This window comes from Methylomonas rhizoryzae, from assembly GCF_008632455.1.
Lineage (GTDB): Bacteria > Pseudomonadota > Gammaproteobacteria > Methylococcales > Methylomonadaceae > Methylomonas > Methylomonas rhizoryzae.
The window spans coordinates 4,205,113-4,554,005 of record NZ_CP043929.1 but is presented as its reverse complement, the minus strand read 5'-3'; the positions used below and the strand labels follow the sequence as shown (position 1 = coordinate 4,554,005).

The following is a 348,893-nucleotide window of genomic DNA, read 5'->3' as shown; positions in this document are numbered from 1 at the left end:
TGGCATGTATGCGGGCTGTGAATGGCCAGCCATGATACCACAGCCCCCGAAAAGGCGTTTTTTGGCTTGACTGTTAAGCGTGAAGATTAAAGAATGTCCGGTGCACTGTTAAACCTTAGTCCGCAAATGATTACCGGTACCCTTTACATCGTTTCGGCGCCGTCCGGCGCCGGCAAAACCAGTTTGTTGAAGCAGCTTCGAGCCGATACTCAGGGATTGGCGGTTTCGGTGTCGCATACCACCCGAGCCATGCGCAGCGGCGAAACCCACGGCGTCGACTATTTTTTTGTCAGCGTCGACGAATTTAAAGCGATGATAGAAAACCGGGCTTTTTTAGAGCACGCCCAAGTGTTCGACAACTTTTACGGCACAGCCCGACAAACCGTGCAGAATAATTTGGCCGGCGGCTTGGATGTGATCTTGGAAATCGATTGGCAAGGCGCCGCCCAAGTACGGCGCATGTTGCCCGAGGCGGTTTCGATTTTTATTTTGCCGCCGTCAATTGAGGTGTTGCAGCAGCGCTTGCAAAATCGCGGACAGGATAATGCCGAGGTCATCGAACGCCGGATGCGCGACGCAGTCGCCGAAATGAGCCATCACGCCGAGTTCGATTATTTAATTGTCAACGATAACTTCGATTTAGCCCTAAGGCAGTTAAAGAGTATCGTTACTGCTCAGCGTTTACGGCAGCCGCGCCAGCAACAAGCCCTTAGCGACTTGTTAATCCATTTACTTCACTAGAACAATTATAAGATTATGAACAGCAGAACCTTTTCTATCGCGTTGGCAACCGGTCTAGGCATGGCCTTGTTGCTAAGCGCTTGCTCCGATGACAAAACTGCCGAATCCAAGTCTACACCGGCTGCCGGTGCGTCTTCGGCCAAGCCGGCTCACAACCCCTTCGATCATTCGCACGACGAAGTCGTCACCGACGTGGTCAAGCACCAGTTCGAGCACGAATTTGCCGATCAGTGCGTGGCGCGCGAATTGAAAACCTCGCAAAACCCGGATGTCGACAAGCCGCGATTGGACAAGGACTGCATGTGTATTGCCCGGTACATGATGAAGGACTTGACGGCGGAAGATGCCAAAAAATTCTTGAAGCAACACGAGAACACGCATTCGTTGCGGATTAAGTTCGACGCGGCTGCGTATTTTTGTTTGCAAAACAAACAACATCCCAAAGGCCCGCAGATTTTCGGCAAACATTGAGCGTTTGCCGTGACACCGAGGCCGAACGGCCGGCCTCGGATTTCCAGGTTTTTCCAATCCATCGAATCATGACTGAAGCCAGCGTTCTATTTTCGGAAGCCAAGCAATACATACCCGGCGGGGTTAATTCGCCGGTACGCTCGTTCAACGGTGTAGGCGGTACGCCGGTGTATTTTTCCCGTGCCGAAGGCCCTTACGTTTACGATAGCGAAAACGCGCGTTATATCGATTACGTCGGCTCCTGGGGGCCGATGATAGTAGGCCACGCCCATCCGGAGGTGATAGCGGCGGTCAAGCAATCGGCTGAAAAAGGTTTGAGTTTCGGTGCGCCGACCGAAATCGAAACTGCCATGGCGAAGAAAGTCTGCGAGCTGTTGCCGTCGGTCGAACTGGTGCGCATGGTGAGTTCGGGTACCGAAGCTACGATGAGCGCGTTACGCTTGGCGCGTGGCTATACCGGCCGGGATAAGATCGTTAAATTCGAAGGTTGTTACCACGGCCATTCCGATTCCTTGTTGGTCAAGGCGGGATCCGGGGCGCTGACTTTGGGCGTGCCCAGCTCTCCGGGCGTTCCGGCCGCGTTAGCCGCGGATACCATCACGTTAACCTACAACGATGGCGAAGCGGTACAGGCTACCTTCGCCGAAATCGGCGAGCAAATCGCTTGCATTATCGTGGAGCCGGTTGCCGGCAATATGAACTGTATTCCGCCGGAGCCCGGATTTTTAGAGACTTTGCGCCAGGTCTGCGATCGATACGGCGCGGTGTTGATATTTGACGAGGTGATGACCGGATTCCGGGTTGGGCTGCAGGGCGCTCAGGGGTTATACGGGGTGAGACCGGATTTGACCACGCTGGGAAAAATTATCGGTGGCGGTTTGCCGGTGGGAGCGTTCGGCGGTAGCCGTAAAATCATGGAGTGCCTGGCACCGTTGGGACCGGTTTATCAAGCCGGTACTTTGTCGGGCTGCCCGGTGGCGATGGCGGCCGGGTTGAAAACGCTGGAATTGATTGCGGCTCCCGGATTCTACGATGGGTTGACAGCCAAAACCGCGCAATTGTTGAGCGGTCTGCAGCAAGCGGCCAATGTCTCCGGTATCGCATTTGCCACCAATCAGGTCGGCGCTATGTTCGGCGTATTCTTTAGCGAGCAAACGCCGGTTAGCCGATTTGCGCAGGTGGTCGCTTGCGATCAAGAGCGTTTCAAATGCTTTTTTCACGCTATGTTGGCGCGCGGCGTTTATATGGCGCCGTCCGCATTCGAAGCCGGCTTTGTATCGTCAGCCCACACTGCTGCGGACATTGATGCTACGGTAGAGGCGGCGGCGGCAGTGTTTGCAACAACGCTGTGAGAAAGTGAAGTTGCGGCAGTCTAGGCTCGTGCCCGGGCGCTGCGCTGAAGTTTTTTAGAGCCGGGATGCCGGAGGCTATGCGTTGCCAGCTGTGCGTAGGTGCGAATTTATTTGCGCAATAACCAGAGTTTAGCCTGATGATCCGATAAATTCGAACCTACAACAGCTTTGCCCGGTTTTTACTGAACAGTTATGGATTAGACGCCCCAGCCGGACCCGGCGTTATGCACCGAGCCGGCTGGGGTAGCAATTATGGGCCGCTTCTGACCAAGCGCACAAAATTGGTGTTGGCTTTAAGATCGGAAGTGGTATAGGCGGAAGCGAAATTAGCCGCCCATGCCATGCTGCTGCTGGCAGCTAATGGCGAAGAGGTCCAATACACGTTCTGTTGCCCTTCCGGGAAATATGCACTATCGATAGCCCCGGTCGCGCCGTTCATAAGCGTGATGTCGGATAGCTCGGCGACGGTCGGTAACCGCCAATCGGTTTTGCCGCATAGAGCTTGTGCGTTGATAGCGGCAACATACGCTTTGGTATCCGTGGTGCAGCCATTCGTGCTGCAGTTTTGGCCGCTGTCGCCGCCGTCGTTACTCGCGTCCGTTTGGTACCAAGTGTAAACGTTGTCTTTGTCTTGCAAGCCGCCGTCGTTGGTTTTGATTTCCCAAGTCAGGCCGGTGGTTTCATCTTTCACGCAGGACCATTGCGTGCCGGCGGCCTCGCTACCTTCATCGCTCCAGCCGGCGTTTTGAATCGTTAAGGCGGTACCGTCACTATCTAACTTAGTAAAGACGAATCCGGCGACGCCGTTGTCGTCGGTAACGCCGGCCGCAACGTCACGCCCCCATTCCGCGTCTTGCGAAGCAAAATTGGTAATAGGGCAGGTCATATTGTTTTGGCTGGCGTTGGCACATTGGGTTACCGCCGTATCGTTGATTTCGCCGTATGGAGTATCGGTTATCGTCAAACTGACTAACACCGGTTTTGAGGTTTTTTTACTGTCTTTAACCTTGAATTTAAATTTGTCGGTGCGGTTACCGGTTTTGAACTTTGCCTTGGGCGTGTAAGTAGCGTAATTTGCGTTGATTACCACTTTGCCGTACTTTGGTCTAGCGGCGAGTTTGTAAGTTAATTCATCGCCGTCTATGTCGCTGGCGCTTAAACTGAAAGTAAACGATGGGTCGGTCGTCAATACGGTTTGGTTTTTGGCTTCGGCAACCGGACGGTCATTTACCGATTTAACGGTCAAGGTGACGGTTGCGGTCTGCGAATCCAATGCGCCGTCGTTTGCGGTGTAAGTAAAGCTATCCGTACCGTGGTAATTAGCCGCGGGCGTGTATTTGAAGCGTTTGCCGCTATTGCCTACGGGGGATAACGTGCCGTGTGACGGCGCTTGCGAAATCGTAAAAGTCAACGCATCCTTGTCCGCGTCGCTACCTTTTAACAGGATGTTAGCCGGTTTGTCTTCTCTTAGCGTTTTTTGCAGGTCTTTGGCTACCGGCGCTTCGTTTGCGAACGCCGGACTAGCTGATAAAGACAATAGAAGCGTCAGACCGAGCGTGTTAGCGGTCCTAGATTTTTGCATGTTTCCCTCCGGAATTTCGAAAGAGCCTGCTTGCAGCGACGGCTGGTAAGTGTGAAAAAGACGAGTGCTCACTAGATATAAAAATGTGTCGAACATAGCGCAGTTTGAAGCGTATCACACTATTTGTGGGTTGCCTATCGGTAATGGAGTACGCGGTAGCGGGATTTGGGGTGCTTTGAATGTCGGGATATTCTGTTGAGTCTGCAACAAAGCCCGGCTTGTTTCAAAGAGCCGCTCGGATTTCGTAACCGGCGAATTTGCGTATGTTGACGACGCCGGTGTCGAATATCAAATATTGCCCTTTGATGCCGACCAGCTGACCGGCAATCAACGGATCTTTATCCAAATTAAACGATTTCACTTTGGCTGGATATTGCAGCACAGGGTAATCGATTTCGACTTGCGCTTCGGCGTCGCCGATTGCATGTAAGGCGTCTGCGCCGTGTCGGGCGGAAATTGCCGCTAAGTCATCGGCGCATTTAGCCAGTAAGTTGTCCCTTAATGCCGGTAAGTCGAGCGGCGCGGCCGAACCTTTCAACATTTGCTGCCAGTTGGTTTTGTCGCTGACGTGGGCGGCCAAGGCTACTTCGGCCAAACCGGAAATATGTCTGGAGCGGGCGGCAAATATCGGTAGCGCTTGCACGGCGCCTTGATCGATCCAACGGGTCGGGATTTGCGAGCGGCGGGTAATGCCTACTTTCAGACCTGACGAATTGGCTAGGTAAACGATGTGCGGCTGAAAGCAAAACTCTTCGCCCCAACTCGGCTCTCGACAGGTACCGGCCGCGTAATGGCAGGTTTCCGGTTTGACGATGCAGAGGTCGCATTGCGCCAGCCGGGTGAAACAAGGATAGCAATAGCCTTGATTGAAGCTTTTGTTGGTCTTTTTTCCGCAATGTACGCACAATATCCTGCCGCTGTATTGTAGTTGCAGGGTTTTTCCGAGCAGGGGGTTGATCTCTAATTGCTGGTCGCCGATGGGTAGCCGGTAGCGCACCGGTTTTTCCAGGTCGACCGTCATCTTTTGCAAACTTCCCAACACTTAAGGTTCTCCGCGAGTTTTTTGCCCAGTCCGATATAATGACAGCGTTTCGGCGTTTCACAAACGGTTTAAGTTGTGCCTTTAGTTCGTATGCACTCGCGTCGCGCGTCTGCGTGTTCTTCATTCCCAGGTTCGGCATATCACTTTGTCCACTCGGTCTAAACCAGTTAGTTCAATCGTCAACAAATCGACGGGTAAGGCGCTTAAAAAAGTCGCGGTAAAGCCCAAGAGCAAGAAACGTTCGGCAAAAGGTAAGGCCGATTTCGGCAAACAGTCCGTTTGGCTGAGCGGCCCCGCTCTCGGGTTGATCGGCGTAGAATGCGCCGGATTGGCGGCCTCGGGCTTGCTGGCTACGGTACTTGTATTAGGGGCGTCGGCGAGATTCTTTTCCGGTACCGGCTTTTTTGCCAACTTATTGCCTTTCGCATTGGGGATAGCGATATGGGTCGCGGTTGCGGCCGGCTTGTTGTTGCTTTGGTTTAAATCCAGGCGCTGGTTGGTAGCAAAGTCGGAGTTGTTGCCGGCTTTAACGGCGTTATGCGTTTGTTTCGGGACGGTGAACGCTGTTTGGCAACAGGGTTTTCCGATGGCTATTGAGCAGTTGCGCAGTTTGGTCGGCGGAAAACAACAGGCCGCTCGTACTACCTTAGCTCACCAGATTTATGCCGCTTATCGGCGTTCGGATTCCGCACAGCTAAACAAATTGATCGGCCGGGCTCAGTCGTTCGACGCTGACATTCGCTACGCCGCGGCCAGTTACGAGTTGGATCCTGATTTATTGTATGGCGTTGCTGCCGCCGAATCGTCGTTTTTGCCGCGTACCAGTGCGGACGGCGGCCAAGGCTTGTTTCAAATTACCGCGGTTCCTAAATTTATCCTGCAGCAAGTGTCAAGCCAAATAGCAGGCGGAGCGGTTAATTTGGCCGATTCGAAGCACAACGCGCTGGTTGCCGCAGCCACCTTGAAGCACTATCTGGCGCAAATGAAAGGCGATCTGTTTTTAGGTTTACTGGCTTATAACATCGGGCCGCAAAACGGCGGCTTGAAGCACATCATGCAGCGTTACGGTGCAGTGGATTTCGTTACCATGCAGCCCTATTTTCAGCAGTTGCCCAGGGATTACCCGATCAGAGTCCTGTGTTATGCCTTAGCGTTTCGGCTTTGGCACGAAACCGGCCAGTTGCCGGCGTATGAGGCCGGCGACAATGCCGCCCGGATTCAACGGGCAGGCATACCGGGTTTGGTAAGCTGGTTTTAGCGGGTTGGCTTGCCGGCGTACAAGCGCATAGTGCTACAAGGCTGGCTCTAAGCTTGTGAGTGATTGGAGGACAGCAGGTGAACCGGAAATTCTTCCGCCGGTACCGGGGTAAAGAAAAAATAGCCCTGAAACGAGGTGCAGCCTTTAGACAGCAGAAATTCGACTTGAGCGCTGGTTTCCACCCCTTCCGCAATAACGCCCAAGCCTAAGCTTTTGGCCATCATGATGATGGTTTCGGTGATGACTTCGGCGTTGGATTCGCCTAGGCGGCTGACAAAGCTTTTATCGATTTTCAATTGGCTGAGCGGCAAGCTTTGCAGATAGGACAGGGATGAGTAGCCGACGCCGAAGTCGTCTATGGAAATGCGTACCCCCATGGCTTGTAAGGCCTGCATTTTTGCCACGGTGTCGTCTATGTTTTCGATCACGCTGCCTTCGGTTAATTCGACGACCAAGCGGTGAGGATCGATGCCGGCGGCGCGCAAGGCGTGTTGAATTTGTTGCACGAACCCGGATTGGCGGAATTGGCGGGAACTGACGTTTACGGCGACGTGCCCGATAGAGCGGCCCAGTAAATCCCAGCGTTTGATTTGTCGGCAGGCTTCCTGCAATACCCAGCTGCCCAGCGGTAGAATGAGTTGCGTGTCTTCCGCTAATGGAATGAAGTCGGCCGGAGATATGCTGCCTTTTTGCGGATGTTGCCAGCGAATCAACGCTTCGGCGCTGAGGATATTGCCGCTTTCGTCCACTTGCGGTTGGTAGACCAATTTGAATTGTTGGTGTTTTAAGGCCAAGCGCAGCTCTTTTTCCAGGGTTAACCGCTTGTTCGCCGCAGTTTGCATTTCCGGTTCGTAAAACCGGATACGGTTACGGCCGTTTTCTTTGGCTCTATACATGGCGGTATCGGCTTGTTGAATGATTTGTTCCGGTTTTTCGTCGCCTTGCGGATACAAGCTGACGCCTATGCTGGTAGAAAAATGATGCTCGCTGCCCTGTACGATGAACGGTTGGTTGATGGTTTGCAAAATTTTGTCGGCCAATATCGCCGCGTGTTGGTTGGCTTGTCGCAGGCTGTGATAACGAGCCGGCACCATCACGATGAATTCGTCTCCGCCTAAACGGCAGGCGCTATCTTCGCGACGTATCGTCGCTTTCAAGCGTTGCGCCATTTGAATCAAGAGTTCGTCGCCCACTTGGTGGCCGCGCGAATCGTTTAGAATTTTAAAATGATCTAAATCCAAAAAGAACAAGGCGCCGAACATATGCTGGCGTTTAGCGGCGGCAATCTCTTGGCTCAGTCTGTCCAGCAACATGCGCCGATTGGCCAGGCCTGTTAACGGGTCGTAGTAGGCCAAATTGAGAATTTCCTGCTCTTTGGCTTTTTGCTCGCTGATATCCGAAAAGATACCGACGTAATGGCTCAAATGCCCGGCTTCGTCGCGCACGCCTGTCAACGTCAGCCATTCCGGATAGACTTCGCCGTTTTTCCGCCGATTCCAGATTTCGCCTTCCCATTGGTTAGTCTGTTCCAGCGCGGCATACATGGCGCGAAAAAACTCCGCATCGTGAAAGCCGGACGCTAACAGCCGCGGGTTGTCGCCTATCACTTCGTCGGCGGAATAGCCGGTGATGGTTGAAAAGGCTTTGTTTACCCGCAGAATAGTGCCGTCCGGCGACGTCACTACAATGGCTTCGTGCGATTCGAAGGTGGTGGCGGCTACCCGCAATTCTTCTTCTTGGTGCAAACGGGTGGAAATTTCGTGATTCAGGGTGTCGTTGATGCGTTGCAATGCAGAGGTGCGCTCCGCTATTAGATTTTCCACTTGGGTAGTGCGGCCGGTCACCAGCAGTAAACCCAAGCTGATAAGGCTGGACAGCAATAGCCCGCCGCCGAGCAGCCATGCGCTTAACGGCGATTGTTGATATGCGTAGAAATCGCTGGATGGAACGGCGTGCAGTCGCCAAGCGCTGCCGGCAAAATTGAGCGTGCGTTCGCTGCCGAGCTCGGGTTGATGTTGATACGGATAGGGTCCGGGAACGACGTTGCTGAATAAGACGCGTTGCTGTTGGTAAAGGGTGATGCTGATTTGCAATTCGTTATCGCCGAACAAACGGTAGATTTCGGCTATCTGCGCGTCCAGACGGAATCCATTGGCGACAAAACCTAAAAGGGCTTGCCGTTTGTGATCCGGACTAGTCAATTCGTGTTCCTGTTGCTTAAACACCGGAGCGTAAATAACGGTCGCCAAATAGGGGCGATGATTAGCTTGTAGCCGAGTTTCCGAAACGACTAAGGGTTGGTTTTGTTCGACAATCGAGTTGAGCGTTTCGGCAACCTGCGGATTATTGCTGATGTCGTAACCGATACCGCTAGGATCGATAGTGTTTTTGACTGCAATTTCTACCGGAAAATAGTCCGTTTTATCGCCTGCCGGGACAAACATTTCGTATTCGAAGTCTGCGTAGCGTATGACGGTGCCATGGGCTTGTTCCCATGGCTTGCGTTCGGGATGGGATATTTTGGGTATCCATTCCAGCAAGCCGTCGCATTGGTTGCCTATCGATTGGGCGAAACGTACGAATTCGTCCGGGGTTACGATCACCGAGCTGTCGAAGAAGGCTTTTAGCGCTTTGGCGCCGGCCAGATTTAAATTCAATCTTTCGTACAATGCGGTGTGCAGCAAGTCCGTTTGCCGCTCGAGCAGATTGTGCAAGCGCTCGCTTTCTTGGCGCTGGCTGAATTTAAACGCAAGTATGGTGGCGAGCAAGGTGAGCAATAAGGGATACAGTACCGCTTGACGTCTGCCGTGCCAAACCGCTTCCGGTTTGCCTATGAATAGCAATGACATCGGCGCGAATATAGCCGTACCTATGGCGTTGCCTACCCAGGTTTGGATGACGGTATCGAACAGGTTTTCGGCGTCAATGCCGCCGTGATTGAACATCACGGCGGCATTGACCATTGCAGACAACAAGCAACTGGCTATCCCGATCAGAAAAAACAGGAAGATACTACGGTCTTCGATCAACGGATTTTGCTTGCCTATCCAGCGATTAATGGCAAGCATGCCTAGCCACGCTTGTGCACAAGCAGCTGTTGCGGTTGCCATCGCACCCAGTAGCGCTTGCTCTATGGTCAATGGCCATTCGGTGCCGGATACGAAATAACTGGTAAAGCTCCCTAGGAACAGTCCGGGCAAGATGCCACGGCCGCATACCATCGTCAAGGCCAATGCAATGCCGGACGCCGGCCAGAGCGGGCTGACGCCGCCCGCCGCGCTGGACAACAAGTTGCCTAGCCAAGCGCTGGCGAAATACGCAAGGGCAGCGAATGCGTTGATTAGTGGCTGGCTGAACGGCGCGTGCATACGCTGAACCTTAAGCGGTCGAGGGATGCTGAATACGCCATCGTTCATCTACAGGGTAGGCTTTACCGAAACCCGCTACGAAACGGCCACCTAAAGGGGTTAAAGCCAGCAATTGAAAATCGGCCAAACCGCGCAAGACGGACACGGTTTCGCCGAATTGTTGGGCGAGGGCGTCTAAAATCCGCGGATATGCCGGGTCGTCGGCCGGGATGCGAGCCACCGAACTATCCAGCGTCAAGCGCCGGCGGGCGAAAGGATTGGCGGCACTGGATTCGGCTTCGATAAATAATAAGGACGCTTTAGGGTAATTCAATAAGTTGTCGGTGTGACTCGCCAACGTGCTGACGAAGATGTAAAACACATTATCGATCAATAGATAGGGCGCGTAACCGATATCCGCGTCGCCATTGCTGCGCCGGCTGGCTAGCAACAAGCTTTGCTGGTTTTTGACCAGCTCATCGCAAGCATTTTGCGCGGCGTCGGCATTTAAAGACATGATAATTATCCCGATAAATCGTGATAGCGGAAGCAGTCCAGCGTGTGATCGTTGACCATGCCTACTGCTTGCATATAAGCGTAGCAAATCGTTTTTCCGACGAATTTGAAGCCGCGGCGTTGCAAGTCTTTACTCATCAGCTCCGATTCTATTGTGAACGCTGGGATTTGCTTGGAATCGTTCCAGTGGTTTTGTTTCGGTCGGCCGTCGACAAATTGCCAGATGTAGCTGGCAAAGCTATCGAATTGCGCTGTTACCTGCAAAAACGCTCGGGCGTTTTCTATAGCTGCCAATATTTTCAAACGGTTACGAATGATGCCGGGATTTTGCATTAACAGCGCGATTTTTTCTTGGTCGTAGTTTGCAATTTTTGCCGCATCGAAATGATCCAAGGCTTCCCGGTAGGCCGGCCGCTTAGCCAAAACGGTGCGCCAACTCAAGCCGGCTTGGGCGCCCTCTAAAATCAAAAATTCGAACAGTTTACGGTCGTCGAATTCCGGTACGCCCCATTCGGTATCGTGATAGTGTTCTTCGCCGGCGCTGGCCAGCGCCCAGCGGCACTTGTTCATTCGCCGTTTTGCATCAGTTTTTTCAAATCGGCAAACGGGCTGAAGGTTGCGGTAGGACCGGAGCCCTCGCGATGAGTACTACTGCCGTACCGAACTTGCGATTCATAGCGCTGATGTTCGTTATCGTGACAATATAAACACAGCAGTTCCCAGTTGCTGCCGTCGGCAGGATTGTGATCGTGGTCGTGGTTTTTGTGGTGTACGGTGAGTTCGCGCAAGTTTTTGTGGTCGAATTCGCGTGCGCAACGTCCGCAGATCCAGGGAAATAGTTTCAAGGCTTGTTCGCGGTAGCCTTTTTCGCGTTCTTCTTTATAGCGCCTCGCCTCGGCAATGATTTGATTGGCTTTGCTCATGTTGATTCCCTCTTTTCTTTCAGCCGCCGGTGACGTTCATGTGGCGTAATATCACAGGCTTTTCGTAGATATTGAATTCGTGTTTCTCGGGTTTGATCGACATAGCGTCTACAATGGTCTGTTTTAAAAGATCCGCGTCGCCCGGATGTTGCCTGACTACGGCTTTTAGGTCTACCGAGTGTTCGTTGCCCAAGCATAACAGCAAACGTCCTTCCGCGGTGAGCCTTACCCGGTTGCAACTGGCGCAGAAATTAGCGCTGTGCGGTGAAATAAACCCTACCCGGGTGTTGCTGCCGGCGACGGCAAAGTAATCGGATGGTCCGCCGGTTGTGTCTGTTAGATCGTGCAGCGTGAAACGCCGCTCTAAGTCGTTCTTGATCAGACGGCTAGGGTAGTAAGCCTCGGCCCGGTTGTGATTGTTGACGGTGCCTAGCGGCATTTCTTCGATGAAACTGATATCGATGCCGCGATTAACCGCATATTCCACTAATGCGCAGACTTCGTCGTGGTTTCTGTCCCTAAGCACGACAGTATTGAGTTTTAAGCGTTCGAAACCTGCAGCGCAAGCCGCGTTGATGCCTTTCAGCACGTTTTCCAGATCGCCGGTCCGGGTTAGAGCTTTAAACTTGGCCGGGTCCAAGGTGTCTAAGCTGATATTGATGCGTTTCACGCCGGCCGTTTTTAGCGATTGTGCTTTGTCAGCCAGTTGCGAACCGTTGGTTGTCATTACCAGCTCGTTCAGTCCGGAAATTCGACCTAGTTGCTGCAGCAAGTCTAAGGCGCCGTTTCTAACCAGTGGTTCTCCGCCGGTGACGCGGATTTTACCTACCCCTAATTCGACAAAGGCTTGGCAGATGCAATGAATTTCTTCGAGACTCAAGATTTGCCGGCGCGGCAGAAACTGCATGTCTTCGGCCATGCAGTACACGCAACGAAAGTCGCAGCGGTCGGTAATGGAAACCCGAAGATAATTGACGGTTCGACCGAAACGGTCGATTAGGTGTGGGGAAGTGTCGTTCATAGGCAATGCGGAGCGAATTTCCGCTGATTATATAGAACCTTAAGCAAAGGCCGATATTTTGACAGAAAGTTTCATATTTATTACTGCCTTATAGTTTTGCGGCAGTTATTTTTTACTTGCTAATTCTTGCCGGGATTGCAAAATGCGCAGGGCGCGCTAACATTTAGTTCACCTGAGTTTTTACGGGAGAAAAGTCATGAAAGCATATGATTTTATTTGCTCTTGTTGGTTTCGATTATTGGTGTTCATGGCTGCTCTGTCTCTAGCATCTCCGATTGTGGCGGCAGAAGACTATGCAACAGACGATGCGAACGCTTCGGAAAAGTTGGTATTGACGTTGTCGGATAAATGGTTGGCTTCTGAGGCGCCTAACGGCCGATTCAGGCAGAACGGTTCCAGTGATAACGCCAGCGTGCTGTTACCCGAGAAATCCGATACCAGGCCGGCAGATATAGGCTGCGGTATGGATTTGAATCCGTCGACTGTTGGTGGAACGTCTTTGTCCAGCCGCGTGGTCGGTGCTTGTAATTTCAACTATCACTACTAATACCGCTTTTTGAAGCAGGCTTTCGGGCTATGGATGCCTTAGATAATATTCCCACCGTGGCGCATGCCATTCAGCAGGCGGTAGCGCCTGTGTTTTTGCTGACCGGCGTCGGCTCTATTTTAAGCGTGTTGACCAATCGTTTGGGCCGGGCCATCGACCGCTTTCGGCGCTTGAGTGAAGTGCAAGAGCCGGAAGAAAAACACCGGCAAGAAATGCGTACCTTGTCGGCGCGTGCGCGGTTAATTCATTGGGCGATCAGCTTGTGTACCTTGTCGGCCTTATGCGTGTGTTTATCCATTGCGGCGCTGTTCGTGGGGGTTGAGGTTCGCCTGGATCTTTCTAAAGCGGTGGCTTTCTTGTTTATTGCTGCGATGCTCTCGCTGATTACCGGATTGCTTTGTTTTCTGCGTGAAATTGCATTAGCGACCGGGATTATCCAAATCCGCCGTTAAGGTCGTAGGGATTTTAGCCTGCAAAGGGCCGTGTGCAAGACGATAGCTTTAGGTCTACGGTAAAATTAGGCATTTAATCCGACCGGAAGCAGCGATGAAGAGATCAACAGCATATTTGGCCAGTCTCCTGATAGTAGCACTTAGCGGCGGTTTGGTGCAGGCGTCCGAACCGATACGAGTCGGTGTGATGGCGGGCGGCACTTTAGCCTGGGAATTAGCGGCGATGCAAAACGAAGGGCTTTTGAATGCGGCCGGCTTCGAAATCGACAGCGTTTCAACGGCTAATCCGCAAGCGGGTAAGGTTGCTTTGCAGGCCGGCAGCGTAGACATCATTATTTCCGATTGGATTTGGGTGTCTGGGATGAGGGCGCAAGGCAGCGATTTGAGCTTTTATCCTTATTCCGACGTGTCCGGTAGCTTGCTGGTTCCTGCCGGCAGTCCGATCAAAAGTCTGCAAGACTTGCAAGGTAAAAAATTAGGTATAGCCGGCGGCGAATTGGACAAAAACTGGTTGTTGCTGCAGGCCTTGGCGCAAAAACAGGGTTTCGATTTAAATGCTAAGCTGGAAAAAGTCTACGGCGCTCCGCCGATTTTAACTCAGCAATTGAAAGCCGGTCGTATCGATGCCTTATTAACCTACTGGCACTTTGCGGCGCACTTGAAATCGCAAGGCTATCAGCAGTTGTTGAGCGGCGAAGAAGTCATCAAGCAATTGGGGGTCGAAGCCGAGGTACCGCAAATGGGCTATGTGTTCAAATCCGGCTGGGCGGAGCGGCATAAGGCCGAACTGGAAAGCTTTTTTGCTTTAGCCGCAACGGCTAGAAACCGTTTATGCGATTCGGAAATTGCTTGGAAGCGGATCGTGCCGCTGACCGGTACCGAAAGCGTCGACGAGCAAATTCAGCTGCGGCAGGGCTATTGCGCAGGCCGGGTGGAAAACTGGGGCGAAGCGGAAAAGTCCGCTACGCAGCGTGTGTATCAGTGGCTGCGAAAAGTCGCGCAAAATAAATTGACCGACAAATCCGCACAGATAGAGCCCGGCACTTTTTGGTCAGCAGGTCAATGACGCGATCCTTGCAACGCGGCTTGAGTGTTCTATCTCTGCTGGTCTTATTGGCGATTTGGCAGCTCGGCGCGGCGATGTTGCACAGTCCGACCCTGCCGAGTCCCGCCGTTGTTTTCGCCGTGTTTTGGCAAGCCTGTGTCAGCGGGGAATTGCCTTATCATCTTGGCGTGACTTTGCTGCGATTGCTGGCGAGTTTTTCGATTGCGATGTTGCTCGGATGCGCGATTGGCATCGGATTGGGAAGGCATCGGGGGGCCGATGCGTTTTTTGACAATTGGTTGGTTATCCTGCTGAACATTCCGGCTTTGGTAACGATAATCTTATGTTACGTCTGGTTCGGTTTGATCGAATCGGCGGCCATAGCCGCGGTAGTCATCAACAAAGTACCGAATGTCGTGGTGACTCTGCGCGAAGGCGCCAGGGCGCTGGATAGAGACTTATTGGAAATGGCGCAAAGCTATCGATTCGGTTGGCGCAAGACTTTGATACACGTGATTTGGCCGCAATTACATCCTTTTATCATGGCGGCAACCCGTTCCGGTCTAGCGTTGATATGGAAAATTATTCTAGTCGTGGAGTTATTAGGACGCAGCAACGGCATGGGCTATCAGCTGCATCTTTTTTTTCAATTATTCGACGTCGCCGGTTTGTTGGCTTATAGCTTTGCGTTTGTTGCGGTCATTCAACTGATCGAGTCGTTCATTTTGAAGCCGATAGAACTCAACAGCTTGAGGTGGCGCCGGTGAGCGAACTCGATATACGGGTCGTCAACAAGATTTATAGCCAACCCGGGGGCGGCATCGAACAAGCCCATCATGCCATTGCGGATTTACAAGTGCATGTGCCGGCCAATCAATTCGCCTGTTTGCTGGGGCCCTCCGGTTGCGGGAAAACCACGTTGCTGAATATGATTGCGGGTTTGGATAAACATTACGACGGCAATATTGCCGTTGGTAAGGACGGGCGAAACTTGCGCATTGGCTACGTGTTTCAAAATCCGCGCTTATTGCCCTGGCGCACGGTGAGGCAAAACATAGAGTTGGCAGGCGGCCCATTTGCGGAGTCGGATCTGATAGACAGCTTGCTGGATAGCATGCAGCTATCGGAGATGCAAAACCAATTTCCGCAACGTTTATCGCTGGGCATGCAGCGCCGGGTTGCCATTATCCGTGCATTTGCGCTTAATCCGGACGTATTGTTAATGGACGAGCCTTTCGTATCCCTGGATGCGCCTAACGCGCGCCAAGTTCGCAATTTGTTGTATGCCTTGTGGCAACAACGGCCGCATACGGTGCTGTTCGTGACTCACGATTTGCGCGAGGCCATCGCGTTGGCGGATCGGTTACTTTTCTTATCGCCGCGGCCCATGCGTTTGCTCGGCGACATTCCGGTGACTGTCGAGCGCAGCCAGCGCAACAACGAGAGCGAAATCGAAGCATTTCGTGTCAAGCTATTGCAAAATCACGCCGAAATCAATGGCTTGTTATAGATGAAGATTGTCGTTGCGCCGGGCGTTTACGAAGAAACGATCAAAAAATCCCGCTTTATCGGTTTTATCAATCCGTGCGGCAGTGAAAATGAAGCCTTACAACTAATCAGGTGCTTGCATGACCGGCATCCTGCAGCGACGCATATCGTTTATGCCTATCGGATTCAAACGCCGGATGGTTTAGCCTGCCGATTTCACGACGCCGGAGAGCCCGGCGGAACCGCCGGTAAACCCATTTTCCAACATTTAGAAGGTAAGCAATTGATTAATCTCTTGGTTGCCGTAGTACGGTATTTCGGTGGAGTAAAGCTCGGTGCCGGTGGTTTAACCAGAGCCTATGGCAACGTAGCGAGACAGGTCATTGAAAATGCCGTGCTGGTGGAATACGTCAAGATGGTGGAATTGCAGTTGGATTTGAGTTACGGCCAGCTGCAAATGTTGGAATATCAACTTAAAAAACTCGACGGCAGTATCATCATGCAGGAATTTGCCGAACAAGTACGCGTGTGTATTCGTTTGCCGGAAATTCATAAGAAGGAAATAATCTCAACATTTCAATAACCTAGCGTTTTACTAAAGTATTATGACGCGGCAATGACTTATTGTTTCGCAAGGAAAAATAATGAGTGCACTTTGCGTTCTATTGTAAATAAAAAAACCTGCTGATATAGTGAAGCCGTCTTCAATGAAACGGCTGAAATTCAGCTAGGGGCTAACATGAACAAATCCAATAATCTTTACAGAGATATTGCGACCGGTATTTTCTTTACCACCGGTGTGCTCGGATTCATGTCTGGCGAGTTCATACTCTCCACCATGTTGTTCGGCGCCGCCACAATTTCAAGCAATCTTGATTTTACCGGTTCGTTTAAAGCTTAAGCGTTATTTTGTTGTACCTCCCTCGTTGTTAACATCCTGTCTTTCTAGCTCTGTTAACACTTCTGACCCTCGCCTTTGCGAGGGTTTTTTTTGCTCATGAGTGTGCTTGTGCTATTGCAGATACGCTGGTTACGGAAGTTGGCTCAAGCTTGCGTGCTAGGTTGGTTTTTCGACAATTAAAATTTCCACAAAATTAACGCTTGCGGCACGCTCTCGTGTAAGCCTTTAATGCCGTATTTATTATGCCAATACTGGTATTCCAAGCCGATAAACAAGTGGTTGCGGTGTTCAAACAAGTCGCCGACGTCCAAGCGCAACTGCGGTTGAGCTAGGGCCTGCCGTGCTTGGTGGTTGCCTTTGGCGCCGATGAAGTCGGCAAAGCCTTCGAAGCTCCAGCGGCTGCCGGCAATCTCGAACGGAAACTTCCAAACCGGGGTGATTTGCCAGGAAGTACCGACATCGTCCGGTTCAGTTACGCGCTGGCGTAGAAAATCGATATTGAAATAGTCGAAGCCGGGAATGTCTAAATCGACGCTTACTCCGTATAGCCAAGCTCTATAGCCGCTATACGGAGCATCCAGATTTTCGCCCAGGTTTATGCCTCCGGTCAGACCGAAATCCTTGACAATGCCGTAAGACAAATCCAAGCCGGTGAGCTTGCCCATGCTCAGCGTGCTGTACTCCTCGCCGTACAACTGGGTTTGGGACGGCTCGCCGGCCTCTGAGAACATCACATCCATAAAGAAAAAATTGCGGCCGAAATCCCAGCCGTGGCTATGGGTCACCGTTATTAACGAACGGCTGACGTCATTGGGATTAAAGGGTTCCCGGTAATTGGCGCCGTGTAGGTATTGAATTTCGCTGACGCTCCATAGCATCCAATCGGCTAGGCACGGGGTAATGGCGAAGGAAGCGAGAATGGAGGCTGAGGCCAGGCGAGCGCAGCGCGGTGGATCGAACATCTAAAAATCCTGCGGGCATAAAAAAGCCCATCGTGAGATGGGCTTTAAGCCTAGTAGAAAAGCTTAGTTTTTGCTTTTATCTACGATTTGGTTGGCCTTTATCCAAGGCATCATGGCCCGCAGTTTTGCACCCACGGTTTCGATCGGATGCTCGGCATTCAGGCGGCGGCGTGCGGTCATTTCCGGGTAACCTGTAGCGCCTTCCAAGATGAATTGTTTGGCGTAACGGCCTTCTTGGATGTTTTTCAACGCTTCTTTCATGGCTTTACGGCTTTCGTCGTTGATGACTTTAGGGCCGGTCACGTATTCGCCGTACTCGGCGTTGTTGGAGATCGAGTAGTTCATGTTGGCGATGCCGCCTTCGTACATCAGATCCACGATCAGTTTCAGTTCGTGCAAGCACTCGAAGTAGGCCATTTCCGGCGGATAGCCGGCTTCGGTCAGGGTTTCGAAACCGGCTTTGACCAGTTCCACCGCGCCGCCGCACAAGACCGCTTGTTCGCCGAACAAATCGGTTTCGCATTCGTCGCGGAAGGTGGTTTCGATGATGCCGGAACGGCCGCCGCCGATGGCGGAGGCGTAAGACAGACAGACTGCCTTGGCTTGGCCGGATGCGTCTTGATGCACGGCGATCAGATCAGGAATGCCGCCGCCTTTGACGAATTCGGAGCGCACGGTGTGGCCCGGCGCTTTCGGGGCAATCATGATCACGTCCAAATCCGCGCGCGGTACGACTTGGTTAAACAAAATGGAAAAGCCGTGGGCGAAAGCCAAGGCTGCGCCTTGTTTGATGTTCGGCTCGATTTCTTCTTTATAGAGTTTGGACTGAAATTCGTCCGGGGTCAGAATCATCACCACGTCGGCTCCGGCAACGGCTTCCGGCACGTCTTTGACGGTCAGGCCGCTGTTTTGGGCTTTAGCGACGGATGCGGAACTGGCGCGCAAGCCGACCACGACGTCGACGCCGGAGTCTTTCAGATTATTGGCATGAGCGTGGCCTTGCGAACCGTAACCGATGATCGCGACTTTTTTACCGCGGATGACCGACAAGTCGGCATCTTTGTCGTAATAAACTTGCATAGATGTTCTCGTTTTTGTTTGGGTTGGTGAAGTTTGGCGAGCTTGCGGCCGGGAATTTTACAGTCCGGCCGCGCTACGTCTCTATGAGTTATAGATGTAAACCTTTTTCGCCGCGGGAAATGCCGGTCGGGCCGGAGCGCACCACTTCGATGATGCAGCCTTCCTCGAAAGCTTGAATAAAGGCGTCCAATTTATTGGAAGGGCCGGTCATTTCCACCACGTAACTGCTCGGGGTGACATCGATAATCTGACCGCGGAAAATGTCGGCCATGTTTTTGATCTCCGTGCGGGTTTCCGGCGTGGTTTTAATTTTGACCAGCATCAGTTCGCGTTCGATATGCGGTGCGTCGGCCAAATCGATAAGCTTGACGACATCGATCAGTTTATTCAGTTGTTTGGTGATTTGTTCGATGATCTCGTCGTTGCCGCGGGTCACCAGGGTCATGCGCGACAGGCTGGGGTCTTCGGTAGCGGCGACGGTTAGCGATTCGATGTTGTAACCGCGGGCCGAGAACAAACCGGATACGCGCGATAAAGCGCCCGATTCGTTTTCGATCAAAATCGAGATGATATGTCTCATTTACGATAACTCCCTGTCCAGCGGTGTGCCCGGGGCGACACGCAGTTTCATATCGTGGTGGGCTTTGCCGGCTTCTATCATCGGATAGACGTTTTCGGTCCGGTCGGTGATGAAATCCAGGAATACGGTGCGGTCTTTCATTGCGAAGGCTTCTTGCAAGGCCGGACGTACGTCGGCCGGTTTTTCGATGCGCATGCCGACGTGGCCGTACGCTTCCGCCAGTTTGACGAATTCCGGAATGGTGTCCATATAGGATTGCGAATAGCGGCTTTGGTAGGAAAATTCCTGCCACTGCCGCACCATGCCCATGTAACGGTTGTTCAGATTGACAATTTTAACCGGGGTGTGGTACTGCAATGCGGTGGAAAGTTCCTGTATGCACATTTGGATGCTGGCTTCGCCGGTGACGCAGGCGACGTCGGCTTCCGGGAACGCCAGCTTGACGCCGATAGCGGCGGGCAAACCGAAGCCCATCGTTCCCAGTCCGCCCGAATTGATCCAGCGACGTGGTTTGTCGAATTTGTAGTATTGTGCCACGTACATTTGATGTTGACCGACGTCGGAGGTGACGTAGGCGTCGCCTCCGGTTATTTCGTACAGCTGCTCAATGACGAATTGCGGTTTGATGAACATGCTGCCGCGATCGTATTCCAAGCATTTGACCTCGCGCCAGCTTTCGATCAACTGCCACCAGGCGTCCAGCGAGGATTTGGCCGGCTTATGTTTGCTGTCCTTAATCAACTCGATCATTTGTTCCAACACCGGCTTGACTTCGCCGACGATGGGGATGTCGACCCGCACGGTTTTGGAGATGGAGGACGGATCGACGTCGATATGGATGATCTTGGCATACGGGCAGAATTCGGCGATTTTGCCGGTTACCCGGTCGTCGAAACGCGCGCCTACCGCCAATATGACGTCGGCTTCGTGCATCGCCATATTGGCTTCGTAAGTGCCGTGCATGCCCAGCATGCCTAAAAACTGTTTATCGGTGGCCGGGTAGGCGCCTAAGCCCATCAAAGTATTGGTGATCGGGTAACCCAGCATTCGGGTCATCTCGGTCAATTCTTTGTGGCCTTCACCCAAAATTACGCCGCCGCCCGAATAAATCACCGGCCGTTGCGCCGACAGCAGCAATTCTACCGCGCGCTTGATTTGCCCCTTGTGCCCGACAATCACCGGGTTGTAGGAGCGCATGCTGACTTTTTTCGGGTATTTATAAGGAACTTTTATGTTCGGATCGGTAATGTCTTTGGGAATGTCGACCAAAACCGGGCCCGGCCGGCCGGTAGTCGCCAGGTAAAAAGCTTTTTTGACGGTCTCGGCAATGTCGTTGACGTCCTTGACCAAAAAATTGTGCTTGACGCAGGGGCGGGTGATGCCGACCGTATCCACTTCCTGGAAGGCATCGCTGCCGATCACGGGCGAAGGTACCTGACCGGAAATGATCACCATAGGAATCGAATCCAAATAGGCGGTGGCAATGCCGGTCACCGCGTTGGTGGCGCCGGGGCCGGAAGTCACCAGCACCACGCCGGGTTTGCCGGTTGCGCGCGCGTAGGCGTCGGCCGAATGGGTGGCGCCTTGTTCGTGCCGAACCAGGATGTGTTTTACGTCGTCTTGATGGAAAATGGCATCGTAGATGTGTAACACGGCCCCGCCGGGGTAACCGAAAATATATTCGACGCCTTCGTCTTTAAGACTTTGGACCAGAATTTGTCCGCCGCTGAGTTCCAATTTTATGTCCTCAAAATACCAAGCAATTTTGAAAATGCGATTTACGGAAAAAGGTTGTGTAAACTACTTTCTTTATCGCGTTTCGTCAAGGAAAACCAAGCATTTGCACAGTTTTTACGCGGAAAACCGGATTTCCGAAAGGCCGAGGCGGTCGGGTGATTAGAGCGGCGTTCGTCGATGTCTGGATTGGAAGTTTGGCGCTTGACCGTCCGGCGCTAGCCGGCTGTTACGGCATGTTGTCGGCGGAAGAACGGGCCAAAGCCGAATCGTTCAAATTGAATCGCGTGAGGGATCGCTATGCGGCAAGCCGTTTTTACCTTAGGCAAACCTTGGCTGATTATTTAGGCTGCTCCGCGCACGGCCTGCGATTTACCCTAGGTCCCTACGGCAAGCCGAGTCTGGCCTGTGGCTCGCTGTTTTTCAATATTTCGCATACCGGTGAGATGCTGTCGATCGCCGTGACTGATGTCTCCGAAGTCGGCATCGACATCGAAGCGGTGAAACCGCGCGCTAATTTGACGTGCTTGGCGCAACGCTGCTTTTCCCCGGCCGAATACGCGCATTGGCAAGCCTTGCCGGCCGCCGAACACAGCGCAAGCTTTTACCGCTTGTGGACCAAGAAGGAAGCTTATGTCAAGGCGATAGGCCGGGGTATTGGGTTCGGGTTGGAAAACTGCGAATTCGACCCGGCCGAGCATGGCCAAATAACGGCGCTGCCGCCGGGCTGCGGCGACCGCGACGCTTGGCGCATAGTCGAATTGGACGTGGGGGTTGATCACTACGCTGCGCTTGCGGTGGCCAACGCCGATTTTAAGCTGTCTATAAAGTCTTTGCCGGCGCCGGATGGCGGGCTAACCGCCTAACCCTCAGTCCAACGGCGTCCACTCGGCGAAACAGGCGGCTTGGCCCCGATAGGTTTGGTTTTCATCGTACAGATTCCACACTACCGCGTTGCGGATCAAAAAACGTTTGCCGGTTTTGGCAATGCGCACACCGCTGTAATGGTCGATGTAGCCTTTAGCGCCGACTTCTGCCAGCAAGCGTTCGCGTTCTTCGCGTGCGACCGGTTCCGCGGAAAAGCGCGACGGCATGCCGATAAGGTCCTGCCAGCGGGTTTCGAACAAGGTCAGTGCCGCGCGATTGGCGTAATTGAACACAGGATCGGCCGCCGTATCGTGCGACAACACTACCCGCTTGGCTTCAAAAATCTGTTGCGCCGGATTGTTAACCGGATGCGGGGGCAGTAGCGGTTGGCCCAGCAAGCGGAGGTAACTGCTCAGCAGCAGTTCGACTTGGCGGGAATGGAAACCGTTTTCCGGGCAAGGCGGTGCGAAGGGTTGGTGTTCCATGGCGAATACGGGCGAATTTCGGCTAGTTACGAATCGGGCTTTGTCGTGGGGGCCGTCTGATGGTCGGTTTGTACGGGCATTTCTTTGAATTGCATGCTATGCAATTTCGCATACACGCCGTTGCGGGCTAATAGCTCGCGGTGGCTGCCCCGTTCGACGATACGGCCTTTTTCCATGACTAAAATGACATCGGCGTTTTCTATGGTCGATAAGCGATGCGCCACCACCAGTGTGGTGCGGCCCTGCATGACCCGTTTTAGCGCCGCCTGGATGTAGCGTTCCGATTCGGTATCCAGCGCGGACGTGGCTTCGTCCAGAATCAGTATCGGTGCATCTTTTAGCAAAGCTCTAGCCAATGCTAAGCGTTGACGCTGGCCGCCGGATAGTTTGACGCCGTTTTCGCCGATTTCGGTTTCCATGCCGGCCGGCATTTTGTCGATGAAATTGCCGGCATAGGCGTCGACTGCAGCTTGCCGAATTTGCTCGGGGCTAGCCTGTTCCAGGGTGCCATAGGCGATATTGTTCGCCACCGTAGTATTGAACAAGGTGACGTGCTGGGTCACCAAGGCGATTTGTTGGCGCAGGCTGTCCAGCCGGTAGCGTTTGAGATCCACGCCGTCGATCAGAATTTCGCCTTCGCTGTAGTCGTAAAAACGCGGCAACAGGTTGATAAGGGTACTTTTACCGCCGCCGGAAGCGCCGACCAAGGCGACGGTTTGTCCGGGTTCTATGCTCAAGTTGATGTCCTGCAAGGCCGGCGTTTCGCTGCCCGGGTAGGTGAAGCTCAGGTGCTTGAATTCGATACGGCCTTGACTGCGCGGCGTCACGAAGTCGCCCTGGTCGGTTTCTAAAGGTTGATCCAGTACTTCGAACAGCGATTCCGCTGCCGCGATGCCGCGCAGGATTTCGGCGTTGGCGTCGCTCAGTTGGCGTATGGGCTTGGGCAGCAAAAACGCAGCGGTGAAAAAGCCGACGAATTCGCCCGGACTGGAGTGTTGCATGATCACCAGGGCCAAAAACATCATGCCGGCCAATGCGAAGGAAATTAGCAGTTGCATCAACGGATTGTTCAGCGACACCGTCATGATCAACTTGCGGTATTGCTTGCGATTTTCCAGGCTGGCGTCCTCGAAGCGCCGGCGTTCGTAGGCTTCGCCGCCGAAGCTTTTGACGATGCGGTTGCCGGTGACCATCTCCGAAGTGATGTGGGTCAAATCGCCGACGGTTTCTTGCATATTGCGGCTTAAACGCTTCAGTCGTTTGCCGACATAGCGCACCATGGTGATCACCACCGGTGCGATCAGCAAAAATACCAAAGCCAGGCGCCAATTGGTATAGGCCAAATAAGCCAGCAGGCCCAACGCGGTCAAGCCTTCCCGGATGTAGGAGCGGATCGAATCCGAAGTGGCCCGGGTTACCTCGCCGACATTGTTGGTTATCCTGGAAATCATGTAACCGCTGTTGTGGCTGTCGAAATACTGCACCGGCAGTTGGGTGTAATGATTGAAAATATCGCAGCGCAGTTGGTGGATGACGTTGCCGGAGATGCGCGCCAAATAATAGTTGCCTAAAAACGCGCCGGTGCCGCGCACCAAAAACAAGCCGATAAACAATAGCGGCAGGAATTGCAAGTCGGCGCGGTTCGGGCTGCTGAGGCTGTCGATGATGCGTTGGATGATCATTACCACCGCCGGTTCGGTGGCGGCGTAAACGGCGAAGCCGAGCGCGCTGACCAAGAACATGCGCCAATAAGGCCAAACATAGCGCAGTAGTCGCTTGTATACTTGCCCGTCGCTTGGCCGGTTTTTGTGAGTTTGTGTGCTGTCCAAGACTTAACCTCTGAATTTTGCCGCGCACTACGGCGCGAGACGATTGCTATGCCGAAAGCCAAACCCGCCAATATACAGCCTAAGCGCATTTTAGTGATAACCCTGCGCTATTTGGGCGATACCTTGTTGACGACTCCCTTGCTCAATGCCTTGCATCAAGCTTATCCGCAGGCGGCCATCGACGTGCTGTTGCCGGCGGCCAACGCCGGGATGTTGGCGGGCAATCCGGCCGTTGCGCAGATCGTCGAAATGCCGGTCAAACCTAAACTATGGACGTTTTTGCGGTTTTTGGCTGGGTTATATCGGCGCTACGATTGGGCGATTGCCGCGCAAGACGGCGATAGGCCGGCCTTGTGCGCAATCATAGCGGGTAAGCGTAGTTTAGGTTTCGTGCCGGAAGCGCTAGGCAAAGCCTGGTGGAAAAAGCTGTTATTTTCCGATGCTCTGGTTTTCCCCCGGGATTATCGGCATCCGCTATTGGAGAACCTGCGGTTTTGCGAGGTATTGGGCGTTGAGCCGTGTTATCGGCTGACGCCGCCTTGTTCGGACCAGAAGCCGCCGGTTGAGCCGCTCAAGCCCTATGCCGTGCTGCACATTATGCCGCAATGGCGCTATAAACAATGGCATAGCGCCGGCTGGCGGGCATTGATCGACTACTTGACCAAGAGCGGCTTACAGGTGGTGTTGTCCGGCAGCGGACATCCTGCGGAGCGGCAGGTACTGAACGAAATCGTGGCTGACGCGGCGGCAGTGCCTATCGATGTGAGTGGCCGGTTGTCGTTAGCGCAATTAGCCGATCTGATTGGCGGCGCGGCTCTGTTTGTCGGCCCGGATACCGGCATCACCCATATGGCGGCGGCGACCGGTACGCCGACGATAGCCTTGTTCGGCCCTACCGACCCACGCAAATGGGCGCCGTGGCCGGTTGGTTATGAGAATGTACAAGCGCCGTTTGCCGCCCGTGGCTCCCGGCGAGTAGGTAACGTTTATTTGATTCAAGGTCACACGGATAAGGAGTGCCTGCCTTGCCAATTGGAGGGCTGCGAGCGGCATAGAAACAGTCATAGCGAATGTTTGGACGATTTGCCGGTTCAAACCGTGATACGGGCGGTCGACGAATTTATTTCGCAGGCAAAGTCAAGCCGGGAAAACCCAGTTGCTTACTATTCTTAACGCCGGATGGGTTTAGCTTGGTTTATGCTATGTATAGATTAAGCGTTTAATATGAATAATTTGTTCGGCGCCGCTGCGGTTGCTTCCCGGTCGCCGAAAATAACCGGCAGATCATCGAAACCAATCAAAGAGCACCCATAATGCCGCAAATCTTGCTGGGGCTAAGACCTCTGGCATCGCCGGGCGATGCACTTCAAGCCTGCTTGGCTGTTTTACCTTTGTTGGTTTTGACCAAGTCCGGCTGGTCCGGCGTCATACTGGTTTTGAGCGCGGTATTGGGGTTGTGGATCGTGGTTGCTCAGCGGAATCGACCCTTCGATTTGCCGCCCGGTCAACGCCGCTGGATGCTGGGTTTTGCGGTGCTGTTTTGCATGCCGGTGCTCGCGATTGCGCTGAGTCAGGCGATACGCCACGACTGGATAGGCCGCTACTACGATAGTCCGGCGCGTTTTCTGCTTTGCGTGCCGATTTTGCTGGCGCTGGTCAAGTTACGGGCGGACGTCGTTAAATTTTTTGCTTACGTCGTGCCTTGCGGCTTGTTGTTGACCGGCTTGGTGATTTCGTTGAAGTGGAATCTGTGGTGGGATACAACGCGCGTCTCGACCCATTTCGTCGATCCTCTAACCTTCGGCAGTTTGAATCTCACTTTGGGCTTGTTTTGCCTGTTAGCGATCGATTTGTACCAAAAAGATGGGTGGATAGTACGACTCTACAAATTTTGCGGCTTCGCGGTCGGCCTGTATCTATCGGTGTTGTCCAGTAGCCGGACCGGTTGGGCCGCTGCACCGCTAGTGTTGTTAATTTGGTTAAACATCCGTTTGGCCGGCTATCGCGTGTATGCGTTTGCCGCGGCGGTGTTGTTGAGCTTGTCGGTGTTTTATCTGTCAGCGACTTTACGAGAACGTACCGGCATGGCGATAGAGGAAATCATGACCTACCACTGGGATGGGCCGAACCGGCATAACTCGGTCGGCGCCCGTTTATCGTTTATCCGCATGGCCGCTTTTTTGCTGGAACAAAATCCTTTCGGCGGTTTCGGCGACCGTGGTTTCGCAACGTTTATCGGCCATCCGGAACTGAACCGTTACGCCGTGGTAAAAACCCAAGAATTTGCGTTAAACGCCGGCTTTCATAACGAGATCGCTACCAATGCGGTGCGTTCCGGCATTTGGGGTTTGTTGTCCAGTTTGGCGTTGTTTGTGGTGCCGGCCGTGTATTTCGGCAAGCAACTGTGGGCCGACTGCAAAATCACCCAACGATTGGGGCTGCTAGCCTTGGGTTATTTGCTTTGTACCTTTGTCAGCGGTATGACGACCGAAGTCTTCAATTTAAAGTTTGCCGCTTCTTTTCACGCGATGATGTTGAGCTGTTTTATCGGCGCACTGTTGATCCGTTCGTCATCCGCCTCCGTAAATTTGAAATCATGAATCCAGCCAAGTACGCCGTTACCTTCGCTTGTTACAACCAAGTCGATTACACTCGCCAATGTATAGACAGCATGCTCAAACATGGGTTTGATCTGTCCCGTTTGGTCGTAGTGGACAACGATTCCAGCGACGCCACCCGGGATTATCTGCAGTCGCTGCCGCTGGGCGGGCATATCTATAACCGATCCAATTTAGGCTGCGGTACGGCGTGGAATCAAGGGATTCTCGCCCTACAAGCCGAATGGTCGGTCATCATGAACAACGATGTGCTGGTGAGTGCCGGATGGTTGGAAAATTTGATTACCAGCGCGGAACAAAATGGATTGAAACTGGTTTCTCCAGCCTTGATTGAAGGGCCTTTGGATTACGATTTCGACGCGTTCTCCGAAACCGCTGCAAAAAAGATGGGTAGCGTTCTGCGCCGCGGCGGTCGCCACGCCGTCTGTTTGGCGGTGCACGAATCGGTCTGGCAGCAGATAGGCTATTTTCAACCGGTCCCGAAACTGCTCGGCTACGAAGATACCCTGTTCTTTCACGAAGCGGATAAAGCCGGCATCCCGTGTGCGATTAGCGGCGCTTCCTGGTTGCATCATTACGGGTCGATTACCCAAACCGCGATGAAGCAGGAACGCGGCTTGTCCGCTAAACAAGGACTCGGGAATCGCTACAACTATCGCTTGTTGCAACAAAGCTGGATGCAGCGCAAATGGGCCAAATATCAACGGGTGAGTCAGGCTCATGCTTGGCGCCAGCACGAGCTTGCCGCATTCGGTATGACGCTGCACGGCAAACGCGAAGCCGGCGAGTTTTTCTGGTACTGATGGTAGGAACGGTTGTCTATGCTCAGCGTCATCGTCATCACCCGTAATGAATCGGCCCATATTGCTAAGTGTCTGCAATCCGTGGCTTGGGCCGACGAAATCGTCGTGTTGGATTCCGGCAGCAACGACGATACCGTAGCAATTTGCCGACAGTTTACCGACCGGGTTTACAGTACGGATTGGCCGGGATTCGGCCCGCAAAAACAACGCGCACTGCAGAAAGCCAGCCACGAATGGGTGTTATCGCTGGATGCGGACGAACAGGTATCGGAGGCGTTAAGAACCGAGATCGAAACCGTGATGCGGACCGGCGTTTGTTCTGGCTATCAAATCCCCAGGTTATCCAGCTATTGCGGCCGGCAAATTAAACACGGCGGCTGGTGGCCGGATTACGTCGTGCGACTGTTTCGCTCCAAAGCCGGCCGGTTTAGCGACGATTTGGTGCACGAGCGGGTGATAGTAAACGGTGAGCTTGGGCGTTTACAAAATCCCATCTTGCACGAAAGCTATGTGAATTTGGAAGAGGTGTTGGCAAAAGTCAACAGCTATTCGACTTTAGGGGCGCAAAAGTTACGAGAGCGCGGAGAGGTATCCTGCTTGTCCGCAGCGGTTGCCAAAGCCTTTTGGACGTTTTTCCGCACATATTTTCTGCGGCTGGCGATATTGGACGGCCCGCAAGGCTTTATGTTGGCTGTCTCCAATGCAGAAATCACCTATTACAAGTATTTGAAGTTGTGGCTGTCCGGTCGGGAGTGACAGTTTTCGAGCCGCGAACGGGCTGACGAACCTCGGCACCCGAAGACGTCCAGGCCCGTGACCGATCGTTGTAAGCTTTGGTCAGGCAATTGGCAAAACTCGGCTAATTACTTAACCTTGGTCGCCAACCGGCGGCAAATGACCTATCACCTGCTCCGCAAGCCGCGAAAACGGCATACTTTGCACCCATACCGAGCCGGTACCTTTCATGGTCGCTAAAAACAAACCTTCGCCGCCGAACAACATGCTTTTCAAGCCGCCGCTGAGTGCGATGTTGTAATCGATGTCGCCGCTAAAGGCGACCAAACATCCCGTATCCAGACGCAGGGTTTCGTTGCGCAGGTCCTTGCGGATGACCGTGCCGCCGGCGTGAACGAATGCCATGCCGTCGCCGCGCAAGCGTTGTAGGATAAATCCTTCGCCGCCGAAAAAACCGCTGCCTAAGCGCTTGTTGAACGCAATATCCACCTTGGTGCCGAAGGCCGCCGCTAAAAACGCGCTGCGCTGGCAAATCACCTGTTCGCCCAGTTCCGCAAGATTCAACGCAATGACCGAGCCCGGATAAGGCGCGGAAAATGCCGCCCGCCGTTTTTGTTTTCCCTTGTTGGTGAAATGGGTCAGGAACACCGACTCCCCGGTCAGCATCCTTTTGCCGATGCCGAACAATTTATCCATGACGCCGCCGGAGCCGTCGCCCATCTTGGTTTCGAAATCGATGTCCTGTTCGATGTAGGTCATCGCGCCGGCTTCTGCAATCACCGTTTCGCCCGGGTCCAATTCCACTTCGACCATCTGGATGTCGTGACCGACGATTTGGTAATCCACTTGGTGGCAGTTCATGTGTCACTCCTCGTAAACGAAAACGCAGAAAATCAAGCGAGCAAATTGATCAATATTTGCTCGTAAATCCGGCTTAAGGTTTCCAGTTCCTCCAAACCTATGTGTTCGTCGACTTTGTGGATGCTGGCGTTGCAGGGGCCTAGTTCGATTACTTGCGCGCCGGTAGGCGCCACGAAGCGGCCGTCGGAGGTGCCGCCGCCGGTGTCGTCTATCGGTTCAATACCGCAAACGGCTCGGATTGCGGCATGGGTAGCCTGCAACAATTCGCCGGAGCCGGTTAAAAACGGATTACCCGACAAGCGCCAGTCTATTTGGTAGTCGAAGCCGTATTTGTCGAAGATGGCGTGGGTGCGGGCTTTGATGGCCGCTTCGTTCAGCTCGGTACTGAAACGCAAGTTAAATAAGGCCTCCAATTGACCGGGAATAATGTTTTCCGCGCCGGTACCGGCGTTGATGTTGGAAACCTGCAAGCGGGTGGGCGGAAAGAAGGCGTTGCCGTTATCCCAAACTTCGGCGGTCAATTCTTGTAAAGCCGGAGCAAAGGCGTGAATCGGATTAGCGGCCAATTCCGGATAGGCCACATGGCCCTGGATGCCGAACACGGTTAATTTGGCGCATAAGGACCCGCGCCTACCGACTCGAATCACGTCCCCCACGGTTTTGCTGCTGGAAGGCTCTCCCACCAAACACCAATCGATTTTCTCGCGCCGCGCCTCCAGAACTTCGACGACTTTGACGACGCCGTGGGTGGCAATGCCTTCTTCGTCGCTGGTCATCAACACCGCGATCGAGCCTTTGTGCGAGGGATGCCGAGTCAGAAAGCGCTCGACGGCAGTGACGAATGCGGCGATGCTGCCTTTCATGTCGGCCGTGCCGCGACCGAATAGTTTGCCGTCGCGGATGTTGGGTTTGAACGGTGCAGAACCCCAAGCCTCGGCCGGGCCGGGCGGAACTACATCGGTATGGCCCAAAAACACGAACAAGGGGCTGCGAGTGCCACGCCGCAACCATTGATTTTCGGTATCGGCAAATGGAAGACGCTCATCGACGAAACCCAAAGGGGTTAAGCATTCGGCCAACACGTCTTGGCAGCCGGCATCGGCCGGGGTGACCGATTCCAGTCGAATCAGGCGTTGTAACAGTTCCAGGGTATCGCTCATAGCAGTGCGGAGATTTGTTCGGGATCAAAGCCGACCAACAGGCGTTCGTCGATGGAAACGATCGGCCTTTTGATTAAAGTCGGGGTTTCCAGCATCAGCTGTAAGGCTTTTTCCGGGGTGAGGTCGCGTTTGCTGTCTTCGCTTAGCTGCCGCCAGCTGGTGCTACGTTGATTCAACACCGCATCCAGGCCGAGGGTAGCGACGAATTGCCGTAATAACTCCGCGTCCAAACCGTCGGTCCGGTAATCGTGGAAATGATAGGCAAGATTACGGCCATCGAACCAAGCGCGCGCTTTCTTTACGCTATCGCAGTTTTTGATGCCGTATATGACGATGGTTGGGGTTTGCATCACAAATACAAGGAGTTAAAAGAGGGTGAGAAAAAATTACTGTAGATAGCGGGCCCTATTGTGTGAAAAACCGACTAGAGTTGTCCAGTAATCAGCGCCGATGGCTAATTCGGCCAGCACGGATAGCAAAAAAGTAGCTTTGGGCGTGCCCAACGATGAAAGATAGACCGATAGCGGGCTTTAACTGTGTAGCCGGCATTGTTAGTCGCTCCGCTAAACTTGAAATGCCCCAACAAGGTTGCGCGCCTTATGCGCATTTGAGAATATCCCTTCGACTTGACGAATGCACCAATATCAGCAAACAGTTATCACCCCGCAGAAAACCATCAGCGATGCCGGTCGCGAATTGTGGGAGTACCGGGATTTATTCTATTTCTTAGCCTGGCGCGATCTTAAAGTGCGTTACAAGCAAACCGCAATCGGTGCAACCTGGGCGATATTACGGCCGCTGTTAACGATGTTGGTGTTTACCGTGGTGTTCGGACGCCTCGCCAAAATGCCGAGTGAGGGCGAAGCACCCTACGCGATCATGGTTTTCACCGCGATGCTGCCTTGGTACTTCTTTGCCAACACGCTGAGCGAAGCCGCAAACGCGGTCGTCAACAATTCGGCGATGATCAGCAAGGTTTACTTCCCACGAATCATCGCGCCGACTGCGCCATTGTTGGTCAATACGGTCGATTTTTTCATTTCCTTCGCGCTATTGATAGTAATGATGGCGTGGTACCGTTTCGTACCTTCGCTTGCGATAGTGCTGTTACCGGGTTTTCTGCTGCTGGCCGCTATCACGGCATTAGGGCTCGGTTATCTCATATCGGCGTTGAACGTCAAGTATCGGGATTTCCGTTACGTCGTTCCGTTTTTAGTGCAAATCGGGCTGTATATCTCTCCGGTCGGCTTCAGCAGCCGGGTGATACCTGAACAATGGCGCTCCCTCTATTCCCTGAATCCCATGGTAGGCGTTATCGACGGTTTCCGCTGGATGGTGATTGGCGATTCGGTGCAGTTGGACTGGCAGCGCTTTGGGTTGTCGACAGGCGTTTCCATCCTGCTTTTTTTGATCGGCTATCGGTATTTTATGCGCACCGAACGCCAGTTTGCCGATAGTCTGTAACAGCTTGGCCTTTATTACATGAGTGTCGCGATCAAAGTCGAAAATCTGGGTAAGAGTTACTGCATTCAACATCAGCAACAGAGCAGGTACACCTATCAAACCCTGGCGGAAAAACTCACTAGTGGCATCAGCCGACTCGGCAGCCGCATCGTTCATCCTTTTGCAAGTATCGAAACGGCGCAAAGCCGGGAAGAATTTTGGGCGTTAAGAGACCTCAATTTCGAGATCGAGCAAGGCGATAGAGTTGGCATTATCGGTAGAAACGGCGCGGGAAAATCCACCCTGCTTAAGATACTAAGCCGGATCACTCACCCGACGACGGGAAAAGTCGTCATCAACGGGCGGGTGTCAAGTTTGCTCGAGGTCGGGACCGGTTTTCACCCCGAACTGACCGGCCGGGAAAATATCTATCTAAACGGCGCGATTCTCGGTATGCGCAAGCATGAAATTCAACGTAAGTTCGACGAAATAGTTGAATTCGCGGAAGTGGAAAGGTTTTTGGATACGCCGGTCAAGCATTATTCGTCCGGGATGTATGTCAGGCTGGCATTTGCGGTTGCGGCGCATTTGGAGCCGGAAGTTCTCATAATTGACGAAGTGCTTGCTGTAGGCGATGCAAAATTCCAAGCGAAGTGTCTAGGTAAGATGGAGGAAATAGGACATAGCGGAAGAACTGTCATTTTCGTTAGCCACAACCTGTCTTTTATTCAACAGCTATGTACCACATGCATCCTGTTGGCCTACGGTGAAATGATAAGCCAGAAAACATCTAACGAGGCTTGCCGAGATTACCTAGCCACACTAGGTAGCGCTAAAGAGTACCTCGAATGGACAAGAAAGCAATATGAACACGACAAAGATGCGCAAATAACATCAATCAAAGTGACTAACTCCACAGATACTCAACTTAATGTAATTTTTCCAAATAACGATACGTTTATTGATATGTGTTTTGTTATCGCAAAGCCTGTAAGCGAAATGAAAATTACTGTCGCATTACTGGATGAATATAAAAATCAAATATTTGGATCGTTTCCTGAAGATGCCGGTCTGAAAACACCTGATCAGTCTGGAGAGTATCATGCACGAGTAATAATTCCTGGAAATATTATGTTCCATAACAAGTCATATGGAGTAAAAGTGCTGTTGTGGCATCCTGATACAGGCATTATAGATTGTATAGATAATATACAGTTTACAACAGGCGATATCCCATGCCTGGCAAATAGTACGCGTGGTGGAAGAACAGGGGTAATTACTATGAAGTGCGAGTGGAATATAAGGAATACTTCAAATATTAAATTGTAAAGAATAGTTGTGTTGGGAAACTTTGCGCCAATTAAAGTGAAAATTTAATAATCGTAATCGAAAAAACTAATTAGCAAAATGTGTGGAATATCCGGCCTGTGGGTACGAAGCTCAAGCTTGTCACGGGTTGAGCTTGAAAATATTATTAATTGTATGACGGATGCGCTCGAAAATCGAGGGCCTGACGGTCGCGGTGTCTGGATAGATAATAACAATTCACTGGCTCTAGGTCATCGTAGACTGGCTATTCGTGACTTGTCGGAATTAGGGCGCCAACCTATGTTGTCAAGTTGTAAACAACTTATAATTTCATATAATGGAGAAGTATATAATACTGAGGAAATAAAAAGGGAGTTAGAAGCGATCGGTAGATGGTGCAAAGGTCATTCGGATACTGAGGTGATATTGGAGGCATGCGCTGAATGGGGAGTGGAACAAACGGTTAAAAAACTAATTGGAATGTTTGCGTTTGCAGTTTGGAATATAAAAAGTCGCGAACTTTATCTAGTAAGAGATCGATTCGGGATAAAGCCTTTGTACATGTACTTAAACTCACGGGTTATACTTTTTGGCTCAGAGGTTAAAACGTTCAAATATTATCCCGGGTTTCAGAGTGAAATTGATATTGATGCAGTGTCTAGTTTTCTTAAGCACGGTTATGTAGCTAGTAATTGTTCGATATATAAGGGTGCGGTAAAAGTAAAGCCTGGCAGTATAATTAAATTTAATAGCGATTTTACATATAAAGAAATAATATATTGGGATGCACTGGAAGAAGCCTTGCGGCAAAAACAAAGCATAAGATACCGTAACGCCAGTGATTATATTGATCAAATGGAAAAATTGATTAATAACGCAGTGAATATAACAACTGTTAGCGACGTACCAGTCGGTGCGTTTTTATCCGGAGGAATAGACTCTTCGCTGGTTGTAGCAATTATGCAATCATCAAGTATCAAACGAATTCGGACTTTTTCTATAGGCTTTGAGGAAACGTCTTATAACGAAGCCAACTACGCAAAAGAAATTGCTCAATACCTTGGGACTGACCACACTGAAGCCTATATGACTTCGACTCAAGGCTTGTCAATTGTTGAAGAATTAGGAGGTGTTTATGATGAACCTTTTGCCGACTCCTCACAAATTCCAACATTGTTTCTTTCGAAATTAACCCGACAGGAAGTTACCGTCGCTCTTTCAGGTGATGGCGGCGACGAGATTTTCGCCGGATATGACCGATATTTTGTACATAATAGTCCTTTGATGCTGCCATTCCTTAATCAAAAATTGAGACGCATTATTGGGAATAATATTAAAAAAATTGATAAAAGAACCTGGGATGTAATTTCGCGGAGTATGCCTTCGAAACTAAAAATAACGAACTTAGGTTATAAGGCACATCGATACGCCGATAGGGTATCCGCCAATCCTATTGAAACGTATTTAAAAAATATGATGCAATGGCAGGGAGACTATAACTTACTGGTGAGCAAAGAAATAAGTAATAATATCGATAGAGAAGCCCTGTACAATCGCCATTTTAATAATTACATCGAAGAGTTCCAATTATTAGACACTACCGATTATCTTCCCAATGACATATTAACCAAAGTTGATCGTGCTAGTATGGCTGTCGGATTGGAGGTTCGCGTTCCGCTGCTTGATCATCGGATATATTCACAGGCATGGCGACTCCCTTTAGATTTAAAGGTTGATAAAAAACAAGGGAAATTGATATTGAGAAAGTTGCTGAACGAATATGTGCCTGAGCACTTGTTTCAACGTCCCAAAATGGGATTTGGAGTTCCCATAGGTCAATGGCTCAGAACGAGTCTCAGAGATTGGGCTGAAAGTCTTTTGGACCAGCGGAGCATTCAGAAAAACGAATTTTTGAATCCAGACTATATTCAGCAATTATGGAAAGCTCATTTGGCTGGCGATAATCATGAATATCTCCTTTGGAATGTGCTGATGTTTCAAGCGTGGTTGAGCAAGAGATAATTATAATGCGAATTGCGTTTATTACCTCCGAATATCCAACCGAGAAAACTCCGCATGGCGGTTTGGCAGCTTATTTAAAGAAAACGTCGTATTTTTTGGCATCTAAAGGTCATGAAGCTTATATAATCTTGTTGTCAAATAGAAATTATTATTGGAAAGATAATGAGGTACATATCTACGAAATAGATGCGACAATTAAGTTTTCAAACTGGATTAACGATGTTCCTTTATTAAGAATACTATGCCAATTTCTTGTAGGGATATTGGTCGATAGACGGCTTTTTTTGGGGTTTTCAGTAATAGACAAAAGTACTCCATTCGATATTGTTCAAATTCCAATCTTGCCTTATGGAGAGGTGTTAGGGCTATATATTTTAAGAAAGTTTAATAGAGCTCCTGTCGTTTGTCGCTTGTCTTGTTTTCCACCGGCGTATTTCGCTCATTTAAAGCAGAGGAAAATTATAGATTGCTTAAATCATATGTTCACGATTTACAAGTTAAATAAATCCGCCGCAGTTTTTTCGCCATGTAAAAGTACTTCTGAATTGACATATAGAAAGACGAAGGTAGAGATAGAGACTATCTATACAGTAGTCGAGCCGGGTAACATTGTTCTTGATTATACAGTTTATGATAAGAGTGGAGTCGAGCTTGAGTACATTTTGTATTTCAATCAGTTTGACCCTATAAAAGGTATAGATGTAATAGCTGATGCAGTTGGCAGTATCCTAGATCGGTACAATCATATTAGTTTTGTATTTATAGGCCAGGACAATGGCGTAGGCTTGGATCAAATAGGGCATACAACGTGGCAAAGTTATATTAAAAGCAAATGTGATATTTCGGTTTTAGAACGCTTATATTTTTTTTCGCCGCTTAATAGAAGTCAATTATTTCCCTTTATTATGAATGCTAAAGCGGTATTGATTCCATCAAAGTTAGATAATTATCCAAATGCCTGCCTTGAGGCGCTATTTCTGGAGACGCCAGTCATTGGCACGTATGAATCAAGTCTGGAGGAAATGATCATAGATGGAAGAACTGGATTTTTGGCTGAAAATTCTGATCCAGAATCATTGAAAAAAGCTATTCATAAGTTGCTGTCACTTTCGCCGGAAGAATTGAAATTAATGAAAAATTACATTCGGCAGAACATGAAAAAGGTTGTTGCTGAAGATAGGATTGGTAGGCTGTTGGAATTTTATCAATCGGTAGTAGATAAGCATAACCACTAATGAAAAAATTATTGGTCGCCGTTATAAGCAAATCAGATGCTTCCGGTGGAGGTGCAGGCCGAAGCGCGGAGACACTAACGAGGTTATTAATTCAAAACGGTCATGTTGCTCATCACTGGCTAGGTTATCCGAGTAAACGTTGGTTGCCTAGTATGCGTAAGCTTCACGGTGAGTTTTTCGGTCAAATGTTTTATAGATCTTGCCTATATCTGTCTCGAAGGATCGGTTTGCCTGATTTTATTACTCCTGAAATTTTTTTTCATATCTATCGCAAAGAAGTTGACTACGATATATATCATTTTAACGATATTACTATCACTTTTTCACCGATAGCTTTAAGGTGGTTGGCTAAACATACTAGGGTCGTATGGACATTTAGGGATTGCTCGCCATTTACCGGCGGCTGTATATATCCTCTAGAATGTACGGCTTATATGAATGATTGTGGTAATTGTCCGCAATTGGGTCAATGGCCTTTATTGACTTCAATTGATAGAACGGGTTTTGTACGGAGATTCAAGCGGACTACCGCAAGGCAAAATCTGTTTATCCCAGTTGTGCCATCCAATTGGATGGCGGAGCAAGCCATGTCGTCTGGGTTTTTCGAAGAAAAGCCCGCTGTAATCTATAATTCAGTAAATATTAATTTATTTAGGCCTTTGGATAAGGTTACTATTAGACAAATTTTACAGCTTCCAGTAGACCAGTTTATTGTGCTAATCGGATCAATGGAGTTGAACAATAAATTTAAAGGACTTAACTATGCGTTGGAGGCATTAAGACATATTGATCCGCCTCCTTATATTCTTGCCATTGGCAGTCCGCCAAAAAATATTAGTGATGAGTTTAAAGGTTTAAATATACATTTTACCGGCTATATTCAGGACGATATTTTGCTCGCACAATATTACTCAGCAGCCGATATATTCTTGTTTCCTACGCTAGCAGACAACTGTCCGAATTCGGTGCTTGAAACGATGGCGACTGCCACTCCTACCATTGCTTTTTCGGTCGGTGGATTACCGGAGCTAATTGATCATAATTCAACTGGTTTGCTTGTTAGGCCTAAGAACGTTTCTGAATTAGTAGCTGCGTTACGATTCGCGATAGACAATGTAGAAAAGCGAATATCGTGGGGTAAGGCGGCTAGATTGAAAGTAGAAAATAGTTTTAATGAAAATATACTTATAACGAAGTATTTAAAATTATATCATTCTTTGGTGGATGAATGAGCGAGGTATATTCATTTGACGTGTTTGATACTGCGTTAATTCGTTCGACCGCTTATCCTATTGATCTATTCTATGATTTAGCTCGTACCTTGATCAGTCAATTTGTTTTCGACACCTGCAAGCACGACATAAATCATATCGCACTTTTAAGAATCAAAGCGGAAAAGGTGGCAAGGCGTACTTTACGATATTATAGGGAAGATATAAGGCTATCCGACATATATTATCATTTCAGCGATTTGTTGCCTTTCAAAATTGATATTCAAACTGCCATGAATATCGAGTTGGAGTTGGAAATGCAAGCTGCTAGGCCAAATCCCTATGTTGCTCGCATTATTGCTGATGCTAGACGGAGAGGGGTCAGTATATTGTTTATTTCCGATATGTATCTACCTACTTCTTTTATTAGGGCTTGCCTGATTAAAAGCGGTTTAGCCGAACAGAACGATTCTGTTTATGTTTCGGGAGATATCGGGTTGTCCAAGCATCATGGTTCCCTATACAAATATGTTTTAGATAAAGAGGGAGTTTTACCCTCAGATATAAGTCATTTCGGGGATAACCTCTATTCGGATATTAAAGTGCCGTCTCGATTTGGAATTGTCGCCACTTATGTCGGTAGCGCTAAACTAACTGAATACGAACGTTTTTTAGTCAAAACTGATTTGAGCCCGAATTTATCGAAAATCGTCGGGCTGCAACGTATAATCAGACTCAAGCATGGAAGCAACCCCGGACCATTCACAGAAAGCGTACCTGTCGTAACCGGATTAATTGCTCCTGTGTTAACGGCTTTTACAGCGTGGGTGCTTCGTAGCGCTCGATCTCATGGAATTGAGCGGCTTTATTTTGTTTCTAGGGATGGAGAAATTCTTTATAAAATTGCAAAAGAATTGAGCGTTGTTCAAGATGGGCCGGAAATCAAGTATTTATATGGTTCACGACAAGCATGGTTCCTTCCTTCGATACTGGGTGACGCCCTGGAGAACATTGACTGGGCCTTTTCACGAAACGGTTCCACTGCGATATACGACATATTGGCGAGATTCAATTTTTCGCGGGATGAAGTAGATGAGCTTTTATGCGGCACTGAGTTTGGGGCATACGATTATCAAAGCGCGCTTTCGGTAGAGCGCCTGGAGCAATTTAGATTATTCGTTTTACATAACCAAGAAATTCGAGTCCTTATCATGGACAAGGCGAAATCGGCGTTAGTAAACGTTCAGAAATACTTTCAACAAGAAAATCTAAACCAGGACGGGAATTGGGCTATCGTAGATGTTGGATGGCGGCTTAATTGTCAAACAGCGCTGAATCGCATTTTTTCTTCGTTGGGTTGGTCTTGCCGTGCAAAAGGATACTATTTGGGTTTAGCCGAGTCCGTGGTAGAGTCGGCGGCGGAGGGAAGTTGCCATTCCTATTTTCGAGGTTCCGAAGATATTATTGTTAAACGTGGCTTAATAATTGAGCACATATTTACCGCGTCGACACATTCTTCGGTTGCCGGTTACAAGGTGTCAAAAGGGTGGACTAGTCCTGTTTTTGTGTCGGAAAGTCAAGATATTCAACTTTCCGCATACGCTGAATTTCTTCACTCGCTTTGCCTTGAGTTTGCCAAGGAAAGTGCTCTTCTTGGAGTTTGGCGCAATCCCGACATATCGATGGATAGAACGATACGGTCAGCCGTAATTCGATTTTTAAAGTACCCTTCGGCGGAAGCGGTAAAATCGATTAACTGGGTTCCGCTTGTGTTAGATCAGTCGCATAAGATGAGTTGCTATTTGAAAATAGGGGTGCCCATCAGTCTTACAAATCTATTAAATCTAATACGATATGAAATGGGATTTAAGGGGAATATGCAATTAGGGTGCTATTGGGTTGAGGGGGCAATTGCATTGTCGCCACCTTGGATTCGGGTGATTATGAGGTCATTATTATTTGGACAGCGCTTGGCTAATAAATTACTACTTAGATGAGCAATATCACGCCGTTTATAGCGCCTAGAATACTGGCCATCATGGTCAATTGGAATGGAAAAGAATTTTTGCCTGCAAGCGTGTCTTCAGTTTTGAATGAGCTCGCTCCTATTAATGGTCAGCTTTTGCTGGTGGATAACGCTTCAAGCGATGGAAGCGTTGAGTATATCAAAGCGAATTTTCCATCAGTTGAAATTTTGCAGCATGCCGAAAATCTAGGCGGGGCAGGCGGCTTTTCAGCAGGAATGCGTGTCGCCCTGACTAGGCCGGAAATCGAATATGTTTGGTTGCTGGATAACGATGTTATTGTCGAAAAAGGTGCGCTAGGTCCTTTAATCGACTGCTTGGACGCGCATGTTTCGGCTGGAGCAGTCGGCTCGCAAATTTGTTTGTACCATGATCGGAATACCGTTCAGGAAATCGGAGGAGAGATTTCGCCGTGGCTTGGCGCGTTAAGGCAAAATTTTTCTTGTCAACCGCGCGTGCCGGCTGAAACTAATCCCTATCAAGTAGGTTATTTGGCTGCATGTTCAGTGTTGATTCGCCGGTCATGCCTGGCGCAAGTGGGCACTTTTGCAGATTTGTTTGTGTTTTACGACGACGTAGAATGGGGGTTGAGGGCGAAAAAGGCGGGTTGGACTTTGTGGGCCGTACCTGCTTCGGTTATCCGACATAACTATAGTGAAACTAAGCCGATTGTTCCCTGGCGAGAATATTATCGAAAACGTAACCGATTGGCGATGTTGGCTGTATACCCACCTAAACACGGCAAACAATTAGCGAGTTTGGTTTATATTGTTTATATCAATTACTTAATATATTTACACTGTTGGCTTAAGTTTACGCCACTTGATCAAGTTTATATTTTAGCAAGGAATGATGCGCTCAAAGGATGTTTAGGTAAGCGAAGTTCTGCAATTTTTGAGTCTTATTCTATCGATTCTATTAAGTTTGACGCGCTGGGTGATAAAGTATTAATTGATGTCGGAGATGGGGCTGGAGAATTGCTGAAAATTGTAGATTTAATAAGTAAATTTAATTCGAATTTGCAGTTTTTTATGCCTAAAAAATACGCACATTATTTGCGGCTTTTTTCTCGGTCAAACGTTCGTGTTGCAATTGATGATGTGTATTCGAGCATTATTATAGGTAAGTCGTATAGTTTTCTTTCACTATTTTATGCTAAAACAATTTATCGGGTGGCAGGTAGTAAGCTGGAGAAAATTTCTGTTATAGATTGTATGCAAGAGCAGGTAATAAGATTGGCTGCGTTGACTGCGTCTTGTATCGTTTCTCCGTGGCACTGGTTTGTGCTGCAATTTAAGTATTATGGTAAAAAGTGCTTATGAAAATCGCTTCATCATGGCTATGATATTTTCTTGTAAAAAATGAATGTCTTGTTTCTGTGCAAGCGCAGATATATGGGTAAAGATGTGTTGGATGATCGCTATGGTCGATTATTTAATTTACCTTTAGAGTTGTCATTGTTTACTAATAGTATGACGGCGGTTTGCATGGATTACCATATTAATCGGAAACTTAAGGTTGTTGAGATAGATTCGAGATCAAGGTTTTACGGTTTTTTTATTGGTTCTATTATCGATTTTATTAAAGTATTCAATAGCGTAATATTTGCTCGTCATGATATTGTTATCGGCAGTTCCGACTGTTTGCAGGCTACATTTGCAATGCTGACTGCTTGGGTTTATAGGCGACCCTATTATCTCGATTTATACGATAATTATGAAAGTTTTGGCTTAGCTAAATTACCCGGAGTTTTGTGGCTGTATCGTCGCGCGGTTAAAGGAGCTAAAGGCATTTGCTGCGTTAGCGATGCACTCGCTGACTATATCCGTCAACGCTACCAACATCCCAACGTAATAACGCTAGAAAGCACGATTTCAGGTGGCGACTTCATCCCGCTGAACAAGCAGGCATGTCGAGAAAAACTGAAGCTACCGGTTCAAGGAACGTTAATCGGAATTGCCGGCGCCTTGGATTCGTCTCGTGGGATTGACCTGCTTTACCGCAGTTTCTTGCAACTTGCCGAAAGCGATTTGCTGCTGCATTTGGTCTTGGCGGGTCCTACCGATAATGCCTGTCCTATACCTGCGCATCCTAGGATTCATTATTTAGGAATGCTAGCGCATCAAGATATTCCGGTGTTTTATAACGCGCTCGATTTGGCGGTGATCTGTATGCGAGACAGCGATTTCGGGCGTTACGCCTTTCCGCAGAAGACATACGAAATCTTGGCTTGCAAAACGCCGGTATTGGCAGCGCGGGTTGGCGCGCTGGCACAATTGTTTCAGAACTACCCACGCTGTCTTTATCAGCCGGATAGCGTCGAAGACCTGTCAACCAAGATCCTCGATCTGTTGGCCCATCCCGAATCCGTCGATTTGCCCATCCCTACCTGGGCCGAGCAGGCGGAAAAATTGGCGGCTTGGTTGCAAACATGAAGCGCGTCCTGGTGGTCGGGGCCGGGTTCGCGGGGGCAACGGTGGCTCGTGAACTGGCCGATAGCGGTCGCTACGCCGTTGATGTCATCGATAGCCGCAATCATGTTGCCGGTAACGCGTTCGACCCGATTGACGAGAACCTCAAGTTGCGGGTGCACCGCTACGGTCCGCATATTTTTCATACCAACGACCAAGGCATCTTCGATTACCTTTCCCGCTTTACCGAATGGCTGCCCTATCGGCACAAAGTGGAAGCGTGGGTGGAAAGCATCGGCTACGTGCCGCTGCCGATCAATCGTTTAACCTTAAACCGTTTGTTTGCGTTGTCGCTGCAACACGAAGCAGAGGTAAAGGCGTTTTTGGCCACGCAATGTGTGCGTCACCTGCGGCCCGCCAATGCTCGGGAAGTGGCCGAAAATTTGTTCGGCCCGTATCTGACCGATCTGTTTTTCGGGCGTTACACCTATAAAATGTGGGGATTGAGGCTGGAGGAATTGCCGGTTTCCGTCTTGCAAAGGCTACCGGTACGTTACGACGACAACTGCGATTATTTCAACGACCGTTTCCAGGCCATGCCGAAAAACGGTTATCTCAGTCTGATCGATAACATGCTGGACCATGCGGCAATCGAAGTCAGGTTGAATTGCCGGTTCGAAAAAGCGATGGAAGCCGATTACCTGCATGTATTCAATTCCATGCCCATAGACGTGTATTTCGAGCAATGTTTCGGTGCGTTGCCTTATCGTTCGATCAAATTCGAACACCGTGTAGTGGACGAGCTGACGCAACCCGTGCCTACCGTCAATTTCACTGATCAAGGGGTTTATACTAGGCAAACCGAATGGCGGCTGTATCCGGGTTGCGATTTGGGGGCGAACAAAAGCCTATTGACCCGGGAAATTCCGTGCGGCTACGAAGACAATCGCTACGAACGCTATTATCCGGTGAAGACGGTAGACGGTTGGCCGCAGCGCCTATATGCGCAATATCAAGAGTTGGCCAAATCGCTAGCCAATATGACCTTTATCGGCCGCTGCGGTCAGTATATTTACTATGATATGCATCAGGTCGTGGCAAACAGTTTGAAGATTGCCAGCGACTTTCTCAAATCCGAACCGGCAGCGTAACGCCGCCGGGGTCATTGATTCTTTACCGGTCGAAATACTCCGTGACACAGTCATCTAAACTCAGCATCATACTGCCGGCAAAAAACGAAGCGGATAATATCGGCCAAGTACTGCAAATCCTGTCGCTGTATTTTCCGGACGCCGAATTATTGGTGGTCGACGACGGTTCCAGCGATGAGACTGCAACGATTGCAACGCAATATGCGGCACGGGTGATTCGACATCCTTATAGTCAGGGCAACGGGGCATCGGTAAAAACCGGTGCGAGAAATGCTTCGGGCGACATTTTGGTGTTCATGGATGCCGACGGCCAACACGATCCGGCCGACGTGCCGGCCTTGCTGGCTAAGTTAGGGCAAGGCTACGACATGGCTATCGGCGCCAGGCATGTAAGCTCGCATGCTTCCTGGGCGCGGCGGGTTGGTAATTCGTTTTACAACAAATTGGCCTCGCTGATGACCGGGCATAGAATCGAGGATTTGACCTCGGGTTTTCGCGCCGTAAGGGCGCATAAATTCCGTAAATTTCTGTATTTGCTGCCGAACGGATTTTCTTATCCCACCACCAGCACGATGGCGTTTTTCCGCTCCGGGTTTCCGGTCGCCTACGTGCCGATTCATGCCGGCAAGCGTCAGGGCAAAAGCCACTTGCGGGTTTTGAAAGACGGCACTCGTTTTTTTATCATTATCTTAAAAATCGGTGCGCTGTTTTCGCCGATGCGCTTGTTTTTGCCGATTAGCGGATTGACGTTTATTACCGGAATTTTGTATTACACCTATACGTATATTACATTGAGCCGATTCACTAATATGGGAGCGGTATTAATATTGGCTTCTTTGATTATATTTTTGATCGGTATCGTCTCGGAGCAAATATCATCGTTGCATTATAAAAACACAGACGAGTAAATTAATTAGTATGATATACGTTATACTAGGTACTCGCGCCCAGCTGATAAAAATGGCGCCCTTAATCAAGCAAATGCAAAGCAAAAACTATGCTTTTACCCTGGTGCATACCGGGCAGCATAAAGAAAGTTTAGCCGAAATTTTGCAAGATTTTAATTTAGATGTTGCTTGGCATTATCTGTATAGCAGTAAGGAAGAAGTCAAATCCATTGCGCATGCCGTGCGTTGGTTGATTGGATTGTTCTCGCAGATAATCTTAAAACCTGCGCAACTTTTGCCTGATTATCAAGACTATGCGGCGGGCCAAAATATCGTTTTGGTACACGGCGATACGTTTTCTACGGTAATTGGCGCCTTGTTGGCGAAGCGGCTCGGTATCAAAGTAGGTCATATCGAATCCGGCTTGCGTTCTTTCAATCTACTAGAACCGTTTCCGGAAGAAATTAATCGGTTAGTTACTTTCACGTTGACGGATATCGCTTTTTGTCCCGGTCAGTGGGCCTTGGATAATTTGAGTCGATATTCATGTATAAAGGTCAATACCGAAAATAATACCTTGTGGGATGCCTTAAACTATGCATTGGCGCTTCCGGGCGACGATAGCTGTCCTATTCCGGAACAAACGTTTGGAATAATATCGATACATCGCTTCGAAAATCTGTTTAATCCGAATAGGCTAAAGAAAATAATTCAACAAATCACCGAAATATCGCGTTCGTATTATTTGATATTCGTTCTGCATCCCAGTACCGAGAAGCGTTTACAAAAAATGCAGTTGTTGGAAGCGCTGAAAACTAACCCGAACATTAGTGTGCGCAAGCGTACCGGCTACGTGAATTTTGTGCACTTGCTGGCTGCCAGCACCTTTGTGATTACCGATGGCGGCAGCAATCAAGAAGAGTTGTCGTATTTGAACGTGCCTACCTTTTTAATGCGGCGCTCAACCGAGCGCCAAGAGGGGCTGGATAACAATGTCGTACTCGGCAAATTGTCCGATAGCTGTTTGCTGGAATTTGTCGGTCATTTAGAAAAAACAGGCGCTAGCGAGTTATCCACGCGTGCGCCGGCCATTTCTCCCTGTGAAATTATTTGTCGGCATATCGAATTCGCCGCTGGTTAGCGGGCATTTTGACACCTACCGACTGGACGACTCTGCCTTGCCGGCTGTTGCCCTGGTTTATAATGCCATTGTTTATCGATTCGGAGTTAACGTCTTGCAACCCACGGCGGAGGATATTTCGGCATTTTTGGCCGAGGACATAGGTAGCGGCGATTTGACCGCCAACATTATTCCCATCTCGGTAACCGCGTCGGGCAGTGTGATAACCCGCGAAGCCATGGTGGTGTGCGGCACTGCGTGGTTCGAGCAGGTTTTCAAACAGTTGGACGCCAAGGTTAACGTAGAGTGGCTGGTAGCGGAAGGTCACTCGGTCGAAGCAGGGACGGTGTTGTGCCGCTTGTCCGGCCCGGCTCGCGCCTTGTTGAGCGGCGAACGCACGGCGTTGAATTTGCTGCAAACTTTGTCAGCTACCGCGACGGTCGCGCGCGGCTATGCGGATGCGGTCGCGGGTACAGGTTGTAAGGTGCTCGATACCCGTAAAACCCTGCCCGGCTTGAGGCGGGCGCAAAAATATGCAGTGGTTTGCGGCGGTTGCTATAACCATAGGATCGGTTTGTTCGACGCCGTGCTGATCAAAGAAAACCATATTGCCGCAGCAGGTTCCATTGCTGCAGCGGTTAAGGCCGCGCGCAATAGCACTTGCGCATTAATCGAAGTGGAAGTCGAATCGTTGGCCGAGTTGCGGCAAGCTTTGGACGCGCAACCGGATCGGATAATGCTGGACAATTTTTCCTTACCCGAATTGCGGCAGGCGGTAGCTCTTAACGAGGGACGGATAGAGTTGGAAGCTTCCGGCAATATTGACTTGGACAACATTCGGGCCGTGGCCGAAACCGGTGTCGATTACATATCTATCGGTGCGTTGACTAAAAACTTGCGAGCCATAGACCTGTCCATGCGTTTGTCGCTGGAGTCGGTTAAGCCGGCGAACGGTTGATTTACCCCCCCACACGGGTCCGGCGACTATTGTCGCCCCTATAGGTCGTGCGTTTATGAATCAGGCTGCTTCTTCCTTAACCCGATACGGTTGGCTGTCGATCGCCGCCGCATTGACGACGATAGGGTTGAAAAGTTACGCGTACTGGTTGACCGGATCGGTCGGCTTATTGTCCGACGCGTTGGAGTCGCTGATTAACTTGGTCGCGGCGGTTATCGTGTTGATCGTGCTGAGCGTGGCGAGCCGTCCGCCGGATGCCAGGCACGCTTACGGACACGAGAAAATCGAATATTTCTCCAGCGGCGCGGAAGGGGTGATGATAGTGCTGGCGGCGTTGGGCATCATTTTTGCCGCTTGGGAGCGCTTACTGCATCCTATGCCGTTGCGTCAGTTGGATGTCGGCATTGCCATTGCGGTGTTCGCCTCGTTGATCAATCTGATCGTCGCCCGTGTTTTGATCGGCGTCGGCCGTGCCAGATATTCCATTACTTTGGAGGCGGATGGCAAGCATTTAATGACCGACGTGTGGACGACTTTAGGGATATTGATCGGCATAGGCGCCATCGCGGTGGCCAATCGTTTCGACGCCGATCTTGCGTTGGCTTCCCGCTTGGGCTTGGCCGGCTGGGAAATTTTGGATCCGGTCATTGCCATTGCGGTGGCTTTGCATATTGTTTGGGCCGGATTGCAGTTGATCTCGCGCACCATCGCAGGACTGATGGATGCGGCCTTGCCGGTCGAAGAAGTTGTGGAAATCGAAGCTATTTTAACCGGCTTCGCCTGTTCCGATCATGTCGCTTTCCATGCGTTGCGCACCCGCTTTGCCGGTTCTCGCCGTTTCATGTCCGTGCACGTGCTGGTGCCCGGCCAATGGACGGTGCAGCAAGGCCACGATTTGCTCGAACGCATCGAACGACAAATCGCGGACCGTTTCGAGGGTATCGATATAGACACGCATTTGGAACCTATCGAAGATATGGTTTCCTGGCGGCACTGATGGGCCGCTGCGGTCGCGCGGAGCGCAAGCCTTGCTACTATTTTTGCAATGGGTTCTTTCCGGACGGAAAATTGCGGTCCAACGAATGCCGGCGGCACGCGCGGTCGGTTTGTTCAGCTCGGTAATAGGCAAGGGCGGTTATGTTACTGATTCTCGGCTATTTAGGTATTTTCGCTTGTGTGTTTGGCGGCTTTATGATGGCCGGCGGCGAAATAGGTGTGCTGATTCAGCCGATCGAAGTGTTGATTATCGTCGGTTCCGCCTTCAGCGCGTTTATTGCCAGTAATTCGCTTAATACCATTAAGGCCGCTTTAGCCGGAGGGATTGGCACGCTAAGACCCTCCCGCTACAACAAAGAATATTATTTGGATTTATTGTTGAGCTTTAACGCCTTGAGTCAGAAAGCCCGTAAGGAAGGCTTGCTTTCGTTGGAACGAGTGGCGGACGATCCGGAAGGCTGCATGATTTTCGGCGAACGGATTGTGGCGGATCGGCATTTGATGGAGTTTATCTGCGATAAGTTGCGGCTGATACTGACCGGCGTGGATGCGGCGCTGTTGGAAGATTTGATCGACGCCGAAATCGAAGCTCACCACGACAATTGTCATGTGCCTATCCGCGCCGTCCAGCGCGTGGGCGACGGCATGCCGGCTTTCGGTATTGTCGCCGCGGTGATGGGCGTGGTGCATACCATGGAGTCGGTGGGGATTCCGCCGGCCGAATTAGGCAAGTTGATTGCCGCCGCGCTGGTAGGCACTTTTTTGGGCATTTTGGTGTCCTACGGCTTCGTCAGCCCTGTCGCCGCACTGATGGAAGAGCGTTTGGAAGACGAGTCGAATGCTTATCGCTGTGCCCAAAAAGGCCTGTTGAATTGCGCCAAAGGCACTTCGCCGCCGATGACTGTGGAGTTTATGCGTACCGCAATACCTTATCAGGTACGACCCGGCTTTTTCGAATTGGAGGATTATTTGAAATCCAGCAAGGGTTAAGGCATGGCTGAAAACCTCATCATCGTTAAAAAGATTAGGCGCAAAGCTCGTCACGCTTACCACGGCGGTGCCTGGAAAATCGCTTATGCGGATTTCGTTACGGCGATGATGGCATTTTTTTTGTTGATGTGGTTGATGGGTTCCACGGATCAAGCTACCCGCGAAGGTATTTCGGAATATTTCCAGCATCCTTTCGCGGTTTCGTTACGCAGCAGTGAAGGGAGTGGGGATAGAATCGCGATCATCCCCGGCGGCGGCAGCGATTTAAGTTCGCAGCAAAAAGGTCAGGTTCATCTTGGCGACGTGCCGCCCTCGCCGGTCAAGACACCGACACCGCAAGACATTGAAATTCTGGCCGAACAACAGGAGCAAATCCGCCTGGAAAAACTGCAGCAGGATATACAAGCCGTATTGGACGGCAATCCGCAGTTGACGGAGTATCGCGAGCAAATCAAACTGGAAACCACCCCGGAAGGTCTGAAAATTCAAATCATTGATGCGCAAAACCGGCCGATGTTCAAATTGGCCAGCTCGGAAATCGAGGAACACGCCAAAATGATCTTAAAAGAATTGGCCTCGGAGATTAATAAACTGCCGAATAAGGTCACCATCAACGGTCATACCGACGCCTTGCCTTTTCCCGGTACCCGGCGTAGTTATTCGAATTGGGAGCTTTCCAGCGAGAGGGCCAACGTGGCGCGCCAGCAACTGACGGAAGGCGGTTTGGGCGAAGACAAGATTTTACGGGTAGTGGGTTTGGCCTCCAGTATCCCTTACAATCGTGATAACCCTAACGATCCGATGAACCGGAGAATATCGATTATCGTGATGAACAGAAAGTCCGAGCAATATGTCTTGCACGACGGCGAGCGGGCCGGTCAGCAGCCCTCCCAAGGCACTACTTATGACGGCAGCAGCCCGCCCCCGCCGCCCGGCCGGTAAGCTGATTCCGGCGATTTATTGCCAACTCGGTGCCATGCTGTTGGTCGCGGCAATGCGGCCGTTGTTGCCGGTTAGCGTGTGGCATGCAGAGGCGTTAGTCTGGCTGCAAGGCGCTAGTGCGGCACTTTTGTCTTATTTGCTGCGGCAGCCGATGTGGTGGTGCTGGATACATCTGTTATTCCCGCCTGCGCTTTGGTGGGCGCATAGCAACGGCATTTCCGGGCAGTACGGTATGGTTGGCTTTATCGTATCCGCGTTGGTGTTTTGGCGAACCGCCGGGGGCGATGCGCCTTTATACTTGTCTTCCGATTCGGTCGCAGACGGTTTGGCGCGGCTCGCCGAAACGGAGCGGGCAAAAAATCTGGTCGAATTGGGTGCCGGTATCGGCAGCGTGGTGGTGCCGCTGGCGCGACGGTTGCCGGATCTGCAAATAACCGCCGTCGAACAGGCGCCCTTACCCTGGCTGGTATTGCGCTGGCGCTGTCGGCGTTTACCGAACGTAACGGTTTGTTTTCGTAATTTTTGGGAATGTTCGCTAGCCGGGAGCGACATGGTGTTCGCTTATTTAACGCCTGCGGTGATGCCGCGCTTGGGACTTAAATGCGCCGCGGAAATGGAAGGCAAGAGTTTACTGGTCTCGTCGGCGTTTGTGCTGCCCGATGCTGTTCCGGAGATGGTGGAGAAGCTTGACGACAATCCGGCAAACGCACTATTTTGCTACCGGGTTTCGACTCTGCAGGCGGATAGAGCGGTCTAGCGTTTAGGCGTTAAAACGGTTGCGATGAATGGGCTCATGCCCTTGCTTCCATTGCTTGTCGAAATGGCATTGGGCGTGTCTCGGGGCAAGCGACGGTCAATTTGCGCGTCTTGCCGTCAGCCGTTTATGCTCTGGTTCCAAGTTACTTTTGCAAGGTAGATAAACATGAAAGTTCTGATTACTGTTCTCGCATTGGCGGTTGCCGGCCAAAGTTCGGCCGGCGTTTATAAGTGTACGGATGCAGAGGGACACATAGATTATCGCTCTTCTCCTTGCACCAAAGAAGACAAAGCGGTGCAGATCAATACCAAAACCGGCAGCCGGGTGGATTTGAATGCCGTCGAATCCCAGCACCAGCGCGAAGTGCGAGCGGAACAACAGCAGCATCAAGAGGAAATGCGAGCCGAAAAGGCCCAATTGGATGCAATCATCCAAAGAGAACAATTGGCCAAGCAGGAAAGCGAGCTGACTCAGGCATTGATCAAACAAAAACCGTTACAGTTTTCCGCTTTTGCGATTCCGCCTTATCAGCCGGGTAAATTGCCGGCGCTAGTCAAGTCATTCGAACAGCGGTTACCGGATATCGAGAAATATCGGCGGCTGGCGGCCGAAAAAGCTTTGACGAGCGGGAATTGTCAGCGGGTCGAAACGGATGATTTGCACGGCAAGAGCAGTCTAGAAAACTTGGTGTTTTCAATCAGTTGCAGCTCCGGTGCCGTATTCATGTTCAACGAATCCGAGTTAAAACAATGAATGCTCCCAATCGAACGGTTTTCATCACCGGTTGTTCTTCCGGAATCGGCTACGCCACGGCAGTGTTACTGAAAAGCCGGGGATTTCGGGTGATTTGTTCCGCGCGCAAGCCGGAAGACGTGGAGAGGCTGATGGCGGAAGGTTTTGAATGTTTGCCGTTGGATTTGGCCGATTCGGCCAGTGTGCATCGCGCGGTAGCGGAATTGGCCGAGATTACCGGTGGAAAAATCGATGGCTTATTCAATAATGCGGCGTTCGGGCAGCCGGGGGCGGTGGAGGATTTAAGCCGTGAAGCGTTGCGCAATCAATTCGAGACCAATTTTTTCGGCACTCACGAATTAACCAATTTAATTCTACCCTTGATGCGCAAGCAAGGAATGGGACGAATCGTCTATAACAGTTCGGTATTGGGTTTTGTCGCGATGAAATTTCGCGGGGCCTATAACGCCAGTAAATTCGCATTGGAAGGATTGGCGGATACCCTGCGTTTGGAGTTGCGGGGAACCGGGATACACGTTGTATTAGTGGAGCCGGGCCCAATAGAAAGCCGGTTTCGCGCCAATGCGTTTTCGATGTATAAGCAATATATCGACGTCAACCAAAGTCCTCATCGCCAAACGTATCTGGCTATGGAAGCCAGATTGCAGAAGATCGGCCCGGCGGCCCCATTTACCTTGCCGGCGAATGCCGTGGCCGAAAAAGTTTTTCAGGCTATGACCGCCAAACGGCCTAAAGCCCGTTATCGGGTGACGGTGCCTACCCATTTGTTCGCCTGGCTGAAACGATTGTTGCCGACCGGATGGCTGGACAAAATCCTGGTTAGCGTAGAGTAACGAAAAGTTCATTAAAAATTCTGCAAATTGTCATGACTTGGTAACAAGCATGCTATGAAACCTCAATTTCTATGCTATTATCCCCAGCCGCATATGGTGGTTTAATTCAAGGCGACGCTGTGTGTGTTTATAAAAATAACTGCGAGGTTCAATACATGAAAATTTTTAAAAGTGCCGTTGTTGCATTCTCTTTGGCTGTTGCTATGGGTAGCTTCTCGACATCTGCGGTTGCTGAGTCCGATCCAGGCAGGATTTCTGTTAAACCGATCGATGTCATAAAAGGTGTTAACGATCGAATCACTGAAGCGGAAACTGCCATCGATAACGGCGCTGAAGATGCCGAAGTTGCTGCCCTGATCAGAAAAGCATCCAACTTCAGCGAAGAGTTGAACGCGAACGATAAAGTAGCGAGAGAAAACTCCAAAGTCAGACAACATTTGAAAGCAGCGATTACCGCAGCGAAATCGGCCAACCTGACCGAATCCAAAGAACATCTGAAAGCCGCAAAAGAAAAAAATGCGACTTTAAAATCGTTGCTGTAATTACGGTTGATTGAAGGGGCTTACATAGCCCCTTTTTCTGTGTATCCCGTTCCCGCATTTCTTTCCATCTAAAGGCTGGTTTAGCCTCATCCCCTTAAAGCTTAGCAGTTGCCGACATCATGCGTTTTCGCGCGCAACCCCGCGATTTTTGTCGATTATCCATTCGCTCCACGATCCGGCATACAGCTTGGAGCCCGGCAAGCCGGCGACTTCCATGGCCAATACGTTGTGGCAGGCCGTTACTCCGGAACCGCACATGTGTGCGGTTTGCGTTGCAGCATACGAGCCGATCAAGGCTTGGAATTCCCGTTTCAAGCGTGCCGCCGGTAAAAATAAACCTTCTGGAGTCAAATTTGCTTGAAACGGGCGGTTTAGGGCTTTAGGCACGTGACCGGCCACCGGGTCTATGGGTTCTTTGCGGCCTAGATAGCGTTCCGGAGTCCGGGCGTCGATCAGTGTTAACGTTCTCGCAGCCAAGCCGTTTTCCACCTGCCTAGCGCTTAGCCAAGCTTCGGAATTCAAATAGCAGCGAAATTGACTTGCGACGACTTTCGGCAGAATAGTCGTCAGCGGAAGTTGTTGTTTTTGCCATTGTTGAATGCCGCCGTCCAGTACCGCAACGGTTTCGTGACCCATGCTACGCAGCAACCACCAGAGGCGGCCGGCAAAAGCGCCGCCGGCATCGTCGTACACCACGACTTGGCTGCGGTTGCCAACCCCCCAAGCGCCTAATTGCTTGGTAAGCGCGGCAAAATCCGGCAGCGGGTGACGACCGCTATAACTGTTAACGGGTTTGGAAAGCTGCCGATTCAAATCCGCGTAGCGGGCATTGGGAATATGACCTTGCCGGTAAGCTCTGGCACCGGCCTCTGGGTCGGCCAGCGAAAAACGGCAGTCGAATACCAGCCAATCCGGCTTGTTTATCCGGCAGGCTAACTCGGATGCGGAAATCAAGGTGGTGTATGTCATTTATAACTCCAGAACGATTTTGCCAAAATGTCGGCCGTCGGCTAAATAAGCATGAGCTTGTTCGGCTGCGGCTAACGGAAACGTACGATCTATGACTGGCTTGATCGAGCCGCTTGCCAATAACGGCCAGACGCGTTCGCTTAGCTCTGCCGCAATCCGGCTTTTAAACGCTTGGTCTCGGCTACGCAAGGTTGATCCAGTGATAGTCAGACGCTTGCTCATGACTTGCCAGAGTTGAATTTCGCTCCGGGCGCCGTTTTGAATCGCAATTTGCACCAAACGGCCTTCGGCTGCCAAGCATTTTAAATTGCGGGGAAAATAGTCGCCGCCTATCATGTCCAATACCAAATCCACGCCTTGGCCGGCCGTCAGTTGCAGGATTTGCGCGACGAAATCGTCACGGCGGTAATCGATGGCGGCGGCTGCGCCCAACGCTAAACAGCGTTGGCATTTATCCGGACTGCCGGCCGTGACGTAACAGCTGTTGCCGAACGCGCGGGCCAATTGAATGGCGGTGGTGCCGATACCGCTGGCGCCGCCGTGTACCAACACGCTTTCTCCCGGCAGCAAGCGTCCGCGTTGAAACAGATTGCTCCACACGGTGAAAAAGGTTTCCGGTAAGGCTGCGGCTTCTATCATGCTGAGCCCGGCCGGAACCGGCAGACAGCTGCCGGCGGGGGCCAAACAAAACTCGGCGTACCCGCCTCCTGTGAGCAATGCGCAAACCGCATCGCCGACCTTATAGCCTTGGACGCCGGGGCCGGTTTCGACTATGGTGCCGGCCACCTCTAATCCAAGTAGATCAGATGCACCGGGCGGCGGCGGATAGACACCCTGCCGCTGCATTAAATCCGGCCGATTGACGCCGGCAGCCGCGACCTGAATCAGTACTTCACCGTCGCCTGGCAGCGGGCGCGGAAAGTCTCGCAATAGCAAAGCATTGCCGCTTTCGGTTGAGACAATATCAATCGCGCGCATTGCTAACCGCCTTTCACCGCCAAATCGCATTATTATATGCCGCTTTATCGAGCAAATTCGTCTCGCAAGCCGTTGGTTTATGCGAGCAAGTGTTTTTATTGGCGGGAATTTAAATGATACGTGCGGGAATTGTGGGCGGCACCGGCTATACAGGGGTCGAATTACTGAGGTTATTGCTGTTGCATACCGAGGTGGAAGTTGTAGCGGTCACCTCGCGCGCCGACGCCGGACAACGCGTCGACAGCGTATATCCCAGCTTGCGAGGTTTGTGCGGCCTGTCGTTTACACCCCCCGAGATCGAGCGTTTGGCCGAGTGCGACGTCGTCTTTTTCGCCACCCCGAACGGCACGGCGATGACGATGGCCGCGCAGCTTTTGCAACGCGACGTCAAAGTCATCGATTTGTCCGCCGATTTTCGGATTAAAGACGTGGCGGAATGGGAAAAATGGTACGGCATGAGCCACTCTAGTCCGGATTTGATTGCCGAAGCCGTGTACGGCTTGCCGGAACTCAAGCGGGACGCCATTCGAAATGCACGCTTGATTGCCTGCCCCGGTTGTTATCCTACTGCGGTGCAGTTGGGCTTCCTGCCGATGCTGGAAGCGGGATTGATAGATGCGGCAAATTTGATCGCCGACGCCAAATCCGGGGTCAGCGGGGCCGGGCGCAAAGCCGAGCTGTCGTCGCTGATGAGCGAAGCCGGCGAGAGTTTTAAAGCCTACGGCGTGCCGGGGCACAGGCATTTGCCGGAAATCAAGCAGGGCTTGCGGCAAGTGGCGGGACAATCGGTAGGTTTAACCTTCGTTCCGCATTTGACGCCGATGATACGCGGCATCCATGCCACATTGTATGCGCGCTTGGAACAAGGCGTCGACCTGCAGGCCTTGTTCGAAAACCGTTACCAAGCCGAGCCTTTCGTCGACGTGTTGCCGGCCGGCAGTCATGCGGACACCCGTAACGTGCGAGGCAGCAACCGCTGCCAGCTTGCCGTGCACCAGCCGCAGGACGGCAATACCGTCGTGGTATTGTCGGTGATAGACAATTTGGTGAAAGGCGCGTCCGGTCAGGCTGTGCAGAACATGAATTTGATGTTCGGCTTACCTGAAATTCTGGGTTTGGAAACGGTCGCTTTATATCCCTAACCGCTGGCCTCGCGTGGTTTCAGGTTGTGGTCTGAATTACAGGTAGGCGAATAATGTACGGTAAAATGGCGTTTTGTTTTTTAAGGAGGGTGGCCATGCCGAAAAAACTTTTCGGATTATGCGCAGTAGCGCTGGTCGCGGCCGCGTGCGTTACCAGCCCGACCGGACGTAGTCAATTCATCTATATGCCGGACAGTCAGGTCGACCAAATGGGCTTGCAGGCCTTCGACACGATGAAAAGCAAAAATCCGGTCAGTAACAACGCCGGCTTTAACCGATTCGCGCAATGCGTGGCGTATGCGATTACTTCCGTGACCGGCGGGCAATGGGAAGTGGTGGTGTTTCAAGACGATAGTTTGAACGCGTTTGCGTTGCCGGGTAATAAAATCGGCGTGCATTCGGGCCTGATCCAATTGGTGGACAATCAAGACCAGTTGGCTGCGGTTATCGGCCACGAAGTGGGTCACGTATTGTCCCGGCACAGTAACGAGCGCTTGTCGCAAGAAACCGCGGTCAGCACCGGCTTGTCGATGGTGCAAGCCATGGCCAATCCGCAAAGCCAGATGGGGCAGATGGCCATGGGGGCATTGGGGCTGGGCGCTCAATACGGACTGATATTGCCGTTCAGCCGGGTGCAGGAAAGCGAGGCCGATACCATAGGCCTGAATTTAATGGCCAAAGCCGGATTCGATCCGCGCCAAAGCATTAACCTTTGGTTGAAGATGGATAGAGCTTCGCAAGGCGGGCAGCCGGTGGAGTTCATGTCGACCCACCCTTCGCATGCCAGCCGTATCGACAATTTAAACCAGCAGATCCCGCAAGCCGTGCAATTGCAACAACAGGCCATGCGTGCCGGCAAACAGCCGCGCTGTAGTAAGTAAACCGAGATGAATCCGAATTTAAACCAACTGCATCCTTATCCGTTCGAAAAACTGGCGGCGCTCAAGCAAGGCATTACGCCGCCGGCCGACAAAGCGCATATCGCCATGTCGATCGGCGAGCCCAAGCATCCGACGCCGCATTTCATTCAAGAGGCTTTGCTGCAACATCTGCATGGCCTGGCGCACTATCCGACCACCAAAGGCTTGCCGGAATTGCGTGCCGCCATTGCGGCGTGGACCTGCCGGCGGTTCGCGCTGCCGGATGCGAGCGTGGATCCGGAAACCCAGGTGCTGCCGGTCAACGGCACCCGGGAAGCGCTGTTTTCGTTGGTGCAGGCGGTGGTCGATCCGGCCGACAAGCCGGTGGTGCTGATGCCGAATCCGTTCTATCAGATCTACGAAGGTGCGGCGTTGTTGGCCGGTGCCGAGCCGTATTATCTGAATACGACGGCGGAAAACGGCTATTTGCCGGATTTCGACAGTGTGCCGGCTGACATTTGGCGGCGCTGCCAATTGGCGTTCATCTGTTCGCCCGGCAACCCGACCGGGGCGGTGATGTCACAAGCCGATCATCTGAAATTATTGGCATTGGCGGAAACATACGATTTTGTGGTGGCTTCGGACGAATGTTATACCGAACTGTACGACGACGAGACTAATCCGCCGCAGGGCTTGCTGCAAAGTGCTTACGCCGCCGGCAGTACCGCTTTCAAACGCTGCGTGATTTTCCAAAGCCTGTCCAAGCGCTCCAATGCACCGGGCTTGCGCTCCGGCTTTGTGGCCGGCGATGCCGCGGTGTTGAATCAGTATTTCAAATACCGCACCTACCACGGCTGCCCGATGCCGGTGCCGACCCAGCACGCCAGCATCGCCGCCTGGAACGACGAAGAACATGTTAGGCGTAACCGCGAGATGTACCGCGACAAATTCACCGCCTTCATCGATATTCTCAAAGACGTATGCGAGATCAGCCGGCCGCCGGCCGGTTTTTATATCTGGCTGAAGACGTCTATCAGTGATACCGAATTTGCCCGGCAATTATTCGCCGAACAAAACATTACCGTGTTGCCGGGCAGTTATTTGTCCCGCGACAGCAACGGCATCAACCCCGGCGCCAACCACGTGCGCATTGCCTTGGTTGCGCCGTTGACAGAATGCGTGGAAGCCGCGCAGCGCATCAAAACCTTTATCGAAAATTTGAGGTAGGTCGGATTAACGTGGCCTAATCCGACAATCAAAGCCATCCTGTCGGGTTGCGGCTTACGCCTAACCCAAGCTACATTTTTTAACTTAACCTGAAACAACCATGTCAAACCTGGAAACCATCATCAACGCCGCGTTCGAAAACCGCGCCGAAATTAGCCCGTCCTCCGTTTCCCCGGAAATTCGCGACGCCGTCGCCACCGCATTGAATTTGCTCGACAAGGGCGAAGCCCGCGTTGCCGAGAAAAAAGACGGCGACTGGGTCACCAACCAATGGTTGAAAAAAGCCGTGCTACTGTCGTTCCGCATCAACGAAAACAAAGTTATCGAGAGCGGCGACGTGCGTTACTACGACAAAGTGCCGACCAAATTCAGCCAGTATAGCGAAGACGATTTCGCCAAAGCCGGCGTCCGCGTGGTGCCTAATGCCGTGGCCCGGTATGGCTCCTATGTCGCTCCCGGCGCTATCTTGATGCCGTCCTACGTTAACATCGGCGCTTATGTCGACAGCGGCACCATGGTCGATACCTGGGTAACCGTGGGTTCCTGCGCGCAAATCGGTAAAAACGTGCATTTGTCCGGCGGCGTCGGCATCGGCGGCGTGTTGGAGCCTTTGCAAGCCAACCCGACCATCATCGGCGACAACTGTTTCATCGGCGCCCGCTCCGAGATCGTCGAAGGCGTGATCGTCGAAGACAACTGCGTGGTGTCGATGGGCGTCTACATCGGCCAAAGCACCAAGATTTTCAACCGGATGACCGGCGAAGTCAGCTACGGCCGCATCCCGGCCGGTTCGGTGGTGGTGTCCGGTAACCTGCCCAGCAAAGACGGCAGCCATAGCTTGTATTGTGCGGTCATCATCAAACAAGTCGACGAAAAAACCCGCAGCAAAACCGGCATCAACGAATTGCTCAGAGACTGATAATCTTCGCGCGGGTGGCGGATGTTGGTTGCGCCCGCGCGCTTAATTGGCGGCCAAGGCTGCGCTTTTGAGCTTAATGGCTTGCGCCAATTCGTGTACCGCCATGGCGTAGTGGGTGCTTTGGTTGTAACGGGTGATCACGTAGAAATTGGGAAACCCGATCAGATATTCGTCGCCGTGTTGGTGGCGCAACAGCAATAGCCTTAACGGGCCGTCGCAGCCGCAGTTTTTCGACGGTACGACGCCGCGTTGCTGCAGTTGCCCGGGCGAATAGGCCGCGCTGAGGCCGTGCTGCAAATCGTCTAAACTGCTCGGTTTGCCTTGTATGCCGGCAATGACCGGTTGGCCGGCTTGCCAACCGTGTTGAGCGAAATAATTGGCGATGCTGCCTATGCTGTCTTCCGGATTCCATAAATCGCGGCGGCCGTCGCCGTTAAAATCCACCGCCCATTCCAGAAAACTGCCGGGCATGAATTGCCCCAAGCCCATCGCCCCGGCGTAGGAGCCGACCGGTTGCACCGGGTCTAGATGCTCGTTACGCGTCATGACCAGAAAGTTTTCCAATTCGGCGCGAAAGTAGTCGCCTCGGCGCTGATAATCGAAGGCCAGCGTAGTCAGCGCATCCAAGATGCGGTCTTTGCCGACAAAGCTGCCGAAGGTGGTTTCCACCGCCATAATGCCCAGGATATATTCGGCCGGCACACCGTATTGCCGGCTGGCCCGTTCCAGCGTGTGTTTATGTTTTTGCCAGAATGCCACACCACTGTTGATATGGCGCTCGTCCAAAAATTTGGCCCGATAGCGTGACCAGCTGCCTTTGCCGGGCGGGCTTTTCAGGCTTTGATCGGACTTACGCAAATAGTCCAACGTCCATTGCTTGCGCTTGGCTTGCGAGAACACGCCGTACAAATACTCGCGGCTGAACCCGTGTTTGCCGGCCATGTAATCGATAAAGCTTTGCAAGCTTGCATAGCCGGCAAAATCTCCGCCGATTTGGCTTGCCCGATACGCGCCGGTTTCGGCCGGCATCCGCCGTTCCTCGGGACCGGAGTCGCGCAATGGGCCGGGTGTGTTTGGCTGTGCGGGGGCGTGGCTCTGCGGCTTAGGGCCGCTACGACCGGCTTGCTGGCCGGCGCATGCCGCCGATAAAAACAGCGCAAGAACTATCGGCGATAGGCGTAAGGCGTTGGCTGTGGATTTGAATTTAAAATTTATACAATCGACCGCTTTCTTCATCGGTTTCGCTTAAACGCATGTTTTCGTCGTCGAAACCACCGGTTTCCGTGCTCAGCTTGATCATCAAGCGCACTTCGTTTCTGGAATCCGCTGCAAGCAGAGCGTCTTCGTAGCTGATTTTGCCGGCGGCGTACAAATCGAACAAGGCTTGGTCAAAGGTCTGCATGCCGTGTTCGCGCGAGTTTTTCATCAATTCTTTCAGTTTATGCACTTCGCCCTTGCGAATCAAATCGGAAACCAGCGGCGTATTCAGCAATATTTCGATGGCCGGATAGCGGCCGTTGCCGTCGGCCCGTTTTACCAGTTGCTGGGCGACGATACCGCGTAGATTCAAGGATAAGTCCATAAAAATTTGGTTGTGCATTTCTTCCGGAAAGAAGTGCAGGATGCGGTCCAAAGCTTGATTGGCGTTGTTGGCGTGCAAGGTGCACAAGCACAAATGGCCGGTTTCGGCGAAGGTGATGGCGTGTTGCATGGTTTCCTTGGTTCTGACCTCGCCGATCAGAATCACGTCCGGCGCTTGCCGCAAGGTGTTTTTCAACGCCACCTCGTAGGATTCGGTATCCAGGCCGACCTCGCGTTGCGTGATGATGCAGCCGTTATGCGGATGCACGAATTCTATCGGATCTTCGATGGTGATGATGTGGCCGCTGCTGTTCGCGTTGCGGTGCTTGATCAAGGCTGCCAGCGATGTGGATTTACCGGTGCCGGTGGCGCCGACGAACATCACCAAGCCGCGTTTATGCATGATCAGTTCTTTCAAAACCGGCGGCAAGTGCAGTTCTTCGGTATCGGGGATATGGGTTTCGATGCGGCGCAACACCATGCCGGCCGCGTCGCGTTGGGTAAAGGCGCTAACCCGGAACCGGCCCAGGCCGTGTACCCCCAGGGCGAACTGGCATTCTTTGGTGTGTTCGAATTCGTCTTTCTGCCGCTGGTCCATGATGCTGTGCACCACTTTCAGCGCCTGTTCGGCGGTAAGAATGTTTTTTGAAATCTCCACCACTTTGCCGTCGATTTTCATGCACGGCGGTTTGCCGGCGGTGATGAACAAGTCGGATGCTTTTTTTTCCACCATCAAGGCCAATAACGCTTTGAAGTCCATAACCTATCTCCCCCAAAAAACGGTTAACGGAAAATGTCTTTGTTGACCGCCTTGGTCATCGCCGCTTTTCCGGTGATCAGGCCGCGATCGACCAGTTCCTTCAGGTTTTGATCCAGGGTTTGCATGCCGTCCTTGCGCCCGGTTTGAATGGCGGAATACATTTGCGCGACCTTGGCCTCGCGGATCAGGTTGCGGATAGCCGGGGTGCCGACCATGATTTCGTGCGCGGCAATTCGGCCGCCGCCCACCTTTTTCAACAAGGTTTGAGAAATCACGGCTTGCAGCGACTCGGACAGCATGGAGCGTATCATGTCTTTTTCCGCCGCCGGAAAGACGTCGATGATGCGGTCTATGGTTTTTGCCGCCGAGGTGGTATGCAGGGTGCCGAATACCAGGTGGCCGGTTTCCGCGGCGGTCAACGCCAGGCGTATGGTTTCCAGGTCGCGCATCTCGCCGACCAGGATGATGTCCGGGTCTTCCCGCAAGGCCGAGCGCAAGGCTTCGTTGAAGCCTAGCGTGTCCCTATGCACTTCCCGCTGGTTGATCAGCGATTTCTGGCTTTCGTGCACGAATTCTATAGGGTCTTCGACGGTCAGGATGTGCGAGTAATCGTTGGAATTGATGTGATTGATCATCGCCGCCAGCGTGGTGGACTTGCCGGAGCCGGTGGGCCCGGTAACCAAAATCAGCCCGCGCGGCTTGGTGCAGACTTCTTCGAAAAATTTCGGCGCGCCGAGTTCCTCCAAGGTCAGCACTTTCGATGGAATAGTCCTGAATACCGCCCCGGCACCGCGGTCTTGGTTGAAGGCATTGACCCTGAAACGGGCCACGCCGGGCAAGGCGAAGGAAAAGTCGGTTTCCAAAAACTCTTCGTAGTCGCGCCGCTGCTTGTCGTTCATGATGTCGTAAATCAGCGCGTGCACTTCCTTATGCTCCAAGGCCGGAATGTTGATGCGGCGAATATCGCCGTCGACCCTGATCATCGGCGGCAAGCCGGCGGACAAGTGCAAGTCGGAAGCTTTGTTTTTTACGGAAAAGGTCAACAGTTCGGCGATATCCATAGCTTGGTTACTCAAAGGTCGAGTCGAAGGGAATGAGCCAAGAATAGTACAGAATCGGGCCGGGGCAGCCTGTGAGCCGGTTACGGATTTGCGGCAGCCCGGCAGTTACCTGACGGTTGATTAAAGGGGGATCTGAAGCGGGGGCGGATAGGCAATCCGCAAGGTCAGGCTTTGCGGCCGGATTTATTCGGCGTTGGGGCGCAGAATTCGCAGTGCAGGGTAAACGGCGCGGTGGCTAGCCGAGCCTTCTTAATCGGCTTGCCGCACTGTAGGCAAATGCCGTACGTGTGTTTATCGATATTGCCGAGGGCCTGTTTGATTTTGTCGATCTCGCCACGCGCCGCATCTTCGGCGCCGAATTCCTCGGCCCGGCAAGCTTCGGTTTGGCGCGGGCCTGCGTTTTCCGCCGTAGCGCCGGGCGTATCCGCGTCGGCGATCTTGCCTAGACGGTCGTCCAAATCTTCCAGCATGCTCAGCAGTTGGTTGCGCAAATCTCGGTAGTCTTTCATGCGATTAGGCTATGCGCCGAAAACGTAAACCCAGGCTAGCTTATACAATGAAGCAACCGCCAACGCAACGCCGCAGCTACGCTAAGCTTATAGTGCTAATCCACTTAATCCGCCGGAGCCGGGCATGAACAAAATACGCGTAGACCAACCCGTCGTCGAAATCGACGGCGACGAAATGACCCGCATTATTTGGCATTTCATCAAGGACCGCTTGATATTGCCGTATTTGGATTTGCCTATCGAATACTTCGATTTGAGCATTGAGCAACGCGATGCGACCGATGACCAAATCACCATCGATGCGGCAAACGCAATTAAGAAACACGGCGTCGGCATCAAATGCGCGACCATCACCCCGGACGAAGCGCGGGTAGCGGAATTCGGCTTAAGGCGCATGTATAAATCGCCCAACGGCACGATCCGCAATATTTTGGACGGTACCGTGTTTCGCGAACCCATTATCTGCAACAACGTGCCTCGGCTAGTGCCGAATTGGACCCAGCCGATCTGCATAGGCCGGCACGCGTTCGGCGACCAATACCGGGCTACTGATTTCGTGACGCGCGGCAAAGGCAAACTGACCATCACGTTCACGCCGGACGACGGCAGCGGCGAGCAAAGTTATCAGGTTTACCATTTCGAAGGCGACGGCGTGGCCTTGGCGATGTACAACACCGACGAGTCTATCGCCGGTTTCGCGCGCAGCTGTTTCAACGTGGCGCTGGACAGAGGCTGGCCGTTGTATTTGTCCACCAAAAATACCATCTTGAAAAAGTACGACGGCCGCTTCAAGGACATCTTCGAAGCCATTTATCAGGCGGAATTTAAGGCCGATTTCGAAGCCAAAGGCTTGGTGTACGAGCACAAATTGATAGACGACATGGTTGCCTCGGCCCTGAAATGGAGCGGGGCATTCGTCTGGGCTTGCAAGAACTACGACGGCGACGTGCAATCCGATACCGTCGCCCAAGGTTTCGGCTCGCTGGGTTTGATGACCTCGACGCTGGTCACGCCGGACGGCAAAATCATGGAGGCCGAAGCCGCGCACGGTACCGTGACCCGACATTACCGTTTGCATCAGCAAGGTAAAGCGACTTCCACCAATCCGATTGCCTCTATATTCGCCTGGACCCGCGGCTTGGCCTTTCGCGGTAAGTTGGATGGCAATCAGGCCTTGATCGATTTTTGCCATAAGCTGGAAAAAGTCTGCGTAGACACCGTGGAAAGCGGGGCGATGACTAAGGATTTGGCGGTCTGCATACACGGCGACGCGGTGAGTCCGGGCCTTTATATGACCACTGAAGCGTTTTTAACCGAGCTGCAAAGCCGGCTGGAAAAAGTGCCGGCGCTTGCTTGAATGCCGAAGGAGAAGAAAGATGTATGGGTTATTTGGCCCAGTTTGCCGGGTTAAATAACATAGTTTTAAGGGTTAGTGTTGCCGTCGAGCAGCGTAGACTCTAAGGATCAAATTAAAATCAAATTGCCGGAGCCGGAACACCCGCGAAATAGCCGGCGGGACGTTTATCGAATCGGGCTGCGGAACGCGATAAAAATAATTTTATTTCAATTATTTAGCTTGTTTTTGCTGGGGCGGGCGATGATATTTGCGAAAATCGGCAAGCCGCTTTTTACAGAAGAGATTAAACAATGGCACGCTTATAGCTTAATAAAAACAGGTGTCAGGGATTTTTAGTTCTCTCCCCCGTGAACATGGAAAATAAGATGCCAGGGAAAGCCCCGGATAATGGTAAGGAGCTAGCTGTTATCCGGGCAATGGAAAAGCCCGCGGCGATTGCGGTCGCCGCGACTTTTTTCTAAGTTTCAATTTAGCTGATGCCGGATAAAAACGGCACGAAAGACACTCTTTCCAAAACCTCGTCTTCGAAACCGTTCGCGGTCCGCGTGATGCGGTGCAATTCCTGCCAGCCTTCCGGCCCAACCGGAATGACCATGACGCCGCCCGGCGCCAGTTGTTGCAGTAAGGCTTCCGGAATTTCTACCGGCGCCGCAGCGGCCAATATGCCGTCGAACGGCGCGTGTTCCGGCCAGCCCCAACCGCCGTCGCTGTGTTTGAATCCGACGGTTTTAATATCCAGCTCCCACAACAAGTCGCGGGCTTTTTTCATTAAAGGCGCGATGCGCTCAACGGTGTACAACTGCCCGACCAGCTTGGCCAGCACCGCGGTTTGATAGCCGCAGCCAGTGCCTATTTCCAGTACCTTGTCCAGCGGACCGCGCTCCAACAACAGTTCGGTCATCTTGGCCACGATATAAGGCTGGGAAATGGTTTGATTGTGGCCGATGGGCAGCGCGGTATCTTCGTAAGCGCGGCTTTCCAATGCCTCGTCGACGAACACGTGGCGAGGAATTTGCGCCATCACCTGCAGCACCTGATTGTTGCTGATGCCCTGCTGACGCAGGCGCGCGACCATACGCTCGCGCGTGCGCCTGGATGTCATGCCCGTGCCTTGGATACGCTGCTTCACCTGCCGCTCTCTTACGTCAGCCAATCGCGTAACCCGGCCAAGCGGTCGTAGCGGGTCAAGTCCAATTGCAAGGGGGTAACCGACACATAGCCGTTGCGGATGGCATCGAAATCGGTACCGGGGCCGGCGTCCTGTTCGCTACCGGGCGGCCCCACCCAGTAAATGGTTTGGCCGCGCGGATCGTTAGCGCGGATGACGGCTTCCGCCTTATGCCGCAAGCCCAAACGGGTGGCTTGGTAGCCTTTCAATTCCGCCAGCGGTAAATCCGGCACGTTAACGTTCAGCAAGGTGTCTTCCGGCAACGGCTTGGATTGAATTTTGTGCAACAACGTCACGGCGACGTGCGCTGCGGTGTCGAAATGTTTGGGGTCGCTGCCGACCAGGGAAATCGCTATGGCCGGCAAGCCGAGAAATCGGCCCTCGGTGGCGGCGGCCACGGTGCCGGAATACACTACGTCGTCGCCTAAATTGGCGCCGTGGTTGATGCCGGCAAATACCATGTCAGGCTCTTGTTCCAACAAGCCGGTGATGGCTAGATGCACGCAGTCGGTCGGCGTACCGTCCACCCGCACGAAGCCGTTGTCGCACAAGGTGGCGCGTAGCGGCATGTCCAGCGTCAGCGAATTGCTGGCCGCGCTGCGGTTTTTGTCGGGGGCGACAATCGACACGTTGGCGTATTGGGCCAAGGCGGCGGCCAAGGTATTGATGCCTTGCGCCAAGTAACCGTCGTCGTTGCTGATTAGAATATGCATGTCGCGGAAAACGCTATAAAATTGCCGCATAGTAGCAAAAAAACCGCAAAACCAGCAGCTTACGTGACAAAAAAAAACATCGCTCCCGAGGACGGGGCATTATTCAGAGACAGGGTCGGTAAAGTGGAGCCGGTCAAAAGCGATAAGGTCGTGTTGCGGCCGGATAAAAAACCGCGCCCGGTTCCGGCCTTTAAGCCGCTGGAAGCGGTGGATCCCCTGCAAAACGAAGTGGACGGCGAATTGGAAACCTTGTATCAGGAAGACAAAGTGGGGTTTCTGGCGCCGGGTTTGCAAAAAGCGGTGTTGAAAAAATTGCGCAAGGGCGATTTCGGTTTGGACGCATACATCGATTTGCACGGCTTGACCAGCCGGCAAGCCCGGCAGCAACTGTTGCGTTTTTTGCACGCCTGCGTGGAAGACGGGCGCCGTTGCGTGCAAATCATCCACGGCAAAGGCTACAACTCGCCCGAGCGGCAGCCGGTATTAAAAAACGACCTTAACTTACTGCTGCGCCAGCACCAAGACGTATTGGCCTTTTGCTCCACACCGCCGCGGGCTGGCGGCACCGGCGCTTTGTATGTGTTGTTGCGGCTATCCGATAAATTCGGCGAAGACGAACAAAAATTCTAGGCTATTTGCAACCTAGGGTTGAAAGTCGGAACGGATCTAATTTTTAAATCACGCCGTATCGAGCAAAACAGGGTTGATTATTAAGGAACCTCTGAGCAATTTGTTTTGTAATTATTCAGCCACATTCAAAAATAAAGCTTGACAAGGTTTTTCGTCAAAAAGTGATTTTGAGATGCCTTGTCCGAAACGCACCTAATCGGCCATTCAAACGTCCCTACAGGGCTTATCCGTCGGGACAAATCTTACAACATGCGAGCCTAGCCATCCGATAGGAAAAATCGCCTGCGCGCGCTTCTCGAAGGCCAAAGTCGGCTTTGCAAACCAGCCTTCTAATAACCGTCAATTCAACGCCTTACAGGGTTTCATCGTGACGATCGACAGCATTGACGTGGAAGCCGCGGTCAAAAAAGTACAGCAATTGCCCGCCGAGGAAGCGCAGTTGTTACCCGCGCCACGCTTGACACCGGATGTGTTGCTGTTGGTCGTGCAGTTGCGGGATTGTCGCCGCATGATTGGCGATTGATGACGGCAATATCGATTTCGGCGAACGAAGATTTTAGCTTTTGGGCGTTTTCAGGCCGGTTTTGCCGAAAAGCAGGCAAAACCGGTGTCGGAGCTGCACATCTTCGTGCTGTGATATAATTATAACATATTGATATATATGTTATATATTGATTTACGGTCAGGTGCTAATTAAGCTTCGCTAATGATGGGGGCCAAGCGTTGCTCGCCGCGGCCTATGGTCAGCAGGTCCCAAAACAGCAGGCCGCCGCCGGTTAATGTCACCAGGCCGAACAACATGCGCCACACCATGGCTTGTATGAACCACGGATGGTTTTGCGCGGCAAAGTAGCCCGCCCAGGTGGAGCCTTCGACCGCGCGCTCGATGAACGATTGTTCGTAACCTGCAATCAGCAGCGCTACGGTCATGCCCATTACCCCGATGTTCAGCAGTGCCAGCGCGGCCTTCCAGCGCCAACCATCCGCCAGCCCGCCGCCCATCCAGACGTTGCCGCGCGCTTGCTGAGCGGCCAGGTAGAAAAAGGCGATATTGATGGTCGCATAAGCGCCGAAGAAGGCCAGATGGCCGTGCGAGGCGGACCATTGAGTACCGTGGGTGTATAAGTTGATTTGCGGTAGGGTATGCATAAAGCCCCAGACGCCGGCACCCAAAAAGTTGCCGAAGGCGTGGGCGATGACCCAGGCCAAGGCCGGGTGGTTGCTGTTTTTGAAGCGGTGCACGCCGGCGTCGTAAACCGAATGAACCACCATGGCGACCAGAGGAATAGGCTCCAGCGCGGAGAAAAATCCGCCGATGGTGAACCAATATTCCGGCGTGCCTATCCAGAAATAGTGATGGCCCAAGCCGAGTATGCCGGAGCCGAACATCAGCGCCACTTCGATGTATAGCCAGGTTTGCACCACTTGCCGGCGCACGCCTAACAGTTTCATCAGGCTCCAGGCCATGATGCAGCCGACCAATACTTCCCAGGTGGCTTCCACCCATAGATGGATCACCCACCACCACCAGTACTGGTCGACGGAAATGTTGGTGACGTAAAACATCCCGGCCAGATACAAGCCGGCCAGGGCCACCAAATCCAGTGTCAGCACTCCGGCGATGCCGGACCATTGGCCGGCTGCAAAGGTTGCGGCGACGTTGTAGAAGAATACCAGCATCACCGCGACGATGCCGATGTCCGCCCAACGCGGCGCTTCTATGTATTCGCGGCCCTCGTTGATCAACCACAGCGAAGTATCGCTACCGCTGCCGATTTGAATCAACAGATACACCAATACGACGACGGCGACGGCGCCGGTTAACACCCAAAATGCCAGTTGCCCCCATTTCAGGCCGACGATCTCGACGCCGCTTTCATCCTCCAAAAACCAATAGACCGAGCCCATGAAGCCGTACAACATCCACACCACCATGGCATTGATGTGCACCATGCGGTTGACGTTGAAATCCAGAATTTCGTAAAGAAAGCTCGGAAAAATAAATTGTAATCCGGCCAACAAGCCGAACAGCAACTGAGCCATGAACAACACCATGGCGACGCCGAAGTAATGCAGCGCCAGTTTACGGCCACCGCTCAAATGCGGATTGGCCATCAATTCGGCATAAGCCTGTTTGCAGTCGGCCCAGCATGCGGCCGCCGACTGTTGCAAGTGTTTATCGCTCATCGTCTATTCCCCTTCGCCCAGTGCAATGAAGTTATGCGGAAAGCCGTTGGTGTCGATGGCCGACATCCATTTCAAAAAAGCGATGACCGCTTCGGCTTCCGCTTGGCTGATGTCCAGATTGGGCATTTTGCGATTGCTGCCGAAGGTGCGGGCGTTGTTTTCCGGGTCCAACAAAAAATTCAGCATCATTTGTTCGCGCGATTCCTTGGCGATCCAGCCCTGGTCCAGCCAGGCCTTGGTTAAGTCCGGTGCGTAATAAGCGCCGTTGCCGAGCAGGGTGTGGCAGTTCATGCAGTTTTTAGCTTGCACGGTTTTCTTGCCCAGGCTGACCAATTGCTCGGCTTCGTTCTCGCTCAATAGTTTGCCGAACAACGGCGCCTCAGCGCCGATGACCGGTTGAAAGCGCTGTTTAGCCTTGTCGTAGCGGTAGCTAACGTCGAGGTTGATCACGCTGTAAGCCGGTACTTTGGCACCGCCGGCAGAGATCTTGGCCATGGAATCGAAAGTGAGTATCACCAACAGCACGAATGAGCCGCCGGTTACCCAGACGGCCACTTTTTTCCAAAAACTTTCCTGAGCCCAGCGGGGAATTTGCTCAGTCATGCGCACCTCCGGATGGTAAAGAGTGATCGGAATCGGAATGGGTAGCCACGCATAGTTGCCAGATCATTCTAGGCATAAACGCGTACCCTATAACCATGCTTAAAGACAGCAGCAGCCAAATTCCGTTTAAGTGGTTAACCTTGCTGAATAGCGCAACGCAGATCAACAGCAAACCGTAGCTAAGCCAAGCGCCAAGGAATAAGCCACGGTGGTTGTGCAATTTCGCACATGCGTAAAGTGCCGCGTACAATAGCGCCGTCAAGACAATGGCGGCGGCACTGAAGAAGCTGAGGAAAAAGTCGGATAATGACACGGGTTCAATCAGCATCTCGGTACCTTAATTTGACTAAACATGGAAATTACATGCATCTTTTGCAGCAGTGTAGTAGCCGTTACTATGAATTTCAAATGCACGCTGACTGGAGGAGACCATGCAACTGACTGCACACACCGATTACGCGCTGAGAGTATTAATGTATTTGACGGTACATCAAGATAAACGGATCACCATCGACGAATTGGCGGAGTTTTTCCAAGTGTCCAAAAACCATTTGGTGAAAGTCGTGCATAACTTGGGCGTTAAAGGATTCATCAATACCGCCCGCGGCAAGGGCGGTGGCATAAGCTTGGCCAAACCGGCCCGGCAAATCAGCGTGGGCCAAGTCGTCAGGCAGATGGAAAGTCACTTTCAGATGGCCGAATGTTTCAATGCGGCCAAAAGCGGCCAATGTTTACTAGAAGCGCAATGCGGGTTGATACCGGTTTTAGGCAAGGCCGTGGAACAATTTCTGCAAGTTTTAGACGGGGCAAGCTTGGCCGATTTATTGCCGCCGGGAACCAAGTTGAATCAGCATGCGGGCAACGTTTGACGAGCGGTTACCTTAAACCACCCAGATGTCAGTGGCGGCAATATCAGGCGAACCCATCAGAATTTCAACACCCTGTTAGGGAAATCGCTGGATTATCGTTCGCAGCATAAGAAGTATTAGCAGGGTGTTGAAATTTGCCTATATGCCTTCGGCTTCAAAACCATTTTTTGGTTTTGTTGGGCTTCTGGAAGCCCGATCACACCTCAAAAACCGGTTTTAGCCGGTTATATTCGCCCCGAAGGGCGTTAAATTCCGCCTTTTGGCGGATTTCAGGCGCACCACCGCCTAGGCGGTACTGTATCGCCAGCCGAAAATGGTACCCATGCGAGTCAGGTTATAGGCGGCAAAGGTAAAAATTGTTTGCGCGGCGACCTTCTTTAACCCCCGGAACTTGGTTTGACGTAGCGGGCCGACCGTCTTGGCCCAACCGAAGACTTCTTCGATCCGCTTGCGGACGTTGAGGCTTTTCCGGTAACCCTCATGCCGTGTGGTACGTCCGTCGATGGCCGAACCTTTTTCCTTGCTGGCGACATGCGGCGTGACTTTGCGCTGGCGTAACTTGGCGACAAAATCCTGCGTATCGTAATTTTTGTCGGCGGCCAAGGTCGCGCCCGGTTTGTGGATCGTGCGTTTGACCATGGCATGGGCCGCCTCGCGTTCTGCGGTGCCGGTGGCCTGGGTGACTTCGACGTCGACGACCAAGCCATTACGGTTCTCCATCAAGGCATGACCGAGGAAAGCCAGCTGCGATTTGTCGCCCTCGCTCTTTTTGTACAACCGGGCATCGGGGTCGGTAGTCGAGGCATGGGTTTCGTTGCTGCGTTTCTCGCCCTTGAAGTTGACCGTGGGATTGCGGCCGCCATCTTCCGGCGACGGGGTCGAGCCGTCTTTTTTGACGAAACTTTTGTGCGAGGCCCAAGCTTGAATCAGCGTGCCGTCCACCGAGAAATGCTCGTCAGAGATCAGCTGTTTCCACTCTGCCAAGGCCAGTACCCGTTCGAAAAACAAGCGGCTGATCCGCTCATTCAGCAAACGGTCGCGGTTGGCGCTGAAGGTCGAGTGATCCCACACCTCGTCATCTATCGTCAAGCCGACAAACCAGCGGTACAAGAGGTTGAAGTCGATATGCTCCACCAGTTGCCGTTCCGAACGGATGGAAAATAGCACTTGCAACAAACTGGCGCGCAACAAGCGTTCCGGCGGAATGGAATCTCGACCGCGACGAGCGTAGAGCGCGTCGAACTCGTCGTTTAGCGTGGCGAGCAACAAGTCGACCACTTGACGCAGCTTGCGTAGCGGATGCTTTTTGGGAATCCGGCTTTCCAGGGTTCGGTAACTGAACAGGTCTTCTTGAGTAATGTCGGCGCCGCGCATGGGGACAGTGCAATATATTGGAGATAGAACTATTTTATCATTTAGAACAATACTTTATGATTTACCAACACATCTGACTCAACCAGCCAATGCGGGTTACAGGGGAGATAAAATCAACAGCCTGTTAGACATAATCAATTTTCCTAATATTAATTAACGACAATAACGCATACGAATCCATTCTAAGTCCCACAGGCGTTCGGCATCGGTAGTTCGAATAATTTCATTCATCAACTCGCACTGACGCCTGAATGTAGTCATCTCTCGAGTTCCCTGGCGAAAACGAATTCCTGCACATATCCAAGCAGTTCGGTCTGTTGCATTAATGGGGATCCACGCAGGATCTGCCGGCCCGGTTGCATCAAGAAAATGCGCTTTTTGGAATTTATGAATGAGTTTTTCCAAAGAAGACTTATCAATACGATGTTCGTCACGTCCCAAGACTTCGACGTTTTTTACACCCTTGTATTGAACGAGACCGTCTTCAAATATTTTAATAATAAAAGAAGGCTCGCATTTTACGCCACATGCCAGATAGGGCGTTCCATACGACAAGGTAATAATCGGTTTATTTTCCGCATATGCCATTTTCGTTTGGCAATTCATCGCAAGCAATGTCGAAAAGATCAACACATTTGACAGGCTCGTTTTTATTTTCATGGTTACATCTCAATGTGTTAATAAGATATACATACCAAATACTTGATACTCGCATATTCTGTTATTCTGATTTCTATCGTGCATAAAAACCCCGAAATAATAGGGTTCGGATAGACTACTAGTTAAATAGGCGCCGTATCCTCTAGAAACAGACAAATTAGTGAAAAAACCATCGAAATAATATTTGCCTTTATACGCAAATACGTTTATCGGAAATGCCAAGACAGGAAAAGAAATCAGACTAGGCCAGTCCAGAGCCTCCTGATCCGCAAATATACGTTTCATTTTATCTTCGGTGATTTGCTGCATCGATGGATCAACAATGTAAACGCCTTGCTTGTTTTTGATAACCACATCGTCGGCTATACCATCATTATCCAAATCCAGTTGAGTTTGATACCTTACAAACGGTGTCTTTTTGTTCACAAGGATATTGGCATTTATTGCCTCTAGGCTATTGGCAGGTAAGCCTCTTACCCCCTTTGGACCACCTTCAAGTAGTCCGCCAACTTTGGTCCGGTATTCGTATTGTTTATTTGATAATTTTTCGATCAAGTCCTGATCCTGATAGCGATCGAAGCTTATGGTTTTGTAATTAATGCGTTGTATTTCCTCCGCTGTCAGCGGTACTGGTTTAAGGTCAACAAACCCCTCTAGCAACGGTTCTGTGACTCGGCCTTTAACCGGATTATTATGTGTGCCTTGCTAAGGCGCATCTGATTCGTCGGTGTAAATCCGACCCGGCTAACTCTCGCTCCAGCCGGAAGCACTTGGGGCGGCTCGGGAGGTAACAAACGGGCTGAAGCACTCCAAGAAAAAGGTCTCCCTGGGAGATCAGCGGGCCATGCGGGCCATAGCGTGAGTGAACACTGAGCAGGCCTCGAAATGTCGTCGTGGGAGCCGACCCGCCATAATAACGGGGAAGGCCGATGCTTTTACGGAATCGAGCGACAGAGTCGTAAGAGTCCCACCGGGGTAGTGGTGATAGCACGCATGGGAGAGATCAGGTGGGCAACAAGGGAAGTCCCTGTGGGTGCCCTGATGGCGGCAACGGCGATCCCGTGAGGGATGGAGCCGGCCTGCAGGGATGGCGGAGGGGCGCGTAGTAGTGGTGAAGCCGGGTAACGCCGGTAGAGCGAAGGCGCCCTGTTTCGAAACGTGATGAGGAAAGTGATAAGAGCTAAGGGGATTGACGTGAGTCTACCAACCTCGACAAGTACGGTTCAGATATTACAGACTTCATTGCAGGCGAAAGCCAAAGCAGAACCAGACTACCGTTTCTACAGCCTATGGGATAAAGTCTGTCGTATCGATGTGTTGCAAGTTGCCTACCGGCGCTGCCGCGCCAATCGTGGCGCTCCTGGCTATGATGGCATCCGCTTCGAGCCGATCGAAAACCAAGGGCTAGACGGCTGGCTGGAAAGAGTGCGGCAGGAGTTAGTGGTCGGCGAATACCGGCCGCAGCCCCTGTTGCGCGTGTGGATACCCAAGGCCCAAGGCGGACAGCGTCCTCTGGGCATTCCGGCTATCCGTGACCGCGTGGTCCAGATGGCGGTGTTGTTGGTGATCGGTCCGATTTTTGAAGCCGACCTGCTTCCCCGACAATACGGATTCCGACCTGGAGTCGATGCCAAGATGGCGGTCAGAATAATCCATTTCGGTATCTCCCAAAGGGGCAAACGGGAAGTCGTGGACGCCGATTTGTCTAACTACTTGAACACGATTCCCCATGGTGATCTGATGCGCTGCGTTAGCCGCCGGATCGCGGACGGCACGGTGCTGGCTACGATCAAACAATGGCTAAACGTAGCGGTGGTGGAGCATTGCGAACACGGTGAGCGCCGAACCACGGAAGCGAAGGACACGGGTCGAGGCACCCCGCAAGGCGGTATTATCTCGCCCTTGCTCAGTAATCTTTACTTCCGGCGCTTTCTTTTAGCCTGGCAGAAATTTGGATTTGCCGACCGGCTTCAGGCCGAAGTGGTGAACTATGCCGATGATCTGGTGATTCTCTGTCCGAAAGGACGGGGTCAGGCAGCCATGGAGGCCATGCGGTGGCTGATGAACCGACTGGGGCTGACGGTCAACGAGAAGAAAACCCGTCTGGCTATGCTGCCAGAGGAGCAGTTTGATTTTCTTGGTTACACCCTGGGCCGATTCTACGGCAAGGATGGACGCCCTTACTGGGGAACACGTCCGTCGAAGAAAGCGATCAAGCGATTAAAACAAGGTATCCATGACGCCACGTCATCGCGCTGGAACGCCAAACCGGTGCAAAGCCGGATTGACGAACTCAATCCGATGATTCGAGGTTGGGCGGGTTATTTCAATCAGGGACCGGTCTGCCCAATCTACCGATGCATCCAGGATTACGCGGAGCGACGGCTGCGAATCTGGTTAATGCGCAGACGTGGTCAGCGCGGAACGGGGTATCGCCAATACCCTGACGAGTACCTGTATGAAACTCTGGGGCTCTACCGCCTGCCACGTACGCGCGCCGACCTGCTGAACGCGAAGGCTTGAGGTTCGAAAGAAAGCCGGATGCGGGAAATCTGCACGTCCGGTTTGACGAGCGAGATGTGGAAACGGAGCGATGGTTAGGCTAATGAGGCACTGCCAAACGAAAGAGGCAGCAACAGTTAGGCCTAACCTTAGGCCATCGCGCCACATCTCGACTCTACCGAGAAATTCGGTGGCATTGAGCCGTTGCAAATACGCTTCGCAGACTTCTACTCCATGCCCTTTAATCAACTCAAAAACGGGTTTGCTGGGTAGAGATTCTTCTGCGTACGTTGATTGGCCCCAACATATCGTTAGGCTACTGCCAAGAATCCAGGTGCAAATGCGTGAACGACGGTGTTCCGGTGTATTTGGTGTTGTCATGGCTCTTCGTTTTTTAGGGGATTTCACACATTGGTTGAAGCATGTGCCATGCAGCATTGGCTAAATGGGCCGTATATGATCGATATGGGCATGTGGAGTATCGAAGCGAGTTAACTGCCAGAATTACGGTAACCACTGTAAAGCGCGGTCGGCCTGAAGTAAGCCATAGCCTGACAAGTGGTCATAACCTGGTTCACCCCAATCTATCGCACTTCGCCGTAATAGGTCGTAAAGTTGAATTGGCGGTAAAACGTGGTCGTTTCGTGCTGCGGCTTGCAATAACAAGGCTGCCACCGCGGCTGCATGGGGAGCAGCGGCCGAGGTGCCGGTGAAGTTGGGTTTGCCGTCTTTTTCCAGGTCCGGCCGGGTTTTGGAAAAGAAGCTGGTGTTGACGTTAGTGGGCGCGACCGCATCGACGTGATGTCGGACGACGGGCTCGGGCAAGCGGTTGCCTTGGTCGTCGAACAAAATCGGCAGTCCTCCAGGCGAGGAGTAGTAACTCAAGCGCAGTGGCTTGTTGTTTGGGCCGGTTTCGACCGCTCCGACGCTGAATACGTTTTCGGCATTGGCATGGCCAAATGCTGAAGTGATGGTTTTCGGATCGTTGCGATATTCGTCGATACTGGGGTGTTCGCTCGGTAGCGAGCTGCCGCTCAGGATGTATTTCAGCAAGCCGGGCGCGGGACCCGCTACTTTCAAAATGCGCAAGCCAACCGTTTTTCGACGATGGTTGCCTTTGTTATCGAATCCAACCACTTCGACGGGGTCGCCGCCCAGATTATCGGTCGTGCCGCCAATGACCCAGGCTTGACTGAGCTGCTTACAAGACGGATCGTCGTAAACCGCCACATCCAGGTCGCTGGCCGAACCGCTGCCGCCGCTAATCGACTTGGCCGGCTGGTCCCATTGTAGACTCAACACGGTAAACGCATCGGCGCCAACGGTGATGGTTTGGCAGGTATCGGTTTTATTGGGATCGGGATTGAAGTCGTGGGCGACGCCTTGTTTTGCGCCCAAGGGATAAGTTCCGCTGTCGACAAATGCGGATTGATAGCTGTTGAGACCTGCATTGCCCACGGACGTAAAAAAGGCGATGCCGCGTAGGGTCGCCAAGCGGTCAATGGTTTGAGACGCCGGGCCATCTTGAAACATTGGTTCGCTGAAATAGACCGCGTCGTCGACGATGATCCGCGCACCATGCTCGGCCACTGTCTTTAGGGCTTGTATGAAGTCGTTGGGATTGTCGCCCATGGCGTGAAATAACAGATTAGCCTTGGGCGCAAGATCATGTATAACCTCCAGCATGGCGCGGCCTTCGTCAAGTGCCCTTTCGTTTTGGCAATCGGCTTCTTTCAGAACAGTCACCGTCGGCGGCAGTTCACCATTGGCTTGGCCGGCGTCGGCGCCGCCCAGACAATTGAAACTGTCACTGATGACGGCAATGCTGACCCCCTGGCCGCTCAATCCGTCTTTGCTACATACTTGTTTGGCGTGAATGATATGGTCGCCCTGAGTGCGTGCATTTTTTGCACTTGTTCCCATGGCATAACTTGCATTACTCAAAATTAGAAATAGGGAACCAATAGCGATCATCTGGTTTAACCACGGAAATCCATTATCTAGGCAGTTTTCTCGGTTGGTTTTCATCGGATTCTTTAATTTATTATTGCGCTAGGATTGGTTCCGCTGATGATACTGGTTATAGCTCTATATCATAGGGGCAATGCTGATTTAATTAGCCTATACTCGTATCAGAGTCTCAATAACTCGCGCGATAACATCTAACGTTTGGCCACTGTGCTTGTTCCCGTATCGATTGGCAAAGTCCTTAGCGGATAACCGATATTTTGGCTCGGTTAATATGTTCTCCAGCATCGCTGTAATTTGTTTTTTGCTAAAAGGCTTTCTTGCAACTAGCCCGCAATCTAAGGACTCCACACGCCGACCCATCAAATATTGCTCAACATTTTGAGGAACCAAAAGTAGCGGCACCCCAGCTATAAACATTGACTGACTGTCCCAGCGCCGCCGTATGAGATGGCTAGATCGGCTTGTTGCAACCAATCACGCTCTAACGAAATAGGCCGGGTATAAAGCCGGAAAGATGGTGTATTCTCTTGCCCGGATGTATTGGAACGAACCCCGGGTGCCACAACAATAGTTTCCGCAGGAAACGCCGACAATACGCGTAGTAACACGTCGAAACCCGGCATACTTGGGCGTAAATACGCGAAGATACGAGGTTTATCGGAAGATTGCCGCCGTACAGATTGACCGCCGCCGCTCGAAAATAGAGAGCCAATATAACACCCGCCGTCTCGTTCACCGTAATAGTCCAACTCGGGATAGGTCGCGAGCAATGTTTTCGCATGGCCGAATAGTTCGCCGAGACGATGTAGTTCAGGTCGCTTGAATGGCGTGATTATCGCGTTCATACGTTGCAACAATATCGCCTCGGAGCGGCGTAAACGACCGATGTCGACAGTCTCTCCCACGCTCGGATGGAGGGTGATGGCGTGCAATCAGGCGGTAATTCGAAACCGGTACCGACCGCTACCGCCGGCAAATTGACCACATATGCCGCCAAAAGCGCCGTTGGCGCATGGTCAATCACTGCGATCTCGGAATTCGATAAGTGTATCAAGCTCAACCAACTTTTCACCAAGCCGCGTAAGCACATCAAGTCGGCATAACCTTGTGTTGCCCCTGATTTAATTGCGTACTTATAGACATCCCGTTATACACAACTTCTGCAGGTATACCACTGTCTGGCAGCGCTCCAACTATATTAGGCGCGAGTAGTTGCCAATGGTCAATTTTTCAGCCTAACGATCATGAAGTTTCGCAGTCGCCCCGGCAAATGAAAGTTGACGTTGTTATGTCGTTACTCTTTTGGAAGATTGTCGAGTGAATTTCAGAGCGAGGCTAGGATGTTTGCGAAAGCGCTGGCTCCTCTACGCATGCTGAGCATAATCGAGAATGCCTGGCCGTTCGAATGGCCGTGTGCAACAAAAAGCGTATAGTGTGGTCATTGCTTTTAAATAGATCGTATTGCTAAGGAGATCGACGATGCGTAACTACCTAATATCCCTATGCTGGCTGGCCGCGGTCAATACCGGCTGTAATTTCGTGCAGCCGGATTACGTGCAGATGTTGAGTCCGGCCGAGTTGAAACAAGTGCTGCAACAACAAGACGTAGTGTTGATCGACGTGCACGTTCCGGAACAAAAACACATTGCCGGTACCGACTTGGTGATTCCGTTCAACCGGGTCGAAGAGTATCAAGGCAAACTGCCGGCCGATAAAGACACGCCGATTTACCTCTATTGCGAAGGCGGCCCTATGGGCAATGCCGCAGCCAGAGTCTTGCACGACTTGGGATACAAGCGTTTATATAATCTGGACGGAGGCACCAAGGCATGGCGGCAAGCGGGATTCGGGCTGGAATAGTCCCATTCGTTCTATATCTGCACCAACCGCTTTACCGTGCTGCCGTTTTGTCGCTCTCGGTCGTTCGTAAAATAAGACGGTGCGATGTCCCTACCAATTTTCGGGTTACCGGATATGCTTTATTCCATCAATAGTCGGCGATTGCCGGCCTTGATTTCTGCACGCAGAGTTTGAGCGGCGTAAACCTCAGATAAAAGGAGTGTCCTATGAATAAGCATACTATTGTGGCAGTTTGTTGTGCGGCCGGCGCATTGAGCATTGCGCCGCCGGCGCACGCGGATAGTTACTGGAGCTGTTTCGCCAGTAAATTCAGTCAAGGTGTTGCCAATATGTCGACCGGTTTTTTCGAAATCCCCAAGAACATGATCAATTTCACCACCGATCAAAATTTGTTTGTCGGCATGACCTGGGGATTGCTGCGCGGTACTGCGCATGGCGTGACGCGAACTTTGGTCGGCGGCGCCGAATTTTTGACCTCACCCATCCCCAGTGACGATTTCGCCTCGCCGGCTTACGTTTGGGACCGGTTTAGCGAGGATAGCCGATATTTCGGTTTGAATTTCCCCGGTTATTGGACCACTTACGGCCCGTTGGACGACGGCAAATAAGCCGTTGCGACCGTCAACCATTGCGAGGATACCACCATGGACAACAATAAAAACTCCCTAGCGCTGGCTGTTTTGGCTCTGGCGCTGTCCGCTTGCTCCGCGCCGCGTATGGACGGTACGGATTTGAAAGCGGAAATCGACGCCGCCAGAACCGGCCATTACGGGCAAGCGATGTTGCACGAAGAGCTCTCGGAAGAAAAACTGGCCGAGGCCAACAACGTGTTGCGGCATATAGAAAAAAATCATTATTGGAACATCGACGAGAAGGCGATGGCGCTGGATGCGGCCAAGCTGGCCGCTCAACACCGCTTGGAATCGGAAAAAGAGATGTGTTTATGGCTTACCGAAGTACACGGCAACAATCACCGTTTTTTGGACGCGACGCACGAAGTAGTGGCGTATTTCAAAACGGCGAGCGATGTGCCGTATAAAGTGCGTTACGAATCCATAGGCCGCGTCGGCCGCTGGCTGCAGGCGCATCCTGATGCGCGTGCGACCGTGACCGCCTCTACCGATACGGTCGGCAAGCCCGATTATAACGTAGCCTTGTCCCAGCGCAGGGTGCAAAACGTCGCCAAAATGTTGGTGGAACAAGGGGCAAACAGCGGCCAGCTAAGCTTGAAAGCGCTCGGTGAAGCCGACGGGCCGGACAATACCCCCAACCAGGAGCATAGGGTGGCTATCGTCCTGACCGGCCAGCCCGAGTATATGGATTGCCCGGCTATGCATTAATGTTATTTGCCTACCGGTTTACGGGAATCAAGGCTTGAGCGCCCTGTTCCCGTAAACCGTCATCCCTTTCGAACGGCGCATTACGCCATGCGTGCCGGGGCCGTAGGCAGGATTGAGCGAAGGCGATACCGGGCACAAATGTCGCCAATGCCGGGTTTCATGTTTTCGACCAAGCCTACGCTCCTGCAGGACTCTTCCACGTTCGCGATAACCATTGGGTAATCGGCTTCTCGATCACGAGGTATAGCATGTGTCCCGCCGTGATGGAGCAGATAAACGCCACGATAAAAAGAACCGCAGGGGCTAACCGCTCGTGAAGGTGTAGTGCCATCCACACCTTGCCCATGGCCGGCACGAGAAAAGGATGGACGAGGTAAAGGCTGTAGGAGCTGTCCCCAATGGCTGTGAATAACTTTGGGACCTTAATTCCGGCGTGTTCCAGTGAAAGGGCGCCTAACAGCAGGATACCTCCCGGTAGACCCCAGCATATAACGCGTGTCCATTTTCCCATGTTGACATCACTCGTCACGAAAATTGCCGTTATGCTGAGGATGATTGCGGCTGTGGCGAGGTAAGGCGGTAAGGAAAATCCTTTTACAAATAGGAAGGCAATTACCGTCCCCAGATAAAACTCAAACAGTATCGGATTGGTTGCCACCCCCGCCCATGTCGGCGGTGACCAACTTGATGCGCCGAAAATGATGCCCGTCATGAATAGGGTTCCCGAGATGATCAGAAAATACTTTCTAGGCAGGTTAAGAAGTATCGCGAACATCAGATAAAAATAGACCTCGAAGCACAAAGTCCATCCTGTTTGCATCACGGTACCGACATCTCCCTTGGAATTTTTAGATAGCAAGAATAGATAAGACGATATGACGTTTTGCCAGTTGAATTTGATTTCGGAAAACAGAGTGGGAGCAAACGCCAATAATAGGACAATTACGGTAGTGTAAAACCAGTAGATAGGAATAATCCGTATCGCTCTACGGCGGATAAAAGCTGCCGTAGCCTTCGGTTGGCGGAACGACCCATAGGTTGTGTAGATCATGATGAAGCCGCTTATTACGAAGAACAAATCGACGCCGCTTGCTCCAATCTCGGATACAGCAAACGAATATCCGCCGTTGTGTACCAGCATAAATAGAACGTGGTATACGACAACAGCGCTAGCAGCGAGTGCTCTTAGAGCCTGAACCGTAATAAGTGTCTTGGATGCACCTAAACTCATTCGAGACTCCCCTTTGCTTTCTGAAAATATTCTTCGCATTGTATAGGCTCGTGGCAGGAGATGATCGAATAGAATCCGTTTAGCGTAATAAGGGGGGCTTTCGGGTTGAATACAATGATAACCAACGAATTGGCATCAATTGCGGCTTCGCTTTTGTTTAACTCAGCCGGCGCGTAAACAGCATGGTGAAAAGTCCGTGTCGGAGAAAGTCATGACTAGGCAAAGCCTTGCATTATCTGTCGTCGCAATGGCCGAAGCTGATTCGCTTTGTCGAGAACGGCGCTTGGCCCATCGACAACAACCTCTGCAAAAACGCGATTCGTCCGTTTGTGGTCGGTCGCCGCAACCGGTTGTTCTGCGACACGGTGGCCGGTGCCCGGGCCAGCGCCAATCTCTACTCGCTGATTGAAACCTGCAAAGCCAACCGCATCGAACCCTATACCTATTTGGTGGAGCTGTTCCGTCAACTGCCTCTGGCAAAAACCGTAGCAGACTTCTAGGCATTGCCGCCTTGGCAACTCGTCGAGCAAAAAACCGCATAAACTGTTACAACTTCGTTCTGAAAATCAATGGCGTGGTTTAAAGGGCGCTTACAGAAAAACGACAATCCTCATGTCGAGCAAAACAACTCTAATATGAGGCAACGACTTTGACTCTTCGGTTATCTTTTTCTACGGGGGCAATACGATGTGTCTAAGCGGAATGGGCAAAGCCTTTTTGCAGAATGCCTTGCTGATAGTATTTGCTAATGTCAATATCGTGATCCTGGGCTTTGACTATGCCTTTAATGGTTAATACCTTGCCTAATTCGTCCAAGGGCATTTCCGCCAGATTAATGACTTGCTCCGCAACCGGTTGACCGAGCGGGTCTCGTAATAAAATAATTTTCGGCCTGAGTCTGACCGTCTCGTTCACTTCTACTACGATGGCGACGGCGCCGTTCGTCATCATCACGATACAGCCGGGAGGATAGACGCCTAGCGCCTCGATAAATTTAATCACCAAGCGTTCGTCCAATTGGGGGCCGCTCAAATTCGACAACACATTGGTGGCTTCCAGGTGGGTTCTGCCTTTTTGATAAACCCGGTCGCTAGTAATTGCGTCGTAAATATCGGCAATCGTGACGATGCGGGTAAACAACGGCAAGCCGGTGTGATTGATTTTGTTCGGATAACCTTGGCCGTTTAAGGTTTCGTGATGGGATAACGCGGTAGTGACGGCGCCCGGGAACATGCCGTGGCTGGATGCCAATAGTTCGCGGCCCAACGTGGTGTGAGAACGCATGATCGCTAATTCGTCCGGTTCCAACTTTCCGGGCTTGTTCAATATCTGCAGGGGAATCAGCATCTTGCCCATATCGTGCATCATGCCGCACAAACCCACATTGTTGAGATTCGCCACCGATAAGCCGATTTGCCTGCCTAATACAATCGACAGCACGCAAACATTCAAACTGTGTTGAGACGTGTATTCGTCGCGATTTTTTAGTTGACTTAGCCATAGGAAGGCGTCCGGAGAGTGCAATACGCTATTGACGCACTCCGCCACAGCCGCCTTGGCCAATTTGGCATCCACGCCTTCGCCGCGGGCGATGCGTTCCATAAAGTTAGACACCAACATACCCACTTCCTTATGCACCGACTCCGCGCGCCGGATTTCTTGGCTGAACTCTCCCAATTTCGGCGGAGGGTCGGAGATTTCGAAATCCGACTGTTCGCGATAGGGAGTGGGTGGCGGTGTTGGTTTGCTGGTTTTTGCGCGCTGCCGAGTCGTGTCTATGTATACATAGCTACATACTTCCTGAACCGCGCGGATGTCGTTCTCGGACGTCAATTCGAACCCTTGGAATTTAAAAGGGCTTTCCAACCAAGGGCGGTCCAATTCTATGATGTACATGCCGATAGCCAAGTGTGCTGTGGGCGTATAGACTCTCTCGGGTACGCTGTAAGTAACCGCGGAAGAATCGCGCGACGATGCTTTTTTCTTGCCGAAGGGCCACAGTTTCTTAAGGAGCATTAAAAACCCTAATCAAATAGTTAGCCCAAGCAATAGGCGGGTTAGCGAAAGTTCGGATACATGGCGTACGCTATCATTGTAAGCGGATCGATTGACGCATTCCAAGCAATAGGTAACGGCTTTGGACTGTCTTTTGCAAATTTGGGGGGGGAGGGCCCGGGCAGGGCCGTGATTATTCCGGCTTAACTCGTTACAATGGCCGGGCGGCGCGGAATAGTTCGGTTGCTAAAGGCCGAAGAAAGGGGCGGTCCGTTTGCCGCCCCTCAAGGCGCAGTTATTTGCTAAACGTCAAGCCGTCTGTGGCTTTATCTACCCTGATGATATTTCCGGGCAGAAAATGGCCGGACAATATGGCGTTAGCTAGCGGATTTTCCAATTGCTTTTGGATGGCGCGTTTTAACGGTCTTGCGCCATAGACCGGATCGTAGCCGGCTTCGCCGAGCAAATCCAAGGCCGCTTCACTAATATCCAGCCCCATGTCTTTTTCTTGCAGCCGCCGACGTAACAGTTCGATCTGAATTTCGCATATTGCTCGGATTTGCGCGTTGCCCAAAGGATGGAACACCACGGCCTCGTCGATGCGGTTGATAAACTCCGGGCGGAAGTGTTGGGCGACGATTTCCATCACCGATTCCTTCATCGTGGCATAGTTTTCCTCTCCCGAGAGCTCTTGTATGACATGGGAACCCAGGTTGGAAGTCATAACCACGACGGTATTCCTGAAGTCTACCGTGCGGCCTTGACCGTCGGTAAGGCGGCCATCGTCCAATACTTGCAACAAGACGTTGAATACGTCGGCATGAGCTTTCTCGATCTCGTCCAATAAGATGACCGAATACGGTTTGCGTCTGATTGCCTCGGTTAAATAGCCGCCTTCTTCGTACCCCACATACCCTGGAGGGGCGCCTATTAGTCTGGCAACTGAGTGTTTTTCCATGAATTCCGACATGTCTATCCTGATCATGGCTTCTTCGGTATCGAACATGAATGCGGCTAGGGCTTTGCAGAGCTCCGTTTTGCCGACGCCGGTCGGGCCTAAGAACAGAAATGAACCGTTAGGGCGGTTGGGATCGGCAAGACCTGCGCGCGAGCGGCGGATGGCGTTGCTGACGGCTTTTAATGCTTCCGTTTGTCCGACCACGCGCTTGCCGAGTTCGTCTTCCATGCGTAGCAGTTTTTCCCGTTCTCCCTCCATCATTTTCGAAACCGGTATACCGGTCCATTTCGAAACGACTTCGGCAATTTCTTCTTCGGTGACTTTGCTGCGTAGCAGCGTTTTATCCTGCATTTCCGCTTGCGAAGCCAGGTCCAGTTCTTTTTCCAATTTCGGGATTTCGCCGTATTGCAGTTCGGACATGCGGGTATAGTCCTGGCCGCGGCGCGCGGCTTCCAGTTCCAGCCGGGCGTGTTCCAAGCGTTCTTTGATGGTGGCCGTGCCTTGTAATGCGGCTTTTTCCGCTTTCCAGATTTCTTCTAAATCGGAATATTCTTTTTCCAGTTCACCGATGTCTTGTTCCAATATTTCCAAACGCTTTTTGGATGCCGCATCGTTTTCGTTCTTCAACGCTTCGCGCTCGATTTTCAACTGGATCAGTCGCCGGTCTAGCTTATCCATAGATTCCGGTTTGGAGTCCATTTCCATACGGATGCGGCTGGCAGCTTCGTCTATCAAATCTATCGCTTTGTCCGGCAGTTGCCGGTCGGAAATATAACGGTGGGACAGCGTAGCGGCGGCTACAATGGCCGGGTCGGTAATATCGACGCTGTGATGGATTTCGTAACGCTCCTTTAAGCCGCGTAAGATGGCGATGGTATCTTCGACATTGGGTTCGTCGACCAACACTTTTTGAAAGCGACGTTCCAGTGCGGCGTCTTTTTCGATGTATTGGCGGTATTCGTCCAGGGTGGTGGCGCCTACGCAATGCAGTTCGCCGCGGGCAAGAGCGGGTTTCAACATATTGCCGGCATCCATTGCGCCTTCCGCTTTACCGGCGCCGACCATGGTGTGCAACTCGTCGATGAACAAAATCACTTGGCCTTCCTGCTTGGCGATGTCGTTCAAAACGGCTTTCAGTCTTTCCTCGAACTCGCCGCGAAATTTAGCACCGGCGATCAGTGCCGCCATATCGAGCGACAGCAGTTGTTTGCCTTTTATGCCTTCCGGCACTTCGCCGTTGACGATGCGTTGCGCCAAGCCTTCGACGATGGCGGTTTTGCCGACGCCCGGTTCGCCGATCAGTACCGGGTTGTTTTTGGTGCGGCGTTGCAGCACTTGGATGGTGCGGCGAATTTCGTCGTCACGGCCGATAACCGGATCCAGTTTTCCTTGTTCCGCGCGCTCGGTCAGGTTGATGGTGTATTTTTTCAAGGCTTGGCGTTGGTCTTCGGCGTTAGCGTCGTTAACCGATTGTCCGCCGCGCATGTTCAGGATGGCTTGCTCGACGGCAGCCGCGACGACTCCGTGCCGTTTCAATACGTTTTGTAGGGTGCCGGCGGTTTCCAGAGAGGCAAGCAGAAAGAGTTCGCTGGATATGTAAGCGTCTTTGCGCTTTTGCGCGAGTTTATCGGTCAAATTTAGCGTGCGCGAAAGTTCGTTGGAAATCTGTACGTCTCCTCCGGCTCCGCTAACGTTGGCGAGACGGTCAATTTCTTTGTTTAAATCGGTTTTAAGGGCGTTGACCTGCACACCGATTTGTTGAAGCAAAGGCTTTATGCTGCCGCCTTCCTGATCCAGCAGGGCGAGCATGACGTGTAAAGGTTCGATGAATTGGTGGTCTTTGCCCAGCGCCAAACTTTGCGCATCGCCGAGTGCTTGTTGGAATTTGCTGGTGAGTTTGTCCATTCGCATGGTGAGGCCTCTTAGGATGAATAGTGTTGCCACCGATATAAGGCGTTACTTATATGTTTTCAAGAGGGATGCGGCCATGAAATGAAAGCCATTAACGACAAATTTCTCGGCAATGAGCGACGTTATCTCGACGTGTTTGTTGCGAATTGTGCTTGTTGTTTTTATTTTTAGATCGGGTCGCTCACTATTCCGTATTGCCGAAAATTGGCCGGTTGATTTCGGCCGGAAAGGCAGCCAACGCGCTGAAACCGTTGCCGCTACTGGGGCCGAGTAGCGTTGCCGAATAAATAACAGTACAATTAGTCGGCTCAGATAACGATGTTGAATGTCACCAAAGCCTATTCCGGCCGGCTATCAATGTTATTTTCTGCGCGGTGAACAGTATTAATCAGTAGGAGCTCTAAAATGGCAACAGGCACAGTCAAGTGGTTCAACAATACCAAAGGCTTCGGTTTTATCGAACCTTCGGAGGGCAACGAGGATGTTTTCGTCCATCACTCGGTAATTTTGGGCGATGGATTTAAAACGTTGTCTCCGGGACAAGCGGTAGAGTTTGACATTGAGACAGGACCTAAAGGTTTGACTGCGGCTAACGTACAGCCCAAATAAGGACTACTCACTCCGCGGAAAAGGCCCTCCGGTTTCGCGAGGGCCTTTTTTTTGCCCTTAACCCGGCTTTTAACATAGTTACTTATTTTGTTGCGGCGCTATAATCGAGCTTACCCTTCCTAACTACCCTCCCCGAAGCTATGGCGCGCGAATTTTCATCGTTACAAGACCTTGACGTTCCAGTGAAAGTATTGTTTACCGGCTATCTCTCCACCGTGGCGGTGGGGTATTTGGTTGCGTTGATTCAAATTTTATTCACTCACGGAATGGCGGACGGCAAGTTCGGATTGTCTATAGACGACATTGTTTACAGTTACTATGGAAACCGATCCGGGACCACATTGGAGATTAAATTAAACGGCTCTATGAAGGAAAACGCTTCGGAGCAAGAACGGTTTCAGATTATTCAGTGGGTTCGAGACGGCGCAGACCAAGATGATTACGTCGAATCAGGTGTTCAGAATATCATCAAAGAACGTTGCGTGATGTGCCATAACAAGGAAAGCGGCTTGCCCAATTTCGATGATTTTAAAGTATTGACCGAATTATCTCGGCAAGACGAAGGCGCGACCTTCGGTTCCTTGACGAGGGTGTCGCATATCCATTTGTTCGGGATTAGTTTTATTTTTATGTTCGTCGGATTGATTTTCAGTTTTGCCGAAACCAGCACCGTCAAATACAAGTCGATCGCAATCGGTATGCCTTATGTGTTTTTGCTGGTGGATATTTTGTCTTGGTGGTTAACCAAATTACATCCTATGTTTGCGATTCTGGTAATAATCGCCGGTGCAGGCATGGCTATTTCGTTTGCGTTTATGTGGACGGTTTCCGTGTTGGAAATGTGGATGTTTGAGAAGGTGTTTATCGATTCGCAAGGTCATCGTCGGCCGAATTGGAGCACTATCGTCGAAACTAGGTTGCAGCGCATAGGTTGCGATAGTGCATTGTCTATCAGCGGACGGCTGTGGTGTATGTGCAAATCGGGCTTAAGCGCTTTGTGGAGGCAGTGGTTGCAAGTGGGTTATCCTTACGTTAAAGAGCGATTTACCAAGGTGTTTGCCAAGAAAAATTAGCGCGTATTGTGATACTAAGGACAAATCGGTGGCGATGGGCTATGGAATTTAATTTATTGCCGCCGCTCTTAGGGTTAAGATAGAGTTCGGGTAGAGAAATCTCGCGGAGGCCGTCATGAACATCAATACATTTTCCAGCGTCACTAATTTGATTAGTACTACGCAGCAAAGAGCAAATGACGCCGCCAATACCATTGCTCGGCTGCCTGTCGATAAACAAGAAGTTGGAACCGCCGAACAATTCAGCTCAGGTGATTTATTTAAACCTGTTCTGAGTTTAAAAGAGGCGGAACTGGAAACCTCGGCGGCCGCAAAGGTAATTAAATCCCATGAAAAAACGGTAGGCAGTTTATTGGATATAAAAGTCTAACCATTAACGCTGACGTCGTACCCTAGTTTTTCGATGTCAGCAGCGAAGGCCTTTATTTCCAATTCGGATGCTTTGTCTAGCGATGGCGCCTCAGGCTGCAGTGAAGGGCGGGCAAGGCTATACAGCATAACGCCGCGAATGGAGATGTTTTGTCGTTGTAGTTCGGTTAGCAGCGAAAGATAAGCCGTTTTCTCATCATTGCTCCAAGCATCGCCGTAATGCAGCATGCAAGTTTGCAATTTTGTAGGGCAGTGTTCGCTGGCGATCTTCAAGTTATTAACGAGGTGTTTGCGACTTTGCCTGCTATTGTTGAGCAGGCGGCGTCCTTCTGTCGTGGCACTGTCCAGCTTAAACCAAATTTCTCCGTTATTTTGGGCCAAGCAAACTAGGCCTTGGCAAACGTTGGGTTTGTGCAGCAAGCTGCCGTTGGTAATCAATATGAATTTGCATGCGGGAAATATCTTCTTGTTTTTTGCTGTATGTGCAATTGTGCTGACCGCTTCGTGAAAATTAGTCAAACTGCTAGGTTCGCCATTCCCTGATAGTGCGATGTCTTTGATCTCCCGCGCTTCCGGCGGCACTTCGAAGCGCTCGTAGAACTCGCCGGAAATGATGTCATCTAATAAAAGCTCCAGTTCCGAGCGAAGTATTTCTATATCCAAGATGGGGGCTGAGCCGCGTTTCAGGTCGGGAACTTGGCAGTAAATGCAGCGCCAGTTGCATGCATTATTGGGGTTGAAGTTAATGCCTATCGAGAGTCCGCCGGAACGGCGGGAAATCACCGGATAAACATATGTCAATCCGGCGATTTGTCTATCGTGGTCGGCGGTACCGAGCGCTTTCTTTATCAAATTTTCCAGGATGATGCGTAAATCTAAAGAGGTAGAATCGGCGTCAAGAGTTTCGCAATTTTTTGTAAGCGTTGATTAGGCCGTTAGTCGAGCAATCGTGGCTGTGGATCGGTTCATCATGCTTTAATTCCGGCAAAATGGCTTTCGCTAAAACCTTGCCTAACTCTACGCCCATTTGATCAAAGGAATTGATATTCCAGATAACGCCCTGAACGAAAATTTTATGTTCGTAAAAGGCGATTAACATCCCGAGCGTTCTTGGCGTCAGTTTCTTAAATAGAAACGTATTTGATGGCCGATTGCCGTCGAATATCTTAGATACAATTAAAGCGTCGTCCAGATTGGGCTCGTGGCTTAAGTCTTTTCTAACCTCTTCTTCGGTTTTACCAAGCATTAGCGCTTCGGCTTGTGCCAAGAAATTTGCGATCAGGATGTCGTGGTGATCGGGCAGGTCATAATGGCTTTGCGCCGCCGCAAGGAAGTCGCTAGGTACTAACTTGGTTCCTTGGTGAATCAGCTGAAAGAAAGCGTGTTGCCCGTTGGTGCCCGGTTGGCCCCAAATGATGGGGCCTGTGTTGTAATCGACCTTTTCTCCGTTAATCGTGGCGCTCTTACCGTTGCTTTCCATGTCGCCTTGCTGGAAATAATCGGCGAAGAATTTTAACGATTGTGCGTAAGGCAAGATGGCATAGGTTTCAGCTTCGAAGAAGTTGTTATACCAAATGCCCAGTAACCCCATGATTACGGGAATGTTTTGCTCGAAAGGCGCATTGCGGAAATGTTCATCCGCTAAATGGGCGCCCATCAATAATTCTTCGAAATTGTCCATGCCGATATAGAGTGCTATGGACATACCTATAACGGACCAAAGCGAATAACGGCCGCCAACCCAGTCCCAAAACTCGAACATATTGTCCGGGTCTATACCGAATTCTTTCACCGCTGCTACGTTGGTCGAGATGGCGATGAAGTGCTTGGCAATGTGCGCAGAGTCTTTGGCAGTATTTAAAAACCAATTCCGCGCCGAGCGCGCATTGGTCATGGTTTCCTGTGTGGTGAAGGTTTTTGACGAAATGAGAAATAGCGTGGTCTCAGGGTTTAACTGTTTCAACGTTTCGACAATGTCGGTTTGATCGACGTTGGAGACAAAATGCGCTTTTAAAGATTCTTTACCGTAGGGTGTGAGGGCGGTATCGACCATTTTCGGGCCTAAATCCGATCCGCCGATGCCGATATTGACAATATCGGTTATGGGTTTTCCCGTGTAGCCGGTCCAAGCGCCCGAACGTACTTTTTCGGTAAATTCCCGCATTTTTTCCAGTACTTTATTGATTTCCGGCATGACGTCTTTGCCGCGGAAATAGACAGGGTCGTTGCCCCTATTGCGCAACGCCGTATGCAGTACAGCACGTTTTTCCGTAGTGTTAATAATCGAGCCCGAAAACATCGCTTCGGTTTTCTCATGCAATTCTGCTCGATTAGCCAGATTGATTAACAGCGGAATCGTCTCCTCTGTGATGAGGTTTTTAGAAAAATCGAATAGCAAATCGTTAAATTCAATCGAAAACTTTTCGAATCGGTGCGGGTCTTTGGAGAACGCCTCTTTCATGCAAAATTTGCCGGCAACTTCTTGGTGATGTTGCTTGACGGCGTTCCATTCGGCGGACTTGATCAGACTGGACATATGTTTTGAGTGCCTTGAGCCTAGTGACAGTTCAGAAAACCGGAGAGTTGTTGCTGTGTAGCGGAAAGGATAACCTACATATTATAAGGATTGTGTTGTGGTGTTGACAAAAAAATACATGGGCTAGCGAATACCTTGCTGATGATGAGTATTGCCTTTATTTGCCTAGGGCGATGTGCTAGAGTGGGCGCGCTTTTGCCAGTGCTGCGCTCATGGCAAATCCACCATGCCGAGAGCGTGGATATAAAAATTAACAACTTCGGGAAGGGTAATTATGATGACAATTCGACAAGTAAGAAATGTTTTCCTAGGTCTCTTAGGGCTAATTTTTTCCTCAACTGTATTGGCGCACGGCGGTGCCGCCGGGACTGATACCGATCAATGCAAATTCGAATTGGAAAAAGACCACTGGATCCATTATACGGCTTATCAGCCTAAAGCCTATCCGGCTGAAGAGTTTTGCGGCAATATCCCGGACTTAAACTCGTTGATACAGTTGGTTTTTGACTATCAGGACCAACGTTATAGAAATATGGCGATAGAGTTTGAGGTAACCAAAGAGCCGGAAGGTACCCGGGTTTTTTATCAAGAACCGCAAAAACATAAGTCAGGCACCGTTATATTGAATCTGTCAAACGGGGTTTCTGAGGCCGGAAAATATTTAATACACATTACTTTGCTGCAAGACAATGGCGAGCGCTTGGATGCTCACATGAGCTTCAAGGCCGGCGCAGGGCAGCCTGCCAGCAAAGGCAGTATCGGGCTTTACGCCTTGGTTCTGTTCGCCGGGCTTTATATCGCTTATTTATCTCATGCCGGATTCAAGCAAAAGGTTGATGGTTTGCTTGGCAAAGCAAAAGAGTTCTAAACTAAACGGCGTTTACCTTGTCCAGAGATGGACTAGGGTAAACGTTCTCTTTCGTTATTCCTTGCTTACGAATTTTTGGGCGGATTCAGCCTGCATAATTTTACTGCCGCTTTACGACAGAGGTTAGCTTCAATGTTCAAAGTCATTTCAATGGCCGCGCTAGTTGGGATTCTATCGTTTGCCAATGTTTACGCGAAAGATTTTCAGGAACATAACAACATGATGGATCATGGCGACGGCCACTTAATGGATATGGATGGCGCAATGGTTATGGGGCAGAATGTTGATACCTTGCCAGGTGGTTGCGATAAAATTGCGGCGAGTAAAGAAATTACCGTTCGCGCCGGGCACAAATATTCGGAAAAATTTCCCGGCACAATGTGGGCATTCGATCAACAGGAATTTCAGTTTGAGCCTTGCACTAAGTTGACGGTGCATTTCGTTAACGAGGATGAAATTCGGCATCAGTGGATGATGCATGGGTTGCCTAAATACCTGTATCCTAAAGGTATGTTTCATTTGGAAGTCAGCGGTCCCGGCAGTGTCACAGGTACCCTAATTCTTCCGCCGGGTGACAAAACCTATCTTGTGCATTGCGATATTGCGCAACATATGGAAAAAGGCATGAAGGCGCAATTAAAGGTAGGGAAGGGTGGAGAAGACTTGCCCAGTATCCCCGGGGTTACCGCTAGCGTGTTTCCGGATGACTATAGTGGAAAGCCGTTTTCTGTGACTGCTTTCGCCGAACAAGAGGCGGCAGCCATTGCCGCTGCCGTAGCGGCAGCGGCCAAAGCATCGGTTAAACCTGCCGCAAATTCGGATGTGGCGGTGGCTGATGACAGCGGCTTTTTGTCCGGAGTTTCCATTGTTGGCTTGGTTGTGGGTATTTTTATTGGACCGATATTAGCTAAACGCTTCAAGGGAATGAGTGCTGGCGAGGTAGTGGCAACTATTTTCGAATGGCTTTCCGGAGCAATAGGCGCTTCAATCGACCTGCTGGCAAAATTAATCAAAAAGTTAACCGGAAAAAAAGCTATTCCGTTACCTGACAAATAAGGTTCTTGCTATCAAGCCCCTGAAACCTTCGGTTTCAGGGGCTTTTTTATTAATGAATTATGCAGTTTGAGTCGTTTGGGTTATTGGGGTTATTTCTTAGTGCGTTTGTTTCTTCAACGCTAGCACCGGGAGGTTCCGAAATCGTTTTGGCTTTGTTGGTTAAGAGCAAGCAATTTTCGGTGCCTGATTTGGTAGCGGTGGCTACTGTGGGAAACTCTTTGGGCGCTTTGACCACTTTCTGGCTGGGCGTCTGGATGTCGCGCAAATATCCTTCGGAAGCGTTATTGAATAGCTCGCGGCAGAAATCACTGACGACTATCAAGCGTTGGGGGATTTTCTCGTTATTGTTTTCTTGGTTGCCGATTGTGGGTGATGGATTGTGCTTTGCGGCGGGTTGGTTAAGATTGTCGCTTTACGGCTCGATGGTATTGATTGCTATAGGGAAAGTGCTTAGATATCTTGTAATTGCGTATGCAGTAGTGTGATTTGTCAAAACAATTGCCCGACTATGATTAATTTCTCACTGCCACATTTTCCACCTAGAAATACGGTCGCCGTACATCGCTATCGTGATTATTTCATCGCCGGCTTCACGTTTATAGCCACCACCATTTGCCTGACGTTGGACGGCTTCACGCCAAAGTTCATGCAGTATGTGTTGGCGTTATGCGGTTGGATTTTCCTGTTGGCATTTCTGCGAGGCGAATCCGGGTATGTGAGAATGCAGGTTGCGGTGGCCGTGTCTTTTGCGCTGATAGGCGAGTATTTCGCTTCGGTATATATGAAAGGCTATGTGTACCGTTTCGAAAATGTGCCTGCTTATGTACCTGCCGGACATGGACTGGTTTATTTGACTGCGGTCGCATTAGGGCGATCCGGCTTATTTCAACAACATGCACGGCGTATTGCCGTGTTTGTAGTTGCGGTATGTGCTGTGTGGGTGGTATGGGGGTTAAGCGGTGTAGGCAGACTCGATGTAATCGGGGCGGTTTTATATCTAGTGTTTCTAGGCTATTTATTCAAAGGGCGCTCACCGATGGTTTATTTAGGGGCGTTTTTTATTACTTCTTGGTTAGAAATTGTCGGAACTTCAGCGGGAACGTGGGCATGGGCGGAAATAGATCCGGCGTCGAGTTTGCCGCAAGGAAATCCGCCTAGCGGCGTTGCGGCTTGGTATTGTCTGGTTGATGCGGTTGCGATTGCCGGAGCCGGGCCGGCTGCGCAGGTAATGGCCAATGCGATACGGGTGTTCGACAGGCAGCGCAGTTTTTTTCGACAATAAGTTAGTTTTACATCCCCTTCTGTCTTTGCAGCGTATGGCGCATGCGTATCGCACTGATTGGCCGTATAAGTCGACCGTTAGAATTGGGTTGTGTATAACGGGATGGGTTTTATGGTGTGAGTTTTTCGTGAATGCGGCAGGGCATCAATTGATATTTTCTATTTTTAACATAAAAACTATCAAATTTATTGATTGATAAAATGGGTGCAAAATGCCTCCAACTTGGTGAGACCGAAATTAAGAATCGGCCGCCAATACTAACAGTGGCTTATGGAGGCTTATCATGAAAACGCAAGTAATTATTACCGCATCAATCGTTTTAACCGCTACATTATCTTCCGCAGTAGCCTATGCGCATGGAGATCACATCACAGCGGAAACCATGCTTAAAAATCGTGTGGTCGAAATTGTCTACGATGACCCGGCAATTAACCGCGGCATACATAGTTATTTCAATCCAATCGCCGCAAAAACCATCGGAAAAGACGGCCAATTTTATGTCAGTCAAGCTTATGGACCTGCGATATACAGTTACCCTTCGGCGGCTGTCAATTTTGGCCTTAATGCTGAAGATGCGAGCGAATGTGAATTAAACGGCACGGAAATTCATTGCTCAACCACGTATACGCGTTGAGTGATGCCGCATAGCAAGGTGTAAGGAATGGTATCGGCGTAGCGGGCAATTTCTTCCACCGGTAGCCCCGGCCCCCACAAGGTAACCGGATCGCCGGGGCTGGCATGGGGTTGGCTCGTCAAGTCTACCGTAATCATGTCCATCGAAACTCTGCCGATCAGCGGTACACGTTGCCCGTTGACCAAGACGGGGGCTTCCGGTCGGGTATGGCGGTGATAACCGTCTCCATAACCTATCGAGATGACCCCTATGCGGGTATCGACTTTACATTGCCAGGTTCCGCTATAGCCGACAGTCTCTCCGGCACTGACATTTTTTACGGCAATTACCCGGGCATGTAAACTCATTACCGGCCTTAATCCGAAGTCTGTGCCGGTTTTTCCGGCAAACGGCGAGCAGCCGTACAGCATTAACCCCGGTCTTACCCAGTCGCTAATCACGTTCGGCCAGCCGATGATGCCTGCCGAGTTGGCGATGCTACGCTGTCCGGGAAAACCCTCGATAGCCCGGTTAAACACATCGATTTGACAACGCGTTTTGTCGTCCAGCAAATCGTCCGCATTGGCAAAGTGAGTAATCAAATTGACAGGCTGTTCGACAATTGAACAACGCAATAAGGCTTGATAGGCGTTAGCGAAATCCGCGTTTTTAAAACCCAAGCGATTCATGCCGGAATCCATTTTTAACCAGACCGTCAATCCGGGATTGTGAGCCGATTGTTGCTGTAAAAGCTCGATTTGCTGGGGGGTATGAACGACTGCGTCCAAGCCGTGTTGCAGCATGGACTGCAGCTCGTCGCTGCAGACAAACCCTTGTAATACGGTGATAGGCTGGGTTATGCCGGCTTTACGCAGGCGCACGCCTTCGTCCAATCTGGCAACGGCTAGGCCGTCGGCCTCGGTCAAAGCTCTCGCTACGCGCGTGATCCCATGGCCGTAGGCGTTGGCCTTGATGACCGCCATGATTTTGTGGTTAGGTGCGTAACGTTTTACTTGATGTAGATTGTGTCGTACGGCATCTAAATCCAAACGGACGTATGCGGCCGGGGTCATTCGTAATCTCCGTCTCCCGAATAATGGCCGGCAAAGTTTTCGAAACGGGTGTATTGCCCTAAAAACGTTAAGCGTACCGTCCCTAAAGGACCGTTACGCTGCTTGCCGATAATTACTTCGGCTATGCCTTTATCCGGACTATCCTCGTTGTAAACCTCGTCGCGATACACGAAGATGATTAAATCGGCGTCTTGTTCGATGGCGCCGGATTCTCGTAAGTCAGACATGACCGGCCGTTTGTTGGGGCGCTGTTCCAGATTACGGTTCAACTGCGACAGGGCAATGACCGGCGTGTTTAATTCCTTGGCTAATGCTTTAAGTCCGCGGGAAATGTCGGAAATTTGTTGTACCCGGTTGTCGCCGCTAGTCGGTGACTGCATGAGCTGTAAGTAGTCGATCACGATTAAGCCGAGTTGGCCGTATTCGCGGGTTAAGCGGCGCGCGCGCGAACGCACTTCGGTTGGTGTTAAGGCCGGCGTGTCGTCTATGAATAGCTTGGTTTCGGCAAGAAGATTAATCGCGGACGTCAGTCTAGGCCAGTCGTCGTCGTCTAATTTACCGGTGCGGACTTTGTGCTGATCGATGCGGCCCAGCGAGGACATCATCCGCATGGCCAGCGCTTCGCCGGGCATTTCCATACTGAATACCGCTACCGGCATGCCGCTTTTGACGGCTACGTTTTCCGCCATGTTCATCGCGATGGTGGTTTTGCCCATAGACGGCCGTCCGGCGACGATGATCAAGTCGGATGGCTGCAAGCCAGAGGTTTTTTCGTCCAGATCGGTAAATCCGGTACTGGCGCCGGTAATATTGCCGTCCAACTCGTATAGGGTTTCGATTTTATCGACGGCTTTGGCCAGTAGCGATTTTATCGACGCAAAACCGCCTTGTCCGCGTTGCCGCTGTTCGGCGATCTCGAACACCTTGCGTTCGGCGTTTTCCAGTAATTCGGCGGTTTCCCGGCCTTCCGTACTAAAGGCCGAATCGGATATCTCGGTTCCTACATGTATCAGTTGCCGAAGTACCGAGCGATCCCGCACGATATTGGCATACGCCACGATGTTGGCGGCGGTGGGCGTTTCTTTGGCCAAAAAAGCCAGATAGGCCAAGCCGCCGACATCTTTTAGCTCTCCGGTTGCCTCCAATATTTCCGATAAGGTGACGACGTCGAACGGTTCTTGCTTTTCGGCTAGTTGACCGATAGCCCGAAAAATGAGCTGGTGATCCCGGCGATAAAAATCCACCTCGTTGACCTTGTCGGCCACCGAGTCCCAAGTTTGATTGTCGAGCAACAAGCCGCCTAATACCGATTGTTCGGCTTGCAAAGAATGAGGGGGAACTTTTAAGGAATCGACGGCATAGTCGGGTTCAAGAAAATAATCGTCGGACATGAGGTTGAAAAAGCGGCACGAAATGCGGCCGTCAATTATAACTCAGCGCTTAGCCTGGATCAGCCGTTAGCCAATCGATAATACGACTCGGCATTGAGCTTTAATCGTTCCACGACCTCGGCATCCAATTCGCCGGCTGCCACGCGCCGCTCCAGTTCTTGGAGGGCTTCGGGCAACGGCATGCTGCGCCGGTACGGGCGGGTTTGTATCAAAGCCTGAAAAATGTCGGCTACCGTGATGATTCGGCATTCCAAGTCTTGCGAGGCGCTGGCGGTTTTAAACGGATAGCCTTCGCCGCGCAGGTTTTCGTGGTGAAATCCGGCCCAGATCGGGATTTTTGACTGGCTGAATACCCGTTGCAAAATGCGATAGGTATCGTAACTATGTCGTTGCATGCTCGCCCGTTCGTCAGGTGTGAGTTTGCCGGGTTTATCGATGATATTTTCGGAGACGCGCAGCTTGCCTAAATCGTGCAGTAGTCCGGCAATCTCGACTTGTTCCAATTCCGCTCCGGCAATACCGAAATCCTGCGCAAGCTGCCTGGCAATTGCCGCTACCCGTTCGGAATGCAATTCCGTGTAATGACTTTTCGCGTCCACCACGCGGGAGAATAATCTGGCTAGTTCGCGTTGCGCTTGGAAATCTAAGCTAACCGGCGCCACGTCTTTTCCCAGGCTGCGCAAATCCTCGTCCAAATAGTCCGGTTCCATCGCCAGCCAAAATGCCTCGCTTTTCCCGACTACTGTCAATGCATCCAATAAATGCGGCGAAAATAAGGTGGCGGCGCAATCTTGCAACTGTGCCAGAATGTCCGTGCAGGCCGTCAATACACGCTCGGTATTTAAATAGGGTACCAACAGCATGTCGACCCGATCGACCAGAAACAGTAGGTTGGCCCGTAGCCGAACACGATCGCTTACGGGCAGCGTCAACAGTTGTTCCCAGCGGGTATGGTGATACCGCACTTCTTCGGCAAACTGTGTGAGGGGCGGGCATTGCTGTAAATATTGGGCACCGCGAATGGCATGCGCCTCGGCGCCGGCCCATTCAAGAGCATTCAAAATATTATGCCTCTCTTGCATTTGCGCCACGCCGCAATCGTGCAACATGCCGGAATGCATGATGGACAAGCATTCGTCATAGGGCCAGCCGAGATGGTTGGCGATGTGAAAAGCCATGATCGCTACTCTTTTGCCGTGCTTGATTTCATCGTATCCGACTAAATCCAACGCGCAGCTCAATGCGGTAATTGCACTATGTAAATCTATAGTTTGACTAGTCATAGATACCCATGCGGTAAAGTGGAACGCGTGTTTTACCCGTAAACAGAGCGTCATTTGGGCGGCAAGCGGATCGTTTTGTACTGCGTGTAACAGGTTGACGAATTTTCATGCATGCAATGGAGAAATGGCGTATTTGGCATGCTAAGGTCAAACGACTTAGCGCTGAAAAAAGCAAAGTTCTATTAGTCTAGTCGTTACTTGTTTATCAGTTGGCGACAACTACGGTGGCGCAGGCAGGGACTGGATGGCAGGTCTTGGTTTAAATGCGGACGGATTCACATTAGGCTAACCTTAGCGTGTTAATTGATGGCTTTTTTATTGTTGCCACATTGGGAGAAGGCATGAGTCACGTGTATATCATCGCCGAAGCCGGCGTGAATCATAACGGCAAGCCGAAAGCGGCGTTTCAGCTGGTAGATGCCGCCGTTGCTGCAGGCGCGGATGCGGTTAAGTTTCAAACTTTCAAAGCCGAAAAACTCACAACGGCCCTGGCCGGTAAAGCCGATTATCAAAAGCAAGCGACGGGTTCGCGCGAAAACCAGTTGGAAATGTTACGCGGCTTGGAATTGCAACAGGTATTTCATTACGAATTGCGCGATTACTGCCGCGGCCGCGGAATCGAGTTTTTATCTACGGCCTTCGATTTCGACAGCTTGGTATTTTTGGCTAACGAAGTAGGCGTGAGCCGTTTGAAGATTCCCTCAGGAGAAATCAACAACGGACCGTTTTTATTGGCGCATGCCCAAACCGGCAAAGAGCTGGTTTTGTCGACCGGTATGGCCGGCTTAGGCGAAGTCGAAACCGCATTAGGGGTTTTGGCTTTCGGTTATTTGGGCTGGGAGGCGCCGAGTTTGGAGCGGTTTCGCCTCGCTTACGAAAATAGCGCGGGTCACGATATTCTGAAACAAAAAGTCACGCTGCTGCATTGCACCAGTGAATATCCGACACCGCCCGAGCACGTAAACCTAAAGGCCATGGATACTTTGGCCCATGCCTTTGAATTGCCGGTCGGCTATTCCGACCATACCGTCGGTCTGGCCGTGCCGATTGCCGCAGTAGCTCGCGGCGCGGTATTGATCGAAAAGCACTTCACGCTGGACCGCAACCAACCCGGCCCGGACCATCAGGTTTCCTTGGAGCCGGAGGAATTGAAACAAATGGTTGCTGCGATACGCTGTGTGGAAAGCGCATTAGGTTCGGCGCGTAAAACCCCGCAAAAGGAGGAATTGAAAACGCGCGATGTCGCCCGAAAAAGCGTGGTAGCGGCGCGTGAGATTGGGCGAGGGGAAACATTCGGCGTCGAAAATTTGACATTCAAGCGGCCCGGCACCGGTAGAAGTCCGATGGATTATTGGCGGCTGTTAGGCCGGACAAGCGAACGGGATTATCGCGTTGACGATTTAATCGAATGAGACAACGGATAATTTTGCTGGGGAGCGGAGGCCATGCAAAAGTTCTGCTCGAAACCTTGCGTAGAGGTGGCCGGGAGATCGTAGGGATAACCGATCCGGCTCGTCCGCCGGGTAGTAGTTGGGAGAATGTCGCGGTATTGGGTGACGACAGCGTGATCTCGCGGTTCGCGGTGGATGACGTGATATTGGTTAATGGCCTCGGTTCTTTGCCCAGAGATAGTGGATTGCGTGCAAAACTCTATAACGAGTTCGTGGCGCAAAAATATCGGTTCGATACGGTGATAGATCCATATGCAATAGTTGCAAGCAGTGTTTTGTGTCGCGCCGGAGCGCAAGTGATGGCGGGCGCCATAATTCAGGCAGGCACAGTAATTGCTGAGAACGCTATTATCAATAGCGGCGCGATAGTCGAGCATGATTGCGTGATCGGCTGCCATGCACATGTAGCACCCGGAGCGGTACTGAGCGGCAACGTGGAGGTCGGAAATAACGTGCATATCGGTACCGGGGCGGTCATCATTCAAGGCATTCGGATTGGAGCGGGTAGTATCGTCGGCGCCGGCAGCGTAGTAACTCGCGATATCGGCGTGCGCCAGATTGTGTATCCGGCTCGCGCGCGCATACAAGACATTTATTAAGAGCATGAAATGAAGCAGCATTGGCAACAGGTGGTGATAGGATCGGACACTTCTCTCAGAACCACTCTGGAAGTGATAGATCGCGGCGCGCTGCAAATTGCTTTGGTGGTAGACGGCAACGAAAAATTGATCGGTGTAGTGACCGACGGCGACATTCGCCGAGCGCTCATTCGCGGGTTGTCGCTGGAACATGCCGTCGGCGACGTGATGAATAAGCGGCCTAAAGTCGCCACGCTACAGGATAGTAAAACCCAGTTGATCGCAATGATGGAGGGACACCATTTATATCAACTACCTGTGGTCGACGAACGCGGCCGCGTGGTGCGCTTGGAATCTTTGCAAGCCTTGTATAAACAACCGTGTTTCCCCAATCCGGTGTTTTTAATGGCGGGCGGTTTTGGAAAACGTTTACGGCCCTATACCGACGATTGTCCCAAGCCTTTGTTGGAAATCGGCGGGAAACCGATTCTGCAGACCATTATCGAAAATTTCGTCAAATCCGGTTTTCGGCAGTTTTATATCGCTGTGCATTTTAAAGCCGAAAAAATCAAGCGCTATTTTGGTGACGGTAGTCGTTGGGGCATTTCGATCGTCTATATCGACGAATTGGAGCCTATGGGAACTGCCGGAGCCATCGGTATGCTGCCGGCCGACTTGCCGGACGTACCGTTGATCGTGATGAACGGCGACATTCTTACCCAAATCGATTTTGCCAGGCTGCTGGCGTATCACAACGAGCAACAAGCCATCGCGACCATGTGCGTGCGGCAGTATGAGTATCAAATTCCTTACGGAGTTGTGAGGCTGGATCAGCAGCGTATCGTTGGTATCGATGAAAAGCCTTTGCAACATTGTTTGGCAAACGCGGGAATTTATGTATTGGATCACAGTTTGATAAACAGCATCGCCGCGCAAAAAAAACTGGATATGCCCGACCTATTCAACCGGCAAATCGCCGCAGGCGAGGCGGTGTCTATGTTTGCGGTCAACGATTATTGGTTGGACATAGGCCGGGAAGCCGATTTTTTGCGTGCGCAGGGCGAGTTTGCCCAGTATTTTTGAATTCGATGATTAAAGTTCTCCAAACCAAAGCCGATAAAACCAGCGAGTTTGAAACAATCCTTTTTTCTTAAAGTCAACTAAACAAGGCATTTCCGCAGAATCGCGCATTCTCGGTATCTGGAGGGTAATATCATGGCAATGGTCATCAATACAAACGTCCAATCGTTGAACAGTCAACGGTTCTTGAATAATACCAATATGTCGTTATCGACCTCTATGGAGCGTTTGTCTTCGGGTTTGAGAATCAACTCGGCTAAAGACGACGCGGCCGGCTTGGCTATCAGCGACAAAATGACATCGCAAATTCGCGGTATGACTGTTGCGGTGAGAAACGCGAACGACGGTATTTCCATGGCGCAAACCGCTGAGGCCGGCATGGGAAATATTACCGATACGCTGCAAAGGATGCGGGACTTGGCCGTTCAAGCTGCCAACACCGCGGGGGTATCGTCGAGTGATAGACAGAAACTGCAAACCGAATTCAAACAACTCGGCTTGGAGATGAAACGTATCATTCAAAACACCGAGTTTAACGGCAAAAAAATTCTGAACGGTTCGTTGAAAAACGCTAACTTCCAAGTTGGTGCTAATACGGCAACAGACAACCAAATTTCAGTTAACATCTCCGACTTGGAAAAAGTCACTAGCTTGAGTGCATTGTTCGGCACCAAGTTGTCGATCGGTTCGAATGCTACCTCCAACAACGTCAGATCTGCGATTACCGCTATCGATAGCGCCATCAAAAAAATCGATACATTCAGATCGACTTTGGGTGCAACCCAAAACCGGTTTACTACCACCATTGCTAACCTGCAGTCGTCTATTGAAAATCAATCCGCCGCCAGATCGCGGATTATAGATGCGGATTTTGCGATAGAAACTTCCAACTTGAGCCGCACGCAAATCCTGCAACAAGCAGGTACGGCGATGTTGGCGCAAGCTAACCAATCCACACAATCCGTTCTCAGTTTGCTGAGGTAGTTTTGATGGGAAGGTGGTATGGTATATAGCACCTTCCCGATTACTAAACGTATAAGGTGAACATCATGAACAGCGAGATTACCAATGTAGTGAAGTTATCTCCCGTGACTGTTGTGAAAGCCGACAAGCAAACCGACGACCGTTCTTCAAGTAAAGACGTAATTAAAGGCGAGCAGTTGTCTGTTTCGCCTACGCCTGCTTCTACGCCGACGGAAAGTTCCAATCCATTGAATTTTCAAGCTAAGCAGGAAGACGATAAAAAAACCAACCCTAAGACGCCTTTGGAAGACGTTAAAAAGGCTGCGGACGAAGGAAACGCTTTATTGCAAGAAGTCAAGCGCAATCTGCAATTCAAGGTCGACGATACTACCAATGAATTGGTGGTCAAAATTGTAGATAGCGAAACCGGCGAACTTGTGCGGCAAATTCCGTCCGAGGAAATGTTGGCTTTTATCAAACACATGAAAGAAATGGATGGTCATCAAGGCTCGATGATACAGGATAGGGCTTAAATTGCAGGTGGGGTTTTTAGGAGGCAGCCATGAGTATCGTATCGTCAACAGGTCTTGGTAGCGGCATCGACATTCAATCTCTGGTCTCGCAATTGACCGCGGCGGAGAAGCAGCCTGCGGTCAACGCGATAACGCGTCAGCAAGATGCCGTTAGCACGCGGTTGAGCGGATTGGGTAGCTTAAAAAGCGCGTTATCCACGTTTCAAACGGCTGTTGCCAAATTGAAGGACGACACCCTGTTCAAAACCCATGCAGGCTCGTCTGCGGACGAGAGCATCGTTAAGGCCACTGCCTCGTCCGGTTCTGTGGCCGGAAATTATGCCGTGGAAGTCAAACAATTGGCCAAAGCGCAAAAATCCATTTCCAATACTGAATTCGCTAGTTCGTCCGCTACCGTGGGTACCGGAACATTAACCTTTGCAACTACCGGCGGTTCATCGTTTAACATCACCGTCGACAGTAGCAACAATACTTTGGCCGGGATTCGCGACGCCATTAATGCCTCGTCCGACAATAGCTCGGTGACTGCAAGCATCATTAACGTAGACAACGGTAGCGGTACCGGAACAATCTCTAAACTGGTACTCACCGCTAAAAATAGCGGGACTACGAATGCCTTTACCGTCAGCGGCAGCGACGATGACGGCAACGATAGCGACGCATCGGGATTGTCGCAGTTGTTCTCCGCTAACCTTGACGAGCAAACGTCCGCCTTGGATGCGATCATCGAAGTTGACGGCCAAACCGCCACTCGGAGTACAAATTCGATTAGCGACGTGCTGCAAGGCGTTACTTTAGATTTACAGAAAGCGGAAATCGGTACGACGGTCAATGTGAACGTTAGTCTGGATACCGATGCAATCAGTAAAGCGGTCAGTGGCTTTGTGTCGGCATACAATGCCTTGCATTCCACCACGGCAGCGCTTGGAAAATACGGCGGTAGTGACGACGGTACCGGGAACGGAGCGTTGATAGGCGATGCAACTTTGCGACTCGTTACCAGCCAAATTCGGCAGAACACTTCGTCCTCCGTTTCGTCTGCGTCCGGGAATTACAATTCGCTGGCTATGATAGGCGTGACGATAGATAAAAGCGGCGTCATGTCCCTGGACGAGACCGACATGGAAGCGGCGTTGAATTCAAGTTTATCCTCGGTAGCCGAGGTTTTTTCGTCCGACGATGGTGTCGCAACCCGCTTGGATGACATCCTTGACCAGTTTTTGCAATCGGGCGGCTCTATCGATAGTCAGACCACTTCGTTGAACAATCGAAGTGCGCAACTCGAAGATCGCCTCGCTGATGTGGAAGCCCGTTCCGAGACGTTTCGAGCGGCGCTATTAAAACAATTTACGGCAATGGATGTTACCGTGGGGCAATTCAATTCCACCGGTTCATTCTTAAGCAGCTGGATTAGCAATTTATAACTTAAAGGGGTTGTCATGTACGTCGATGCGCAAAAAAAGGGTGCCCGGCAATACGCCGAAATGCACAATACCGGCAGGCTGGAGGAAAACACCCCTCATCGTCTTATTCAGATGCTGATGGAGGGCCTGCTTGCTCGGATAAACTCCGCCAAAGGCGCAATGGATCATGGGGATGTCGAAGGGAAAAGTATTTTTATCTCTAAAGCCATCGGCATCGTCGGTGGTTTAAACGAGGCCTTAGACTTGGAGCAAGGCGGGGAGCTTGCCTTGAATTTACGTCAGCTCTACGAGTATATGAATATGCGCTTGTTAGAAGCCAGCAGGGAAAACAGTATCGAAAAATTGGACGAAGTGGCCGGACTGATGCGCGATATAAAAGAAGCGTGGGATGCCATTGGCTAATCGTTCGGTAAGCGCACAGGGATGGTTGGAGCAGCGTGAAAGGGAATTACAAGACTTTACGCGTCAAATTGAGTCTCGTATAGAGAACAAGGACTGGGAAGGCCTGCAATCTGTATTAGAAGCTCGGCAGATTTATTTCGAACGGCAACAGTCCGGCCCCATTCCAGCTTTATGCGTTATGGGATTTAAAGGCTTAATTCAACAAGTCTTATCTCAAGACCAAGCGTTCCAAGCGCGTATTCAGCAAATCCGCGATCAACTCAAAATCGAACAGCAGTCATTCGAGCGCGGCAAGCAAGCATTGCACGCTTATAATGGCAGATAGTTTTCGAACTCGTATCAATCCGCTTCCCTGATTAGTTTCTATTCAAAGACAGGCGTCCAACGGAGCTGCGTTGCCGTCGCGAAAAATGGGTTTTTAGCGTCATTGATTTAACGCCCCCCAAATTTTGGGCAACAAATGCCTTTTCGGTTGAAAGCTACCTCGGGTTATTGCCTGTCAAAACAACCCATCGCGCTTTTGTAAATTACAATATGCGCTTCGGTAAGTAAAAATAGGCAAGACTTTGAACACAAAAAAGCCGAACTTTCTGGTTGGCATCGATTTGGGTACTACCCATACGGTAGTGGCTTACGCCGACATCCACGATCCGGATAAATCCATCCGGCTATTTGAAATTCCGCAACTTGTCGCCCCTGGTGAGGTTGCTACGCGGCCGTTGTTGCCTTCCGTCCGTTATCACCCGGCTCCGGGCGAATTTAGCGCTGAAGCCGGGTTTCTAATTGCAGAAGACGGTGCAATATTGGGAGAAGCCGCCAGGCTGTTGGGCTCTAAATCTTTAGGTCGTTTGGTCACGAGCGCCAAAAGTTGGCTATCGCATCCTTCGGTCGATCAAACGGCGGCCATTTTGCCTTGGGGTAGCGACGAATCGGTTTTTAAAGTGTCGCCGCTACAAGCGTGTGCCAGTTATTTACAGTATGTATCTACGGTTTGGAGCCAGCAGTTTCCGCATGCACCGTTATCAAATCAAGATCTGGTCATCACGGTACCGGCTTCATTCGATGAATCGGCGCGCTCGTTAACCTTGCAAGCGGCCAAAACGGCCGGTTTAGTTGGCGTCCGCTTGCTCGAAGAACCGCAGGCGGTTGTTTACGATTGGTTACGGCGTCATGCCGGAACGGTGAACGAGGCCTTAGCGGGGAGCCGATTATTGTTGGTCTGCGACGTGGGAGGCGGAACCACAGATCTTACCTTGATCAAAATCGAGTACGGCGATGGTGAGCCTACGCTAACCCGGATTGCGGTGGGCGATCACTTAATGTTGGGAGGCGATAACGTCGATTTGGCGCTAGCCCATTTAGCCGAAGGCCGATTACGTCATGGAGATAAGAAGCTCTCCACCGCGGAATTATCTCAGTTGTTGGAGCAATGCCGGATCGTTAAAGAAGCCTTGTTGACCGACGATGCACCAACGCAACTGCCGGTGACCCTGCTGGGTAGCGGTTCTAAACTGATTGGCGGCAGCAAGTCGACATTACTCGAACGCGTAGAGGTGGAGCGTCTCGCATTAGACGGTTTCTTACCATTGTCTTCGCTCGGCGAATGGCCGGATAGAAAACGTAGCGGAGTAGTTGAGTTCGGCCTGCCTTATGCCGCCGAGCCGGCTATCAGCAAACACATTGCCGCCTTTTTGCATGCCCACGCCCAAGCTGCCCGTTCGGCATTGCAAAGTGATGACATAGTGCCGGATGCGTTGTTGCTTAACGGCGGGGTGTTTCGTAGCTCGGCCATGGTTAGCAGAATAACCGGGCTGCTTGCCTACTGGCGTAATGAAAATCCGCCGTTGGTGTTGGAGAACCGACATCCCGAATTAGCGGTAGCCTATGGTGCCGTATGCTATGCATTGGCTAGGCGCGAGAAAACGCTCAAGATTGGCGGCGGCTGTGCGCGTAGTTATTTTTTACTGATCGACAACAAAGACAACGAAGTTCGGCAAGGGGTGTGCGTATTACCGAAAGGTAGTGAGGAAGGCCGGGAAATCATACTCCCCGGCCGGCATTTTGCGCTGAAGATCGGTCAACCGGTACGATTCCATTTGTTGTCCGCCAGCGGCGACAGCATGCAACATCCAGGCGATATCGTAACTTTAGACGACGAACATTTTCATGATTTGCCGCCATTGGCGGTAGCCTTCGAAGGTGAGCAAAAACAGGAAATCGCGGTGCAACTGGCGGCGACTTACACCGAAGTCGGCACGTTGCACTTGCAGTGCGTTGCGTTGCAAAACGCCGACGCGCGATGGGATGTGGAATTTCAAATCCGTAAACAACCCTCGTTCTCACGAACAGCCGACTTGCCGGCTCAATTGCCGTTAGCTTTGGAAAAGATACAGGCCGTTTTCGGCGCCAAATCAAAACAGGTTAGCCCGCAAGCAGTAAAAACTTTGCGGCTCGATTTAGAAAATGTGTTGGCTTTGCCGCGTTCGGATTGGCAGACGCCGCTGTTGCGCGAATTATTCGGCGTATTGTTGGAGGGCGGAAAATACCGTCGTCGTAGCGAGCAACATGAAAGACTGTGGCTGAGCCTGACCGGGTTTTGCCTAAGGCCCGGCTTTGGGTATCCGCTGGACGATTGGCGTATCGAACAAATTTGGAAGCTATATCCGGAAGGCATCCAATTCGTTAACGAAAAGCAAAACTGGACCGAATGGTGGACTTTTTGGCGCAGGGTATCCGGTGGCTTACCGACCGAAGCACAACAAAAACTGTTCGAAGATATTTCTAAATTTATTAATCCCGCGAGTGCCCGGCAAAGTGCAGTGACCAAACAACTCGCTGTGCGCGGCTATGAAGACATTGTTCGCTTGGCTGCCGTGTTGGAGCGTTTGCCGTCCTGCCATAAAATTCAACTGGGGGAATGGATATTGAGTCGCCTAGGCAAAGCCGGTGAGCCCGATACGAGTTGGTGGGCTTTAGGCCGCATAGGCGGTCGCGTCTTGTTTCACGGCAATCAGCACGACGCGATTTTGCCCGCTGTTGTGGAAAACTGGCTGCAAAAAGTTCTGCAAACCGATTGGAAAAAACAGCCGCAAGCCGGTTTTGCAGCAAGCTTACTGGCCCGGAGCTGTAACGATAGGTTATGGGATATAGACGATGCTATGCGCGGACGGGTGTTGGAGCGACTCAGGCAGGTAAAGGCGCCGGTTTCGTGGCAGGAAATGGTGGCCGAATTTCGCCGCTTGGACGAAAGCCAGGAAAAACAAATCTTTGGCGAAGCCCTTCCTCCGGGGTTGCGCTTGCTAGCCGAGTGACTATCCGAAGAGTCTTTATACGCTTTGCGGATTTGTTAGCGATAAACGAAAAACGCCTTTGGGCCTGTAGACGTATGCGTAATTATTGCGGGTGCCGGCTTAGAGCTAGGGCTTTTTCCAGGCAATAGTCGATGGCTTGTTGTCTGATTTCTTGCCGGTTGCCGGACAGTCTTAGGTGTGTGCACTCGGCGGTAAAGTTTTTAACAATCCATGCCACAAAGACAGTGCCTACCGGGTTGTGCGCACTACCTCCGGTCGGACCTGCAATGCCCGTCACCGCCAGTGCCAGGTCGGCTTGACTGTGCATTAAGGTTCCCGCAGCCATTTCCAGTGCCGTCTGTTTGCTGACCGCGCCGAAGCTTTCCAAGGTTTGCACCTTGACGCCAAGCATGTCTATTTTCGACTGATTGCTGTAGGTTACAAATCCCCGGTCGAACCATGCGGAACTGCCGGAAATGTCGGTGACGGCATGGGCAATGCCTCCGCCGGTACATGATTCCGCCACGGCTAATTTCCAGCCCCGCAAGCCTAATTGTCGTCCTAATGTTTCGGCGTTAGCTAATGTGATATTACTCATAGGCAAATGAAAAATGACAAAGTGGGGGTCTGCGATTAACCTGCACTGTCGCCCGAGTGTGCTTTGTGTCTGTAGGAATGGCGACAAAAACCATAGTTAATAGACGGATGTCGGTGGCTAGCATCAGGGGGATTAACGAGTGTGCAAGGCAAGACTTTAAATATTGTTTTATAGCTTATTGATATTTATCGGCTATTTTTAGATCGCGCGGCTACGGCCTATCTGGGCTTGTGCATCGCTAGGCACGAACGTAATTGGCATCAAACTTGATTCAACATTATACGAATAAGTTAAATTCTTTTGAGTTTTGCTGCGATTAAAGGCCTAAATACTATGACAACCTATGCTATCGGTAGCGTACTCGGCAATGACCGCTTGTTATCCGAGCTTTTGCAACACATCGATTTTAATCCGGCTCAGGATAGATTATGGTTTGCCGGTAATTTAGCGGGAGGCCCTGGATCTTTGCAAACTCTTCGCATGGTTAAAAGTTTCGGCAAATCGGCGCTTAGCGTGTTGGGCGACAATGAGTTGCAATTGATGCAAATAGCAGCCGGATTTGCCGAAGCGGATTTGCTGCCCGGAGCAAAAGAGATTTTGGACGCGGAAGATAAAGACGAGCTGATACGCTGGTTAAGGCGTTGCAGCTTGGTTCATCATGATAGTACGTTGAATTTTACGATAGTACACGCCGGGCTGCCGGCGGAATGGACTTACAGCCAAGCTTTGACGTTTGCGTTTGAAGTGGAGTCCGGGCTGACCGGGCCTAACTATCTGGCTTTTTTGGAAAATAGACGGTTGGATCAAACCAGATGGCATGCCAAATTGAGAGGTTGGAAGCGGGCGAATTTCATTACGAATGCCTGTACGCAGATCAAGTACTGTAACGAGCAAGGACGGCTGGATTTTCAGACGATTGGACCGGTCGGTGCACAAACAGCTGGTTTGATGCCGTGGTATCGGGTGCCGAATCGTGCAAACGCCCAATTGCGGATTCTATTTGCCGACGACGCTAACTTTTTGGATGGTAGCGTTCCCGGCATTTATCCCTTACCGTCGATTGACGGCCTTTCGGCACGCAATTTAGACAATCCGCAACAACTCATTTCATTGCCGCGTCGCGACTTTGCAATACAGGCACGGGTCGGTGCCGCTTAGGCTTAGGAGTCGTCGTCACTTTCCGTGACGGCTAATAACCCATGTTCGCGAATATAAGCTTTGAATTTCTTCATGACCGGCCGAGTTAATGCGGTTTCCGCCAATAATCGTTGTTCGTATACCTGCATTTTTAAGGTTTCGTCCGTTGGTTGAACTCTAGCTTGTGCGATCAATGCATGCAGTTCGTTATTCAGTATTTGGCCTTTGCGCATTTTGATTCGGTCGTACAGCAGGGTCATGATGACTTTTTCATGTTCCGGCATTTTGCATTTGCCGTCCAAGATTTTTAACATCACAGTCACGGCGCAATCGACTTGAATCGGGTTGAGCTCATAGGCTGTTGCCCATGCGGAAACATGTTCTATTGTCATTTGCCGGCTCTCAATGCAGCGATCCGATGGGCGTGGGTCATCAGCGATTCTTCGATGGCCATGTAAGCGTATTCGGCAACTGCTTGCACGCCGATGGCATTAACTTTTTCAGTCGGGCCGTCGCCGATCTTGGCCACGAATACGCTATGGCAGTCTTTGATCGAGGCCAATATAGCCGGCATTGCCGATTCGTCCGCGGTTTGGCCTAAGCAGTAGTTGGCCACGTCTCGCGTTTCCAGATAATGGCAGCGATCATCGTGGATGGAATAGATATGGAAATGCTTGGCGTGGCCGAAATGTTCGTTGATAGCGATTTTATCTTTACTGGCTACTGCGAATTTCAGGCTAAGTGTGGTCATCGGTTTTGGCAGGTTACGCTGAGATTGCGGCTTTTAGATTGAAAACGTGGCGGAAGGTAAGGTTGATGCGTCCTTCGGAAACGTGTTTGTCTTTAGGTACGCTGTGCCACCAATCACGTTGAAACGCCGGTTTCATGACTAACAGGCTGCCGCTATCGAGTATAAACCTGCCGGTAAGCCCGCTAGCTTTCTGTTTATATGCGAACCAGCGAGGGGAACCGAAGGTCACGGAAGCGATCAACGGGGCTTCGCCTAATTCCGCTTCGTCGTCGGCATGCCAACCGACGAAGTCTTGGCCATCGCGGTAATAATTGGCCAGCACCGAGTTGAAAGGGGCGTTTAGGTATTGTTCTAACCTGACGCGAATATCTAAAAGAACCGGCGTCCACGGGGTGGTTTTAAGCAAATTGTTGCTGTAACTATAACGAATGCCGGCGTCGGCATGCCATGTTTGTAAGCGCGGCAATACAAACTGCCGTCCTGAATATTCGTAGTGATTCGATGGCCATTGTCGGTGCCGAAAACTGTTAAACAGGAATTCGCTTTCCTCGGCATCGAAAAAGTCTGCAATATATTCCAGTTCCGGGATTGGTGCGCAGTGACCAAGCTGATTGCTGGCCGAGGTTGACATGGCTGTAGCGCCGTTGTTTAAGGCCTTTGCCGATGCGTGCGCGATAGTTGGGCCAGGCTGAGTACGTTCGCGGATTGGCATCGTCTTATTCCAATCTATAGCCTTCTTCGAGCAAAACGCGTTTGACAGCAGGCCGAGACAACATCAGTTGATAATGCTGTAAGCAGTTCGCCGGAAGTTGAATGCCGGATCGTAGCGCCCAAAACTCCACGTAAAATAATGCGGCATCCGCGATACTAAAATCGCCCAGGCAGTAGCCGGAGTCGGCGATTTGTGCGTTGAGAATCGCGAATGCTTTATTGACTATAACTTCGCCTTCCTGTTTGATTGCCGGGAAGGCCTCAGCTGCCGTATTGAATTTTTCAGGCACGAAAATGCGTAGAAATCCCTGTCCGTGTATCGTGCCGACGACATAGTCCATGATTTCCATAGCTTTGGTTGCCAAGTCCATGTCGTCGGGTAACAAATGTGCTTTGGGGTATTTACGCGCTAACCAATAGGCAATGGCTTGATATTCGCTGTAGCTTGTTCCGTTGTCGCATACCAAGGTTGGAATCGTGCCTTTGGGGTTGATGGCCAAAAATTCCGGTTTATGTTGATCGCCGTTCATTAAATTGAGCAAATAAGCTTCGAATACTAAATCCAATTCCTCGAGCAGAATGTGGATTCCTATAGAACAAGCTCCGGGGGTGAAGTAAAACCGCATCATTGGATTTGCAAAAAATGCTCGTTGACGGCTAAAGCGAAGTCTTTCCAGATCAGGGCAAGCTCTCGTCTTACCTCGTCGATGTAATCCTTGTCGGGTTTGTGCTCGGTCGGAAAGTTGGATAGGGCGCATGACGTGCGATGTTTTTCAACGACGGACAACAAAAATTCGTCGCTGAAACCGCGAAAATTAGCCAGCACGGATTGAGTCAAGTCCGACATGCCGTCGGTGGCCGATAGCCCGCTTGAACTGAAAGACAGGCTTTTGACTTCCGTTAAGGCATCGTCGTACATCTGTTGCAGCACGGCTAACACATTACGCTGAAAACAACCTGACCATTGTTGATGGGACAGGTCGTAGGCTAGACGCCGTTCGTATTCGCCTTTGGCAGCGGATTTTCGATTGGCCACATAATGGCTAAGTTGCTCCAAGGGGGCGGAATTAATGGATTGGGTCATCGTGACTTTTAATTTTCAATTCTTAGCCACATCCAATCAAAATTCGGGCCAGATTTTTCAGGTGACGTAGGCCAAAGCCTATTGGCGTCAGCACTAGAGATTCGTTGAGATTTCAGCGCCGCGCATTAAATAATTGGGCAGTGAAGGCGGTAATGGGCTCAATTAGCTTTGTAGGTCTATGTAACGATTGCCGCGTTTTGAGCGCTTTACAACAATGGGATGGTTTGCGGAATCTATATCGGGCGGAAGGGTTTTAAAAGACCTGATACGCTATCGGGCAAGCTTGATAGCTTGCCCGATAGTCATTGAGTTTGCAGAAAGAGATTACCAAGTCAAGGTAACGATATTTTGTGTGTTTGCCGTTGCGTCGTACACATAGTCACTGACGACTACTTTGTTGACCGTGTAGGCTCCTGAGCCGGTTGCGCCGGAGGATACGGGCTTTGAAATTTGGGTTACGACGCCGTATTGGTTGGTTTTTCCGATTGAGGAACCTTGGAATGTGCCGGACCAAGCGCCTGTGACTATAGCGTTAGGTACAGGTTGACCTTGGCTGTCTACCAGTTTGAGTACTACCTTGGCTCTTGTTGTTGTGCTTTTGATCAATTGCATTGACATTGATGCCACGCGAGCTGTGTTGACTTCGGGAGCGGTTACTTCAATACCTATCGTTTGTGTGTTAGTTAGCATGTGCTCGTTAGTCACAGTCAATACAGCAGTGTAATTACCGACCGTGGTGTAGGTATGGGTTGGATTGGAACTGTCGGAAGATTGTCCATCGCCAAAATCCCAGTGGTAGGCCACGATAGCGCCGTTACCTATGGAATCGTTAGCAGAGAACTCCACAGTCAATGACGCCGGACCTGATTGAGTGGAGCTGGTAACCACGGCAACCGGCGGTTCTGCTACTGCGGCGGCTTCAAACGAACCGGTAATTTGATATTGACCTAAGCTACCGTAGGTCGGATATCCATAATCGGAACCATTGGCCGGACGGTCGGCGTCTTTTACCGCGAGATAATATAGGCCTGCCGATACGTTAGTTGTTATCGTGGCTGACAGATTGTCCACCGGGGCATGGCTGGCGATAACAGTGCCGTCTGCACTGTACAAGGTCAATTGAGTATCCAGGTTCGGGCCTTTAGCTGCGGGAGCAACTGTAAAGCTAACGTCTCCGCCGGCGGTATTGAATGAATACATGTCTACGTCGGTAGCGGTTTCGATGATCCCGAAATTTAGTACTTGTGCTGCGGAGTTATCGGTCGTATTCGTTAATGAAGTCGCGGTATCGAATGTGTTGCCGGTATCGTCGGTTCTCGTTACTAAGCCTTTGGCCGCCATTACGGAAAAGTCGTTTTGACGGTTGTTTGCGCCGGGATAAGTACCGCTGTTCCATTGCGTGACGTTTTTATAGTAGCCAACGCCCATGATAGGTGCCCAGCCTGTCGTGCCGCTGCCGTGACCGGAATAATAGCTGGCTGACGAGGTACCGTCGTGGAGTAAACCAAACGTATGGCCGGCTTCGTGGGAAATGGCTTCGGCAATGTATTTTTCGTTGTTTGCCAACGATTGTTGAAACACCCAGGCTGGTTGATAGGCGGTATTGTTTATCATCGCGACCATGCCGATATACGCAATGCCGCCGCAGGTGCAGCTGATGGTGCCTTTTTTGGTAACCACGATTTGCGTGCCGTAGGTGGTGTCGGAAGTGCTGCTACGTATTAATGCTGTTGTTGAAGGTTGTTCGGTGGTTACGTCTATGTCGAACGGTATGTAATCTTCTGCCACGCGATTCCAGATGCTGATGATGTTATTGCGCTCGTTATCGTCGAAGGTGGTTGGGTCGCCGTTTAAATCATAGGCCGGCGCAACGATGGTTGAACTTGACCAGGCTGTTCCTGTGGCGGTGTAGCCGACAAAGTTGATATATAGCGTTTTTGAAGCACCGGGTTTGCTATGCAGTTTAAAGGCGTTTTCGCGTTGAGCTGTGGTGGCTATCGGTACCGCCGTTGCCGTTTCGGTTCCGGCAGTAGAGCCGCCGGCCATCTGTGGCTCGGAATGATCGTGGTTGTCGTGGTCCGCGCCGGTATCGACGACAAACAATTGATTGTTGCTGTCGACTTTCAAGGTGTCGTCCTGCAGCAGTTTTTGCGTTAAGGCTTCGGCGGTTAAACCGTAATTGGCTGCGACTTTCGGTAAGTCAACGCCTATATGGTTAATTGCATCTTGGCCTTCGAAATGGGTCGGTAGATTTACCGATTTTTGGGTTGCCGCGCTTGATTTATAAACTGCGGATTTTGCCAATTGCAAAGGATCTTTGCCATCGCCGTTAGCACCGGTATCGATAATTTGTTTGATGCTGCCGGCTTGATCCACTTGGATCATATAGTTGCGGCCTTGCATGACTGCAGCGACTAATTCGCGATTTTGTTCCAGATTAATTCCGGTTAAGTCAGCAGGGGTGGCGGCGAATGCGCCGGCGGAAACAGCCATTTCTAGGGAAATGGCTAAAGCCAAAGTAGCGGTTTTCATATCGGTCACCTTTTGGGGATAACCTTCAACAAGCACACCAACCGATCCAACTTGTTGAAGGGAAAACTGAGTTATAAGTTATTTTGGGTTTTGGTTTAATTTCTAAACACGGTGCTTTTTATAGCGATTTGGCTAACCAACATCTTTGAATTACCTCTAATTCTCCGAGCCGGCGGCGGCGAAAACCGGGGATTAGGCTGATAAATGCAAACTGGTGTGCAAAATCTGTGGCCTGTCGGCTCCGAAGTTTTGCCGTCAGTATGGATCGGACAGTAAGTTTCAGCACATGATCCGGTTTGAATGTGCGATACAATGCCGGGTTTTAGTTTTCTTCCGATTTCAGAGAATTAGCATGACGCCTTCGCAATTTTCCGAATTTGCCCGCCAGGGATATAACCGAATTCCGGTTTGCCGAGAAATATTGGCAGACTTGGATACGCCGCTAAGCGCATATTTGAAATTAGCTGACGGTGCTTATTCTTATTTGCTCGAGTCTGTACATGGAGGCGAGCAATGGGGGCGGTATTCGATTATTGGTTTACCGTGTTCAACCCGCATAAAAGTTTACGGCTACACGGTAATAGTGGAAGAGGGCAAGACGGTTGAACGGATCGAACATGCTCAACCGCTGGAATGGCTGGCGGAGTTTCGTAAGCAATACCGTGTGCCGGACGTTCCCGGTTTGCCGCGTTTCAACGGCGGTTTGGTTGGTTATTTCGGCTACGAGACCATTGGCTATATAGAGCCGCGGTTGCAGAATTTGCATAAACCGGATCCCATTGGCGCGCCGGACATTTTGCTAATGGTTTCGCAGGATTTGTTGGTTTTCGACAATTTGTCAGGCAAGATGCTGCTGATTACCCATGCGGATCCTGCTGTGCACGATGCGTATGAGCAAGCGAACCAACGTTTGGCAATTCTGATCGACAAATTGCATCAGCTTAAGGCGCATCCCAGTCAGCATCCTGTCACCAAGCAGGTGCAGGAAACCGACTTTGTATCCGGTTTTACTCAGCGGGGCTTTGAAGACGCGGTCATGAAAGCCAAGCAGTACATCACCGACGGCGACTGCATGCAAGTGGTGCTATCGCAACGGATGTCGATTCCGTTCGATGCCGCCCCTTTGGATTTGTACAGGGCGTTGCGATGTTTGAATCCGTCGCCTTATATGTATTACTTGAATTTGGGCGAATTACATATCGTCGGCTCCTCGCCGGAGATTTTGGTCCGTTTGGAAGACGGCGATGTGACGGTCAGGCCGATTGCCGGAACTCGGCCGCGCGGAACCACGCACGAACAAGATCTTGCCTTGGAGCAGGAGTTATTGGCCGATCCTAAAGAGATTGCCGAGCATTTGATGTTGATCGATCTGGGGCGTAACGATACCGGGAGAGTCGCAAAAATCGGCAGCGTTAAATTGACGGATAAGATGATCATAGAGCGTTACTCTCATGTCATGCACATCGTATCGAACGTGACCGGCGAGCTGCAAGACGGCAAAAATGCGTTCGACGTGTTGGCGGCCACTTTTCCGGCCGGTACGGTCAGCGGCGCGCCTAAGATTCGAGCGATGGAAATCATCAACGAGTTAGAGCCCGTGAAGCGAGGCATTTATTCGGGGGCTGTCGGCTATATTTCCTGGTCGGGCAATCTGGATACTGCGATTGCGATTCGTACGGCGGTAATTAAAGACAAGACCTTACATATACAAGCCGGCGCCGGCATCGTGTACGATTCGGTGCCGCGTAGCGAATGGGAGGAAACGATGAATAAAGGCCGTGCCGTGTTTCGTGCGGTCAGCATGGCCGAAGCCGGGCTGGGAGGGATAGCATGAGCGCGCTAAGACTGGTAATGGTCGACAATTACGACTCGTTCACTTACAACCTGGTTCAGTACTTCGGCGAGTTGGGCGCCGATGTAATCGTGGTTCGTAACGACGAAGTTTCGGTCGAAGAAATCGAAGCCCTAAAGCCGGATAAAATCGTGATTTCCCCCGGCCCTTGCACCCCGAAGGAAGCCGGTATTTCGGTCGATACCATACACCGATATGCGGGGCGTTTCCCCATCTTGGGAGTTTGCTTGGGGCATCAGAGCATCGGTTATGCGTTCGGCGGGCAAATCATTCATGCCAAAGCCATTATGCATGGGAAAACTTCCGCGGTTTACCATAAGGATATTGGTGTGTTTAAAGGCTTGAGCAATCCTTTTACCGCAACTCGTTATCATTCATTGGTGATTGATCAGGCTACCTTGCCGGAATGTTTGGAGATTACCGCCTGGACTCAAGACGATGACGGTAATATCGATGAAATCATGGGGGTACGGCATAAGACCTTAGAGGTGGAAGGCGTGCAGTTTCACCCGGAGTCCATCTTGACCGAGCACGGCCATGACATGCTTAGAAATTTTTTGGTTGGCTGAATGGGGTCAATGGCCAATTCGTTGGCGGATTTCCTGACTTAGCTGGTAAACCGCCAATGCATACAAGGGGCTGTGGTTATAACGGGTAATAACATAAAAGTTATGTAAGCCCAGCCACAGTTCTTCCCCGTCCGGCAGTTGGTAACTGAGTAGCTTTCCTGCAAGGTTGTCGGCCAGGCCGCTGGGTAGATTGACTTTCAGTTGCCGTAATTGGTTGATAGAGGTATCCGGCTTGACGCCTTTGGAAAGGGCTTGCTTGTATATTTCGCCATTGGCGCTGACCGGAAAGGCGATTTGTTCGCCCGGTTGCCACTTGTTGGCGGCAAAATAATTGGCTACGCTGGCGATGGCGTCGGCCGGATTTTGCCAGATGTCGCGTTTGGCGTCTTGATCGAAATCTTTGGCATAAGTTCTATAGCTGCTGGGCATAAACTGGCCCAAACCCATGGCGCCCGCGTAAGAGCCCAGAGGTTGCAAGGGATTGAGGTTTTCCTCCCGGCTCAACAGCAAGAAGTTTTCCAATTCCTTTAAGAAAAAGTCGCTTCGCGGGGGGTAGGCGAAACCAAGAGTGGCAAGTGCATCGATTACGCGGTATTTGCCGGTGTTTTTGCCGTAATGAGTTTCGACGCCGATGATGGCAACAATGATTTCCGCCGGCACCCCGTACTGTTGCTCTACCGCCTGCAGAGTGGTTTCGTTGTCCTGCCAAAATTTTACTCCCCCCTCAATGCGTGCCGGCGTCATAAAAATTTGCCGGTATTGATACCAGGGTTTTGCTTCCGCCGGTTTAGTCATAGCGGCCAAAATTTGCTCTTGAATCTCGACCGACTGGAACAAGTTTTTCAGCGCGTCGGCGTTGAAATGATGTTCGGACACCATTTGAGCGATAAATTTATTGAAGGCATCGCTTTCCGGAATGGCGGCATGGGCGGTGGAGAGGCTGTAAAGGCTGGCGATTGCGGCACGTAATGCGGTCTTGAATTTCATAGCATCAAACGGGTAACAATTTGCGGTGAGTGTGAATGGACATCAGTATGCCGAAGCCGGCCATTAGCGTCACCATGGAAGTTCCGCCATAGCTTACCAGAGGTAGCGGTACGCCTACTACAGGCAATATACCGATTACCATGCCGATGTTGACGAATACGTAAACGAAAAAAGTAAAGGCCAGACTGCCGGCCAACAAGCGGCTATAGGTATCTTGGGCTTGCACGGCAATGTAAAAGCAGCGGCTGATCACGAGTAGATATAAAAGCAATAAACCGACGCAGCCGAATAAGCCGAACTCCTCGGCAAATACCGCGAAGATAAAGTCGGTGGAACTTTCCGGCAGAAAATCCAATTTGGCTTGAGTACTGCCTAGCCAGCCTTTGCCGTTGATGCCGCCGGAGCCGATTGCGATTTTGGACTGGATGATATGGTAACCGGTACCCATGGGATCGGCTTCCGGGTTGATAAACGTCAAAACCCGGTTGCGCTGATATTCGCGCAGGAAATGCCAGAGCAGCGGAGTGAGCGCGGCTAACAGCGCCAGTGCCCCTATCATCAACCACCAAGATAATCCGGCGAAAAACAATACGGCCGCACCCGAGCTGGCGACCAGCATGGCCGTACCCAAATCGGGTTGTTTGGCTATCAATACGACGGGCACCATCAGTAAGATTGCGGCAGCTAAAATGTGTTTGGGTTTGGGCGGCAATTGGTGTTCCGATAAATACCAAGCGATCATCATCGGTGCGGAGATCTTGGCGAATTCGGACGGTTGAAAGCGGAAAAAGCCTAAATTCAACCAGCGCTGGGCGCCCATACTGATTTGTCCCATCACCGCCACGGCAATCAGCAACAAAATACATACTGAAAACAAAGCTAGCGAGAACGATTGAAAGCGGCGCGGATTGACGTGCGCCAACACGACCATAATGGACATGGCGAGACCGGTTCGGCTGGCGTGACGGTACAGCACTGCCGTATCTTGGCCGCCGGCGCTGTAGAGGATCACAAAGCTAAGACCGCATATCATCAATAACGCTAAGAACAGCGGGATGTCGACGTGCAGCTTTCTAAGCAGGTTGCCTAGAATGGAGGGCGCTTGAAAGTATTCGGTACGCATTTCAAGTTTCATCGGGCGGACCTTTTTTGGGATTAAGGTAGGCGTCGATAATTTTACCGGCAATCGGTGCGGCTACCGAACCGCCGTGACCGCCATGCTCGGCTACCACCGCTACCGCGATTTTCGGATCGTGGACCGGGGCGAAAGCGATGAAAAGCGCATGGTCGCGCATTTTGAAGTCGATAGCGTCCTCGTTGTATTTTTCTTCCTGCTTGACGGTAAAAACCTGCGCCGTGCCGGTTTTGCCGGCGATCTGATAATCGATGGCTTTCGCCAAACGGCCTGCCGTGCCGCGTGAGCCATGTACGACGTTGGTCATGGCATAAATGATGTTGTCCACATGTTTTGTGCTGAGGGGGATGCGGGTTTCCGGCAATAGTTCGGGCGGAGTGGCCAAATCCGGCGTGATGATTTCATGAACCAAATGCGGCGTAACCACTTTACCGTAGCTGGCTAATGTAGCGGTGGCGCGTGCCAATTGTAGGGGCGTGACTTGCATATAACCTTGGCCGATACCGGTAATCAAGGTTTCACCGGGGTACCATGCGCGGTTTCGGTGGCTACGCTTCCATTCTTTGGACGGCATCAGGCCGCTGACTTCGCCCACCAAATCGATACCGCTTTTTTCGCCGAAACCGAACTTTTGCATAAACGCCGACAGCCGGTCTATGCCGAGTGCCAGGGCGAGATCGTAAAAATAAACGTCGCACGATTGGGTAATGGCTTCGTTCATATCCACCATGCCGTGCCCCCATTTTTTCCAATCGCGATATTTATGGTCGACGTTAGGCAAGCGGTAGTAGCCGGGACAAAACAAACGGTGGCCGAAGTCCGTCACGCCGTATTCCAAGCCGGCCAAGGCGATGAACGGTTTGACGGTGGAGCCGGGAGGATAGAGTCCGCGTAGCGCCCGGTTGTATAAAGGTTGGTCGGGGGAGTCTCGCAAAGTTTTGTAGTCTTTGCTGGAGATGCCGGTTACGAACGGATTGGGATCGAAGCCCGGGCGGCTGGCAAATGCCAATACGCCTCCGGTTTTGATGTCGATGGCTACGGCAGCGCCGTTATATTCGGCCAATGCGTCGTATGCGATCTTTTGCAGATCGATGTCCAAGGTCAGGTAAATATTCGAACCGGCTATGGGCTCGACTGTGGCTACGGTGTTGACCGCCCGAGCTTGGGCGTTGGTTTCGATTTCTTCGTAACCCGCGGTGCCCAGCAGTTGCGATTCGTAAGATTTTTCTATGCCGATTTTTCCGATGATGTCGGTGCCGCGATATTCGGCGGTAGGTATGGATTTAAGCTCCTGTTCATTGATGCGGCCGACATAGCCGACGACGTGCGAGGCCAAATCGCCGTACGGATAGTAGCGTACCAAGCGGGCATACACGTCTACGCCGGGAAAATACGGGCGTACCACCGCGAATTTGGCGACTTCTTCGTCGGACAGGTTTTGTAGCAACGGTGTCGCGGTAAAAGACTTGTTGCGTTTGCGTTGCTTTTGGAATTGTTCGATTTTGTCGCTGGGGATGTTCAACAGTTGCTGCAATTTTTGCAACGTTTCGTCCATGTCTTTAATTTGTTCCGGTATTAGCTCCAAGCTATAGGTGGGAACATTTTCCGCCAGCATGCGGCCGTGTCGGTCGTAAATGATCCCTCGCGTCGGCGGTAACGGCGAAATCTTAATCCGATTGTCTTTGGACAGCGTCGCATAATGCTCGTGTCCGACAATTTGTAAATAAACCAAACGCACGATCAAGCCGGCGACCATCACCAGGATCAACAGAAAGGCTGCGACGATGCGGCTCAGAAACATTCTGTTCTCAGCCAAAGGATCTTTGAAGGCGAGTCTATTATCCATCGTCAACTGATACGCGCCATTTGCCGCAGGGCGCGCAGCAGTAAATACACAGCCGGCCAAATTAAGGCCCCGGTACAGACCGGATACCAGAACGAAACCGGTAGCCGGTTGGCGGCTTGCATGCTTTCCATGCCGAACAACAAACTTTGCCCGACAAACAGGCAGGCGCCGACAAACAGGCTTTGTTGCGGTAACGGAAACTGGCGTAGGCGCCGGTATTGCTTGATGCTGAAATAACTAATCAGGGAATAGATTAAGCCGTATTGGCCTAACCAATGGCCGGTCAATACATCGGTCAACAGGCCGACGGTAAAAGCGGTAAACACGCCGAAGCGTTCCGGTAAGGCGATGCACCAATAAATTAGGGTGAGTGCAATCCAGTCGGGATTGAGCATGTCCAGCAAAGGATGCAGTGAAGCGACTCTAAACATCATGGCGACTGCGATGGATGCGGCGAAATAAAACGGTGCGGACAGCTTGTCGGCCTGCATGTTCTAAGGCCTTTCGTCCGGAGAGGGGCCGTTCGCTGGGGCGGGTTTGGGGAGTTGATCCAATTCCACCGGTGTGGTGTCGCTCCAGACGATCAGGAATTCGCGGCTGGTTTCCAGGCGGGCTTTAGGCGTGGCGTAAATGTTGGCGAATGATTTATCCGGGCGAGCTTCGAATTTATCCACTACCGCAACCGGATAACCGGCAGGAAATACTCCGCCGAGGCCGGATGTGACCAACAAATCACCGGGTACGATATCGGCGTTTTTGGCTAAGAACGGTAAATGCAGGCGGTTGGATTGGCCGGTGCCGAACGCTATGGTACGTAAACCGTTGCGGTTGACTTCCACCGGGATGGCATGGTCGGGATCGGTGATTAGCATGACTTCGGAACTGGAAGGCAGGGCGCGTACCACTTGGCCGACGATGCCGTTGCCGTCCAACACCGGTTGTTCCGAATGTACGCCGAAGCGAGAGCCTTTGTTGACGACTACCGTATGTTCGTAAGGTGCTAATTTTACTGACAATAGTTCGGCGATTAGCACTTGTTCGCCGAGTTGAAACGAGTTTTCCAACAGCATGCGCAGGCGAATGTTTTCTTTTTCCAGCGCTTCCAACTTCAGCAGCTTACCATCGTTGATCAATTGCGATTCTTTTAAGCGCCGATTCTCCTTTTGCAGTTCCGCGTAGGAAATCACGGTACTTGAGACACTCAGGTAAGCGTCTACCGGCAGGCTGGCCAAATTCTGTAAAGGGTAGGTCACGAAGGACAGCAATGAGCGAACCGGATTCAGCCGTTGGGTACGGTAATCCGTTACCAGTAACGAAATAGCGGCCAGCATCGCTACTAACAAACGGGTGTTTAACGAAGGGCCTTGGGCAAATAGCAGTTTGATGGCAAATCCTCAAGCAGCGAGAAAAGTTGGCCGGTAGGTATGGGTATTATAAGTTGGCGGGAAAACTGACAACAGCCTTAGGCCGAAAAACGCGCGGGCTTATTTTGCAAGAATCGGACAAACAATGAAGCCCGTTGGTGCTTGGGGCAGGGAAACCGCTTAGATGCAGATGCTTGGCCGATTTATTCCAAGGAAAACGCCGAAGCGCCTTTTTTGTCGAGCATTTCCAAGACCATGCCGCCGCCGCGCGCCACGCAAGTTAGCGGGTCTTCGGCGATATAGACCGGTAAGCCGGTTTCTTCGGCGACTAAGCGATCGATGTCTTTAAGCAGTGCGCCGCCGCCGGTCAGCACGATGCCGCGGCTGGCGACGTCTGCGCCCAGTTCCGGCGGAGTCTGCTCCAGCGCAACTTTAACCGCGCTGACGATGCCGGATAAGGGTTCTTGCAAGGCTTCCAGAATTTCGTTGCTGTTCAAGGAAAAACTGCGCGGTATGCCCTCGGCCAAGTTGCGGCCGGTGACTTGCATTTCCCTGACTTCGCTGCCGGGATAGGCGGTACCGATTTCATGCTTTATCTTTTCCGCGGTGGCCTCACCGATCAGGGTGCCGTAATTGCGGCGCACGTAGGAGATGATGGCGTCGTCGAAGCGGTCTCCGCCTATCCGTACCGAGGCGGAATAGACGATGCCGTTTAAGGAAATCACCGCCACTTCCGAGGTGCCGCCGCCTATGTCCAGTACCATGGAGCCGTGTGCGGTATCCACCGGCAAGCCGGCGCCGACTGCCGCCGACATGGGTTCTTCGATCAAATAGACTTCGCGGGCGCCGGCCATGGCTGCCGATTCGCGAATCGCCCGTCGTTCGACTTGCGTCGAGCCGCAAGGCACGCAAATCAGAATGCGCGGGCTAGGTCTGAGCAGTTTGTTTTCGTGAACTTTTTTGATGAAATGGCGCAGCATGCGCTCGGTCACGGCGAAGTCGGCAATCACGCCGTCTTTCAGGGGGCGGATAGCGGTAATGTTTCCAGGCGTGCGGCCCAGCATGCTTTTGGCGTCGGCGCCGACGGCAGCGATGGTTTTTTGTCCGCGAATTTTGTCTTCCTTAATGGCGACCACGGACGGCTCGTTCAAGACGATACCTTGGCCGGGTACATAGATTAGGGTGTTTGCGGTACCCAAATCGATGGACAAGTCGTTGGAAAACAAGCCGCGAATTCGTTTGAACATGATCTCACCAGAGCGCACAGAAAATCCCGCTACTTTATCAATCAAGCGGGCGGTAGGGCAAGATATAAAGTATCATAAGGGGTTGAATAAACACGGAGCTGGGAAATGTCGTTGACGGCAAATGACGTAAATAAAATCGCTTATTTGGCCCGCTTGGGTATTGATAGCCAAGATATTGAATCTTATGCCAAAGATTTGTCAGGCATATTGGATTTGGTGGCCAAAATGGAGCAGGCGGATACCGTGGGCGTGGTGCCTATGTCTCATCCTTTGGACCAAACCCAGCGTTTGCGTGCCGACCAGGTCACGGAGGCCGACCGGCGGCAATGTTTCCAGGCCATTGCGCCGCAGACCGAAGCCGGTCTTTATCTGGTTCCTAAAGTCATCGAATAGTTTTCATCATGCATAAACTTTCATTGAGCGCGTTGGCTGCCGGGCTGCGCGATAAGCAATTTTCCAGCGTCGAATTAACGCATGTCTTTCTAAGCCGGATCAAACAACATCAGGCGCTAAACGCCTTTATCAGCGTGACCGAAAGCGCGGCGGTGGAGCAGGCTAAGGCTGCCGACCTGCGTCTGGCCAACGGCGAAGCAGGTTTTTTGACTGGCATTCCGCTGGCGCACAAAGACATTTTTTGCACGCAGGGTGTTAAAACCAGTTGCGGTTCGAAAATGCTGGACAACTTCGTCTCACCCTATGATGCCAGCGTAGTCGAGCGGTTTAAGCAGGCCGGTACCGTCATGCTGGGCAAGCTCAATATGGACGAATTCGCGATGGGGTCGTCCAACGAAACCAGCTTTTACGGCCCGGCGCGGAATCCCTGGGATAGCGAACGGGTACCCGGCGGATCGTCCGGCGGGTCGGCGGTGGCCGTGGCAGCGCGCTTGACTCCGGCTGCGACCGGTACCGATACCGGCGGGTCCATTCGCCAGCCGGCTGCATTGTGCGGCGTTACCGGTTTGAAACCGACCTACGGGCGGGTGTCGCGTTACGGCATGATCGCCTATGCTTCCAGCCTGGATCAAGGCGGACCGATGGCGGGGAGCGCGGAAGACGCGGCCTTGCTGATGCAAGTCATGGCCGGTTTCGATCCTAAAGACTCGACCAGCGTTGACCAAGCAGTGCCTGACTATGGCGCGACGCTGAACGATAGCCTGCAAGGCTTGAGAATAGGCCTGCCGAAACAATTCTTCAGCGCGGCGTTGGACAACCGGATGGCCACTGCCGTTCATGCGGCGATTGGGGAGTATCAAAAGCTGGGTGCAGAGGTCAGAGAGGTCGATATGCCGAATCTGGAGCTGGCAATTCCTGCTTATTACGTTATCGCATCGGCCGAATGTTCGTCCAACCTGTCGCGCTACGACGGCGTGCGCTTCGGTTATCGCTGCCAAAATCCGGCCGATTTGACCGACCTGTATACTCGTTCGCGCGGCGAAGCCTTCGGCCAGGAAGTCAAGCGGCGGATTCTGATGGGTACCTATGCGCTGTCTGCCGGGTATTACGATGCCTACTATCTGAAGGCCCAACAGGTGCGCCGCCTAATCAGTAATGATTTCAAGCGGGCGTTTAGCGAAGTCGACGTATTAATGGGGCCGGTCACGCCCGGTACGGCGTTTAAGATCGGCGAAAAAACCAGCGATCCGATACAAATGTATTTAGAGGATATTTATACGATAGCGATCAACCTGGCCGGCCTACCCGCCCTCTCGATTCCGGCCGGCTTCATAGCCGGCTTGCCGGTTGGTTTGCAGGTGATCGGCAATTATTTCAGCGAAGCCAAATTGCTGAACATCGGCCACCGCTACCAACAAGCGACCGATTGGCATTTGCAAAGTCCCAAAGGCTTCGAATAACACGGGAGGCACCATGGCGCCAATCACGCAATTATCGCAACTGGATCCCGACGGCACCTACAGCTACGCCGATTATTTGACCTGGCAGCTCGAGGAATCGGTCGAACTGATCAAGGGCAAGATCATGGCGATGTCGCCGGCACCCAATGTCAAGCATCAAAGGATCGCGCTTAAGTTACTGCGACCAATCGATAACTACTTCTTGCGTAAAAGTTGTGAAATCTTTATCGCCCCGTTCGACGTCAAGCTTTACGACCGTCGCAAATCGCTACTGACTAACCGCGAAGCTTTCAGCGTTGTGCAGCCCGATCTTTGTGTGATCTGCGACCAGGATAAACTGACTGAGCAAGGTTGCGACGGCGCCCCGGACTGGATTATCGAGATTCTTTCCCCAGGCAACAGTCGCAGGGAAGTGCGCCTGAAATATGACTTATACGAAGAAAGCGGTGTGATCGAATATTGGCTGGTCTTTCCGTACGAGCAAATTGTGCAACAGTTCGTGCTTGACGATAGCGGCAAATATCAACTGCGCGCCTTGTATCCCGGTAACGAAACCGCCGCCCCACATTTATTCCCCGATCTGCAAATCGACCTGAACGACGTTTTTGCCGAATAAGTTTTAAAAGGAAAGCACCATGAGCTCACAATGGGAAGCCGTCATCGGCCTGGAAATCCATACCCAACTGTCTACTAAATCCAAAATCTTCTCCGGCGCCGCCACCGCTTACGGCGCCGAGCCCAACACCCAGGCCTGCGCGGTTGACTTGGGCTTGCCCGGCGTATTACCGGTGTTGAACGAAGACGCGGTGCGCAAAGCGGTGACCTTCGGCTTGGCCATCGACGCCGACATCGCTCCACACTCAATCTTCGCCCGCAAAAACTACTTTTATCCGGACTTGCCGAAAGGCTATCAGATCAGCCAGTTCGAACTGCCGATCGTCGGCAACGGCCATCTGGATATAGAGGTCGACGGCGAGAGCAAACGCATCGGCATCACCCGCGCCCATTTGGAAGAAGACGCCGGCAAATCCTTGCACGAAGACTTCCACGGCCTGACCGGCATCGACCTGAACCGCGCCGGCACGCCGCTGCTGGAAATCGTCTCCGAGCCCGACATGCGCTCGGCCAAGGAAGCCGTGGCCTACATGCGTAAATTGCACGAACTGGTGCGTTACCTGGAAATCTGCGACGGCAACATGCAGGAAGGCTCGTTCCGCTGCGACGCCAACGTCTCGGTCCGCCCCAAAGGCCGGAAAGAATTCGGTACCCGCACCGAGATCAAGAACATCAACTCGTTCCGCTTCGTCGAAAAAGCCATCAATTACGAAATCGAGCGCCATATCGACGTGCTGGAAGGCGGCGGCAAAATCGTGCAGGAAACCCGGCTCTATGACGCCAACAAGGACGAAACCCGCTCGATGCGCAGCAAGGAAGAAGCCAACGACTACCGGTATTTCCCCGACCCGGACTTATTGCCGGTCGTGATCGAAGAAAGCTTGAAAGACGAAATTCGCGCCACCTTGCCGGAACTGCCCGATGCCAAGAAACAACGCTTCATTGCGCAATACGGCATGGACGGTGAAAGCGCCGCCACCTTAACCTCGTCGCGCGAACTGGCCGACTTTTACGAAAAAGTCGTTGCCGAATCCGCCGAAGCCAAATTGGCGACTAACTGGCTGACCGGCGACGTGCTGGGCGCGTTGAACAAGGCCGGCTTGGAAATCGGCGATTGCCCGGTCAGCGCCGAACGCTTGGCCGGCTTGCTGAAGCGCGTCGCCGACAACACCATCTCCGGCAAGACCGCGAAACAGGTATTCGACAAACTGTGGAACGGCAGCGAATCGGCCGACGAAATCATCGAAAAAGAAGGCTTGAAGCAAATCACCGATACCGGCGCCATCGAAGCGATTGTCGACAAAGTCATCGCCGCCAATCCGGTGCCGGTCGAACAATACTTGTCCGGCAAAGAAAAAGCGCTGATGGCTCTGGTCGGCCAAATCATGAAGGAAACCCAGGGCAAGGCCAATCCGGCGGAAGTCAATAAAATGCTGGTTGCCAAACTGAAAGGCTGAGGTATTTTTGCTGTCGGCGCTAGTCGTGGTGTCTCGTGGAAAGAGGCCGTGACCGCACCGGCCGGGCCAGCCGGTCCGGTTTCGAACGATAGAGTCCATGCCTACACGGCTCTACCCGGTCGCTTAGTTTTTAAGTTGCAGATGGGCTAAACAAATTGGGCGGCGATTTGCGCTTGTATGGTTTCCGCCATGGCTTTTCGATCGGAGGCGTCACGGATGGGGCGGCCGACTACCAGATAGTCGGCCCCGTTTCGAATGGCTAATTCCACGCTGACCGCGCGTTTTTGATCGTCATCCTCGCGGTTATCTACCGGTCTAATGCCGGGGGTGATCACCAACAACTTGTCTCCCAACTGTTCGCGTATCATGGGGACTTCCAAGCCGGATGAAACGATGCCGTCGCAGCCGAGTTGCAGAGCGCGTTTGGCTCGGGATAAAACGAGTTGCGTCACGTCGCATTGAAAGCCGAGATCGGTTAAGTCGCCCCTATCCAGGCTTGTCAGGGCGGTTACTGCAAGCACCTTGAGATCGCCTTTGGCTTGCGCCGCGGCTTCCATGATGGAATCGTTGCCGTGTATGGTCGCCAGGTCGACGCCTTTATTGCTGAGTGCCTTGATGGCGCGGCCGACCGTGGCGGGAATATCGAAAAACTTAAGATCGACGAAGACTTTTTTCTCTCTGGCTTTCAGCCATTCTATGAAGCCGAAATAATCTCCGGACATGAATAATTCCATGCCCACCTTGTAAAACACCACGCTATCGCCCAGTTCTTCTACCAAGGATTGGGCCTCCGGGATGCCGGGCAAATCAAGGGCCATGATCAGGCGTTCGCGGCTCGGAATGGGTTTTTGAGAGATATATGACGGATTCATTTAGGTTTTTAGTAGGTGATGGATGAAACGGGAATGGCAACGGATATGTGCAGTAACCAATAAACACGACATGCGGGTAGGCATTGATCGGTTGAATCTCAATCGATTGCCAATACTATTTTACTGCGTCGACAGATCAAACGAATAGTTAAGGTTTTTAGGGCAAGGTCATTTGAGATTGGTAATTAAAAATGTCTATATGTTGTTTTTTGCAACTGAATTGTTTCCTAATTGTGCCTTAATGAAACCTACGCATTTCTTTACTATAGTTGCTCAGGCGTCATTCAACCGGCTTGAATTACGCACGACTTTATCGAATCTAACTGGCTAATGCTTGTGTGGTTTACTGTACTATTCGATAGTTTATATAAACTGGCAAAACCCGGGTTTTACCGACCATGAACCAAATTCGCTCCAAGGGATTGATTCGACCTCTCAACTCCGAAATTCAAGGTTTCATCCGAGCAATCGATGGCGGATTGATTTTTGCGATGCTTTATCTGTCGCTGGCGGTTTATGAAGAGCCGTTGCGTGCCGAGTACTTGATGCTGTGTATGGCCAGTATTGTCGTTTTCGGGATTTTTGCCGAGAACCAAGAGGTTTACCACGGTTGGCGCGGGGCGCCGATGTTCGACGAGGCGGTCAGAATATTCTTGAGTTGGCTGGCAACTTTCGGGTTGATCGGTGCCGGGATTTATTTCTTCGAATTGCCGTTCGAGTTTTCCCGCTTGGCGTTGGATTTGTGGTTGCCATTGGTACCATTGGCTTTGATCGGCGTACATACCAGCCGGCGGGCTTTTCTGTCGTTTGTGCGCCAGCATGGGATGAACACCCGTACCTACGCTATTTTAGGCGCCAATACCTTGGGCGTGCGATTACAAACGGCACTGACCGAAATGCCATGGTTGGGCTACCGTTTTGTCGGATTTTTCGACGATAGGGTGGACGGCAAAGAAGGGCGTTTGGAAAACAACGCGATTCCGATAGCGGGGAATTTTTCTGCGTTGCTGGCGCAGTCGCGTAACGGCGATATCGACCATATCTATATCACCCTGCCGCTCAGGGCGGAAAAACGGATAGGCGATTTAATTCAAGAGCTTGCCGATACGACGGTATCGGTGAACATCGTGCCGGACTTTTTTACCTTCAATTTGATTCAATCCAAATGGAGTAACGTCAAAGGGATACCGGTGGTTAGCGTGTTCGACACGCCTTTCGGCGATTTCAACGGCTTTTTGAAACGGGCTGAAGACTTGTTTTTATGCGCGATTATATTGCCCGTCATCATTGTGCCGATGTTGGTTATCGCATTGGCCGTCAAACTCAGCTCGCCGGGGCCGGTGATTTTTCGGCAAAAACGTTACGGGATGAAGGGCGAGCCGATCGAGGTGTGGAAATTCCGCTCTATGACGGTCTGCGAAAACGGCGATAGCGTTAAACAAGCGACGAAAAACGATGTTCGGGTTACCAAATTAGGGGCGTTTTTACGCCGCACTTCGCTGGACGAATTACCGCAATTTTTTAACGTGCTATTCGGTACCATGTCCGTGGTCGGCCCCAGGCCGCATGCGATTGCGCATAACGAGTATTACCGCAAGCAAATTCAAGGCTATATGCTGCGGCATAAAATCAAGCCGGGCATTACCGGCCATGCGCAGATTAACGGTTTTCGCGGCGAAACCGACACCATTGAAAAAATGGAGGGCCGGGTGCATCACGATCTGGAATATATGCGTAAATGGTCGTTATGGCTGGATTTTAAGATCGTGGTGATGACGGTATTAAAAGGCTTTATCGGCAAGCAAGCTTATTAGTTTGTACCGCTTGGAGGCGTGTCAGCCGAAGCGTTGCGGTAGCCAGCCTTCGGCAACGCAATCGCGAAAGCTCCAGTGCCGCATCGTTTCGGTTTTGTAGCTCCAGAAAAACCAGCCTAAATATTTCTCGAAACAAGCCAATTGCGCAGCGGCATAGCCGCGGTAGCTTATGTCCAATTGAAACGCGTCCATTTGGGTTTGGCGATGGTCGAAGGCGCCGGCCGCCCAGGTTTCCAGCATTTTTAAGTCCAGGCCTAAACTCCATTCGCCGACATAGGTGGGTAGGCCGGAGTGACGGATGATATCCTCTGCTTCGTCCTTCCAGTCGGTGACCGTTTTGTGTAGATGGCCGAAAATGTCCAACCGGGCGTCTTCAGCTATAAAGCATTGGTAACGGTGGATGTCGAAGATGACATTCGGAAATTCCGGGCCGGACATAAAGCCTTGATAATCCCGAAAACTGCGAAAACCGTCGTGGAAGACCACGCTGACCCGCTCTGCCGGGCAGTGCTTGCGAATCAGTCGGTATGCGTCCAAGGTATAGCGCTTGAGTAAGGTAGTATCGATGTCCCAGCGCGGCTCGTTCAGAACTTCTATGCCGTGTAGTGCCGGGCTGCATCCGTATCGTTGAGCCAGCCGTTCCAAGGTCAGCAGCGAATAGTCGATATATTCCTGCCGAGTATGCCATTCGCAGACGTCTTGGATGCCGCCGTTATCGAAACCGTTTTGGCAGCCGGGAGCTGCGTGTAAGTCCAGCACTACCCGTAAATCAAACTGTTGTGCCCAGACGAAGGCTTGGTCCAGGAATTCGCAGCCGCCGGCCACGTATGGATAACGGACTTTACCGTAACTGGGGTGATAAGGGTAATCGTCGGCAAACAGCCAATGACCGACCGGGATGCGCACCGCGTTGATGCCGATCTCGGCCAGCCAAGCAAAATCCGCTAGGCCGATAAAATTCTTCCAGTGGCTTTTTAACTTCGGCTCGGCCTGTTTGCCGAGTTCCACACACCAGTCGGTTTCGTCGCGCGCAGTCATGCCGGCGAATAAGCTGGGCGTCATCCATTTTTCCAACACCAACCAGCCGCCCAGATTGACGCCGCGTAATTTGCTAGGAGTTGAAGTCGAGGGCATGGTCGGTCCGGGCTACGGCAGCAAGATGCGGCGTTGGTGCATGGCTTGGATTGTGGGTTGTTTGGTGATGGTCAGCAGGGTGGATTGAGGCAGCTTGTTATTGATGATGCGTATCATATCGACTTCGCCCTCGGGGTTTAGCGAATCGAATGCTTCTTGCATCATGATCCATTTGGGGCGCTGCAATAACAGTCTGGCCATGCCGAGGCGCTGTTGCTGCTCTCTTTCCAGGGTTTTTTCCCAGTCGCCGAAGTCGTCCAGCTGGGGGATCAAGTCGGCCACTCCGGCGATCTTTAAGGCGTCTTCCAATTCCTCCTGGCTGAAGTCCCGGGCTTGGGACGGGTAGCATATTGCGGAACGCAAGGTTGCGGTCGGTAAAAAGGGGCGCGGCGGCATGAAAAATAAGGGTTCGTCGTCCGGTAGTTCGATGCAGCCGGTGCCCCAAGGCCACAAGCCGGCAATTGCCTTGAATAATTTGTTGCCGGTAAAGGTGTTACCCAGGATTAGCACTCTTTCGCCGGGATTTATTTCTTCGTTCAGCAAGGGTATGCATACCAAGCCGTCCAGTCGGCACAGGCTCAAGTTGTTGAAACGTAGAACCGATCGCTGTTTTTTTTCTATGCGGATCCGGTGCGGATCCGGTTTGGCAATTTCTCGCTCCAGTTGACTGAGTGCGCCGACCAGGCCCAATACTCGTTCTACCGATGCGCGCCATTCGGCAACCCTGCCCATGTTATCCACCGGCCAGGAAAGTGCCGAGACCATATGCTGGAAGGATTGGGCGGATTGCATCAGGGCGCCCAGGGTGATGCTGCCCAGAATGTAGCGGGGCGCGGAGACCAGGATAGGAAAAGCCATGGACAGCACCGAGTAGCCGGAACTGAACAACATGATTTGCTGCCAGGCTTTGGTCTGCAAATTCCAGGCGTTGACGATGTCGCCGAAGCGGCGATGGAAGTGCGGGTTTTCATGACGCTCGCCGTGGATGAGGGCGATTGCTTGCGAATTCTCGCGGGCTTTGACTAAGGCGAAGCGAAAGTTGGCTTCCACGGTTTGTCTGTCGTCGGTGGCTTTGGTCAACGGTCTGCCTATCCACCAGCCCAACACCGAGGCGCTGGCGGCATACATCATGGCAATCCAGACCAAATGTCCTTGCATCGGTATCTCGATAATCCCTAAGTCTAATATCAGGGTGCCGGATAAATCCCAAAGGATTTCGGTGAAGCTAATCAACAGCATTAGACTGAAGACTAAACTATGAACCAAGTCCAGTGCATATTCGGTGGCGATGCGTACGTCTTCGGCTATACGTCCGTCGGGATTATCGTGTTTGCCCGGAATGTGTGTCACCAAGTAGTGACGGCCGTCGTTCATCCATTGTTCTATCAGTTTGTCCGTCAACCAGCCGCGCCAACCTAGCTGAAGCCGGCGCTTTACCGTCAAATGCGTGGCGGTAACCGCCATGTTGGCGATGAAAATCAGAATGATCAAACCGATTTGAGTGAACAACCTGGACATCGAGCGCTGGTCGAGGGCGTCAAACAAGTCGGCACTCCAGATGGTGATCACCACCGAGATCACGATTTGCAAAACCGTTAGTACGAAGAGCGCCAGGGAATACAGCCTGATCGATATTTTGTCTTCCGAATTCCAATACGGTCCGGCAAGGCGAACAAATTGGACGAAAAATCTGCTGGTGGTTTGCAATGCCGAACTCCTATATAGCTTGAGCGGGCAATATACAAATTCAATGAATGAATAACAACTTCATTGTTCGGCCATGTTAGAACAGCGAAGCGACGCGCAGATGCGTCGCAGGGGTATGGCCTCTAGGTTGTCGTTTATCGGAAAGGTTGCTGCCTTCTATCTAGCGTTTCATCGAATCGAAAAATTCGGCGGTGGTTTTGAAATCTCTGAGTTTGCCCAATAAAAATTCCGCAGCGGCCAATTCGTCCATGGGTTGCAGAATTTTGCGTAGTATCCAGGTCTTTTGTAGTTCGTCGGGGTCTACCAGATACTCTTCGCGGCGGGTGCCGGAGCGGTTGATGTTAATGGCGGGATAGATGCGTTTTTCGGCGATTTTGCGCTCCAGATGCAGTTCCATGTTACCGGTGCCTTTGAATTCCTCGAAGATCACCTCGTCCATGCGTGAACCGGTATCGATCAATGCCGTGGCGATAATGGTCAAACTGCCGCCTTCTTCGATGTTACGCGCTGCACCGAAAAAGCGTTTCGGCTTTTCTAAGGCGTTGGCATCAACCCCCCCGGACAGCAATTTGCCGGACGACGGCACGACCATGTTGTAAGCACGGGCTAAGCGGGTGATGGAGTCTAACAGAATAACCACGTCGAACTTGTGTTCTACCAGGCGGCGGGCTTTTTCGATTACCATGTCGGCGACTTGTACGTGTCGGGTCGCCGGTTCGTCGAAGGTGCTGGAAACCACTTCGCCGCGCACGCAGCGCTCCATTTCGGTAACCTCTTCGGGGCGTTCGTCGATCAGCAACACGATCAGATAGCATTCCGGGTTTTTTTCGGCGATGGCATGCGCGATGCTTTGCATGATCATGGTTTTGCCGGCTTTGGGCGGGGATACAATCAAGCCGCGTTGGCCTTTGCCGATAGGCGCGACCAAGTCTATCATCCGGGCGGTTAAGTCTTCGCTGGTGCCGTTGCCTTGTTCTAAGCGGAAACGTTTATTGGCGAATAATGGGGTGAGGTTGGAAAAAGAAATTTTATTTTTAGCTTGTTCCGGCGATTCGAAGTTGATGCTTTCGACTTTCAGCATGGCGAAATAACGTTCGCCTTCTTTGGGGGGTCTTATTTTGCCGCTGACGGTGTCGCCTGTGCGTAGTCCGAAGCGGCGGATTTGGCTAGGGCTGACGTAAATGTCGTCCGGACCGGCTAAATAAGAGCAGCCCGGAGTCCGTAAAAAACCGAAGCCGTCTTGCAAGATCTCCAATACCCCGTCGCCAAATATGTCTTCGCCGCTTTTCGCTTGCTTCTTTAAAATGGAGAATATCAACTCTTGCTTTCGTGCCCTGTCTATGTTCTCGAGTCCTAGAGACTCCGCGATAGAAATGATTTCACTGACTTGTTTAAGCTTTAACTCGGTAAGATTCATAGCAGATTGTTTGGCGTGAAGAAAAGCAAACGGCATGAAACCGTTTACGACAAGAGGTACAGGTTGGGGTTAATTCGGAAGCTGGAGTATGTATGCAGCAAGCGCTGCAGATTTTAGCTCAATAACCGGACTTATCAAAACGTTTTGTGATAAGTCCGGCGTGTAGGTATTCTGTATTAGATGTTACTATCGATAAACGCAGTCAGTTGAGACTTGGTCAAGGCTCCAACCTTGGTGGCTTCCACTTCGCCGCCTTTGAACAACATTAATGTCGGGATACCGCGAACCCCGTAATGCTGAGGGGTTTTGGGGTTTTCGTCGATGTTGAGTTTTGCTACCGTTAATTTGCCTTGATATTCGGCCGCTACTTCCTCCAAAACTGGCGCGATCATCTTGCATGGGCCGCACCATTCAGCCCAGTAATCGACTAAAACCGGACCGCCGGCTTTAAGGACGGAATCGTTGAAATCTGCATCTGATACATGAAGGACTAGGTCGCTCACGCCATTCTCCAATAATTTTTAAAGTGAAAACTATAGTTTCGTCGCTCGGCAATTGTCAATCGATTTCAACGGAATTGGATTTTAGGATATGCTATTCGGTTATGAAAAAAGCACATGTCACTGAAACGCGTTTTAGTAATCTGGAATTGTCCGATTCTATTGTCAAGGGCTTGAAAGAGGCCGGGTTTATTCATTGTACGCCGATACAAGATAGGTCTTTGCCGATTGCTTTACGAGACAGGGACGTCGCCGGACAAGCGCAAACCGGTACCGGGAAAACCGCCAGTTTTTTGCTGGCGACCTTCCAGCGCCTGATTAATGACGAAAGTGAAAAGATCAAGAATCCGCGGGCGTTGATTCTGGCGCCGACACGGGAATTGGCGATACAAATCCATAAAGATGCCTTGCTGCTCGGTAAGTATTTGAATTTAAAATTCGCGTTGATATACGGCGGCACCGATTATCAAAAGCAGTTGGATAAACTCAAGGCCAACGTCGATATTATTATCGGCACGCCCGGCCGTATCATCGACTTTTATAAACAAGGGGCGTTTAGCTTAGACAATATACAAGTCTCGGTGCTGGACGAGGCGGATCGTATGTTCGATCTGGGATTTATCAAGGACATACGCTTTTTGTTAAGGCGGATGCCGGTTCCCGAAAAGCGTTTGAATTTATTGTTTTCCGCTACCTTATCTTACAAGGTGACCGAGCTGGCTTACGAACATATGAATAATCCGGTGATGATACGCATCGAGCCGGAGGAAGTAACTTCTAAAGCAATCAAGCAGTTAGGCTATTGTCCGGCTAACGAGCAAAAAATTCCGCTGCTGTTGGGTTTGTTGAAGAGTCATCAGCCGCAACGCAGCATCGTGTTTGTGAACACCAAGCGTTGTGCCGAACTGTTGGACGATTACCTACAAGCAAACGGATACAAAACGGCTTTACTCAGCGGCGACGTCCCGCAAGAAAAGCGTCAGCGTCTGTTGAACGACTTTCAGGAAAATCGAGTTACTTTGATGATAGCGACCGATGTGGCCGCGCGCGGCTTGCACATTCCCGACGTATCGCATGTATTCAATTACGATTTGCCGCAAGACGTGGAAGATTACGTGCACCGAATCGGCCGGACGGCGCGCTTCGGTGCGTCGGGTGAAGCTATCAGTTTCATTTGCGAGGAATACGCTTACTCTATGCCGGATATTGAGGAATATATTGGGGAAAAAATTCCGGTCGAACCGATCACGGCACAATTGTTGGCCGATGAGGTGATCAAGCCGGGCAAACGGGAGCCCAGAGAACGGGTTCTACCCTTCGAGAAACGCCGAATGTCCAAAGATCAGCGTAAGTCTTGGGAGTTTAAAAAGCCGAAATCGGATGCAGATCCGGCAGTAACGCCCGAAAATCCTCCATTGCCGGAAACTCAATGATTTCCCGTTTGGGTTGCCGGCTGTCCGGTTGGGCAATCGAAATCAGGTTGGCAATGCCGAATGCCCGAGCGGAGCGTAATACCGCTAAACTGTCGTCGACTAACAGAGTGCGCAGTTTATCGAAGCGATAGTTTTGTTGAAATGTTAGCCAAAAGCCTTGCTGTTCTTTGGCCATGCCTAAATCATGCGACGAAACGATGGCGTCGAAAAATTGGTGTAAGCAGGTCCTATCCATTTTCAGAGCCAAACTGTCGCGGTGGGCATTGGTCACTAATATCAAACGCTTGCCGCCGTTTCTGGCAGCCTCCAAAAAATCTACAACGTGCGGATGAACGGCAATCAAACCGGCTAGCTCGTGTTTTAATCCGGCGATATCCAGACTCAATTCCCGGCTCCAATAATCCAGGCAATACCATTCCAGCCGTCCTTCCATTGCTTTAAAGCGGGGCGCAAGTTGCCGCTTGGCTTCCTCTAGCGACAAGTCATGCAGTTCGGCAAAACGCAACGGCACGAATTCCTGCCAAAAGTGATTATCGAAATTTAAATCCAGTAACGTGCCGTCCATATCCAGCAGCACCGTGTCGATTGTGTTCCAGTTCAGCATCGCTTAGATTTCCAGAGTAAGACTTTCGACGGAAGGAGCGTTTTATGCATTCAATGTTTAAGTTTAAATTCGGGTGCATTAAAAATGCACCGATGCTTCCAGATAGTAGCTTTGACCGGGGATGGGGAGGTTGTATGGATAGCTCGAGGTCGCAGGCTCCGCACCTTCTGCATCGAACAGGTTGCGCGCGGAAGCGGTTAAATCCAAATGGCCGAATAAGCGCTTTGCATTCAAGGTTACGTCGATGGTGAAGTAATCTTTCAATATTCTCGGATCGCCGGCATCGCTAATTCGGTGGCCTAGCCAATTGAGCTGGGTTTGTATTTGCCATTTCGGCATAAAACTCCAGGCAACTGCCCCGTATACGTGGTGTTCGGGGACATTGCTGACCCGGCTGTGGCTATCCTGGTTTCTGGCGTATTGCCAGGCGTAGTTACCGCGAAAATTCCAGTCTTGGGTGATGCGCCAATCCCATTCGAGTTCGCTGCCGTAGCCGTTTTGACCGGCCGTGTTAGCGGCCGACAGTACGCCCCGGTTGGACATTACCGGTCGAATAGCATCTTTAATCTCGTAATAATATAGGTTTAACGCGGTTCTCAGGTTGTAAGTCGGCCGATAGTCGAATGCGAGCTCGGTGGTTTGTATGGTTTCCGGGCGTAAGGAGGGATTGCCGGTAAACAATGGGCTGTTTTGTTGATATTGTTCCAGAAAGCTGGGCGCTCTAAATGCGCGTCCGTACAAAATTTTGGCCGTGAGATCGGAGTTGATGTCCCATACCAGCGCGGCGCGAGGATTGACCGTATTGCCGAAGTCCGAATAGTGGTCGTAGCGCAAACCGGTGGTCAACTGCCAATTTGCGGCGATTTGCCACTCATCTTGCGCGGCGATAGACCAAATATCGCGGTGATGGTCGGCAATGAAGGTATAAGGCGTTCCCGTAAGGTCTTTAATGCCGCCGGCGGTATAGATGGCCGAATTCGGAAGGCCTGTCGTATCGATGACGCCCGGGCCGTAATTTCGGGATTCTTGCGAATTAAGCTCTTCGTAACGGAAACCACCGGCTACGCGGATCAGGTGGTCGGTAAAACCCTTGTATAAATTGGTTAGTTCAAAACTGGGCACCGTATTTTTCAGTCCGGTAATAAAACGTACCCCATCGTTGAAACGAAAAAACCGCGTATCGGCAGCGGTAATGTTGCTTGTGATGTTGCCGTCGGGGCTGAGAGGTAAAACGGCACCGGGTGGAAAGCTATAGATGTCGGCGTTGACGTCGGTGTGTAAAAAACTGGCGTGGGCCTGTAGTTCCCAATCGCCGAATAAATCTTCCGTTGAATAACGTAGATCGGCAAGATAATTGCTGCCGGTGCGTTTGCCCAAATTATCCAAGGCACCCGCCGCTCCGGCGCGGAAACCGCCGTTGGTATCGAAAGCCCAAAACCCGAGTTGCCAATGTTTGCGTTGCAGATTCAGGTGGCCGTTCCAACGTTCGTTTTGGTCCTGCATGGGGCCGGGCGCCAGTGAGGCTCGGGTACCTAAAGCGGCATCCAATTGCGATTGCAGGTCCGCCTGAATAATACGGTCCGCATCATAGCCATTGTGACTGTATTGTAAGCTGGCGGCGACATCCCAGCCTTGCCAATTGCCGCCGTATTGCGCCCAGCTGCTTTTGGTATCGGCATAGCCGCCGCGTGCGCCTATCGACAAACCGTCCAGGTCGGCGGCTTTTTTCGTGACGATATTGATGACGCCGGCGAAGGCATCGGCGCCGTACAGCGCGGAACCGGGGCCTCTGATCACTTCGATGCGCTGAATGTTTCTAACGGGAATCTCCATGCCCGCCATGTGAGTACCTTGATAGGGCACCGAAAATCGGGTGCCGTCTATCAGCATCAGTACTTGTGAATTGCCGGTATTTTGTATGCCTCGCAAGCTATAGCTGTAATCGTAGTTCACGGGTTGCAGCGTCGCGTGCATGCCCGGAATGGTTTCCAGGACCTCGTGCAATTCGGTTGCGCCCATCGAAGCGATTTGCTCGGCGGTAATCACGCTGGTTACCGCGGCTGAGTGTGAAAGATTGGTGGCGGTGCCGGTAGCGATCGTTACCGGTATTTCCGCCAGTTCGGCCGGCGAAAGCGTCAATAGCTCGTCCATGTTTTCGCTGTCGCCGACAGCTTTGCCGCAGATTCCCAGCAACAGCAGAACGAGGCGCAGTTGGAAGCGTCTTTGCATGGTGCGATTACAGGTCTTGAAGAGGTATGGGTTTGGCAATTCCGTATCCTTGCGCAAAATTGACACCCAAACTTTTCAATAGATTGAGGATGTCCTGATTTTCTACGAATTCGGCGATGGTCTTTTTATTCATGACTTGACCCACTTCGTTGATGGCTTTAACCATAGTCCAATCGATGCGATCTTCTAAGATATCTTTGACAAATAGGCCGTCTATCTTTAGAAAATCTACCGGCAGGTTTTTTAAATAGGCAAAAGACGACAGGCCGCTGCCGAAATCGTCCAGTGAAAACCGGCAGCCTTTATCGCGTAACGATTCGATGAAATGGCGGGCATACGATAAATTGCTTATCGCCGCGGTTTCGGTGATTTCAAAACAAATTTTCCCGGTCGGAACCTGCCATTTTTCGAATTGGCCGGCAATGAAGGCCAGCATGGTTTCGTCGGACAGAGATAAGCCGGACAGATTCACCGAGCACAACTCCAGCCGTTCGCTGAAACCTTCCGTAATGCTGATATGCCGGAATAGGTTTTCGATGACCCAGCGATCCAGCGCCGGGGCAATGCCGTAACGTTCGGCGGCCGGTAAGAATGCGCCCGGGGGGATGATGCTGCCGTTTTCATCCATGTAACGGATTAGGGTTTCGAAATGCAAACCGCATCCCTTATCGTCGACAGGCACGATCAATTGGCCGAACAATTTGAAGCGGTTTTCTTCAATCCCTAAGCGGATTTTTTCCACCCACTGCATTTCGCCTTGCCGAACGGCCAATTCCTCGTCGTCCGGATTGAAGACGTGCACCCGATTTCTGCCTTTTTCTTTGGCGGCATAACAGGCTGCGTCGGCTTTCTTAAGAATGTCCACGGCGTTGCCGCTAATTTGGTTAATGGCTGTTATGCCGATGCTGACGCCGATGCTAAAACTGCGGTTTTCCCAAGCGAATTGAAAATCGCGGATCACGCTGCGAAATTTATCGGCGGCGATCACCGCTTGTTCGACCTGACAGTGCGACATCAAAATGCCGAATTCGTCGCCGCCTAAGCGGGCTAAGATGTCGGTTTTTCGGACGTTTTGTTTTAAAACCTCGCCAAGCTGGCGTAACAATTCGTCCCCCGCCAGATGGCCGCAGGTGTCGTTAACGACTTTGAACTGGTCCAGGTCTAAATAGCACATCACGTGTTCGCTGCCGTCCGCGTGCGCCTGACTGACCAGGTTTTGAATATTAATGTCGAATTGGCGCCGGTTAGGTAGGCCGGTCAATTCGTCGTGGCTGGCTTGATAGGCAATTTTGTCCGCTAGCCGGCGGGTTTCGGTAATGTCTTCGCAGACCAGCAGCATGCGTTGGATGTTGTGTTCGATTTCTATGAATCGGCAGGTTTCCCTGACCCAGATCACGCTGCCGTTTTTACAGATGAAGCGCTTTTCCTGTTTATGCACATGGTCGGGATACTCGCGGCAGATGTTGAAAAATGCCGTGCTGTCTTTCACATCTTCCGGGTGAATGAATTCAAAGATCGACAGGCCTTGTATTTCAGTTGGGCTTAAACCGATTTGTTTGGCGCCGAATTGATTGACCGACTGGATTTCTCCGTTGGCATCCAAATCGAACAGCATGGTCGGATTGTTGTCGTACAGCGCTTGGTAGTTGTTTTTTAAAGATAATAGTTTGTCGTTCTTTTGCTCTACGGTGTCCAGCATGCTGTTGAAAGAATCCACCAAAATGCCGATTTCATCGTTGCTGTGTTTTTTTACCCGTAGCGAATAGTCGTGGCTCCTGCTGATTTTTTCCGCGGTGGAGGCCAGTAAAGCGATCGGTTTAGCGACTTGGTTGAATAGCGGTACGCTTAACAGAAAGGCCGCGAATAGGGCTATAAACAACACGACCAGTATCAAGCCGATGAACTGTAATTGCCTGAGTAAAGTCACGCTGAGGTCGGCAATAATCAGAACCGTACCCACTCTCTCGTCATCCACCAGCATGGGCTGATAAACGTATAACGCCAATCGGTTGATGCGGTTGGCGCTGTCTTCCACATGTTTCGGGCAGAGGGTGGCGTGACGATTTAGCGATGCGTAAAGCAAACCGTATTTGTTGAATACGCAGGCATTTTGCAGCTCAGGCAACTCGGTCAACGAGTTCAAGTTTTCCTGGGCAGTTTTGGGGTCGTCGAACATCACGGCCGCGACGCTACGGTTGGCGATCAAGTTCGCGGTAGCGGTAAAGTCGCTTTGCGCCTTACGTTTGACTTCGGTGACGTTAATCGCGACCAGGATCAAAATGGTCACCAACAAGGCGAAGAAGCTGGATGCCAGCGCGATAGTGAATAATTTGGCTTTTACCGAAAAGCGTGCAAGCAGTTTAGTCACGGCTGTTTTCTCCAACCAGTGACGATACTTCTATCAGTTTGGCGCTGATATTTAGGCCGCCATCTTTTACGGCTTTAAGGTTGATATGCAATTTGACTTTGCCTTCTTCCAATACGAAGCCGATCATGCCGCCGGATTCGGCAAAAAAAGGTTGACTGGAAACCGTTAAGCCGTTGCGCAAGCTTCCTACCAGCAAGGTATGCGCTGCAGGCGACAGTATGTTGGCTGCCTGCGCGTCGTCGAAATAGATAATTTGACAGTTACGCGCTTGGGAACCGTCCTCGAAATGCAAAACCCGGATCGGTTTGCCGAGCGCGGTTTTACTCTCGACGCTATCGAGATAATGCTGGAACGGATCTACGCCGACGATACAAATATTGAAGGTATCCGGATCGATGCTTGGCCAGGATATGAACTTGGTAAAGTTGTAGAGATAGGCGGCCTTGATTTTATATTCGAGGCTGTCGTCTGCTTGAGCCAAGCCGATGCATAGATATATCGGCAATACAATCCGATAGACGGCGTTTATCAGCTTGGCTGATAAACCGTCAGTCGCGAAGTGGGGCAAGGTGGCATCCTATCGTAAGAAATCTTCCGACAAAGATAGCCGAAGTTTGGCTTTACGTGATCAATTGCTCAAAAAATGGCGAAGTACCGTAATCATGTCGCCATGGTCTTTTACCCCGGCGCTTTCCCGGATGCTATGCATGGCCCACATCGGATTGCCGACGTCCACCGTGGCTATCCCCAACTTCGCCGAGGCAATCGGGCCTATGGTACTGCCGCAAGGTAAATCGCCCCTATGGGCATATTTTTGATAAGGCACTTGTGTGTGCCGGCAGGCCTCGACAAACACGGCTTCGGACAAGCATTGCGTCGCATAGCGGTGATTGGCGTTGATTTTGATCACCGGGCCTTGGTTGACGATTATCTTATGATTCGGCTCGTAAGCGGCGGGAAAATTCGGTTGGTAGGCGTGCGCCATGTCCGCGCTGATCATCAGACTATTGGCCAACGCCTGCTTGTAACCTTGCGGAGCCAGTCCGGTTGCCATGGCGACACGCTCCAGAACGTCGGGCAAAAAGCTGCCGGCTGCGCCTTTGCAGGTCTCGCTGCCTATTTCTTCGTGGTCGAACAGCGCGCATACCAAGGTGTTGCCGCTGGTTAATGCACTGTCACTGATAAGCGCGCTCACCGCCGCATGGCAAGAGGCCAGATTGTCCAATTGGCTATCGGTAAAAAATGCGTCGCCGTCGCCCCAAAAACTACCCGGTTGGGTGTCGTAGACGTTGAATTCCCAGCTTAACAGGTTTTCTTTATCCAGCCCGGTTGCGTCTTGCAGCAAGTCGTCGAACCGATTCGCAGCCAATTGCGGATTCGCTTGGGAAAACAACAAGGCCAGTTCTTGCTGTTTTTGCAGCTTCAAGCCGTCTTCGTTGACGCCGCGGTTCATATGGATAGCCAGATTGGGTAGGCGCAGCAAGGGTTTTTCGAAGCGTACCAGCCGGCTGGCAAGCGAGCCGTTCTCTGCCCGATAAGCAACCCGGCCGGCCAAGCTTAAATCCCGGTCGGTAAACGTTGCCACTATCGGGCCGCCGTATATCTCGACGGCTAAGCGCAGCAGGCCGTCGCTTTCTATAAGCGGCTTGGGCTTTAGGCGTAAACCGGGCGAATCGGTATGGGCGCCGATAATTTTGAAGCCGGTGTGCGCGAGATCTTTGCCGCCGGCGACGAAAGCCACGATAGAGGAATCGTCGCGGACCAGATAATAGCGTCCGCCTGCCGTCAGCGACCAGGCGTCGGTCTCGTACAAGCGCTGAAAATCGGCCTGTTGCAAGCGGCGGCCAAGGTTTTCCGCCGCATGCCACGGGCTTGGACTGGCGTCGATAAAGTTCAGCAGGTCTTGCACCTGTTGTCGTGCAGTCATGAGTTTTCTTCCAGATCCAGTACCACCGAATTAATGCAATAACGCAAACCGGTCGGCGGCGGGCCGTCGGGAAATACATGGCCTAGATGCGCCCCGCACTGGCCGCAGGTGACTTCGATCCGACGCATGCCGTGACTCAGATCCTGGTGTTCTTGCAGGGCATCCGGGCTAACCGGCTCCCAGAAACTCGGCCAGCCGCAGCCCGAGTGAAATTTTTGATCGGAGCGAAACAACGCGTGTCCGCAGCAAACGCAACGGTATAGCCCCGGAGTCTCGCAGTCGGTGTATTTGCCGGTAAACGGCGGTTCAGTGCCTTTCTCCCAGCAGATGTGGAATTGTTCCGGCGATAGTTTTTCCCGCCACAGCTCTAGGTCGTTTTCTAATTTAGTCATTTGGAGGCCGCACAGATAAGAGTAAGATTCGGCTATTGTACGCGTTGTGACTAGTATCGGTAAGCGTCTACGACGGGGTGCAAAACGTCCGGACTTGCATATATTATAAAATTCTAATATTCTACGGTTCGGTGGTTTCGGAGCGTACACAACAATAACCAGGCGCTTAGCGCGCAGCTTCGAAACGCTTTAATCAACGTATCAGAGAGGTTATAGTCATGGCGAAAATTGTAATTCTAGGAGCCGGCATAGGCGGCGTGCCTATGGCATACGAAATGCGGGAATTGCTCGGTAAAGAGCACGAAGTCGTGGTGATTTCGGATTCTCCAACGTTTCATTTCGTGCCCTCCAATCCATGGGTGCCGCCAAAGTGGCGTAAACCGGAAGAATTAAAAATCGAGCTGGCGCCGGTCATGGCCAAAAAAGGTATCAATTTTATTCAAAAAGCGGCGGTCAAGGTCGACCCGCCCGGCAACAAAGTGGATTTGGCCGACGGCACTTCAGTGGAATACGATTATCTGGTCATTGCGACCGGTCCACGTCTGGCTTTCGACGAAGTGCCGGGATTAGGCCCGCACGGCGGTTTTACTTCTTCGGTGTGTCATGTGGATCACGCGGCATTGGCCGCCGACGATTGGGAGCGCTTCATGGCTGATCCCGGTCCTATCGTAATCGGTGCGGTGCAAGGCGCGTCGTGTTTCGGACCCGCTTACGAGTACATGATGATTATCGAAACCGAGCTGCGGAAACGCAAGATTCGCGACAAAGTGCCTATGACCTTCGTTACCTCGGAGCCCTACATCGGCCATTTAGGCTTGGGCGGCGTGGGCGATACCAAAGGTATGCTGGAAAGCGTGTTACGCGACAAAACCATACGCTGGATAACCAACGCCAAGGTCGAACGCATCGAATCGGGCATGATGTATGTGACCGAAGTCGACGATGACGGCAACGAAAAGAAAAAGCACGAACTGCCGTTCAAGCATTCGATGATGTTGCCGGCATTTACCGGCGTGGACGCGGTGCGCAATTGTGGTGTCGAAGGCTTAACCAATCCGCGCGGTTTCGTAGTGGTGGATCAACACCAACGCAACCCGACCTTTAAAAACATTTATTCGGTCGGCGTGTGCGTGGCGCTGCCGCCGGTCGAAAAAACTCCGGTACCTACCGGTACCCCTAAAACCGGTTACATGATCGAATCCATGGTTACCGCGACCGCGCATAACATCCGCGACGAACTGGCAGGTAAAGAACCGTCGGATATTCCGAGTTTAAGCGCATTGTGTTTAGCGGATTTGGGCGATACCGGCGTCGCATTTCTGGCCGTCCCGCAGATTCCGCCGCGTAACACAACCTGGTCCAATCACGGCAAATGGGTGCACTTGGCCAAAATTGCATTCGAAAAATATTTTATGCGCAAAGTCAGAAAGGGCATCAGCGAACCGTTTTACGAGCGGATGATGCTGAAATTTATGGGCGTGGTCCGCTTGAAATAGGAGGCGATAATGTCTATCGACCGTTTAGTGATGGCGTTTGCCGGTAGCTTCATATTACTGAGCTTGGCGCTGGCGCATTGGCATTCGCCCAATTGGTTATGGTTTACCGCGTTCGTGGGAGCCAATTTGCTGCAAGCGGCATTCACCGGCTTTTGCCCGTTGGCGATAGTGCTGAAAAAGTTTGGAGTCAAATCGGGCTGTGCGTTTTAACGGCTTGATAAGTTGGAACTAAATAAAAACACATATGTCGTAGAGTCGGGAGATAGTAAGCATTCGGCAGTACCCGGGGAAACTCGAAAGGCTGCCGGATTTTTTTACCGGGTTTGAGGCGCGGGCGTATTCCCCCTAATAGCGTTCCGTCGCAAAACCGCTGCCATGCCAGCACAAACACTCGGCCCGGTCCTTTTTCCAGTCGGCGAGCACCCAACGTTGCGCCGGAACCCCGTCAATAATCAGTTCATGTTTTGCCGGCCGGTGAGTATGGCCGTGTATCAATACCGAGCACCCGAATTGGCGCATTGCTTGTTCTACGGTTTGCGGATTGACGTCCATAATTTCCGCCGACTTTTGCCGTTTGTGCCAATAGCTGCGCAAGCGGTACCATCTAGCTGCCAGCAAGCGTAGCCATAAGGGTTTGCTCAACACTGCTTGTTGCCACTCCGGGCTACGGGATTTGGCCCGAAAAGCTTGATAAGGCACATCGTCGCTGCATAGCAAGTCGCCGTGGGTCAATAAGGTGCGTCGGCCGTTCAAGTCGATCAGTTCATAGTCGCCTAATAGCTTTACCCCGGTTTCGGCCGCAAAACGTTGGCTCAGCAGGAAATCCCGGTTGCCCAACATCAAATACACCGCAGTGCCGCTGGCAACCAGCGTGTTGAGAGCCCGCTTGACCGGCTGGATGGGCGGCGTATTGTCGTCATCGCCTATCCAGGCGTCGAATAAATCGCCCAGAATGTAAAGCGCTCGGGCTCTGGGGGCGCGGGACGCTAGAAACTCCAGAAAGCGCCGAGTGATCTCGGTTTTTTCCAGGGAGAGGTGCAAATCGGAGATGAATAAAATTTCGCGTTTCAAGACCGCAAATGAATAAGGGGGAGAAACGCCGGACCGGCGCCTACCGATCCGGCCATGGCATTATTGAACGAGTTCGGCTTTCTCGATCACGATGTCGGTTTTGGGTACGTCTTGGTGCATGCCGCGGTTGCCGGTCGGTTGCTTGGCCATTTCGTCGACTACGTCCATGCCTTCGACGACTTCGCCGAAAACCGCGTAGCCCCAGCCGCTGGGAGTTGCCGAAGTAAAGTCCAGAAAACTGTTGTCTTTGTAGTTGATGAAAAACTGTGCAGTGGCGGAATGCGGATCGTTGGTGCGAGCCATCGCCAGCGTGCCGCGTTTGTTTTTCAGGCCGTTGTCCGCTTCGTTTTTGATAGGCGCTTGGGTGGTTTTTTGCTCGAAGCCGGTGTCGAAACCGCCGCCTTGGGCCATGAAGTCTTTGATGACGCGGTGAAAGATCGTGCCGTCGTAGAAACCGCTTTTGACGTATTCGATAAAGTTGGCCGTGGTGACCGGCGCTTTGGCGGTGTCCAGTTGGATGACGACAGCGCCCAAACTAGTGGTCAGTTTGACTTTGGTGGGTGTATCGGACATTGATTTTTCCGTTGCAAATAAAAGGGTTGAAGACAAAAACAGCATCAAAAAAGCAGGCAATCTCAGCATGTAAAGCTCCTTGTGTTCGCTGCAAGCCACGAATTCTAGGTGTTTTCGGCTTGAAAGAGAAGCCACAACCTTGATAGATTGCCGGGTCTTTAGCTGTATTCCACTTTCCCCAACATGTTGAAAATCTATAACACCCTCACTCGAAGCAAGCAGGAATTCGTGCCGCGCCAACCCGGCAAAGTCGGCATGTACGTCTGCGGCATGACGGTATACGACTACTGCCATATCGGCCACGCCCGCGTGATGGTGGTTTTCGATACCGTGGCCCGCTATCTGCGTCATGCCGGTTACCAATTAACCTATGTGCGTAATGTCACCGATATCGACGACAAAATTATCCAGCGCGCCCATCAAAACGGCGAGGACTTCAGCGCGTTAACCGAGCGCTTCATCGCCGCGATGCACGAAGACGAGCGGGCTTTGTCGGTACTGCCGCCGGATATCGAACCCAGAGCCACAAGTTCCATTGGCGACATAATTTCGATGATCGAAACATTAATTGATAACAATTATGCCTACGTCGGCAGCAACGGCGACGTGTTTTACAGCGTGAGCAAGTTCGAGGGCTACGGCAAATTGTCCGGTAAAAACACCGAGGATTTGAACGCCGGCGAGCGGGTCGACGTTGACAATGCCAAGCGCGACCCCTTGGATTTCGTGTTGTGGAAAATGGCCAAACCCGGCGAGCCGTATTGGGATTCGCCTTGGGGCCAAGGGCGACCCGGCTGGCATATCGAATGCTCGGCCATGTCCACGTGCTGCTTGGGCAATCATTTCGACATCCATGGCGGCGGCATGGATTTGCAGTTTCCGCACCACGAAAACGAAATTGCCCAATCCGAAGGCGCTACCGGCGAGCCGTTCGTCAATTACTGGATGCATAACGGCTTCGTGCGGGTAAACGAAGAGAAAATGTCCAAATCCTTGGGCAATTTTTTCACGGTGCGCGAGGTACTGAAGCAATACCGGCCTGAAGTGATCCGCTTTTTTATTTTGTCCAGCCACTACCGCAGCCCGCTGAACTACGCCGACGAGCAATTGGATGAAGCGGGCGCTGCTTTGACCCGCTTGTATACCGCCTTGCGTGGCGTGGAAATAGGCGAATCGGTAATCGACGCCGACTACAAACTGCGTTTCGAACAAGCCATGGACGACGATTTCAATACCCCGCTGGCGCTTTCGGTGTTGTTCGACCTGGCAAGGGAACTCAACAAAGCCAGCGACAAAGCCGGGTTGGCCGCTACCTTAAAGGGTTTGGCTTGCATCCTCGGTTTGTTGCAAGACGATCCTGAACAATTTTTAAAAGGCAGCGGCTTGGACAGCGGATTGTCGGAAACGGACATCGATGCGCAAATCGCCGCGCGCAAAGTCGCTAAAGCCAACAAGGATTGGGCGCAAGCCGACGCGATTCGCGACCGGTTAAAACAGCAAGGCATACTATTGGAAGACGTAGCCGGCGGTAACACCATTTGGCGGCGGGAAAATTAAGGAACAGTCATGACGGAAATGAAAGATAAACCGCTCAGCCGGTTTTTAGACGAATTGGCCGGCAAACAAGCCACGCCGGGCGGCGGAAGCGCCGCGGCGCTGATGGGCGCGCAAGCGGCTGCATTGGTCAGCATGGTCTGCAATTTGACGATAGGCAAGCCCAAATACGCCGAAGTTGAAGCGGAACTGGTCGCTCTATTGGGAGAATCTGAAAGACTTCGCGGGGCTTTGACCGGCATGATCAAGTCCGACATCGAGGTGTTCGACCAGTTAATGGCTTGCTATGCGATGCCTAAAGCCAGCGACGAGGAAAAAGCTGCCCGTAACGCGCAGATCCAAGCCGCGTTGCGGGTCGCTACCGACGTACCATTAGACTGCGCCAAGGCTTGTGCAAAAGTGGTAACGTTAAGCCGGGTGGCAGCCGAAAAAGGTAATTTAGGGGTCATCAGCGATGCAGGTGTGGCGGTCATGGCCGCCTACGCCGGTTTGAAAAGTGCCGCGTTGAACGTGCAGATCAACGCCGGAGCCTTGAAAGATCGGGCGTTTGCTGACACCAAATTGGCCGAACTGAATGAGGTTTTGGGCGGCGCGGAGGAAGAAGCCAGCGCCGTGTACCGCATCGTCCAATCTAAGCTATAAGCATCTCATTTTCCATCCATGCTCAGTGGCAAGCGCTGCGCCGCTTGTTGCTGACGTGTTTAGTTCTCCTCGCTATTCTTCTTCGAACAGACTTTGCGCGGCTGGCGGCCAACGGATGCCGGATCGCGGCAAACCACGGCTGAAGCAGGCGAACTCAAAAGGGTTTGTGACGGTGGACAAATTTTGATCTTTGTCTAGGCTTAGCCGCTGTGATAACGAGCTCAAAACGTGTTTAATTCGTTACCCCGCGCACCTGCGTCTGTTCAGGTGGCAAATTAAACTTAGCATAGGAGTTAGCATGAAAATCGGCAGCGGAAAACGGGCTAACGGTTCGAGCGGCATTTCATCTAAGCCTCTGCTAACCGCGTTTGCGCTGGAGCCGCGCTTGTTTTTTGACGGCGCGGCGGCCGCTACTGCCGATGCCACTGCCGACACGCAGGCCATGACCGAAAGCGAAGCTCACGGCGGCGATATGCAGAGTTTGCTAGATGCGACCGCGAATTACACGCCGCCAGCGGTTTCGGCTGAAACCGCCGACCAGCGCAATGAAGTGTTGTTTATCGAAAGCAACGTTGCCGACTATCAAACCTTACTCTCCGGTGTAGCGAGTGGTATCGAAGTGCATCTGCTCGATGCCGGGCAGGACGGTTTGGCGCAGATCGCCGATATTTTGGATGGGCGAACCGGCATAGACGCCATCCACATCGTTTCGCACGGTTCGGCTGCTCAGGTTGGACTCGGCTCGCTGAGTCTGGATAACGACAACATCGCTGATTATGCAGACGCTTTGCAGCAAATCGGCAGTGCATTGAACGCCGATGGTGACATCTTGCTTTACGGCTGCGATATTGCCGAAGGCAGCGCCGGTGCTGCGTTAGTAAACGCTATCGCGCAATTCACCGGCGCTGACGTGGCGGCGAGTAGCGACATTACCGGCGCGGCGGCCTTAGGAGGCGATTGGGAATTGGAAAGCAGTACCGGCCAAATCTCGACTTCGCTCGGTATTACCACCGCGGCCCAGCAGAACTACGCTTACGCCTTAACGGCGTTTACCGAAGTCTTCAACTGGAGCGGCTTATCGCTCGCCGATGCGGATTCGAATTTGGGCAGTTCTAATGGGGTTGTCGATTCCGGCGAATTTTTTATAGATACGGAAGGTTCGACCTCGCAGAATAGCTACTTCGATTTTACCGCCAGCGGTACGGTATTTCGTTTGACCGCCAGTTCTACCGGCGATGGTGGACATGCGTTGTGGTGGAACCAGTACGGGCAAAGCAATACTAGTTCTTTGGATTTAAATTCTGGATCTGGAAACGCGGGGCACGTACCCAATTCCGGTACAACCGAAGTTTTTACGATTACTAAAGCCGGTGGCGGGTCATGGAAGTTGGACTCTGTTTGGGTGGAGTTGGTCAATTCTGCCAGCGTTACATTGAATGCTAAATTAGGCGGAACAACCCAGTCAACGCAGACTGTTTCCTCATCCGGGGGGGCGACGGTTAATTTCAGTAGTGTGACATTGGATACCCTGGAGTTTAGCAGTACTGACTTTTTCAATTTCACTGTAGATAGCTTAAGTGGCGACACGACTGCTGCTCCGCCCATCGATACTAGTTCCACCGTGACGGCTGGCGCCGGCTCGGAAGCGTCCAGTTTCGGCACCACCGCAACCTCGTCCGGCACCGCCGTAAATTTGCTGGATTTTACCGTTAGCGATGCCGGAACGTCCGACGGGGTAGCGACTACCATCAGCGCATTCGCGGTTGACGTATCCGGTACAACGACAGACGCCGAACGCGCCAACATGGTATTCCTGCTAAACGGCCCCGATGCCAGCAACGTGCAGGGGACATACGATTCTGGGACCGACAAAATCACCTTTTCGAGTCTGAGTCTATCCATTGCGGACGGCGGCTCCGAGACGTATACCATCAGCGCCTATTACAACGACAGTACCTCGAGTAACGACATCACCGACGGTCATACATTAATTCTTTCGACCAACGCTTCCGCTTTTACCACCGGTTCGGGCAGTTCGACCATGGCGGCCAGCCAAGCGAACGTGACTAACGGTTCCGGCGCGGCTGTCGACGTGACGGCTACGCAATTGGTGTTTTCGCAAAATCCATCCGCGACGGTTACCAGCGGTAGTACTTTCGGTACGCAGCCGATTGTGATGGCCGTGGATGCACGCGGCAATCTTGATACCGGTTATACCTCAAATGTCTCGCTTAGCGAAAACGGTAGCGGTATTTTAGGCGGTACCGCCACGCTAGCAGCAAGTGCCGGGATCGCTACGTTTACCAACATCAGTTATACCTCTGCATCGGATGCCGACGCCAATTTCACGCTGAGCGCATCCAGCGGATCGTTGACCGGTGCTACCTCCACTACCATCAATCCGGACGTGGTGGCGACTCGATTGATTTTCAGCACCCAGCCTGCGCCGACCGCTATTAGCAGCGGCGTGTCCACCGGTTTTTCGACGGTACCGGTCGTCAGCGCAGTTGACGCCAATGGTCTCGTCGATACCGATTATGCGACCAACCTGGTATTGTCGGTCACCGATCCCAACGACGGTACCGTAGACGGCACAGTCAACAGTCTTAGCGTCAGCTCCGGCGATCAGGACGGGACGGGAACCACGGTTACTTTGTCGACTGCCAGTACCGGCGCAACCTACGTCAACGGGGTGGCGACTTTTACCGGTTTGGCTCTGCAATATACCAATTCCGGCAGTTCCAACACGCTGGCGTTGCGCGCGACATCCGGCGGATTGACCGCCGCCAATAGCAGCAGCATCACGTCCACCGCGAATAGCACCCCGGTAATTACTTCCAACGGCGGCGGCGCCACCGCCTCGGTCAACGTAGCCGAAAACGGCACGGCCGTCACGACCGTAACCGCGACCGACGCCGACAGCGGCGATACCTTGACTTACTCGATTAGCGGCGGCGCCGACGCCGCTAGCTTCAGCATCAACAGCAGCACCGGGGTGCTGAGTTTTCTATCGGCGCCGGATTTCGAAAATCCGACCGACTCCGGTACTGATAACGTTTACGACGTGCAGGTGCAAGTCAGCGACGGCACCGCCTCGGATACTCAGGATATTGCGGTCACCGTTACCGAGGTCAACGAATTTACACCGACGATTACCTCGGACGGCGGTGGCGCTTCGGCGTCGGTTTCCATTACGGAAAACACCACGGCTGTAACAACGGTGACCGCTACCGACTCGGATACCGGGCAGACCTTGAGCTACTCGATAAGCGGCGGAGCCGACGCCGCGGAATTCAGCATCAACAGTTCGACCGGTGCGTTGACGTTCCAAGCGGCGCCCGACTACGAAAATCCGACCGATGCCAATACCGATAACGTTTACCAAGTCGAAGTGCAAGTCAGCGACGGTAGCAACACCGATACCCAAACCCTTTCGATTTCGGTAACCAACGACAACGACAATAGCCCGGTCATTTCCAATTTAAACGGGGACAGCGTGGCTTGGGCCGGAGTCGGCAATACCGTGTTGTTGGACAGCGGAACAGTGGCTTCGGCCAGCGATGCCGACAACGACGTCAGCGATTGGAACAACGGCACGTTGACCGTGCAACGGGCCGGCGGGGCTTGGTCGCAAGACCTGTTCGACTTTAACCAGACAGGCTATACGGTCAATGGGTCGGACTTGGAAGACGGCGGCAGCGCGTTTGCCAGTTTTACGAATAGCGGCGGCACCCTTAGTATCAGCTTCAACGGCGGAGCCACTACGGCGCTGGTCTCTGCGGTGTTAAACGGCATTACCTACCGTAACGATACGCCGGCCGGCGATGCGACTATCCGTTTCAGCCTGTCCGACGGCACTACGACGGACATTGCGGATGTGACGGTGGCCACCGATTCCATCTATGTCACTAATACTAGCGATACCGCGACGATAGATCTAACCGACGGCGTCAGTTTTTCCGAAGCGATCGCTATCGCCGCCGCCGATGTCAGCGGTAGCCAAACTCTGGTGCTGGACAGCTCGCTGACCGGGCAATCGATTTCAACGTCGGCCGCTAGCAGCTTGGGTGAAAACCTTGCTATCGATGCCGATTCCGCGAGCAGCGCCACTCTGGCCGGCGACGGCAGTTTGAGCATCGATTCCGGCTTTGCGCTGAGTCTGAGCAACGGTGTCGGCGATAGCCTGACCGTCGCCACGGCGCTGAGCGGCAGTGGTGGGATAAGTAAGGTCGGGGCGGGGTCGGTAACGCTATCGGGCAGCAATGGTTACACAGGCACGACTACGATTTCGGCCGGTACGCTGGAGGTCTCAGGCGGGGCGGCTATCGGCAATAGTAGTGCCGTCGCCATGTCGAGCGGCTCCAGCTTAGTCTTGTCGGCCAGCGAGAGCATCGGTACGTTGTCGGGCGACGGCACTATCGATTTGGCTAGCAATACGCTGACTACCGGGTTGACCACCGGCGTCGATACCACCTTCTCCGGTAAAATTACCGGTAGCGGCGGTTTGGTCGTCTCCGGCGGCGTTAGCAATACCGGCAGCATCACGCTGGACGGTATCACCAGCGATTACAGCGGCGATACCACCGTGATCAATTACGGTATCTTGAAGGTCAGCGGCGGGTCGGCGCTGTCCGACGCCAGCATTCTTAGGGTCAACGGCCACGGCACTTTCGCGCTGCTGGGCGACGAAACTATCGGCGGTCTGTTCGGCAATAATGCGGCAGGATCCGTTGCGTTGGGGATATATTCCTTAACCGTCGCACAAAGCGCGGATTTGGAACTGCAAGGGGTTATTTCCGGTAGCGGTAACTTAATCAAGAGCGGCAGCGGCGTGCTGACCCTGTCGGGCAGCAACACCTATTCCGGCGTGAGCAGCGTAAGCGGCGGCACGTTGTCGATAGCCGACGACAGCAACTTGGGGACGGGAACCGTGCAGCTGAACGGCGGTACCCTCTCGCTGACCGGAGCTACCACTGTCGATAACAGCATCAGCTTAGGCAGCAGCGGCGGTACCGTGGACAACAGTGCGGCTGCGACCTTGTCCGGGGACATCGCCGGTTCGGGTTTGTTCACAAAAGCCGGCGCGGAAACCCTGAGCTTGTCCGGCACGTCCAACAGCTATTCCGGGGGCTTGGCCGTGACCGCCGGTACTCTGAGCGGCACGACTTCGACATTGCTGGGAAACATTAGCAACGACGGTACCGTAGAGTTCAATCAAAGCGCGACCGGTACTTTTTCCGGCAACATCAGCGGGACGGGCAGCTTGACGAAAACCGGAAGCGGCACGGTCACGTTAAGCGGGACCAATACCTATACCGGCAGTACCACGATTTCGGCCGGCACGTTGGCGGTGACCGGTTCGGCCATTGCCGATACCGGCACCGTAACCGTGGATACCGGCGCAACGTTCAGAGTAAACGGTAACGAAACCGTCGCCGGGATTACCGGCTTGGGCACGGTCAATCTGAACGGCTTCACTTTAACCGTACAACAAGCGGCCGACGCGACCTTCGACGGTGACATAAGCGGTAGCGGCGGTTTCACTAAAACCGGCAGTGGTCTGTTGTCGTTGGCCGGGACCAACTCGTATACCGGGACCACTACGATCAGCGCCGGTACCTTGCAAGTCGATAACCTCAGCTCCGCGGCGTTGGCTCTGGACGGCGGAACCCTGAAAACCAACACATCGACCTCATTAAGTTACAGCGGCGGAGTCTCCGTGGGCGCCGGCGGTGCTACATTCGATCTGTCCAACGGTTCGATTTTCTTGTCCGGCGCCCTGAGCGGCTCGGGTTCCGTCAGCGTTAATTCAACCGCTGGTGGCAATGTTTTGTCGCTACAAAGCAATAACAGCAGCTATAGCGGCACTACCACGCTTAATAACGGCATCATAGAGGTGGGTCACGACTCGGCGCTGGGCAGCGGCGGGCTGCAAATCAACGGCGGCAAGATTCGCGCGAGATTAACTACCGCTCGCACCTTGGCGAACGATCTGACCTTGGGCGGTACGATGACGATGTCCGGCAGCGCCGGCCTGACGTTTACCGGGGCGGTGGATCTGGGCGGCGCTACGCGGACGATCAACAATACCATTAGCGCCGGGCTGACATTCGGCGGCACGATCGCTAACGGCGGTATCGTTTTTAACAGCGTCGGCACCGGCAACATCACACTAAGCGGCAATAATACCTATTCCGGTACAACAACGGTTTCCGGCGGGATATTGACAATAGGCAGCAATTCGGCCTTGGGCGACAGCAGCGCCGGCACCACGGTGTCCTCCGGCGCGGCGCTCAAGTTCGGCGGAAGCTATACCATCGCCGAAGACCTGACCTTAACCGGCACAGGCGTGTCGAACGGCGGCGCCCTGTTGGTTACCACCAGCGGTAGCGCCATATCCGCCGGCGTGAGCGGTTCGGTTGCCTTGGCCGGCAACACGACGATCAATGCCGGTACCGACACGGCTCTGACGCTATCGGGGGTGGTAAGCGGAAGTTCAACGTTGACCAAAATCGGCGATGGCCGGCTGACCCTGCAAGGCGACAACGGCAGTTTTAGCGGCGCTATCGTGGTCAGTGCCGGCGTACTGGATGTCGGGCACGACAATGCGCTCGGTAACAGCAGCGGCGACACCACTATCGCCAGCGGTGCGCAGCTACGGGTATCAGGGCGGACGCTGAACGAGAACCTGACTATCGCCGGCACCGGCATTAGCGGTTCATCTGGCGCGATTTCGATAGCCGCTGCCAGTAGCACGGCGAGCTTGAACGGTGCCGTTACAATGAGCGCCGATTCGACGCTGTATGTCGAATCCGATTCGACTTTGACCTTGAACGGTACGCTATCGGGTAGCGCCGGTTTGAGTAAATCCGGCAGCGGCACGCTGGCCTTGGCCGGTGCGGCGAGTTACACCGGTGCCACCGTAGTATCCGCCGGTACATTGATAGCGGACGGCGGCCTCAGCGGCACATCCGCTATTACGGTAGACAACGGCGCAACGCTGGGCGGTAGCGGTACGCTGTTCGGCTCCGGTTCGACCAATACCTTGACTGTCAACGGAACCTTGGCGCCGGGCGCGGCCGGCGGCGGTTTCGGCGCCTTGACCGTGCAGGGCAATCTGGTATTCGGCGCCGGCGCCACTTTTGCCGCCGACATCGGCGGCGACAGCATCGGCAGTAGTTACGACGTTGTCGCGGTCGACGGCAGCGTGACGATAGACGGTAGCACCATCTTAAGTCTTAACTACAGCGTCACCTCGCCGGCCAGCGGCGAAAGTTATCGGTTGATTAGCAAAAGCGGCGCTGCTGCGATTACCGGAACCTTCTCCGGCTTAACCGAAGGCGGCACCACGACTCAGGGCAGCACACTGCTGACGGCATATTATGCCGCCACCGACGCGGGTGCTACGTCCGGCGGTAACGAATTCATGCTGCAAGCGCCGATAGATCAGCCGCCGACGCTGGATTTGAACGGTGCCGACAGCGGCACCGGCAATACTGTCGCATTGGCCGATGCCGGCAGCGGCTTGGCCGACGTTGCCAACGCCACCGTGACCGACGGCGAGGGCGATTGGAATAACGGCATCTTAACCGTGCAACGCGTCACCGGCGGCAGCGCGGACGGCAGCAGCAACGACGTGTTTAATTTTCTGAGCGACGCCGGACTGACTGCGACCGGCAGTATCAGCCAGGGTTCGGACAGCAGCGGTACCTTATCCGAAGGCGCCACCCAATTCGCCACTTGGGCTTATACCAGCAGCAGCGGTAGCTTGGTCGTCACCTTCGCCGGCGACGGCAGTGCGACGACGGCGCGGGTACAAGCCTTGATGCGCAGCATAGGCTATAGCAATGCCACGCCTTACGGCGATGCCACCATCCGGTTTACCTTGACCGACAAATACGTTGCGAACGAAGTCACCGCGGATGTTACGGTCACCAGCTCCACCATCTACGTCGACCAAAGCAACGACGAAGCCGACGGCGATGCCGCCGACGGTTTCAGCTTGCGCGAGGCCGTCAGTCGGGCCAACAACCAGTCCGGTGCCGAAACCATCGTGTTCGGCAGCGCCTTGGGTGGACAAACCATCACGCTGGGCTCCGATTTATTTTTGGAAGACGGCCTGAGCTTGAATGCAGACGCCGCGGATGGTTTGATCATAGCCGGTGCTACGCTCACGCTGGATATAGACGCTACCGTGAATGTCAGTAATGGCAGCGGCGATACGCTAACGGTCAGTTCCGTCATCACCGACGACGGTCTCAATGCCGGCAGTTTGACCAAGTCCGGTAGCGGCACTCTGGTGTTATCGGGCAGCAACAGTTATCTAGGCAGCACGACGGTATCCGCCGGTAGCTTATCGGTCGCTTCCGACAGCAATCTGGGCAACGGCAGCTTGAGTTTGAGCACCGGTACCACGCTGCAAGTGACCGGTGCCGGCACCATCGACAATGTTATTGCGCTGACCGGCGACGCTACCTTGAACATCGCTGCCGATACCGTGTTGTCCGGCCTATTGACGGGCAGTTCCGAATTGACTAAAACCGGCTCCGGCGAATTGGATTTGACCCATGCCGGCAACGAAACCGGCTTTACCGGCGGTATCACCGTGACTAGCGGACTGGTCGCGGCGAGCAGCGACGACGCCATGGTCGGCGGCACGATTACCCTGGACGGCGGTGCGTTAGGCGTAACTACCGCCGGCAGCGGGACGGTATACGACAACAGCTTGGTACTGGGTAATGCCAACGGCAATCTAACCACCAGTCATTCATTTTCGGTGTCCGGTGACATTTCAGGTAGCGGGACATTGAATGCAACCGGTAGCGGCACCGTAATTTTATCCGGCACCAATTCCTATTCGGGCGGTACTTTTCTGTCCAACGGCACCCTCAGTGTGACCGACGGCAATAATTTAGGCAGCGGCGACGTGACATTGAATAGCGGCACGCTGCAGATAACCGGCAACGCAGTCACCGTCTCGCAAAATATCGACATGGGCAGCAGCGGCGCGTCCATATCCAATGCTAACGCAGTAACACTGTCCGGAACGCTGACCGGCACCGGCTCGCTGCTGAAAGTTGGCGCCGGCGCGTTGACTCTGAGCGGATCCGACAATGCCTCCAATTACAACGGGGACATTACGGTTCGCGAAGGCGCTTTGGCGGTAGCGGACGACGCCAATTTGACTTCCGGTCTGTTGACGCTGAACGGTGGTCAGTTGACCCTGACCGGAACCGCGGCGGATATCGACAACGCAATCGCTATCGGTGTTGACGGCGGTACGCTAAGCAATGCCGACACAGCGGAAATTTCCGGCGTTTTGTCGGGTCAGGGCCTGGTCAAGACGGGGGCCGGGGTGTTGACCTTAAGTGGTGCCAATAGCGCTTACGCCGGAGGCATGCAGGTGACCGCAGGCGGCATTAGCATAGCCGATGCCGCCGGTTTGGGAAGCGGCAGCTTGACGTTCAGCGGCGGTGCTTCGCTGCTGGTGACCGGGACTACCACGATCGGTAACGCCATCGTGCTGGCGCAAACCAGCGGCAGTAATACCGAAGTCAACGTTAGCAACGCTGGCGATACTGCGACGCTGAGCGGTAGCGTGACTACCAGCGGCACCGGCAATCAAGGTTTGCTGAAGTCGGGCGCGGGCGGGATGACCTTGGCGGATACGGTGGGTTTCGCCGGCGATTTCGTGGTGATCGAAGATGGCTTGCTCAGCGTGGCTGCGACAGGCTCCCTGGCCGGTAGCGCCGGCATCAAAACCAGCGGAAGCGGTGACCGTTCTTTAACGATTACAGGCACCGGTATTTTGGCGAACAACATCGTCATCGACACTAACCTGAGCATCAGCAACGACGCTACGGTTACGCTCAGCGGTACCATCAGCAAGGCGAGCTTGACGACTCGCAATGTCACTAAATCGGGCGCCGGCAATCTGACCTTGAGCGGTTCCAACAGTTTTGATGCTACCACGGTACAAGCCGGTACGTTGACGGTCGCCGATGCCGATAATCTCGGTTCGGGCAATGTGACCTTATCCGGCGGGGCCACTTTGGCGGTCACCGGCAGCGGGGCCGTGACTATCGACAGAAACATCACGCTGGCGACCGGTGGCGGTGCGGTGAATTATGGTAATACCGCCAGTGGCGATCTTTTGACCTTATCCGGCACGATCGCCGGAGATTCCGGTGCAGCCTTCAGCAAAGACGGCGATGGGGCAGTGGTATTATCCGGCAGCAATAGCTTTTTGGGCAGCACCGCGGTCAATGCCGGAACGTTAATTTTGTCCGGCGGTGCGGCGATTGCAGACCCGACTTCGGCCTCCAGTGTCAATACCGGGTCGGTAACCGTGCAATCCGGCGCCACGCTGGAATTAGCCTCCAACGAAACCCTAGGCTCGCTGGCCGGTGCCGGTAGCGTCGCACTGGGCAGCTCGGATTTAACGCTTAACCAATATCAGGCGACGACGTTTTCCGGTTCGATTAGCGGCAGCGGCATGTTGATCAAACAGGGCAGCGAAACGCTAACCTTATCCGGCAGCAATAGTTTTAGCGGCGGCACCCAAGTGGCTGCCGGCGGTTTGTCCCTGTCCGGCGGCGCGGCGTTACACGATAGCGCCGCCCTGCAAATCGACTCGGGCTCTACCCTTACTTTAGACAGCGATGAAACCGTCGGCAGTGCGAGCGGCGGCGGCAATATCGATTTGAACGGAGGCAGTTTAACCGTCAACCAAAGCGCAGACGCCAGTTTGAGCGGTACGGTCAGCGGCAGCGGCGGCTTGATCAAGCAGGGCGGCAGTGCCCTGACTTTGACCGGCAGCAATACGTTCTCCGGCGGTATAGCGGTAACAGCCGGTGCCCTGGGTGTGTCCGGCGACGACAATCTGGGCAGCGGTAGCGTCAGTTTAGACGGCGCCTCCCTGATTTTTACCGGCAGCGGCCAAACGCTGAGCAACGCCATGGTACTGGCCGCCGGCGGCGGCACTTTGCAAAACGCAAACAGCGCTACCTTATCCGGTGTGATTAGCGGAAGCGGTGACTTGACTAAAGCCGGGGCCGGTTTGCTGGCGTTGTCCGGCGTTAACACCTACAGCGGCAGCACCAGCGTGGCCGCCGGCACCCTGGCGGTCAACGGCAGTTTGACCGGTAGCGGAGCGGTCGGCGTCCAATCCGGTGCGACGCTGGCCGGTAGCGGCAGTATCAATGCTGCCACGACTGTAAATTCCGGTGCTTATGTAGCGCCGGGGAACAGCCCGGGCGTCTTAAGCTTGGGGAACGGCGTCGTCATCGCCGGCACCTTAAGCGCGGAATTAAACGGTACCAGTGCCGGAAGCGGATACGACCAATTGGCAGTTACCGGCAGCGTGGACTTGACCGGCTCCAGTCTGTCGGCCAGTGTAGGTTATAGCGCCAGCGTCGGCGATCAATTCGTCATTATCGATAACGACGGTTCCGATCTTGTAACTGGTATCTTTGCCGGACTGAGCGAGGGGGCGGTATACAGTACCGGCGGCTACGATTTGCTGGTCAGCTATAGCGGCGGAGACGGAAACGACGTGGTGTTGACTGTACAAAACCACGCGCCGACCCTAAACGCCGGCACCGATTACAGTTTTTCGACTACAGACGAAGATACCCAGAGCAGCGCGGTCACTGTCTCGGCGATATTATCCAACGCCGGGCACAGCGATGAGGATAACGGCGCGCTTAGCGGTATCGCAGTGCAAGCGACCAGCGGCAACGGCGTTTGGCAATATTCCACCGACGGCGTCAGTTGGCAAGGTTTCGGCAGCGTATCGACCAATAGCGCCTTACTGTTGGATGCGGCCAGTCAGGTGCGCTACGTGCCGGACGGCGCAAACGGCGAGTCCGCCGGTTTCACTTATCTGGCTTGGGATCAAACCGGCGGTAGTGCGTCGACCAACACCACGCCTAGCGCCGCGGATACCTCGGCGACAGGCGGTGACAGCGGATTTTCCAGCAATAGTGGTACCGCGAGCATAACGGTCAGCGACGTTAACGATAGCCCGTTGCTCGACACCCCGAACCCGGCAAATTACACCGATACCTCGGCGAGCGATTCCTTTAGCGACGATAGCGGCAGCTTGTCGGCTAGCGACGTGGATAGCGGTGCCAGCCTGAGCTACGGCATTTCAGGCGGCGGCAGCACCTCCACGACCATAGGCGCGACGACTTACGACATCAGCAAGGCCGGCAGCTACGGTACCTTGTACCTCAACAGCGGCAGCGGCGCTTACGTTTTCGTGCCGGACGCGGCCGCGATCGACGGCCTCAGTGCGGATGCATCCGAAAGCTTTACCGTCACCGTTTCCGACGGCAACGCGAGCGATTCAGCTGATTATTCGATCAATCTAACCGCGGCCAACGACATCCCGGTCATCACCTCCGACGGTGGAGCCACAAGCGCCAGTGTTAGCGTTGCCGAGAATGCCTCGGCCGTGACCACCGTCACCGCCAGCGACGCCGACAGCGGCGCCACCCTGACTTATTCGATTAGCGGCGGGGCCGATGCGGCCTTGTTCAACATCGACGCCGACAGCGGCGAGCTCAGTTTTGTTACAGCGCCCGACTACGAAAATCCAGCCGACAGCGGGGCGGATAATGTCTACGATGTGACAGTGCAAGTGTCCGACGGCACCGACACCGATGCGCAAGCTATTGCTATCTCGGTGACAGATAGCAACGATGAAACGCCGGTCATCGGCTCGAACGGCGGTGGCGCCACGGCCGCGATCAACGTCGGCGAAAACGGCACCGCCGTCACCACCGTCAGCGCGACCGATGCAGACGCCGGCGCGACGTTGACCTACAGCATCGTCGGCGGGGCCGACGCCGGCTTGTTCTCGATTGACTCGGCCACCGGCGTCTTGACCTTTGTGGCCGCGCCCGACTACGAAACCCCAACCGACAGCGGCGGCGACAACGTCTACGACGTCACCGTCCAAGTCAGCGACGGCAGCCACAGCGACAGCCAAGCGATTGCAATCACAGTAACCGACACCAACGACAACGCGCCGGTCATCGGCTCGAACGGCGGCGGCGCCACGGCAACAGTCAACATTGCAGAAAACAATACGGCCGTCACCACCGTCAGCGCGACCGATGCAGACGCCGGCGCGACGTTGACCTACAGCATCGTCGGCGGGGCCGACGCCGGCCTATTCTCGATTGACTCGGCCACCGGCGTCTTGACCTTTGTGGCCGCGCCCGACTACGAAACCCCAACCGACAGCGGCAGCGACAACGTCTACGACGTCACCGTCCAAGTTAGCGACGGCAGCCACAGCGACAGCCAGGCGATTGCAATCACAGTAACCGACACCAACGACAACGCGCCGGTCATCGGTTCGAACGGCGGCGGCGCCACGGCAACAGTCAACATTGCAGAAAACAATACGGCCGTCACCACCGTCAGCGCGACCGATGCAGACGCCGGCGCGACGTTGACCTACAGCATCGTCGGCGGGGCCGACGCCGGCCTATTCTCGATTGACTCGGCCACCGGCGTCTTGACCTTTGTGGCCGCGCCCGACTACGAAACCCCAACCGACAGCGGCAGCGACAACGTCTACGACGTCACCGTCCAAGTTAGCGACGGCAGCCACAGCGACAGCCAGGCGATTGCAATCACAGTAACCGACACCAACGACAACGCGCCGGTCATCGGCTCGAACGGCGGTGGCGCCACGGCCGTGATCAACGTCGGCGAAAACGGCACCGCCGTCACCACCGTCAGCGCGACCGACGCGGACGTGACCGACACCCTGACCTACAGCATCGCCGGCGGGGCCGACGCCAGCTTGTTCTCGATTGACTCGGCCACCGGCGTCTTGACCTTTGTGGCCGCGCCCGACTACGAAACCCCGGGCGACAGTGGCGGCGACAACGTCTACGACGTCACCGTCCAAGTCAGCGACGGCAGCCACAGCGACAGCCAAGCGATTGCAATCACAGTCACCGACACCAACGACAACGCGCCGGTCATCAGCTCGAACGGCGGCGGCGCCACGGCAACAGTCAACATTGCAGAAAACAATACGGCCGTCACCACCGTCAGCGCGACCGATGCAGACGCCGGCGCGACGTTGACCTACAGCATCGTCGGCGGGGCCGACGCCGGCTTGTTCTCGATTGACTCGGCCACCGGCGTTTTGACCTTTGTGGCCGCGCCCGACTACGAAACCCCAACCGACAGCGGCAGCGACAACGTCTACGACGTCACGGTAGAAGTCAGCGACGGCAGCCACAGCGACAGCCAAGCGATTGCAATCACAGTAACCGACACCAACGACAACGCGCCGGTCATCGGCTCGAACGGCGGTGGCGCCACGGCCGTGATCAACGTCGGCGAAAACGGCACCGCCGTCACCACCGTCAGCGCGACCGACGCGGACGTGACCGACACCCTGACCTACAGCATCGCCGGCGGGGCCGACGCCAGCTTGTTCTCGATTGACTCGGCCACCGGCGTCTTGACCTTTGTGGCCGCGCCCGACTACGAAACCCCGGGCGACAGTGGCGGCGACAACGTCTACGACGTCACCGTCCAAGTCAGCGACGGCAGCCACAGCGACAGCCAAGCGATTGCAATCACAGTAACCGACACCAACGACAACGCGCCGGTCATCAGCTCGAACGGCGGCGGCGCCACGGCAACAGTCAACATTGCAGAAAACAATACGGCCGTCACCACCGTCAGCGCGACCGACGCGGACGCCGGCGCGACGTTGACCTACAGCATCGTCGGCGGGGCAGACGCCGGCTTGTTCTCGATTGACTCGGCCACCGGCGTTTTGACCTTTGTGGCCGCGCCCGACTACGAAACCCCAACCGACAGCGGCGGCGACAACGTCTACGACGTCACGGTAGAAGTCAGCGACGGCAGCCACAGCGACAGCCAAGCGATTGCAATCACAGTAACCGACACCAACGACAACGCGCCGGTCATCGGCTCGAACGGCGGTGGCGCCAGCGCCGCGATCAACGTCGGCGAAAACGGCACCGCCGTCACCACCGTCAGCGCGACCGATGCGGACGTGACCGACACCCTGACCTACAGCATCGCCGGCGGGGCCGACGCCAGCTTGTTCTCGATTGACTCGGCCACCGGCGTCTTGACCTTTGTGGCCGCGCCCGACTACGAAACCCCGGGCGACAGTGGCGGCGACAACGTCTACGACGTCACCGTCCAAGTCAGCGACGGCAGCCACAGCGACAGCCAGGCCATCGCCGTAACCGTCACCGACGCCAACGAAACCGGAATCCCGACAGCGAGCGACGACAGCGGCGATGCCACGGAAGCCGGCGGCCTGAACAACAGCGAAGTCGGCAGTGTCGCCAGCGGCAACGTCCTAAGCAACGACAGCGGCAGCGGCCTCAGCATTAGTGCCGTACGCAGCGGCGGCACCGAGGGCGGCGGTACCGTCGGCAGTCTCGGCGTCGCTTTAGCCGGCCAGTACGGCAGCCTGACCCTCAACAGCGACGGCAGCTACAGCTACCTCATCGACGACAGCAACCCCGACGTCCAAGCCCTGGGCGCCGGCGCCAGCTTGACCGACCGCTTCAACTACAGCGTCAGCGACGGCAGCCTGAGCGACACCGCCGTCTTGACCGTCACCTTGCATGGCGCCAACGACCTGCCGACCCTGAGCGGCTTTGCCACCGCCATCCAAATCGACGACACCGCCAGCGCCCAGCCGTTTGCCGCCGTCAGCGTCCAAGACCTGGACGGCGACAACGTCAGCCTGAGCATCAGCTACAACGCAGCGAACGGCAGCCTCTCCGGCGCCGGCCTAAGCGGCGTCGCCGGCAGCTACACCCTGGCGGCGACCGACCCCGCCAGCCTGCAAAGCCAACTGCGCGCCCTGGTGTTCACCCCGACCGAAAACCAAACCGCGCCCGGTTCCAGCGTCGTCACCCACTTCACCCTGACCGTCAACGACGGCAGCGGCGACGGCAGCAGCGACAGCAGCAGCCAACTGACGGTCCTCTCCGTCAACGACGCCCCGGGCATCAGCGGCCTGGACGGCGACCACCTAAACTACGCGGCCAGCGACGGCATCGCGCAACTCATCGACCAAAACGGCGACGCCCTGGTCAGCGACCTCGATCCCGGCGACTTTGCCGGCGGCAGCCTGACCGTCGCGATCAGCGCCAACGGCGTGGCTGGCGAAGACGTCCTGTCCATCCGCAACCAAGGCAACGGTACAGGACAAATCGGCTATGACGGCAATAGTGTCAGCTACGGCGGCAGCGTCATCGGCAGCGTGAGCGGCGGCAGCGGCGGCAGCGACCTGGTGATCGGCCTCAACGCCAACGCCGACGCGGCAGCCGTCAGCGCCCTGCTGCACAGCATCAGTTACCGCAACCTGGACAACGCGACCGCCACCGAAAGCACCCGCACGATCCAATTCACGCTGAACGACGGCGACGGCGGCAGCAGCCAAGCCACGGCCGACGTCCAAGTCGTGCGCAACGCCGCGCCGACCGGCAGCGACCGCACAGTCAGCCTTGACGAAGACACCACCTACACCTTCGGCAGCAACGACTTCGCCTTCAGCGACCCCGACAGCGGCGACAGCCTGCAAAGTATCACCATTACCGGCCTGCCGGCGGCGGGCAGTCTGAGCCTAAACGACGTCGCAGTCACGCTCAACCAAATCATAACCGTAGCCGACATTGTGGCCGGCAAACTGCAATTCAGCCCGGCGGCGGATGGCAACGGCACGGGCTACGCCAACTTTCAATTCAAAGTCAGCGACGGCAAAAGCGACTCGACCAGCGCCTACACCCTGACCTTAGACGTCAACCCGGTTAACGACAGTCCGGTCATCGGCTCGAACGGCGGCGGCGCCACGGCAACAGTCAACATTGCAGAAAACAATACGGCCGTCACCACCGTCAGCGCGACCGACGCGGACGTGACCGACACCCTGACCTACAGCATCGCCGGCGGGGCCGACGCCAGCTTGTTCTCGATTGACTCGGCCACCGGCGTCTTGACCTTTGTGGCCGCGCCCGACTACGAAACCCCGGGCGACAGTGGCGGCGACAACGTCTACGACGTCACCGTCCAAGTCAGCGACGGCAGCCACAGCGACAGCCAGGCCATCGCCGTAACCGTCACCGACGCCAACGAAACCGGAATCCCGACAGCGAGCGACGACAGCGGCGATGCCACGGAAGCCGGCGGCCTGAACAACAGCGAAGTCGGCAGTGTCGCCAGCGGCAACGTCCTAAGCAACGACAGCGGCAGCGGCCTCAGCATTAGTGCCGTACGCAGCGGCGGCACCGAGGGCGGCGGTACCGTCGGCAGTCTCGGCGTCGCTTTAGCCGGCCAGTACGGCAGCCTGACCCTCAACAGCGACGGCAGCTACAGCTACCTCATCGACGACAGCAACCCCGACGTCCAAGCCCTGGGCGCCGGCGCCAGCTTGACCGACCGCTTCAACTACAGCGTCAGCGACGGCAGCCTGAGCGACACCGCCGTCTTGACCGTCACCTTGCATGGCGCCAACGACCTGCCGACCCTGAGCGGCTTTGCCACCGCCATCCAAATCGACGACACCGCCAGCGCCCAGCCGTTTGCCGCCGTCAGCGTCCAAGACCTGGACGGCGACAACGTCAGCCTGAGCATCAGCTACAACGCAGCGAACGGCAGCCTCTCCGGCGCCGGCCTAAGCGGCGTCGCCGGCAGCTACACCCTGGCGGCGACCGACCCCGCCAGCCTGCAAAGCCAACTGCGCGCCCTGGTGTTCACCCCGACCGAAAACCAAACCGCGCCCGGTTCCAGCGTCGTCACCCACTTCACCCTGACCGTCAACGACGGCAGCGGCGACGGCAGCAGCGACAGCAGCAGCCAACTGACGGTCCTCTCCGTCAACGACGCCCCGGGCATCAGCGGCCTGGACGGCGACCACCTAAACTACGCGGCCAGCGACGGCATCGCGCAACTCATCGACCAAAACGGCGACGCCCTGGTCAGCGACCTCGATCCCGGCGACTTTGCCGGCGGCAGCCTGACCGTCGCGATCAGCGCCAACGGCGTGGCTGGCGAAGACGTCCTGTCCATCCGCAACCAAGGCAACGGTACAGGACAAATCGGCTATGACGGCAATAGTGTCAGCTACGGCGGCAGCGTCATCGGCAGCGTGAGCGGCGGCAGCGGCGGCAGCGACCTGGTGATCGGCCTCAACGCCAACGCCGACGCGGCAGCCGTCAGCGCCCTGCTGCACAGCATCAGTTACCGCAACCTGGACAACGCGACCGCCACCGAAAGCACCCGCACGATCCAATTCACGCTGAACGACGGCGACGGCGGCAGCAGCCAAGCCACGGCCGACGTCCAAGTCGTGCGCAACGCCGCGCCGACCGGCAGCGACCGCACAGTCAGCCTTGACGAAGACACCACCTACACCTTCGGCAGCAACGACTTCGCCTTCAGCGACCCCGACAGCGGCGACAGCCTGCAAAGTATCACCATTACCGGCCTGCCGGCGGCGGGCAGTCTGAGCCTAAACGACGTCGCAGTCACGCTCAACCAAATCATAACCGTAGCCGACATTGTGGCCGGCAAACTGCAATTCAGCCCGGCGGCGGATGGCAACGGCACGGGCTACGCCAACTTTCAATTCAAAGTCAGCGACGGCAAAAGCGACTCGACCAGCGCCTACACCCTGACCTTAGACGTCAACCCGGTTAACGACAGTCCGGTCATCGGCTCGAACGGCGGCGGCGCCACGGCAACAGTCAACATTGCAGAAAACAATACGGCCGTCACCACCGTCAGCGCGACCGACGCGGACGTGACCGACACCCTGACCTACAGCATCGTCGGCGGGGCCGACGCCGGCTTGTTCTCGATTGACTCGGCCACCGGCGTTTTGACCTTCCTAGCCGCGCCCGACTACGAAACCCCAACCGACAGTGGCGGCGACAACGTCTACGACGTCACCGTCCAAGTCAGCGACGGCAGCCACAGCGACAGCCAGGCCATCGCCGTAACCGTCACCGACGCCAACGAAACCGGAATCCCGACAGCGAGCGACGACAGCGGCGATGCCACGGAAGCCGGCGGCCTGAACAACAGCGAAGTCGGCAGTGTCGCCAGCGGCAACGTCCTAAGCAACGACAGCGGCAGCGGCCTCAGCATTAGTGCCGTACGCAGCGGCGGCACCGAGGGCGGCGGTACCGTCGGCAGTCTCGGCGTCGCTTTAGCCGGCCAGTACGGCAGCCTGACCCTCAACAGCGACGGCAGCTACAGCTACCTCATCGACGACAGCAACCCCGACGTCCAAGCCCTGGGCGCCGGCGCCAGCTTGACCGACCGCTTCAACTACAGCGTCAGCGACGGCAGCCTGAGCGACACCGCCGTCTTGACCGTCACCTTGCATGGCGCCAACGACCTGCCGACCCTGAGCGGCTTTGCCACCGCCATCCAAATCGACGACACCGCCAGCGCCCAGCCGTTTGCCGCCGTCAGCGTCCAAGACCTGGACGGCGACAACGTCAGCCTGAGCATCAGCTACAACGCAGCGAACGGCAGCCTCTCCGGCGCCGGCCTAAGCGGCGTCGCCGGCAGCTACACCCTGGCGGCGACCGACCCCGCCAGCCTGCAAAGCCAACTGCGCGCCCTGGTGTTCACCCCGACCGAAAACCAAACCGCGCCCGGTTCCAGCGTCGTCACCCACTTCACCCTGACCGTCAACGACGGCAGCGGCGACGGCAGCAGCGACAGCAGCAGCCAACTGACGGTCCTCTCCGTCAACGACGCCCCGGGCATCAGCGGCCTGGACGGCGACCACCTAAACTACGCGGCCAGCGACGGCATCGCGCAACTCATCGACCAAAACGGCGACGCCCTGGTCAGCGACCTCGATCCCGGCGACTTTGCCGGCGGCAGCCTGACCGTCGCGATCAGCGCCAACGGCGTGGCTGGCGAAGACGTCCTGTCCATCCGCAACCAAGGCAACGGTACAGGACAAATCGGCTATGACGGCAATAGTGTCAGCTACGGCGGCAGCGTCATCGGCAGCGTGAGCGGCGGCAGCGGCGGCAGCGACCTGGTGATCGGCCTCAACGCCAACGCCGACGCGGCAGCCGTCAGCGCCCTGCTGCACAGCATCAGTTACCGCAATCTGGACAACGCGACCGCCACCGAAAGCACCCGCACGATCCAATTCACGCTGAACGACGGCGACGGCGGCAGCAGCCAAGCCACGGCCGACGTCCAAGTCGTGCGCAACGCCGCGCCGACCGGCAGCGACCGCACAGTCAGCCTTGACGAAGACACCACCTACACCTTCGGCAGCAACGACTTCGCCTTCAGCGACCCCGACAGCGGCGACAGCCTGCAAAGTATCACCATTACCGGCCTGCCGGCGGCGGGCAGTCTGAGCCTAAACGACGTCGCAGTCACGCTCAACCAAATCATAACCGTAGCCGACATTGTGGCCGGCAAACTGCAATTCAGCCCGGCGGCGGATGGCAACGGCACGGGCTACGCCAACTTTCAATTCAAAGTCAGCGACGGCAAAAGCGACTCGACCAGCGCCTACACCCTGACCTTAGACGTCAACCCGGTTAACGACAGTCCGGTCATCGGCTCGAACGGCGGCGGCGCCACGGCAACAGTCAACATTGCAGAAAACAATACGGCCGTCACCACCGTCAGCGCGACCGACGCGGACGTGACCGACACCCTGACCTACAGCATCGTCGGCGGGGCCGACGCCGGCTTGTTCTCGATTGACTCGGCCACCGGCGTTTTGACCTTCCTAGCCGCGCCCGACTACGAAACCCCAACCGACAGTGGCGGCGACAACGTCTACGACGTCACCGTCCAAGTCAGCGACGGCAGCCACAGCGACAGCCAGGCCATCGCCGTAACCGTCACCGACGCCAACGAAACCGGAATCCCGACAGCGAGCGACGACAGCGGCGATGCCACGGAAGCCGGCGGCCTGAACAACAGCGAAGTCGGCAGTGTCGCCAGCGGCAACGTCCTAAGCAACGACAGCGGCAGCGGCCTCAGCATTAGTGCCGTACGCAGCGGCGGCACCGAGGGCGGCGGTACCGTCGGCAGTCTCGGCGTCGCTTTAGCCGGCCAGTACGGCAGCCTGACCCTCAACAGCGACGGCAGCTACAGCTACCTCATCGACGACAGCAACCCCGACGTCCAAGCCCTGGGCGCCGGCGCCAGCTTGACCGACCGCTTCAACTACAGCGTCAGCGACGGCAGCCTGAGCGACACCGCCGTCTTGACCGTCACCTTGCATGGCGCCAACGACCTGCCGACCCTGAGCGGCTTTGCCACCGCCATCCAAATCGACGACACCGCCAGCGCCCAGCCGTTTGCCGCCGTCAGCGTCCAAGACCTGGACGGCGACAACGTCAGCCTGAGCATCAGCTACAACGCAGCGAACGGCAGCCTCTCCGGCGCCGGCCTAAGCGGCGTCGCCGGCAGCTACACCCTGGCGGCGACCGACCCCGCCAGCCTGCAAAGCCAACTGCGCGCCCTGGTGTTCACCCCGACCGAAAACCAAACCGCGCCCGGTTCCAGCGTCGTCACCCACTTCACCCTGACCGTCAACGACGGCAGCGGCGACGGCAGCAGCGACAGCAGCAGCCAACTGACGGTCCTCTCCGTCAACGACGCCCCGGGCATCAGCGGCCTGGACGGCGACCACCTAAACTACGCGGCCAGCGACGGCATCGCGCAACTCATCGACCAAAACGGCGACGCCCTGGTCAGCGACCTCGATCCCGGCGACTTTGCCGGCGGCAGCCTGACCGTCGCGATCAGCGCCAACGGCGTGGCTGGCGAAGACGTCCTGTCCATCCGCAACCAAGGCAACGGTACAGGACAAATCGGCTATGACGGCAATAGCGTCAGCTACGGCGGCAGCGTCATCGGCAGCGTGAGCGGCGGCAGCGGCGGCAGCGACCTGGTGATCGGCCTCAACGCCAACGCCGACGCGGCAGCCGTCAGCGCCCTGCTGCACAGCATCAGTTACCGCAACCTGGACAACGCGACCGCCACCGAAAGCACCCGCACGATCCAATTCACGCTGAACGACGGCGACGGCGGCAGCAGCCAAGCCACGGCCGACGTCCAAGTCGTGCGCAACGCCGCGCCGACCGGCAGCGACCGCACAGTCAGCCTTGACGAAGACACCACCTACACCTTCGGTCTCGGCGACTTCGCCTTCAGCGACCCCGACAGCGGCGACAGCCTGCAAAGTATCACCATTACCGGCCTGCCGGCGGCGGGCAGTCTGAGCCTAAACGACGTCGCAGTCACGCTCAACCAAATCATAACCGTAGCCGACATTGTGGCCGGCAAACTGCAATTCAGCCCGGCGGCGGATGGCAACGGCACGGGCTACGCCAACTTTCAATTCAAAGTCAGCGACGGCAAAAGCGACTCGACCAGCGCCTACACCCTGACCTTAGACGTCAATCCGGTGAACGATGCTCCAACATTAGGTACACCAGCCTCAGCCAATTACAGTGATACGTCAGCTACCGACAACTTTATTAACGATAGCGGGAACTTGAATGCCTTCGACAGTGATGCCGACGATACTCTGAGTTACGGTATTCAAGGCGGCAGCGTATCCGGCACCACCAGTACACTGGTCGGCAATTTCGGTACCCTGACGGTCGATACCGAGAGCGGCGCCTATACCTACACGCCCAACGCCGCGGCAATCAACGGCTTGAGCGGCGACGCCGGCGACAGCTTCACCGTCACCGTGTCCGACGGCAACAGCACGTCGACTGCCGTGTACAGCGTCAACTTGAGCGGCTCCAATGATGCCCCGGTGCTGTCCACGCCGACGGCCGCCAGCTACACCGATACCGCCGGAAACGACAGTTTCGCCGAGGATACCGGCAGCTTGAGCGGTTCGGACGGCGATGGCGGCGCCAGTTTGAGTTACGGTATTCAAGGCGGCAGTGTATCCGGCACCACCAGCACACTGGTCGGTAATTTCGGTACCCTGACGGTCGATACCGAGAGCGGCGCCTATACCTATACGCCCAACGCCGCGGCAATCAACGGCTTGAGCGGCGACGCCGGCGACAGCTTCACCGTCACGGTATCCGACGGCAGCAGCACGGCGACCGCGACATACAGCGTCAACCTGAGCGGCAGCAACGACGCGCCGGTACTGGCGACGCCGGTGGCCGCCAGCTACACCGACACGGCCGGCGACGACAGCTTCGCAGCCGACAGCGGTAGTTTGAGCGCGTCCGACGGCGAGAGTAACAGCCTGAGCTACGGCATCGAAGGCGGCAGCGTCGCCGGCACCACCAGCAGCTTGGCCGGCAACTTCGGCACCCTGACGGTCGATACCGTGACCGGCGCCTATACCTACACGCCCAACGCCGCGGCAATCAACGGCTTGAGCGGCGACGCCAGCGACAGCTTCACCGTTACGGTATCCGACGGCAGCAGCACGGCGACCGCGACATACAGCGTCAACCTGAGCGGCAGCAACGACGCGCCGGTACTGGCGACGCCGGTGGCCGCCCACTATACCGACACGGCCGGCGACGACAGCTTCGCAGCCGACAGCGGTAGTTTGAGCGCGTCCGACGGCGAGAGTAACAGCCTGAGCTACGGCATCGAAGGCGGCAGCGTAGCCGGCACCACCAGCAGCTTGGTCGGCAACTTCGGCACCCTGACGGTCGATACCGAGAGCGGCGCCTATACCTACACGCCCAACGTCGCGGCAATCAACGGCTTGAGCGGCGACGCCAGCGACAGCTTTACCGTTACGGTATCCGACGGCAGCAGCACGGCGACCGCGACATACAGCGTCAACCTGAGCGGCAGCAACGACGCGCCGGTACTGGCGACGCCGGTGGCCGCCAGCTACACCGACACGGCCGGCGACGACAGCTTCGCAGCCGACAGCGGTAGTTTGAGCGCGTCCGACGGTGAGAGTAACGGCCTGAGCTACGGCATCGAAGGTGGCAGCGTCGCCGGCACCACCAGCAGCTTGGTCGGCAACTTCGGCACCCTGACGGTCGATACCGTGACCGGCGCCTATACCTACACCCCGAATGCGGCGGCGATCAACGGCTTGACCGGCGACGCCGGCGACAGCTTCACCGTCACCGTGTCCGACGGCAACAGCACGTCGACTGCCGTGTACAGCGTCAACTTGAGCGGTTCCAATGATGCCCCGGTGCTGTCCACGCCGACGGCCGCCAGCTACACCGATACCGCCGGAAACGACAGTTTCGCCGAGGATACCGGCAGCTTGAGCGGTTCGGACGGCGACGGCGGCGCCAGTTTGAGTTACGGTATTCAAGGCGGCAGTGTATTCGGCACCACCAGTACACTGGTCGGCAACTTCGGCACCCTGACGGTCGATACCGAGAGCGGCGCCTATACCTACACGCCCAACGCCGCGGCAATCAACGGCTTGAGCGGCGACGGTATCGATAGCTTTACCATCACAGTGTCGGACGGCACGGCCACGGCCACGGCTGTTTATACCGTCAATGTCTTTGCCGCTAACGATGCGCCGACCTTGGCGATACCGGCGGCGGCGAACTATACGGATACGGCGGCAAACGATACCTTTGGCAACGATACCGGGACCTTGGTCGGCGCCGATAGCGATCCGGGAGACACCTTAGTCTATGGCATCGACGGCGGTAGCGTCTCCGGCACCACCAGCAGCTTGGTCGGCAACTTTGGTACCCTGACGGTCGATACCGTGACCGGCGCTTACACTTTTACGCCCAATAACGATGCGGTCAATGCTTTGAGTCTTGATGCCAGTGAAAACTTTACCGTAACGGTCAGCGACGGCAGCTTGAGCTCGACGGCGATTTATATCGTAAATATTGCCGCCGCTAACGACATCCCTACCAGCCGTAGCTTCAGCTTTACGGTCAGCGCTAGCGCTAGTCACGTATTCACCGCTGACGAATTTGCGTTTAGTGATGCGGATGCCGGCGATCGCTTGCAAGCTATCCAGATTACCGCAATACCTAGCGGTGGCCGCATAAGCTTGAACGGTGCTAGTGTGACTGTCGGTCAAACTATCCAATTGGCCGATATCAGTGCCGGGCAGTTGCGCTTTGTACCGGCCGAGAACCAAACGCTACATACCGGTTTTACCTTCCGAGTTGTGGATAGTAACGGCGGCGTTAGCACGAATTTCACCGCTTCGATACACATTGAGGAACAGGTGGTTACTAACGCAACCCAAACAGTGGATTTCAACTCGTCGACCGGTGTGATAGGCACGAACGGCGCAGCCGGCAGCGGAGCGGGGTCTAACATCATCACGATTATCGGTGAGCCGGGCGGTACGCCAGGCGTTGGGGGGGCGAATGCCGGTTTGCCGGGATTGGGCGGCTCGGGTGCTAGCTTGGCTAACGTACTGGGTGGAGGTACTTCAGTAGGCGGACCGGGTGGAGCCGGTTTAGGTGGCGGAACCGGCGGAGGTTTAGGTGGTTTTGGCGGCGGCGGTTTGGCCGGTTTATTAGGCGGTGGAGCGGTACCCGGTCTCGGCGGTGGCTTTGGGGGCGGTTTCGGCTTCGGCACCGCGCCCACTTTCGGGGTAGACGGCGGTCTGTCTTCCGGCCTGGGACTGAGTAGCTCGCTGAGTATGGAGGCTACTTTAGATTTCGGTAGTGCCGATGGCGGGATATTTGATTTGCCGGCGGAAGCACTGTTCGGTTTGGATACCGCTTCCGGCGTCAGTTTTCAAGCAAGTTTGGCCGATGGTAGTCCGTTGCCCGCTTGGCTGGGCATAGATCCGCATACCGGTACCTTAAGGGTTTTACAGCAAGGACTGGACGGGCTTGCTGCAGGCAAGACCGTGGTCAAAGTCCTGGCAACGGACGGGCAGGGTAACCAGAGCGTGGTGACCATTGTCGTGAAGCCCAAAGGCGATAGCCGGGGACAAGGACAGCATCAGGGTCAAGGCGGCGGACGCGGAACTAACGGACAAATTCGTTCTTCGGCCGAAGGCTATTTGCTCGGCGGCGACCGGCTGTCTGCGTTTGCCGGAAGGCCGTCGTTAACCGAACAACTGCAGGGTTTCGGCAGTGAGCAACTACATCGAGACGCACAAACCTTTCTGGAGCAGTTGGCTCGAAGTTTCGCCGACCGCCACGACGCAGCATAACTTAATCCCAATAAGGAACTCGACATGCGAGCATTTTATTCCATCATTGTCCGGCCGAAGTTGACCAGGCGGGCGTTAGCGGCGGCGATAGGTGCCGTTTTCCTGAACGGCTGTTCGTTGGCGCCGTCGCCCTTGACCCAGCAAGAGCGCCAAGCACAAATCGGCAGCGATCAAGTGCGTTTATTCGACCGGCAGGAACCTTTGGTAGCGCCGTTGAGCTTGTATCAAGCCATGTCGAGGGCATTGAAATACAATTTGAATCACCGGGTCAAAATGATGGAGCGGGCGGTAGCGGAAGGACAAGCCACTTTGGCGCGATTCGACTTGTTGCCGGAAGTGGTCGCTTCGGCGGGTTATCGCAGCCGCGACAACTTTAATGCGTCGTCCAGCCGTTCGATCAGGAGCGGTAACCAGTCGCTGGAAACCTCTACCTCGCAAGACCGCAGCCGCTACCTGGGCGATTTGAGTTTAAGGTGGAATATTTTGGATTTCGGCGTCAGTTATTATCGGGCGCAACAGGAAGGCAACAAAGCCTTGGTAACTGCGGAAAGCCGGCGCAAAGTCAGCCACAACTTGATGAAAGACGTGCGGAGTGCCTATTGGCGCGCGCTGAGCGCACAACGGATGACCGCCAAAATCCAACCGGTGTTGGCCGAAGCGCAACACGCGTTGGGCCTGGCCGAGCAAGCGGAAGCGGAGAAATTGCGCCCCCCGCTGGAAAGCCTGCGCTATCGTAAAAGTTTGCTGGAAATTGTGCGCCGACTCGAAAGTTTGCTGGAACAACAGCAAATGGCCAAAGCCGAATTGGCCGGCCTGATCAATTTGCCGCCGAACCAGGATTATCGCTTGACCGACGACTTAAACGGCAGCTGGCCGCAAATCGCCGCGCCGCAGCTCGACGTCGACAAAATGGGCGACTTGGCGCTGCAACTCAGGCCGGAGCTGCGTCAGGAAATGTATCAAACCCGCATCGGTTCGGCCGAAGTCAAGAAAGCCATGTTGCGTTTGTTGCCGGGTGTGGAAGTGCAACTGGGCGGCAACTACGATTCCAACTCCTACCTGCTGAATCAAAATTGGGGGGAAATCGGCGCACAGATGTCCAAAAACCTGTTCGAATTGCTGTCGGCACCGCATGCTATCGCTACCGCGGAAACCCAGGAAGAACTGGCTCACTCGCGGCGTTTGGCCGCCCACATGGCGATCTTGACCCAGGTACATTTGTCGCAGCAACAGTTCGATCTAGCGCACAAACTCTATCAACGTAGCGCCGAGTTGGACGACATCAATCAGAAAATACACCATCACGTGCTGAACAGCGAATTGACCGAGGCCATGAGCGCGGTAGAGCGGATACGGGTGTCGGTGGATTCGGTGTTGTCCGAATTGCAACGCCACCAAGCCTATGCCGAATCGCAAGAGGCCTTGGGTAATCTATATGTTTCGTTGGGCTTCGATCCTCTGCCGGCTACGGCGCCGGACGATAGCATCGATACCTTGGCCGGCGAGCTGGAAGCCATCGACAACGAATGGCGGCAAGGTCATTACCCGGTTCGGGCCACGGACGATCCGTTAGCCCCGGAAACATCCGATTCCGCCCAAGGGGGGCAGTCTTGATGCACAAGATTGCTTATACCGGAGTTTTGCTGGGGCTGGTACTGGCCGGCGATGCCGGTGCGCAAGCCGTAAATCCCGAAACGGCCGCAGTATCCGAACCGGAAGTTAGGGTGCAATTGGCACCCATCAATACGACGACCTTATCCGCCGAGTTGGCTGCGGTGATTCAAAAATTGACGGTACGGGACGGTGAGCGCTTTAAGCACGGCGAGCTTTTGGTCGAGTTCGATTGCTCTATTCAAAAAGCGCAATTGGATAAGGCGCAGGCCACCGCGGACGGCGCGAAAAAAACCTACGATGTCAATTCGCGTCTGGCGCAGCTGGAATCCATCAGCAGCCTGGAAGTCGACGTGGCCGAAGCCAAATTAGGCGAAGCCAAAGCCGATATCGCTTTGTATAAAGCCAGCTTGAAAAAATGCCGGATCAGTGCGCCGTTTTCCGGCCGGGTGGCGCAATTGCACGCCCACCAGTATCAGCACTTAAAAGTGGGCGACCCCATCATGGACATTTTGGACGACGGTCAATTGGAAATCCGCATGATAGTGCCGTCACCCTGGCTCAGCTGGTTGAAAGCCGGGCAAAAGTTTCAAATTCACATCGACGAGTTGAATCAGGAGTATCCGGCCGAAGTGAGCACCCTAGGTGCTCGCATCGATCCCGTCAGTCAAACCGTGGCGGTAATAGGCAAAATTAAAGGAAAACATCCCGAGTTGCTGGCGGGCATGAGCGGTCAGGCAAAATTTCCGGAAAAGGCCAACTAAGTTGAGCGTCAATCCAAACGACCCCCGCCAACGTCAGTTGCAGGGGTTGGCGTTACTATTGCAATTGCAACGCAAAGCCCGCAGCGCACAAGACGCGGCCGAGTTGGCATTTATTATGGTCAATGAAACGCGCAGTTTGCTGGATTACCGGCAAGCCGCCTTGTGGATTGCCGATGCGCGAGCGGTCAAAGCCGTGTCCGGGGTGGCACAGTTGGAGGCGAATGCGCCTTACATCGTCTGGCTGAACGGTGTGGCGCAGACATGCGACTCCGGCCGGTTTTCGGGGGCTGCCCAAGCCGTAGGTGCGCAGGATTTGCCGGAGCGTTTGCGGCAAGATTGGCCGCAATGGCTGCCGCCGTTCGGTTTATGGTTGCCTTTACGGTATCAAGGCCGGGCTTGGGGCGGTTTGCTGCTGGCCAGAGAGCAGCCTTGGCAGGAGGCGGACAGTGTGTTGCTGGCGGAATTGGCCGATGCTTACGCCCATGCTTGGCAGGCTTTGCATAGGACCCGGCCGGGTTGGCTAAAATCCATAAGCGCGGGTTCGTTAAAATATTGGCTGGTGGGCTTAACCGCCTTGATGTTGTTGCCGGTCAGGCAGTCGGTATTGGCGCCGGCCGAAGTGATAGCCGCCGAGCCGGTCGTGGTGCGCGCTCCGCTGGAAGGCGTGGTCGACAGTTTTTCGGTGCTGCCCAATCAAAACGTAAGCGGTGGACAATTGCTGTTGAGCTTGACCAATACCGATATTGCCAACCGTTTGGAAATTGCCCGCAAAGCCTGGGCGGTGGCGGAAGCCGAATACCGCAAGTCGGCCCAGCAAGCCATGTTCGATCCCGACAGCAAGGCTGAATTGGCCGTTTTGAAAAGCCGCATAGATCAACACGCCGCCGAAGTGGCTTATATGCAAGACCAAATGGAGCGCTCCCAAATCAAAGCGCCGCGCGACGGCATTGCGATTTTCAGCGACGTGCACGACTGGATAGGCCGGCCGGTGGCTTTAGGCGAACGGATTTTGATGCTGGCCGACCCGGCCAAGGCTGAATTGGAAATGCGTCTTCCGGTTGCCGATTACATCGAGTTTGCCGACGGTGCGCAAGCGGTGATGTTTTTGAACGTCGATCCGCAACATCCGCTGGATGCCGAAGTATATTCGGTCAGTTACCAAGCCGAAGCGGGAGCCGATCAAACCCTGGCTTATCGGGTGAAAGCCCGGTTACGGGCGCAAGATCAGGTCCCGCGCATCGGTTTGAAGGGGACCGCCAAGCTGTACGGGCCTAGAGTGAGCTTGTTCTATTACCTGTTTCGGCGGCCGTTGGCGGCTGCTAGACAATGGCTGGGCCTGTGAATTCGACGCAGGAGCTACTGCCGCCTTTGCGCGAGGAGTTGCATTGTACAGCCGGCCCGCGCGATGCCGACGGTGCCCCGACCTGGACTTTGCACGACCCGGCTAATAACCGATTTTTCCGCTTGGGTTGGGTCGATTTCGAAATAGTGAGTCGTTGGGGCTTACGGCAAGCAGAAGCCATCGTGCAGGCGATTAACGCTCAGACCACGTTGCAGGTTGATGCCGAGCGGGTCGCAACGCTGGGTCAGTTTCTGCTCGTCAACAATTTGCTGCGCCTGCAGGGCGACGGCGGCATACAACTTTTGCGTAAACAAGCCGGATTGCAGCAATTAAGTTGGCAGCAATGGCTGCTACACAATTATCTGTTTTTTAGAATTCCCTTAGTTAAACCGGATCGGCTTTTGGCGTGGTTGTATCCGCGGGTGGCTTGGGTTTACAGCCGCGGCTTCGGCCTGTGCATTTGCGGTTGCGCATTGCTGGCCTTGTTTTTGATCTCTCGGCAATGGGAACGCTTCATCACAACGTTTTCGTATTTTTTCAATTGGTCCGGTTTGCTGCAGTACGGCGCGGCCTTGGCGGCGGCCAAGATACTGCACGAACTCGGCCACGCCTTGACCGCACACCGCTACGGCTGCCGGGTTCCCAGCATGGGAGTGGCATTCATGGTGATGTACCCGGTTTTGTATACCGACGCCAGCGAAACCTGGAAATTGCAGAATCGCCGCCAGCGCCTGGCCGTGGCCGGGGCAGGCATGGCGGCCGAATTGGGCTTGGCGATGCTAGCCGCGTTGGCGTGGTGTTTTTTGACGGACGGCCCGCTACGCAGCGGCGCCTTCTTGTTGGCAACGTCGACCTGGATCATCACCTTGACGGTGAATTTATCGCCGTTCATGCGTTTCGACGGCTATTACCTATTGGCCGACTGGTTGGGAGTGGACAATTTGCAACCGCGCAGCTTTGCCTACGCGCGTTGGCATTTGCGCCGGCTGTTGTTCGGGTGCCAAGAAGTGCCGCCCGAGCGGCTCGCACCGCGCATGCAGCGGATATTCGTCGCTTACGCCTGGACGACTTGGCTGTACCGCTTAATGCTGTTCCTGGGGATAGCGCTGCTGGTCTACCATTTTTTTTTCAAATTATTGGGCATAGCCTTGTTGGTGGTGGAAGTCGGCTGGTTCATCGTCCGGCCGATTTGGACGGAAATGCGAACCTGGAAATCCTTGTCCGTTGCCACTTGGAGTAACCCGCGCAGCCGGCTGAGCTTGTCGCTGGCTATGGGTTTTTTAGTGTTGTTGCTGATTCCCTGGCAAGATCACGTCAACGTACCGGCCTTGATGAAAGCCGAACGCTATGCCGAAATCTATTTGCCGCGGGCCGGGCGTCTGGACGTTTGGCAACTGCAGACCGGAAGCCGGGTGGCGCAAGGCGAACTGCTGGCCGCATTCAGTTCCAGCGAGCTTGATTTTCAGGCGCAGCACAGCGCGCTGGAACGCGTCATGGTAGACCGGCAACTGGCTTATCACGGGTTGGAGCAACGTTTGGCGACGCGGCGCCGGATTTGGTTAAAAGAATTGGAGTCGGCAAGTAGCAAACAAGCCGGTTACCAGCTGCAACGGCGGCAACTGGAGATGCGCGCGCCTTTTGCCGGGGTCGTGCTGGATTTGAACGATACGGTCCAAGCGGGACAATGGCTGGCGGAAGGACAGGCGTTGATGATAGTTGCTGATCTGAGCAGTCAGTTGATCGAAGTGTACCTGGAAGAAGCCGATTTGCAGCAGGCGGCCGGCGCAACCGCCGCGATATTCTATCCGGAAGATCCGGATTTGCCGGGGATCGCTTGCACGGTGCAGGCGATAGAGCAGGGCAATAGCGCGCGGATTCCGGCCTTGCTGGCATCGGTGAACGGCGGCGAGATCGCGGCCAGAATCGATGCGCAGCAGCAGTTGGTCCCGGAAGCTGCCGTGTATCGCATGCTTTTACGCCCGCAAGCCGACGCCGCCATGCCGGCCTTGGCTCATCCTGCGGTATTGCGCGGCAGCGTGCGCTTGGACACCCCGGCCATCAGCCCGATCGAGAAAATTTGGAACCGGATAGTCACCGTGCTGATACGGGAATCCGGGTTTTAGCTCGCTATGCGCGAAGTACCGGAGCTTGTGGCGTGGTAGAGCATTTAAATGACGATTTTATTTCGCCCGCTGGTTTTCGCGGTATACAGCGCTTTGTCGGCCCGGTCGATGAAGCTTTCGCTATCGTCTCCGGCTTGCAATTCGGCCAGCCCTATCGATACGGTAATGACGCCCAGCGGTTGTTGGTCGTTTTTGCGTTTCAGCCGGCTTTTTTCCAGTGTTGCGCGGATGTTTTCGCAAATCGCCAATGCATCGTCGCGGCTGGTACCCGGCATGATGATGGCCAATTCCTCGCCGCCGTAGCGGGCGGTGTGGTGGTGACTTTGCGCGTATTGCCTCATCAAACTGGCGACGAAGCGGATCACGCTGTCGCCTATGGTATGGCCGTAAGTGTCGTTGATTCGCTTGAAACGATCGATGTCCAGCAAGGCTAAAAACGTGGATTCGGCTTCCGAAAAATGGGCGAGTACCTCGTTCAAGGTTTGATCGAATGCGCGCCGGTTCAACAAGCCCGTCAGGCTGTCGGTGACGGCTATCTGCCGCATTTGATCGAGCTCGGTGCGCAACTGGCTCAATTCCCGATTAGCGTCCAGTAGCCGGGATTGCATGGTTTGGCTGGTAGCGGCCAAGGCATGGGTTTCGGTGATGATCTCTTGCAACAGCGAGTTAATGTCGCTGCGGGTGGACAGGCTTTGCAAGATCTGCGATTTTTTTTGGAAGCTGTCGTTGGTTTCTTCGGCTTTGCTGCAGGTGTCGCTAATCGCGTTGCTGGCCTGATCCAGTACCTGGCGTAAACTGGCGTTGAGCTTTTCGAAAGAAGCCAGCGTCGCGCTACAGATGTGGGTGCTGTAAATCTCTAAACTGGTGGATCGATCCAACGGCTTGTTTTCTTTGAGTAAATCGGAAACAACCTTCCTAAGGCCGGTGTTGCTGCCGACGATATAGTCGTAGCAAATGGCATAGTTGATTGGATTGGCGGCAATCTGATGCCGCTCCAGCAGCGGTAAAACTTGCTGTAACACTTTTTGATTGGCATCGGTGGAAAAGTCGTAGGTCGGTATGAAAGAGCTGCAATAATCCATTGAAGTCCAACGAAGGGTTAGTTTATCTGCACTCGATGCAAGAAGTTACGTCAGTCGAGTGTCCGTTTTTCACAGGGCGTCGCTTGCCGTGGAGCTAAAACGGTACGAATCTATCAGAAACGTTAGCATATTCACATTTAAAGATATGCCATAGCGAAAATTTTGCAACATGCGGGTATGGCCCGTTTGGGTGTAGAAGAGGGACGTATTCGATTTAAGTGGCTGACTTTGCGCTATCATCCGCGTTTGGTACCACCCTCTTGTCCGGATTTGGCATGACCGATTTAAGCAATCGCCGTTACCTGCGCGTGCGGGAACTGGCAATCACTCAGCGTATCGCCCGGCTATTGAGCCGGCAGCGCATTACTCCCAATCAAATTTCGCTGGCCAGCATCGGTTTTGCCGTGCTCGGCAGCGTTTGTTTGCTGGCTTTGCCGGGACAGAGCGGCAAAATGGCCTGGTGGCTGCCGCTGGCGGCGGCGGTCGGCATCCAGGGCCGTTTGCTGTGCAATTTGTTCGATGGCTTGGTCGCCATCGAAGGCGGCAAGAAAACCGCGGCCGGCGAGTTGTTCAACGACATGCCCGACCGACTTTCCGACGCCTTGCTGCTGGTGGCGGCCGGATACTCCGTGCCGGCGCCGGATTGGGCGCCGGCCTTGGGTTGGTGCGTAGCGCTGTTGGCGGTCTCCACCGCCTATGTGCGCACACTGGCGGCGAGTCTGGGCGCACCGGTCAACTTTGCCGGGCCCATGGCCAAACAGCACCGCATGGCCTTGTTGACCGGCGCCTGCTTGTTGACCACTTTGGAGAACTTGTTCGGCAGCGGCAACTACGCCATGTTGCTTGCCTTAGCGGCAATGGCGGTCGGTTGCGTGGCGACCCTGTATAGACGCAGCAAGGCCGCATACGACTATCTGCAAAATCATGCAAATCGTTAACGCTCCGCATGCTTTGTACGCCATGGCGGCGTCTCTGGCGGTTTTACTCGTTGCCACGGCAATCGGTCATTGGTTGGCCAAACGAAATGTAAGCAAAGACTATAGCGAACTGAATTTGCGCATCCGCTCCTGGTGGTGGATGGTGTTGATGTTGTTTACGGTGCTTAGCCTGGGGCAAACGCCTGCTATCGTTTTCTTCGGCTTTCTCAGCTTTTTGGCGCTAAAAGAGTTTTTGTCCATCGTGCCGATCCGGCTGACCGATAGGCGGGTCATCTTTTGGGCTTATCTGGCGATACCGCTTCAATATTATTGGGTTAGTCAGCAGTGGTACGGTATGTTCATCATATTCATTCCGGTCTACGTGTTTTTGTTTTTGCCGATACGCATGGTGTTGATCGGTGATACCCGCGGCTTCATCCGTTCCGCAGGGATTTTGCATTGGGCGGTCATGCTGATGGTGTTTGCGATCAGCCACATTGCCTACTTGCTGACTTTGCCGGTGCAAAATCCCGCCGCCGGGCCGTTCGGGCCGGTGTTGTTTTTGTTGTTCATGACCCAACTTAACGACGTCAGCCAATACGTGTGGGGCAAAACCTTCGGTAAGCGCAAAATCATTCCCAACGTCAGCCCCAACAAGACCTGGGGCGGATTTCTCGGCGGCGTGGCGACGATAACCTTGGTGTCGGCCGGTTGCGCGCCCTGGTTGACGCCGTTGACCGCGCAGCAAGGTTTGCTGGCCGGCGCGTTGATTGCCGTGTCCGGCTTTTTCGGCGACGTGGTGCTGTCGTCGGTCAAAAGGGATCTGCAGATCAAAGACAGCGGCAGTCTGATTCCCGGCCACGGCGGCATTCTCGATCGTCTGGACAGCCTGATTTACAGCGCGCCGCTGTTTTTTCATTACGTTTATTACACGGCGTATTGAGGGGTAGCGTGCGCTTGGTTAAGGTGTTGTTTTTCTGCTTGCTGGTCAAGCCCTTGGTGTTGCTGCTGCTGGGCCTCAATCTGCGCGGCCGCGAGCGTCTGCCGTTAAGCGGCCCGGCTATCATTGCCGCCAATCACAATAGTCATCTGGACGCATTGGTGCTGATGAGCCTGTTTCCGCTGCATTTGATTCACAAAATCCGTCCGGTTGCGGCAGCCGATTATTTTTTGAGCAACCGCGTGCTGGCTTGGCTGGCTCGCTACTGCATCGGCATCATTCCGATAGACCGGAGCGGCAAGGCCGCTAAAGCCCAATTGTTCGCCGCTTGTCACGCGGCCTTGGACGCCGGCGATATTGTCATTCTGTTCCCGGAAGGTAGCCGCGGCGAACCGGAAAAATTCGGCCCGCTGAAGAAAGGGTTGTTTTACCTGTTGGAAGACCGGCCGCAAATCCCCGTTATTCCGGTGGTCATGCACGGCTTGGGCAAGGCCCTGCCGCGCGGCGAAGCCTTGCTGGTGCCGTTCAACTGCGACGTGATGGTTGGGGAGATGCTGGCGCCTAGCGCTTTGTGCACGGCATCTTTGATGGTGGACGAGCTAACACGGCAATTTAAGGCATTGATGACACAATGTTTGACACGGAGTCAGAATTTCGACAGCGACGAATATCTTTAGATCTAACCTTGCTGGGTGTAGCAGTACATTTGTACTAGTACGAAATGTTACTCGTCTAGTCCATTTGTGTTGTGCAGAATTGCTTTTAAGCGGATTCGCGGTAAAGCCGCAATTTCTAAACGACTGCGAATTGTGGGTCCTCAGCCCGTAAGAAGCCGTCATCCAGCAAGTTAAACACGGAGAGCGATGCATGAAGATTGATTTTTCGAACAAGCCGGCGTTTTTGGGCTGGTTAGCGGCCGTCGCCGTATTGTCAGTTTTAATCGGTTACGGCGGCGCTACCTTGCCGTATCTGTTTCATTTACGGGTGCCTATCCTCAGCGGACTGCTTTTGCTGTTTCTACCGGTTATCTGCCTTTTGGGCTTGCCGACGATGCTGGGTAATATCTTTGCGTTGAATCGCTGGTGGAAGCTGGCTCTCGTCACGGCCGGGGCCGCGGCGGTCGGCCTCGGTATCGTACTGGTCGGTGCGGTGATAGGCGCTAACGCCGACGAGCGGTTTAGTTTGGTTGGGGTCGATTTTCTGGGCGATTTGGCCGATTCCGAGTCGCCATGGCCGTATGTCCTGGCGGCTTTATTGGCCTTGCCCACTGCGTTTACCGCGTACTGGGCTTCCGGACCGTATTCGCAAGAAATGCTTTCCAGCGAGCGGACCCGGGGGGCGATTGCCGGAGCGCTGTTATCCCTTGCGTTTTTCTTTGCCGTGTACTGGTTGCGCTCGCTGGCGGTTTTCGATTCCGCTCGGCAATGGTTGGTTGGTTTGGCCGGGTTGTTGCCGGAAGGCGCGCAGAGCGGCTATTTGATCGATACCAATAAGGGCATTGAAATTGCCGAAGGGCACGCGGTGCTGGCCAGCTATCTGCTGGTCGCGGCAGCGCTCTATCTGATCGGCCTGGTTCGCTATCGTCCGCCCACCGGAGATGGTAGGCAGCTGCCGGTCATTTCCTACGTATTGGGCTTGTTGCAAATCTTTACCTTAGTACTCGGCTTGCTAACCTTTTGGTTGGACTTTTATCGCGTCCCGGTATTGTTGTGTTTGTTTGCATTTTCGGCGCTGGCGTATTATCTGTGGAAAGTCGAACATTATTACGAGCTGAAAACCTGTCCGACTTCTCCTCCGGCCACGGAAGCTTTGTTCGCGGCGGTAAAAGCCAGGTTGACGCATCAGGGGGCGGAAAAGACTTTGGTGGTAATCTGCGCCAGTGGCGGCGGCATTCAAGCGGCCGGTTGGACGACGCAAGTGTTGATCCGGTTGCAGCAAAGACTGGGCCCCGACTTTACCAAAGCCATTGGACTGATCAGCTCGGTATCCGGCGGCTCGGTCGGGGCCTTGCATTTTTTGGATCGTTTCGACGACGGTTTAGGCGCGCCTCCTCACGATAAACTGGCGGAAATCTTCGATGCATCGACCAAGGAAAGTTTGGGGGCTACCGGTTGGGGACTGGTGTATCCGGATTTATGGCGGCTGTTAGGCTTGCCGTTTTTGACCACCCAACCGCGCGATCGCGGCAAAGCAGTCGACCTGGATTGGAAGAGTCATCTGAACAAGCCCCAATCAACTTTGCGCGGTTGGGTCGATCCTGTGTTGCGCGGCAAAATGCCCATCCCGGTTTTCAACGCGACGATAGTCGAAGACGGCCGCCGCTATTCGCTTAGTCCGATGTCCTTCGGCTTAAAACCGGTAGAGGGCGTCGAATTCAACGGCTTGTATCCCGGTTGCGACATCGACGCCAGTACCGCCGCCTTGTTGTCCGCAACCTTCCCCTACGTGACGCCGGTGACCCGCAACAGCCGGCAGCCACCGAATCAAAAGATATTTCACGTCGCCGACGGCGGCTATTTCGATAACTACGGTATCGTGGCCGCAATCGACTTTCTGGAGAAAATTCTGGAACACGATCAGGGGCGTTCGATCAAAAACGTCTTATTCGTGCAAATACGGGCGTTTCCGGACGAAGCACCGTTGCAAACCGCAAAAGATCAACGAGTAGGCTGGAAAATGGCGTTATTCGGGCCGATATTCACGATTCTGGACGCACGAAACTCCACCCAAGGCCAGCGCAATTACGATGACGTGCAGGATTTGATCAAAAAATGGCAAGGGATGGTGGATATTCAGGATTTCAAGATTTCCTTTCCTAAATCCAAGTTCTTCGAAGTATCGCTTTCCTACAACGGGAAACAATTCTTAAATCAGGTACAAAACAAACCGCCGCTGTCCTGGATGTTGACCAAGAAACAATGTGAGTTGATCAAACAGGGGTGGCTGGAATTATTGAAGCACGCAGACCAAGGTTTTTCCGACGCCGTTAAATTGATCGATGCGTGGGAAGCGCTACAATCGAAGCGTTGACTCGGTTGAATATCGAAAAGTAGCGATCCTGGCGGTCAGATGTATCTACAGATATTTGTGCCAGTTAAAGTGGGCAGCCGCTCCGTGGCGATTCGTAAAGCGATTGTCGTGACAGCGTGTCTGCTTCCCCATACGTTACGGAGCAGGCCATGCCGGAAAATCCATTCATAATCCGTAATATGACTAGGCCGGAACTCGACATTGCCCTAGATTGGGCGGCTGCCGAGGGCTGGAATCCCGGTTTGTACGACGCGGATTGTTTTTATGCGGCCGATTGCCGGGGATTTCTGCTCGGGTTGCTGCACGGCGAACCGATTGCAACCTTGTCGGCAGTCAAATACGGCGCTTTCGGCTTCTTGGGTTTTTACATTGTCAAGCCGGCATACCGCGGGCTGGGCTTCGGCTTGGAAATCTGGCAAGCCGGTTTGGATTATTTGGCCGGGTGTACCGTCGGGTTGGACGGGGTGGTCGAGCAGCAGGACAATTATCGAAAATCCGGATTTTCCCTTGCCTATCGCAACATCCGCTATGCCGGATTCGGCGGCGGCGATTGTCCGGCCGAAGCCGATTTGGTCGAGCTGTCGGCGCTGGCTTGGCCGCAGATCGAAGCTTACGATTTGCGTCATTTCCCGGCTGCGCGCCCGGCATTTTTGCATCGCTGGTTCGAACAGCCGGAGTCTTATGCGTGCGGAATGGTGCGTAACCATGACCTTCTAGGTTACGGCGTATTACGTAAATGCCGTTCCGGTTATAAAGTCGGCCCTCTGTTCGCCGACTCGCCGGCAATCGCCGAGGCGTTGTTTTTGACGCTGAAAGCCAAGCTAAATGCGTCGGAACCGATCATTATGGATGTGCCCGAGTGCAACGCTCAGGCCGTGGCATTGGCCGAGCGCCACGCCATGTACAGCGTTTTCGAAACCGCTCGCATGTACAAAGGCGTCGCGCCGCAGCTTGCATTGTCCGGCGTGTACGGCGTCACCTCGTTCGAATTGGGCTGATGTCCGGCCGGTTGGCCGGGCTGCCTCGATAACGGGAGATACCGAACTTTTCAAGCCGAAACACGATATGATGGCTGGCGTTCCCGAATTTCAGATACGGTGGCTATGCAAAATCTTAGCGACGAGTTGGCGCATATCGAAGCATCCACGCTGCAACATTACAACCAAAACGCCGAATCGTATTGGCAAGGTACGCAAGATCATGACGTCTCGCAAAACTACACGGCATTTTTAGATGCGCTGCCGGCGGGCAAGTCGTTGGACATTTTGGACTTGGGCTGCGGCCCCGGCCGCGACGTCAAACATTTTCGCGCATTGGGACATAATCCGGTCGGACTGGACGGTAGCGAGGCGTTTTGCCGCATGGCGCGCGCTTACACCGCTTGTTCGATATGGCACCAGAGTTTTCTGAACTTGGATTTGCCGCAGCAGCGTTTCGACGGTATCTTTGCCAATGCCAGCTTATTTCATGTGCCGCGTAGTGAATTGCCTAGGGTGTTGATGGAATTACATGCGGCATTGCGAGCGGGCGGCGTTTTGTTTATGTCTAACCCGCGCGGCAGCGGCGAAGGCTGGTCCGGGCAACGTTACGGGTATTTCGTCGAATTCGAAACCGGCAGCCGTTATCTAGCCGACGCCGGTTTCGACATTCTGAGTCATTACTATCGTCCCGCCGGCAAACCCAGGCATGAACAGCCTTGGTTGGCCATCGTGGCCAGAAAGGCGTGACAAATTCCTGGCGCTTGCTCCGTTTGTAGCAGAAGGGTCGGTGAGATCAACCGCGCTATTACCAGTGGGGTATAAGCCGCTTAAGTAGGCCGTTTGCCGGTCCTAAGCGGCAATAACCCGATCAATCCGCCGGCAAACAACCATGCCGCGGCCGGAAGCGGCACGGCCGCCGGTTGTAACCAGCCGCGGATTTCTCCGCCGCCGAATGTCGAGGTGTGCAAATTGAAATACGCCAGACCGTTGTCTGCGCCGGTTAATAGAGCGGCCATTGCCCCGTCCGCAGTTCCACCGTTTGCCGCGAGGAAGCCGGCGCTATAACTTGCGGTTTGGGTTAAATCGTAAGTAAAGTCGTAGTTGCCGGACGAAACGCCCAGCGGAAAGCCGGTGAACGTGGGCGTGATGGTGGCCACGCCGGTGTTGGAGCCCGGCAAGGTACAGCAGTGAATGTGGGCGGCGGTTGTGGTGCCGGTCAGATTGTCGAACGTCATTTGGATGCGCATGGTCTTGAGATCCAAATCGAATGATACCGAACCTGAGCCCGTAGCCGGTGTGGAGACGCTGGGCACCTCTGCAGCGCCGCTCAGCTCGAAGTCGTAAACCGTTTGATTGGCGGCGAGCGCACTACCTGATGCCGCCAACCAGCCGATGAGCAATAGGCCGAAATGATTTTTCATGATACCCCCTAAAAGTTGTCCGGTTAGTAACCTTGCGGTTGGCCCGCCGGCTACCGGCTGTCCAAGCGATAGAACCGAATTTTGCGATTTATCGCAATTTGTGCGGGCGGGTTGGTTGTACGCGCTTCTGGCGTTTAAGTCAATTCCATGCAGGCCCCTGCTCAGAGCTGCCTCATTGGCGCCACTGCCCGACTGCCGCCGAGCCTGATTGTGCTGTAAACCTGCGCGGTTCGCATAATTAGGCGCGGTCGATTTAACAGCCGGGTTATGAGGTTGAACTGCTGCACGCCCGTTACGTGAAAGTCTTTGTGGTGGACAACAAAAACGATTTCAACGATGCCGAGGTCCCAATTTCACGATGGTCAAGTAAGTGGTGTTGCTCTGCACAAGATGAAATACTCGCAGAATGGTTGCGAAAAAATCTCGCAAATTAAGACGACCGGTCATATAATTGTTCCATGACAAAATCGATAGCAAAACAAATTAGAAAAGATCGTTTATTAGATCAGGGGGTGGGCTTGCTCTTGGAGAAGGGTTACCATGCTACCGGCTTAAAAGAGATATTGGATGCAGTGCGGATTCCCAAAGGGTCGTTTTATGCTTATTTTCCCAGCAAAGAACAATTTGCTGCAGAGGTTATACAGCATTACATCGAGCCGTTCATATTGCGTTTGAATGAGCACTTACACAATTCCGAGTTAGATGGCTTAGCGGCACTGAAAACCTACTATAACGAGCTCATCGTCGAGGTAGAACTGCGCGGTTTTAAAGGAGGGTGCTTGTTAGGTAATTTAATGGGCGAAATCGGCGATACCAGTTCGTTGTGTCGAGATGCGTTATTGGAGGCGGTGGATCGGTATAGTGCGTTGCAGAGATCCGCGTTGGAGCGTGGGCAGAGTGAGGGCATAGTGCGAGTCGATAAATCGGCTCAAAGTATGGCGGATTTAATGCTGAACGGTTGGCAGGGGGCTCTATTGCGCATGAAGGTTGAGCAGTCCGTACAACCTTTGCGGGAAGTGTGTCGCGAGTTGTTGGATGACTACTTTAAAAGTTGACGAGATATTTGCTAGCAACGCCGATTGATTTGGAGGCGCAGGTGTGAACATCGTTTCTTGCGAATTAAAATGTAATTAGGCGCATCCGAATTTAGGTAGGTATGACATGTTGGTCCAAAAACAAAAGCTCAATGGGATACAAGCAGCAAGAGGTGTGGCTGCGATGTTGGTAGTTTTGCACCATGCGGCAAACCATCTAAAACAGGATGTAGGCTATCTTCCGTTAGATGGACTGTTTCATTTCGGTCGAGCTGGAGTCGATTTTTTTTTCGTATTAAGCGGCTTTATTATATTTTATGCGCACCAAAGAGATTTGGGCCGGCCCAAACAGCTTGGGCGCTATATTTATAAGCGATTTACAAGAATATATCCAATATACTGGGTGGCAATGTGTATATTATTGACGGTAAATGTTTTTAGCGGTAAGAATTATTCAATTCCGGGTTTTTTATGGGATGCTACCCTTATGCCCGGCTCGAAACTGGAAACACTGGGTGTGGCGTGGACATTGCGCTTCGAAATATTATTTTACTTTTTGTTTTCATTGGTGATTATTTCTTTCCGGGTGGGTGTTGCATTGTTGGTGGTTTGGATGTTGGCAATATTGGCATATTCGGCAGGTTTGCTACTTAAGCCGGATAATCCATTTATGGGGCTATTTATTTCGGCTTGGAATTTTGAATTTATATTAGGTTTGTTTGCCGGATTTTATTTATCAAAATACAAGTTGCCAGTTCCAATGATTTTGCTGATTATATCCATTTTTGGTTTTTTAGTGACCGGTATGTATGAGAATATTGATGCTTTGGATGGAACCAAATCTTACGCCCGCATACCTTACGGCATTCTTTCGTTGGTTATCTTAATGAGTTTAGTCGAATGCGAGCGCTCGGGCTACCTGCGAGTGCCGGGGGTTATGGTCTTAATCGGAGAATCATCATATTCTATATATTTGATGCATTTGCTATTCATTGGAATTGCTTACAAAATTATGACATTTGCAGGCGTTTTGAATGGTATTCCCGTTTGGATTAGTTACGTGCTGTTATTTGTTTGTGCGGTTATTGGAGGGGTGTCTTTTTTTCTGACTATAGAGCGCCCGATACTTAATGCGAGTTATGCTTTGGCAAATAAGACAATGGTGCGTAAAAAATAAATTGCCTGATTTAGTAGGAGTTGTATATCAAGACCTTGATTATTAGGCTCAGTTTTTTTTGTTCGGCGCTGGTTATAGTTATAGAACTTGGTCTTGGCTATGTTCGTTATCAATTCGAAGTGGGTCCAGGAAGGCCATTGCTTTGGTCGGTCGTTAGCGGAGGGCTTCTCGCAATGGATAACGCTGCAGAGGAGTCAATATTAAGTCGACGGCAGATCGAACAAAAATTGTGTGCTGACAGTAATGAACTGCTTGAGTCGATAAGTAGTAATTATTCTTTTTATTTTAATAAATTGATCGACGCCATAAAGCAGTCCGGAGCGGGAGTTGTTGTAATATATATACCAGTTTACGGCGTTCAAGGGCTGCAGTGTAAAAATGTTTTTTATCGATTAGCAAAACAAGTTGGAGTTGAGCTAATTGATATGTCTGGTGAGTTTTCTAGGTATGAATCTGAGTTAATATATTTGCTTCCTGGCGACAACCACATGTCTCGCTTAGGGCATCAATTAATAGCTAAAAGATTATTTGAATATTTGCAAACGGCTTCAACTAAAAATCTTGAAGTTCTGCAAATCGATAAAAGCAAAGGTTTATTTAAAGGAAATACGAATAAAATTCGAGTGGAAATGTCGGGCCGTCCATATAGGTTGATCACAAATGCCCAAGGCTACAGGATGGATGAAGTGATTAGTTCGTATAAGTCGAGAGTGCTAGTGCTGGGGGATTCCTTTACTTACGGTGCACACATTTCTAATGAAGATATATATACTTCGATTTTGAATAAAGCGATGTATCAAAAGCAGGTGATTAATGCAGGTATGTCGGGGTATAGCATAGATCGAGAATGGCAGTATTATCAGCAACATGCTAGGTTTTTAGCTGCTGATGTAGTCATTATTCAAGTTAGTGATAATGATCTTTCCGATTTTATGGAATGCTTTCGTAGTGAAAGCAATGCAATAAATAATATGAAGTAGTGGCTTTATTCGTAACTTATTGAATATAAATTGCTTTTTGATCGGATTGGGTGAAATCATAAAAACGAGTATTTGTATTTTATTCAACAAGTTACAGTGATTTTAGGCCTTGGAGTCACGGATTTAAGAATAACAAAGAATATGTTGTTGAAGCTGTGTTTGTTGAAAAATTAAATCTAGGATTATTGAGGCTTTTAAAGCAAGTTTAATGTCGGTGTTTATCGTAGAAAATGCTTGCTGTCAGGGTGTATTAAATTTGATGCTAGTTAAGTACCGACAAAGCGGGGGTTTTATTCGGTTGTTTTTAGACGACCGGTCATTTATTAGGGGTGTGTAATGCCAAAATACATCATAGAACGGGGTATCGTGGGAGTGGGTAAGTTGACTGCGATTGATTTGCAAGCAATATCGCAGAAATCTTGTGACGTGATAAAGGGAATGGGGCCGGATATTCAGTGGTTGCAGAGCTTTGTTACGGGAGATAAGGTTTATTGTATTTATATTGCCGATGACGAGAAGTCAATACGGCGGCATGCTGAGCTTGGAGGGTTTCCGGTAAATCGCATAGAAGAGATCAAAACTATAATCGATCCGACTACTGCTGAATCATTGTCAAAAGAGTGATGGGGCATTTATTTGTTTGCTACGTGACATTAGGCAATGAAACTCACGCTTTTTTCTCGGAGGAGAAAAATCTTTTAAACGGGGGAAATTAATATGAAATTAAAATTCAGTGCGTTATCTATAACATTTGCGTTTGGCTGTATTAGTGTTTCCGGTCATGCCGACGAAACTTGTGCGTCACCGTATATGGCAAAGATTACCGGGCAGGAAGACTTTGTATATGTCTGGACCTTGGGTGAACAAGGGGTTGGTGATGAGCAAGACAAGTTGGTGACCGTAGATGTAAATCCTAAATCAAAACAATACGGAAGAGTAATAGCTAGTTTATCGGTAGGAGGGCGTAACGAAGCGCACCATTCTGATTTTACGGATGATCGCAGGTATCTTTGGGCAGGTGGTTTAGATACCAGCAAAATTTTTATTTTTGATGTGGCTTCCGATCCTGCAAAGCCCAAATTAGTAAAAACCCTCAGTGATTTCGTGACTAAAACCGGTGGGGTGGTGGGGCCGCATAGCTTTTACGCATTGCCGGGACGGATGGTTATTACAGGTTTGTCGAATAATAAAGACCATGGCGGGCGAACAGCGCTTGTAGAGTACAGCAATAGTGGTGAATATGTTGCTACGCACTGGCTGCCAACGGATGGTGATTTACAAGGTGCCGTAAAGTCCGGGCAGTATGCCGATGGTTATAACTACGATGTTCGCGCTTTGCCGCGTAAAAATTTGTTGTTGACTTCATCGTTTACCGGCTGGTCGAACTACATGATGGATTTCGGCAAGATGTTGGGCGATGCGGAAGCGATGAAGCGTTTTGGGAGTACTATGGTTCAATGGGATTTACATACTCGACAGCCTAAAAAAATTTTCGATGTGCCGGGGGCGCCTTTAGAAATTCGTTGCGCTTGGAATGATGCGCACAACTACTGTTTTACCAGTACTGCATTGACATCCAAGATCTGGCTAATTTATCAGGAAGCTACTGGGGAGTGGCTGGCAAAAGAGGTTGCCGATGTCGGTGATCCGGGTAAGGTGCCGTTGCCGGTTGATATATCCATTTCTAGTGACGACAAAACCTTATGGGTCAATACGTTTATGGATGGTAAAGCTCGGCAATTCGATATAACTGATCCATTTCATCCTAAGCAAGTGTATGAGAAGAAGATTGCCAGTCAAGTGAATATGGTCTCATCGAGCTGGGATGGTAAGAGATTGTATTTTACCTCTTCTCTGTTAGCGAACTGGGATAAAAAGGGTCAAGAGGACGAGCAATTTCTGAAAGCCTATAGTTGGGATGGTACAAAATTGACCGAGCAATTTGCAATTGACTTCAGCAAAGAGAAATTAGGGCGGGCGCATCAAATGCGGTTTGGGGCTTATGCGTTGTATTCCGGTATTGTTGGTGAAAGAAGTCCGACCTTAGGTGCCGCACAGGTGACTCCGCACTGACTTGGCTACAAGACGGAGTGGGCGCGTATTGATTGAGCGGAGAATGGTCGGGCACGGTGGTTGGTTAAGGCGGCAACAGCGGGTTACCGTGCTGCTCCGGGAAGCTGAGTTTTTGCGACTTAGCCGGTTGTATTAAGGGAGGGCTATTTTACTTGATATGGGTGGGTATTTTTAGGAAATCTCTTGGGTTACGTCAAAAACATATGTTGTCGAGTGTCGTCGGGCGAAGGGGCGTCAAGTACTTTTTGGGTTGCATGAAATTTGGCCGCAAAAACCGTCGATCCTGCCGGGGGGGCGGAGGCTGAATATCAATAGTTGATTGAAGGAAAGTGGTGTAAAGAGGGTAGGGCTGATTCGGAGTGAGCCGGTACATGGCTTTCTGTCGGAAAGATGGATGTCTGATATAGGGGGTATGGCTTATTCTTCGCCGATGTGGTGAATCGGAAAAATCTTACCTAGAAACGATGAATATTGTCTTGACAAGGATCAGTGAGATGGTAGACTGCGTGGCACTTTTAGGGATGGAAGTGGGTCGTAAACTTTACGATTCGATAGATGGAAATGTATAAAAAGAGCTTTCGGAATTTTCCGGAAATTTTTAAATCTTTTAGGAGGTAGAAATGGCTGCTACAACTGAATCAGTTAAGGCTGATGCTGCGGAAGCACCGCTTTTGAACAAAAGAAACCTAATTCTAGGTATTCTTCTTTATCAAGTGTTTTACACCTGGGTGCGTTGGTATGAAGGCGTTTATGGCTGGTCCGCTGGTCTTGACTCATTCGCGCCTGAGTTTGAAACATACTGGATGAACTTCTTATATACCGAGATCGTTCTGGAAGTACTGTTTTTCGCAGGTATCAATGGCTATATCTGGAAAACTCGTGATCGTAAAGTGATGTCAATCACTCCACGTGAAGAACTGCGCCGTCATTTCACACACTGGATTTGGTTGGTGTGCTACGGCTGGGCAATCTACTGGGGTGCTTCTTACTTCACCGAGCAAGATGGTACTTGGCACCAAACAATCGTTCGTGATACCGACTTCACTCCAAGTCATATCATCGAATTCTATCTGTCATACCCAATCTACATCATCACTGGTACTGCTTCTTTCATGTATGCAAAAACCAGGCTGCCAACCTATCATGAAGGTTTGCACTTGATGTACTTGGTTGCAGTTATCGGACCTTTCATGATTCTGCCAAACGTTGGTTTGAATGAGTGGGGTCACACCTTCTGGTTTATGGAAGAGTTGTTTGTTGCTCCATTGCACTACGGTTTCGTATTCTTTGGTTGGGCTGCTCTGGCTATAATGGGTGTTGTGAACACTGAAGTAATGGCAATTGCGAAATTGCTGAAAAAAGACTTGGCTTAATTTAGTTAAGTTGTAAAAGTAAAATACTATCTCCTTTCTTGTCCTGCTTTTATAGGCAGGACGAGATAAGGTAAGAAAAGTAATAAAAAATAATTTTAATTCTTTAGGAGGTAAGCTAATGAGCGCATCTCAATCAGCTGTACGTTCACGTGCGGAAGCGGTGCAAGTTTCCCGTGCGTTTGACTGGATGATTCTCTTTACACTGTTTACAGCAGTTTTGGGCGGTTATCACATTCACTACATGTTGACCGGTGGTGACTGGGATTTCTGGACCGACTGGAAAGATAGACGTCTATGGGTTACTGTAGCACCTATCGTTTCCATTACATTCCCTGCGGCTGTTCAAGCTTGCTTGTGGTGGAGATACCGTTTACCAGTTGGTGCAACCTTGTCTGTGGTTGCTCTGATGGTTGGTGAGTGGATTAACCGCTACTTCAATTTCTGGGGCTGGACATATTTCCCAGTAAACATCTGCTTCCCATCAAACTTGTTGCCAGGTGCAATCGTTCTGGACGTCATTCTGATGCTGGGCAGCAGCATGACTTTGACAGCGGTAGTTGGTGGTTTGGCTTACGGTCTGTTGTTCTATCCAGGTAACTGGCCGGTTATCGCTCCTCTGCACGTGCCTGTAGAGTACAACGGCATGATGATGACTTTGGCGGACTTGCAAGGTTATCACTATGTACGTACTGGTACTCCTGAGTACATCCGTATGGTAGAGAAAGGTACTTTAAGAACTTTCGGTAAAGACGTTGCGCCTGTATCAGCGTTCTTCTCTGGATTCGTTTCTATCATCATTTACTTCTTGTGGCACTTCTTCGGTCGTTGGTTTTCTAAAACCGACTTTATCGCCGACGACGCTTCTTAATTCGAAGATTTTGTTGATAAACGACTGGCATGTTTGGTTTGTTGCCAGAAGATCTTAAAATTACAAGGTTCTCTAGTAATAGAGGAGGAAATATGAAAATAATTAAAGACAAAGTTGCAAAACTGTCCTTTGTCGCCCTGCTGATCTCATTGACAGCAGCGATGTTCTACGCGCCAGCAGCTTCTGCTCACGGTGAAAAATCACAGGCTGCGTTCATGCGTATGCGTACTATCCACTGGTTTGACTTGAACTGGTCAAAAGAAGAAGTGGCTGTGAACGAAACCATGACTATTTCTGGTAAGTTCCTGGTTTTTGCAGGATGGCCGGAAACTGTTGATAAACCGGAAGTATCCTTCTTGAACGTAGGTATCCCAGGCCCTGTATTTATCCGTGCAGGTTCTTGGATTGGTGGTCAGTTGGTTCCTCGTTCAGTTTCATTGGAATTGGGCGAAGTTTATGAGTTCAAAGTACTGTTGAAAGCACGTCGTCCAGGTGACTGGCACGTTCACTCTATGATGAACGTTGAGGGCGGTGGTCCTATCATCGGGCCAGGAAAATGGGTAACCATTACCGGTTCAATGAGCCAATTCGTTAACCCAGTAACTACTTTGACCGGTCAAACCATTGATCTGGAAAAATACGCGCTGGATAACGTTTACTTCTGGCACGCAGTATGGTTTGGCATTGCGTTCGCTTGGTTGCTGTTCTGGATCAAACGCCCAATGTTCGTTCCACGTCACATTGCTGTAAGCACTGGCAAAGCAGACACTCTGATCAGCTCTGGCGATAAAAAAGTCGGTATGTTGTTCGGTGTTGGTACCATGGTTATCGTTGCTGCGTCAATGGGTGCTACCAACGAAAAGTATCCTGTGACCACTCCACTGCAAGCTGGTTTGTTGCGTGGCATGAAAACTTACCAAATGCCTGAGTCAACTGTTTCAGTTAAAGTTGACGACGCGACTTATCGCGTACCTGGTCGTGCAATGCAAATGACTTTAACCGTTACCAATAACGGTGATTCAGCAGTACGTTTGGGTGAGTTCAACACTGCAGGTGTTCGCTTCTTGGATCCTGCTGTTCACGAAGACGATACCAACTATCCAGATGACTTGTTGGCTGAAGAAGGTTTGACCGTTAGCGATAACAGTCCGCTTGCTCCAGGCGAAACCCGCACCGTTGAAGTTACTGCTTCTGACGCTGCTTGGGAAGTATATCGTCTGGCTGACTTGATCTACGACCCAGATAGCCGTTTCGCTGGTTTGTTGTTCTTCTGGGATGAAAACGGAACACGTCAAATGGTAACTGTTGACGCTCCGCTGATTCCAACTTTCATCTAATAAATGAAGGTGTTCTAATAGTCAATTAGGACAGAATAAGCCTCCGCTACCATCTAGGTAGCGGGGGCTTTTTTTTGTTGTAGACCAAATAAATGAATATTGTATTTAACCGGATGGATTACAAAATCATGCAAAAAATAGTTGTCGTTGCTGTGTTATTGGGGTTATTAGGATGCCAAGAGAAAAGCGAATATGAAGCCGCAGTGATGGAGCAGCTAAAAAAAGATCAAGATGTAATGGATTATAAAGTTGATATAAATGAGATGGCTAAATGTGTCGTCATGGAAACGAGTAGTAAAATGCCCGGTTTTACACCGTTGGATCCACGCAAAAAAGAAGCATATGAAAGCTATATTAGAATGATGAAGTTAGCCGAATCAACAGACCCTGTGGGTGAAATAAAAGAGCTTGCGGTTGCGTTCGGATCTGCAAAATCGTTAGCAGAGGCGCGAGCAAATTATGCGCAAAGTGTTGTTGAATGTTTAAATGGAATCGTAACTGCAGGGGAAGAGTCCCTTTCCGAGCAAAAACAGGCAAAATGATGCGATAAGGTTTTTTAAAATTACTACTAGAGCTTAACTAAAATACAAGATAGATAAGTGTGCCTGCTTATTCCGAAAATCGCATTTGCACGGCAAAGAATCGAAAAATTTATAAAAAGTTTTACTTGTCTCGCTATACGCAAGTTTTGCTTAGGTCAGGTGAACAAAGGCTTGGCGAGTACTCGCATGTTGACTTGTGTATTAAAGGTACGTACTAAATTTGAGTATTTCACTGCCCTGCTCAAAACATAAGAATAAAAACGAAATCTGATAAAGCGATGATTGTTGGAGGTTGATAAAGGGAGGCTTTCGATCTTGATTGTTTCAAAAACAAATGGTGCTCCAATATTAAGATATGTAACTGATTGGTTTGCGTCTTCAGTGTGCGGAATGTGCGGGTTACAATTCTGAATGAGATTCGGATATTTCTAAGTAAATCGTATTGGGTAGGGCTACTTGATTGTTTTAAAGGGTAGGTATTATTTCTAGGTTCGATTTTTGTATTATTTATATTTGTATTAAAAAGCAATAATTGAAAGCTGTTTAGCCATTGTCGAGCTTTAAGATATATAAGGAAAATAATGCTAATGCTTTGAATATATGTGGCTTGATGATTAGTTGAGTGTGTGAATTTAATAAAAATTCTGAATTCTTATTTATATTATATAAGTATTAAAAAATTATGGATAAAATTTATTCGCCTCATGCAATAGAACAACGTTGGTATCAAGTATGGGAAGAAGCAGGATACTTTGCTGCGAACCGCAATGGGAGTTCTTATTGCATCATGATTCCACCACCGAATGTGACCGGTAGCTTGCACATGGGGCATGCGTTTCAGGACACAATAATGGATGCGTTGAGTCGATACCATAGAATGAAAGGTTGCAATACTCTATGGCAACCCGGAACAGATCATGCCGGAATAGCAACGCAAATGGTCGTGGAGAGATTGATAAACGCAGAAGGGAAGACGCGTCATGAGTTTGGTAGGGATAAATTCGTAGATAAAATCTGGGAGTGGAAAAAGCAATCCGGCGGAATGATTACTCGCCAACTAAGGCGAATGGGGTCTTCGCTCGATTGGGCAAAAGAGCGGTTCACGATGGACGAAGGAATGTCCGATGCCGTCAGAGAAGTATTTATTCAATTGTACGAAGAGGGTCTTATATATCGCGGTAAACGCCTAGTAAATTGGGATCCTGTATTACATACGGCAGTTTCGGATTTGGAAGTTCTGTCGGCAGAAGAAAATGGCTCAATGTGGCATCTTCGTTATCCATTATCCAACGGCTCCAGATACTTGGTGGTGGCGACAACACGGCCGGAAACGATGTTGGGCGATTCTGCCGTTGCTGTGCATCCAGGTGATGAGCGCTATAAACATTTAATTGGCGAGTTGGTAGAATTACCGCTGACCGGAAGACTTATTCCTATTATTGCAGATGAATACGTCGATCCTGAGTTTGGTTCGGGCTGCGTCAAAATTACTCCTGCACATGATTTCAACGATTACGAAGTGTGGGGGCGTCATAAGCAAACACTGGCAATATCTGAACAACCTTATGGCGGATTGATTAATGTTTTTACGCCCGATGCGACCATACGCGATAACGACGAATACCAGATTATTCCATCAGGCTACATCGGGTTAGATCGCTTTGAAGCTAGGAAGCAAATCGTTGCCGATTTGTCGGCACAGAATTTATTGGAAAAAATAGTTGATCATAAGCTTATGGTGCCACGCGGGGATAGGACGGGAGCTGTTATTGAGCCGTACTTAACTAATCAATGGTACGTCAAAATTGCACCGTTAGCAGGGCCCGCTATAGAAGCAGTAGAGTCCGGCCGAATAAAATTCGTACCGGATAACTGGAAAAATACCTATTTCGAATGGATGCGCAATATCCAAGACTGGTGTATTTCCCGGCAAATTTGGTGGGGTCATCGTGTCCCTGCTTGGTATGATGGAAAAGGCAATATCTATGTAGGTCGAAGCGAATCGGAAATTAGAGAAAGGCATAATTTGAGTCACGATTATCCGCTACAGCAGGATGGTGATGTATTGGATACTTGGTTTTCCTCGGCGCTTTGGCCCTTCTCGACACTGGGATGGCCGAACAAAACTCCCGAGTTGGCTGAGCATTATCCGACAAGTGTGTTGGTGACCGGGTTCGATATCATATTTTTTTGGGTGGCAAGGATGATCATGATGGGCCTAAAGTTTATGGGTGATGTGCCTTTTCGTGAGGTATATATTCATGGTCTGGTTCGAGACGCGGAAGGCCAGAAAATGTCTAAGTCAAAGGGCAACGTGCTTGATCCTATAGACATCATTGACGGAATCGATATTGAAACGCTAGTAAAAAAACGTACCACTGGCTTGATGCAGCCTAGAGATGCGCCAAAAATAGAAATAGCCACACGGAAACAATTTCCCAATGGCATTCCATCCTACGGAACAGACGCTTTGCGATTTACGTTTGCTTCATTGGCTTCAACCGGACGAGATATAAGATTCGATTTACAACGAACGGAAGGCTACCGTAATTTCTGCAATAAGCTATGGAATGCGGCGCGTTATGTATTAATGAATACGGCAGGAGAAGAAAACGCAGCTAATAATGTCGATTGTAGATACAGCCAAGCCGACCGTTGGATATTATCGAGATTAAATCGCACAATCGGCGTAACAAGAGATGCAATCGATCAGTACCGGTTTGATTTGGCGGCGCAAGCAATTTATGAGTTTACTTGGAATGAATACTGCGACTGGTATCTGGAGCTGGCTAAAATAACATTGCAGGCTGAAGACGAATTGTTGCGTAGAGGAACTAGGCAAACGCTAGTGAGTGTATTCGAATGTTTACTTCGTCTGACTCACCCTATCATGCCTTTCATAACTGAGGAAATTTGGCAAAGGATAGCTCCGCTAGCAGGAATCAAAGCACCTACCATAATGTTACAACCCTACCCGGAAGCCGATAATTACTTGCTGGACAACGAGGCGGAAATCCACATTTCTTGGGTCATGGATTTTTTGTTGGCGGTACGTCGAATTCGCGGGGAGATGAATATCGCTCCAGGAAAGCCGCTCGATATACTATTGGAGAACGTCACTGAAAAAGATCACGAGCTGTTGCTAGCGAATTCAGATTATTTACTGAAATTAGGACGATTAGCTAACATCACGATTTTAGAATTAAATGAGAATGCGCCGGAAGCGGCAATTGCATTAATTGGTGAATTACGGGTATTGATACCAATTGCCGGATTGATCGATAAGTCTGCTGAATTGGCAAGGCTGGAAAAAGAAATTCAACGGATTGAAAAAGAGCTTCCCAGAATAGAAGGAAAATTAGCTAATACATCGTTCGTAGAAAAGGCACCTGTTGAGGTAATTGTTAAAGAGCGAGAAAAGCTCGCAACGTTGAAACTGTCTCATGCCGGCTTGTTAGAGCAAGTCATCAAAATTCGAAGTTTATAATGAAGCGGCATGACTCTTTATCCACGCTCCCGCAGAGCCTAGAGGAATGGGTCTATACATTACAAGTTGAAAAAATGCCGATTTTTTCCCATACCGCAGGACAAATTTATTCGGCATTAGACGACAACAATAAAGGGGCTATGGAGTTGGCTTCTATAATTTTGCAGGATCCAAATCTAACTGCTAAGTTGCTAAAAATAAGCAATAGCCCTTATTACAACCCCTCGAGACAAAAGATAGGCACTGTGTCTCGAGCGATTGTCATTATGGGTATGCAATTGATCAGGGAGCTGACGCTGGCATGTTCTTTTTTTGAGTCAATATTATCATCGGCTAATAAGGAATGTGCAAATCGAGAAATCGCAAAGGCAATTCATTCCGCTGTGCAGGCTAGAGAGTTAGCCGTATCAATGGGAGATAAATCGCCCGAGGAAGTGTTTGTCGCTGCTTTGTTGATGAATGTTGGAAAAGTCGCTTTTTGGTGCTCGAATAGTCCTGCTGCTGCGAAAATTCAAGAGTTACTTAAGGTCGGTGTTAATTCTTTGGATGCTGAGAAAAGAGTTTTGGGATTCACTCTGGAGGAATTGGGCGGTAAATTAAATCAATCATGGCGACTTGGTGGATTAATAGAGGCGGCTATGACGAACAAAGATACTAACGATATTAGAGTTAAATTGGTAAGGCTAAGTGAAAAGCTTTGCGGGGCTTTAGAAATCGGGGAAGAGTCTAAAGAATTAATGGATTGTGTGCAAGAATTGGCTGGTCTATCGGATTTGTCCAAAGAGCAAGTTAAAGCTAAAGTTAGTTTGAGTACTTTAAAAGCAGTTGAAATTGCTCAGCAATTTGGAGCTCATGATGCTTCGAAATATATTAGTAAAGAATCAATAGCTGTAACGGAAATCGAGCCTAAAATATCGGAAACACAGTTTGATTATAAGAATCTGCAATTACAGATATTACAAGAAATCGCGTTGCACGTTAGTGGGGCAATCGATATAAATATATTACTAGAAATGGTATTGGAGGGTGTTCATAGAGGCGTTAACATGGATAGGACGCTGTTTATGATATTAAATAAAAATAGGACCTCAGTAATAGAGAAAATATCGTTAGGATGGAGCAAGCTTAGCGGTTCTAACAAGATTCAGTTTACAAACGAGGAGTCTGGTCGAAACATCCTTTTTCATGGATTAGAAAGTAAAAACGGTTTTTGGGCCAAACCGCAAGAACACCCATCGCTTTATACGGCACAAATTGTAAAGCATATGGGTAAACATGAGTGCTTTGTATTTCCGGTGCAAATCGAAATGAAACCAATCGGATTGATTTATTGTGATAGAGGTGTGCACCATCGGCCATTGACGATAGAAGACTTCTCGATCGTTAATCACTTCGTAAAACAAGTGCAAATTGGTTTGACACTATACCGAATCCGACATTGATGCTATATGAACGAACAGGAAATTTCCACGCTGGATATTTATTTAGTCGAGCCTTCGCATACCCAAGCTCTCATTATCAAACAACATTTACGAAGTTGTGGAATTGAGTCGGTAACAGATATAAGCACTGGAAGTGAATTATTGGCACAATTGAAGCATGGTAGACCTGATTTAATTATTAGTAGTATGTATTTGCCCGATATGACGGGCGTGGATTTAGTCCACGCTATAAGAAAGGACAGCGAGTCTTACGATATGGCTTATTTGCTGATTTCGAGCGAAACAAACATTAAGTATCTTGAACCGATAAGACAGGCTGGTGCGATTGCTATATTACCTAAACCCTTTACTCAGGGAGAGTTGGAAACGGCCTTATATGCTACAGTGGAATATCTACATCCTCAAAAGCTATATATACAACACTTTGATATAGAAGATTTGCAGGTATTATTAGTGGATGACAGCGAGTTTTCACTTAAATACATTCGCAAGGTATTGAGCAATATTGGAATAGAACGTGTAATGACTGCTTCCAATGGCAAACAAGGTCTGCAACTTTACCGAGAATATTATTTCGATTTGATAGTTACCGATTACCATATGCCTGAAATGGACGGTGTGCAGATGGTTCAGGCTATGCGGAAGGATTTTGAACGAGCCATGGTACCTATTATGATGGTAACGAGTGAGCAAAATCAAAATCGATTAGCGGCAATCGAAAAAGCAGGTGTATCGGCGATCTTGGACAAGCCCTTTGAGCCGGGTTCGGTAAAGCGCTTAATTATGCAGTTGTTGGGGTAGTTGATTGTTATGTGATAGCGACGGTGCTCAGTGAGACCTGTAGACAAAATCCTTGAATCATCTATAGTTACGCCACAACTAGAAGAAATTACTTAAATATGGTGACGGCTCCTCCTAACATCCATTTTAGTGGCTTAGCAAAATGTTTAGTCCAACAAGGCTTGCTAACCGAAGACGCTGCAGCTGTAGCCGCACAAGAGGCCCAAAAACAAAAACAACCACTGGTAACCTATCTGGTTGCCAACAAGCAAGTCGATAGTCGAACTATCGCCAAATTAGCGTCTAGCGAATTTGGGGTGCCACTGCTGGATCTGGACGCAGTTGACCTCACGTCGATTCCGGTCAAATTAGTCAGCGAAAAACTAATTCGTCAACATCATGCGTTACCTCTATTCAAACGCGGTAACCGTTTGTTTATTGCAACTGCAGATCCTACAAATTTCCAGGCTCTGGATGAAATCAAGTTTCATACGCGGTTAAATACCGAAAATATTCTCGTCGAAGAAGATAAGTTAGTCCGTTGTATCGATGCTGCTTTGGAAGCGGTTGATACGACAATGGGGAATTTACTTGACGAAGATTTAGATAATATCGATATTTCCGGCGGCGATGAAAAGCCGGCGGAAGACGTATCGTCTTCCGACATCGACGAGGCGCCGATCGTTCGTTTCGTCAATAAAATTCTATTGGATTCGATAAAAAAAGGGGTTTCCGACATCCACTTAGAGCCGTTCGAAAAGCGATTCAGGATCCGATTTCGCGCGGACGGTATCCTTGCTGAAATCGCAAGCCCACCAATCGGGATCGCTAACCGAATTATTTCCCGCATCAAAGTCATGTCGAAAATGGATATTGCAGAACGCCGTGTGCCGCAGGACGGGCGGATCAAAATGCAATTATCGAAGACGCGAGCCATTGATTTTCGGGTAAATACCTGTCCGACTTTGTTTGGCGAAAAGGTTGTATTGAGGATCCTCGATCCTACCAGTGCGCAAATCGGGATAGAAAAATTGGGCTTTGAACCCGCGCAACAAAAATATTTTTTAGACGCCATACATAAGCCATATGGAATGGTTTTGGTTACAGGGCCCACCGGTAGTGGTAAGACGGTTTCCTTGTATACGGGGCTAAACTTGCTGAATAGCGTCGAACGAAATATTTCCACTGCAGAAGATCCGGTCGAAATTACAGTGGAGGGTATTAATCAGGTAAACGTCAATCCCAAGGCAGGACTAACTTTTGCCGAAGCGCTAAAAGCATTTTTACGTCAAGACCCGGACGTTATAATGGTGGGCGAAATTAGGGATATAGAGACTGCAAGTATTGCGGTAAAAGCCGCGCAAACGGGACACTTAGTGTTGTCCACTCTGCACACCAACGATGCTCCGCAGACAATCAACCGCTTGGTGCAAATGGGCATAGAGCCGTTCAATATCGTATCCGCCGTCAATTTAATTATGGCACAACGTTTAGCGAGAAGGTTGTGCGAACATTGCAAAAAGGAAGCCGATTTTCCTGCAAATGTTTGGTTAGCGGCTGGTTTTAACGAGGAGGAGATCGGTACATTCAAATTATACGAGCCGGTCGGTTGCGAACATTGTAACAACGGGTATAAAGGTAGGGTGGGGATTTACCAAGTGTTGCCCATCAGTGAAAAAATGCGGGCGTTAATTCTTCGCGGCGGAAATTCGATGGAGATGGCTGAATTGGCAAAATCCGAAGGTATCAACGATTTACGGGCTTCCGGTTTGTTGAAAGTGCGGCAAGGTATTACCTCGCTGGAAGAAGTCGACCGCGTAACCAAGGACTAAATCATGGCAAAAGAAAGCGATCAAATTGATTTTCTTTGGGAGGGCTTGGATAAACAAGGCAAAAAGACCGGGGGGCTTTTTAGCGCTAAAAGTGAAGCGGTTGCACGGACGGAGTTAAGAAAGTCCGGGGTTAGGGTCATTAAAATCAAGCCCAAGCCAAAGCCGTTGTTCGGGCCCAAAAAACAGAAAATAACCAGTGCTGATATTGCGGTTTTTGCCCGGCAATTAGCCACTATGTTGGAAGCTGGAGTGCCCTTGGTGCAATCTTTCGACATTATCGGCAAAGGTCACGATAACGCGAGTATGTCTGAAATGTTGTTGTCCATTAAGGCCGATATTGAAGGTGGCGATACCTTAGCGCAGGCACTGGCTAAAAAGAATCTATATTTCGACGATTTGTTTTGCAATCTGGTGAACGCAGGCGAGCAAGCCGGTGTGTTGGAATCGTTATTGGATAAGATTGCAACCTACAAAGAAAAAACCGAGTCCATTCGTAAAAAAGTAAAAAAGGCTTTAACTTATCCGATAGCCGTCTTGGTGGTTGCGTGCATTGTGACTGCGGTGCTTTTAATTTTTGTGGTACCGGTTTTCGAAGATTTGTTTAAAGGGTTTGGCGCCGACTTGCCCGCTTTTACGCAATTCGTCATTGAATTGTCCCGATGGATACAAGAATGGTGGTGGGCTATTGTCGGTGTGATAGGAGCTTCCGGTTACACCTTTAGTTTTTTTAAAAAACGCTCTCGGCCTTTTAATCACTTTTTGGATAGAACGTTGTTGAAAATACCCGTGGTGGGAATGATTTTGGAAAAATCCGCTATTGCGCGGTTTGCCAGGACGCTATCGACCATGTCCGCCGCAGGTGTTCCTCTGGTAGAAGCGTTGGTTTCCGTTGCAGGAGCGTGCGGTAACATTTTGTTCTACGACGGCGTGATGAAAATGCGCGATGACGTGGCAACCGGTCAGCAATTGCAATTCTCTATGATTCAGACGGGGTTATTTCCTAATATGGTGATCCAAATGGTAGCCATTGGCGAAGAGTCCGGTTCCATCGATAGTATGTTGGATAAAGTTGCCGATTTCTACGAAGAGGAGGTGGATAATTTGGTCGATAATCTCAGCAGTTTGATGGAACCTATCATTATGTCGGTGCTCGGGGTTTTAGTCGGGGGGCTTATCGTGGCGATGTATTTGCCTATTTTCAAATTGGGGGCGGCGGTTGGTTAGGCCGTGTTCGCATAATCTGCCGCAAAGCAAAATTCCAATTATTTCAAGGCCGGTTCTTTACAAAATTCGAGTATGTTAGTCGAAACCTTGCAGCAATCCATGCTAATGCTGGTGAGCCTGACATTCGTGTTGGGCTTAATGATTGGTAGCTTTTTGAATGTCGTAGTTTATCGGCTCCCGCTGATGATGCAAAAGGCTTGGCGCAGAGATTGTCTGGAGTATTTGGAGTTACCGCCGGAACAGGATGCCGAGGCTTTCAACTTGATTTGGCCTGGCTCGCGTTGTCCAAGTTGCCGAGCCGAAATCAAACCGCATCAAAATATTCCTATCTTGAGTTATCTTTTGCTTCGCGGTAAATGCGCCAATTGCTCCGCACACATTACTTGGCGTTATCCATTATTAGAGGCTTTTACCGCGATTTCGTCCGCTATGGTTGCCCTTCATTTTGGATACGGAATAGCGCTGGCATTTGCTTTATTGCTGACCTGGAGTCTAATCGCGTTAAGTGTTATCGACATAGATCACCAATTACTACCGGATTCCATCACCCTGCCACTGCTCTGGTTAGGCTTATTGCTAAGTTTGTTTTCCCTTTATGCCGACAGTCACAGCGCCATTATCGGAGCGATAGCCGGTTATCTAAGCCTTTGGAGTATTTACTGGCTATTCAAATTGCTTACCGGGAAAGAAGGTATGGGGTATGGCGACTTTAAGTTGTTGGCGTTGTTGGGAGCTTGGTTAGGTTGGCAATTTTTGCCGTTGATCATTGTGCTTGCATCGTTCGTTGGCGCGCTTATCGGCGTTGTTTCGATAGTGTTGAAACGACAGGATATTAGCCGACCCATCCCATTTGGCCCTTATCTGGCGGGGGCCGGCTGGTTGGCGCTAATTTACGGTAGGGAAATCAACCAATTCTACCTAGGTATTACAGGTTTATAGAATGTTACGGGTCGGTTTAACCGGCGGTATCGGCAGCGGCAAGAGTTATGTTTGCCGCTTATTTGCGCAATTGGGCGCAACGGTTATTGATGCTGATCTGGTAGCTAGGGAGTTAGTGAAACCGGGGCGGCCATTGCTGAATAGCCTAGTTCAACTGTTTGGAGAAGGCATTATTTTGCCGAACGGCGAGTTAGACAGGCTGCAGTTGAGAAACATCGTTTTTTCCGACCACTCGCGTCGTAAAGCGCTGGATGCTATCATGCACCCCGCAATTTACCAGCAGATTGAATCGGAGCTAGGGAGTTTTCAGTGCGGATATTACATCATCGCTCTCCCTTTATTATTGGAAACGCGTCATTTGGCTTCCATCGATCGCATTTTAGTTGTGGATTGTTCCGAGGAGTTGCAAGTATTACGCGTAGTGAAACGCGATAATGTCGAGCCGGAGCAGGTGCGCGCAATTATGGCTGTACAAACCAGCCGGCAGCTCCGGCTTCAAGCTGCGGATGACGTAATAGAAAATTCAGGTGACGAAAGCTTGCTTGCCGACCGCGTGAAAAAATTGCATCAATTTTACCTTGCATTAGCCAACTTAAGGACTACGCCGGCTTGAATACACAAACGATCTACGAATTTCCGTTGAACGAGAGAGTTCGGGTGTTTATGCGTTTGGAACAATTGTTTCAACAACTCAACCACTTTATGGCGGGTGGTTCGGTATTCGATAAAAGGGCTGCTATCGATTCTTTGCTGGATATTCTGACGATTTTCGGCCGTAGTGATTTGAAATCGGAATTAATCAAGGAATTGGAGCGCCATTCCAAAGTGCTTGGGCATTTAAGTCAGAGCGAGGAAGTTGATCGCCACAAGTTGCAAACCATACTGGACCAGCTGAGCCAGGCGAGCCGCAAACTATATAATGCCAGCGGTAAAATCGGCATTAGCGTTTTAGAAAGCGGATTGTTTCAAAGTATTTCCCAACGTAGCGCAATCCCGGGTGGGACCTATTCGTTTGACTTGCCCGCTTTTCATTATTGGCTGGAACAAGATGCGGTACAGCAGCAGAAGGATTTAGAAACCTGGACTCAGCCGTTTGTTGATATTCAATTGGCTATCGATTTGATTTTGGGATTCATCCGGCAAAGTTGCGTTCCGCGGCAAGAGCTTGCACACGCAGGATTTTTTCAACTAGCGTTGGATAAAAATCATCCGGTTCAATTGCTTAGGGTGGGTGTGCCTAAAGCGGCGGGTTGTTTTGCCGAAATCAGTGGCGGTAAGCACAGGTTTAGTATTCGGTTTTTGCTTCCGTCTACCGATGAGAATCGTCCGGTACAAACTCAAGAGGACGTGGTATTCAATTTGGCGCGCTGTGCCGTGTGAAGATGAGCGAGCAAAACCTGTTTTTTGTGTCGTGTCCGACTTGTAAAAAACAGGTGCCTTGGGTTGCTCAGCAGCGCTATAAGCCGTTTTGCAGCCAACGTTGCAAATTGATCGACTTAGGTGATTGGGCCACCGAGGCGCATAAAATTCCAGGCGAACCGGTCGAATTTTCCGAGCTCAATAGCTCCGGTCAGGCTTCTGAGTGAATTTGTCGGCCGTTAAAAAAGCGCTAATACCGGCCATACCCTGGCAGCCGGCCGCAATTGCCCGTTGTAGATCGGTCGCTTTCAAACCGCCCATGGCGAAGACCGGAATATTAATTTCGGCCACTAAGCTGCTTACAGCCGACCAACCCAACGCAGGCGCGTCCGGATGGGTTGGGGTAGGCATGACGGGCGCTAAAACAGCAAAATCCACGCCAATGCGTTGTGCGTGTTCGAGTTCCCCAATATTATGGCAAGATGCAGCAACCCAGTCGAAACCGCGAGGGCGATGATTCAGGGTTACCAGCCGGCGTGCCGTAAGATGAATGCCGTCGATATCGTGTGCTTCGAAGTTATGATCGGAGTTACCAAGCAAGGTAATAGCATTGCTTTTGCAAAAAGCAGCGACCTGATGATGGAGCTGGCTAATTTCTGATGTCCGGGCCGATTTACAACGAAATTGCAACAGGCTGATGCCTTGCTTTTTTAATAATTCCAGTTTGTCCGAAATCGAAGAACAATTTACGCCCTCTAAAATTGCATAGCGATCGGGTAGGCGCACGGCTGCTATGATCGGATAGTTAGCGGCAGGGAATCTGTAATCGGAAAGTTCGTCGGGCTTAGCCCAGGCCATTGCTTGACCTTCGCGCGCGTACGGCGTTCCTGAATATCCGACTACTTGCCACACATCCAACAGAACCGCCAGCTCCGGGTATCGATGTTTGATTTTCAGTAACGGTCGTGCGTGATGGACCTCAATACCGACTTCCTCATGCAGTTCTCGGTATAAGGCTTGTTCCGGAGACTCATTCGGCTCCAGCTTACCGCCGGGAAATTCCCATAAGCCGCCTTGGTGAACATTCTTGGCGCGTTGAGTCAACAAAATTCGGCCGTCCGGGTTGCGTATTACGCCGACAGCGACATGCAACGGGGCAGGATCTAACATTTATGTGCGATATTCGGCATTGATCTTGACGTAATCGTAGGAAAAATCGCAGGTAAGAATTTCTTGGCAAGCGTTGCCGCGGCCAAGCCGCACCGTAATTGCGATTTCCGCTTGATCCATTACGCGTTGCCCGTCTTGTTCGGTATAGCCGGGTGAGCGTCCGCCGGCTTCGACGATACAAACCGTACCCAGATAAATTTGTACTTTTTCTAACTCTAAATTGACAAGGCCGGCTCGGCCGACTGCTGCCAAAATGCGCCCCCAATTCGGGTCGCTGGCAAAAAATGCGGTTTTAACCAAGGGTGAATGGGCAATCGTTTTGGCCACTAATACGGCTTCGGCGTCATCTTTCGCTTGCTCCACCGCAATCCGTATCAGTTTGGTCGCGCCTTCCCCGTCTCGTACGATCAACTCGGCCAGGCGTTTGAGTATTTGCGAGACGGCTGCGGAAAATACCGCGTAGTGATCCGTGCCGGGCAATATTTCCGGAGCGTTGCTGCAGCCGGATGCCAATAAAACGCAAGCATCGTTTGTGGATGTGTCGCCGTCCACCGTAATACGGTTAAATGATTGTTCAACCGCTTCGGACAAAATGTGTTGCAAGACGGATTGTTCAACCGTCGCGTCGGTGGCGACAAAACTGAGCATAGTCGCCATGTTGGGATGTATCATGCCGGCGCCTTTTGCGATACCGGTGATCGTTATCTTTTGGCCGGCGATCTCGACGGCACAGGAAGCGCCTTTGGCGAAAGTATCCGTGGTCATGATGGCTCGGGAGGCCTTATCCCAATGTGATTCATCGAGATTGGCCACCGCCTTGGGTATTGCTCCGGCAATTTTGTCCACGGGCAGCGGCTCGCCGATGACTCCGGTAGAAAAGGGCAATACCTGTTGGGCTATAGCGTCCACTTCGTCCGCCACCGCTGCGCAGCAGGCAAAAGCATCCTGTAGCCCTTGCTTGCCGGTGCCGGCGTTGGCGTTACCGGAGTTGACCAGCAACCAGCGCGCTCCCATGGTCAAATGATCTCGAGCGAGAATGACCGGAGCCGCACAGAAGGCGTTTTGCGTGAATACTGCCGCACAGCTGCCGTTTTCAGCCATTTGAATGATTAAAACGTCATCTCGTTGTGTTTGTTTGATTCCCGCGTTACACGTACCGAGTTTGATTCCCGCTACCGGATGCATAGTTGGAAAATCACAGAGTCCTACTGCCATGTCATCTCCCATTCGACATAAATTAAGCAACTTCCAATACCACTACATATTCGCCGTTCTCGGCTTTGGTTTCCAGAACTTTGTGGCCGTTGATGCGGCACCAGGCTGGAATGTCGTGCATGGCCCCCGGATCGGTGCAGCGCACGGTTAACCGGTCGCCCGCTTGCAGGGTTTTTACTTTGTCTTGAGTGCGAATGACCGGCAAAGGACAGAGCAAGCGGTGAGCGTTTAACGTTTCTTGATTCATATGAACCAACCCTGCTCGATTTCGTCGGCGGGCAATGGTTTAACTTGCAAGTGCCGCTCTTCTCCTGAAGGATTACGTACCGCGACCTCGACTGAATCCGCCTCCCGTCCTTGTCCGTAACGGGCGGTTATGCGGGCGGCCAACTGCAGATCGTCATCGCTGGGATTGCCGTCTATCAAGGCTAGCGGTCCGCGGTGGCTAGTACAATACATACTCATGAAATCATTTTTATAACCGCTCATGAAGCGAGCTTCGCCATCTTCGCGGGCGATAATGATTTTGAAGTGCGCCCGTGGCCGCAGATGACGGCCGACCTTTAACAGCATGACGTCGTCCAGTTCATAATCGCGCTTTCCGCGGGCTTGCCAGAGATCGACCAGTTTCAGCGAATAGCTTTCGTCCGTTAAAAAACAACAGCCGCCGGCCGGTTGCGCGTAATCCGAAAAGCCGTACTGCTTGGCCAATGCCATTTGCGGTTTCCTGGAACGGCCGCTAAAGCCGTGCATTTTTGTACGATCGATCCAGCCTTGGCGTTCCGGCAAAGTAGTCGGCAAATTTTGCGCGGATAAAGGTCGCACTAATAAATCGTCCGCGCCGGATTCGGCCGCAACGATAGGCATGGTTTGTTTGCGTTGCGACATCGGGCGTTGGCCGACGACTTCGCCGGTGATGATGAAGTCGAAGTCGTTTTCCGCCATCCATTGTTTGGCTTTGTTGACCATGAAGATTTTGCAATCCAGGCAGGGGTTCATATTTGCGCCATAACCATGTTTGGGATTGAGCAAGACCTGTTTGTATTCTTCTATGATGTCTATGATATGGAGCTTGATGCCCAGTTGTTCGGCGACCCATAACGAATTATTGCGCTTGGGTTTGTTTTCGTCCTGCTTGCGTATTGCGTGAGTATGACCTTCAACACAGAAGCCGGTGAAAAAGTTAATGCCTTCGACATGTATGCCCTGAGCCATGATGGTTTTGGCGGCCAGCATGGAATCTAAACCGCCGGAAATCAGTGCTACAGCCTTTTTTTGTTGAGCGATAACCACAAAAACGCCAAGGTGTTGTAAAAAAGTAACATTATACGCCATTCCACGACAGCTTACCTTGCTTCAACTTTAATGGCTTTACTCTAAACTTAAGCGCAATGGGTGTATTGCGCTAGGTTGGTTTATGGAATTTAAAGACTATTTGAAGATATTGGTTCAACACGATGGTTCGGATTTGTATTTGACTCAAAATGCACCGCCTGCCGCGAAGTTTCAGGGAACGCTGAAGCCGTTGGAAAATGTTAAATTGACCGCCGAGCGGCTGCGCGAGATTGCAAACAGCATTATGGATGCCGACCAGCGTGCCAGCTTCGAGCATAAGCCGGAGATGAACTTGGCGATAGCCGAGCCGGGCATCGGCCGATTTCGGGTCAATATTTTCAAGCAGCGCAATACGCATGCCTTGGTCATCCGCAACATTAAAGTCGATATTCCTAATGCCGACGCGCTAGGATTGCCGCAAATCTTGAAAGACAAAATCATGGAAAAACGCGGTCTGATTTTGTTTGTAGGCGGCACAGGGTCCGGAAAGTCGACATCGTTGGCAGCATTAATCGATTATCGCAACGGTAATTCTTCCGGTCACATCATTACCATTGAAGACCCTATCGAATACGTCCACCCGCATAAACGATCGCTGGTTAACCAGCGTGAAGTCGGGGTAGATACTTTGAGTTACGAAGACGCGTTGAAAAATACCTTGCGGCAAGCGCCGGACGTGATTCTGATCGGGGAAATTCGCAGCCAGGAAACCATGGAGCATGCATTGGCATTCGCTGAAACCGGGCATTTATGCCTTTCGACATTGCACGCCAATAATGCCAACCAAGCCCTGGATAGAATTATCAATTTTTTTCCTGAAGAACGCCGGCCGCAGCTGCTAATGGATTTGTCGCTGAATTTGCAAGCTTTTGTATCCCAGCGTTTAGTACCCACGGTGGAAGGAAAACGGGTGGCGGCTATTGAAATCCTCCTGGGAACCAAGTTAGTCAGCGATTTGATTCAAAAGGGCGACGTGCATGCCATCAAGGAGGCCATGGAAAAATCCGAAAATATCGGTATGCAGACTTTCGATAGTCACTTGCTGAAACTATATAAAAGTGGAGTGATTTCCTTGGAGGAGGCTTTGCGCAATTCCGATTCACCTAACAACTTGAAATTGAAAATCAATTTAAGCGAGGGTTTAGGCTCTGCGACGGCTGCTAAAGACAAGCCGGCGGGTGACGGCGGCTTGTCGCTGCAGGCAATCATCAAAGACGAGGACGAAAATGAAGACGAGCACTGATTGCATTTTCCGCGGTGTCGGTGAATAACGTATGCGATTAGTCGGCGATATCGGAAGCTTGCAAGATTTTCTGTACGGCGTAGGCGGGTTGTTCGTAAGGGTGGCTTGCGAACAAGGCATTCAGTGCAGCGGGTAAATTTGCCGATTCGCAAATCATTTCCACTTTATATTCGGCAATTTTGGTGAGCTGTCCGGCTACGCCCAAATAGGGTTGAGCGCCGGCCAGCGGTCTAAATTGGCCCTGGCCTAAAGTTTGCCATGAACATTGATCATAACTGCGATAACGTCCCGCGCCGGCGCTAAACAAGGCTTGTTTGACCTTGTCCAAGTGACTGGCAGGGACGTAGAACGTGATTTGATACATGTCTGTGTTTTAAAGTGCGCCTGTCAGCAACATCAGCCCCCAGAGTACGGCCAGTACGGTGGCGTCTTCCAGCATGTTGATTGCCGATTGCCGGGTTTGTCGGCATTGCATGGCTTGTTGATTGGCTTTTTGATCTCGCATGTGCACATAGTGGGTTTTCATAGGAAGCTCCTAATGGTGAGAGACATAGCTACGCATTTGTCCGACCAATACCCCTTGAATTTCGATTTGCTCGGGGCGGTAACGCATGACGTTCAAGTCTGGATTGGCGGGGATTAATAGGGTTTCGTGCGGATATTGCTCGATAATTTTCAGGGTTGCGTCGGATTTGTCGATCAACGCGACTACGATTTCGCCGTTTCTGGCGTGGCTGCGTTGTTCGATAATGACCCAGTCTCCATCGAATATGCCTTGTTCTATCATGGAGTCGCCTTTAACTTTTAAGACATAACAAGGTTTTTCCGTCTGCAATTGGTGCGGGACGGTTATGTAACTGATGTTTTCCAGAGCCTCTATGGGCCGGCCGGCCGCAATGACCCCTACCAAAGGCAGGCGATTCTCTTGTGTATTTGGTTTGGGTTTGGCGTAAGACTTTCCGCGCTCGGTTAAACGGATGCCGCGTTGTTTACGTTCCGGAGCCTCCAATAGCTCGGCGTCTATCAAGGCTTTGATGTGTCCGTGTAGTGAGCCGCGGGATTTCAAACCCATGGCCGAGCATAATGCCTCTAGCGTTAAGGGTTGAGGTAAGTTGTCCAGGTTGTTCAGTAAAAAGTAGAAAAGGTCTTGTTGTTTGCGAGTCAGATTCATTTATTGTTCTATATTTGTTCTTTATGTTAAGCATAAACCAAGAACAAATAAAAAACAAATGTAAGTTTGTAGGGATTTTTTGCGTATGGGCGGGTTAAGACTTGTGGCTAAATAGCAGGACGGTTGTGGCGGTTGAGAAGGCTTTGGATGTTAGTCCAGTGAGGTGTCAGGGCTCGCTATAGCGGCTTTACTGTGGTCTTGATTGTTGCTTATGAAAGTCATGGTGGGAACGACACATAGCCGCGATTCGCAAGGCCATCGTCGCGACTATGCCAAACTACCTTTCATTTGCCAGACCTTCATGGTCGTTAGGATCAAGCGACCATTTTCAATTCGCTAAGCCCGTTGGGTTTTTTAACCAATTCGATTTGGGTCTTGATACGCTTTTTCACGCCGTCGATATGGGAAATAACGCCTATCACTTTACCGTGAGTTTTTAGGTTCTCCAACGTGGACATCACTAGGTATAGCGATTCCGCATCCAGATTGCCGAATCCTTCGTCCAAAAAGAACGAGTCGATCGACTTACCGTTGCCGGCGATTTCGGCTAAAGCGAGTGCCAGAGCCAAGCTGACGACAAAGCTTTCTCCGCCCGAAAGCGTTTGCGGCAAGCGGCGCACGTTTTGTTGCTTGCTGTCCTCTATTTCCAAAGCCAAACCGTGTTCGCTGACACCGCTACGGACAAAATAGCGGCCGCTTAACCGTTCCAAGATGCGATTGGTTTCCGCCAATAGCCGGTCTGCCAGTATTTGCCGTATGCGTTGCTTGAAACCGGCGGGATCGTCCTGAATAGCCTGCAATTCGCTGCCGGTTTGTTCGTAAAGTTTACTTTGCTGCTCTAATTGTCGCGATAAGCTTTCAAATTGATCGCGATAGGTATTTTGTTTTTCGAGTTTCTGCTCCAAGCGGACGATTTCGTGCTCGAATAGCTCGATCCGATTGGCGATTTGTTGCAGTTCGTGTTGAAGCTCTTGCGGAGCCGGCAAATCGCTTGCCTGTGCATAGGCCTCGGCCAATTCTGTTTGCAGTCCTACCCGGCGCTCGGCATTTTCGTCAAGCTGCGCCTTGAGGTTGTCGTGGGCCGCTTGAATTTCGGCTTGCCGGGCAATGAGCGCGAGTAGCTCTCGCAACATGGTGATGTCCTTAATGGAAGTGCCGGCAAGTCGGTGTGCGACGGTTTCCAAGATGGTGTTGTGTTCTATTTGTACGATGCGCAATTCGTGTTCGCGGGCGATCAACAGTTTTTGTTTTTCGATGATGGCGATGTGAATGCCTAGCTGTTCTTGGCTATTTAAATTCTCGCTGTATTGTTGTAATTGCTGCTGACACAGCGTTATGCGGTTTTCGCCGGCCCGCAATTGTTCTTGCAAGCCGGCGACTTCCTTGAGGACTCCTTGTTTTCGGAGCTGATAGACTTGGTAATCCTGGCGTCTGGCGTTGAGACGATCGAACAAGGAGTTTTCTTTGCCGCGCCCCGGCAGTTTTTCGCCTAAGGTTGCCAGTTGTTGTTTAAGCGCGGTACTTAATGCTTGTTCTTCCAGCCGGCATTCTGTGAAGCGCTTTTCCACTTCATCGTAATCCGCAGGCCTATTGGCCCATGCGGCTTCCAACTCGGTGACGCTGAGCACCAATTTTTGTTGCTGTTCTTGTTTGGCGGCAACATCGGCCTGCATCTTGGCGATGCTGCGCTGTAAACTTTGGTGTTGCTTGACCGTGCCGTTTATTTTGTCCAGCTCTTCCATTTCATGCGCCAGTAAATATTTTTGCAGCGACAAATTTTCGATATGCATTTCGGCGCGCATGATGTTCAAGCGATTAGCCAATAGCGTCCATTGTGATTGCATTTGTTGCAAACGTTTCTGTTTGGCGCTTAAGCGGAAATTTTGTTTTTCGGTGCTGATGAGCTGGGCGTTAGCCTGCTCCAGACGCGATTTTAAGGCCTGGATTTTGTTGCGTTGATCATGGAGCGCTTGTTTGGCATCGGTAAAGACCGGCGGCTTTTGCGCATAAGGATGAGTTGTAGAGCCGCACAAGAAACACGGCTGGCCTTCGATCAATTTGGCTCTTTCGGCGCTCATTTTTTTGACCAGAGCCTCGTTGCGCAAGGCGCGTTCCAAGACTTTGATGATGTTTTCTTCTCGGGCGATTTCTATGTGCAGTTCGTCGACGCGAGACACCAGCAGGTTGGCGTCCAGCGGGGTTTCGGCAGGCTTTTTGATGCCTAGCCAGCTCAGCAAGCCTTTATGGGTGAGTTTGGCTGTGGCGTTTGCTAGCGAGATCAACTCTAAGAAATCATTGACGCGGTTTTGCTGTTCTTGTTGCAAGTCGAGCAAGCTGTCGATTGGTCTACCTTGAGCTAATTCGGCCAAGGTTTGCCGATCAGCTTCTATCTTGGCGGTCGAGTCTTTCAATTCGGCTTGTAGCTTTTGCAGGGAGTCCTTTGTCTTCTGCAATGAAGCCCCGGTATTTTTGCTCCAATTAGTCTGGTTTTTTTGTTTTTTGCCGAGTTCAACGAGTTCATTGCGTAAATTGCGTAAGCGGACAACATCGGGAAATTGTTCGACCAGTACAGCATCGCTCGAGTGCTTATCCAGCCAGAGGTCTAATTCGCTTTGTGCATTTTGGCTATTGTGTATCGCTTGGCGGATAGACTCGGCTAATTCCTGTTGGCGAGGCAATTCAAGTTTTAGTTCGCTGACCGAAAGTTTTAGTGAGTCTATGGCTTGTTGCTGTTCGGCCAACGATTTCTCGGACAAGGGCGGTGCTGCTGTGGCGTTTGACGCGGCAAGCTTGGCTTGTAGAAGCGTTAATTCGTGACGAATTTGCTCGAGTTCGGTTTGGTAGGTTCTGATCTGCGTTTGTTTTTGGTCCAGTAATTCTATGTCGCTACGGTAGTGTAGTGCGGCGGCGTGTTGATCGATCTGTGCTAATTGAGATTCTCGCAGGTGTAAGTCGGTCGTTAATGTCTGTTGCTGGATGTGCAGTTTTTGTTGTGTCTGTTCAAGCTCGGCAATCTGCAGGGCTTGTGCCAAATTGCTTTGGTATCGTTGCTGTTTTTGTTTTAAATCGGCAACTTCGTCTTGGTTGTCTTCTAAGTCATGGATTGCGGCATCGACTTCCGCTTGGCTCATTAGCGGTAGGGCCGCCAAGTCTTGCCTTAGTTGGGTAAGGGTTTGGCTTATCTGTGCATGCTTGGCTTCCAGTTGTTTAATTTGGTCGGAATAGATGGATGATCCGCTGATCTTTTCCAAAATATCCATGCGTTCGCTATCCAGGGCGCGTAAAAACGCGGCGAAATCCCCTTGGGGTAGAACAATGGATTTGCTGAATTTGTGAAAATCCATCCCGGTCAATTCGGCGATTAGCTTGCGCACCTGATTAGGCGTTTCGGCGAGCAATACCTCCTGGCCGGTGATTTCCCATAGCTGCATGCTCGGCTGGGCTAAGTCAATCTGTTCATTTAAATGGTTGACGAGGTCTATGCGCCAAGCGCTTCTGTAGCGGCTGTTTTCAACCGCAAATTCGACTTGCGCGGCACATTCTTGCGCGTGCTTGGTGACGACGTGGGTTGCAGGCTTGTTTAGCCGATAGGTTTCTCCGTATAACGCTAGGGTCATTGCATCAAGTATGCTCGACTTTCCGGAGCCGTTCGGCCCGGTAATCGCGAACACGCCGCTGTCGGCAATCGGGCCTTTATCAAAATGAATGCGGCTCTCGCCTTCCAGCGAATTGATGTTTTTGAAGTACAGATTAAGTATGCGCATAGAAGGAATCTAAAAGCTGAACACGCGAGCGGCAATAATTGGGTGGCGCAGATGTTACACCAAGGAAACGAGGGAGAAAACCGATGTTGCGGATTCGGTGGGCAATCGAAATGATGCGGCGCATCGTGACGTCTAATTTAACGGGATTGCGAGAATAGATAGGCCATACGTATTTTGGACAAAAAAAACCGGTTAACCAAAAGTGCTCGGTTAACCGGCTTTAATAACTCGCAGTCACGAGTTAATCAGCTTATTAAGCTTTTCTGCGGCCTACGAACAGCATGCCGAACAGTGAAGTTACCATAAACCATGCGGTTGCCGGTAGCGGTACTTCGCCGACTTCGCCCATGGGTGTTACTTGTGCTAACAACGGAACCAAATTGCCTTGACCGGTTCCGAATGCTAACAGCCAAAAGCCGTCTGCAGTCAGTTGCGCGCTGGAGGTTTCGGTTTCCCAAACGCCATTGTTATTCCAGCCGAATTGGAACATGAATGATCCGGATAAAGTTCCTTCTGAGCCATTGGCGCTAACGGTATAGTCGCTTCCGCTTTGAGCGAAAGTGATTTCGGCTCCGCCGATAAAGGTTAATACCGGTGCGGCTGAAGAGACGTCTGCGGTATCTTCAAAAATCCCGAATTCCGCATTGCTAGGCAATTGGTAAAGGGTTTGTAAGTCCGCTGCTACTAACGGGTTGGCTGCTGGTGCCCATACACCGGCTTGAGCGATATTGGCGGCTAATGCTAGCGCCAGTACCATGCTCGCTTTGAGTTTAGAGAACATAAGTAAACACCTTCAAGAGTTGCATTAAGTATTAAGGGATATGGGAAAAAGGCATTTAAATTGCGTAGAAGCTTGAATCTTATACGAATGCCATTAAATGCTTTTCTCCCGGTTGGTCTGAAGCAAATTTTAAGCCTAAAAATTGTTAACTACTTATCAATGTATTACCACATTAAAATGAGATGAGTGTCAAAATATCCGACACTTTTACTTTGTTTTAGGGGCGCTGGCTGAAGGTTGTGGCCAAAATGCATACTAATTGTGGCTAAAAAATAGTTTTTGTTGCCGGCTTGTCACGTTTTATAGGTTTTTTCGGTCGGCTGATGTTAAATAAGTTGACATCGCTGAGGATTTTGTCGGCGGCTAGACCTCTCGATAAATGCGGGCGCCGTCTTTTAAGAATTCCTCCGATTTTTCCTGCATGCCTTGTTTAAGGGCTTCTTCGGTCTGCATGCCGCGTTCTTGGGCGTAGTTACGCACGTCTTGGGTGATTTTCATCGAGCAAAAGTGCGGGCCGCACATCGAGCAAAAGTGGGCGACTTTTGCAGACTCTTTGGGCAGCGTTTCATCGTGGAACGAGCGGGCTTTTTCCGGATCCAGCGCCAGGTTGAACTGGTCTTCCCAGCGGAATTCGAAACGGGCCTTGGACATGGCGTTGTCGCGAATCTGCGCGCCGGGATGGCCCTTGGCCAGGTCGGCGGCATGGGCGGCAATTTTATACGTGACGATGCCTTCGCGGACGTCTTGTTTGTTAGGCAAGCCCAGGTGTTCCTTCTGGGTCACGTAGCAGAGCATCGCGCAGCCGTACCAGCCGATGTTGGCGGCGCCGATGGCTGAAGTGATGTGGTCGTAACCGGGGGCGATGTCGGTGGTCAAAGGGCCCAGGGTGTAGAACGGCGCTTCGAAGCAATCTTCCAGCTGTTTGTCCATGTTGACTTTGATCATTTGCAGCGGCACGTGGCCGGGGCCTTCGATCATGGTTTGCACGTCGTGTTTCCAGGCGATCTGGGTCAGCTCGCCCAGGGTTTCCAGTTCGCCGAACTGGGCGGCGTCGTTGGCATCGTAGATCGAGCCGGGGCGCAGGCCGTCACCCAGCGAGAACGACACGTCGTAAGCCTTCATGATTTCGCAGATTTCTTCGAAATGGGTGTAGAGGAAGCTCTCGGTATGGTGAGCCAGGCACCATTTGGCCATGATGGAACCGCCACGCGAGACAATGCCGGTCAAGCGGCGGGCGGTCAGTGGCACGTGGTGTAGGCGCACGCCGGCATGGATGGTGAAGTAATCGACGCCTTGCTCGGCTTGTTCGATCAAGGTGTCGCGGAAGATTTCCCAAGTTAATTCTTCGGCTTTACCGTCGACTTTTTCCAGCGCCTGATAGATAGGCACGGTGCCGATAGGAACCGGTGAGTTGCGCAAAATCCATTCGCGGGTTTCGTGGATATTCTTACCGGTCGACAAGTCCATGATGGTATCGGCACCCCAGCGGATGCCCCACAGCATTTTTTCCACTTCTTCCTCGATCGACGAGGTCAGTGCTGAATTGCCCAGGTTGCCGTTGATCTTGACCAGGAAGTTGCGGCCTATGATCATCGGTTCCAGTTCCGGGTGGTTGATGTTGGCCGGGATGATGGCGCGTCCGCGTGCCACCTCGGAGCGGACGAATTCGGGGGTGATGTAAGACTGAATATTGGCGCCGTAAGAAAATCCTGGGTGTTGGCCTTGATAGCGGTCGCGCATTTCTTCCAGATTTTGGTTCTCCCGTAAGGCGATGAATTCCATTTCCGGGGTTATGATGCCTTGGCGCGCATAATGCATTTGGCTGACGTTATGACCGTGTCTGGCTCGTCTGGGCAGGCGAATGTGCTCGAAACGCAAGTGGGAGGTTTTGGGGTCGTTTTGCCGTTCTTGGCCGTATTTGGAGCTGGGCGAAATAAGTTGTTCGGTATCGCTGCGCTCTTCGATCCACGCGGTCCGAACGGATTTCAGTCCTTTGTGCAAATTGACGGGGTAATTCGGATCGGTATAGGGGCCGGAGGTGTCGTAGACGTATATCGGCGGGTTTTTTTCTGCACCGAAGTGGGCAGGGGTGTCGGATAAATGAATTTTGCGCATCGGCACTCGGATGTCGGGGCGGCTGCCTTCGAGATATACTTTTTCCGATGCGGGGTAGGAATCGATTCTAATGTTACTGCCGGTGTCGGTAGTAATGTCGTTGCGGACAGCGCTCATCAGTGTCTCCAAAAATCAATAGTCGTGAGCGCAGGGAAGGGCTTGGCTTCCCTACGCCGGTATTAACCGGTTCAGGTTCGAAGGGTTTTTCTCAGCTTTGCCGACAGTCGGCACAAGCACCCCTAGCCTTTGGTTGGAGGGTTAAGGTAATGGATTGAACGCATAATTGCAAGTATTCTAGTACTGGATAAGCTGCTAAATTTCTTAAGAAACAGATGAGTTTTCAAGTCGCGGGCGCCTGCTTTGCGGGAATTTGCGCAGGGTTGGTTTGCAATGCTTTTTTGCTGGGACAGGCGTTGGTTATCAGCTAATTTTTTTCGAATAGGTCGAGGTCGGGCTGGCATGAAGTCGGTAAAAAAACGTTTTAAACAATGGTTGATACATGTTGATCAAGCCGCGCGCGAGCTGGATTTATTAGTCAATGGGCTTTCCCAGTTTCAGGATATGACGGACTGTGTTAGGCGGATTCTGGTGATTTGTGAGAAGTTACGAGAATGTGCCGCGCAAATCGATAAGTTGGAATTTGCCGAGCGAATGCGCTTCGATCCGCTGATAGACGAATTGGATGGGATGGTGGATAACGACGTGATGAGTTCGCTGGAAGCAAGATTGTGCGATCTGAGTGCGGAGGGTGAGGCGGGGGTTTTGTTGGGCGAGTTGCTCGATAAAATCGAAAAGCAGCACGCCGCGCTGCTCTGTCTCATCCAACAGGCTGGAGGGTTGTTGGCGGAGGAAGGGGCGGCGGGCGATGTCTAAGCTGCGAGGATTGCAGTGTTGCAAGATGTGCGGAATTCAAGTCGATGCGATCAATAATCCCGCTGCACGGAAAAATGCGCTAATTGGATCAGGGCGGTTTTGTATGCGGACTCGGGCAAGATTTCTAAAGCGCTAATCGCTTTTTCCGCAGCCCGTTCCGCGCATTTCTCGGTGTACTCGATTGCATCGGTAGCTAAGACGACTTGGTAAACAGCGTTAAACGCTTCGCGCGAACCTTTTTTAATCGCTTCTATTACTGTCCGTGCCTGTTCCGGCGAGCCGTGCTCAATTGCGTATATAAGCGGTAGAGTGGGTTTGCCTTCCGCTAAGTCGTCGCCGAGGTTTTTGCCGAGTTCCTGGGTGTTGGCTTTGTAGTCCAAAGCATCGTCGATTAATTGGAAGGCGACGCCGAGTTGCTGGCCGTAGACGGCGAGTGCTTCTTCAATTGCGTTATTGCTGCCGGAGATTACGGCGGCTAACCGGGTTGCCGTGCTAAATAGGATGGCGGTTTTTCTAGCGATGACGTCCAGGTATTTTTCTTCGGTGGTGTCGGGGTTGTTGCAATTTAACAATTGCAGGACTTCGCCTTCGGCAATCGCGGTTGTGGTCTTGGACATGATGTCCATCACGCGCATGTTATTGGTGCGAACCATCATTTCGAAGGCGGTGGAATACAAATAGTCGCCGACCAATACGCTGGCCGCATTGCCCCAGACCGCGTTGGCGGATTCTTTGCCGCGACGCAACACGGATTCGTCCACCACATCGTCGTGTAACAGGGTGGCTGTGTGAATGAATTCGATGACGGCAGCTAGGGTGAGGTGGTGCTTGTCCACGTGGCCGAGCGCTTTGGCGGCGAGCAGCAGTAGCATCGGACGCAGGCGTTTGCCACCGTTGCCTATAATGTAGTGGCCGATTTGGTTGATGAGAACAACATCCGAACTAAGCTCTTCTATGATCAACCGATCAGTCGCTTGCGTTTCCGTCGCAGTCAAATTTTTGATCGATTCGAAATCGATAGTGACCGGAGAGGTCGTAGAGTTGGTGGCTGTCATGTGGAGATTTTCGTCGTCCGGTAGCGCGGGCTTGGGCTAAAATGGGCGGAATCCTATTGATATTGTTCAATAGTGTCAATAGTACCCGTGTTCCACTCGCGGGGAGCGAGCTCAATTAGCTGTATTTTAACCGCAATTTCGCGTTGACCTATTGAAATAACAAAAATATAATAGTCTGTTCTATTTAATTGCAATGCTTGACGGAGCTTACGCTGATGTATGCGGTAATTCAAACAGGCGGTAAACAATATCGTGTCGCGGAAGGTACTACCCTAAAAATTGAAAAACTCGAGTTGGGCGCAGGCGACAGCGTTGAGTTTGATAAAGTGTTGATGGTGCAGTCCGGGGACACGGTTAAAGTGGGGCAGCCTTTTGTCGATGGCGGTAAAGTAACGGCGACTGTCGTTTCTCAAGGCCGACACAAAAAAGTCAGAATCATAAAATTTAGAAGACGTAAGCACCATATGAAACAAATGGGGCATCGTCAATATTACACGGAAGTCCAGATTACTGGCATTTCCGCATAACGAATCGAGGTTAGAAAATGGCTCATAAGAAGGCAGGTGGTAGTACCCGAAACGGGCGCGACTCTAATGCTCAGCGTTTAGGCGTTAAACGTTTCGGCGGTCAAGTGGTTAAAGCGGGCAATATTTTGGTGCGTCAACGCGGCACAAAATTTCATGCCGGCGACAACGTTGGTATCGGTAAGGACCATACCTTGTTTGCGCTGATAGACGGCAAAGTGGTATTCGCTGAAAAAGGCGAGAATAACCGCAAATTCGTTAGTATCGTTGCAGCATAAATTTTCAGACTGTGCCTCGCGCACAATCGATGCAGAAAGCCTCGTTATTCAGCGGGGCTTTTTTGTTTTCTAGCGGTGTAACATGAGATTTGTCGACGAAGCGGATATACGGGTAGAGGCGGGCGATGGCGGTAACGGCGTCGTCTCGTTCAGGCGAGAAAAATACATTCCGCTGGGAGGACCGGACGGCGGCGACGGCGGCGACGGCGGTAGCGTTTATTTAATCGCTACGGAGAACGTCAATACCTTAGTGGATTTTCGTTACCATTCGGTACATAGGGCGCAGCGCGGCCAAAACGGCATGGCGAGAAATTGCACCGGGCGCAAAGGCGAGGATTGCTTTGTTCCGGTGCCTCCCGGAACCCTCGTTTACGAAGCGACGACCGGCGAAAAGATCGGCGATCTTACTCGGGTCGGCCAGACCTTGTTGGTTGCCAAAGGCGGTTTCCACGGTTTAGGCAACACCCGCTTTAAAAGCAGTATCAATCGAGCGCCGCAAAAGTGCAGCAAAGGTTCACCGGGCGAGCATCGGCTGTTGCACCTGGAATTGATGGTCATAGCCGACGTCGGTTTGCTCGGCATGCCGAATGCCGGTAAATCCAGTTTGATCCGTACCGTTTCCTCGGCCAGGCCTAAAGTAGCCGATTATCCGTTTACGACCTTGCACCCTAATTTAGGCTTGGTCCGTATCGACGACATGCGTAGTTTCGTGATTGCCGATATTCCCGGCGTGATCGAGGGTGCGGCGGAAGGCGCCGGTTTGGGTCTGCAGTTTCTTAAGCATTTGTCCAGGACCGGGTTGTTGCTGCACGTGCTGGATATTGCACCCTACGAGAGCGAAGAAACGCCGGTTTCCTCCGCGCGTAAGATCATCCGTGAATTGGAAAAATGGAGCGACGAACTGGCGGAAAAGCCGCGTTGGCTGGTGTTGAACAAGATAGACAACGTGCCGGACGACGAACTGGAGCAGCATTGTCAAGCCATAATTGAAGAACTCGAATGGCAAGGGCCGGTATTTAAAATCTCCGCACTCAAAAACCAAGGCACTCAAGCCTTGATGTTCGCCATCATGGATTTTTTGGATCAACAAAAGGCGGCGCTACAGGCGGTAAAAAACGATGAGCCGGACTGAGTTTTGTAAAGCTAAGCGAGTGGTCGTCAAAATCGGCAGCTCGCTATTAACCGACGGCGGCCGGGGGCTAAATAAAGCGGCTATCGCGGATTGGGTGGCGCAAATGGCCGGTCTGCGCCGGCAAAACGTCGACGTCGTGTTGGTGTCGTCCGGTTCGGTCGCCGAAGGGATGAGCCGATTAAAGCTTAAAGCGCGGCCTAAGGTTTTGCATGAATTACAAGCAGCGGCTTCGGTTGGGCAAATGGGCTTGGTCCGGCGCTTCGAGGACGAATTTCAACTGCACGGTTTGTTGGCGGCACAGGTCTTGTTGACTCACGACGATTTATCCGACCGGCAGCGTTACTTGAATGCGCGCAGTACTTTATTGACACTGCTGGATTTCGGCGTCGTGCCGGTCATTAATGAAAACGATGCGGTCGCGACGGAAGAGATTCGCTTCGGCGACAACGACACCTTGGGGGCGTTGGTGGCGAATTTGGTGCAAGCCGATTTATTGATTATTTTGACCGATCAATTAGGTCTGTTCGACGCGAATCCGACCTTGAATCCCGATGCTAAATTGATTTCGCGCGTTAGCGTTGCCGAACCATTGCTCGATCAAGTGGCCGGAGACAGCATCAGCGGCCTGGGGCGCGGCGGCATGTTTACCAAAGTCCGGGCGGCGCGTTTGGCCGCGCGTTCCGGAGCGGCGACCGTCATTGTGTCGGGTAAAGCGGAGAAGGCGATCGATAGGGTGTTTTCCGGCGAAGATTTAGGGACCTACCTCGTTCCGACCTTGGAGCCGTTGGTTGCCCGTAAGCAGTGGTTGGCCGGGCAATTGCAGGTCAAGGGTAATCTGACGTTAGACGACGGGGCGGTGAAAATCTTGCGCGATGCCGGCAAAAGCTTGTTGGCCGTGGGCGTCAAAGCCGTGCAAGGGAGCTTCAAGCGCGGCGATTTGGTGTCCTGTCGGGATTTGCAGGGCCGGGAAATTGCCAGAGGATTAATCAATTATTCCGCTGACGAGGCGTTCAAAATCGCCGGCAAACCGAGCAATGAGTTCGAAACCTTGCTCGGCTATGCCGACGATGCCGAATTAATCCACAGAGACAATTTGGTATTGATCTAAAGCAGGCGTCCATAGCCGTGCGCTGTTTACGCGGAATTTCCGGAGGCAACCGTCGGTTTAAGTCTAGGTATTCTGGATGACGATGTTCGGAAATTTTCCGCTGTAATCTTTAGCGCGCAGTGCCAGTTTAGCGGCCATTTTCCGGGCAATGGCCTTATACATTTGTGCCGCTCGGCTGTCCGGGTCGGCGACAACGGTCGGGCGGCCGCTGTCGGCCAATTGCCTGATGCTGATGTCGAGAGGTAGCGAACCTAGCAGTTCCACGTGGTTTTTCTCGGCCATCGCCACCCCGCCGCCTTGGCCGAAAATGGCTTCTTCATGTCCGCAGTTGCTGCAAATGTGGATGCTCATGTTTTCCACCAAGCCTAAAATCGGCACGTTGACTTTCTCGAACATTCCCAAGCCGCGTTGCGCGTCGATTAGCGCGATGTCTTGCGGAGTCGTTACGATCACGGCGCCGCTGACCGGAATCTGCTGAGCCAAAGTCAGTTGGATGTCGCCGGTGCCCGGCGGCAAATCGATGATCAAGTAATCCAAGTCCGACCATTGGGTTTGGGTGAGTAGTTGCTGTAGTGCGCCGGTGACCATCGGACCTCGCCAAATCATAGGCTGGTCGGGATCGACGAGATAGCCGATGGAGATGGTTTGAATCCCGAACGATACTTTCGGCAACAACATTTTGCCGTCGACAGTGTCCGGTTGTCCGGACACGCCCAACATGGTCGGGATGCTGGGGCCGTATATGTCGGCGTCCAAAATGCCGACGTTTGCCCCTTCCGAGGCTAGCGCCAAAGCGATGTTAACCGAAGTAGTGGACTTGCCGACCCCGCCTTTGCCGGATGCCACGGCGATGATGTTTTTGACGTTGGGTAATGGCTTAAGGGTTTTTTGCACGGAATGGGCGGCGATGTTAACGTCGACTTCCAGTCTTATTTGGCCGACGCCGGGCAGAGAAGCTAATTTTTCCTGCAGACGCCGGCGCAACTCCTCTATATAGCTCTTAGCGGGATAGCCCAGTTCGATTTTTACCGAGACGTCTGCTCCTGCGACGGCGATTTGTTTTACCGCCTTGGCGCTGACCAAGTCGGTGGCCATATTGGGATCGATAAAAGTTTTAAGTAAATTTTCGACATCAGCCTTGTCAATGCCGGTCATTGCGGACTCCTAAATAAAAAAATCGGGTGAAAACCAAGTAAAACGCTAGGGATAGCGTAACACTGATTGGTCGCTTGGCCCAAGCGGCCGGCGGAGATTGTCAAACTGGCGCGTACGGTGTGGACACAGCCGAATTTGGTGCATTGCAAATAGAATTGCTTTCAAGAGCTTAGCGCAACAGTGATAAGACTTGATGCCCAGGTCTGCAAAATAGCGCATGGCACCGGCATACCTTCAATGCTTGTTTCCGGGAATGCCGCGTTTTAGTGCATCCAGCTTGCGTCGTTGTGCAGCCTTGCGCAAGATTTCCCGTCTTTGTTCGCCGCTAGCTTGCGACCAACTGCAAATTTCCGCGCAGGTTCTAAAACAGCCCAAACAAACGTCTTCCTCGTTCAGGCAGCAATTACGCACGCAGGGCGAAGGTACGGTATTGTCGTTCATGCTCACGTGGCGCAACCGGCAAAAAAAGCCCGGGCTTGGGCGATGTCTATGTCGATTTGCTGTTTCAACGCGGGCAACGACGAAAAACGGGTTTCGTCGCGTAGTTTCATTTTGAAATGCACTTCCACATAGCGCCCGTAGATATCCCGGTCAAAATCGAACAAATGCGTTTCCAACACCGGTTTGCTGACACCATCCACGGTTGGCCGGGTGCCTAGGTTGGCGACGCCGTGTAATGCTTTGCCGTCCAAGCCGCTCATGGTCACTGCGAACACGCCGACCAAGGGTGTATTTTTGCGGAACATTTTCAAGTTGGCGGTAGGAAAGCCTAGCTCTCGTCCGCGTTTGTCTCCGTGCGCAATGCGGCCGCATACCGAGTAATCTCGGCCCAGCAGCAGCTTTGCGGTGGCAAGATCGCCCTCTCCCAACGCATCCCGAATCAGAGTGCTGCTGACTCTTAAGCCGTCTAATTCGAAGGAATCGGTCGCTTCCACGCTGAAACCGGCTTGTTCGCCGATATGTTTTAGCAGCGCAAAGTTGCCCCGGCGGGCTTTGCCGAAATGGAAATCGTCGCCGACCACCAAATGTCTGATGTTGAGCCGGTCGATCAGAATGTGTTGGACGAAACGCTCCGCGTCGATATCCGCCAAAGTGCTGCAAAAAGGCAGCACCAGCAAATAATCGATAGGCAGTTTGGCGAAATGTAAGGCTTTTTCTCTTAAACGGGTCAAGCGGGACGGGGCGTGGTCGCCGAGGAAAAATTCCAAGGGCTGGGGCTCGAATATCATCGCGACCGTCGGTAGTCCAAGGTGCTGTCCGTGCGCCGCCAGTCGGGCGATTACGCGATGGTGGCCTAAATGCAAGCCGTCGAAATTGCCTATGGTGAGTACGCAGCCATGCTGCAGTGCTTCTAAGCGGTTGATACCCCGGATTAAACGCATCGGTGTAAGGAACTTAAAAGCCGTGATTCTAACAGGATCGGGTCGTTCAACCCATCCTCATTTATAATGACGGCCCGAAACCCGCAAGCGCCCAAGGCATGATAGACACACTTTATATCGAAGCCGCCGTTGCCGAGCATCCGCGGACCTTGGCGATTAGAAAAAATTTCGCCCAAGCCCGCATCGTCGAGTGCGAACGTTACGGTGAGGTGTTTAACCCGAAGGCGCAAAACTTTCGTTTGCAGAAACGCCGGCCAGCCTTGATTTTAGCCCGCAAACATCACAAATGGGTACTGCCGGCGCCACCCGGCTACGGCATAGGCGGCAGCCGCAATTATTATTTTTCCCATATGCTGAATTGTTTGTACGACTGCCGCTACTGTTTTTTGCAAGGGATGCTGGAGTCGGCCAATTACGTGCTGTTTGTGAACTACGAGGATTTTCAGCAGCAGATCCGCGACATTTGCGCGCAAACTCCGCAGCAGCCGGTGTATTTTTTCTCGGGTTACGATTGTGACAGTTTGGCCTTGGAGCCGGTGACCGGATTTGCCGACAATTTTTTGCCTCTATTCGATGCTTTGCCGAACGCCTGGTTGGAACTGCGCACCAAAAGCACGCAAATCAGAAGCTTGACGGCCCGCGAGCCTGTGGCGCGTTGCGTGGTGGCCTTTAGTCTGTCGCCGGAGGGGGTGGCCGAGAAAGTGGAAGCTAAAGCGCCGCCTTTGTTCAAAAGACTGGAGGCGGCGGCTAAATTGCAGCGGCAAGGTTGGCAGGTCGGTTTACGTTTCGATCCTTTGATCTATCAACAGGACTATCGGCGCCAATACCGCGCATTGTTCGAACAGGTATTCGCACGGATTGATCCGGCTCGCTTGCATTCGGTCAGCTTAGGGGTGTTCCGTTTGCCGGAGGCGTATTTTAAAAAAATGCACAAATTGTATCCGCAAGAGCGACTATTCTCGGGTCCGTTGCAAGCGCAAGCCGGCATGGTGTCGTACCGGGCGGATTTGGAACAGGCGATGTTCGAGGATTGCCGGCAGATGTTGTTGGAATACCTGTCTAGCGAGATTTTTTTTCCGTGTCGGGCTTGATGCGCACGCTTTTAGTCACAGGGGCCAGCTCCGGTATAGGCCGCGAGGTAGCCAGGCGCTTATTGATACAGGGACATACGGTGATAGGCACCAGCCGGGAGCCGCAGAAATTTCGGCCGGATATGCCGGGCTTCGTGGCGATGGGCTTGGATTTAGCGAATTTATCGGCTGTGGAACGGTGGGCAAAGCAGCTTAGCGACGATTATCCCGGCTTGGACGGCGTGATATTTGCCGCCGGATACGGTAGGTTCGGCGCGTTGGAGCAGATGTCCACACAGCAGATCGAGCAACTTATGACGGTGAATTTCACGGCGCAAGCCTGTTTGACCCGCTGGCTGCTGCCGCAGCTGAAGCAAAAACAGCACGCGAATCTGGTTTATATCGGATCGGAAGCGGCACTATCCGGTAGCCGCAACGGCAGCATTTATTGCGCCAGCAAATTTGCGTTGCGCGGATTTACTCAGGCATTGCGGGAGGAATGCGGTAGAACCGGGGTCAGGGTGTCGTTAGTGAATCCGGGCATGGTTGATACACCGTTTTTCGATCAGCTTGCCTTTCGGCCGGGTAGCGCGCCGGCGCAAGCGCTACAAGTACAGGATGTGGCGGACGCCGTTTGTTTCGTGTTGAATGCCGGCCGCTATTGCGCCTTGGACGAAATCAATTTAAGCCCGCTCACCAAAGTCGTTTCGTTCAAAAAATAACCGCATGCTCAGTCGCCTTGTCGTCTATTTTGCCTATTCGTTGAAAGCGTCCGGTTCTTACCAAGCCATAAAGCGTTTTTGTTGGGATTTTTTGGAGAATCCGGCCGGTAAGGCTAAATCGTATTTCGATAGCTTTATGATCTGCCTGGTGTTTCTCAGCGTTTACCTGCTGTTGTACGAAACCGGTTATCCGTCCGGCGGACCGGGCGACCTGATCGAGTGGGGTATTCTGATCGTGCTGGTCGTAGAATACCTGTTGCGGCTTTGGGTATATTCCGATAGCCACGAAATCATTATTGCCGACTACGAAAAAGCCGCTTACCTGAACGTCCGCTTCAGGATTTTTGCGGCCTTGGGCAAAGCCTTATTCAAAAAAGTCGAATATGTGGTGTCGCCGTTCGCGATTATCGATTTGCTGGCGATCTTGCCCAGTTATCGGCCGTTACGCATCTTGCGGATTTTTCTGATCTTTCGCTTATTCAAGCTGTTTCGCTACTCCGACAGCATCCGCTTGTACGCGGACGTGCTAGCCGGCAGGCGCTTCGAGTTGTTAAGCCTTTTGATATTCACCGGTTTTTTGCTGTTTATCGCCGCGGTTTCCATTTACGTGTTCGAATATCCCGAAGCCGGTACGGATATTCGCAATTTGTTCGATGCATTTTATTGGGCCATCGTCACCTTGGCGACGGTGGGTTACGGCGATATAACCCCGCACACTTCGGGGGGGCGGCTGGTCGCTATCATCTTGATCTTTACCAGCATCGGTATCCTGGCATTTTTTACCTCGATTTTGATTGCCGCTTTCAACGAAAAGATGCCGGAATTGCGGGAAAACAAAATATTAACCGAGCTCAAGCGGCGTAAGGGTTACGTGATTATCTGCGGCTTCGGGCGGGTTGGGCAGGAAGTTGCCGGTCAGCTTGCGAAGGACGGCCAAACTTTCGTGGTCATCGATAAAGATGGACAAAACGTCGCGCTGGCCCGAAAACTCCGCTACCCGGCAATCTGCGCCGACGCCACCCGTAACGAAGTGTTGATCAACGCCGGAATTTGCCGCGGTGCCGACACCATTTTATGTATCACCGGCGACGACGTGGTCAACGTGTACGTTACCTTGACCAGTCGGCATTTGAATAAGACGATTCGCATCGTATCCCGGGCAAACCGTCAGGAAAATCAGAACAAACTGTATCAGGCCGGCGCGGATAGCGTGATTTTGCCGTTTCAAGTGGCCGGCTTGTTGGTTGCCGAATACTTGGGGCAGCCGGTGGCGTTCGAAGCCTTGTCCGGGGTGTTGCGCCAGCAAGGCGATATTGCAATGGAAACCGTGTTGGTTGATGCAGAATCGCCTCTGGATCGTCGCCAAATCGGTCAATTGCAATTACAGCAATGGAAGTTGACTTTGCTTGGGGTGATTAGCGGCAACGCCATTCATTTAAAACACAAGAACAAATATCGGGTAAAGCAGCAGCATTTTTATTTCAACCCGGAAGCGCATTTCGAACTGCGGCAAGGCGATCTATTGGTAGTGTTGGGGCATAAATACGGTATCGAACATTTCCGCAGCGAATTGGTGCAGCGGCGTCTGCGCGGCAAGGCAATGCCATGAAAGCTATCGCGGTGTTCGGCTATAACCGGCTTTCCAGGGAGGCGATGAATCGTATCGACATCGCTACCCATAGAATGATCGTTTACGATCACCAGTTGGCACATGTGCAGCAGGCCGAAGAATCGGGATTCGATGCACGCTTGCTGGATTTTCGCAGCGACGAAGAGCTCAAGTCGGTCGGCATCGGCGGCCCGGTGGATGCCTTGCTCTGTTGTTTCGAGGACGACTCGGAAAATGTATTTCTTACCCTGTCGGCGCGCGGCTTGGATCCGGATTTGCAAATTATCGCGATCGTGGAAAATCCCGACGCGTCGGAAAAGCTGTTGGCAGCGGGGGCGAATAAGATTATCGACCCATACCAAATTTGTGGTAGCAAAATACACGAGATGCTGACCCGGCCGGAAATTACCGATTTGTTCGATCATACCGTGTTCGGCCGCCACGATTTGCATTTGGCCGAAGTTGTCGTGCCGGAACGCTGCAGTCTGTTGGAAGTCGAAATCGGTCGCTTGGCTTTAAACAGCCGCTACAATTTAGTGTTGGTCGGAGTGGTGAACAAACGTCAGGGAGGTCGCATGCATTGGGCGGCGGAACAAGCCGAGCGGCGTTTGAATCCGGGCGATGTGTTGGTAATTTTGGGCCCCTCGCGGGAAATTAGAGCTTTCAAGCAGGACGTGAACGATGAATCTGGCAATGTTTAAGCCGCGCATATGGTTTTTAATCGGGTTTTTGGGCTGTATTTCGCTGTTGGGCATGGGGGCCTATCTTCAGTTCGTCCAAGAATTGGAACCTTGCCCGTTATGTATTTCTCAACGTTTGGCCATTTTGGCGACCGGTCTGGTGTTTCTGGTTGCCGCCCTTCATAACAAGGGAATCAAGGCTTACGCGATTGGCGGGGCGGTCAGTGCCTTAATCGGCGCGAGCATCTCCAGCCGACACGTTTGGCTGCAGCATTTGCCGCCTGAACAAGTGCCCGAGTGCAGCCCCGGCTTGGAGTATGTTTTCAAGCATTTTCCCTTGACCGATACCGTGAAGTTGATGTTGACCGGAACCGGCGAGTGCGCGCAAGTGGATGCGACGTTTTTGGGCTTGAGCATTCCGGCTTGGACGTTAATCGCCTTTCTGTTGTTGGCCATGTTCAGTTTGTTGGCCATTGTTCTTGCTAAACGGCAAGCGGCGGACGAATTGCTTTAAACGGTATCGAATCGACGCCCGGCAATGATGTTATGCACAAAAATGGATCATGCGCTTAAGCTGCGCCGTTTTCGAAAATTTGAGATTCCAGATCGAAATATTTTTATGTAACTAATTGAATATAAACAATATTATTCATTGTCGCAAAAATGGTCAATTTAAAAAAATTGTAATAAAAACCGGCACTAATCCTAGTAATTCCATTGCCATCCACAGAGTTATCCACAGCTTTTGTGGGTAACTTGAGTTTCGTAATGCCGATAATGGTTTAGCCGGCAAATATCTATAGGTACATCACAAAACATGCCTAATTGTGACGCATCGCACACGAGCGTCCTGCAAGTGGCAATCGCCGTCCCCTTGCCTCGCTTGTTCGATTATTTGCCGGCCGAGGCTGATTCCGGTCAGGATTACTTGCCGGGCATCAGGTTGTGGGTGCCTTTCGGCCGGTCGCGCAAAGTGGGGGTATTGGTGGCCGTCCAGTCCGGCAGTGCCATAGAACGGCAACGCTTGAAGCGGGTTGAACAAGCGATCGATACGCAACCGTTATTGTCGACCCAAGACCTGCAGCTATTGCAATGGGCTAGCCGTTATTATCACCACCCGATAGGCGAAGTGATGTTGACGGCTTTTCCGGTCCAACTGCGGCATGGAAAAATGGCCGAGTTCAGCCAAGCGTTCGGCTATGCGTTAACCCAAGAAGGCGAGCGGGCCGCGGAAACGTGTACGCGAGCGCCCAAGCAATTGGCATTGCTCAAGCGCTTGCAGGCCGGACGGCAGGTTGTCACCGCCGCCGAGTTGGCGCAAGACAGGCCGCTGCTGAAAGTCTTGTTACAAAAGGGGTGGGTGCACAGGCTGCCCGTCCCAGACAACCTTGCATTCTCTGTAGACATGGCACCGGCATTGGCGCCGAATCCAGCCCAGCAACAAGCCATAGACGCGGTAAGCGCTCAGCTGGGCCGATTTTCGGTGTTCTTGTTGCAAGGGGTGACAGGTAGCGGCAAAACCGAAGTCTATATGCAGATCATGGCTAAGGTATTGGCCCTGGGCTTGCAGGTTTTGGTACTGCTGCCGGAAATTACCTTGACGCCGCAATTGGAACAACGGTTTAGGCAACGTTTTGCCACGGGCATCGTTTGTTTTCATTCCAAACTCAGTGACGGCGAGCGGACGCGGGCCTGGTTGACGTTTCAACGGGGCCAAGCCGGGATTATGCTGGGTACCCGCTCGGCGCTGTTTACCCCTATGCCCAAGCCGGGTTTGATTATCCTGGACGAAGAGCACGATAGTTCGTTCAAGCAGCAAGATGGTTTTAGGTTCTCGGCCCGGGACGTGGCGGTCGCGCGCGGTAAGTTGCTGCATATTCCGGTCTTGTTGGGATCGGCAACCCCTTCGTTGGAATCTTTGTTCAACGTCCGGCAGCAGCGTTACCGCTTGTTGGAGCTACCGGGCCGGGCCGGGGCCGCCGAGCAACCGAATATGCAAATCCTGGATATCCGCAATCACTATTTACAGGCCGGATTATCCGAAGGGTTGTTGCAGGCGATGCGGGCGAAGTTGCAGCAAGGCCAGCAAGTACTGCTGTTTTTGAATCGCCGCGGTTATGCGCCGGTGCAGATTTGCCATGCATGCGGTTGGGTGGCGCGTTGCCGGTTTTGCGATGCCAATTTGGTGATACACGCCGCCGAAAACCGCTTACGCTGCCACCACTGCGGCGCTTCTTACGTGTTGACCCGGCAGTGTCCGGCCTGCAAAACCGGAGAAATGCGGGCGCTAGGCGCCGGTACCGAGCGGATAGAGCAGGAGTTGGTCGCTTTATTTCCGGAACACACCGTCGTCCGTCTGGATAGGGACAGTACCCAGCGCAAAGGCACGCTGGAAACGTATTTGCAGCAAATCAACGCCGGCGCAGCGGATATTATTTTGGGAACGCAAATGTTGGCTAAAGGCCATCATTTTCCCAACGTGACCCTGGCGGCGCTTTTGGACATCGACAGTGGCTTATTCAGCATCGACTTTCGCAGTTCGGAAAAATTGGCTCAATTAATCGTGCAAGTCGCCGGACGGGCGGGGCGGGGCGAGCAGCGCGGGACTGTGATCCTGCAAACGCGCCACCCGCAACATCCGTTACTGTCGATTCTGCTGCAAGCCGGTTATTCCGCTTATGTCGAGGAGTTATTGAACGAACGCCGTCAGGCCGGCTTGCCTCCCTACACCCACCATGCCTTATTGCGGGCGGACGCCAAGCAGGCTGCAGCTGCACAAGGTTTTTTAGCCGCCGTTCGCGCTTGGACGCAGCAAAATCAGCTGTCGGCCGTCCAGGTGTTGGGACCGGTGCCGGCGCCGATGTCGCGCAGGGCCGGGCAGTTTCGGTTTCAATTGCTGTTGCAGAGCCCGAACCGCAAGGCGTTGCATGGCTTGCTGGATAGGCTGGTGCAGCATATCGACGGTTTAGAAGGCGCGAAACAAGTGCATTGGTCGTTGGATGTAGATCCTGCCGATTTGAGTTAGTCCGGATGGATGGAAAGGCTTATGTCGAATGCTGCATCCGGTTGAGCGCAGAAAGCGACGGCTGTTTTAATCAAAACTATCGGTTTACTAACGGTTAATCTTTGCTAGTATTAGGCTCAGGATGATAATTTTGTGAAGGATGCCTATTTTTTAAACATTTCGTAGTTAGGGTGTTTCTATGAACTTTTCTAAAGCTTTGCTCGCGTTAGCCGTGGGGCTAGGTGTCGCATCTTCCTCCGCGCAGGCGGCACTGGAAGATTTGGGCACCGATAACTCTAGTGTGGCTACTGCGCAGTATGTGGGTACTCTTACCGGTGCCGATCCGGTCATCAATGTGTTGGGTGTGCGCGGCTCGGTATACGGCGGTTTGATAGTCGATAACGACGATGTGGATTTTTACAGCTTCGACATAACTGCGCCTACTTGGCTTAAATTGACTGTTACTACGCCGGACGGTCCGCTATTTGGCGATGATCCCATAGTCGGGTTGTTCGACACGAGCGGAAGCCTTGTGGCATATGACGATGATGCCGGTCCCGGTTTCGACGCCTTTCTGGTTTGGGAAATTACCGAGCCGGGCACTTACACGGCGGCAGTTGCCGGTTATGACGATTTTGGGTTTGAAAGTCTTGCCGGTGTCAGTACCGACTTCTTCTATACCTTGCAAATCGATATCGCCGCGGTTCCTGTGCCTGCCGCGGTTTGGCTGATGGGCTCGGCACTGTTAGGCTTGGGTTTGACCGGCAAGAAAAGAAGCGCGTAACGCGCTATCTTGCCGTGCGTGACCGGGCGTAGCTTGTCCCGAGTCATATTTGGTTCGTTGATTGCCTTTTGGCGCGGCGAACGAGAAGGTGGTTGCTCTCTGATGACGGGAGGGGGGAGATTAGGCCGTTAAACGGCCCCTACTCATCCTACCTGCTTCATCAGGGATTTGTGTTGAAAATAGCGCTTGCCACAGACAAGCGGCTCCCGACTGCGAAACGGCCCGAATTCGGGCCGTTCTTCTTAGTGCTGGACGCGGCAACAGTGCTGTGGCTGCGTCTTAATCATTTTATTCCTTAATGCATGCCCTTGTTGTCCCATGGCCAGGGGTGCTTGTCGCTCAGTCGCCAAAACGTGGCAATTTTCGGGCGTTCTAACCAAAACGCGTCCAGCAGCAACTGATGACGCTCGGCAAATATTTCCGCTAATGCCGGCGGCGGTTGGTGTCCGAAGTAACGATTCAAATACTCCCGGCGTACACAAGAATTTTGAATGTCGCCCAATAAAGTCAGATAGGTTTGCAGGCTGGCCAGATGGCCGTCGGGGAGCGGGGGTAGCAGCTCGCTGGCGGTAATTAGCAGATAGCGTAACTTTTTCAATGCGATGCGCAGTTTGTGCAGCGTTTGCGGCTGTTGGGCGTCTATTGCACGATAACGCTGGAGGGCAACCGCGTATACGGCGTCTATCGCGGCTAAGCAAGCCCGTGGCAGATTCATTTCGCGTAGCGCCGGCAAAACGCGTTTTTGCACTTTAGCTAGCAGCAGTTCTTGCGAATTGCTGTCCAAGACATGGAGTTGTCGCGGGATAGCGGCTAACAAACGACGTTCGTTGGCGCGCAAATAAGCGAGAAAAGGCGCTATCTCCGGCAAGGCATTCAAATCCAGCAAATCGGCCAGCATGACTTGGGTGTCGCGCAATTCGTCGAAGCCGTCCAGCTGAGATTTAAGGTCTTTTCTAAGTTTGCGCAACGCCGGGTCGGGCGCCAGAATCTGCAGTAGTTCTATGAAAGCGAGCAAACGGCGCAGACTGATACGCAGTTTATGTACCGCGGATTCGCTGGCTTGGTTGCGACAGGCTTGCAAGCGTGATAAATGTTTGGCCCAATGACGCTCCAACGCTGCTTGGATGAGTTTGGCGTCCTCTTTGGCCATGACGCAGTCAGGATTTTCGGCTTTGCAAGCGCTTTTTGCGCATGATCAGCGTGACGATAGGCCCGGATGCGGCGTAACCGACCGCCAGTAAAAACAGCATGCGTTGCGGTTGGGCCAGCACGAAACCGATGACCAACATCGCCAAGATCGTGGCGATGAACGGTACTTTGTTTTTGAAGTCGATTTCTTTGAAGCTGGAATAGCGAAAGTTGCTGACCATCAGCAATCCGGTGGAAATGGTGGCGACGAGCACCAAGTACTTGAAGTTTTCCACTTGATAGCCGTTTTCCACGCAAAACCATAAGCCGCCGGCTAAAATTGCCGCCGCCGCCGGGCTGGGTAGGCCTTGAAAATACCGTTTATCCGCCACTTCGACTTGGGTATTGAATCGCGCCAAGCGCAAAGCTCCGCCGGCCATGTGCACGAACGCGGCGAACAAGCCGACTTGCCCCATGCTGGATAAGGTCCACAAATACATCACGATGGCCGGGGCGGCGCCGAACGACACCATATCGGACAAGCTGTCGTATTCCACGCCGAATTCGCTTTGGGTATTGGTCAAACGCGCAACCCGGCCGTCCAAGCCGTCCAATACCATCGCCACGAATAATGAAATGGCGGCGGTCTCGAAGCGGCCGTTGATCGCCGAAGTAATGGCGTAGAAGCCGGCAAACATCGCGCCGGTGGTGAACAAGTTGGGCAGCAGATAAATGCCGCGGTGACGCTTGGGCGGTGGTGTTTGGATCATGATGGGCGTTGACAGTCGATAACTGGTCGGCCATTTTACATGGACCGCCGCCGGCCGGCTATCGCAATACGATGACAAAAACGGCAGCGGTTGATCAAGCCGCGTCCGCTTTAGTTTCGGCCGAGGACGTGGTGGTTGGGAAAAAGCGCTTTCCTCAATTGCGGTTGCCGAATACAGTGCGCTGTTTTTAGTGATATGCGGTAAATGTTATGAATGCTAAAACGTGTGACGTACTCTGTATCGGCCATGCCAGCTACGATTTGGTGTTTTCGATCGCCCGTCATCCCGGTGCGGACGAAAAGTTGTTTGCCGACGGTTTGCTGAGTTGCGGTGGCGGGCCGGCGGCCAATGCCGCGGTGACGGTCGCCCGGCTTGGTTATCAGGCCGGTTTCGCCGGCTATTTAGGCAACGACGTTTATGGCGACAGTCATTGCCGGGAATTGCGAGTAGAGGGCGTGGACCTTGGTTTGCTGGTGCGGGGTGCTTCGCCCACTCCGTTGTCGACGATTTTGGTCAAACCGGACGGCAAACGGGTCTTGATCAACTACAAAGGCGATACCCAAGCCTTGCCGGCCGAACGCATCGCCTTCGCCGGCGTGCAAGCCAAGGTAGTGTTGTGCGACGGCCACGAGCCGCATTTGGCCTTGGCCGCTAGCCGGGCGCTGCCGAACGTACCGACGCTGCTGGATGCCGGCTCATTACACGACGGTACCCGTTTGTTGATGGATAAAGTGGATTATCTGCTGGCTTCGGAAAAATTCGCCCTGCAATTGGCCGGTGATGAGGGGGACGCCTTGACGCAAATGGCTGCGATGGCGCCGGTTGCGGTGATTACCTTGGGTGAACGCGGTTTGTTGTGGCGGCGCGGCGAGCAAACCGGCCGCATGTCGGCGCCGCCGGTGCATGCGCTGGATAGTACCGGAGCCGGCGACGCCTTTCACGGCGCGTTTGCCGCCGGCTTGGCGGCAGGGATGGCTTGGGAGGATCTGCTGCGATTTGCCAGCGCGGCCGGCGCATATTGCTGCACGCGCATCGGGGCTAGGCCCGGTATGCCGAATACGGCGCAAGTTGCGGCGTTGTTGCAAAGCTGGCCGGCCGAATAAACGCTTTTTCAGCGCACACGGTTCGCGGTTGATTGTGCGCCCGAATGCGCATTAGAGGACGAAGTCCTCAATGCAGCTACGTTACAACAGATGAGGAATGCCTCCCTGGGAATAGCTCCTGGCATGGCTGAATAGTTACAAATATCCTATTATTGGGTCTAATGGTTGTAATATCGAAATGATGCGCGCCTTTGGACGCATCCTAGGGTATATTGATTATCAGTGGGTTGCGAGCCGTGATCGTGTCTAAAAAAACCGAGTGCCGCCTTAATTACCTGTCAAAATTCCGTACTAAGGGCTTACGCCGCTTCCCAAGATAACTGTCCGATCAATAATTGCAATGTTGTACCCTGTTGTCTATCTTGCAGGCACCTTATTGGCGTGTCTATCGATTAAACCCGGTTTTGCAGCAGTGGCCGGCGAAGCCGAAGCCGTTGAAGAGACTAGCGAACTATTGCCGCTAAGCTGGGAGGAAGTGACAGAGCTGGATATTTCCACTTTATCCAGGCAGACCCAATCCGTCAAAAACAGTCCGGCCGCCGCTTTCGTGATTACCGCGGAAGACATCCGTCGCTCCGGAGTAACCACGCTGCCGGAACTGCTGCGCATGGTGCCCGGCATGAACGTGGCGAAGGTCAATGCTTGGAATTGGGCGATTAGCGCCCGCGGATTCAACGACTTGTACGCAAACAAACTGCAGGTCATGATAGACGGGCGCAGCATCTACGACCCTTTGGTCAGCGGGGTATATTGGGGGCAACAGAACTTATCCTTGTGGGATATAGAGCGCATAGAGGTGTTAAGAGGCCCCAGCGGCAGCTTGTGGGGCGCGAATGCCGTTAACGGAACGGTCAACATCGTTACCCGCTCCGCCCGCGACACCCAGGGCGGTCTATTGTTCGGTGGCGGCGGAAGCGAAGAGTTGGGCTTCGGCGGTGTCCGCTACGGCACCAAGATTTCCGAAGATTCTTATTTGCGCGGTACCGTGAATACCGCTTACCGAGACTCCAGTGCCGATCTGACGGCCACGGACGACACGCACGATAACGGAAACGCGCAAAACGCCACGCTACGGATGGACAGCCAATTGAGCCGAAACGATCAATTGACGTTGGAAGCTACTCTAGCCCGCTATCGACAACGCGGTTATCTGATCGGCGTTACTTCCGAAACGCCGCCGCTGTGGGTGCAGAACGATTTCGGTCGGGACGGCATGACCGGCAGCCTGCAAGGCAACTGGAAACATACGACCGATAGCGGTCATCTTATCCAAACCAACTTTGCGTTTACCCAAACCCATTGGCTATTGGGAACGATACAAATGGACCGTTCGCACGCGGTTCTCGATGTCCAACACAGCCTACCCAAACTGGATAGCCACCAAATTTTGTGGGGCCTGAACTTTCAGACCGTACACGATCAATTCCAAAATAGTTTGACACTGGGTTTCGAGCCGGCCAAATTCGCGCAATACAACGTCGGCTGGTATTTACAGGATCAAATTGACATCCTGGACGATTTGAAACTGACCTTGGGCAATCGGGTAGAACACTTTACCTTCACCGGCTGGGAAACCGAACCCAACCTACGTTTGATTTGGACGCCCAATAAGGCGCACAGTCTATGGGGAGCCGTGTCCCGGGCGGTGGTGTTGCCCAATCGGGCGCAACACAGTATTCGCCTGTTTGTACCGATTCCGGGCAGTAGCGATTTTGTCGACGTGAAGGCCAATCCGGACATGAAAACCGAAAACCTGCTGGCATTCGAATTGGGTTGGCGCTGGCAAATTCTGCATAACTTCGATATCGATACCGCGGCGTTCTACAACATTTACGACAGGATGCAAGGCACTCAATTTGACGGCACAACGTTGAATAGCCCCGATTTTGCCCCGGCTTTTCCAACCAACGTTCCAATCTATCCTGCAACGGTTAGCAATAGCCGGCAAGTAAAAAGCTACGGTGTGGAGCTCTCGGCCAACTATCGAGCCAATAGCGCCTGGCGCTTACAAGGCGCGTATAGCCTCAATCGATTCGACGTGAATTACGATACCTCGCGCCGCTGGTTCAGAGACGAGTTAACCGAACCGCATTCCAGCCCTAACCATACCTTGTCGCTACGCTCCTTATACAACCTGACCAACGAAATCGAATTGGATGCCTGGTTCCGCTATGTGGGTAGAATCGTGGTCGACCGGGACATGGCCATTCCCGACTACTTCACCATGGATTTACGGTTAGGATGGCATCCGCATAAAGACTTGGAAATTTCGATCAGCGGGCAAAACTTATTGGACAATCAACACCCGGAATTTAGCGATATTTTGTACATACCGGTTGCCAGCCAGATCCAGCGTAGCGTGTTGGCGCAATTTTCCTGGCGTTTCTGAGTCTTGAGCTGTGAATCGTTTCGCTAAGCTTTCGGTTGTCTTATTGCTACTCAGCGTCAGCGTTTGCCTAAGCCGTCCGGCAGCGGCCGACGATGCATTGGTCAGCCGGGAGTACCAGCTCAAAGCGCTCTATCTATTTCACTTCGTCGAATTAACCGAATGGCCGAAAGCCGACCAGGTGACTATCTGTTTATGGGGCGACAGCCCGTTACGCGCTTATTTACCGGCGTTGGACGGCCAACAAGTGGGCGGTTCTACGGTACAAGCAGTAAGCGAACCCTTGCCGGAGATGGCTCGGTGCCAAATTTTGTTTTTAAGCGATCCGCATACCTTAACCCAAGACATCCTGAATCAAGCGGAATCCCGCCATATCTTGCTGGTTAGCGACAGCGAGGATTTCGCCGAACGCGGCGGCATGATTCAATTCACTTTACGCAACAACAAGCTAAAACTGATCGTTAATTTAGCGGCGGTTAAGCGCGCCGGTCTAAAACTCAGTTCCAAATTGCTACGTATGGCGGAAATAGTGCAATGAACAGGCCTTGCAGCCCTCGGATTTCGATTGTCAACAAATTAGCCAAAGCATTGCGGTTGATGGCGATCTTGACCTTATTCGTCGCCACGGTCTCTCTCTCTGTGCGCGAGTTCAACGATCTGCACCAAGAGCTCAACACCAAATTGACGCTGACCGCCGATATGATCGGGCAGAATTGCAGCTATCCGATTGTGTTTGAAGACAAAAAAACCGCGCAGGAAGTTCTCAATGCTTTGGCTCACGATCCGGACATAATCTCCGGCGTCATTCGATCTGCGAACGGAGAAATTTTTGCAAGCTATGCCAAAGCGACTTCCAACTGGCACATCCTATGGCCTAAGGCCTTGCAGAAAAACCATACGACCCGGCGTCCTATCTTGGATGCGAACAATAGGGAAATCGGCGACATCGTTTTGGTGGCCGATCTAAAACAACCCTACCATGCGCTGATTCGCAATGCGGCCTTAAACGCCGCAATCGTCTTCGCTGCTTTAAGTATCGCCGCTGTTTTCGTATTGCGGTTACAGCGTTCGTTGCTGACGCCTATCGTGCATTTGGCCAACATCGCTCGGCAAATCGAGCGCGACCACGATTACAGCAAGCGCTCCGACTACGCCGGCAATGACGAAATTTCCGATTTATCCGAGGCTTTCAACAGCATGTTGTCGCAAATTCAAGCCAACGAAGCCTATTTGGAAAACCAAGTGCTGTTGCGCACCCGCGAGCTGCAGATTGCAAAACAAGAAGCCGAGCAGGCCAACCAGACCAAAGGCGAATTTCTAGCCAATATGAGCCACGAAATTCGCACGCCCATGAATGCGATTGTCGGCTTAGTGGAGCTCTGTTTAAATAGCGAAATCAGCGACAAGTTGCGAACTTATTTGGAACGGGTGGAAGCGGCCTCGCATTCCTTGATGGATATCATCGACGACATCTTGGATTTTTCGAAAATGGAAGCCGGAAAAATGAAGCTGGAAAGCATTCCGTTTTTGCTGGAAGACGTTCTGGAGCAAGTCTTCGCCACGATGAATCAATTGGCGGCCCAGAAAGGTTTAAAACTGAGCTGCCCCGCTTCCGGTACCGTACACGCGGTGATCGGCGACCCGCAACGCCTCAGGCAAATCCTGATCAATTTGATCGGCAATGCGATCAAGTTCACCGAATATGGCGAAGTCGGCATCAGTGTGGTCGAATTGAACCGTACTTCGCAGCATATTAGTTTGCAATTTTGTGTCAGCGACACCGGCATAGGCATTAGCGAAGCGCAACAACAACGCTTGTTTCAAGCCTTCTCGCAAGGCGATAGCAGCGTGACCCGCACACACGGCGGAACCGGCTTAGGCTTGGTGATTAGCAAACAACTCGTCGAACAAATGGGAGGAACGATACGGGTAGTCAGTCAGAAGCAGGTCGGCTCCAAGTTTATTTTCAGTGTAAAACTCGGCGTTGCAGACTTCGCTAGCGTGCTCTACGCTCGGCAGCAAAATGGTTCGCCTATGGCCTCCAAACACAGTCATCAGCTTCGAGGCCGCAAAGTGCTTCTCGTCGAAGACAACGAAATTAACCGAATTGTCGCGGTCGAACTGTTGGAAAAAGTGCTGATTCAAGTGGATGTCGCCGAAAACGGTGCAATTGCTTTGGAGAAGCTGGCCCAACATCGTTATGACTGTATATTGATGGACGTACAAATGCCGGAGATCGACGGTTATATGGCTACTAAACGCCTAAAAGAAATGGACGCCTGTAAAAACGTCCCGGTGATAGCGATGACGGCTAACGCCATGCAGGAAGACAAATTGAAGTGCTTGGAAGCGGGTATGGTGGACTATATCTGTAAGCCGATATTGCCCAAAACGCTGTATGCCGTGTTGGAAAAGTGGCTGGCCCCGGAGCGGGAGCAAGAATAAAGCTTATTGACCTTGTTCGGTCACAACGACGCCTATATTGTTTTTTTGCAGCAATTCCTTGATCTTGGCGACACTGGACGGATTGTCGTAAGGGCCGATTTTGACTCTATGCCAGATGGCGCTTCCGACCTTGGCTTTCTCGACTCGCGCTTCTATCCCCAATAAAGCCAGTTTGGCCTTGTGCCGTTCCGCCTCGGCTCCCTCACGGAAGGAGCCGGCCTGCATGACGTAGCGCACCGCCTTGCTTTTGCCTACCAATTCTTCTCTGACCCGGCTTTGAATTTCGTAATCGGGTATTACGGTTTCGGCTTGCGGCAGGATGGTATAAAAATCGTAACGCGGCTCGACTACCGGCTGCACGGCCGCAACCGGCTTAGGATCGGGGGGCTGCTCCGGCGTTTTTAGTTCGGAAACGTTGGTTTGTGCCGGTTCGCCGCTACGAGACGCTAACAACTCTTCAACCTTCCGGCTAACAATGTGTAAGAACGCGCCGAAAACCGCAATCAATGCAAGCACCAGCAACCAGCGCCGCCATAATGGCGGCTGCTTTGCGGCTTGACGCCGGGAGGCGCTATAGGCGGACGATTGAACGCGGTGTTTGTAATCTCTGGCCATTACATCGATTCTGGGGCGTTTATTTTCAATAAACCTAATGCATTAGCGAAAACCTGTTTAACCGCGCAAATCAGGTTTAGCCGGGCATTACACAGACCGTCGTCGTCTACCAGAAACTGGTGAGCGTTGTAGTAACTATGGAACTGGTTGGCTAATTCGCGTAAATAGGTAATCAGCTGGTGCGGCTCGAACTGCGTAGCAGCGCGCTCCACTACTTCCGGATATTTCCAGAGTGCGGTCAATAATTCGGTTTCGTGGCTCTCGGTCAACGAGCGTAAATGTCCCATTCCCAAGGCCAAGTCGCGCGGGCGATGTTTTTCGTCCAGTTGCCTTAGCACGCTGCAAATCCGCGCATGCGCATATTGGACATAGTAAACGGGATTATCGTTGGTTTTCGAGGTGGCTAGTTTCAAATCGAAATCCATGTGCTGTTCCGATTTGCGCATCGCATAGAAAAAGCGGCAGGCGTCGTTACCGACCTCGTTGCGCAATTGTCTTAGCGTAACAAACTCCCCCGAACGCGTGGACATTTGCACTTTTTCGTCCCCGCGATAGAGCACCGCAAATTGCACCAACAACACTTTTAGCTTGGTTTCGTCGGCTCCCAAGGCCTGCATAGCCGCTCTGACCCGCGGAATATATCCGTGATGGTCCGCCCCCCAGATATTGACGATCTGATCGAAACCGCGGTCCAACTTGTTCATATGGTAAGCAATGTCCGAGGCGAAATAGGTCGTTTGGCCGTTGTCGCGCACTACCACCCGATCTTTTTCGTCTCCCAGTCGGCTGGACGCGAACCAAGTTGCCCCATCCTGTTTGTACAAGTATCCGGCGGAATCCAAACGTTGCAAGGCTTGGGGTATCGAATCGTCCTCCATCAAACTGCGTTCCGAAAACCAGTGCTGATAACTCACGCCAAACTCGGCGAGATCGTCCTTGATGTCCGCCAATATGTCGTCCAGCCCGACTTGAAACACCGACCGATAATCCGCTTCGCCCAACAAAGTTTTGGCTCGGTCTATCAATGCGTCGATGTGCTTTTCCTTGTCGCCGCCTTGTGCTTCGTCGGCAGGCAAATCAGCTATGACTGCACCGGCCGCGCGGCGGTATAACTCGCCATCGCGTTGATGCAAGCTGCGAGCGATGTCGCGGATGTAATCACCCCGGTAGCCGTTACCGGGAAACGGTAACACTTCGCCGCATTCTTCCAGGTAACGCAACCAAACGCTGGTTGCCAGAATATCCATCTGCCGGCCGGCGTCGTTGACGTAGTATTCGCGTTCCACCGTGAAGCCTACCGCTGCCAACAAATCCGCGACGGCGGAGCCGTAAGCGGCCCCGCGTCCGTGCCCGACGTGCAAAGGTCCTGTGGGATTGGCGGAAACGAATTCCACTTGCACCCGTTTGCCTTGACCTGACTGGCTTAAGCCGAATGTCGAACCGGCAACGTGGATTTGCTTGACGATATCGAATAAATAATCCGGATTCAGAAAAAAATTGATAAAACCGGGGCCGGCGATTTCAACCTTGCTGATCAGCCGGTCGGCCGGCAGTGCGGCGATAATCTTTTCCGCCAACTGGCGCGGATTGGATTTAGCGGGTTTTGCCAACATCATGGCCAGATTGGTGGCGAAGTCGCCATGTTGCGCGTCGCGAGCCCGTTCCAACACGATTTGTACGGTTAGTTCGCGATCCAGAACACCTTGCGCTTTCAATGCGTCTATAGCGTTTTGCAACAGGTATTCGAGCTTTGTTTTCATTATTGATGAGAAAAAACGGGGACGAAATTGCGGCTATTATCCCTGAAAACCCCCATCGTGGCTACCGAGAGCGGGAGTTACCGCCGGCTTCGCTTGCTGATTACAGCCCCGCAACCGCAGGAAACCGGACTGAGTTTCGAAACTTATCGGCGCTCGCCGAATAGCGCCGTGCCGATCCTGACCATGGTGGCTCCTTCCATGATTGCTGCTTTCAAGTCGCCGCTCATGCCGAAAGAATAGCTGTCCAAACTGGGATCGTTAAGCTGTTGAACGGCTTGGTGTAAGCTGCGATAAGGCAGCCGTTGTTTTGCATAGTTAGTTTCCGGTTCCGGAATGGCCATCACGCCGCGCAAGCGCAATCTCGGCAATTGACGTACCGCGCTTACCAGTTCGGGCAAGTTAGCCAGACTAACGCCGGACTTGCTACTTTCTTCGCTGATATTTACTTGCAAGCAGATGTTCAACGGGGGTAAGCGCTCGGAACGCTGCTCGCTCAAGCGTTGGGCGATTTTTAATCTGTCCACGCTGTGTACCCAGGCGAAATGACTGGCGATGGGCTTGGTTTTATTGGATTGAATGGGGCCGATGAAGTGCCAGCTAATATCGAATGCGGCCAGTTGTTGTTGCTTAAACAGCGCCTCCTGCACATAATTTTCCGCAAAATGGCGTTGTCCCAGTCGATAAAGCTGTGCAATATCGGCAGCGGATTTGGTTTTGCTGACAGCCAGCAATTGCACGCTTGCGGCCGGTCGGCCGGCAATGCCTGTCGCATGTCGTATCTGGCTGCGTACGTGTCGAAAACGCTCGGCTATGTCGGAGGATTGCATGTCAATGCTCTCGATCGGTGCCGACAAACAAGCGGGAAAACAGCAAGCCGGATTCGAATAGCATCCACATCGGTACGGCCAATAATGTTTGCGACAATGCGTCCGGGGGGGTTAAAAACATGGCGATGGTAAATACGCCGACGATGATGTAAGGCCGTTTCTCCGCCAAGCTTTCGGGGGTAGTAATCCCTGTCCAAACCAGTACAATCGTGAAAATCGGTACCTCGAAACAAATGCCGAACGCAAAAAATAAGGTCAGCACAAAATCCAGATAAGTGCTGATGTCGGTCATCACCGCGACGCCGGTGGGCGCCGCTGCCGTCAAATAGCCGAATACCAGCGGAAACACCACGTAGTAGGCAAATGCCGCGCCGCCATAAAACAGCAGGGTGCTTGCCAATAACAGCGGCAGTATCATCAGCTTTTCGTGCCGGTACAGTCCGGGCGCCACGAAGCCCCAAAATTGATACAGAATGAACGGTACCGAGGCAAATACTGCCACCACGAAGGCCAGCTTAATCGGGGTGAAAAACGGCGAGGCGACATCGATTGCTATCATCGTGCTGTTGTTGGGCATATGCGCCAACAACGGCTCGGCAAGGTAATGATAAATTTCGCTGGAGTAAGTCGCAGTGCCGATAAAAACCACCAGCACGCACAATACCACCCGCAATAGACGGTCGCGTAATTCGATTAAATGGCTGATGAAGGACTGCTCGCCGATAGGGTCAAGCTGATGGGTCATCGATCGTTCGGGAGGGTTGGCCGTTTTGCGGCTTGTTTTCTAATTCGCCAGCCGCCGCTTGGGTTTCTTGCGCAACTTGCTGCAATTCGTCTGCGATCGATTGCTGCTGGCGCAACAATTGCCGCATTTCCTCAGCGTGCAACTCCTGTTTGATTTCCGCCTTCACGCTGGCAATCGTGCTGCGGGTTTTGCCCAGCCAAAATCCGGCGATTCGAGCCGCTTTCGGCAAGCGTTCCGGCCCAATAACCAACAGCGCGATCAGTCCAACCATTAATAATTCGGAGAAACCGACATCGAACATAAATAATCAAGCCTGGTCTTTTTCTTTTTGGGTGATTTCGCCTTCCAGGGTTTCGCCTTTTTCCTCGGTTAGCGACTTGTTTTCGTTCCCTTCTTTCATCGCCGAACGAAAATTTCTGATAGCTTCGCCGAGGTCGCCACCAACGTTTTTCAAGCGCTTGGTGCCGAATACTAAAATGACTATCACCAGCACAATTAGCAATTGAGTCATGCTTACGCCCATATCCCCTCCTTAATGTTAGATAACGATTAGGGCGAATTTCTTTGCGCCTTTTCTTCTATGCCGGACAATCCGAAACGACGCTGTAATTCGTTTAACACATGTTCCGGGCCCAAGCCTTGTTGCGCCAGCATTACCATGCTGTGAAACCACAAGTCGGCCGTTTCGTAGACTATTTTCTGTTTATCGCCGTCTTTCGCCGCTAAAACTGTTTCGGTAGCTTCTTCGCCGATTTTTTTCAGAATGTGGTCCAAGCCTTTGGCGTATAAGCCGGCAACGTAGGATTGGTCCGGGCTTTGTTCTTTACGCTGCTCTAATACGGCAGCCAATTGTTGTAAAACATCGCTCATAACCCCTTCCTTCACCAAAGTTCGCTAAAAATCATAACATGGAGTGGCCTTGGCTAAAACGACGGACAAAAAAAACCTCCCACTGCTTGCGCAGAAGGAGGTAAAAACCAAGCAGAGTGCTATGAGGAGATTCCGCTTGAATTACAACACCAGGAGGTAGTTACAAATTCGTTGATGTGCTTAACCTTTGATACGCGCCGTAGTGCTCATATTGCTGAACATGCTGGTCGCGGCGAATAAAACCGTCGAAACGATAAACAAACCGGATAAGAAGCTAAGCGTGCCCGCGATAAACAATGCGCCGACCAAAATATCTTTACCTATGCCGTTCATTTCAGTTTTAGTTCCTCTTTAAGATTGCGTCATCTTGACAAAGCGCCATTGCTTTGTTCATCAGTTGGTTAATACTATACAGGATAAAAAAACGTTTACAATTGGGTTAATATAAAATAAATTGTAAACAACAGAGAAATAATAAAAATGTCAACAATTTTTACATCGATTGGGAATGTCGTATGGATAAACTAACCAGTATGACCGTGTTCGTCCGAGTGGCCAAAGCCGGCAGCTTTGCCGGAGCCGCCAAAGATCTGGACATATCTAGGGCGATGGCTACTAAACACATCATGCAGCTCGAAAGCGAGTTGAACACAAGATTGTTCAATCGTACGACTCGCAGCTTAAGTTTGACTGAAGCCGGCGAGGAATACCTGGAACGTTGCCAACAAGTTCTATTGGACGTCGAGGAGATGGAAGCCGCAGTGACCAAGTTGCAGACCGAACCGCGCGGCGTGCTGAAAATCTGCGCGCCGCCGGTCATTGGAGCGACGCATATTGCGCCGGGCCTGACCGAGTATTTAAAGAGTTACCCTGACCTGTCGGTGGATATGGTGCTTAAAGGCGGTCAAGTCGATTTGATAGACGAAGGCGTCGATATCGCCATTTATTTAGGGCAGCTGAATGATACCAGCTTGGTTGCGCGCAAACTGGCTAGTTCGTCGTTAGTGGTTTGTGCCTCGCCGGACTACCTGAAAAATCACGGCATCCCCCAAGACCCGGAAGATCTGGAAGACCACAGCTGTTTAATCAACTGGGCGATCCCTCCGCGCAACAAATGGCGTTTTAAAGGCATTTTAGGCGAACGAACGATTACCGTTACCGGCCGTATGCAAGCCAATATGGCCGACCCCATTCGTAACGCGGCCGTCAACGGCTTGGGACTGATCATGCTACCGCGATACATCGTCGGACGCGATATCGAATTGGGGCGTTTGCAAGTCGTAATGGATCAGTACGGCATTAAACCGTTGGAAATTTATGCGGTTTATCCGCACCGCAAGTATTTGTCCGCCAAAGTCCGCTCGTTCCTGGATTTTATTCAGGGCTGGCTGCCGCACCGTATCGGCATGGATCCGCCGTGAATCCGATACAGCAAAAGTGGGATCGAATTTATAGTGCGGAGAATATCGAGCCTGACGCGGCAGAGGTTTTGGCATCGCACAGATATTTGTTACCGAGCGCCGGACGGGCTCTGGATGTTGCTTGCGGCTTAGGCGCTAACGCCATTCTGCTCGCTCGGCATGGCTTGGAAGTCAACGCCTGGGACATTTCTAAAGTTGCCACGGACCGCTTGCAGCACACAGCCGCCCAACTGGCATTGAACCTAGTCGCGCAGCAATACGACCTGTCGAATCATAGCTGGCCGAAAGCCGGTTACGACGTTATCGTGGTTAGCCGATTTCTTGACCGCACCTTATGTGATGAGATAATGAGCGCCTTAAAGCCCGCAGGCTTGCTGTTTTATCAAACGTTCACCCGCGATAAGCCCGATGCCATAGGCCCGAACAACCCGGATTACTTGTTAAAGCGTAACGAATTGCTCAGGTTGTTCGCTCCGCTGCATGTGGTGTATTACCAAGAATACCAGGGCATAGGCGACCTCGGCCGCGGCAACCGTAACGAAGCCTGCTTCATTGGACAAAAGTTGGATTGACGACATGATTGAAAATCTCGAACCTAAGCAAGCTTGGGCTCTGCTGCAAAACGACCCGACGGCAGTATTCATCGACGTTAGAACCGCTATTGAGCATAGCTTTGTGGGCCATCCGCCCAAGGCGATACACGTTGCTTGGAAAGAATTTCCCGGCATGCAAGTCAACCCCGAGTTTGTCGCACAAGTCGAAAAGCATGCTCCCGACAAAAACGCTCCGGTTTTGCTGTTGTGCCGTAGCGGCGTGCGTTCCGTGGAAGCCGCTAAGACTTTGGAGGTAGCCGGTTACCGGCATTTGGTCAATATCCTGGAAGGTTTTGAAGGACCGTTGGACGAGGCCAAGCACCGCGGTACTTTAGGCGGCTGGCGTTTTCACGGCCTGCCTTGGGAGCAGACTTGAGCATTTCCGATTCGGGCGCCTTCCCAACGCGTCCGGAGCAGCCGATTCGACAGCCAGCAACCCAAGAGCCAAACTTTTTCGCGGTTCGTCGCGGAAAATGTTATGTCGTAACGCCGGTTGGCCGCCGCCGGATAGGCCTTGGCGCTCCTCATGACGGCATGCAAGTACAGCGGCCAATCCAGGCCGGTACTGTAGCGGGGCATGGTTGCGATAATAGTCTTCCAAGTGCGGCCATGCTGCATTTAGAGTAATGCGCATACGAAAACATACGATTGTCGTAATTGTCCGCGCATAATAGCCGGCGCCCGCTTCGCCGCGATGCGGTACAAGATTACTCCTGTATTCCACCCGACCCATTTCATTTTTAGCCCTTAAATTCCTGTGATAGAAAAACTTAGAAACATCGCCATCATCGCGCACGTCGACCATGGCAAAACCACTCTCGTCGATCAATTGCTGCAACAATCCGGCACATTCGGCGCCCACGAAAAAGTCGACGAACGGGTCATGGATTCCAATGCTCTGGAAAAAGAACGCGGCATCACCATCCTGGCCAAAAACACCGCGATCGATTGGAACGGCTATCACATCAACATCGTCGACACCCCGGGCCACGCCGACTTCGGCGGCGAAGTCGAACGGGTATTGTCGATGGTCGATTCGGTATTGCTGCTGGTAGACGCAGTGGACGGCCCGATGCCGCAAACCCGTTTCGTCACCCAAAAAGCCTTTGCCTTAGGTCTGCATCCGATTGTGGTAATCAACAAAATCGACCGGCCCGGCGCTCGTCCGGACTGGGTTATCGACCAAACCTTCGATTTGTTCGACCGCCTGGGCGCTACCGACGAACAGCTGGATTTCCCCATCGTCTATGCTTCGGCTTTGAAAGGTTACGCCGGTTTGGACAGCAGCGTGGAAGGCGGCGATATGACCCCCTTGTTCCAGACCATAGTCGATAAAGTCAGTCCTCCCGACGTGGATTTGAACGGCCCGTTTCAAATGCAAGTATCCAGTTTGGATTACAACAGCTACGTCGGCGTAATCGGTATAGGCCGCATTCAGCGCGGCACGGTCAAAACCAATCAAGCGTTGGCCTTAATCAACCGCGAGGGCGCCACCCGCAGCTGTCGCATACTGCAGATTTTCGGTTTTAAAGGCCTGGAACGCGTCGAAGTACCGCAAGCGCAAGCAGGGGATATCATTGCCTTCACCGGCATCGATAAATTGGAAATTTCCGACACCTTATGTCAGCAAGATGCGGTGGAAGCCTTGCCGCCGTTAAAAGTCGACGAACCTACCGTCAGCATGACCTTTCAAGTCAACACCTCGCCGTTCGCCGGCAAGGAAGGCAAGTTTGTTACCTCGCGGCAAATTCGCGACCGTTTGCATAAAGAGCTGCAGCACAACGTGGCGTTGCGGGTCGAGGACACCGAAGATCCGGATAAATTCAAGGTCTCCGGTCGCGGGGAATTGCACTTGTCCATTCTGATCGAAAACATGCGGCGCGAAGGTTACGAGTTAGGCGTATCCCGACCGGAAGTGATTTTGAAGGAAGTGGACGGCGAGTTGCACGAACCGTTCGAAATGGTCACCATCGAACTGGAAGACGAGCACCAGGGGGCCATCATGGAGAAACTCGGCGAACGCAAAGGCGATTTGCTGAACATGGTGCCGGACGGCAAGGGCCGTACCCGGTTGGAGTACATGGTGCCGTCGCGCGGCTTGATCGGTTTTCAAACCGAATTCATGACCTCCACCTCGGGTTCCGGGTTGTTCTACCACGTATTCGACCATTACGGGCCGATGAAAAAAGGCAACGTCGGCGGACGCATCAACGGCGTGTTGGTGTCTATGGTGCAGGGCAAGGCCCTGGGCTATGCCCTGTTCAACCTGCAGGAGCGCGGCCGCTTGTTCATAGAACACGCCACCGAAGTCTACGAAGGCATGGTGATCGGCATTCATTCCCGCGATAACGATCTGGTGGTCAATCCGACCAAAGCCAAGCAGCTTACTAACATTCGTGCCGCCGGCTCCGACGAAAACATCTTGCTGACCCCGCCGATTAAAATGAGCTTGGAACAAGCCTTGGAGTTTATCGACGACGACGAGTTGGTGGAAGTCACGCCGCAATCGATCAGATTACGCAAAAAGTTGTTGACCGAAAACGAGCGCAAGCGCGCATCCCGTTCGGCCGAGTAAGCAACCGCCAAAAAAACGCCGCTGTTCGTTCAAGAACAGCGGCGTTTTAATTAAACCAACACGAACTTAACCCCGATTATCATCAGCAAGGTGGCTAACGCCGGGCGTAAAAATTGTTCGGGAATTTTGGCGCTCAAATGGCTACCCACCCAAATACCCGGGATGGAACCCACCAATAAACTAACCAATAGCTGCCAATCAAAGTTGCCCAGACTCAAGTGCCCCAAGCCTGCGACCGCCGTCAACGGAATTGCGTGCGCTAAATCGGTGCCGACGATTTTGAGCGTGCTCATCCTGGGATACAAAAATAACAAGGCCACCGTCCCCAACGCGCCGGCTCCGACCGACGACAAGGTAACCAGCACGCCTAACACCGCGCCGGTCAGCACCGTGGCGATCTTTTCCCAACGCGGCGAAAAGCGGCCGGCATTGTCCGGATTGCTATGCTCGTCGTCGACTTGCGGCGCCTTGGCGGCCAACTTCAACAACACGCTACGAATCAACAATGCACTGGCGGTCAGCAGCAGTGCCACTCCCAAAGTGAAAGTAATCATGCCGGTGATTTCTTTGCCCACCGTCATCAAATGCTTCAGCACGTACAAGGTGGCGCCGGCAAACGGCAAACTGCCCAGCGCCAACCAGCCCACGATGCGCCAATCCACCGAGCGGTGTTTGCCGTGATGGACGAACACCCCGGCGGTTTTAGTGATCGCGGCATAGAGCAAATCGGTACCGACCGCGACCGCCGGCTTGAATCCGAACAAAAAGACCAGCAATGGCGTCATCAACGAACCGCCGCCGACGCCGGTTACCCCGACCAACAAACCGACGACAAAACCGGAAGCGGTATACAGCAAATTCATGGCATCAATCCTTAAGTCAGTAACAATTGCGGCCTACTATAGCAACGGCTGCGCTGAAAATTTAATAATAAAAAAGCATTTAAATATGCCTAAATTCGATATTGATGCGGCCGGGCGTATAACTTCAGGGTACCGGATCGGTTTCCACTTTAAACCAGGCGGCATATAACGCCGGCAAGAACAGCAAGGTCAGCAACGTCGCTACCGTCAAGCCACCCATAATGGATACCGCCATCGGGCCGAAGAACGCGCTACGGGTCAATGGGATCATGGCCAGAATCGCCGCGGCCGCAGTAAGTACGATAGGGCGGAAACGGCGTACCGTCGATTCGACCACGGCTTGCATTGCTGTCAGGCCGTCGCGCAAATCCTGATCGATCTGATCTACCAATATCACCGAATTGCGCATAATCATGCCGGACAGCGCAATCGTGCCCAACATTGCCACAAAGCCGAATGGCTGATTGAACAACAACAAAAACGCAGTCACCCCTATCATGCCGAGCGGCGCGGTCAACACGACCAAGGCTACGCGGGAAAAGCTCTGCAACTGCACCATCAACACGGTCAGCACGGTGCAAAAAAACAACGGCATACCCGCGGCGACCGATTCTCCGCCCTTGGCCGATTCTTCTACGGCGCCGCCGGTTTCCAGGCGATAGCCTAGCGGTAAATCCCGCTTGATTTGGGCTAGCTCGGCTTCGACGCTCGCGGAAACCGTGGGCGCCTGAATGTCGCCGTAAAGATTGCCGCGCACGGTAATAGTCGGGATTCTATTGCGCCGCCAAATCACCCCCGGTTCGAATGCGTATTCGAAGGTCGCCAATTGCGACAACGGCACGCTACGCCCGCCGGATAGCGGAATCATTAGATTTTCCAGCCTGGACAAATGTTTGCGTTCGGTTTGCGCGCCGCGGGCCAGTACGTCTATCAACTCTATACCTTCGCGAAAATGTGTGACGAACAAGCCTTGAAGTGCACCGTCGATCAAATTCGCCACTTCCGCCGAACTGGTGCCCAATAAGCGTACTTTGGATTGATCGACGTGCAGCCGCACGACTTTGATCGGCTCGTCCCAATCCAGCTGCACATTGGACAAATAGGGATTGCCGCGCATTACCTCGGCTACCCGATAGGCTAGGGTGCGCAGCGTGTCGATGTCCGGCCCGGACACCCTGAACTGCACCGGAAATCCGACCGGCGGCCCGTTCTCCAAGCGGAATACGCTGCCCCTGAGCGCACTGAAATCGCGTTGAAACAATGCAATCAAATCCCTGCGAATTTGTTCGCGTTGCGCCGCGCCTTCGGTCAACACCACGAACTCGGCGAAACTGCGTTGCTTCAGCTGTTGGTCCAGCGGCAAGTAGAAGCGCGGGCTGCCGGTGCCGACATAAGCGACGTAATTTTCGATGCCGCTTTGTTTATCCAGCCAAGCTTCCAATTTCTTGACTTCGGCTTCGGTGGCGGTAAACGAGGCGCCTTCCGCCAAGCGGAGGTCGACGATCAATTCCGGCCGGGTGGAATCGGGAAAAAACTGCTGTTGTACCAAAGAAAACGCGGCTATCGAAATGCCGAACAATGCTACGGTGGCGCCGATAACCCACCATCGCCGCCGCACGCAAAACGTCACTAGCTTGCGGAACAGATGATAGAAAGGCGTGTCGTACACGCCGTGTTGCCGGTCGGGTGCGGTGGATTTGTCGCCATCGTCGGCATGCGTATTTTTCGCTAAGCGCCGTTTCAGCCAAGCCGACCATCCTTGCGAATCATGGCCGTGGTCGCGGGAAAAGTCCGGCAATAGTCGAAAACCGAGGTAGGGTACAAACACTACCGCCGCCAGCCAGGACACCAATAAGGCAATCACCACGACTTGGAAAATCGACCGGGTGTATTCGCCGGTCGACGATTCGGCGGTAGCAATCGGCAAAAATCCGGCCGCGGTCACCAAGGTACCGGACAGCATGGGCATGGCGGTTGAGGTATAGGCAAACGCCGCCGCCCGGGCCCGTTCCCAGCCCTGTTCCATCTTGGAGGCCATCATTTCCACCGCGATGATCGCGTCGTCCACCAATAAGCCCAAGGCTAAAATCAACGCGCCCAAGGAAATCTTGTGCAAGCCGACCCCGAATAAATGCATGAACCAGAAGGTAATCGCCAACACTACCGGAATCGACACCGCCACGACGATACCGGTACGTAGCCCCAGGGATAGCAGGCTCACCGCCAACACGATCACCACCGCTTCGGTCAGTGATTTGACGAAATCGTCCACCGAACGCTGAACGGCGCGCGGTTGCGACGACACCGTCGCCAATTCCAATCCCACCGGCAAGCGGGCTTGTATGCTTTGCACCGCCCGTTCCAACTGCCGTCCCAATGCGATGACGTCGCCGCCAGGCCGCATGACGACGCCGATCAACAAGGCTTCCTTTCCCTGAAAACGCACTTTCTCTACCGGCGGATCTTCAAAGCCGCGGCTGACTTGCGCGACGTCTCCCAGGCGAAATTCCCGGTCGTTGGCGCGCAACCGCACTTCTCGCAGTTGTTGTACCGCATCGAAACGGCCGCTGACCGAAATGCGGATATGTTCCTCGCCGGCATCGAAACTGCCCGCTTCCGTCACCAGGTTTTGAGTTTGCAAGGTTCTCAACAAAGTCGCGGTGTCTATGCCCAGCGTGGCTAATTTGGCGTTGGAAATATCGATATAAACGCGCTGTGCCTGTTCGCCGAAAAAATCCACCTTGGCCACGTCCTTGATGCCAAGCAATTCCGCCCTGACGGAATCGGCTTGGCGTTTCAACTCGGCATAGTCGTAATCCTTGCCGGTCAGTGCATATAAATTCCCATAAACATCGCCGAATTCATCGTTGAAGCTGGGGCCTTCCACCCCAACGGGCAAGGTATGGCGAATATCGCCGATTTTCTTTCGGGCTTGATACCAAACATTGGGGATTTCACCGGCCGGAGCGGAATCTTTGACCAGCAAGAAAATCATCGACTCGCCCGGCCTGGAGAAACTGCGCACGTAATCCAGCCAAGGTACTTCCTGCAATTTCTTTTCCAGTTTATCGGTAAGCTGCTGCTCGACTTCCCGTGCGCTGGCGCCCGGCCACCCGGTTCTGATCAGCATAACCTTAAACGTAAACGGCGGATCTTCCGACTGCCCCAAGCGGGTGTAGGAAATCATGCCTACCGCGGTCAACATTAGCATCACGAACAGTACTAAGGCCGGGCGCGCCAGCGCCCATTCGGACAGATTGAATGCCTTCATCGGCTACCCTGCAAGGCTTGCGGGGTAACTGTTTGGCCCGGCAACAAACTGTGTACCCCTACCGCCACAACTCTTTCGCCTTTCTCCAAACCTTGCGTCAGCGTGACGCCGTCCTCGCGGTAGCTGCCGACGGTAACCGGTCTCGGCTGCACCTGGTTGTTGCCGTCCACTACCCAAACCACCGCGCGGCCATCCCGTTGGGTTACCGCGGGCGACGGCAACAACCATAATTGATCGAACTCGTCCGCAAACCGCACGCCGGCCGTCATACCCAAACGCACGTTCTGATCGGCGTCCTGAAAAGCCACTCTGACCGCAAAGGTCCGGGTGGCGCTGTCGGCCGCCGGCGCGACCTCGCGCACCAGGGCTTGGTATATGTTTGCCGGTTGGGCCCACAATTTAACCAGAGCCGTTCTACCGGGGACTATGCCTTGCATGCGCGATTCGGGCACGGCGATGTCGACCTCCAAAGTCTCCGGTACCGCAATGCGGACTATGGTTTCCCCGGCGTCGACGACTTGGCCGGGCTCGGCGCGAATCCAGGTCACCACGCCGGCACGATCGGCCGGCAAATCGGTGTACTGGGTTTGATTGCCGGTCACGGCCGCTTGCGCTCGCAGTTGCCGAACCTGAGCCGCCGCGGCTTTCTCCTTGGCTATCTGCACGTCCAGCGCCTGTTTGGAAATGAAGTGCTTTTCGTACAAGGCTTGCTGGCGTTGCAGCTCCGCTTGAGTCAATACCCAATCGGCTTGGGCTGACGCGGTTTGTGCGCGGGCCGCTTCGGTCGATAAAGACCTATCCTGGTTATCCAACCGGGCTAACAGCTGACCTTGCTCAACCAAGGCGCCTACCTCGACGTAGCGTTGCACGATCTTGCCGGGAATCCTAAACCCTTGTGCCGATTCGTAACGGGAACGCACCTCGCCGACCAAAATGGCCGGTGCGGCCTCGGTTTGTTCGCCTACGGTGACCACCAACGCCGGCCGGGGCGGCGCTTCCGGCGGGATTTCGCGCTGACAGCCCAAAATTGCAGCTGTTGCCAGCATAAGCAATGAATTCAATCGCATCGTGATAAGAAGATTGATGAAAGGTACGGGTTGAATAACTCGAACGGATCAAGAAAACGCGGCGCTCCGGCCGGTACAGCTTCACAGTGTAGCAAAGCTCAATCGCTAGCGGATAAAACCGGGCCGACGACTTACCGGTCTAAAGCTTGCGCCGGGCGGTCATCCCAGTGCTTTGACGATCAATTCCAAAGGCGCCAAGCAAATCAACGCGCGAAACAACACGGCGTTTTCGGCGACCAATCCGAAGCATTCGTAATCCAGCGCCGCCGCAAAATCTTCGCCGAAATCGTGTTCGGCCGAACCCGGCGCCGGTTTGATCAAAAGATGCAAAACGTCGTTGCTTTTGAGCTTGGCCAGCAAGCGTCGGTCCAAGCTGATTTTATGGGAGGTGTAAACCATAGGATTCTTTTCGAAATCGTGGCGATTTTTCAATGCCTTCTCCAGCAACGCGCTGGACAGCAATGCGCAGGGAAACATTTCCGGAAACCGAACTTTGTCTTGAATTTCGTCGAAAAACTCGGTTTGATCGCGGAGCGAGCCGCACAAAAAATTCTTGCCGTTGCTGGTGGTCATGAATTTGCGTTTCAGAAAGTGTCCGCTGGGTAAAAAGCTGCGGTCCGGTTGCGTACGTATATCGCCGAAAGCGGCAAAGTCCGCATCCGCCAAAAACAAAGGCTGGGCCGTTTCTTTTTTATAGCCGAGCAAGGCCAAACTGCTATCGCTTTTTACCGAGATACGATTGCCTAGCGTTAAGCTATCGGCTTTGAATTGCGACGGCTTGATTTCGATTTCCACCAATTGTCCGGCTTTAATCGCATTGGCGAACGAAAACTGGTAATTGCTGAAATGAAGCTCGCGTTCGGCTATCAACGGCTCTTCGCCGTTTTGTCGGCGGAACGCGGCAATTTTGCCTTCCAGCAGCGACTCCAGCTGAAAGCCCATGGTAATAGGCCCGCCGAACGGATTGTCTTTAATCTTGTCCCAGTTACGGCTATCGTGAAACAGATTGAAGTCGTCGGTGGAGTTGCGAGCCACGTCGATATGCAATTGGCTGAAAACGTCGGAACTCACGGCAATACTAGTCATAACACAGCCCCTCTTTAGACAAACTCCGGATCACGGAATGGCTCGAATGCGCCGTAGCGTTTTAATCGGTCTCGAGCAACATCGTAACGTCTTATCGTTTCTCGGCCTTTAATGCCAAGGCCGCGGATGCCAAGCGCTGTCCCAGTACCCAGCATAAGCGCTTTTCGTGTTCGGTCAAATCGCTGTCGTTATCCGAGCAATGGCTGGGGCCGTAAGGCGTGCCGCCGCTGATCGTCTCGCGCAAGGCGATTTCGTTGCACGGCAAACTCATCAGCAACATGCCGTGGTGCATCAACGGCAACATCATGGACAACAAGGTGGTTTCCTGCCCGCCGTGCATGCTACCGGTCGAGGTGAACACGCCGGCCGGCTTGCCGGACAAGGCGCCGGAAAACCAAAGGGCGGTCGTGCCGTCGATAAAGTGTTTCAACGGTGCCGCCATATTGCCGAAATGGGTCGGGCTGCCCAGCGCCAAACCGTCGCAGGTTTCCAAATCCTGCAAGCTGGCATAAGGCGCGCCGCAGGCCGGAATGCTGTCCTCTACTTGTTCGCATAACGGCGATACTTGCGGCACGGTGCGCAGCACCGCCTCGGCCCCGGCGACCGAAGCCACCCCGCGGCCGATATGCTGCGCCAGTTTGGCGGTGCTACCGTTACGGCTGAAATAAACGATCAGAATTTTCGCCGTCATAAGATGCCTAACACCGCTTCCGGCGGCCGGCCGATCGCCGCTTTACCGTTGGCCAACACGATGGGCCGCTCGATCAATTTGGGAATGCGCAGCATCGCTTCGATCAATTCGGACTCGCTCAAGCCTGGATCGTCCAAGCCGTTTTCCCGGTATTCGGCTTCCTTGGTCCGCATCAACTCGCGCGGCGCCATGCCCAGTTTAGCCAAAATCGTCCGCAATTCGTCGGCGGTCGGCGGATGCTTCAAGTATTCGACGACATCGGGCTCAATGCCCTTGGCCTGCAACAACTTCAAAGTGTCCCTGGACTTGCCGCATCGCGGGTTGTGATAAATGGTGACTTTCATCATTAACTCCGTATCTGGTCAGGATAGCAATCATAACACCGTGGCGGTGGACTGCCGCCATTGCGCCAATCCCGGCCACAACCGACCTTTGCCCAATTCCCGCGATTGCCCGTATAGTATTCGGTTGATCCCATCCGCAGGAAACCAACGTAGTGGAAACCATCAGCATACGCGGCGCCCGCACTCACAATCTGAAAAACATCGATCTCGATTTGCCGCGCGACAAATTGATCGTCATTACCGGCTTGTCCGGCTCCGGCAAATCGTCGTTGGCTTTCGACACGATTTACGCGGAGGGCCAGCGCCGCTATGTGGAGTCGTTGTCGGCTTACGCTCGCCAGTTTTTGTCGATGATGGAAAAGCCGGACGTCGACCATATCGAAGGCTTGTCGCCAGCCATTTCCATCGAACAAAAATCCACCTCGCACAACCCGCGTTCCACGGTCGGTACCATAACCGAGATTTATGATTACCTGCGTCTGCTGTACGCCCGGGTCGGCATTCCGCGCTGTCCGGAACACGGCGTGTCTTTACAGGCGCAGACTGTCAGCCAGATGGTCGATCAGGTATTGGCGCAGCCGGAAGGCGAACGCTGGATGCTGCTGGCACCGGTAGTCAACCAGCGCAAGGGCGAACACGCACTATTGCTGGAAGATTTGAAAGCCCAAGGTTTTTTGCGGGCCCGTATCGACGGCGAAGTTTACGAACTGGACGAACCGCCTGCCTTGGATCTGCGTAAAAAACACACCATAGAAGTGATCGTCGACCGCTTCAAAATTCGCGGCGACATCGCCCTCAGACTGGCCGAATCGTTTGAAACCGCGCTAAGACTCTCGGAAGGTTTGGCAATTGCCGCATCGATGGAAACGAGCACGGAATTGTTGTTCTCCGAGCGCTACGCCTGTCCGCATTGCGGCTACAACCTCAGCGAGTTGGAGCCGCGCATCTTTTCGTTCAACAATCCCAAAGGCGCTTGCCCCAGCTGCGACGGCCTGGGGGTGCGTCAGCATTTCGACCCGCAGTTGATCGTGCACAATCCGGAACTCAGCTTGGCCGGCGGAGCGGTGCGCGGCTGGGATAGACGCAACGCCTATTATTACCAAATCGTCTGTGCCTTGGCCGCGCACTACGGCTTCGACCCGGAAGCGCCGTTCTCGCATATCCCGCGCGATCTACAGGCGGTGATTTTGTACGGCAGCGGCGACGAAACCATCGAGTTTCAATTCCAGATGGGCAACGCTAAACCCAAGACCGTGCGCCATCCGTTCGAAGGGGTGATCCCAAATATGGAGCGCCGCTACCGCGAGAGCGACTCGCAAGTGGTGCGCGACGAGCTGGCTAAATATCTGGCGCAACAGACCTGCACGGTTTGCGACGGCGCGCGTTTGAATCTGGGCGCGCGCAATGTGTTCGTCGAGGATAAGCCGCTGCATCACCTGACTCGGCTGCCGATTAGAGATGCGCTCGGCTTTTTTCAAGCCTTGCACATTCCCGGCCACCGCGGCGAAATCGCTGCCAAAATCAATAAGGAAATTCAGGAGCGCCTGGAATTTTTAGTCAATGTCGGCCTGGATTACCTAACCCTGGATCGAAGTGCGGACACCCTGTCCGGCGGCGAAGCCCAGCGTATCCGTCTCGCCAGCCAGATCGGCGCCGGCTTGGTCGGGGTCATGTACGTGCTGGACGAACCGTCCATCGGATTACACCAGCGCGACAACGAAAGACTATTGAACACCTTGTTCAGGCTGCGCGACCTCGGTAACACCGTCATCGTGGTCGAACACGACGAAGACGCCATTCGCGCCGCCGATCACGTGGTCGACATAGGCCCCGGCGCCGGCGTGCACGGCGGGCAAATCGTCGCCCAAGGCACGCCGCAGCAAATTCTGGCGGATGCCCATTCGTTGACCGGTCAATATCTGGCCGGCAGCCAAAGCATAGCCGTACCGAACAAGACCACGCCCAACGATCCGGCCAAGCAATTGGTCATCAAAGGCGCCGGCGGCAACAATTTAAACAATGTGACCGTCCAGTTTCCGGTCGGCCTTATGACCTGCGTCACCGGCGTGTCCGGCTCCGGCAAGTCGACGCTGGTCAACGATACCTTGTACAGCCATGCGGCCCGCTTGATCAACGGCGCCAGCTGTATTCCGGCGCCGTGCCAGGCCATCGAAGGCCTGGAGCAGTTCGACAAGGTGGTCGACATCGACCAAAGCCCGATCGGCCGCACCCCGCGCTCCAATCCGGCCACCTACACCGGCATTTTTACGCCGATCCGCGAACTGTTCGCGGCGGTGCCGGAAGCCCGTTCGCGCGGCTACACGCCCGGCCGCTTCAGCTTCAACGTCAAGGGCGGGCGTTGCGAGGCCTGCGCCGGCGACGGCGTGATCAAGGTGGAAATGCACTTTTTGCCCGACATCTTCGTGCCCTGCGACATCTGCCACGGCAAACGCTACAACCGCGAAACCCTGGAAATCCGCTACAAAGGCAAGACCATCCACGAAGTATTGGAGATGACAGTGGAGGATGCGGCGGCGTTTTTCTCGGCGATACCGAGTTTATCGCGCAAGCTGCAAACCTTGATCGACGTGGGCCTAAGCTACATCACCCTGGGCCAGAACGCCGTAACGCTGTCCGGCGGCGAAGCGCAGCGGGTCAAACTGGCCAAGGAGTTGTCCAAGCGCGATACCGGCACCACTTTGTATATTCTGGACGAACCAACCACCGGCCTGCACTTTCACGACATCAAGCAACTGCTCAGCGTACTGCACACCCTGCGCGACCACGGCAATACCGTCATCATCATCGAGCACAATCTGGACGTGATCAAAACCGCCGACTGGATTGTCGACATGGGCCCGGAAGGCGGCAGCGGCGGCGGCACCCTGGTCGCGGAAGGTACGCCCCGGCAGATCGCCAAACACAAGACTTCGCATACCGGAAAATATTTGCGGCGGTTTTTCAATTGAGGCAACTTGCCGCCGCTGGATGGGCCGGTTAGGATGGTTCAATAACGGGTGGAAGCAGGAGACGAGCGATGGCTGTAGTGCTTAAAGACCGGCAACGACACAGCTACGGTGACTATTTGCAGTGGCCCGAGGATGTGCGTTACGAATTGATCGACGGCAACGCATATTTAATGTCGCCGGCCCCGGACCTGGCGCATCAAGATGTTGCCGGCGAAATTTATTTCCAAGCTCGACAGGCATTGCAAGGCAAGCCCTGCCGTGTCTTTATCGCCCCGCTGGACGTGCGCTTGCCGAAACGCGACGAAGCCGATGCGCTCATCGACAGCGTCGTGCAACCCGATGTGCTGGTGGTTTGCGACGCCGGCAAACTGGACAAACGCGGCGTGCGCGGTGCGCCGGACTGGATCGTGGAAGTGTTGTCGCCATCCACCGCCAGCCACGACCAAATTAATAAACGCGACCTCTACCAACGCCACGGTGTCCGTGAATACTGGCTGGTGCATCCCATAGACCGCATACTGACCGTTTACCTGTTGCAAAACGGTGAATACGGTAAACCCGATCTTTACCCGCTGGAAGGCGTAACCCCGGTCGGCATATTGCCAGAGATCGCGATTCGTTGGGATGAGTTGGCGGCGCGCTTGCCTAAGGACTATTGAAGTTTGAAGCGTCGTTATCTCGGATTGCAGATCCCGGATTTTATCGAGGTTACTTGCTTCAGGCGAGTACAGTTCAACCTACTTGCGATTGCTCTATGGTCAAACCGACCTCTTGTCCGTATGCAATTTACAAAATATGGTCGTCCGGGTCGCCAATGAACGCTCAGTAACCGATTGGATAGCCGGAATCGGTTGCTTCTTTTGCTAGTATGCCTTCCTTCCGGGCTTGGCCGCAAATATGTAGGATACGCAATGCGTACCAAATGAGGGCCTTTCCCGATGGGAAAAGCCAGAAGGTATCTACATGGCTTATATCGCCATCAATCACGCGACAAATTGCCTCAGTATCATTGCTTTGATAAGCTTGCAAGCCTATACTTTTCGCCATGAAAAAAATCCGAACGTTAAAACCCATCAAATACCGCATCGTTTCTCCTGAGGAACTAGTGAGCCTAGTGGAGACTCGCCGTAACAAAATTGAGTCCACCCGCTTTGTGCCGCCTAAAGTCGGCGAAAATAGCTTTGGCCGCTTCCGCGTCGAATTTAAAGACTTTGAACTGATTGATGGCTAAACCGCCCGTACCGCGTCAAGAAACGGCACGCCTTGATCCGCAACGCGAAGCGGATTTGATGGATAAATGGCTGGAAAACCAGCGCATGGAAATGGAAATCCAAAAAGAGCAAATGCGGCTCAAAAATCGGGAAATCGACACCGATAAAGCATTAGCTGAGAAATCTATCGACGCTCAGTTGGAAGACCGATCCAGAACGCGTGTACAAGCCACCAAGCTGACCAAATACGCACTGATCTTTTTAGGTGTAGTTATTCTCATGCTTTTGATCTTTGGTGGATACGTTATTTCCAAAGACAAAGAAGCCGTGTTATCCGAGTTGATTGGCTTATTCATTGAGCTATTCAAATACGGCATCGGCGCAGTCACCGGGTATTTCATCGCCAAGGCAAAATTCAAATCAGACGCTTCCAACAAGAACGACGACGATTGATATTTGTTTATCTTGCTCTTGATCAGCCACCCCCGACGCTCTTACAATCCAATCCGAGTCAACAAAAAAGGCCGGGAAACCGGCCTTTTCCAATCAAAAACAGCTTATTTCAACAACCCCTGCAACAACCCATTCAACTTGTGCACAAATGCCGCGGGGTCTTCCAACTGGCCGCCTTCGCTGAGGATGGCTTGGTCGAACAGGATGTGGCTGATGTCGGCAAAGCGCGTGTCATCTTGCTCGTTTTTCAAGGCCTGGACAATGGCATGATCCGGGTTGATTTCGAAGATCGGCTTGCTGCCACCCATGCCGAATAGGCCGCCGGCCTGGCCGGCTTCCTTCATGATGCGCTCCATGTGCAGACTCATGTCGTAGGCGCCGGTCACCAGACAAGCCGGCGAGTCGGTCAGGCGGTGGCTGATTTTGACTTCGCTGACTTTGTCGCTGAGTACGTCCTTGATTTGCTTGACCACCGATTCGAAGTCCTTGCTGACTTCTTCCTGGTGTTTTTTCTCTTCTTCGCTATCGAATTTGTCCAGGTCCAGTTCGCCTTTGGCGATGGATTGCAGGTGCTTGTCGTCGAAATCGGTCAAGCTGGACACCAGCCATTCGTCGATGCGGTCGGTCAGCAGCAAGACCTCGATGCCTTTCTTGCGGAACACTTCCAGGTGCGGGCTGTTCTTGGCGGCGGCGAAGCTGTCGGCGGTGATGAAGTAGATTTTGTCCTGACCTTCCTTCATCCGGCTGACGTAGTCGGCCAGCGACACGTTCTGGGTTTTATCGTCGGTATGGGTGGACGAGAAGCGCAACAATTTGGCGACGCGCTCCTTGTTTTTGTGGTCTTCGATCGGACCTTCCTTGATGACGTTACCGAATTGCTCCCAGAATTTTTGGTAGTTGTCGGCATCGTTCTCGGCCAAATCTTCCAGCATGCCCAGCACTTTTTTCACGGCGCCGGCCTTGATGTTGCTGATCTGCTTGCTTTGTTGCAGGATTTCGCGCGACACGTTCAGCGGCAAGCTGTCGGCATCGATCACGCCGCGGATGAAGCGCAGGTAGCGCGGCATCAATTGTTCGGCGTCGTCGGTAATGAAGACTTTTTTGATGTACAGCTTGACGCCGTGTTTGGCATCGCGGTCCCACAAGTCGAACGGCGCCCGGCCCGGAACGTAGAGCAGCAGGGTGTATTCGTTGGTGCCTTCGACCTTGCTGTGGACGTGAACCAGCGGATCCTGGAAGTCGTGCGCGACGTGTTTGTAGAACTCGTTGTAATCTTCGGCGCTGATGTCGTCCTTGTTTTTGGTCCACAAAGCGGAAGCGCTGTTGACGGTTTCGTCTTCGACCCGGGCCGGCGCGGTTTCGTTGCCGTCGTCGTCTTTCTCGGCCGGGATGTCCTTGCTCATGACGATGGGCAGGGAGATGTGGTCGGAATATTTTTTGATGATGGAGCGCAGCTTCCAACTGCTTAAAAATTCGTCCTCGCCCTCTTTCAGATGCAGCACAATTTCGGTGCCGCGCGTCGCCTTTTCGACCGATTCGATGCTGTATTCGCCCAGGCCGTCGGATTCCCAGCGCACGCCTTGGTCGTGTGATGCACCGGCCTTGCGGGTGGTCAACGTCACTTTGTCAGCGACGATGAATGATGAGTAAAAGCCGACCCCGAATTGGCCGATCAGTTCGCTGTCCTTGGCCTGATCGCCGGTCAATTTTTCGAAGAATTGTTTGGTACCGGATTTGGCGATGGTGCCGATGTGATCCTGTACTTCTTCGCGGCTCATGCCGATGCCGTTATCGGTGATGGTGATGGTTTTTTTGCTTTCGTCGAAATCGACGCGGATTTTCAGGTCGCTGTCGCCTTCGTACAGGCTGTCGTTGGCCAGCGCTTCGAAACGCAGTTTGTCGGCGGCATCCGAACCGTTGGAAATCAGTTCGCGCAGGAAAATTTCTTTGTTGCTGTACAGGGAGTGAATCATCAAGTGCAACAAATGTTTCACTTCGGTTTGAAAGCCTAAGGTTTCTTTTTTTGCTTCAACAGTCATAATCGTTGCTCGTAATGGTGGTTTAATCGAACGAAGGCTTTATGGGGGTGGCGGGAAAACTTTTCAAGGGTAGGAGGCTTGCGAAGGTTCGCAAAGTTGAGTGGTGGGGGGGGGTTAGGAGAATGCCGGGTTGTTGAATGATTGGAGGGGAGGCGAGGCGAGCGAATTCGCCATAGGTGCGCGGGGTGTAGCTATATATGGATATGGCGCGATACGCGCGGCATATCCGACAAAAAATTGACAAATAAAAAAATCTGCATATAATGCGCCGAATGACGTTCAACTGTCTGAGTCAAATAGCAACGGGGTATAGCGCAGTCTGGTAGCGCGTCTGCTTTGGGAGCAGAATGTCGGGAGTTCGAATCTCTCTACCCCGACCAACTATGCGCTTGTAGCTCAGCTGGATAGAGCATCGGCCTTCTAAGCCGAGGGTCGCAGGTTCGAGTCCTGCCAAGCGTGCCATTTCAAATTCCATTATGGTGAGCGTAGCTCAGTTGGTAGAGCCCCGGATTGTGATTCCGGTTGTCGTGGGTTCGAGCCCCATCGTTCACCCCAATTATCCCCTTTGTAAACAATAGTTTAGTAGATCGATTAATTAAGATTTGCTTTGCTGTTTTCCATTTGTCCTTCTCCTGTCCTTTTCAGGAGATACTATGGCAACATTCCGTAAACGTGCTGGCAAATGGCAAGCCAGAATCCAGCGTAAAGGCTACCCTGATCAAACAAAAACATTTCTGTCTAAATCCGATGCAGTTTCGTGGGCAAGACAAACTGAAATGGAGCTTGAACGTGGAAGTTTTATTGATAGGTCTGAATTAGAAAAAACGACTCTTGGTGAATTGCTCCAACGCTATTTGGAAGAGATTACACCAACAAAAAAAGGGGCTACAAACGAAGCCTATCGAGTCAAGGCGTGGATAAAAGAGCCAATAGCAAATAAACTTTTGTCTGGGCTTCGTAGTGCAGACTTTGCCGCTTGGAGAGATAAGCGTATTAAGCTTGGCAAATCGCCTAATACAGTACGGTTAGACCTTGCTGTAATATCTCATTTATACAGCGTCGCTAAATCAGAATGGGGCTTCGATGGTATTGGTAATCCACTCAATCAAATCAAGCTACCAAAGCCTACTGGCGGCAGAACAAGGAGGCTCGAGTTATCGGAAAAGGAAAAGTTAATTGAAGCACTCAGCGAAACTCAGGAAGTAAAAACTATAGTTCAATTAGCCATTGAAACAGGCATGAGAAGATCAGAACTCTTATCTATTGAATGGGATAAAGTAGACCTTGAGAATCGTTTTGTACTCCTGCCTGATACAAAGAATGGTGATTCTAGGGCTGTACCGCTATCTACAAGGGCTTTGATGATCTTAGAAGGGATAGATAAGCATCCAAGCGGGAAAATCTTTCTAACGCGTCCAGATTCGGTCTCACAGGCCTTTAATAGAGCTTGTAAGAGAGCCGGATTAGAAAACCTAAGATTTCACGATCTCCGCCACGAATGCACTTCAAGACTATTTGAGAAAGGACTTAATACAATGGAGGTATCAGCAATTACAGGGCATAAAACACTGGGGATGTTGAAACGATACACCCATTTAAAAGCTAGTGATCTAGCGTTAAAGTTGGGATAAATGATAACTAATGACATTAGATCATCTATCTATCAGGGTCTAAATAACTCCTAGATATACCCTCTCTAATAGTCGGTTATCCAGTGATTCTGGACTAGAGTAAAAAGCACAAAAGGGTAATGGAAAAAAGTTGAAAAATGGCTTGACATTACCCCTATTGACATATAGGAATTCTGTGGTAATATAATTATTAACTTGGTAGCCGGAGATTCTATTCGGATTACTGGGTTGAAATAAAAGGTGAAGGGCTTCCTCTCTTCAATACGAACCTAGAGCTAGAAATAGCTACTGGGTTTTTTTGTGCCTGAAAAAAGGCAAGGTGTTAGGGTATTAATTTAATACCTTGTTGATAGTTCTAGCAACTATCAGGCTCTTTAACAATTAGGAAAGATTTTATGAGGCTATATTAATGCAATTGTTTGGTAATTTTAACAATGAAACAAGAAATACTGAAATAAAAATGAATGATTTGACTAAATTTTTAACATCACCAAAGGCGGTATGAATGAATGACTTTTTGAACAAGGGATTACCTGTTGCTGCAAATATGCAACCTGTCAATACGTTAAAAAAGGCGTTTGAACAGGGCAATGAACTGGAAAGTAGAAAATTTTATAAACCAGTACTCATTGGTACAGATGCCAGAGATGGCACGGAGGACACAAGGAGACTGTCCGAGCAAGGAAATGCAGATAGATTGGCAGATGCTCATAGGGGCAATATTCACTATGTCTCTGGAGCCAATGCTTGGCTACAGTGGATTGATGGAACCTGGAAGTGGGATATTGATGGATCAAAAATAAGGAGACTGGCCGCTGATCTAGCAAAGGTTATTTATAGGGAGGGAGAGTTACATTTGGAACATGCTGATCACTATGCAAAATGGGCTAGAAAATCCAGCTCTTTGCAAGTAATCAAAAACAGCGTCGAACTACTAAAGGATATAGAGGGAATACGATTGCCTTTATCATTAATTGACTCTAACGGCTATATCGTTGGAATCAATGATGCTAAGAGCGTAATCGACTTAAGGACGGGAGAGGTAAGAGATGCAAATCAAGGTGACTTCATTACGAAATCATTAAAGATTGATCATTTGGGCAGCGCTGATAAAGCCGAGAGATGGATACAGTTTTTAGATCAGGTCTTTGAGGGGGATGCTGAATTAATAAACTGGATTAAACGATGGTGTGGCTATTTGCTCACAGGATCAACGCAAGAGCAGATTTTTATTTTCTGTTATGGCAAAGGGGCAAACGGTAAGAGTGTAATGGGTGACATTCTCCGCTATATCCTGGGAGATTATGCTAGAGCTGTATCACCCGAAACTATAGCAGCATCAAAGCGTCAAGCTGGGGGAGCAACACCTGATTTAGCGGACTTAATTGGGGCAAGGTTGGCAATTAGTTCTGAAACCGAGGATGAAACAGCATTAGCTGAATCCTTAGTTAAGAGTTTAGTATCTGGGGACACTCTGGCAGTCAGGAAGCTTTATGGCTCACCTGTCCAGTTTACGCCTAAGTTTAAACTGATGGTTTTAGGAAACCATAGACCAGTCATCAAGGGAACTGATTATGGTATTTGGCGAAGAGTGAGAATGATCCCCTTTAACAGGATTTTTAAACCTGAAGAAAGAGACCCATATTTGCTTGATAAACTGAAAAATGAAGCACCTCATATCCTTGCATGGATGATTGAAGGTTGTATGGAGTGGCAAGCAAGAGGACTGGCTGATGTACCTGAGGTCATTAAGCAGGCAACAGCAGAATATCAGGAAGAACAGGATATTTTTGGCAAATGGATAGAAGATGAATGTGAAAGGCAGCCTGGTAGTATTTGCCTATCTCAGTTTCTTTATGACAGTTATAGGAGCTGGTGCCTAAGGAATGGTCATAGACCTATGCCTAGTAACGCATTTGGTCGTAAGTTATCGGATGAGGGTTATCAAAAATGTAAATTGAATGGATCAAGAGCGTGGTTTGGATTGTCAGTTCGGGACTTTGACAATCAATTAAACCAAAAATTCTTTAGTTAACCTAAAGGACGGATGGGACGGATAAACGGTGTTTTTATAAAAGTTTTATATATTTTGTTTCTATAAAGACTTTTTAAAATTGACGTTTATCTGTCCTATCTGTCCATTGGATAAAGTTAACTAGAGAATAAAGGCTTGCTTTGAAACTATTAGCAACCTAATTCACATAATCCATTTGCTCGAACCAAATAGACGGCTTAAGGCCGTCAATTTATTTCTCGATCATTTAAGATAAGAGAAAGAGGAAATGAATAGGGTTTTTTATTCTTCTCTCTCTTCTTAAGAAAAAAACGAGATAGGGACTAAATGACAAAAAAGCTAGTCCTTACATATACCCTAAAGCAATTACCCTATATCACTTTTCTCTCTTTCTCACTCCTAAGAAAGCTATCAAGCCAGAACCCAAAAGCCAAAGAGTTGGAGCAGTGGGAACAGTAATTAAACTAGCTTTAGCCCCAAACCTATAATGATCCCCAATGTTATACGAGTCAGTTTGAAACCTTGCCTGACCAAGTGAAGAAGTTAACGTTAATATTCCCCACTCTTGAGTTCCAAGCTGAATCATTTCATTTGTTTCGTTAACAATCCCAGTTAGCCTAACTTGTGAAAGGTCAGCATTGAAGCTAAATACTCCAGATAATCCTGTATCATCTGTGTATAATAATGCTGGTGGAAAACCTGTTGTGTATTTCGAAAAGATGGGAGTTAGATCATCTAAAATAAAACTACCACCAATAGCATGTACACTAATTTTCTTTACGTCTAACCAAGAAAATAACTGAGACTTATTATCGATCCCGCTGTTATCAAAAGTCAGATCGATTAATGCACCATTACCAAATACCGAAGGGTTCGAATTGAAAGAGTAACTTGGCATCATAAATTCATAAGAAAATGGAGCTGCTAAAACAGAGTGAAAATTAAAAATGCCTAATACAACAGAAAGTAAAAGCCAGCATTTAGCCTTATAAGCGCAAACTACCGGCATGTCTTGTCTTTGTATTTTGTTTTCTTGCATGCATTAAGTAATTGATCACTACAAAACAAGCTAACACCTGACTTCGCTTGAGCCAATTCATCAGAATAATTTCTACTATTTCCCATGTCAAACTTTGGAATCTTGGGAACAGGTGAGTTGATATACTTATCAATATAATCATAGGGACTTGAATTATATTTAGGCCTATTCTGATTTTCTATTCTTGATATTTCTTCTTCTCTTTCCCGCTCCGCTTGTTCTTCTCTTGCTATTTTTGCCATTTCCAAAGACAAGCGCTGAACCTTATCCTTAGCTCTTTCACATGAAGCAATATTATTTGCCATACACTCACTAAGTTCACCCTCTGATACTTCGGTTGTTGTAGTGCAAAATGCCTTTTTACAATCATCTTCGAATGCTCTACGCGCTGCATTCATATCAGTTTTTGTTCTATCAACATCTTTAATTTTGTGGTCAACGCAGCTTCTATAGTTGTCATATTGAAATTTATCAACGAGAGACCAGCTATAACATTGAAAAGGAAAGAAAAGCAAAATCAAAAGCATTACCTTCATAAAATATCCTTTATCGTTTTAAAAAAATTAGCAATTTTCATTGGTAGCCAAGATTATTTCTAACTTTCTTAGCTAAAGCAGATGAAAATTCAATTAACGATTCACTGTAATTGTCATCGAGCTTAAAGCCACTCAATGATAACTTCTCAAATATTGGGCTAACATAATCTATACATGTGTTAGATTCATTTACTGTTCTGCCTGAGTTTTTATCTAGGTATTGTTTGGCATTACGAGCATGTAACGCAATTTCTTGATTTATCGAATTAGCGATTTCAATGTTTTTATTATTATTTTTTAAAGTAATTGCTGCATATGTCGCGTATGCCCTTCCGTATTGCAAAGACATGATATTAACACCACCAACTTGATTAGCTAATGCAAATGAATTCATAGCATAACCGAAAACACCAACACAAAAACCTATCTTTTCAAGGTTGCCATCCGCATTTACTGGCTTGCTGATTACAAAACTAAAAATAATTGTAAGAATAATCGTTATATAAAACTCTTGTTTTTTCATATCATCTTTCCGCTTAGAATCTTTAACAAAAAAAATCAAATTTATAAAAGCCAAATAGACTGATTAATCTATCTATAACTATTTCACTCAGAAAAGTAGTTTTATACATGTTTCGAAGATCGCGAACAACTATTGACTAATAGCCGCCTCTAGGATTATAGTTCTAAAGTTAGAGATAATTATGGATTGTTATGACAACCCGAAGCATTTTTTTTATACTGATTGTCTCCGTATTGATGTTAACTGCCAACAATGCTTTTGCATTAAAAAAATGCATGATTAACGGCAAGCCAACATATAAGAATGGCATTTGTACCGAGGGAACTGAAAAACCAATAGTCAATGGACAAATTTCCGACGTTAGCTCTGAGGGGCTCAGGAGCGATATGATTGCAAGAGAACAAAGAATTAATCGGGAACTAGCCATGGAAGCTGAACGGATTAAGGCAAAAGCAGCCGCTAGAAATTATGACGGTGGATCTTCGCGTGCTCATTTCGATAATAACGGCCATTTACAAGGCCAACTTAATCGCTTAGAAAATCAAATACAAAACCAACAGATTCAACGCAATTTACAACAACTTATGAGATAGCGTTACTACTATCAAAATCCGCTATAAAACCTATTCCAGACAGACCACCCCATAGATCATATAGAGGCTAGACAATCAGGAATCCTAATGTCTAACCACCCCCCTTGGTTCTGAAATTGCTCTTGGAAGTTGCTCAAAAAGGTCGAAGTGGTAAGCAGGCTTAATTGAAAATGGGTATGTTATGATTGTCTTGGGTGGGAAATTTCCTGTCCTTTTTCTGTCCTTTTTTGAGAAGGGCGAATGGTAATCAAGTTTACATTTTAGAGGTTGGAACAGGTGATCAAACCGGGTTTCTCGTAGCTCAGTTGGTAGAGCCCCGGATTGTGATTCCGGTTGTCGTGGGTTCGAGCCCCATCGTTCACCCCAATATTTTCAAGTTTATCCTCGTCCCGCACTAAGGGACGCCGTCCTCTGCGCTAACAAGCCTTCCCATTTTCATTTGGATATTTGCCGGCTTTTATCTATAAGGGCTGTGCCTAATCTCTGGAATACAAGTTGCGTTCTATAGCCTTGACTCCTTACTCTTCAATAAAGTGCTAAGCTGCGATTTCGGTCGCTGTAACGTCGCCGTGTGAGTTGGCTCTTTATTGGTCTTATGTTACCTGTCTTTCCGGCGGCGATGCAGGCTCGTCTCGTCTTGCTGGGCGGGCTGTCGGATACTTTTCGGTTTGTCCGGGCCGGTGCGGCTTTCATCTCGACATCTTGCCACAGCTGGGGATACAAGCCTGGGCCAGGCTTGTCCGTGCCGGTCTTGGCCGATGCGGAGCGGTTTCTGTTGTTCTCCTCAAAAAGTATTGTGATGGGTGGGATGTCGTAACGCAAATGTGTGGATCGGTTCGTTTTGCCTTTTAATTTGTTAGAATCAAAACTTAAACTTATTTCGGATTGGACGGGCTGCGGGCTAGCGGCTTGCCCAGGTGTTGCAAATCCGGCCTTAGTCTAAAGCGAGGCGTGCGTAGGGCTGGGCTGTCATTGATACGGATCGACTATGTGTTTTAGTGCAAATATGTCTTTGGGCTTGGGGCTGGTGGGGGTCGCCGCCGCCAGCGTTACATTTTTGGATAAGGACGAGCCGTTTTGGGTGCGTATGGCGCGGGCCTACGCCATTTTTCATTTTTCGTTGATGGAGCTGATTCAATATTTCGCCTATCCGGTCGCCGATCAGTGCGGGTACGGTACGAATTTATTATTGAGCGAATTATCGACTTATCACATCGCTTTGCAGGCGTTTGCCATCATGCCGGCCTTGGCCACTTATTCGAGCGATAAAGAAGCGCTGAAGAAAGCTAGCATAATCGGTATTTGCTTGAGCGGATTCTTTCTTGTATGTACCGGATTACCTAGAGAATGGCAGTTGTTCGGCATGCAGCCGAATTTTATCGGCGACATGGTGGCTTGTCTGTATATGGGGATTTACCACATCGGCTATAAAATTCCGGCGGCATTCGGCACCTTGGTAACCCACGGCTCCTTGTTTGCATTAGCCTTGAGCGGTTTTTTATGGAGAGACAATTGGCGCATTGCGTCTTATCACTGTCTGATGGCATTGATGACATTGTTTGTACCGCAATGGCTGCTAGGGGTCACGACCGGCGAGGCTGCAGCAATATATTGCTTGTTTTCGATTCCGATTACCGTCAGCTTCATGCCTTATTTCAAGCGCTTTTTTGGCGTTGGTAGGGTGTTGCGGCATCAGGTGGCTTAAGTGACAGCTCCTATTTATGATTTTTCGGTCAATACCTTAGACGGGCGGCTGCTGAAGCTGGAAGTCTTTCGCAATAAAGTGATGTTAATCGTCAACACTGCCAGTCAATGCGGGTTTACGCCCCAATATCAAGGTTTGGAGCAGCTGTATCAGAAATACCGAGATAGGGGGTTGGTGGTGTTGGGGTTTCCGTGCAATCAATTCGGTCAGCAGGAGCCTGGGACTAATCAAGAAGTGGCGGCGTTTTGCGCTGCTAAATTTCAGGTGACTTTCCCCATGTTCGAAAAGATTTCGGTAAATGGCGACGATGCCCACCCTTTGTATCGGTTTTTGAAAGAAGCCGAGCCCGGGCTCCTAGGTACGCAGGCGATAAAATGGAATTTCACCAAGTTTTTGGTTGGCTGTGACGGGCAAGTCGTCAAGCGTTATGCGCCGATCGTAACGCCGGCTGCTTTGGAAGACGATATCGAGCAAGTGTTGCCGCAAGGCTAAAGAGTGATCCGATATGCCGGGAATTGATGCGACTGTTGTTAAATTTTTGTACCGCGGCTGGAAGGCTCGTTACCGTGATCATAAGGCCGAGATTCTCGCGCTGACTAGTGCGTTGCAGCCGGGCGATATTGCCGTGGATGTTGGTGCCAATAAAGGCAGCTTTATCCCGTCGTTGGCGAAGGCGGTGGCCGCTGGTAAGCTGATTGCCTTCGAACCCCAGCCTTATTTGGCCGATTATTTGAAGGGCATTGTCGCCGCGGCGGGTTTATCGAATGTCCAGGTCGAGGCGCAAGGCGTGTCGGACAGGTCGGGCAGCTTGCGCCTAGGTATTCCGGGGTATGGGGCAAGTTCGCCCGGCGCATCCTTCGAGGAGGCGGTTATGACTCGCGAATCTTGCACGTTGTTAGACGTGCCGGTTTGCACGTTGGATGGCTATTTTGCTACTGAGAGCCGCCGAATCGGTGCTATTAAAATCGATGTGGAAGGCCACGAACTGGCAGTTTTGCGCGGTGCCGAATCGATTATGTCGCACCACAGACCTTTGATCGTTTGCGAATGTGAAAACCGGCACCTGACCGAGTATGGCGTCGAAGAGGTGTTGGGGTACTTTCGTAGTTTCGGTTACGACGGTTATTTCGTACAGCGCGGGCGATTGCGTCCGGTTGCCGAATTCAACTCCAATCAGCATCAGCGGGCCGAGGGTGAGGACTATTGGAATCGTAAGGATTATTGCAATAATTTTGTGATGCAATATGTCGGTCGCTAGCTGCTTGGCGGTCGATTAAGCTCACGCTTTTCCATAGGAGTGGCGACGTGGTGGTGCGATCCGTCGCCGGCCGGTTTGTATCTGCTGGGAGTTTATGAGTAAAGATGCGTCGTTCGTGTTCGAACAATTTCACATAGAGGTCGCGCGGGCAGCTTCGGACGATTTCAACTTGTTTCACGATAAGCACAAGTGGCTGCAAATCACCCATAATCCGTTCAAGGGTCCGATTGTGCTAGGTTTTCAATTGAATACCCTGATTGAGTATCAGATGAAGCTGTACCGGGAAGCGCAGCATGAGGACGATATCATCGCCGATAATCAACTCAGGTTTAGCAATTACCAGATTACATTCGTCAATGCCTTGCGGCCGCGGCAGGAAATATCTCTGGATATCAAGAAAACGCTGATTGCGACCATACCGGAGCTGACCTTGACCAATCGGATAGCGATCAAGTCTCAAGGTAAGACCATATTGCTGGGATACAAAAAGGAAACCAAGCGGCCTTTGTTTTTGGCGGACGAGGACTTAAGCGGATTGCCGGACTTGAATACGCTGCCGGATAGGTCCTTGGTGCCCGGGACCGATTATTTTTTAAAGCGCAAATGGATGACGAACGGCAACGTCAAGAATTTTTTGTCCGGTTCGTTGGCCGAACAGTCCGATTATTTCGACGAATTGTCTCATATGGCGAATTATCCTGAAGTGTTTCCCTGCAGTCTGACGTCCGGCGCGTTATTGGAGAAGGCTCAGTTGGAGAGTCACGATTTTCTGCGCAACCCGATGGTATACACCTCGCACGATTTTTCAATCGATCGCGTGCATCTGGCGCAAGTGAAAAATAACGACAAACTCCATATTCTGGTTAAGCAATTGCCGGAATCCAAGCACAATACCTTGAATCAAACCAACATCATGCTGCGAACCTACGAGTGCTATGGCATATTGGAAAACCAAGCCGTATTGTTTCGGATTAAGCTCAATCTGGTGCCGTTAGAAGAAATATTGAAAAACTTGAGTTCGAAATCGCGTTAGTTTTCATAATGTTGTGTTTCGCGGTGCTAATATTGTGAATTTTTTTGAACATCAAGTATAATCGTCGAAGTCGTTGGGCTTGGCCGGTGACGAGATTTCAGATTAACAATACCACACTAGTTTAAGGTGAATGCTGTTTGTCGGGCGTTCGCATGGTTCGAGGAATAAAAATTATGAGTAACATCGAAGAACGAGTAAAAAAGATTGTCGCAGAGCAATTAGGCGTAAAAGAGGAAATCGCAAATGACGCGTCTTTTGTTGACGATCTTGGTGCGGATTCTTTAGACACAGTTGAACTCGTCATGGCCCTGGAAGAAGAATTCGAATGCGAAATTCCTGACGAAGAAGCTGAAAAAATCACCACCGTTCAATTGGCTATCGATTACATCAACGCCAATCTGCAATAGCACTATCTTCGTGGCTAGTGTTGTTCTTCACTAGCCCACATTTCTTTTCCCCCTCAGATTACCTTCTTTTTGCGGTAGTTTACTGTGAGCATACGTCGAGTTGTTATAACGGGCTTAGGCGCTGTCACGCCCTTAGCGAATAATGTCGCCGATACTTGGGACGGAATCAGCAACGGCAGAAGCGGAATCGGCCCGATCGATTCCTTCGATATATCCACTTTTGCGACTACGTTTGGCGGCGTGATCCGGAATTTCAACATCGGCGATTATATTCCGGAAAAAGACGCGAAACGCATGGATGGTTTCATGCATTATGGGATCGCTGCCGGTTGCCAAGCGTTCGAAGACTCCGGAATTGTGGTCACCGAGCAAAATGCCGACCGTATCGGCGTTGCGATAGGAGCCGGCATAGGCGGTATTACCGGCATTGAAGAATGCTACGCCACCTACGTGGCAGGTGGGGCTCGCAAGATTTCGCCGTTCTTCGTGCCCGGGAATATCATCAATATGATTTCCGGTAACTTGTCTATTAAGTACGGTCTGAAAGGTCCTAATTTTGCCATTGTCACCGCTTGCACCACAGGTACCCACAATATCGGCGATGCGGCGAGATTGATTAAATACGGCGATGCCGACGTCATGATAGCCGGAGGAGCCGAACGTTGTACGACTTCTCCGACTGCGATGGGTGGTTTCGCTTCAGCGAAAGCCTTGTCGCGCCGTAACGACGATCCCCAGCGGGCCAGCCGGCCTTGGGATAGAGACCGGGACGGTTTCGTGCTCAGCGACGGTGCGGGCGTTGTGGTATTGGAAGAGTTGGAGCACGCTAAAGCACGCGGTGCGAAGATTTACGCTGAATTGATAGGCTACGGCATGAGCGGCGATGCGTACCACATTACTTCGCCTTCGGTAGGCGGCGAAGGGGCGGCGCGTTGTATGAAAAACGCATTGCGCGATGCCAAAATTAACCCGGATCAAGTCGATTACATCAACGCCCACGGTACCTCTACTCCGGCTGGCGATGTCGGCGAAACCCACGCCATGAAATCGGCTTTAGGCGAGCATGCCTATAAAGTCGCGGTCAGTTCGACCAAGTCCATGATAGGGCATTTGTTGGGTGCCGCCGGCGGGATAGAAGCGGTGCTTACTTCGTTAGCGATCAAGTACCAAATCGCTCCGCCGACTATCAATTTGGAAAATCCCGATCCCGAGTGCGATCTGGACTATGTTCCCAATATCGCCCGGAATATGAAAATCGATATCGCCGTGTCGAATTCTTTCGGTTTCGGCGGGACCAATGGTTCGCTGGTCTTTAAACGCTTCGAATAATCTCTCTAGCACTGTGTCCGCCGATGTTTTTATTAAACGGGGAACGCGGGCACAGGGTCGACGTATCCGATAGAGGTTTCCAATACGGCGATGGCGTATTTGAAACCCTAGAGGTAGATAACGGCAAGCCTTTATTTTTGCAGGCGCATTTAACGCGCTTGGCGTTGGGCTGTAGGACTTTGGGGATACCCGAAGTCGACTCGGCGTTATTAAGCAAAGAGGCTTGCGCGTTGGCCGAACAATCCGGCTGCCGCTCCGTGCTAAAGCTGATCGTTACCCGCGGCAGCGGCGGGCGCGGGTACCGACAACCGGAGCCGATTCATCCAACTAGACTACTCGCCTTATATCCCTACCCGGATTATCCCGAATCCTACCAAGCCCATGGCATAGTTGCCCGGTTTTGCCGGCAGCGATTGGCCGTCAATCCGGCGTTGGCCGGTATCAAGCACATGAATCGCTTGGAGCAGGTCATGGCTAGGGCGGAATGGTCCGGCGACGCCATTCAGGAAGGTTTGATGCTTGATTACCAAGACCGCGTGGTGGAAGGCACGATGAGTAATCTTTTCCTGGTAAAACAAGGCGTATTGCATACGCCTACCCTGGCTGCATGCGGTATTAACGGGATTTTACGTCAGATGGTGCTAAACTTCGCGGCCCGGTACAACGTTAACGTTGTTGAAAATAATTACAGCAGGGAAAGCATACTAGACGCGGACGAGCTATTTGTCACGAATTCGGTGATAGGCGTATGGCCCATCAAGCAACTCGAACAGCAAGGTTTCGAGTGCGGCGAACTCACTCGGAAAGTGCAGCTCTGGTATGCAGCGGCAAGAGCAGCTGAGGTGAGCGCATGATTAGAAGCATTGTAGCCTTTACTACCCTGATGTCTATCGGATTGCTGATGGTTTGGGGGGCGATGCACCAACACATATTTATCAAAAAAGTTGTAGTTGCAAATGCGAGTACCTTGGAAATCAGCCGGGGAGACTCGCTGGAGAACGTGATCAAAAATTTGCGCGCCCAGCGGATTATGATCGATCCCTTGTGGTTTCGATTGTCTTCCTACCGCACCCACTTGGATAGGATGCTTAAAGTTGGCGAATACGTATTGGATAAAGGTGCGACGGCAGCGGACATCCTAGCGCTGTTGAAAAGCGGCAAAACCAAACAGTACGCAATGACATTTCCGGAAGGTTGGACCTTCAAACAATGGTTTCAAGCCATACAAGACAGCCCTAATTTACAACACCTATTACCTGCCGATGCCGACATGGCTGAGGTCGTGCGGAAAATCGGTTTCTCCGAGCCGCATCCGGAAGGGCTGTTTTTTCCGGATACTTATTATTTCGAAAAAAACAGTTCGGACGTGGAATTGTTAAAGCGAGCGCACGCCAAGATGCAGCAGGTATTGGCCGGTGCCTGGAGGAAACGCGATAAAGACATACCGTTGGAAACGCCTTACCAAGCCTTGATTATGGCTTCCATCATCGAAAAGGAAGCCGCCGCGGCAGAAGAGCGCAAGAAAATTTCCGGGGTATTTAGCCGTCGGTTGAAAATGGGAATGTTGCTGCAAACCGATCCTACCGTGATCTATGGCATGGGCGAGGATTTTCACGGCAATATTCGCCGTAAAGACTTGCTCGAACCGACGCCCTATAACACTTACGTGAATAAAGGCTTGCCGCCTACTCCCATCGCCATGCCCGGAAAGGCGGCTATCGAGGCGGCGCTCCATCCTGCCGAGGGGGACGAATTATTTTTCGTCGCCAAAGGCGACGGCAAACACGTTTTTTCATCGACCTACAGCGCACATGAAAAATATGTCGCCATGTATCAACGATGAAACCGGGTCGGTTTATTACGCTGGAAGGTGGAGAAGGCGGCGGCAAAACCACCAATCTGCAATACCTGAAAGAATTATTGGCGGAGCGTCATATAGATTTTCTGGCGACAAGAGAGCCTGGAGGTACGCCGATTGCGGAGAGTCTTAGGGAGTTGTTATTAGGGCATCATGACGAAACCCTGGATCCTAACGCCGAGTTGTTACTGATGTTCGCCGCTCGCGCCCAGCATATCCGCCACGTGATACGGCCGGCACTGGCCCAGGGGATTTGGGTAGTCTGCGATCGTTTTACCGATGCCACCTACGCTTATCAAGGCGGAGGGCGCGGTTTGGATTGCGCTAACATTGCTTGGCTGGAACAAACCGTGCAACAAGAATTGCGGCCGGATTTAGTCTTGTTGCTGGACGTACCGGTTGAGGTCGGTATGCAAAGAGCGCAGCAGCGAGGCCATTTGGATAGATTCGAGAGCGAGCGTGTGGCGTTTTTCCAGCGGGTGCGAGCCGCCTATTTACAAAGAGCGCAAGCCATGCCCGAAAGCTACCGCATTATTGACGCGGCCGCACCGATTGCGGAAGTAAGGCGCCAAATTCGCCTTGCGTTGGATGCGTTGATCGTTAGAGGCTGAGCGGTGTCTCCCGAGTTATATCCGTGGCATCAGGCCCAATGGCAACAATTGGCCAATTACATTGAGTTGCGTCGAATTCCGCAAGCCTTGCTGTTGTTGGGCGGCTCGGGCGATGGCGCTGACCGACTGGTTGATTGTTATGCCCGAGCGATTTTATGCCGCTCTCCGCGCTCAAATCATCTGGCTTGCGGCACCTGTGACAGTTGCAAATTAGCTGATGCGCAAACCCATCCTGACTATTTGGCAATAGAGCCCGATGAGCCCGGCAAAGCGATCGGTATCGACAAAATTCGCCAACTGATCGTTAAATTGGCATTGACGCCGCAGTTCGAGCAATACCGGGTGGTGTTGATCAAGCCGGCGGACCTGTTGAACAACGCGTCGGCAAACGCATTTTTGAAATGCCTGGAAGAGCCGAATGAACGGACCTGTCTTATTTTGTTGACCGATAAGCCGTCGCAATTGCCCGCTACCATACGCAGTCGCTGCCAAACGCTGAATTGCGCGGTGCCGGATCAGCGCCAGTCCGAAAGTTGGTTAGAGCAGCAAGGTGTAAAAGACGATATGCGGATTTTGTTGCGTATGGCTCAAGATAAGCCGGTTTTAGCGAAACAATTTGCCGAGTCCAATGCGCTTGCCGTTCGCCGGCAGTATTTTCAAGCGTGGAGTCAATTGGCCGACGGTAAACAAAACCCCTTGGTTCTAGCGGAGCAATGGCAGAAACTCGATACGGCCGAATTGGAAACGCTGTTGCAGTGGATGGCCGGTTGGTTGTCCGACGTCGTCAAGTGCGCGCACCAATTGGATAGCGGGGCGCTGCTCAATCCGGACTTGAAAAATCCCTTGCATGCGTTGGCCCAGCGGATAGAATTGAACCGGTTATTTGCGCATTATGACGACCTGCTAACCATGCGTTCTCAACTGTACACGCAACTGAACAAGCAAATGCTGATGGAGCAGCTATTGATTGCTTGGTGTCAACTTTTTTCACGGTAAAACTATGGCGGAATCCAGCCCGAGACAAGGTATTCTATCGTTATCCATCAAGGATAAGAACGCGTTGTATGCGGCGTACATGCCTTTCATCAAAAACGGCGGTTTGTTCATTCCCACCAAGCGAGAATACGAAATGGGGGAAGAAGTATTTATGCTATTGAATCTTATGGACGAAACCGAGCGTTTGCCGATTGCCGGAAAAATTATTTGGAAAACGCCGGTCGGTGCGGAAGGGTACCGTGCGCCCGGCATAGGCGTGCAATTCAGCGATCAGGATAACGGCACCGCTCGAAATAAAATCGAGACGTATTTGGCCGGCGCTTTGGAGTCCGACCGCTCCACCCATACCATGTAAATTCTTACGCAATCAACACGTAAGACCATACTGCCCCATGTTTATAGACTCGCATTGCCACCTGGATCGTATCGATCTGGCACCGTACCGGCACGATTTCTCGCTTTTTATGCAAACGGCCAGAGAGCAACAGATTCGCCATATGTTATGTATCGGCATCGATTTGGAATCTTATGCCGATATGGCCGCCTTGGTGAGTCCCTATCAAGACATTTCCCTATCGGTAGGCGTGCATCCCAATGTGACCGAGGGTCGCGATCCATCGGTGGACGAATTGTTGCGACTGGCCGATAACGACAAGGTGATTGCGATAGGCGAAACCGGCTTGGATTATTTTCGCAGCAGTGGGGATTTGGCTTGGCAATTTCGCCGTTTTCGCAATCATATCGAAGCGGCTAAACAATTGAACAAGCCGTTGATCATTCATACCCGCGAAGCAGGTCAGGATGCGTTGAAAGTGCTGGCGGAACAAAATGCCGATAGGGTGGGCGGCGTCATCCATTGTTTTACCGAGGATTGGGACTACGCGCAAAAGGCCTTGGACCTGAATTTTTACATTTCTTTTTCAGGTATTGTGACCTTTAAGAACGCGCAGGCGATTAAGGAAGTAGCCCAAAAAGTACCGGCAGACCGGTTTCTGATCGAAACCGACTCGCCCTATTTGGCGCCCGTACCGTACCGAGGCAAACCGAATTATCCCTTATATGTGCGTCACGTGGCGGAACATATAGCCGAGTTGCGCGGGACTACGATAGAGGAAATTGCCGAACTATCCACTCAAAACTTCAAACGCTTGTTTGCGCCGCATTGATTGTTTAGCGAATGCTGCAAAAAAAGGTCAGGTACGACAAGAAACCTGACCTGAGGAGAGGGAAGTAACTCTTTTCCCTTTCGGGACGCATACAAGAGTCGCCAGTAGTCTAACTAATAGCATATAGATTTTAAATGTGGCAATTCGTCGCGTGGCAGTTTGTCGCTGTCAACCACCCGCTCTCATGTCGATCTTCTATTCTCCGTACGGCCGTTTCGAATTAAGGCGATTGCCTTACCGCAAGCACGATCAACTGCGCGCTTGGGATGCCGCCGACGAATATTTGCTCGAGTTTTTAGCGGGCGATAAGCTAAACCAAGACTCTAGCATCGTGTTGCTGAACGATAGCTTCGGGGCTTTGAGTCTTGCGCTGCATGCCTATTCGCCGATTGCTATTTCCGATTCGTATTTGTCGCAACAGGCAACCCTGCAAAATTGCCGTATGAACGGGATAGATGTAGAAGCGGTGAATTTGCTGGATAGTTTGAGCCGGCCGAGTAAAGCGATCGATTACTTATTGGTCAAAGTGCCCAAGAATTTGGCCTTACTGGAATATCAGCTGCATCGTTTACGACCGTTTTTGCAATCAAACAGCCAAGTCATCGTGGCCGGAATGGTGAAAAATCTGCCGGCAGGAGTTTGGAAACTGCTGGAAGGTTTACTAGGTCCGACCCGAACTTCGTTAGCGGTAAAAAAAGCCCGTCTGATCTTTGCCGATCCGGATCCGAACTTGGTTCCTCCTATCAATCCTTATCCGCTTGCGTACCGCTTGGAGCATTCCGATTGGGTGATCAGCAATCATGCCAACGTATTTTCCCGCGACAGTTTGGATATCGGTACCCGGTTTTTGCTTCAGCACTTGCCGGATAACCCGGAATACCGGCAACTGATCGATTTAGGTTGCGGCAACGGCATCGTCGGCATGAAATTGGCCTTGTTATTGCCAAACGCAACGGTCACCTTTGTAGACGAATCCTTTATGGCAGTCGCTTCGGCCCGCGAAAATTTTGCGCGGGCGTTTCCCGCACGTCATGCCGAATTCAAAGTTAACGACGCCTTGAGCGGTTTTATTGGCGAAACTGCCGATTGCATTATTTGCAATCCGCCTTTTCATCAGCAACATGCGATCGGCGATCAAATTGCTTGGCAGATGTTCCGGCAAGCGCATCAGGTGTTGCGCCGGGGAGGAGAACTGCGGGTGATAGGCAACCGGCATTTGCAATACCACCATAGCTTGAAAAAATTGTTCGGTAACTGGGAGCAGGTGGCGGCTAACCCCAAATTCGTGATCGTGAAGGCGTTTAAGCGTTAATCACCGAAACCGGTCTTTTGCCAAGCGGATTTTGGCGAATGCTGCTGCCGGCGTATCCGAGGCAGCGGCGCCGACCGCAGTACGAATACTGGCGCTATGTTCGCGCATAAACGGGTTGGTCGCCAATTCGAGCGCGAGGGTCGACGGTAAGGTTGGCAGGTTTTGTAGGCGTAATTGATCGATCTCGGCGGCGCGCCGCTTAAGCTCGGCATTATCCGTTTCCACGCTCAGCGCAAATCGCGCGTTGGCCTGGGTGTACTCGTGGGCACAATAGACCCGGGTCGAGCCCGGTAATTCTTTGAGTTTTTGCAAAGAGCGCCAAAGCTGTTCGGCGCTACCTTCGAACAAGCGTCCACAGCCTAATGCGAACAAGGTATCTCCACAAAACAATGCGGCGCTATCTGCACAATAGTAAACGATGTGTCCGCAAGTGTGACCGGGCGTATCCAAGACTTGAAATTCGGCGTTGCCTAAGGCAATACGCTCGCCGTCGCCCAGGCCGATATCGATGCCGGGTATGCGTTGCCTATCCGCCGTGGCACCTACGATCCGGCAGCCGGTCGCTTGCTTCAATTGCAGGTTACCGCCGATGTGATCGGTGTGGTGGTGGGTGTTGAAAATGAAATCCAGATGCCAGCCATTTAATTCCAGAGCGGCTAATACCGGTTCCGCGACGGCAGGGTCTACCGCCGCAGTTTTGCCTGAGTTAGGCTCGTGCAGCAAATAGATGTAATTGTCGCTGAGAACCGGTAGTAGGCGGATTTCCAACATGGTTTAAACATCAAGCGCAGAACGCCTGGATTTTAGCGGAAATGCCCTGAGAGTCCAGGCCGACCAGACTCAAGAGCTCCTCGCGGCTGCCTTGCTCGACGAAGCGGTCCGGCAGACCGATGTTCAACACCGGCAGCAGAATTTTCTGTGCTTGCAAAAACTCCAGGATCGCGCTGCCGGCCCCGCCGGCGATGACGTTTTCCTCCACGGTCACCAACACCTCGTGGGTTTTGGCCAGCTCCAGCACCAAGGCCTGGTCGAAGGGTTTGACGAAGCGCATGTTGACCACGGTAGCGCCCAAGGGCTGGCCGGCTTCCGCGGCCGGCGCCACCATGGCGCCCCAGGCCAGAATCGCGATGCGCCCGCCCTGGTGGCGGATGTGCGCTTTACCGATCGGCAATTCGGTCAAGGCCGGGTCTATCGCCACGCCGGGGCCTTTGCCGCGCGGATAGCGCACCGCCGCCGGGCCGGGGTGGTTGAAACCGGTGGTCAGCATCTGCCGGCACTCGTTTTCGTCGGCCGGGGCCATGATCAGCATATTCGGAATGCAGCGCAAATAGCTGAAATCGAAGGCGCCGGCGTGGGTCGGGCCGTCCGGGCCGACCAGGCCGGCCCTGTCCAGTGCGAACAACACGTCCAGATTCTGCAAAGCCACGTCGTGGATCAATTGGTCGTAGCCGCGTTGCAAAAACGTCGAATAAATCGCCAGCACCGGCTTGGCGCCCTGGCAGGCCTGGCCGGCGGCCAGCGTCACCGCGTGCTGTTCGGCGATGGCCACGTCGAAATAGCGCTTCGGGTATTTTTGGGAAAACGCCACCAAGCCCGAACCTTCGCGCATTGCCGGCGTAATGCCGAGCAGACGCTCGTCCTTGGCGGCCATGTCGCACAGCCAGCGGCCGAACACCTCGGTGTAGGTCGGCTGGCCGGCCTGGCTTTTCGGCAGGCAATCCTTGGTCGGGTCGAAGGCCGGCACGCCGTGGTAGGCCAAAGGATCTTTCTCGGCCGGCGCGAACCCCTTGCCTTTTTTAGTCACCACGTGCAAAAACACCGGACCGGGGATGTTTTTCAGATTTTCCAGGGTGGAGACCAACACCTCCAGATCGTGGCCGTCGATCGGGCCGAAATAATTGAAGCCCAATTCTTCGAACAAGGTACCCGGCACGATCATGCCTTTGACGTGTTCCTCGGCCTTGCGGGCCAACTCCCACACGCTAGGCATGCCGGACAAGGCTTTCTTGCTCTCCTCGCGCACCGACGAATACAACTTGCTGGACAACACCTTGGTCAAGTAATTGTTCATCGCCCCGACCGGCGGGGAAATCGACATGTCGTTGTCGTTCAAAATCACCAGCAGATTGGCGTTGACGTCGCCGGCGTGGTTCATCGCCTCGTAAGCCATGCCGCCGGTGATGGAGCCGTCGCCGATGATGGCCACCATTTTCTTGTCTTCGCCGCGCAATTGCGACGCGATGGCCATGCCCAAGGCGGCGCTGATCGAGGTACTGGAATGGCCGACTCCGAAGGCGTCGTACTCGCTCTCGTCGCGGGACGGGAAGGCCGACACCCCGCCCAGAGTGCGTATCGTGGTCATGCGGTCTTTGCGGCCGGTCAGAATCTTGTGCGGATACGCCTGATGGCCGACGTCCCACACCAGTTGATCGACCGGGGTGTTGTAGACGTAGTGCAAGGCCACAGTCAATTCCACCGTGCCCAGGCCGGCGGCGAAATGACCGCCGGAGATGCTGACCGAATGGGTCAAAAAGCAGCGTACTTCGTCGGCCAGGGCTCTCAGCTTGTCCTTGGGCAGCTGGCGCAGGTCCGCAGGGCTGTTGATGGTATTCAGTAATTTGTAGTCGGTTGACAGGTTCATAATCAGTACAAGGGTTCACGATAGAACATCAGGACGATGCCTATCTGAAACAGGGCGAACACTGAGATGAAGCCGGCGATGTTTTTGCCAGGAGCATCCAATTTCAATTCCAGCCAGCGGCCGCATGCAAGGATCAAGGAGAATACGCCCATCAGCGTATGCCCCACTTGAATCAAAAATGCGGTTTTAGGTTCGAACCCGACATGGGAATGGGCCAATAGCATCATGCCGCCGAAAGCCGCCAGTAACGGAAAAACGAACGGCAGCATTCCCGGTTCTTTGGCAATGCGGGCTTTGATTTCCATCCAACCCAGGCCGAATACCAAAAAGGTGGCGATTCTATGTTGCAGCACCTCGCCGTTGTTGAAGGTACTGTCCCAAAAACCTATGGGTCCTAGCGGCCAGGTTTCCGCATCGCTACGGAAAAATAAAAATACTCCCAGCAGCATAAAACCGACCGGCCAAAAGCGCGCCCAGCGATGAAAACGCGCCGAATACGACAGCATGGCGAAAAAGCTCATCGTGGTTAGGAAAATGCCGGAGATATTATGGTTGTAGTCCGACCAAGCGGTAGCGGCTTCCGACGGTACTTGGCCGACAATTGCCACCCGGCCGGGTTCGCCGGCCAATAGCGCTTCGTGGCTGGGTGAGGTGTAGCGCGGAAGGCGCGGCTCGAACATGCCTAACACTTCTTGCCAAGTTGCGGTAAGACTGGGGATGTCCATGGAAGGCGGTTGCGAGGCCAAACTGGCGGCGGTGAACAATATGGTCAACAGCACCAAGGTTTCCGCTTCGATGTAGTACGGTACTTTAGCGGTTAAGGTGTAAAGGCTGCGACTTTCGAAAAATTCGACCACGGCTTGGCGGTTTAGCCAGGCGAAGCCCAAGGCTAGCCCCATCATCATGATTTTCACCATCAACAGGTTGCCGTAGCCGGCGCCGATAAAGCCTTGGAAGGTGCGGATGTAGTACCAGGCCAGCGGTGTACCGGTAAGCAGCAGTACCACGACGGCACCTACGCCCAATACCGAGAAGCGCTTGAGTACGACAGGCCATAATTCCACGCCGACCAGATTGCGTTTTTTCAAGCGCCAAATCGCCAGTAATTGAAAGATTCCGCCTACCCAAGCCGCTGCGGCGATTTGATGGATGACCGTGATGCTCATCAACAAACCACGGTCTTCCAGGCGGCTGGCGCCGTGTACCAGCCAAGCGGCGGAAACGACTAGCGGCAATAGAATGGCATTTGCGGTCAGCCAGCGTTGTTCGCTACGCAAGTGTTTGCTCAAAGCGGTTTTGACGTAGTAAAACAACACGGCGGCGGACGCGGCGCGGGCGATGCCGGCGTTGAATTGTACGGTATGGAAAAATGCCGGAAACGGCGATTTGCCCAAGGTAACCGACATCAGCCAGATTTTTAGGCCGATTTTCGACAATTGGGTAAAAATCAACGCCTTGCTGCCGAATTGAATCAGCGCTACGGTTTTCTCCAACAGCGCGTTATTGAAACGGGTTTCGTCTTCCCAGGGTTTCAGAATCAACCAGCCCCACAGTAGGCCGCCGATGGCGATCGAATAAAACGTCAGATCGATGCCGCCGATCAGAGAGTCTAGGTAATCAGCTATGCCTTCCATACGTTATTGGGGTTGTTTGACAAAAAAACGCAACAAGTCTTCGCTTAAATGGCCGTCGGCGGCGAAAACTTTCAGTTTGATGGCGTATTCGCCCGGCATTAAAGCCGGTAGATTCAACAGCACTTTACCGGGTTTGTCGCCGGGGACGGCCTCGATGACTTGCATCTTGTCGCCGGCGCTGACCAGATGAATTTCCGATAGATCCAGCTCGACTTTGGAGTTGAAAGACAACTCGACTTGGCTGGCTTGATTGACCGGTACCGGTTTCAATGCCAGCGAATTGTGGGTGACTACTGCGTGTGCATGCACGCCGCAGCTGGTGATTAAAGATAAAACAAACACTAGCTTGCTGATTAAGCGCATGGGACTTCCTGTTTATTTTTTGTTTTTTAAAGCGTGACCGGCCAGGTTTTTGCCCAAGGTCCAAATCGAGCCGGTGACGTTGTGCGTGTCGGCAATGGTTTTGTCCATCGCGCCGACTATCCAGTCGCGGTCTTTCGGCGTCAGATTCAGCGGCGGCAGCAGTTTGACCACGTTCATACCGTGGCCGGCCACTTGGCTGAGGACCCGGTGTTCCTTAAATAACGGTATGGTAATCATCTGGCAGAACAAGCCTTTATTGGCGGCTTCCAGCATGGCCCAGGCCGCCTTTAGCCCCAAGCTCTTCGGCGAATGAAATTCGATGGCTATCATCGAGCCCTTGCCGCGGGCTTCTTTCAAAAATTCGTATTTATCGCTCATCGCGTTGATGCTGGCGATGACGTCCTCGCCGACGCGGGCGCTATTTTCCACCAATTTTTCCGCATGGATGACGTGCAAGCTGGCTAAGCCGGCCGCCATGGCCATGTTGTTTTTCGAAAAGGTGGAGCCGTGCACCACGGCTCTGTCCATGCGATTGAATACGCTGTCCATGATGTGTGCGGTCATCGCCACGCCGCCGACCGGCACAAAGCCGCCGGACAAGGCTTTGGCCATTAAAATCATGTCCGGTTTGACGCCCCAGTGTTCTATCGCCCAGAATTTGCCGGTGCGGCCGATGCCGGTTTGGATTTCGTCGGCCACGAACAAGGTGCCGTATTTTTTACACAGCCTTTCGACTTCCGGTAAATAGTTGTCGTCCGGCAGGTTGACGCCTTTGCCTTGAATCGGTTCGACGATGAATGCCGCAACGTCTTTGCCGCTCAACGCGCGCTCCAACGCGGCCAAGTCGTTGAACGGCACGGCGCTGCATTCGGGTAACAGCGGTCCGAAACCTTCGCGGAAAATTTCTTCGCCGTTCAGCGATAACGAACCCATGGTCAGGCCGTGGTAGCCGTGCTCGCAATACACCACCCGCGAACGCTTGGTGGTATAGCGGGCGAATTTGATGGCGGCTTCCACCGCTTCCGTGCCGGAATTGCAAAAAAACATCTTGTCCAAATTATCCGGGCAGGTCGCCAATATTTCTTTAGCCAACAGCCCGCTAAGCAAGGAGACGTCCATTTGCACCAAGTTCGGCAATTCCAAGGTCAAGGTTTCGGTTAGCGCGCCGATTACCGTCGGGTGGTTGCGGCCGATGGCGAATACCCCGAAACCGCTCAGTAAATCCAGGTATTCGTTGCCGTCTTCGTCGTAAAGGTATTGGCCGAGCGCCCGTTTGTAGTTGCGGTCGTAACCTATGGTGCGCAGCACCCGCACCATTTGGTTGTTTAAATAATGCTCGTGTAGGTCGAACTTCTCGTTGAAATGCTGAGCGAAAAGATCGGCAATGCTAAAAGACATTTAATACCTCTTGATAATCGGCTGCTACGGACTAGGTAGGCAGCGCTTAGGTGTTCGGGAAAGTCCGGCCATGAACAGCGGTCATGGCTATTTACGGCAAGTGCAATAATCGGGCTGCGGCGCTCAGTGTTTTCTGCGCGGCGCGGAAAAATAAGCCTAAGCGGATTAGAGCCGGAATTTGCCGCGGGTTTTTGAGCAAGGCGGACAGCAGACGGCTTAACTCCACTTGGCCCTGCGAATTCAGCGCGGTGCACACGGCAGGCGGTAGATCCATGTGGGCCGGGTCGGCAATGCTGCGTATCGCCAGAAAAGGCAATCCGGCCGCTTGCGCGGCTCGGCCGACCGCCGCGCTTTCCATGTCTAACGCTGTTGCGCCGTAGCTTTGATGGATGCTGCGCTTTTGACTGCTTTGCGTGACTAAGTCACCGCCGCTGTATAGATCGTCGCTTATTACCTTGCAAGCGCCAGTCAGCTGTGCAATGGCGGCGCTACGTAGCGCCGGGTTCGGAGCGAGCGCTTGTTGGGGAGTGACGATGGATTCCGGAATAACCAAATCGCCCGGCTTAAGCGTATCGCTTAGTCCGGCCGCGCATCCCCAACTGATCAAGCGTGTCGCGCCGTGCGCAATCAGTGCCTGCGTAGCTTGCTCCGCATTTTTAGGTCCCGCTCCGCTGAGCGCAAGCAAGCTATTGCCATCGCGCTGCACGTTTCCCGGTTTTAGTTTGCGGCCGGTCAGGGTTGCCAATTCTTCGGGCAACGCGACGACGATACCGTTCAGACCGGTAGAGAAATTCAGGAGCGACGGCGCGGTTTGTTCGGCAACGTTCACTGCTTTGCCAATTCGTTACGGTAGCGGGCCAGCGCCCATAACGGAAAAAACTTGTCGTAGCCGTGGTATTTCAGATAAAACACTTTTGGAAAACCGGGGGCGGTAAAGCATGGGTCGTTCCAGAGTCCGTCGGCTTGCTGGTTGCGGAGCAGAAAATCGATGCCGGCTTTAACTTCCGGGCTGTGCGTTTCTCCGGCGGCGATCAAGCCTAATACCGCCCAGGCAGTTTGGAATGCGGTACTGAAATCGTAACGGCCGCGGTACTGTCTGTCGTCGTGGTAGCTGAGATTGTCTTCGCCCCAGCCGCCGTCTTCGCGTTGTACGCTTTTCAGCCAGGCGGCCGCTTTGACGTACATCGGATCGGACTTGGGCAGATCGGTTTGTTCCAATCCGAGCAGGGTGGACCAAGTGCCGTAAATATAATTGGTTCCCCAGCGGCCGAACCAGGAGCCGTCCGCTTCCTGGTCTTTGCGTATGTAGTCGATGGTGCGCTGCAGGGCTGGCAAACACTCGGGCATGGTTTTGCGCATTCTGGCCATCAACATTGCGCAACGGGCGCTGACGTCGACGGTAGGCGGATCCAGCAAGGCGCCGTGGTCCGCGAACGGAATTTCGTTCAGGTAATAGCAGGTATTGTCGGCATCGAAGGCGCCGTAGCCGCCGTTTTTAGACTGCATGCCGATAATCCAGCGGGTAGCGCGGGCAATGGGTTCGTCCAAACCGGCTTGGCCGGATTCCGCCATCGAAAAAGCGACCACGGCGGTGTCGTCTACGTCCGGATAATAGGCATTGGCAAATTGGAATGCCCAGCCGCCGCCGGGCAGCTGCGGGCGCTTGATCTGCCAGTCGCCGGGTTCGTCGGAAAGTTGAACGCTTTTCAGCCAGTCGTAGGCGCGGTGCAATGCTGCGGCATTTGCGGATTTATCGGCTTCCAGCAGTGCCAGACTGGCTAAACCGGTATCCCAAACCGGCGACAAGCAGGGTTGGCAATAAGCATCGTGTTCGTTGACCACTAACAATTTGTCGATGGATTGGCGGGCAACGACCACATGAGGGTGGTCTTTAGGATAGCCTAGTAAAAGCATGGATTCGTAAGCGTTTACCATGGCGGGAAAGATTCCGCCCAAGCCGTCTTCGCCGTTCAGTCTTGCGGTGAACCAGGCAACGGCCTTGTCTATCGCCGCTTGGCGAACCCGCTGAGGAATCAAGGGTTCGCTTACCCGGCCGAGTTTGTCCAGGGCTAAAAACAGTTTGTTCAGCCAAGTCCGTTCCGGGAAATAATGTTTCTCTTCGTCCGGGTGCACGACGAACAATTCCAAAATGTCGATTTTGTGCGGATTCTTGGCCTTGGCTTTGAGGGTGCATAGGATGAACAACGGTACCATCACGGTTCGCGACCAATAAGAGACTTTGTCTAAATGGAAGGGGAACCAGGATGGAAGCAGCATGATTTCGACCGGGATATACGGTACGCCGCGCCATGGCAGTTGCTCGAACATGGCTAGTGCGATGCGGGCAAACACGTTGGCGCGCGCCGCGCCGCCTTGGCCGAGTATCCAGGCGCGCAATTTTTTCATGTGCGGCGCATGGATGTCGTCGCCTGCCATTTTCAACGCGTAATAGGTTTTAACGCTGCAGCTGATGTCGCCGGGGCCGCCCGTGAACAGCGGATAGCTGCCGTCGGGATTTTGCCGGCTGCGCAAATAGACGGCGATTTTCCGTTGTAACTCTAAATCGATGTCGTCCAGGTAATGCATCATCATGATGTATTCGGACGGAATGGTGCAGTCGGCCTCCAGTTCGAATACCCAATAACCGGCGGAATGTTGCAAGCTGAGCAGCTTGTTTTGTGCGCGCTCGATAGCTTTGTTCAAACCGATTCGGGCTGTCTTTTGCGTGTTGCTGGAATTGAACGACTCGTTGCTGTTGGTTTCGACAGGGGATTCAGTAAACATGGCGATTCCTTAATGTCCAGAGTGCGATTCCGGTAAATAGTGCCAGCCGGGAGTTTTCAGATCTCGGCTGGCGAAATTGAAGATGAGCGATAACAACCAGTTGTACCTGGCGGAAATTTTGCTGGCGACAATGGTAGCTTTGACGCTGTTACGGCTGATTTTGACTTGGTTGGATTCGTTGAAATCCAGGTGTTGTTTGATCTTTTTCAAGGTCAGCACCGCCATGCCGAGTGCCCATAAGCAGAAATTGCGGATGCCGGTTTCGTGGCTGGGCAGCAATTGGGTATAGGTGAGGGCGTTTTGCAGATGGCCGCGCGCTATCGCGATCAGGTGCAGCAAGCCTTGGCGAAATCCGGGGTCGTCGGTTTCCGGGGTTAAATGCGCCAAATCGAAACCGGTTTCCGTGAAGATGTCTTGCGGCAGCCAACATACGCCGCGTTGGGCGTCGTCCCAAATGTCTTTCAAAATATTGGTCATTTGCAGGCCTTGACCGAATGATACCGATAATGCCAATAGCTGTTCTCTGTGGCGGTCGATCTCCGGCGAGTAATGGCAGAACAATTTGGCCAGCATTTCGCCGACGCAACCGGCCACGTAGTAGCAGTAGTCGTTCATGTCTTTCATGGTCTTCAAGCCTGCATGCAAATCCAGCGCTTGATAGACGGGCATGCCGCCGGCCATGGTTTCTACGCAACAGGCCAAAGCATCGATTTGAGCTTGATCCAGACTATGGGTGATGGCGATGACTCTGGGAATCAGTTTGATTAAGCTGTGTTCGGCCGGTATGGTTTGCTCCGATAACAAGGGTGCCAATTCATCGGCAAACGCTTGTGCATTCCGGCCGGTTTTCACGACAGAGATAAATTCCGCGCAGAAACGTTTTTTCTGTTCTGCGGTCAGAGATACTTCGTCCTCTATGGTATCGACAATACGGCAGAGCAGGTAAGCGTTAGCGACCGCAGGGTATAGAGAGGACGGCAGCTGTGGAATGGTTAGTGCGAACGTGCGCGACACGCCTTCGAGCAAAGTGGCTTGCAATTCGCTATCGGAAAGCTGTGTTAGTGATTCCGGTTTGTCTGCCGTTGGCTGAGATCCGTTCATGAACATATAAAGTGAACTTAATAAGCTGGCTAAATGATAGTCGCTTTGTTGGTGATTTGCAAAGTGTTGTTGTTTTACTGCAAATCTTGTGGCGGGCAAATTGTTTAGCGGGTAAGCGTTCCGGTGTGTATGGCGTGAGTAGTTGGGTATTCTCTTTGTTTTTAAAGGGTTTTTCCCGCCAGTTTGCGGCGATTAGCTGTAAAGCGCTTGTGCGGCAGACCGGTTTTTAGTCTGATGTTTTTTCGGCCCTTGTGTTGCTTTTTTTGAATTGCGCTGGAGTAGATGTAAAAAAAGTAGTATTCTAACAACAGCGAATCGTATCAGGAGGGCTATTTTGCCTTATTTAAGGCAGAGTTCCTACTAAATTCGATTCATCGCCATTGGTTTTGGGGTGTTGTTTTTTTTTAACAGCATGCCGATGCTAATCGATTCAATAGTTTTGGAGAGTAGGTTGTGAGTGTTCCGTTACGTCAACAGTTGGCAGTGGGTAGTTATCTGATCAAGCAAAAACTGAAAGGCGTTAAGAAATACCCTTTGGTTTTAATGCTGGAGCCGTTGTTTCGCTGCAATTTGGCTTGCGCCGGTTGCGGGAAAATCGACTATTCGGACGAAATCCTAGACAGGCGATTGTCGGTCCAGGAATGTTTGGATGCGGTCGACGAGTGCGGCGCGCCCATGGTTTCCATTCCGGGCGGCGAGCCTTTAATTCACAAGGAAATGCCGCAAATTGTCGAAGGCATCGTCGCGCGCAAGAAGTTCGTCTATTTGTGTACCAATGCCTTGTTGCTCAGAAAGCGCATCAATGACTACAAGCCTTCGCCCTATTTGACGTTTTCCGTGCATTTGGACGGATTAAAGCATAGGCACGATGCCTCGGTTTGCCAGGAGGGGGTGTTCGACATTGCCGTCGAAGCGATCAAGCTGGCGCTGGGGAAAGGGTTTAGGGTTACCGTCAATTGCACCTTGTTTCAGGGCGAGTCGCCGGAAGAAGTGGCGGAATTTTTGGATTACGTCATGGCGCTCGGCGTGGAAGGCGTCACCATTGCTCCGGGTTTCAGTTACGAGCGTGCGCCAAGACAAGATGTGTTCATTAGAGGCGCGGACGTGAAAAATTTGTTCCGCGGCATTTTCAAAATCGGCAAAAACCGCAACTGGAAACTCAATCACTCCTCGCTATATCTGGATTTTCTGGCCGGTAATCAAAGCTACAATTGCACCCCTTGGGGAAACCCGACCCGGAATGTCTTCGGCTGGCAAAAGCCATGCTATTTGTTAGCCGACGAAGGTAATGCTTCATCTTTTCAAGAATTGCTGGATAGTACGCCTTGGGATAAATACGGCACCGTCAAAAACCCTAAGTGCGCTAATTGCATGGCGCACTGCGGTTACGAAGCGACTGCCGTCGAAGATACGTTGTCCAATCCGTTGAAAGCGCTGTGGGCTAATATTCGCGGGCCGAAGACGACGGGTGAAATGGTGCCGGAGGTCGTTCCGCAATTCGGCGCGACAGTCAATGCCAGGCTGGCTGAAATTCCGGTCAAAGTCGAATCTTAACGGCCTTGCGATAAGGTTTTTTCCACTTTTTCTAGCACAGAATGGCAGTTATGTTTAAAACAATAATGATCGGCTTGAGCGTACTGTTTACGCTTTTTTCGGCGGCGCCGTTTGCCGAAGAAATCGCGGCTCGTCAGGTGGTGGACGAATTCCAAAATCAATTGATAGACGTTATGAAGCAGGGCAAGGACTTGGGTTTTCAGGGGCGTTACGACAAGCTGGAGGCAGCGGTCAAGAAAAGCCATGATTTGCCCAAAATTGCCCGTATCGTGGTCGGTAAGCAGTGGGAGGACTTGACGCCCGAGCAACAAACTCAGCTTGAGGATGTGTTCAGCCGGCTCAGCGTGTCTGCCTATGCGCATAATTTCAAGGATTTCTCGGGCGAATCGTTCAATTTCGTTTCCGAAGAAGAAACCGGGCGCGGCGGCGTGATCGTACATACCAACTTGAAGATTCCCGGCGAAAAGGACGTCAAGTTCGATTACATGATGAAGAAAAAAGACGATGGCTGGCAGATTATCAATATAATAGCGGATGGTGTCAGCGACTTGGCTTTAAAGCGTTCGGATTACACCAGTGTATTGAATCGCGAAGGATTTGACGCATTAATCGCGAAAATCAAAGAAAAGATTCAGAGTTACTCGAAACAATAAGTTGTCAGGAAGCACTGCAGATGTTTACTCCAAGTTGCGCAGATAATCGCCAAATTTCGATGTTGCCGGTAGTGGTGTGTTTCGGAGCCAGTTTATTGGCCGGATGCGCAAGTACCGACACGGCTCCGTCGAGCGGCAATCTCGCTAGCGAAGCCAGTTCCGTTCCCGCAGATCCGTACGAAGGTTTTAACCGTTCGATGTACGGATTTAACATGGGCTTGGACAAGTATTTTCTTAAACCCATCTCGGATGGTTATCGTTTTGTGACGCCCGACTTTATGCAGACGGGAGTCACTAATTTTTTTAACAATCTGAAAGGTATCAACGTCGTATTAAACGACGTATTACAAGGTAAGTTTTCACAGAGCGCTTCCGATCTCGGCCGTTTTACCACCAATTCGACAATAGGCATGCTTGGTTTATTCGATGTGGCAAGCGATTTAGGTTTTCAACAAAACGTTGAAGACTTCGGGCAAACCTTGGCGGTTTGGGGGGTCGAGCAAGGGCCGTACTTGGTGTTGCCTGTATTGGGACCGACTACTTTGCGCGACGGCGGTGCCATCATCGTCGATAAAGCCGCCAATCCGGGAACTTATGTGCCGGGCACCGGCATCATAGAAGGCATCAACGAGCGCGCGAACGCCGAAGGGGCCTTAAATTTTATCGACGAAGCGGCTTTGGACCCTTATGTCTTCACCCGCGAATCTTTTTTGCAGTATCGAAAACATTTGATTAACGACGGCGAGGCCGATGCGTCCGCCCTCGAGTTGGACGTCGACGCCGCCCTCGACGAAGACAATGGGGTTGGCGACTCAAAAAAAAAAAGTAACGCCGATGTAGATTCCGCTCCGTCCGTTCAAACCGTTCCAGCGACTAAGGCCGGCAACGATGCGACTGTCGAGGCGTTCGAGCAAATGTCCAAATCGGTCGATCAGGCTTTAAACCAATTTGAACTCGCGTCCGACAAAATGGATAAGCTGGGCCAACAAGCGGTTCGGAAGCGGCGTAGATAAGTGGATTATCCGGCACCGCCCATAAAAAAAGACGCTTAAGCGTCTTTTTTTATGGGCGGTGGTTTATTTCTGCCGGGAATTTCAATAATGTAATAGCGAATGAACCTGGTAGTTTCGTAACGATTCGCGCCCATGCAGAAAATCCAGCTCGACTACGAATGCGCAGGCGACAATTTGGGCGCCTAATTTCTCCAACAATTCGCAGCTGGCTTTTGCGGTTCCACCGGTGGCGAGTAAATCGTCTATCAGCAAAACCCGGTCACTACTGTCGACGGCATCGATGTGAACTTGTAATTCCGCCGAGCCGTATTCCAAATCGTAGCTGACGCTTTGCACGTCGTACGGCAATTTGCCGGGTTTTCTGAGCGGGACGAACGGTATGCCGAGCTCCCAGGCCACCAGAGAGCCGAAAATAAAACCGCGCGCTTCCATACCGGCTACTGCGGTGATGTCTTTACCCAAAAACGGGTGTAATAGCTGATGTACGGCCAGGCGCAATGCGGCCGGGTCCTTGACTAGCGGCGTGATGTCTTTGAATACGATACCCGGCTTGGGGAAATCGGGAATGTCGCGAATTTTGCTTTTAAGTCTTTCCATTTTTTATCCATCTATCAAGCGCAGAACGCCTGGATTTTAGCGGAAATGCCCTGAGAGTCCAGGCCGACCAGACTCAAGAGCTCCTCGCGGCTGCCTTGCTCGACGAAGCGGTCCGGCAGACCGATGTTCAACACCGGCAGCAGAATTTTCTGTGCTTGCAAAAACTCCAGGATCGCGCTGCCGGCCCCGCCGGCGATGACGTTTTCCTCCACGGTCACCAACACCTCGTGGGTTTTGGCCAGCTCCAGCACCAAGGCCTGGTCGAAGGGTTTGACGAAGCGCATGTTGACCACGGTAGCGCCCAAGGGCTGGCCGGCTTCCGCGGCCGGCGCCACCATGGCGCCCCAGGCCAGAATCGCGATGCGCCCGCCCTGGTGGCGGATGTGCGCTTTACCGATCGGCAATTCGGTCAAGGCCGGGTCTATCGCCACGCCGGGGCCTTTGCCGCGCGGATAGCGCACCGCCGCCGGGCCGGGGTGGTTGAAACCGGTGGTCAGCATCTGCCGGCACTCGTTTTCGTCGGCCGGGGCCATGATCAGCATATTCGGAATGCAGCGCAAATAGCTGAAATCGAAGGCGCCGGCGTGGGTCGGGCCGTCCGGGCCGACCAGGCCGGCCCTGTCCAGTGCGAACAACACGTCCAGATTCTGCAAAGCCACGTCGTGGATCAATTGGTCGTAGCCGCGTTGCAAAAACGTCGAATAAATCGCCAGCACCGGCTTGGCGCCCTGGCAGGCCTGGCCGGCGGCCAGCGTCACCGCGTGCTGTTCGGCGATGGCCACGTCGAAATAGCGCTTCGGGTATTTTTGGGAAAACGCCACCAAGCCCGAACCTTCGCGCATTGCCGGCGTAATGCCGAGCAGACGCTCGTCCTTGGCGGCCATGTCGCACAGCCAGCGGCCGAACACCTCGGTGTAGGTCGGCTGGCCGGCCTGGCTTTTCGGCAGGCAATCCTTGGTCGGGTCGAAGGCCGGCACGCCGTGGTAGGCCAAAGGATCTTTCTCGGCCGGCGCGAACCCCTTGCCTTTTTTAGTCACCACGTGCAAAAACACCGGACCGGGGATGTTTTTCAGATTTTCCAGGGTGGAGACCAACACCTCCAGATCGTGGCCGTCGATCGGGCCGAAATAATTGAAGCCCAATTCTTCGAACAAGGTACCCGGCACGATCATGCCTTTGACGTGTTCCTCGGCTTTGCGGGCCAATTCCCACACGCTGGGCATGCCGGACAAGGCTTTCTTGCTCTCCTCGCGCACCGACGAATACAACTTGCTGGACAACACCTTGGTCAAGTAATTGTTCATCGCCCCGACCGGCGGGGAAATCGACATGTCGTTGTCGTTCAAAATCACCAGCAGATTGGCGTTGACGTCGCCGGCGTGATTCATGGCCTCGTAAGCCATGCCGCCGGTGATGGAGCCGTCGCCGATGATGGCCACCATTTTCTTGTCTTCGCCGCGCAATTGCGACGCGATGGCCATGCCCAAGGCGGCGCTGATCGAGGTGCTGGAATGGCCGACTCCGAAGGCGTCGTACTCGCTCTCGTCGCGGGACGGGAAGGCCGACACCCCGCCCAGAGTGCGTATCGTGGTCATGCGGTCTTTGCGGCCGGTCAGAATCTTGTGCGGATACGCCTGATGGCCGACGTCCCACACCAGTTGATCGACCGGGGTGTTGTAGACGTAGTGCAAGGCCACAGTCAATTCCACCGTGCCCAGGCCGGCGGCGAAATGACCGCCGGAGATGCTGACCGAATGGGTCAAAAAGCAGCGTACTTCGTCGGCCAGGGCTCTCAGCTTGTCCTTGGGCAGCTGGCGCAGGTCCGCAGGGCACTGAATGGTGTTCAGTAAGGGATAAGTTCCGGAAAGGCTCATCGAAAATTAAAAGAATTAAAAAGAGGGCGACCGCTTAATGCGTGCGTTCGATGATGTAAAGCGATAAATCGCGCAACAAATCGGCTTCGCTGCCGAAATCGCTCAGACTGGCGACGGCTTGTTCGTGCAATTCCCGGGCTTTTTGCTTGGCGCCGGCCATGCCCAACAGCGCCGGATAGGTCGGTTTGTCGTTGTCCGCATCCTTGCCCTGGGTTTTGCCTAAAGTCTCGGTGTCGGCTTCCACATCCAGGATATCGTCTTTAACCTGAAACGATAGGCCTATGCATTTGGCGTAGTGATCGAGTTTTTTCGCTATTACAGTATCCAGATCCGGCTTGGACCAGGCCGCCAGATTGACGCTGGCCCGAATCAACGCCCCGGTTTTATGGATATGCATATTTTCCAGTTCCGGCAAACTCAATGTCCGGCCCACCGAGCCGAGGTCTATGGCTTGGCCGCCTACCATGCCTTGAGAACCGCCGGCTCTGGCCAACGTGTTGATCATTTGCAAGCGTGCGGACGCATCTACCCGGATGCCGGCGTCGTGGGCCAGGATTTCGAAGGCCAAGGCTTGCAGGGCGTCGCCGGCTAAAATGGCGGTCGCTTCGTCGAAGGCTTTATGGCAAGTGGGTTTGCCGCGGCGCAGATCGTCGTTGTCCATTGCCGGCAGGTCATCGTGAATCAATGAGTAAACGTGAATGAATTCCACGGCGCAGGCGGGGGCATCCAATACGTCTTCGCTTAAGCCCAAGGCTTGTCCGGTGGCGTAAGTCAATAACGGGCGCATGCGTTTGCCGCCGTTCAGTACCGAATAACGCATGGCTTGATGCAGTTGTTGCGGCAGGATGTTGTCGCCGGGCAAGCGAGCGTCCAGCGCACGCTCGATGCGATTCTGGCAGGCGCTGAGGTAGGCTTTTAAATTACTCATCGTTAAAGGGCTCCAGAGTTTGTTGGCCGTTTTTTTCTAATAGGATTTGGACTTTTTGTTCGGCGTCTTGCAAGGCTTGTTGGCAGGTGCGAGTCAATTTGATGCCGCGTTCGAACGCTTTCAGCGATTCTTCCAGGGAAAGATCGCCCCGTTCCATTTGCTCCACCAGTTTTTGCAGTTCTTCCATCGCCTCTTCGAATTGGGAAGCGCTTTTGCGTCTAGACATGATATGCGCGCCGCAGTGCTAAAAAAATGACCGAGCATTATAGTATGAATTGGCTTTCTGGCCAGTGTGCAGGAAAGTTTGGATCGATTTGGCGACGCTCGCGCGGTAAGGTGTGGAGTGAAATTCGGTTGCTATTTCTAGCCGGCTCGCAGTGGCTGGGCAATTTCGCTTAAAGTCAGTCCGGGCGCTCGAACGTGTCGTATTGGCCGGCAGCCTTTGTCCTCGCTGTTTCCGCAGCGCTTATCTGTGTGATAATGTCCGCATTTTACGAGCACGGACGATGACGGTTGAATCGGGCGAAAATCAAGCGGAGCGCCGTGTCCGAATCGAGACCATTTGCCTGCGTTTATTGGCGCGCCGCGAGCACAGTAAGCGGCAGTTGCTTGACAAACTGGCGATGCGCGGCTTCGAGCGCGACGAGGTGGCGGCGGTTATCGACGACTTGAGCCGGCAAAGCTGGCAAGACGACGCGCGTTATGCCGAATGCTACATCCGCGACCGGATTGCCAAGGGCTACGGACCGATCCGGATCGCTTACGAATTGCAGCAACGCGGCATTGTGGGCGCCGATTTGGATGTGCAGGCCGAGAGCCGAGGCGGTTGGCTGAATCTGTCCTTGGAGGTTTACGCGGGCAAATTCGGCGACGAAAAATCGCTGACGCCGCGCGAATGGGCCAAGCGCAGCCGCTTCTTGCAGCAACGTGGGTTTGCCGGCGACACCATCAAACAGGTGTTCGCCGAGTTGAAAATTAAGCTAAGCAGGGTGGATGCCGATAGCGGATTCGCCAACTGAGCTAAGCAAAGTACGCCAGCCGAACGGCGCGCGCGAGAAAATAAGCGGTACGGAGAGTTTTGCATGAAACACATTGTCATGGTCATAGGCGGCGGCGGGTTCTTTTTTCAAAGCGTATCGCTGCTGGGCAAACTTAACGCGGCCAATCGGATCCGCTTGGCCGTGCCTACCGACAGTCTGCAAATGATTCCGGAGATCGAAAAGCGCTTGCAGCGCCGTTTCGAAATCGTCAGGATTCCGCCGGTGACCACGATTGCGTCGTCGGCCGTATCGCGGGCACTGAATTTCGTTAAGTGTATCCGGGCGGCGCTGGCTATGCTGCACAGCGACAGGCCGGATTTGGTGGTGACCGTGGCCTCGTCGCTGGCGGTGCCGATTTTTTTGGCCGCCAAGCTGCTAGGAATCAAGACGGTGTACATAGACAGTATCACCCGGGTCAATCAAGCCTCGACTACCGGCCGCTTGCTCAGCAAATTCAAATTGGCCGACCGGTTTTACGTGCAATGGCCGGAAGCGGTGACGCTGTATAAAGGCGCCGTCTATAAAGGTACGGTTTTATGATTTTCGTGACGGTGGGTACCACGCTACCATTCGACGATTTGATTCGTTTGGTCGACGAAGCGGTGGGTTGCGGGGCAATACAGGATAAGGTGATTTGCCAAATCGGCCACGGCGCCTACCAGCCGCGGCATTGCGAGTTTTTCCACTACAGCCAGTCGCTGTCCGACTATCTGGATCAAGCCGACAGGGTGATTTGCCACGGTGGCACCGGTAGTACCCTGGACGTAGTGGCGCGCGGCAAAAAGTTCGTCGCGGTGGCCAATCCCAAGGGGGCCGACGACCATCAGACTCAGTTTCTGGCGCGCCTGGCTAAAGTGGTGCCGATTTTATGGACCCGCGAATTGAGCGAGGTATTGCCATTGTTGGCGCGCGCGGAAAACTACCGCTATCAGACCGCCGAAGTGCCGTCTTTGGCGGACGATTTGAACGGCTATATCGCGCAGCTGGGCTCGGAAGCGGTTTAACCGTGGAGAGATCGGTGGTATGTCCAATTCTCGATAGGTTTTTTGGGGGCCGAACTTTACTTGGGTTGACATTGAAACAGCCGAACTTAAGGCAATTTGCCAAGTAAAAAAACTACTAGGTTACGAGCGTTTTTAGCAGCTACGGATGGGCGATTTGCGAGTCGGATTAGAGTTTTTGATTGGCGAGTTGATTTTAACCGTTGTTTGCGCAGACGAGATATTGACAAAAACTTTCCATAGGTGCCGACCTTGGGAAGCGAGCGAATTTAATTTGGAACATACGAAATAACCACGATGAAACACATGACCAGCGCCGAAATCCGCGCCGCCTTTTTGGAATTCTTCCGCCAGCGCGGCCATGCCGTGCGTCCGTCCAGCAGTTTGGTGCCGGGCAACGATCCGACCTTGCTGTTCACCAACGCCGGTATGGTGCAGTTCAAGGACGTATTTCTGGGTCGGGAGAAAGTCGATTTCAACCGCGCCGCGACCAGCCAGCGCTGCGTGCGGGCCGGCGGCAAGCATAACGATTTGGAGAACGTCGGTTACACCGCCCGCCACCATACCTTCTTCGAGATGCTGGGCAACTTCAGCTTCGGCGATTATTTCAAGCGCGACGCGATCAATTTTGCCTGGGACTTTTTGACTCAGGAAATGGGCATCCCGCCGGCTAAGCTGTGGGTGACGGTGTTCGACGAGGACTCGGAAGCCGAAGCGATTTGGCTGGAAGAAGTCAAAATCGATCCGACCCGCTTCTCGCGGATCGGCGCCAAGGACAACTTCTGGGCTATGGGCGATGTCGGCCCGTGCGGCCCTTGCACCGAGATTTTCTACGACCACGGCGAACACGTGGCCGGCGGCCCGCCGGGCAGTCCGGACGAAGACGGCGACCGTTACATCGAAATCTGGAACCTGGTGTTCATGCAATACGAGCGCGACAAGGACGGCAACCTGACGCCGCTGCCGGCGCCGTCGGTCGATACCGGCATGGGCTTGGAGCGCATCGCCGCCGTGATGCAGGGCGTGCACAGCAATTACGAAATCGATATTTTCCAAAATCTGGTCAAAACCGCCGCCGCGTTGGCCGGCACCAGCGATTTGAGCAACAGCTCGCTGCGCGTCATCGCCGACCACATTCGTTCCTGTGCGTTTTTGGTGGCCGACGGCGTGCTGCCGTCCAACGAAGGCCGCGGCTACGTGTTGCGCCGCATCGTCCGCCGTGCGATTCGTCACGGCTACCGTTTGGGCATTCAGGACACCTTCTTCTACAAACTGGTCGCGCCGCTGGCGGCCGAGATGGGCGCAGCCTATCCGGAGCTGGTTAAGGCACAGGAACAAGTCGAGCGGGTTTTGAAGAAGGAAGAAGAGCGCTTCGCCGAGACCCTGGACCAGGGCATGAAGATTTTGGAAAACTGCGTTGCCAAACTGGACGGCCACGTCATCCCCGGCGACGTGGTGTTCCTACTGTACGACACCTACGGTTTCCCGGTGGATTTGACCGCCGACTTCGCCCGCGAACATAACCTCAGCGTGGACCACGCCGGCTTCGAAATCGAAATGAGCGCCCAGCGCGACCGGGCTCGGGCCGGCGGCCAGTTCGCGGCCGATTACGACCAGGATATTCGCCACGACAGCGTCACCGAATTTACCGGTTACTCGCATCTGGACGGCTCGGTGCAAGTCATTGGCTTGTTCAAAAAAGGCCAAGCGGTGGAGAGCCTGGAAGCTGGCGATGAAGGCGTGTTGATTCTGGACCAAACCCCGTTCTATGCCGAATCCGGCGGTCAGGTTGGCGACAGCGGCTTGATCGAATGCACCGGCGGCACGTTTGAAGTGACTGACACCCAAAAACAGGGCGGCCAGTTGTTTTTGCATAAAGGCAAAGTCGTCAAAGGCGTGATTGCCGAGAGCATGGCTTGTGAAGTCAGCGTCAACGCCGAGATCCGCAAAGCGACCGAGCGCAACCACTCGGCGACGCACTTATTGCACGCGGCTTTGCGTAGCGTGTTGGGCGAACACGTGCAGCAAAAAGGCTCGCAGGTCAACTCCGAGCGCTTGCGTTTCGACTTCTCGCATTTCGAGCCGATGACGGCCGAGCAAATCGCCGCCGTCGAACGCCTGGTCAACGAACAAATCCGCGCCAATAACGCGGTCTGCGCGCAAATCATGGCTAAAGACGAAGCAGTCAAGGCCGGCGCGATGGCGCTGTTCGGCGAAAAATACGGCGACGAAGTGCGGGTATTGACGATGGGCGATTTTTCCACCGAGCTGTGCGGCGGTACCCACGTGCAGCGCACCGGCGACATCGGCTTGCTGAAAATCGTCACTGAAACCGGCGTTGCCGCCGGCGTGCGCCGCGTCGAAGCGGTGACCGGCCAAGGCGCGTTGGAATGGATTGCCCAGCGCGAACAGGCCTTGCTCAGCATTGCCGGCCTGCTGAAAGCGGCGCCGGACAAGACCGCCGACAAGGTGCAGCAATTGCTGGAGAAAACCCGCCATCTGGAAAAGGAACTGGAAAAACTCAAAGGCAAACTAGCCAGCTCGGCCGGCGACGAATTGACCGATCAAGCGGTAGACGTAAACGGCGTTAAGGTGCTGGCGGTCAAATTGGACGATGTCGATCCCAAGGCCTTGCGCGATTTGGCCGATCAGCTGAAAAACAAACTGGGTAGTTGCGCCCTGGTGTTGGCCGCGGTTAGCGGCGATAAAGTCAGCTTGGTGGCCAGCGTATCCAAAGACGCGATGGATAAGATCAAGGCCGGCGAGTTGGTGAATTTTGTCGCGACCCAGGTCGGCGGCAAAGGCGGCGGCCGGCCGGATATGGCGCAAGCGGGCGGCAACGATCCGGCCGGTTTGCCCGGTGCATTGCAGAGCGTGGCGGCTTGGATTGCGGAACGGGTGTAGAATTTAGCGGTTTAGTTTTGTTAACGTTTGCGCATTGAGTGGCCGGCCTGCGGCTCAATGCGCATAACCGTCGCTGTTTTTTTCCACCCAGCGTTGCCGGCCGTCGCTTAAGGTTTCTCGCTTCCAGAACGGCGCTTGGCTTTTCAATTCTTCCATGATGTAGCGGTTGGCGTCGAAGGCGTCGCCGCGGTGCGCCGACCAGACGGCGACTAATACCAGCGTGTCTTGCGGTTTTACATCGCCTATCCGGTGCAGTACCAAGCTATTCAGTAGTTGCCAGCGGCTTTGGGCGCATTCAACAATACGTTGCAGCTGTTTTTCGGTCATACCCGGATAATACTCCAAACTCATGGCGGACACGCCGTCGCCTTGGTTGAAGTCGCGCATGCTGCCGACGAACACGGCGGTAGCGCCGAATTTGCCGGCTAAATCCTGGAAGTTGGCTTGATAGGCTTGGACTTCCCGCCATGGGTCGAAAGCCTCGGCGCGTAGTTCGATCAGCATCTCAACCTCCGGTTACCGGCGGGAAAAATCCCAGTTCGTCGCCGTCTTGCACTAACGCATCCAAATCGACGTATTCCATGTTGACGGCAGCCAACAGCGGTTCCGGCAACGGCAGATTCGGGTGCAGTTGCCGCCAAGCGTCGCGCACGCTGAGCGGCGTTGCATAAATCAACTCGTCTTCCGAGCGGCCGACCTTGTCTTTCAGGCTGGCGAAATAGCGGACTCGAATGGGCATGGGGGTCACCGAATACAATACAATGGGGCTTTTGGCGGATAACGATTATGTCTGAAACAAGCTTGACGCATTTCAACGCGGCCGGCGAGGCCCACATGGTGGATGTCGGCGATAAAGCCGTCACGCAGCGGGCCGCGGTTTGCGAAGGTTACATCGAGATGCAGGCGGATACTCTGGCGCTGATTATCGCAGGCAATCATAAAAAAGGCGACGTCTTAGGCATTGCCCGTATCGCCGGCATCATGGCCAGCAAGAAAACCGCCGATTTGATTCCGCTTTGCCACCCGTTGCCGTTGACCCACGTGGAAGTGCAGCTGCAGCCGCAGCCCGAGCGCAACCGGGTGCATTGTCTGGCGACGGTAAAAACCAACGGTCAAACCGGAGTGGAAATGGAAGGCTTGACCGCGGTTCAGGTAGCTTTGTTGACCATTTACGATATGTGCAAGGCGGTCGACCGCGGCATGGCGATTCAGGGTGTGCGCTTGCTGGAAAAAACCGGCGGCAAATCCGGCCGCTGGCTACGCGGCGCGGACTAGGCTAAGTCACTCTTGTTCCGGTTTTTTCCGTTGCTCGCGATGGATGATTTTTTCGTCCATGGTTTTGTGGAGCAGACGGATCAGCCGGGGCGAGCCGTCTTCGCCGAATTCCAGATCGTCCGGTTTGCTCAAACCGGCGGTGACGTTAACCCCGTACGCGTCTTCTTTCAGCTTCAGCGTGTATTCGGCCTCGGCATAGTCGTTATGCATCAAAGCATCCCAAATGCCTTGTTCTTCGCAAGCGCTATCCGGGTCGTAACGGACTTGCAGTTTAAGCTCTTCGCGGTTTTTGTCTATTACTTCGGTATTGCAAAGCTTCAGTGCCACCACCACCATTTCCCAAGCCCGGTCCGGGCGGGTTTTCAAGATTAGCTTAGGGCTTTTTTCGTCGTCTTTTAATTCGATCAGACCGGCTAGCGACGACGCGGCCGTTGCTTTAGGTTTTAAATCGTCGACCGCGACGGCTTCTTGCACGTGGGTGTGTTCTATCGGCAGTTCCGGCGGCAGTTCCAGTTGGTGGGTATCGCGGTAGCGTTCGGAGGTGTCGGCGCAAGCGCCCAGCAATAAGGCGGGCAAGCCGACGGTTAACAGTTTACGCATAAGTTTATTCGCAAAAGTAGCGTCTATGCTCCAGTACCGGAAATGCGGTACGCATCTTGACCAGCCGGTTCTTGTCCACCTCGGCGGACACGAAACCGGGTCCGGTTTTATAGCAATCCAGCACGACGCCCCAGGGATCGACGATCATGCTGTGCCCGTAAGTTTGCCGGCCGTTGATGTGGAAACCGCCCTGGTTGGGGGCGATGACGTAACAGAGGTTTTCGATGGCTCTGGCTCTCAGCAGCACTTCCCAATGGGCCGCGCCGGTTTTGGAGGTAAAGGCGGACGGAATGACGATAATGTCCAAGCCTTTGCGGGTCATGGGGCGGAAAAATTCCGGAAAACGCAGGTCGTAACACACCGCGATGCCGATGCGGCCGAACGGGGTGTCGACTATGCACGGTTGATCGCCGGCTTCGACCGAATCCGATTCGCGGTATTCTTCGGCGGTGTCCGGCACGCTGACGTCGAACAAATGTACTTTGTCGTAGCGGGCGACGCGTTGGCCTTGCTCGTCGTAAACCAAGCAGGCGGCCCGGACTTTGTTGTCGGCGTTGGCGGCCATCGGCATGGTGCCGCCTATGACCCAGACCCCGTATTTTTTAGCGGTGGCGGCCAAAAAATCCTGGATGGGGCCGTGGCCGTCCGCTTCGCGCACTTGGACTTTATCGTATTCGTTCATGCCCATGATGGCGAAGTTTTCCGGTAAAGCCACCAAGCGGGCGCCGGCTTTGGCGGCTTCGGCGATTTGTTTTTCGGCTTCCAGCAAGTTAGCGTTGACTTGCGGCCCGGAAGCCATCTGAATCGCTGCGCAGATTGTCATGAAGAGTCCTTATGTATTGTTATTGTATCTAGCCGCTACTGGCGGTCATTCGCTGCTGAAATCCAGCCAGCCGAAATCGGTCAGGCCGCGCCAGGTTTTTTTCAACAGCCCGTCTTGATCGTGCAAGGGGGTTACTTCGATATTCCCCCAGGTGCCGGACAACTGATATTGCGAGCCGAAGAAATAGCCTTCTTTGTAATCGTCCGTGACGGCTTGGGTAATCAGGCCGGCAATGCCGCTGACGATTGTACCAGCAATGGGGACGGCGTCGGAACTCTTGGGAACCACCGCCACCCGCTGATCCAGGGTTTTGTCGACTAGGTTGGCGAAGCCGGCCAGCTGAAATTTAGCCGCTACCGCGTCTACCTGCAAATCGTCGGTGAACGCCAAGCCGTCTTTGATTTTGATGTGGCCTTTGATTTCGTCGAAGGCCAAGCCCTGCCGGTAGACGTCGCTGAAATCCAGACTCAAGCGCTTGACCCACTGCTCGACGGCAATCAAGCCCAGCAAACGGCCGAAGCCCGGCTCTATGCTGGAAATTCGCCCGTCTTTCATGTTCAGCTGCAGTTGACCGTTTAGTCTGGCGAGCGAGAATTGGTGCGGAGCGCCGCGCCAGCCGCCTTTGAATTCCAAATGCGCTTTGGTTTCTTTGATGTCGTCGCTAAAGTTCAGGCGCGACAAAAACGGCCCGAATGCGTCGGAATCCAAGCTGCCTTGTACCAAGGTGACGGTGCCGTTGGCTTGCTTCAGCCAATCGGCCGAGACTTCCAGGGTGTTTTGCTGGTCTTGCAATTGAATTTTTTTAAAGTGAATGCCGTTGTTGCGGCGTTCGGTGCGCAAGCGCAAGCTGCCTAAATCGATGCCGCGCCACAACAGCCGGCGACTGTCGATGTCGATCAAAGGCAGTTCCTGTGTGGGATCGCCGGCTTCGCCAAGGTCGAATTTTTCCAGCGCGGACAGGTTGAGCTGGTTCATTTCCAGAACGATGCGGTTGTCGCCGCCGTTTTGGTCCGGCACGTCGAACTCGCCGTCGGCCATGGCGCCTTGTATCTTGCCGCGCCAATGCCGGTCTTGGTGCTGCGCTTGAAAATGGAACGGGCCTAGTTCTCGTTCGTGCCACAGTAATTGCGCGGTGTCCAACGCTAGCGACTTAAGCGCCGGCAGGCCGGTCTGACCGCTTTGTTTGCCGAAGGCGGCCAAAGCCTGCGACAAATCGAAGCGTGGTTGGCGCACCTCCAGTTTAATGCCGGCTTCCTGAAACGGCGCACTGCGGCCCTGTCCGAACAACAGATGGGCCGAATGCAGGCTTTCGCGTTTTTTGTCGATCAGCAAACTGGCATGCCAATCGTTGCCGTATGCGATGCTTAACGGCATCAGCGGCGCGTCGTCTAGTGTGAATTCCAAGTTCAGCGGTTTGGAGTCGGCGGCGGCTTTTTCCAACAGCAGGCCGTCGACCGCCACGCCTTTGAGATCGCTGTCTATCAGCAATTGGGCGGCTTGTGCCTCGGCGCCGGGCAGCGTCAGTTTCAAATCGTAATTAACATTGCCGGTCACGGCGGAGGTTTTTAAGTAGCTGAATTGCTTTTGCACGCGCTCGACCGAGGCCGCGCCCTGTACGCTCAGATAAGTCGCCGCCGCGTCGCTGCTTAGTTTGGCGCGGATGGGTTGGCCCAGTGTGCGTGCGTCGATGCGGGTGCTGGATATGCTGTCGGCGGTGAAATTCAACACGCCGCTAACCCCGTCGACTTTCAGCCCGACCGGTTTGACGGTCAGCTGGGCGTCTTGCAAGCTTGCGTCGACGTTTACCCCGACCGGGGCATTTACGTCGTAGGGAATTTGCAGCTGTAGGCTGATTTCGGTGTCGCCTTCCGCTTGCAGTATGCCGGCTACCGGCGCCACGTCGCTTTTCAGCGGCGAATGGTGCAGAAAACTAAGACTATCCATGATCCTGGCTTGCAGCGCGCCCCAGACGTAGACGTGATCGCTGTCGGCCACCTGCGGAATGGTGATCAGCGCCTGGTGGATGGTGACGTTTTCGCTATGCCCCGATGCGATGGCGACCTGTAAATCCGGGCCGAGAAATTGCACGTCGGCGTATACGTCTTGCAAATGCGGCCATAGTTCGTTGAATTGGATGTCGCCGTGTTCGATGACGAACGCGGTTTCGAACCGGCCGTTGCCGTCGGCGAACGGAAAACGGTCCAAATCGCCGTTGACAATCAGTTCGCCGCGGCTTACCCGGCCGGCGACAAAGGCATCGTCCAGCCAGGCGACGGCGTCTTGATCCATGATTTTGGCGGGTAAATAGGTTTTGACCCGGCCGATGTCGGCAAAATCGGCGAAAGAAGTGCGCAGACGTAAATGCGGTGCTTTGCCGGCTTCATCGAACTTACTGAATTGAAACGTGCTTTCGGTATGAAAGTCGGGGCTGGCTAGCAGCAGGTTTTCGCTGCCGATCAACCATCGGTCGGTGTCGTGCCGCCAAGCGATTCGCCCGTGCAGGCTGGTTACCGATAGGTTTTGCCGAAACCAGTTGGCCGCGTCTACGGTAATGTCGCTGCCGGACAACGCCAGGTGGCCGCTCCGGTCGGTCAATTCTATGTTGCCGTCGAGGTTGCTCAGCCCCGGCAGCTCGCCGTGGCGGTCGTTACCCAAGCCGGTAAAGCGGCCGTTAGCCGCGAATTGTTGGCCATCGCTGCCGACGAATACCCGGACATCGTTCAAACGTCCGCGCGGATTCAGTTTCAACCAATCGGCGTAATCGGGCTTTGCCGGGGTCAGCAGCGGCGCCAGTAACATGGCGGCCGGCAGGTCGAGTTGGGTAATGCTGACGGACAAATCGCCTTGTTGATTTTGTTGCAGATAGAACTCGCCGTGCGGCCAACGCTGCTTATTGGCGAAAATGTTGAGGTCGTAAGCGGCTAGGCGCCAGCGTCCGTTTTGGTGGCTCCAGCTGAAGTTGCCGTCCAGGGTGTCCATGACGACCGGTTTGCTGTCTTTCTTGCCGACCTTGATTTGCTGTGCTTGCAGGTAGCCGGCGATTCGGTACGGGGCGGAGTCGCGCCAAGCGCTCCAAACTCTCAGGTCGCCGGCGCCGCTATAACAATGCAAATCCATCGGCAGTTCGGCGCTTGTGAGCGCGTTGGCTTGTAAATCGACGGCTTCGATATAAATCTCGCCGGTGAAGCTGCCGGATTCCACGGCCTTGTCGTCGAAGCGGGCGGAAATCCGCACACTTTCGCCGAATTGTTCCGGCAAGCGGGCCAGCAGGTGCAGTTCGTGGCTTCGATCGAAATGATGGTTTTTGAACACCAAATCGATGTGCTCCACCGGCAGCGGCGGGCTATCGTGCAGCAGGTCCTGCCAGGTCATGCGGCTGTCCAGGATCTCGTATCTGCCGCCCTGCAGCAGCCACAGCGGCGGTTCGTCGCCGGCCTGCAAGCCTTTGAGCGCAAGGCTGCCGTCTTGTTGGCGCAGCACGGCGATGTCGGCGCCGACCAGGGTAATGCGGCCCGCGGCAGCCCAATTCCAGGTCAGTAACAGCTCGGAAAAATCGATGCCGGCGCGGATCTCCCGCAAGCGAATGTCGGTATGCGCATCCGCCCGGTCGGCGTCTATGTTGATGTCGCCGAACACGATTTCCGGGTTGAGGCCGCGCATGCCGGCGCTGAGGTGGCCGAAGCGTATCGGCAGGCCGGTGGTGTCGCGGATTTGCCGTTCCAACTGACCGCGGTAATCGCCGATGTCGGCCAGTAGCCAGCGAGCAAGGCTGATTAACACGGCTGCACTGATCAGCAGCCAAAACAAGGCAAGGCGGGCGGCGCGGGTTAAATGGGCGAACACGGGCGAAACTACAGCAGAACGACGTCGTAATGCTCTTGATTGTATTCGGTTTCGGCGCGCAACTTGATGCCGACTTTAAGAAATACTTCCAGCTCGGCCAGCATGTCGGCTTCTTCGTCCAGCAGCATTTCCACCACTTGTTCGGATGCCAGCACCAGAATCTGCTGCACGTTGTACTGTCTGACCACGCGGATGATTTCTCTGAATATTTCCAGACAGATCGATTCGGCGGTTTTCAGCACCCCGCGCCCGCCGCAGGTGGAGCAAGGTTCGCATAATATGTGTTCCAGGCTTTCGCGGGTGCGTTTGCGGGTCATTTCCACCAAGCCCAGCGCGGAAACCTCGGTGATTTTGGTTTTGGCGTGGTCTTTGTCCAAGTTGCGCTGCAAAGCGTACAACACTTGTTTTTTGTGTTCCTCGCTCTGCATGTCGATGAAATCGATGATGATGATGCCGCCCAGATTGCGCAACCGTAGCTGCCGGGATATGGTTTGAGCCGCTTCCAGGTTGGTTTTGAAAATGGTTTCTTCCAGATTGCGGCCGCCGACGTAGCCGCCGGTGTTGACGTCCACCGTGGTCATCGACTCGGTTTGGTCGAATACCAAATGGCCGCCGGATTTCAGCTTGACCTTGCGGTCCAGGGCCTTGCTGATTTCGTCTTCGACGTTGTAAATGTCGAACACCGGCCGCTCGCCGGAATAATGCTCGATCACCGGCACCACTTCCGGCAGAAAGGTTTCGGCGAATTCCACCATGCGCAAAAACGTTTCTTTGGAGTCCACCCGCACCTTTTCGACGCCTTCTTTATACAAATCCCGCAAGGTCCTGACGCTCAGCGGTAAATCTTCGTGTATCAAGGTTTTGACTTTGGCTTTTTTGCCCTTGTCCAGAATGGATTCCCACAGCTTGAACAAGAAGGTCATGTCGGAAAACAAAATGGCTTCTTCGACGCATTCGGCGGCGGTACGGGCGATAAAACCGCCCGGAATCGTATGTTTTTGCAAATAACTTTCTATGCAGTTGCGCAGCCTGATGCGTTCGTCTTCGCACTCTATGCGCTGGGAAACCCCGGAATTGGCCGCGTAAGGCATGTAGACCTGATAGCGCGACGGAATAGAGATGTCGGTGGTCAGCCTGGCGCCTTTGTTGCCTAAAGGATCTTTGGTGACCTGAACTACGATCTTCTGGCCTTCTTTAAGATAGTGCTCGATATTGTCGGAGCCTTCGGCCAATTCCTGGGCGTTGAAATCCGACAAATGCAAGAACGCCGCCTTGTCCAGGCCGATGTCGACAAATGCCGCCTGCATGCCCGGTAAAACCCGGCACACTTCGCCTTTGTAAATATTGCCGACCAGGCCCTTTTGCCGCACCCGCTCGATAATCAGTTCTTGCAGTACCCCGTTCTCTATCACCGCCACCCGGGTTTCCGGCGGCGTGACGTTGATTAATATTTCCTCGCTCATGCAATCACTTTAATCCCTTGTCTGGCTAATAGTTGCGCGGTTTCGAACAACGGCAGGCCCATGACCCCGGAAAAACTGCCGCTAATCGATTCCACAAATATGCTGCCCAAGCCCTGAATCGCATAGGCGCCGGCTTTGTCCAGCGGTTCGCCGCTTTGCCAATAGGCTTGAATTTCGTCCGGGCTGATAGGGCGGAATTTGACTTCGCTGACGTTTACGGCTTGCCAGTGGCTGTCGCCCCGCAAGGACACCGCGCTAAATACTTGGTGGCGACGCCCCGATAACAAACCCAGCATTCTAACCGCATCGGCCGGGTTTTGCGGTTTGCCGAGAATTTCGCCGTCCAGTACCACGCTGGTGTCGGCGGCCAGCACGGGTAAATCCTCGCAGGTAGCGGCCATTCCGGCGGCGGATTTTTCCCCGGCGACACGCTCGACGTAGGCTAGCGGCGTTTCTCCCGGCAGCGGGGTTTCGTCGATGTCTGCGGCTTTAACTAGGTGGCGAATGCCGATTTGCCTGAGTAGTTCGCTACGGCGAGGCGAGGCGGAGGCCAAAATCAGTTGCGGTTTCATGCTATGGGCGGTGGTAGGGGTGGTTTTGGATCAGACTCCAAGCGCGGTAAATTTGTTCAGCAACGATGATGCGGACCAAGGGATGCGGGAAGGTCAGCGGCGACAGGCTCCAGGATTCCCTAGCCAGTTCCTTTACCTCCGGCGCCAGGCCTTCCGGGCCGCCGATCATCAAGGCCACCGGCTGACCGTTGCCCAGCCAGCGCTGCAATGCGCGGGCAGCGTCTTCGGTAGACCAGGGTTTGCCGGGTACGTCCAGGGTGACTACGTGAGCTCGGGCCGGCAGAGCGGCTATCATCCTATCGCCTTCGTCCTTGGTAATGCGGGCAATATCGCCGCCGCGCCGCTTGTCCGGCGCAATTTCTTTTAGGACCAACTCGCACTCGCGCGGCAAGCGTTTAGCGTATTCATTATAGCCTTGCTGCACCCAGTCCGGCATTTTGTTGCCGACGGCAATTAAGTGAATTTGCATGCGAAACGGTGACGGGGGCGAAGGGGTTAACGAAAACGCGAAGGCTGAAAAGTAGAGCTAGATTACACGAAGCGCCGGCTGTTTGTGAAATTGCAGGGGCAATTTTGTTGTGCTGGATTTGGGTTGCAGAAAAGGTTATAGGCGAAAAGAACCGGAGCTCGGGGGCTAGTTCGGCCGAAAGTCGGCAGGGGATGAAATATCAACAGGGTATGCCGGCTCCATCCGCTCTTTATCGATCCCTAACGTTCATGCGGGCACTGTAGCGCCTCGGCAAATGAAAGTAATGAATAGCCACGAAAACCCGGCAATCATCCCCGGCAGGCCTAGCCGGCTTGACTCAACCGCCGCCGTTCGCTTCTTCTTGCCGCCGGAGGGCCTGCCATTCCGAATTCGATATTCCCAAGGGCCGGACAAAGGTAAATTCCGCCGGTTTTATGACCAAACTTTCGGCAACATCGGCGATTACCAAGCTGCGGTCAAGCGCCGATGCCACCAATGACATCGGCAGAAGCACCGGGAAAACCGCCGAACCGAGCAAGGTTTGGAAAAGTCCTGCCGGGCGATAGAAGGCAAGGTCGATTGCCGTATCCGTTAGAGTCGGATTGGCCTGGCACATTGCCGGTATTGGGCAGGCAAGCAATAAGGTCGCAACAAACGCTTTGATGTTCATGGGGTTGCCGGTTTTCCAGATGGGGGCTAATACAATGACGAGACGAGTTAGGGCTTGCCGCACTTGGCATTGTAACCGGAGCGCCGGTATTTTCGGTTATTCGCGTACTTCACAATGGTTGCGATGATTTTGCCTATGCCCGCGCGGTGTTTGTGGCTGCCTCACTGCGGCCAATTTGCGACATTCGATGTTTTTAGCATATTGCTTGCCAATAGTAAGCTGTCGTTCAACGCTCGATTCATCGGCTTGAATTCTTCAATGATAGCCACAGCGCCTTGTTCGGCGGCAATCCTGCGATGCGCGTGCCGCCCAGCTTAGAGTTTGAGTTGGGCTACGGATCCCGTCCTGAAGTAGTGATGGGCATTTCGGCGAAGCAGATCGCCGATATCTTCGTACGTTTGCCACTCACGCGAGTCCAGGATGGAAACGTGGGTGACGGCTTCCGGTAGGCGTTGCATTAAGTAAGGTAAGTCTTGCTCGTCGCGGACAAAGAATAGGCTAGGCAGCCCCAGTGCCAGCGCGTAGCCGGCTTCGAACAATGCGCTCGTCGCGAGTCTTTGCGGATAGAGCATGATGAAGCTCCCGCTCTTTTTCATAATGTCCAAGTCGTCATGCGTGCTGACGCCATGGGTGTCGAACATGCTCATTGATTCGATCGTTTCCAGTGCACAAAATACCGACAGTCCGCAGGCGTCAAGGGCATGGATAACCTTGAGAACCTCTGCGCGAAACGATTGATATTCGCTATCGTCCTTGAATGAGGCCATCGGAGCAGACAGGAAGACGTCGTATTCGGGCCGGAGAGTCTTGCGCTCGGCCTCGAGCGCATCGTGTATTTTGGCGTTGAGGTCGGGCCATATTTCCTTGAAAGCCGCTTTCAGCGCCTTTGGTGTCAATGGAGTGCCTACGCTCGAATTAATAGACTTGAACAAGCCGTGTACGCTGTCTTCGTCGAACAGGACTCCGTTAAACCGCGCCAGTGGATCTACCAGATCCTCTGCGACACAATCCAGCATGAGCGGGACAAGTCTAGGGGAGCCGAATTTTGCCGACAAGGCGCCGGACTCGAACATGATCCAGGGAGCGCCGAGGGAGCGCTTAGTGATGCACGCGATGGCGAATTTCGAGTCCTCAAGCGCTTGCATAAGCTCACTAAACCATTGCTGCCCTGCCTGGATATTCACCGCGGATATCCAAGGTTCAACGCTGGAGAAAACGTCAGAAACGCTCTGGCCTATGGCAATCGCCGCAGCTTTGCTGGTATCACCGGACCAACTAATGAAAACCTTCATATTATCCCCTCGCTGATGTACGACTGCTAATCATGTCCGTTTGGTCGAGATCCAGACGGCTAAAGAAAATGGCTCTTGGTAGGTAAAAACGTTGGTACGTCCATTTAAAAATCATCATTTGCGGAATACTATCGCATCTTGACTGACAGCTTATTTGTCTTTTCCTGTCATCGCAAAATTTTATTTGTTAGCGCGGAGTCGACAAGCGTCTGCAATTTATTCCCCTGGACAAAATGTCGGGCACGATGTCCATCTAACTGCGTTCCGGTTAATCGTGTAAAGAACAATCCGGGTGTCCGTTGTCTTTGCCTGTCTTATGTAAAAAGTTCCAAGATTTGACGACTTGGTAGCGCACACCGTGGTCGGTGCTTAAGGATTGCACCAAACAAAATGCGTCGGTACGCCAGACGATGGGCGGAATGTCGCAGGCGTCAAGCGCTTGGGCTTTTCTGAGCAGGGTGACGTGCGGGCGGTAGGGGCGTTCGTCTAATACGATGCCGAGTTCGCGGGCGGTGTGCTGCAGGTGCTCTACCAGTTGCAGCAATTCCGGATCGACTTTCCCGGCGGTCAAACAGACGATACGCGGTTTTTTCCAGAATTCGATACGGTCGAAACTGAGCAGCAGTTCGGTTTTCAGCTTAAGGGGTTCGATTGCGCTTAGCGCTTCAAAGCGTTGCGCATCGACGTTGCCGAGAAAAACCAGCGTCGCGTGCAGATTGTGGGACGGTACCTTGCGGCAACCGGCGGCGTGGGCGGCTGCGATGGCAGTGCATTGCGCGCGTTCGTCGTCCTTGGGCCACAGCGCGAAGAACAGGCGCTTTAACTTTTGGCCGGGGGCGCGGCGCGGGCTCATCGGCGCTTAGATGTAGTTGAACAGCGACAACTGTTGAACTTTAACGTAGGCTTGCTGGGCCGCTTGCAACGAGGTTTGTTGCAGATTGAATTTGGTCAATGCGTCGGCATAATCCAAATCGCCGATGTCCGAAGCGGTGGATTTGTTTTGCAGGATGTACTCCGTATTCCAACTGTCTTGGCTGTCCAGAGCATTGAGGCGGGCGCCGGCCGACGCGCGGATGGTGCCCATGCGCTTCAGCGTGGTATCCAGATCGTTCAACGACGCGGAGTTGGCCACGTCGGCCTTGAAATCCGTACTGAGTTTATCGATGGCCTGAAAGACGTTGTCTATGCTGCCCGCGGTTAAGGTTCCGGCGGCAACGGTACCGAATACCGCTTCGCCGGGATCGCCGTCAGTGATGGTGCGGCCGGGGCCTATCGTCAGCGTGCGCTGATTGGCGTCGCCGTCGTAGCTATAGCCGGAACTGTTGGAAAACGCCGGTGCGTCGGTTTTGTAGCCGGAGAATATGTATTCGCCGTTAGCGTTTTGGGTGTTGGCCAATTCCAATAAATGCTGGTTCAGTTCGTCGATTTCGAAGGCGATTTGCTTGCGGTTTTCCGCGGTGTTGATGTCGTTCATGCCTTGCACCGCCAGTTCGCGGATTTTTTGCAATACCTCGGTGGCGTTGTTTAGGGTGGATTCTTCCAGACCCAAGCGTTGTTTGGCAAAACCGATGTTGACTTGATACTGCTCGCCTTCCTTGATGTTTTGTTGCAAGTCTATGCCGGTCGCGGCGACGGCGGGGTTTTCCGACGGCGTCAGATATTTTTGCCCGGACGACAATTTCAGTTGAATGTCGTTTAGCTTAACTTGCTGATCCAACATTCGGTTGACGTTGGATTGCTGGTTCCAATAAGTCGAAATTCGCATCATACGCTCCGGACTATACCGCGTTAATCAGAGTATCGAACACCGAACTCGCTACCGACACCGCCTTGGCGGCGGCTTGATAGGCGTTTTGGAATTTGATCAGGTTGGCCGCTTCCTCGTCCAAATTGACCCCGGCCAAGGTTTCTCTGGCCTCAGTGGCTTGATTCAGCAGCACTTGCTGGGCGCTTACCCCGACTGCGGCACTGCTGGTTTTGGAACCGACGTCGGATACCAATTGCCCGTACACTTGGGTAAAAGTTTTCTTGCCGCCCAGCATGCTGGTTTTTTGCTCCAAGTCGGCCAATTGTAGGGCGATGCCGTTGTCGCCGGTCGAGCCGGCAGCCGAAGCCGCGGCGATTTGGCTGGCCGAAGTCAAGGCAGGATTGACTTTAATCGTGCCGGCGACGTTGAAATTCGGGGTGATTTCGAATGAATCGCCGACATTCAGCGAACCGCCGCTAAAACTGATGCTGAAGCCGTTGGCGGCCGACAAGGTCGCCAAGGACGCCGCGTTCAATCCACCGGTAGTGGTGTTATCGGTTAGATTGGTCAGACTGAACACGCCTGCACCGGTTACCTCCAAGCGGTAGGAGGCTCCCAGGTTAGCCGCCGAGGTCGGCGCCGAGAAACTGGCGGTCGCCACCAGCGCCGAGTCTTTGGTATGCGGAATTATCAAGGCTTGCGGAGTACCAAGCTCGAAAAATGCCACCCCGGTATTGCCGTTCGTGTCGTAGCCGGCGGCGTGCAGGTTGTTGAACTCGGTGGCAAACCCGGTCGCCAACATCCCCAATTGCGCCTGCGCCGGGTCCAAGACTTCGTTCCTAAAACGTAAATTGCCGTAAATCTCGCCGCCGGATAAGTATTTGGCTACCGAAACGCCGTTGATCTGCAGATCGGGATGATAAGGGTCGGTGCCATTGTCCTGCTGCGATAACGTAGCGGTATTGCCGGACATCACCAAGGGTTGGCCTTGGCCGACGAACACGCTGACCGTGCCGTCCTCCTGGTTGAGTACCGATATGTCGACCTTTTCGGCCAGCTTGGTTAGTAATACATCGCGTTTGTCCATCAGCTCGTTAGGCAACTGGCCAGCCGAAGCCTTGCCTATCGCGTCGCTGATTTGCAGATTCAGCTCGGCTATCGACGCGGCGTAACTGTTGACGTCTTTGACCGCTTGGGTCAAATTGGAATTGACTTGGCGCTGCAATTCGTTGAAGCGGGTGCTGAGCGTATTGAATTGATTGGTCAGGGTTGCGCCTTGTGCCAACATAACCTGGCGGGCGGCGAACGAGGTCGGATCGTTGGCGACGTCGTTGACCGAATCGAAAAACGCCTTCATCGCCGTCGACACGCTGGTATTGCTGTCGGCTAATACGTTGTCCACTTGCGAGGATAGGCTATGAAAACTATCCACTTCTTTGAACGCCGAGGAGCTGGCGCGTACTTGCCCGGTGATGAACTGGTCGTAGCTGCGTTTGATGTTGCTGACGTTGACGCCGCTACCCAAGTAACCGGAGCCTACATATTGCTCGGGGCTGGTTTGCAGTTCGGTGCGTTGGCGGCTATAGCCTTCGGTGTTGGCGTTGCTGATGTTGTTGCTGGTGACGTCCAACGAGCGTTGGAACGCTGCCAAACCCGAAAGTGCGGAGCCTAAAATTCCGATAGCCATAGATCCTCCTTACCCCGCGTTGGACTCGATGCCGGCGTCGAATTGGTTATGATAAATACGCATGATTTTTTGCGCATATTGCGGGTCGGTGGCGTAACCGGCTTTTTGCAGCTCTTGCACGTAGCGTTGGGCGTTGCCGGCATGTTGTAGCGCCGCGTCGTAACGCGGATTCGATTTTATGAAAGCGACGTAATCGTCGAAGCTTTCTTTAAACGAATCGTAGGAGCGAAAACCGGCCATTTGTTTGCGCGCCACCCCGCCGTCGAACTCCAGCGTGGATACCTGGGCTTGCTTGCCTTGCCAGCTCCTGTCCGCCTTGATGTTGAACAGGTTGTAGCTGCTTTCGCCGGCCCGGTTTTTAATCACCGATTGTCCCCAGCCGGTTTCCAAGGCCGCTTGCGCCACCAGGACTTTGGCGTCTACCCCTAACTCGTTGGCGGCTTGTTGCGCATGAGGCCACAATTCGGTCAAGAAACTTTGTTTGCTGCCGGAAACGGCGCTTGCGTCCCAGGCCGTTTCCAGCGCCGCCCAGTGATCGTCCAGCGCCTGTTGGCTTTGTTCCAGTTTATCCAGGCTGGCTTGCAGCCGGTTCAAACCGGATGTGTCCATGGGCCGGGCGAAATAATTGGGTTGCGCCTGCTTGACCTCGCCGCTGCCGCCGAAAGCCCGCTCCAAATAATCGCCGGCGTCCAATTTTTCGTCGGAATCCGCTTCGGATTGCGGCGACAATTGTTTAACAATCATGTCAGCCAGGCCGACGCCCGGTTTAGCGGCCAGGTGCATCGCCATCTGTTGGTCGTACATGTCTTGGTAAAACTCGCTTTGTTTGCTGTCCATGATGCTGTCCGCCAGTTTGGCCTGCCGCGCGCTTTTCAGCACCATGTTCAAAAAAATCGACTCGAACTGGCTGGCTACTTGTTTGATCGCTTCCGGCGATTGCTCGCGTGCGCCTTGTTTCAGTTTGGCCAGACCGTTGAAATCGGTATAAACCGAAGCGGTATCCGCGTTTAACATGGCTCCCCCTTATCGCACTCTGGGTTACGGTGAACTGTCCGGGTTAAATGACGATCAATTCGGCCCGCAACGCCCCGGCCGACTTCAAGGCTTCCAATATCGCCACCAAGTCGCTAGGCGCCGCGCCTACGCTGTTGACCGCCTGTACGATCTCGTCCAGCGAAATGCCCGGATTGAACACGAACATGTGATTGTTCTCTTCTTTTACCGAAATATCGGATTGCGGAGTTACCGCGGTTTGGCCTTGCGAAAACGGACCGGGCTGGCTGACTTGCGGATTTTCGTTGATGGTCACGGTCAAGCTGCCGTGCGATACCGCCGCCGGCTGGACTTTGACTTTGCTGTTAATGATGACGGTTCCGGTGCGCGAATTGACGATCACTTTGGCTGGCGCGTCGTCCGGAGACACGTTGATGTTTTCGATCACCGAGGCGAAAGAGACTCGTTGATTGGGATCGATGGGCGCGCGCACGCTGACGGAGGTGGCGTCGGTCGCTCTGGCGGTCTCGCCGCCCAATTCTTTGTTGATGGCTTCGGCTACTCGCGTGGCGGTGGTGAAATCGGCGTTATGCAGGTTGAACACCAAGTCGCTGCTTTGATCGAACGAGGTCGGCACGCTGCGCTCCACGGTCGCGCCATTGGGAATGCGGCCGACCAGCGGGTTGTTGACGGTGATTTTGGAGCCGTCCTGGCCTTGAGCGCTCAAGCCGCCCACCACCAGGTTGCCCTGGGCTACCGCGTATACGCTGCCGTCGGCACCGCGCAACGGCGTCATAATCAACGAGCCGCCGCGCAGACTTTTGGCGTCGCCGACCGACGATACGGTGACGTCTATGGCTTGCCCGGGTTTGGCGAAGGCCGGCAATTCGGCGTGTACGCTAACCACTGCGGTGTTTTTCGATTTCGGATTGGTATCGGCCGGCAAGGTGATGCCTAAATTGGCCGCCATGTTGCGCATGCTTTGCCGCACGAACAACGACGACACGTCGCCGGATTTATCCAAACCGGTGACGATGCCGAAACCGACCAATTGGTTGCTCCTGACCCCGGAGACCGAGGCCAAGTCTTTGATTCTTTCGGCATGGGCCTCCGGACCGGCGAGCGCTAACCAGGCGCTTAACGTGACATACAGTATTTTGAGCATGGTCCCCTCCAAACGCTTAACCGTCCGCATGTTTAAAACGGAAACAACGGGCTAAAGAAAAACCGGGCCAGCCAGCCGATTTTGCTGGAATCGGCCATGGCACCGTCGCCTTTGTACATAATGGTGGCGTCGGCGATTTTGGTGGACGACACGATATTGCCGGTGGAAATGTCGACCGGCCGGACGATGCCGGACAGGCGGACGTATTCGTCGCCGTCGTTCAACGCCACCCGTTTTTCGCCGCGTACCCGTAAATTGCCGTTGGGCAATACTTCCACCACCGTCACGCTGATGTCGCCGGTTAGCCTGTTGCTTTGGTCGGCCTTGCCTTCGCCTTCGAAGGTGGAACTGGCGGCGATGCTGGTTTTCAAATCATGTCCCAGCACAGCCTGGCTGGCCAAGCCGAACAACGTCGGCGCGGTGGCGGAAATCTGCGTGCTTTTGGAGGCATCCATATTGGCTTGCTTTTGGGCCTGAGTCGCTTCGGCCAACCTGACGGTCAGTACGTCGCCGACCCGGCGGGTTTTGATGTCTTCGAACAAACGAATGTCGTAACCTGCCTGGTAAATCGCGCCGTTGCGCTGATCCGGCGGCCGTAAATCGGCCGGTTGCACCGGGGCAAAATCGGGATCGCGTTTCGGTAGGGTATCGCAGCCGGTCAGACTCAGCAGTGCTAAACCGGTTATCAGGAATGCTTTCATGGTGTTAAGCCTCGGCCTACAGTTGTTGGGTCACGAAGGACAGCATTTCGTCGGTGGTGGAAATCGCCTTGGAGTTCATTTCGTAAGCCCTTTGGGTTTCTATCATGTTGACCAGTTCTTCCACGACGTTGACGTTGGAGGTCTCCAACGCGCCTTGCTGGATGTAGCCCAATTCGTTTTCGCCGGGTATGCCGACGATGGGGGCGCCGCTGGACACCGATTCTCTGAACAAATTTTCTCCGACCGGTTCCAGTCCGGTCGGATTGACGAAATCCGCCAATTGCAGCTGGCCCACGTTGGTTGCCGCGGCGTTGCCCGGCTGCACTACGTTGACCGAGCCGTCGCGACCTATGCTGATGCTGATGGCGTCTTGCGGGATGGTGATATTGGGTTCTACGGTCAAGCCGCCAGAAGTAACCAGCTGGCCGGTGGAATCCAGTTTGAACGAACCGTCGCGGGTGTAGTTGATGTCGCCGTTCGGCATCAAAATTTGCAGATAACCGCGGCCGTTGATCGCCACGTCCAGAGAATTCTCGGTTTGCTGGATATTGCCCTGGGTATGCAGTTTTTCGGTGGCTACCGTTCTAACCCCGGTACCCAACTGCAAACCGGTGGGTAATTGAGTGTTTTGGGTGGTTTGCGAGCCGACTTGGCGAATGTTTTGATAAATCAAATCTTCGAACAGCGGCCTGACTTTTTTGAAGCCCGTGGTGTTGACGTTGGCCAAGTTGTTGGCAATCACCGCCATTCGCGTTTGTTGAGCGTCCAGGCCGGTTTTAGCCACCCATAATGCGCGCTCTGTCATGTTAACCTCCTAACTGACAAAATTTTGTCTTATCAGGAGTAATGCAGAAACTATACCATTTGCATCAGTTTGGCGGTGACTCCGGCGGTTTGATCGACGTTTTTCATGACTTTGCTTTGCAATTCGAAATTGCGAGCCAACTCTATCATTTCCACCATGGCCGACATGGCGTTGACGTTGCTGGCTTCCAAAACGCCTTGGGCGATGTTGACGTTGGCGTCCGGCCGGACCGGCGTGTTCGGGTCTTTCATGTGCATCAGGCCGTCTTGGCGTTTTTCCAGATTGTCGTCGCCGGGATTGACCAGTTTGATCCGGTCCACCAACACCAAGTTGGTCGCGTTGGTGCCTTGCGGAATGACGCTGATGGTGCCGTCGCGGCCGATTTCCACCTTTTGCGCCGGCGGGACGGCAATCGGTTGCCCCTGTTCGCCCAAAAGCTGCAAGCCGGCGCCGTTTTGCAACAAACCCTGCGGAGTTATGCGCAGATCGCCGGCCCGGGTATAGGCTTCGCTGCCGTCCGGGGCTTGCACCGCAAACCAGCCGTTGCCGTTGATCGCAATATCCAGCTCGCGGCCGGTGGTTTGCAAGCTGCCGGCGGACAAGTCGCTACCCGGTCTTTCGGTCATCGCGTAGACGCGACTGGGATAACCGGGGCCGAATGCCGGCATGGCGCGAAATTGTTCGAAATCGGCTTTAAATCCTACCGTCTGCGCATTCGCCAAATTATTGGAATTGGCGGTTTGCGCCATCAGGGTTTGCTTGGCACCGTTCATGGCGATGTATAAGCTACGGTCCACGGCTTACCTCCTAAACGCGGTTAGATGTTCAATATCGCTTGCATAATGGTGTTTTCGGTCGTGATGGTTTTGGCGTTCGCTTGATAATGCTGCTGGGCGACGATCAAATTAACCAGTTGGGCCGACAAATCGACGTTGGAGCTTTCCAAGGCCCCGGACTGGATGGTACCGAAGCTGTTGCCGCCGGCCTCGCCGCGGATCGGTTGACCCGAGTTGGCGCTCTCCGCCCAAGCGGTATCGCCAATCTTTGCTAGTCCGTCCAGATTGGGAAAGCGGGCCATTGCCACTTTGCCTATGGTTTGCGAACCGCCGTTGCTGAAGCGGGCAAAGATGACACCCTCGTCGTCTATCGCAATGCCGGTCAAGCGTCCGGCCGGCAAGCCGTCTTGCGTCAATTCGTTGACGCTGAATTTTTGCTGGACTTGGGTGGAGCCGAAATAATTCATGGTGCTGATTTTGACGTCCGCGGCACCGGTCGCTGGTGTAATCACGTAATCTTCCAGCGCAAATTTACCGTCGGCAGGGTCGGTCAACTTGCCGTCCGAACCAAATGTCAATACGGCTGGGGTCGGCAACGCGCCTGACCCGGTTGCCGGTATGGTGGTGCCGAAGTCTCCCGCGGAAATAGCTGTTCTCGCGCCCGGTAAATCGTCCGGTTCACTCATGTAGTGATATACATTCCAAGAGGTGCCGCTACTGCCGGAAGTCACCGGGTTTTTGACGTAATAAGTCGTCAAGATGTGCGGGGATCCCAAGGAATCGTAAACCGTCGCGGAGGTTTGACTGTTATAGGTATTGGAATCGTCCGGATCGAAAGTCAACGCATTACCGTTAGAATCGACCGGCGAGGTATCGTCGGCATTTAGATTGAGGGTCAGGTTGACCGATTCGGAGGCGACCGGCAAACCGGTCAGCGTGTTGATGCGCACCGGTTGAGTCACCCCGGTACTGAAGCCGTCGGAAATCTCGGTGCCGTTGGGGGCGTAAACTAATAACGCTTTGCCCTGGTTGTTGACCAGATAACCTTCGCTATCCAACTTAAACTCGCCGTCCCGGGTGTAAGACAAATCGTTTACTTCGGTGGGGCTTTTCGCCATGATGAAAAAACCTTCGCCGCTGATCGCCATATCCAGGCTGTTGTCGGTAAAGTTCAGGTTGCCCTGGTTGAATTGCTGAGCCACGTTGGCCACTTTCACGCCGGCACCCGGAGTCGTGCTGGTGACGCCGCCTAGACTGGACGCGTAAACGTCGGCGAATTCGGAGCGGGATTTCTTAAAACCTACGGTATTGGCGTTGGCAATGTTGTTGCCGGTTACCGCCAAGTTGTTGGATGCGGCATTCAAGCCGCTTAATGCTGTCGCGAAACCCATGACACGCTCCTCGATTAAAGTATTTGTTTGATTTGATTAAATTTGACCGAACCCAATCCGCTCAGATTGACTTGCAGCCCGCTGCTGCCGCTGCCCATGGTCACGCTTTCCACCAAGGATTTGACGTTGGTGCTCAGTTGAGTGTTTTTGCCGTCTATCAATGCCTGAACTTGGATGTCGTAGACGCCTGGATTGGCCAGTTGACCGTCTTCGTCCAGACCGTCCCAGGAAAAATCGTTTTGCCCTGCGGCCAGATCGCCCAAATCGACCTCGCGCACGGTCGCGCCGGTTTGCGGATTTACAATCCTTAAACTGACCTGAGTGCTGCTGCTCGGGAGTTCGAAATTGCCGCTGATGGTGCCGCCTGCCGACAACACGCCCTGGTCGGTAGGGGCCAGTACGTATCGTCCTACCAGGCCGGATGCTTGTAACACCTGGCCGGAATTGATCGAATCGGCGAATTCCTTGAACGAGGTCTGTAAATCCTGTATGCCGGATACCGTGGCGAATTGGGCCATTTGTCCTAAAAATTCGCCGTTTTCCATCGGATTACTGGGGTCTTGATGCGTCAATTGGGTAGTCAACAGTTTCAAAAACTGCTCCTGTCCCAACGCTTGAGTTTGGTTGCCGCTGCTTTGGCTATTCGATGTGGTGGCAAGGCCTAAACTGTTAAAGGTATCTATCGCGCTGCTGGACATGATTCAGCCTCATTGACCCATTTTTAGAGTCTGCAGGATTAAGTTTTTGGCAGTATTGAGTACTTCTACGTTGTTTTCGTAAGCGCGTGACGCCGACATCATGTTGGCCATTTCCTCAACCGTGTTGACATTAGGTTTGTAGATGTAACCCAACTCGTCCGCCATCGGGTGTTGAGGCGCATATTCCATGATGGGCGGGGCCTGGCTTTCCACTACGCCCAGCACGTCGACGCCGCTGGCGGCATCGTTTTTGTCCATGATGTTTTGCAACTCGGCGGCGAACACCGGTTGGCGGGAACGGTAAACTTGGTCGAGGCTGCTGCTGACGCTGTTGGCGTTGGAAATATTCGACGCCACCAGATTCAAACGCAGGTTTTGCGCGTTCATACCGCTACCGGCAATATCGAAGATATTCAGGGACGACATGGTTATTCTCCGCGTATCGCCGACATCAAGCCGGCGAATTTGTTATTGATAAAACGCAAACTGGCTTGATATTGCACCGCGTTCTCGGCGTACTTGGCTTGCTCGACATGGGCTTCAACCGTATTGCCGTCTAACGAAGCCTGATGCGGATTGCGGTACAGCAAATCGGCCCCTAATACCGAATTGCTAGCCTCCATATGACCGACATTGGTTTTGTTGATGCGCGGTTCGGATTGCAGGGTTTGCTGCAGCACCGAACTGAAATCGAGATCGCGCGCTTTGTAATCCGGGGTATCGGCGTTCGCCAAGTTTGCGGCAAGGATTTCGCCACGCTGCTCGCGTAGCGATAAGGCTTGCGGATGTATGCCTAAAGCATTGTTGAAATTGATAGCCATGGTATGTACCTCCTGCTTTGCCAAGAGCACAGCATGGCTCATGCCAATATAAATTTTTCATTTGCTTTCAGTTAGGTATGGGGATATATGCCGCTCGAAGGCGTCAAGAAAATGCTGTTTTTCGCCAAGCGGCAAAAATTTTCCGCCGGCGGCAATCGTCAAGTTTTCGACGCGGGGGCTCAGTAGGTGTGGAGCGGTTTAACTGTCGGCCAGACTCATGTGCTATGCCGGCGAGTCGAAATGTCGGGCAAAAAAACGGAGCCTGCGGCTCCGTTTGCATACAGCGGTAGAGTTAGGTTTTAACGGATCAGACTTAAAAGCACCCCGGCGGCCACCGCGGAGCCGATGACGCCGGCCACGTTAGGGCCCATGGCGTGCATCAACAGGAAGTTATAAGGATTGCTTTCTTGGCCGACCTTATTCGCCACACGGGCGGCCATCGGCACGGCGGAAACCCCGGCGGCGCCTATCAAGGGATTGATAGGCGTGCTGCTGAAACGGTTCATGATTTTTGCCATGATCACGCCGCTGGCGGTGCCTATAGCAAACGCGACCGCGCCCAGGCCTAAAATTCCCAGGGTCTCCATGGTTAAAAACGCCTCGGCGCTCAATTTGGAGCCGACCGACAAACCCAGAAAAATAGTCACAATATTGATCAATTCGTTTTGCGCGGTTTTGCTCAGTCTATCGACCACGCCGCAGGCATTCATCAAATTACCCAGGCTGAACATGCCGACCAGCGGAGCCGCCGAAGGCAACAACAATGCGGTCAAGGTGATCAACATTAACGGAAACACGATTTTTTCGGTCTGGCTTACCGCCCGCAGTTGCTGCATTTCGATTTTGCGCTCCTCTTCGGTGGTCAAGGCCCGCATGATAGGCGGCTGAATCAAGGGGACTAACGCCATATAGGAATAAGCGGCCACCGCAATAGCGCCCAATAACTCCGGCGCCAGTTTGGAGGCTACGTAAATCGCGGTCGGCCCGTCCGCACCGCCGATGATTGCAATCGCGGCGGCTTGTTTTAGGTCGAATTCCATGCCCGGAACGATGTTTAACGCCAAAGCGCCCAACAGCGTTGCGAATATGCCGAACTGCGCCGCCGCGCCCAGCAACAGGGTTTTCGGATTGGCAAGCATGGGGCCGAAGTCGGTCATCGCACCCACGCCCATGAAAATCAATAGCGGAAACATCCCGGTCTTAACGCCGTAGTACAGATAATAGAGCAAGCCGCCTTCTTCGGTCATCCCGGCCACCGGAATGTTGCTGAGGACGGCGCCAAAGCCTATCGGCAGTAGTAATAAAGGCTCGAAACCCTTTTTAATGGCCAAAAACAGCAGCACGAAGCCCACCGCCATCATGGCGGCTTGCGAAGCCGTGAAGTTATAAAGGCCGGTGCTTTCCCATAACAGGTATAAATTTTCCATGAATTTGATTTACCCCGCGTTATAGGGTGACCAGCACATCGCCAACCGCCACGTTATCGCCTTGTTTAACGTTGACCGCGCTGACGATGCCCGCCACTTTCGCGCGAATTTCGGTTTCCATTTTCATGGCTTCCATGACTAAAACCACGTCGCCTTCGGAAATGTGCGCGCCGACATTGACGTTGACTTTTAATACCACGCCGGCCAAGGGGGAGACGACCACGCCGCTGCCGCTGATCATGGGCGGTGCCACGACTAAATCCGGCCCGGCCGGCAATGCCGAAACCGGCTGTATGGTGAGATTGCTACCGGCAGGACCGACCGCCACGTGGTAGGTGCGCCCGTCGACGTTAACACTGTAGATTTCGGTCGGCCCGGCGGTGGCAGCTTGCGGCGCAGCCGGGGCTGTAGCGGCTTCTAAACCCGGAGCAGGCTCGAACGCACTCGGGTTGCCGCGGTTTTGCAAAAACTTCCAGCCAATCTGCGCGAACATGCCGTCGATCAAGGCATCCTCTTCGACGAAGGCCGATAGCTTAACGCTTTCCGCCGCCGCTTTGCGTTGGACTTCGGCGACCAGTTTGTCCATTTCCGGCTCCAGCAAATCGGCCGGACGACAAGTAATCGGCTCGGCACCGTCCAGTACCCGGGCTTGTAGCTCTGTATTCACCGGGGCGGGGGCGGCTCCGTATTCGCCTTTTAATACGCCGGCGGTTTCCTTGCTGATGGTTTTGTAACGCTCGCCGGACAGCACGTTGAGAACCGCTTGGGTGCCTACGATTTGCGACGTGGGCGTCACCAAGGGGAGGAAGCCCAAATCTTGCCGTACCCGCGGGATTTCGCGTAAAACTTCGTCAAATTTGTCGGCCGCCCCTTGTTCTTTCAGCTGGCTTTCCATATTGGTCAACATGCCGCCGGGTACTTGCGATACCAGTATGCGGCCGTCCACCCCTTTCAAGCTGCCTTCGAATTTGGCGTATTTTTTTCTGACCTCGCGAAAGTAAGCGGCAATTTTTTCGAGTTTGTTCAAATCCAGGCCGGTATCGCTGGCTTGGCCTTGCAAGCTGGCGACGATCGTTTCGGTGGGGCTGTGGCCGTAAGTCATGCTCATCGAAGAAATCGCCGTATCGGCGTTGTCCAGGCCGGCTTCTATCGCTTTGATGTAGGTTCCTACGCTCAAGCCGGTAGTCGCGTGGCATTGCATGTGAATCGGGATAGAAACCGCTTTTTTCAGTTTGGAGACCAGCTCGTATGCGTCATACGGAGTCAACAAACCGGCCATATCTTTGATGCAGATGGAGTGCGCGCCCATATCTTCGATGACGCGGCCCTGTTCCACCCACTTGGCTATGGTATGTACCGGGCTGGTGGTGTAGGAAATGGTACCTTGCGCGTGAGCGTCGGTTTGCAACACGGCTTTAACGGCCCGCTCGATGTTGCGCATGTCGTTCATCGCGTCGAAAATGCGAAATACGTCGATACCGTTGACTACGCAACGCTCTACGAATTTATCGACGACATCGTCCGCATAGTGCCGGTAGCCCAAAATGTTTTGGCCGCGAAACAGCATTTGCTGGCGGGTATTAGGCATGGCTTTTTTCAGTAAACGCAGGCGCTCCCAAGGGTCTTCCCCCAAATAGCGGATGCATGCATCGAAAGTCGCACCGCCCCAAGACTCTACAGACCAATAGCCGATTTGATCGATATCAGCGCAAATCGGCAGCATGTCTTCGATACGAAAACGGGTTGCCAACAGCGATTGGTGGGCGTCTCGCAAGACGACCTCGGTTATGCCTAAAGGTTTTTTTACCTTTGCCACGCGTGTTTCTCCTATTCGTGGGATGGGGCTAAGCTGTCTCGCAGCAATATCCAAACGATAAAACGGCGGAATTATGAACGTATCTGAAGACTTACTTCTCTTTCTTCAGATATTTATTCCGATATTGATGGACGGCCGCGCTAATGGCCGCAATAGTGCCTAAATCCTCGCCATGATGCGAGCCGGCATGCCGGCCGGCCGGCATCTCCGGAAAGAATTTTAGGATCAAGGCCGACATGGTTTTAATAGCAACGATTAACATCGCCAAAAAGGCGTAGACCATGCCCATGCCGATCAGCATCAGTTCAATTCCGGAAGACATGAGTTCATTCATTGCAGCAGACCAAAAAATTAGTTCTTTGGCATTATCCCCAAAAGCAAGTGATTAAACAATCTTAAGCCTTGTCCAATCACGCTTGCGCCTGAAAAAGAGATCAGCCGCGACCCGTTTGCGCATTTTCGAGCCGACGTGATTCAGGCCTTTGCGCACCGGATGGTCGATACAATGCAGGACGGCGATCTGGGAATTAACGGTCTCAGTGGCTTCCGTCACGGTTGCTATAACGATTGTTGTTTGAGAAAGTCATACGCCAGTATGCCGGCACGGATTTATTCTGGGCCGCCAAGTCCGATGAGGAGATTCGGCAGTGGGTGGGAAATGGGGTGGATAAACGGATTGCGATGCGTCAGACCGCTACTGTGACCGGTGCAAAAATCAAACAGGCCCGGTTACGGTTGGGCCTCACTCAAACAGACCTGGCGAAATTGGTTGGATGTTTCCGAAATCACCTTTCCAGCGTCGAAACGAGTGCCAGCTTGCCTAGTAGATCGTCCCATTAATTAGGTTACAGGTTTATCCTGAATTGTCAGGATCCTCCTATTATTCTATTGGCGGGTGATCATGGGACGTAAAAGTGAGCGAGCGGCTCTGGTATTGACCGATGAACAAAGGTGCAAATTGTCTGAACTGGCAGACTCGCGTACGGCGCCGGTGCGGGAAGTGGAGCGGGCCGGGGTGCTGCTGAAGTACGCACAAGGTCTGTCGATCAGCGAGATTCAACGGCAATTGCACGTGAGCCGGCCGACGATTGATAAATGTATCGACAAGGCACTGGCGGCCGGCGTTCAGGCAGGGCTGAAAGATGCCTATCATCGCCCTCGCCCGCCCTAGATTACTGAGGAGGCTAAGGCCAGGGTGGTCAGTATCGCTTGCATCCAGCTGAAGGAACTGGGGCTGGCCGCGGAATTGTGGAGCCTCTCGGCCTTGGCACGCTATGTGTGCGAACACGCGGAGTCGGCAGGGTTCCCGCGGCTTGCCAGGGTCGGTAAAAGTACGGTTTGGCGGATTCTCGACGAGAACGAACTGAAGCCAATCGCCCGGATTTCGTGCAGGCCCAGTGCTGGGTGACGCTGGGGGTCAGTGTGCCGGGCCATGGCAAGGCCAAATTGGTGTTGCCGATGTTGTCACGCCTGGTGCCGGACACCGGTAACCGGAATAAATTGACCATTGCACTGGCTTTGCTGCGGGTGTTGGCGCCGGTACGGCTGCTATGCGATTCGTGGTTCATGCGCGCTCGGCTGGTCTTGCCGTTGTGCGAGCGGTCGTTAACGCTGCACGGCAAACCCCAAAAGCTGCGGCTACGGTCGGCAGTGGCCTTGGCCCGCTTTCTGAAAGACGCGCCGGTGCGGGCCGTCTGGTGCGAGTTTTACGACGACCGGAAACAGACTTGGGAGAAGCCCCGCCTGGCTGCTGGCCACCGAAACGGCGTTATCGGCCTCGGCCATTCTCGAACTGTAGTGCTCGCCGTTGGGGCATCGATCCCTTGTTTCATCATCTGAAACGCTGCTGGGGCATTAGCAATCTGTGGCAACAGTCGCGCACCGTGCTGGAACCCCGGATGCAAATTCGCTCCACCGCTTGGATGCTGGCACAGTTGTTGGCTTTGGCCGTTGACGAGCCCTTCCCGCTACGTGAAATTGCGCCCTGGCGCGAAGGGCATCCCTTGACGGCGGGTCTAGTCGCGCAAGGGCTGCGGATTGAATTTACAGGACTTGCCTTTCGCGACGGTTTTGACCCGAAGTCGCAAAAATTCAGCGTCCCAGAACAGCGCGGCGACCCTCGATTGTCGCCTTGACCAGTTGGTCTCACGAAAATACGCGGGTCCATCGCTACGCGGCCCCTTCGTCTGAAGGTCAAGCTGGCGCGGCGCGGCCAGTGCTGTGTCTAAAGTCGAGTAATGTTGATGCAATTTGCCTACAAAGTGCCTACACAAAACATACAAGCAACAAAAAAGGCCTAGGTCGTTAAACCTAAGCCTTTGATTTATTTGGTAGCGGGGCTGGATTTGAACCAATGACCTTCGGGTTATTAGCCCGAACAATTGGCATTTGCTTAACGTTGATCATCGTTCTTGTCAGCCTATTTATCTTTTAAATAACAGTATGTTAATAAAAATAGTCATCAAATCACTTTTCCCAAAGATTGACAAATATTGACGAAATCGGGTTACATAGCGGTTACACGAAAGCAATGTAATCACTTTCGGGGTACATGAAACGCCGCAACCACGAAACGGTTTTCAGGCTCGCCATGTAATCCCCAAGTAACCGGGAGGCCGTCAAATGTCGAAAGTCAAATTTACCGCCGGCCAGATCGCCAAGTTTGCTTGCCCGGCAGATAAGCAGCAGGTTTTCATGTGGGACAGCGAAGCGCCCGGTCTTGGTTTACGTGCTACCCACGGCGCCAAATCGTACATCTATCAAGGCAAGCTCAATAACAACGCTATTCGCATCACCATAGGCGACGTGAAAACTTGGAGCATCAAGGATGCCCAGGCCGAAGCCCGCCGCCTGCAAACTCTAATCGATGCCGGCACCGATCCCCGCCAAGCCAAAGCGGAGAAGATCGCCAAGGCAGAGGCTGTCAAGGAGCAAGCCAAAACACAGGCCATACGCCAAGCGGTCACGGTGCAAAAGGTTTGGAATGCCTACCTTGAGCACCATCAAGACTACTGGGGCGAACGCCACTACCGCGACCACGTTAACCTGTCGCAAGCCGGTGGTTTACCCAAAAAACGCGGTAGCGGTCTTACCGTTCCGGGCGTGCTCTTTCCCCTTCTCCAAATGCGCATGATCGAAGTTAACGCCGACGTTCTCGCAGAATGGCAGAAATCAGAAGCTCAGACCCGCGCCAACAACGCCCGCCAAGGGTTCGAAATGTTCCGCGCCTTCTGGCGCTGGTGCAGCCAGCACAAAGACTATGCTTCGCTGATCGATGCCCAGGCGGTCGAGAATCAGGACGTAAGAAAGAAAGTTCCCAGCCGCAAAGCCAAAAAGTTCGACGTGCTGCAACGCGCCCACCTGAAAGACTGGTTCGAGGCCGTGCGCGGTCTGAGTAATCCGGTAATCGCCACCTACCTGCAGGGGCTGTTACTGACTGGCGCACGACGCGAAGAGCTGGCCGAATTGAAGTGGTCGGACATCGATTTCAAGCTGGGCGCGATGTGGCTCAAGGATAAAGTGGACGATGAAGGCCGGATGATTCCGCTACCGCCTTATCTGGCCGCGCTGGTCGCCGGTCTGCCCCGCCGGAACGAATGGGTGTTCAGCAGCCCGACCGCCGCCGACGGCAAGCTGGCCGAACCCAGGATTGCCCACAATCGTGCCCTCGATACCGCTGGCCTGGAACACGTCACCTTGCACGGCCTGCGCCGCACCTTCGCTAGTCTGGCCGAATGGGTGGAAATGCCGGTCGGCATCGTCGCCCAGATCATGGGCCACAAACCCAACGCCACCGCCGAAAAGCATTACAAAACCCGCCCGCTGGAGCTGCTGGCAATCTGGCACGGTAAATATGAGGCTTGGATTCTGGAACAAGCCGGCATCGAGTTTGCGCAATCCGAGCAAAATCAAGGCTTGCGCGTTGTGAAATGAGTTAGACCGGCCCGGCGGACACCGGGAAAACGGGCCGGCAAGTGTAAGCCCCACCTGTCGGCCCTAACCACAATAACACCTAATTAGGAGGTGCAACATGGCTGCCGAGAATTTTACCCAAAACCAAGCAACACGATCTATTAGTGCCAGGGAAATGAGGTTGATCGATGCAATTACCTTAAAAACTGAACGCGCCCGATGTGTTTTGGAATTGGTATTAGATGCCTCTTCGGATAACAATTTAGTGCCGGTCATATCGGTGGCAATCGACGAAATTGCGGGTGTTAATAGCGTTATTAACGCTTGGATGAACAAGGAAGTCACCCAAGCCGAACCGGGCAACGCTGGCGCACCGTCAAGTCATTGTTCTGGAGAATAAACCATGACCGAAACCATTCCGGAATACGCACTCTTGACGGAAGAGAAAGAACAGCAAGCTAACCGTGCGGCGAAACTCGCCTTCTCAATTGAACACCTTACCCAGATGCTTTCGGATCAGTTATGGAACGACGACGATTGGAAAGAAATTAAAAACTACGACCGTATAACCGCGATGGTTGACGCCTGCAATGCGGCTGCAAAGGAATTATCCGAACTGATCGGATAAGCCACTTGTGCCGCGTAAAGCATAACGATACACTAAACCGTGATTAAGAGTTTCCGCCACAAAGGCGTACAACAGTTTTTTGAGACAGGCTCGAAAGCCGGCATCAATGCCGACCATGAAAACAAACTGGCGCGGCAACTGTTGTTACTGAATGCCGCCAAAAGCCCGCAAGAAATGGATGTCGCGGGCTGGAAACTCCACCCGCTGAAAGGCGAACTGATCGACCATTGGGCGGTTAAGGTTAGCGGGAATTGGCGTCTTACCTTCACGTTCGACGGTGAAGATGCCGTTCTTGTCGATTATCAGGACTATCACTAACAGGTGCATGATGGCTATGTTTAACCCCCCACACCCTGGCAGCATATTGAAAGAGGATGTATTGCCCGAACTGGGCATCGGCGTTACCGAGGCGGCGGCTCAATTGGGCGTGTCCCGCGTGGCGCTATCCCGCGTTATCAATGCCAAAGCCGCTATCAGCGCCGATATGGCAATCCGCTTGGAAGCCTGGACAAATGGCCCGACCGCCGAAGCATGGGTTCGCATGCAGGCCGAGTACGACCTATGGCAGGCCCGCCAGAAACCCCGCCCCAAGGTTACACCGGCCAAAAGGCCCGAGGCCGCATAACCCAGGTAAGCCGAAACCGGCAGCCACGTTAACTCCGTTTTTTGCCGCGCCTAGGTTAGCTCCCGAACGCCGGATTCCTTCACCGGCTGGCGCGGCAATTCCTTGAAGGGTTGCGTCTTGAAGGAGGCGTTGAGTGAAAGGCAGTAGTTTCGAATGGTTTAGAGCGTCTCAGCTTCTTGGCATTCCAGAAAATGAAAACGCCGGTAACTGGCCAAAAAGATTTAATGCCAGCGATTTAGCGAAACTTCAAGAGTCCGAGGACGAAAAGGAATTTGAAGCGTTTCGGCAATGGATTAACACCCCTCAAACCAACAAACCTCAAGGGGAAAAAGTTACCCGGCGAATCAGTGAGCGAGATATTGGAGCGAGATTGCAAGTTGTTTTAAGGCCGCAATATGAGGGAATCGCCCCATTTGTCGGAGAAGGCATTACTGATCATTGGAAAACAGTAACACCTGAATTTGTTGAGAGGGCTAATCGTTGCTTGTATCCAAATTCTCCGATGAATGCTGACCGTGTGGTCGATACTCTTTACACAGCCATGGATTTAATCGTGATGCTGCAACTAACGAATAAAGAGCCCTCGCAATTTGTAAAGGCATGGTTCGATTCGATGGGGGTTGCGTTACACGAACATAGTAAGCCCTGGCTACTACCCGACGACCGAGACAAGCCGCCAGCGACGGAAAATTGGCAGATTGCCGCCCGCTACTTCTACCGCCAATTCAAAACGGCAAATTCTGAATCACTGAAAAAGGACATCGTTCCACTTGTTCGCGACAAATTGCAGGAGCGCCAACTCTATAAACGCGGCGGTCAAAAATTACCGTCTGAAGCGGCAATAGACAAAGTCCTGCAAAACATCGAGCTTTGAAATCTCTTAAAAGATTCTGAAATCTTTTTCGAAAATCGCCTTCAATCCCTTGCCGGACAGGGCTTTCAGCTAATTTAGAAAAACGCTTGCAAGGGTTAAACCCTCGTTCGAAATATCCCCGTTATCAACGAAGCGGGGTATTTCGCAATGACCACCAAAACAAATCAAATCCAGTTCCCACCCATCGAGCAAGTCACCGCTCTCAACGTTCCAACAGATCAGGCCGCGTTTTATCTGAATCGCGCCAGCCAAACCCTCAGAAAATGGGTCTGTCTGGAAAATGGCCCAATCCGCCCAGTTAGAATCAATGGCCGTTTGGCCTGGAAAGTTGCCGACCTGAAAGCGTTGGTGTCTGGTGAGGTGGCGGCATGAAAAACCAGTTCATCACCAACCAATCAGAAAGCGAATACCGCGCGGCTAAGCCTGAGCTGTCCCAATCAATCATCAAAACCATGCTGGCGCAATCACCCGCCCATGCACGTTATCAGATCGACAACCCCAGCGAACCAACCCCGGCCATGAAGTTGGGCGTCGCTGCCCATTGCCGCATTTTGGAGGGCGAGGATGTGTTCGCCAGTCGTTACGCCATCGCGCCAGCCTGTGACCGTCGCACTAAAGAAGGCAAAGCCATTTATGAGGCATTTCAGGCTGAGCATGGCGGCAAGGAGATTATTAGCGCCGATGATTGGCAAAGCATCGACGGCATGGCTTGCGCGGTGGCTGACCATCCTTTGGCCGGTCGTTTGTTTGAAGGTGGCACGTCTGAGGTGTCCGCATTCGGCAATATCAACGGTGCGGCCATCAAAGGCCGGTTCGATTATTTCCACCAAACCGAAGGTGTAATCGTCGATCTTAAAACTACCCTGGACGCTTCACCCGATGAAGCCCAGCGTTATGCGGTCAAGTATGGTCTGCATATTCAGCAGTTCGTGTATGCCGAGATTTACCGCAGCATCACCGGCAAAACCCCGTCTGATTTTGTGTTTGTGCTGGTCGAGAAACATCCGCCGTTTGGTGTTGCTGTAGTCAGATTGACGAAAGAAGCGGTCGAGGCTGCCCGCGTTCAAGTTGATAAGGCGCTGGCGCTTTGGCAGCAATGCGAAAAGTCCGGTATTTGGCCTGGCTATGGCGATAACGTGATTACCGTCGACTTACCCGCTTGGCAATATAAAAAGCTGGAGGTGGCAGCATGAGCGAACTACTCAGCGCACTAAATGCGCCAGAGACACAAAAGCCGCAGACCTTGCCAGCCATGTTGAAACAGCACCAACCCCGCTTTAAAGCCATTGCCCCGCGTGATGTGGACGTAACCCGGTTTAGTGCGGCATTGATGGCCGATGTACGCAGTAATCAGAAACTGGCCGAGTGTAACCCCATGACTGTCTTGGGTGCGTTCATCCGTTCCACGCAATTGGGACTTGAACCCGGCAGCCAGTTAGGCCAAGCCTATTTTGTACCGTTTAAGGGTGAGTGTCAGTTGGTGATCGGCTACCGCGGCATGATTGAACTGGCGTACCGCTCTGGTAAGGTGGCGTCAATTTCGGCCCGTACCGTTTACGAAAACGACGTGTTCGAGTGGGAATTGGGTACTGATGAGCGTATCACCCACAAACCGGCAACAGGCGACCGCGGGGCATTGGTGGCAGTGTATGCCATGGCTAAGCTGACCACCGGCGGCATTCATTTCGAAGTGCTGGATTTGGCCGAAATCGAGAAAGCCAAACGCGCCAGCAAAAGCAGTAGTTTTGGCCCGTGGAAAGACCACTTTGAAGAAATGGCCAAAAAGACCGCCATTCGCAGGCTGTTTAAGTATCTGCCAGTTGGTACAGACTTAACCCGCGCTGTCGCCTTGGACGAGAAAGCCGAATCAGGCAGCCAGCAAAACGACATTGAAGCCGAAACGGTTTTGGATGGTGAGTTTTATCCGGCTGGAGGTGGTAACGATGGCTAAAGCATCCAAGTTACCCCCTTTCGGCAAATTACTTACTGATCGACAACGCTTTAAAAACCCGCCCTGGTTGGTCGTGGTGTGTGTTGGTGCGGATTCTTGGGAATCTGCGAAAGCCCGAAATCAGCGCGGCGATTCTGTTGCGTTGGTGCTTCCACCTGATGCTGATTTGCTGGCGCTGTCGTGGCCGGTTAAAGATTGTTTGGTGGTGATCGAGTGGACACAACCAGCAACGGAGCAAATGGTTGTCGAACTGGCAAAAGCGTTGCTGATTGCTGGCGCTGAGTCTGTGACTATCTGGTCGCGTTGGGTGGATTACTCGAACCCGCATCTTGAATGGCCGAAAGATCAGCCGCCAATTAAAACCTATCGCGTGAATCGTGCGCGGGAGGTGGCTCATGCTGCCTGATGTGATCGACTTAAGCGGCTCAGACCCGGCACAGTCTGAACCGCTAAAACCATTTCCATTTACCAGCGCGGCAGAAGTGGCCCCATTGGTTTGAACAGTAAATCGATGATTTAAAGTGAAATCCCTGCCATGGTTTAGGCGGCCAACTTGAGGGTTGGCACCCCATCGTTATACGCCTGATGAGGCGTTTTTCGTTTCAAACTGGAATGCGGTCGTTCGTGGTTGTACCACTCGAAATAATCCAGGATTGAAGCGCGGGCTTGGCCGACGGAATCGTAGGCATGCAGGTAAACCCGCTCGTATTTGACCGATCGCCATAGGCGCTCAACAAAGACATTATCCCGCCAAGCACCCCGACCGTCCATACTGAGCAGACAGCCCTGACCTTTCACGGCATCGACAAACGCCTTGGCGGTAAACTGGCTGCCTTGGTCAGTGTTGACGATATCCGGCTTGCCGTAGCGCTTGAAAGCCTGTTCCAGCACGTCCACCGCATGACAGGCTTCCAGCGTAATCGCCACCTTGGCGGCCAGGACTTTGCGAGTGGCCCAGTCGACGACCGCCGTTAAATACGCGAATCCTTTGGCCAGCGGGATGTAGGTGGTATCCAGCGCCCAGACCTGATTGGCACGGTTGATGGTCATGCCCCGCAGCAAGTAGGGATAGATTTCATGCCCCGGCGTCTTCTTGCTGGTATTGGGTTTGCAGTACACGGCTTCGATGCCCATTTTCGCCATCAAGGTTTTCACATGCTTGCGGCCAATCGGGATGCCTTGCCGATTCAGCTGATCCCGTAACTGGCGAGCGCCCATGAATGGGTGTTTCAGGTGCAGTGCGTCGAGTCGGCGCATGATGTCAACTTCGCGCTCCGGAACCGGCTTGGGCAGGTAGTACACACTGCCGCGACTGATGCCTAATAGCTTGGCCTGCCGACCAATCGGCAATTTGGATTGACGGTCGATCATCGCTTTGCGCTCAGCAATCCCGCCTGGGTGAGCGCGCCTTCTAAAAAATCGTTCTCCAATGTCAGTTGACCGATTTTCGCGTGTAGGGCTTGCAGATCGACGGGGGGCGATTCCGGCTCCGCGGGCTTCCCAAACACCTCGGCGGCCCGCTCGCTCAGCTGCTTCTTCCAATCGACAATCTGATTTTGATGAACCTCGAATTCCTGGGTCAACTGCCCCAAGGTTTTATCGCCCGCCAAGGCCGCCAGGGCGACTTTGGCTTTGAAGGCCGGTGAATGTTTTCTTCGCGGTTTTTTAGACATCTTCTGCTCCATTGCTTTGTCCTTACGGACGTTCAAAAGTAGCAGGTCTTTCACTTAATCGGTTGTTCAATTTTTCGGCACCACCTCTGCCGAACAATCACGCTATCCAAGCGAGATGATGACGGCGCACTGATTGTGTCATTAGGCATGGTGGCCGAGTTGTTCACCCAAGGCGCTGAAATTGTCGACAAGCGCAGAAGGTGTTTTGCAGCGTTCGGTACAGACATCGATCCAAGACCTTATCAAGAGCGAGCGATTCAGCAAGCGGTTAAGGCTGGTGGCGGTGTGATCGTTGCACCGACAGGTGCAGGCAAAACCACCATGGGCATTGAGATTTCTGCCAGACTAGGCCAGCGCTGTTTGATTCTGGTCAAATCCAAAGACCTGGCGGAACAATGGCAGCAGGCCATAAAGCGCTTTACCGAATTGGATGCCGGAATGATTTGCGGCGGTAAGTGGATTGAGGGCGACCAGTTCACCATTGCCACCGTGCAAACCTTGGTCAAGCATGAAACCAGTTTGCAATATGGCTTAGTGATCGTCGACGAATGCCACAACACACCCGCCGAACAGTGCTACACCGTGATTAACCTGCAGGCGGCAAAACATAAATTCGGACTGTCAGCCACACCACAACGCCGGGACGGTCTCGAGTTTATGATTCATGCGGCGCTTGGTCCGGTCGTGGCGGAAATCAAACAGAGCGAAGTTGAAGGCGTGGTTTTGCCGGTCGTGGTCGAAACCCTGTACTACCCGCTGCAAGGCAACCCACAGTCATGGCAGGCCTTCAACAAGTTGCTGGCCGACGATCTGCAGCGCAATCAGTTAATCGTGAACAAAGCTATCAGCGCCAGCCGTACCACCGGAACCGCGATACTGACCAGCACAATCGAACACGCCGAACGCCTGCATGGCTTAATCAAGCAACACAATATCAATTCGTTGTTACTGCACGGCCAGTTATCAACCAAAGTTAGAGCCGAGCGCATGGAAGCCGCGCCAAGCCATCGAATCATCGTGGGTACGTTGTCGCTGTTGTCCGAGGGTATCGACTGGCCGCATGTTGGTGCGGTCGTGTTTGCTGCACCTGTAAGCGCGGAGGTTAACCGAGAAACGCCAGCGGCAACCAGGCTGTTACAAGAGAGCATAGGCCGAGCCCGTAGGCCGTTCCCTGGTAAGCAATACGCGCGAGTAATCGACATTATTGACCGTCATCCCTTCGGATTGGCAGCCGGAAAAAAGCGCGGCGAGATTTACCGCCAGCAGGGCTTTGACGTTCGTATCATCCGGGAGCGTGCCGCATGAGCGAGTTTGAATACTGTCCAGATTGCAACGGTAGCGGTGAAGGCCATCACGACGGCTCTACTTGCCGGATGTGCAAAGGCCGGGGCGAAGTAAAAACGGATGACCGGGAGATTGATCATGTCGATTAACAGCCGACAAAAAGGCGCTGGCGCTGAGCGGGAGTTTGCCGGCTTGGTGCGAGATTGGACCGGCGTTCGCCTCGCTCGCAACCTGGAACAGTCGCGCAGCGGCGGACATGACTTAATTGTTCACCCGGAGGAATCGGGTATAGTGGCTGAGGCGTTTCGGCGCTTGGCTATCGAATGTAAGCGTTACCAAAGCGCCAGCGACGCCTTGATACAAAAATGGTGGGCTCAGGCCGTCGAGCAAGCGGTAGAAGAAGCACTAATCCCAGTTCTAACCTATCGGGCCAATCGGTCGCCCTGGCGCGTGGTCGTGCCGATTTGGCTGATTAACGCCGGATTTGGCGACTCGGTTGAAATCGAATACACCGCTACCCTGAGCGTTCAGGCTTTTTGCCAAGCCGTGTCAGAGGGGGCTAGCGCCATCACTCATAAGGAGAGCCCCGCATGAACAACGCCCTGATTACTGAAGCCCGTGATGATTTCGAGCGGTTCCTAGCCGAATACGACTTTACAGCAGCGGCAGTCCGCGCTATTACCGAAAACACGGCGGATCAAATTCCCATGCCGGAGGGCTTCGATAAAGTACGACTGCAACCGTCGTCGATTAACGGCATGGGCATGTTCGCGACGTGTGAGGTGGATACGAACGAGGTAGTGGCGCCGGGACGAGTGGGTGTGATGCGAACGCCGGTAGGCCGCTATACCAATCATTCTCCGACGCCAAACGCCTACTTTTTTCAAGCGTCCGGCGGCGACGTGGTGTTAGTGGCAAAACGCCGTGTAACAGCGGGGGAAGAACTAACCATCGATTACCGGCAAGCCGGATCGGTCAACGGAAATAACCACCCGCTCAATCGTGCGGAAATGCTTAAAACTGTGAAGCGCCGCTTTCAACATCTTGGATTGCCGGAGCAAACCGATAAGGAGCATGAAGGGTTTTTGGATGCGGGATTGGCAATATTCGGCTACTTGCCGTCTATACCGGATTTTTTGGATTTGTGGACGGTTAACGAAGCTATAAGGCAAAAAAATGAGCAACGATTACCCGGTTGAGATTGACGGCGTAACCGGCGAGGTTGCGCCCCTACCCCCGCAGAAAGGCCAGCGCTACCGCTGCAAGCTCGACACGCTACAAGATGTCAGGCGCGAAATGGCTAAGGTTTACCGGGAGGCGAGATCAGGGATTACCAACATGCAAGACGCAACGAAATTAACGTGGATGCTGCAAGCCGTGAGCAAGGTTATTGAGGGTAGCGATCTTGAAGCTAGAATTAAGGCATTGGAAGAACGTCATGAGTCTTAAAGGCCGTGTTGATAAATTAGAACGGCTGGCTAATCCGCATAAGGATTGGGTAGAACAGTTGGCGGAGCGGTTAACGGTTACGGCCAAGCCATCCGGTTTTAAACCAAGAGATCGGTCCGAACTGGAATGTATTCTTGAAACCAGTCGGGACGAGTTGGCCTGTAGACTGGCTCGGGCAGAGTTGAGGTTATTGGATGGGTAAGTTGTCGAAAACCGTTGATCCGGGTTCCTAAAAATATACGAAAACCGGTTACATGGCGGTTACATGAAGTCGACAGGCAACAAAAAAGGCCTAGGTCGTTAAACCTAAGCCTTTGATTTATTTGGTAGCGGGGGCTGGATTTGAACCAACGACCTTCGGGTTATGAGCCCGACGAGCTACCAAGCTGCTCCACCCCGCGTCAACTCGATACATTATACATAATATATCGGTAATATCAAGCAATAGCTATTCATGGGCTACGAAGCGTTTGCGCTCTTCCGCACTACGGCCTAACGCCTTTGCCAGCCAAGGCGGCGGGGCGTCAAATACTTGCTGGAATTCGCGCAATTGTTCTTCCGCTTCTATAGCGTCCGGTACTTTAATCGGATAAATATCCGCGCGGATTACCTTGGCTGCAGCCGGGCCGCCGATGGATTGTACGAACAGCACGTGGCAATCTTTGATTAGATTGGCGCGGAATAGATTACGGTCTTCGGCGCTGTCCGCTTCAATCGTCGAACGGATGTCGACCAAACGGTAATCCGTGCGAGACAATTGGTAGACCAAAAACCGGATACAAGAACCGAAATGGCCGTTTAGCCCGGCTCCCGCGTTGGAAGCAATGGCTACCCGAATGGATTCCGGCATGTCGCCTTCTTTGTACGGTTGTACTTGGGGTAGTCCTTCGTCGCCTTCTTCTTCGCCCCACAGGTAGCGTACCGCGAGTTTGATGTTGGCCAAGCCTATGCCTATGTCTTCGCCGTCTTCCTCGCCGTCGTGACTGCCGATTCCGGTTTTCAGATTGGTAACCGTGATGGTTTTAAGCCTTTCGTCGGACAAGGGGCGGCCGACTTTTTCGTGCAAAATGTCGATCAGTTCTTGAACGCCCACGCCGGGCAATACGCGCGAGGCCAACGCGATACGCAACGCCAAATCTCTTGATAGTTGAGTCATGTTCTCACCGCTAAAGGTTGTGATGTTCCTTCCAGCCGGCGTAGCCGCCGGCCAGACTGTAGACGTGCTTGAAACCGAAATCGCAAAACATTTCCGCTAGATGTTCGCTGGCGTGGCCGTAATAGCAGTAAATCAGCATGTGTCGATTTTTATCGGCTTTGCGCAGCAGGCTGTCGCGTAGCTGTTCGTGCACATGCATGGCTTGATCGATATGTCCGGCACGATAGTCCTTGAGTTCGCGGCAATCCAGAATCGCCGGGCCGTTGGCGTTTATCAGCTCCACCGCTTCGGCGGCGGAAACGGTTTTGAACGGTTTCATACGTTGACCTTTGATGGTACTGATCTTATACCGGGCCGACCGCCGCGGATTTTTTCACGACGACGGTTTTGCTCATGGCTTCGTCGAAGCTGATCGGCGCGGATTTGATCTTAAAGCTTTTTGCCGCTTCGTACATGGTGACGACTTTATCTTCGGCCGATTGGCCTTTCAAGTCGGCTTTTTCGATATACAGCAGTTCCAGGGTGTCGTTCCAAATCATGCCTTCGCGGAAAGGCAAAAATTTAAACAATACGCCTTCCAATTCCACTTGCATGGGTTCGGCAATGTTTTCCACATAGAACAAGGTCAAGGTATCCGGACTCAAAGCACTTTTGTATTTTTCAACGAATACCGGTACGTGTTGCAATTCGTCGAATAGGCCGTTCAAAAAAATGAATTTTTCGCTGTTAGCCAAGATTGCGGTTTGATGAAGCAATAATACCGGCGGTTTACGGTCGGTGGTAGAGCCTTCGCGGTAGCCGCCTTCGATCAATACCAAATCGCCGCGATAAGCGGTAACGCCTTTCTCGCTGGTCTGACCTAACACGTTTGAGATGAAAGTGAGGCCTTGTTTATCGTAGCTTTCAAGTAGCATGAATAGTCTCCTGATTAAAAATTCGGTTGGTAACTGGATTGCCGTGTTCGGCGTGCGATCGGCCGCTAATGCGAGCGGCTGTTAATCGTCGTCATCGTCGTCGTCATCGTCTACTTCGATACGACGGCGTTTGACTTTGGCCGGGTCTGCGGTAATTTGCCGATAAATTTCTATGCGATCCCCTTCTTTGATGGGGCTGTTTAATTTGGTTAATTTGCCGAAAATGCCAACTTTTTGAATGTCCAAATTAATATGCGGATATTGCTTGAGCATGCCGGACAGTTCAATGGCTTGCTGTACCGTGGCATCGTCCGGTACTTCCAATTTGACCCATGTTTGCCGGTCCGCTTCTGCGTAACAAACACCAACGTTCATTGAAAACTCCTAACTGGCCGGATTTAAGAAGTGGCTTGTTGTTCGGCGATGGTTAAACTTTCGACGCCGGAATCTTTTTTGGCTTCGGCTTTTTTATCCAGCAGGCGCTTGGCTGCGACTAAAAAGCCCAACATGATGAAGCCTCCCGGCGGTAAGGCCATCAATAAAAAACCTTTGTATTCCGGAATCACGGTGAATTCCATGAAACGAAAGCCCTCGCCGAGCAACACGGATGCGTTTGCGAATAAGGTGCCGGCGCCGCTCACTTCCCGTAGCGCTCCCAATACCACCATGGCTAAGGTGAAACCGATGCCCATCATCAAGCCGTCCCACATCGAAGGCATTAAAGCTTGTTTGGAGGCGAAGGCTTCGGCTCGGCCTAGAATGACGCAGTTGGTAACGATCAACGGAATAAACAAACCCAACACTTTGTGTAATTCGTGCATCCAGGCATTCAGCGAAATATCCACCAAAGTGACCAGAGCGGCGATCAGCAGCACGAAAATGGGAATTCGAATTTCCGCAGGAATCAAATGACGGCTGGCGGATACCGCGCCGTTGGAAGCCACCATCACGGCGGTGGTAGCCAGCCCCATGCCGAGACCGTTAGTTGCGGTGCCGGTGACG

At 52.6% G+C, this 348,893-nt stretch carries 315 protein-coding genes, 4 tRNA genes, 5 pseudogenes and 1 riboswitch (1 of these 325 running past the window's edge); of the genes and pseudogenes, 177 read left to right on the top strand and 147 right to left on the bottom strand.

Translation table 11 applies throughout. The features are described from left to right. Positions 1-126: 126 nt before the first annotated feature. The 3 genes from gmk to hemL all read left to right on the top strand — a co-directional run bounded on the left by gmk (position 127) and on the right by hemL (position 2,564). On the top strand, positions 127-741 hold the full coding sequence (gmk, locus tag F1E05_RS20125; RefSeq protein ID WP_150052118.1) for a guanylate kinase: 615 nt from the start codon (positions 127-129) through the stop codon (positions 739-741). 15 nt (positions 742-756) lie between these two features. Further along, complete coding sequence (locus tag F1E05_RS20120) at positions 757-1,212, top strand: hypothetical protein (RefSeq protein WP_150051697.1); 456 nt, start codon at positions 757-759, stop codon at positions 1,210-1,212. 68 nt (positions 1,213-1,280) lie between these two features. Next, positions 1,281-2,564 carry a glutamate-1-semialdehyde 2,1-aminomutase gene (gene hemL, locus F1E05_RS20115; RefSeq protein WP_150051695.1) on the top strand — a complete coding sequence of 428 codons (1,284 nt, stop codon included), beginning with the start codon at positions 1,281-1,283 and terminating at the stop codon, positions 2,562-2,564. 250 nt (positions 2,565-2,814) lie between these two features. On the opposite strand, the gene F1E05_RS20110 is transcribed toward hemL, so the two are convergent. Both F1E05_RS20110 and F1E05_RS20105 read right to left on the bottom strand, forming a co-directional pair. After that, positions 2,815-4,146, bottom strand: a complete 1,332-nt coding sequence (locus F1E05_RS20110; protein WP_190303208.1) for an Ig-like domain-containing protein — start codon at positions 4,144-4,146, stop codon at positions 2,815-2,817. A gap of 223 nt (positions 4,147-4,369) precedes the next feature. After that, a complete protein-coding gene (locus tag F1E05_RS20105) occupies positions 4,370-5,188 on the bottom strand; it encodes a DUF2797 domain-containing protein (protein WP_232056722.1) in 819 nt (272 codons plus the stop codon). A 145-nt stretch (positions 5,189-5,333) separates the two neighbouring features. Here F1E05_RS20105 and F1E05_RS20100 point away from each other — a divergent pair, with 145 nt between their 5' ends. Beyond that, positions 5,334-6,446 carry a transglycosylase SLT domain-containing protein gene (locus F1E05_RS20100; RefSeq protein ID WP_190303207.1) on the top strand — a complete coding sequence of 371 codons (1,113 nt, stop codon included), beginning with the start codon at positions 5,334-5,336 and terminating at the stop codon, positions 6,444-6,446. A 47-nt stretch (positions 6,447-6,493) separates the two neighbouring features. Here the strand turns inward: F1E05_RS20100 and F1E05_RS20950 are convergent. From F1E05_RS20950 to moaA, 6 genes and pseudogenes are all read right to left on the bottom strand, one after another. Next, positions 6,494-7,240, bottom strand: a pseudogene (locus F1E05_RS20950) (putative bifunctional diguanylate cyclase/phosphodiesterase); the annotation flags it as partial. 75 nt (positions 7,241-7,315) lie between these two features. Then, positions 7,316-9,814, bottom strand: a pseudogene (locus F1E05_RS20095) (diguanylate cyclase domain-containing protein); the annotation flags it as partial. Between the two features lie 10 nt (positions 9,815-9,824). Then, on the bottom strand, positions 9,825-10,310 hold the full coding sequence (locus F1E05_RS20090) for a HugZ family pyridoxamine 5'-phosphate oxidase (RefSeq protein ID WP_150051686.1): 486 nt from the start codon (positions 10,308-10,310) through the stop codon (positions 9,825-9,827). A 5-nt stretch (positions 10,311-10,315) separates the two neighbouring features. Continuing rightward, complete coding sequence (locus F1E05_RS20085) at positions 10,316-10,879, bottom strand: DNA-3-methyladenine glycosylase I (RefSeq protein WP_150051684.1); 564 nt, start codon at positions 10,877-10,879, stop codon at positions 10,316-10,318. Next, positions 10,876-11,232, bottom strand: a complete 357-nt coding sequence (locus F1E05_RS20080) for a YajD family HNH nuclease (protein WP_150051682.1) — start codon at positions 11,230-11,232, stop codon at positions 10,876-10,878. Before F1E05_RS20080 ends, F1E05_RS20085 begins: the two co-directional genes overlap by 4 nt. Positions 11,233-11,251: 19 nt before the next feature. Continuing rightward, positions 11,252-12,253 carry a GTP 3',8-cyclase MoaA gene (gene moaA / locus F1E05_RS20075; protein WP_150051680.1) on the bottom strand — a complete coding sequence of 334 codons (1,002 nt, stop codon included), beginning with the start codon at positions 12,251-12,253 and terminating at the stop codon, positions 11,252-11,254. A 196-nt stretch (positions 12,254-12,449) separates the two neighbouring features. Here moaA and F1E05_RS20070 point away from each other — a divergent pair, with 196 nt between their 5' ends. The 7 genes from F1E05_RS20070 (at position 12,450) to F1E05_RS20375 (ending at position 16,686) form a co-directional block, all read left to right on the top strand. Then, complete coding sequence (locus tag F1E05_RS20070) at positions 12,450-12,800, top strand: hypothetical protein (protein WP_150051678.1); 351 nt, start codon at positions 12,450-12,452, stop codon at positions 12,798-12,800. 29 nt (positions 12,801-12,829) lie between these two features. Beyond that, positions 12,830-13,252, top strand: a complete 423-nt coding sequence (locus F1E05_RS20065) for a DUF2721 domain-containing protein (RefSeq protein WP_150051676.1) — start codon at positions 12,830-12,832, stop codon at positions 13,250-13,252. 94 nt (positions 13,253-13,346) lie between these two features. Continuing rightward, a complete protein-coding gene (locus F1E05_RS20060) occupies positions 13,347-14,318 on the top strand; it encodes an ABC transporter substrate-binding protein (protein WP_150051674.1) in 972 nt (323 codons plus the stop codon). Further along, positions 14,315-15,064: an ABC transporter permease gene (locus F1E05_RS20055; protein ID WP_150051672.1), complete on the top strand. Its 750-nt coding sequence runs from the start codon at positions 14,315-14,317 to the stop codon at positions 15,062-15,064. The genes F1E05_RS20060 and F1E05_RS20055 overlap by 4 nt, the downstream gene beginning before the upstream one ends. Further along, on the top strand, positions 15,061-15,807 hold the full coding sequence (locus F1E05_RS20050; protein WP_150051670.1) for an ABC transporter ATP-binding protein: 747 nt from the start codon (positions 15,061-15,063) through the stop codon (positions 15,805-15,807). Before F1E05_RS20055 ends, F1E05_RS20050 begins: the two co-directional genes overlap by 4 nt. After that, complete coding sequence (locus F1E05_RS20045; RefSeq protein ID WP_150051668.1) at positions 15,808-16,368, top strand: IMPACT family protein; 561 nt, start codon at positions 15,808-15,810, stop codon at positions 16,366-16,368. Between the two features lie 156 nt (positions 16,369-16,524). Continuing rightward, on the top strand, positions 16,525-16,686 hold the full coding sequence (locus F1E05_RS20375) for a hypothetical protein (protein ID WP_190303206.1): 162 nt from the start codon (positions 16,525-16,527) through the stop codon (positions 16,684-16,686). A 176-nt stretch (positions 16,687-16,862) separates the two neighbouring features. Here the strand turns inward: F1E05_RS20375 and F1E05_RS20040 are convergent, their stop codons facing one another. The 4 genes and pseudogenes from F1E05_RS20040 to F1E05_RS20025 all read right to left on the bottom strand — a co-directional run bounded on the left by F1E05_RS20040 (position 16,863) and on the right by F1E05_RS20025 (position 21,045). After that, positions 16,863-17,648 carry an outer membrane protein OmpK gene (locus F1E05_RS20040; RefSeq protein ID WP_150051666.1) on the bottom strand — a complete coding sequence of 262 codons (786 nt, stop codon included), beginning with the start codon at positions 17,646-17,648 and terminating at the stop codon, positions 16,863-16,865. 63 nt (positions 17,649-17,711) lie between these two features. Further along, positions 17,712-18,755, bottom strand: a pseudogene (gene ilvC, locus F1E05_RS20035) (ketol-acid reductoisomerase); the annotation flags it as partial. A 61-nt stretch (positions 18,756-18,816) separates the two neighbouring features. Next, positions 18,817-19,308 (bottom strand): acetolactate synthase small subunit, encoded by a 492-nt coding sequence (gene ilvN, locus F1E05_RS20030; protein ID WP_150051662.1) that lies wholly within the window; start codon positions 19,306-19,308, stop codon positions 18,817-18,819. After that, positions 19,309-21,045: an acetolactate synthase 3 large subunit gene (locus F1E05_RS20025; RefSeq protein WP_150051660.1), complete on the bottom strand. Its 1,737-nt coding sequence runs from the start codon at positions 21,043-21,045 to the stop codon at positions 19,309-19,311. It lies immediately after the preceding gene. Positions 21,046-21,200: 155 nt separating this feature from the next. Here F1E05_RS20025 and F1E05_RS20020 point away from each other — a divergent pair, with 155 nt between their 5' ends. Beyond that, the gene (locus tag F1E05_RS20020) at positions 21,201-21,908 is read left to right on the top strand and encodes a 4'-phosphopantetheinyl transferase family protein (RefSeq protein WP_150051658.1); all 708 of its coding nucleotides are present in this window, start codon (positions 21,201-21,203) and stop codon (positions 21,906-21,908) included. A 3-nt stretch (positions 21,909-21,911) separates the two neighbouring features. Here F1E05_RS20020 and F1E05_RS20015 read toward each other — a convergent pair whose 3' ends face one another. Continuing rightward, the gene (locus F1E05_RS20015) at positions 21,912-22,394 is read right to left on the bottom strand and encodes an MEKHLA domain-containing protein (protein ID WP_150051656.1); all 483 of its coding nucleotides are present in this window, start codon (positions 22,392-22,394) and stop codon (positions 21,912-21,914) included. 26 nt (positions 22,395-22,420) lie between these two features. Further along, complete coding sequence (msbA, locus tag F1E05_RS20010; protein ID WP_150051654.1) at positions 22,421-24,223, bottom strand: lipid A export permease/ATP-binding protein MsbA; 1,803 nt, start codon at positions 24,221-24,223, stop codon at positions 22,421-22,423. Between the two features lie 48 nt (positions 24,224-24,271). On the opposite strand from msbA, the gene F1E05_RS20005 reads away from it, so the two are divergent. The 4 genes from F1E05_RS20005 to F1E05_RS19990 all read left to right on the top strand — a co-directional run bounded on the left by F1E05_RS20005 (position 24,272) and on the right by F1E05_RS19990 (position 28,400). Next, a complete protein-coding gene (locus F1E05_RS20005; protein ID WP_150051652.1) occupies positions 24,272-25,396 on the top strand; it encodes a glycosyltransferase family 9 protein in 1,125 nt (374 codons plus the stop codon). A 140-nt stretch (positions 25,397-25,536) separates the two neighbouring features. Continuing rightward, positions 25,537-26,823, top strand: coding sequence for an O-antigen ligase family protein (locus F1E05_RS20000; protein ID WP_150051650.1), 1,287 nt, complete (start codon positions 25,537-25,539; stop codon positions 26,821-26,823). Further along, a complete protein-coding gene (locus tag F1E05_RS19995) occupies positions 26,820-27,644 on the top strand; it encodes a glycosyltransferase family 2 protein (protein WP_150051648.1) in 825 nt (274 codons plus the stop codon). The genes F1E05_RS20000 and F1E05_RS19995 overlap by 4 nt, the downstream gene beginning before the upstream one ends. Positions 27,645-27,662: 18 nt before the next feature. After that, entirely contained in the window at positions 27,663-28,400 is a 738-nt protein-coding gene (locus F1E05_RS19990) for a glycosyltransferase family 2 protein (protein WP_150051647.1), read from the top strand. Between the two features lie 111 nt (positions 28,401-28,511). On the opposite strand, the gene F1E05_RS19985 is transcribed toward F1E05_RS19990, so the two are convergent. The 3 genes from F1E05_RS19985 to F1E05_RS19975 are packed head-to-tail and all read right to left on the bottom strand — an operon-like array spanning position 28,512 to position 30,750. Then, positions 28,512-29,240, bottom strand: coding sequence for a TIGR00266 family protein (locus F1E05_RS19985; protein ID WP_150051645.1), 729 nt, complete (start codon positions 29,238-29,240; stop codon positions 28,512-28,514). 32 nt (positions 29,241-29,272) lie between these two features. Then, entirely contained in the window at positions 29,273-30,400 is a 1,128-nt protein-coding gene (dapE, locus tag F1E05_RS19980) for a succinyl-diaminopimelate desuccinylase (RefSeq protein ID WP_150051643.1), read from the bottom strand. Further along, positions 30,397-30,750 carry an ArsC family reductase gene (locus tag F1E05_RS19975; protein WP_150051641.1) on the bottom strand — a complete coding sequence of 118 codons (354 nt, stop codon included), beginning with the start codon at positions 30,748-30,750 and terminating at the stop codon, positions 30,397-30,399. The genes dapE and F1E05_RS19975 overlap by 4 nt, the downstream gene beginning before the upstream one ends. A gap of 283 nt (positions 30,751-31,033) precedes the next feature. Here F1E05_RS19975 and F1E05_RS19970 point away from each other — a divergent pair, with 283 nt between their 5' ends. From F1E05_RS19970 to F1E05_RS19880, 19 genes are all read left to right on the top strand, one after another. Further along, positions 31,034-31,864, top strand: coding sequence for an ABC transporter permease (locus F1E05_RS19970; protein ID WP_150051639.1), 831 nt, complete (start codon positions 31,034-31,036; stop codon positions 31,862-31,864). An 18-nt stretch (positions 31,865-31,882) separates the two neighbouring features. Continuing rightward, positions 31,883-33,172: an ABC transporter ATP-binding protein gene (locus F1E05_RS19965; protein WP_150051637.1), complete on the top strand. Its 1,290-nt coding sequence runs from the start codon at positions 31,883-31,885 to the stop codon at positions 33,170-33,172. Between the two features lie 78 nt (positions 33,173-33,250). Continuing rightward, positions 33,251-35,173, top strand: a complete 1,923-nt coding sequence (gene asnB, locus F1E05_RS19960) for an asparagine synthase (glutamine-hydrolyzing) (protein WP_150051635.1) — start codon at positions 33,251-33,253, stop codon at positions 35,171-35,173. Between the two features lie 5 nt (positions 35,174-35,178). Next, positions 35,179-36,408, top strand: coding sequence for a glycosyltransferase family 4 protein (locus F1E05_RS19955; RefSeq protein ID WP_150051633.1), 1,230 nt, complete (start codon positions 35,179-35,181; stop codon positions 36,406-36,408). Then, on the top strand, positions 36,408-37,640 hold the full coding sequence (locus tag F1E05_RS19950) for a glycosyltransferase (protein ID WP_150051631.1): 1,233 nt from the start codon (positions 36,408-36,410) through the stop codon (positions 37,638-37,640). The genes F1E05_RS19955 and F1E05_RS19950 overlap by 1 nt, the downstream gene beginning before the upstream one ends. Beyond that, entirely contained in the window at positions 37,637-39,616 is a 1,980-nt protein-coding gene (locus F1E05_RS19945; RefSeq protein ID WP_150051629.1) for an HAD family hydrolase, read from the top strand. Before F1E05_RS19950 ends, F1E05_RS19945 begins: the two co-directional genes overlap by 4 nt. Beyond that, complete coding sequence (locus F1E05_RS19940; protein WP_150051627.1) at positions 39,613-40,965, top strand: glycosyltransferase family 2 protein; 1,353 nt, start codon at positions 39,613-39,615, stop codon at positions 40,963-40,965. Before F1E05_RS19945 ends, F1E05_RS19940 begins: the two co-directional genes overlap by 4 nt. A gap of 72 nt (positions 40,966-41,037) precedes the next feature. Further along, entirely contained in the window at positions 41,038-42,078 is a 1,041-nt protein-coding gene (locus tag F1E05_RS19935; RefSeq protein ID WP_190303205.1) for a glycosyltransferase family 4 protein, read from the top strand. Beyond that, positions 42,075-43,205: a UDP-galactopyranose mutase gene (locus F1E05_RS19930; protein WP_150051624.1), complete on the top strand. Its 1,131-nt coding sequence runs from the start codon at positions 42,075-42,077 to the stop codon at positions 43,203-43,205. The genes F1E05_RS19935 and F1E05_RS19930 overlap by 4 nt, the downstream gene beginning before the upstream one ends. Before the next feature lie 41 nt (positions 43,206-43,246). Continuing rightward, positions 43,247-44,113 carry a glycosyltransferase family 2 protein gene (locus F1E05_RS19925; RefSeq protein ID WP_150051622.1) on the top strand — a complete coding sequence of 289 codons (867 nt, stop codon included), beginning with the start codon at positions 43,247-43,249 and terminating at the stop codon, positions 44,111-44,113. Positions 44,114-44,165: 52 nt separating this feature from the next. Further along, entirely contained in the window at positions 44,166-45,233 is a 1,068-nt protein-coding gene (locus tag F1E05_RS19920; RefSeq protein WP_190303204.1) for a UDP-N-acetylglucosamine 2-epimerase, read from the top strand. A 94-nt stretch (positions 45,234-45,327) separates the two neighbouring features. Continuing rightward, positions 45,328-46,170 carry a carboxylating nicotinate-nucleotide diphosphorylase gene (nadC, locus tag F1E05_RS19915; RefSeq protein ID WP_150051618.1) on the top strand — a complete coding sequence of 281 codons (843 nt, stop codon included), beginning with the start codon at positions 45,328-45,330 and terminating at the stop codon, positions 46,168-46,170. A gap of 55 nt (positions 46,171-46,225) precedes the next feature. Next, the gene (locus F1E05_RS19910; RefSeq protein WP_150051616.1) at positions 46,226-47,167 is read left to right on the top strand and encodes a cation diffusion facilitator family transporter; all 942 of its coding nucleotides are present in this window, start codon (positions 46,226-46,228) and stop codon (positions 47,165-47,167) included. Between the two features lie 140 nt (positions 47,168-47,307). Further along, positions 47,308-48,156 carry a flagellar motor stator protein MotA gene (gene motA, locus F1E05_RS19905; protein WP_150051608.1) on the top strand — a complete coding sequence of 283 codons (849 nt, stop codon included), beginning with the start codon at positions 47,308-47,310 and terminating at the stop codon, positions 48,154-48,156. A 3-nt stretch (positions 48,157-48,159) separates the two neighbouring features. Continuing rightward, complete coding sequence (gene motB / locus F1E05_RS19900; protein ID WP_150051606.1) at positions 48,160-49,098, top strand: flagellar motor protein MotB; 939 nt, start codon at positions 48,160-48,162, stop codon at positions 49,096-49,098. Beyond that, positions 49,061-49,855, top strand: coding sequence for a hypothetical protein (locus F1E05_RS19895; RefSeq protein ID WP_150051604.1), 795 nt, complete (start codon positions 49,061-49,063; stop codon positions 49,853-49,855). Before motB ends, F1E05_RS19895 begins: the two co-directional genes overlap by 38 nt. Positions 49,856-50,020: 165 nt before the next feature. Next, entirely contained in the window at positions 50,021-50,608 is a 588-nt protein-coding gene (locus tag F1E05_RS19890) for a DUF4124 domain-containing protein (RefSeq protein WP_150051602.1), read from the top strand. Beyond that, on the top strand, positions 50,605-51,441 hold the full coding sequence (locus F1E05_RS19885; RefSeq protein WP_150051600.1) for an SDR family oxidoreductase: 837 nt from the start codon (positions 50,605-50,607) through the stop codon (positions 51,439-51,441). Before F1E05_RS19890 ends, F1E05_RS19885 begins: the two co-directional genes overlap by 4 nt. A 155-nt stretch (positions 51,442-51,596) precedes the next feature. Beyond that, complete coding sequence (locus F1E05_RS19880) at positions 51,597-51,983, top strand: hypothetical protein (protein ID WP_150051598.1); 387 nt, start codon at positions 51,597-51,599, stop codon at positions 51,981-51,983. 117 nt (positions 51,984-52,100) lie between these two features. On the opposite strand, the gene F1E05_RS19875 is transcribed toward F1E05_RS19880, so the two are convergent. Both F1E05_RS19875 and F1E05_RS19870 read right to left on the bottom strand, forming a co-directional pair. Further along, positions 52,101-52,952 (bottom strand): sulfurtransferase, encoded by an 852-nt coding sequence (locus F1E05_RS19875; RefSeq protein ID WP_150051596.1) that lies wholly within the window; start codon positions 52,950-52,952, stop codon positions 52,101-52,103. Beyond that, the gene (locus tag F1E05_RS19870) at positions 52,953-53,930 is read right to left on the bottom strand and encodes an NAD(P)H-quinone oxidoreductase (protein WP_150051594.1); all 978 of its coding nucleotides are present in this window, start codon (positions 53,928-53,930) and stop codon (positions 52,953-52,955) included. Between the two features lie 113 nt (positions 53,931-54,043). Between F1E05_RS19870 and argC the strand changes: the two genes are divergently transcribed. From argC to dapD, 4 genes are all read left to right on the top strand, one after another. After that, complete coding sequence (gene argC / locus F1E05_RS19865; protein ID WP_150051592.1) at positions 54,044-55,072, top strand: N-acetyl-gamma-glutamyl-phosphate reductase; 1,029 nt, start codon at positions 54,044-54,046, stop codon at positions 55,070-55,072. A gap of 95 nt (positions 55,073-55,167) precedes the next feature. Continuing rightward, positions 55,168-55,953, top strand: a complete 786-nt coding sequence (locus tag F1E05_RS19860; protein WP_150051590.1) for a M48 family metallopeptidase — start codon at positions 55,168-55,170, stop codon at positions 55,951-55,953. Positions 55,954-55,959: 6 nt separating this feature from the next. Then, positions 55,960-57,159: a succinyldiaminopimelate transaminase gene (dapC, locus tag F1E05_RS19855; RefSeq protein ID WP_150051588.1), complete on the top strand. Its 1,200-nt coding sequence runs from the start codon at positions 55,960-55,962 to the stop codon at positions 57,157-57,159. 100 nt (positions 57,160-57,259) lie between these two features. Further along, positions 57,260-58,078, top strand: coding sequence for a 2,3,4,5-tetrahydropyridine-2,6-dicarboxylate N-succinyltransferase (dapD, locus tag F1E05_RS19850; RefSeq protein WP_150051586.1), 819 nt, complete (start codon positions 57,260-57,262; stop codon positions 58,076-58,078). A 42-nt stretch (positions 58,079-58,120) separates the two neighbouring features. On the opposite strand, the gene mltB (F1E05_RS19845) is transcribed toward dapD, so the two are convergent. The 4 genes from mltB (F1E05_RS19845) to F1E05_RS19830 all read right to left on the bottom strand — a co-directional run bounded on the left by mltB (F1E05_RS19845) (position 58,121) and on the right by F1E05_RS19830 (position 61,989). Continuing rightward, entirely contained in the window at positions 58,121-59,107 is a 987-nt protein-coding gene (gene mltB, locus F1E05_RS19845; RefSeq protein WP_232056720.1) for a lytic murein transglycosylase B, read from the bottom strand. 175 nt (positions 59,108-59,282) lie between these two features. After that, the gene (locus F1E05_RS19840) at positions 59,283-60,419 is read right to left on the bottom strand and encodes a PilT/PilU family type 4a pilus ATPase (protein ID WP_150051582.1); all 1,137 of its coding nucleotides are present in this window, start codon (positions 60,417-60,419) and stop codon (positions 59,283-59,285) included. Between the two features lie 23 nt (positions 60,420-60,442). Then, complete coding sequence (locus tag F1E05_RS19835) at positions 60,443-61,480, bottom strand: type IV pilus twitching motility protein PilT (RefSeq protein ID WP_150051580.1); 1,038 nt, start codon at positions 61,478-61,480, stop codon at positions 60,443-60,445. Between the two features lie 164 nt (positions 61,481-61,644). After that, the gene (locus F1E05_RS19830; protein ID WP_150051578.1) at positions 61,645-61,989 is read right to left on the bottom strand and encodes a TraR/DksA family transcriptional regulator; all 345 of its coding nucleotides are present in this window, start codon (positions 61,987-61,989) and stop codon (positions 61,645-61,647) included. 124 nt (positions 61,990-62,113) lie between these two features. Between F1E05_RS19830 and F1E05_RS19825 the strand changes: the two genes are divergently transcribed. Further along, a complete protein-coding gene (locus tag F1E05_RS19825) occupies positions 62,114-63,346 on the top strand; it encodes an NADP-dependent isocitrate dehydrogenase (protein ID WP_150051576.1) in 1,233 nt (410 codons plus the stop codon). Positions 63,347-63,815: 469 nt separating this feature from the next. On the opposite strand, the gene F1E05_RS19820 is transcribed toward F1E05_RS19825, so the two are convergent. Both F1E05_RS19820 and surE read right to left on the bottom strand, forming a co-directional pair. Beyond that, the gene (locus F1E05_RS19820; protein ID WP_150051574.1) at positions 63,816-64,475 is read right to left on the bottom strand and encodes a protein-L-isoaspartate(D-aspartate) O-methyltransferase; all 660 of its coding nucleotides are present in this window, start codon (positions 64,473-64,475) and stop codon (positions 63,816-63,818) included. 11 nt (positions 64,476-64,486) lie between these two features. After that, the gene (gene surE / locus F1E05_RS19815) at positions 64,487-65,227 is read right to left on the bottom strand and encodes a 5'/3'-nucleotidase SurE (RefSeq protein ID WP_150052114.1); all 741 of its coding nucleotides are present in this window, start codon (positions 65,225-65,227) and stop codon (positions 64,487-64,489) included. A gap of 63 nt (positions 65,228-65,290) precedes the next feature. On the opposite strand from surE, the gene F1E05_RS19810 reads away from it, so the two are divergent. Further along, positions 65,291-65,857, top strand: a complete 567-nt coding sequence (locus tag F1E05_RS19810; RefSeq protein ID WP_150051572.1) for a Smr/MutS family protein — start codon at positions 65,291-65,293, stop codon at positions 65,855-65,857. 367 nt (positions 65,858-66,224) lie between these two features. Continuing rightward, positions 66,225-66,380, top strand: a complete 156-nt coding sequence (locus tag F1E05_RS20370) for a hypothetical protein (RefSeq protein WP_190303203.1) — start codon at positions 66,225-66,227, stop codon at positions 66,378-66,380. 170 nt (positions 66,381-66,550) lie between these two features. Here F1E05_RS20370 and F1E05_RS19805 read toward each other — a convergent pair whose 3' ends face one another. From F1E05_RS19805 to F1E05_RS19795, 3 genes are all read right to left on the bottom strand, one after another. Further along, positions 66,551-67,972, bottom strand: a complete 1,422-nt coding sequence (locus tag F1E05_RS19805) for a cbb3-type cytochrome c oxidase subunit I (RefSeq protein ID WP_150052112.1) — start codon at positions 67,970-67,972, stop codon at positions 66,551-66,553. 75 nt (positions 67,973-68,047) lie between these two features. Further along, complete coding sequence (locus F1E05_RS19800; RefSeq protein WP_150051570.1) at positions 68,048-68,647, bottom strand: cytochrome c; 600 nt, start codon at positions 68,645-68,647, stop codon at positions 68,048-68,050. Next, the gene (locus F1E05_RS19795; RefSeq protein ID WP_150051568.1) at positions 68,640-68,975 is read right to left on the bottom strand and encodes a hypothetical protein; all 336 of its coding nucleotides are present in this window, start codon (positions 68,973-68,975) and stop codon (positions 68,640-68,642) included. The genes F1E05_RS19800 and F1E05_RS19795 overlap by 8 nt, the downstream gene beginning before the upstream one ends. A 103-nt stretch (positions 68,976-69,078) precedes the next feature. On the opposite strand from F1E05_RS19795, the gene F1E05_RS19790 reads away from it, so the two are divergent. Then, complete coding sequence (locus tag F1E05_RS19790; protein ID WP_150051566.1) at positions 69,079-69,516, top strand: RrF2 family transcriptional regulator; 438 nt, start codon at positions 69,079-69,081, stop codon at positions 69,514-69,516. Positions 69,517-69,801: 285 nt separating this feature from the next. Here F1E05_RS19790 and F1E05_RS19785 read toward each other — a convergent pair whose 3' ends face one another. From F1E05_RS19785 to F1E05_RS19775, 3 genes are all read right to left on the bottom strand, one after another. Continuing rightward, positions 69,802-70,890: an IS5 family transposase gene (locus tag F1E05_RS19785; protein WP_150051564.1), complete on the bottom strand. Its 1,089-nt coding sequence runs from the start codon at positions 70,888-70,890 to the stop codon at positions 69,802-69,804. A 153-nt stretch (positions 70,891-71,043) separates the two neighbouring features. Then, entirely contained in the window at positions 71,044-71,550 is a 507-nt protein-coding gene (locus F1E05_RS19780; protein ID WP_150051562.1) for a DUF6438 domain-containing protein, read from the bottom strand. Positions 71,551-71,559: 9 nt separating this feature from the next. Then, entirely contained in the window at positions 71,560-72,105 is a 546-nt protein-coding gene (locus F1E05_RS19775; protein ID WP_150051560.1) for a hypothetical protein, read from the bottom strand. A gap of 687 nt (positions 72,106-72,792) precedes the next feature. On the opposite strand from F1E05_RS19775, the gene ltrA reads away from it, so the two are divergent. Further along, the gene (ltrA, locus tag F1E05_RS19770) at positions 72,793-74,073 is read left to right on the top strand and encodes a group II intron reverse transcriptase/maturase (protein ID WP_232056719.1); all 1,281 of its coding nucleotides are present in this window, start codon (positions 72,793-72,795) and stop codon (positions 74,071-74,073) included. A 483-nt stretch (positions 74,074-74,556) separates the two neighbouring features. Here the strand turns inward: ltrA and F1E05_RS19765 are convergent, their stop codons facing one another. Then, positions 74,557-75,975: a S8 family peptidase gene (locus F1E05_RS19765; RefSeq protein ID WP_190303201.1), complete on the bottom strand. Its 1,419-nt coding sequence runs from the start codon at positions 75,973-75,975 to the stop codon at positions 74,557-74,559. A gap of 1,527 nt (positions 75,976-77,502) precedes the next feature. Between F1E05_RS19765 and F1E05_RS19755 the strand changes: the two genes are divergently transcribed. From F1E05_RS19755 to F1E05_RS19745, 3 genes are all read left to right on the top strand, one after another. Beyond that, positions 77,503-77,883: a rhodanese-like domain-containing protein gene (locus F1E05_RS19755; RefSeq protein ID WP_150051554.1), complete on the top strand. Its 381-nt coding sequence runs from the start codon at positions 77,503-77,505 to the stop codon at positions 77,881-77,883. A 206-nt stretch (positions 77,884-78,089) separates the two neighbouring features. Continuing rightward, the gene (locus F1E05_RS19750; RefSeq protein WP_150051551.1) at positions 78,090-78,491 is read left to right on the top strand and encodes an exosortase system-associated protein, TIGR04073 family; all 402 of its coding nucleotides are present in this window, start codon (positions 78,090-78,092) and stop codon (positions 78,489-78,491) included. A 36-nt stretch (positions 78,492-78,527) separates the two neighbouring features. Continuing rightward, entirely contained in the window at positions 78,528-79,223 is a 696-nt protein-coding gene (locus F1E05_RS19745; RefSeq protein WP_150051549.1) for an OmpA family protein, read from the top strand. 175 nt (positions 79,224-79,398) lie between these two features. On the opposite strand, the gene F1E05_RS19740 is transcribed toward F1E05_RS19745, so the two are convergent. Next, positions 79,399-80,454, bottom strand: a complete 1,056-nt coding sequence (locus F1E05_RS19740; RefSeq protein WP_190303200.1) for an acyltransferase family protein — start codon at positions 80,452-80,454, stop codon at positions 79,399-79,401. A 215-nt stretch (positions 80,455-80,669) separates the two neighbouring features. On the opposite strand from F1E05_RS19740, the pseudogene F1E05_RS19735 reads away from it, so the two are divergent. Continuing rightward, a pseudogene (locus F1E05_RS19735) lies at positions 80,670-80,954 on the top strand (IS66 family transposase); the annotation flags it as partial. Positions 80,955-81,147: 193 nt separating this feature from the next. Here F1E05_RS19735 and F1E05_RS19730 read toward each other — a convergent pair. Together F1E05_RS19730 and clpB are read right to left on the bottom strand one after the other, a co-directional pair. Further along, entirely contained in the window at positions 81,148-82,470 is a 1,323-nt protein-coding gene (locus F1E05_RS19730) for an HD-GYP domain-containing protein (RefSeq protein WP_150051545.1), read from the bottom strand. Between the two features lie 274 nt (positions 82,471-82,744). Beyond that, positions 82,745-85,318, bottom strand: a complete 2,574-nt coding sequence (gene clpB / locus F1E05_RS19725; protein WP_150051543.1) for an ATP-dependent chaperone ClpB — start codon at positions 85,316-85,318, stop codon at positions 82,745-82,747. A 405-nt stretch (positions 85,319-85,723) separates the two neighbouring features. On the opposite strand from clpB, the gene F1E05_RS19720 reads away from it, so the two are divergent. The 3 genes from F1E05_RS19720 (at position 85,724) to F1E05_RS19710 (ending at position 87,370) form a co-directional block, all read left to right on the top strand. Next, positions 85,724-85,927 carry a cold-shock protein gene (locus tag F1E05_RS19720; protein WP_150051541.1) on the top strand — a complete coding sequence of 68 codons (204 nt, stop codon included), beginning with the start codon at positions 85,724-85,726 and terminating at the stop codon, positions 85,925-85,927. Positions 85,928-86,067: 140 nt separating this feature from the next. Next, a complete protein-coding gene (locus tag F1E05_RS19715) occupies positions 86,068-87,000 on the top strand; it encodes a hypothetical protein (protein WP_150051539.1) in 933 nt (310 codons plus the stop codon). A 115-nt stretch (positions 87,001-87,115) separates the two neighbouring features. Further along, entirely contained in the window at positions 87,116-87,370 is a 255-nt protein-coding gene (locus F1E05_RS19710) for a hypothetical protein (RefSeq protein WP_150051537.1), read from the top strand. Here F1E05_RS19710 and F1E05_RS19705 read toward each other — a convergent pair. Beyond that, positions 87,367-88,152 (bottom strand): radical SAM protein, encoded by a 786-nt coding sequence (locus F1E05_RS19705; protein WP_332095601.1) that lies wholly within the window; start codon positions 88,150-88,152, stop codon positions 87,367-87,369. The genes F1E05_RS19710 and F1E05_RS19705 overlap by 4 nt on opposite strands. 112 nt (positions 88,153-88,264) lie before the next feature. Continuing rightward, entirely contained in the window at positions 88,265-89,905 is a 1,641-nt protein-coding gene (gene pgi / locus F1E05_RS19700) for a glucose-6-phosphate isomerase (RefSeq protein WP_150051535.1), read from the bottom strand. Positions 89,906-90,179: 274 nt separating this feature from the next. Here pgi and F1E05_RS19695 point away from each other — a divergent pair, with 274 nt between their 5' ends. The 5 genes from F1E05_RS19695 (at position 90,180) to F1E05_RS19675 (ending at position 93,745) form a co-directional block, all read left to right on the top strand. Continuing rightward, positions 90,180-90,773, top strand: a complete 594-nt coding sequence (locus F1E05_RS19695; RefSeq protein ID WP_150051533.1) for a hypothetical protein — start codon at positions 90,180-90,182, stop codon at positions 90,771-90,773. Between the two features lie 132 nt (positions 90,774-90,905). Then, positions 90,906-91,829, top strand: a complete 924-nt coding sequence (locus tag F1E05_RS19690) for a cupredoxin domain-containing protein (protein WP_150051531.1) — start codon at positions 90,906-90,908, stop codon at positions 91,827-91,829. Positions 91,830-91,888: 59 nt separating this feature from the next. Further along, complete coding sequence (locus F1E05_RS19685) at positions 91,889-92,314, top strand: YqaA family protein (RefSeq protein WP_150051529.1); 426 nt, start codon at positions 91,889-91,891, stop codon at positions 92,312-92,314. 23 nt (positions 92,315-92,337) lie between these two features. Then, positions 92,338-93,111, top strand: a complete 774-nt coding sequence (locus tag F1E05_RS19680; RefSeq protein ID WP_150051527.1) for a hypothetical protein — start codon at positions 92,338-92,340, stop codon at positions 93,109-93,111. A gap of 283 nt (positions 93,112-93,394) precedes the next feature. Beyond that, entirely contained in the window at positions 93,395-93,745 is a 351-nt protein-coding gene (locus F1E05_RS19675; RefSeq protein WP_150051525.1) for a hypothetical protein, read from the top strand. Here F1E05_RS19675 and alr read toward each other — a convergent pair. From alr to F1E05_RS19660, 3 genes are read right to left on the bottom strand one after another with little or no spacing between them, the layout of a single operon-like run. Further along, a complete protein-coding gene (gene alr / locus F1E05_RS19670) occupies positions 93,718-94,797 on the bottom strand; it encodes an alanine racemase (RefSeq protein ID WP_150051523.1) in 1,080 nt (359 codons plus the stop codon). The two genes, F1E05_RS19675 and alr, sit on opposite strands and share 28 nt — an antisense overlap. Continuing rightward, complete coding sequence (dnaB, locus tag F1E05_RS19665) at positions 94,794-96,188, bottom strand: replicative DNA helicase (protein WP_150051521.1); 1,395 nt, start codon at positions 96,186-96,188, stop codon at positions 94,794-94,796. The genes alr and dnaB overlap by 4 nt, the downstream gene beginning before the upstream one ends. Positions 96,189-96,247: 59 nt before the next feature. Then, entirely contained in the window at positions 96,248-97,471 is a 1,224-nt protein-coding gene (locus F1E05_RS19660; protein ID WP_150051519.1) for an HD-GYP domain-containing protein, read from the bottom strand. A 341-nt stretch (positions 97,472-97,812) separates the two neighbouring features. Between F1E05_RS19660 and neuB the strand changes: the two genes are divergently transcribed. The 9 genes from neuB (at position 97,813) to F1E05_RS19615 (ending at position 107,213) form a co-directional block, all read left to right on the top strand. Continuing rightward, entirely contained in the window at positions 97,813-98,883 is a 1,071-nt protein-coding gene (neuB, locus tag F1E05_RS19655; protein ID WP_150051517.1) for an N-acetylneuraminate synthase, read from the top strand. Further along, positions 98,880-99,521: an acetyltransferase gene (locus F1E05_RS19650; RefSeq protein WP_150051515.1), complete on the top strand. Its 642-nt coding sequence runs from the start codon at positions 98,880-98,882 to the stop codon at positions 99,519-99,521. Before neuB ends, F1E05_RS19650 begins: the two co-directional genes overlap by 4 nt. Positions 99,522-99,530: 9 nt before the next feature. Continuing rightward, complete coding sequence (locus tag F1E05_RS19645) at positions 99,531-100,583, top strand: nucleotidyltransferase family protein (protein WP_150051513.1); 1,053 nt, start codon at positions 99,531-99,533, stop codon at positions 100,581-100,583. Positions 100,584-100,715: 132 nt separating this feature from the next. Continuing rightward, positions 100,716-101,564, top strand: coding sequence for a flagellin N-terminal helical domain-containing protein (locus F1E05_RS19640; protein WP_150051511.1), 849 nt, complete (start codon positions 100,716-100,718; stop codon positions 101,562-101,564). Positions 101,565-101,629: 65 nt separating this feature from the next. Then, positions 101,630-102,076, top strand: coding sequence for a flagellar protein FlaG (locus F1E05_RS19635; RefSeq protein WP_150051509.1), 447 nt, complete (start codon positions 101,630-101,632; stop codon positions 102,074-102,076). Positions 102,077-102,105: 29 nt separating this feature from the next. Then, on the top strand, positions 102,106-103,500 hold the full coding sequence (gene fliD / locus F1E05_RS19630; RefSeq protein WP_150051507.1) for a flagellar filament capping protein FliD: 1,395 nt from the start codon (positions 102,106-102,108) through the stop codon (positions 103,498-103,500). 15 nt (positions 103,501-103,515) lie between these two features. Continuing rightward, complete coding sequence (gene fliS / locus F1E05_RS19625; protein WP_150051505.1) at positions 103,516-103,902, top strand: flagellar export chaperone FliS; 387 nt, start codon at positions 103,516-103,518, stop codon at positions 103,900-103,902. Then, positions 103,895-104,227 (top strand): flagellar protein FliT, encoded by a 333-nt coding sequence (gene fliT, locus F1E05_RS19620; protein ID WP_190303199.1) that lies wholly within the window; start codon positions 103,895-103,897, stop codon positions 104,225-104,227. The genes fliS and fliT overlap by 8 nt, the downstream gene beginning before the upstream one ends. Before the next feature lie 241 nt (positions 104,228-104,468). Continuing rightward, a complete protein-coding gene (locus F1E05_RS19615) occupies positions 104,469-107,213 on the top strand; it encodes an Hsp70 family protein (protein WP_150051501.1) in 2,745 nt (914 codons plus the stop codon). 82 nt (positions 107,214-107,295) lie between these two features. On the opposite strand, the gene F1E05_RS19610 is transcribed toward F1E05_RS19615, so the two are convergent. Then, a complete protein-coding gene (locus tag F1E05_RS19610; protein WP_408631321.1) occupies positions 107,296-107,718 on the bottom strand; it encodes a CinA family protein in 423 nt (140 codons plus the stop codon). Between the two features lie 405 nt (positions 107,719-108,123). Between F1E05_RS19610 and F1E05_RS19605 the strand changes: the two genes are divergently transcribed. Continuing rightward, complete coding sequence (locus F1E05_RS19605; RefSeq protein ID WP_150051497.1) at positions 108,124-108,948, top strand: symmetrical bis(5'-nucleosyl)-tetraphosphatase; 825 nt, start codon at positions 108,124-108,126, stop codon at positions 108,946-108,948. A 2-nt stretch (positions 108,949-108,950) separates the two neighbouring features. On the opposite strand, the gene F1E05_RS19600 is transcribed toward F1E05_RS19605, so the two are convergent. The 6 genes from F1E05_RS19600 to F1E05_RS19575 form a co-directional block, all read right to left on the bottom strand. Then, positions 108,951-109,319: a hypothetical protein gene (locus F1E05_RS19600; protein ID WP_150051495.1), complete on the bottom strand. Its 369-nt coding sequence runs from the start codon at positions 109,317-109,319 to the stop codon at positions 108,951-108,953. Then, the gene (locus tag F1E05_RS19595) at positions 109,316-109,678 is read right to left on the bottom strand and encodes a NifB/NifX family molybdenum-iron cluster-binding protein (protein ID WP_150051493.1); all 363 of its coding nucleotides are present in this window, start codon (positions 109,676-109,678) and stop codon (positions 109,316-109,318) included. Before F1E05_RS19595 ends, F1E05_RS19600 begins: the two co-directional genes overlap by 4 nt. 13 nt (positions 109,679-109,691) lie before the next feature. After that, on the bottom strand, positions 109,692-110,390 hold the full coding sequence (locus F1E05_RS19590) for an alpha-ketoglutarate-dependent dioxygenase AlkB family protein (protein ID WP_232056717.1): 699 nt from the start codon (positions 110,388-110,390) through the stop codon (positions 109,692-109,694). A gap of 4 nt (positions 110,391-110,394) precedes the next feature. Further along, positions 110,395-111,018 carry a glutathione S-transferase family protein gene (locus F1E05_RS19585; protein WP_150051491.1) on the bottom strand — a complete coding sequence of 208 codons (624 nt, stop codon included), beginning with the start codon at positions 111,016-111,018 and terminating at the stop codon, positions 110,395-110,397. Then, entirely contained in the window at positions 111,015-111,473 is a 459-nt protein-coding gene (locus F1E05_RS19580) for an amine oxidase (RefSeq protein WP_150051489.1), read from the bottom strand. Before F1E05_RS19580 ends, F1E05_RS19585 begins: the two co-directional genes overlap by 4 nt. Positions 111,474-111,797: 324 nt before the next feature. Then, on the bottom strand, positions 111,798-114,005 hold the full coding sequence (locus tag F1E05_RS19575) for a PKD domain-containing protein (RefSeq protein ID WP_150051487.1): 2,208 nt from the start codon (positions 114,003-114,005) through the stop codon (positions 111,798-111,800). Positions 114,006-114,357: 352 nt separating this feature from the next. On the opposite strand from F1E05_RS19575, the gene trpE reads away from it, so the two are divergent. Together trpE and F1E05_RS19565 are read left to right on the top strand one after the other, a co-directional pair. Beyond that, positions 114,358-115,839 carry an anthranilate synthase component I gene (gene trpE, locus F1E05_RS19570; RefSeq protein WP_150051485.1) on the top strand — a complete coding sequence of 494 codons (1,482 nt, stop codon included), beginning with the start codon at positions 114,358-114,360 and terminating at the stop codon, positions 115,837-115,839. After that, on the top strand, positions 115,836-116,426 hold the full coding sequence (locus F1E05_RS19565; RefSeq protein WP_150051483.1) for an anthranilate synthase component II: 591 nt from the start codon (positions 115,836-115,838) through the stop codon (positions 116,424-116,426). Before trpE ends, F1E05_RS19565 begins: the two co-directional genes overlap by 4 nt. A gap of 6 nt (positions 116,427-116,432) precedes the next feature. Here the strand turns inward: F1E05_RS19565 and mltB (F1E05_RS19560) are convergent, their stop codons facing one another. The 6 genes from mltB (F1E05_RS19560) to F1E05_RS19535 all read right to left on the bottom strand — a co-directional run bounded on the left by mltB (F1E05_RS19560) (position 116,433) and on the right by F1E05_RS19535 (position 123,005). Further along, the gene (gene mltB, locus F1E05_RS19560) at positions 116,433-117,413 is read right to left on the bottom strand and encodes a lytic murein transglycosylase B (RefSeq protein ID WP_150051481.1); all 981 of its coding nucleotides are present in this window, start codon (positions 117,411-117,413) and stop codon (positions 116,433-116,435) included. 4 nt (positions 117,414-117,417) lie between these two features. Next, positions 117,418-118,548 carry a rod shape-determining protein RodA gene (gene rodA / locus F1E05_RS19555; RefSeq protein ID WP_150051479.1) on the bottom strand — a complete coding sequence of 377 codons (1,131 nt, stop codon included), beginning with the start codon at positions 118,546-118,548 and terminating at the stop codon, positions 117,418-117,420. Continuing rightward, positions 118,538-120,394, bottom strand: coding sequence for a penicillin-binding protein 2 (gene mrdA, locus F1E05_RS19550; RefSeq protein WP_150051477.1), 1,857 nt, complete (start codon positions 120,392-120,394; stop codon positions 118,538-118,540). Before mrdA ends, rodA begins: the two co-directional genes overlap by 11 nt. Before the next feature lie 2 nt (positions 120,395-120,396). Next, positions 120,397-120,885: a rod shape-determining protein MreD gene (gene mreD, locus F1E05_RS19545; protein ID WP_150051475.1), complete on the bottom strand. Its 489-nt coding sequence runs from the start codon at positions 120,883-120,885 to the stop codon at positions 120,397-120,399. A gap of 3 nt (positions 120,886-120,888) precedes the next feature. Then, positions 120,889-121,725, bottom strand: coding sequence for a rod shape-determining protein MreC (gene mreC / locus F1E05_RS19540; RefSeq protein WP_232056716.1), 837 nt, complete (start codon positions 121,723-121,725; stop codon positions 120,889-120,891). Positions 121,726-121,961: 236 nt separating this feature from the next. Continuing rightward, entirely contained in the window at positions 121,962-123,005 is a 1,044-nt protein-coding gene (locus F1E05_RS19535) for a rod shape-determining protein (RefSeq protein ID WP_150051471.1), read from the bottom strand. 105 nt (positions 123,006-123,110) lie between these two features. On the opposite strand from F1E05_RS19535, the gene gatC reads away from it, so the two are divergent. Genes gatC through gatB form a run of 4 tightly spaced genes read left to right on the top strand, consistent with a single transcriptional unit; the run spans position 123,111 to position 126,930 of the window. Beyond that, positions 123,111-123,398 (top strand): Asp-tRNA(Asn)/Glu-tRNA(Gln) amidotransferase subunit GatC, encoded by a 288-nt coding sequence (gene gatC, locus F1E05_RS19530; RefSeq protein WP_150051469.1) that lies wholly within the window; start codon positions 123,111-123,113, stop codon positions 123,396-123,398. 8 nt (positions 123,399-123,406) lie between these two features. Continuing rightward, positions 123,407-124,858 (top strand): Asp-tRNA(Asn)/Glu-tRNA(Gln) amidotransferase subunit GatA, encoded by a 1,452-nt coding sequence (gene gatA, locus F1E05_RS19525; RefSeq protein WP_150051467.1) that lies wholly within the window; start codon positions 123,407-123,409, stop codon positions 124,856-124,858. 13 nt (positions 124,859-124,871) lie between these two features. After that, a complete protein-coding gene (locus F1E05_RS19520; protein ID WP_150051465.1) occupies positions 124,872-125,474 on the top strand; it encodes a Uma2 family endonuclease in 603 nt (200 codons plus the stop codon). A gap of 19 nt (positions 125,475-125,493) precedes the next feature. Next, complete coding sequence (gene gatB, locus F1E05_RS19515; RefSeq protein WP_150051463.1) at positions 125,494-126,930, top strand: Asp-tRNA(Asn)/Glu-tRNA(Gln) amidotransferase subunit GatB; 1,437 nt, start codon at positions 125,494-125,496, stop codon at positions 126,928-126,930. A 146-nt stretch (positions 126,931-127,076) separates the two neighbouring features. Here gatB and pyrF read toward each other — a convergent pair whose 3' ends face one another. Beyond that, the gene (gene pyrF / locus F1E05_RS19510; RefSeq protein ID WP_150051461.1) at positions 127,077-127,802 is read right to left on the bottom strand and encodes an orotidine-5'-phosphate decarboxylase; all 726 of its coding nucleotides are present in this window, start codon (positions 127,800-127,802) and stop codon (positions 127,077-127,079) included. Between the two features lie 398 nt (positions 127,803-128,200). Between pyrF and F1E05_RS19505 the strand changes: the two genes are divergently transcribed. After that, positions 128,201-129,616 carry an undecaprenyl-phosphate glucose phosphotransferase gene (locus F1E05_RS19505; RefSeq protein ID WP_150051459.1) on the top strand — a complete coding sequence of 472 codons (1,416 nt, stop codon included), beginning with the start codon at positions 128,201-128,203 and terminating at the stop codon, positions 129,614-129,616. 21 nt (positions 129,617-129,637) lie between these two features. On the opposite strand, the gene F1E05_RS19500 is transcribed toward F1E05_RS19505, so the two are convergent. From F1E05_RS19500 to trxA, 4 genes are all read right to left on the bottom strand, one after another. Further along, a complete protein-coding gene (locus F1E05_RS19500) occupies positions 129,638-130,750 on the bottom strand; it encodes a glycoside hydrolase family 5 protein (RefSeq protein ID WP_150051457.1) in 1,113 nt (370 codons plus the stop codon). A 12-nt stretch (positions 130,751-130,762) separates the two neighbouring features. Continuing rightward, positions 130,763-132,457, bottom strand: a complete 1,695-nt coding sequence (locus F1E05_RS19495; RefSeq protein WP_150051455.1) for an ABC transporter ATP-binding protein/permease — start codon at positions 132,455-132,457, stop codon at positions 130,763-130,765. A 160-nt stretch (positions 132,458-132,617) separates the two neighbouring features. Continuing rightward, the gene (rho, locus tag F1E05_RS19490) at positions 132,618-133,874 is read right to left on the bottom strand and encodes a transcription termination factor Rho (RefSeq protein ID WP_150051453.1); all 1,257 of its coding nucleotides are present in this window, start codon (positions 133,872-133,874) and stop codon (positions 132,618-132,620) included. Positions 133,875-134,050: 176 nt separating this feature from the next. Further along, on the bottom strand, positions 134,051-134,377 hold the full coding sequence (gene trxA / locus F1E05_RS19485) for a thioredoxin TrxA (RefSeq protein ID WP_150051452.1): 327 nt from the start codon (positions 134,375-134,377) through the stop codon (positions 134,051-134,053). A 101-nt stretch (positions 134,378-134,478) separates the two neighbouring features. Here trxA and F1E05_RS19480 point away from each other — a divergent pair, with 101 nt between their 5' ends. After that, positions 134,479-135,807 carry a DEAD/DEAH box helicase gene (locus F1E05_RS19480; protein WP_150051450.1) on the top strand — a complete coding sequence of 443 codons (1,329 nt, stop codon included), beginning with the start codon at positions 134,479-134,481 and terminating at the stop codon, positions 135,805-135,807. On the opposite strand, the gene yrfG is transcribed toward F1E05_RS19480, so the two are convergent. The 6 genes from yrfG to msrB form a co-directional block, all read right to left on the bottom strand. Beyond that, entirely contained in the window at positions 135,737-136,411 is a 675-nt protein-coding gene (yrfG, locus tag F1E05_RS19475) for a GMP/IMP nucleotidase (protein WP_150051448.1), read from the bottom strand. The genes F1E05_RS19480 and yrfG overlap by 71 nt on opposite strands. A gap of 78 nt (positions 136,412-136,489) precedes the next feature. Then, complete coding sequence (locus F1E05_RS19470) at positions 136,490-138,640, bottom strand: TonB-dependent receptor plug domain-containing protein (RefSeq protein ID WP_150051446.1); 2,151 nt, start codon at positions 138,638-138,640, stop codon at positions 136,490-136,492. 7 nt (positions 138,641-138,647) lie between these two features. Then, positions 138,648-141,008 (bottom strand): EAL domain-containing protein, encoded by a 2,361-nt coding sequence (locus F1E05_RS19465; RefSeq protein ID WP_150051444.1) that lies wholly within the window; start codon positions 141,006-141,008, stop codon positions 138,648-138,650. Then, positions 141,001-141,576 (bottom strand): YfiR family protein, encoded by a 576-nt coding sequence (locus F1E05_RS19460; protein WP_150051442.1) that lies wholly within the window; start codon positions 141,574-141,576, stop codon positions 141,001-141,003. Before F1E05_RS19460 ends, F1E05_RS19465 begins: the two co-directional genes overlap by 8 nt. 60 nt (positions 141,577-141,636) lie before the next feature. Next, positions 141,637-142,935: a M18 family aminopeptidase gene (locus F1E05_RS19455; RefSeq protein WP_150051440.1), complete on the bottom strand. Its 1,299-nt coding sequence runs from the start codon at positions 142,933-142,935 to the stop codon at positions 141,637-141,639. Continuing rightward, positions 142,932-143,327 carry a peptide-methionine (R)-S-oxide reductase MsrB gene (msrB, locus tag F1E05_RS19450; protein WP_150051438.1) on the bottom strand — a complete coding sequence of 132 codons (396 nt, stop codon included), beginning with the start codon at positions 143,325-143,327 and terminating at the stop codon, positions 142,932-142,934. Before msrB ends, F1E05_RS19455 begins: the two co-directional genes overlap by 4 nt. A gap of 218 nt (positions 143,328-143,545) precedes the next feature. Between msrB and F1E05_RS19445 the strand changes: the two genes are divergently transcribed. Next, the gene (locus tag F1E05_RS19445; protein WP_150051437.1) at positions 143,546-144,823 is read left to right on the top strand and encodes an NAD(P)/FAD-dependent oxidoreductase; all 1,278 of its coding nucleotides are present in this window, start codon (positions 143,546-143,548) and stop codon (positions 144,821-144,823) included. Positions 144,824-144,832: 9 nt separating this feature from the next. Beyond that, the gene (locus F1E05_RS19440; protein ID WP_150051435.1) at positions 144,833-145,033 is read left to right on the top strand and encodes a YgaP family membrane protein; all 201 of its coding nucleotides are present in this window, start codon (positions 144,833-144,835) and stop codon (positions 145,031-145,033) included. A 135-nt stretch (positions 145,034-145,168) separates the two neighbouring features. Here F1E05_RS19440 and F1E05_RS19435 read toward each other — a convergent pair whose 3' ends face one another. Together F1E05_RS19435 and F1E05_RS19430 are read right to left on the bottom strand one after the other, a co-directional pair. Beyond that, positions 145,169-145,894 carry a UDP-2,3-diacylglucosamine diphosphatase gene (locus F1E05_RS19435; RefSeq protein WP_150051433.1) on the bottom strand — a complete coding sequence of 242 codons (726 nt, stop codon included), beginning with the start codon at positions 145,892-145,894 and terminating at the stop codon, positions 145,169-145,171. 60 nt (positions 145,895-145,954) lie between these two features. Next, positions 145,955-146,467 carry a peptidylprolyl isomerase gene (locus F1E05_RS19430; protein ID WP_150051431.1) on the bottom strand — a complete coding sequence of 171 codons (513 nt, stop codon included), beginning with the start codon at positions 146,465-146,467 and terminating at the stop codon, positions 145,955-145,957. Between the two features lie 183 nt (positions 146,468-146,650). On the opposite strand from F1E05_RS19430, the gene cysS reads away from it, so the two are divergent. The 7 genes from cysS to F1E05_RS19395 all read left to right on the top strand — a co-directional run bounded on the left by cysS (position 146,651) and on the right by F1E05_RS19395 (position 180,676). Further along, complete coding sequence (gene cysS / locus F1E05_RS19425; protein ID WP_150051429.1) at positions 146,651-148,024, top strand: cysteine--tRNA ligase; 1,374 nt, start codon at positions 146,651-146,653, stop codon at positions 148,022-148,024. A 9-nt stretch (positions 148,025-148,033) separates the two neighbouring features. Next, positions 148,034-148,663, top strand: coding sequence for a methenyltetrahydrofolate cyclohydrolase (fchA, locus tag F1E05_RS19420; RefSeq protein WP_150051427.1), 630 nt, complete (start codon positions 148,034-148,036; stop codon positions 148,661-148,663). A 298-nt stretch (positions 148,664-148,961) separates the two neighbouring features. Further along, on the top strand, positions 148,962-174,836 hold the full coding sequence (locus tag F1E05_RS19415; protein WP_150051425.1) for a cadherin domain-containing protein: 25,875 nt from the start codon (positions 148,962-148,964) through the stop codon (positions 174,834-174,836). 24 nt (positions 174,837-174,860) lie between these two features. Next, positions 174,861-176,450 carry a TolC family protein gene (locus F1E05_RS19410; RefSeq protein ID WP_150051423.1) on the top strand — a complete coding sequence of 530 codons (1,590 nt, stop codon included), beginning with the start codon at positions 174,861-174,863 and terminating at the stop codon, positions 176,448-176,450. Next, on the top strand, positions 176,450-177,211 hold the full coding sequence (locus F1E05_RS19405; RefSeq protein WP_150052106.1) for an efflux RND transporter periplasmic adaptor subunit: 762 nt from the start codon (positions 176,450-176,452) through the stop codon (positions 177,209-177,211). The genes F1E05_RS19410 and F1E05_RS19405 overlap by 1 nt, the downstream gene beginning before the upstream one ends. A gap of 1 nt (position 177,212) precedes the next feature. Further along, the gene (locus F1E05_RS19400; protein WP_150051421.1) at positions 177,213-178,553 is read left to right on the top strand and encodes an efflux RND transporter periplasmic adaptor subunit; all 1,341 of its coding nucleotides are present in this window, start codon (positions 177,213-177,215) and stop codon (positions 178,551-178,553) included. After that, on the top strand, positions 178,550-180,676 hold the full coding sequence (locus F1E05_RS19395) for an HlyD family efflux transporter periplasmic adaptor subunit (RefSeq protein WP_190303198.1): 2,127 nt from the start codon (positions 178,550-178,552) through the stop codon (positions 180,674-180,676). Before F1E05_RS19400 ends, F1E05_RS19395 begins: the two co-directional genes overlap by 4 nt. A gap of 44 nt (positions 180,677-180,720) precedes the next feature. On the opposite strand, the gene F1E05_RS19390 is transcribed toward F1E05_RS19395, so the two are convergent. Beyond that, positions 180,721-181,758, bottom strand: coding sequence for a GGDEF domain-containing protein (locus F1E05_RS19390; protein WP_150051417.1), 1,038 nt, complete (start codon positions 181,756-181,758; stop codon positions 180,721-180,723). A gap of 275 nt (positions 181,759-182,033) precedes the next feature. Here F1E05_RS19390 and F1E05_RS19385 point away from each other — a divergent pair, with 275 nt between their 5' ends. From F1E05_RS19385 to F1E05_RS19360, 6 genes are all read left to right on the top strand, one after another. Further along, entirely contained in the window at positions 182,034-182,696 is a 663-nt protein-coding gene (locus tag F1E05_RS19385) for a CDP-alcohol phosphatidyltransferase family protein (protein WP_150051415.1), read from the top strand. Next, the gene (locus F1E05_RS19380; protein ID WP_197737391.1) at positions 182,683-183,618 is read left to right on the top strand and encodes a phosphatidate cytidylyltransferase; all 936 of its coding nucleotides are present in this window, start codon (positions 182,683-182,685) and stop codon (positions 183,616-183,618) included. Before F1E05_RS19385 ends, F1E05_RS19380 begins: the two co-directional genes overlap by 14 nt. 8 nt (positions 183,619-183,626) lie before the next feature. Further along, complete coding sequence (locus F1E05_RS19375) at positions 183,627-184,292, top strand: lysophospholipid acyltransferase family protein (protein ID WP_150051413.1); 666 nt, start codon at positions 183,627-183,629, stop codon at positions 184,290-184,292. Between the two features lie 190 nt (positions 184,293-184,482). Beyond that, positions 184,483-186,645, top strand: a complete 2,163-nt coding sequence (locus tag F1E05_RS19370) for a patatin-like phospholipase family protein (protein WP_150051411.1) — start codon at positions 184,483-184,485, stop codon at positions 186,643-186,645. 149 nt (positions 186,646-186,794) lie between these two features. Further along, positions 186,795-187,643 carry a GNAT family N-acetyltransferase gene (locus tag F1E05_RS19365; protein WP_150051409.1) on the top strand — a complete coding sequence of 283 codons (849 nt, stop codon included), beginning with the start codon at positions 186,795-186,797 and terminating at the stop codon, positions 187,641-187,643. A gap of 105 nt (positions 187,644-187,748) precedes the next feature. Beyond that, on the top strand, positions 187,749-188,372 hold the full coding sequence (locus F1E05_RS19360; protein ID WP_150051407.1) for a class I SAM-dependent methyltransferase: 624 nt from the start codon (positions 187,749-187,751) through the stop codon (positions 188,370-188,372). A gap of 80 nt (positions 188,373-188,452) precedes the next feature. On the opposite strand, the gene F1E05_RS19355 is transcribed toward F1E05_RS19360, so the two are convergent. Continuing rightward, positions 188,453-189,046 (bottom strand): CHRD domain-containing protein, encoded by a 594-nt coding sequence (locus F1E05_RS19355; RefSeq protein ID WP_150051405.1) that lies wholly within the window; start codon positions 189,044-189,046, stop codon positions 188,453-188,455. A gap of 458 nt (positions 189,047-189,504) precedes the next feature. Between F1E05_RS19355 and F1E05_RS19350 the strand changes: the two genes are divergently transcribed. The 18 genes from F1E05_RS19350 (at position 189,505) to yacG (ending at position 209,720) form a co-directional block, all read left to right on the top strand. Further along, positions 189,505-190,101: a TetR/AcrR family transcriptional regulator gene (locus F1E05_RS19350; protein WP_150051403.1), complete on the top strand. Its 597-nt coding sequence runs from the start codon at positions 189,505-189,507 to the stop codon at positions 190,099-190,101. A 106-nt stretch (positions 190,102-190,207) separates the two neighbouring features. After that, positions 190,208-191,257, top strand: coding sequence for an acyltransferase family protein (locus tag F1E05_RS19345; protein ID WP_150051401.1), 1,050 nt, complete (start codon positions 190,208-190,210; stop codon positions 191,255-191,257). A gap of 173 nt (positions 191,258-191,430) precedes the next feature. Further along, entirely contained in the window at positions 191,431-192,237 is an 807-nt protein-coding gene (locus F1E05_RS19340; RefSeq protein WP_150051399.1) for an SGNH/GDSL hydrolase family protein, read from the top strand. 336 nt (positions 192,238-192,573) lie between these two features. Continuing rightward, positions 192,574-192,861, top strand: a complete 288-nt coding sequence (locus tag F1E05_RS19335) for a DUF4242 domain-containing protein (RefSeq protein ID WP_150051397.1) — start codon at positions 192,574-192,576, stop codon at positions 192,859-192,861. A 93-nt stretch (positions 192,862-192,954) separates the two neighbouring features. Then, positions 192,955-194,310, top strand: a complete 1,356-nt coding sequence (gene mtoX / locus F1E05_RS19330; protein ID WP_150051395.1) for a methanethiol oxidase — start codon at positions 192,955-192,957, stop codon at positions 194,308-194,310. A gap of 620 nt (positions 194,311-194,930) precedes the next feature. Next, positions 194,931-195,683, top strand: coding sequence for a bacterial ammonia monooxygenase, subunit AmoC (gene amoC / locus F1E05_RS19325; protein ID WP_150051393.1), 753 nt, complete (start codon positions 194,931-194,933; stop codon positions 195,681-195,683). 118 nt (positions 195,684-195,801) lie between these two features. Continuing rightward, a complete protein-coding gene (amoA, locus tag F1E05_RS19320; RefSeq protein WP_150051391.1) occupies positions 195,802-196,551 on the top strand; it encodes a bacterial ammonia monooxygenase, subunit AmoA in 750 nt (249 codons plus the stop codon). Positions 196,552-196,643: 92 nt separating this feature from the next. Continuing rightward, entirely contained in the window at positions 196,644-197,888 is a 1,245-nt protein-coding gene (gene amoB, locus F1E05_RS19315) for a bacterial ammonia monooxygenase, subunit AmoB (RefSeq protein WP_150051389.1), read from the top strand. Between the two features lie 92 nt (positions 197,889-197,980). Continuing rightward, positions 197,981-198,430, top strand: a complete 450-nt coding sequence (locus F1E05_RS19310) for a hypothetical protein (protein ID WP_232056715.1) — start codon at positions 197,981-197,983, stop codon at positions 198,428-198,430. Between the two features lie 682 nt (positions 198,431-199,112). Beyond that, positions 199,113-201,917: a valine--tRNA ligase gene (locus F1E05_RS19305; RefSeq protein WP_150051387.1), complete on the top strand. Its 2,805-nt coding sequence runs from the start codon at positions 199,113-199,115 to the stop codon at positions 201,915-201,917. Next, complete coding sequence (locus tag F1E05_RS19300) at positions 201,917-203,359, top strand: HDOD domain-containing protein (protein ID WP_150051385.1); 1,443 nt, start codon at positions 201,917-201,919, stop codon at positions 203,357-203,359. Before F1E05_RS19305 ends, F1E05_RS19300 begins: the two co-directional genes overlap by 1 nt. Before the next feature lie 6 nt (positions 203,360-203,365). Beyond that, positions 203,366-204,160 (top strand): response regulator, encoded by a 795-nt coding sequence (locus tag F1E05_RS19295; RefSeq protein WP_150051383.1) that lies wholly within the window; start codon positions 203,366-203,368, stop codon positions 204,158-204,160. 98 nt (positions 204,161-204,258) lie between these two features. Continuing rightward, positions 204,259-205,971 (top strand): type IV-A pilus assembly ATPase PilB, encoded by a 1,713-nt coding sequence (gene pilB / locus F1E05_RS19290; RefSeq protein ID WP_150051381.1) that lies wholly within the window; start codon positions 204,259-204,261, stop codon positions 205,969-205,971. Positions 205,972-205,974: 3 nt separating this feature from the next. Then, positions 205,975-207,195: a type II secretion system F family protein gene (locus tag F1E05_RS19285; protein WP_150051379.1), complete on the top strand. Its 1,221-nt coding sequence runs from the start codon at positions 205,975-205,977 to the stop codon at positions 207,193-207,195. A 72-nt stretch (positions 207,196-207,267) separates the two neighbouring features. Next, the gene (locus F1E05_RS19280; RefSeq protein ID WP_150051377.1) at positions 207,268-208,134 is read left to right on the top strand and encodes a prepilin peptidase; all 867 of its coding nucleotides are present in this window, start codon (positions 207,268-207,270) and stop codon (positions 208,132-208,134) included. A gap of 1 nt (position 208,135) precedes the next feature. Continuing rightward, complete coding sequence (coaE, locus tag F1E05_RS19275; protein ID WP_150051375.1) at positions 208,136-208,747, top strand: dephospho-CoA kinase; 612 nt, start codon at positions 208,136-208,138, stop codon at positions 208,745-208,747. After that, positions 208,744-209,514, top strand: a complete 771-nt coding sequence (gene zapD / locus F1E05_RS19270; protein ID WP_150051373.1) for a cell division protein ZapD — start codon at positions 208,744-208,746, stop codon at positions 209,512-209,514. The genes coaE and zapD overlap by 4 nt, the downstream gene beginning before the upstream one ends. A gap of 2 nt (positions 209,515-209,516) precedes the next feature. Further along, positions 209,517-209,720, top strand: a complete 204-nt coding sequence (gene yacG, locus F1E05_RS19265; protein ID WP_150051371.1) for a DNA gyrase inhibitor YacG — start codon at positions 209,517-209,519, stop codon at positions 209,718-209,720. Here yacG and F1E05_RS19260 read toward each other — a convergent pair. The 4 genes from F1E05_RS19260 to F1E05_RS19245 are packed head-to-tail and all read right to left on the bottom strand — an operon-like array spanning position 209,692 to position 213,165. After that, positions 209,692-210,663 (bottom strand): Nudix family hydrolase, encoded by a 972-nt coding sequence (locus F1E05_RS19260; protein WP_150051369.1) that lies wholly within the window; start codon positions 210,661-210,663, stop codon positions 209,692-209,694. The genes yacG and F1E05_RS19260 overlap by 29 nt on opposite strands. Beyond that, a complete protein-coding gene (argJ, locus tag F1E05_RS19255; RefSeq protein ID WP_150051367.1) occupies positions 210,664-211,878 on the bottom strand; it encodes a bifunctional glutamate N-acetyltransferase/amino-acid acetyltransferase ArgJ in 1,215 nt (404 codons plus the stop codon). A gap of 22 nt (positions 211,879-211,900) precedes the next feature. Then, positions 211,901-212,125, bottom strand: coding sequence for a sulfurtransferase TusA family protein (locus F1E05_RS19250; protein ID WP_150051365.1), 225 nt, complete (start codon positions 212,123-212,125; stop codon positions 211,901-211,903). Then, positions 212,122-213,165 (bottom strand): tRNA (5-methylaminomethyl-2-thiouridylate)-methyltransferase, encoded by a 1,044-nt coding sequence (locus F1E05_RS19245; RefSeq protein WP_150052100.1) that lies wholly within the window; start codon positions 213,163-213,165, stop codon positions 212,122-212,124. Before F1E05_RS19245 ends, F1E05_RS19250 begins: the two co-directional genes overlap by 4 nt. A gap of 130 nt (positions 213,166-213,295) precedes the next feature. Here F1E05_RS19245 and F1E05_RS19240 point away from each other — a divergent pair, with 130 nt between their 5' ends. After that, the gene (locus F1E05_RS19240) at positions 213,296-214,456 is read left to right on the top strand and encodes a PilT/PilU family type 4a pilus ATPase (protein WP_150051363.1); all 1,161 of its coding nucleotides are present in this window, start codon (positions 213,296-213,298) and stop codon (positions 214,454-214,456) included. Positions 214,457-214,493: 37 nt separating this feature from the next. Here the strand turns inward: F1E05_RS19240 and F1E05_RS19235 are convergent, their stop codons facing one another. The 6 genes from F1E05_RS19235 to thiC all read right to left on the bottom strand — a co-directional run bounded on the left by F1E05_RS19235 (position 214,494) and on the right by thiC (position 222,404). Beyond that, positions 214,494-214,820: an NGG1p interacting factor NIF3 gene (locus F1E05_RS19235; protein ID WP_150051361.1), complete on the bottom strand. Its 327-nt coding sequence runs from the start codon at positions 214,818-214,820 to the stop codon at positions 214,494-214,496. Between the two features lie 9 nt (positions 214,821-214,829). Further along, a complete protein-coding gene (locus F1E05_RS20365) occupies positions 214,830-214,982 on the bottom strand; it encodes a hypothetical protein (RefSeq protein ID WP_190303340.1) in 153 nt (50 codons plus the stop codon). Positions 214,983-214,991: 9 nt separating this feature from the next. Further along, entirely contained in the window at positions 214,992-215,627 is a 636-nt protein-coding gene (lexA, locus tag F1E05_RS19230) for a transcriptional repressor LexA (RefSeq protein WP_150051359.1), read from the bottom strand. A 314-nt stretch (positions 215,628-215,941) separates the two neighbouring features. Continuing rightward, positions 215,942-219,391: an AAA family ATPase gene (locus F1E05_RS19225; protein ID WP_150051357.1), complete on the bottom strand. Its 3,450-nt coding sequence runs from the start codon at positions 219,389-219,391 to the stop codon at positions 215,942-215,944. Between the two features lie 253 nt (positions 219,392-219,644). Then, on the bottom strand, positions 219,645-220,172 hold the full coding sequence (locus F1E05_RS19220) for a hypothetical protein (RefSeq protein ID WP_150051355.1): 528 nt from the start codon (positions 220,170-220,172) through the stop codon (positions 219,645-219,647). A gap of 363 nt (positions 220,173-220,535) precedes the next feature. Further along, entirely contained in the window at positions 220,536-222,404 is a 1,869-nt protein-coding gene (gene thiC, locus F1E05_RS19215) for a phosphomethylpyrimidine synthase ThiC (protein ID WP_150051353.1), read from the bottom strand. A gap of 31 nt (positions 222,405-222,435) precedes the next feature. After that, positions 222,436-222,538, bottom strand: a riboswitch (TPP riboswitch). Positions 222,539-222,746: 208 nt separating this feature from the next. Here thiC and F1E05_RS19210 point away from each other — a divergent pair. Further along, a complete protein-coding gene (locus F1E05_RS19210; protein WP_150051351.1) occupies positions 222,747-223,160 on the top strand; it encodes a hypothetical protein in 414 nt (137 codons plus the stop codon). Positions 223,161-223,210: 50 nt separating this feature from the next. Here the strand turns inward: F1E05_RS19210 and ispB are convergent, their stop codons facing one another. Further along, positions 223,211-224,215: an octaprenyl diphosphate synthase gene (gene ispB, locus F1E05_RS19205; RefSeq protein WP_150051349.1), complete on the bottom strand. Its 1,005-nt coding sequence runs from the start codon at positions 224,213-224,215 to the stop codon at positions 223,211-223,213. 215 nt (positions 224,216-224,430) lie between these two features. On the opposite strand from ispB, the gene rplU reads away from it, so the two are divergent. From rplU to proB, 4 genes are all read left to right on the top strand, one after another. Continuing rightward, positions 224,431-224,742 (top strand): 50S ribosomal protein L21, encoded by a 312-nt coding sequence (rplU, locus tag F1E05_RS19200; RefSeq protein WP_150051347.1) that lies wholly within the window; start codon positions 224,431-224,433, stop codon positions 224,740-224,742. A 17-nt stretch (positions 224,743-224,759) separates the two neighbouring features. After that, complete coding sequence (gene rpmA, locus F1E05_RS19195; protein WP_150051345.1) at positions 224,760-225,017, top strand: 50S ribosomal protein L27; 258 nt, start codon at positions 224,760-224,762, stop codon at positions 225,015-225,017. 82 nt (positions 225,018-225,099) lie between these two features. Next, positions 225,100-226,149 (top strand): Obg family GTPase CgtA, encoded by a 1,050-nt coding sequence (gene cgtA, locus F1E05_RS19190; protein ID WP_150051343.1) that lies wholly within the window; start codon positions 225,100-225,102, stop codon positions 226,147-226,149. After that, complete coding sequence (gene proB / locus F1E05_RS19185) at positions 226,136-227,257, top strand: glutamate 5-kinase (protein WP_150051341.1); 1,122 nt, start codon at positions 226,136-226,138, stop codon at positions 227,255-227,257. Before cgtA ends, proB begins: the two co-directional genes overlap by 14 nt. Positions 227,258-227,320: 63 nt before the next feature. On the opposite strand, the gene apbC is transcribed toward proB, so the two are convergent. The 3 genes from apbC to ribF all read right to left on the bottom strand — a co-directional run bounded on the left by apbC (position 227,321) and on the right by ribF (position 229,794). Further along, positions 227,321-228,412 (bottom strand): iron-sulfur cluster carrier protein ApbC, encoded by a 1,092-nt coding sequence (apbC, locus tag F1E05_RS19180; RefSeq protein WP_150051339.1) that lies wholly within the window; start codon positions 228,410-228,412, stop codon positions 227,321-227,323. Between the two features lie 234 nt (positions 228,413-228,646). After that, positions 228,647-228,853 (bottom strand): DUF1289 domain-containing protein, encoded by a 207-nt coding sequence (locus F1E05_RS19175; RefSeq protein WP_150051337.1) that lies wholly within the window; start codon positions 228,851-228,853, stop codon positions 228,647-228,649. A gap of 2 nt (positions 228,854-228,855) precedes the next feature. Then, the gene (gene ribF / locus F1E05_RS19170) at positions 228,856-229,794 is read right to left on the bottom strand and encodes a bifunctional riboflavin kinase/FAD synthetase (RefSeq protein ID WP_150051335.1); all 939 of its coding nucleotides are present in this window, start codon (positions 229,792-229,794) and stop codon (positions 228,856-228,858) included. A gap of 98 nt (positions 229,795-229,892) precedes the next feature. Between ribF and F1E05_RS19165 the strand changes: the two genes are divergently transcribed. From F1E05_RS19165 to F1E05_RS19135, 7 genes are all read left to right on the top strand, one after another. Continuing rightward, positions 229,893-230,885: an SPL family radical SAM protein gene (locus tag F1E05_RS19165; RefSeq protein ID WP_150051333.1), complete on the top strand. Its 993-nt coding sequence runs from the start codon at positions 229,893-229,895 to the stop codon at positions 230,883-230,885. Then, positions 230,885-231,586: an SDR family oxidoreductase gene (locus F1E05_RS19160; protein WP_332095524.1), complete on the top strand. Its 702-nt coding sequence runs from the start codon at positions 230,885-230,887 to the stop codon at positions 231,584-231,586. Before F1E05_RS19165 ends, F1E05_RS19160 begins: the two co-directional genes overlap by 1 nt. Before the next feature lie 4 nt (positions 231,587-231,590). Further along, on the top strand, positions 231,591-233,195 hold the full coding sequence (locus F1E05_RS19155; RefSeq protein ID WP_150051329.1) for an NAD-binding protein: 1,605 nt from the start codon (positions 231,591-231,593) through the stop codon (positions 233,193-233,195). Continuing rightward, on the top strand, positions 233,192-233,896 hold the full coding sequence (locus F1E05_RS19150; protein WP_150051327.1) for a potassium channel family protein: 705 nt from the start codon (positions 233,192-233,194) through the stop codon (positions 233,894-233,896). Before F1E05_RS19155 ends, F1E05_RS19150 begins: the two co-directional genes overlap by 4 nt. Next, positions 233,883-234,389 carry a disulfide bond formation protein B gene (locus tag F1E05_RS19145; RefSeq protein WP_408631341.1) on the top strand — a complete coding sequence of 169 codons (507 nt, stop codon included), beginning with the start codon at positions 233,883-233,885 and terminating at the stop codon, positions 234,387-234,389. The genes F1E05_RS19150 and F1E05_RS19145 overlap by 14 nt, the downstream gene beginning before the upstream one ends. A gap of 303 nt (positions 234,390-234,692) precedes the next feature. Then, the gene (locus F1E05_RS19140; RefSeq protein ID WP_150051323.1) at positions 234,693-236,900 is read left to right on the top strand and encodes a primosomal protein N'; all 2,208 of its coding nucleotides are present in this window, start codon (positions 234,693-234,695) and stop codon (positions 236,898-236,900) included. A gap of 178 nt (positions 236,901-237,078) precedes the next feature. Further along, a complete protein-coding gene (locus F1E05_RS19135) occupies positions 237,079-237,663 on the top strand; it encodes a DVUA0089 family protein (protein WP_150051321.1) in 585 nt (194 codons plus the stop codon). A gap of 295 nt (positions 237,664-237,958) precedes the next feature. On the opposite strand, the gene F1E05_RS19130 is transcribed toward F1E05_RS19135, so the two are convergent. Both F1E05_RS19130 and pssA read right to left on the bottom strand, forming a co-directional pair. After that, positions 237,959-238,813 (bottom strand): CHAD domain-containing protein, encoded by an 855-nt coding sequence (locus tag F1E05_RS19130; RefSeq protein ID WP_150051319.1) that lies wholly within the window; start codon positions 238,811-238,813, stop codon positions 237,959-237,961. Between the two features lie 7 nt (positions 238,814-238,820). Next, complete coding sequence (gene pssA, locus F1E05_RS19125) at positions 238,821-239,561, bottom strand: CDP-diacylglycerol--serine O-phosphatidyltransferase (protein WP_150051317.1); 741 nt, start codon at positions 239,559-239,561, stop codon at positions 238,821-238,823. A 209-nt stretch (positions 239,562-239,770) separates the two neighbouring features. Between pssA and F1E05_RS19120 the strand changes: the two genes are divergently transcribed. The 4 genes from F1E05_RS19120 to F1E05_RS19105 all read left to right on the top strand — a co-directional run bounded on the left by F1E05_RS19120 (position 239,771) and on the right by F1E05_RS19105 (position 245,495). Continuing rightward, on the top strand, positions 239,771-240,664 hold the full coding sequence (locus F1E05_RS19120; RefSeq protein ID WP_150051315.1) for a carbohydrate kinase family protein: 894 nt from the start codon (positions 239,771-239,773) through the stop codon (positions 240,662-240,664). Between the two features lie 340 nt (positions 240,665-241,004). Next, positions 241,005-243,053 (top strand): TonB-dependent receptor plug domain-containing protein, encoded by a 2,049-nt coding sequence (locus tag F1E05_RS19115; protein WP_150051313.1) that lies wholly within the window; start codon positions 241,005-241,007, stop codon positions 243,051-243,053. A 10-nt stretch (positions 243,054-243,063) separates the two neighbouring features. Then, entirely contained in the window at positions 243,064-243,588 is a 525-nt protein-coding gene (locus F1E05_RS19110) for a YfiR family protein (protein ID WP_150051311.1), read from the top strand. Next, positions 243,585-245,495 (top strand): response regulator, encoded by a 1,911-nt coding sequence (locus F1E05_RS19105; protein WP_150051309.1) that lies wholly within the window; start codon positions 243,585-243,587, stop codon positions 245,493-245,495. The genes F1E05_RS19110 and F1E05_RS19105 overlap by 4 nt, the downstream gene beginning before the upstream one ends. A 3-nt stretch (positions 245,496-245,498) precedes the next feature. Here F1E05_RS19105 and F1E05_RS19100 read toward each other — a convergent pair whose 3' ends face one another. From F1E05_RS19100 to F1E05_RS20360, 8 genes are all read right to left on the bottom strand, one after another. Beyond that, positions 245,499-246,110, bottom strand: coding sequence for an SPOR domain-containing protein (locus F1E05_RS19100; RefSeq protein WP_150051307.1), 612 nt, complete (start codon positions 246,108-246,110; stop codon positions 245,499-245,501). Then, positions 246,110-247,870 carry an arginine--tRNA ligase gene (gene argS, locus F1E05_RS19095; RefSeq protein WP_150051305.1) on the bottom strand — a complete coding sequence of 587 codons (1,761 nt, stop codon included), beginning with the start codon at positions 247,868-247,870 and terminating at the stop codon, positions 246,110-246,112. The genes F1E05_RS19100 and argS overlap by 1 nt, the downstream gene beginning before the upstream one ends. A 143-nt stretch (positions 247,871-248,013) precedes the next feature. Further along, positions 248,014-248,697, bottom strand: coding sequence for a YggS family pyridoxal phosphate-dependent enzyme (locus F1E05_RS19090; RefSeq protein WP_150051303.1), 684 nt, complete (start codon positions 248,695-248,697; stop codon positions 248,014-248,016). Position 248,698: 1 nt separating this feature from the next. Further along, entirely contained in the window at positions 248,699-249,442 is a 744-nt protein-coding gene (tatC, locus tag F1E05_RS19085) for a twin-arginine translocase subunit TatC (protein WP_150051301.1), read from the bottom strand. Next, entirely contained in the window at positions 249,426-249,743 is a 318-nt protein-coding gene (gene tatB / locus F1E05_RS19080; protein ID WP_150051300.1) for a Sec-independent protein translocase protein TatB, read from the bottom strand. The genes tatC and tatB overlap by 17 nt, the downstream gene beginning before the upstream one ends. A 6-nt stretch (positions 249,744-249,749) precedes the next feature. Continuing rightward, entirely contained in the window at positions 249,750-249,965 is a 216-nt protein-coding gene (gene tatA / locus F1E05_RS19075; protein ID WP_150051299.1) for a twin-arginine translocase TatA/TatE family subunit, read from the bottom strand. A gap of 26 nt (positions 249,966-249,991) precedes the next feature. Then, a complete protein-coding gene (locus F1E05_RS19070) occupies positions 249,992-250,312 on the bottom strand; it encodes a phosphoribosyl-ATP diphosphatase (protein WP_150051298.1) in 321 nt (106 codons plus the stop codon). 180 nt (positions 250,313-250,492) lie between these two features. Continuing rightward, positions 250,493-250,645 (bottom strand): hypothetical protein, encoded by a 153-nt coding sequence (locus F1E05_RS20360; RefSeq protein WP_190303197.1) that lies wholly within the window; start codon positions 250,643-250,645, stop codon positions 250,493-250,495. Positions 250,646-250,827: 182 nt separating this feature from the next. Between F1E05_RS20360 and F1E05_RS19065 the strand changes: the two genes are divergently transcribed. From F1E05_RS19065 to typA, 4 genes are all read left to right on the top strand, one after another. Beyond that, positions 250,828-251,733, top strand: a complete 906-nt coding sequence (locus F1E05_RS19065; protein WP_150051297.1) for a LysR family transcriptional regulator — start codon at positions 250,828-250,830, stop codon at positions 251,731-251,733. Next, a complete protein-coding gene (locus F1E05_RS19060) occupies positions 251,730-252,305 on the top strand; it encodes a class I SAM-dependent methyltransferase (protein ID WP_150051296.1) in 576 nt (191 codons plus the stop codon). Before F1E05_RS19065 ends, F1E05_RS19060 begins: the two co-directional genes overlap by 4 nt. A 4-nt stretch (positions 252,306-252,309) precedes the next feature. After that, complete coding sequence (locus F1E05_RS19055) at positions 252,310-252,702, top strand: rhodanese-like domain-containing protein (protein WP_150051295.1); 393 nt, start codon at positions 252,310-252,312, stop codon at positions 252,700-252,702. A gap of 381 nt (positions 252,703-253,083) precedes the next feature. Continuing rightward, complete coding sequence (typA, locus tag F1E05_RS19050; protein ID WP_150051294.1) at positions 253,084-254,901, top strand: translational GTPase TypA; 1,818 nt, start codon at positions 253,084-253,086, stop codon at positions 254,899-254,901. 50 nt (positions 254,902-254,951) lie between these two features. Here typA and F1E05_RS19045 read toward each other — a convergent pair whose 3' ends face one another. The 6 genes from F1E05_RS19045 to arsC all read right to left on the bottom strand — a co-directional run bounded on the left by F1E05_RS19045 (position 254,952) and on the right by arsC (position 262,223). Next, positions 254,952-255,764 (bottom strand): sulfite exporter TauE/SafE family protein, encoded by an 813-nt coding sequence (locus F1E05_RS19045; protein WP_150051293.1) that lies wholly within the window; start codon positions 255,762-255,764, stop codon positions 254,952-254,954. Between the two features lie 124 nt (positions 255,765-255,888). Continuing rightward, positions 255,889-259,035: an efflux RND transporter permease subunit gene (locus F1E05_RS19040; protein WP_150051292.1), complete on the bottom strand. Its 3,147-nt coding sequence runs from the start codon at positions 259,033-259,035 to the stop codon at positions 255,889-255,891. Continuing rightward, positions 259,032-260,102, bottom strand: a complete 1,071-nt coding sequence (locus tag F1E05_RS19035; protein ID WP_150051291.1) for an efflux RND transporter periplasmic adaptor subunit — start codon at positions 260,100-260,102, stop codon at positions 259,032-259,034. Before F1E05_RS19035 ends, F1E05_RS19040 begins: the two co-directional genes overlap by 4 nt. A 159-nt stretch (positions 260,103-260,261) precedes the next feature. Beyond that, positions 260,262-261,188: a hypothetical protein gene (locus F1E05_RS19030; RefSeq protein WP_150051290.1), complete on the bottom strand. Its 927-nt coding sequence runs from the start codon at positions 261,186-261,188 to the stop codon at positions 260,262-260,264. A gap of 91 nt (positions 261,189-261,279) precedes the next feature. Then, the gene (wrbA, locus tag F1E05_RS19025) at positions 261,280-261,879 is read right to left on the bottom strand and encodes an NAD(P)H:quinone oxidoreductase (RefSeq protein ID WP_150051288.1); all 600 of its coding nucleotides are present in this window, start codon (positions 261,877-261,879) and stop codon (positions 261,280-261,282) included. Further along, positions 261,876-262,223, bottom strand: coding sequence for an arsenate reductase (glutaredoxin) (arsC, locus tag F1E05_RS19020; RefSeq protein WP_197737390.1), 348 nt, complete (start codon positions 262,221-262,223; stop codon positions 261,876-261,878). The genes wrbA and arsC overlap by 4 nt, the downstream gene beginning before the upstream one ends. A gap of 152 nt (positions 262,224-262,375) precedes the next feature. Here arsC and uvrA point away from each other — a divergent pair, with 152 nt between their 5' ends. Further along, positions 262,376-265,192 carry an excinuclease ABC subunit UvrA gene (gene uvrA, locus F1E05_RS19015; protein ID WP_150051284.1) on the top strand — a complete coding sequence of 939 codons (2,817 nt, stop codon included), beginning with the start codon at positions 262,376-262,378 and terminating at the stop codon, positions 265,190-265,192. Between the two features lie 68 nt (positions 265,193-265,260). Continuing rightward, positions 265,261-265,851, top strand: a complete 591-nt coding sequence (locus tag F1E05_RS19010) for a Uma2 family endonuclease (RefSeq protein ID WP_150051282.1) — start codon at positions 265,261-265,263, stop codon at positions 265,849-265,851. Between the two features lie 163 nt (positions 265,852-266,014). Here F1E05_RS19010 and F1E05_RS20465 read toward each other — a convergent pair whose 3' ends face one another. Further along, positions 266,015-266,239, bottom strand: coding sequence for a hypothetical protein (locus tag F1E05_RS20465; RefSeq protein ID WP_197737389.1), 225 nt, complete (start codon positions 266,237-266,239; stop codon positions 266,015-266,017). Between F1E05_RS20465 and F1E05_RS19000 the strand changes: the two genes are divergently transcribed. Continuing rightward, positions 266,238-266,423 carry a hypothetical protein gene (locus tag F1E05_RS19000; RefSeq protein ID WP_150051280.1) on the top strand — a complete coding sequence of 62 codons (186 nt, stop codon included), beginning with the start codon at positions 266,238-266,240 and terminating at the stop codon, positions 266,421-266,423. The genes F1E05_RS20465 and F1E05_RS19000 overlap by 2 nt on opposite strands. Beyond that, positions 266,413-266,856 (top strand): hypothetical protein, encoded by a 444-nt coding sequence (locus F1E05_RS18995; protein WP_150051278.1) that lies wholly within the window; start codon positions 266,413-266,415, stop codon positions 266,854-266,856. Before F1E05_RS19000 ends, F1E05_RS18995 begins: the two co-directional genes overlap by 11 nt. Positions 266,857-266,960: 104 nt before the next feature. Here the strand turns inward: F1E05_RS18995 and htpG are convergent, their stop codons facing one another. Next, positions 266,961-268,895, bottom strand: coding sequence for a molecular chaperone HtpG (gene htpG / locus F1E05_RS18990; protein ID WP_150051276.1), 1,935 nt, complete (start codon positions 268,893-268,895; stop codon positions 266,961-266,963). Positions 268,896-269,198: 303 nt separating this feature from the next. Between htpG and F1E05_RS18985 the strand changes: the two genes are divergently transcribed. The 5 genes from F1E05_RS18985 (at position 269,199) to F1E05_RS18965 (ending at position 272,561) form a co-directional block, all read left to right on the top strand. Beyond that, a tRNA-Pro gene (locus F1E05_RS18985) sits at positions 269,199-269,275 on the top strand. 5 nt (positions 269,276-269,280) lie between these two features. Then, positions 269,281-269,357, top strand: a tRNA-Arg gene (locus tag F1E05_RS18980). A gap of 17 nt (positions 269,358-269,374) precedes the next feature. Next, positions 269,375-269,450, top strand: a tRNA-His gene (locus F1E05_RS18975). Between the two features lie 98 nt (positions 269,451-269,548). After that, complete coding sequence (locus F1E05_RS18970) at positions 269,549-270,526, top strand: integrase (protein ID WP_150051274.1); 978 nt, start codon at positions 269,549-269,551, stop codon at positions 270,524-270,526. 505 nt (positions 270,527-271,031) lie between these two features. Continuing rightward, positions 271,032-272,561: a DNA primase family protein gene (locus tag F1E05_RS18965; protein WP_150051272.1), complete on the top strand. Its 1,530-nt coding sequence runs from the start codon at positions 271,032-271,034 to the stop codon at positions 272,559-272,561. A 355-nt stretch (positions 272,562-272,916) separates the two neighbouring features. On the opposite strand, the gene F1E05_RS18960 is transcribed toward F1E05_RS18965, so the two are convergent. From F1E05_RS18960 to F1E05_RS18950, 3 genes are read right to left on the bottom strand one after another with little or no spacing between them, the layout of a single operon-like run. Next, the gene (locus tag F1E05_RS18960) at positions 272,917-273,579 is read right to left on the bottom strand and encodes a hypothetical protein (protein ID WP_150051270.1); all 663 of its coding nucleotides are present in this window, start codon (positions 273,577-273,579) and stop codon (positions 272,917-272,919) included. Continuing rightward, on the bottom strand, positions 273,540-274,115 hold the full coding sequence (locus tag F1E05_RS18955) for a hypothetical protein (protein ID WP_150051268.1): 576 nt from the start codon (positions 274,113-274,115) through the stop codon (positions 273,540-273,542). Before F1E05_RS18955 ends, F1E05_RS18960 begins: the two co-directional genes overlap by 40 nt. 37 nt (positions 274,116-274,152) lie before the next feature. Continuing rightward, the gene (locus F1E05_RS18950) at positions 274,153-274,638 is read right to left on the bottom strand and encodes a hypothetical protein (RefSeq protein ID WP_150051266.1); all 486 of its coding nucleotides are present in this window, start codon (positions 274,636-274,638) and stop codon (positions 274,153-274,155) included. A 191-nt stretch (positions 274,639-274,829) separates the two neighbouring features. Between F1E05_RS18950 and F1E05_RS18945 the strand changes: the two genes are divergently transcribed. From F1E05_RS18945 to F1E05_RS18880, 14 genes are all read left to right on the top strand, one after another. Further along, positions 274,830-275,231, top strand: a complete 402-nt coding sequence (locus F1E05_RS18945; protein WP_150051264.1) for a hypothetical protein — start codon at positions 274,830-274,832, stop codon at positions 275,229-275,231. Between the two features lie 988 nt (positions 275,232-276,219). Then, positions 276,220-276,936: a DUF5765 domain-containing protein gene (locus F1E05_RS18940; protein WP_150051262.1), complete on the top strand. Its 717-nt coding sequence runs from the start codon at positions 276,220-276,222 to the stop codon at positions 276,934-276,936. Continuing rightward, the gene (locus F1E05_RS18935; RefSeq protein WP_150051260.1) at positions 276,937-277,428 is read left to right on the top strand and encodes a glutathione peroxidase; all 492 of its coding nucleotides are present in this window, start codon (positions 276,937-276,939) and stop codon (positions 277,426-277,428) included. A gap of 13 nt (positions 277,429-277,441) precedes the next feature. After that, entirely contained in the window at positions 277,442-278,194 is a 753-nt protein-coding gene (locus F1E05_RS18930) for an FkbM family methyltransferase (RefSeq protein WP_150051258.1), read from the top strand. 94 nt (positions 278,195-278,288) lie between these two features. After that, the gene (locus F1E05_RS18925; RefSeq protein ID WP_150051256.1) at positions 278,289-279,227 is read left to right on the top strand and encodes a hypothetical protein; all 939 of its coding nucleotides are present in this window, start codon (positions 278,289-278,291) and stop codon (positions 279,225-279,227) included. A 173-nt stretch (positions 279,228-279,400) separates the two neighbouring features. After that, on the top strand, positions 279,401-279,634 hold the full coding sequence (gene acpP / locus F1E05_RS18920; RefSeq protein ID WP_013820083.1) for an acyl carrier protein: 234 nt from the start codon (positions 279,401-279,403) through the stop codon (positions 279,632-279,634). Positions 279,635-279,718: 84 nt separating this feature from the next. Further along, on the top strand, positions 279,719-280,963 hold the full coding sequence (gene fabF, locus F1E05_RS18915; protein WP_150051254.1) for a beta-ketoacyl-ACP synthase II: 1,245 nt from the start codon (positions 279,719-279,721) through the stop codon (positions 280,961-280,963). Between the two features lie 23 nt (positions 280,964-280,986). After that, entirely contained in the window at positions 280,987-281,817 is an 831-nt protein-coding gene (gene pabC, locus F1E05_RS18910; RefSeq protein ID WP_150051252.1) for an aminodeoxychorismate lyase, read from the top strand. Then, positions 281,814-282,806, top strand: a complete 993-nt coding sequence (mltG, locus tag F1E05_RS18905; RefSeq protein WP_150051250.1) for an endolytic transglycosylase MltG — start codon at positions 281,814-281,816, stop codon at positions 282,804-282,806. Before pabC ends, mltG begins: the two co-directional genes overlap by 4 nt. After that, positions 282,803-283,432, top strand: a complete 630-nt coding sequence (gene tmk, locus F1E05_RS18900; RefSeq protein WP_150051248.1) for a dTMP kinase — start codon at positions 282,803-282,805, stop codon at positions 283,430-283,432. Before mltG ends, tmk begins: the two co-directional genes overlap by 4 nt. Positions 283,433-283,435: 3 nt before the next feature. After that, positions 283,436-284,428, top strand: coding sequence for a DNA polymerase III subunit delta' (gene holB, locus F1E05_RS18895; RefSeq protein ID WP_150051246.1), 993 nt, complete (start codon positions 283,436-283,438; stop codon positions 284,426-284,428). A gap of 4 nt (positions 284,429-284,432) precedes the next feature. After that, complete coding sequence (locus tag F1E05_RS18890; protein ID WP_150051244.1) at positions 284,433-284,783, top strand: PilZ domain-containing protein; 351 nt, start codon at positions 284,433-284,435, stop codon at positions 284,781-284,783. Between the two features lie 37 nt (positions 284,784-284,820). Then, positions 284,821-285,594, top strand: coding sequence for a TatD family hydrolase (locus F1E05_RS18885; protein ID WP_150051242.1), 774 nt, complete (start codon positions 284,821-284,823; stop codon positions 285,592-285,594). Positions 285,595-285,778: 184 nt separating this feature from the next. Beyond that, positions 285,779-286,906: a methyltransferase gene (locus F1E05_RS18880; RefSeq protein ID WP_150051240.1), complete on the top strand. Its 1,128-nt coding sequence runs from the start codon at positions 285,779-285,781 to the stop codon at positions 286,904-286,906. Here F1E05_RS18880 and gloB read toward each other — a convergent pair whose 3' ends face one another. The 8 genes from gloB to F1E05_RS18840 form a co-directional block, all read right to left on the bottom strand. After that, a complete protein-coding gene (gene gloB / locus F1E05_RS18875; protein WP_150051238.1) occupies positions 286,907-287,677 on the bottom strand; it encodes a hydroxyacylglutathione hydrolase in 771 nt (256 codons plus the stop codon). A gap of 10 nt (positions 287,678-287,687) precedes the next feature. Then, complete coding sequence (gene dxs / locus F1E05_RS18870) at positions 287,688-289,547, bottom strand: 1-deoxy-D-xylulose-5-phosphate synthase (protein WP_150051236.1); 1,860 nt, start codon at positions 289,545-289,547, stop codon at positions 287,688-287,690. A gap of 2 nt (positions 289,548-289,549) precedes the next feature. Next, positions 289,550-291,181: a copper resistance D family protein gene (locus F1E05_RS18865; RefSeq protein WP_150051234.1), complete on the bottom strand. Its 1,632-nt coding sequence runs from the start codon at positions 291,179-291,181 to the stop codon at positions 289,550-289,552. A gap of 3 nt (positions 291,182-291,184) precedes the next feature. Further along, positions 291,185-291,544 carry a copper resistance CopC family protein gene (locus F1E05_RS18860; RefSeq protein ID WP_150051232.1) on the bottom strand — a complete coding sequence of 120 codons (360 nt, stop codon included), beginning with the start codon at positions 291,542-291,544 and terminating at the stop codon, positions 291,185-291,187. A 12-nt stretch (positions 291,545-291,556) separates the two neighbouring features. Beyond that, entirely contained in the window at positions 291,557-292,942 is a 1,386-nt protein-coding gene (locus F1E05_RS18855; RefSeq protein ID WP_150051230.1) for an aspartate aminotransferase family protein, read from the bottom strand. A 91-nt stretch (positions 292,943-293,033) separates the two neighbouring features. Then, positions 293,034-293,771, bottom strand: coding sequence for a phosphorylase family protein (locus F1E05_RS18850; RefSeq protein ID WP_232056713.1), 738 nt, complete (start codon positions 293,769-293,771; stop codon positions 293,034-293,036). Next, positions 293,768-295,726 (bottom strand): squalene--hopene cyclase, encoded by a 1,959-nt coding sequence (gene shc / locus F1E05_RS18845; RefSeq protein WP_150051228.1) that lies wholly within the window; start codon positions 295,724-295,726, stop codon positions 293,768-293,770. Before shc ends, F1E05_RS18850 begins: the two co-directional genes overlap by 4 nt. Positions 295,727-295,735: 9 nt before the next feature. Next, entirely contained in the window at positions 295,736-296,827 is a 1,092-nt protein-coding gene (locus F1E05_RS18840) for a phytoene/squalene synthase family protein (RefSeq protein WP_150051226.1), read from the bottom strand. A gap of 453 nt (positions 296,828-297,280) precedes the next feature. Between F1E05_RS18840 and hpnH the strand changes: the two genes are divergently transcribed. The 3 genes from hpnH to F1E05_RS18825 are packed head-to-tail and all read left to right on the top strand — an operon-like array spanning position 297,281 to position 300,047. After that, positions 297,281-298,381 carry an adenosyl-hopene transferase HpnH gene (gene hpnH / locus F1E05_RS18835; RefSeq protein WP_150051224.1) on the top strand — a complete coding sequence of 367 codons (1,101 nt, stop codon included), beginning with the start codon at positions 297,281-297,283 and terminating at the stop codon, positions 298,379-298,381. 50 nt (positions 298,382-298,431) lie between these two features. Continuing rightward, on the top strand, positions 298,432-299,034 hold the full coding sequence (locus F1E05_RS18830) for an ABC transporter substrate-binding protein (RefSeq protein WP_150051222.1): 603 nt from the start codon (positions 298,432-298,434) through the stop codon (positions 299,032-299,034). 20 nt (positions 299,035-299,054) lie between these two features. Further along, entirely contained in the window at positions 299,055-300,047 is a 993-nt protein-coding gene (locus F1E05_RS18825) for an MlaA family lipoprotein (protein WP_150051220.1), read from the top strand. A gap of 81 nt (positions 300,048-300,128) precedes the next feature. Here F1E05_RS18825 and F1E05_RS18820 read toward each other — a convergent pair whose 3' ends face one another. Genes F1E05_RS18820 through F1E05_RS18805 form a run of 4 tightly spaced genes read right to left on the bottom strand, consistent with a single transcriptional unit; the run spans position 300,129 to position 303,672 of the window. Further along, positions 300,129-300,644, bottom strand: a complete 516-nt coding sequence (locus F1E05_RS18820; RefSeq protein ID WP_150051218.1) for an adenine phosphoribosyltransferase — start codon at positions 300,642-300,644, stop codon at positions 300,129-300,131. Between the two features lie 14 nt (positions 300,645-300,658). After that, entirely contained in the window at positions 300,659-302,518 is a 1,860-nt protein-coding gene (gene dxs, locus F1E05_RS18815) for a 1-deoxy-D-xylulose-5-phosphate synthase (RefSeq protein ID WP_150051216.1), read from the bottom strand. A gap of 34 nt (positions 302,519-302,552) precedes the next feature. Further along, on the bottom strand, positions 302,553-303,446 hold the full coding sequence (gene ispA / locus F1E05_RS18810; RefSeq protein WP_150051213.1) for a (2E,6E)-farnesyl diphosphate synthase: 894 nt from the start codon (positions 303,444-303,446) through the stop codon (positions 302,553-302,555). Next, positions 303,439-303,672, bottom strand: a complete 234-nt coding sequence (locus F1E05_RS18805; RefSeq protein WP_150051211.1) for an exodeoxyribonuclease VII small subunit — start codon at positions 303,670-303,672, stop codon at positions 303,439-303,441. The genes ispA and F1E05_RS18805 overlap by 8 nt, the downstream gene beginning before the upstream one ends. A gap of 280 nt (positions 303,673-303,952) precedes the next feature. On the opposite strand from F1E05_RS18805, the gene F1E05_RS18800 reads away from it, so the two are divergent. The 4 genes from F1E05_RS18800 (at position 303,953) to alaS (ending at position 308,391) form a co-directional block, all read left to right on the top strand. After that, on the top strand, positions 303,953-304,465 hold the full coding sequence (locus F1E05_RS18800; RefSeq protein ID WP_150051209.1) for a regulatory protein RecX: 513 nt from the start codon (positions 303,953-303,955) through the stop codon (positions 304,463-304,465). Between the two features lie 63 nt (positions 304,466-304,528). Beyond that, a complete protein-coding gene (locus F1E05_RS18795) occupies positions 304,529-305,026 on the top strand; it encodes a glycosyltransferase (protein ID WP_150051207.1) in 498 nt (165 codons plus the stop codon). Continuing rightward, positions 305,023-305,490 (top strand): glycosyltransferase, encoded by a 468-nt coding sequence (locus tag F1E05_RS18790; protein ID WP_150051205.1) that lies wholly within the window; start codon positions 305,023-305,025, stop codon positions 305,488-305,490. Before F1E05_RS18795 ends, F1E05_RS18790 begins: the two co-directional genes overlap by 4 nt. 294 nt (positions 305,491-305,784) lie before the next feature. Next, positions 305,785-308,391, top strand: coding sequence for an alanine--tRNA ligase (gene alaS, locus F1E05_RS18785; protein ID WP_190303196.1), 2,607 nt, complete (start codon positions 305,785-305,787; stop codon positions 308,389-308,391). 54 nt (positions 308,392-308,445) lie between these two features. On the opposite strand, the gene F1E05_RS18780 is transcribed toward alaS, so the two are convergent. Together F1E05_RS18780 and F1E05_RS18775 are read right to left on the bottom strand one after the other, a co-directional pair. Continuing rightward, complete coding sequence (locus F1E05_RS18780; RefSeq protein ID WP_150051203.1) at positions 308,446-308,895, bottom strand: molybdenum cofactor biosynthesis protein MoaE; 450 nt, start codon at positions 308,893-308,895, stop codon at positions 308,446-308,448. Position 308,896: 1 nt separating this feature from the next. Further along, entirely contained in the window at positions 308,897-309,130 is a 234-nt protein-coding gene (locus F1E05_RS18775; RefSeq protein WP_150051201.1) for a MoaD/ThiS family protein, read from the bottom strand. A 47-nt stretch (positions 309,131-309,177) separates the two neighbouring features. Between F1E05_RS18775 and moaC the strand changes: the two genes are divergently transcribed. Further along, a complete protein-coding gene (gene moaC, locus F1E05_RS18770; RefSeq protein WP_150051199.1) occupies positions 309,178-309,666 on the top strand; it encodes a cyclic pyranopterin monophosphate synthase MoaC in 489 nt (162 codons plus the stop codon). Between the two features lie 6 nt (positions 309,667-309,672). Here moaC and F1E05_RS18765 read toward each other — a convergent pair whose 3' ends face one another. From F1E05_RS18765 to F1E05_RS18655, 23 genes are all read right to left on the bottom strand, one after another. After that, the gene (locus F1E05_RS18765) at positions 309,673-310,266 is read right to left on the bottom strand and encodes an outer membrane protein assembly factor BamC (RefSeq protein WP_150051197.1); all 594 of its coding nucleotides are present in this window, start codon (positions 310,264-310,266) and stop codon (positions 309,673-309,675) included. Between the two features lie 4 nt (positions 310,267-310,270). After that, positions 310,271-311,089, bottom strand: coding sequence for a carbon-nitrogen hydrolase family protein (locus F1E05_RS18760; RefSeq protein ID WP_150051195.1), 819 nt, complete (start codon positions 311,087-311,089; stop codon positions 310,271-310,273). Positions 311,090-311,134: 45 nt separating this feature from the next. Beyond that, positions 311,135-314,932 carry a YhdP family protein gene (locus tag F1E05_RS18755; RefSeq protein WP_150051193.1) on the bottom strand — a complete coding sequence of 1,266 codons (3,798 nt, stop codon included), beginning with the start codon at positions 314,930-314,932 and terminating at the stop codon, positions 311,135-311,137. 8 nt (positions 314,933-314,940) lie between these two features. Next, entirely contained in the window at positions 314,941-316,395 is a 1,455-nt protein-coding gene (rng, locus tag F1E05_RS18750; RefSeq protein ID WP_150051192.1) for a ribonuclease G, read from the bottom strand. Continuing rightward, positions 316,392-316,967: a Maf family protein gene (locus tag F1E05_RS18745; RefSeq protein ID WP_150051190.1), complete on the bottom strand. Its 576-nt coding sequence runs from the start codon at positions 316,965-316,967 to the stop codon at positions 316,392-316,394. The genes rng and F1E05_RS18745 overlap by 4 nt, the downstream gene beginning before the upstream one ends. Before the next feature lies 1 nt (position 316,968). Beyond that, a complete protein-coding gene (rlmH, locus tag F1E05_RS18740) occupies positions 316,969-317,436 on the bottom strand; it encodes a 23S rRNA (pseudouridine(1915)-N(3))-methyltransferase RlmH (protein ID WP_150051188.1) in 468 nt (155 codons plus the stop codon). Positions 317,437-317,773: 337 nt separating this feature from the next. After that, on the bottom strand, positions 317,774-318,106 hold the full coding sequence (locus F1E05_RS18735; protein WP_150051186.1) for a hypothetical protein: 333 nt from the start codon (positions 318,104-318,106) through the stop codon (positions 317,774-317,776). A 314-nt stretch (positions 318,107-318,420) separates the two neighbouring features. Then, entirely contained in the window at positions 318,421-319,398 is a 978-nt protein-coding gene (locus tag F1E05_RS18730; RefSeq protein WP_150051184.1) for a toll/interleukin-1 receptor domain-containing protein, read from the bottom strand. Between the two features lie 268 nt (positions 319,399-319,666). After that, complete coding sequence (gene thpR / locus F1E05_RS18725) at positions 319,667-320,251, bottom strand: RNA 2',3'-cyclic phosphodiesterase (protein ID WP_150051182.1); 585 nt, start codon at positions 320,249-320,251, stop codon at positions 319,667-319,669. A gap of 6 nt (positions 320,252-320,257) precedes the next feature. Then, the gene (flgL, locus tag F1E05_RS18720) at positions 320,258-321,163 is read right to left on the bottom strand and encodes a flagellar hook-associated protein FlgL (protein ID WP_150051180.1); all 906 of its coding nucleotides are present in this window, start codon (positions 321,161-321,163) and stop codon (positions 320,258-320,260) included. Positions 321,164-321,176: 13 nt separating this feature from the next. Continuing rightward, on the bottom strand, positions 321,177-322,832 hold the full coding sequence (gene flgK / locus F1E05_RS18715; protein ID WP_150051178.1) for a flagellar hook-associated protein FlgK: 1,656 nt from the start codon (positions 322,830-322,832) through the stop codon (positions 321,177-321,179). 9 nt (positions 322,833-322,841) lie between these two features. Further along, positions 322,842-323,846, bottom strand: coding sequence for a flagellar assembly peptidoglycan hydrolase FlgJ (gene flgJ, locus F1E05_RS18710; RefSeq protein WP_150051176.1), 1,005 nt, complete (start codon positions 323,844-323,846; stop codon positions 322,842-322,844). A 43-nt stretch (positions 323,847-323,889) separates the two neighbouring features. After that, complete coding sequence (locus F1E05_RS18705; protein ID WP_232056712.1) at positions 323,890-324,990, bottom strand: flagellar basal body P-ring protein FlgI; 1,101 nt, start codon at positions 324,988-324,990, stop codon at positions 323,890-323,892. Between the two features lie 32 nt (positions 324,991-325,022). Further along, positions 325,023-325,691 carry a flagellar basal body L-ring protein FlgH gene (gene flgH, locus F1E05_RS18700; protein ID WP_150051172.1) on the bottom strand — a complete coding sequence of 223 codons (669 nt, stop codon included), beginning with the start codon at positions 325,689-325,691 and terminating at the stop codon, positions 325,023-325,025. A gap of 16 nt (positions 325,692-325,707) precedes the next feature. Then, positions 325,708-326,496 carry a flagellar basal-body rod protein FlgG gene (gene flgG, locus F1E05_RS18695; RefSeq protein ID WP_150051170.1) on the bottom strand — a complete coding sequence of 263 codons (789 nt, stop codon included), beginning with the start codon at positions 326,494-326,496 and terminating at the stop codon, positions 325,708-325,710. Positions 326,497-326,546: 50 nt separating this feature from the next. Next, a complete protein-coding gene (gene flgF, locus F1E05_RS18690; protein ID WP_150051168.1) occupies positions 326,547-327,293 on the bottom strand; it encodes a flagellar basal-body rod protein FlgF in 747 nt (248 codons plus the stop codon). 20 nt (positions 327,294-327,313) lie between these two features. Beyond that, positions 327,314-328,663 carry a flagellar hook protein FlgE gene (flgE, locus tag F1E05_RS18685; protein ID WP_150051166.1) on the bottom strand — a complete coding sequence of 450 codons (1,350 nt, stop codon included), beginning with the start codon at positions 328,661-328,663 and terminating at the stop codon, positions 327,314-327,316. Positions 328,664-328,677: 14 nt separating this feature from the next. After that, positions 328,678-329,361, bottom strand: a complete 684-nt coding sequence (locus F1E05_RS18680; RefSeq protein ID WP_150051164.1) for a flagellar hook assembly protein FlgD — start codon at positions 329,359-329,361, stop codon at positions 328,678-328,680. A gap of 9 nt (positions 329,362-329,370) precedes the next feature. Then, a complete protein-coding gene (gene flgC, locus F1E05_RS18675) occupies positions 329,371-329,787 on the bottom strand; it encodes a flagellar basal body rod protein FlgC (protein ID WP_150051162.1) in 417 nt (138 codons plus the stop codon). Between the two features lie 2 nt (positions 329,788-329,789). Then, positions 329,790-330,182, bottom strand: a complete 393-nt coding sequence (flgB, locus tag F1E05_RS18670; RefSeq protein WP_150051160.1) for a flagellar basal body rod protein FlgB — start codon at positions 330,180-330,182, stop codon at positions 329,790-329,792. 299 nt (positions 330,183-330,481) lie between these two features. Then, a complete protein-coding gene (locus tag F1E05_RS18665; protein ID WP_150051158.1) occupies positions 330,482-331,609 on the bottom strand; it encodes a sodium ion-translocating decarboxylase subunit beta in 1,128 nt (375 codons plus the stop codon). Positions 331,610-331,628: 19 nt separating this feature from the next. Then, positions 331,629-333,425, bottom strand: a complete 1,797-nt coding sequence (oadA, locus tag F1E05_RS18660) for a sodium-extruding oxaloacetate decarboxylase subunit alpha (RefSeq protein WP_150051156.1) — start codon at positions 333,423-333,425, stop codon at positions 331,629-331,631. Between the two features lie 91 nt (positions 333,426-333,516). Continuing rightward, positions 333,517-333,759, bottom strand: a complete 243-nt coding sequence (locus F1E05_RS18655; RefSeq protein WP_150051154.1) for an OadG family protein — start codon at positions 333,757-333,759, stop codon at positions 333,517-333,519. Positions 333,760-334,106: 347 nt separating this feature from the next. Between F1E05_RS18655 and F1E05_RS20945 the strand changes: the two genes are divergently transcribed. The 14 genes and pseudogenes from F1E05_RS20945 to F1E05_RS18590 all read left to right on the top strand — a co-directional run bounded on the left by F1E05_RS20945 (position 334,107) and on the right by F1E05_RS18590 (position 341,821). Next, positions 334,107-334,265: a helix-turn-helix transcriptional regulator gene (locus F1E05_RS20945; protein ID WP_367156185.1), complete on the top strand. Its 159-nt coding sequence runs from the start codon at positions 334,107-334,109 to the stop codon at positions 334,263-334,265. A 61-nt stretch (positions 334,266-334,326) separates the two neighbouring features. After that, a pseudogene (locus tag F1E05_RS20690) lies at positions 334,327-334,797 on the top strand (helix-turn-helix domain-containing protein); the annotation flags it as partial. After that, positions 334,764-335,264, top strand: coding sequence for a hypothetical protein (locus F1E05_RS20460; protein ID WP_197737388.1), 501 nt, complete (start codon positions 334,764-334,766; stop codon positions 335,262-335,264). The pseudogene F1E05_RS20690 and the gene F1E05_RS20460, both read left to right, overlap by 34 nt. A 59-nt stretch (positions 335,265-335,323) precedes the next feature. Next, entirely contained in the window at positions 335,324-335,560 is a 237-nt protein-coding gene (locus F1E05_RS20455; RefSeq protein WP_197737387.1) for a hypothetical protein, read from the top strand. A gap of 487 nt (positions 335,561-336,047) precedes the next feature. Then, on the top strand, positions 336,048-337,358 hold the full coding sequence (locus F1E05_RS18635; protein ID WP_150051148.1) for a tyrosine-type recombinase/integrase: 1,311 nt from the start codon (positions 336,048-336,050) through the stop codon (positions 337,356-337,358). A gap of 97 nt (positions 337,359-337,455) precedes the next feature. Beyond that, positions 337,456-337,737: a hypothetical protein gene (locus tag F1E05_RS18630; RefSeq protein ID WP_150051146.1), complete on the top strand. Its 282-nt coding sequence runs from the start codon at positions 337,456-337,458 to the stop codon at positions 337,735-337,737. A gap of 3 nt (positions 337,738-337,740) precedes the next feature. Beyond that, positions 337,741-337,965: a hypothetical protein gene (locus tag F1E05_RS18625; protein ID WP_150051144.1), complete on the top strand. Its 225-nt coding sequence runs from the start codon at positions 337,741-337,743 to the stop codon at positions 337,963-337,965. Positions 337,966-338,004: 39 nt separating this feature from the next. Then, complete coding sequence (locus F1E05_RS18620; RefSeq protein ID WP_150051142.1) at positions 338,005-338,283, top strand: type II toxin-antitoxin system RelE/ParE family toxin; 279 nt, start codon at positions 338,005-338,007, stop codon at positions 338,281-338,283. Positions 338,284-338,293: 10 nt separating this feature from the next. After that, positions 338,294-338,590: a HigA family addiction module antitoxin gene (locus F1E05_RS18615; RefSeq protein ID WP_232056711.1), complete on the top strand. Its 297-nt coding sequence runs from the start codon at positions 338,294-338,296 to the stop codon at positions 338,588-338,590. 133 nt (positions 338,591-338,723) lie between these two features. Then, on the top strand, positions 338,724-339,464 hold the full coding sequence (locus tag F1E05_RS18610) for a hypothetical protein (protein WP_150051138.1): 741 nt from the start codon (positions 338,724-338,726) through the stop codon (positions 339,462-339,464). A gap of 147 nt (positions 339,465-339,611) precedes the next feature. Next, positions 339,612-339,836 carry a helix-turn-helix domain-containing protein gene (locus F1E05_RS18605; RefSeq protein ID WP_150051136.1) on the top strand — a complete coding sequence of 75 codons (225 nt, stop codon included), beginning with the start codon at positions 339,612-339,614 and terminating at the stop codon, positions 339,834-339,836. After that, the gene (locus tag F1E05_RS18600; RefSeq protein ID WP_150051134.1) at positions 339,833-340,657 is read left to right on the top strand and encodes a PD-(D/E)XK nuclease-like domain-containing protein; all 825 of its coding nucleotides are present in this window, start codon (positions 339,833-339,835) and stop codon (positions 340,655-340,657) included. The genes F1E05_RS18605 and F1E05_RS18600 overlap by 4 nt, the downstream gene beginning before the upstream one ends. Beyond that, positions 340,654-341,415, top strand: coding sequence for a recombinase RecT (locus tag F1E05_RS18595; protein WP_150051132.1), 762 nt, complete (start codon positions 340,654-340,656; stop codon positions 341,413-341,415). The genes F1E05_RS18600 and F1E05_RS18595 overlap by 4 nt, the downstream gene beginning before the upstream one ends. Beyond that, entirely contained in the window at positions 341,408-341,821 is a 414-nt protein-coding gene (locus F1E05_RS18590) for a hypothetical protein (RefSeq protein WP_150051130.1), read from the top strand. Before F1E05_RS18595 ends, F1E05_RS18590 begins: the two co-directional genes overlap by 8 nt. Before the next feature lie 134 nt (positions 341,822-341,955). Here F1E05_RS18590 and F1E05_RS18585 read toward each other — a convergent pair. Then, positions 341,956-343,088, bottom strand: a protein-coding gene (locus tag F1E05_RS18585) for an IS3 family transposase (RefSeq protein ID WP_232056670.1) whose coding sequence is annotated in 2 segments (ribosomal slippage) — positions 341,956-342,827 and positions 342,827-343,088 — 1,134 coding nt in all. Because the reading frame shifts where the segments join, the coding sequence is not laid out codon by codon here. A 135-nt stretch (positions 343,089-343,223) separates the two neighbouring features. Between F1E05_RS18585 and F1E05_RS18580 the strand changes: the two genes are divergently transcribed. The 4 genes from F1E05_RS18580 to F1E05_RS18565 all read left to right on the top strand — a co-directional run bounded on the left by F1E05_RS18580 (position 343,224) and on the right by F1E05_RS18565 (position 345,821). After that, positions 343,224-344,393 carry a DEAD/DEAH box helicase gene (locus tag F1E05_RS18580; RefSeq protein ID WP_232056710.1) on the top strand — a complete coding sequence of 390 codons (1,170 nt, stop codon included), beginning with the start codon at positions 343,224-343,226 and terminating at the stop codon, positions 344,391-344,393. 117 nt (positions 344,394-344,510) lie between these two features. Next, positions 344,511-344,966 carry a putative PDDEXK endonuclease gene (locus F1E05_RS18575; RefSeq protein ID WP_150051128.1) on the top strand — a complete coding sequence of 152 codons (456 nt, stop codon included), beginning with the start codon at positions 344,511-344,513 and terminating at the stop codon, positions 344,964-344,966. After that, positions 344,963-345,571 carry an SET domain-containing protein gene (locus F1E05_RS18570; protein WP_150051126.1) on the top strand — a complete coding sequence of 203 codons (609 nt, stop codon included), beginning with the start codon at positions 344,963-344,965 and terminating at the stop codon, positions 345,569-345,571. Before F1E05_RS18575 ends, F1E05_RS18570 begins: the two co-directional genes overlap by 4 nt. After that, positions 345,549-345,821 carry a hypothetical protein gene (locus F1E05_RS18565; protein WP_150051124.1) on the top strand — a complete coding sequence of 91 codons (273 nt, stop codon included), beginning with the start codon at positions 345,549-345,551 and terminating at the stop codon, positions 345,819-345,821. The genes F1E05_RS18570 and F1E05_RS18565 overlap by 23 nt, the downstream gene beginning before the upstream one ends. Positions 345,822-346,145: 324 nt before the next feature. Here F1E05_RS18565 and F1E05_RS18560 read toward each other — a convergent pair. From F1E05_RS18560 to F1E05_RS18535, 6 genes are all read right to left on the bottom strand, one after another. Further along, a tRNA-Met gene (locus tag F1E05_RS18560) sits at positions 346,146-346,222 on the bottom strand. Between the two features lie 47 nt (positions 346,223-346,269). Next, on the bottom strand, positions 346,270-346,977 hold the full coding sequence (locus F1E05_RS18555) for a dinitrogenase iron-molybdenum cofactor biosynthesis protein (protein WP_150051122.1): 708 nt from the start codon (positions 346,975-346,977) through the stop codon (positions 346,270-346,272). Between the two features lie 10 nt (positions 346,978-346,987). Further along, positions 346,988-347,296 (bottom strand): rhodanese-like domain-containing protein, encoded by a 309-nt coding sequence (locus F1E05_RS18550; RefSeq protein WP_150051120.1) that lies wholly within the window; start codon positions 347,294-347,296, stop codon positions 346,988-346,990. A 25-nt stretch (positions 347,297-347,321) separates the two neighbouring features. Beyond that, positions 347,322-347,891: a hypothetical protein gene (locus tag F1E05_RS18545; protein WP_150051118.1), complete on the bottom strand. Its 570-nt coding sequence runs from the start codon at positions 347,889-347,891 to the stop codon at positions 347,322-347,324. 81 nt (positions 347,892-347,972) lie between these two features. After that, the gene (locus F1E05_RS18540) at positions 347,973-348,266 is read right to left on the bottom strand and encodes an RnfH family protein (protein ID WP_150051116.1); all 294 of its coding nucleotides are present in this window, start codon (positions 348,264-348,266) and stop codon (positions 347,973-347,975) included. Positions 348,267-348,289: 23 nt separating this feature from the next. Then, on the bottom strand, positions 348,290-348,893 hold the 3' portion of the coding sequence (locus F1E05_RS18535) for an electron transport complex subunit E (RefSeq protein ID WP_150051114.1). The gene runs 101 nt beyond the window's last position; the window shows 604 of its 705 coding nt (coding positions 102-705); its start codon lies off the right edge, out of view — the gene reads right to left on this strand; it ends in the stop codon at positions 348,290-348,292.

What these genes read in the sequence shown, in the direction of transcription:
- F1E05_RS20360 (WP_190303197.1), bottom strand. Translation starts at nt 250,645, where the DNA reads ATGAACGGCATAGGTAAAGATATTTTGGTCGGCGCATTGTTTATCGCG.
- F1E05_RS18605 (WP_150051136.1), top strand. Translation starts at nt 339,612, where the DNA reads ATGACCACCAAAACAAATCAAATCCAGTTCCCACCCATCGAGCAAGTC.
- F1E05_RS19440 (WP_150051435.1), top strand. Translation starts at nt 144,833, where the DNA reads ATGTCTATCGACCGTTTAGTGATGGCGTTTGCCGGTAGCTTCATATTA.
- F1E05_RS19920 (WP_190303204.1), top strand. Translation starts at nt 44,166, where the DNA reads ATGGCGCCCTTAATCAAGCAAATGCAAAGCAAAAACTATGCTTTTACC.
- F1E05_RS19930 (WP_150051624.1), top strand. Translation starts at nt 42,075, where the DNA reads ATGAAGCGCGTCCTGGTGGTCGGGGCCGGGTTCGCGGGGGCAACGGTG.
- F1E05_RS19030 (WP_150051290.1), bottom strand. Translation starts at nt 261,188, where the DNA reads ATGACTAGTATTGCCGTGAGTTCCGACGTTTTCAGCCAATTGCATATC.
- F1E05_RS19600 (WP_150051495.1), bottom strand. Translation starts at nt 109,319, where the DNA reads ATGACAATAGAACATGTTTCCGCATGGGCAACAGCCTATGAGCTCAAC.
- F1E05_RS19745 (WP_150051549.1), top strand. Translation starts at nt 78,528, where the DNA reads ATGGACAACAATAAAAACTCCCTAGCGCTGGCTGTTTTGGCTCTGGCG.
- apbC (WP_150051339.1), bottom strand. Translation starts at nt 228,412, where the DNA reads ATGACCGGCATTGACAAGGCTGATGTCGAAAATTTACTTAAAACTTTT.
- F1E05_RS19795 (WP_150051568.1), bottom strand. Translation starts at nt 68,975, where the DNA reads ATGCTGATTGAACCCGTGTCATTATCCGACTTTTTCCTCAGCTTCTTC.
- F1E05_RS19165 (WP_150051333.1), top strand. Translation starts at nt 229,893, where the DNA reads ATGATAGACACACTTTATATCGAAGCCGCCGTTGCCGAGCATCCGCGG.
- F1E05_RS18930 (WP_150051258.1), top strand. Translation starts at nt 277,442, where the DNA reads ATGCCGGGAATTGATGCGACTGTTGTTAAATTTTTGTACCGCGGCTGG.
- msrB (WP_150051438.1), bottom strand. Translation starts at nt 143,327, where the DNA reads ATGACTAAATTAGAAAACGACCTAGAGCTGTGGCGGGAAAAACTATCG.
- fliS (WP_150051505.1), top strand. Translation starts at nt 103,516, where the DNA reads ATGTACGTCGATGCGCAAAAAAAGGGTGCCCGGCAATACGCCGAAATG.
- F1E05_RS19680 (WP_150051527.1), top strand. Translation starts at nt 92,338, where the DNA reads ATGATTAATTTCTCACTGCCACATTTTCCACCTAGAAATACGGTCGCC.
- F1E05_RS18840 (WP_150051226.1), bottom strand. Translation starts at nt 296,827, where the DNA reads ATGAACGGATCTCAGCCAACGGCAGACAAACCGGAATCACTAACACAG.
- thiC (WP_150051353.1), bottom strand. Translation starts at nt 222,404, where the DNA reads ATGAGCGCTGTCCGCAACGACATTACTACCGACACCGGCAGTAACATT.
- F1E05_RS19675 (WP_150051525.1), top strand. Translation starts at nt 93,395, where the DNA reads ATGAAAACGCAAGTAATTATTACCGCATCAATCGTTTTAACCGCTACA.
- F1E05_RS19885 (WP_150051600.1), top strand. Translation starts at nt 50,605, where the DNA reads ATGAATGCTCCCAATCGAACGGTTTTCATCACCGGTTGTTCTTCCGGA.
- F1E05_RS18780 (WP_150051203.1), bottom strand. Translation starts at nt 308,895, where the DNA reads ATGCTGATCGAACTACGCGCCGAGGCTTTCGACCCATGGCGGGAAGTC.
- flgH (WP_150051172.1), bottom strand. Translation starts at nt 325,691, where the DNA reads ATGAAAGCATTCCTGATAACCGGTTTAGCACTGCTGAGTCTGACCGGC.
- cysS (WP_150051429.1), top strand. Translation starts at nt 146,651, where the DNA reads ATGTTGAAAATCTATAACACCCTCACTCGAAGCAAGCAGGAATTCGTG.
- F1E05_RS18655 (WP_150051154.1), bottom strand. Translation starts at nt 333,759, where the DNA reads ATGAATGAACTCATGTCTTCCGGAATTGAACTGATGCTGATCGGCATG.
- F1E05_RS19365 (WP_150051409.1), top strand. Translation starts at nt 186,795, where the DNA reads ATGCCGGAAAATCCATTCATAATCCGTAATATGACTAGGCCGGAACTC.
- F1E05_RS20080 (WP_150051682.1), bottom strand. Translation starts at nt 11,232, where the DNA reads ATGAGCAAAGCCAATCAAATCATTGCCGAGGCGAGGCGCTATAAAGAA.
- F1E05_RS19805 (WP_150052112.1), bottom strand. Translation starts at nt 67,972, where the DNA reads ATGGCCAATCCGCATTTGAGCGGTGGCCGTAAACTGGCGCTGCATTAC.
- F1E05_RS19585 (WP_150051491.1), bottom strand. Translation starts at nt 111,018, where the DNA reads ATGATGCGGTTTTACTTCACCCCCGGAGCTTGTTCTATAGGAATCCAC.
- gloB (WP_150051238.1), bottom strand. Translation starts at nt 287,677, where the DNA reads ATGTTGGAAATCCGCCTACTACCGGTTCTCAGCGACAATTACATCTAT.
- F1E05_RS19100 (WP_150051307.1), bottom strand. Translation starts at nt 246,110, where the DNA reads ATGGCCAGAGATTACAAACACCGCGTTCAATCGTCCGCCTATAGCGCC.
- F1E05_RS19035 (WP_150051291.1), bottom strand. Translation starts at nt 260,102, where the DNA reads ATGCGATTGAATTCATTGCTTATGCTGGCAACAGCTGCAATTTTGGGC.
- F1E05_RS19940 (WP_150051627.1), top strand. Translation starts at nt 39,613, where the DNA reads ATGAGCAATATCACGCCGTTTATAGCGCCTAGAATACTGGCCATCATG.
- gatC (WP_150051469.1), top strand. Translation starts at nt 123,111, where the DNA reads ATGTCGTTGACGGCAAATGACGTAAATAAAATCGCTTATTTGGCCCGC.
- pyrF (WP_150051461.1), bottom strand. Translation starts at nt 127,802, where the DNA reads ATGAATCCGTCATATATCTCTCAAAAACCCATTCCGAGCCGCGAACGC.
- F1E05_RS19880 (WP_150051598.1), top strand. Translation starts at nt 51,597, where the DNA reads ATGAAAATTTTTAAAAGTGCCGTTGTTGCATTCTCTTTGGCTGTTGCT.
- F1E05_RS19800 (WP_150051570.1), bottom strand. Translation starts at nt 68,647, where the DNA reads ATGACTGAGCAAATTCCCCGCTGGGCTCAGGAAAGTTTTTGGAAAAAA.
- F1E05_RS19120 (WP_150051315.1), top strand. Translation starts at nt 239,771, where the DNA reads ATGAATGCTAAAACGTGTGACGTACTCTGTATCGGCCATGCCAGCTAC.
- F1E05_RS19360 (WP_150051407.1), top strand. Translation starts at nt 187,749, where the DNA reads ATGCAAAATCTTAGCGACGAGTTGGCGCATATCGAAGCATCCACGCTG.
- F1E05_RS19935 (WP_190303205.1), top strand. Translation starts at nt 41,038, where the DNA reads ATGGGTAAAGATGTGTTGGATGATCGCTATGGTCGATTATTTAATTTA.
- F1E05_RS18945 (WP_150051264.1), top strand. Translation starts at nt 274,830, where the DNA reads ATGACAACCCGAAGCATTTTTTTTATACTGATTGTCTCCGTATTGATG.
- F1E05_RS19790 (WP_150051566.1), top strand. Translation starts at nt 69,079, where the DNA reads ATGCAACTGACTGCACACACCGATTACGCGCTGAGAGTATTAATGTAT.
- F1E05_RS19710 (WP_150051537.1), top strand. Translation starts at nt 87,116, where the DNA reads ATGAACATCAATACATTTTCCAGCGTCACTAATTTGATTAGTACTACG.
- F1E05_RS18665 (WP_150051158.1), bottom strand. Translation starts at nt 331,609, where the DNA reads ATGGAAAATTTATACCTGTTATGGGAAAGCACCGGCCTTTATAACTTC.
- F1E05_RS19835 (WP_150051580.1), bottom strand. Translation starts at nt 61,480, where the DNA reads ATGGATATCGCCGAACTGTTGACCTTTTCCGTAAAAAACAAAGCTTCC.
- F1E05_RS18940 (WP_150051262.1), top strand. Translation starts at nt 276,220, where the DNA reads ATGTGTTTTAGTGCAAATATGTCTTTGGGCTTGGGGCTGGTGGGGGTC.
- F1E05_RS19910 (WP_150051616.1), top strand. Translation starts at nt 46,226, where the DNA reads ATGAATCAGGCTGCTTCTTCCTTAACCCGATACGGTTGGCTGTCGATC.
- F1E05_RS19890 (WP_150051602.1), top strand. Translation starts at nt 50,021, where the DNA reads ATGAAAGTTCTGATTACTGTTCTCGCATTGGCGGTTGCCGGCCAAAGT.
- F1E05_RS19350 (WP_150051403.1), top strand. Translation starts at nt 189,505, where the DNA reads ATGACAAAATCGATAGCAAAACAAATTAGAAAAGATCGTTTATTAGAT.
- F1E05_RS19455 (WP_150051440.1), bottom strand. Translation starts at nt 142,935, where the DNA reads ATGACTGCACGACAACAGGTGCAAGACCTGCTGAACTTTATCGACGCC.
- mreC (WP_232056716.1), bottom strand. Translation starts at nt 121,725, where the DNA reads ATGCTGGCCGCTATTTCGTTACTGGTAACGGATTACCGTACCCAACGG.
- F1E05_RS19990 (WP_150051647.1), top strand. Translation starts at nt 27,663, where the DNA reads ATGCTCAGCGTCATCGTCATCACCCGTAATGAATCGGCCCATATTGCT.
- F1E05_RS20015 (WP_150051656.1), bottom strand. Translation starts at nt 22,394, where the DNA reads ATGGAACACCAACCCTTCGCACCGCCTTGCCCGGAAAACGGTTTCCAT.
- pssA (WP_150051317.1), bottom strand. Translation starts at nt 239,561, where the DNA reads ATGATCCAAACACCACCGCCCAAGCGTCACCGCGGCATTTATCTGCTG.
- F1E05_RS18865 (WP_150051234.1), bottom strand. Translation starts at nt 291,181, where the DNA reads ATGGAAGGCATAGCTGATTACCTAGACTCTCTGATCGGCGGCATCGAT.
- F1E05_RS19995 (WP_150051648.1), top strand. Translation starts at nt 26,820, where the DNA reads ATGAATCCAGCCAAGTACGCCGTTACCTTCGCTTGTTACAACCAAGTC.
- alr (WP_150051523.1), bottom strand. Translation starts at nt 94,797, where the DNA reads ATGACCCCGGCCGCATACGTCCGTTTGGATTTAGATGCCGTACGACAC.
- F1E05_RS19535 (WP_150051471.1), bottom strand. Translation starts at nt 123,005, where the DNA reads ATGTTCAAACGAATTCGCGGCTTGTTTTCCAACGACTTGTCCATCGAT.
- flgJ (WP_150051176.1), bottom strand. Translation starts at nt 323,846, where the DNA reads ATGTTAAACGCGGATACCGCTTCGGTTTATACCGATTTCAACGGTCTG.
- flgG (WP_150051170.1), bottom strand. Translation starts at nt 326,496, where the DNA reads ATGACAGAGCGCGCATTATGGGTGGCTAAAACCGGCCTGGACGCTCAA.
- F1E05_RS19175 (WP_150051337.1), bottom strand. Translation starts at nt 228,853, where the DNA reads ATGAACGACAATACCGTACCTTCGCCCTGCGTGCGTAATTGCTGCCTG.
- F1E05_RS19045 (WP_150051293.1), bottom strand. Translation starts at nt 255,764, where the DNA reads ATGAATTTGCTGTATACCGCTTCCGGTTTTGTCGTCGGTTTGTTGGTC.
- dnaB (WP_150051521.1), bottom strand. Translation starts at nt 96,188, where the DNA reads ATGTCCGACGATTATTTTCTTGAACCCGACTATGCCGTCGATTCCTTA.
- flgL (WP_150051180.1), bottom strand. Translation starts at nt 321,163, where the DNA reads ATGCGAATTTCGACTTATTGGAACCAGCAATCCAACGTCAACCGAATG.
- F1E05_RS19160 (WP_332095524.1), top strand. Translation starts at nt 230,885, where the DNA reads ATGCGCACGCTTTTAGTCACAGGGGCCAGCTCCGGTATAGGCCGCGAG.
- F1E05_RS19645 (WP_150051513.1), top strand. Translation starts at nt 99,531, where the DNA reads ATGAAGCAGCATTGGCAACAGGTGGTGATAGGATCGGACACTTCTCTC.
- motB (WP_150051606.1), top strand. Translation starts at nt 48,160, where the DNA reads ATGGCTGAAAACCTCATCATCGTTAAAAAGATTAGGCGCAAAGCTCGT.
- ribF (WP_150051335.1), bottom strand. Translation starts at nt 229,794, where the DNA reads ATGCGTTTAATCCGGGGTATCAACCGCTTAGAAGCACTGCAGCATGGC.
- F1E05_RS19300 (WP_150051385.1), top strand. Translation starts at nt 201,917, where the DNA reads ATGAAGCGGCATGACTCTTTATCCACGCTCCCGCAGAGCCTAGAGGAA.
- F1E05_RS18885 (WP_150051242.1), top strand. Translation starts at nt 284,821, where the DNA reads ATGTTTATAGACTCGCATTGCCACCTGGATCGTATCGATCTGGCACCG.
- F1E05_RS20000 (WP_150051650.1), top strand. Translation starts at nt 25,537, where the DNA reads ATGCCGCAAATCTTGCTGGGGCTAAGACCTCTGGCATCGCCGGGCGAT.
- F1E05_RS19065 (WP_150051297.1), top strand. Translation starts at nt 250,828, where the DNA reads ATGGATAAACTAACCAGTATGACCGTGTTCGTCCGAGTGGCCAAAGCC.
- F1E05_RS19150 (WP_150051327.1), top strand. Translation starts at nt 233,192, where the DNA reads ATGAAAGCTATCGCGGTGTTCGGCTATAACCGGCTTTCCAGGGAGGCG.
- F1E05_RS19895 (WP_150051604.1), top strand. Translation starts at nt 49,061, where the DNA reads ATGACGGCAGCAGCCCGCCCCCGCCGCCCGGCCGGTAAGCTGATTCCG.
- tatA (WP_150051299.1), bottom strand. Translation starts at nt 249,965, where the DNA reads ATGGGCGTAAGCATGACTCAATTGCTAATTGTGCTGGTGATAGTCATT.
- F1E05_RS18965 (WP_150051272.1), top strand. Translation starts at nt 271,032, where the DNA reads ATGAATGACTTTTTGAACAAGGGATTACCTGTTGCTGCAAATATGCAA.
- F1E05_RS19220 (WP_150051355.1), bottom strand. Translation starts at nt 220,172, where the DNA reads ATGTTCTCTAAACTCAAAGCGAGCATGGTACTGGCGCTAGCATTAGCC.
- F1E05_RS19500 (WP_150051457.1), bottom strand. Translation starts at nt 130,750, where the DNA reads ATGCCCTCGACTTCAACTCCTAGCAAATTACGCGGCGTCAATCTGGGC.
- htpG (WP_150051276.1), bottom strand. Translation starts at nt 268,895, where the DNA reads ATGACTGTTGAAGCAAAAAAAGAAACCTTAGGCTTTCAAACCGAAGTG.
- F1E05_RS19410 (WP_150051423.1), top strand. Translation starts at nt 174,861, where the DNA reads ATGCGAGCATTTTATTCCATCATTGTCCGGCCGAAGTTGACCAGGCGG.
- F1E05_RS19445 (WP_150051437.1), top strand. Translation starts at nt 143,546, where the DNA reads ATGGCGAAAATTGTAATTCTAGGAGCCGGCATAGGCGGCGTGCCTATG.
- F1E05_RS19590 (WP_232056717.1), bottom strand. Translation starts at nt 110,390, where the DNA reads ATGCCAATCCGCGAACGTACTCAGCCTGGCCCAACTATCGCGCACGCA.
- F1E05_RS18705 (WP_232056712.1), bottom strand. Translation starts at nt 324,990, where the DNA reads ATGCTCAAAATACTGTATGTCACGTTAAGCGCCTGGTTAGCGCTCGCC.
- F1E05_RS19650 (WP_150051515.1), top strand. Translation starts at nt 98,880, where the DNA reads ATGAGACAACGGATAATTTTGCTGGGGAGCGGAGGCCATGCAAAAGTT.
- F1E05_RS19755 (WP_150051554.1), top strand. Translation starts at nt 77,503, where the DNA reads ATGCGTAACTACCTAATATCCCTATGCTGGCTGGCCGCGGTCAATACC.
- ispA (WP_150051213.1), bottom strand. Translation starts at nt 303,446, where the DNA reads ATGAGTAATTTAAAAGCCTACCTCAGCGCCTGCCAGAATCGCATCGAG.
- F1E05_RS19390 (WP_150051417.1), bottom strand. Translation starts at nt 181,758, where the DNA reads ATGGATTATTGCAGCTCTTTCATACCGACCTACGACTTTTCCACCGAT.
- F1E05_RS19950 (WP_150051631.1), top strand. Translation starts at nt 36,408, where the DNA reads ATGAAAAAATTATTGGTCGCCGTTATAAGCAAATCAGATGCTTCCGGT.
- argS (WP_150051305.1), bottom strand. Translation starts at nt 247,870, where the DNA reads ATGAAAACAAAGCTCGAATACCTGTTGCAAAACGCTATAGACGCATTG.
- F1E05_RS19955 (WP_150051633.1), top strand. Translation starts at nt 35,179, where the DNA reads ATGCGAATTGCGTTTATTACCTCCGAATATCCAACCGAGAAAACTCCG.
- F1E05_RS19640 (WP_150051511.1), top strand. Translation starts at nt 100,716, where the DNA reads ATGGCAATGGTCATCAATACAAACGTCCAATCGTTGAACAGTCAACGG.
- F1E05_RS18630 (WP_150051146.1), top strand. Translation starts at nt 337,456, where the DNA reads ATGGCTGCCGAGAATTTTACCCAAAACCAAGCAACACGATCTATTAGT.
- F1E05_RS19840 (WP_150051582.1), bottom strand. Translation starts at nt 60,419, where the DNA reads ATGGACTTCAAAGCGTTATTGGCCTTGATGGTGGAAAAAAAAGCATCC.
- F1E05_RS18960 (WP_150051270.1), bottom strand. Translation starts at nt 273,579, where the DNA reads ATGCAAGAAAACAAAATACAAAGACAAGACATGCCGGTAGTTTGCGCT.
- tatC (WP_150051301.1), bottom strand. Translation starts at nt 249,442, where the DNA reads ATGACCCATCAGCTTGACCCTATCGGCGAGCAGTCCTTCATCAGCCAT.
- F1E05_RS19685 (WP_150051529.1), top strand. Translation starts at nt 91,889, where the DNA reads ATGCAGTTTGAGTCGTTTGGGTTATTGGGGTTATTTCTTAGTGCGTTT.
- F1E05_RS18955 (WP_150051268.1), bottom strand. Translation starts at nt 274,115, where the DNA reads ATGAAGGTAATGCTTTTGATTTTGCTTTTCTTTCCTTTTCAATGTTAT.
- F1E05_RS18925 (WP_150051256.1), top strand. Translation starts at nt 278,289, where the DNA reads ATGAGTAAAGATGCGTCGTTCGTGTTCGAACAATTTCACATAGAGGTC.
- moaC (WP_150051199.1), top strand. Translation starts at nt 309,178, where the DNA reads ATGTCTGAAACAAGCTTGACGCATTTCAACGCGGCCGGCGAGGCCCAC.
- dapC (WP_150051588.1), top strand. Translation starts at nt 55,960, where the DNA reads ATGAATCCGAATTTAAACCAACTGCATCCTTATCCGTTCGAAAAACTG.
- F1E05_RS19105 (WP_150051309.1), top strand. Translation starts at nt 243,585, where the DNA reads ATGAACAGGCCTTGCAGCCCTCGGATTTCGATTGTCAACAAATTAGCC.
- F1E05_RS19240 (WP_150051363.1), top strand. Translation starts at nt 213,296, where the DNA reads ATGGAATTTAAAGACTATTTGAAGATATTGGTTCAACACGATGGTTCG.
- argJ (WP_150051367.1), bottom strand. Translation starts at nt 211,878, where the DNA reads ATGGCAGTAGGACTCTGTGATTTTCCAACTATGCATCCGGTAGCGGGA.
- F1E05_RS19305 (WP_150051387.1), top strand. Translation starts at nt 199,113, where the DNA reads ATGGATAAAATTTATTCGCCTCATGCAATAGAACAACGTTGGTATCAA.
- F1E05_RS19695 (WP_150051533.1), top strand. Translation starts at nt 90,180, where the DNA reads ATGATGACAATTCGACAAGTAAGAAATGTTTTCCTAGGTCTCTTAGGG.
- F1E05_RS19870 (WP_150051594.1), bottom strand. Translation starts at nt 53,930, where the DNA reads ATGCGCGCGATTGATATTGTCTCAACCGAAAGCGGCAATGCTTTGCTA.
- acpP (WP_013820083.1), top strand. Translation starts at nt 279,401, where the DNA reads ATGAGTAACATCGAAGAACGAGTAAAAAAGATTGTCGCAGAGCAATTA.
- F1E05_RS18555 (WP_150051122.1), bottom strand. Translation starts at nt 346,977, where the DNA reads ATGACTCAACTATCAAGAGATTTGGCGTTGCGTATCGCGTTGGCCTCG.
- F1E05_RS19750 (WP_150051551.1), top strand. Translation starts at nt 78,090, where the DNA reads ATGAATAAGCATACTATTGTGGCAGTTTGTTGTGCGGCCGGCGCATTG.
- F1E05_RS20065 (WP_150051676.1), top strand. Translation starts at nt 12,830, where the DNA reads ATGGATGCCTTAGATAATATTCCCACCGTGGCGCATGCCATTCAGCAG.
- F1E05_RS18545 (WP_150051118.1), bottom strand. Translation starts at nt 347,891, where the DNA reads ATGCTACTTGAAAGCTACGATAAACAAGGCCTCACTTTCATCTCAAAC.
- F1E05_RS19070 (WP_150051298.1), bottom strand. Translation starts at nt 250,312, where the DNA reads ATGAGCGATGTTTTACAACAATTGGCTGCCGTATTAGAGCAGCGTAAA.
- F1E05_RS18550 (WP_150051120.1), bottom strand. Translation starts at nt 347,296, where the DNA reads ATGAAACCGTTCAAAACCGTTTCCGCCGCCGAAGCGGTGGAGCTGATA.
- F1E05_RS18950 (WP_150051266.1), bottom strand. Translation starts at nt 274,638, where the DNA reads ATGAAAAAACAAGAGTTTTATATAACGATTATTCTTACAATTATTTTT.
- arsC (WP_197737390.1), bottom strand. Translation starts at nt 262,223, where the DNA reads ATGAAAGTCACCATTTATCACAACCCGCGATGCGGCAAGTCCAGGGAC.
- F1E05_RS18680 (WP_150051164.1), bottom strand. Translation starts at nt 329,361, where the DNA reads ATGTCCAGCAGCGCGATAGATACCTTTAACAGTTTAGGCCTTGCCACC.
- surE (WP_150052114.1), bottom strand. Translation starts at nt 65,227, where the DNA reads ATGCATATTCTAATCAGCAACGACGACGGTTACTTGGCGCAAGGCATC.
- F1E05_RS18825 (WP_150051220.1), top strand. Translation starts at nt 299,055, where the DNA reads ATGTTTACTCCAAGTTGCGCAGATAATCGCCAAATTTCGATGTTGCCG.
- pgi (WP_150051535.1), bottom strand. Translation starts at nt 89,905, where the DNA reads ATGTCCAGTCTGATCAAGTCCGCCGAATGGAACGCCGTCAAGCAACAT.
- F1E05_RS19135 (WP_150051321.1), top strand. Translation starts at nt 237,079, where the DNA reads ATGAACTTTTCTAAAGCTTTGCTCGCGTTAGCCGTGGGGCTAGGTGTC.
- F1E05_RS18775 (WP_150051201.1), bottom strand. Translation starts at nt 309,130, where the DNA reads ATGCCCATTCGAGTCCGCTATTTCGCCAGCCTGAAAGACAAGGTCGGC.
- F1E05_RS20070 (WP_150051678.1), top strand. Translation starts at nt 12,450, where the DNA reads ATGAAAGCATATGATTTTATTTGCTCTTGTTGGTTTCGATTATTGGTG.
- F1E05_RS18790 (WP_150051205.1), top strand. Translation starts at nt 305,023, where the DNA reads ATGATTTTCGTGACGGTGGGTACCACGCTACCATTCGACGATTTGATT.
- F1E05_RS18880 (WP_150051240.1), top strand. Translation starts at nt 285,779, where the DNA reads ATGTCGATCTTCTATTCTCCGTACGGCCGTTTCGAATTAAGGCGATTG.
- F1E05_RS18890 (WP_150051244.1), top strand. Translation starts at nt 284,433, where the DNA reads ATGGCGGAATCCAGCCCGAGACAAGGTATTCTATCGTTATCCATCAAG.
- F1E05_RS19430 (WP_150051431.1), bottom strand. Translation starts at nt 146,467, where the DNA reads ATGTCCGATACACCCACCAAAGTCAAACTGACCACTAGTTTGGGCGCT.
- F1E05_RS18765 (WP_150051197.1), bottom strand. Translation starts at nt 310,266, where the DNA reads ATGCGTAAACTGTTAACCGTCGGCTTGCCCGCCTTATTGCTGGGCGCT.
- F1E05_RS18970 (WP_150051274.1), top strand. Translation starts at nt 269,549, where the DNA reads ATGGCAACATTCCGTAAACGTGCTGGCAAATGGCAAGCCAGAATCCAG.
- F1E05_RS18800 (WP_150051209.1), top strand. Translation starts at nt 303,953, where the DNA reads ATGACGGTTGAATCGGGCGAAAATCAAGCGGAGCGCCGTGTCCGAATC.
- F1E05_RS19505 (WP_150051459.1), top strand. Translation starts at nt 128,201, where the DNA reads ATGAACCAAATTCGCTCCAAGGGATTGATTCGACCTCTCAACTCCGAA.
- F1E05_RS19580 (WP_150051489.1), bottom strand. Translation starts at nt 111,473, where the DNA reads ATGACCCAATCCATTAATTCCGCCCCCTTGGAGCAACTTAGCCATTAT.
- mltB (WP_232056720.1), bottom strand. Translation starts at nt 59,107, where the DNA reads ATGCCGGCCGAAACCGGCGCGTATCGGGCAAGCCAAATCGGCGGAGAT.
- F1E05_RS19335 (WP_150051397.1), top strand. Translation starts at nt 192,574, where the DNA reads ATGCCAAAATACATCATAGAACGGGGTATCGTGGGAGTGGGTAAGTTG.
- wrbA (WP_150051288.1), bottom strand. Translation starts at nt 261,879, where the DNA reads ATGACGGCGAAAATTCTGATCGTTTATTTCAGCCGTAACGGTAGCACC.
- F1E05_RS20455 (WP_197737387.1), top strand. Translation starts at nt 335,324, where the DNA reads ATGCAAATTCGCTCCACCGCTTGGATGCTGGCACAGTTGTTGGCTTTG.
- clpB (WP_150051543.1), bottom strand. Translation starts at nt 85,318, where the DNA reads ATGCGAATGGACAAACTCACCAGCAAATTCCAACAAGCACTCGGCGAT.
- F1E05_RS19765 (WP_190303201.1), bottom strand. Translation starts at nt 75,975, where the DNA reads ATGGGAACAAGTGCAAAAAATGCACGCACTCAGGGCGACCATATCATT.
- F1E05_RS20040 (WP_150051666.1), bottom strand. Translation starts at nt 17,648, where the DNA reads ATGTTCGATCCACCGCGCTGCGCTCGCCTGGCCTCAGCCTCCATTCTC.
- F1E05_RS19285 (WP_150051379.1), top strand. Translation starts at nt 205,975, where the DNA reads ATGGCAAAAGAAAGCGATCAAATTGATTTTCTTTGGGAGGGCTTGGAT.
- trpE (WP_150051485.1), top strand. Translation starts at nt 114,358, where the DNA reads ATGACGCCTTCGCAATTTTCCGAATTTGCCCGCCAGGGATATAACCGA.
- F1E05_RS20945 (WP_367156185.1), top strand. Translation starts at nt 334,107, where the DNA reads ATGCGTCAGACCGCTACTGTGACCGGTGCAAAAATCAAACAGGCCCGG.
- F1E05_RS18575 (WP_150051128.1), top strand. Translation starts at nt 344,511, where the DNA reads ATGTCGATTAACAGCCGACAAAAAGGCGCTGGCGCTGAGCGGGAGTTT.
- F1E05_RS18615 (WP_232056711.1), top strand. Translation starts at nt 338,294, where the DNA reads ATGGCTATGTTTAACCCCCCACACCCTGGCAGCATATTGAAAGAGGAT.
- F1E05_RS19260 (WP_150051369.1), bottom strand. Translation starts at nt 210,663, where the DNA reads ATGTTAGATCCTGCCCCGTTGCATGTCGCTGTCGGCGTAATACGCAAC.
- flgE (WP_150051166.1), bottom strand. Translation starts at nt 328,663, where the DNA reads ATGGGTTTCGCGACAGCATTAAGCGGCTTGAATGCCGCATCCAACAAC.
- pilB (WP_150051381.1), top strand. Translation starts at nt 204,259, where the DNA reads ATGGTGACGGCTCCTCCTAACATCCATTTTAGTGGCTTAGCAAAATGT.
- F1E05_RS19340 (WP_150051399.1), top strand. Translation starts at nt 191,431, where the DNA reads ATGGATAACGCTGCAGAGGAGTCAATATTAAGTCGACGGCAGATCGAA.
- F1E05_RS19825 (WP_150051576.1), top strand. Translation starts at nt 62,114, where the DNA reads ATGAACAAAATACGCGTAGACCAACCCGTCGTCGAAATCGACGGCGAC.
- F1E05_RS18830 (WP_150051222.1), top strand. Translation starts at nt 298,432, where the DNA reads ATGTTTAAAACAATAATGATCGGCTTGAGCGTACTGTTTACGCTTTTT.
- rlmH (WP_150051188.1), bottom strand. Translation starts at nt 317,436, where the DNA reads ATGCAAATTCACTTAATTGCCGTCGGCAACAAAATGCCGGACTGGGTG.
- F1E05_RS18540 (WP_150051116.1), bottom strand. Translation starts at nt 348,266, where the DNA reads ATGAACGTTGGTGTTTGTTACGCAGAAGCGGACCGGCAAACATGGGTC.
- F1E05_RS19715 (WP_150051539.1), top strand. Translation starts at nt 86,068, where the DNA reads ATGGCGCGCGAATTTTCATCGTTACAAGACCTTGACGTTCCAGTGAAA.
- amoA (WP_150051391.1), top strand. Translation starts at nt 195,802, where the DNA reads ATGAGCGCATCTCAATCAGCTGTACGTTCACGTGCGGAAGCGGTGCAA.
- F1E05_RS19785 (WP_150051564.1), bottom strand. Translation starts at nt 70,890, where the DNA reads ATGCGCGGCGCCGACATTACTCAAGAAGACCTGTTCAGTTACCGAACC.
- F1E05_RS19690 (WP_150051531.1), top strand. Translation starts at nt 90,906, where the DNA reads ATGTTCAAAGTCATTTCAATGGCCGCGCTAGTTGGGATTCTATCGTTT.
- asnB (WP_150051635.1), top strand. Translation starts at nt 33,251, where the DNA reads ATGTGTGGAATATCCGGCCTGTGGGTACGAAGCTCAAGCTTGTCACGG.
- mreD (WP_150051475.1), bottom strand. Translation starts at nt 120,885, where the DNA reads ATGCAGGCCGACAAGCTGTCCGCACCGTTTTATTTCGCCGCATCCATC.
- F1E05_RS18635 (WP_150051148.1), top strand. Translation starts at nt 336,048, where the DNA reads ATGTCGAAAGTCAAATTTACCGCCGGCCAGATCGCCAAGTTTGCTTGC.
- thpR (WP_150051182.1), bottom strand. Translation starts at nt 320,251, where the DNA reads ATGAGCCCGCGCCGCGCCCCCGGCCAAAAGTTAAAGCGCCTGTTCTTC.
- F1E05_RS19370 (WP_150051411.1), top strand. Translation starts at nt 184,483, where the DNA reads ATGAAGATTGATTTTTCGAACAAGCCGGCGTTTTTGGGCTGGTTAGCG.
- F1E05_RS18795 (WP_150051207.1), top strand. Translation starts at nt 304,529, where the DNA reads ATGAAACACATTGTCATGGTCATAGGCGGCGGCGGGTTCTTTTTTCAA.
- F1E05_RS19975 (WP_150051641.1), bottom strand. Translation starts at nt 30,750, where the DNA reads ATGCAAACCCCAACCATCGTCATATACGGCATCAAAAACTGCGATAGC.
- dapE (WP_150051643.1), bottom strand. Translation starts at nt 30,400, where the DNA reads ATGAGCGATACCCTGGAACTGTTACAACGCCTGATTCGACTGGAATCG.
- dapD (WP_150051586.1), top strand. Translation starts at nt 57,260, where the DNA reads ATGTCAAACCTGGAAACCATCATCAACGCCGCGTTCGAAAACCGCGCC.
- F1E05_RS19780 (WP_150051562.1), bottom strand. Translation starts at nt 71,550, where the DNA reads ATGAAAATAAAAACGAGCCTGTCAAATGTGTTGATCTTTTCGACATTG.
- lexA (WP_150051359.1), bottom strand. Translation starts at nt 215,627, where the DNA reads ATGAATCTGACTCGCAAACAACAAGACCTTTTCTACTTTTTACTGAAC.
- F1E05_RS20045 (WP_150051668.1), top strand. Translation starts at nt 15,808, where the DNA reads ATGAAGATTGTCGTTGCGCCGGGCGTTTACGAAGAAACGATCAAAAAA.
- F1E05_RS19010 (WP_150051282.1), top strand. Translation starts at nt 265,261, where the DNA reads ATGGCTGTAGTGCTTAAAGACCGGCAACGACACAGCTACGGTGACTAT.
- dxs (WP_150051236.1), bottom strand. Translation starts at nt 289,547, where the DNA reads ATGAACCTGTCAACCGACTACAAATTACTGAATACCATCAACAGCCCT.
- fchA (WP_150051427.1), top strand. Translation starts at nt 148,034, where the DNA reads ATGACGGAAATGAAAGATAAACCGCTCAGCCGGTTTTTAGACGAATTG.
- mltB (WP_150051481.1), bottom strand. Translation starts at nt 117,413, where the DNA reads ATGAAATTCAAGACCGCATTACGTGCCGCAATCGCCAGCCTTTACAGC.
- F1E05_RS19310 (WP_232056715.1), top strand. Translation starts at nt 197,981, where the DNA reads ATGAATATTGTATTTAACCGGATGGATTACAAAATCATGCAAAAAATA.
- F1E05_RS18590 (WP_150051130.1), top strand. Translation starts at nt 341,408, where the DNA reads ATGGCTAAAGCATCCAAGTTACCCCCTTTCGGCAAATTACTTACTGAT.
- F1E05_RS20375 (WP_190303206.1), top strand. Translation starts at nt 16,525, where the DNA reads ATGAACAAATCCAATAATCTTTACAGAGATATTGCGACCGGTATTTTC.
- moaA (WP_150051680.1), bottom strand. Translation starts at nt 12,253, where the DNA reads ATGAACGACACTTCCCCACACCTAATCGACCGTTTCGGTCGAACCGTC.
- F1E05_RS19090 (WP_150051303.1), bottom strand. Translation starts at nt 248,697, where the DNA reads ATGCAATCCTCCGACATAGCCGAGCGTTTTCGACACGTACGCAGCCAG.
- motA (WP_150051608.1), top strand. Translation starts at nt 47,308, where the DNA reads ATGTTACTGATTCTCGGCTATTTAGGTATTTTCGCTTGTGTGTTTGGC.
- F1E05_RS20465 (WP_197737389.1), bottom strand. Translation starts at nt 266,239, where the DNA reads ATGGCGAAAAGTATAGGCTTGCAAGCTTATCAAAGCAATGATACTGAG.
- rodA (WP_150051479.1), bottom strand. Translation starts at nt 118,548, where the DNA reads ATGAAACTTGAAATGCGTACCGAATACTTTCAAGCGCCCTCCATTCTA.
- F1E05_RS19345 (WP_150051401.1), top strand. Translation starts at nt 190,208, where the DNA reads ATGTTGGTCCAAAAACAAAAGCTCAATGGGATACAAGCAGCAAGAGGT.
- pabC (WP_150051252.1), top strand. Translation starts at nt 280,987, where the DNA reads ATGTTTTTATTAAACGGGGAACGCGGGCACAGGGTCGACGTATCCGAT.
- F1E05_RS19595 (WP_150051493.1), bottom strand. Translation starts at nt 109,678, where the DNA reads ATGACCACACTTAGCCTGAAATTCGCAGTAGCCAGTAAAGATAAAATC.
- flgB (WP_150051160.1), bottom strand. Translation starts at nt 330,182, where the DNA reads ATGGCTATCAATTTCAACAATGCTTTAGGCATACATCCGCAAGCCTTA.
- gatB (WP_150051463.1), top strand. Translation starts at nt 125,494, where the DNA reads ATGAGCTCACAATGGGAAGCCGTCATCGGCCTGGAAATCCATACCCAA.
- ispB (WP_150051349.1), bottom strand. Translation starts at nt 224,215, where the DNA reads ATGACAGCCACCAACTCTACGACCTCTCCGGTCACTATCGATTTCGAA.
- F1E05_RS19415 (WP_150051425.1), top strand. Translation starts at nt 148,962, where the DNA reads ATGAAAATCGGCAGCGGAAAACGGGCTAACGGTTCGAGCGGCATTTCA.
- gatA (WP_150051467.1), top strand. Translation starts at nt 123,407, where the DNA reads ATGCATAAACTTTCATTGAGCGCGTTGGCTGCCGGGCTGCGCGATAAG.
- gmk (WP_150052118.1), top strand. Translation starts at nt 127, where the DNA reads ATGATTACCGGTACCCTTTACATCGTTTCGGCGCCGTCCGGCGCCGGC.
- F1E05_RS19470 (WP_150051446.1), bottom strand. Translation starts at nt 138,640, where the DNA reads ATGCAAAGACGCTTCCAACTGCGCCTCGTTCTGCTGTTGCTGGGAATC.
- F1E05_RS18735 (WP_150051186.1), bottom strand. Translation starts at nt 318,106, where the DNA reads ATGAACATCAAAGCGTTTGTTGCGACCTTATTGCTTGCCTGCCCAATA.
- F1E05_RS19575 (WP_150051487.1), bottom strand. Translation starts at nt 114,005, where the DNA reads ATGAAAACCGCTACTTTGGCTTTAGCCATTTCCCTAGAAATGGCTGTT.
- F1E05_RS19385 (WP_150051415.1), top strand. Translation starts at nt 182,034, where the DNA reads ATGACCGATTTAAGCAATCGCCGTTACCTGCGCGTGCGGGAACTGGCA.
- F1E05_RS20365 (WP_190303340.1), bottom strand. Translation starts at nt 214,982, where the DNA reads ATGAAAACCCACTATGTGCACATGCGAGATCAAAAAGCCAATCAACAA.
- ilvN (WP_150051662.1), bottom strand. Translation starts at nt 19,308, where the DNA reads ATGAGACATATCATCTCGATTTTGATCGAAAACGAATCGGGCGCTTTA.
- F1E05_RS18570 (WP_150051126.1), top strand. Translation starts at nt 344,963, where the DNA reads ATGAACAACGCCCTGATTACTGAAGCCCGTGATGATTTCGAGCGGTTC.
- F1E05_RS19225 (WP_150051357.1), bottom strand. Translation starts at nt 219,391, where the DNA reads ATGCGCATACTTAATCTGTACTTCAAAAACATCAATTCGCTGGAAGGC.
- yacG (WP_150051371.1), top strand. Translation starts at nt 209,517, where the DNA reads ATGAGCGAGCAAAACCTGTTTTTTGTGTCGTGTCCGACTTGTAAAAAA.
- yrfG (WP_150051448.1), bottom strand. Translation starts at nt 136,411, where the DNA reads ATGCTGAACTGGAACACAATCGACACGGTGCTGCTGGATATGGACGGC.
- F1E05_RS18595 (WP_150051132.1), top strand. Translation starts at nt 340,654, where the DNA reads ATGAGCGAACTACTCAGCGCACTAAATGCGCCAGAGACACAAAAGCCG.
- F1E05_RS19235 (WP_150051361.1), bottom strand. Translation starts at nt 214,820, where the DNA reads ATGTATCAAATCACGTTCTACGTCCCTGCCAGTCACTTGGACAAGGTC.
- F1E05_RS19280 (WP_150051377.1), top strand. Translation starts at nt 207,268, where the DNA reads ATGTTAGTCGAAACCTTGCAGCAATCCATGCTAATGCTGGTGAGCCTG.
- F1E05_RS18820 (WP_150051218.1), bottom strand. Translation starts at nt 300,644, where the DNA reads ATGGAAAGACTTAAAAGCAAAATTCGCGACATTCCCGATTTCCCCAAG.
- dxs (WP_150051216.1), bottom strand. Translation starts at nt 302,518, where the DNA reads ATGAGCCTTTCCGGAACTTATCCCTTACTGAACACCATTCAGTGCCCT.
- F1E05_RS19040 (WP_150051292.1), bottom strand. Translation starts at nt 259,035, where the DNA reads ATGAAGGCATTCAATCTGTCCGAATGGGCGCTGGCGCGCCCGGCCTTA.
- F1E05_RS19830 (WP_150051578.1), bottom strand. Translation starts at nt 61,989, where the DNA reads ATGAAAGACTACCGAGATTTGCGCAACCAACTGCTGAGCATGCTGGAA.
- F1E05_RS19130 (WP_150051319.1), bottom strand. Translation starts at nt 238,813, where the DNA reads ATGGCCAAAGAGGACGCCAAACTCATCCAAGCAGCGTTGGAGCGTCAT.
- F1E05_RS19480 (WP_150051450.1), top strand. Translation starts at nt 134,479, where the DNA reads ATGAAAAAAGCACATGTCACTGAAACGCGTTTTAGTAATCTGGAATTG.
- hemL (WP_150051695.1), top strand. Translation starts at nt 1,281, where the DNA reads ATGACTGAAGCCAGCGTTCTATTTTCGGAAGCCAAGCAATACATACCC.
- alaS (WP_190303196.1), top strand. Translation starts at nt 305,785, where the DNA reads ATGAAACACATGACCAGCGCCGAAATCCGCGCCGCCTTTTTGGAATTC.
- rpmA (WP_150051345.1), top strand. Translation starts at nt 224,760, where the DNA reads ATGGCTCATAAGAAGGCAGGTGGTAGTACCCGAAACGGGCGCGACTCT.
- rplU (WP_150051347.1), top strand. Translation starts at nt 224,431, where the DNA reads ATGTATGCGGTAATTCAAACAGGCGGTAAACAATATCGTGTCGCGGAA.
- F1E05_RS18860 (WP_150051232.1), bottom strand. Translation starts at nt 291,544, where the DNA reads ATGCGCTTAATCAGCAAGCTAGTGTTTGTTTTATCTTTAATCACCAGC.
- F1E05_RS18805 (WP_150051211.1), bottom strand. Translation starts at nt 303,672, where the DNA reads ATGTCTAGACGCAAAAGCGCTTCCCAATTCGAAGAGGCGATGGAAGAA.
- tatB (WP_150051300.1), bottom strand. Translation starts at nt 249,743, where the DNA reads ATGTTCGATGTCGGTTTCTCCGAATTATTAATGGTTGGACTGATCGCG.
- rho (WP_150051453.1), bottom strand. Translation starts at nt 133,874, where the DNA reads ATGAATCTTACCGAGTTAAAGCTTAAACAAGTCAGTGAAATCATTTCT.
- F1E05_RS19000 (WP_150051280.1), top strand. Translation starts at nt 266,238, where the DNA reads ATGAAAAAAATCCGAACGTTAAAACCCATCAAATACCGCATCGTTTCT.
- F1E05_RS20085 (WP_150051684.1), bottom strand. Translation starts at nt 10,879, where the DNA reads ATGAACAAGTGCCGCTGGGCGCTGGCCAGCGCCGGCGAAGAACACTAT.
- fliD (WP_150051507.1), top strand. Translation starts at nt 102,106, where the DNA reads ATGAGTATCGTATCGTCAACAGGTCTTGGTAGCGGCATCGACATTCAA.
- mrdA (WP_150051477.1), bottom strand. Translation starts at nt 120,394, where the DNA reads ATGGATAATAGACTCGCCTTCAAAGATCCTTTGGCTGAGAACAGAATG.
- F1E05_RS19875 (WP_150051596.1), bottom strand. Translation starts at nt 52,952, where the DNA reads ATGACATACACCACCTTGATTTCCGCATCCGAGTTAGCCTGCCGGATA.
- F1E05_RS19405 (WP_150052106.1), top strand. Translation starts at nt 176,450, where the DNA reads ATGCACAAGATTGCTTATACCGGAGTTTTGCTGGGGCTGGTACTGGCC.
- F1E05_RS20060 (WP_150051674.1), top strand. Translation starts at nt 13,347, where the DNA reads ATGAAGAGATCAACAGCATATTTGGCCAGTCTCCTGATAGTAGCACTT.
- F1E05_RS19730 (WP_150051545.1), bottom strand. Translation starts at nt 82,470, where the DNA reads ATGCTCCTTAAGAAACTGTGGCCCTTCGGCAAGAAAAAAGCATCGTCG.
- mltG (WP_150051250.1), top strand. Translation starts at nt 281,814, where the DNA reads ATGATTAGAAGCATTGTAGCCTTTACTACCCTGATGTCTATCGGATTG.
- F1E05_RS19965 (WP_150051637.1), top strand. Translation starts at nt 31,883, where the DNA reads ATGAGTGTCGCGATCAAAGTCGAAAATCTGGGTAAGAGTTACTGCATT.
- neuB (WP_150051517.1), top strand. Translation starts at nt 97,813, where the DNA reads ATGAGTCACGTGTATATCATCGCCGAAGCCGGCGTGAATCATAACGGC.
- F1E05_RS19720 (WP_150051541.1), top strand. Translation starts at nt 85,724, where the DNA reads ATGGCAACAGGCACAGTCAAGTGGTTCAACAATACCAAAGGCTTCGGT.
- flgK (WP_150051178.1), bottom strand. Translation starts at nt 322,832, where the DNA reads ATGGCTATCGGAATTTTAGGCTCCGCACTTTCGGGTTTGGCAGCGTTC.
- mtoX (WP_150051395.1), top strand. Translation starts at nt 192,955, where the DNA reads ATGAAATTAAAATTCAGTGCGTTATCTATAACATTTGCGTTTGGCTGT.
- coaE (WP_150051375.1), top strand. Translation starts at nt 208,136, where the DNA reads ATGTTACGGGTCGGTTTAACCGGCGGTATCGGCAGCGGCAAGAGTTAT.
- F1E05_RS19155 (WP_150051329.1), top strand. Translation starts at nt 231,591, where the DNA reads ATGCTCAGTCGCCTTGTCGTCTATTTTGCCTATTCGTTGAAAGCGTCC.
- F1E05_RS18730 (WP_150051184.1), bottom strand. Translation starts at nt 319,398, where the DNA reads ATGAAGGTTTTCATTAGTTGGTCCGGTGATACCAGCAAAGCTGCGGCG.
- F1E05_RS18600 (WP_150051134.1), top strand. Translation starts at nt 339,833, where the DNA reads ATGAAAAACCAGTTCATCACCAACCAATCAGAAAGCGAATACCGCGCG.
- F1E05_RS19380 (WP_197737391.1), top strand. Translation starts at nt 182,683, where the DNA reads ATGCAAATCGTTAACGCTCCGCATGCTTTGTACGCCATGGCGGCGTCT.
- proB (WP_150051341.1), top strand. Translation starts at nt 226,136, where the DNA reads ATGAGCCGGACTGAGTTTTGTAAAGCTAAGCGAGTGGTCGTCAAAATC.
- F1E05_RS20120 (WP_150051697.1), top strand. Translation starts at nt 757, where the DNA reads ATGAACAGCAGAACCTTTTCTATCGCGTTGGCAACCGGTCTAGGCATG.
- shc (WP_150051228.1), bottom strand. Translation starts at nt 295,726, where the DNA reads ATGTTTACTGAATCCCCTGTCGAAACCAACAGCAACGAGTCGTTCAAT.
- F1E05_RS20055 (WP_150051672.1), top strand. Translation starts at nt 14,315, where the DNA reads ATGACGCGATCCTTGCAACGCGGCTTGAGTGTTCTATCTCTGCTGGTC.
- F1E05_RS18855 (WP_150051230.1), bottom strand. Translation starts at nt 292,942, where the DNA reads ATGTCTTTTAGCATTGCCGATCTTTTCGCTCAGCATTTCAACGAGAAG.
- F1E05_RS19520 (WP_150051465.1), top strand. Translation starts at nt 124,872, where the DNA reads ATGGCGCCAATCACGCAATTATCGCAACTGGATCCCGACGGCACCTAC.
- F1E05_RS19115 (WP_150051313.1), top strand. Translation starts at nt 241,005, where the DNA reads ATGTTGTACCCTGTTGTCTATCTTGCAGGCACCTTATTGGCGTGTCTA.
- F1E05_RS20090 (WP_150051686.1), bottom strand. Translation starts at nt 10,310, where the DNA reads ATGTCTTTAAATGCCGACGCCGCGCAAAATGCTTGCGATGAGCTGGTC.
- F1E05_RS19860 (WP_150051590.1), top strand. Translation starts at nt 55,168, where the DNA reads ATGCCGAAAAAACTTTTCGGATTATGCGCAGTAGCGCTGGTCGCGGCC.
- amoB (WP_150051389.1), top strand. Translation starts at nt 196,644, where the DNA reads ATGAAAATAATTAAAGACAAAGTTGCAAAACTGTCCTTTGTCGCCCTG.
- F1E05_RS18760 (WP_150051195.1), bottom strand. Translation starts at nt 311,089, where the DNA reads ATGACAATCTGCGCAGCGATTCAGATGGCTTCCGGGCCGCAAGTCAAC.
- F1E05_RS19140 (WP_150051323.1), top strand. Translation starts at nt 234,693, where the DNA reads ATGCCTAATTGTGACGCATCGCACACGAGCGTCCTGCAAGTGGCAATC.
- F1E05_RS19660 (WP_150051519.1), bottom strand. Translation starts at nt 97,471, where the DNA reads ATGACTAGTCAAACTATAGATTTACATAGTGCAATTACCGCATTGAGC.
- flgC (WP_150051162.1), bottom strand. Translation starts at nt 329,787, where the DNA reads ATGTCGTCCCTGAATATCTTCGATATTGCCGGTAGCGGTATGAACGCG.
- cgtA (WP_150051343.1), top strand. Translation starts at nt 225,100, where the DNA reads ATGAGATTTGTCGACGAAGCGGATATACGGGTAGAGGCGGGCGATGGC.
- F1E05_RS19605 (WP_150051497.1), top strand. Translation starts at nt 108,124, where the DNA reads ATGACAACCTATGCTATCGGTAGCGTACTCGGCAATGACCGCTTGTTA.
- F1E05_RS19250 (WP_150051365.1), bottom strand. Translation starts at nt 212,125, where the DNA reads ATGAATCAAGAAACGTTAAACGCTCACCGCTTGCTCTGTCCTTTGCCG.
- tmk (WP_150051248.1), top strand. Translation starts at nt 282,803, where the DNA reads ATGAAACCGGGTCGGTTTATTACGCTGGAAGGTGGAGAAGGCGGCGGC.
- F1E05_RS19635 (WP_150051509.1), top strand. Translation starts at nt 101,630, where the DNA reads ATGAACAGCGAGATTACCAATGTAGTGAAGTTATCTCCCGTGACTGTT.
- F1E05_RS19295 (WP_150051383.1), top strand. Translation starts at nt 203,366, where the DNA reads ATGAACGAACAGGAAATTTCCACGCTGGATATTTATTTAGTCGAGCCT.
- F1E05_RS19565 (WP_150051483.1), top strand. Translation starts at nt 115,836, where the DNA reads ATGAGCGCGCTAAGACTGGTAATGGTCGACAATTACGACTCGTTCACT.
- F1E05_RS20110 (WP_190303208.1), bottom strand. Translation starts at nt 4,146, where the DNA reads ATGCAAAAATCTAGGACCGCTAACACGCTCGGTCTGACGCTTCTATTG.
- F1E05_RS19970 (WP_150051639.1), top strand. Translation starts at nt 31,034, where the DNA reads ATGCACCAATATCAGCAAACAGTTATCACCCCGCAGAAAACCATCAGC.
- F1E05_RS18565 (WP_150051124.1), top strand. Translation starts at nt 345,549, where the DNA reads ATGAGCAACGATTACCCGGTTGAGATTGACGGCGTAACCGGCGAGGTT.
- F1E05_RS18745 (WP_150051190.1), bottom strand. Translation starts at nt 316,967, where the DNA reads ATGAAACCGCAACTGATTTTGGCCTCCGCCTCGCCTCGCCGTAGCGAA.
- F1E05_RS19740 (WP_190303200.1), bottom strand. Translation starts at nt 80,454, where the DNA reads ATGAGTTTAGGTGCATCCAAGACACTTATTACGGTTCAGGCTCTAAGA.
- F1E05_RS19945 (WP_150051629.1), top strand. Translation starts at nt 37,637, where the DNA reads ATGAGCGAGGTATATTCATTTGACGTGTTTGATACTGCGTTAATTCGT.
- rng (WP_150051192.1), bottom strand. Translation starts at nt 316,395, where the DNA reads ATGAGCGAGGAAATATTAATCAACGTCACGCCGCCGGAAACCCGGGTG.
- F1E05_RS19055 (WP_150051295.1), top strand. Translation starts at nt 252,310, where the DNA reads ATGATTGAAAATCTCGAACCTAAGCAAGCTTGGGCTCTGCTGCAAAAC.
- amoC (WP_150051393.1), top strand. Translation starts at nt 194,931, where the DNA reads ATGGCTGCTACAACTGAATCAGTTAAGGCTGATGCTGCGGAAGCACCG.
- F1E05_RS20005 (WP_150051652.1), top strand. Translation starts at nt 24,272, where the DNA reads ATGCCGAAAGCCAAACCCGCCAATATACAGCCTAAGCGCATTTTAGTG.
- argC (WP_150051592.1), top strand. Translation starts at nt 54,044, where the DNA reads ATGATACGTGCGGGAATTGTGGGCGGCACCGGCTATACAGGGGTCGAA.
- F1E05_RS18625 (WP_150051144.1), top strand. Translation starts at nt 337,741, where the DNA reads ATGACCGAAACCATTCCGGAATACGCACTCTTGACGGAAGAGAAAGAA.
- F1E05_RS19985 (WP_150051645.1), bottom strand. Translation starts at nt 29,240, where the DNA reads ATGAACTGCCACCAAGTGGATTACCAAATCGTCGGTCACGACATCCAG.
- F1E05_RS19210 (WP_150051351.1), top strand. Translation starts at nt 222,747, where the DNA reads ATGAAGTCGGTAAAAAAACGTTTTAAACAATGGTTGATACATGTTGAT.
- F1E05_RS19355 (WP_150051405.1), bottom strand. Translation starts at nt 189,046, where the DNA reads ATGAAAAATCATTTCGGCCTATTGCTCATCGGCTGGTTGGCGGCATCA.